Raw genomic sequence first — 461,373 nt, forward strand, 5'->3', positions numbered from 1 at the left:
CTGCACCCCGGCGCCATAGCCGGCGGTGACGCGGTCGAAGAAGGCGTTGAACCAGCGGAACGGCGCCGCCGGCGTGCCGTGGCCGGGCTTGAGCATCAGCGCGCAGAGGGCCGGCGACAGGGTCAGGGCGACGATCCCCGAGATCACCACGGATACCGCGATGGTGATCGCGAACTGCTGGTACATCTGCCCCGCCAGGCCGCCGAGGAAGCCCACCGGGATGAACACCGCGCAGAGCACCAGCACGATGGCGATGATCGGGCCAGTCACCTCCTCCATGGCCTCGATGGCCGCCTCGCGGGGGCCGATCTTCTTGGTCGCCATCACCCGCTCGACGTTCTCGATCACCACGATGGCGTCGTCGACCACGATGCCGATGGCCAGCACCATGCCGAACAGGGTCAGGAGGTTGATGGAGAAGCCGAGCATGTACATGCCGGCGAAGGTGCCCACCAGCGACACCGGGATCGCCAGCACCGGGATCAGGGTGGCGCGCCAGTTCTGCAGGAAGATGAACACCACCAGCACCACCAGCACCAGGGCCTCGAAGAAGGTGTGGATCACCTCCTCGATGGAGACCTGGACGAACTTGGTGGTGTCGTAGGGGATCTTGTAGGCGATGCCCTCGGGGAAGCGCTTGGCCAACCGCTCCATGGTGCTCTTCACCGCTTCCGCGGTGTCCAGCGCGTTGGCCCCCGGCTGCAGGTAGATGCCGAAGGCGGCGTTCTGCTGGCCGTTGAGGGCGGTCATCAGGGAATAGTCCTGGGCCCCCAGTTCGACCCGCGCCACGTCCTTGAGCAACAGGCTCGCGCCGGTGGCGTCGGAGCGCAGGATGACACCTTCGAATTCCTTGGGATCGGTGAAGCGGCCCTGGGTGGTCACCGTGTAGGTGAAGTCCTGGGGCTGGTTCAGCGGCTGCTGGCCGAAGCTGCCGGCGGCGAACTGGGAGTTCTGCTCGCGGATGGCGTTGACCACGTCCGTGGGCGTGAGGTCGTACTGCGCCAGCTTGTCCGGGCGCAGCCAGACACGCATGGAGTAGTCCTTGGAGCCGAACTGGCTGGCATCCCCCACGCCGGGAATCCGCTTCAGCTCGTCGATCACGTTGATCAGCGCGTAGTTGCTGATGAAGATCGGGTCGCGGGAATTGTCCGGCGAATACAGGGTGACCACCTGGAGGATGTCGGAGGATTTCTTCTCCACCTTCACCCCTTGCCGGCGCACCTCTTCCGGCAGCTTGGCCAGTGCGGCCTGGACCTTGTTGTTGACGTCGATGGTGGCCTGGTCGGGGTCGCGGCCCACCTCGAAATACACGGTCAGGCTCATGGCGCCGCTGCTGTCGGAGTTGGACAGCTGGTAAATCATGCCCTCCACGCCGTTGATTTCCTGCTCTAGGGGCGCGGCCACGGTTTCGGCGATGACCTGGGAGCTGGCGCCCGGGTAGACCGCCGACACCGAAACCTGCGGCGGGAGGATTTCCGGGTACTGGGCGATGGGCAGTGCGCGCATGGCGGCGAGGCCGGCGAGCACGATGACGATGGAGATGACCGCGGCGAATACGGGCCGGTCGATGAAGAAGCGCGAGATCACGATGGGCGCTCCTTCTTCAGGACTGCTTGGCGGCTTGTCCGGCGGGGGCCGGACCGGCCTCCACCGCCTTCACCGGCGAGTCCGGACGCACCTTGGGCAGCCCCTCGACGATCACCCGGTCGCCGACGGTAATGCCGGATTCGATCACCCAGCGCCCCTCACGGGTGTCGCCGGTCTTCACCTGGCGTACCCGGGCGATGCCGTCCTTGTCCACCACGTAGACGAAGGTGCCGCGCGGCCCCTGGGCCAGGGCGCGTTCCGGCAGGGTGATGGCCTGCGGCCGGGTGAAGCCTTTCACCAGCACCCGTACGAACATGCCGGGCAGCAGCTTCTGCTCGGGGTTGGGCACCACGGCGCGTGCGCTGACGGTACCGGTGCCGGTGTTGACGAAGCTGTCGGTGAAGTCCACGCGGCCGGACAGTGGATAGGAGGAGCCGTCGCCGAACTTGAGGTCGGCGCTGAGCAGGCCATCCGGCGGCAGTTCGACGGTGCCGTTCTTCACCCCCTCGCGCAGCCGTTCGGCCTCGGTGTCCGGGTAGGCGAAGTTGACGTAGATGGGATCGAGCTGGGTGAGTTGGGTGAGCAGGCTGCCGTTGGGATCGCCCGCCACCACCAGGCTGCCTTCGGAGCGGGTTTCCTTGCTGGTCATGCCGGAGATCGGCGCTTCCACCGTGGTGTAGTCGAGGTCGATCTGGCGAGCCTTCACCTCGGCCTGGGCCGCCTCGACGTTGGCCTTGCTCTGCTCGAAATTGGAGATCGCGTTGTCCAGTTCGCTCTCGCTGGCGTAGCCCTTCTTCTGCAGCTCGCGGGTGCGCTTGAGGTCGCGCTCGGTCTGGCGATAGCGCGCCTGCTCCTGGGCCAGCGCCCCCTTGGCCCGGGCCAGGGCCGCTTCGTAGGTACGCGGGTCGATGCGGAACAGGATCTGGCCCTGCGTCACCCGGCTGCCTTCGGTGTAGGTGCGCTGCTGGAGGATGCCGCTGACCTGGGCCCTCACCTCCACCTCGCGAAAGCCCGCCGTCCGTCCGGCATATTCGAGAACCAGCGGCAGCGGCGCGGCCTTGGCGACTTCCACCACCACCTCCGGCGCGGGTGGCGCGCCTCCCGGGGTGTCGGCGGCGCCGACCATGTCCGCGACACTGGCGCTTGCGGCGAACAGTGCAAGGCTCAAGAAAAGGTTACGAGCGAACGGCATAAGGTGTCTCCATACAGGCGCCGAATCGGCAAGCGAAGCAAGCGGTAGCCATTACATCCAATTCTGTTCGTAAACGGCTGCGCACCGAGCAAAGCCGGTACACTCCGTCCCCAAACAAGAATCCTAGTTAGTATTCGCCCAACCGCTATGCGCAAAACCAAAGAAGAAGCCGAAAAGACCCGCGTCGCCATACTGGCTGCCGCCGAACACCTGTTCCTGGAGAATGGCGTGGCGCATACCTCCCTGGAACAGATCGCCCGCGCCGCCGGGGTGACGCGGGGCGCGGTGTACTGGCACTTCCAGAACAAGGCGCACCTGTTCCACGAGATGCTCTCCCAGGTGCGCCTGCCCCAGGAGCAGATGATCGACCGCCTGTGCGGCTGCAATGGCCAGGACCCGATGCTGTCCCTGCGCGACCTCTGCCTGGAGGCCATCGTCAGCCTGGCGCGGGACGAACAGCGCAAGCGCATCTTCAACATCCTGCTGCACCGCTGCGAATTCACCGAGGATCTGCGCGAAGCCGAAGAGCGCCATTACGCCTTCGTCAATCAGTTCATCCAGCTCTGCGAGGCCCTGTTCGCCCGCCCCGCCTGCCACAAGCGCCTGCGTCCGGGCATCACGCCGCTGCAGGCATCGCGGGCGGTGCACGGGCTGGTGATCGGCCTGTTCAGCGACTGGACCCGCGATCCGAAGCTGTTCGACCCGCGAACGGACGCCGAACCCATGGTGGATGCGCTGTTTCGTGGGCTGGTGAAGGACTGGGACTAGGTGCTGATGGTGGGTCCCAAGGTTGGCGCTGAGGAACGAAACCCAACACGGGTGTCTCGACCGTGAACGTTGGGCTTCGCCAGCTCAGCCGCAACCTACGGGCCCAGCATTTGCCGCGCCGCCGGACTCAGGCCGCCTCGGCCGCATAGCCCTCTTCGCGGATCGCCTCCAGCACCTGTGCCTCCGTCAGCCGGCTGGCCACGCGCACCTCGCCGGCCGCCAGGTCCACCTGCACGTCGGCGGCCTGGTCGTGGGCCTGCACAGCCTGAGTGATGGCGCGGACGCAATGCCCGCAGGACATGCCTTGAACCTTGAATACCTGCATGGTCGTTCTCCTGGTGAGTGGAACCTGGGAGCAGTCTCGGCCTTGCCACCGTGGCAAGGTCAAGCCTGGCTCCTACACTGAAGTTCTCCACCCGCAGGAGACTTCGCCATGCACGGCCTCCGCCCTGTCATCCTTGCCTTCCTCGCCGCGCCGCTGCTGGCCGAGGCCGCGCCCCCGGTCGACTATGGCGTGCTGATCATCTCCCGCGAGCGCCTGGAACTCGCCACCGCCTGCGACGTCGGCCTGTACCTGGAAGACCAACTGGCCGCGCGGCTGGTCCAGGGCCAGATCGTCTCCTTCAACCTGCCGCCGGGCCCGCTGTCGATCCGCCTCAGCCTGCTCGGCCCCGGCCCCTGCAAACCCGGCATCGAGCAACTTCGCCAGCAGAGCATCACGCTGGTGGCAGGACAGGTGAGCAAATACCGCCTGGCGCAGAGCACGGAAGGCCTCTACCTGGTGCCGACCACCGCCGTGCAATGACCTCTTGACCTTGCCCTTGCGTCAAGGTTGATCCTAGGCTCATGCCAAGGAGGATCATCCATGACCCAGTCACTGTCCTTTGACCTGCCCATCAGCGGCATGACCTGCGCCAGTTGCGCCGGCCGCGTCGAGCGCGCCCTGGCCAGGGTGCCGGGCGTCCAGGCCGCCAGCGTCAACCTGGCCACCGAGCAGGCGCGCGTCCAGGCACCGGGTGACAGCCTGCCGGCCCTGGTGGCGGCGGTGCAGGCTGCGGGCTACGAAGTGCCGGCCCGGCGCCTGGAACTGGCCATCGGCGGCATGACCTGCGCCAGTTGCGCCGGTCGGGTCGAGCGGGCCCTGCGCAAGGTGCCGGGTGTGGCCGAGGTGACAGTGAACCTGGCCAGCGAACGCGCCCACCTGCAACTCTTCGGCCAGCCCGACAGCGCCCGCCTGATCCAGGCCGTGGAAGCCGCCGGCTATTCCGCCAGTCCGGTGGACGAAGACCGGCCACCGCAGGACGACGCCGAGGCCCGCCTGCGCCGCGAACGCTGGGCGGTGCTGCTGGCCCTCGCCCTGGCCCTGCCACTGGTCGTGCCCATGCTGCTGGAGTGGTTCGGCGGCCACTGGATGCTGCCGGCCTGGGCGCAGTTCGTGCTGGCCACGCCGGTGCAGTTCATCCTCGGCGCGCGCTTCTACCGCGCCGCCTGGAAGGCGGTGAAGGCCGGCGCCGGCAACATGGACCTGCTGGTGGCCATCGGCACCAGCGCCGGTTACGGCCTGAGCCTCTACCAATGGTGGGCGGCCGCGCCCGGCCAGATGCCGCACCTGTATTTCGAGGCCTCGGCCGTGGTCATCGCCCTGGTGCTGCTGGGCAAGTACCTGGAAAGCCGCGCCAAGCGCCAGACCAGCGCCGCCATCCGCGCCCTGGAGGCGCTACGCCCCGAGCGCGCCACCCGCCTGGTGGAGGGCCGCGAGGAAGAAGTCGCCATCGCCGCCCTGCAACTGGACGACCTGCTGGTGGTGAAGCCCGGCGAGCGCTTTCCCGCCGACGGCGAGGTGAGCGATGGCCGGAGCCACGCCGACGAAGCCCTGATCAGCGGCGAAAGCCTGCCGGTGCCCAAACAGCCCGGCGACCGCGTCACCGCTGGCGCCATCAACGGCGAGGGCCGGCTGCTGGTACGCACCACCGCACTGGGCGGCGAAACCGTGCTGGCGCGGATCATCCGCCTGGTGGAAGACGCCCAGGCCGCCAAGGCGCCGATCCAGAAGCTGGTGGACCGGGTCAGCCAGGTGTTCGTCCCGGCGGTGCTGCTGATCGCCTTCGCCACCCTGGCAGGCTGGCTGCTGGTCGGCGCCGGCGTCGAGACCGCGCTGATCAACGCGGTCGCCGTGCTGGTGATCGCCTGCCCCTGCGCCCTGGGTCTGGCCACCCCCACCGCGATCATGGCCGGCACTGGCGTCGCCGCGCGCCACGGCATCCTGATCAAGGACGCCGAAGCCCTGGAAGTGGCCCACGCCGTCCAGGTCGTGGCCTTCGACAAGACCGGCACCCTGACCTCCGGCAGCCCGCGCATCGCCCACCTGGCGGCGCGGGATGGCGATGAAGCGGAGCTCTTGCAACTGGCCGGCGCCCTGCAGCGCGGCAGCGAGCACCCCCTGGCCAAGGCCGTGCTGGACGCCTGCGCCGAACGCGGGCTGGACACGCCCGCCGTGGACGCCAGCCAGGCCCTCGCCGGCCGCGGCATCCAGGGCCGGGTCGGCGCCCGCCTGCTGGCTCTGGGCAATGCTCGCCTGCTGGAGGAGCAGCGCTTGCCGGGCGGCGAGCTGGCATCGCTTGCCACGGACTGGGAAGCCGAAGGCCGCACCCTGTCCTGGCTGCTGGAGCTGGAACCGGAACAGCGCGTGCTGGGGCTGTTCGCCTTCGGCGACACCCTCAAGCCGGGCGCGGCGGAGGCCGTCGCGGCCCTGGGCGGACGGGCCATCCACAGCCACCTGATCACCGGCGACAACCGCGGCAGCGCGCGGGTCGTGGCCGAAGCCCTGGGCATCGAATCCGTGCATGCCGAAGTGCTGCCGGCGGACAAGGCCGCCACCGTGGCCGAACTGAAAGCCCGGGGCGCGGTGGTGGCCATGGTCGGCGACGGCATCAACGACGCCCCGGCCCTGGCCGCCGCCGACGTCGGCATCGCCATGGGCGGCGGCACCGACGTCGCCATGCACGCCGCCGGCATCACCCTGATGCGCGGTGACCCGCGCCTGGTGCCGGCGGCCCTGGAAATCGCGCGGCGCACCTATGCCAAGATCCGCCAGAACCTGTTCTGGGCCTTCATCTACAACCTGGTGGGCATCCCCCTGGCCGCCGCCGGCCTGCTCAGCCCGGTGGTGGCGGGCGCGGCCATGGCGCTGTCGAGCGTCAGCGTGGTGAGCAACGCGCTGCTGCTGAAAACCTGGAAGCCGGACGCCCAACGACGCGAGGAAACGCCATGAATATCGGCCAAGCCGCCAAGAAAAGCGGGCTGACCGCGAAGATGATCCGCTACTACGAAGGCATCGGCCTCTTGCCGGAAGCCGGTCGCAGCGACAGCGGCTATCGCCAGTACGACGCCCAGGACCTGCACACCCTGGCCTTCATCAAGCGCTCGCGGGACCTGGGCTTCTCGCTGGAGGAAGTCGGCCGCCTGCTGCAACTCTGGCAGGACCGCCAGCGCGCCAGCGCCGACGTCAAGGCCCTGGCTCGCGACCATATCGAGGCGCTGAACCGCAAGATCGCGGAACTGGCCGGCCTGCGCGACACCCTCCAGGAGCTGGTGGATCACTGCCACGGCGACCACCGTCCCGACTGCCCGATCATCAAGGACCTGGAGTCAGGCGGCGGCTGCCACTGAACACGCGGTGCAGTGCGCCGTTGGGCAGCACGGTGATCGCCAGTCCGACGAACACCAGCACGCAGGCCAGCCAACCGCTGGCGCTGAGCTGCTCACCCAACAGCAGCCAGCCGGACAACAGCCCCGAAACCGGCACGGCCAGGGCGAAGGGCGTCACCAGGCTGGCCGGATAGCGTTGCAGCAGGAAGCTCCACAGGCCGAAGCCGACAGTGGTGGCGAGGAAGGCGATGTAGACCAGCGCCCCAAGGCCACCCCAGCTCGGATGGCTGAGCGCGGCCGCGATGGCGTGCGGCCCTTCGAAGACGTATGACAGCACCAGCAGAGGCAGCGGCGGGACCAGGCTGACCCAGCAGATCAGCCGCAGCATGTCCCGGGCACCGCTGCGCTTGGTGGCGATATTGGCGAAAGCCCAGGCCAGGGCCGCGGCGATCACCAGCATGAAGGCCAGCAGGCTGTCCCCCAGCGGCCGGCCAAGCCCGATCAGCACCAGCCCCGAGGCCGCCAGCAGCAGGCCCAGCAGGCCCCGGCGGCTGGGCCGTTCACCAAGGAACAGCGCGGCGATCAGAATGGTGAAGAACACCTGGCTCTGCAGCACCAGCGACGACAACCCCGCCGGCATCCCCAGGTGCATGCCGACGAACAGCAGGCCGAACTTGATCACGCCCAACAGCAGGCCGATCTGCACGATGCGCCAGAAAGGCGCCGGCAGCGGCCCACGCAGGACCAGCAGCGGCAGCGCCGCCAGGGCAAAGCGCAGGGCGCAGAACAGCAGGGGCGGAAAATCCTCCAGGCCGACCTTGATCACCACAAAGTTGACACCCCAGATCAGGGTGACCAGCAGGGCGAGGAGAATGTGCGGGAGAGGCATGGCGAGGGCTCCGGAACGTCAGGCACACGCTAACAGCCAGGCGGGCAGATGTATGGATACAGATGGACGGGAAAATCGTGGAGGCCTGTATGGCCCGGCAACGCTTGCCGATGACGCCGCTCCTTGTGGGGGCGAGCAGGCCACAGGCCTGTCGTAGGGTGGATGACGCTCTTTTCATCCACCAGCGGTGCCTAGCCGCGCCACGCGTGGTGGACCGATGAAGCGTGGTCCACCCTACGAATTCCCGGCCGCACCGCACTGTAGGGGCGAATTCATTCGCCAAGGACAGCGCAGCTGTCCCGTAGGGTGGATGACGCTTTTTTCATCCACCAGCGGTGCCCAGCCGCGCCACGCGTGGTGGACCGATGAAGCGTGGTCCACCCTACGAATGCCCGGCCGCACCGCACTGTAGGGGCGAATGCATTCGCCAAGGGCAGCACAGCTGTCCCGTAGGGTGGATGACGCTCTTTTCATCCACCAACGGTGCCTAGCCGCGCCACGCGTGGTGGACCGATGAAGCGTGGTCCACCCCACGAATGCCCGGCCGCACCGCACTGTAGGGGCGAACTCATTCGCCAAGGACAACGCAGCTGTCCCGTAGGGTGGATGACGCTCTTTTCATCCACCAGCGGTGCCCAGCCGCGCCACGCGTGGTGGACCGATGAAGCGTGGTCCACCCTACGAATGCCCGGCCGCACCGCACTGTAGGGGCGAATGCATTCGCCAAGGACGGCGCAGCTGTCCCGTAGGGTGGATGACGCTCTTTTCATCCACCAACGGTGCCCAGCCGCGCCACGCGTGGTGGACCGATGAAGCGCGGTCCCCCCACGGAACGGCATCTGCCATGCCACTCATTCGCGAAAGGCGGCGAAACGCCGCCCAAACAAAAAGGGCCGCATGCGCGGCCCCTTCCTTCAACCCGATACCATCAGGCCTGCGACTGCAGGTAGTTCTGCAGGCCGATGCGGTCGATCAGGCCGAGCTGCTGTTCCAGCCAGTAGGCGTGGTCTTCCTCGGTGTCCTTGAGCTGGGCGGCAAGGATGTCGCGGCTCATGTAGTCCTTGTGCTTCTCGCACAGGGCGATGCCCTTGCTCAGCGCGGCACGCACTTCGTACTCCAGCTTGAGGTCGGCACGCAGCATGTCCGGCACGGTGTGGCCCGGGTGGATGGTGCGCGGGCGCATGTCGGGGGTGGCTTCGAGGAAGAGGATGCGCTGCAGCAGGGCATCGGCGTGCTGGGTTTCTTCTTCCATCTCGTGGTTGATGCGTTCGAAGAGCTTGGTGAACCCCCAGTCCTGGTACATCCGCGAATGCAGGAAGTACTGGTCGCGGGCGGCCAGCTCGCCGCGCAACAGCTCCTTGAGGTACTCCACCACGTCGGCTTGGCCTTGCATCGGTGCGTCTCCTGAAAAAATCAATGAGCAAGGATCGTGCGCCGATCCCTCCCGGTCAAGCGCGTCAGCCCCCCATCCAGGGTGGCGTGGGCTCTTCCCGCTCGACGGGGCCGTCCCGCTCGGCCAGAGCGGCCTGACGGCGGGCTTCCTCGGCCAGGGCAGCCTTGATTTCGCGCATCACGGCGTCCAGGTCGGCGGCGTCCTCGGGCTCGGCGAACTCGCCGGTCAGTGCGGTTTCCGGCGTCAGCTTGCCCTCTTCGTACAGCGCCCACATTTCCTTGGCGTAGCGGGTGTACTTCAACTCGGGCGCGAACTGGCCGAAATACGCGGACATGTTGCCGACATCGCGCTCCAGCATGCGGAACGCATGGTTGTTGCCAGCGGCGTCCACCGCCTGCGGCAGGTCGATGATCACCGGTCCGTAGGGGTCGAGCAGCACGTTGAATTCGGACAGGTCGCCGTGGACCAGCCCCGCGCAGAGCATCTTGACGATCTCGCCGATCATGAAGGCATGGAATTCGCGGGCGTCCTCGGGCGTCAGGTCGACGTCGTTCAGGCGTGGCGCGGCATCGCCCGCGCCGTCGCCGACCAGCTCCATCAGCAGCACGCCATCGAGGAAGTCGTAAGGCTTGGGCACCCGCACCCCGGCACCGGCGAGGCGGAACAGCGCGGCCACCTCGGCGTTCTGCCAGCTTTCCTCGCGTTCGCGGCGGCCGTACTTCGAGCCCTTGGCCATGGCCCGGGCATCGCGGCTGTTGCGTATCTTGCGGCCTTCCTGGTACTCGGCGGCCTGGCGGAAACCGCGCTTGTTGGCCTCCTTGTAGACCTTGGCGCAACGCAGCTCGGTGCCGCAGCGCACGACGTAGACGGAGGCTTCCTTGCCGCTCATCAGCGGACGCAGGACTTCATCGATCAGGCCATCTTCCAGCAGAGGCTCGAGGCGTTTCGGGGTTTTCATGCGGGTGCAGCGACAGCCTTGTAAGAGTGGGAACACTGGGCCGACGTTATACGGCATGCCCCCATTTCCCGCCATCCACGACGCGACAGGCCGCAACGAAGGTGACGACCTGACCCTGGCTGTGGAAAGCGCCACGCCGGAAGCCCTGGAGCGTCTGCAGGAAACCGTCGGCAGCCACTTCGTGCGGGAAGCCACTTCACCGCAGGTTGGCGCTTCGCTCGGCACCCACTTACATCGGGCGGAACAGCTCGCCCGGCGTCACGCCGAACAGGCCCTTGAAAGCGGCGATGAAGGCCGAAGGCGACTCGTAGCCGCTGGCCAGCGCGACTTCGGTGACACTGGCGCCGCCCTCCAGCGGTTGCAGCGCCGCCAACAGGCGCAGGCGCTGGCGCCACCGGCGGAAGCTCAGCCCGGTTTCGCGCTGGAAGGCTCGGGTCAGGGTCTTTTCCGAGGTGTTCAGGCGCGCCGCCCATTCCCCCAGGCTATGGCCGAGGTCCGGCTGGGCCACCAGTTCACCGCAAAGCCGCAGCAGGCGCGGCTCCCCCGGCATCGGCAGGGAGAACCCCGCCTCCGGCAAGGCCTGGAGCTGGTCCAGCAGCACCGCCGCCAGCCGCGCCTCCGGGCCTTCGTCTTCGGGGTACTCCACCGGCAGCTCGCAGAAGGCCTTGATCAGCTCCCGCGCCAGGGGCGTCACCTCCAGCACCCGGCAGCGCGCCGGCGCCCAGGCGCAGGCATCGCGGCGCACATAGAGGCTGCGCATTTCGGCGTGCATCGAACTCACCACTTCATGTTCCAGCCCGGCCGGCACCCACACTGCCCAGTGCGGCGGCGCGTAGTAGCTGCCGGCGGCGGTGTGCACGCCGAGCACACCGCTGATGGCGTAGGAGAGCTGCACCCAGTCGTGGCTGTGGCGGGCGGTCCAGGAGCCGGCGCGCAGGCTTTCGGCGCGGGCGTAGAGTGGGCGCGGCAGCTGTTCGAGCCGGGGAATCTGGCGCTGCAGATCGACCTGTCCGTTTGGCGACATCTGTTGACCCCATGTCGTTAGACGGTCGGATTCTGCGCCCGCTAGTCTGCGGCCTCAAGTTCGCTCGAAAAACGGAGGCCGCATGTCGGCACTCAAACCCCTGAAGCGCCTGTTCACCGACTGGTTCCTCGGCGGCATGCTGCTGGCTGTCGCCCTGGCCTGCCTGTTCCCGGACATCGGCAAGCACGGCGGCGCCCTGCACGCCGGCAGCCTGATCAACGCCGGGGTGTTCCTGGTGTTCTTCCTCCATGGCATCAACCTGTCCACCGAGCAGATCCGCCAGGGCCTCGGCAACTGGCGCCTGCATGTCATGGTGCAGCTCTTCACCTTCGCCCTGTTTCCGCTGTTCTGGCTGGGCGCGAACACGCTGCTGAGTGGCCAGGTCCCGCCCGCGCTGATGCTCGGCTTCTTCTACCTCTGCGCCCTGCCCTCGACCATCTCGTCCTCGGTGGCACTGACCGGCAGCGCCGGCGGCAATGTGCCGGCGGCCATCCTCAACGCCAGCCTGTCGAGCCTGCTGGGGGTCTTCCTGACGCCCTGGCTGGTCAGCCTGGTGGCCGACGCCAACGGCGGCATCGACCTCGGCCAGACCCTGCTCGACCTCAGCCTGCTGCTGCTCCTGCCGCTGCTGCTGGGCCAGATACTGCGCCCGCTGTGGGGGCGGTTCTTCGCCCGCTGCAAGCGCTACACCGCAGTGTTCGACAAGCTGGTGATCCTGCTGCTGGTGTTCGCCTCGTTCAGCGATTCGGTGGCCGGCGGCGTCTGGCAGCAGCAAGGGCCGGAAATCCTGCTGCAGGCCTTCGCCGGCTGCGCCCTGTTGCTGGCCCTGATGCTCTGGCTGACCACCCGCTCGGCTCGCGTGCTGGGCTTCAACCACGAGGACGAGATCGCCGCGGTGTTCTGCGCCACCAAGAAGTCCCTGGCCGCCGGTGCGCCCATGGCTGCCATCATCTTCGGCGCCAGTCCGGCGTTGGGCCTGATCCTGCTGCCGATCATGCTCTACCACCAGATGCAGTTGATCGTCTGCGCGGTCATGGCCGAGCGCTATGCGCTGCGCGGCCGCGCCCTGCAGGCCGCGGCGGCCTGACCTTCAGGCTTCACCCCCGTAGCGGGGTGGAGCCCCCCCCACTCCTGTGTCCGAATCCCCACTCCCGGCGCGGTGCGACCCCGCATTCCCACCGTGCGCCGCGCGCCAGAGCGGTTTTCCGCGCCTGGCACAGCCATTGCTCAGCCCCTGTCGCACCGGTGAAACACTCCGCTGCAGGCCGGGACGGCTGCACGCGTCCGAACGCAATCGCGCGATAGGGAGGTTCTTTCGAATGACTGGCCACAGGCTGCTGTCCGAACCCGAGTTGAGCGTTACCGAATTGCCGTTCTCCGAAGACGGCGCCGATGCCGCCTTCACCAGCAGGATTCCGCCCAGGGCCGACCGCAAGGAGCCCACCCAGGCGCCCTGGATCGAATACCTGGGTGGGCAGTGGGTGGTGGTCAAGCGCCCACCCCGCTCAGCGGAGCGGCGTAGCTTCCATGCCATGCGCCAGCATGTGGACAAGTTGCTGGAACAGGGCTGGAGCATCACCGGCCGAGACCCGGTGCGGCTGGAGCGGCATCAGCGGGTGAAGATCGTCCGCGGCGGCCTTCTGCTGGATGGTTGAAGGCCGGCACGGCGCCGGAAACCCGCAGGCAAAAAAAGGTTCATCGCGCTTTCCCGGGGAAGGCAGCCTTGATTTTCAGGAAGAAGTAGGCTGAGTCTCGGAAGCCATAGGCCATGCGCTTGATCACCTTGATACGGTTATTCACGCCCTCCAGCAGGCTGGTATGTAGGTGGAAACGTGCACTGGCGAGGATGCCCCGGGCGTATTTGCGCAGGTTGCGGGCAAAGCGTTGCAGTGGCGCCAGACCGCTGTCCCGGGCATGCCGTAGCCAACTTCGCCAGCGCCGCCAGCCCTCCTGCACACTGGGGGCGTACCAGATTGCCTTTAACGCATCCTTGAGCACATAGACCGTGGCCAGTGGTTGGTTGGCCGCGAGCAGCTCTTGCAACTGCACGGCCTGCCCGTCCTTGAGGTTGTCGTGATTGCGCAGTAGCAGCCAGCGACTCTGCTTGACCACCTTGCGCGCCGTTTTGTCTTCGCGCAGGAGGTTGGCCTGGTCGACGCGGATACGGTCGATCACCTCACGGCCGTAGCGCGCCACCACGTGGAACAGGTCATACACCACTTCGGCCTGCGGGCAGTGCCGCTTCACCTCCAGGTCGAAAGCCGTGTTCATGTCCATCGCCACCGCCTCGATCTGCTGGCAGCGCTCGCCCAGCAATTCGAAGAACGGGCGAATCGCCTCGCGGCTGTTGCCATGCCCGACCCACAGCACCCGCGTCCGCTCGGCATCCATGATCACCGTGGCATAACGATGCCCCTTGTGCAGGGCGAACTCGTCCATCACCAGACGGCGAACATCGCCCGGCTTGAAAGCGCCAACGGCGGCCTCCAGGCGGCGCTTATCGAGCGTCTTGAGCGTGTGCCAGTGCAGGCCGGTGAGGCGGCTGACATGACTGATGGGCAGCAATTGCAGCAAGCCTTCGAGCCAGACGCGCAAGCGTTGGGTCAAACGCGACACCGGTTCCAACCAGCTGATCCGCTCGGTTACCCGCCCACAACTCAGGCAATCGACGCGGCGCACCGGTAGCTGGAGCAAGACGCGCTGGTCGAACAGATCGCGATCGCGCACCTGACGAGTCCGCCGCTCATGGATCAATGGACAGGCTTCACCACAGCGTCCGCATTCGGGGACGGAGCCGACTTGAGGCTCGAGCTCGATTAGCAGGGTGTCGTGGGTTGATTGGCGACAGGAGACGACTGCGTAGCCTGGCCAGAAAGCAGCAAGATCAATAGGATGCACGGCGGCAGCAGGGGGTGGTGGTTGGTTCGTTTGGCGACTGCCAATCTAACCACTTCCCTGACTGTCAACTCGCTCTTCCCCCTGATCCCGCGAAGAACCCAAAAAAAGGGCGGCTCCGACACTGCGGGCCGCCCTAAATCACGGAGTTGCTTACATCGCGTGGCGCCGATGACTTGACGCCACAGGTATTGGATTACCGTTCGAGGATCGCGGTCACACCCTGGCCGCCGGCGGCACAGATCGAGATCAGCCCGCGTCCCTCGCCGGCCACGGAAAGCAGCTTGGCGAGGTTGGCGACGATGCGCCCGCCCGTGGCGGCGAAGGGATGCCCAGCCGCCAGGGAACTGCCCTTGACGTTCATCCGGCTGCGCTCGATGGCCCCCAGGGGCTTGTCCAGGCCGAGGCGAGTCTTGCAGTAATCGGCGTCCTCCCAGGCCTTGAGGGTGCAGAGCACCTGGGCGGCGAAGGCTTCGTGAATTTCGTAGAAGTCGAAGTCCTGCAGGCTCAGGTTGTTGCGCGCCAGCAGGCGCGGCACGGCGTAGACCGGCGCCATCAGCAGGCCTTCCTCGCCGCTGACGAAATCCACCGCCGCCGCTTCGCCGTCGCGAAAATAGGCGAGGACCGGCAGCCCGCGCGCCTTGGCCCACTCCTCGCTGGCCAACAGCACCACCGAGGCGCCGTCGGTGAGCGGCGTGGAGTTGGCCGCCGTGAGGGTGCCGCGCGCACCGCGCTCGAACACGGGCTTCAAGGTCGCCAGCTTTTCGGCGTTGATATCCGGGCGCAGGTTCTGGTCGCGGGTCAGGCCGCGAAAGGGAGTCATCAGGTCGTTGTGCCAGCCCTCGGCATAGGCCGCCGCCAGCTTCTGGTGGCTGGCGACGGCCAACTGATCCTGCGCGTCACGGGGGATGGCCCAGGTCTGCGCCATCAGCTCGCAATGCTCGCCCATGGACAGCCCGGTGCGCGGCTCGCCATTGCGCGGGATATGCGGCGCCAAGTGGCGCGGGCGCACCTGCAGCAGGGCCTTGATCTTGTCGCCGGTGGACTTGGCGCGGTTGGCTTCGAGAAGAATCTTGCGCAGGCCTTCGTTGACCCCGATGGGCGCGTCGGAGGTGGTGTCCACGCCGCCGGCGATGCCGCAGTCGATCTGCCCGAGGGCAATCTTGTTGGCCACCAGGATCGCCGCCTCCAGACCGGTGCCGCAGGCCTGCTGGATGTCGTAGGCCGGGGTTTCCGGCGCCAGGCGCGAACCCAGCACGCATTCGCGGGCCAGGTTGAAGTCCCGCGAATGCTTGAGCACCGCCCCGGCGGCGAACTCCCCCACACGCACGCCGTGGAGGTTGAAGCGCTCCACCAGCCCTTCCAGGGCGCTGGTCAGCATGTCCTGGTTGCTCGCCGTGGCGTAGACGGTATTGGAGCGGGCGAAGGGGATGCGGTTGCCGCCGACGATGGCGACCCGGCGAAGCTGGGCCATGATGACTCCTTGCGATGGGGGTTTGCGGGATGCAGTGTCGGCTACAAGACTAGACGCCTGGATTGGCCGCCTCGCCGTCCGGCGGGTCAGCGCGGTCAATTGCGCGCAACGCCGGTCTGCGTAGAGTGGGCCCACTTTCGATTGTCAGCAGGAGCGCCAGCCCATGAACGACCGTTACCTCGCCTTTGCCAACTCCAACGCCGGCCGGCGCCTGGTGGGCGCCCTCGGCCTGCCGGCGCCGGTACGCCTGGAGCGCTGGATGGCGGGACGCGCACGGCCGGTGGACGGCGCACTGCTGATCGGTGGTGGCGGCGCCCTGGCCGAAGCTGCCAGCGCCGTGCTGAACAAGCTGACCGACCAGCAGTTCGCCGACGCCGAAGGCCGCTTCGGCCTGCCACGCTGGACCGCCGAGCACGGCCCGAAGCTCAAGGCGCTGATCTACGACGCCAGCGCGCTGACCCGCTTTGAGCAACTGATCGAGCTGCGCGATTTCTTCCAGCCGGCCCTGAAGGGCCTGGGCCAGTGCCCGAAGGTGGTGGTGCTGGCCCGCGCCCCGGAATCCACCAAGGACCTGGTGGCGGCCAGCGTGCAGCGCTCCCTGGAAGGCTTCACCCGCAGCCTCGGCAAGGAAATCCGCCGGGGCGGCGCCGTGCAACTGATCTACGTCGGCAAGGGCGCCGAAGACCAACTGGAAGGCGCCCTGCGCTTCTTCCTCTCGCCGAAGAGCGCCTACGTTTCCGGCCAGGTACTGCGCCTGGCGGCCTGCGCTGAGAAGGTACAGGACTGGACCCGGCCGCTGGCCGGCAAGCGCGCCCTGGTCACCGGCGCCTCTCGCGGCATAGGCGCCGCCATCGCCGAAACCCTGGCCCGCGACGGCGCCGACGTGGTCCTGCTGGACGTGCCCCAGGCGAAGGACGCGCTCGACGGCCTGGCCGCGCGCTTGGGCGGCCGTGGCGTGGCCATGGACATCACCGCCGCCGACGCCGCCGACCAACTGCTGGACGCACTGCCGGAAGGCGTGGATATCCTGGTGCACAACGCCGGCATCACCCGCGACAAGACCCTCGCCAAGATGAGCGACGACTTCTGGAACGCGGTGATCGACGTCAACCTGCGCGCCCCGCAGGTGCTGACCCAGGCCCTGCTGGACGCCGGCAAGCTGCACGACAACGGCCGCGTGGTGCTGATCGCCTCCATCAGCGGCATCGCCGGCAACATGGGCCAGACCAACTATGCGGTGAGCAAGGCGGGGGTGATCGGCCTGGCGCAGAACTGGGCGCCGGTCCTGGCCAAGCGCGGCATCAGCATCAACGCCGTGGCGCCGGGTTTCATCGAAACCCAGATGACCGCCGCGATTCCGCTCACCCTCCGTGAGGCCGGCCGGCGCATGAACGCCATGAACCAGGGCGGCCTGCCGCAGGACGTGGCCGAAGCCGTGGCCTGGTTCGCCCAGGCCGGCTCCGGCGCCCTCACCGGGCAGGTGATGCGGGTGTGCGGGCAAAGCCTGCTGGGGGCTTGAGCCTCGATCAACGCGGGCACAGAGAACGCCCCTCAGGCGCTTTCGCCCTTGCCCCTGCGCCGGAATTCCACCGGCGTCTCGCCGACCCAGCGCTTGAAGGCGCGGTAGAAGGTGCTCGGCTCGGAGAAACCGGTGCGCTCGACGATCACCTCGATGCGCTCGTCGGTCTTCAGCAGCAGTTCCTTGGCCAACCGGCAGCGGTAGTCGGTGACCAGGTCGTTGAAGCGCACCCCGGCCAGGGTCAGGCGCTCGCGCAGGCGGCGGGCCGGCATGTTCAGGCGCGCGGCCACCTGCTCCAGGGTGGCGCCGCCGTTCACCAGCAGCTCGCCGATCAGCTCGCGCACCTGGTGCACCAGGTCCAGCCGCTCCACTTCCGCCAACTGGCGACGGGCCAGGGACTCGTGCATGCGCAGCAGGTCCGGGGCGGCGTGGCGCGAGGGCCGGTCCAGCACATCGGCCGCGAAGATCAGCGCATAGCGATCGGCGCCCAGCGTCGCCGGGCAGCCGTAGACCGCCCGGTAGCGCTCGGCGGGCGCGCCTTCGGTGTGCATCAGCTGCACTTCATGGGGTTTGAACTGGCCCTCGGTCAGGGCGTGGAACAGGCGGATCACCGCCCCGGCGAGCATTTCCGGAAAATGCCGGTTGCTGCCCGCGTTCTGGCCGAGGGAAAGCACGGCGCGGTCGTCCTCTACTTCCAGCCGGGCGCTCAGGGTGTCGGAGAGCAGGCGCACGTAACGCAGGGCGTGGCGCAGCCCCTCGCCGAAGGTGCCGCTGGAAAGGAACAGGTATTCCAGCAGCAGGCCGTGGAACGCCGGCAGATGGCTGGCCAGGTGAAGGCCGACATGCTCTTCGCCGCATGCGTCGGCAGCGGCCTTCCAGAACTGGGTTTGCGCAGCATGGGGGAAACGACCTGCGGGCAACCCGCCAGGCGGCAGGCCCACACGCTCCAGGACCTTGTCCGGGTCGGTGCCGCTGGCACGCAGGGCGTCGATCACCGGGCGCAGCAGCGCCACATCGTCGGTCAGATCACGCATCATTTTGGGAGAGTTCTTATTGTCTGCGAGGCGCGGCCATCTTATGCGGCTTCTTCCCCAGGGCTCAAGGCCGCGATTGACTGCCCTGCCGCAGGCTGCAAACCGTCGGCCAATGCCGCTCCGCCGCCACTGGCTATGCTGAGCCCCATTCGCCTCAAGGAGACTGCCCCATGGCCATCGACTGGCTCGACCTGCCCGCTCCCCCCGCCCTCCCCGGCCTGTTCGCCCGCGCCGCCGTGCGTCGCGGCATGCGCGGCCAGGCGCTGCCCGAACTGGGGGTACGCTGCCCGGTGACGATCGACCCCGGCCACCTGGCGCGCTACCGGGCCGTCTGCGGGTTCAGCGACAAGGGCCTGCTGCCGGCGACCTATCCCCACATCCTCGCCTTCCCGCTGCAGATGCGCCTGCTCACCGACCCGCGCTTCCCCTTTCCGCTGCTGGGCCTGGTGCATCTGGAGAACCGTATCCGCGCGTTTCGCGCCCTGGGCGGCCTCGGCCCCTTCACCGCGAGCGTGCAGGTGGCCGACCTGCAACCCCATGAAAAAGGCGCCACCTTCAGCCTGATCACCCGCCTGGAAGACCAGCTCGGCCTGGTCTGGGAAGGCGACAGCCGCATCCTCTTCCGCGGCCTGCACCTGCCCGGCCAGCCCGCGCCGCGCGCCAGCGAGGACAGCCTGCCCCTGTCGCACCTGGACCAGTGGTACGCCTCCGCCGACATCGGCCGCCGCTACGCCCGCGTCGCCGGTGACTACAACCCCATCCACCTGTCGACCCTCAGCGCCAGGGCGTTCGGGTTCCCCCGCGCCATCGCCCACGGCCTGTGGAACAAGGCGCGCTGCCTGGCGACCCTGGAGATCCACCTGCCCGCCGCCGGTTACGAGGTGGAGGTGCGCTTCCAGAAACCCATGCTGCTGCCCGCTGAAGTCACCCTGCTGGCCAGCGCGGCGGGGCCTTCGGGCCAGCTCGCCCTGCGCGGCAAGGGCGACACCCCGCACATGGCCGGAAGCTGGCGCCCCCTCGCCTGACCCTTGCGCGGGCGGTAGCGCAGCGGGACCATAGGCGGCTCAAGGAGAGCACCATGAACCTCGACGAACTCACCACCCGCCTGCACGCCATCCGCGACCGGAACGACTGGCGGCAATTCCACAGCCCGAAGAACCTGGCCATGGCCGCCAGCGTGGAAATGGCCGAGCTGGTGGAAATCTTCCAGTGGCTCAGCGAAGACCAGTCGCGCCAGTTGCCGCCGGAAAAGCTCGCCCACGCTGGCCAGGAAGTCGGCGACATCATCCTCTACCTGCTGCTGCTCTGCGCCGAGCTGGGCCTGGACATGGATGCCGTGGTGCGCGCCAAGCTCGCCGACAGCGAAAGGCGCTTCACATGAGCGACCGCCATTTCGACGAACTGGCGACGCGCTTCGCCGAAAAGATCTACGGCGGCGCCAAGGGCGCCATCCGCCTCGCGGTGCTCCAGGCCGACCTCGCCGAAGCCCTGCCTGAACGCCCGCTGCGGGTGCTGGACGTTGGCGCCGGTCTCGGCCACATGGCGCTCTGGCTGGCCCAGCGCGGCCACCAGGTGACCCTCGCCGAACCCGCCGAGCCCATGCTCGAAGGCGCCCGCCAGCGCTTCGCCGACGCGGGCCAGGCCGCCACCTTCATCCAGGCGCCCTGGCAGGACCTGCTGGGCCAGCTCACCGAACCCTACGACCTGGTGCTCTGCCACGCCGTGCTGGAATGGCTGGCCGACCCGCACGCGATCCTGCCCGTGCTGCACCAGCTCACCGCGAAGGACGGCCTGTTGTCCCTGGCCTTCTACAACAAGGACGCGCTGATCTACCGCAACCTGCTCAAGGGCCATTTCCGCAAGCTGCGCAAACACCGCTTCGCCGGCGAAGGGCAAAGCCTGACCCCGCAACAGCCACTCGATCCGCGCGACCTGGCGGCGCAACTCGACGGACACTGGCGGGTCGAAAAACAGAGCGGTGTGCGCGTGTTCCACGACTACATGCCCCAGGAGTTCCAGGCCAAGGCCGAGCTGGTGGACCTGCTGGAAATGGAACTCGCCTACCGCCGCCATCCCAGCTACCAGGGACTGGGCCGCTACCTGCACTGGATCTGCCGGCCGCTGTAAAAGGAGGCCTCATGAAACTGCTCGCACTGCTCGCCGCTGCGCTGCTGCTTGGCGCGTGCCAGAGCCCCAACCCCTACCAGTACCAGTCCCGCCCGGTGCCGCCCGCGCCGCCGGGCGTGGACAGCCTGTTCGACGCCAGCGCCTATCCCGCCCCGCCCCGCGACTTCGGCCGCTACCGCAGTTGGGCCTGGCTGGACGGCCAGCTTCCCGCCGGCAACAACTGGGCGACCCCCGAACAGATGGCCGACATGGTCAATGCCGGCCTCGACCAGCACGGCCTGCGCCCGGCCCGCACCCCTGGCCAGGCCGACCTCAGGGTCAGCGCCAGCCTGCGCTATGAAAAGCGCCTGCGGCAGTACGACGACTACGGCGGTGCCTACTACGGCAGCGGCCCCTGGCACGACCAGTACGGCGCCTGGGCCAGCGTGCCCATCGTGCGCACCTACGAGGAACAGGTGGCAGTGGTCTACCTGCAATTCTTCGATGCCCGCGACAACCAGCTGGTGTGGAGCGGCAGCGGCGAAGCTTCCGCCAATGGCGACCGCGCCGACGGCGTGGCCGCGCTGCGGGCCGCGATGAAGGACGCGCTGGACGGCTACCCGCCGCATTGAAGCACGTCCCACGGCTGCCAGAATCCCCTTGCCCAGCGCCCTGCCATGGGGTTCGATAACGATTCCGGCAGAGGAGATCCGATCATGATCCGCCGCACGCTGCTCCTTTCCACCGCCCTGCTCCTGGCCGCCTGCCAGAACTACAACGTCAATCGCGATTACGACAGCAGCCGCGATTTCGGCGCCTACCGCAGCTGGAGCTGGAAGGAACCCGCCCTGCAATACAGCCCCGACGATCCGCGCATCAAGAGCGACCTCACCGAACAACGCATCCGCGATGCCGTCGGCCAGCAACTCGACCAGCGCGGCCTGCGCCCAGCCGCCAGCGGCCAGGCCGACCTCAACGTCCAGTCCTGGCTGATCGTCGACGAGCGCCAGCAGCAGACCAGCTACAACTACGGCGGTCACTGGGGCGGCTATTGGGGAGGTTACTGGGGCGGCCCGGCCTACACCGAAACCCGCATCTACAGCTACAAGGTCGCCACCATCCAGGTGGACATGTACGACAGCAAGGACGGCAAGCTGGTCTGGCGCGGCAGCGCCGAACAGATCATGCAAAGCGCCCCGCCGAGCCCCGCCGAACGGGAAGCCGCCATCCGCGAAACGGTCGCCAAGGTGATCGCCCAATACCCCCCGCACTGAGGTCCCGATGCCCGACCTGAACCACCGCCCCGCTCTCGCCGAAGACCTCCACGACGTCGTCCGCTTCCCCCAGGATGCGGACGAACTCTTCTTTGCCTACCCCAAGGCGAGCTGGCCGCTGACCGTCGGCCAACTCGCCGCCGCCATGGCCGAACGGCGTGGCAGCACCGTCGCCCTGCTGGACGGCGAGGTCGCCGGCTTCGCCAACTTCTACCAGTGGCAGCACGGCGAGTTCTGCGCCCTCGGCAACATGATGGTGGCGTTCTGGGCGCGCGGGCAGGGCGTGGCCCGCTACCTGATCGAAGCCATGGAGCGCCAGGCCCGCGAGCAGTACAAGGCCCGGCTGATGAAAGTGTCCTGCTTCAACGCCAACGCAGGCGGCCTGCTGCTCTATACCCGCCTTGGCTACCAGCCCCGCGCCATCGTCGAACGCCATGCCCCGGACGGCCGCCGCGTGGCCCTGGTCCAACTGGACAAACCCCTCACGGACTGACCACTGCCCGCCATGACCATTCGCCCTGCCCAGCCGGACGAACTGCCGCTGCTGGCCGCCATCGAACGGCGCGCCGCCGCGCGCTTCGGCCCCGACGACCTGCCGCCCCAGCTTCGCGGCGACACCCTGCCACTGGCATGCCTGCAGCGCGCCCAGGCCACCGGCCTGCTCTGGGTGGCCGTTGCAGCCGACGCCAGCCCGGCCGGCTTCCTCGCGGCGGAAGCCGCCGGAGCAGCGCTGCACATCTGCGAGGTAAGCGTCATCCCCGAACAGGGCGGCCAAGGCCTGGGCCGCGCGCTGCTGGAAGCGGCGAGGCGGCACGGGCAAGAGACCGGCTTCGCGGCCCTCACGCTCACCACCTTCGACCATCTCCCCTGGAACCGTCCCTTCTATGAACGGCTGGGATTCCGCGTAGTCGCCGCCGAGGCATGCGACGAACACCTGCGCCAGGCGCTGATCGCCGAAACCCGCGCCGGCCTGCGCAACCGGGTAGCCATGCGCCGCGAGTTGCCGTGAACCGGTCGGCGCCTCGTGGCGCCCCGCTCGCACCGGTCACTAAACTTATCCACATGGCACCGGCGCGCCGGTGCCGGGCGGGGAGCGGGACGCTCCTCCTTGAGTGCCGGCTTCGCCGGCTTACCGGGAGCGACAAGCCGGCGCCTGGCAGGAGGTGTCCCATGACCATGATCACCCAGCTGCAAAGCAGCCTGACTCAACACAAAACCCGCTTCGACGTGCTCAGCCACGCCAAGTCCATGACCACCCGCGAAGCCGCCCGCCGCGCCGGCATCCCACCGCAACAGATGGCCAAGCCGGTGATCCTCGACGACTTCCAGGGCAACTGGCTGATGGCCGTGGTGCCCGCCTCGCGCCATGTCGACCTGGAAAAGGTCCACAAACTCACCCACCGTCACTGGCGCCTGGTACACGAACGCGACTTCGGCAAGCGCTTCGCCGACTGCGAAACCGGCGCGATTCCCGCCGTGGGCAATCTCTTCGGTCTCGACACCCTGGTCGACCAGTCCCTCACCGAACAATCGGACATCTACTTCGAATCCGGTCGGCACGACGAACTGGTACACATGAGCGGCAAGCAATACATGGCGCTGATTCCTGAAGCGAAAAGCGGACGGTTCTGCGAGTAGAACCACCCCCACGGAAAAGCCCCCGCTCCCTGTTCAGGGAGCGGGGGCAGTTCAGGCTCGAGGGCCGACGCGTCTCGCGCCGCTAGCGAATATCTCCGCAAAACACATCCACCCCACCATCCGCCGGGCTGGTCCGCAGCACCAGCGAATGCTCGCTCGCCCGCAACGTCGACAGTGGCACGGGAGCGGACTTCGACAGGCGCCAGACATCGCCCTCGACGTGGCGGTAGGTGTTCACCGTGCGGTTCAGCTCATAGGCCGGCGTGGCGCCCGGCGCCGAGCAGGTTCCCGGGTAGATGTAGGTATAGAGATGGACCGGCCGCGTCACGCCGGACGGCACACCGCTGACGAACAGGGAAATGGCGGTTTCGTCCCCGCGCGGCACCAGCGTCGCCATGCCGATGCGCCCCGCATTCTGCTGCGTGGCCGCCAGCCTGACGTCGACCCGCTGGTCGTCCGGGGTTCCCACAGAAGCCGCGCAGCCGCCCAGGCCGACGGTGAGCAGGAAGAAGATCAGAAGCCGTGCCGCATACATTGCGGGCCTCCCCGCGTGGAAGCGTTCGACTCCCCACTATAGGCGCGGGCACGGCGAATAGAGCGTTGCGCTACCAGCGGTCGATGCGGCAGCGAAAGCCGGGCTGGGGAAGCGCCGGCAACGCACTCAGGGCTTGTACTGGTGCTGCGCCACGCACCACTTGCTGGCCGGGTCCTTCGAGCGGGTGCAGGAATTGCGGAAAATCACCTGGGCATGCTGCTGGCAATTCCGGAACTGCTTGGAGCCCTTCTCGTTCTTGCTGCAGACCGTGTCCAGGGCGATAGCGCCATCGCGCTCCTGCCAGTTCAGGTAATAGTTGTTGCTGTCCTGCTTGGGCTTGGCCGGGGTCGCGGCGAAGGTCACGCTCGCCACGAGTACCAGCGCGCTGCCGAGTGCGAATCGGATGCTCATTTCAACTCCTAAGGTCGCTTGTGCCGGGTGCGCCTTCTAAGAGGCGCTGCCATGGAGCGGTGCCGCCAACACTGTCGCAAAGCCTAGTCAACTGAACCGCCAGTCTTGCGCGTGCTCAGCGCAGACACGGCGAAAAAACTGCAGGAATAGTGCGGAGCGCCAGGCAAGGCCGCAAGGGCCGCGGGCTCCAACGGAGCGACCGTCCGTCTAAATGTCAGGCTCGACACTAAGAAGGCGACGCAACTTACGGATAAGACTGGGAAAGGCCGGGTGCGAAAGCAGTTGTTAATCCGTGTTGGGGGTTGCCGAGTTTGAACTCGGTGCATCGCTGTCCGGGCTCGTTTGCCCAATTTCAGGCATGACCTCGCCGGTCATCAGCCACCACCGATAGTGAGGATAGAGATTCCCCAACTTCTCTAGTTCCTCCGCTCCAAAGCGTGCCTTGCCCCGCTTGATGCTCTGCCAACGCACATAGTCCTTGCTGTTGACCTCAGCCAAGTCTTTCAGGCTCGCCATCGCCAGTAGCTGGAGCGCCCTATTGGCCATCCCTTCAGCCATTGAAAAGCACCATTATGGACTATTGCCATATCTCTGAATTCATGGATAATGCGAAATGGAAATAGTCCATAAATACGCATCGAACGAGTTGACCGAATACTGACGGAACCAGCAGGGAACTGGAAGGGCTCTGCATGTCCGCAAGAAGCCGCTGTCCAACGGTGACGTCCCTCCCTGAACGGCTTGAAAGGAAATCGAGCATGGCTGATTTCAACACCCCCACCGCCCTTTCCCTGCTGGGCCGAACCGCGATGGTCGAACTGGTCTGGGACGACGATCCGCGTCCGCTCTGGGTGTGCGTGCATATCCTGGGCGTGGTGCTGCGGCTGGACGGGGTGTATGAGCATCCGCACTTCCTGACGATGGATGTGCACGAACTGGAGCCGTTTCCCAACGAGATGTTCTGGACCAATATCCGGCGGCTATATCCGCTGCGGTGGCGGGATGGCGCTCGTGGATTCAGGCCCGCGCCGTGCGATTGCGAGGCGTAGGGTGGACCACGCTTTACCGGTCCACCAGCGGGGCCAAGTCAGGCAAGGGGGATGGAAGGGCTATCGATGCCTGAGCCCTGGAGCAAAAGAATCCGTCTTCGTTTTCCCACCACCGGCCGGGGATGGATGGACGAGCGGGAGGGACTGGCAGCGTGTGCCGTCCGACTTCCCCAGCCCCTCTCCAAGCGGGAGAGGCGCGCGTGTTTGGCGGAAGGCAGTGGGAGTCGAACCCACCCAGGAACGGCTGCCGTCCCCCACCGGGTTTGAAGCCCGGCCACGCCACCGGGCGTGCTTGCCTTCCATGTTGATCTATAAGGCTTTTTCCGTGCCTACCTGCTGTGCAAGCGGGGAGGTGTCGAAGAACTGTCGAAAATCCTATCGGACCATACAACAAAACATCCCAGGATGCGGCCTGCCGCAAGGCGAGCTTAGCGCAGAGTGCCCAGGTTCAAGGCAGTAGTTTGCCCGACATTTCAGCAATGACGATCTTTTCGATGCAGCGCAGCGCCCTCATCTCCCCGGGGAATGCATGCCTGACCTCGGGCTGCAGCCTGGCTATCTCGTCGTTTTCACGCTGCACCTGGTCGATGAGTTGCTCAGCACCTTTACGTACCGCTGTAGCCAGCTGGACGACCTGTGTTCGCGCCGTGGCCGGCTTGATCGCGAGTATCCCGGCCGCCTCGACCAGCAGATCCAGGCTCATGCGCTCCAAACGCTCTTCACCCGCTATGGGCCAGGCCATGGTCACGGTGCCCGGCCAATAGTCCTTGTCGAAGGCTTTGGTGGTCCAGACGGCGGTGCTCAGCAGGTCGTAGAAGGGTGCCAACTCCAGCCCCCGAGGGCTCATGAGGAAGCTGAGGTTTTTCAAGTGTGCATCGGTATTGCCGACCAGGACGTTGAACGTCAGCCATTGGAAGAGCTGCAGCCGGGCCCTGGCCGGAATGCGGCACATCGCGCTCAACTCACGCAGGCGCCCGACGTTGCCCGCGTGGTACTTGGCCGTCCTATCCAGGTTGAGCACCTGGCAGGCGTCCAGGCAGTGAAGCCTCGTCCATCCAGCCGCGGTGAAGGTCCTATCGAAACGCTCGACCAGGTAGACCGGCATGGGGATGTATTTTCGGGTCACGGCCGGAACGGGCAGGCCCACCTTTCTGGCGAGCGTCATCACGAACCACTCGTTGATCACCGAATGGGCAAAGTCGCCGCCCGGATGATCCGGTTTGAGGATATGCGTCGACGGTTCGTTACCGCCTGGTTCCAGGAACTGCCCTTCCTCAGCGCGGAGTGCGACTTTGTGTTGCGCCCCGGCCAGGGACATCCTCTTGAAAGACTGCTCGGCCAAGGGGATTTGAGGCATTTTCCGAATGCGCTCGGCCATCGCATCAAACGAGAGTGCCCTCAGTTCACCTGGCTCGGGTACTTGGTCTGGAGACAGCAAGGTAATGGACCCAGCCGACTCGGCACCAAAGTGCTGGAGCATGCCAAACGCATCCTCGACGCCAACGCCGGCACTTGCGGCAATGAGCTGGCGTTGCCCTTCTTCCGGGAGCAGGTTGTCGAAGAACCACTGAACGGGACGGTCGCTTGCACCATCAACTTGGGGTTCCGCCCTCAATGGCAAGCTCGGGCTGATGGCGTAGGCATCACGCTTATCCAGCCACGCCTGGGTGTAGGTGAACGTCCATAGGCCGTTGCGCTCGGCCAACACACCGACCTGGTCGAAGTTGATCCAGACGTAGAGTTGGCGATTCATCAGCGAGCCTTGTCGTTCAGGGACTTTCCAATGGCGTGCAGCAGGCGGTCCAGTTCATCGGACTCAGGATTGATCTTGCCGGAATGCGCCGCCGCAGACTTGTTGAATGCGCGAAGTACCTGAGCACTCGCCTCCCCAGCAATCTCTTCGGGCACCTCCACCGACACTTTCAGCCCCAACTCCTGCATGACCTGGAAGAGCAGGCCCCACCGCACGGTTTCGCCGCCGCGCTCGACCTTGCCGAGGAAGTTTTCGCTCACGCCAATTACGCCAGCGGCCACGTCCTGGCGCATATCCATGGCCTTTCGGCAGGCCCGGATGAGGTGGCCCAAGGCTTTGGGAGAGTCGATAGGTACATTCATTGAAATATCCCCACGCTCATAAGGAAAAGGCGAGCCATGTTGAGCAGACTGAGAAATCCACATGGTCGTGGGGATTAAATCGATCAGAAGGCTTTTCCATCAGAAATCCTCACGAACGAGAGGATTATAGCCACAAAATAGACCTGACTTGAAAAATCCTCATGATTGTAAGGATTCCTAGTCAGTGCGGGGAAAGAGCGCCGAAGAACTGTCGAAAATCCCTGGTGGGACCGAACTCCAGAACACCCTGGAAGTGGCCTGTCGCCAGGTGCGCGTAGCGCATGGTCATGCTCAGCGAAGCGTGCCCCAGGATCTTCTGCAGCGACAGGATGTTGCCCCCGTTGGCTATGAAGTGGGCGGCGAAGGTATACCGCAACACATGGGCCCTTTAGCCAGCAGGTAGCTTTAAACCGGACGTTTCCACAGCATCGTCGACACTGTTTCGGCAGTTGCTGAATAGCCCATGCTTGGTGAAATGGTCAAAAAATCCGGGCTTCACGTTCGAGGGCGATCGGGATCGACCTGCGACGCCTCGACTTGGTTTCCCGGCGCCTGGGCCAGAGCGGAGTCTTCCCTGATCTTGCGTTGGTCGCCGATGCGGCGAGTGAAGCCGATGCGGTCGAAGTATTCCAGCAGTTGGATGCTGCGTTTGCGGCCGATGGCGATGCGGTCGCGCCAGGCGGCGGCTTTGATGCTGCCGTGCTCATCCTGCAGGTGCCGAGCCGAGGCGGCCAATTGGCGGATGGTCGTATCCGGGTAGAACAGGTCTTTCACCACCTGGTGCAGTCGGCCCAGGCGGGCGAGTTTGCGTTCCAGCAGGCGCATGGCGTTCTCGTCCACCTTCAGTTCGCGGGCGAGGTCGCGTACCCAGGGTGGGTCGAAGCGGCCGCTTTCCAGCATGGGCCAGATGCGTTGGACCAGGGCCTCGTCGGCGTCGCTCAGTTGCACGCGGTGGTCGGGCAGGTGCAGCCAGGGGCCGCTGGCCTGAAGGGCGCCGCTGGCGAGCAGCTGCTCCAGCAGGGCGATGAAGAGCGGGCGTTCCAGTTCGGGCAGGGCGTAGCGGCGCAGGCGGTCGCGGTCAGGGCCGAGTTCGTCGGGCAGTTCGGCGTGGAAGCGGGCGAGGCCGTCCAGCAGTTGCTGCGTCAGCGCCTGCCAGGTGTCCGCGGCGAAGAGTCGCGGGCCGAGGCGGGTGGCGACTTCCACGGCCGTCGCGGGGACTGCCCAGCCAGCGCGTGGGCGGTTGAACTGGCGCTCCAGCCGGTGGGGGTCGAGACCGTTGCGGGCCGTTTGCAGCAAGACCGGCAGGGCCGCTTCCAGGCTGTTGCCACGCAAGGCGTCGAGCTGCGCCAGGCGTTCCGGCGTGCGGCGGTTGCGCGCGGGGGCGAAGGGGTCGAGCACGCGGCCGCCACCGAGGGTGCGTTGGGCGGACTGGTCGCGTAGCACCAGGCGGTCGCCGTGCACCGCATGGGCGTGGGCGTTGAGCAGCAGTTGGGCGAAGCCGCGCTGGCCGGGCGCCAGGCTGCCGCCTTCCAGCAGGGCCACGCGGCCGGTGACGTCCTGGGCGCCGAGGTGGACGTGTACCGGGGTCCAGTGGGCCAGGTCGTGGGGCTCGCCGGGCAGCAGGCGCAGGTCGATATCCAGGCGCGTGGTGGGCGCCAGCAGGGCGGGAGCGAGCAGCCAGTCGCCTCGGTGGATGTGCTCCAGGGCCAGGCGCTCGCCGGTGATGTTGAGGGCCACGCGCTGACCGGCGCCGGCTTCCTCGACCTGCTGGTTGCGGGCATGCAGGCCGCGCACGCGCACGGTCCGGCCGGAGGGGGCGAGGATCAGTTCGTCCCCGGCCCTCACCCGCCCGGCGAAGGTGGTGCCGGTGACCACCACGCCCGCGCCCGCCACGCTGAAGGCACGGTCGATGGGCAGGCGGAAATGACCGTCCAGGCTACGCCGGTCCACGCGGGCGGATTCCGCCAGCAGCGCCTGGCGCAGGTCGTCGATGCCCTTGCCGCTCAAGCTGTCCACGGCAAAGAGTTCGGCACCCGCCAGCGGGCCGGGCGCCAACAGCGCGGCGACTTCCGCGCGCGCCCGTTCGGCGCGTTTGGCGTCTACCCGGTCGAGCTTGGTCAGGGCCACCAGGGCGCGACGTATGCCCAGTAGTTCGGCAATGGCGAGGTGTTCGCGGGTCTGCGGCATCACGCCGTCGTCGGCGGCCACCACCAGCAGCAGCAGGTCGATGCCGCAGGCGCCGGCCAGCATGTTGTGGACGAAGCGTTCGTGGCCGGGCACGTCGATGAAGGCGGTGGGCTGGCCGTCACCCAGGTCGGCGTGGAGGTAGCCGAGGTCGATGGTGATGCCGCGCTCGCGCTCGGCCGGGCGACGGTCGCCCTCCTGGCCGGTCAGGGCTTTGAGGAGGGCGGTCTTGCCGTGGTCGATATGGCCCGCGGTGCCGACTATCACTCGAGCACTCCCGAGAGCTGCGGCAGTTGGGCGAGGAAGGCCGGCTCGTCGTCGAGCTGGCGCAGGTCGAGCCAGAGGGCGTCGTCGTCGAGGCGGCCGATCACCGGAATCGGCAGGGTGCGCAGGTTTTCTTCCAGTTCGCGCAGGACGCGGCCGCGCAGGCGCTTGGGTTGCTGCGGGCGCAGGCACAGCGCGGCGCCGGGCAAGCGGGCCACCGGCTGCGCGCCGCTGCCGATCATGCCCAGGGCCGGCACCGCGCCCACCTGCCAGGCCGGGCCCAGTTGCGCCGCGAGCATGGGCGCGAGGCGTTCGGCCTGGGCCTGGATATCGGCCTGCGGGCGGCTCAGCAGCCGCAGGGTGGTGAGCCGCTCGGCCAGACGTTCCGGGTCGCGGTAGAGGCCGAGCACCGCTTCGAGGGCGGCGAGGGTCAGCTTGTCCACTCGCAGGGCGCGCTTGAGAGGGTTCTTCTTGATGCGCCCGATGAGTTCCTGGCTGCCGAGGATCAACCCGGCCTGGGGGCCGCCCAGCAGTTTGTCGCCGCTGAAGGTGACGATATCGGCGCCATCGCGCAGGGCTTCCTGCACCGTGGGTTCCTTGGGCAGTCCCCAGCGGGTGAGGTCCACCAGCGTGCCGCTGCCGAGGTCTTCCAGCAGGGGCAGGCCGTGGCCGTGGGCAATGCCCGCGAGCTGCGCGGTGGGCACGCTGGCGGTGAAACCCTGCACGCTGTAGTTGCTGGTGTGCACGCGCATCAGCAGGCCGGTGCGCGGGTTGATGGCCGCTTCGTAGTCCTTGGCGTGGGTGCGGTTGGTGGTGCCCACCTCCACCAGCTTCACGCCGGCACGGGCCATGATGTCGGGGATGCGGAAGGCGCCGCCGATCTCGATCAGTTCGCCCCGGCTGATCACGCCTTCCTTGCGCGCACCCAGGCTGTTCAGCGCCAGCAGCACGGCGGCGGCGTTGTTGTTGACCACGGTGACCGCCTCGGCGCCGGTGAGCTCGCGGATGAGCCCGGTGATGAGGTCGTCGCGGTCGCCGCGCTTGCCAGTGGCCAGGTCGAATTCCAGGTTGAGCGGATAGCGCGCGGCCAGGGCGATGGCGTCGATGGCCTCTTCCGGCAACAGGGCGCGGCCGAGGTTGGTGTGCAGCACGGTGCCGGTGAGGTTGAAGACGCGCCGCACACGGCTGGCGTGGACCACAGCGAGGCGTTCCCCGGCGCGGCCGGCAAGCACCGCGTCGGTCAGTTCGATGGCGGCCAGTTGGCCCTGGCGTGCGGGTTCGCGCAGTTCGTCCAGCAGGTCGCGCAGGGTCTTGAGCAAGGCTTCGCGGCCGTAGCGCTGTTGCAGGGGGGCGCAGGCCGGGCTGCGCAGCAGGCGGTCAACGGAGGGCAATCGAGCGGCCGACATGGGCGTTCCTTAGCGTGGGGCGGTCCGTATCTGAGTCTAGGTGCTTATTCCCCGCCAGGAGCCAGCAGCAGGTTGGGCGCGCGGCGCAGGTAACCTTCCTCGGCGAGGCGCAGGTCGAGGTCGAGGCTGGCCAGGTCGTCGGCCTGGGCTTCGGCTTCGGCGTCGAACTCCAGGTAGCACTGTTTGAGGTAGCCCTGGCAGTTGGGGCAGGCCTCGGCCCGGATCGGCGCCTGTTCGCTGTTCATTCCGTCGCGTGCCAGAGAAAGGTAGGCGAGGTGCTTGCTCTCCTGGCAGTGGCTGCATTTCAGCCGCACGTAGTGCCATTCGCAGGAGCACAGCGAACAGGCGAGATAGCGCAAGCCACTGTGCTTGCCGCGATGGCGCAGCATGCCGCCAACCGGCGGGGAACCGCAGGCCGGGCAAAGGACCTTGGCGTCGTTTTCCACCACCGCGCCATCGGGCAGGGCCAGCAGCCAGTGGCTGAAGGCGACCTGCAGGGCGGCGCCGATGAAGGGTGCCAGGGCCGGCGGCAGCAGGTCGAACTGGCCGCTGAGCAGGGCGACGGCCCAGGTCTTGCGCTGGCCGGTGTCGGCGCCGAGCAGTTGTTGCACGGCGTCGACCACCGCCGGGTTGGCATGGCCGGCGAGGCGGGCCAGCAGGGCGTCGAGAGCGGCGAGCCAGCCATCGGCGCGTACCAGGGCTTCGAAGGCAATGGGCGGCATGCCGTGTTCAAGGCTGCGGGCCAGGGCCTCGGGCGCCACGCCGGGGAGCGGCGGCGGGTTGTCCAGCACCTGTTGCTGGGCCTCGCAAAGTTCAGCCACCAGCAAGAGGTAGCCGGCGAGCGGATGGCCGCTGGCGAGCTGGCGCAGGCGTTCGGCGCGAACGCGGAACAGGTCGCGTCCGGGCAGGTGGAGAAAGGGCGGGATATTGGCTGCGGCCTCGATCTGGCCGGGTTCGAGTATCTGGCCTGACACGCAGGACTCCTTTTTGGTCATGGTCCTTCCAAGGGGCGGCGGCGCCGCCCTTTCGCGAATGAATTCGCCCCCACGGAACAGCTTAGTGCTTGCCGCCCTCCCCCTTGGTCACGTCCTTGTACCAGCCGGCGTGGTGCTTGCGGGCCCAGGCGCGGCTGACCCAGCCGTGGAGCATGGCGCTGACAGAGCCCTTGACCCAGATGCCGGCGTAGATGTGGACGATGATGCTGCAGATCAGCACCCAGGCGGCGAAGGCATGCAGCAGCGCAGCGAGGCGGATGAGTTCGATGCCGAACAGGTGGCTGAAGTACTGTCGCCAAATCACCACGCCGGTAGCCAGCAGCACCAGCATGCTGAGCAGCAGTACCCAGAACAGCAGCTTCTGCCCGGCGTTGTAGCGACCGATTTCCGGCAACCGTTCTTCCCGGTTGTTCACCACGTCCTTCCACTGTTTCAGCCATTGGCTGTCGGCCTTCTCCCAGCGGTTGTGGTGGGCGAAGCGCATGGCCAGCCAGATGAAGAAGAGGAACATGGCCACCCCGAGGAAGGGGTGCAGGATGCGTGTCCAGGGCCCGCCGCCGAAGAAGGTGGTCAGCCAGAACAGGGACGGGTGGAACAGCGCCAGGCCGGAGAGCCCGGCCAGGAAGAAGAGGATGGCCACCGCCCAGTGATTGCTGCGCTCGGAGGGGGTATAGCGTTCGATGTCTTTGTTCATGTCCAACTCCTGGTCGGGGCAGACTTCCCTCACCCCGGCCCTCTCCCGGAGGGAGAGGGGGCGTTTATCTCAACTCGGTGCCTTGGGATCGAAGTCGTGTACCGCTGCATCACGCTTGGGCGGTTCGTCTTCCTCTACCTTGTTCGGGCCGACCCGCACGTAGTGGAAGAAGCCGAACAGCGCCACCACGCCCATGGCCAGGAGGCCGAGGGGCTTGGTCACGCCCTTCCACAGGCTGACCATCGGGCTGATGGCCGGGGCGTCGGGCAGACCTGCGTAGAGCGAGGGCTGGTCGGCATGGTGCAGCACGTACATGACGTGGGTGCCGCCGACACCCGGCGGGTCGTACAGGCCGGCGTTCTCGAAGCCGCGGGACTTGAGGTCTTCGATGCGCCCGGCGGCGTGCTCCTTCATGTCTTCCTTGCTGCCAAAGACGATGGCGCCGGTGGGGCAGGTCTTCACGCAGGCCGGCTCCAGCCCCACGGACACGCGGTCGGAACACAGGGTGCATTTGTAGGCCTTGTGGTCCTTCTGCGAAATGCGCGGGATGTCGAAGGGGCAGCCGGTGATGCAGTAGCCGCAGCCGATGCACTTGTCCTGGTTGAAGTCGACGATGCCGTTGGCGTACTTCACGATGGCGCCGGGGCTCGGGCAGGCGGCGAGGCAGCCCGGTTCGTCGCAGTGCATGCAGCCGTCCTTGCGGATCAGCCACTCCAGGTTGCCGTCCGGCTTCTCGTGCTCGGTGAAGCGCATGACCGTCCAGGAACTGGCGGTGAGGTCAGTGGGGTTGTCGTAGGTGCCGTGGTTCTGGCCCACCTCGTCGCGCAGGTCGTTCCATTCCGAACAGGCGACCTGGCAGGCCTTGCAACCGATGCACTTGGACACGTCGATGAGTTTCGCCACCTGGTCCATCTCGCGCACGGACGGCATGGGCGTGGTGGTGGCGGAGCGGGCGATGATGTCTTGGGATGCCATGGCTCAGCTCCTCATGCCTTTTCCACGTTGACCAGGAACGACTTGAATTCCGGGGTCTGCGTGTTGCCATCGCCGACGAAGGGCGTGAGCGTGTTGGTGATGTAGCCCGCCTGCGCCACGCCGGAGAAGCCCCAGTGCAGCGGAATGCCGACCTGGTGCACGGTCTTGCCATCCACCGTGAGCGGCCTGATGCGCTTGGTCACCACCGCCACGGCCTTGATGAAGCCCCGGTTGGAGGAGACCTTGACCCAGTCGCCGGCGGCAATGCCCAGTTCCTTGGCCAGGGCTTCGCCGATCTCGACGAACTGCTGGGGCTGGGTGATCGCGTTCAGCCGGCAGTGCTTGGTCCAGAAGTGGAAGTGCTCGGTGAGCCGGTAGGTGGTGGCGGCGTAGGGGAAGTTCTCCGCCTTGCCGAAGGTTTCCCAGTCGAGCTTGAACACCCGCGCAGCCGGGTTGCTGGTGACCTTGGCGTGCTCCGGGTGCAGCAGGTTGCGCCCGACGGGGGTTTCGAAGGGTTCGTAGTGCTCGGGGAAAGGCCCTTCGCTCATCTTGTCGAGGGCGAAGAACCGCGCGACGCCCTCGGGGTTCATGATGAAGGGGCTCATGCCCAGGTCCGGCGCGGCATCCCCCTTGAAGTCGGGCACGTCGGTGCCGGTCCAGGCCTTGCCGTTCCACCACACCAGGCGTTTCTTCTCCGGGTTCCACGGCTTGCCCGACGGGTCGGCCGAGGCGCGGTTGTAGAGGATGCGCCGGTTCGCCGGCCAGGCCCAGGCCCAGCCCAGGGTCTGGCCCATGGCGTAGGGGTCCGAGTTGTCGCGGCGGGCCATCTGGTTGCCGGCGGCGGTCCAGCTGCCGGCGAAGATCCAGCAACCGCTGGCGGTGCTGCCATCGTCGCGCAGCACGGCGAAGCCGGGCACCTGCTCGCCGGCCTTGAGCAGCACCGCACCGGTGGCTGGGTCGGTGAGGTCGGCCAGGGCCTTGCCGTTGAATTCCCTGGCGATCTCATCGGGCCCCGGTTCGTCCGGACGCAGGTAATTCCAGTCCAGGCCGAGGATCGGGTCGGGGAAGGTCCCGCCATCCTTCGCGTAGGCCGCGCGCAGGCGATGGAACAGGCCACCCATGATGGCGATGTCGGTGCGCGCCTGGCCGGGCGGTTCGGCGCCCTTCCAGTGCCATTGCAGCCACCGCCCGCTGTTGACCAGCGAACCGTCCTCCTCGGCGAAGCAGGTGGTGGGCAGGCGGAACACGGTGGTCTGGATGCTGGCGGTGTCGACGTCGTTGTACTCGCCGGCGTTGCGCCAGAACTCCGACGTCTCGGTGGCCAGCGGGTCCATGACCACCAGGTATTTCAGTTTGGCCAGGCTCTCGGTGACCTTGGCCTTGTTGGGGAAGGAGCCGATGGGGTTGAAGCCCTGGCAGAAGTAGCCGTTCACCTTGCCGTCGTGCATCAGGTCGAAGACCTTGAGCACGTCGTAGCCGGGGATGTCGAGCTTGGGCAGCCAGTCGTAGCACCAGTTGTTCTCGGCGGTGGCCGACTTGCCGAACCAGGACTTCATCAGGCTGACGTGGAACTTGCCGTAGTTCTGCCAGTAGGACATCTGCCCCGGCCGCGTCGGCTTGCTCGCCCGTTTTTCGATGTAGGCGGCGTAGTCCTGCTCGGCGTCGGCCGGCAGGGTCAGGTAGCCCGGCAGCAGGTTGGAGAGCAGGCCGAGGTCGGTCAGGCCCTGGATGTTGGAGTGGCCGCGCAGGGCATTCATGCCGCCGCCGGGCATGCCGATGTTGCCCAGCAGCAGTTGCACCATGGCGCCGGTGCGGATCATCTGCGAGCCCACCGAGTGCTGGGTCCAGCCCAGGGCGTACATGACGGTCATGGTCTTGCGCGGGTCGGAGGTCTCGGCGATCAGTCCCCAGACCTGCTCCAGCTGCGCCTTCGGCGTGCCGCAGATGCTGCTCACCAGGTCCGCCGTGTAGCGGCTGTAGTGCTGCTTCATCAGTTGGAACACGCAGCGCGGGTCCTGCATCGTCATGTCGACGCGGACATAGCCGTCCTCACCCTTGGCGTAGCTCCAGGAGGACTTGTCCGGATAGGCGCGCCGGGCCTCGTCGTAGCCGCTGAACAAGCCGTCCGCGAAGGTGAAGCCGTCGTTCACGATGAAGGGCGCGTCGGTGTAGTTGCGCACGTACTCGTGCTGGATCTTGTCCTGAGTGATCAGGTAGTTGATCAGCCCGCCGAGGAAGGCGATGTCGGTCCCGGTGCGGATCGGCGCGTAGTAATCGGCAACCGAGGCGGAACGGGTGAAGCGCGGATCGACCACGATCAGCCGGGCGTTGTTGTGCGCCTTGGCCTCGGTGACCCACTTGAAGCCACAGGGGTGGGCTTCGGCGGCGTTGCCGCCCATGATCAGCACCAGATCGGCATTCTTGATGTCGGTCCAGTGGTTGGTCATGGCGCCACGGCCAAACGTCGGGGCAAGACCTGCCACCGTCGGGCCATGTCAGACACGTGCCTGGTTATCGAACCCCAGCATGCCAAGGGAACGCACCACCTTGTGGGTGATGTAGCCGGCTTCGTTGGACGAGGCCGACGCCGCGAGGAAGCCCGTGGTCAGCCAGCGGTTCACCGTCTGGCCCTGGGCGTTCTGCGTGACGAAGTTGGCGTCGCGGTCTTCCTTCATCAGCCTGGCGATGCGGTCCAGCGCCTCGTCCCACTCGATGCGCTTCCACTCGTTCGAGCCGGGTTCGCGGACCTCCGGGTACTTGAGGCGGTTGGGGCTGTGGACGAAGTCCAGCAGGCCCGCGCCTTTCGGGCACAGGGTGCCGCGGTTCACCGGGTGATCGGCGTCGCCTTCGATATGGATGATGTTCTGCGCGACGTTCTTCGCCGCGTCGCCCTGGCTGTACATGATCAGGCCGCAGCCGACCGAGCAGTAGGGGCAGGTGTTGCGCGTCTCGACGGTGCGCGCCAGTTTGAAATGGCGAACCTGGTCGGCGAAGGCTTCCGGGGGCGAGACCCCCAGAGCCGCCAGGCTGGATCCTCCAAGGCCTACGGCACAGACCTTGAAGAACTGTCGACGGTTCATGTCCATCGTGTTCTCCCTCATCAGGCAGGTGCTACCCGGTACATCGCCGGGCACATCCTTTGAAAGGGTAGACAGATTCGGGGGCAAATCCAGACGAACGGAAGAGAATCGGATGATTCTCACGCCACGCAGTCGCCAGCGCCCGCTTCCGGCGTCCGACCGACGCGAACAGGGCCGACTCGGGCATACTGTGCGCCCCCTCGACTTCCCCCGGAGATCGTCATGCCCAAGGCCTGGTGGCTGCTCGCCCTGCCCTTCGTCGCCGGCGCCTTCCTGCCCTTGCAGGCCGGCATCAACGGTCAGTTGGCCAAACAGGTTTCCAGTGTCATGAGCGCGGCGCTGATTTCCTTCCTGGTGGGCACCGTCGCCCTGCTCAGCGTGGTGCTGATCCAGCGCGAACTGCCTAGCCTCGACGCCCTCAAGGGGGTGAGCTGGTGGCAATGGAGCGGCGGCCTGCTGGGAGCCGTGTTCATCGCCACGGCGGCATTCGCCAGCCCGCGCATCGGCGCCCTGCTGTTCATGGCGCTGGTGCTGGCCGGCCAGTTGAGCATGGCGCTGACGCTGGACCACTTTGGCTGGGCCGGTTACCGCGAGGCCTCCGTCAGCGTCGGCAAGCTGGCCGGCCTGGCACTGATCTTTGCCGGTGTCTGGCTCATTCGTCGGGGATAAGCGGCGGCAATAGCATTCCGATGTCATTGACGGGGCAGAACGGATAAGCTCGGCCAATACCGGCTGTTGTTGTGATCACAAAATAGATGACCGATGCCGATCTGCCCCACTCCCCGGAGCGTTTCTGCCTCTGGCGCGAAGTGCAGGACACCCGTACACGCACACGACTCGGCGGCGCCTTCTACCTGATCGCCTGGCTGCTCTGCTGGCTGTTCAGCGCAGCGCCGTTGCAGCACCTGGGCGCAGGGCTGGCGGGCAGCGCCTTCTTCGGCCTGATGCTGGCGGCGCGCCTGCTTCACCATCCCCCCGCCGCCGGCACCGAGGCCGAACTGCAGCGCTGGCTGGACCGGCATTGGGGCGTGATCCTGATGTCGTCCATCGGCTGGGGCCTGGCCCATGCCTGGGTACTGCTGACCGCCGGCTTCCAACCGGCCAGCCTGATCGCCACCCTGGCCACCGTCGCCTTCAGCACCGCCATGGCCTTCAACTTCGCCATGCGTCGGCGCCGCGCCGCCCTGGCCATCTTCCTGCTCTACCTGCCGGGCCTCGCGACCCTCGCGCTGGGCGACGACAGCACCCGCGCGGAACTCGTCACCCTGGTGTTCTACCTCAGCTACCTGATCCTGGTGATGAACCGCACACACCACGAATACGGCACCATGCTCGCCCTTGAGCTGCAGTTGCTGGAACAACGTCAGCGTCTGGACACGCTAAGCCGCACCGACGGCCTGACCCAACTGGGCAACCGCTACCAGTTCAACAACCTGTTTCCCGCCATGTGTGCCAACGCGCAACGCCACGGCAGCGAGCTGTCGCTGCTGCTGATGGACATCGACTTCTTCAAGCGGATCAATGACGAACACGGCCACAGCATGGGCGATGCCTGCCTGCGGGCGTTCGGCGAGCGCATGCGTGCATTCTTCCGCCGCGACAGCGACGCCCTGCTGCGCCTGGGCGGCGAGGAATTCGGCGTGCTGATGCCGGACACCAGCCTGGAGCAGGCCCGCCAGTTAGCCGAGCAGTTCCGCGAAGACCTCGCCAACCAGGGTTTCCAGCTCGGCGGCCAGCACCTGCCGGTCACCGCCAGCCTGGGCCTTGGCTGCTTCCATGAACGCGATGGCGGCAGCGCCGAAGCCTTCTTCAAGCGGGTGGACGATGCGCTGTACCGGGCCAAGGCGCTGGGACGGGATCGACTGGAGTTGGCCGAAGGCTGAAAGGCTCGAGCCGTCCCACAGGTGCCCCCTCTCCCGCTTGCGGGAGAGGGTGTCCAGGGCCCACATGGGGTCTGGTCATGTTGGGCCTCGTTCCTTGGCGCCAACAATTCACTCGCGAAGCAGGCCGAAGGCCTGCCCCACCCTTACAGCCTGAACTTGCCGACCTGTCGGGCCAGGTCGCCGGCCAGGCGGCTGAGGGTCTGGCACTCCTCGCGGCAACCGCGCACCTCGCTGGCGGTGGCGTGGGCCAGGTCGGCGATGCCCTGCACGTTACGGTTGATTTCCTCGGTCACCGAGGATTGCTCCTCGGTGGCCGCCGCCACCTGGTGGTTCATGTCGCTGATGCGTTCCACCTGGTCGGTGATGGCGCCCAGGGAGGTACCGGTGCGCTGGCTGGCCTCCACCCCGGTGCCGGTGGCGGACTGGCCGGCGTGCATGGAATGCACTGCCGTCTCGGCGCCATGCTTGAGGCGCTGGATCATCTGCTGGATTTCGTCGGTGGAGGCCTGGGTACGGCTGGCCAGGGTGCGGACTTCATCGGCGACCACGGCAAAGCCCCGGCCCATTTCGCCAGCACGGGCGGCCTCGATGGCAGCGTTCAGCGCCAGCAGGTTGGTCTGCTCGGAAATGCCGCGGATCACCGCCAGCACCTGGTCGATGGAGGCGACCTGCTCGGCCAGCTCGCTCACCGCCGAGGCGGCGAGGCCGATCTCGCTGGACATCTTCTCGATGTGGTCCACCGACTCGCCCACCACCCTGCGCGCCTCCAGGGACTCGTCGCGGGCCTGCTGCGAAGCCTGGGCGGCGGCGCCGGCGTTGCGCGCGATCTCCTGCACGGTGAGGCCCATCTCGTGTACGGCGGTGGCCACCATGTCGGTCATTTCCTGCTGCTGGCCGGAGCGGCTGGCGGTGTTGTCCACCACCTGGGCCACCTGGTCGACCACCTTGTGCAGACGCTGGCTGGTGTCCAGCACTTCGCCGATCAGGCTGCGCTGGCTTTCCAGGAAGCGGTTGAAGCCACGGGCGAGGTCGCCCAGCTCGTCGGCGCGGGACTCGTCCAGGCGGCGGGTCAGGTCGCCACCGCCGCCGCCGATTTCCACCAGCGCCGCAGTAACCTGGCGGATCGGCCGCACCAGCCCCCGCGCCAGCACCACCACCAGCAGCAGGCAGAGGGCGAGCACGCCGAAACCGGCGAGGCTGCTGGTCCACATGGCCTTGCGCGCCTCGGCGTAGATTTCCGCTTCCGGCACTTCGCTCACCAGCTGCCAGCCCACGCTTTCCAGCGGCCGGGCCAGGGCCAGGTAGCGCTCGCCGTCGCGTTCGAAACGGATGGCCTTGCCACCGGCGGCCAGCAGTTCGGCCGCCGAACCGGCGCCGAAGGTATCGGCCAGGCGGCCGCTGCCGTTGAGGGCGGTATCGGGGTGGACCTTGATTTGGCCTTCACCGTCCATGAGGAATACGCGGCCGCGCTCACCGAAGCGGAAGTCGCGGATCATCTCGGACATCGCTTGCAGGCTGTAGCCCAGGCCGGACACGCCGAGAGTCTTGCCGTTGCGGGTGATGCGCTGGTTGATGAACAGGGTCGGAAGGCGGGTGCCCTTGTCGATGTCGATTTCCAGCACCCGGTTGCGGTCGCTGTCCACCAGTCGGTAGAACCACTGATTTTCCGGCTGGCTGCGGGTGAGGGTGCGCGCCAGGCCCTGGCCGGTGTAGTAGTGGCCGCTGTCCAGCACGGCGATGGAGGTGGTGGTGGCGCTCTGCTGGGCGCGCACGCCTTCCAGGTAGCGGGCGAAGGCTTCGGAGCGGGCCGGGTCTTCGCCTTCGGCCAGCCAGTCCTGCACCAGGACGTTCTCGGCGATGCCGGCGTTGGCGGTGATGGGGGCCGCGAGGGTGCGCTCCAGGGCGTTGCCGATGGCCTGTACGCGGGCGGGCAAGGCTTCATCCAGCAGGAAACGTTCGGTCAGGCGGTTCATCAGTACCGAGTAGATGCCGATGACGATGAGGATGCCGGCCAGCAGGGCGGCGCCCATGCTGAAGATCAGCTGCCACTGAATGCTGCGTTGCCAGAGGCGCATGGAGTTGTCTCCTTGGAATACTTGTTGGAGGCGAGACGAGGGCGAGAGATTGTATACAAACAATTCGACAATTTTCTCGCTCTTTGACAACAAGACATATCGGCCCACGCCGCACAAAACTTGAACGTCCGGTCAGTCCGTGACGGCAAACTCCAGACGAGCGGTCTGCCCGGCTTCGTCCAGCACACTCAGTTGATGCCGTCCGGCGCGGTCGAGCTCCTGGCTGAAGCTCTCCTCCGGAGCCGTGGCGGTGAGCGGCGCGCCATCGAGGAACCACCAGCGCCGACCGCTGCCGCCCAGTGCCGAGAGCTTCAGGCGCAGCGGCCCGGCGCTGCCCGACGGGCGCCGCAACTGGTCGCCCTCGCGCACCCCGACGATGGACAACGGCGCGGCGGCCGGCGGCAATGCTGGCGGGCAGCCTGGAGCCACGCCTGGCAGGCGTGCGCTGCGGCGCTCGCGGCGCGGCAGCCAGGGCTCCAGGGGCGCCGGCCAGAGCACCAGTTCGCGGGCCTGGGCACCCGCGCAACCGGCCGCCACCCGATGCCCCGTGGCATCCACCCAGATCGGCTGGCGCAGGCCCAGCCCCAGCGGCTGGTCGGCCGCCAGCAGGGTGGGTGGCGTGGTGCCCTCCAGGGTCCAGGCGAAGCGCTGGCGCCGACAGTTGGGATCGCCCTTGGCCATGGGCTGGCCGAGGGGCCAGCAGATGCTCGCCACGCCCACCTCCGGCGGTTGTGGGTCCGCCGGTTGGGCGATGCCGCGCTGAGCGTCGCGGTTCACCAGCAGGTCATGCACCTGCAGCAGCAACGGTGCCGCCGAGGCGAGGCCGAACTGACCGGGCACCGGGGTGCCATCGGGGCGGCCGATCCAGACGCCGATCAGGTGGCGCGGGCCGACGCCGATCGCCCAGGCATCGCGAAAGCCGTAGCTGGTGCCGGTCTTCCAGGCCAGTACCGGGCGCTGGGTCAGCCGCGCGCGGGGGTCGCGGTCCGGGCGCGCCTGGCCGGCGAGGATGCGGCGGATGATCCAGGCCGCGCCGGGCGACAGCAGGCGGCGCTCGTACAGCAGGTCCTGTGGCTGCAGGCGCAGGCGGGCGGTGCGGCCCTGACGGGCGAAGGCGCTGTAGCCGCTGACCAGCTCTTCCAGCCGGCTACCGGCGCCGCCGAGGATCAGCGCCAGGTTCGGCTCGCTGGCCGTCGGCAGCGCCAGAGGCACGCCGACATTGCGCAGCTCGCCGGCGAAGCGTTTCGGGCCGTAGGCCTCCAGCAGCTGCACCGCCGGCAGGTTGAGGGACATTCCCAGGGCCTCGCTGGCGGACACCGGGCCGATGAAGCCGGCGGCGAAGTTGCCGGGGCGGTAGTCGCCGTAGCGCCGTGGCACGTCCTGCAGCAGGGATTCGGAATGGATCAGCCCGGCGTCCAGGGCCATGCCATAGAGGAAAGGCTTGAGGGTGGAGCCCGGCGAGCGCAGCGACTGGACCATGTCCACGTGGCCGAAGCGCTTGTCATCGGCGATGTCGATGGACCCCAGGTAGGCGCGCACCGCCATGCTCTGGTGCTCCACCACCAGGATCGCTGCCGAGGTGCGCTCGGGCAGACGCGCCCGCCAGCCCAGCAGCAGGTCCTCCAGGCGGCGCTGCAGCACGGCGTCGAGGGTGGTGCGGATCAGCGGCGGGCTGTTCGCCGTATTCAGACGCCGCGCCAGCAGGGGCGCCAGGCTGGGCTCATGGCGCGGCGCGAGCAGCACCGTTTCCTCCAGCGCCTCCTTCACCGCCCCCTCGGGCCAGACCTGGAACTGCCCCAGGCGCCGCAGCACCTTGTCGCGGGCGGCCTGGGCCCGCGCCGGATGGCGGTCCGGGCGCAGCCGGCTGGGTGCCTGGGGCAACACCGCGAGCAAAGCCGCCTCGGCGCGGGTGAGTTGCGCAGGCGGTTTGCCGAGGTAGGCCCAACTAGCCGCCGCCACGCCCTGCAGGGTGCCGCCGAAGGGCGCGCGGTTGAGGTAAAGACCGAGGATTTCGTCCTTGGACAGGTGCCACTCCAGCTGCGCGGTGCGCCAGAGCTGGCGGAGCTTGCCGGTGAAGGTGCGCGGGTGCGGGTCGAGCAGGCGTGCCACCTGCATGGACAGGGTGCTGCCGCCGGACACGACCCGCCCCCCCTTGAGGTTGAGCCAGGCGGCGCGGGCCAGCGCCAGGGGGTTCACCCCGGGATGGCGGTAGAACCAGCGGTCCTCGTAGGTAAGCAGCGCTTCCAGGTAGTAGGGCGAGACCTCGGCCCGGGTCACCGGGTAGCGCCAGACGCCCTCGGCATCGGCGAAGCGCCAGAGCGGCGTGCCGTCTTCCGCCAGCACCACTCGCGCCAGGTCATCCCCCGGCAGGGGCAGCGGGAACAGACGGTCGGCGCCACAGAGCAGCGCCAGCAGCACGAGCGGGATGGCGAGCCAGGGGCGTTTATTCCATCCGACAGTCATGGGCGGCCGTACCTGCATGCTCGATTGCTTCCCCGGATTTCATCCGGGCTACCTGGGTGGGAAGATCGTAGCCCGGATGCAATCCGGGAGCGATGTCACTCCCCCGCACCGACGACATCCGTTTCAGCCCCACCGGCCCAGTCTGGCGGTAGCAATCCCTGCTCGACGAAACGGTGAAAACTGGAAAGCGGCCAATCGCGCACCACGCTCACCAAGCCATGCTTCACCGGATTGAAATGGATGTAGTCCACATGCGCGGCATAGTCCCGATCGTCGCGAATCATGTGCTCCCAGAACCGCGGCTGCCAGACATTGGACTCGCCTTTGGAGTTGAACACCAGGCCAGCGCCGGGCCTCTCTCGCAGCAGTGAGACAAACCCCGACTTCAGCCTGCGCACACGGGAGGAGAAGTCCGAGTCCGCCGCAGGCAGTTCGATCAACATGTGGAGGTGGTCCGGTAGGATCACCGCCGCTGGCAGCCTGAACGGCAATCGCGCCATGGTCTGCCTCAGGGACAGGCGCAACTCGTCCTGGTAACGGACAAGTAAGTCGCGGCGCCTGTCCTTCAATGTCAGCGTCAGGAAATAGCAGACGCCTGGGACTCTTGCCCGCCGATAGTTGACCATCCAACGACCTCCCTGTCGTATGGCTTCCCGGATTGCATCCGGGCTACAAACATGTCGGTTTCCGCAGCCCGGAATACCCCCTACTTCCCTCTCACCACCAACTGCCCCGGCGCTTCGCCCAGGGCCTGCCAGTTCGGCCGGTACATGGACTCCACTGTCGGCGGCGGCACGCGGTAGGTGCCGGGGGTGACGGCGCGGGCCAGGTAGAGCAGGTGGGTGGTGCCGTATTCGCCGAGATCCAGGGCCGCCACGTAGCGGTCATCGCGGAACTCCTGGTGCTTGATGGCGGCGTTCTGCATGGATTTCTGCCACGCCTTCACCGCGCGGCTGGCGTCGGCCAGGCTGGCGGCGCTCTGGGCGAGGTTCTGGTTTTCCAGTTCCAGGCCGGCGGGCAGCAGGTCCACCACCAGGGCATCGGGCACCCGTTGCTTCGCTTCGATGGCCAGGTGCACCAGCACCAACTCACCGCTGTCCAGGCGACTCAGGTCCAGGCGCTGGCCATCCACGCCGAGGAACTCGCGGCGGATGGCGAGGTTGTCGCCTCCGGCGGCCGGCGCCGCCAGCGGATAGCCGGAGAGGGTCAGTTGCTGGTAGAGCGGCGCGCTGCCGGTGGCGGTAATGCTCAGCGGTTCGGCCAGCAGGCCGCCGTCCAGCTTGAGGCCCGGCTGCTGGTTGTCCAACTCGCGCTGCTGGTCGCCCGCGCGAAGTTGCGCGCTCCAGGCCGTCTCGGGCTTGCCCAGCAGGCCACGACCGGCCAGGTAGAGGGCATTGCGTTCCTGGGTGGAGAGCCAGCGCTCGCCGGCCACCAGGTCGGACAGTTCGAACAGCCGCTGCTCGTGAACTCCGGCGGCCAGGTCATGCTCTTCCAGCAGGGCGAGGATCAGCGCCTGGTCGCGCAGCGGGCTGCCATAGTCGGCCAACCAGTCGCGGCTCGCCCGCGGGGTGCGCAGGCCGAGTTCCAGGGCCTGGTCGGCGCGCGGCGCATCGCCCATGAGCGTGAAGGCCACCGCCAGTTGCACCAGCGGCAGGCCGGAACGGGCGTCGGCGCGGCGTTCCCAGAGGCTGCGCAGGGCGCCCAGCGGCGCCTGCTGGCTACGGGCGAGCACGTAGCCGGCGTAGGCCTGCACGGCGAAGCGGGTGTGGTCGGCGTTCTGGCTGTAGCCGACTTCGACCAGGCTGCGCTCCTGCAGATAGCGCAGCAGACGCTCATTGGCTTTCTTCAGGGCTTCCGGCGGCACGGCGAAGCCCTGGTCGCGCGCGCGCAGGAGAAAGTCGGTGACATACGCGGTCAGCCAGTAGTCCTCTTCGCTGTCGGCGCTCCACAGGCCGAAGCTGCCGTTGTAGCGCTGCATGCCCAACAAACGCTCGATGCCCAGTTCGATGGACTTGCGCCGCGCGTCGTCCGGCTCGCCTTCCAGGCCGAGGCGCTGGAGCGAGGCGGCATCGGCATAGAGCGAGGGATAGAGGCCGCTGGTGGTCTGTTCGGCGCAACCGTAGGGGTAGGCCTTGAGGGCGCGGACCTGCTCGCCGAGGTTGAGCGGCGGCCGGCTGGAGAGCTGCAGCAGCGCTTCGCGGCCAGCGGGTTCGAAGGCGTCGAGGGTGCCGGCGGGCAGGTTCCAGCTATCGCCCTTGAGCACTGCGCGGAACTGCCGGAGCTGCGCCGGATAGGCCGGGCGTACGCCCAAGGTCCACTCGCGGCTGAACGGCGGCAGGTTCTCGCCCGGCAGCTCCAGGCCATTGACCCTGACCTTGAGACGGCCCTGGCCGAAGCCACCTACGGCGCGTACCGGAATGCGCAGGGTGGTGCGCTGGCCGTCGGCGAGCTGCAGCGGCGCGGGAGGGCTGCCACCGTTCTGGGCGAGGTCCAGTTGGCCGCTGCTTTCCAGTTGAACGTCCAGCCGCTGGGGTTTACCGGAGAGGTTGGTCAGGTCCAGCGCCAGGGTGGTCTGGTCGCCGCCGGCCAGGAAGCGCGGCGCCGCCAGTTCCGCCACCAGGGGTGCGGCCACCACCGTTTTCGCCTCGGCCATGCCATAGCGCTCGTCGGTCCAGGCCTGGGCCATCAGGCGCAGTTCGCCGTTGAACTCGGGGATGTCCAGGCTGACTTCGCCCCGTCCCTGATCGTCCAGGGTCACCGGTGCGGCTTGCAGGGCGACTAGGGTGACGCTGGTCTGCGGCCGCTTGCCGCCACCGGCCAGGGCGGCGTCACCGCCGAACGCCATGCTCGCCAGGCGGCCCTGGCCGGCCTCGATCAATTGGCCGTAGACGTCCAACTGGTCGGCGCCATAGGCCTTGCGGCCAAACAGGCTGGCGAAGGGGTCGGGCGTTGTGTAACGGGTGATATTGAGGATACCGACGTCCACCGCCGCCACCAGCACATTCACCTGTTTCGGCACGCTGCCGTCGGCGTTCTTCGCCTGCACCTGGACCTTCAGCGGTTGCTTGGGCCGCATCTTTTCCGGCGCGTCGAGGCTGAGCGCCAGCTTGCGCGGCGCACGCTCCAGCGGCAGGTGCAACAGGCCCACGGCGCGTTTGGGGGTGACGCTGGCCTTGCGCTCGCCGGGACGGATCACCAGGGCGCTGACATACAGGTCATGCCGCGCCCAGTCCTTGGCCAGCGGTATATCGAAGGCCTTGCCGTCGGCCGGGACTTCGATGGGCTGCCACCAAAGCGGTCCCTCGGCGGACTCCACCAGCAGGTAGCCGCTGCCGGCGCTCGGCGGGGTGACGGTGACCCTGGCGGTTTCGCCTTCGGCATAGGCCGGTTTGTCCAGGGCCAGCTTGACCTGGTCCGGGCGCACGGCGCCGCCTTCGGCGTTGTCCTGCCAGCGGTAGCCAGCCCAGAAACGCAGGCTGCTGGTGAGCCCGGTGGCCGGGTCTTCCACCTCCACCCGATAGGGGCCCCACTCCACCGGGAAGCTGACCTTGGCGGTGCCGCCGGCGAGCACCGGTACCTGCTCTTCGGCGAGGTTCAGGTATTTCTCGTTGTAGTGATGGGTCCAGCCATTGCTCTCGGAGTAGTTCCAGTAGTAGTCGCGGCGTTCGCGCACCAGGCGCACCTTGAGGTTGTCGACGGCCAGCTTGTTGCCCTCGGGGTCGGCCACCAGCAGTTCGAATTCGGCCAGGCTGTCGGCGTCGGTTTCCTCGCCGTCGAACAGCGCGCGCAAGCCGGGCAGGCGCTCGGCCGGCCACACCGGCTGTACCAGGCGACGGGTGATCGGACGGCCGCCGGATTCCTGCAGGCTGGCCTGGAGGACCAGTTGCAGCGGCGACTTGGCGTCACGCCAGCGGGTCTCGATGTTCAGCTCGGCCTTGCCGTCGGCGTCGAGCTGGGTGTCCTCCAGTTCGATGTCCTGCTTCAGTTCGTCTTCGGTCACCGAGCCGAACTGGTAGCCGGGCAGCGCCTTCACCGCGTCGCGCAGCGGGCGCACGTAGAGCTGGCCGGTGAGGCGGTTGCCGGAGGCCGGCGCGCCGTAGAGGTAGCGGCCACTGACCTGGAAGCGGGCGTTGTCGGTGGGGGTGAAGGGCCGCTCGCTGCCCTTGAGTTCCAGCGCCATGCGCTCGGGAAGGAAGTCTTCCACGAGGAACTCGTAGAGCTGCGGCGAGCCGTCGCCCAGGTCGAAGTGCAGTTGCCAGCGGCCGGTGGGCGCCTCGGCAGCCAGTTGCAACGGGTACTGGTAGAAACCGCCCTCCCCGGCTTCCCAGACGAAGCGCCGGCTGACCTGCCCGTCGGGACGGCGCACTTCCACGGTCACCGGCTGGCTCTTCACCGCGCGGCCATCGACGTCGCGCAGCAGGGCATTGAGCAGCACGGTCTCGCCCGGCCGATAGAGGTCGCGCGGGCCGAACACGAAGAACTGCAGGGCATGGCTGGCCGGGCCGGCTATGTCGAACTCGGCCAGGTCCAGGGCAGGCGCGGACAGGCGCAGCAGGCTGGTCTGCCCATCCTTGCGGGCGATCAGCACTTCCGACTTGGGCGCCAGCGGCAGTTCGGCGTGGCCCTTGGCGTCGGTCTTGCCCTCGGCCAGCACGCGGCCGTCGCCGTCCAGCAGCTCGAGGGCGATACCGGCCTGGGCGGCGCCGCCCTCCAGGGCCTGGGTGAAGATGTCCAGCCGGTTGCTGTAGCGGTGGGCGGACAGGCCGATATCGCTGAGGGTGAACAGGGTGGCCGGGTTGGAGTAGGCGTAGCTGCCGGCCGCCTTCATCACCGCCAGGTAGACGCCCGGCTGCTTCATCGGTTCGAGGTTGGCGATGGGCAGCAGCAGCGTTTCACGGGTGTTGCGCGCGGGGTTGAGGTCGAAGCGGCCGGTATGCACCAGGTCGGCCATCTTCAGCAGCTCGCGAGCCTCCCAGACGTCCAGGACACCGCGCTTGCCCCAGCGGGCGAGGAAGCCTGGCAGGGCCTCGACCTTCACGCGGAAGAAGTCGACATCCACCTTGTCGACGTTCAGGGCGATCACCGGCAGGCCCTCGGCCAGGCGCGTGGGCAGCAGCGAACCACGGCTGGCGAAGCCAACGGTGGCCTGCAGGTCGCGGGTTTCCAGGCGAGTGATGTGTTCCTCGGCCAGACGCGCGTCGTTCACCGCGCGCAGGCCGGGGTCGATGGTCAGCACCAGCTTGCGCTTGGGCTCCAGGTGGCGCAGGCGCAACTCCATCAGGTTGTCGGAGAGTTCCCAGGCGCCATCCACCTTGCCGTGCTTGCTGTCCACCAGGTGCAGGCGCTCGGCGAATGTCTGCTCCGGGTCCAGGGGCACGGAGAAGGTCACCGACAGGGCGCTGGCGCCGTCGAGTTGCACTTCGGAGACGTCGATCACCTTCAGCTCGCGCCCGGCGTAGCGCTGGGCCAGGGCGGCGCTGTCGGTGGCCGGACGCGGCGCCGGCTGGGCGGCAGCGGGCGGCGACTTGCTCGCCGGCGGTTCGGGCGTGGAGGAATCACAGGCGCCGAGCAGACTCAGCGCCAGTGCCAGAAGCAATCCTTTCTTCGGCATGAGGGCTCCCAGAGGCGGGCAAATGGGCAGGCGCAGAATATAGTCGAGCGCCGGGGGGCTGACGAGCCAGGCGCGGACGCCGTGGTCGGTCCACTGGCCGGCGCTGGACGCGCCCCATGTCGCTATACTGCGCCGCCCGACTGGAGCCCTGCATGAGCCTGTTCCTCGACGCCTGGCGGCACGCCCCGACCCACCGGAAAGTCTGGGCCCTGGCCGCGCCCATGATCCTCTCGAACATTTCCGTGCCCCTGGTGGCGTTGGTGGACAGCACGGTGGTCGGGCACCTGCCCCACGCCCACCAGTTGGGCGCGGTGGCAGTGGGCAGCACCCTCTACACCCTGATGATCGGCGTGCTCGGATTCCTGCGCATGGGCACCACGGGATTCGCCGCCCAGGCCAGCGGGCGTGCCGATGGCGGCGAATTGCGCCAGGTGTTGCTGCAGGGCCTGGCGCTGGCCCTGGGACTCGCCTTGCTGCTGGGGCTCGTGGCGTTGCCCTTCAGCGGCTTCGCCCTGGGCTTGATGACACCGTCGGCGGAACTGGACCAACTGACCCGCGAATTCTTCCACCTGCGTCTGCTGGGACTGCCGGCGGCGCTGGCCAACTACGCGCTGGTGGGCTGGTTTCTCGGCACCCAGAACGCCCGTGCGCCTCTGGCGATCCTGTTGGTGACCAACCTGATCAACATCGCCCTGGCGCTGTGGTTCGTGCTGGGGCTGGACTGGGGCGTGGCCGGTGCGGCCAAGGCGGCGGTGACCGCGGAATGGTGCGGCGCGCTGATCGGCCTGGCCCTGACCCGTGGCGCGTTGCGCCGTCATCCGGGGCACATCGATTCCAGCGCGCTGGCCCGCTGGAGCAACTGGCGTCCACTGCTGGCGGTGAACCGCGACATTTTCATCCGCTCCCTGGCGCTGCAACTGGTGTTCTTCCTGCTCACCGTACAGGGCGCCCGCCTCGGCGACGCCACGGTGGCGGCCAACGCCCTGCTGCTCAACGGCCTACTGGTGACCGCCTATGCCCTGGACGGCCTGGCCCACGCGGTGGAAGCCCTGTGCGGCCACGCCATCGGCGCGAGGGACCGCACCGGCCTGCGCCGTGCGCTGCTGGTGTCCGGCGGCTGGTCGCTGATCGCGAGCCTGGGTTTTGCCCTGTTCTTCCTTCTCGGTGGCCGGCTGTTCATCGACCTGCAGAGCGACATCGCCGAGGTGCGCGCGGTGGCCCACGTCTACCTGCCCTACCTGGCGGCACTGCCCCTGGTGGCGGTCTGGAGCTACCTGCTGGACGGCCTGTTCATCGGCGCCACCCGCGCCCGCGAAATGCGCGATGCCATGCTGGTGGCGGTGGTGCTTAGCCTGCCGCTGGGATGGGGGCTACAGTTTCTCGGCAATCATGGGCTCTGGCTGGCCTTCCTCGCCTTCATGCTGCTGCGCGGGCTGAGCCTGGGCGCCATGGCCGGGCGCCTGCAACGGCGCGACGCCTGGTTCGCCGCACGATAACGACAACGAAACCTGATGACCTGAAGGAGTTTCCATGGGACAAGCCGTCGCCGCCTACCTGCACATTCTCTCCATCTTCGCGCTCTTCGCCCTGCTCGTCCTGGAGCACCGCCTGTTCAAGCTGCCCCTGGACCTGGAGCGCGCCCGCAGCCTGGTGCGTATCGACCTCGCCTACGGCCTGGCCGCCGGCGCGGTCCTGGCCACCGGCCTGGCGCGGGTGATCTGGTACGGCAAGGGCCTGGACTACTACCTCGCCAACTCGATGTTCCACGCCAAGATGGGCCTGTTCGTGCTGATCGCCCTGCTCTCCGGCTTCCCCACCTTCGTCTTCCTCAATTGGCGCAACGCGCTGAAGGCCGGCCAGGTGCCCCAGGTCAGCCCCGGCAAGGCCCGGGCGGTGATCATGGTGATCCGTCTGGAGCTGCTGCTGGCGCTGCTGCTGCCGCTGTTCGCGGTGCTGATGGCGCGCGGATATGGCGTGATTGGCGGCTGAACCCGGCGGCGAGTACACATTCACGTTCGTGGGGCGTGGACTTGCCTTTGCCCCGCTTTAAGGGGGTATCTCGGGGCAGGCGGCCAGATCGTGGCCCAACACGCCGCACACCGCTAGGCTTCGCAGGCTCAGCACCAGCCTACGAAATGCCTTCGCATACGCCTCGCAGCCCGCACGCATCACAGGCAGCGCCGGTGACGCATGGCCACGCCCCACGGACGTGGCTTCCCACGTTAAAAGGAATTCGCCCCTGCTACAGGACCACATCGGGGAAGGGTTCGGGGGCGAACACCGGGTTGAAGGAGAGCCGCTCGCGGGCCTGGGTCAGGGCCGCGGCCACCGCGTCCTCGCCGTCGGCCAGGCCCTGCAGGTGGATGAACTCCACATGGTGCAGGCCGATGATGCCCAGCACGTGGCGCAGGTAGGGCGAGAGGAAGTCCATCTGCTTGGCCTTGGCCCCCAGGTAGTGCCCGCCCGAACTCAGCACCACGAAGGTGGGCCGATCCTCCAGCAGGCCGTCGCGCCGGCCGTTGTGGATCTCGAAGGTGCGGTGGATGCGCACCACGTAGTCCAGCCAGAGCTTCAATACCGCCGGCACCATGTAGTTGTGCATGGGGGTGGAGATCAGCAGGTAATGGCTGCGTTCCAGCTCGCCGATCAACTGCTCGGACAGGGCGAAATGCTCGTCGGCGCTATCCGACTTGCCCACCACCGCTTCGGCATAGCCGGCCCACAGGGGCGGCAGCGGCTCGCGCACCAGGTTGCGGACGATCACCTCGGCCTTGGGGTGGATGCGCCGGGCCATTTCCCGGGCCAGTTGGCCTCCGGGCGAGGCCAGGTCGTTGGGGCTGCATTCGAGCAGAAGGACGCGCGGCATGGGGAACTCCCGACAGGTTGAGAACGGCTGGCGGAAATGAAAGCGCCGGACGGGAGATTTTGCCAGGGGGTTGGTCGGGTCGCCCCACGTTGCCTGGTAATCGCTCCTACAGTCGTAGGGTGGAAATCGCTTTTCATTTCCACCATTCGGCGTCTGGCCAGACCACCGACGGTGGACCGATGAAGCGTGCTCCACCCTACGGCTTCGCAAGCTCGAATGAAAAGCCCGGCGCGGGGCCGTAATGCTGTTCACATAAGAAGTAACGGGACTCGATCAGTCCCCTCGCCCCTTTGGGGAGAGGGTTAGGGAGAGGGGGGGAAACGACTGTTTCGCAGGGATTTCAACCCTCTCCCCCAGCCCCTCTCCCATAAATGGGAGAGGGGAGCGAGTCATGCGCGCTTAAGTGAACAGTATTACGGCGCGGGGCCGGGCTTGTTCATTCGTCGTGCTGTCAGGAAGACAGATACGAGGAGCGGGTCAGCCCCAGGCGCAGGGCATCGATGTACTGCGTGCGCTCGCGCGGGCTGAGCTTGGCGCTGGCCACCTTGTCGCGGTAATGCGCCATCAGTTCCTCGGGGGACAGGTGCACGTAGCGCAGCATGTCTTCGATGGTGTCGTGGGTCTCGATGCCGGCGTGGTACACGCTGCCATCGTCGTGCTGGTAGACGTTCACCGAGTCGGTGTCGCCGAACAGGTTGTGCATGTCGCCGAGGATTTCCTGGTAGGCGCCCACCAGGAACACGCCCAGCAGGTAGTCCTCGCCGTCGCGCACTTCGTGCACCGGCATGCTGGTCTCGATGCTCTGCTCGTCGACGTACTGGTTGATCTTGCCGTCGGAGTCGCAGGTCAGGTCCTGCAGCACGGCGCGGCGCAGGGGTTCCTCGTCCAGACGGTGCAGCGGGATGATCGGCAGCACCTGGCCGATGGCCCAGGTGTCCGGCAGGCTCTGGAACACCGAGAAGTTGCAGATGTACTTCTCCGCCAGCTTGTCGTTCAGTTCGTCGAGCACCTGGCGGTGGGAACGCTGGCGTGCCTTGAGCTGGTTGTGCAGGCGGCGGCAGATGGCGAAGTAGGCCTGCTCGGCCAAGGCCTTTTCGGCGAGCGACAGCTTGCCTTCGGCGTACTGGGCCGCGGCGTCGCTCATGTAGTGAGTGGCGCGCCAGTAGGTCTCGGTGACCATTTCGGCGTCGGTCGGGCCGAGCAGTTCGGCCAGCCAGCGGACGATCTCCGGCTGCTCCTCCAGGTTGGCGAACTTCGGCACTTCGTCGTTGTGGCGCTCGACGTCGGTCACCTGCATCACCAGCACGGCATGGTGCGCGGTCATGGCGCGGCCGCTCTCGGAGAAGATGTGCGGGTGCGGCAGGCCCTGGGCGTCGCAGAACTCCTTGAGCATGCCCACCACCACGCTGGCGTAGTCGTCCATGTCGTAGTTGATCGAGCTGGCATTGCGCGAGTGGGTGCCGTCGTAGTCCACGCCAAGGCCGCCGCCGACGTCGATGTGGTCCACCGGCAGACCGAGGTTGCGCAGCTCGGCGTAGTAGCGGATGGCTTCCTTGAAACCGTGCTGGTAGTCGGCCAGGTTGGCGATCTGCGACCCCATGTGGAAGTGCAGCAGGCGCACGCCCTGGTCAAGGCCGGCCTTGCGGAAGCGCTCGACCACCGAGAGGATCTGCGCGGCGGAGAGGCCGAACTTGGATTTCTCGCCGCCGGTGTCGGCCCACTTGGACGAGGCCAGGGACGACAGGCGCACGCGCAGGCCCACCTGGGGCGCGACCTTGAGTTCGGCGGCGACGTCGATGACGTACTCCACCTCGGCTTCCTTCTCGATGACGATGAAGACGTTGTGGCCGAGCTTCTGGCCCATCAGCGCCAGGCGGATGAACTCGCGGTCCTTGTAACCATTGCAGACGATGGTGCCGCCCTTCGGCGCCAGCGCCAGCACGGCCAGCAGCTCGGGCTTGGAGCCGGCCTCCAGGCCGATGGAGACGTTCTGGGTGGCGATGATGTTTTCCACCACCGCTTCCTGCTGGTTGACCTTGATCGGGTACAGCGCGGTGTAGCGGCTCTGGTACTCCAGGCGCGCGATGCTGGCGTCGAAGGCGCCGGTCAGCTGACGCACGCGGTCCTGCAGGATGTCGGGGAAGCGCACCAGCAGCGGCAGGGAAAGGCCGGCTTCGCGCAGGTCGCCGATGAGGTCGAAGAAGTCCACCGGCGAGCTGCCGGCGCCACGCGGACGCACTTCAACGCGGCCCGCCTCGTTGATTGCGAAATAGCCGGCCCCCCAATGGCGAATGCCATAGACACTGCGGCTGTCGGCCACGGTCCAGCTGGTGCCATCGTCCTTGCGCGTGCGTCGTGCAGACATCGATTTCCCCCTATGGGATAGAAAAGCGCCACGCCCGCCGGGTCAGGCCGGGGGCTTGGACAGGTTAATTCGGTCGTGTGACGTTGGAGTGTTGACCGCCGCAATGACGGTCAGTTTAGAAAGCCGTGGCTCAGCCGCCGGATTTCTTGGCCTTGAAGCCGCGCTTGGCGAGTTCTTCAAGCAACAGGTCCACGTGGTCGCCCTGGATCTCGATCACGCCGTCCTTCAGGGCTCCACCGGTTCCGCAACGACGCTTGAGCGCGCTGGCCAGCTCCTTCAGCTCATCGCCGGCCAGCGGCACGCCACTGACGGTGGTGACGGTCTTGCCGCCACGACCTTTGGTTTCGCGGCGCACACGGGCAATGCCGTCGCCGGCCGGCACGCTGGCTTGCTGGCAGATGCAGGCATCGATGGGCTGGCGGCATTCCGGGCAGTGCCGGCCGCTGTCGGTGGAGTACACCAGGCCGCCGAGGGCGGCAAAGGACGAAGCTTTCTTGACCACCGGCTTTCCTCGTAGGGGTCAGGATAGCGACTGGTCGGCGGGGCGCCGACCGCGAAGCCCCACTCTGGCAGGGGCAGCGCTGCCTGGCCGGGAGGCCAGGGTTGAAAGGCGGCGAAATTTAGCAGCATTCGCGGCGAATGCTAAGTACGAAAATGCGCCATTGACCGACAGATTGGCGACCTCGTTCGGCATCCCGCACGAAAAGGTCCGGGATATTGCACAAACCCGCACCCGGCGCGGGTTTGGGTGGGGTGATTCAAGCCATCGAGCGCAATCGGCAGTCTGGGCAAGAACTGCTTTTACTGTGGGGGCGAATTCATTCGCCAAGCAGGCCGAAGGGCTGCCCTTGTGTGCCCACTGGGGCCTGCTACGCAGTCCTTGGCGATTGAAATCGCCCCCACAAGGTCAGTAACCGGCGGAGTTACGTCAGCGACGCCAGGTACAGCTTCAGCGCCTTGAGGGAGTCCGGGCAGCAGGGGCTCAGGGCGAACGCCTTGTCCACCGTCATGAAGCGCGCTTCCAGAACCTCTTCCGGCTGCAACTTCAGCGGCGCATCGGAGACGGCGGAGAACACCGCCCCCCAGAGGCGGTTGCCCGGCTCGTCGAAATAGAAGCGCCCATGCTCGCGTAGCGGAACCCCGCCGATGCCGAGTTCCTCTTCCAGTTCACGGGCAGCGGACAGGGCGTAGTCCTCGCCTTCCTGCACCATGCCACCGGCGGCCACGTCCCAGTAGCCCGGATAGAGCGCCTTGCTCAGGGTGCGGCGATGCACGCAAAGCTCGCCGGCGGAGTTGAACAGCAGGATGAAGGTGCCGCGTGAGATCAGTCCACGCTCGCGCAGTTCGGCACGCGGCAGGCCGCCGAGGGGGCGATCCTGCTCGTCGACCCAGGTCACCCGTTCGGCGTCGGAGGCGGCGCGGTGGGCCGCCTCGCGTTCGTCGATGGCCATCAGCCCTGCTCCAGCAGTTGGCGCAGGTCGATCACCGCGGCGTTGGCGCGGGAGATGTAGTTGGCCATCACCAGCGAATGGTTGGCCAGCACGCCGTAGCCACTGCCGTTCAGCACCATGGGGCTCCACAGGGGCTCCTGGGCGGCCTCCAGTTCGCGGATGATCTGGCGCACGCTGATGGTGGCGTTCTTCTTCGCCAGCACGTCGGCGAAGTCCACCTCGATGGCGCGCAGGATGTGCGACAGCGCCCAGGCCTGGCCACGGGCTTCATAGAAGACGTTGTCGATCTGCAGCCAGGGCGTCTCGACGATTTCTTCGCTCACGGCGGGCACCTGGCCGGTGACGGCGGCCGCTTCCGGGCTGATGTCGCTGTTCAGGCGCACCCGGCCGACGCTGGCGGAGAGGCGCTGGGAGAGCGAACCGAGACGGGTGGCGACGTCACCCAGCCAGTTGTTCAGGTTGTCGGCGCGGCTGTAGAACTGCGCGGGCTGGTTGGGGTTGGCCAGGCGGGCCAGATAGCGATCCAGGGAACGAATGCCTTCCTGGTACTCCGACTCGGACGCTGGCAGCGCCCAGCTCTTGTTGTCGAAGTTGAAGCGCGGTTCCGCCCGGGCCAGGTCCGGGTCCTCGGTGGATTGCGACTGGGAGCGGGCGAAGTCCTTGCGCAGGGCCCGGGACAGGTCGCGTACCTGAACCAGCACGCCGTATTCCCAACTGGGCATGTTGTCCAGCCAGAGACCGGGCGGGGCAAGGTCGTTGGACAGGTAGCCGCCGCTCTTGTCGAGCAGGGTCTGGGCCACGGTCTTGAGAGTTTCCACCGTGGTGTAGCCGCTGACCATCTGGCGGCCGGCGCGCTCGGCGTGCTCCTGCGCGTTCTGCTGCACGGAGAAAAGATCGGGCTCGCGGCTCCAGTACCAGCCCACCACCAGGCAGGCCAGCAGGTAAATCACCAGCAGACTGCCGAGGGCACGGCTCAGCCAGATACCGCCGAGGTAGCTGCGCACATCGTCAACCGAGTCATCGACGCGCTCGCGCGCCTCGCCCATACGTTTCTTCCAGTCCAGCATGGCAGTGTCCTTCGAATTTCGATCAGCACGGAAAGGTTCGACCCACATTCGCCCCGGGCGTTGCGGCCGAGTCCAGCACTATAAGGGATGCGCGTGCGCCGCGCAGTGTCCACGCGCCCAACCATCCACCGGTTCCGGCGCCGGCATCGGCGCCCGGGCCCGCGGCTGCCGGAACCCGTCTGAATTTTTCTGGCGAAAGCGGGACAAATGGCACTGGCGTACCGGCTACAAGGTGATAGCATGGAGCCACCATCTAGATCGTCTCCAGGCGACACCTCCGGCCATGACCGAGCACGAAGATCCCACCCGCGATCGACTCAAGCACCACTTCGCCCAGCGAGTCATCAACCAGGCGCGGCACGTGCTGGAAATCTGGCAGCGCCTGCAACGCAGCGAGTGGAACACGGCGTGCATGAGCGAGCTGGCCGAGGCCAGCCTCTACCTGCAGCGCTACGCCGAACGCTTCGAGCAGCCTGAACATACACGCCTGGCGCTGGCTATCGGCGATTGCCTGCGCGGCGTGGAGGAAAATCGGGGGCGACTGTCCAGCGACCTGATCACCGAGCTCAGCCTGTTGATGCAGCGCCTGTCGCGCACCGGACTGCGCCACGGCGACCAGTTCGAGCAGACCTTTCTGCCCCCCTTGCGCAAACCGGTGTACCTGGCGCTGCAAAGCGAGGACCGCGCCGAGCGCCTGACCCAGCAACTGGAGTTCTTCGGCCTCAACGCCCAGCTCTGCGACAGCGCCAACGCCTTCCGCTCGGCGATGGCCGAGCGGCATCCGTCGGCCATCGTGCTGGAGGTGGATTTTTCCGGCCCCGGCCAGGGCCTGGAACTGGCCCGCGAAGCCCAGCAGGGCCTGGAGCAGAAGCTGCCGGTCATATTCTTCAGCCATGAAGAAGCCGATGCGCCGACCCGCCTGTCCGCCGTGCGCGCGGGCGGCCAGGAGTTCTTCACCGGTGCCCTGGATGCGTCCAGCCTGCTGGAAAAGCTGGAAACCCTGACCCGCACCGCCCACTACGATCCCTTCAAGGTGCTGGTGGTGGACGACTCCCGCGCCCAGGCCACCCACACCGAGCTGGTCCTCAACTCCGCCGGCATCGTCACCCGTGTCATCACCGAGCCGGTGCAGGCCCTGCAGGCCCTGTCCGAATTCCAGCCGGACCTGATCATCCTCGACATGTACATGCCCGAATGCCTGGGCACCGAACTGGCCAAAGTGATCCGCCAGCACGAGCGCTATGTCAGCGTGCCGATCATCTACCTGTCGGCCGAGGACGACCTGAACAAGCAGCTGGACGCCATGAGCGAGGGCGGCGACGACTTCCTCACCAAACCGATCAAACCGCGCCACCTGATCGCCACCGTGCGCACCCGTGCCAAGCGCGCGCGCAGCCTCAAGGCGCGCATGGTGCGCGACAGCCTCACCGGCCTGTTCAACCACACCCACACCCTGCAGTTGCTGGAAGACGCCAGCTCCCGGGCGCGCCGGGACGGCAAGCCGCTGTGCTTCGCCATGCTCGACATCGACCATTTCAAGAAGGTCAACGACACCTACGGCCACCCCATGGGCGACCGGGTGATCAAGAGTCTTGCCCTGTTCCTCAAGCAGCGCCTGCGCAAGACCGACCATATCGGCCGCTACGGTGGCGAGGAATTCGCCGTGGTGCTGCCCGATACCGACCTGGAAGCCGCGCAACGGGTGCTGGAGGAGATCCGCCGGCGCTTCGCCGAAATCCGCTACCCGGCACAGCCCCACGACCTCAGCTGCACCTTCAGTTGCGGCATCGCCCAACTGCACGACGGCCTGGACATCAACCAGTTGTCCAAGCAGGCGGACGAAGCGCTCTATCTCGCCAAGCACAGCGGCCGCAACCGCGTCGAACTGTTTCGCGACTGACGTCCACGGTCACGGGACTGTCATCAAACAGCAATATCATCTGGCCATCCCCCGTGCACCCGCTCCCGGCCCAGCAGGACCGTGGACCGGCAAAGCAGTCCGACGAGGAAGCGATGCGCCTGAAACTGCTCACCAACCTGATCACCCTGTTGCTGGTCACCGTGTGCCTGGCTCTGGGGGCCACCCTCTGGTGGTCGCAGCGGGCACTGGAACGCCCCTATCAACTGATGGAGCAGTACCTGGAAGTCGCCCAGCGCTTCCGCACCGACGTGGCGGACAACGTCCAGGCCTACCTCGCCAGCGGCGATGCCCTGCGCCACAGCGCCGCCAGCCAAGGCATCGACGACCTGGAACAGCACCTCGGCCAGCTTCCCGACGGGTTCACCCGCGACCTGCTGCCCAGCTTCAACGAACTGCGCGAATTCACCCGTGGTGAACTGCTGGCGGCCGGCAAGCTGGCTGGCGACCCGCAGGGCCTGCTGATCCAGGCCGAGCGGGAAATCGCCGGCGCCCTCGACCAGCTCGCCCAGTACGCCGACTCGGCCGGCACGCCGGCGGCCGTCGATTATCGCGCGCCGTTGTTTGCCGCCGCCCAGCACCTCAATCGCCTCAGCCTGGCCCGCGCCAAGCTGGTGGAAAGCGGCCGCGACGAGCTGGCCGCCGACGTCGAGCGCGAGCTGGAAGCCCTGGGTCGCGACAGCGCAGCCCTCGACGCGCTGCCGCTGCTCGGCGTGGCCGACAGCAGCAGTTCCGCCGCCGACGACTTCGCCGCCCTGATGGGCCTGGAAAGCAGCAGCGAATCCAGCCAGGCGGAGGACCGTGGCGTCGCCCTCAAGCGCGAGCTGGCCGGCCTGCTCAAGCGCTACCCCGGCGAACTGGCGCGCACCCGCGAATTGATCCAGCTGCGCGCCGGGCTGGCCGACACCACTCGCCAGCGGATCGATGCCTTGCAATCAGCCCTGGCCGCCCTGGAGCCCGTGGTACGGGCCGAGCACAGCCGCATCCAGGCCGAAGTGCGCGTGATGCAGGGGCTGATGATCGGCCTGATCCTGCTCATCGCCCTGTGCATCGACCGCATCCAGCGCCGCCTGACCCAGGTCCTCGGACGTCTCGTCGCGGCCCTTGGCGCCTGGGCCGCCGGCGACTTCAGCCGGCCCATCGTGCTCGAATCGAGCATCCACGACCTGCGCCGCATCGAGGACTCCCTCAACCGCCTGCGCGACTACCTCGGCGAACTGGTGGGCACCATCCGCCAACACGCCGAACAGGTCGCCGGCAGCAGCAGCGCCCTGGCCGACCTCAGCAACGGCCTGCACGCCGGCGCCGAGCACCAGGCCGGCGGCACCGCGCAGATCCGCGATGCCCTGGGCGAGCTGGAAGCCACCATCCAGCAGGTGGCCGGCGACGCCAGCCTGGCCGCCGACGCCAGCCGCGACGCCGGGCGTGCCGTGGAACAGGGTCAGGGCGTGATCGACCAGAGCCTGGCCGGCCTGCACCAATTGGTGAGCGAAGTGCAGAACAGCGCCCAGTCGGTGGAGCGCCTGGCCGAGGAAACCGAAACCATCGACAAGGTGCTGACGGTGATCCGCGCCATTGCCGAGCAGACCAACCTGCTGGCGCTGAACGCCGCCATCGAGGCGGCCCGTGCCGGCGAGATGGGCCGCGGCTTCGCCGTGGTGGCCGAGGAAGTGCGCTCCCTGGCCCAGCGCACCACCGGCGCCACCAGCGAGATCCAGCAACTGATCGCGCGCCTGCAGCAGGCGGCCCGGCAATCGGTGGAGGCCATGCGCGTCCAGGTGAAGCACGCCGAAGCCAGCGCCGAGCAGGCCGCCGCCGCCGATGGCGCCCTGGTGGAGGTGGTCAGCGCCATTCGCACCATCGCCAGCATGGCCGAACGCATCGCCGACGCCACCGCCCAGCAGAGCGGCACCGTCAGCGAAATCCGCGACCACAGCGAGCAGATCCACCAGTTGGGCGGCGACAACCTGACGCGCATCGGCGAAAGCCGCAGCCAGGGCGAGCGCCTGCTGCAGCTCGGCGGCCAACTGCATACGGCGGTGAAAGCCTTCCGCGTCTGAGTGACGGGCGCGACCTATTGTCGCGCCGGCTTTCCTCCGCGGGACCTCGACCTTTCACGCCCTGGACAAAACCGCTTACAGCCCGGCGCCTGCAGGAACGCCTAAAGGTCCGCTATGATGCGGACATTTCCACCCAAGAGATTTCCATGCGCCGCCTGCTGAGCCTGATCCTGCTGCTGGTGGCCCTGCCCGCCGGCGCAGGGTTGCTGGACAACCGACCGAATCCGACCCTGGGTGCCCCCCTCAATAACAGTGGCGACTTCCTGCCGGTGCGCGAAGCCTTTCGCCTCAGTCTGGCGGAGAGCACGCCCACTTCGGTGAAGCTGCGCTTCACCAATGCCGAGGGCTACTACCTCTATCGCCATCGCTTCCAGTTCCGCGCCGAACCGGCCGACAGCGGCCTGGGCCAGCCGGTGCTGCCGGCGGGCAAGCCCAAGACGGACGAATTCTTCGGCGACGTCGAGGTGTACTACGGCGTACTGGACATCGACCTGCCGCTGGACCCGGCGCGCACGGCCCCCAGCGCACTGCGGGTGACCTACCAGGGCTGCGCCGACAAGGGCCTGTGCTATCCGCCGGAAACCGAAGTACTGCAGCTGGCTGGCGGAGCCGCCAGCAGCGGCAACGGCGCAGTCGGCAGCGCCGGCGGCGGCGTCTGGAGCTGGCACGAGCTGGCGCTGTTCTTCCTCGCGGGCCTGGGCCTGACCTTCACGCCCTGCGTACTGCCGATGCTGCCGATCCTGTCCGGCGTGGTGCTGCGCGGCCAGGCGGGCGGCGGACGCGGCTTGGTGCTGTCGCTGGCCTACGTGCTGCCAATGGCCGCCTGCTTCGCCCTGCTGGGGGCGCTGATGGGCGTGTTCGGCGCCGAACTCAACCTCCAGGCGCGGCTGCAATCGCCCTGGGTACTGGTACCCTTCGCCGGCTTCTTCACCCTCTTCGCCCTGGCCATGTTCGGCCTCTACGAACTGCGCCTGCCGCGCTTCATCAGCGGCCCGCTGGACAGCCTGGCCGGCAGCGCCAAGGGTGGCTCGATCTGGAGCGCCGCCCTGCTCGGCGTCCTCTCCAGCCTGCTGGTTTCCCCCTGCGTGTCCGCCCCCCTGGCCGGTGCCCTGCTCTATATCAGTGCCAGCGGCGATGCCCTGGGCGGCGGCCTGAAACTCTTCGCCCTGGGCCTGGGCATGGGCGCCCCACTGGTGCTCTTCGCGACCGGCGGCGGTGCACTGCTGCCCAAGGCCGGAGCCTGGATGGTCGCCGTGCGCAACGCCTTCGGCGTGCTGCTCCTGGCGGTGGCGGTGTGGATGCTCGAACGGGTCCTGCCCGGCCCGCTCGCGCTGGGCCTGTGGGGCCTGCTGGCGGGCGGCGTGGCGCTGTTCCTCGGCGCCCTGGAATTCACCCCCAAGGCACCGCGCGAACGCCTGGCCCAACTGGGCGGGCTGGTGCTGCTGGTGTACGCCGTGGCAGCCTGGTCCGGCGCACTGAAAGGCGAGTCCGACCCCCTGCGCCCCCTGGGCCGCACGCACCTGGTTGGTGCGCCCACGGCGCAACCGGCCGCCGGGGAATGGCAAACCATCAAGACGCCGGCGGAACTCAGCGGCCTCCTCGCCGAAGCCAGGGGCTCTGGCCAGCAGGTGTTGCTGGACTGGTATGCCGACTGGTGCATTAGTTGCAAGGTGATCGAACGTGAAGTCCTCACCGCCACGGAGGTTAGCTCGCAGCTGGGCGGCTACCGCCTGATCCGCTTCGACATGACCGAAAGCAACGCCGAGCAACGGGCGCTGCTCGATCGCTACAAGCTGTTCGGACCACCGGCCATCCTGTTCTTCGACGGCAAGGGTGACGAAATGACCGAACTGCGTGTCGTAGGTGAAGTCGATGCCAAGGCCTTCGCCGCCCGCCTGCAACAGGCGAACGCATCACGCTGACGCGAGCAACGTCATATATTTGCCGCAAACACCGGGCATCTTGTCGACTATTGTTGGCAACTGGACAGCCTTTCCGGCTATCCGGCATAGTGCCGCCTGGCCTCCAATAAGGAACAATCAGCATGGCCACCCTGCTCGTCCTGCACGGCCCCAACCTCAATCTGCTGGGAACCCGCGAACCCGACAAATACGGGGCAACGACCCTGGCCGAGATCAACCAGGACCTGGAACGGCGCGCCCGCGAAGCCGGCCATCACCTGATGCACCTGCAGAGCAACGCCGAGTACGAACTGATCGACCGGATTCACGCGGCCCGTGGTGAAGGAGTGGACTTCATCCTCATCAATCCTGCTGCTTTCACGCATACAAGTGTCGCCCTACGTGACGCATTGCTCGCAGTGAGCATCCCATTCATCGAAGTGCACCTGTCCAACGTGCACAAACGAGAACCTTTCCGCCACCACTCCTACTTCTCCGATGTTGCCGTGGGAGTGATCTGCGGTCTGGGCGCCACCGGCTACCGCCTGGCCCTGGACGCGGCACTGGAACACCTTGAACGCCCCTGACCTCACCCTTGGGAGTTGATGATTAATGGATATCCGTAAAGTCAAGAAACTGATCGAACTGCTGGAAGAATCCGGTATCGACGAACTGGAGATCCGCGAGGGCGAAGAGTCCGTGCGCATCAGCCGTCACAGCAACAAGGCGATGGCCGCCCAGCCGATCTACGCCGCAGCCCCGGCTCCGGTAGCCGCCCCGGTTGCCGCTGCCGCCCCGGCCGCCGCCGAAGCCGCCGCTCCGGCCGCGCCCAAGCTGAACGGCAACGTGGTGCGCTCGCCGATGGTCGGCACCTTCTACCGCTCGCCGTCCCCGACCACCGCGGCCTTCGTGGAAGTCGGCCAGAGCGTGAAGAAAGGCGACATCCTCTGCATCGTCGAAGCCATGAAGATGATGAACCACATCGAAGCCGAAGCCAGTGGCGTGATCGAGTCCATCCTGGTGGAAAACGGTCAGCCGGTTGAGTACGACCAGCCGCTGTTCACCATCGTCTGAACCGCGGAGAGCCTGCGATGTTGGAAAAAGTCCTGATCGCCAACCGTGGCGAGATCGCCCTGCGCATCCTTCGCGCCTGCAAGGAACTGGGCATCAAGACAGTGGCGGTGCACTCCACGGCCGACCGTGAGCTGATGCACCTGTCCCTGGCCGACGAAACCGTCTGCATCGGCCCGGCTTCGGCAGCCCAGTCTTACCTGAGCATCCCGGCGATCATCAGCGCCGCCGAACTCACCGGCGCCACCGCGATCCACCCGGGTTACGGCTTCCTCGCCGAAAACGCCGACTTCGCCGAACAGGTGGAGAACTCCGGATTCACCTTCGTCGGTCCGACCGCCAATGTGATCCGCCTGATGGGCGACAAGGTTTCCGCCAAGGAAGCCATGCAGCGCTCCGGCGTACCCACCGTGCCGGGCTCCGACGGCCCGCTGCCGGAAGACGAGGAAACCGCGCTGGCCATCGCCCGCGAAGTGGGCTACCCGGTGATCATCAAGGCCGCCGGCGGCGGCGGTGGTCGCGGCATGCGCGTGGTCTACGAGGAAGAAGAGCTGATCAAGTCGGCCAAGCTGACCCGTACCGAAGCTGGTGCGGCCTTCGGCAACCCGATGGTCTACCTGGAGAAGTTCCTCACCAATCCGCGCCACGTGGAAGTGCAGGTCCTGTCCGACGGCCAGGGCAACGCCATCCACCTGGGCGACCGCGACTGCTCGCTGCAGCGCCGTCACCAGAAGGTGCTGGAAGAGGCCCCCGCTCCGCAGATCGACGAAAAGGCCCGCGCCGAAGTGCTGGACCGCTGCGTCCAGGCCTGCATCGAGATCGGTTATCGCGGCGCCGGCACCTTCGAGTTCCTTTACGAAGACGGCCGCTTCTACTTCATCGAGATGAACACTCGCGTGCAGGTGGAGCACCCGGTCACCGAAATGGTCACCGGCATCGACATCGTCAAGGAAATGCTCAGCATCGCCGCGGGCAACAAGCTGTCGATCAAGCAGGAAGACGTGGTCATCCGCGGCCATGCGCTTGAATGCCGGATCAACGCCGAAGACCCGGACAACTTCATGCCCTGCCCGGGCAAGGTGACCTACTTCCACGCACCGGGCGGCAATGGCGTCCGTGTCGATTCGCACCTGTACAGCGGCTACGCCGTACCGCCGAACTACGACTCGCTGATCGGCAAGGTGATCGCCTACGGCAACACGCGCGATGAAGCCATGGCGCGCATGCGCAATGCGCTGGACGAGATCGTCGTCGACGGGATCAAGACCAACATCCCGCTGCACCGCGACCTCACTCGCGACAAGGGTTTCTGCAAAGGTGGCATCAACATCCACTACCTGGAAAAGAAACTCGGCATGGACAAGCACTGATCACCAGTGCCTGATCCACGACACAGGGGCTGCCAAATGGCGGCCCTTGTGTTTTTCCGCCCTGTGCTCAAGTAAGCTTGCGCGCCTGCCGCACGCGCACGCTGAATTCTCAAGAGGTCCCGCCATGCCCTGGTTACAAGTCCGTCTCGCCATCACCCCGGAACAGGCGGGCACCTACGAAGACGCCCTGCTGGAAGTGGGCGCCGTCTCCGTGACCTTCATGGACGCCGAAGACCAGCCGATCTTCGAGCCCGACCTCGGCACCACGCCGCTCTGGTCCCACACCCACCTGCTCGCCCTGTTCGAGGCCGACACCGACGAGACCACCCTGGTCGCGCACCTGCAGCTGCTGACTGGCGGTCAACTGCCGGAGCACCAGATCGAGCGCATCGAAGACCAGGACTGGGAACGCAGCTGGATGGACAACTTCCAGCCGATGCGCTTCGGCCGCCGCCTGTGGATAGTGCCGAGCTGGCACGCCGCCCCCGAGCCGGACGCGGTGAACCTGCTGCTGGACCCGGGCCTGGCCTTCGGCACCGGCACCCACCCCACCACCGCCCTGTGCCTGGAATGGCTGGACGGCCAGGACCTCACCGACTGCGAGGTGCTGGACTTCGGCTGCGGCTCGGGCATCCTTGCCATCGCCGCCCTGCTGCTGGGCGCGCGCCAGGCGGTGGGCACCGACATCGACCCGCAAGCCCTGGAAGCCTCCCGCGACAATGCCGGCCGCAACGGCATCGATCCGGCACGCTTTCCGCTCTACCTGCCCGCCGACCTGCCGGCGAAACCCGCCGACGTGGTGGTGGCGAACATCCTCGCCGGCCCGCTGGTCTCCCTCGCTCCGCAGCTCACCGGACTGGTAGCCACGGGCGGGCGCCTGGCACTCTCCGGCATCCTCGCCGAGCAGGCCGAGGAAGTCCGCGCGGCCTATGCCGACGCCTTCGACCTCGACCCCACCGCGGAGAAGGATGGCTGGGTGCGCATCAGCGGCGTGCGCCGCTGAAACCCAGCAGATCGAGTAAAATAGCCTTTCGTTTCGACCGGATCGCCGCATGACCGACAGCTTCGTCACCCAGTGCCCGCATTGCCAGACCAGTTTCCGCGTCAGTCGCGCCCAGCTGTCCGTGGCCAAGGGCGCCGTGCGTTGCGGTGCCTGCCTGCACGTGTTCAATGCGGCGCAACAGCTGTTGGCGGCCAAGGGCGGTGCGGCGATTCCACCGCCCGCAACCCCCAGCCCCTCCCCGGCGAAACCGGCGGCCACGCCATCAGCGCCCCCGGCCACGACCGCTCCGGCGCCCAGCGTCGCCACCGTGCTCAAGCAGCCGCCCACGCCACCGGCGAAACCAGCCAGCGACGACACGCTGTGGATCCACGACGACCTGGACCTCGACAGCCTCGACCTGGACGAAGAGCTGGCCAAGCTGGAACAGGAAGAACAGCGCCTGTCGCGCGACCTGCTCGGCCCGAACGCGCCGCTGCGGGCAGCGCCGCAACCCGCACCGCAGCATGACGAAGGCTGGGCCGAAGCCCTGCTGGAAGCCGAGGAGCGCAAGACCGCCCCGGCAGCGGAAAGAGAGCAGGACGCCGAGCCCGAACCGCGCGCCGAGCCCCCGGCCGAACCGCTCGCCCTCACCCCGCCGGAACCGCCAAGGCCCGCCCCGGTGGCGCGCACCGAACCCAGCCTGTCCATGGACCTGGTGGAAGACGAACCCGGCCCGGACTTCAGCCTTGGCTCGGCCCGCGACGACGAACCCGAGGACCTGCGCGACGAGGTCGCCGACGACCTGGACGACGCACACGCCGCCGAACCGCCCCGCCAGCAACCCAAGCGCAACGAACCCGCCCTGCGCGAGGAGGGCCTGTTCGACCTCAACGACGAGCCGCTGCAACTGGACTGGCAGGAGAGCCGGCGCCCCTGGGGGCGCTGGATCGGTTGGGGCCTGATCAACCTGCTGGCCGCGCTCGCCCTGGCCACCCAGTACGTCTGGTACCACTTCGACGAACTGGCCCGGCAGGACCAGTACCGCCCCTGGTTCCAGCAGCTCTGCCCGGAAATCGGCTGCCAGTTGCCCTCCAAGGTGGATATCGAGCTGATCAAGAGCAGCAACCTGGTGGTGCGCAGCCACCCCGAGTTCTCCGGCGCCCTGGTGGTCGACGCCATCCTCTACAACCGTGCCGCCTTCGCCCAGCCGTTCCCGCTGCTGGAACTGCGCTTCGCCGACATCAACGGCCAGCTGCTCGCCAGTCGTCGCTTCAAGCCCGGCGAGTACCTGTCGGGCGAACTGGCCGGACAGACGGAGATGCCTCCGCAGACCCCCATCCACGTCAGCCTGGACATCCTCGATCCGGGCACCAAGGCCGTGAACTACAGCCTGAGCTTCCATTCCCCCGATTAAGCCGCAGGCGCCGGATTCCGGCGCTTCCAGCGCATTGCTAACTCCCGGCGATAAGCGTAGGACTGTTCAGAATTTGTTCAAAACAGCCTTTATCCGGTCATCGAGAGCGGGTATCATGCCCACCCTTTTTCGAACTCCCCCACTGAGCAGGCCCTTCAACAGGGAAGACCTATGTCGTCGGTCAGCATTGGCCCTTATGCCTTGCCCAATCCGGTAATACTCGCCCCCATGGCGGGTGTCACCGACCGGCCGTTCCGTCTGCTTTGCCGCCGCCTCGGCGCCGGCATGGTGGTTTCGGAGATGGTCACCAGCGACGTGCGCCTGTGGAACAGCCGTAAATCCAGGTTGCGCCTGCTCCATGAAGGAGATCCGGAACCCCGCTCCGTGCAGATAGCCGGTGGAGACCCGGCGATGCTGGCGGACGCGGCCAGGGCCAATGTCGAACTCGGTGCGCAGATCATCGACATCAACATGGGCTGCCCGGCGAAGAAGGTCTGCAACAAGGCCGCCGGCTCGGCGCTGATGAAGGACGAAGCCCTGGTGGCCGACATCCTCGACGCCGTGGTCAAGGCCGTCGACGTGCCCGTCACCCTGAAGATCCGGACCGGCTGGGACCGATCGAACAGGAACGGCATCGCGGTGGCGAAGATCGCCGAACAGGCCGGTATCCAGGCGCTGGCCGTCCATGGCCGGACCCGCGCCGACCTGTACACCGGCGAAGCCGAATACGACACCATCGCGGCGATCAAGCAGGCGGTGTCCATTCCGGTCTTCGCCAATGGCGATATCGATTCGCCACAGAAAGCCAGGCAGGTCCTCGACGCCACCGGCGCCGATGCCCTGCTGATCGGTCGAGCGGCCCAGGGGCGACCCTGGATATTCCGCGAGATCGCGCATTACCTGGCGACCGGTGAACTTCTGCCGGCGCCGTGCTTGATCGAAGTGGAACGGATACTGCTGGAGCACCTTGCCGCACTGCACGCCTTCTATGGCGACGAAATGGGCGTTCGCATCGCCCGCAAGCATGTCGGCTGGTACCTGCAAACCCTGCCGGGCGCCAGGGAGTTTCGCGCCCAGTTCAATCGTTTGGAGTCCACGGACGCGCAGTGCGCCAACGTTCGGGAGTTCTTCGCCGAGCGTCACAACGAAGGGGAAAAGGCCGCATGACGACGATGACCGAGAATTTTTTTGATGGGGCAACACCCGTGAGCGACAACGCCAACCTGAAACAGCACCTGACGGCACCCACCGCAGAGGGCCAGACCCTGCGTGGCAGTGTCGAGAAGGCACTGCACAACTATTTCGCCCATCTCGAGGGCGCCGCCGTCACGGACGTGTACAACCTGGTGCTTTCCGAAGTGGAAGCGCCGCTGCTGGAAACCGTGATGAACTACGTCAAGGGTAACCAGACCAAGGCTTCCGAGATGCTCGGCCTCAACCGGGGCACGCTGCGCAAGAAGCTCAAGCAATACGACCTGCTCTGAAGGGCGGAAGCTGGAAGCCGGAAGTTTGAAGCGGGACGCGACCCGACGATCAGACTTCCGGCTTCCAGTTTCAGGCCCCCACCGCCCAATCCATCTCCCACTCGAATGGCTCCGAAATGACCGACCAGACCACCCGCCTTCCCGTTCGCCGCGCCCTGATCAGCGTTTCCGACAAGACCGGCATCGTCGAGTTCGCCCGTGAACTGGCTGCCCTTGGCGTGGAGATCCTCTCCACCGGCGGCACCTACAAGCTGCTCAAGGACAACGGCATCGCCGCCGTGGAAGTAGCCGACTACACCGGCTTCCCGGAAATGATGGACGGCCGCGTGAAGACCCTGCACCCGAAAATCCACGGCGGCATCCTCGGCCGTCGCGACCTCGACGGCGCGGTCATGGAACAGCACGGCATCAAGCCGATCGACCTGGTGGCGGTCAACCTCTACCCCTTCGAAGCCACCGTTGCCAAGCCTGATTGCGACCTGCCCACGGCCATCGAGAACATCGACATCGGCGGCCCGACCATGGTCCGCAGCGCCGCGAAGAACCACAAGGACGTCGCCATCGTGGTGAACGCCAGCGACTACGCCGGCATCCTCGAAGGGCTCAAGGCCGGCGGCCTGACCTATGCCCAGCGCTTCGACCTGGCCCTCAAGGCGTTCGAGCACACCTCCGCCTACGACGGCATGATCGCCAACTACCTGGGCACCATCGACCAGGTCCGCGACACCCTCTCCACCGAAGGCCGCGGCGCCTTCCCGCGCACCTTCAACAGCCAGTTCGTCAAGGCCCAGGAGATGCGCTACGGCGAGAACCCGCACCAGAGCGCGGCCTTCTACGTGGAAGCGAAGAAAGGCGAGGCCAGCGTGTCCACCGCCGTGCAACTGCAGGGCAAGGAACTCTCCTTCAACAACGTGGCCGACACCGATGCCGCCCTGGAATGCGTGAAGAGCTTCCTCAAGCCGGCCTGCGTCATCGTCAAGCACGCCAACCCCTGTGGCGTGGCCGTGGTGCCGGACAACGAAGGCGGCATCCGCAAGGCCTACGACCTGGCCTACGCCACCGACAGCGAATCCGCCTTCGGCGGCATCATCGCCTTCAACCGCGAGCTGGATGGCGAGACCGCCAAGGCCATCGTCGAGCGCCAGTTCGTCGAAGTCATCATCGCCCCGAAAGTCTCCGCCGAAGCCCGCGCCGTGGTTGCCGCCAAGGCCAACGTGCGCCTGCTGGAGTGCGGCGAGTGGCCGGCCGAGCGCGCCCCGGGCTGGGACTTCAAGCGCGTCAACGGCGGCCTGCTGGTGCAGAGCCGCGACATCGGCATGATCAAGGCGGAAGATCTGAAGATCGTCACCCAGCGCGCCCCGAGCGAGCAGGAAATCCATGACCTGATCTTCGCCTGGAAAGTGGCCAAGTTCGTCAAATCCAACGCCATCGTCTACGCCAAGAACCGCCAGACCGTCGGCGTCGGCGCCGGCCAGATGAGCCGCGTGAACTCCGCCCGCATCGCCGCCATCAAGGCCGAGCATGCCGGCCTTGAGGTGAAGGGCGCGGTGATGGCGTCCGATGCCTTCTTCCCCTTCCGCGACGGCATCGACAACGCCGCGGCCGCCGGTATCACTGCAGTGATCCAGCCGGGCGGCTCCATGCGCGACAACGAAGTCATCGCCGCCGCCGACGAAGCAGGTATTGCGATGGTGTTCACCGGCATGCGCCACTTTAGGCACTAACGGTCGCCCTCGAGCAGGCATCTGCTGCGTTGCCGGCCCCGCTCCCAATGCTCATTGCCAGAAGGCAACTCCGCTTGGTGACGGGGCCGGCGCCTTGCATCTACCTACTCGATCGCAACCTCGACTCCGAGCATAAAAGCTTTTGTAGGGTGGATAACGCTTTTCTTATCCACCGTTCGGGCGTAACGCCCGCCTCCTCAAGGAGAACTCAATGAACGTATTGATCATCGGCAGCGGCGGTCGTGAACACGCCCTGGCGTGGAAAGTGGCCCAGGACCCGCGCGTGGAGAAAGTCTTCGTCGCGCCGGGCAACGCCGGCACCGCGACCGAAGCCAAGTGCGAGAACGTCGCCATCGACGTGCTGGCCCTGGAGCAACTGGCGGAATTCGCCGCGAATAACGTCCAGCTGACCATCGTCGGCCCGGAAGCGCCGCTGGTGAAGGGCGTGGTCGACCTGTTCCGCTCGCGCGGCCTGGCCATCTTCGGCCCCACCGCCGGCGCGGCACAACTGGAAGGCTCCAAGGCCTTTACCAAGGACTTCCTGGCCCGCCACCAGATCCCCACCGCCGCCTACCAGAACTTCACCGAAATCGAGCCGGCCCTGGCCTACCTGCGCGAGAAGGGTGCGCCCATCGTGATCAAGGCCGACGGCCTGGCCGCGGGCAAGGGCGTGATCGTCGCCATGACCCTGGAAGAAGCCGAAGCCGCCGTACGCGACATGCTCGCCGGCAATGCCTTCGGTGATGCGGGTTCGCGCGTGGTGATCGAGGAGTTCCTCGACGGCGAGGAGGCCAGCTTCATCGTCATGGTGGATGGCCAGAACGTGCTGCCCATGGCGACCAGCCAGGACCACAAGCGCGTCGGCGACGGCGACACCGGCCCGAACACCGGCGGCATGGGCGCCTACTCGCCGGCGCCGGTGGTCACCCCCGAGGTGCATCAGCGGGTGATGGACGAAGTCATTTACCCGACCGTGCGCGGCATGGCCGAGGAAGGCAACGTCTACACCGGCTTCCTCTATGCCGGCCTGATGATCGACAAGAGCGGCGCACCCAAGGTCATCGAGTTCAACTGCCGTTTCGGCGACCCGGAAACCCAGCCCATCATGGTGCGTCTGGAGTCTTCCCTGGTGCTGCTGGTAGAAGCCGCCCTGGCCAAGGCCCTGGACAAGGTCGAAGCCACCTGGGACCCGCGCCCCACCGTGGGCGTGGTCCTGGCCGCCGGCGGCTACCCGGGCGACTACGCCAAGGGCGAAGTGATCGAAGGCCTGGCCGATGCCGCCGCCCTGGACGGTAAGGTGTTCCACGCCGGCACCGCACTGAAGGACGGCCAGATCGTCACCTCCGGCGGCCGCGTGCTCTGCGCCACCGCCATCGGCCGCAGTGTGTCCGACGCGCAGCAGCAGGCCTATCGCCTGGCGGAGAAAATCCGCTGGAACGGCTGCTTCTACCGCAAGGACATCGGCTATCGCGCCATCGCGCGCGAGCAGAACGATTGCTGAAATCGGCTTTCGAAGGAATAACAGCAGTAACTCACCCTGACCGGGATGGCCATATGGCCGTCTTGGTCATATTCCGCACAAGAGGGGCTTGGCTATAATCCGGCCACTCACCCACGAAGGGACCTCGACCGTGCTTCGGCTCAGGATTGCCACAGGATTGTTCGCCAGTCTGCTGCTGGCCCTGCTTCCTCTGCTGCCCGCCCAGGCGGCCGATACGGGGCGCTGGAGCATGCTGCTCGATCCCAGCGCCAACCTGCAGCTGCAGGAAGTACGCACCCAGCAGGCCCTGTCCCAGTTCACCCCGGTCGAACTCGACCAGCTCTATACCCCCGGTGGCACCAGCGCGCTCTGGTTGCACTACCGGCTCCCGCCCAGCCAGCACGAGCAGCTGCTGCGGGTCTTCGCCCCCTACCTGGCCTACCTCGACCTCTATGTCCTCAAGGGCGATGAGCTGGTCGCCCACACCCGCACCGGCAGCCGCCTGCCCTACAGCGAGCGCCCGCTGCCCAGCCGCGACTTCCTCCTGCCCCTGCCGGTCCAGCAGGAATCCCTGGATATCTACCTGCGCATGGCCTCGGAGCACGCCCTGCGCCCGACCGTGGCCCTGCAGTCCGCGGCCCTGATGGCCGCCGACGATACCCGTCCGCTGCTCTTCGGCCTGCTGCTCGGCGGGCTGGCCATGCTGGTCTACTACAACCTGGTGCGCTACGCGTACTGCCGCGCCACCGTCAGTCTCTGGCTGGCCGCCGCACAGGGCAGCCTGATCGTCACCGGCATCAGCCTGCTGGGCATCAGCTCACCCTGGCTCGGCGACTGGCAGAGCGCGCAACCGCAGATCGCCAACCTGTCCATGCTGGTCGCCATGGCCTGCGCCCTGGCCTTCACCGTCAGCTTCTTCGGCAAGGTCTGCCCAAGCACGCCGCTGACCGGCGTGCTGCTGGGCGAGGTCGTGCTGATCGCGCTCACCGCCGCCCTGCTGCTGATCGTCACCGAGCTGCCGTTCAACCAACTGGTCTACGGGCTGGCCGCCCTCGCCAGCCTCAGCATGTTCCTCTACGCCCTCCTGCACTGGCACCAGGGCTACCGTCCGGCGCGGCTGTTCAGCCTGGCGCTGGGCGTGTTCTGCGTCGCCATCTTCGGCGCCCTGCCTGCCCTGTTCGGCTACTGGCAACTGCAGTCCGACTGGCTGGCCTACACCCTGCTGGCCATCTCCACGGTCAGCGGCGTGTTCCTCAGCATGGCCCTCAGCGAACGCCAGCGACGCATCCAGCATGAAATCTTCAGTGCCAGCCGCGCCCTGGCCGCCAGCTCCGCCGAACTGAAGGCCAAGGGTGAATTCCTGGCCAAGATCAGCCACGAAATCCGCACCCCGATGAACGGCGTGCTGGGCATGACCGAACTGCTCCTCGGCACCCCGCTGTCGGCCAAGCAGCGCGACTACGTGCAGACCATCCACAGCTCCGGCAACGAGCTGCTCACCCTGATCAACGAAATCCTCGACATCTCCAAGTTGGAGTCCGGTCAGATCGAGCTGGACGACGTGCAGTTCGACCTCAATGCCCTGATCGACGACTGCCTCGACATCTTCCGCGCCAAGGCCGAACAGCAGCGGGTCGAACTCATCAGTTTCATGCAGCCCCAGGTGCCCCGCGTGATCAGCGGCGACCCCACGCGCCTGCGGCAGATGCTCCTCAGCCTGCTGGACAACGCCTTCAGGCAGACCGACGAAGGCGAGATCCTGCTGGTGGTGGCGCTGGACAACAGCGCCAGCGAACCGCGCCTGCGCATCGCCGTGCAGGACAGCGGCCGCCCCCTGGAAGCCGGCGAACGAGAAGCGCTGCTCAACGCCGAATTGCAGAGCAGCGACCTCCTCACCACCTCCAAACTCGGCGGCCGCCTGGGTCTGGTCATCGCCCGCCAGCTGGTGCGCCTGATGGACGGCGAGTTCGGCATCCAGAGCGGCGCGGGGCAAGGCAGCACCCTCTGGCTCAACCTGCCACTGGACAGCCAGCACCTGGAACGCCCCACCGCCGACCTGGACAGCCCGCTGGAAGGCGCGCGCCTGCTGGTGGTGGACGACAACGACACCTGCCGCAAGGTGCTGGTCCAGCAATGCAGCGCCTGGGGCCTGCAGGTCAGCGCCGTCCCCTCCGGCAAGGAGGCCCTGGCCCTGCTGCGCACCAAGGCTCACCTGCGCGAGTACTTCGACGTAGTCCTGCTGGACCAGGACATGCCCGGCATGACCGGCATGCAACTGGCGGCCAAGATCAAGGAAGACCCCAGCCTCAACCACGATATCCTGATCATCATGCTCACCGGCATCAGCAATGCCCCGAGCAAGATCATCGCGCGCAACGCCGGCATCAAGCGCATCCTCGCCAAGCCGGTGGCCGGCTACACCCTCAAGACCACCCTGGCCGACGAGCTCAACCAGCGCCGCAACGGCGGTCCCCTGTTCCTGCCCGGTTCCCAGGTCAGCGAACCGCTGCACGTGCCCAACGATTTCCGCATCCTGGTGGCCGAGGACAACAGCATCTCCACCAAGGTCATCCGCGGCATGCTGAGCAAGCTCAACCTCGAACCGGACACCGCCAGCAACGGCGAGGAAGCCCTGAGCGCGATGAAGAACCAGCACTACGACCTGGTGCTGATGGACTGCGAGATGCCGATACTGGACGGATTCACCGCCACCGAGATGCTGCGCCACTGGGAGAACCTGGAGCAGCGGCCGCGCACGCCGGTGGTCGCCCTGACCGCCCACATCCTCAGCGAACACAAGGAACGCGCCCGCCTCTCCGGCATGGACGGCCACATGGCCAAGCCAGTGGAACTCTCCCAGCTGCGCGAGCTGATCGAATACTGGGTGGCCGAGAAGGAACTCCGCGAGCGACACGCGATACACAGCTGACCGGCGGACGACCTGTGGGGGCGATTTCAATCGCTATGCGGACCGCAGGTTCGCCCTGGGAATCCTGCAAGGGGCGGCTTCGCCGCCCATAGCGAATAAATTCGCCCCCACAATGGGCCGCCGCCCTGCTACCCCCACCGCACGGCGAAGATCGGCGGCAGGTGCCCGGCGAGCAAAGTCCAGCTATCCCCCTGATCGCCCGACAGCCACAGGTGCCCGGTGGTGGACCCCATGACCAGGCACTGACCGCTGTCATCCACATCCAGCCCGTGTCGGTACACCAGGTCATAGCAGAGCTGCTGCGGCAGGCCACGCTCCAGCACCTCGAAACTGCGCCCGCCATCGCGGGTGCGGGTGACCCGCAGACGCTGGTCGGCGGGCACCCGGCATTCGTCCTTCACCGCCGGCACGAACCAGGCGCAGTCCGGGTCGGTGGGATGTACCGCCACGGCGAAACCGAAGGTGGACGGTCCGGCCTCGGGTATTTCCCGCCAGTTCAAGCCTCGGTCGGTACTGACGAAAATGCCGTTGTGGTGCTGCACCCAGAGCCGCTCCGGGTCCGTCGGGCAGGCCACCATGCGGTGCGGGTCCTGAATGTCCGGCTCCTCCGCGCGCTCCGGCGGCATGTAGGCCGCACGCATGCCACGGGTGCGGTAGGCCCAACTGGCGCCTTCGTCCTCGCTGTGCCAGACGCCGCCGCAAGACACCGCCAGCGTCAGGTGGCGGCTGTCGCGCGGGTCGACGCAGATGGAATGGATACCCGGCTGGTCGTAGCCGCCGCCGAACCAGTTGGCCCGCTCCGGACGCTGCCAGAGACTGTCCACCAGCGCCCAGGAGCTGCCGTGGTCGCGGGACCGGAACAGGCCGCCGGGAATGGTGCCGGCCCAAAGCGTGCCGGGCTGATCGGCGCCGCCCGTTTCCAGGCACCAGATCATCTCCACCGACGGCTCCTCCTCACCTTCGGCAGCCGGTGCGAAGGCCGGGGCGGCGATTTCCTCCCAGCGCTGCCCGGCGTCCGCCGAGCGCCACAGCTTGGGCCCGAAATGGCCCAGGTGCAGGGCTGCGTAGAGGTGACCATCACGCGGATCGGTCAGCAGCATGCTCACCGGCTCACCGAGGAAGTCCTGGCGCGCCAGGCGCCAGCCATCCCCCTCGTGCTCGAAGCACAGCAGCCCCTTGCGGGTCGCCACATGGATGCATCGGCTCATGTCCTTCTCCTTGTGCCGGTTCAACCGCCGGACAACGCCTGGACGACGAAGATGTCGCTGGCCGGCCCCACCGGATCGGATAAACGACGGCGGTCGTTCACTTGCTGGGTGTCGACGAAGATCGCCACGTGCCGGCGCAGCCGCCCCTGGTCGTCGAGCAGGTAGCCGCGCAGGCGCGGGTTGGCGGCGAACGCGGCGTCCAGCGCCTCGGCGACGGTAAGCGCCGTGACGTCCAGTTCGGCGACATCGAGGTGGCGTTGCAGGTTGGGGGTGAAACTGATGCGCGCCATCAACGGCTCCCTGCGCGACGAAACGACCCAGTGCGGGTAGGTATAGCCGACCGCCGCGACGCGGTTATAGTGGAGCGCCCAACGGCAGGGCAGCCTCTACACTGAGCAGGCCGCCCGTGAATGGATGCCCCCCATGTTCGAAAGCCTCTCCAGCCTGTACCTGAAGATGCTGGTGCTCTACAGCCCTTTCTTCGTGCTCTCCTGCTTCATCGGCCTGACCCGTGGCTACACCGTGAAGGAGCGCAAGAAGCTCGCCTGGAAAGTCGCCCTCGGCACCCTGGTGGCCAGCGCCCTGCTCTACCTGTTCGGCCAGGCGATCTTCAATATCTTCGGCATCACCATCGATGCCTTCCGCATCGGCGCCGGCACCGTGCTGTTCATCTCCGCCCTCGGCATGGCCCAGGGCAAGTCGGCGGTGCAGGCGGACAACGTGCAGCAGGACGTGACCATCGTGCCGCTGACCATCCCCCTCACCGTTGGCCCCGGCACCATCGGCGCCATGCTGGTGATGGGTGCCGGCCACGTGCACTGGGACGACAAGCTCACCGCCCTCATCGCCATCGCCATCGCCTCCGTCACCGTCGGCGCAATCCTCTATCTCTCCGACCACATCGAACGCATCCTCGGCGAACAGGGCCTGCAGATCGTCAGCCGCCTGATGGGCCTGTTCGTCTGCGCCCTGGCCGCACAGATCATCTTCACCGGGGTGAAGAACTACCTCGTCCCGTAGGTTGGTGCGGGCCACGCTGGTCCGAGCGCAGCGAGGCCCAACGTGGCACGCACCAGCCTACGCCCCATCCTCCCGCCCACGCCCCAGCGCAGTGCAAAACCGGGACGCCGAAAACCTCTCGCCCCCCACCCAGCCCAGTAACCACGGGCACTTCGCGTTTCTGGCACCACCCTTGCTCTGGAGCATTCCAACTTGGATACAAGATGGAACTCCAGAACATGTCCGATGCCCCCATCGCCTTCACCCTGGCCGACTGGCAGCAGGCCTACCGCGACCAACTGCAACCCGCTGAACTGCTGCACGCTTTGCGCCAGCGCCTGAGCACCGACGACCGCGCCTGGATCAGCCTGGCCAGCGCCGAGCAACTGGATGCCCAGCTTGGCGAACTCGCCGCCCTGCTGGCGTCCGCCAGCGGTGACATGGACCGCCTACCACTCTACGGTGTGCCCTTCGCCATCAAGGACAACATCGACGCCGCCGGCTGGACCACCACCGCCGCCTGCCCAGCCTTCGCCTATCCGGCTGCGGAGGACGCCACCGTGGTCGCCCGCCTGCGCGCCGCCGGCGCCATCCTGATCGGCAAGACCAACCTCGACCAGTTCGCCACCGGCCTGGTGGGCACCCGTTCACCCTATGGCGCGGTGCCCAACGCCTTCGACCCGGCCTACGTCAGCGGCGGCTCCAGTTCCGGCTCGGCGTCGGTGGTGGCGCGCGGCCTGGTGCCGTTCTCCCTCGGCACCGACACCGCCGGCTCAGGCCGCGTGCCGGCCGGCTTCAACAACATCGTCGGCCTCAAGCCCACCAAGGGCTGGTTGCCCAACACCGGCCTGGTGCCGGCCTGCCGCACCCTCGATTGCATCTCCGTGTTCGCCCTGAGCGTCGCCGACGCCGAAACCGTGGCGCGCCTCGCCGGCGGCTACGACGCCCGCGACCCCTACTCCCGGCAAAACCCCGACAGCGCCCCGGTGGGCATGGGCGCCAAGCCCAGGCTGGCAGTGCCGGATGTGCTGGAGTTCTTCGGCGACGAACAGACCCGTGCCGTCTTCGAATCCGCGCTGGACCAGCTCCGGGCCCTGGGCGCCGAGATCACCGCCATCGATTTCAGCCCCTTCCGCCAACTGGCCGAGCAGCTCTACCAGGGCTCCTGGGTGGCCGAACGCACCGTGGCGGCCGGTACGATCTTCACCGACCAGCCGCACGCCATGGACCCGGTGGTGCATGGCATCCTCGCCAATGGCCTGGACTACAGCGCCTGCGACGCCTACCGCGCCGAGTACCTGCGCGCCGAGCTGGCGCGCAAGGTCAACGACGCCCTGGCCGGCTTCGACGCCCTGGTGGTGCCCACCTCGCCCACCATTCGCCGCATCGCCGAGATGGCCGAGGAGCCGGTGCGCTACAACGCCCAGTTCGGCACCTACACCAACTTCACCAATTTCTCCGACCTGAGCGCCCTGGCCCTGCCCGCCGGATTCCGCGCCGACGGCCTGCCAGCGGGCATCACCCTGCTCGCCCCGGCCTGGCATGACGCCGCCCTGGCCGCCTTCGGCAAGCGCTGGCAAGCCGCCCTGGCGCTGTCCCTGGGCGCCACCGGCCGCGCCCTGCCGCCCCAGGCACCCGCCGCCCAGGCGCCCGGTTGCGTGCGCGTCGCGGTGGTCGGTGCGCACCTCACCGGCATGCCGCTGAACTTCCAGCTCACCACCCGCAATGCGGTGCTGGTGGAACAGACCCGCACCGCCGCCGACTACCGCCTGTTCGCCCTGCCCGGCACCGTGCCGCCCAAGCCCGGCCTGGCCCGCAGCCAGGATGGCGCGCCGCTGATCGTCGAGCTCTGGGACGTCCCGCTGGCGCGCTTCGGCGAATTCGTCGCCGAGATTCCGCCGCCGCTGGGCATCGGCAACCTGCAACTGGAGGACGGCCGCTGGGTGAAAGGCTTCATTTGCGAGCCCTACGCCCTGGAAGGCGCCCGCGACATCACCGCCTTCGGCGGCTGGCGCGCCTTTATCGCCAGCCAGCAGAACTAGCTCCCTCCCCTCTCCCCCGAGAGGAGAGGGGACAAGAACAGCGCCAGCCAGACAGCCCGTCGCACCAGCCAGGAGGCCGCAAGAGATGTTCCACACCGTACTGATCGCCAACCGAGGCGAGATCGCCGTCCGCGCCATCCGTACCCTCAAGCGCCTCGGCGTGAAGAGCGTCGCCGTGTATTCCGACGCCGACCGCAACGCACCCCATGTGCGCGATGCCGATGTCGCCATCGCCCTGGGTGGCGACAAGCCGGCCGACAGCTACCTGCGCATCGACAAGATCCTCGCCGCCGCACGCGAGGCAGGTGCCCAGGCGATCTACCCCGGCTATGGCTTCCTCTCCGAAAGCGCCGAGTTCGCCGAGGCCTGCGAAGCGGCCGGTATCGCCTTTGTCGGCCCCACTTCGACGCAGATCCGCGAGTTCGGCCTCAAGCACCGCGCCCGTGAGCTGGCCGGCGCGGCCCAGGTGCCGATGGCCCCCGGCACCGGCCTGCTCGACAGCCTCGACGACGCGCTCGAGGCCGCCGCCCGGATCGGCTACCCGGTGATGCTCAAGACCACCGCCGGCGGTGGCGGTATCGGCCTGACCCGCTGCGCGGATGCCGAGGCGCTGAAAAGCGCCTATGAAAGCGTCAAGCGCATGGGCGAGCAGTTCTTCAGCGATGCCGGGGTATTCCTCGAACGCTTCGTCGACCAGGCACGCCACGTCGAAGTGCAGATCTTCGGCGACGGCCAGGGACGCGTGGCGGCCCTCGGCGAACGCGACTGCTCGTTGCAGCGCCGCAACCAGAAAGTCGTGGAGGAAACCCCTGCGCCGAACCTGCCCCAGGCCACCCGCGAGCGCCTCCACGCCGCCGCCGTCCAGCTCGGCCAGTCGGTGAACTACCGCAGCGCCGGCACGGTGGAGTTCATCTACGACGCCGCCCGCGACGACTTCTACTTCCTTGAGGTGAACACCCGCCTGCAGGTGGAGCACCCGGTCACGGAAATGGTCACCGGCCTCGACCTGATCGAATGCATGCTGCGTGTGGCGGCCGGTGACGCGCTGGACTGGCCAGCGCTGCAACGTGCCCCCCAGGGCGCCGCGATGGAAGTGCGGATCTATGCCGAAGACCCGCTGAAGAACTTCCAGCCCAGCCCCGGCGTGCTCACCGAAGTGCACTTCCCCGACGGCGTGCGTGTGGATGGCTGGGTCAGCACCGGCAGCGAGGTTTCGGCCTTCTACGACCCGATGATCGCCAAGCTGATCGTCCATGGACGTGACCGCGACGAGGCCCTGGCCCGCCTGCGCCAGGCCCTGGGCGAAACCCGCCTGCACGGCATCGCCAGCAACCTCGACTACCTGCGCCAGGTGGTGGCCGATGACCGCTTCGCCCGTGGCGAGGTGTGGACCCGCCTGCTCGACGGCTTCGCGTTCCGCCCCAGCGTGATCGAAGTGATCGAGCCCGGCACCTACTCCAGCGTGCAGGACTATCCGGGCCGCCTCGGCTACTGGGACATCGGCGTGCCGCCGTCCGGCCCCATGGACGACTTCGCCTTCCGCCTGGCCAACCGCATCGTCGGCAACCACGCCAGCGCCGCCGGCCTGGAGTTCACCCTGCAGGGCCCGACGCTGCGCTTCCATTGCGACGCGCTGATCGCCCTGACCGGCGCCGATTGCCCGGCGGAACTGGACGGCGAGTCCGTGCCCTACTGGGCGCCGCTGGCGGTCAAGGCCGGCCAGGTGCTCAAGCTCGGCCGCGCCCGCAGCGGCTGCCGCACCTACCTGGCGGTGCGCAACGGTTTCGATGTGCCGCTGTACCTGGGCAGCCGCTCCACCTTCGCCCTCGGCCAGTTCGGCGGCCATGCCGGCCGCACCCTGCGCCCGGCGGACATGCTGGCCATCTCCCAGCCGGAACTGCCGGCCTGCACCACCCCGGCCCCGGTGGCGCCGCCCCAGGCCGCCCACGCCAGCCTGATCCCCAGCTACGGCACCACCTGGAACATCGGCGTGCTCTACGGCCCCCATGGCGCACCGGACTTCTTCACCCCGGAGGCCATCGAGGCATTCTTCGACGCCGAATGGGAGGTGCACTACAACTCCAACCGCCTCGGTGTGCGCCTGTCCGGGCCCAAGCCGAGCTGGACCCGCGCCGACGGCGGCGAAGCCGGGCTGCACCCGTCCAACGTGCATGACTGCGAGTACGCCATCGGCTCGATCAACTTCACCGGCGACTTCCCGGTGATCCTCACCAAGGACGGCCCCAGCCTCGGCGGCTTCGTCTGCCCGGTGACCATCGCCAAGGCCGAGCTGTGGAAGGTCGGCCAGGTGAAGCCGGGCGACAAGCTGCGCTTCCACCCCATCGGCTTCCAGCAGGCACAGAGCCTGGAGCAGGCACAACTGGGCAGCCTCGAAGCGCTGGCCGCCATCAGCGCCGTGACCTTGCCCGCGCCCTCCCTGCAGCCCGCCGCCACGGTGTCCGCCACCGTGCTCGCCGAGCTGCCGGCCGACGGCCAGCGCCCACGGGTGGTCTATCGCCAGGCGGGCGATGCCTACATCCTGCTGGAGTACGGCGACAACGTTCTCGACCTCGCCCTGCGCCTGCGCGTGCACCTGCTGATGGAAGCCCTCAAGGCCGAGCCCCTGCGCGGCCTGGAGGAACTGGCCCCCGGCGTGCGCTCCCTGCAATTGCGCTACGACAGCCGCGTGCTGCACCAGCAGACCCTGCTCGACCACCTGCTGCGCCTGGAACAGCGCCTCGGCGATGTGGCCAATATCAAGGTGCCGACCCGCATCGTCCACCTGCCCATGGCCTTCGAGGACAGCGCCACCCTCGGCGCCGTCACCCGCTACCGCGAAACCGTGCGCGCCGAAGCGCCCTGGCTGCCGAACAACGTCGACTTCCTGCAACGCATCAATGGCCTCGCCAGCCGCGACGACGTGAAGGACATCCTGTTCGACGCCAGCTACCTGATCCTCGGCCTCGGCGACGTCTACCTCGACGCACCCTGCGCCGTGCCGCTGGACCCGCGCCATCGCCTGCTCAGCTCCAAGTACAACCCGGCGCGCACCTACACCGCCGAAGGCACCGTGGGCATCGGCGGCATGTACATGTGCATCTACGGCATGGACTCGCCCGGCGGCTACCAGCTGGTGGGGCGCACCCTGCCGATCTGGAACAAGTTCGTGAAGAACGCCCAGTTCGAGAACGGCCAGCCCTGGCTGCTGAAGTTCTTCGACCAGGTGCGTTTCTACCCGGTCAGCGAGGCGGAGCTCGACGCATTCCGCGAAGCCTTCCGCGAGGGGCGGGCCGAGATTCGCATCGAAGAAACCGAGTTCGACTTCGCCGCCTACCGTGACTTCCTCGCCGGCAATGCCGACAGCATCGCCGCCTTCCAGGCCACGCAGAAGGCTGCCTTCGATGCCGAGGCGCAACTCTGGCGCGACGACGACCCGACTGTCACCTCGCCGCTGGCCCAGCCCCACGACGACGACCAGGACCTCGACGGCCACCTGGTCAGCGCCGACATGTGCGGCAGCGTCTGGAAGGTGCTGGTGGAGCCCGGCCAGCGCGTCGAGGCCGGCACCCCGCTGCTGGTGGTGGAAGCGATGAAGATGGAACTGGCGGTCACCGCGCCGGTGGCCGGCACCGTCAAGGCGGTGCGTTGCCAGCCGGGCAAGGCGGTGACGCCGGGCGATGCCCTGCTGCTGCTCGACCCCAGCGAGGCCGCCTGAGATGCAACTGGTGGACCCGGACAAACGCGGCAGAGAGCGCCCGGAGAACCTCGCCGAGCGCATCTACGCCCAGCTCAAGGACGACATCTTCGAGTTCCGCCTGCTGCCCGGCGACCGCTTCTCTGAAAGCGAGATCGCCGACCGCATGGCGGTCAGCCGCACCCCCGTGCGCCAGGCGCTCTACCGCCTGGAACGCGAGGGCTACCTGGAGGTGTATTTCCGCAGCGGCTGGCAGGTGCGGCCGTTCGATTTCACCCACTTCGAGGAACTCTACGAGGTGCGCATCCTGCTGGAGCTGGAGGCGGTCCGCCGCCTCTGCGCCCGGCCCGAAGGCGAGCTGCCGGAGGCCCTGGCGCAGCTCCAGCGCATCTGGCTGGTGCCGAGCGCGGACCGCCTGCAGGACGGGCGCACCGTTTCCCACCTGGACGAAGCCTTCCATTGCCAACTGGTAGTGGCCGCCGGAAACCGCGAGATGGCCCGGCTGCATGCCGAGGTCAGCGAGAAGATCCGCATCATCCGCCGCCTGGATTTCACCCAGGTGCCGCGGGTGGAGATCACCTACGAGGAACACGCACGCATCCTCGGCGCGATCCTGTCGCGCCGCTGCGAAGAAGCACAGCTGCTGCTGAGGAGCCACATCGAAGTCAGCAAGGCTGAAGTACGCAAGATCACCCTGCACATGTTGCACAGCGCTCGGCCAAGGCCGCAGCCGGTCCAAGGGTGACGAGGAAGACCCTTTGAGAACTGCCGGTAGACAGACCAATAAACGCAGTGACTTCAAATACTTGTGAGAATGGAGACCGCCCCATGCAACGTCGCAGCCTGATCAAGGCCTTCACCCTTTCCGCGTCCATCGCCGCCATGGGCATGTCCTGGACAATCCAGGCGGCCGAGACCATCAAGGTCGGCATCCTGCACTCCCTCTCCGGCACCATGGCGATTTCCGAGACCTCGCTGAAGGACATGGCGCTGATGACCATCGACGAGATCAACGCCAAGGGCGGGGTCAACGGCAAGCAACTGGAGCCGGTGGTGGTCGACCCGGCCTCCAACTGGCCGCTGTTCGCCGAAAAGGCGCGCCAGTTGCTGACCAAGGACAAGGTCGACGTGGTCTTCGGCTGCTGGACTTCGGTATCGCGCAAATCCGTGTTGCCGGTATTCGAGGAACTCAACGGCCTGCTCTTCTACCCGGTGCAGTACGAGGGCGAAGAACTCTCGCCCAACGTCTTCTACACCGGCGCCGCGCCGAACCAGCAGGCCATCCCGGCGGTGGAATACCTGATGAGCGAGGACGGCGGCGGCGCCAAGCGCTTCTTCCTGCTGGGCACCGACTACGTCTACCCGCGCACCACCAACAAGATCCTGCGCAGCTTCCTGCACAGCAAGGGCGTAGCCGACAAGGACATCGAAGAGGTCTACACCCCCTTCGGCCACAGCGACTACCAGACCATCGTCGCCAACATCAAGAAGTTCTCCGCCGGCGGCAAGACCGCGGTGATCTCCACCGTCAACGGCGACTCCAACGTCCCGTTCTACAAGGAACTGGCCAACCAGGGCCTGGAAGCCACCGACGTGCCGGTGGTGGCCTTCTCCGTGGGCGAGGAAGAACTGCGCGGCATCGACACCAAGCCGCTGGTGGGCCACCTGGCCGCCTGGAACTACTTCGAGTCGGTGGATAACCCGGTCAACAGCACGTTCGTCGAGCAGTGGAAGGCCTACGCCAAGGCCAAGAACCTGCCCAACTACCAGACCGCGGTGACCAACGACCCGATGGAGGCCACCTACGTCGGCATCCACATGTGGGCCCAGGCCGTGGAAAAGGCCGGCAGCACCGACGTCGACAAGGTCCGCGAGGCCCTGGCCGGCCAGAGCTTCGCCGCGCCGTCCGGCTACACCCTGACCATGGACAAGACCAACCACCACCTGCACAAGCCGGTGATGATCGGCGAAATCCAGGAGGACGGTCAGTTCTCCGTGGTCTGGCAGACCGAAGGCCCGCTGCGCGCGCAGCCCTGGAGCCCCTTCATCCCCGGCAACGACAAGAAGCCGGACTATGCGGTGAAGACCAACTGACCGACCTCCCCTCTCCCGCTTGCGGGAGAGGGGCCGGGGGAGAGGGGCGTGCCACGCGCACCCTCTCCCCAACCCTCTCCCTCCCGAGGGAGAGGGGGCTAACGGTGCCACGAAGGAATCCCTCATGCCCGCCGCCCTCTACCGAATTTTCCTGGCCGTGACCCTGCTGCTGCCCTTCGCAGCCCAGGCCAACGACGCCCACGACTTCGCCGCCGCCAACCCGGCGCAGCAGGCGAAGCTGCTGGAGCGCTGGGCCGCCGAACCCGACGCCACGCGCCAGCCCTTGCTGGACGCCCTGCAGCAGGGCCGCTTCGCCATCGCGTCGAAACAGGCCTTCATCGAACGGGACGGCAGCTTCCACGCCGCCGAAGGTGACGCCCCGCCCGCCGGAACGCCGAAGAAGCTGCGTCTGAACAACCGCCTGCGCGGCCTGTTGATCACCGCCCAGGCCAGCCACCAGTTGCTCGCCGGCGATCCGGCCAGCCGCCTGGAGGGCGCGCGCCAGCTGCAGAAGAGTGCCAAGCCGGCGCAACTCACCCTGCTCAACGAGCGCATGCTGGCGGAGGAAGACGCCGGCGTGCGCGACGCGCTGTCCCTGGCCCTGGCCAACCTGCAACTGGCCGACCCGGACCCGGCCATTCGTCTCGCCGCCGTGCGCCTGCTGGGCGAAACCGGCGATCCGCTGGCGCGCACCCGCCTTGAAGCACTGCTCGATCCCACCGTGGAAACCGACACCGCCGTGCGCACCGCCGCCGAAACCAGCCTGGCCCAGGTGAAGCGCCGGCTGCTGGTCGGCGAGCTGCTCGGCCAGGCCTTCAGCGGTCTGTCCCTCGGCTCGATCCTGCTGCTGGCGGCCCTGGGCCTGGCCATCACCTTCGGCCTGCTGGGGGTGATCAACATGGCCCACGGCGAAATGCTGATGCTCGGCGCCTACACCACCTACCTGGTGCAACTGGGCTTCCAGCGCCTGGCGCCGGATGCACTCGCGTTCTACCCGCTGGCTGCACTGCCGGCGGCGTTCGTCGTCACCGCGCTGATTGGCATGGCGCTGGAGCGCACGGTGATCCGCCACCTCTACGGCCGCCCGCTGGAAACCCTGCTGGCCACCTGGGGCATCAGCCTGATCCTGATCCAACTGGTGCGGGTGATCTTCGGCGCGCAGAACGTCGAAGTGGCCAACCCGGCCTGGCTCTCCGGCGGCATCCAGGTGCTGCCCAACCTGGTGCTGCCGTACAACCGCATCGTGATCATCGGCTTCGCCCTGTGCGTGGTGCTGCTCACCTGGTTGCTGCTGAACCGCACCCGCCTCGGCCTCAACGTCCGCGCCGTCACCCAGAACCGCAACATGGCCGCCTGCTGCGGGGTGCCGACCGGGCGCGTGGACATGCTCGCCTTCGGCCTCGGCTCCGGCATCGCCGGGCTGGGGGGCGTGGCGCTGTCGCAGATCGGCAACGTCGGCCCGGACCTCGGCCAGGGCTACATCATCGACTCCTTCCTGGTGGTGGTCCTCGGCGGCGTCGGCCAGCTCGCCGGCAGCGTGATGGCGGCCTTCGGCCTGGGCGTGGCGAACAAGATCCTCGAACCGCAGATCGGCGCCGTGCTGGGCAAGATCCTGATCCTGGCGCTGATCATCCTCTTCATCCAGAAGCGGCCCCAGGGCCTCTTCGCTCTCAAGGGACGGGTGATCGACTGATGACTCAACCACTCAACCAGACCCTGCTCGCCCGCGCCACGGCCACCCTCGGCCCGCGCACCTCGCTGGCCATCGGCCTCGCCGTGCTGGCGGTGCTGCTGGCCCTGCCGCTGCTGCACCTGCTGCCGGCGGACCACCCGCTGCAGGTCTCGGCCTATACCCTGACGCTGGTGGGCAAGATTCTCTGCTACGCCATCGTCGCCCTCGCCCTGGACCTGGTCTGGGGCTATGCCGGGTTGCTGTCCCTCGGCCACGGGCTGTTCTTCGCCCTGGGCGGCTACGCCATGGGCATGTACCTGATGCGCCAGAGCGCCGGCGATGGCCTGCCGGCGTTCATGAGCTTCCTCGCCTGGACCGAGCTGCCCTGGTACTGGACCGGCACCCAGCACTTCCTCTGGGCGCTGTGCCTGGTGGTGCTGGCGCCCGGCCTGCTGGCCCTGGGGTTCGGCTTCTTCGCCTTCCGCTCGCGGATCAAAGGCGTGTACTTCTCGATCATGACCCAGGCCCTGACCTTCGCCGGCATGCTGCTGTTCTTCCGCAACGAGACCGGCTTCGGCGGCAACAACGGCTTCACCGACTTCAAGCGCATCCTCGGCTTCGACATCACCGCGCCGGGCACCCGCGCGGTGCTGTTCCTCGCCACGGTGGCGCTGCTGGTGGGCAGCCTGCTGCTGGGCTGGCGCCTGGCGCGGAGCAAGTTCGGCCGGGTGCTCACCGCCCTGCGCGACGCCGAGAACCGCCTGATGTTCTGCGGCTACGACCCGCGCGGCTACAAGCTGTTCATCTGGGTGCTGTCGGCGGTGCTCTGCGGCCTGGCCGGGGCGCTCTACGTGCCCCAGGTGGGCATCATCAACCCCAGCGAGATGTCCCCCACCAACTCCATCGAGGCCGCCGTCTGGGTCGCCCTCGGCGGGCGCGGCTCGCTGGTCGGCCCGCTGCTCGGCGCCGGCCTGGTCAATGGCATGAAAAGTTGGTTCACCGTGGCCTTCCCCGAGTACTGGCTGTTCTTCCTCGGCGCCCTGTTCATCCTGGTCACCCTCTACCTGCCCAAGGGCGTGATCGCGCTCGTCCGCAAAGGAGAGAAATGATGCGTGCGACCCCGGTCCCCGAATTCATGCTCGAACCCGCCTTCGACCCTGCCGGCAGCGGTCGCGATGCCCTGGGCGTCGGCCGCGTCGCCGGCCCCGGCCTGGACGTGCGCCACGGCACCATCCTCACGTTGGAAGACATCAGCGTCAGCTTCGACGGCTTCAAGGCCCTGCGCGACCTCAACCTCTACATAGGCGTGGGCGAGCTGCGCTGCATCATCGGCCCCAACGGCGCGGGCAAGACCACGCTGATGGACGTGATCACCGGCAAGACCCGCCCCGACACCGGCAAGGCCTGGTTCGGCGAAACCCTCGACCTCACCCGCATGAGCGAGGTGGAGATCGCCCAGGCCGGCATCGGCCGCAAGTTCCAGAAACCCACGGTGTTCGAGGCGCTCAGCGTGTTCGAGAATCTGGAGCTGGCGCAGAAAACCGACAAATCGGTGTGGGCCAGTCTGCGGGCGAAGCTCTCCGGTGAGCAGAAAGACCGCATCGACGAGGTGCTGGCGACCATCCGCCTGGAGACCGCGCGCCATCGCCCGGCGGGCCTGCTCTCCCACGGCCAGAAGCAATTCCTCGAAATCGGCATGCTGCTGATGCAGGACCCGCAGCTGCTGTTGCTCGACGAACCGGTGGCGGGAATGACCGACGCCGAGACCGAGTTCACCGCCGAGCTGTTCAAGGGCCTGGCCCGCCAGCACTCCCTGATGGTGGTGGAGCACGACATGGGCTTCGTCGGCAGCATCGCCGACCAGGTCACCGTGCTGCACCAGGGCCACGTCCTGGCCGAAGGCTCCCTGGCCGAGGTGCAGGCCAACGAACAGGTGATCGAGGTCTACCTCGGCCGCTGAAGAATCGTAGGGTGGATGACGCTTTTCTCATCCACCAGGCCAGGCACGGTGGATCGATGAAGCGCGATCCACCCTACGCAATGACAAGGACATCGACATGCTGAAAGTCGAACATCTCCACCAGTACTACGGCGGCAGCCACATCCTCCGTGGCCTCTCCTTTGACGCGAAGGTGGGCGAGGTCACCTGCCTGCTCGGGCGCAACGGCGTGGGCAAGACCACCCTGCTCAAATGCCTGATGGGCCTGATCCCGGCCAAGGAAGGCGCGGTGAACTGGGAAGGCCGCGCCATCACCGGCTTCAAGCCGCACCAGCGGGTCCACGCCGGTATCGCCTACGTGCCCCAGGGCCGCGAAATCTTCCCGCGTCTGACGGTGGAGGAGAACCTGCTGATGGGCCTCTCCCGCTTTCCAGCCAAGGACGCAAAGGCGGTGCCGGAATCCATCTACGAACTCTTCCCGGTGCTGCGGGAGATGAAGCACCGTCGCGGCGGCGATCTTTCCGGCGGCCAGCAGCAACAACTCGCCATCGGCCGCGCCCTGGCCAGCCAGCCGCGCCTGCTGATCCTCGACGAGCCCACCGAAGGCATCCAGCCCTCGGTAATCAAGGAAATCGGCGTGGTCATCCGCACACTCGCCGAGCGTGGCGACATGGCCATCCTGCTGGTGGAGCAGTTCTACGACTTCGCCGCCGAACTGGCCGACCAGTACCTGGTGATGAGCCGGGGCGAGATCATCCAGCAGGGTCGTGGCGAAAACATGGAAGCGGAGGGCGTGCGCGGCCTGGTAACCATTTAGAATCGCCACTCCCTGTCGATCGAGGCCCACCATGCCCCATCTGATTCGCGACGCCGCCGAGGCGGACCTGGAAGGCATCCTGGCCATCTACAACGACGCCGTGCAGAACACCACGGCGATCTGGAACGAAACCCTGGTGGACCTGGCCAACCGCCGCGCCTGGCTGGCCGACCGCAGCGCCGCCGGCTTCCCCGTGCTGGTGGCGGTGAACGCGGCGGGCGAGGTGCTCGGCTACGCCAGCTACGGCACCTGGCGCACCATCGAAGGCTTCCGCCACACCGTGGAGCATTCCGTCTACGTGCGCGGCGACCAGCGCGGCCAGGGCCTGGGCCCGGCGCTGATGCAGGCGCTGATCGAACGTGCCCGCCAGGCGCGCCTGCACGTGATGGTCGCCGCCATCGAGTCCGAAAACGCCGCCTCCATCCGCCTCCACGAACGCCTCGGCTTCATCACCACCGGCCAGATGCCGCAAGTGGGCCGCAAGTTCGGCCGCTGGCTCGACCTGACCTTCATGCAGTTGATGCTGGAGTAACCCGCTGCCAGTCACGTTGGGCCTCGCTGCGCGAGGCGCCAACCTACACGTACGGAGCCCAACGATACGGGGCTCAACGCAACTGACTGTCCTTGCTGCCCCTCCGGTTGTACCCGGAATAGGCGGCGTTTTCCTTGTCGTGCTCGGCCTGACAGTTGACGCACAGGTGCACGCCGGGGACGGCCTTGCGGCGGGCTTCGGGGATGGGGGCGTCGCACTCCTCGCAGTGGCTCAGGCTCTCGCCCTTCGGCAACTGGCTGCGCGCACGCTGGATGGCGTCTTCGATGGTGCTGTCGATCTGTTCCTGGACGGCGCCGTCGCCGGCCCAACCGCTTGCCATGCTGACCTCCTGCTCGGTTCGAGGCTCATGGAACCGATTTGGGGTGATGGTCGGCGCTTTTGCAAGGGTGGGGGTCGGCGAGCGACAAGCGGAGGTCGCGCACGCGCCGAGGCGCTACTCCTTCACGTCCATGAACTCCTCGGCCCAGATGATGTAGTCCTCGGGCAGGGTGTACTTGTGGGTCAGCTCGGTAGCGGTGAGCTCGGTGCCGGTCGCGATCTGGCGCTGCTCACGCAGGCAATCGTAGGTGGCCTTGATGGCAGCGAAGTAGGCGGCGTGGCCGTTGACCACGATGCGCACACCAAGGCGCGCCAGGCGTTCGTTGTCGCGCAGCTTGGGGTTGCCGTAGGTGACCAGCATCAGGGGCACGCTGAGGTGTTCGGCGATCTGCTCGAGGTGCTCGAAGTCGGCCACGCCGACCATGCAGATACCGTCGGCGCCGGCGGCCTGGTAGGCCTTGGTACGCTTGATCACTTCCTCGGTGCCGATCACGCCGGCGTGGGTGCGGGCGATGATCGCCAGGTCCGGGTCGACGCGCGCTTCCAGGGCTGCGCGGATCTTGCCCACCCCCTCTTCCACCGGGATCAGGTCGGTGGACTTGCGGCCGAACTGGGCCGGCAGCAGGGTGTCCTCGATGGTCAGCGCGGCGATGCCGGCGCGCTCAAGCTCCACCACCGTGCGCATCACGTTGAGGGCGTTGCCATAGCCGTGGTCGGCGTCGGCGATCACCGGCAGGCGCGAAACGCGGCCGATGCGGGTGGCCTGCTCGACGAATTCGCTCAGGGTGATCAGGGCGAAGTCAGGTGCGGCCAGCACCTGCAGGGAGGCCACCGAACCGCCGAGGATGCCGACTTCGAAGCCGAGGTCGGCAGCGATTCGGGCAGACATGGGGTCGAACACCGAGGCGGTGTGGAAGCAGGAATCAGAATCCAGCAGCGCACGGAACGCCGTGCGCAACTCGTGATGAGAAGCTCTACGCATAGGGGCACCAGAAGTTCAGAGGGAGTCAGGATCGAGCCGGCTCCATAACTCTGGCGCCGGCGCCCCCGTTTTTCCATTGTCAGACTGCGGCCATTCTACCGGATCAGTCTTTCAGTCCGCTTAAACCCCCTGCGCCTTGTCCTGCCCTTCGTCGGCCGCCACACTGGCGCCCCGCTTTGCCGAGACCTCCACGTGCTGGCACTCACCGCCTACCTGGGCCTGTTCCTCTCTGCCTTTGGCGCCGCCACCCTGCTGCCCCTGCAGTCCGAAGCGGTGCTGGTGGGGCTGCTGCTGGCGAAGACGCATCCCGCCTGGACACTGGTGGCGGTGGCGACCTTTGGCAACGTGCTGGGCTCGCTGGTGAACTGGTGGCTGGGCCGCTACGTGGAACACTTTCGCGAGCGCCGCTGGTTTCCGCTGAAGCCGGTACAACTGGAGAAGGCGCAGGCGTTCTACCACCGTTACGGGCGCTGGTCGCTGCTGCTGGCCTGGATGCCGCTGATCGGCGATCCGCTGACGCTGGTGGCGGGGGTGATGCGCGAGTCCTTCTGGGTGTTCCTGGCCCTGGTGACCCTGGCCAAGGCGGGGCGTTACCTGGTGCTCGCAGGCCTGACCCTGGGCTGGATGGGGTACTCCTAGGCTGGTGCGGGCCACGTTGGTCCGAGCGCAGCGAGGCGCAACGTAGTCGGGGCATGGCTGCACAGCATTGGGCCTCGTTCCTCCGCCCAACCTACGGCATCGCACGCGAGGCCCAACGTGCAACGTCTCCGTGAGAGGCCGGCCATTGTGTTTCGGAATACTGCCCCACGCGCCATCCGCCGATAGAGTGCCTACGCTTTCCGGGTCGATTTCCGGAGGCCATCGCCATGAAAAAGTTCGCCCTTTTCGTTGCCTTCTTCACCCTGGTGCTCGGCACCACCGCCGCCGTCGCCCACCACGGTTGGAGTTCCTACGACGCGGACACGCCCCTGACCATCGAGACACCGGTCAAGACGCTCTCCTACCGCAACCCGCACGCCCATCTCACCATCGATTACCAAGGCCGCGAGTGGCACGTGGTGCTGGCCCCGCTTAGCCGCATGGAGTCACGCGGGCTGCCGGAGAAGGACCTGGCGCCGGGCAGGACGGTGACCGTGGTCGGCTACCCGCGCAAGGACGGCACGGCGGAAATCCGCGCCGAACGGCTCATCGTCGACGGCAGGACGGTGGAGCTGCGCTGAGGCGCGCCGATGGAGTTCCTCCTGCCCTGGGCCGAACGCCTGGAAGCCTCGACCTTCGGCGCGCTGATGCGCAACTCCGAGCTGTTCTACCCGGCGGCCAACCTACTGCACCTTGTGGGACTGGTGACGCTGCTGGGCGCCATGGGGCTGCTCGACCTGCGCCTGCTGGGTTTGGCCCGCGAGGTCCCGCCTGAAGTGGCGTCGCGGCGCCTGACCCCCTTCGCCATCGCCGGCCTGCTGCTTCTGCTGTCCACCGGTTTCTGCCTGTTCGCCGCCGATGCCACACCGCTGCTGGGCAACTGGCTGCTGCAGACGAAACTGCTGCTGGTGGGTCTGGGGATCATCAATGCGCTGCTGTTCCGCGCCCTGTGGAATGGCCGGCTGGCCGACTGGGACCGCCGGCCGCCGCTGCTGGGACGGCTACAGGCGGCCTTGTCGATCCTGATCTGGTGCGGCGTGATGGCGGCGGGCAGGCTGCTGGCCTACGTCTGAACACCCGCCAGCGCGACGAATTGCGCTGACCGGCCGCGCCCGCTCGCGTACACTGCGCGGCCGTTTTTTCCCCGGAACACCCGCGACATGAGCAACATCCTCCCCGCCCAGGCCCTGGGCATCGACTTCGGAACCTCCAACTCCACCGTCGGCTGGTGGCGCCCGGACGTGGAGCCGCTGATCGCCTTGGAGGAGGACAAGATCACCCTGCCCTCGGTGGTGTTCTTCAACACCGAGGAGCGCCGTCCGGCTTATGGCCGCCTCGCCCTGCACGAATACCTGGAAGGCTACGAAGGCCGCCTGATGCGCTCGCTGAAGAGCCTGCTGGGCTCGCCCCTGCTGAAGAGCGAGACCACGGTGCTGGGCAGCGCCCTGCCCTTCAAGGACCTGCTGGGCCTGTTCATCGGCCAGCTCAAGCAGCGTGCGGAAGCGGCCGCCGACCGAGCGTTCGAGCAGGTGGTGCTGGGCCGACCGGTGTTCTTCGTGGACGACGACGCCGAAGCCGACCAGGAAGCCCAGAACACCCTGGTGGCGGTGGCGCGGAAGCTCGGCTTCAAGGACGTGTCCTTCCAGTACGAGCCCATCGCCGCGGCCTTCGACTACGAGCGCGGCATCCAGCGCGAAGAGCTGGTGCTGATCGTCGACATCGGCGGCGGTACCTCGGACTTTTCCCTGGTGCGCCTGTCGCCGGAGCGCCGCCAGGTGGCCGAGCGCCAGGACGATATCCTCGCCACCGGCGGCGTGCACATCGGCGGTACCGACTTCGACAAGCAGCTCTCGCTGGCCGGCGTGATGCCGCTGTTCGGCTACGGCAGCCGAATGAAGAGCGACGCGCTGATGCCCACCAGCTTCCACCTGAATCTGGCCACCTGGCACACCATCAACGCCGTCTACGCGCAAAAGTCGCAACTGGCGCTGAAGAACATGCGCTACGACATCGTCGACGCCACCGGCATCGACCGCCTGTTCAGCCTGATCGAGCAGCGCGCCGGCCACTGGCTGGCGATGCAGGTGGAAGAGAGCAAGATCGAATTGACCGAGGCACAGAGCCGCCACATCGACCTCGCCCGCATCGAGCCGGGCCTCGCGGTCGAGCTGACCCGTCCGCTGTTCGAGGGCGCCATCGACGACCTGCTGGTGCGTATCCGCGCCAGCGTCGCCGCCCTGCTGGCCCAGGCCGGTGTCAGCGCGGACCAGGTGGATACGCTGTTCTTCACCGGCGGCTCCAGCGGCATCCCGGCGCTGCGCCAGAGCGTCGCGGCCATGCTGCCCAATGCCCGCCCGGTGGAGGGCAACCTGTTCGGCAGCATCGGCAGCGGCCTGGCCATCGAAGCGAAGAAGCGCTACGGCTGACCGTTCATCGGCAAATCGGCGCGATGAAAGCAGGCGCACCGGACGAGCGGGCTAGGCTCAAACCCATCGCGGGGCCTGCCCGCGCCAGATAAGGACGTTCCGCCATGAGCAAGCAAGCGCTGATGCTGGCCTGCGCCCTGGCCACAGTGGTCGGCTGCGCCAGCAAGATGGAAAACCCCACCGACTACTACACCTACCGCAACGAGCCGCTGGTCAAGCAGGTGGAAGAAGGCATGACCGAGCAGCAGGTGCGCACCCTCGGCGGCCCGCCGTCCTCGGCCACTCGGCGCAAGGTCAATGCGGGCATCTGCAACGACTACATCCTCAACCAGGACGGTCACCAGCAGGCCTACCACGTCAGCTTCGACGGCAGCGGCCGGGTGGAGGAAAAAGGCTTCATGACCTGCACCCAACGGGAACAGCTCGACCGCGAGAAAGCGCAGAAGAAGGTCGAGCACGGCGGGGGTTATTGAGCGGGCTGGCGGAGCGCCCTCCGGCGGTCGCCATCATGGCCCCGCAGACCTGTGTGCAGGCCACGCCAGCCGCGGCTTGCATGTCCATCGCCGGGCATTTCGCCAGTTGCTGGCGCTATGCCGTCCATCGCCTGCTTGACCTTGCGGCGTCCGGCGGCGAACTCTGCCGGGTTTTCGATGTTCCAAGCGCAGTGTTTCAACTGCGTGAACCTCGAGGACCCATGATGTACAAGCAAGCGCTTGTCATGGCTTGTGCCCTGGCATCGGTGGCGGGCTGCGCCAGCAAGATCGAAAACCCCACCGACTACATCACCTTCCGCAACCAGCCCCTGGTGAAGTCCGTCGAACCCGGCATGAGCCGGCAGCAGGTGCTGATCATCGGCGGTCGCCCTTCGTCCATCATCCAGCGCAGCGTGCACCCGGGCTCCTGCAACAACTACATCCTCAATGAGAAAGGCCACCAGCAGCCTTATCACATCAGCTTCGACAGCACCGGACGGGTGCGTCACAAGGGCTTCATGACCTGCGGCCAGCGCGAGCTGGTAGAGCGCGACCAGCTCTGAGCCCCGGGGCTCGCCCGTCTTCCCGGGCGGCGGCCATTAGCGCCAGGACGTTGATTTCAAAAGGTTTTCAGGATCATCAATGGCGTTGATGTTTTCTATGCCGACTGATCACTTCTTAATCATCCCCCCATCCGTAAGATTGGCTCCGACCCCAGTTTCCAGCCCCTCACGAGGAGCCCACGATCATGAAAGCCCAAGCCTTTGCCGCCCTTTTCATCGCTGCCCTGAGCACCAGCGTCTTCGCCCTGCCGTCCGACTCCCAGCCGGTGCTGGGCGAGTCGAAGGAAGGCACCACCCTCCAGGTCATCGAGCCGGTCGCCGTTGAAGGTGGCTTCATGGTTCTGGATCGCGTGGCCGAAGGTGGCTCCGACCGCACCCAGGGCATCCGCGTTGCCGAAGGTGGCTCCGACCGCACCCCGGGCATCCGCATCGCCGAGGGCGGTTCCGACCGCACCCAGGGCATCCGTGTAGCCGAAGGTGGTTCCGATCGTCTGCTGCAGGCCCAGCGCGTCAGCTGATCACAGCGCGTTGCAAACCCTCACAGCCCGGCGGATGCCGGGCTTTCTGTTGGTGCTTCGAGATTTCCGGGGGAGTGAACTCATACCGGACAGGCGCGGTTCGACGCCCATGGACCCCTTTGTTAGAGTGCGTCGCACATTCGCCAACGACCGCCTTGCCATGACTCCACGCTCGGAACAGAAGCAACAGACCCGCCATGCCCTGATGGAGGGCGCGCGCCTCCTGATGGATGGCGGGCGCGGCTTCGGCAGCCTGAGCCTGCGGGAGGTGGCGCGCCACGCCGGCATAGTGCCCACCGGTTTCTATCGCCACTTCCAGAACATGGACGAACTCGGCCTGGCCCTGGTGGAGGAAGTGGGCGAAACCTTCCGCGCCACCATTCGCGTGGTGCGCCACAACGAATTCGAGTTGGGCGGCATCATCGAGGCCTCGGTGCGCATCTTCCTCGACGCGGTGGCCGCGAACCGGGGCCAGTTTCTCTTTCTCGCCCGCGAGCAGTACGGCGGTTCCCAGCCGGTGCGCCAAGCCATCGGCGCCCTGCGCCAGCGCATCACTGACGACCTGGCCGCCGACCTCAAGCTGATCAACCGCATGCCGCAACTGGACGACGACGGCCTCGACCTGGTGGCCGACCTGGTGGTGAAAACGGTATTCGCCACGCTGCCCGAGCTGATCGACCCGCCGGCGGACAACCTGCCGCCGCACCTGCTGCCGGCCGCCAAGATCACCCAGCAGTTGCGCTTCATCATGATCGGCGGCAAGCACTGGCTCGGCCCCGGCAAGCCGAAAAGCTGAACGGGCCACATCCCGCTCGACTTCCCTCTCGCGTCAGCGTCACGTCTTTGTCATAGTCCCCGCGTTTGATTCGGCACGCCCGTCCACGTCTTACGGATAAGAACAACATGAAGCGCTTCGCCCGATTCTGTCTCGCTCCGCTGTTCCTCATCGCCGTCGTTCTGCTGGCCCTGGCCCTGACCAGCCGCCCGGCGGAACGGCCCAAGGTGCTCGCCGGTTTCGGCGACCAGCCCCTGGTGATTGCGCATCGCGGCGGTCGCGGCCTCTGGCCGGAAAACACCCTGTTCGCCTTCGAGCGCTCCGCCGCCCTCAAGGTGGACATGCTGGAAATGGACCTGCGCCCCACCCGCGACGGCCAACTGGTGGTGCTGCACGACGCGCGGGTGGACCGCACCACCAATGGCGACGGCGAGGTCGCCGGGCTGACCCTGGCCGAAGTGCAGGCCCTGGACGCCGGCTATCGCTGGAGCGCCGACGGCGGCGAGAGCTTTCCCTATCGCGGCCAGGGCATCCGCATCCCGACCTTCGCCGAGGTGCTGGAGCGTCTCCCCGACTACCCCAAGGTGGTGGAGATCAAGGTGCCGGACGTCGGCATGGAAGAACAACTCTGCGCCCTGCTGGACGAGCACGATCAGCGCGAGCGGGTGCTGGTGGGCAGCTTCTACGAACGCAGCCTGAACCGCTTCCGCGAAGTCTGCCCGGGGGTCGCCACCTCGGCCGGTCCCACCTCGGTACGCCTTCTGGTGGCGCTGAACTGGATCGGCCTGGGCAGCCTGGTCAGCCCGTCCTACCAGGCCCTGCAGATTCCCGAGCGCAGCGGCGGCCTGCAGGTGGCCAGCGATAGCCTGATGCAGACCGCGCTACGGCGCGGCCTGGCGGTGCAGATGTGGACCATCAACGAGCAACCGGCCATGCGCCACCTGCTGGAGATGGGCGCCAATGGCCTGATTACCGACTACCCGGACCGCGCCCTGCAGTTGCTCGGACGCTCCACGCGCATCACTTCGCTGAACGATCAATAGCGAAACCGGCCCAGGTCTGGCTCACCGGCATCAGTTCGAGGCTGTTGATGTTGATGTGGGCCGGCTGGTTCATGATCCAGAAGATGGTCTCGGCGATGTCTTCGGGCTGGATCGCCTCGGCGCCGGCATAGGTGGCGTCGTACTTGGCCTGGTCGCCGCCGAAGCGCACCAGGGAGAACTCGCTCTCGCACAACCCCGGCTCGAGGTTGGTGACGCGCACGCCGGTGCCGACCAGGTCGTTGCGCAGGCTCAGCGAGAACTGGCCGACGAAGGCCTTGCTGGCGCCGTACACATGGCTGCCCGGATAGGGCCAGTTGCCCGCCACCGACCCCAGGTTGACGATGCTCGCACCACGGCCGTGGGCGATCAGGCGCGGCAGCAGCAGGCGGGTGCTGTACATCAGGCCCTTGATGTTGGTGTCGACCATGGTGTCCCAGTCGTCCAGGTCGCACTTGGGCGCCGGATCGGCCCCCAGGGCCAGGCCGGCGTTGTTGATCAGGCCGCGAATCTTCCCGAACTTCTCCGGCAGGCCGGCGATGGCGGCCTCCATGGCTTTGCGGTCGCGCACGTCGAGCTCCAGGGTGTGCACGTCGGTCAGCGCGGAAAGTTCATCCTTGAGCGCCTGCAGGCGCGCGGCGCGGCGGCCGGTCAGCACCAGCGACCAGCCGGCCTGGGCGAAGCGCCGGGCGCAGGCCTCGCCGAATCCCGAGGTGGCGCCGGTGATGAAAACGGTAGAAGTCATGCTGTTCTCCTTGCTCTGGGGCACAGGCCCGTTGCGTCTAGACCGGCATAGGTTACGCGATCCACGGGGCCAAACTCCTGGCGAAAAAAGCACCATCCCCCTGTACCCCCCGCCGCGACTGCTCCACAGCCGTTATTCCCAAGCTTATCCACAGCTTTTCGCACAACGGACGGGGACAACTCCACGGCTATCGCCAGCGGTCGACCGGTTTATGTAACCCACTGTTTTCGTGGGATAAACGTCATTTGATCATTCCTTGACCGGCACTCATCGGCCGGCACACGACGGGGCCTGGCGGCAAGTGCCACCACGTTATCCACAGAGTGTTTCACAGGGATTGTGGGTAGCTGAACGACATACCGCACGCAGAAGGGCTTATGCCAGCACCTGGAGGATGTCCGCCTGTGGATATCCCCCCTTCGGACGGACGGGACCGACGCCATTTCCCATGCGCCTAGACTTCCCAAGCTAACCACAGAGGAGATCGGGCCATGCTCAAAGTCGCCTTGCTGGTACGCCTGGAGGCCAAGCCGGGCAAGGTCGCCGAGGTGGAGGATTTCCTCCGGGACGGCCTGCCGCTGGTGCGGGAAGAACCCGATACCACCGCCTGGTTCGCCCTGCGCATAGGGCCGACGACCTTCGGCATCTTCGACGCCTTCGACAGCGACCTGGGACTGCAGGCGCACCTGTCCGGACAGGTGGCCGCCGCCCTGATGGAGCGCGCCGGCGAGCTGTTCCGCGAACCACCTAGGATCGAACGGGTGGAAGTATTGGCGGCGAAGCTACCCTTTGCCGAGGAAGAAGAAGAGTTCTGAAACACCGCAGAGGCGAGTTCTTTGGATTTTGCGGAGCGGCGACCAATGAAGCCCGCCCAAGGCAATAAGCCCTTCTTGATCCCCTCCAGCAGCATGTGATGCGGATATTCCGAATTCATTCGCGAACCATTCCACCGGACCGGCCTTCGGGTTGCAGGAGGGCACTCTGCGTTCACGGATGGCCAAGGAATGCCAGCGGTCCTGTTGCGTCTAATGGGTAGCCAGCGGTCGGCCGCTGGCCGGGTCGAGCTGCCGGGCCTTGGCCAACTGGCGGATCAGCGCGTCGCTGGGCTTGGGCGGCGGGACGTTGGCCTCGCGCTCTTGCAGCCACTGCAGGGTGCCGTCCCACGGCGGCAGCTTGGCCGGCGGCAGCGGCACGATCTCGTTGATCTCGGGGACCGTGGGATGGGCGTAGGAATAATCGGCAAGGATGCTCCAGATTTTGTTATAGCGCTCAGCGCGTTCAAGGTCTGCCTCGTAGCCTAAGTTATCGGATTTGGGATCACGGAATGCACGCCTCAGGAACCCCGCCGAAGCTTCATCACCCGCAGCCACCCCCAGCTGGAATGCTTCAAGTGCCCCTTGAAGATCTCCCCGGTGGTGCAAGCTGTAACCCAGGTCTGTAGCCGCATCCCCATGGCCCTGCTCGGCCGCGCAGCGGCGCATCTGTCGCCCAATGTCGGCACCGGCCAGGGTGCCGGCCAGCTTGTCGCCCACCAGTGCCTGCGCCTGCGCGCTGCCCTCGTCGGCCGCCTTGCGGTAGTAACGCAGGGCCATCGCCTGATCCTCGCGCAGGCCGGCCGCGCCCCGTTGCAGGAAGAAGCCGACGAAGTAATAACCGGTGGCCACGCCGGCCTCGATCAGTTCCTCGCTCAGGCGCAGGCGCTCGGCGCCGCGCACCTTGAAGTGGCCGCGCATGGCGCCGTTCAGCAGGTTGATCGTGGCCTTGTAGTGGCCGTTCTCGGCAGCGATGCGGTAGAGCCGTTCGATCTCGGCGTCCACGCCCGGGTCCTGCTTGAGCTGGTTGTTCTTCTGCAGCCAGCGGGCGTACTTGAACAGCAGGTCGCTGTCCGCCGAGGCTTCGGGGATGCGTTCATGCTGGCAACTGAAGGCCAGGTCGGCCTTGATCTGGGCGAGCGGGTTCACGGGCGGGTCCTTTTTCAGCTGGAGGCCATGGCCGGCGCAGGCGGTCAGCAGCAGCCCCAGCAGGGCCAGCGCACCCAGCAGCCGCGACCTAGGCTTCACCGAGCATTCTCCATTCGATCGGGGCTTCGCCCACCGTGATCCGGTCGGGCAGCGGCCAGATACGGGGATGGCGTTGCCGAACCACCAGCCGGGGCAGTATTTCGCCCTCGGCGAATCGGCGAATCTCGCCCTCGCGGATGCGGGTGAAGCGCTTGTCGGCCAGCGCCACCGCCTGCCAGTAGCCGGCCTGCGGGCAGGGCTGGCCGCTGTCGCAGACCGGTGCGGGGAAATCGACCGCAATGAAGTTCGGCGACGCCGGCAGCGGGCGACCGCTGGCCGGGTCGAGCTGCCGGGCCTTGGCCAACTGGCGGATCAGCGCGTCGCTGGGTTTGGGCGGCGGGACGTTGGCCTCGCGCTCTTGCAGCCACTGCAGCGTGCCGTCCCACGGCGGCAGCTTGGCCGGCGGCAGAGGGACGATCTCGTTGATCTCGGGGACCGTGGGATGGGCGTAGGAGTAGTTTGCAAGGATGCGCCAGATTTTGTTGTAGCGCTCGGCGCGTTCAAGATCTTCCGGTTGGCCCAGGTAATTCAGCCTGTCCGTTGGGTCCGGCCCACGAAAGCCGTCGTCCAGAAAACCCGCTGACGTTTCATCACCCGCCGCCACCCCCAGTTGAAACGCTTCGAGTGCTTCCTGGTAGTGCCCATCACCTGACAGATCAACGCCCAAATCTGTAGCCGCATCGCCATGGCCCTGCTCGGCCGCACAGCGGCGCATCTGCCGGGCAATATCCGGTGCGATAGCGATGGGCGCCAGTTTGTCGGCCACCAGCGCCTGGGCCTGCGCGCTGCCCTCGTCGGCCGCCTTTCGGTAGTAACGCAGGGCCATCGCCTGATCCTCGCGCAGGCCGGCCGCGCCCCGTTGCAGGAAGATGCCGACGAAGTAGTAGCCGGTGGCCACGCCGGCCTCGATCAGTTCCTCGCTCAGGCGCAGGCGCTCGGCGCCACGCACCTTGAAGTGGCCGCGCATGGCGCCGTTCAGCAGGTTGATCGTGGCCTTGTAGTGGCCGTTCTCGGCGGCGATGCGGTAGAGCCGTTCGATCTCGGCGTCCACGCCCGGGTCCTGCTTGAGCTGGTTGTTCTTCTGCAGCCAGCGGGCGTACTTGAACAGCAGGTCGCTGTCCGCCGCGGCCTCGGGGATGCGTTCATGCTGGCAGCTGAAGGCCAGGTCGGCCTTGATCTGGGAGAGCGGGTTCACGGGCGGGTCCTTTTTCAGGTGGAGGCCATGGCCGGCACAGGCGGCCAGCAGCAAGGTCGAGAGCAGGAGCAGAGGGCGCATCAGTCGAGATCCTTCCAATCGGCTTTGTCGTAGAGGAACTCCACCAGCGGGGTATCGGGCGGCAATCCTTTTGACTGGCGCTCGTTATTTCGTTTGATGATCCTCTTCCAAGCCTTGAACGCCTCAGCCGGATCATCCTGTACCCCCTTGCCAGCGGTATGCAGGTCCCACAGCCGGCGGCGCATGGCCTGGGTCACGCTGTACCACTCGTGGAGGATGTTCAGTTCGCTGTCGGCCATCATGCTGCGGCTGTTGATGTTGGCCGAGCCGTGGGTGGTGAGCACGTCGTTGACGATCATCAACTTGGAGTGGATGTACACCGGCATCCAGTTGCCGGCCGGCGAGTCGGGCGCCACCAGCGAGCAGACGTGCACCTTGAGGCCGGGGATCGTCTCGGGAATCAGGACCTCGTCCTTGATCGCCTGAGTCTTCCGGTCCAGTTCCGCCTGCCATTTGGCCAGTTCCTGGCGCCCGTGCAGGTCGTTGCCGCCATCGGGCCGCGGCTTGGGCGGCATGGCCTGCCTCGCCTCCTTGATCCGCGCGAGCTTGGTGACCTTGGGGATGGTGTCGGCCCGCCCCAGGCTTTCCAGCATCCGCTGGGTGTTGACGGTCCCTTTGCCGATGCCCTCATCGGTGGCATTGGTGACCACGAACAGGTGCAGGGCGCCGTGCTTGCCGGGGTCGCGCCCTTCACGGGTCTGGTCCTTGGCCGCCTGTTTGATCGCCTCGGCCAGGGGCGGCCAGCGGAAGTACTGGTTTTCGATGTAGATGAACTGGGTCGCGTTGTTGACCGCCTTCAGGTAGCCCGCCTGGATGTCGAGCACGGCGTCGGTCTGTTGCGCCTGGGTGCGCAGGAGCTGCGACATCTGCATATTGCCGTGCTCCCGGCGCGGCTTCAGTTGCTCGGCCACCTCCTCGGCCTTGCGCGACGACAGCAGGTCCTCGCCGGTTTCCTTGGTCCAGGCCGTGGCGAAGTTGTGATGCAGGTCCTTGAGAATCATCCCGGTGACCTGGCAGGAGATGTCCTGGCGCGGCAGGGCGCCGCGCGGGCCACGATGCGGCGCGTGGGTTTCGGCCCGGGGATTCTTCGGATCGGGGCGCTTGAGCGCCGAGTGCTGGTCGGTATCCCAGTACTCGTCGAGCAGGTTGTGGCCCATGACGAAGCCGATGGCCTGCTCCGGCAGTTCGTAATCGACCAGCACGCTCTTCTGATGGTGCGTTACCGAGCCGGCCATGACCGCGCGAGCCTGCCAGGCGAGCCCCGGGTCGAGGCGCTTGCGCTTGAGCTGGTAGGCAATCTCTGCGCGCTCGGACAGGCTGAAGCCACGGCTGACGAACAGCGGGCGACCGGCGTCCGCCAGAACGCCCGCCTGGTCATCGGCAACCGCGTGCGCCGTGAACCACTGATGATCGTATGCGTGCTGCTCGTCGGTAGCGGTTTGTCCGGCCCGGTCAGCGATCCCGCCTTTGCCCGGCAGGTTGGCCTCACCGAGATACCCGGTTGCATTCAGGGGCATTTCCCAGCCGAGGATGCGCACCTGGACGCCGGCCTTGGCCTTCGCCTTGAGCAGCTCGCCGATGCAGCGGTCGTCGCTGCCATCCCGGACCAGGTGCATCGACGGCTGGAACCCCCAGCAGATGATGTCGACCGAACGCTGGGCACCGGCAATGGCCTGGTGCACCGCGCGGAAGGTCTCTTCGCCATTGATCAGCGGCTTGTAGGTACACACCCGTGGCGGGTATTCGCTCTCGCACACGAACCAGGGGGGGCACAGGGTCGCTTCCTGGGTATGCCGCAACGCGATGGGGACGACGATTACGGGATGGCGGGCGTTGGCGGGCCTCATGCGGGGTCTCCTTCTTCGCGGCTGGGGCAGGCGTCCTTACCGCGAAAGGCACGCGCATCGAGTGACGCACCGAGGTCGCGGACGCGGAGCTTGTGGCCGCTGCGGTCGAAGTAGGGGTGGAGTGGGTCGAACATGCGGAGGGCTCCTCTGCGTTAACACCGAACGCAGGAGACTGCCGCGTGCTCCCATTTCACCGCTATCGGACCGGTTCGGAATCAACGCTTGAAAAGGCGCCTCTTCGTACAGGGAGACAGGAAGAGGCTGGAAGGGCATTTCCGACGGGTGCCGGAAACCGGCTCGCGCCGGCCAATGAAAAGCCCGGCCCTTTATCGGGGCCGGGCTTTTCTGTGCGTGGGAAGCTGAATACCTGTGTGTGAACGCTTTGGCTTCCGCAGAACGGCTCCCCAAGAAGCCCGCCCAAGACGGCGAAACAGAAATAATCAGCCGAGCGTGCCGGTGGGCCTGTCTCGAAACCCGCTAGCGATACTCGAGGCAGGCATAAGCAACCCGAGCCTCCCTACCCTTCACTGCTGGCCAACACCAATTGCGCCGCGATCAGGTCTTCCAGGGCATAGCCCACCGACTTGAACAGGGTGATCTCGCTGTTGGTCTGGCGATGACCCCGGCCGTGCAGCAGGTCGGCCAGTTCGAGGTGGATGCTGTGCTCGGTGATGGCGCCCTCGGCGATCGCCTGGAGCAGGTCGCCGGCCTCTTCCAGGGCGCCGGCGCGGGTATCGACAACGATGCGCGAACGGGCCACGGCGGCGCTGTCGGTTTCGCGCATCGTCGGCAGGAAGGCCCCCACCAGGTCGAGGTGAGTGCCGGGATGCAGCCAGTCGCCAAGGATCAGCGGCGAGGTGGAGGTGGTGACGCAACTGATGCAGTCGGCCTGCTGGGCGCAAGTCTGCAGGTCGGGGGCCACCTGCACCGGATAGCCTTCGGCGGCGAGGCTGCGCACCAGTTCAGCGGCCTTGTCCGGGTGGCGCCCCCAGATATCCACGCGCGTGTACTGCCGCACCACGCTGTGGGCACGGACCATGTGCGCGGCCAGGGTGCCGGTGCCCACCACCAGCAGGCGGCTGGCGTCGTGACGCACCAGGGCGTGGGCGGCCAGGGCCGAGGTGCAAGCGGTGCGCCGGGCGGTGAGTTCGGAAGCCTCCAGCACCGCCAGGGGGCGGCCGGTGGCATCGTCGAACAGGGTGAACAGGGCGGCGACCGACGGCAGGCCCTTCTCGTCGTTGTGGGGGTACACGGTGACCAGTTTGACCCCGACACCCCGCCCTTTCTGCCAGACCGGCATGCACAGCAGCGAGGCATCCCCCGGCAGGGCGTGGCTGGCGCGCAGCGGCGCCATGGCCGGGTTGGCCAGGCCGTGGCGCAGGGCGTCGATGAGCTGTGGATAAGTCAGCGCGGCGGCGACGTCGGCATTGGTGAAGAAGCGCAAGGTTTGCATGGCGGACTCCTTGTGGGACCGGGGGTGAGTGGCCTTCCCTCCCCCGGCCCCTCTCCCGAAGGGAGAGGGGAGGAACAGCGGTCAGTGGCCGCCGAGGTAGGCGTTGCGGACCTCCTGGTTGCCCAGCAGCTCCTCGCCGGTGCCGCTCATGCGGATTTCCCCGGTGACCATCACGTAGGCGCGGTCGGAAAGCTTGAGCGCATGGTTGGCGTTCTGCTCGACGAGGAAGATGGTCATGCCGGTCTGGGCCAGTTCCCTGAGGGTCTGGAAGATCTGCTTGACCACGATGGGCGCCAGGCCCAACGAAGGTTCGTCGAGGAGCAGCAGCTTGGGCCGGCTCATCAGCGCGCGGGCGATGGCGAGCATCTGCTGCTCGCCGCCGGACATGGTCATCGCGCGCTGGTTGCGTCGCTCCTTGAGGCGCGGGAAGAGCTCGAACATGCGCTGCATGTCCTCGTCCGCGTGATCCATGCCGACGGGGATGGTGCCCATCAGCAGGTTCTCCTCCACGCTCATGTCGGGGAACACCCGGCGCCCTTCCGGGGACTGGGCGACGCCGTTGGAGGCCACATAGTGGGCCGACTTGTGGGTGATGTCGGTGCCCCGGTAGACGATGGCGCCACCCGCCGCGCGGGGCTGGCCGAAGATCGACATCAGCAGGGTCGACTTGCCCGCGCCGTTGGCACCGATCAGGCTCACCGTTTCGCCTTCGTCGATGTGCAGGCTGACCTTGCGCAGGGCCTGGATGGGCCCGTAGAAGACGTCGACGTCCTTGAACTCCAGGAGGGGTGCGCTCATGCCACTTCCTCCTCTTCGGCGCCCAGGTAAGCGGCGATCACCTTGGGATCGTGGCGGATATCGTGGGGGGCGCCCTCGGCTATGACTTCGCCGTGGTCCAGTACCACGATGTGATCGGAAATGCTCATCACCATGCCCATGTCGTGTTCGATCAGCAGTACGGTCTGGTCGTGTTCGTCGCGCAGCTTGCGGATGATCCGGCTGAGCGCTTCGGTCTCCGCCGGGTTGAGGCCGGCGGCGGGTTCGTCGAGGCAGATCAGCTGCGGCCGGGTGCACATGGCGCGGGCGATCTCCAGGCGGCGCTGTTGGCCGTAGGAGAGTTCGCCGGCCAGGCGGTTGGCGGCGTCCACCAGGTCCACCACTTCCAGCCAGTAGAAGGCGTGGTTGAGGGCGTCTTCCTCGGCCTTGCGGAAGCCCGGCGTGTTGAACACGCCCGCCAGCAGGCTGCGGTTGACCCACATGTGCTGGGCCACCAGCAGGTTCTCCACCACCGACATTTCGCGGAACAGGCGGATGTTCTGGAAGGTGCGCGCCAGACCCGCGCGGTTCACCAGGTGGGTGCCGCCGAACATCTTGTAGCGCAGGCGGCTGGCGAGCTGCGACGGGTTGACGAAATCGGTGGGCTGGAAGGGTTCGCCCAGCACCTTGATCACGTCGGTGGTGGCGCCCCGCGTGTTGAGCTGGATACGCCCGCCGGTGGCCTTGTAGAAGCCGGTCAGGCAGTTGAACACGGTGGTCTTGCCGGCACCGTTGGGACCGATCAGCGCGGAGATGGAACCGCGCTTGATCTTCAGGCTGACGTCGTTGAGCGCCTTGATGCCACCGAAGTGCATCATCAGGTGCTCGACGCTGAGGATGTTCGCGTCGCTCATGGCGCTACTCCTTTACGCGGGGTGAAGCCGACGCGGCTGATGCGGATCAGTCCGCGCGGCCGCCAGATCATCATCACCACCATGAGAACGCCGAACAGCAGCACGCGGTAGTCGGCGAAGGTGCGCAGCAGCTCCGGCGCGACCGTGAGGACGAACGCCGCGATCACCACGCCGACGGTGGAGCCCATGCCCCCCAGCACGACGATGGCGAGAATCAGCGCCGATTCGAAGAAGGTGAAGGACGAGGGGTTCACGAAGCCCTGGTAGCTGGCGAAGAACACCCCGGCCAGGCCGGCGGTGGAGGCGCCCAGCATGAAGGCCGAGAGCTTCACCAGCACATGGTTCAGGCCCATGGCGCGACAGGCGATTTCATCCTCGCGCAGCGCTTCCCAGGCGCGCCCGACCGGCATGCGGGTCAGCCGGTTCTTGATGTAGAGCACCAGCAGTACCACCAGGAAGAGCACCACGTAGATGAACAGGAACTTCAGGTTCGGGTTGTAGGCGATGCCGAAGAACTCGTGGAACGGCACCCCGCCATCTTTCGCCCGCCGGCTGAACTCCAGGCCGAGGAAGGTCGGCGACGGCACGGACATGCCGTTCGGGCCGCCGGTGAAGCTCAGCCAGTTGTTCAGCACCAGACGAATGATCTCACCGAAGCCCAGGGTCACGATGGCCAGGTAGTCGCCGTGCATGCGCAGCACCGGGAAGCCCAGCAGCGCGCCGGCCAGGGCGGCCAGCAGGGCAGACAGCGGCAGCACGGTCCAGAAGCCCAGGCCCAGGTGCTCATAGCCCAGCGCCAGGCCGTAGGCGCCGATGGCGTAGAAGGCCACGTAACCGAGGTCGAGCAGGCCGGCGAGGCCGACCACGATGTTCAGGCCCAGGCCCAGCAGCACGTAGATCAGGCCGAGGATGACCACGGTGAGCAGGTACTTGCTGGCGAAGAACGGGAAGATCACCGCAGCCAGGATCAGCAGCGGGATGATCCAGCGCAGCCGGCTCTTGTAGTCGGGCTCGCGCACGTGCACGCCGGAGCTGGCGCTGTCGAAGCGCTGCATCAGCAGTTCGCCGCGCGGGGTCTGCAGGTAGAGGCTGAGGAAGAAGCGGCCGAGCATGACCACGACGATCATGATGCCGACGCGCTTGAACTCCAGGTTGAAGCTGTAGCCGTCGAGCACCACGCCCATGATGGGGCCGAAGACGATGAGGGCGAGCAGGCCGGCGACGACGGCGTCGACCAGGCTCTTCTTGAAGTCCAGGGGTTTCCTGGCAATGGCGGAAGTCATGGTTACACCTTGGCGACGTGCGGACGGCCGAGCAGGCCCTGGGGACGGAAGATCAGGATCAGCACCAGCAGCGAGAAGCTGAACACGTCCTTGTAGTCGGTGTTGACCATCCCGGAGAACTGCGCCTCGGCGATGCCGAGGATGATCCCGCCGAGCATGGCGCCGGGCAGCGAGCCGATGCCGCCGAGCACCGCGGCGGTGAAGGCCTTGATGCCGATGATGAAGCCCGCGTAGAAGTCGAAAGTGCCGTAGTTCATGGTGATCAGCACGCCGGCCAGGGCGGCCATGGCGGCGCCGATGACGAACACGTAGGAGATCACCCGGTCGGTGTTGATGCCGAGGATCGAGGCCATCTTGCGATCCTGCTGGGTGGCCCGGCACATGCGGCCGAGCTTGGTGCGCTGGATGATGTAGGTCAGCGCCGCCATGCCGATGAAGGCCGCGATCAGGATGAACACCTTGGTGTAGGTCAGTTGCACGAAGCCGTCACCCACGTGGAACTTCAACGCGCCGTCGAGCAGGGTCGGCACGCCCTGCTGGCGGGCGCCCTGGCTGAGCTGCACATAGTTCTGCAGGATCAGCGACATGCCGATGGCGGAGATCAGGGGTGCCAGGCGGGTGGAGTTGCGCAGCGGCTTGTAGGCGATGCGTTCGATCACGAAACCGTACACGCCGGTCACCAGGATGGTGAACAGCAGGGTGCCGAGGATCAGCAGCGGGAAGGACTCGAGTCCGAAGAAGGCCAGGATGGCCAGGGTGATCGCGGCGAGGTAGGCGGAGATCATGTACACCTCGCCGTGAGCGAAGTTGATCATGCCGATGATGCCGTAAACCATGGTGTAGCCGATGGCGATCAGACCGTAGACTGCCCCGAGGGTCAGCCCGTTGATCAGTTGTTGCAGGATAATACCGTCCATCACTCAGTCTCGTCTTCTGGGGGTCCGGCCTTGGGTTCGGCCAGCTCCCGCGAGTGGAATCAGACGGGCACCACTGAATTACCAGAACGGGTGGTCGCCACCCGAATCAAGCGGAAAAGGACTTCAGCAGTTTCCCGGAATACACCGACCGGCCAGGCGCGGGTGAGCGCCTGGCCGGTCAGCCGAGCCAACGGTTCGCGAGCCGCGACGGGCGCGCGAGCCGCTTATCACTGCTGGGCGTACTTGCCCTTGTCATCCCACTCGTAGATCACGTAGTCGGAGACTTTCAGGTCGCCCTTGGAGTCCCATTCCTTCTTGCCCATCACGGTCTGTACCGGATGGCTCTTGAGCCATTCGGAGGCCTTGGCCGGATCGTTGGCGCCCGCACCGTTGAAGCCGGCAGCCAGGGCCTGCAGGGTGGCGTAGGCGTACAGGGTGTAGCCTTCCGGCTCGAAGCCGCCAGCGCGGAACTTCTCGATCACGGCCTTGCCGTCCTCGATCTTGCGCGGGTCGGCGCCGAAGGTCATCAGCACGCCCTGGGTGTACTGCGGGCCGCCAGCGGTGGTGACCAGTTCGTCGGTGACGATGCCATCGCCGGAGAGGAACTTGGCGGTCAGACCCTGCTCGCGCATCTGGCGAACCAGCGGTCCGGCCTCCGGGTGCAGGCCGCCGAAGTAGACGACCTCGGCGCCAGCGGCGCGAATCTTGGTGACCAGGGCGTTGAAGTCTTTCTCGCCACGGGTCAGGCCTTCGTACAGGACTTCCTTCACGCCGCGCTTGGCCAGTTGCGCCTTGGTGGCGTCGGCCAGGCCCTGACCATAGGTGTCCTTGTCGTGGATGATGGCGACCTTGGTGGCCTTCAGCACGTCGACGATGTAGTCGCCGGCGACGATGCCCTGCTGGTCGTCACGGCCGCACATGCGGAACATGCCGGACAGGCCGCGTTCGGTCACGGCCGGGTTGGTGGAGCCCGGAGTCATGGCGATGATGCCCGCTTCGTCGTAGACCTCGGAAGCCGGGATGGTGGAGGAGGAGCAGAAGTGCCCGACCACGGCGATGGCCTTGTCCTGGTCCACCAGGCGGTTGGCGACGGATACCGCCTGCTTGGGTTCGCAAGCGTCGTCGGCCTTGACCAGTTTGATCTTCTCGCCGTTGACGCCGCCCGCGGCGTTGATGTCTTCGGCGGCCTGGGTTGCGCCGCGCCAGTATTGTTCACCGAAGGAGGCGTTGGCGCCGGTGTGCGGCCCGGCTACGCCGATGACGACATCTGCCTGTACAACGGAAGAAACGCCCAATGCGGCGGTAACCGCCAGAGCCAGAAAGCCTTTTCTGAAAATCTTCTGCGACATGGAGTTTTGCTCCTGAGGTTTTTAGGGTTAGCGCTCATGTTCAGCAAGTGGCGTGCCATTAATTCTTGTAGTTGCTCCGCGCCCTGAAAGGCTTTTCCCACCTCCTCGAATTCTTATTTTTATTCTTCTAAATCAATAACTTCCGATTCAGCCCCAAAATACTTCGGATGTGCCTGAAAGCCGCGCGGCATCAGCGTGCCAGCACGTGCGGTAACAATAGCCTCGCGGTACTTATTTGCACATCGTTGGTGCGCGATTTTTCCCACACGGCACTGTTACTGGTCTCTCAATCCTGCAAGAAAACGCCTACTGCCTCAAAGCGGTGCAACCATTTTTTTTGCAGGCTAGATCACGACGCGCAAGCACTGGCCTGCGTGGTACAGCGAGAAACCGGCTTCGTAGAGCGAACTGCGCAACCCCACCGCCGCCACCGCGCGCATGGGCTGGAACGGCATCGGCAGCACCGTCTCGTCACCGCTGAGCAGGTACTCGGCGAAGGCCTTGCCCACCACGGTGCCGGTGGTCACCCCGCGACCGTTGTAGCCGGTGAAGGCCAGCAGGCCGGGCGCCGGTTCATAAAGGCGCATCAGGTGATCGGGGGTGAAGTCGATGCAGCCGGTCCAGGTGAATTCCCAGTCCAGCTTGCCGAGGTAGGGGAAGTAATGGCGCTGGATGCGGTCGGCCCAGGCGCGCAGGAACCAGGCCGGCTTGCGCGCGCCATTGCCCAGACTGCCGAGCAGCAGGCGGCCGTCGGCGTCGCGGCGGATGCTGCTGAGCACCTGGCGGGTATCCCAGGAGCCCTGGCCGCCCGGCAGGATGCGCGCAGCGGCCTCGCCCGAGAGCGGCGTGGAGGCCACCTGGTAGTAGTAACCGGGGAAGAAGTGGCGGCGCAGTTCGGTCCACTCGCCTTCGGTGTAGGCGTTGGAGGCGATCACCACCTGCGGTGCGATGGCCGCACCCTGTTCGGTGACCACGCACCAGTCGCTGCCCTGGCGCTCGAGACGCTCGACCCTGGAGTGCTCGAACAACTGGCCGCCGAGGTGTTTCACCGCAGCGGCCAGGCCACGGGTGTAGCCCATGGGGTTGAGGGTGCCGGCGCGGCGGTCGAGCAGCGCGGCGGCGATCCGGTCGGTACCTGTAGCCTCGCGGCAGGCCGCGCCGCTCAGCAGTTCCACCGGTGCGCCACGTCGCTGCCACTGCTCGCAGCGGCTGGCGAGGTCGGCCTGGCCGCGTTCGTTGTGCGCCATGTGCAGGGTGCCTTCGCGGCGCAGCTGGCAATCGATGCCGTAGCGGTCCACCAGGGAGAACACCAGCGAAGGTGCGGCCCCCAGGGTGCGGTTGAGGCGCTCGCCGACGGTGCGGCCGAGGCCCGCCTCGATCTCGTCTGGCGGAATCCACAGGCCGGCGTTGACCAGCCCGACGTTGCGCCCGGAGCCGCCGTGACCGGCGCTGTGGGCGTCCAGCAGACAGACGCGCTTGCCCGCCTCCAACAGGTGCAGCGCAGCGGAAAGGCCGGTGAAGCCGGCGCCGATCACGCACACATCCACCCTGACTTCGCCGCGTAGCACGGGGCTTTCCGGCGGTCGTGGCGTCAGATACTCCCAGAGGCACTCCTGGCGCAGGGTCATCGCATGCAGTCCTTAAGAATCTGTTTACGATTCAGTCGAAGGTGATGCCCTGGGCCAGCGGCAATTCGTGGGAGTAGTTCACCGTGTTGGTCTGGCGGCGCATGTAGGCCTTCCAGGCGTCCGAGCCGGATTCGCGGCCACCGCCGGTTTCCTTCTCGCCCCCGAAGGCACCGCCGATCTCCGCACCGCTCGGGCCGATGTTGACGTTGGCGATGCCGCAATCGCTGCCCACCGCCGACTGGAACAGCTCGGCCTCGCGCACGTCGGTGGTGAACACGCAGGACGACAGGCCCTGGGGGACGGCGTTATTGAGGGCGATGGCATCGTCGAAGTCCTGGTAGCCGATCACATAGAGGATCGGCGCGAAGGTTTCATGACGAACCACGGCACTCTGGCTGGGCATCTCCACGATGGCCGGGGACACGTAGTAGGCGTCGGGGAACTGCCCGGCCAGTTGGCGCTCGCCGCCGAACACCGTGCCGCCCTCGGCACGGGCCTGTTCCAGGGCGCGCTGCATGCCGTCGAAACTCTGCTTGTCGATCAGCGGGCCGACCAAATTGCCTTCCAGCGGATGGCCGATGCGTATTTTGGCGTAGGCCGCCTTCAGGCGCGCGACGATGTCCGCCTTCACCGACTCATGGGCGATCAGCCGGCGCAGGGTGGTGCAGCGCTGGCCGGCGGTGCCGACGGCGCTGAACAGAATGGCGCGCACGGCCAGGTCGAGGTCGGCGCTGGGGGCGAGGATCATCGCGTTGTTGCCGCCCAGCTCCAGCACGCTGCGGGCGAAGCGCGCCGCCACGCGGGGCGCCACTTCGCGGCCCATGCGGGTGCTGCCGGTGGCGCTGACCAGGGCCACGCGCGGGTCGTCCACCAGCGCTTCGCCGGCTTCGCGGGCGCCGATCACCACCTGGCTGAGGTGGGCCGGGGCCTCGCTGAAATTCTTCGCCACGCGCTCGAACAGGGCCTGGCAGGCCAGGGCGGTGAGCGGGGTCTTTTCCGAGGGCTTCCACACCACCGGGTTGCCGCAGACCAGCGCCAGCGCGGTGTTCCACGACCACACGGCGACCGGGAAGTTGAAGGCGCTGATCACCCCCACCACGCCCAGCGGATGCCAGGTCTCACGCATGTGGTGCCCCGGGCGCTCGGAGGCGATGGTCAGGCCGTAGAGCTGGCGCGACAGGCCGACGGCGAAGTCGCAGATGTCGATCATTTCCTGCACTTCACCCAGGCCTTCCTGGGTGATCTTGCCGGCTTCCCAGGACACCAGTTCACCCAGCTCGGCCTTGTATTGGCGCAACGCTTCGCCGTACTGGCGGATCAGTTCGCCGCGACGCGGCGCCGGCACCTTGCGCCAGGCCTGGAAGGCCTCTGCGGCGCGGGCGATCTTGGCTTCGACCTCGGCCGGACCTTCCAGGCGCACGGTGCCGATGCGGCCGCCGTCGATGGGCGAATGAACGGCGTGATCGCCTTGCTGGTAGAGAGACGGATCGACGCCGAGGCGATCGAGCAGTGCGGCAACCATGGAAACTCCTGTTGTGTACCGGTGAATCACGAGCGCTCAGTAATAGCCGCGAAAAGGGCTTGCCAACAAACGACCTTTCCGACACATATCATTCCGTTAATTCATGATCCGGCACGCCCCGAGAATTCCCGATGCTCAAACGCCACATGCCCTCGATTACCGCCCTGCAATGCTTCGAAGCGGTGGCCCGGCACCTCAGTTTCACCCGCGCGTCCGAAGAGCTGAGCCTCACCCAGAGCGCGGTGAGCAAGCAGGTGGCGCAGCTCGAAGAACTGCTCCAGCATCTGTTGTTCCGCCGCGTGCGCCGCCGCCTGCAGCTGACCCCGGCGGGCTCGCTGTACCTCACCGAAGTGCGCAAGATCCTCGCCCAGGTGGAGATGTCCACCCACTACATGCTGTCCTACGGCGGCGACACCGAAGTGTTGCGGGTGGCCACGCCGCCCACCTTCGGCGCACGCTGGCTGATCCCGCGGTTGAAAGGCTGGCGGCTGCGTCATCCGAACGTCCACCTGGACCTGCGCAACGAACTGGAACCCAATGCCCTGGCGCAGGGCCGCTGCGACCTGGCCTTCTACTTCGGCCACGGCGCCCTGCCCGGCGCCGAATGTATCCGCCTGTTCAGCGAGGAAGTGGTGCCGGTCTGCGCCCCTGGCGTGATGCCGGAGCAGCCCTTCAGCGAACCCACCCAGTTGACCGAACTGGTGCTGTTGCAGAACGCCACCCGCCCCGAGGCCTGGCACGAGTGGTTCCAGAGCCAGGACCGGCACACCGAGCACAGCTACCACGGCCCGCGCTTCGATACCTCCTACATGTGCATCCGCGCCGCCCAGGCCGGCTGCGGCGTGGCCCTGCTGCCGCGCTTTTTGGTGGAAGAGGAACTGGCCGAAGGCAAGCTGGTGATCCCCTGGGACCACCCCATGCCGAGCCGCAACGCCTACTACCTGGCCTACCCCGAGCACGCGGCGGAAGTGCCCAAGGTGCGCGATTTCGTGCGCTGGATGCTGGAGCAGATGGATCGGGAATGACCGGGACCGAGCGTGGCCCTCGCAGGACATTTGCGGACGTCTTTTCTGTAGGAGCGAATTCATTCGCGAAGGGCCGCGGAGCGGCCCGTTGGCCCACATCGCGAATGAATTCGCGCCCACACCTCGTCCTGGAACCTCGGGTTTCAGGAAAAAACGGAATGAATCTGCCGGTTTTTTTCGTTTGCCCCGAGGCCGCCGGGCTGCTTGGATAGGCTCACCTTTCCTTGTCACCCGGAATCGCTTCATGTCTGCCAACGAGCGCCTGTTTACCCTGGTCGCCAGTGTGATCGGCGAACCCGCCGCCCGCTGGGTCGAAGCCCATGTGGAAGTTCCCGCCGGCCTGTCCGCCTTTCCCATCGGCGAAAGCGCCGTGCATCGTGCCTGGCTGGCCGAGGCGCTGAACCTGTGCCTGTTCCACAAGCTGGTGGAGGCCGTGCCCACAGGTCATACCTATGTGGAAGAGCAGCAGGCCAGGGGTCGCCGGGTGCTGTTCGACCATGGCGCCATCCGCACCGTCGACTGGCCGGACAACGGCGCCCTGCCCCGTGGCCGCCAGGCCTTCGCCCGTCTGCTGGAACCGCTGGGCTTCGCCGACGTGCGCACCTATCCACTGACCCGGCTGAAGATGACCGGCTACGCCTACCGGCAGATGGACCTTCCCGAGGAGATCGCCCAGTTTTTCGTTTCCGAGCTGCATCCGGGGCGTTTCAGCGAAAGCTTCCAACTGGCGGTGAGCCGCGTGGTAGGCGACAGCCGTGACCCGCTGGACACCGGCCACAAGGCCATCCTCGACACCCTCTGGCGCCAGCGCCAGTGCAGCTATGCCGAGGCCCTGCACCTGCTGCCGGCACTGCATCGCGCGTTCGACCGCCAGCACGGTCTGGTGCGGGAACAGGACTACGCGACGCTGCGCGAGGAAAGCGTGGAGATGGCCTGGATCGCCACCGAGGGCAACATGTTCAACCACCTCACCGACCGCGTCGCCGACTTGCAGGCGGTGGTAGACGAGCAGAACGCCAAGGGCCGGCCGATGAAGGCCAGCATCGAGGTTTCCGCCTCCGGCCGGGTGAAGCAGACGGCCTACCGCGCGGTGCAGGTGCAGCGGGACTTCGTCGACGCCCAGGGGCAGATCGTCCAGCGCGAAGTACCGGGCTCCTTCGTCGAATTCATCCAGCGCGAGATCGACCCGGACACTTCCCGCCTCGACCTGAACTTCGACAGCAGCAACGCCCAGGGCATTTTCAAGATGACAGCGGGCAACTCGTAGGAGCGATTCCGGCCTGGATTCGTAGGATGGCGTAGAGCGAAGCGAAACCCATCACGCAGCCGTGGGCGTCCGTCGACTTGCGATTGAAAGCGCCACACACGGGAAGCCCACAGAGCATGGGACATACAAAAAGGCCGCTTCACGGAGCGGCCCTTTTGCATTCGCCTGGGGTCAGTCGACCAGGGCCAGGGTGCCTTTCATCATCGACACGTGCCCCGGGAAGGAGCAGAAGAACTCGTAGCTTTCACCAGCGGCCAGCTTGGACACATCGAACGTCACGCTGTCGCTCTCGCCGCCGCCGATCATCTTGGTGTGTGCAATGATGCGCGGGTCGTCGACGTTGAGGTAGCCCTTGTCGAGGCCCACGGCCATGCCTTCGGTGGCGATAGCCTGGGCATCGGCGGTCTTGCTCAGCACCCAGTTGTGACCCATTACGTTCTTGGCCAGGGTGCCGGTGTGCTTGAGGTTCACGGTGAAGGTCTTGCAACTCTTGCTGACCTTGATCTCTTTGGTATCGAACGTCATCTGGTCAGTGCCTTGTACATCCACGGTACATTCGGCAGCCAGCAGAGGTGCACTGGCCAGGGCCAGAAGGGATGCAACGACGAGCTTGCGAATCATGGGAGTCTCCTTGGCGGAATGGGCGGAAGGCCCACGTTGGGAGACTGCACGAATTGGTGGCGAGTTCCCATCACCTGCGGCAACGGGCCGCAACCTGTCTGAAACAAGGAGTTTCACGCGCCATGTTGTCCTTCTTCATCGCCGCCATGCTGCTCGGATTCGTGTTCAATGCGGCGCCCGGCGCGGTTTTCAGCGAAACCCTGCGGCGCGGCCTGCGTGACGGCTACCAGCCGGCGCTGATGGTACAGATCGGCTCCCTGGTGGGCGACGCCACCTGGGCCGCCCTGGGCCTCACCGGCCTCGCCCTGTTGCTGGACAGCGCCACCGTGCGTTACCCGCTGACCATCGCCAGCGCGCTTTACCTCGGCTGGCTCGGCCTGCAGTCCCTGCGCGACGCCCATCGCCCGCCGCAACCCGCCAGCGAGGACACCGGCGTCAGCGGCGGCGCTTTCGCCTCAGGCGCGGCGCTGTCGCTGACCAACCCGCAGAACATCGTCTATTGGGCCGCCATGGGTGGCGCGATGGCGGCCGTCGGCGTGGCCGAGCCGACGCCCACCCACCTCGCGGTGTTCTTCAGCGGCTTCATGCTGTCGTCGCTGCTCTGGTGCTTCATCTGTGCCGGCCTGGTGGACTGGTTCCGCCGCGCGGCATCGACTCTCTGGCACCGCCTCACCTACCTGGCCTGCGGTCTATGCCTGTTGGGGCTGTCGGGGATGACGGCGGCAGAGCTGCTCAAGTTGGCCTGAGCTATCGGACTCATCGAGACAATCAACGGGCGGCGTGTCGGGGGCCGCTTTAGCATGGCGTCATTCATCCACAAGGAGATGCGCCATGAACTTCCTGCAAAGCTTGCTCGCCGCCTATAGCGCCGGGGCCTGCGGTGCGTCCGCCGACTGACTCCGCCGCCGACCGTTCGGAAGCTGACCCGCCGTACGGCTTGGAGCCCAGCGGCGAAATCGGTACTCTTGCGCGCTTTTTCGCACCGGGAGTCCCCCATGTCCTTGCGTTCCGTCTGCGTGTTCTGCGGCGCCAGCCCTGGCGCCAAGCCGATCTACCGTGAAGCCGCCGCCCTCCTGGGGCACACCCTGGCCGAACGCGGCATCACCCTGGTCTACGGTGGTGGCGCGGTGGGCCTGATGGGCACCGTGGCTGACGCGGCCCTGGCCGCCGGCGGCGAGGTCATCGGCGTGATTCCGCAGAGCCTGATGGACGCCGAAATCGGTCACAAAGGCCTGAGCCGCCTGGAAGTGGTGGACGGCATGCACGCGCGCAAGGCGCGCATGGCCGAGTTGTCGGACGCCTTCATCGCCCTGCCCGGCGGCCTCGGCACCCTGGAAGAGCTGTTCGAAGTCTGGACCTGGGGCCAGCTGGGCTACCACAGCAAGCCACTGGGCCTGCTGGAGGTGAACAGCTTCTACGACAAGCTCACCGACTTTCTCGACCACCTGGTGGAAGAGCGCTTCGTCCGCGACCAGCACCGCGGCATGCTGCAGGTCGGCGGCCACCCGGAAACCCTGCTGGACCGCCTGGAAGCCTGGCGCCCCTCCAGCGCGCCCAAGTGGGTCGACCGCAAGCCGCACTGATCGCTCTCGCTAGACTGTCTGGAAACAGAAACAGTCCAGGGAGGATGCTCCATGGCGGGCCGTGAGCGGATCAAGGTCTACTACAACAGCGCCTGCCCGGTGTGCAAAGCCGGGATCGAAGGCCAGAAAGGCAAGACCACCGCCTGCCAGGTGGAGTGGACCGACATCCACCTGGACAATGGTGCGGTGGCGGAGATCGGCGAGAGCCTGGAGTACGTCCGCGAGCGCCTGCACCTGATGGACGAACAGAGCATCAAGCGCATGGGGCTGGATGCCTTCATCGTCCTCTGGCGGCATTCGCCGGAAGAGCACTGGAAGGCCCGGCTGTTTTCCCTGCCGCTGGTCCACGGCCTGGCGCAACTGGCCTACAAGGCCTTCGCCCGGCTGCTCTACCGCTGGAACAGGGCCAAGCATCACTGGTGAATGGAATGACCACCCCGATTGAACACCTGACTACCCTCTCTCCCACCGACCGCCAGCGCCTGGTGGAGGTCTGGGAAAGCGCCGTGCGCGCCACCCACCATTTCCTTTCCGAGGACGACATCCAGTTCTTCCGTCCCCTGGTACGCGATGCCTACCTGGATTCGGTGCGCCTGGCCTGCCTGCGGGACGGCGAAGGCCGCATCGCCGGCTTCGTCGGACGCGTCGAGGACAAGGTGGAGATGCTCTTCGTCGACCCCGCCCGTCATGGCCGGGGCATCGGCCGCGCATTGATGGAGCACGCCCTGGCCGAGGGTGCGAGCCAGGTGGACGTCAACGAGCAGAACACTCAGGCGGTGGGTTTCTACCTGCACCTGGGGTTCGGCCAGTACGACCGCTCGGAAGTGGATGGCCTGGGCAAGCCGTTCCCGATCCTGCATCTGCGTCTGGCCTGACGGCCGTACCCTGAAGGAAGAGGGGGTTGTAGGAGCGAATTCATTCGCGAAGCAGCTCGCAGAGCGGCCCCTCGAATACCGTGCAGATGCCGGCCCCCCTCACCCCAACCCTCTCCCGGAGGGAGAGGGAGCCGATTGTGCCCAACCTACGGGGCCGGCTGCTGCACGATGATGGTCTGGGCCGGCATCGGCGCCGGGAAGTCGGTGCCCAGCGCCTCCTTGATCACCCGGTTGGTGTCGAAATACACCTGCCAGTAGTGGTCGTTGTGGCAATAGGGGCGCACCGCCAGCACCGGTCCCACCAGGTTGAACTCGAGGATTTCCACGTCCACCGGCGGGGTGGCGAGGACGTTGGGGATGGCGGTGATGCGCTCCTTGAGCAGGGCCGCGGCGGCCTGCCAGTCGGCGGCGCCGGACAGCTGGGCCTTCAGCTCCACGCGACGGAACTCGTTGTGGCTGAAGTTCTGGATGGTGTCGCTGAAGATCTTGTTGTTGCCCACCAGGGTCATCACGTTGTCCGGGGTGTTGATGGCGGTGGCGAACAGGCCGATCTCCCTCACCGTGCCGGTCACGCCGCCGGCGCTGATGAAGTCGCCCACCTTGAACGGCCGCAGGACAATGATGAAACCGCCGGCCGCCAGGTTCGCCAGCAACCCCGACCAGGCCATGCCGATGGCCAGGCCGACCGCCGCGATCACCGCCGCCAGGCTGGTGGTCTGGATGCCGAAGTAGCCGAGGATGCCCACCACCAGGAGGACGTTCAGGGTCACGGTGATGAAGGAGCCGACGTAGCGCAGCACGGTCGGGTCGACCTTCTGCCGCTCCAGGGATCGCTGCACCAGCCCGACGGCGAAGCCGATCAGCCAGCGGCCGACGACCCAGAAGGCAATGGCCGCGAGAATCTTGATGCCGAAGGTGGTGGCGTACTGCATGACGGTCGTCATGAACGCGCTGACCTTCTCGGTCCCCACATTGACGATGGTTGTTTCATCCATGGCGAAGCACCTGCAGGAGAGAAGTGGCCCGGAAAAAGCTAGCACGGTCCCCGCGAAGTGCCTGTCCGGCACGGTTCCGTAGGATGGGTAGAGGTACGAAACCCAACGATTCGAGCCTGAGACGGCACACCACGTTGGGCTTCGCTTCGATCTGCACCTACAAGAGCATCAGATGGCGAGTTCCCAGAGCGGCATGACGGTGACCCGCACGTCGGGGTCGTGGCTGCCGCCGCCGAGGATGACCCCGCGCAGGGGCGAGACATCCGAGAAATCCCGCCCCCAGGCCAGGGTGATGTGCTCCAGGTTGGGCAGGATGTTGTTGGTGGGATCGAAGTCCACCCAGCCGTTCTGCGGGCAATACACCGAGACCCAGGCGTGGGAGGCGTCGGCGCCGACCAGGCGCGGTTGTCCGGGGGGGGGCTGGGTCAGCAGGTAGCCGCTGACGTAGCGCGCCGCCAGCCCGCGCGAACGCAGGCAGGCAAGCATGAGGTGGGCGAAGTCCTGACAGACGCCGCGGCGCCGCTCCAACACTTCGGTAAGGGGCGTCGCCACCTGGGTAGCCTCGGCGTCGAAGGCGAATTCGCTGAAGATTTTCTCCATCAGCGCCGCCGTGCCCTGCAGCAGCGGCCGGCCGGCGGGGAAGCAGGCGCTGGCGAATTCGGCGAACTGGCGCTTGATCCGTACATAGGGCGACTCCACCCGGTAGCGGCAGGCTTCCAGTTCGAGGGGCGTCAGGGCCCGGCCGGTGTAGGCCAGGCTGGCCGGCACCTGCTCCCAGGCCGGCGATGCGGCCAGGTCCGGCGGGACGTGGGGCAGCACCTCGACCTGCAGGCGGGCATTCACCTGCAGCTCATCGTGGGGGCGCTCGAAGGCCAGGCGCGTCAATGGGTTGCCGAACACGTCCAGGAGGTCCTGGCGCTGGGTGGGCTCGGGGTCGATCAACAGTTGCCGGCCGCTGCACAACTGCCAGGGGCAGTCGCGCGGCCACAAGTGCACCAGTTGCTGGGACAGCGACACCGGCGCCGAATAGCGGTAGTGGGTGTCGTGGAGCACCTGGTAGCGGGCGCCCTGCACGGGAGCGATGGAGTGGGCTTGCGCGCGCATCAGGTGGATACCGTTTGCTGGCTGACGTCGTCGACGTGGGCAAAATAGCGCAATCCGAGGCGGTCGGAGACTTGTCCGACGTTCTGTGCGATTTCCCGCAGCAGTCCGGCCAGCCCGGCCAGGACCTCGGCCAGGCTTTCGGCGCCGAACAGCGGGTCTTCCAGGGTGGCCAGGTCGAAGGCCAGCAGGCGCCCGATCAGCCCGCTCAGGGCCAGCTCCTGGGGCGCGCCGAATTCCTGTTGCAGGTGGCCGAGGGAACGCTCCAGGGCCTGCAACTGGAAGCGCAGGGCATGGGGGTTCTGGTCGTGCAGCAGGAGCAGGTCGAGCACCGGGATCAGTTGCGGCGACGCCAGGTAGCGCGACCGGTAGGTGATGGTGCTGTTGCCCAGCTCCAGCAGCCACTCCAGGCCAATCGAGTCCCAGGCGGCATCGCCTTCGAGGAAGCCGGCGATGGCATCGGCGTAGAACTGCACCCGTTCGATGCGCCGGCCGATCATCAGGAAGCGCCAGCCGTCGTCGCGGGTCATGTCGTCCAGGGCGAAGCCAGACAGCGCGGCCAGGGACATCAGCAGGCGGCTGAGGAATTCCAGGGCCTCGCCCAGATCGGTGCGCTTCGGGTCCAGGGCCTGCGCCTCGCGGTGCAGTTCCTGTACCGCGTGCCAGTTTTCCTGCGACAGGCGCCCGCGCACCTGGGCCGCCGTCCAGTGCAGACGGCGCAGGTTGGCGCTGACGCTGCTGGGCCACTCGTCGTCCAGCAGCGCCGCCAGCAGGCGCTGTTCCAGCGGCTCGCTGCCGCGCGGCACCAGGCCGACGGCCTGGGCCAGCTGCAGCGCCGATTGCAGCGCCGGCTCGTCGCCGTCGGCATCCACGTAGCGCGACAGCACCACCCGCAACAGGCGGGCGCCGTCATCGCAACGCTCGCCGTAACGGCCGAACCAGTAGAGGTTCTCCACCACCCGCGATGGCAGGTAGGGGTCCTGGCGGATCAGGTCGCGCGCGCCGAGGGTGCGCGGGCGCAGCGGCTCGCCCACCACCGGGCGGTCGGCCAGCACCCAGGTGTCCTTGCTCGCCCCGCCGCGCTGCATGGACACCACTTCGGCATCCGCCGCCGAAGCGACCCGCGTCAGTCCGCCGGGCATCACCCAGTAGCGCCCGTCGCTGCCAGCCACGGCGAACACGCGCATGCCGATGGCCCGCGAATGCAGTTCGCCGCCGTCCGCGCCGTCCTGCCACACCGGCGCCTGGGACAGCTGCGCCATGCGCTGGGCGACATAGGCATGGGGATGAGCCTGCAGGCGTTTGCGCAGGGCCAGCAGCGCGCCATCTTCCAGGGCATGGCCGAACAGCGGTTCGAAGCTCTGGCTGGGAAAGGCCGGTTTGATCACCAGCCCGGCCAGCTCTTCCAGGGACTTGCCCACCCCCTGCCCGGTGCCACACCACCAGGTGCCGACGGTGGGCAGCAGCAGTTCCTCGCCCAGCAGGCGCTGGCTGACCCGTGGCAGGAAACCGAGCAGGCCCGGCGACTCCAGCACGCCGCTGCCCAGGGCGTTGGCCACCAGCACCCGGCCCCGACGCACAGCATCCAGCAGGCCGGGCACGCCCAGGGCCGAGTCGGTGCGCAGCTCCAGGGGGTCGCAGTAGTCGTCGTCGAGGCGGCGCAGCACGGCGTGGACGCGCTTCAATCCGCCCAGGGTCTTGAGGTAGAGGGTGGCGTCGCGCACCGTCAGGTCGTGACCTTCCACCAGCGGGAAGCCGAGCTGGCGGGCCAGGTAGAGGTGCTCGAAATAGGTTTCGTTGAAGCGCCCCGGCGTCAGCAGCACCACCAGCGGCGTCTCGCCATCGCTGGGGGCCTGGCGGATCAGGGTTTCCTGCAGGGTGCGGAAATAGCCGGCCAGGTACTGCACCCGCAGGTCGCGGTAGAGCTCCGGCAGGGCGCGGGAGACGATCTGCCGGTTTTCCAGGGTATAGCCGGCGCCGGACGGCGCCTGGGTGCGGTCGGCCAGCACATGCCAGCGGCCGTCGGCATCGCGGGCCAGGTCCGCCGCGTAGCTGTGCAGGAAGATGCCGCCGGCCGGGCGCAGGCCCTGGCAGGGCCAGAGAAAGTTCGGATGGCCGTAGACCAGTTCGCTGGGCAACAGCCCTTCGGCCAGCAGGTGCTGCTCGCCATAGAGGTCGGCGAGCACCGCGTTGAGCAAGCGCGCTCGCTGGGCCACGCCGGCGGCGATGGGTTGCCACTCCTCGGCCGATAGCAGGTTGGGCAACAGGTCCAGCTCCCAAGGGCGGTCGGTGCCCTTGGGGTCGGCATAGACGTTGTAGGTGACACCATTTTCCTGGATCTGCCGCACCAGCAGCTCCTGGCGCTGGCGCATCTGCGCCGGGTTGCTGCGCTCCAGTTGCTGGAACAGGCGTTGCCAATGCGGCCGTACCTGGCCGTCAGCATCCATCAGTTCGTGGTAGGCCGTGGCGGTCAGGGGGTAATGGGCTAGCAGCTCGGACATCGAGGAACTCGGCAGATGGGCAGCAGGGAAACTGTAGCGGACCGCGGGGCCACAGGGAGCCGCAAAGGCGACCGGGACGCGCCGTGCGCCGCCTAACGGCGGCGCAGGTCCAGGGTCATGGGCAATTCATCGTCGACCCGCGGAGCGCCGACCTGCTGCTTGCCCGGCGTGTGCCCATGGCGGAAGAAGCGCGCCAGGCGGCGGCTCTCGGCCTCGTAGGCGTTCACCGGGAAGCTGTCGTAGCTACGTCCGCCGGGGTGGGCGACATGATACTGGCAACCCCCCAGCGAGCGCTGCATCCAGGTATCCACCAGGTCGAACACCAGCGGCGCCTGCACGCCAATGGTGGGTTGCAGGCAGGAGGCCGGCTGCCAGGCGCGGTAGCGCACCCCGGCGACGAACTCACCGCCCCGTCCGGTGGGCCGCAACGGCACCGGCTGGCCATTGCAGGTGAGCACGTAGCGGTCCGGCGCCATGCCGTTGACCTTCACCTGCACCCGCTCCAGGGAGGAGTCGACGTAACGCACGTTGCCGCCGTTGCCGCCCTCCTCCCCCAGCACGTGCCAGGGTTCCAGGGCCTGGCGCAGCTCCAGGTCGATGCCCTTGACCTGGTAGTCGCCGTACTTGGGGAAGCGGAATTCGAAGTGCGGCGCGAACCACTCGCTGCGCAGCGGGTAGCCGGCAGCGTTGAATTCATGGACCACGTCCTCGAAGTCCTGCTGGACGAAGTGCGGCAGCAGGAAACGGTCATGCAACGCCGTGCCCCAGCGCACCAGCTTGGGCGGCTGGTAAGGCTCGTTCCAGAAGCGCGCCACCATCCCGCGCAGCAGCAGTTGCTGGGCCAGGCTCATGCGCGCATGGGGCGGCATCTCGAAGGCACGCAGCTCCAGCAGGCCGAGGCGGCCGCTGCTGCTGTCCGGCGAGTAGAGCTTGTCGATGCAGAACTCCGCGCGGTGGGTGTTGCCGGTGACATCCACCAGCAGGTTGCGCAGCAGCCGGTCCACCAGCCAGGGCGGGCAGTCGGTGCCGGGCTCGGGCATCTGGGCAAAGGCGACCTCCAGTTCGTAGAGCGCGTCGTTGCGCGCCTCGTCCACCCGCGGCGCCTGGGAAGTGGGGCCGATGAACAGGCCGGAGAACAGGTAGGACAGCGACGGGTGGTTGTGCCAGTAGCTGATCAGGCTGCGCAGCAGGTCGGGCCGGCGCAGGAACGGCGAGTCCGCCGGCGTGGCGCCGCCGAGGACGAAGTGATTGCCGCCGCCGGTGCCGACATGGCGGCCATCCACCATGAACTTTTCGCTGGACAGTCGGCTCCGCCGCGCCGCCTCGTAGAGGAATTCGGTGCGCTCCACCAGTTCGTCCCAGTTGGCCGAAGGGTGGATGTTCACCTCGATCACCCCCGGATCGGGCGTGACGCGGAAATTTACCAGGCGCGGGTCGCTGGGCGGCTCGTAGCCTTCCAGCAGCACCGGGCAATCCAGCTCGCCGGCGGTGGCTTCGATGGCGGCCACCAGTTCCAGGTACGCCTCCAGCTCGGAGAGTGGCGGCATGAAGAGGTACAGCCGGCCCTCGCGCGGCTCGGCGCAGAGGGCGGTGCGGGTGATGCCGGCGGCGGACTCGTGCAGGCCCGGTTCGCGCTCGGCGTAACGCTCGCCGGGCGCGCCATCGCGCAGTTGCTGGCGGATCAACGCAGCCCGCCGCAGCGGCGGGAAGCCCTGGCTGGGATCGGCCGGATTGACATAGGGGTAGTCGGCCTCGCTGACCCAGGGCTGGGAATCCAGCGGCAGGCGATAGCCCAGTGGCGAATCACCGGGTATCAGCCGGCAGTGCTCGTCGCGCAGGAACCAGCGGCCACTTTCCCAGGCATCCCCCGCCGCACTGCGCGCCAGGGGCAGCACCTGACCCACCACCTCGCCCAGACCGCGCTCGAACACGCGACGCAAGCGCTCACGCTCCAGCGGGTCGGCCAGGCGGGCGTCTTCCGGGGTGACGTTGGCGGGCAGCTTGCGCTCGCGCCAGAGGTAGTAGAACCAGTCCTCGAAGGCCGGGAACTGGTGTTCGCCCGAGACCCCCAGGCGGCTGGCCACGCGACCGAGGAAGCGCGCGGCCAGGCGGACGTCGGCACCGTACCCACGGGTTTCGTCAGCGTAGAGCCGTGGGTCCTGCCAGAGGGGCTCGCCGTCGCGCCGCCAGTAGCAGTTGAGCGACCAGCGCGGCAGTTGCTCGCCGGGGTACCACTTGCCCTGGCCGAAATGCACCAGGCCCTGGGGGGCGTAGTGCCGGCGTAGGCGATGGAACAGGTCGGCGGCGAGCAGGCGCTTGTTCGGCCCGAGGGCGGTGGTGTTCCACTCCGGGTCGTCGGGGTAGTCGATGGCGATGAAGGTGGGTTCGCCGCCCATGGTCAGGCGCACGTCGCCGGCCACGAGATCGGCGTCGATGCGCGCGCCCAGTTCACGGATCGCCTGCCACTGTTCCTCGCTGTAGGGCTTGGTCACGCGGGGCGCTTCCCAGACGCGCTCGACGCGCATCTCGTGGCCGAACTCGCACTCGCATTCGTCCAGCGCCCCGCTGATGGGTGCCGCCGACGAGGGCTCCGGGCTGCAGGCCAGTGGAAGATGGCCCTCGCCGGCGAACAGCCCGGAGGTCGGGTCCAGGCCGACCCAGCCGGCGCCCGGCAGGTAGACCTCGCACCAGGCATGCAGGTCGGTGAAGTCCACCTCGGTGCCGCTGGGGCCATCGAGGGATTTCTGGTCAGCGGTGAGCTGGATCAGGTAGCCGGAGACGAAGCGCGCCGCCAGGCCCAGGTGACGCACCAACTGCACCAGCAGCCAGGCGGAGTCGCGGCAGGAACCGGATGCCAGCTCCAGGCTCTCTTCCGGGGACTGCACCCCAGGCTCCATGCGGATCAGGTAGCGGATGTCCCGCGACAGTTGCTGGTTCAGCGCCACCAGGAAATCCACTGTGCGCTTGGGGCTGAGGTCGATGCGCGCCAGGTAGTCGGCGAACAGCGGCGTGGCCGGCAGGCGGCTCAGGTAGGGGGCCAGCTCGCGCTGGTCGTCGGTGGTGTAGCTGAAGGGAAACTGCTCGGCGTAGGGCTCGAGAAAGAAGTCGAAGGGGTTGAACACCGCCATCTCGGCGACCAGGTCCACCTCCACCTTCATTTCCCGGGTCTTCTCCGGGAATACCAGGCGTGCCAGGTAGTTGCCCTGGGGGTCCTGCTGCCAGTTGATGAAGTGCTTGCCCGGCGCCACCTTCAGCGAGTAGCCGAGGATGCGCGTGCGGCTGTGGGGCGCCGGCCGCAGGCGGATGACCTGCGGACCGAGGTTGACCTCACGATCGTAGCGATAGTGGGTGACATGATGCAGTGCGACATGGATCGACACGGCGTGCCTCCTGCGAGCCTGGGCGATGCCGGGAAGCGCGCAAGACTTGTGCCAGCCCCGGAACCGCCGATTTCAGCCCCTCCGAGCACCGGAAATGGGCCGCCTGTGCACCCGCATGAACCCGCCGCACAAAAATGGATCGTGGGCCGGTTCTGCCGGTGAACTTTCAGCCTAGCGGCGGAAGATGAAGAAGAAAGGAATTCGCGACGGAGTGGTCAGTGGGGATTGGGTATAAGCCGTGCGCCGCGGACGTCTTGCGGGCTTTTCCCGAGGGCGCATTCATTGGCTCTGTCTGCGTCAAGTGTTGCTAGCAGCTCTGGCGCCTCGCTGATTTCCGAGTTCCGCTGAGATTTCCGGTTTCGTCCCCCCGGACGAGTCCCTTTCTCAGTCGCCGAAAGGAACCAAAGGGCTTGCCCCTGCATCCGGCCCGGCTGCGCCGGGTGCCCTCCCTCCATCCTTGCGCCGGGGGCACGGCGTGAGGGGCCATCCATGGCCCCGCACGCCTCTCGCGGCATCCATGCCGCTCGTCCCCCTCTGCAACGATTCCGCTCGGCCTCCTGAAGGGGCGGGGTCGCTGCCCCACCTTTCTCTGCTCGGTGTCAGACCATTGTGGGCTTCAGGACTGTTTGTGCCTCGCCAGCTCGAGTCACCCCTCTACCTCTGGGAGAGGGGCGGGGCGGGCCGCGTTCGGATGAGGGCTGTGTCAGGCCGGCGCGGAGGCCTGAACGAGCCGTGCTAGAGCCCTCCGTCTGAAACCACAACAGCTAACGCGAACATAGCCAATTCATTCGCCCCGCTCCCACACGAGCAGAACCCGCTCAACAGTCTCCCGGCAAACGGGCGATCCAGCGGCTCAGCAGCTCGACGCCTTCGCGATGGACGGTGGAACGCCCCAGCTCGGGCATCATCACGCTCGGGTCGGTGCTTTCCACGCGATAGATCAGGACCGAGGCCTCCGGCTGTCCGGGATGGATGTCTACCAGGCGGTCGCCGGAGCCCTTGCCCGCGGCCACCGGCTGTTTGCACAGGCCGTAGGGGATGCCCAGCGGTGTGGCCGGGTCAAGGTAGAGGCCGGACGTACGCGCCGGCCCCTTGGGGTTGTGGCAATGGCCGCAGTTGATGTCCAGGTAGCTGCGCGCTTGCCGCTCCAGGCTCTCGCCGTTGCGCGGCGCGCTGGCCAGGGTGTTGCGCGGGATGCCCTCGGGCGCCGGCAATCCCTTGAGCAAACCCTGGCGCTGCCAGTGCTGCAGCTGGTTTTCCACAGCCCCGGCATAGCGCAGCTCACGGTTCAGGTGGCGCGCCTTGGGGCCCAGGGGCTGCACGCCCTCGCCGTGGCGCTCCTCGTGGCAGCCGGCGCACTGGTTGGCGTCCGGCACCTGGTAATCCACCACCTGGGTTTCTCCCCCCGCGTCGTGCAGTTCCAGTGCCACACCGGCGCCGGCCCATTCCAGGGTCGCCTCCTGCTGCGCCTCGTCCCACACATAAGGCAGCGCCACCCAGCCGTCCCGCTGGCGCACCAGCACGCGGGTTTCCACCAGCCGGGTGCGGGCCAGGTCCAGGCCAGCGGCCGGGCCGCGGTCGTCCTGGGCGCTCTTCTGCAGGCGCCCCTGGTTGTCCCGTGGGTAGTAAAAGGTCTTGGTGAGCACGCTGCCCACAGGGAACTCGAAGCGCTCCTCGCCGTAACGGGCGGCCTGGTCCGGCGGCAGCCAGACGGTGCGCAGCTTGTGCGCGTAGTCGCTGAACAGCGGCGTATTGAGGTCATAGGTCAGGGCCTCGGCGACCGGCCGCAGGTGGCCGCCGGTGCGCTGCAACATGCCCCAGCCGCTGAGCGTGTCCGGGTAGTCCTCGCTTTCGGGCAGGTACAGCGGCCCGGCCTGGCGCTCGCAGCCGGCCAGCAGCAGCAGCGCCAGGCAGAGGACGTGCCTCATGCGCCCTCCCCCACGTGCGCCAGCACCACTTCGGGCAGCGGCGGCAGGGTGCAGCGATGGGCGGCCATATCGGTGCTGATGTTCTTGAAGTTGTTGGGCCCATCGACGTTGACCAGGGTCGCCGTGCCATTGTCGACACAGATGCCGAGTTCCGCCGGCAGCTTGCCGTCCACCAGATTCGCGGGGTTCACGTAGCCGTCCCAGAGAATGTCCGGCAGGCGGCCACCCAGGCCGAACCTGGCGACTTTCAGGGCCTTCAGTTCGAGGTGGTCGGGGCTGTCGCCGCCCGGACCGAAACGATTGCCGTGGATGGCGATGCGTTCGGGATAGGGGTCGAAGTCCTCGGTGGTGGAGAGGTCGCTGTAACCGGTGCTGAAGTAGCTGCTGACGATAACGTTGGCCGTGCGATGGTGACCGATGTCGTTGTCGAAGATTTCAACATCGTCGTTGGAATTGATCACCACGCCGGAGCCGGCCGGCACGCTCGCCACCGGCGTGCCCTTGTGGCCGAAGTTGTCGTGGTTGTTGGCTTCGATCCTGTTGCGATAAATGCGCGTGCCATGTCCCGGTTGCTGCAGGTTGGGCATGTTGAACACCAGGATGCCGCCGGTATTGCCGGTGGCCAGGTTGTCGTAGACGTCGGCGCCTATGGTGTTCTCGATCTCGATGCCGGCGACGTTGCGTTCGGCGCGGCTGTTGCGTACCACCACGTTGCGTGACTGGCCGACGTAGATGCCGGCGTCGGAGGCGCCAATGGCCACCACGCCTTCGATCAGGGTGTTTTCGGTCTGCACCGGGTAAATGCCGTAGGCGCCGTTCTCGGTGGCCGGGCCATTGGTCCATTCGGTGCGCACATTGCGGATGACGATGTTGCGGCCGCCCACCACCTTGAGGGCGTCACCCTTGCTGTCCTCCAGCGCCAGGTCTTCGATGGTGAAATCCGAGGCGTCCACCAGCAGCCCTTCGGCGCCGGCCTTCTGCCCCTTGAAGCTGAGAATGGTCCTGTCCATGCCGGCGCCCTTGAGGGTCACGCCGCTGACCTTGAGGCTGAGGCCACGGTCCAGTTGCCAGGTGCCGGCGGGAATTTCGATGACGGTGCCGGGCCTGGCCCTGATCAGGCGCGCCTGCAAGTCCTTCTGGAAATCGGCATGGGTGACGGGCGGCGGGCTGGCGTCGCCACATCCGGCGAGCAGGACCGCCAGGGCGGCGAAGGAGGGGAAGCGCATGGCAGGCACCGACGGGCTCTCGTGATAATTGGCACTATAGTGCCAATTATCCTTGCTGTCGGAAATTTCCGACAAACCACCTTCCGCCCCTACGCCTGGGACGAGATGGCCGAGTCTGCGAGCTGTTGCAGCACGGAATGCACGCCTCTGGCACGGGTGGGCGAAACAGAAACGTGTGGCAGAACTCGGCCATCAACCAGGCTCGGGACGCTCCAGAATCACGCAGCCCCGACAGCGCCAACGAAAACGCCAGCCCGAAGGCTGGCGTCTCGATCAGCGCGGCGCCACCGGCCGTTTGGCCGGTTTCTTCTTGCCACCACCCTTGCCGGGGGCGGAGGCCTTGTTGTCCGCCTGCTTGCGGGCGAACGCCGCGGCCTTGGCCTGCTCGCGCTTGTCCCAGGGCTTGCTGCCGTCGCTGGCGCGCGGCGGCAGGCCGGTGTGTTGCGTGAGCACCTTGCCAACCTTGTTGCTGCCGGCCGGGGTGGAGTTCTTGCGGCGGGCGCTGTGGTACTCGTCCGTGGCCGGCTGGTGGGTGGGGATCAGTTGGTGCTTGCCGTTGCCGATCAGGTCGCCCCGACCCATGCGCTCCAGGGCTTCGCGCAGCATCGGCCAGTTCTTCGGATCGTGGTAGCGCAGGAAGGCCTTGTGCAGGCGGCGCTGCTCCTCGCTCTTGACGATTTTCACCCCTTCGCTCTTGTAGGTGACCTTGCGCAGGGGGTTCTTGCCCGAGTGGTACATGGCCGTGGCGCTGGCCATGGGCGAGGGATAGAACGCCTGCACCTGGTCGGCGCGGAAGCCGTTGCGCTTGAGCCAGAGGGCGAGGTTCATCATGTCCTCGTCCGTGGTGCCGGGGTGCGCGGCGATGAAGTACGGGATCAGGTACTGCTCCTTGCCCGCTTCCTTCGAGAACTTCTCGAACATCTGCTTGAAGCGATCGTAGGTGCCGATGCCCGGCTTCATCATTTTCGACAGCGGGCCATCCTCGGTGTGCTCCGGTGCGATCTTCAGGTAGCCGCCGACGTGGTGGGTCACCAGTTCCTTGACGTACTCGGGGGACTCCACGGCCAGGTCGTAGCGCAGGCCGGAAGCGATGAGGATCTTCTTCACCCCCGGCAGGTCGCGGGCACGGCGGTAGAGCTGGATCAGCGCCGAGTGGTCGGTGTTGAGGTTCTCGCAGATGCCCGGCCAGACGCAGGACGGCTTGCGGCAGTGCTTCTCGATCTCCGGGCTCTTGCAGGCGATCCGGTACATGTTGGCGGTGGGGCCGCCGAGGTCGGAGATGACGCCGGTGAAGCCGGGCACCTTGTCACGGATTTCCTCGATCTCGCGGATGATCGACTCTTCCGAGCGGTTCTGGATGATGCGGCCTTCGTGCTCGGTGATGGAGCAGAAGGTACAGCCGCCGAAGCAGCCGCGCATGATGTTCACCGAGAAGCGGATCATCTCGTAGGCCGGGATCTTTTCCTTGCCATAGGCCGGGTGCGGAACGCGGGCATAAGGCATACCGAAGACGTAGTCCATCTCCTCAGTGCTCATGGGGATGGGCGGTGCGTTGAACCAGACGTCCACATCGCCATGGCGCTGCACCAGGGCGCGCGCGTTGCCGGGGTTGGTTTCCAGGTGCAGTACGCGGTTGGCATGGGCGTAGAGCACCGGGTCGTTGCGCACCTTTTCGAAGGACGGCAGGCGGATCACGGTCTTGTCGCGGGTCAGGCGCGGGTTGGGCAGCAGCTGCACCACCTTGGCCTCTTGCGGATCGTCGACCGGGCCTTTCTCCTGCTCGATGGCGCAGGCGGCCGTGTCCTGGGTATTGACGTAGGGGTTGATGATCTTGTCGATCTTGCCTGGACGGTCGATGCGGGTGGAGTCGATCTCGAACCAGTCCGCTGGGGTATCGCGGCGAATGAAAGCAGTGCCGCGCACATCGGTGATGCTGTCGATGCTCTCGCCCCAGGACAGGCGCTGGGCGATTTCCACCACCGCGCGCTCGGCATTGCCGTACAGGAGGATGTCGGCGGTGGCGTCCATCAGGATGGAGCGACGGACCTTGTCCTGCCAGTAATCGTAGTGAGCGATGCGGCGCAGGGATGCCTCGATGCCGCCGAGGACCACTGGCACGTGGGTGTAGGCCTCCTTGCAGCGCTGGCTGTAGACCAGGCTGGCGCGGTCCGGGCGCTTGCCGGCGACGCCGCCGGGGGTGTAGGCGTCGTCGGAGCGGATCTTCTTGTCCGCGGTGTAGCGGTTGATCATGGAGTCCATGTTGCCCGCCGCCACGCCGAAGAACAGATTCGGCTCGCCGAGCTTCATGAAGTCGTCCTTCGAACGCCAGTCCGGCTGGGCGATGATCCCCACGCGGAAGCCCTGGGCTTCCAGCAGGCGGCCGATGATGGCCATGCCGAAGGACGGATGGTCGACGTAGGCGTCGCCGGTCACGATGATGATGTCGCAGGAATCCCAGCCGAGCTGATCCATCTCTTCCCGGCTCATCGGCAGGAAGGGCGCGGGACCGAAACACTCGGCCCAGTACTTCGGATAGTCGAACAGCGGCTTCGCGGCTTGCATATTTTTTGACCAGCGGGCTTTCACGGGGGCGCGGAATATAGCACAAATTTTGAGCAAATCCGACGCTGACGCTGGGTTTCTTCGCGACGCATGCAAGGTTGTAGGAAATGGCGTACAAAGTGATCACCGATTTTCCTGGTCGCTATACTTCTGCCCACCTCAAGAACCGCCAGGCCGTAGTCGTAGATCACTTACAAGGAGCATGTGCGGTGCGACGCCCGATCCTGACCCTCTTCCTGCTCCTTTGCTGGCTGGGCCTGAGCGTGCCGGTCCAGGCGGCCTTCCAGCTGACGCCGCAGAGCAGTGGCGCGACGCTCAACGGGGCGATCGACCTGCTGGAAGACCCGGACGGCACGCTGGATATCCAGGACCTGGCCACTCCGGAGGTACAGCAGCGCTTTACCCCGGCCAACGGCCGCGCCACCGTCGGTCAGAGCCGCAGCGTCTGGTGGGTGCGGGTGCAGCTCCGCCGCGGCGCCGACGCGCCGTCGCAGTGGTGGCTGGAGAATTCCGGCATCACCGTCCACCGCGTCAGCCTGTTCCTGCCGGATGGCCGGGGCGGCTGGACCCGGCGGGAATCCAGCGAGGCCCTGCCCTTTGCCGAGACCCGCGACTATTCCTATCGCCGCATGCTGTTCAAGCTGCCGGAAATCGACGCGCAGCCGCTGACCCTGTACGTGCGCAGCTATGACCCGGCCGGCAACTCCTTCCCACTGAAGGTCTGGCAGCTGGATGACCTGAAAGAGCTGAAGTCCACCGAGAACCTCGGCTTCGGCCTGATCTACGGGGTGATCCTGGCGCTGTTCCTCTACAACCTGTTCATCCTCGCGGCGCTGCGCGACAAGGCCTACCTCTGGTACGTGCTGGCCACCGCATCGGCGCTGATCTTCATCCTCAGCATGACCGGGCACGGCTTCCAGTACTTCTGGCCCGAGGCACCGGTGCCCGTCTGGCTGGACCGCATCACCCTGCCCTCGCTCTGGGGCATCTTCGTGATGCGCTTCACCCAGGAACTGCTCTACACCCGCCGCGGCCTGCGCTGGGCCGACCGCCTGTTCAACATGGCCTGCGTGCTCTACGCCCTCGCCATCCTGATCAACGCCTTCGGCTACCGCGCCGAAGGCGCCATGCTGATCGCCGTCACCCCCATCGTGACCGTGCCCACCGCCCTCATCATCGCGGTGGTACGCTGGCGCCAGGGTTTCATCCCGGCGCGCTTCTACCTGATCGGCTACGGCGCGGTACTGATCAGCACCGCGGTGCTGGTGATGCGCGCCGCCGGCCTGATCCAGCCGATCAACTTCACCGCCTACATGTTCCCCATCGCCATCGCCGCCGAGTCGATCCTGTTCTCCTTCGCGCTCGCCTACCGCATCCAGATGCTCAAGCAGGAGAGAGCGGCGGCCCTGGAGCAGGCGGATCGGGAAAAGGCCGCGCGCCTGGCGCAGATGCAGGCCAGCGCCGACGAGCTGCAGGCGGCGGTCACCACCCGGACCGCCGAGCTGGCGGCCGCCAACCAGCGCCTCAGTGAGCGCGAACGGGCGCTGGAACATGCCGCCTTCCATGACGCGCTGACCGAGCTGCCGAACCGCCGCTACCTGATCGAGCGAACCGAATCGGCCCTGGCCAATGCCAAACGCCACGAAGAACCCCTGGCGCTGATGCTGATCGACCTCGACCACTTCAAGCCGATCAACGACCGCTTCGGCCACGATGCCGGCGACGAGATGCTGCGCACCATCGGCCGGCGCCTGCGCCAGCACGTGCGCGGCGGCGACGCCGTGGCCCGCATTGGCGGCGACGAATTCGCCGTGCTGATCTGCGGGCCGGACGCCGAACTCCAGGCCCGCGACCTGGCCCACCGCCTGCTGGAGGAACTGGCGACCCCCATGTGCTACGGCGCGGAACGGCTCTCGGTGAGCATCAGCATCGGGATCGCCCTGTTCCCGCAGCACGCACGGCATTTCTCCGGGCTCTACCAGACCGCCGACCAGGCCCTGTACAAGGTCAAGGCCCACGGCCGCTCGGGCATGGTGGTGTTCGGCGAGGATGGCGAGCTGTCCAGGGAAGCCAGCCTGCAGCTGGATGTGCTGAAGATCCGCAGCGGACTGTCGTAACGCCGGGAACGGCCCGCGCCTCAGGCCAGGTAGCGGCGCGGCACCCGTGCGGTGACCTTGGTCAGCAACTCGTAGCCGATGGTGCCGCAGGCCTGCGCCAGCTCATCCACCGGCAGCTGCGCCCCCCAGAGTTCCACCGGATCGCCGACCCGGGCCTCCGGCAGGTCGCTGAGGTCCACCGCCAGCATGTCCATGGACACTCGACCCACCAAGGGCACGCGGCGCCCGTTGACCACCACCGGCGTGCCGCTGGGCGCGTGGCGCGGGTAGCCGTCGGCGTAGCCACAGCTCACGGTGCCGATGCGCGACGGTCGGGCGGCCTCCCAGGTCGCGCCGTAACCGACGCTGTCCCCTTCGGCGATTTCACGCACGGCGATCAACTGGGCACTGAGGCTCATGGCCGGCTTGAGGCCGAGGTCCGCGGCCGTGAGATCAGCGAGTGGCGTGGCGCCGTAGAGCATGATGCCGGGGCGCAGCCAGTCCATGTGCGACGCCGGCATGGTCAGGATGGCCGCTGAATTGGCCAGGCTGCGCTGGTCGAAGTCGAGGTCCAGCAGGTCGAGGAAGCCTTCCAGCTGGACGTCATTCAGGCTATGGCCGCGCAGGTCGGCGCAGGCGAAATGGCTGATCAGGTTGAGCTCGGCCACCTGAGCAGCGCCGCGCAGGCGAGCATGCCAGTGGCGCAACTGGTCCGGCGAGAAACCCAGGCGGTGCATGCCGGAATCCAGCTTGAGCCAGACATTCAGCGGCCGCGCGAGTGGCGCGGCGAGCAACGCCTCGGCCTGCTCCGCCCCCTGCACCACCAGGTCGAGGCCGAGCTGGGCGGCAAGCGGGTATTCGGCCGGCTCGAAGCAACCCTCCAGCAGCAGCACCCGCGCCTCGTCGTCCAGGGCGCGCACTTCGGCGGCCTCCTCCAGGCAGGCCACGGCAAAGCCATCGGCCAGGTCCCGCAGGCTGGCCACCACCTCGCGGACGCCGTGGCCGTAAGCATTCGCCTTGACCACCGCGAACGCCTCGCGGCCGGGCGCGCAACGCTTGGCGAGCGCGTAGTTGTGGCGGATGGCGGACAGGTCGACGGCGGCAATCAGCGGGCGCATTGAGACAGGCTCATGAACGGAAACGGGCGCCCATCATACCGCCTGGGCGCCCGTGTTCAGTGATCCGCCTACGAGCCGTCGCAGCTCGCGGCAGCCAGTCAGCGGCCGGTCACTCGTCTTCGAAGTTGTAAGCGCCCGGCGCCAGGTTCTCGAAACGCGAGTACTTGCCGAGGAAGGCGAGGCGCACGGTACCGATGGGACCGTTACGCTGCTTGCCGATGATGATTTCGGCGACGCCCTTGTACTCGGTCTCGGGGTGATACACCTCGTCGCGGTACACGAACATGATGATGTCGGCGTCCTGCTCGATCGCCCCGGACTCGCGCAGGTCGGAGTTCACCGGACGCTTGTTGGGCCGCTGTTCCAGGGAACGGTTGAGCTGGGACAGGGCGATCACCGGGCAGTTGAATTCCTTGGCCAGGGCCTTGAGCGAGCGGGAAATCTCGGAGATCTCGTTCACCCGGCTGTCGCCGCTGGAACCGGGAATCTGCATGAGCTGCAGGTAGTCCACCATGATCAGGCCGATCTCGCCGTGCTCGCGCGCCAGGCGGCGGGTACGGGCGCGCATCTCCGACGGGGAGATGCCGGCAGTATCGTCGATGAACAGCTTGCGGTCGTTGAGCAGGTTGACCGCGGAGGTCAGGCGCGGCCAGTCGTCGTCGTCCAGGCGGCCGGCACGCACCTTGGTCTGGTCGATGCGCCCGAGGGACGCCAGCATACGGATCACGATGGATTCGGAAGGCATTTCCAGCGAATACACCAGGATCGCCTTGTCGCTGCGCATCAGGGCGTTTTCCACCAGGTTCATCGCGAAGGTGGTCTTACCCATGGACGGACGGCCGGCGACGATGATCAGGTCGGCCGGCTGCAGGCCGCTGGTCTGGGTGTCCAGGTCGTTGAAGCCGGTGGACAGGCCGGTGATGGCGTCGCCGTTGTTGAACAGCTCGTCGATACGGTCGATGGCCTTGACCAGGATGTCGTTGATGCCCACCGGGCCGCCGGTCTTCGGACGCGCTTCGGCGATCTGGAAGATCAGCCGCTCGGCTTCGTCGAGGATCTCCTCGCCGGTGCGCCCCTGAGGCGCGTAGGCGCTGTCGGCGATCTCAGTGCTGATGCCGATCAGTTGGCGCAGCGTGGCGCGCTCGCGAATGATCTGCGCATAGGCCTTGATGTTGGCCACCGAGGGCGTGTTCTTCGCCAGTTCGCCAAGGTAGGCCAGGCCGCCGACCTGGGACAGCTGCCCCTCCTTGTCCAGCTGCTCGGACAGGGTGACCACGTCGAACGGCATGTTGCGTTCGGCGAGCTTGAAGATGGCCCGGAAGATCAGCCGATGATCGTGGCGATAGAAGTCGCCGTCGGACACCTGGTCGAGCACACGCTCCCAGGCGTTGTTGTCCAGCATCAGGCCCCCGAGGACGGCCTGCTCGGCCTCGATGGAGTGCGGCGGCACCTTGAGGGCGGCGGTTTGCAGGTCGATCTGTTCCGGGACGGTGATTTCGTTCATGGGCGCGGAAAATTCTTGGGCTGGAAAGACATCGGGCACGTCACCGCTTACGCAATGACGTGCCCGATGTTAGCGAGCCGGCACCTGAGTGCAAGCTCACCTCGACGGCGTGCTTAGCCGGCCACCACGATCAGTTTGACCGCAGCTTCGACGTCGGTGTGCAGGTGCAGCGCAACGTCGTACTCGCCAACCTGGCGAATGGTGCCGTTCGGCAGGCGGACTTCGGCCTTGGCAACCGGAACGCCAGCGGCGGTCAGGGCGTCAGCGATGTCGTGGGTGCCGATGGAGCCGAACAGCTTGCCTTCGTCGCCGGCGCTGGCAGTGATGGTCACTTCCAGTTCGGACAGCTGGGCAGCGCGAGTTTCGGCAGCAGCCTTCTTGTCAGCAGCCTGCTTTTCCAGCTCAGCGCGGCGAGCTTCGAACGCAGCAACGTTCTCGGCGGTAGCAGCGGTGGCCTTGCCTTTCGGCAGCAGGAAGTTACGGCCGTAACCGGCCTTTACGTTCACCTTGTCGCCCAGGTTGCCCAGGTTGGCGATTTTTTCGAGCAGGATGACTTCCATTTGAGTCTTACCTCTTAACTTTTAACCTTCACCGTTCGCGGGACCGGCGCCATTCTTGCGCGCCTTGCGACCGCGAAAATCAATCAGACTGTCGACGATGGCCAGAACCACCAGCATCGGATAGATCAGTTGCATGAACAGCAGCAGCGACACATACAGCCCCACCAGCCAGAAACCGGCCAGTCCGCTTTGCTTCGCCAGGCCATGCACCAGGGCAAGGCCGGCAACCGCCAGCGGCACACTGCAGATCGGCGTCAGCATCGCCAGTTCCAGACCCAGGTTCGGGCCCAGCAACATGGCGGCGAGCAGGCCGAAAGCCAGTGCCGGCGACAGCCTCAGCGCGCGAAACTCGCTGCCGAAGCCACCGGGGTTGTACAGAGCCGCCTGCCAGTAGCGGCCAAGCATCAGGCTCAGCACACTGACCAGTTGCAGCAGCGCCGCGATCAGGCCGGTCAGGACCGGCGCGACCATGGCACCCAGACGCGCTCGCTCGTCATCCGCCAACTGCGAATAGACGCCGCCCATCACCTGCGGCATGAGCTTCTGCAGCTCCACCGCCATGGCGGTTATGGGCTCGCGGAACACCGCGCCCAGCACCAGGCCGTACAGCAGACCCAACGCCACGCTGATCATCAGCACCCGCGTCCAGGACACGCTGGAACGCAGAACCAAGGCCAACCCCAGCGCACCGAGCAGCACCATCAGGGTGCGCGGCTCGCCGAAGTACCACCAGCCAAGGGCCGGCAGCAATGCCCAGGCAATGATGCCAAGTGCATCGTTCACACCACGCCGCAGCAGCACCAGGCTGCCGGCGGCCGCGCTCAGCCAGAACATCATGGGCAGGGCCGCCGCACCCGCCACCACCAGGATGGCTTGCGAGCGACCGCGCATGATGAATTCAGCCAGAGCGCGCATGCGATCTATCCCTTACCTAGGTCGACCGACCGAGATCAACGGCCGTGGCTGTCGGTGTAGGGCAGCAGGGCCAGGTAGCGGGCGCGCTTGATAGCGGTAGCCAGCTGACGCTGATACTTGGCTTTGGTGCCGGTGATGCGGCTGGGAACGATCTTGCCGGTTTCGGAGATGTAGGCCTTCAGGGTGTTGAGATCCTTGAAGTCGATCTCTTTCACGCCTTCAGCGGTGAAACGGCAGAACTTACGACGACGGAAGAAACGTGCCATGAACTTGGCTCCTCAATAGATCCGTGGATTACTCGTCAGCGTTGTCGCTGTCTTCGCCTTCGGCGGCAGCGTCAGTCTCAACGCGCTCACGGCGCTCACGGCGCTCGCTGCGGTTTTCCTCGGCCTTGAGCATCTCGGACTGGCCGGTGATGGCTTCGTCGCGACGGATGACCAGGTTGCGGATGACAGCGTCGTTGTAGCGGAAGTTGTCTTCCAGCTCGGCCAGGGCCTTGCCGCTGCACTCGACGTTCAGCATCACGTAGTGAGCCTTGTGAACGTTGTTGATGGCGTAGGCCAGCTGACGACGGCCCCAGTCTTCCAGGCGGTGAACCTTGCCACCGTCTTCTTCGATGAGCTTGGTGTAGCGCTCGACCATGCCGCCAACCTGCTCGCTCTGGTCCGGGTGAACCAGGAAGATGATTTCGTAATGACGCATAAATGCTCCTTACGGGTTGTAGCCTGCCAACATCGTGGTCAGGCAAGGAGTGAATATCTCGTTTTGGCTTGCCGGGCCGGGGACGTGCGCAAGCCTGCCCCCACGGCAAGGGGCGACATTCTAGAGAAGGGCAGAATGCCGTGCAAGGAAGATTGACGATTATTTGAACAACACAGGAGTTGGACGCACCGAAGGATAAACCGTGGCCCGGATGCAATCCGGGCCACGACTACATCAGGCTTTCGACCTGCGCTGGCGCACCGCCTCGAACAGGCAGACCCCGGTGGCCACGGAGACGTTCAGGCTGCTGACGCTGCCGGCCATGGGCAGCTTGACCAGATAATCGCAGTGCTCGCGGGTCAGGCGGCGCATGCCCTTGCCTTCCGCTCCCATGACCAGCACGGTGGGGCCGGTCATGTCCTGGTCGTAGACTTCCTGCTCGGCCTCGCCAGCCGTGCCGACCACCCAGAGGCCCTTCTTCTGCAATTTCTCCAGGGTTCGCGAGAGGTTGGTCACCGCCACCAGCGGCATCACTTCCGCCGCACCACAGGCCACCTTGCGCACCGTGGCGTTGAGGGTGGCGGACTTGTCCTTGGGCACGATCACCGCCAGCACCCCCGCGGCATCGGCGGTACGCAGGCAGGCGCCGAGGTTGTGCGGATCGGTGACGCCGTCCAGGGCCAGCAGCAGTGGCGCGCCGGGGGTACGCTCGAGCAGTTCGTCGAGCATGTTCTCACCCCAGACCTGGCTGGGGCTGACCTCGGCCACCACGCCCTGGTGAACGCCTTCGGCCCATTCGTCCAGCTCGTGGCGATCCTTGTGACCGACCGCGATGCGGTGCTGCCCGGCCAGATCGAGCAGGACCTGAACACGAGGATCATGCCGGCTTTCCGCCAGCCACAGTTGCTTGACGCGTTTGGGGTGATGGCGCAGCAGCGCCTCCACGGCATGCACGCCGTAGACCTTTTCCAGCTGGCTCATTTCTTGACCTTGCTACCGGGCGCCTTGGGTTTCGGCGGCCCTTTACGATGTTTCGAGGGCTTGCCGGCGACCTTGGCCGCCTTGGCTTTTTTCTTCGGCGGCTTGCCGGCGGCCTGGCCCCCACTCTTGCCGGGCTTGTCCAGGGCCTGCTGCGCCGGCCGCGTACCCTTGCTGGCCTTGGCGCCCTGGCGCGCCTCGCTGAGCAGGGCCTGCTTCATCGCGCGGCTCTTGCTCACGTCGGTATTGCCGAGCATTTCCTCGGCCTGGGCGAGCATTTCCGGCGAAACGGCCGGCAACGCCTGGACCTTGCCGGCGCGCTGCCGACGCGGCGCCACGGCGGCCTGTGGCTCGTGCCAGGGCTTCTCCTGGGTGGCCGCACGGGCAGCGGCCTTGGCACCCCGGCCACGCCCCTTGCCCACTTTGGGCTCGGGCGCTGCCTTGGCCTTCGCCGACATGGGCTTCTCCGCCCCGCGCTTCTTGCGGCCGACGGGCGCGCTGATGACGTTCTCGGACAGTTCGAAGTCGATCTTGCGCTCATCCAGATCGACCCGCGCCACCACCACTTCCACCTCGTCGCCCAGGCGGAAGCTGCGACCGCTGCGCTCGCCGGACAGGCGATGGTGGACGGGATCGAAATGGTAGTAGTCGCCCGGCAGCGCCGTGACATGCACCAGGCCTTCCACATAGATGTCGATCAGTTCGACGAAGATACCGAAGCCGGTCACCGCCGAGATCACGCCGGGGAAGGTTTCGCCCACGCGGTCGCGCATGTATTCGCATTTCAGCCAGTTGGTGACGTCGCGGGTGGCCTCGTCGGCGCGGCGCTCGGTCATCGAACACTGCTCACCGAGCTGGAACAGGCGCGCCTCGTCGTAGGGGTAGATACGCGCCTTGGGCATGCTCGCGGCGCCGGCGCGCTGCACATGCGCGCTCTCGCGCCTGGAACGGATCAGGCTGCGGATGGCACGGTGCACCAGCAGGTCCGGGTAACGGCGGATCGGCGAGGTGAAGTGGGTATAGGCGTCATAGTTGAGGCCGAAGTGCCCTTCGTTGTCCGGGCTGTACACCGCCTGGCTGAGGGAGCGCAGCATCACCGTCTGGATCAGGTGGAAATCGGGGCGCTCGCGAATCTTCTCCAACAGCGCCTGGTAGTCGCTGGGCGTCGGCTCGCCCTTGCCACGATTGAGGGACAGGCCGAGCTCCGCGAGAAACTGCCGCAGCTTGTCCAGGCGCTCGCTCGGAGGGCCTTCGTGGATGCGATAGAGCGCTGGGATCTCATGCTGCTGCAGGAAGCGCGCGGTGGCCACGTTGGCGCACAGCATGCATTCCTCGATCAGCTTGTGGGCGTCGTTGCGCTGGGTCGGCCGGATCTCGGCGATCTTGCGGTCGGCGCCGAAGACGATGCGTGTTTCCTGGGTTTCGAAATCGATCGCACCCCGCACCTGACGTGCGCCCAGCAGCACCTGGTAGAGCTTGTACAGCTGCTGCAGGGGCTTGACCAGATTCGGCAATTGCTCGGCGAACTGCTTCGCCTCGGCGGACTCCGGCGTCTCCAGGAACTGGCTGACCTTGGTGTAGGTGAGCCGTGCGTGGGAATGGATGACCGCTTCGTAGAACTGGTAGCCGGTGAGCTTGCCGGCGCGCGAGATGGTCATGTCGCAGACCATGGCGAGCCGATCCACTAGCGGGTTCAATGAGCAGAGCCCGTTGGACAGCACCTCCGGCAGCATCGGGACGACCTTCTCCGGGAAGTACACCGAGTTGCCGCGATTGGCCGCCTCTTCATCCAGGGCCGAACCAACCTTGACGTAATGGGAGACGTCGGCGATGGCGACGATCAGGCGCCAGCCGCCCCCCTTGCGCGCCTCGGCGTAGACCGCATCGTCGAAGTCGCGAGCGTCCTCGCCGTCGATGGTGACCAGGGGGAGGTCGCGCAGGTCGACACGCTTCTCCTTGTCCTTCTCCACCACTTCGGGCTTGAGCTTGCCGGCCTCCTTGACCACGCCGGCGGGCCATTCATGAGGAATGTCGTAGCTACGCAGGGCCACCTCGATTTCCATGCCCGGCGCCATGTAGTCGCCCAGCACTTCCACCACTTCGCCTTGAGACAGGCGGAAATTACTCGGCCACTGCTCGATCTTCACCTGGACGAACTGACCATGCTTGGCCGCACCCTGCTTGCCGGCGGGCACCAGGACTTCCTGCTGGATCTTCGGATTATCGGCCACCACCCGGGCAATGCCGCTTTCCTCGAAGAAGCGGCCGACCAGGGTTTCATGGGCACGCTCGATGACTTCCACCAGGGCGCCTTCGCGACGCCCGCGACGATCCAGGCCCGCGACCCGCGCCAGGGCGCGATCGCCATCGAACACCAGGCGCATCTGGGCGGGACTGAGGAAGAGGTCATCGGAGCCGTCGTCGGGAATGAGGAAGCCGAAGCCGTCGCGGTGGCCACTGATGCGGCCGCAGATCAGGTCAAGTTTGTCCACCGGTGCATAGGTACCGCGGCGGGTATAGATAAGCTGGCCGTCACGCTCCATGGCGCGGAGGCGGCGACGCAGCGCTTCCAGCTGCTCGTCGGTGGTCAGGCCGAATTCTTCCACCAGCTGTTCCCGACTGGCCGGAGCGCCGCGCTCATCGAGGCGCTGCAGGATCAGCTCGCGGCTGGGAATGGGGTTCTCGTATTTTTCCGCCTCACGAGCGGCCTCGGGGTCGAGGTTCTGCCAATCGGCCATCAGGGGGTGATCACCTTTTTATCCATAGAGGGATTTGTCATCTGTCTATTGAAGCGCGAATTCCGACTGTCGGTCAGCTTTGCTCGAAGAATAATTTTTTCGCGCTCAGGGGTTTACAACACAAAAGTCGGCTCGTATAGTTCGCGCCCACAGCGTCGCTGAGACGTTGTGAAGGAAGCGGATGAGCAATCATCGCATCCAGTGCCCAGGTGGCGGAATTGGTAGACGCACTAGGTTCAGGTCCTAGCGGTGGCAACACCGTGGAAGTTCGAGTCTTCTCCTGGGCACCATTTTTCAGAAACCGAGCCGCAAAGCTCGGTTTCGCATTTAACGGATCGTACGGTTCCGTATTCCTTCGGGATGAACACCGTATAAGTCGATGAGCGATCATCGCAATGTGCCCAGGTGGCGGAATTGGTAGACGCACTAGGTTCAGGTCCTAGCGGTGGCAACACCGTGGAAGTTCGAGTCTTCTCCTGGGCACCACTCTTCGACAAAGCCGAGCTCTGCTCGGCTTTGTGCTTTCTGCGGTTCCGCAATTCAAGACCCTCCGCCGCACGAAGGGCCGGCCGCAGCCAACCCCTCGCCCCGCCCACCACTATGCCTTGAACTGCCCCAGGCTGGCCTTGAGCTGATCGGCCAGACCGGCGAGCACACGCCCGCTGCTGGCCGTGGCAGCCACCGCTTCGGCCGCCAGGCTGGCCTCGGCATGGATCACATCCACCCGACCGCGCACCCCATCGGCACCGGCGGCCTGGTGTTCCGCCGCACGGGCCGCCGCCTGCACGGCGCCATGCACCTGCTCCACGGCCTGCTGCACGCTCTGCTGCAGGCGCTCGCTGTCGCGCAGCGCCTCCAACCCTTCCACCGCGCGCTCGCGCGCCTGGGATATGGCCGCGACGGCCTCGCGAGCCCCGGTCTGCAGCGCCACAATATGCTCCTGGATATCACCGGTGGACTGCTGAGTCTTGCTGGCCAGCGCTCGCACCTCATCCGCGACCACGGCAAAGCCGCGCCCGCTTTCCCCTGCCCGCGCCGCCTCGATGGCCGCGTTCAGCGCCAGCAGGTTGGTCTGCTCGGCGATACCGTGGATAACCGACAGCACCATCTCGATCTGCTCGCTCTGGCGCGCCAGCCGCTCGATCACCTCGGAGCCGTTCTGCACGCGCACCTCCAGGTTCTCGATCAGACCACCCACCTTGCGGGCGATGGCCGCATTGTCCTGGGCAGCCTGGCGGATCTCGCCTACCTGGCGCAGGGCATCCTGCATAGCGTGACTTTCGGCCTCGGCCTCGGCCACCATGCCGGCCAACGCACTCAGGCTCCCTTCCACCTCGCTGCGCTGGCGATGAGCCGCCGCCTCGGCGGACTGGCTGCGCTCGGACAGCGCCTTGATTTCCACGCCGGTGCGCTGCGCCACATCTCCAGCTTCGCGGACTATGGGCTGCAGCTTGTCAACGAAACGGTTCACCGCAGTAGCCATCTCGCCCACTTCATCACGGCTGTCGAGCGTCACCCGGCGCGTCAGATCGCCCTCGCCGGCCGCCAGGTCGTTCAGCGCGTCGATCAACAGGCGCAAGCGCACCACCACCCGACGCCCCAGCACCACGGCCAGCACCAGCAGCACCCCCAGCCCGACCAGCGCCAGCCCGAGCCCGATGCGCCAACGCAGCTCGGCAGCCGCTGCTTCCACCGCCTGACGAGTGCCGGCGCTCATGTTCCCGGCAGCCTCGCGGGCCGATTGCAGGCGCGCGGTCAGCGCGGCACTGCTTTCGCTGGCAGCACCGGAAAGACTCTCGCTCACCAGTTCGCCGCCACTGGCGATCAGGGCGGCGAAACGCTGATCGAGCGCCTTCAACTGCTCTTCCACCGTGGCAGTGGAAACGCCCATGCGCACCTTGCCGATCTCCACGCCATTGGGGCTGATGGAGGCCTCGACCAGATAGACGGAGGCGTCGCTCGCAGCCGCGTTCAATACCTTGTCCAGCGCGCGCTCACCCTGCCCCTTGGCCAGCAGGGCCTTGATCTGCGGGTTCTCACGGTTGAGGTAACGGGTCAGGTGCTGCCCATTGGCGTCGTCATAGACGACGAAGAGCACATTGGGATTGCGCTGGGCGCGACGGGCGAACTCGGAGAGCGTGGGCACGTCGCTGTCCCACATGGCCCGTGGCGCGACAGCGGCAAGCAACTGGGCCATGTCGTTGGCCGACTCCTTGAGGTTCTGCTCCAGGGTCTGGCGTAGCTGGCCCTGCTCCTGCTGGAGGCGTTCGCTGAGGGCCGCCCCCAGGCGTTCGCGGGTCTTGGTGGAAAGGGCACCCAGGCTTCCGGACACTTCCTGGCCAGCCTGCTCGAGATCGCCCGCTAGACGCTGGGTATCACCACCGAGGCGAACGCCCAACTCCTCCACCAGGGCGTTCACCGTGCCCCGCGTCAGGGCGACCGCCACCAGCACCTGCACCAGCAAGGCGATACCCAGGGCGATGAACACTGGACGTAGCAAACGGCTTTGCAACAAAGACAGGATGGCTGACACGACGTGTGACTCCTTAGCGACCGTTACCGCTTTAGCGGCAAATACCCGGATTTATAAAGTGCCAGCAAGGTACGTGCCGACCAATTGCGCGATATTCGGGATCTTTGAAACGACGAAGGGCCGCACTGGGCGGCCCTTCGAGGGAACGCAGAGTCGGATGACTCAGGCGTAGGGGTGACGCAGGACGATCGTCTCGTTACGGTCCGGACCGGTGGAGATGATGTCGATGGGCGCCCCCACCAGCTCTTCCACGCGCTTGATGTAGGCGCGGGCGTTGGCCGGCAGCTCTTCCAGGCTCTTGGCGCCGACGGTGGATTCGCTCCAGCCGGGCATTTCCTCGTAGACCGGCTGCAGGCCGATGTAGCTGTCGGCGTCGGTCGGCGCATCTTCCAGCAACTCACCACTGGCACCCTTGTAGCCGGTGCAGATGCGGATGGTGTCCAGACCATCGAGCACGTCCAGCTTGGTCAGGCAGAGACCGGAGATGCTGTTGATTTCGATGGCGCGACGCAGGATCACCGCATCGAACCAGCCGCAACGGCGGGCACGACCGGTGGTGGAGCCGAACTCGTGGCCACGCTTGGCCAGGTAGGCGCCGGTGTCATCGAACAGCTCGGTCGGGAAGGGGCCGGACCCCACGCGCGTGGTGTACGCCTTGGTGATGCCGAGGATGTAGTCCAGGTACAGCGGACCGAAGCCCGAACCGGTGGCGGTGCCGCCAGCAGTGGTGTTGGAGCTGGTGACGTAGGGGTAAGTGCCGTGGTCGATGTCCAGCAGCGAGCCCTGCGCGCCCTCGAACATGATGTAGGCGCCCTGCTTGCGCAGCTGATGCAGGCGCGCGGCAACGTCGGTCATCATCGGCTTGAGCAGTTCGGCGTAGGCCAGGGCTTCGTCCAGGGTCTTCTGGAAGTCGACCGCGGGCTCCTTGTAATAGTGCTGCAGGACGAAGTTGTGGTAGTCCAGCAACTCACCCAGCTTGGCGGCGAAGCGTTCGCGGTGGAACAGGTCGCCGATGCGCAGGCCGCGACGGGCAACCTTGTCTTCGTAGGCCGGGCCGATACCCCGGCCGGTGGTGCCGATCTTGGCATCGCCACGGGCCTGCTCGCGCGCCTGGTCCAGGGCCACGTGGTAGGGCAGGATCAGGGTGCAGGCCGGGCTGATGCGCAGGCGCTCACGTACCGGCACGCCCTTCTCTTCCAGCTTGGTGATTTCGCGCATCAGCGCATCGGGAGCGACCACCACGCCGTTGCCGATCAGGCACTCGACATTCTCGCGCAGGATGCCGGACGGGATCAGGTGCAGCACGGTCTTCTCGCCATCGATCACCAGGGTGTGACCGGCGTTGTGGCCACCCTGGTAACGCACGACGGCGGCAGCCTGGTCGGTCAGCAGATCGACGATCTTGCCCTTACCCTCATCACCCCACTGGGTGCCCAGGACTACGACATTCTTACCCATAACACTTGTCCTCTTCGCAGAAGCTCGATGCCGGCAGCCGCCGGCGGAAAACACGGAAACTCGTTAGTGGCCGACCATTCAGCACCGGCCATGAAGCCACATCCTAGGAAAGCGCTGTCACCTGCCAGCGGCCGTCGCGCAAGACCAACTGGCGATCGCAATCCGCCTCCCGCGCACTCGCCACGTCCTGGCCCGGCAGGGACTGAACCACGCGCTGACCATCGGAACGCAGACGCTTGATCTCGTACCAGAGGTAGGGGTCGTGGCTGTCTGGCGCCCAGATACCCGGAACCGACTGGTCCAGCACCATGCTGCCCAGGGTCACCAAAGTCTTCAGGTCGGTGGAAAAACCAGTGGCGGGGCGGGCGCGACCGAAGTCGGCGCCAATATCGTCATAGCGACCGCCCTGGGCGATGGACTGCCCGACGCCAGGCACGAAGGCCGCGAATACCACGCCGGTGTGGTAGTGGTAGCCGCGCAACTCGCCCAGGTCGAAGTACAGCGGCAATTCCGGATAACGCAGCTCCAGCGCATCGGCAATGGCAGTCAGCTCATCCAGGGCTCGCTGCACTTCGGCGGGAGCGTCCATCAGCACGCCCTGGGCCAGGTCGAGCACTTCGCGGCCACCGCAAAGCTCGGCCAGGGAACGGAGCATGGCGGCCAGCTCGCGCGACAGGCCCTCGGTGAGCTCGGCCACTTCATCCACGGCCTTGCGCTGCAGGGCATCGAACAGGCTGCGCTCGGCCTCGCCGGAAAGGCCAGCGGCCTTGGCCAGGCCGCGGTAGATACCGACATGGCCGAGGTCCATGTGCACGTCCGGCACGGAGGCCAGTTCGAGCATCTCCAGCATCAGGCTGATGACTTCCACGTCGCTGGCAGGACTGGCGTCGCCGTAAAGTTCGGCACCCAGCTGGATCGGACTGCGCGAGGTGGACAGTGCGCGCGGTTTGGCATGCAGCACACTGCCGGCGTAGCACAGGCGGTTCGGGCCTTCGCGGCGCAGGGTGTGGGCGTCGATGCGCGCCACCTGCGGCGTGATATCGGCGCGGAACCCCATCAGGTGGCCCGACTGCGGGTCGGTCACCTTGAAGGTACGCAGGTCCAGATCCTGGCCGGCGCCTGTCAACAGGGACTCGAGATACTCGATGTGCGGAGTGACCACGAAGTCGTAGCCCCAACGCTGGAACAGGTCCAGCACCTGGCGGCGGGCTGCCTCGATGCGCGCCGCTTCGGGCGGCAGTACTTCTTCGATACCGTCTGGCAGCAGCCAGCGATCTACCGTTGCCATTTCGCCAATCCCCTCTCAGCCGGGCGGCAAGCCATCAGTGAAGCAGATAAAGGAGGCCAGTCCCCAGCAACATGCTGGACAGGCCCATCAGGCGGAGATGGCGGTCTTTGAACTCCGCCAACCCAAGCACCGCGGCGCGCCAACGGCGCGGATAGAGGAAGGGCAGGATGCCTTCCAGCACCAGCATCAGACAAAAGGCAATGCCGAGTTCCTGCCACATGATTCCCGCGGACGCAAAAAAGCCGGGATTTCCCGGCTGACCCATGATAACACGTTTTCCCTGGCGGTCACCCCGGCGGACGATCAGCGTCCGCCGGGTGGACCGATCAGCGTGCGGCCTTGTCCAGATAGCGGAAGAAATCGCTATTGGGGTCCAGCACCATCACGTCGCTCTTGTTGGCGAAGCTTTCGCGATAGGCCTGGAGGCTGCGGTAGAAGGCGTAGAACTCCTGATCCTGGCCATAGGCCTGGGCGTAGATGGAGGCGGCCTTGGCGTCGCCATCACCACGGGTTTCCTCGGCCTCGCGATAGGCCTCGGCCAGCAGCACGCGGCGCTGGCGGTCGGCGTCGGCACGAATGCCCTCGGCCAGCTCCGAGCCCTTGGCGCGGTGCTCGCGCGCCTCGCGCTCACGCTCGGTACTCATCCGCTCGAACACGCTGCGGTTGACTTCCTTGGGCAGGTCGATGGCCTTCACCCGCACATCCACCACCTCAATGCCCAGCTCCTTGCTGGCCATGCGATTGAGAGTCGAGGTGATGTCGGCCATCAGCGCATCGCGCTCACCGGACACGACTTCGTGCAGCGTGCGCTTGCCGAACTGGTCGCGCAGGCCCGCTTCGAGGCGGCGCGACAGACGCTCGTCGGCGATCTGCTTCATGCCGGAGGTCGCGGTGTAGAAACGCTCGGCGTCAGCCACACGCCACTTGGCGTAGGCGTCCACCATCACCGCTTTCTTCTCCAGGGTGAGGAAACGCTGGGTCGGAGAATCCAGGGTCAGCAGGCGGGCATCGAACTTGCGCACCTGGTTGACGTACGGAATCTTGAAGTGCAGGCCAGGCTGGACGTCGGACTCGACGATGCGGCCGAACTGCAACAACACGGCCTTCTCGGTCTGCGAGACGATGTACAGGCTGCTCCACAGGAGCAGGGCCACCACCACGCCGCCAATCAGGGCGAACAGCGATTTATTGCTCATCAGCGACTCTCCCTGGAACGCAGATTGCGCTGCTGCAAGTCAGTGGCTACACGCGAGCCGAGGTCGCCGCCGCTTGCGGCGCCCGACGCAGCCGGAGCTGCCGACGTGGCGCTGCCACCGCGGCTGTCGATCATCTTGTCCAGCGGCAGATAGAGCAGGTTGCTCTGCCCGTCCTTGCCGGAAACCAGCACCTTGCTGGTGTTGGCCAGCACATCCTGCATGGTTTCGAGGTACAGGCGCTGGCGCGTGACCTCAGGCGCCTTGTGGTACTCGGTGAGCAACTTGCTGAAACGGTCGCTCTCACCCTGGGCGCGGGCAATCACCTCATCGCGGTAGCCGTTGGCGTCCTCGATGATGCGCTGCGCCTGACCACGGGCCTCGGGAACCACGGCATTGGCGTAGGCCTCTGCCTGGTTCTTGGCACGCTGCTCGTCTTCGCGGGCACGGATCACGTCGTCGAAGGCTTCCTGCACCTCACGCGGTGCCGCCGCGCTCTGTACGTTCACCTGGGTGACGGTGATGCCGGTGCGGTAGTTGTCGAGGAAACGCTGCAGGCGCTCCTTGATCTCGCTGGCCATCAGCTCACGCCCTTCGGTCAGTACCTGGTCCATTTCGGTGGAACCGACCACATGGCGCAGGGCGCTTTCGGTGGCGTGCTGCAAGCTGACCTCGGGCTGGTCGACATTCAGCACGAAGTCCTGGAGATTGCTGATCCGGTACTGGACGGTAAGCGGCACCTCGACGATGTTTTCGTCCTCGGTGAGCATCTGCCCTTGCTTGCTGTAGGCACGCTCACGGGTGACGTTCTCCTGGAACTTGCGATCGATCGGCGGGAAATAAATATTCAGGCCGGGACCGACGGTCTCGTAGTACTTGCCGAAGCGCAGCACCACAGCCTGCTCCTGCTCGTCCACGACATAGACCGCACTGTATAGCCAGACCACGGCAAGCAGGGCCAGGCCGATGCCGAGCAGGCCAAAACCACCGCCCGACCTGCCGCCGCCGTCATCGCCGCCACCTCGTTTCTTGCCGCTGCCGAACAGTCCGTTCAGGCTGTCCTGCAGCTTGCGGAAGGCCTCGTCCAGGTCCGGCGGCCCTTTGCGGTCGCCGCCACGGCGTCCACCCCAGGGATCCTGGTTGTTCGAGTTGCCACCCGGCTCGTTCCAAGCCATAGCGCTCTCCATACTGATAAAGCAAAGACGCGCCCGCGGCGCGCCCGCCCATGCTACCCAAGCCCACGGCCCGCGGCAAAATCACCGAAACGGGCTTTATTGCAAAGTGTGTTGCTCGAGAAACTCGCTCGGCTGCCAGCCTTCGCGACTGACCAGCCGGTTCAGCTCGACCCGCGGCAGACGCACCGCCAAAAGGGTATCGCCGGCCTCGTTGTGCTCTTCGGTCTGTACCGCACCCAACGCGAAGAACTGCGCGCGCAAACGGCCGAAGCGCTGCGGCAACCGCAAGGTCCCCACGAACAGGTCATCGCCCAGCAACTCGGACACCGCCTGCTCGAGCAATTCGAGACCGCTGCCATCACGCGCCGACAGCCAAACCCGTTCGGGCTTGCCGTCGCCATCGCGCTGGATGTGCGGCTCGACGTTCTGCAGCAGATCGACCTTGTTGTAAACCTCCAGCATCGGCAGGCCCTCGGCCCCGATCTCGCCCAGCACCGCCAGCACCTGCTCGATCTGCGCCATGCGCTCAGGCTCATGGGCATCGATCACATGCAGGAGGAGATCGGCGTTGGCGGACTCTTCAAGGGTAGCGCGGAAGGCCTCCACCAGCTTGTGCGGCAGGTGGCGAATGAACCCCACCGTGTCTGCCAGCACAATCGGCCCCAGGTCATCCAGTTCGAGCCGGCGCAAGGTCGGATCGAGGGTCGCGAACAACTGGTCGGCCGCATAGACCTCGGAGGCGGTCAGGGAATTGAACAAGGTGGACTTGCCAGCGTTGGTGTAGCCGACCAGAGAAACGGCCGGAATATCCGCCCGCTTGCGACCGCGACGAGCCTGCTCGCGCTGGCTGCGGACCTTTTCCAGGCGCTGCTTGATCTGCCGGATACGCACTCGCAGCAAACGGCGGTCGGTTTCCAGCTGGGTTTCACCCGGACCACGCAGACCGATACCGCCTTTCTGGCGCTCAAGGTGGGTCCAGCCGCGCACCAGACGCGTGCTCATATGCTCGAGCTGAGCCAGTTCGACCTGCAACTTGCCCTCGTGGGTGCGGGCGCGCTGGGCGAAGATGTCGAGAATCAGACCGGTGCGATCGAGCACCCGGCACTCGAAGGCGCGCTCGAGGTTGCGCTCCTGGCTGGGCGTGAGGGTGTGATTAAAGATGACCAGCTCGGCCTTTTCAGCCTTGACCAGCTCATGCAGCTCGTCGACCTTGCCACTGCCGATCAGGTACTTGGCCGTTGGCTGGTGACGGGAAACGGAGATGAAGGCCACCGTGTCCGCACCGGCCGAACGTGCAAGTTCCAGGAACTCCTGCGGGTCTTCGCGCGCCTCGGGATCTTGGCCTTCCAGATGAACCAGGATGGCCCGTTCACCACCACCAGGGCGTTCGAAAAACAAAGCAGTCTCCTATCAGGCGTTGCCCGGCTCAGGCTGCTCCTGCTCGGAAGCGCTGGGCAGACGTACCGGACGACTCGGTACCACAGTGGAAATAGCGTGCTTGTAGACCATCTGGCTGACAGTATTCTTCAGCAGAATCACGAACTGGTCGAAAGATTCGATCTGGCCCTGCAACTTAATGCCGTTTACCAGATAGATGGAAACTGGTACGCGTTCCTTACGCAGGGTATTGAGGTAAGGGTCTTGTAGCGAATGCCCTTTTGACATGTGCCGCACTCCTTTAGGGATCAATCGTTTTAGTTTTCAAAAGACAAGAAGGATGACTGGCTCCGCCCTACCCCCAAGGATAGACGGTAACCAGAGAGGCCTCAGTCCAATATGGAGAGCGACCTCAGGTATTTCAAGGTACGCGGCAGATTGTCGCAAGCCAGGCTGTCCAACCAGTACAGATCGGACCAACTGCGTAACCAGGTGAACTGTCGCTTGGCGAGTTGGCGGGTGGCGATAATGCCGCGCTCTTCCATCTCGGCCCGGGTCAGCGTGCCATCCAGGTAGTCCCAGGCCTGGCGATAACCGACCGCTCTTATAGACGGCAGTCCTGCATGCAAGTCACGTCTGCAGCGCAGCGCTTCGACCTCGTCGATGAAGCCCTGTTCCAGCATCAGGCGAAAACGTTGCGCAATTCTTTCGTGCAATACCTGGCGTTGTGCCGGGGCAATGGCCAAGTGCGCGACAGTATACGGCAAATGCGCCGTTCCTGGCGCGTTCTCGGCCGTATTTTGCGCCGCTTGCCGCTGTCGGTGCGCGGTCATGGTGAGGCCGCTGACCTTGAACACCTCCAAGGCGCGGGTCAGCCGCTGGGGATCATTGGGATGGATACGTGCAGCGGACTCAGGATCCACCACGGCCAGCTCCCGGTGCAGCGTCTCCCAGCCTTCGCGGGCGGCGCGGGCTTCCAGCTCAGCGCGCACCACGGGGTCGGCACTGGGCATGTCCGCCAGCCCTTCCAGCAACGCCTTGTAATACAACATGGTGCCGCCAACCAGCAGCGGAATCCTCCCCTTGGCGGTGATGTCCGCCATGGCTGCCAGGGCGTCGGCACGGAACTCCGCGGCGGAGTAGCTTTCGGCCGGATCGCGGATATCAATCAGGCGATGGGGGAATTCGGCCAGCGTGGCCCTGTCTGGCTTGGCAGTGCCGATGTCCATGCCCCGGTAGATCAGCGCCGAATCGACACTGATCAGCTCGCAAGGCAGGGTTCGCGCCAGTTCCAGGGCCAGGTCGGTCTTGCCGGCGGCCGTCGGGCCCATGAGGAAGATCGCCGGCGGCAATCGCTCAGCCATGCTCAGCGACCACGCAGGAACAGCTTGTCCAGGTCATCCATGCCCAATTGCGTCCAGGTTGGACGCCCGTGATTGCACTGGCCACTGCGTTCGGTGTGCTCCATGTCGCGCAACAGGGCGTTCATCTCCGGCTGGGTCAGCCGGCGATTGGCGCGCACGGCGCCGTGGCAGGCCATGGTGCCCAGTAGTTCGTTCAGATGCGCCTGGATCCGGTCGCTGGTGCCGTACTCCAGGAGGTCGGAGAGCACATCGCGCACCAGTTGCGACGCCTCGGCCTGTTTCAGCAGGGCCGGGATCTGACGAATGGCCAGGCTTTCCGGCCCCAGGCGTTGCAGTTCGAAGCCGAGACGGCGGAACCATTCGCCATGCTCTTCAGCGCAATCGGCTTCGCGCTGGCTGACGGCGATGGATTCCGGCACCAGCAGCGGCTGCCCCTTGAGCCCCTCGCTGGCCATCGCCACTTTGAGGCGTTCGTAGGTGATCCGCTCGTGAGCCGCATGCATGTCCACCAGCACCAGCCCCTGGGCGTTCTCGGCGAGGATGTAGATGCCCTTGAGCTGCGCCAGGGCGTAACCGAGCGGCGGCACATCGCCCTGGGACTCGGGCAGCACCGGAGGAGCGCTGGCAGCTGGCAACGGCGCGAAGAATTCACGGTAGGCGCCCTGCGCCTCGGCGATCGGCACGGCCGGACCAGGCTGCGGACGCGGCGGCTGGTAACCACCGCCGGATGATGGACGCCAGACGGGCTCTGGCGCCGGCTGCTCCAGCACATTGGCGGCAAGGCTCATTTCACCCTGCGGACCGAACTCGCCCGCCGCGAGACCACTCGGGCGCACCACCGTATCGGTAGCGGCCGGCGCGGCAAGCTGGTCCTCGGGGCGAACCTCGCCCAGGGCGCGATGCAGGGTACCGTAGAGGAAGTCATGGACCATGCGGCTGTCACGGAAACGCACCTCGTGCTTGGTGGGGTGCACGTTGACATCCACCACGGCCGGGTCCACCTCGAAGAACAGCACGAAGGTCGGGTGCCGGCCGTTATACAGCACGTCTCGATACGCCTGGCGCACCGCATGGGCAACCAGCTTGTCGCGCACCATGCGGCCGTTCACGTAGAAGTACTGCAGGTCGGCCTGGCTGCGGGAGAAGGTCGGCAGGCCGACCCAGCCCCAGAGATGCAGGCCGTTGCGCTCTACTTCGATCGGCAGCGCCTGTTCCAGGAAGGCCGGACCACAGACGGTGGCGACGCGGCGAGCACGGGCGACGGCATCGCGCGCCTCGTGCAGGGCGAAGATGGTCTTGCCGTTGTGACGCAGGTGGAAGGCAACGTCGAAGCGGGCCAGGGCCAGGCGCTTGATGACTTCCTGCAGGTGGTCGAACTCGGTCTTTTCCGCGCGGAGAAACTTGCGCCGCGCCGGCGTGTTGAAGAACAGGTCGCGAACCTCCACCGAGGTGCCCACCGGATGCGCGGCGGGCTGCACCCGGGCCTCCATGTCGCGACCTTCGGTCTCCACCTGCCAGGCCTGGTCCGCTTCGGCGGTGCGCGAGGTCATGGTCAGGCGCGCCACCGAACTGATGGAAGCCAGCGCCTCGCCACGGAAGCCCAGGCTCATCACCCGCTCCAGGTCTTCCAGGTCGCGGATCTTGCTGGTGGCGTGGCGAGCCAGCGCCAGGGGCAGGTCATCCGGCGGGATGCCACCGCCGTCATCGCGCACGCGCAACAGCTTGATGCCGCCCTGCTCCACCTCAACGTCGATGCGGCGTGCACCGGCATCCAGGCTGTTTTCCAGCAGTTCCTTGATGACCGACGCCGGGCGCTCGACCACTTCGCCGGCGGCGATCTGGTTCGCCAGCCGCGGACTCAGCAGCTGGATGCGCGGCACGGTACTCATGGCTGCGCCGCCAGGGTCGCGGCGGGGATCTTCAGGGTCTGGCCGACCTTGATGTTGTCGCTGCTCAGGCTGTTGGCCTTGCGCAAGGTCGACAGGCTCACCTCGTAGCGTTGGGCGATCAGCGCCAGGCTTTCGCCGGAAGTCACCACATGCTCACGCGGCCCGATGGCGATCTTGCCCTGGTCCCGCAGCCAGGCGATGTAGGTGCCGGGCGGCGGGTTCTGCTGGAAGAACTGCTTGACGCCGGTCCTGATCGAACGCGCCAGCGCCTGCTGGTGGCTAGGGGTCGCCAGTTTCTGCGACTCGTTGTGGTTGGAAATGAAGCCGGTCTCCACCAGGATCGAGGGGATGTCCGGCGACTTCAACACCATGAAGCCGGCCTGTTCCACCCGACGCTTGTGCAGCGGCGTGACTTGCCCGACGTTGGACAGCACTTTCTGCCCGACATTGAGACTGGAAGACATGGTCGCGGTCATCGACAGGTCCAGCAGCACGCCCGCGAGCATGCGGTCCTTGTCGTCCAGGCTGACGCTGCCCACGCCACCGATCAGGTCGGAGCGGTTTTCGTTATCGGCCAGCCAGCGTGCGGTTTCCGACGTGGCGCCACGATCCGACAGGGCGAATACCGAAGCACCGAAGGCACTGCGACTGGGCGCGGCGTCGGCATGGATGGAAACGAACAGGTCGGCCCCCTTCTTGCGGGCGATCTCGGTGCGCTTGCGCAGCGGAATGAAGTAGTCGCCGGTACGCACCAGTTCGGCGCGGAAGCCTTTCTCCTGGTTGATCTGCCGCTGCAGTTCCCTGGAAATCGCCAGGGTCACGTTCTTCTCGTGCTGGCCCTTCGGCCCCAGGGCCCCCGGGTCCTCGCCACCGTGACCGGCGTCGATGGCGATGACGATGTCGCGCTTGCCGCCGGGCACCGGCGGCAGCTTGCTGGGCGCGGGCTGGGCAGGCGTCACGGGCGGCTGCGGCGCGTTCGGCGCAGTCGCCACCTGGGGCGCGCTGGCCTCGCTGGCGGAGGCGTCCTGGTCGAACAGGTCGACCACCAGGCGGTTGCCGTACTGCTGGTTGGGGGCCAGAGTGAAGCTCTTCGGCGTCACGGTGGCGGAAACATCGATCACCACTCGCAAATCGCTGGGGGTGCGCTGGGCGGAACGGACGCTGGTGATGGGCGTGTTGCTGAGGGACAACTGCTCCAGCTTGGTGGCCAGTTGGGCGCCGTTGATATCGATGACGATGCGATTGGGCGCAGTCAGGGTGAAGACCGAATGCTGCACCGGCCCGGACAGGTCGAAGACCAGGCGAGTGTTGTCCGGCGCGCGCCAGAGCCGCACCCCGCGAACCTCCGCGGCAGCCAGGACATCAGCGGCGAACGCCGCAAGCAGAACCCCAATCCCGGCAAACAGTGCGCGCGAGCGCATACCCCACCCCATCTTTGTTTTCATGCTCCCATGGCCAGGGCGGCACACCAGCCTTCGCCACGCTCGGAATGCGGCGACAAGCGCAGCGAACGGCCGCCCGCTTGCGGCGTAATGTTAATGTCCAGGTCAGCCTTTGGCAAAATGCCGGCGCCCCGCTGGGGCCACTCGATCAGGCACAGTGCGTCGCCCTCGAAGTAGTCACGAATGCCCAGAAATTCCAGTTCTTCCGGGTCGGCAAGGCGGTATAGATCGAAATGGAAGGCGCGCAGGCTGCCTATCTCATAGGGCTCGACCAGGGTGAAGGTGGGGCTTTTCACCGCACCCGCATGGCCCAACCCCCGCAGGATGCCGCGAGATAGCGTGGTCTTGCCCGCTCCCAGGTCCCCGTGCAGGTAGAGAATGCCGCGCCCCCCGGTCAGGGTGGCCAGGCGGGCGCCCAGGGCCAGCATGGCCTCCTCGCCTATGGCATGCAGGATCACTTCAGGCACGGTGAGAACTCCTCGAGCAACTGACGAATGGTCGGAATCAGGTCGCTGGCCGCCAGTCCCCGGCCCGACCGGGCGAGGCTTTCGCCAGCACTGGCATGCAGCCAGACGGCCAGGCAGGTGGCGGCATACCCGTCCATACCCTGGGCCAGAAGGGCGCCGATCAGCCCGGCGAGCACATCACCGAACCCGGCCCCGGCCATCACCGGATGGCCACGATCACAAAGAGCGAGGCGGCCATCGGGGGCCGCCACCAGGCTGCCGGCGCCCTTGAGCAGGACGACGGCATCGAATTTCCGCGCCAACGCCAGGACCGCGTGCGGTCGATCCGCCTGCACCTCGGCCGTCGACATCCCCAGCAGGCGCCCAGCCTCCCCGGGATGCGGGGTGATGACCACACCGGCAGGCAGATGGACCGCTCCGGCAGCCAGCAGATTCAGCGCATCGGCATCCCAGACCTGCGGCACGCCCAGGCCGGCGGCCACGCTGAGCAGGCTGCGCGCCCAGGCGCCCTGCCCCATCCCGGGCCCCACCACTAGCACGTCGGCCTTGCCGGCCAACGCCAGCAACTGGTTGGCGGAGTTCACCGCCGCACACATGATCTCGGGCCGACGCGCCAGCGCGGCGGCCAGGTGCTCGGGACGGGTCGCCAGCGACACCAGTCCGGCGCCGCCGCGCAAGGCGCCTTCCGCCGATAACAGCGGCGCACCGCCCATGCCACGATCTCCGCCCACCACCAGCAGGTGGCCAAAACGGCCCTTGTGGGCGGAGCGGGGGCGCGGCGCCAGGCCTTGCAGGCCAGCAGCCGCCAGGCGCTCGGCCACCCGTGGCGTGGCGGCGACCTGGGCCGCTGCGGCCTGCAGGTCGTCGAACGCCAGTTCACCCACCTGATCCGGTGCGTCGGCGGTGAACAGGCCGAGCTTGAGACCGATGAAGGTGATGGTCAGGTCCGCCCTCACCGCAACGCCCAGCACCCGGCCGGTGTCGGCACAGAGGCCGGAAGGGATGTCCAGGGCCAGCACGGACAAACCGCTGCCGTTGAGCAGGCGAATGGCTTGGGCATAAGGCTCGCGCACCGCACCAGACAGCCCGGTACCCAGCAGGGCGTCCACCACCACGCCCTCCAGCGACGCGCATTCGCTCCAGGGCTGGATGGCAACGCCTTCGGCCAGGGCGGCGTCCCGTGCCAGAGCGGCGTCCCCCCCGAGGGCATCGGCCGCGCCGACCGCCAACACCTGCACTCGCCATCCTGCGCGCTTCGCCAGGGCCGCCACCAGGTAGCCATCGCCGGCATTGTTGCCGCGCCCGGCCAGCACGCTGAGGCAGCCGGCTTCCGGCCAGCGGCGGCGCAAGGCACGCCAGGCCGCGTGGGCGGCACGCTGCATCAGCTCGAAACCTGGGGTGCCGGCGGCGATCAAGCGAGCGTCGAGGTCGCGCACCTGGGCGGCGGAATACAGGGAAAGGGGCAGGTCGTCGCGGGAAAGAAGCATCGGATTCGGTTACGGCTGCGAGGTCTGGCAGAATTATATCCACCTCGACACCGGTTTCCCGCCCCAGCATGACCCTTTCCACGCACGATCTCGCCACGCTCGCCCAATCCATCAAGGACTGGGGCCGCGAACTGGGCTTTCAGCAGGTGGGCATCGCCGGGGTCGAGCTCGGCGAGCACGAAGCCCACCTGCAGCGCTGGCTGGATGCCGGCTTCCAGGGCGAGATGGACTACATGGCTGCCCACGGCAGCAAGCGCTCGCACCCCGACGAACTGGTGCCCGGCACCCTGCGGGTGATCTCCTTGCGCATGGACTATCTGCCCGGCGACACGCAGATGGCCAAGGTACTGGGCCGGCCAGAAAAGGCCTACGTCTCTCGCTATGCGCTGGGCCGCGACTACCACAAGCTGATCCGCAAGCGCCTGCAGCACCTGGCCGAACGCATCGAGCGGGCCATAGGCCCGTTCAACTACCGCGCCTTCGTCGACAGCGCACCGGTGCTGGAGAAAGCCATCGCCGAGCAGGCGGGCCTGGGCTGGATCGGGAAGAACACCCTGGTGCTCAATCGCAAGGCCGGCAGCTACTTCTTCCTCGGCGAGCTGTTCGTCGACGCACCCTTGCCGGTGGACGATCCCTACGGCAGCGAACACTGCGGGCGCTGTACGGCCTGCCTGGACATCTGCCCCACCGCCGCGTTCGTCGGCCCCTACCGGCTGGACGCTCGACGCTGCATTTCCTACCTGACCATCGAATACAAAGGCAGCATTCCCGAGGACCTGCGACCGCTCATCGGCAACCGGGTGTTCGGCTGCGACGATTGTCAGATGGTCTGCCCCTGGAACCGCTTCGCCCGCCCTTCAGGGGAAGGCGACTTCCAGCCGCGCCACGGTCTGGACAATGCCGCGCTGGCGGAGCTGTTCCGCTGGAGCGAAGAAGAGTTCCTCCGCCGAACCGAAGGTTCGGCCCTGCGCCGTGCCGGCTACGAGCGCTGGCTGCGCAACCTGGCGGTGGGCCTGGGCAACGCCCCCTCGAGCATTCCGGTGCTGGAGGCCCTGCGCCTGCGCCGCGAGTATCCTTCGGCGCTGGTGCGCGAGCATGTGGAATGGGCGCTCGCCCGACACGGGGCAAGCGCTGGCTGAGGTCAGAACTTGAAGAAATGCTCGCGGTAATGCTTCAGCTCGGCGATGGAGTCGCGGATATCGTCCAGTGCCAGGTGGCTGCTGCTCTTCTTCACCCCGTCGCGCACGCTCGGCGCCCAGCGCGCGGCCAGTTCCTTGACGGTGGAAACGTCCAGGTTGCGGTAATGGAAGTAGGCTTCCAGTTGCGGCATGTGGCGGTAGAGGAAGCGGCGGTCCTGGCAGATGCTGTTGCCACAGATCGGCGACTTGCCCTTGGGCACCCACTGTTCGAGGAAAACCAGGGTCTGCGCTTCGGCCTCGGCAGCGCTGATGTGGCTTTCGCGCACGCGCTGGGTCAGGCCACTCTGCCCGTGCTGGCGGGTATTCCACTCGTCCATGCCGGCGAGAATCTCGTCGCTCTGGTGGACAGCGATCACCGGCCCCTCAGCCAGGACATTGAGGTCGCTGTCGGTCACGACGGTGGCCATCTCGATGATGACGTCCGTGTCCGGGTTCAGGCCGGTCATTTCCAGATCGATCCAGATCAGGTTCAGGGCATTCTGCATAGTCGGTCTCCAGGGCGAAGCGCGCATTCTAGCTTAGAGCCTGCGCTCCGGGGCCGCGTGCTAAACTCGCGCGGTTTTTTCCACGCGGAACCACCATGGCCAAACGCCAACTGACCCGCCGGCAAAGCTGGCGCATCGAGAAAATCCAGGAAGAGCGCGCCGCCCGCGCGGCCAAACGGGAATCGCGCGCCCTCGAAGAACTCGAAGGCGGCGACCTCGGCCCCGAACAGACCGGCCTGGTGATTGCTCACTTCGGCGTCCAGGTGGAGGTCGAGGCTTTGGAAGGCGATTACGCCGGCGAGGTGGTCCGCTGCCACCTGCGCGCCAACCTGCCGCCGCTGGTCACCGGCGACCGCGTGGTCTGGCGCGCCGGCAACCAGGGCAGTGGTGTGATAGTCGCCCAGTTGCCGCGCAGGTCGGAGTTGTGTCGACCGGACATGCGTGGCGTGCTCAAGCCGGTGGCGGCCAACGTCGACCAGATCGTCATCGTTTTCGCCCCCCTGCCCCATCCCCACGCCAACCTGATCGATCGCTACCTGATCGCTGCCGAGCACGCCGGCATCCGCCCGCTGCTGCTGCTGAACAAGGCCGACCTGGTGGACGACGAGAACGGCGCCATGCTCGACGATCTGCTCGGCATCTATCGCCAGCTGGGCTACCCGCTGCTGGAAGTTTCGGCGCGTCAGGGCGGCGGCATGGAAGACCTGATGGCGAGGCTCGACAGTCATATCAGCGTGTTCGTGGGCCAGTCCGGGGTGGGCAAGTCGTCCCTGGTCAACAGCCTGCTGCCCGGCGTGGACACCCGCGTCGGCGCCCTCTCCGAACTCACCGGCAAGGGCACCCACACCACCACCACCGCACGCCTGTTCCACTTTCCCGGCGGCGGCGAGCTGATCGACTCTCCCGGCATCCGCGAATTCGGCCTGGGCCATGTCAGCCGCGACGACGTGGAAGCCGGCTTCATCGAGTTCCACGAGTTGCTCGGCGCCTGCCGCTTCCGCGACTGCAAGCACGACCGTGAGCCTGGCTGTGCCCTGCTCAAGGCGCTGGAGGACGGCCGCGTACACCCGCAGCGAATGGCCAGCTACCGGCACATCCTCGCCAGCCTGCCCGAGGACGAGTATTGAGCGTGTGATCGCCTTGCTCGCCCATGAAAAAGGCCACGCTGTGCGTGGCCTTTTTCATGGGGATGCAGTCACTGCCCCTTGGGCTCTTCCATCTTCAGCACGCCGTCCTCGAAGATGTTCAGCTTCTCCCGCAACTCACGGGGCTGCAGGGGGGCACTCGGGATGTCGGCCGGTGCCTGGGGTTGGGGAACCTCGGACTGGGGTGCCGCAGGTGTGTCGTTTTCAACCGGTTCCGCCTGTTCGCCTTCGATGTCGCGCTGGGCCTTCTTGGTCAGGACGATGATGTCGATACGGCGGTTGACCGGGTTGAACGGGTCCTTGCGGTCGAACAGCGCCGAGGACGCGTAACCCACTACCCGCGCCACCTGGCCCTCCGGATAGCCCCCGGCGATCAGCGTTCGGCGGGCGGCATTGGCGCGTCCTGCGGACAGCTCCCAGTTGCCGAACTCGACATCGCCGGCATAGGGCTTGGCGTCGGTGTGGCCGCTGATGCTGATCTTGTTCGGCACGGTCTTGATGGTCTCGGCGAGGATCAGCAGGATGTCTTCGAAATAGGGCTGCAATCGCGCACTGCCGAGATCGAACATGGGCCGGTTGGCAGCGTCCATGATCTGGATGCGCAGGCCGTCCTGGGTGATCTCGAAAAGGATCTGGTCCTTGAACTTGCGCAGCTCGGGGTTCTCCTCGACCTTGTTCTGCAGCTCCTGCAGCAGGAGTTCCAGGCGCTCCCGCTCGATCTGGTCAGCCATCGTCTCGACCTGCCGGGCGTCGACGGGCGTGGAGTCGGTGGAGTCGATCGCGGCCTCCTGGGAGTCGGGCGCATCCTTCAGTTCGGGATTGAGTGTGCGGTCAGGTGCCGGAGTGGGCGTACCCCCCAGGTCGATGACGTAGGGGCTGGCACTCTCGGTGAAGCCGATGGGGTCCTTGAAATAGCCGGAGATGGCTTTTTTCTGCTCCGGGGTGGCCGAAGACAGCAGCCAGAGCACCAGGAAGAACGCCATCATCGCCGTCGCGAAGTCGGCGAAGGCGATCTTCCAGGCGCCGCCGTGGTGACCGGCGGCGTAGCGCTTGACGCGCTTGACGATGATCGGCTGGTTGTTCTCCATGACTCAGCCTTCAGCTGCCGCGCACGGCCTGCTCCAGCTCACTGAAGCTCGGGCGATGCGCCGGCAACAGCGTCTTGCGACCGAATTCCACCGCCAGCGACGGCGGCATGCCGGAGGCCGAAGCCACCAGGCAGGCCTTGATGGCCTCGAACACATTCAGCTCTTCGCGGGCATCGTGCTCCAGGGACACCGCCAGCGGGCCGAAGAAACCGTAGGCCGCGAGGATACCCAGGAAGGTCCCCACCAATGCCGCGCCCACATGCTGGCCCAGGGCGGCCTGCTCGGCCTCGCCCAGCATGGCCATGGTGACCACGATGCCGAGTACCGCGGCGACGATGCCGAAGCCGGGCAGGCCATCGGCGACGCGGTTGACCGCGTGGGACGGGTGTTCCAGCTCTTCCTTCAGGCTGGCCAGTTCCATGTCGAACAGGCCTTCCAGTTCGTGGGGCGCCATGTTGCCGGAGGACATGATGCGCAGGTAGTCGCAGATATAGGCGGTCATCCGCTCGTCTTTCAGGATGGCCGGGTACTTGCTGAAGATCGGGCTGGCGGCTGCGTCCTCGATGTCGGCCTCGATGGCCATCATCCCTTCGCGGCGGCTCTTGTTGAGGATCTCGTAGAGCAGGCGCAGCACTTCCAGGTAAAAGGCATGGGTGAAGCGCGTGCCGAACATCTTCAGCGACTTCTTGAACACGATCATCGTCATGCTGCCGGGGTTGGCCTGAAGGAAGGCCCCCAGCGCAGCACCGCCGATGATCATGACCTCGAAGGGCTGGATCAGCGCGGCGACCTTGCCGTGAGACAGGACGTACCCACCGAGCACGCTGGCGAATACGACGATGATGCCGATGATTTTTGCCATAGGAAGGAAGCTTGAAGAGTCAGTAGAAAGGGTTATGAAAAGAGCCCCTTCTAATTATCGGAAAATATGCGCCAGACTATAGCCTGTTCAGGCGAAAAGCCAGATTGGCGGCCCTCTATGTCAAGCGCAAAGCCCATGCCACGCAGCCTCGACGGCTGGATCAAACTCCTCGACGGCGTGCGCCTGCCCGTCCCCGCCAGTGCCCACGAGAAAGTCCGCCGCGCCCTTGGCGACAACCGCCGCTCCCTGCGCGATATCGCCGACCTGACCCAGGAGAGCCCAGCCCTTGCCCTCAGCCTGCTGCGCGAGGCCAATGCCTCCGCCAACCTGCTCAGCAGCCCGGCGGAAAGCCTGGAGACCGCCCTTACGCGCCTTGGCCTGAAACGCGCCGAAACACTCCTCAACCGCCTGCCCGCCGTGGCCGAGGACGAAATTCCCCAGGCACTGCGCCAACTGCAACTGATCAGCCAGCATGCCGCGCAGCAGGCCAACGGCCTGTTCGCCAGCCGCCTGGCACGCCTCTGGCAGGAAATCCACTGGTGCAGCCTGCTGTTCCTCTCGCCGCTCTGGCCGCTGCTCGCCAGTCACCCGGAACTCTTCGCCACCTGGGAAAAGCGCGTGCTGGGCGACGGCGAGCCGGCCGCCAGGGTCGAGCGCGAGCTGCTTGGCGTGCCGTTGCTGCGCCTCTGCCAGGCCCTGGCCGAGCATTGGAAGCTGCCCGACTGGATCATCCAGGGCTACCGCCTGCTGAGCGAAGACCGCCGCCTGCTGGTCCAGGCCCTGCACATCGCCCGCGACAATGAGCACCCCCTGCACCAGCAGCAACAGCTGGACGCCAATCCCGTCCTGGGCCGCTGGCTCACCCAGCCGGGCAATACCGTCCTGCTGGCCAACGGCCTGGCGGTTTCCGCCCACGCCGGCTGGGCCGAGCACCACAGCCTGCGCTGGCAGCGCCTCACCGGGCTGTTCATGAAAATGCCGCTCGACGGGCTGCAGCAGCAGGTTCACCAGCACGCCGCGCAGAGCGGACGCCTGCATGCCCGCGACGACCTCTGGCATCCCGCCGAAGCGCTGCTCTGGCCCTGGAACCAGCATCGCCTGCGGCGTGGGCCGGTCACAGCGCCGGCCCCCACTCCAGCGGCCCTGGAGGACTGGCGCCGACAATGCGCCGAGCTGATCCGCGCGCCCAGCCCCTTCACCAACGTGGTGCAGCTTTCCGCCTGCGCCCGCGACGCACTGACAAGCGGCGGCATGCGCCGGGTCCTGGTGCTGCTGGCCGACCGCAACCATAGCCGTCTGCTGGCCCAGCAACAGGCCGGACTGCCGAAGGAGGCCGGCGGCCTGCAGCTGGACCCCTGCCAGAGCCAGGTGCTGCAGCGCCTGCTGGCCCAGCCTGGTCAACTGCGCCTGGGGCCAGACAACATGGCGCAATTCTCCGCCCTGCTGCCGGGGCAATTGAAAAGCCTGTTCCCGGGGCACCACCTGATGCTGCGCTCCATCGCGCTGAACGGCCGGGTGGCCATGCTGGTGGTGGCCGACCAGGACGGCGCCCCCTTTGCCGAGATCAGCCTGCGCGCCTTCGCCAAGACAGCCCAGTGCATCGAACGCGCCCTCGCCAGCTTCGCCAGACGCGGCCGCTAGGCTTTCCTATACAATCTGCCACTTTGTCCATCCGTGGAGGCTTCCATGTCCGCCTTCTCCAACCTGCCGCTGGTGATCGAACCGGCCGAACTGGCGCCCCTGCTGGGTAGCGACGAGCTGATCCTGGTCGACCTCACCAGTGCGGCCCGTTACGCCGCCGGCCATATCCCGGGAGCCCGCTTCGTCGACCCGAAGCGCACCCAGCTCGGCCAGCCACCGGCGCCGGGCCTGCTGCCGGCCAAGGCCAACCTCGAAGCACTGTTCGGCGAGCTGGGCCACCGCACCGGGGCCACCTACGTGGTCTATGACGACGAAGGCGGCGGCTGGGCCGGCCGCTTCATCTGGCTGCTCGATGTGATCGGCCACCACCGCTACCACTACCTGAACGGCGGCCTGCACGCCTGGCTGGCCGAAGGCCGGGAAACCTCGGAAAGCCTGCCCGATGCGGTCGGCGGCCCGCTGCCCCTGACCCTGCACGACGAACCGACCGCCACCCGCGAATACCTTCTGGGCCGTCTGGGTGCTCCCGACCTGGCCATCTGGGATGCCCGCGGTCCCAGCGAGTACGACGGCACCAAGGTGCTGGCGGCCAAGGGCGGACATATACCCGGCGCGGTCAATTTCGAGTGGACCGCCGGCATGGACCCGGCCCGCGCCCTGCGCATCCGCACCGACATGGCCGAAATCCTCCAGTCCCTGGGCATCACCCCGGACAAGGAAATCGTCACCCACTGCCAGACCCACCACCGCTCCGGCTTCACCTACCTGGTGGCCAAGGCCCTCGGCTATCCCCGGGTCAAGGGCTATGCCGGCTCCTGGTCCGAGTGGGGAAATCACCCGGATACCCCCGTAGAAACCTGAGGCCCCATTCGCCAAGGAAACCCAATGAAAGAACGCATCTTCATCATCAGCCAGTACCTGCTGCCGCATCACCTGCTTTCGCGCCTGGCCGGCTGCATCGCCGAATGCCGCGTGCACTGGTTCAAGAACGCCTTCACCGCCTGGTTCGCCAAGCGCTACCAGGTGAACATGAGCGAAGCGCTGGTCGAAGACCTCACCGCCTATGAACACTTCAACGCCTTCTTCACGCGCGCACTGAAGCCCGGCGCCCGCCCACTGGATGAAACCCCTGGCGCCATCCTCTGCCCGGCCGACGGCGCCATCAGCCAGATCGGCCCGATTGAGCATGGCCGCTGCTTCCAGGCCAAGGGCCACAGCTTCAGCGTGCTGGAACTGCTCGGCGGCGATGCCGAACGCGCGGCGCCCTTCATGGGCGGCGAATTCGCCACCGTCTACCTGTCCCCCAAGGACTACCACCGCGTGCATGCGCCCCTGGGCGGCACCCTGCGGGAAATGGTCTACGTACCGGGGCGGCTGTTCTCGGTGAACCAGAGCACCGCCGAGAACGTGCCCGAACTGTTCGCCCGCAACGAGCGCGTGGTGTGCATCTTCGACACCGAACGCGGCCCGATGGCCGTGGTGCTGGTGGGGGCGATGATCGTCGCCTCGATCGAAACCACCTGGGCCGGACTGGTCACCCCGCCCAAGCGCGAACTGAAGACATTCAGCTACGACGAAGCGGCCCGCGCGCCCATCGTGCTGGAGAAGGGTGACGAACTCGGTCGTTTCAAGCTCGGCTCCACCGCCATCGTCCTGTTCGGGCCGGACCAGGTGCGCTGGGCCGAGAACGCCTGGCCCGGCAGCCAGGTACGCATGGGCCAACTGCTGGCCCTGCCCAAGGGCGAGTAATCGAACCCGACCCCGGCGAACCCTCGTGGCTCAGCCGGGGTCCCATTCTTCATCAGCACGTCACACTGCAGGCGAGTCGCCATTTGGACAGGCTGCCGTCGTGCAAGGATGCTGTTAGAGTGCTGAAATCCAACCCACTACAACTACACACGAGAAATCGGAGAAACCGATCCGGATGGACCATCAGAGCCCTCACCTGCTGTTGCGCGTCCCCGCGCCTAGCAAACAGAGCCTGTCCTTCTGCGATGCCACCCCTCGCGACCTGAAAAACTGGATCGCCCACCTACCCAAGGCCAACCTCGGCGAAACCGCTCGCCAGCTTTACCAGGCCCTGGTGGAACTCAACCAGCTCGACACCCCGACTGCGAATCGCCTGCAACTTCTGGAACTGATACGCCCGGAAGTGCATTTCGTCTGCCAACACCTGGAGCGCCACTTCCTCGGCCAGTCCATCGTTCTGGATGAGCGTCCACGCAAGGTCGCGAACCTCTGCCAGGCCCTGCAGAACCACCTGGCCGTCGGTTACAAGCTGATCGTCGTGCGCGTGGCCTCGCGCCCCAGCCTCGATCGTGAACGCGAGCAGATCCTCGGCATGGCCCTGCAACGGGCGGTGCACAGCCTGAACGGGCCGCTGATTCGCTCCAACCAGCTTTACTGTCCGGTCCCCGAAGGCCTCTGGCTGGAGCTTCACCAGCTCTACCAGCTCGCCCAGAGTCGCCGGCTCCACCGCCTTGCCGTGCGCGATCCGCTGGCTCGCCGCACCCAGGCGCTGAGCGTCGAACAGACCTATCTGGTGGCGCTGCTGCTGGGCTGCGCCCGCTGCAACCAGATGCGCCAGCATGGCATCGCCCTCCTGGCGGAAATACTCGAGGCGTGGAGTGCACTGGTGCTTCTGCAGCCGGCCGAACTGCCCTCCAGCCTCTTCGCCGTGGCGCCGCAACTGGACGGTCCGCCACGCTACAAGTCGCTGTTCCAGGGCGTCGAACAGCGGACCCTGCTGGGGCTTGACCCGCTGCCGCTGGTGGACGCCATCAAGGATTACCTGCAATTGCCCGCCGAGCAGCGCAAGCAGGCCAGCCTGCCGATGCCCGAAGGCCTCACGATCGACCTGCTGCAGCACCTGAGCTCAGCCTGGGGCGACATTTCCGAGCGCACCTTCCAACGCAATCCCGGCCAGGGCAGCCTGACCCTGTGCATCGGCATGAGCGCCCTGCACTTCTTCCTGGCCGATGAGCAGCCCTTCAGCGAAGTGCTCAAACTGCCCCAGGACATCGGCCAGGCCGTGTTCCACTCGATCAGCAAGAAACCGGCGAAGGATGTCTGGGCCAACGCCTTCGACGCCCAACCCACCCAGGGCTGGCAGCAGGGCATCCCGCTGGAAGAGATCGAATACACCCGGCCCGTTTCCGAGAACAGCACACCGCCCGCCCAGGCCAGTGCGGCACCGGAAAGCTATCCCACCTTCAATGTCGCGGTGGTCAACCACAGCCCAGGCGGCTACTGCCTGAGCTGGCCCAAGGAAGTCCCCAGCCAACTGCAGGCCGGCGAGCTCCTGGGGGTGCAGGACGCCCCCGGACAGGACTGGAGCATTGCCGTGGTTCGCTGGATTCGCCAGGTGCGCGGCGGCGGCACCCAGATGGGCATCGAACTCGTAGCGCCCCAGGCGCAATCTTGCGGCGTGCTGCTGATGCGCAAAGGCGAACAGAACAGCCATTACCTGCGCGCCCTGCTGCTGCCGGCCATAGGCGCCATTTCCCGTCCCGCCACCCTCATCACGCCCCGCCTGCCTTTCCAGGAAGGCAACAAGGTACAGATCAACCTGCATGGCGAAGAACACCGCGCCGTGCTCACCCGGCGCCTGACCAGCACCGGCAGCTTCAATCAGTTCGAATACCGCGCTTTCGAGCAGCCGACACCGCCGCAAGGGAAGCCGCTCACAGGTTCGGGAAGTCAGCCTCAGGGCGGCGAGGAAGATTTTGACTCGCTATGGAAGTCACTGTAGATTCCCGGTTCATCACCATTCGTCGCCTATTCGCGCTCGTTCGGCGCTAAGCACAGGCCATGGCCATCGAAAAGAAAACGATCCGTCTGCTGATCCTGGAAGACTCGCAGAACGAAGCCGAGCGCCTGGTCAGCCTATTCCGCAATGCCGGACGCGCCACCCGCGTCCATCGCATCCTTTCCGCCGACGACCTCAGCGAGGTCCTGCAACAGAGCTGGGACCTGCTGATCGCCGCTCCCGACAGCGAACACCTGAGCCCCGGCGAAGCCCTCAACAGCATCCGCCGCCAGTCCAAGGACATTCCCTTCATCCAGTTGGTGGCGGAGAACGACTCCGACCTCATCACCGAAGCCCTGGCCCTCGGCGCCCAGGATGCCCTCCCCCAGGGCGAGGATGAGCGCCTGGTGCTGGTGGCCAATCGCGAACTGGCCAACCTGGAACAACGCCGCGCCCGTCGCGCCGCCGAAGTCAGCCTGCGGGAAGCGGAGAAACGCTGCCAGCTGTTGCTGGACAGCTCGGTGGACGCCATCGCCTACGTCCATGACGGCATGCACATCTATGCCAACCGCGCCTACGTGGAGATGTTCGGCTACGACGACGGCGACGAACTCGAAGGCATGCCGATGATCGACCTGATCGCCAGCGCCGACCAGGCCGGATTCAAGGACTTTCTGAAGAACTACCGCGACGGCGAAGGCAGCGGCGAACTCACCTGCGAGGGCTGCAAGGTCGACGGCCAGGGTTTCCAGGCGCGCATGAGCTTCTCCCCCGCCACCTATGACGGCGAGCCGTGCATCCAGGTGGTGATCCGCGCCGAGACCGACAGCGCCGAACTGGAAGAGAAGCTGCGTGAGATCAGCAGCCAGGACCTGGTCACCGGCCTGTTCAACCGCAGCCACTTCAACGAGATGCTCGACGCCGCCGCCGAGCGCGCGGTCAAGGCCGGGCAGCCGTCGAGCCTCGCCTACATCCGCGTCGCCCGCTATTCCAGCCTGCTGGCCGAAGTCGGCATCGCCGGCGTCGACCTGCTGCTCACTGATCTCGCCAACCTGCTGCGCGCCCACTTTGCCGGCGATGCCCAGCTTGCCCGTTACGGCGACGACGTTTTCAGCGTATTGCAGAGCGGCGTCACCCCCGAGCAGACCGTGGAAAGCCTGCAGGGCCTGCTGAAGAAGATCGACATCCACCTGTTCGACGTCAGCAGCCGCACCGTGCAGATCAGCCTGTGCATTGGCGTTGCGGGCCTCAGCGAAACCACGCCCAAGGCCCAGGACGTGGTGGACCGTGCCCACCGCTGTGCCGACGAACTGGGCGACGACGACGGCCTCAAGCTCTACAACCCCGCCGAGGAACTGGCTGCCGCGGCGAACCGTGGCAGCTTGGTGGCCATGGTCCAGCAGGCCCTAGAGAACAACAGCTTCCGCCTGCTGTTCCAACCAATCATCAGCCTGCGGGGCGATAGCTTCGAGCATTACGAAGTGCTGCTGCGGCTGCTCAACCCGCAGGGCGAGGAAGTGCCGCCCGCCGACTTCCTCGACGCCGCCAAGGACGCGGGACTGGCCGAGAAGATCGACCGCTGGGTGATCCTCAACTCCATCAAGCTGCTCGCCGAGCACCGTGCCAAGGGCCATAACACACGGCTCTTCGTCCATCTCTCCGGCGCCAGCTTGCAGGACCAGACCCTGCTGCCCTGGCTCAGCGTGGCGCTGAAGGCCGCGCGCCTGCCCTCCGACGCGCTGATCTTCCAGTTCAGCGAACCGGACGCCATCGCCTACCTGAAACAGGCCAAGGTCCTGACCCAAGGCCTGGCCGAGCTGCATTGCCAGGTGGCGCTGAGCCAGTTCGGCTGTGCCCTCAACCCGTTCAATACACTCAAGCACCTCAGCATTGACTTCGTGAAGGTGGACGGCTCCTTCACCCAGGACCTCAGTCGCGCGGAGAACCAGGAAGTCCTCAAGACGCTGCTGGCCAGCCTGCATGCCCAGGCCAAGCTGACCATAGTGCCCTTCGTCGAGAGCGCCAGCGTGCTGGCCACCCTCTGGCAGGCCGGGGTCAACTACATCCAGGGCTATTACCTGCAGGGCCCGAGCCAGGCGATGGACTACGATTTCTCACCCGGCGACGAGTGAGTGGATCCGGCCGCCCTGGAACGCCAGGAATGAAAAAGCCGCCCACGGGCGGCTTTTTCACGTCCGGCACCAGGCTCAGTGGCGACTGTCGCGATCACGGAAACCGAGCAGGTAGAGGATGCCGTCCAGCCCCAGGGTGGAGATGGCCTGCTTGGCCGACTGCTTGACCAGGGGTTTGGCGCGGAAGGCCACACCCAAGCCGGCCAGGCCGAGCATGGGCAAGTCGTTGGCGCCATCGCCGACGGCGATGGTCTGCTCCAGGCGCAGACCTTCCTTCTGCGCCAGTTCGCGCAGCAGATCGGCCTTGCGCTGGGCATCGACGATGGGCTCGATAGCCACGCCGGTCAGCTTGCCGTCGACTATTTCCAGTTCGTTGGCAAACACGTAGTCGATGCCCAGTTTCGCCTGCAGCTGCCTGGCGAAGTAGCTGAAGCCGCCGGAGAGGATGGCGGTCTTGTAGCCCAGTCGCTTGAGTTCGGCGAACAGGGTTTCCGCCCCTTCGGTGAGACGCAGGGAGGCGCCGATCTCTTCCAGCACTTCTTCCGAGAGTCCCTTGAGCAGCCCCAGGCGCTCCTTGAAGCTGGCACGGAAGTCCAGCTCGCCGCGCATGGCGCGCTCGGTGATCTCGGCGACCTGGTCTCCCACCCCCGCGGCTTTGGCCAGTTCGTCGATCACCTCGGCTTCGATCAGGGTCGAGTCCATGTCGAACACCGCCAGGCGGCGGTTGCGGCGGAACAGCGAATCGCGCTGGAAAGCGATGTCGACGTTCAGCTCCTGGGCGACACTGAGGAACTCGGCGCGAAGGGCCACCGGGTCGGCCGGCTCGCCGCGCACGGAAAACTCGATGCAGCCCTTGCCCTGGTCGGCGGGCATATCCAGCGGCATGCGCCCCGACAGGCGGTCGATGTGATCGATGTTGAGGCCGTATTTGGCGGTGATGGAACTCACCCGCTGCAACTGCTCGGCGGTCACCTTGCGGGTCAGCAAGGTCACGATGTAACGGCTCTTGCCCTGGCCGTCGACCCACTGCTGGTAGTCCGCCTCGGTCACGGGGGTGAAGCGTACCTGCTGATCCAGCTTGTAGGCGGTGAACAGCACGTCCTTGAGCACGGCCGAGGCGCCGGCGTTATCCGGGATCTCCACCAGGATGCCGAACGACAGGGTGTCATGGATCACCGCCTGGCCGATATCGAGGATATTCACGCCGCCCTGGGCCAGCGCACCGGTAATGGCCGCGGTCAGACCGGGACGGTCCTCGCCCGTGATGTTGATCAGGACAATCTCGCGCAAGGCGCACCTCACTCAGCGCATGAAAAGGCGCACATTCTACCCACTTTCACGGTACCCGCGGCATGCCCGGCGCTTTGCCCTGCAAGGGGCGCTCGCTATACTGCGCCACAATTTCGTCCGAGAAGAGCCGCGCTCTGTGAACCGGCCCACGCCTGTCAAACCCGACAATTTCTTTCTCCTGATCTTCCATGCCCTGCGCCAGCGGCGCGTGCCAATCGCCTTGCGCATCGCCAGCCACAGCCTGCTGCTGGTGGCGCTGGCGCTGGTGATCTATGCCTGGGTCATGGGCATGCAATTCAAGCAGGCCATGCAGCAGCAAGCCGACGCCCTGGGCCAGAGCCTGACCGCCCAGACCGCCGCCTCGGCCACCGAACTGCTGGTGTCCAACGACATCCTCAGCCTCAACGTGCTGCTCAACAACCTGGTGAAGAACCCGCTGGTCGCGCACGCAGCCATCTACAGCGTGGACAACCGCATCCTCGCCGAGGCGGGCTCGCGCCCCAAGCAAGGTCTGCTGGGCGAAGCCGAGGGCCTGTATTCCACCCCCATCACCTTTCAGGAAGTGATCGCCGGCCACCTGCGCCTGAGCCTGGACATGGCACAGTTCCAGCAGCCCATGACCATCAGCCTGCAGAGCATGGGCCTGCTCAGCCTGATCCTGCTGGCCCTCACGCTGTCCCTGAGCCTGCGCCTCGGCCGCCATCTGTCGACGCCGCTGCTGCAACTGCGCATCTGGCTGCGCGACCCGGACGACCCCGCGCCCGGCGCCGGCCGGCAGGACGAAATCGGCGACCTGGCCCGCCAGCTGCAGACCCGCCTGGTGCCGGAGAAGCCCGAACCGGAGCCAGAGCCGGAACCCCTGCCGGATGAGGATTACCTTGAGGTCGAACAGGACGACGAACTGGACGACCAGCAACACTTCGAGATCCGTGACCTGCGCGACGAACGTTTCGACGGCGAGGACGAGACCCCGAGCACGCTGTTCACCCCGGATGAGGAAGACCCCTTCGCCGAGCTGCGCGAAGAGCTGGCCGAGCCCGTCGAAGAGCCTGCCCCCGTCATACCGGAGGAGCCGCAGAACAGTGCCGTGCTGGCCATCCAGCTGGGTGCCCAGGACCAACTGCGCCGCCTGCCGCGCGCACGCCTGATGGACCTGCTGCAGCGCTACCGCGATTGTCTGGATCAGGCGGCCCGCCTCTACCATGGCCAACTGCTGACCCTGAACGACGGCAGCAGCCTGATGTTGTTCCACAGCCAGGACAGCGGCGAGGACTACCTGACCCACGCCCTGTGCTGTGGCGAGCTGATGCGCGCACTGGGCCATGCCCTGCAGATCGAGGTCGCCGACAGCGGCATCACCCTTCAGCTGCAGTTGGGGCTCACCCTGGGCGACGACCTCTGCGGTCTCGGCCAGGGCGACCTGCTGCTCGACGAAGCCACCCAGAACGCCCTTGCACTCAGCCAGCACAGCCGCAACCTGCTGCTGGTGGAGCGCGCCATTGCCGACGACGACCTGGTGCGCCAGCGTGCCCGCATTCGCTCCATCACCAGCCCGGAAGGCGCCTGCTGCGTCGAACGCCTGCTGGAACCTTATCCGTCACTGTTGGAACGCCAACTGGCGCGAATGCACGAGGCCCGCGCGCACTGAGCGCATGGATGACGAAGAAGCCCGCCGATGCGGGCTTTTTCGTGCCTGTTCGGTGCCGTCGACCTGGACCGGCATCGGTTACGTCTGAAGCGCGCCGCACGACATCTCCGCCAGCCTTGCCGTATCCACCACCAACCCCGCACCGCGAAACAGCAGACAGAAAAAAGCCCGCATTCAGCGGAATGCTGTTCACATAAGAAGTAATGGGGCTCGATCAGTCCCCTCGCCCCTTTGGGGAGAGGGGGTTAGAGGGGGAAACGACTGTTTCGCAGGGATTTCGCCCCTCTCCCCCAGCCCCTCTCCCATAAATGGGAGAGGGGAGCGAGTCATGCGCGCTTAAGTGAACGGCATTACGCATTCAGCGGGCCTTTTCCAGGATTTTCCAATCAGAAGCGGAACACTTCTACATCGGTGCGTACCGGTGCCGCCATGGGAATCTTCGGCGGTTGCGGTTCCTTGGTCTTGGCCGGAGCAGTGGCGGGCGCAGCCGGCTTGCGCGGGGGCTCGACGGCGACCGGCTGACCTTCCAGCGGTTTCACCGCCGCAGCCAATTGCTCGGCCAATTGCTGCAGCAGCTTGCTCTGGGCCCGCACCTGGTCGGAGGCGGTCCCGGTATGGGGCTCTTCCAGGCGAACCAGACGGCTGTCACGCAACTGGCCGGCACGGTCCAGCAGGCGCCACTGCGCCTCCAGCACAGCCGGTCGCTGCGGGCCCGAATCCAGACGGCTGATGGTCAGCAGCACCTGCACCTCGGGGGTGAAGCCGGGATTACCGGGGGCCAGCACCAGGCGCTGGCTGTCCAGGCGCCAGGACAGCTGACGCAGCAGCAACTGGTCGATATCCGCCGCCAGGCTACCGGCCCAGCGGCCGTCCGGGGCGACGGTCAGGCTGCCGTCGGGCTGGCGCTGAAGCAAGGTTTCGCGCTGCAGGTAGTCGGCCACGGTCACCGGGCCAAGCAGCACTTGCATCCCAGCCTTCTCTGACGGCACCTCCGGGGTGCCGGCATCCAACTGGAACATGGGAACAGGTGGGCTATGCACGCAGCCGGCAAGGCCGAGGAGGCTCACCAGCATCAAAGCCAGGGGAAAACGCACGGTCATCAATCTCATCCAAGGCTGCCTGTTGGAGCAGCCTGCAGTCGAATTCATCGCTCGACGCCATCGTCGACGAATGGCGCGGGGACATATCATCCGTCAATGTGACGCAGGACTCCATAGCCCCACGTCAATTCGCTGTCGCCAATGTCAGGCCAGCGGTTCCACCTGCAGCGCATCGACCCGCTGGAAGCCGCGCGGCAGCTTGTTGCCACGGCGCCCGCGCTCACCCTTGTAGTGTTCCAGATCGTCGGGCCGGAGCGACAGGGTGCGCTTGCCGGCCTGCAGAACCAGGGTCGCTCCCGCCGGCAGCACCGCCAGGTCGGTGAGGTACTCCTCGCGGCTGGCCACACGATCGCCGGGGATGCCGATGATCTTGTTGCCCTTGCCCTTGGCCAGTTGCGGCAGGTCGGCGACCTTGAACAACAGCAGGCGCCCCTCGGTGGTCACCGCGGCCAGCCAGTCCTCGTCAACGCTCTGCACCGGCCGTGGAGACACCACCTTGGCACCGCTCGGCAGGCTGAGCAGGGCCTTGCCGGCCTTGTTCTTGGCTTGCAGGTCGGCCCCCTTGACCACGAAACCGTAACCGGCGTCCGAGGCGATCACATAGGTGGCCTCGTCCTCGGGCAACAACAGGCATTCGAAGTTGGCCCCCGGCGGCGGCGTCAGCCGGCCGGTGAGCGGCTCGCCCTGGCCACGAGCCGACGGCAGCGAGTGGGCCGCCAGGGAATAGCTGCGCCCGGTCGAGTCGATGAACACCGCATACTGGTTCGAACGCCCCGGCGCGGCGGCCTTGAAGCCATCGCCGGCCTTGTAGGACAGACCGACAGCATCGATGTCGTGCCCCTTGGCGCAGCGCACCCAGCCTTTCTCGGAGAGCACCACGGTGACCGGCTCGGTGGGCATCAGCTCGGTTTCCGACAGGGCGCGGGCCTCGGCGCGGGCGACGATGGGCGAGCGGCGCTCGTCACCGTAGGTCTCGGCGTCCTTGATCAGTTCCTCGCGCACCAGTTTCTTCAGCTTGGCGTCGCTGCCCAGCAGGGCCTGCAGTTTTTTCTGCTCCTTCAGCAGTTCTTCCTGCTCGCCGCGAATCTTCATCTCCTCCAGGCGGGCCAACTGGCGCAGGCGGGTGTCGAGGATGTAGTCGGCCTGGATCTCGGTGAGATCGAAGCGCGCCATCAGCACCTGCTTGGGTTGGTCCTCGGTACGGATGATGTGGATCACCTCGTCCAGGTTGAGGAAGGCGATCAGCAAGCCGTCCAACAGGTGCAGGCGTTTTTCCACCTTGTCCAGGCGGAACTGCAGCCGGCGGCGCACGGTGCCGATGCGGTAGGCCAGCCACTCGCTGAGCAGGGTGCGCAGATCCTTGACCTGGGGTTTGCCGTCCAGGCCGATGACGTTCATGTTGACCCGGTAGCTGGACTCCAGGTCGGTGGTGGCGAACAGGTGCTGCATCAGTTCGTCGGCATCCACCCGGTTGGAACGCGGGATGATGACGATGCGGGTGGGGTTCTCGTGGTCCGACTCGTCGCGCAGGTCGGCGACCATCGGCAGTTTCTTGGCCTGCATCTGGCCGGCGATCTGTTCCAGCACCTTGGCGCCGGACACCTGGTGCGGCAGCGCGGTGACCACGATGTCACCGTCTTCTACGCGATAGACCGCGCGCATACGCACCGATCCGCGGCCATTTTCGTAGATCTTCAGCAACTCCTGGCGCGGGGTGATGACTTCCGCCTCGGTGGGAAAGTCCGGGCCGAGCACGTGCTCGCAGAGCTGTTCGACACTGGCGGACGGCTCGTCCAGCAGGCGCACGCAGGCGGAGGCCACTTCCCGCAGGTTGTGCGGCGGCACGTCGGTGGCCATGCCTACGGCGATGCCGGTGGTGCCATTGAGCAGCAGGTTGGGCAGGCGCGCTGGCAGGGTCGCCGGCTCATTGAGGGTGCCGTCGAAATTCGGCACCCAGTCCACGGTACCCTGCCCCAATTCGGACAACAGCACCTCCGAATAGCGCGACAGGCGAGCCTCGGTATAACGCATCGCGGCAAAGGACTTGGGATCGTCCGGAGCCCCCCAGTTGCCCTGGCCATCCACCAGTGTGTAGCGGTAGCTGAACGGCTGGGCCATCAGCACCATGGCCTCGTAGCAGGCGGAATCACCGTGGGGGTGGAACTTGCCGAGCACGTCGCCGACGGTCCGTGCCGATTTCTTGTGCTTGGCGTCGGCGTCCAGGCCCAGCTCGCTCATGGCGTAGACGATGCGCCGCTGCACGGGTTTCAGGCCGTCGCCGATGTGCGGCAGGGCGCGGTCCATGATCACGTACATGGAGTAGTTGAGGTAGGCCTGTTCGGTGAAGTCGGCCAGGGAGCGACGCTCCACGCCTTCCAGGCTCAGATCGAGGGATTCGCTCATGCGTGCCTCACGGGGAAGTGATTTGGCGCAGCACCAGGGTGCCGTCGCGCTGGGTGAATTCGAGTTGCTTGAGGGCGCTCATGCCGAGCAGTACCTCGCCGCCGTCCATGCCCGGCACGATGATCGCCGGCACCTGGGTCAGGCGGATGTCGCCCAGGCGCAGTTCCTGCAACTGGGTGCGATGACCGGTGACTCGGCCGTTGGCCGTACTCAGGGTGACCGGCGCGCCGGGTTCGAGGCCGAGACGCTCGGCCAGGCGGACCGGCACGGCCACCTGGGTAGCGCCGGTATCGAGCAGGAACGTCGCGACCTGCCCATCGATGCGGCCGTCAAGCAGGTAGTGGCCCTGGCGGCTGCTGACCAGACGCACTTCGACAAAGCCGTTGCCTTGCACCGATTCGGGTTTCCGGTTGGGGTTGTGCTGGCGCTTTTCCCAGACACCGAAGTAATGCGTGGCCAGGAGCAGGCCGATGCCCCAGGCGAGCACCAGCATGACCCGTCCCGCGCGCTTGCCCGGCGTCTGCGTGGTCATTTCGCGCTCCAGCCGCCCTTGGGCGCGGTGAAACGCCAGACGATGGGGCGCCGCTCGCCATCGGCACGCGCCTTGCCGCCGTTGTCGAGGCCGACCCAGGCGCCTTCGTCGTCTATCCACAGGGCTTCGGCCACGCCAAAGGGCACGCCGTAACGACGGGTGTCCGCCAGGGCCTCCTCGACGAACGACCAGCAACGCTCCACCTGGCCATTGCTCGGCTTGCGCCGGCAGATCTGATACGCCAGGCGCTCCAGGGTGAAGAGTTTTTCGTTGTGGAACGCGACGTCGGAGAAGTCCCGCGGTAGTTGCTGCTCACTGCCGAGGGGGGCCGGCGGACGCTCGGTTCCAGCCTCGCCGAAAATCACGCAACCGCCGGTGCAGCGCCAGCTGGACTGCTGCTTGTGCACCACCATCAGGCCACGGCGCTCGCGCTCGGCGGCCAGCCAGAGACGCTCGCCCGTGGGATCGACAGCGATGCCCTCCAGCAGCGCGTTGAAGTGCAGCAGCATGCCGCTGGCGCGGGCCTGGCGTATCAGGCTGGTTGGCAGCCGCAGCCAATTGGGCTCGCCGGCCGCCGGCATCTGCAACACGGCCGCACGGGACTCGCTCACCAGGTAGCGGTTGCCGTCGGCATCGCAGCTGATGCCTTCGAAGTCCAGCGTGTTGCCCCGCAGCAGGCTGACGGCCCAGGAACGCGCACGCACGCCCCAGGGCAGGCTGCTCGGCGGAGGCGGCGGAGCGAGGAAGGTCTCGGCCTCGGCCTGGAATACGCCGCCTATGGGCTTGAGCCGGTACAGCTGGTTATCCACCCGGTCGGACACCGCAATCAGCTCGTCACCGCAACGGGCCAGGCCGGAGAGGTTGCCCTGGGGCATGCCATCCACCGGGTACTCGGCAGCCAGACGCAACTGCTCCGGGTCGTCGGCGGCCTGGAGCGTCGCGGCGAACAGCAGGGAGACGAGGATCAGCGCTCCCCTCACACCATGACCTCGGCGAGGTTGCCCTTGGATTCCAGCCAGGACTTGCGGTCACCGGCACGCTTCTTCGCCAGCAGCATGTCCATGACCTCTACCGTGCCCTCGGTATCCTCCAGGGTCAGTTGGACCAGGCGACGGGTATTAGGGTCCATGGTGGTTTCGCGCAGTTGCAGCGGGTTCATCTCGCCCAGTCCCTTGAAGCGGGTCACCTGGGGCTTGCCACGCTTCTTCTCGGCGGCCAGGCGGTCGAGCACGCCATCGCGCTCGGCGTCGTCCAGGGCATAGAAAATTTCCTTGCCCAGGTCGATGCGGTACAGCGGCGGCATGGCCACGTAGACGTGCCCGGCCTCCACCAGTGGGCGGAAATGACGCACGAACAGGGCGCACAGCAGGGTGGCGATGTGCAGACCGTCGGAGTCGGCGTCGGCGAGGATGCAGATCTTGCCGTAGCGCAGTTGGGTCAGGTCGGCGGCGCCGGGGTCGACGCCGATGGCGACGGCGATGTCGTGCACTTCCTGGGATGCGAGCACTTCGCCACCGTCCACTTCCCAGGTGTTCAGGATCTTCCCGCGCAGGGGCATGATCGCCTGGAACTCCTTGTCCCGGGCCTGCTTGGCCGAGCCGCCGGCGGAGTCGCCCTCCACCAGGAAGAGTTCGGCGCGCATGGGGTCCTGGCCGGCACAGTCGGCCAGCTTGCCGGGCAGCGCCGGCCCCTGGGTGATTTTCTTGCGCTCGACCTTCTTGCCCGCCTTGAGGCGGCGGCCGGCGTTGCTGATGGCCAGTTCGGCCAGTTGCATGCCGAGATCCGGGTGGGCATTGAGCCAGAGGCTGAAAGCGTCCTTGACCACCCCCGAGACGAAGGCAGCGGCCTCGCGGGAGGACAGGCGCTCCTTGGTCTGGCCGGAGAACTGCGGCTCCTGCATTTTCATGGAGAGCACGAAGGCGATGCGCTCCCAGACGTCCTCGGGCGCCAGCTTGACGCCGCGCGGCAGCAGGTTGCGGAACTCGCAGAACTCGCGCATGGCGTCCAGCAGGCCCTGGCGCAGGCCATTGACGTGGGTGCCGCCCTGGGCGGTGGGAATCAGGTTGACGTAGCTCTCCTGCAGGGACTCGCCGCCTTCCGGCAGCCACAGCAGGGCCCAGTCCACGGCTTCCTTGTTGCCGGCCATGCTGCCGACGAATGGCTCGTCGGGGAGGCGCTGGAACTCGGAAACCGCATCCACCAGGTAGGAACGCAGGCCGTCTTCGTAGTGCCATTCGACGCGCTCGCCGCTGGCCTTGTCTTCGAAGCTGACCGAGAGGCCCGGGCAGAGCACGGCCTTGGCCTTGAGCACATGCTTGAGACGGCTGACGGAGAACTTGTGGGAATCGAAATACTTGGCGTCCGGCCAGAAGTGCACGCTGGTGCCGGTGTTGCGCTTGCCGACGCTGCCGACGACCGCCAGTTCGCTGGCCTTGAAGCCGTCGGCGAAGGTCATCAGGTACTCGCTGCCGTCGCGCTTGACCCGCACTTCGACGCGGGTGGACAGCGCGTTCACCACCGAGATGCCGACGCCGTGGAGGCCGCCTGAGAACTGGTAGTTCTTGTTGGAGAACTTGCCGCCGGCATGCAGCTTGGTGAGGATCAGTTCGACGCCGGGCACCCCTTCCTCGGGGTGAATGTCCACCGGCATGCCGCGGCCGTCGTCGATCACCTGCAGGGAATTGTCCTCGTGGAGGATCACCTGCACGCACTTGGCGTGGCCCGCCAGGGCCTCGTCCACGCTGTTATCGATGACTTCCTGGGCCAGGTGGTTGGGGCGGGTAGTGTCGGTATACATGCCCGGGCGCTTGCGCACCGGGTCGAGGCCGGAGAGGACTTCGATGGCATCCGCGTTGTAAGTAGCCATGGATTCCCTTTCAGTCAGAGGTCGGAAAAGTCGATGTCACGCCACAGCTGCGCGGGAAAGCCGGCAAAGGCCAGCAATGCGGGCAGGTGGGCGGGGAAGTTCTGGAAACCGTGGTCGCCGCCCGCCTCGATGCGCAGTGCGCAGGCGCGGTAGTAGCGCTCCGCCTGGCGGTAGTCGAGGGTTTCGTCGGCCGTCTGCAACCACACCTGGTAACGGGCCGGGTCCCGTGGCGGCGGCACTTCCAGTTCGGCCAGCGCCGTCACGTGCTCCAGCGTCAGCTCCCAGGTTTCATCGCTGTAGTAGTTCTTCTGTGGGCCGAGCCGGCCGTCGAACAACCGGTGCGGGGCGACCGCGGGGTTGATCAGCACGGCCTTCAGGCCGTGGCGTTCGGCCAGGTGGGTCGCATAGTAGCCGCCCAGGGAGCTGCCGACCAGCACCGGCCGCCCCAGTTCGGCGATGGTCGCCTCGAGCTGGCCGATGGCCAGGCGCGGATGGTGATGCAGGGCCGGCACCCGCAGGCGTTCGGCCAGCCCCAGGCGCTGCATCAGGGCGCTGAGCTGGCGCGCCTTGAACGAGGCCGGCGAGCTGTTGAAACCGTGGATGTAGAGAAGACAGGGGGGCGAGCTGGACACGCGGTTTCCTGGCAAGTCGGGAGAAAGGTGTACTTCTTGCCGTGCCCGGGCGCGAAGGTCAATAACCCTTGACGCTGTAGTCCACTTCGAAGGCAATCCCGGTGACCCGCGAAACCCCGGTCTCGACGCCGCCGTCGCGCTTCAGGCGCAACCAGCGATAGCCGGGGGCCTCGTTGCCTACGCAGAAGTCTTCGCTGCCCGGCGCGAACTGCACGCAGGTCGAGGGTGAGGCCAGCAGGCGAACGCCATTGCGAACCTGGTCGAACTCCTGGTGCACATGCCCCCAGAGCAGCACGCGCACCTGTGGGTAACGGTCCAGCACGGCGAACAGGCTGTCGGCGTTGCGTACACCGATGGGGTCCATCCAGGCGCAGCCAATGGGCACCGGATGGTGGTGGAAGCTGACCAGCACATGGCGCTCGCCGGCACCTTCCAGGGCACTTTCCAGCAGCGCCAGCTGCTCGCTGGGAAAATGCCCGGGGACGGCGCCGGCAATGGTGGAGTCCAGCAGTACCAGGCGCCAGTGGGGGAAATCGACAATCGGCTCCAGGGCCGAGGTGCCGGCACAGACGTCACGCATCACCGGCACTTCGTCATGGTTGCCAGGGAACCAGCGGGTCGGTGCCGGAAGACTCGCGACCAGCTCGCGGAAAGCCTCGTAGGACTCGACCGAACCGTCCTGCGACAGGTCGCCGGTGGCCAGCACCAGATCGATGTGCGGCTGCTCTCGCAGGACCTGTCCGATCACCCGTTGCAAGCTGTCACGGGTGTCCATGCCCAGCAGCTTGCCGCCCGCTTCGGCGAACAGATGGCTGTCGGAGAGCTGCACCAGCAGCACCGATTCGTCAGCGGCAGTGGGACGTGGATTGGGCAAGGCCGTCTCCTTGGGCAGGGTGTTCCGATTATGGTTGCTGCGCGCACAACGGGTAAACCCGAGAAGCGGGAATGGATCACAGTTAGCGGCTGCCGATCAGCGCCGTCCAGTCCGCTGCCGGGCGATTCGGCAGGTGAACTACAGGACGACCGGCTCCAGCTCGTGGCCACAGGCCAGGCAATGGCTCAACCACTCGCCGAGGAACAGGTTGAGCTGGCTCTTCTCGTCCGGCTGGTGCATGTCGGCATTGGGATAGGGATACACGCTGCGGAAACGCCGTGCATGCTCGGCACCGACCACCTCCGCCATGCGCGCGTCGTGGTAGACCCGCACCTCCAGCTGCGGCGACGGCAGCCACGGCAGGCTCAGTTCCTGGCGCACCTGCAGGGTGGTGGTATAGGGACAGGCTTCGACCACTTCCAGGGCCAGCACGCCGAGCAGGTGTTCACCCTGGCTCAGCGCGACGCGCCGGGAGCCGCGTACCTCGCGCATCTGCGGGAGCAGACGCATCAGGCGCGCGTAGTTCGCCTCGCAGGCTGCCTGCAGCCCGACGAGATCGACCCGGTAGCGATCGCGCAACGGATTCACGTCCACAACCCCCTGACTTCGGTACGGTTCAGCGCCAGCCACTGCAGGGCCAGCATACTTGCGGCATTGTCCAGCCGACCTTCGCGCATCAGGGCCAGGGCGTCCTCCAGCGGCATGGCATGCACGCGGATGTCCTCGCCCTCCTCCGCCAGCCCGTGTACGCCCCCCGCGCCGCTGCTGTCGCAGCGTCCGAGAAACAGGTGTACACGCTCGTTGGAGCCCCCTGGTGAAGGATAGTAGGTGGTGATCGGCCACAGCGAAGTCAACTGCAGATCGGCTTCTTCCACGGCTTCCCGACGGGCGACCTCTTCCGGCACTTCGTCCGTGTCGATCAACCCGGCCACCAGTTCCAGCAGCCAGGGACTCTCGCGCTTGCCATAGGCACCGACGCGGAACTGCTCGATCAGCACCACCACATCCCGCTGCGGATCGTAGGGCAGCACGCAGACAGCATCGTGACGGACGAAGAGTTCCCGATGGATGACCGGCCCCATGGCGCCGGAGAACAGCCGATGACGCAGACTCAGGCGGTCCAGGCGGTAGAAACCCTGGAAACAGGTTTCGCGTCCGACCACCTCGACGGCGTCCGGGCCCGGCTTGAAGGTTTCGGTCATGGGAAGGCCTCACTGGTGGCAACGGGTTTCGATCCGCGCATCCTACCCCTTGGCCATACGCGACGCAGCCTCTTTGCAGAAGCCGTTCGGGCTGGGAAGATGCCCGGCGAATGACTGCCCCGGCCGGGCGAACTCACGCCCGGGACGGCAGTCGAAGCCTGCACTTTTCCAGAACATGCCCCTGACGATGAAGCCGATGCCCCTTGCCAGACTCCTCGCCACCGCCAGCCTCGGCGTCCTGCTCAGTGCTTGCCAGATGTTTCCCGGCGGCAACGACGAGCTTTCGCCGCAGCGTCACGCGTGGGAACACCTGAAACCCGGCTGCCAGGGCGAAACCTGTCCGCTGGTGAACATCGACACCATCCGTTTCGACGGCGAACCGCAGCTCAACGCGCTGATCGACCGGCGCCTGCTGCAAATGACCCAGGACGGCCCCGATGCCCCGCTGCCGGCTTCGTTCGAGTCCTACGAGCGGGACTTCCTCGCCAGCGCCGAACCGGGCTGGAGCAGCTACCTGCAGGCCAAGGTGCTGGAACAGCATGACAAGCTGGTGCTGGTCGAACTGTCCAGCTATCTCTTCACTGGCGGCGCCCATGGCATGCCGGGACGCGGCTTCATCAACTACGACCGCAAGCTGGAAAAGCCGCTCAGCCTCGGCGACATGCTGCTGCCCGGTCAGGAAGAGGCCTTCTGGAAGCTGGCCGAGCAGGCCCACCGCCGCTGGCTGGCGGCCAACAAATTCGACCAGGATCCCGACTTCATCAGGATCTGGCCGTTCGAACGCACCGCCAACGTCGCCCTGGGTTACGGCGCCGTGCTGCTCAAGTACGACGTCTACAGCATCGCGCCGTATTCCAGCGGGCATCCGGAAATCCGCATCCCCTACCCGCAGCTCAACGGAATACTGAAGCCCCGGTATTTCCCCGGGCGCGGCTGAAGCGGCCCAGCAGCCATTGCAGCGAGCCCGCGGCCAGCAGCGCGGGCAGGGTCGCTCCCAGCTCCGGCCAGCGGTTGGCCAGCAGATGGTAAATGGCCACGCCGCAACCCCAGGCCAGCAGGGTGTCCCAGCGCAGCGCGACACGCGGCGCCAGTTCGGCGCGGCGGCGGCGCAGGACGAAGTGATCCACCAGCACCACGCCGAACAGCGGCGCGAACACCGAGCCGATCAGCAGCAGGAAGTTCTGGTACTCGGCCAGCGGCGCGAACCAGGCAATCAGGGTGCAGAGCGCACCGATAGCCAGGGCCAACTGTTCCACCTTGAGCGGCAGCAGGATGCCGCTGGAGACCGCCGCCGAGTGGATGTCGGCGAAGGCCTTTTCCGACTCGTCCAGCAGGATCAGCAGCAGCGGGATGCCCATGCCGGCACCGGCCAGCGCCAGCAGCAGGGCGTTGACGTCGCCGCCCTCGGCGAAGGCCAGGGTATAGGCCACGCCCAGCCCCATCAGCCACAGGCAGCCGATGAAGAACCCCAGCGCCGAGCCGAAGAAGACTCCGCCGCCACGTCGGCCGAAGCGCGAGTAGTCGGCGATCAGCGGTAGCCAGGACAGCGGCATGGCAATGGCGATATCGAAGCCCAGGGCGAAAGACATGGAGCCGTCGCCGGCCCGCGCCATCAGGGCCGAGAGATCAGCACGGTTGAACAGGTCCCAGGTCAGCCAGACGCAGGCGCCGAGCAGCAGCCAGATGCCCCAGCGACGCAGGATGCGGCGCACGAAGGCCAGCGGACCGGCCACCGCCAGCAGGGTCGCGAGGGCGCCGAACACCAGGGTCCAGAGGGTCGGCGAGGCCAACAGGCTGCTGTCGCCCAGTCCGCGGGCGGCCAGCAGACTGGCGGCGTCACGCATCACGATGATCTCGAAGGCGCCCCAGCCCACCAGTTGCAGCAGGTTGAGCACGGCCGGCAAGGCCGCGCCGGTGGAACCCAGGCTCAGCTTGAGCGAGGCCATGGCCGCCAGGCCGGTGTCGCTGCCGATCATCGCCGCCGCCCCCAGCAGCAGCACGCCGGCGCCGGTGCCCAGGAGGATGGCCAGCAATGCATCGCTGGTGCCGAGGCCCGGCGCCAGCAGGGCGCCGGTTTGCAGCACCATCAGGCCGAGACCGAGAGAGAACCAGAGGGAAAACAGGTCGCGCGTGCCGAGGACGCGCTGGTCGAAGGCGACCGGGAGGGACGGTGAGTAGTTGGGTGGGGTGTTCACGATGGCGGATGTCCTTGTGGACTGTTGTTATCGGGTTATCCACAAACCGGAAAGCCGGGCACAGGGCCCGGCTTCCAGCGTGGGTGTGACAGGTCAGTGCCTGTTCACGATCGGGTAACAGACGTTCACACCTGCTTGTAGATCACCGACCCCTCGTCCTTGAAGCGCCCCGACTGCTCGGCGAAACCGGCCTCGATGGCCTTCTGCTCGTCGGTCAGGCCATTCTCCTTGGCATAGTCGCGCACTTCCTGGGTGATCTTCATGGAGCAGAACTTCGGCCCGCACATGGAGCAGAAGTGCGCCACCTTGGCCGACTCCTTGGGCAGGGTCTCGTCATGGAAGGCCCGCGCGGTATCCGGGTCCAGGCCCAGATTGAACTGGTCTTCCCAACGGAACTCGAAGCGCGCCTTGGACAGCGCATTGTCGCGGATCTGCGCGCCCGGGTGGCCCTTGGCGAGGTCGGCGGCGTGGGCCGCGATCTTGTAAGTGATGATGCCGGTCTTCACGTCATCCTTGTTCGGCAGGCCCAGGTGCTCCTTCGGCGTCACGTAGCAGAGCATGGCGCAACCGAACCAGCCGATCATCGCCGCGCCGATGCCGGAGGTGATGTGGTCATAGCCGGGGGCGATATCGGTGGTCAGCGGGCCGAGGGTGTAGAACGGCGCCTCGTCGCAGCACTCCAGCTGCTTGTCCATGTTCTCCTTGATCAGGTGCATCGGCACATGACCAGGGCCTTCGATCATGGTCTGCACGTCGTGCTTCCAGGCAACCTTGGTCAGCTCGCCGAGGGTTTCCAGCTCGCCGAATTGCGCGGCGTCGTTGGCGTCGGCAATGGAGCCCGGACGCAGGCCATCGCCCAGCGAGAAGCTGACGTCGTAGGCCTTCATGATTTCGCAGATTTCCTCGAAGTGGGTGTAGAGGAAATTCTCCTTGTGGTGGGCCAGGCACCACTTGGCCATGATCGAGCCGCCACGGGAGACGATGCCGGTGACGCGCTTGGCGGTCAGCGGCACGTAGCGCAGCAGCACGCCGGCATGGATGGTGAAGTAGTCCACGCCCTGCTCGGCCTGCTCGATCAGGGTGTCGCGGAACAGCTCCCAGGTCAGGTCTTCGGCGATGCCGCCGACCTTTTCCAGGGCCTGGTAGACCGGCACGGTGCCGATCGGTACCGGCGAGTTGCGGATGATCCACTCACGGGTTTCATGGATGTGCTTGCCGGTGGACAGGTCCATCACCGTGTCCGAGCCCCAGCGAATGCCCCAGGTCAGCTTGGCCACTTCTTCTTCGATGGAGGAACCCAGGGCCGAGTTGCCGATGTTGCCGTTGATCTTCACCAGGAAGTTGCGGCCGATGATCATCGGCTCCAGCTCCACGTGGTTGATGTTCGCCGGAATGATGGCGCGACCGCGAGCCACTTCCTGGCGCACGAACTCGGGGGTGATCTCTTTCGGGATGGCGGCGCCGAAGCTGTGGCCGGCGTGCTGCTCCTTGAGCAGGCCGGCTTCACGCGCCTCGGCCAGCTTCATGTTCTCGCGGATGGCGACGTATTCCATCTCGGGCGTGACGATGCCCTTCTTCGCGTAGTGCATCTGCGTGACGTTCTGGCCGGCCTTGGCGCGGCGCGGGTTGCGCACATGGGCGAAGCGCATGGCGGAGAGTTCGGCGTCCGCCAGGCGGCGTTGGCCGAACTCGGAGGTCAGGCCCGGCAGGCGCTCGGTGTCGCCACGGTCTTCGATCCAGGGGCTGCGTACGTCGGCCAGGCCCTTGCGCACGTCGATGCTGACGCTCGGGTCGGTGTAGGGGCCGGAGGTGTCATAGACGGTGACCGGGGCGTTGATCTCGCCACCGAAGGCGGTGGGGGTCACGTCCAGGCTGATCTCGCGCATGGGCACGCGGATGTCCGGGCGCGAGCCCTGCACATAGACTTTCTGCGAACGGGGGAAAGGCTGGATGGATTGCTGGTCGACCTGGGCGCTTTCGCTCAGGTTCTTTTGTTGTTTTGCGGTCATCGGCTGGCTCCTGGGGATGATGTCGGAGCGAACCTGAAGGCAGAGTGCACCTGGACCGGTGCCGAGAGGGGCCTCCCGGACTTCGGGTTGGGAGGCACATCTTGTTCCCTACGCAGGCCTTAACCTGATCAGGTTCAACGGGATCCGGAACTCTCCGATCTCAGCCTCCGATTCGAGGCACCCCGACAAGAACTCGCGCAGTCTAAACAAGCCCGGCGAAGAAAACCAACCCGGCGGTCAGAATAAACCGACCCGCGCGTCGCGAAGTGACGAGCTCTTCCACCGAGATTCGGATTGTTGCACGCAGGCAACATAGCTTGTCGCAAACTACACTCTGGCCGCCGCCGGCGCGTCTTGACCGGCCCCGAGCGGCCCCGTAGCCTTGCCCGACACCTCAGAATCCAGGATTGATCATGCTGCGCAGACTCTCGCTGGCCATTGCCGTGGCCTCCGCCTTTGCCGGAGCCGCCTGGGCCGAAGATGCCCCCCTGTCAGCCAAGACGGACCTCGTGACCGTCTACAAGGACGCTGTCGACAACAACGCCGACCTCGCCGCCGCCCGCGCCAACTATGAAGCGCAGCGCGAAGCGGTGCCCCAGGCCCGCTCCGGCCTGCTGCCGCAGATCAATGGCGGTGCCACGGCCAACAACACACGCACCAAGCTGGACGAGCCCTCCGAGACCTTCTCGCGCAGCGGCATCGCCTACCAGGCAACCCTGAGCCAGCCCATCTTCCGCGCTGACCGCTGGTTCCAGCTGAAGGCCGCCGAGTCCCTCACCGAACAGGCCGCCCTGGACTTCTCCGCGACCCAGCAGAACCTGATCCTGCAGACCGCCGAAACCTACTTCGCGGTGCTGCGCGCCCAGGACAACCTGGCGTCCACCAAAGCCGAGGAAGCGGCGTTCAAGCGCCAGCTCGACCAGGCCAACGAACGTTTCGATGTCGGCCTCTCGGACAAGACCGACGTGCTCGAAGCCCAGGCCGGCTACGACACCGCCCGCGCCAACCGGATGATCGCCGAGCGCAACGTGGAAGACGCCTTCCAGGCGATGGTGACCCTGACCAACCGCGAGTACGCCTCGATCGAAGGCATCCTCCACACCCTCCCGGTGGTAGAGCCCGCGCCGAACGATGCCAAGGCCTGGGTCGACACCGCCGCCCAGCAGAACCTCAACCTGCAGGCCGCCAACTACGCTGTCGACGCCGCCGAGGAAACCCTGCGCCAGCGCAAGGCCGGCCATGCGCCGACCCTGGACGCGGTGGCCAGCTACCAGAAGGGCGACAACGACAGCCTCGGCTTCAGCAACACCGGTAACAGCACCCAGCGCTTCGGCAGCGATGTGGAGCAACGCAGCATCGGCCTGCAACTGAATATCCCGATCTACAGCGGCGGGCTGACCAGCTCCCAGGTGCGCGAGTCGTACCAGCGCCTGAACCAGACCGAACAGCAGCGCGAGAGCCTGCGCCGCGTCGTGGTGCAGAACACCCGCAACTTCCACCGTGCGGTGAACACCGACGTCGAGCAGGTGAAGGCGCGCAAGCAGTCGATCATCTCCAACCAGAGCGCCCTGGAAGCCACCGAGATCGGTTACCAGGTGGGCACCCGCAACATCGTCGACGTGCTGGACGCCCAGCGCCAGCTGTACAGCTCGGTACGCGACTACAACAACGCCCGCTACGACTACATCCTCGACAACCTGCGCCTGAAGCAGTCCGCCGGCACCCTGAGCCCGGGCGACCTGGAGGCCCTCGCCGCCTTCCTCAAGCCCGACTACGACCCGGACAAGGATTTCCTCCCCCCGGACCTGGCCAAGGCGGCGGAAGCCAGCCTGCGCGGCAACCTGGAATACTGAGCTCGGTCGTACACGAAAAAGCCCGGCAGCGATGCCGGGCTTTTTCGTTTAACGGGTAACCGTTCGGCAAGCGCCCCGATTCCGCAGAACGCGGCTCACGGTGGCTGGCGGCGGTGCGGCGCGGGGCTGGTGTGCGGACGGCCTTTGCATAGACGCTACTGGCTGGACGACCCTTGGCAAAGTAGCCGTGCAAGCCCCGCCAGCAACCGTTCCAGCGCCCCTTGGTTGGCCTTGAGCACGGACAAGCCGGCATCGCGCATGACGCCTGCCCGGGCCTGATCGGCCCAGAGCCCGCCCACCTGCGTGGCCAGTTGATCCGCATCCATCACCTCGGCCAGCGCCCCGGCGTCACGCAGTTGCGCGGCGATTTCGAGGAAATTGAACAGGTGAGGACCGGACAGCACCGGCTTGCCCAGGGCGGCGGGCTCCAGCAGGTTGTGGCCGCCGTTGGGCACCAGGCTGCCGCCGACGAAGGCGACGTCCGCCAGGGCGTAGAGGAACAGCAGTTCGCCCATGGTGTCGCCCAGCACGACCGAATCGCCCGCCGATACCGGCGCCCCGGTAGAGCGGCGTACCGTGGCCAGCCCTTCGCGGCGGCAGAGTTCGAACATCGGGCCGAAACGCTCCGGATGGCGCGGCACCAGGATCAGCAGGGCGTCGGGCTGCTGCGCAAGCAACCGCCGGTGGGCGGCGAGGATGATTTCGTCCTCGCCGGCGTGGGTGCTGGCGGCGATCCACACCGGTCGCGATTCCGCCGCCCACTGGCCACGCAACGCGGCGGCGCGTTGCGGCAGCGCCGGGTCGATGCGCAGGTCGAATTTGATCGAGCCGGTCACCTCCACGCACTCGGGACGCGCGCCCAGGTTGCGGAAGCGCTCGGCCTCGGCCTCGGTCTGCACGGCGATCCAACTGAGCTCCGCCAGCATGGGCGCGGTGAGCGCACCAAACCGCGCATAGCCGCGCGCCGAGCGCGCGGACAGCCGCGCATTGGCCAGCACCACCGGAATGCCGCGTCGCGCGCACTGGTGGATGTGATTGGGCCAGAGCTCGGTTTCCATGATCACCGCCAGCTTGGGCCGCACCCGATCGAGAAACCGCGCCGCCGCCCAGGGCAGGTCGTAGGGCAGGTAGCAGTGCTGCACCTGGTCGCCGAACAGGGCGCGGATGCGCTCGGAGCCCGTGGGCGTCATGCAGGTGATGGTGATGGGCAGGTCCGGGTGGCGTTCCATCAAGGCGCGGATCATCGGTGCGGCGGCAATGCTCTCGCCCACCGACACGGCGTGGACCCAGATACCGCCCGGCTTCAACGCCGGCAGGCCGAGGGCGAAACGCTCGCGGATGCGCCGTGCGTAGGCCGGCGCGCGCCAGGCGCGCCAGGCCAGGCGCAGGGCGACCAGCGGCAGACCAAAATGGAACAGCAGGGTATAGAGGGTGCGATTCATGGGCGCGGAGCTTAGCGTGACTCGCCGCCAATCGCACTAACCCATGGCTTGCAGGTGCTCCGCCAGGCTGTCCGCCAGCCAGAGCGCCGCCGGCCCCAGTGCCTCGTCGCGCCGGCAGACCAGCTCCACCACCAGCGACGGCGGCGTCCAGTCGCTGCGCAATTCCACCAGTTGCCCCTGGTAGGCCGGGTACTGCGCCACATGGCGCGGCAACCAGGCCCAGCCCAAGCCGCGCATCAGGAGTTCGGCCATGACGTAGAAGCTGTCGGCGCGCCACACCTGCGGGCCGACCTGCTCACCGCCCGGGTAGTGGCTGTCCTGCGGCGACATGAGGATTTGCCGGTGCCGCGCCAGCTCCCGGCGGTCGGCAAAGGCCTGCGCCGCCAACGGGTGATCGGCACCACAGACGGTGACCATCTCGATGGTGCCCAGGCGCTGGCGTTCCAGGGCATCGGGCATGTGCTCGTGGTGGAACAACAGCCCCAGGTCGGCGCGGCGTTCCAGCAGCTTGCGCGCCACCTCGCCCTGGGCGCTGCTGGCCAGTTGCACCTCCAGCATGGGAAACGCCGCGCCCAATGCCTCCAGGCTGGAGAGCACCGGCTGGTAGGGCATGGCTTCGTCCTGGGCCAGGCGCAGCCGCGCCTCCTCGCCCCGCGCCAGGCCCAGGGCGCGTCCGTCCAGGCGCTGGCACTGGCGCAGCACCTCGCGGGCTTCCTCGAGCAAGGCGGCTCCGGCCACCGTCAGTCGCGGCTGGCGTCCGCTGCTGCGCTCGAACAGCTGCACGCCGAGGTCTTCCTCCAGCAACGCGATGCCGCTGCTCACCGCCGACTGAGCACGGCGCAGCTGGCGCGCCACCGCGGAGAAGGACTGCCCTTCGGCCACGCCGACGAACAGGCGGATCTGTTCCAGGTTCCATTGCATGGCGACAACCTATCTCCAAAGCAGATAGGTAATGACTTTATCCCATCACTCGAAGACTTAGAATCCGCCCCATTCCACAGGAGGCCCGACCATGACCGGCTACATCTATCTCGCCATTGCCATCGCCGCCGAAGTGATCGCCACCACCTCGATGAAGGCCATCGACGGCTTCAACAAACCCCTGCCGCTGATCCTGGTGGTGGGCGGCTACGCCATCGCTTTCTGGATGCTTACCCTGGTGGTGCGCAGCATCCCGGTAGGCATCGCCTACGCGATCTGGGCCGGTCTCGGCATCGTGCTGGTCAGCGTCGCCGCCCTGGTGCTCTACCAGCAGAAGCTGGATGTCCCCGCCGTACTCGGCATGGGACTGATCGTTTCCGGCGTGGTGGTGATCCAGCTGTTCTCCAGCAGCACCGGGCATTGAGCCGGCTCTTCCCGCAGCTTCACCGACAGGGGCGCTATACTGCGCCCCTGTTTTTTTCGAGGCGCCCGCACCCCATGGCCGAATCCCTTTCCACCGATGTGCTCATCCTGGGCGGCGGTATCGCCGGCCTCTGGCTCAACGCCCGTCTGCGCAAGCTGGGCTATTCCACCCTGCTGGTGGAGAACGCCAGCCTCGGAGGCGGACAGAGCGTGAAGTCCCAGGGGATCATCCACGGTGGCGCCAAGTACGCCCTGCACGGTGCCCTGACCGGCGCGTCCGAGGCCATCGCCGACATGCCGCGGCGCTGGCGCGAGGCCCTGGCCGGCCACGGTGAACTGGACCTGTCCGGCGTGCGCCTGCTCTCCGACGCCCACTACCTCTGGTCCCCCGGCACCCTGGCCGGCAACCTCACCAGCTTCTTCGCCAGCAAGGCGGTGCGCGGCCGCGTCGACCAGGTCAAGGGCACCGAGCTGCCGCCGGCGCTGCAACACCCGAAGTTCAAGGGCAAGGTCTATCGCCTGGCCGAACTGGTGCTGGATGTCCCCAGCCTGATCGCGCGCCTGGCGGAACTGGCCGGCGACAGCCTGCTGGCGGCCCGCGAAGTCGAACCCCTGCAGGAAAGCGGCCAACTGGCCGGCCTGCGCCTCGACGGGCGCGAGGTTCGCGCCCAGCGCATCGTGCTCAGCGCCGGCGCCGGCAATGAAGCCCTGCTTGGCAGCCTCGGCATCCAGCAGCCGGCCATGCAGCGCCGCCCGCTGCACATGGTGATGGTCAAGGCCCCCAGCCTGAAGCCGCTGTACGCCCACTGCCTCGGTGGCGGGCCCAAGCCACGGATCACCGTCACCAGCCACCCGGCCGCCGATGGCCAGTGGGTCTGGTACCTGGGCGGCGACCTCGCCGAAGCCGATGGCGTCGCCCGCAACGAGGCCGAGCAGATCGCCGCCGGCGAACAGGAACTGCGCCAGTTGCTGCCCTGGATCGACCTCTCCGCCGCCCAGTGGGCGACCCTGCGGGTGGATCGCGCCGAACCGGCGCAGAGCGGCCTGGTTCGCCCGGACAACGCCTTCCTCAGCGAGCAGGGCCGTCTGCTGGTGGGGTGGCCCACCAAGCTGGCCCTGGCGCCGGACTTCGCCGACCGCGTGCTGGCGGGCCTGGAGCGCGACGGTGTGAAACCGGGTACGCATGCGCCACTGCCGGCGCTGCCCCGCCCGCCCGTGGCGCAGCCAGCCTGGGAGGAGTTACTCGGATGAACGGCCTGCACTCCCACCATCGTCCCCTGGGCGACACCGGCCTGATGGTTTCCCCGCTGGGCCTGGGCACGGTGAAACTCGGCCGCGACCAGGGCGTGAAATACCCGTCCGGTTTCACCATTCCCGATGATGCCGAGGCTCGTCGGCTGTTGGCCCTGGCCCGCGACCTCGGTATCAACCTGATCGACACGGCCCCGGCCTACGGCCGCAGCGAGGAACGCCTCGGCCCGCTGCTGCGCGGCCAGCGCCAGGACTGGGTGATCGTCAGCAAGGTGGGCGAGGAGTTCGACGGCGGCATCTCCCACTTCGACTTCAGCCCCGAACACACGCGGCGCTCCGTCGAGCGCAGCCTGAAACGCCTGGAAACCGACTTCATCGACCTGGTGCTGGTGCATTCCGACGGCAACGACCTGGCCATCCTGCAGGACAGCGGCGTCTACCAGACCCTCGCCGAACTGAAACAGGCCGGCAAGATCCGCGCCTTCGGCCTCTCCGGCAAGACCGTGGACGGTGGCCTGCTGGCCCTGGAACGGGGCGATTGCGCCATGGTCACCTACAACCTCAACGAGCAGGGCGAGAAGCCGGTGCTCGACTTCGCCCTGCAACAGAACAAGGGCATCCTGATCAAGAAGGGCCTGGCCAGCGGCCACGCCTGCCTCGCAGCCGGCGTCGACCCGGTGCGCGCCAGCTTCGAACTGATCTTCGGTCATCCCGCGGTGACCAGCGCGATAATCGGGACCATTAATCCGCTGCATCTGTCCCATAATGTCGCGACGGCTGTCGCCGTCATCGAGGGTCATCCATAAGAAGCCAGAAGGAGCCGACATGCCGCGAATCCTCGCCCGCAAGGACCCCAGCGCGTTCAAGACCCTGCCGTTGCATGTCGAAGCCAGTGCCGACGCCCTGAGTTACCAGAGCCTGGGGCGGCCGCTGAATTTCACCCAGATGCTGGAGCGCCGCCGCCCGGTGCAGGTCAACGACAACCAGCGCTTCGCGGTGGAATTGGCCAATCTCGGGGTTTCCGTGCGGCTGACCCTGACCCTCCAGGGCCGCGATTACTGGCTGCTGGTGCGGCAGCGGCGGGCGGATCGCGGCGATACCGTGCTCAAGCTGATTTCCGGCTACGTCCCGGCCCACGAACTGAACCTGCCCCTGCTCACCGCCATCCAGGAAGTGGCCGAGGAGTGCCTGATCGAAACCCCGGAAGGCTGGCTCGCCGGACGCTTCGCCGACACCTGGCTGCCAACGCCCTACCAGCGCGAACTGCGATATCGCGAATCCCCCCACTTCCGCCTCAGCCCCTTGTCCGGCGCCGCGCGCCCGGTGCGCAACGGCAAACTGACCCTGCTGGAGCGGCCACAAGCTTACGTGCACGTGCCGACGGCTTCCCTGCAACTGGTCTACGACCTGCGCCTGGACCTGCCCCGGGACAGCCACCAGATCAGCCTCTTCCATGTGGACGAGGTACTCCAGGACGGCCAGTTGGTGGCCTGTCTGGAGCGGCGGCGGCCCGATATCTACCTGCTGCCCCTGCACCAGGGCCTGCCCACCGGCGACCTCCTGACCCTGCGCAATGGCGAGCTCAAGGCTGCCAGCCCTCGCGGCATCTGGCTCTCGGAGAGTTTCGCCGAGCAGGACGGCTGGCTGGTGCACGAGGAGCGCGTGCGTTGGCGCGACTGGCTGGCACGGGTGGGGACGGCCCGGCCGCAGGGAAAAAAGCTGGCCTGCTGAACACCGGGGCGCGTGATGCGCCCCGTCGTCACTGAACCCGCCGGGTCATTTCAGTTCACTGGAACTCTTGCCCAGCAGGCGCCGCGCCACGATCAGCAACTGGATCTGCTGGGTACCCTCGAAGATGTCGAGGATCTTCGAATCCCGCGCCCACTTCTCCAGCAACTCGTCTTCGCCATAGCCCAGGGCCCCGGCCAGCTCCACGCACGTCAAGGTGACCTCGTTGGCCACGCGGCCAGCCTTGGCCTTGGCGATGGAGGCTTCCTTGGAGTTGGGCAGGCGGTTGTCGGCCATCCAGGCGGCCTTGAGGGTGAGCAGGCGCGCAGCCTCCCATTCGGCCTCCAGCCGGTAGAGCGTCGCCTCGGCATGACGGACAGCGAGCAGCGGCTTACGGTAGTCGAACACGCAGCCCACCCCGGCCAGCAGCTCCCGCGTGCGGTCCAGGGCCGCCTTGGCCACGCCGACGGCCATGCCGGCCACCAGCGGGCGGGTGTTGTCGAAGGTTTCCATCACTCCGGCAAAGCCCTTCTGCACATCGACCTCGGCGCTGCCCAGCAGGTTGGCCGCCGGCACCCGGCAGTCGTTGAAGCTGATGGAGACGGTATCGGAAGCCTTGATGCCGAGCTTCTTCTCCAGTCGCGTCACGCTCATGCCCGGCGTGCCCTTCTCCACCACGAAGGACTTGATCGCGGCGCGCCCCAGGCTGCGGTCCAGGCTGGCCCAGACCACCACGGCATCGGCGCGCTCGCCGGAGGTGACGAAGATTTTCTCGCCATTGAGCCGGTAATGATCGCCCTCCTTCACCGCCGTGGTACGGATGGCCGCCGAATCCGAGCCGCATCCGGGCTCGGTAATCGCCATGGCCGCCCAGGTGCCTCGGAAGCGCTGGAGCTGGTCCTCGTTGGCCACCGCGGCAATCGCGGCATTGCCCAGCCCCTGGCGCGGCATGGCCAGGAGCAGCCCGACATCGCCCCAGCACAGCTCCATCACGCCGAGCAATGCCGAGAGGTTGCCGCCGTTGCGTACGCCCTCCTCCGCCCCGGCACCCCGGCGGCTCGCCGAGCCGGCACCCACGGCGTCCGGAGAGCCGGCATTCATGCCATCCAGCAGTGCCGCCAGCAGGTCCAGCTCACGCGGGTAGGCGTGCTCGGCCTTGTCGTACTTGCGCGACAGCGGGCGGAAGTAGCGCGCCGCCACCTGATGGGCCTGGTTGCCCAGCCCACGCCATTTCTTCGGGATTTCCAGATTCATGCCGTCGTCCTCACAGGTGCAGGCCGCCGCTCATCAGGGCGACGGCGCGCAGGTCGCGGTACCAGCGCTCGGCCGGGTGCTCCTGGGTGAAACCATGGCCACCGAGCAGTTGCACGGCGTCGGTGCCGATCTTCATGGCCTTCTCGGCGCACAGCAGGCGCGCCAGGTAGGCCTCGCGGTGGAACGCCTGGCCACGCTCGGCACGGGCGCAGGCGCGCCAGACCAGCAGGCGCATGGCGTCCAGTTCGATGGCGATGTCCGCGACCAGGAAGGCCACGCCCTGACGATGGCTGATGGGCTCGCCGAAGGCGGTGCGTTCGTTGCAATAGCCGATCACGTAGTCCAGCGCGGCCTGGGCGGTGCCCACCGCCAGGGCGCACCAGGCGAGGTGGCCGAAATCGAGAAAGGCCGGGTAATCGAAATCGGCGGCCAGGCGGTTGTCCACAGGCACCTTCACCGCCTTCAGGCGGACGCGCGCCGTACCGCAGGCGCGAAGTCCCATGGCCGGTTCCGGGCGCAGTTCGAGGCCCCGGCTGCCGGCGTCGACGAGGAACAGCGCAGGCCCCTGGCCGGTTTCCGCCGCGACGATCACGTGACTGGCCTGCAGGCCGTCGAGCACCAGGCATTTCTCGCCACTCAGCACGTAGTGCGTGCCCTTGCGTCGCGCGCGGGTGGCCAGGCTGTGCGGGTCGAATAGCGGCGTGGGTTCGCTCACGGCGATGCTCATGCGGGGCGCCATCTGCTCACCGACGAAGGCCGGCAGCCAGGCAGCCTGCTGCGCGGGCGAGGCCCAGCGGCGGATGCAGTTGGCGGCCGACAGCGGCACCAGCAGCGCGGCGGCCAGGCTCAGGTCGCCTTTGGCCAGGGCCTCGGCCATCAGCGCGGTGGTCACGACAGTGCGCTCGCCGGCCAGGCCGCCCAGGCCCTCGCCAACGCCATAGTGCGCCAGTCCCAGCGCATGGGCCTGGTTGAGCAGTCCAGCCGGCACCGCGCCCTGGGCATCCGCGTCATGGGCGGCCGGGCGCAGGGTGTCCAGGGCAAAGGCATCCAGCATTTCCACCAGCATCCGTTGCTCATCGGACAGGGAAAGGTCGAACAGTTCGTCCGCGCCGGCCGGTCGCAGCACCTTGCGGTCGCGCTGCGCGGCCAGCCTGAACCCGGCGCGGGCACCGCCGTAGAGCAGCTTCTCGAAGGTCTTGCGCAGCTTGAAACGGTCGGGCCAGTGGGCCTGGGCCACGCGATTGAGCAGCGCCAGGGCGCGCCCCTGTGCATTGGGGGACATCGGCATCGCACTCCATGCAGGATGAGGATGCCGCGATGATGGTCGGCCCCGGCCCGGACGCCTATGACCGGGTCGACAGCCGCGCCTGGCAGCGCTGCCAGTGGCGACGGTTCAGAGCAGGGCGCGGTCCCAGCGAATGCCCTGCTTGACGACGCGCGCCGGTACGCCCGCGACCACGCAGTTGCCTTCGTCGAAGGCACGGCTGACCACGGAGCAGGCACCAACCACCGATTCGGGGTGCAGGACCGTTCCCTTGAGGACCTGAACGTCACGGCCGATCCAGACACGGTCGCCGATGCACACGTCACGGGACGGATTCAGGCGCTGGCCGGTCTGCGCATCGAGGATGGAGTGCTTGTCGCCGGTGCGAATCAGGATATCGGTGGAGAGCATGCAGTCGCGGCCGATATCGATGCTGGAAGCCTCGTCCACCAGCAGGTAGGCCCCTTCGACCGTGGTGTCTTCGCCGATGCGGATGTGCTGGCCGCTGGTGTTGCGCAGGTAGATCTTGCCGGAGCTGAACCGTACCCGGGGGCCGATTTCGATCAAGTTGTCCTGACCGTCGAGGCGAATCTCGCAATGGGTGAGCTGGACGCCCTCTCCCACGATCAAGCGGTTGTTGCGTCCGCCCAGCTTGACCGTGATCTTCTTCATCTGCCGCTGCGCGCTGACCGGCAGCTCCAGCCGGTTACCGGATTTGATCTTGAAGCGGTTCTTGTAGGCGAAGTTGCGCAGGCGCAGGTAGAGCTTCTCGAGCATGGCGCGGACTCAGGACTTATCCAGGATCTTGTTGACGATCGCGGTGGTGGAACTGTTCTCCACCAGGCCGAGCACCCGTACTTCGCCGCCGTAGGCGCGGACGATATCGGCGCCGACCACCTGGTCGATGCCGTAGTCGCCGCCCTTGACCAGCACATCGGGTCGGACCTGGCTGAGCAGGGACTCCGGCGTGTCCTCGGCGAAGCTGACGACCCAGTCCACCGCGCCCAGGCCGGCCAGAACGGCCATGCGCCGCTCGACGCTGTTGATCGGGCGCCCGGGCCCCTTGAGGCGGCTGACGGAGGCATCGTCGTTGACCGCCAGCACCAGGCGGTCGCCCTGGGCGCGAGCCTGCTCCAGGTAGGTCACATGGCCGGCATGGAGAATGTCGAAGCAGCCATTGGTGAAGACGATCTTCTCGCCGTGGGCGCGGGCGTCCTCGATGGCCAGCAGGAGCTGGTCCAGGCTCAGCACGCCGCGCTCGGAGCCCTGCTCGCGCTGCACGGCACGGCGCAGTTCCGGTGCGCTGATGGCGGCGGTGCCCAGTTTGCCGACGACGATGCCGGCGGCGAGGTTGGCCAGGGCGACCGCCTGCGGCAGTTCTTCGCCGGCGGCCAGGGCGGCCGCCAGGGTGGAAATCACGGTGTCGCCGGCACCGGTGACGTCGAACACTTCGCGGGCACGGGCGGGCAGGTGCAGCGGATGGTGGTCGGGGCGCAGCAGGGTCATGCCATGCTCGCCACGGGTGACCAGCAGCGCCCCCAGCTCCAGCTCCTGCATCAGCGAGGCGCCCTTGGCAACCAGCTCGGCCTCGTCGGCACAGCGGCCGACGATGGCTTCGAACTCGCTGAGGTTGGGCGTGATCAGGCTGGCGCCGCGGTAGATGCCGAAGTCCTTGCCCTTCGGATCGGCCAGCACCGGCACGCCGCGACGGCGGGCCGCCTGGATCAGCACCTGGTGGTTCCTCAGCGCGCCCTTGCCGTAGTCGGACAGCACCAGCACCCTGGCCTGGGGCAGGAGAAGCTCGACCTCCCGGGCCAGGGCGTCGGCGTCGGTATCGAAGGCTTCCTCGAAGTCCATGCGCAGCAGTTGCTGGTGGCGGCTCATCACGCGCAGCTTGACGATGGTCGGCTGCTCGGCGAGGCGCTGGAAATGCACATCCACGCCCGCCGCATTGAGGCTGTCGGTCAGGCTGTCGGCCGCTTCGTCGACGCCGGTGATGCCCACCAGCACGGCCGGCGCGCCGAGAGCGGCGATGTTCAACGCAACGTTGGCCGCGCCACCGGGACGATCCTCGATCTGCTCGACCTTGACCACGGGCACCGGCGCCTCGGGGGAAATGCGCGAAGTGCCGCCATGCCAGTAGCGGTCAAGCATGACGTCGCCCACCACCAGCACGGGGGCCTGATCGAATCGGGGCATGGACAGCTTCATGGAGACTCCGGACGTCAAAAACGGCGCGGATCATAACATAGCAGCTCAGTCGGCCCGAGGTTCTCCATCGCACGCCGGGCGCACCCAGAAGAGTTCGTGGCGGCGTACCGCCTTGCGGAAGAAATCGTCCTGGCCGACTTCCGGCCAGCGCCGGCCGGCCAGCAACCACTGGATCAGGCGGCGCAGGCGTTTCTTGAACGGCAAAGGGGTCTGCAGGTCATGCTGCATGGCCAGGGCCTGGGCCTTATCCATACGGGAAGATGCCTCCAACACCGGGCTCCACAGTCCGTCGGCCGGGAGCGGCACCTGCCGTGGCGGCAGCGCTACACCGTTACCCGCCGGGCCCATGGGCCAGCGGTCGTTGTCGTAGAGGTGATTGGCGTACAGCAGCTGGATCTCCGGCCGCCAGCCGCCGCGCTCGACCGCCTCGGCTAGGGCACGGCTGGCCTGGATATGATCGGGATGCGGGTCCAGTTCGGGGTGCGGCAGCACCACCACTTCAGGACGGAAGCGCTTGAGCAGTGCGGCAAGGTCGCCCACCAGGTTGTTCCAGCTCGGCACGCCGTCGAGATCCCCCGGCAGCGCCAGGGGATTGAAGCGGCGCACGCTGCGAATGTCCGACTCGCCGGACTCCAGCGAAGCGAAGGCCTTGTTCGGCTCGGCCGCCATGGGAGCGAGCTGCAGGCAGTAATAGCCCAACTGCACACAACGACTGGCCGGCACGCCACCCCACAGCGGCACCGCCAGGCTGCTCCAACTGCGCAGGCGTCCCTTCAGCCGGGCCGCGGCGGCCTTGTCGAGCCCCATTTTCCGGTAGCTCTGCGCTTCGATCTCGCCTTGGGTCAGGGTGACGATGCTGACCTCGGCGCAACGGCTATAGAACCCGAAGGCGGCCAGCTCGGCATCGTCGGCGTGGGGGGCGATGACCATCGTCCGCCGCGCTGCGTAGTTCGGATTGCTGAAAGCGAACAACCTGACCTCGGGCGCCAGGCGGCAACGGCGCCCCCGCAGACGCAAACGCCCTTCGCGCAGGGCCGGCAGCAGGCCCGACAGATTGAGGTAACGCAGGCCGCGCACGCCGCGCTCGAAGTCCTGGCGATCCGACGACTGGCCGTCGTCGATCAGGACATGGGGGTCCAGCCAGCGTCCCAGCCAGCGGCTGCGGAGCTGGACGGCAAGGATCAGGGTGTCGGCGTCGGCCGGCAGTTGGTCAGCCTCGAACTGCAAGCCGTGCTTGCGCAGGACGCCCGAAAAACCGGGAGCCGACGACGGAAAGTCGTAGCGGTAGTCTTCCCGCGGGGAATAGAAAAGATGATCGGCGAACCAGGCCTCGTGGGCGATCCAGGCCAGGACCAGCAACACCGGCAGGCTGTTCCAGCCGCCGAACCAGTCGAGCACGGCCAGGACCACCAGCGCCGCAACCATGAAGAGACGCTTGCCGCGCCGGTGTCGGCGCAGCAGTTGCTGTTTGCGTGTTTCCATTCACTTACACCCGAAATGCGGCAACCCTGTTGCACCAACGATCCTTGTACTCGCGATCGGCGCGGCCGAACGAGTAGCGCAACCGCTTGCCCCTGGCCCGGGCGTCTTCCCAGGCGGCCTGGGTATTGATGAAGCTGAGCACGCTGCCCGGGCTGAGAGAGTGCGCGAGCGGGTCAACGCCGCCGTTGACGTACTCGTAACTGATCCAGTCTGGCGACTCGACCCTGTACAGCACCTGAACGGCCACGGGGGCATCGTCAAGCAGCAGCAGCGAACCGCCGAGGAACTCGCGCAACAGGCCGAAGACCTCGGCCAGGTTGCCCTTGCCCGGGACATCGAAGCCCCAGCGTCGCTCGAACAGCTCGGTGTAGATGGCCGCCAGTTCGTCAGACGCGAAGTCCGCCACCGGCCGCACCACGCCACCGGCCTCCTCGAAAAGGCGGAGTTCGCGGCGCTGGTTGTAGCGGAACTTCTTCGACAGTTCTTCCGGCGCACGGGCCATGGCAAGCTGATCCTTCTGCGGACGCAGGCCCCGGAACCCGGTCAGGTTCAACTCGGACAGGTAGGCGCCTTCGTGGCGCAGGGTGATTCCCGTGCCAGGCGCGGCGGGCAGGATGACCTCGGCGTTGCCCAGGTCGAAGAGGTTGCGCATGCCCTTGCGCTTGAGTACCCGCCGGGAAAGCGCCAGGCTTCGCCCCCAGGTCGGGATGGCCGCCTGGATGCCCCCCTCGCCGCGGTATCCGAGGTAGCGCACCGGGACGCCCGCCAGGCCGGACAGGCGTTCGACCACTTGCGGATGCGTGGCGACGCTGCCGCCGAAACGCTGCCAGGCGTCACGGTAGGCGGCGGCATCGATCGCCTCCCAGCCGTTCTCCCGGTACACCCTGAATCTGTTGAACAACATCCTGGGGCCTTCCCTGATCCGCTGGCTCTTGAACTGCTCAGCCCTCCTGTGGCTGAGCTTCCTCCTCGAACTGGCTGGCGTGCAGACGGGCGTAATAACCGTTCATGGCCAGCAGTTCGGCATGCTTGCCGCGCTCGACGATCCGTCCCTGATCCATGACCAGGATCAGGTCTGCCTTCTCGATGGTCGACAGGCGGTGGGCGATGACCAGGGTGGTACGGCCGTCCATGACGCGATCCAGCGCCGCCTGGATGTGCCGCTCGGACTCCGTGTCGAGGGCCGAGGTGGCCTCGTCCAGCACCAGCACCGGCGAGTTCTTCAGCAAAGCACGCGCAATCGCGAGGCGCTGGCGCTGGCCGCCGGAGAGCAGCACGCCGTTTTCGCCCACTTCGGTATCGAAGCCCTGCGGCAGCTTGTCGATGAACTCCTTGGCGTAAGCCGCCTCGGCGGCCTGCTCGATCGCCTCGCGCGGCGCGTCGGCCAGGTCGCCATACGCGATGTTGCTGGCCACCGAATCGTTGAACAGGTTGACCTGCTGGCTCACCAGGGCGATATGGCGGCGCAGGTTGCGCAAGCGATACGCCTCGATGTCCACACCATCCAGCAGGATTTGCCCCTGATCGTGGTGGTAGAAGCGGGGAATCAGGTTGGCCAGGGTGGACTTGCCGCTGCCGGAACGCCCCACCAGGGCGATCATCTGCCCGGGCTCGGCGGCGAAACTGATGTCCTGCAACACGGCCTTGTCGGTACCCGGGTACTGGAAGTTCAGATCGCGCACTTCCAGGCGTCCGCTCACCCGTTCCCGCTCGACCGTGCCACGATCGACCTCCGGGGACTCGTCCAGTTGTTCGAAGATGCTTTCCGCGCCCGCTACGCCGCGCTGCACGGTGGAGCTGACCTCGGAGAGCTGGCGGATCGGCTTTGGCAACAGGCCTGCGGCGGTGATGTAAGCCACCAGATCGCCGGCGCTGGCATCGCCGCGCAGGAAGAGCACGAGGAACATCAGGGCGGCCATGCCGGTGTAGATCACCAGCTGCAGCATGGGGGTGTAGACCGCCGACGTCTTGGTCATCCGCAGTTGCTTGCGGGTGTTGTCGTGGCTGGCCTTCCTGAAACGGGCGGACTCGTAGGGTTCGCCGCCGAAGCTGCGTACCACCCGGTAGCCCTGGATGGTTTCCGAGGCCACATGGGTAACGTCCCCCATGGCCACCTGGATTTTCTTGCTCTGCTTGCGGAACTTGCGACTGGCGCTGCTCACCATCAGGGCGATCAGCGGCAGGATGGCCACCATCACCAGGGTCAGTTTCCAGTTCATCCACAGCAGGTAGCCGAACAGGAAGATCACCGTCAGCCCCTCACGGATCACCACCTTGATGGCGTCGGTAGCGGCCCCGGTGACCATGGTCACGTTGAAGGTGATGCGCGAAATCAGATGACCGGAGTTATGACTGTCGAAGTAGCGGTTCGGCAGGGTCAGCAGGCTGTCGAACAGGGCGAGCCGCAGGTCGTGCACCAACCCCAGGGATACCTTGGCCAGGAAGTAGTTGCCCAGGTAGGACCCCAGCCCCTGCCACGCCGCGATCAGGACGATCAGCAAGGGCACCGCCTGCAGCAGCTTCAGGTCGCGCAGGTACGGGACGTCGGGGAACAGGACGGCGTCGGGATTGCTCAGGCCGTCGACGAAGTACTTGAGGATGCCGGCCAGCATGGGCTGGGTGGAGGCGAAGATGATGTAGCCGACGATGCTGATCAGAAAAAGCCCGACATAGGGACGGACATAGCCCAGCAGACGGAAATAGATCTTCAGGCTGGAGGTGCTGGCGGCAGAGGGTTGCTGCTCGGACATGCGCGGGTGCTTCGACTTGACCGAAAAGGCCGTGGAGCTTAGCACAGCGGCGGCGGCTTCCAGTAAACTGCGCGATTCTCAGAGGAAGGGACACTCCCAACGTGAACCCCATGGTAATGCCCGTTTCCACTTCGGCACATATCTACGACTTCATTGGACGTCGCTGGCTCCCGGTCGGTTATCTGGTCCTTCTCACCGGCCTGTTCTGGGTGCTCGAACGCAGCCACTACAGCAAGTCGTTCTACGCCCTGATCGTCCTGCCAGCGCTCATCGCCGCCCTCATGCGCCCCGCGATCCTCGGCCAGATACTGCGCAACCCGGTGGTTCAGGCATTCCTGCTGTTCTCGGCCTGGCTCCTGCTGAGCCTGGCCTGGACGGCATCCACCGACAACCCGGGGTCTCTGGCCAAGCGCCCACTGTACGTGTTCATGCTGTTCGTGGGTTGCTCGGTGATCGCCCTGCAGGAAGAACGGTTGCTGCTCGTCGTCCTGAGGATGGCCGGACTGATCGCCGCCGTCGCGGCAGTCGTCAACCTCGCCCAGTTCGCCCTCCAGCCACCGACAGATGGTCGCCTAGCCGGTACCGGCGGCCTGATGAACCCCCTGTTGACCTCGCATCTGCTGGGCTTTTTCTGTACGTATTGGCTCGCGGCCTGGGCGACCCACCAGGAGCGTGTGACCTGGCTGCCGCTGCTGGCACTTGTGCCGCTGATTGCCGCCACCCTCGCAACCGGTTCACGCACGCCGCTGATGGCGATCCTGGTCAGCGCCGTCTGGCTCGCACTGCTTGCCAAGGGGCGCCGCAGCCTGACCATCGTCGCCTTGCTGGGCCTGGCAGGCGTGGCGCTTGCCACGCTGCTGCCTGATGCGATCCTGCAACGTGGACTTTCCTTGCGCCCGCAGATCTGGCAAGCCGCCCTGAGCCAGGTAAGCGACCACCTGTGGCTCGGGCGCGGTTATGGCAGTGAGTTCCAGTTTCTCGTGCCCGGCGTCGACATGATTTGGTCGGACCCGCACAATGTAGAACTGGCCGTACTGCTGGAGCTAGGCCTGGTTGGCCTGGCGCTGTGGCTGCTGATGTACGGATTGGCGCTGGGCCAGTGCCTGCGATCCGGAAACCACCCTGCGATGAAACTGGCCTCCTGCCTGCTGATCTACGGGCTCGCGGCCGGCCTGACGGAAGGCAGCAACTTCCTGTCCAGACCCAATGAAAACTGGTTCCTGACCTGGCTGCCGTTGTCCGTCGTGGTGGCCTTGTCCATCCTGCAACGGCTGAAGGAGCGTGCATGAAAGCACTGCCCGAGGAAGCACTTGCCCAGCTACTCGTGGGTTCCACCACGATCGAGGAAGACGGGTTCGGCATCAAGGTCGCCCGCCTGGGCGACGGCAGCTTCCTGAAGCTCTACCGACGCAAGCGCCTGTTGTCGTCCGCCCTCTGGCAGCCGCCCGCCGCGCGCTTCGCACACAATGCCGCGCGCCTGAACCGACTGGGCATCCGCGCGCCCGACGTACTGGACACCTTCAGCGTCCCCGAGCGCCAGCTCAACGGCGTGCGCTATCAGCCCCTGCCCGGCGATACGCTGCGCAATCTGTGGCAACAATTGCCTGCGGCGGAACTCGCGCAAGAGGTGGAGAAGTTCGGTAGGTTCCTGGGCGATCTGCACGACCTGGGCATCTATTTCCGCTCCGTGCACCTGGGCAATGTGCTGCAGTTGCCGGATGGCCTGCTCGCGCTGATCGACCTGTCCGACATGCAAATCAGCGGGCGGCCGTTGCCACTGTGGAAGCGCAAGCGCAATGTGCGCCACATGCTGCGCTATCAGCAGGACGCCCAGTGGCTGGCAGTCCAGCATATTGAGGATCTGCTCCGGGGCTACACAAGCCGTGCTGGAGCGGCAGCCGCGGGGGCCCTGGCACAAGCCATCCGAGCCCAGTGCCCCAACGACTTGCCGCAAGCCCCATCGAAATCCCCGTGAAACCGCGCAAACCGGCAGCAGACGACACCCCTGCCCCTCCGATACACCCTTCGCCAACGCCCTTCGGCATTCACCTCGAGCCTAGCCGCCACCATCGGCGACAACAGCGTCATTGCCAATGGCTCGGTGGTGAGCCGGGACATTCCGGCGGACGTGATCGCCGGCGGCGTGCCGGCGAAGGTCCTGGGACCGCTGCCAGCCTGATTCAGCGGCGCGGTGGGTGGGCCGGAAGAAGGAAACGGCCGACGGCGCGCAGTGTCTTGCGGTTCCAGTAACGCCAGGGCAACTGGGAAAACAGTTCGCGCGCCAGCGGCTTGTCGTCCCGGGCACACTTCATGAGCATGGAATTGATGAAGCGCGCGCAGACTTCGTCATAGGCCGGATGGTCCCGGAAGATGGCGTAAGTCTTCATCACGTTGTCGATCATGAAGCGCAGGTTCTTGTAGGTGTTGTGCTCGTGGGTCCGGTACTGCGCCAGCACCTCATCCATCACGTCGATCACGTAGCCCGCACGGGTGATCTTCAGCTTCATCAGCAGGTCTTCGAGGCGAATGTCGGGATCGTATCCCCCCACCGCTTCGACGGCATCGCGACGGAACAGCATGGTCGGCGCCGGCGCTCCGGGCTGCCGGCCGAGGAAGATGTCGTCGAACCCCAGACGGCGCGCCGGCCGCGGCTTCTGCTTGGGACGCACACGCCCCGTCTCGTCGATGGTTTCGACGTTGCCGGCGCAAATGCCCACCTCCGGCTTGTCCAGCATGTGGGCGACCTGCAGGGCCAGGCGCTCGGGACGCATGATGTCGTCGGAACCGAACGGCGCGATCAGGCTGCCCTTCGAGCGGGCGATGGTTTCATTGAGGGTGCGGGACAGCCCCTTGTTCTCCTGCGCGCGAAAATCGAAACCGTGGACTTCCTGCAGTCGGCGGATACGCGCAACGCTGTCGTCCCGGGAGCCGTCATCCACCACCAGCAGCTCCACGTTCGGGTAAGTCTGGGCGATCACGCTCTCGATGCAGGCTTCGATGTAGTCGGCGTGGTTGTAGGAGGAAATGATCACGCTGACCAGCGGCAGATCCTTCGAATCAGTCATGGCGGCTCTCTTCCAGCAACTCCATCAGCAACTCACGGTACTGGCGACGGAAATCCTCGATCGAATGGGCCCGGCAAAGGTACTGGTAGGCACGCTCCCCTTCCGCGGCGCGCTCGGTGGCTGACAGCGCCAGCAGCTCGCGCAGGTGTCCGGCCAAGGCGGCGGGCTGGCCGACCGGGAAGATGCGGCCGCCGCAGTCTTCGAGAATCGGCTTGAGGCTGGGAATATCCGAGCCGATCACCGGCAGGTGGCCGCTCATGCCCTCCAGCAACGCCAGGGGCAGCCCTTCACTGAGGGACGGCATGACGAAGGCGTCGAAGCCACGCACGTACTGCAACGCATCGTCCCTGGCGCCCAGCAACAGGGCGCGCCCCTGCAGCCCCAGTTCCTGGATGGCGGCCTCCAGCTCGGGACGGGCCCGGCCCTCGCCGATGATCGCCAGCAGCGCACCGGGATGGCTGTCTTTCACCTCGGCAAAGGCGCGCAGCAGATGGATATGCCCCTTGACCGGAACCAGACGGCCAATGGCACCGAACACGAAAGCCTCGGCCGGCAGACCCAGCATCTCGCGCGCCTTGTCGCGCGGATGTTGCAGGCCTTCGGCACGGGCGATGTCGATGGCATTGTTGATCTGCCGGGTATTGGCTGGGGTGAAGCCGGCGTCGGCACCGATCAGATAGTCGCGCACCGCACGAGAAACGCCCACCAGGCGCCAGGCCGGGGTGACCAACTGACGGGCCACCCAGCAGCGGAAGGCGCGGTCGTACTCGCCAAAGCCATGGGCGACGCCAATGCAGGCGCGGATACCCAGCCAACGGTTGAGCAGCATCAGCATGTTCACCGGCTTGAAGCGATGGGTAATCACTGCGTCGTAGCCTTCGGCGCGGCAATGCTTGTAGAGGGCCCAGAGGGCGCGCAGGCGCAGACCACTGACCGCCGACTTGCTGTAGCCGAAATAAATCGAGCGCTCGGCCTTGCTCACCGGCTCACCGGGACCGGGGCGGCCCCGCAGGAAGGCGGTGGTGACGTGGTAGCGGTCGGTCGGCAGGGCCTGGATGATCTGCTCGGCCAGATCCGAGGCATTGACGTTGTAGTAGTTCTGCAATTGCAGGACCTTGATACGGCGCTGGCTCATACCGGGTTCTTCTTGGACTTCAGCCACAGGCGCAGGGCCTTGCGGGTATAGGACAGTTTGAACAACACCTTCCAATCCGTGCGCAGCGCTTCGCGGTAATAACCACGGGCGCTGTCGTGGTCGCCGGCGAGCAGGCAGGTGCGGAACAGCGAGAGACAGCGCTGGGCGCGGTAGGCGGGTTTGAGCGAGTGCAGGGTGGACGGGAGCTTGAGGAAAACCTCGTCCACCAGGTCCAGGCCGACCTTGCGCGCGGCCTCGGCATTGTGGCGCAGGCTGCCGGGGTGCTTGTGGATGCGCGCCAGCATCAGGTCGAGGACTTCCACCTGGCGCTGGCTCAGGCAATAGGCGAAAACCGGGATGTCTTCACTGTGGCGCAGGTGTTCGGGATAGGGACGTTCCAGCAACAGCTCGCGAAGGAACACGCAGGCGCCGTGGCTCAAGGCGATCCTCTTGTCCAGCAGATAACCCTTCAGGCGCTGGAGGGCGTCGCCCGGGACGGCGCTGGCGGGATGCTCACGCTCGCGACCATCGGGCTGGACCGCCACGTGGCCGGCCAGCCAGAGACCGACGTCGGGCTGCCGCCGCAAGCGTTCGCAGAGGGCGGGCAGCACGCCGGGGGCCAGTTCGTCGTCCGCGTCCAGCAGCAGCACGTAACGCCCCTGAGCCAGTTGCACGCCCTTGTTGCGAGCGGCCGACGGGCCGGCGTTGGCCTGCCGCACGCCCTGGAACGCGGTGCCATGGCGCTGGCTCAGGGTGTCGAAAACCGCCGGGGTGTCGTCGGTGGAGCCATCGTCCACCACCCAGAGTTCGACCTCCGGAGTGGCCTGGGCCAGCACCGACTCGACGGCACGCGGAAGCACGCCCGCGTAGTTGTAGGTGGGGATAACAACGCTAAGCAGCGGCTTAGCCGACATTGTCATACCAGTCCTTGCCTTCCTTGACGACGAGGATGTCTTCCATGATCAGGTACTGCAGGTCCGAGCCGTAGAACATGTTCAGCGCATCGGTGGGCGAGCAGATCATCGGTTCGCCGCGACGGTTGAGCGAAGTGTTCAGGGAAACGCCGTTGCCGGTGAGGTTCTCCAGCTCCTTCATCAGGTCGTACCAGCGCGGGTTGTGGCGGCGCTCCAGCACCTGGGCGCGGGACGTGCCGTCCTCGTGCACCACTTCGGCCACGCGGGTCTTCCACTCTTCGTTGACTTCGAAGGTGAAGGTCATGAAGGGCGACGGGTGATCGACCTTGAGCATCTGCGACGCGACGGTATCCAGCATCGACGGGCAGAAGGGGCGCCAGCGTTCGCGGAACTTGATCTGCTCGTTGATGCGGTCGGCCACCCCGGCGACGCTCGGGCAACCGATGATGGAACGACCGCCGAGGGCGCGCGGACCGAACTCCATGCGCCCCTGGAACCAGGCCACCGGGTTGCCGTCCACCATGATCCTGGCGATGCGCTGCGGGGTGTTCTCGATACGCTTGAATACCGGTTTCTGCGGATGACGGGCGCAGGCGGCGATCACATCCTCGTTGGAGAAGGCCGGGCCGAGGTAGACGTGTTCCATCTTCTCCACCGGCACGCCGCGCTTGACCGAAACGTACGCGGCGGCGCCCACGGAGGTACCGGCGTCGCCGGAGGCGGGCTGGACGAACAGCTCCTTCACTTCCGGGCGGGCGATGATCTTCTGGTTCAGCTTGACGTTCAGCGCGCAGCCGCCGGCGAAGACGATCTTGCCGGTCTCGCGGATGATGTCGCCCAGGTAGTAATCCATCATCTCCAGCGCCAGCTTCTCGAACAGCGCCTGCATGCTGGCCGCATAGTGGATGTACGGATCGTCGGCGATGTCGCCCTGGCGTTTCGGCCCCAGCCACTCGATCAGCTTGGGCGAGAAGTAGTAGCCCTTGCCGTTTTCCTTGTGGCGGCGGAAGCCGATGACGTTGGCGTAATCGGTGTTGATGGTCAGCTCGCCGTTCTCGAACTTGGCCAGGCGCGAGAAATCGTACTTGGCGGCGTCACCGTAGGGCGCCATGCCCATGACCTTGAACTCGCCGTCGAGCATCTCGAAACCGAGGTACTCGGTGATGGCCCCGTAGAGACCGCCCAGGGAGTCCGGGTCGTAGAACTCCTTGATCTTGTGGATCTTGCCGTGCTCACCCCAGCCGAAGAAAGTGGTGGCGTACTCACCCTTGCCGTCGATACCGAGGATCGCGGTCTTCTCCTTGAAGCCGGAGCAGTGGTAGGCGCTGGAAGCGTGGGCCAGGTGGTGCTCCACCGGCTCGATCTTCACTTTCTTGGCGTCGAAGCCCAGTTGTTCCAGGCACCACAGAATCTTCTTGCGGTAGCGCTTGTAGCGGCGGTTACCCATGAGGATGGCGTCCAGCGCGCGATCCGGGGCATACCAGTAACGCTTGGCGTAGTGCCAGCGGGCTTTGCCGAACAGGCTGATGGGGGCGAAGGGGATGGCCACCACGTCGACGTCGGAGGGTTTGATGCCAGCCTGTTCCAGGCAGAACTTGGCCGACTCGTAGGGCATGCGATTCTTCGCGTGCTTGTCGCGCACGAAGCGCTCTTCTTCGGCGGCCGCGATCAGCTTGCCGTCGATATAGAGCGCGGCGGAAGGATCATGGCTGAGGGCGCCGGAAAGGCCGAGAATCGTCAATGCCACGGGGTTAGCCTCTTTCAGGGCAGGTGCCCGGCACCTGCGGTAATCGTTTATCCAGTAGCTGGTGCAACGCCGATTCGGCCGGCCAGTTCCTCAGGAAGCGGGCGCGATCGCGGGCATAGGCCCGGGCGAAACCGCGATCGCTGCGATGCTGGCACACGGCATCGAGGTCGATCAGGGTCCAGCGGTCGTCCTGCCAGAACAGGTTGTAACCCTTGAAATCGCCATGGCTGATGCGCTCGCGGATCAGCGCGGCGAACAGGCGGTCGAGGGCGTGCAGTTCGGCTTCGGGTGGAGCACCAGCCCCATCCGGATCGTCCAGATAGGGTCGAAAACGGGCGATTATATCTTGCCCGGAGAGATATTCGGTAATCAGGTAGGCACGGCCACGCAGCCAGAGGAAACGCCGTTCGAGCACCGCCAGCGGCCGGGGCGTGGCGATGCCGAGGAAGTCCAGGCGGTTGCCCTCGCGCCAGCTGTGCCAGGCGCGGCTTGGCCGCCAGAAGCGCGTCAGCCAGTGCAACAGGCCCTTGATGTTGTAGCGCTTGACCAGCAGTGTGCGCCCTTCGACCCGGACCTCGGCCACCGTGGCGGTGGCGCCCGCCTTCAGCGAACGTCCCTGTGCCAGGGCGGCGTCCGGGGCCCGCAACAGCGCGTCCAGGCCCGGTTCGGCCTCGCGACGCACCGCGCGCAGGCCGAATGCGCCCCGCCACACGCTGAACAGGCTGCAGTCGCGACCGATCTTCTTCATGTAGTCGCCGAGGCGCCAGCGCCGCACCCGGGCGATTTCCTTCTCCAGGGCCTCCAGCGGCAGGGCATGCTCGCCGTTGACCAGCAGGTAATGCACCAGCAGTTCTTCCAGGAAGGGGGCCAGTTCCGCCGGCAGTTGGGCGAAGAAGATGCCCAGGTTGGCCAGGACCTTGTCCCGCGCCAGCGGTGTACCCGGGGCCTCGGCGCGGATGCCGCCGCCATCGATCACATGCAGCGTGCCGCCATGGCGCAGCAGGTTGTCCAGATGCAGGTCTTCCTGGGCAAGACCGGCCAGGTGCAAGCGGGCGATGGCACCGAGGGCCTCGCCCAGTACCGCCTGCTGGCCATCGGACAAGGGCGCGTCGCGCTCCACCTGGCGCCAGGCATCCCAGAGGCTTTCCGCCGACTCCAGGTACTCGAACAGCAACCAGCCACCCTGCCCCGCCTGATACCCTTCGGCCAGCAGCGCGGGGGTGTCGATGCCTTGTCCGTGCAGGGCGCGCGTCCCCGCGAGCTCACGCTGGAAATGCCGTTCGGCCTTGCCGCCGACCAGGAGCTTGGCCAGCACCGGGCGCCCCTGCCACTGCGCGACGCCCACATAGCGCTGGCCGGGCAACACCCGCAGCAGCGCCTGCAACTCCAGCCCCCCGGCCACATCCAGGTGCAAGGGAAGCGACGGGGTCCGCCCTGCACGAGCCAGTTCGGCCAGGGTCATCGATGGCCTTCCTTGTCACGACGGCGACGGGCGAGGCGCGCCAGCCAGTCATCCACTTCCGCCGAATTCTGCGGGCGCTCCAGATAGCCGGCCAGCAGCTCGCGCACCTCGGACACACCCCAGGCATCCGCCCGGCGCACCAGGGCCTCCAGGTCCTTGACCCGGTCACGCCGGCCCAGCAGCAGCGGACGGGTTTTCTCCAGGTCGATCAGGCAGGCCTCGAAGCCGGTCTGGGTGTCCCGCAGGAAAACGTGCTTGGGATAGAAGCAGCCATGCACCTGCCCGGCGTGATGGAGGCGTCGCGCCAGACCGGCCACCGCCGCGAGGATCGCCGAGCGCTGTTCGGCGGCCATCCCGCGCCAGAGGTCCAGCCAGCCGGCCAGTTCGCGCCAGCCATCCAGGGCACGGGACACCAGGATGGCGCGGTGTTCGCCGTCGACCTGGCGGGCGCCGAAGAAGGCTGCCTGCAGGGCGGGCACGCCCAGCGCCTGGTAGCGTCGGATATTGCGGAATTCGCGGGCGAAGGTCGGCTCGCCAAACGGTCGCAGTACGCTGCGACTGAGGAAGTTGCTCTGCCGCTTGAGGTAGTAGGCGGCATCGCCCAGATCCAGGCGGAACACACTGCTCCAGCCACCACGATTGGTGTTGGGCTCGTCCACCGCCGCCAGGCGCAATGTCCACAGCGCGTCGAAGCTGTCCAGTCCGTGGCGGGCGAGGATGTCGCGATCCGCCGGGGCAATGAAATCGCTCATTCGCGTCCCTCGAAGAACTTGAGGATCTGCCGCACCTGGCGCTTGTCGCTGCCGCGCAGGCGCGCACTATCCCGATAGTGCAGATAGAAGCGCAGGCGCTGGCTGCGGCTGAGATGGTACTTGGCCACCTTGTCCAGGCAAGCCAGGTCCTTGACGATCCGGTAATGCAGGAACGGCCCCCACCAGAAGGTGCCGGTCGGGCAATCGATCAGGAACAGGTTGCCCGCCTCGTCCACCAGCAAATTGCGCCATTTCAGGTCGTTATGGGCAAAACCGTGGCGGTGCATGCAGCGGGTGGCCCGCGCCAGCTGCCGACTGACCCGATCGACCCAGCGCGGATCGTCCAGGCGCGGGTCGCCCTGCCGGGCCAACTCCGCCAGGTCGACCGTACCCGCCAGCTCACGGGTGATCAGTGCGCCACGCTGGAAGGCGCCGGCACGACGCTCTTGCCCCCAGCCCACCACCGGTGCAGTGGGAATCCCCCACTTGGCGAAGTGGCGCAAGTTCTGCCACTCGGCCTTGACCCGCGGCCGGCCGAACCAGCGGCGCAGGCCCTTGCCCGCCCCCCAGTAGCGTTTGACGTAGTAGCGCACCCCGCGCTGCTCCACGCGCAGCACTTCGGACAGCGGGTCACCGGTAATCCAGTCGCCTTCCAGGGCAAACACCCTGTCGAGGTCGCCGAAGCACTCGGCGGTTTCGGCATCCAGCCCCTCGGCCAGTTTCCATTGGCTCACGCCTCTCCTCCCTCGGCGTACTTGCGCTCGTAGCGCGAGAGCAGCCGCGCGGCCTTCTGTTCCAGCCAGGCCAGCAGGCCGATCTCATCCCGCAGGACCTGGCGCAACGGCTGGCGGAAATAGGCCTTGAGGAAGCGCAGTTTGTCGCGCCGGGTCAGGCCGATGTTCAGCGCCGAGAAGTACAGCCCCGCCAGATCCTTGTCGCGCCAGCGCTGCGGCGTGCGCTCACGGGTCTGCGCCCGGTGCAGGTCGATCAGCGACAATGCGAAGTCATCGGCGGTCACCGGCCGCGCGGTGTGCAGCAGGAAGTGGCAGATGTAACAGTCGCGGTGATTGACCCCGGCCCGGTGCATGGTGCCGGTCATCCGCGCCACTTCTTCGATCAGCGCCCATTTCAGGCGCACCGGCGGCGGATTGTGCGGCCAGTCGACGCAGAAGTCTTCGAGGCTGATGGTGGGCGCCAGCTCCTCGGTAACGATGAAGGAATGCTGGCGCGCGGGGTTGCTGCCGCGCTCGCCGAAGGCGACCGCGGTCATGGTCGGCACCCCAGCCTCGTGCAGACGCTGGATGGCGATCCACTCCTGACCGGCGCCGAGCACCGGCGCCTTGGCCGTGAGCAGGTTCTTGACGATCTCCCCCCAGCCAATACCCCGGTGGATCTTGACGAAGTAGCCCCGGCCTTCCACTTCCGTGCGCAGGGTGCGGCGACCTTCCAGTTCGCGATAGACCAGGCCCTGCAGCGCCTCCACCTCGGCGAAGGCGTCACGCCCGGCCCAGAGGCGCTCGAAGGGTTCCCTCAGGACGAGTTTCATGGGCGCTCCGCGAGAATCACGTCGGCCGCGTGCTGCGGCATGCTGTACAGGTCCGCCGAGTCGGCGAAGGTCAGGCCGCTGGTGCTCCAGCGGGCGCGGCCGGCCGGGTCGGCGAGCATGTCGGCGAGCATGCGGTTGAGCTGTTCCTGGTCGAAGGGGCTCGGCACCACGCGACCACTGTCGGCCTCGGCGATGTAGTGGGCGTAGCCGCAGACGTCGGTGACCAGCACCGGCAGGCCCGCCACCAGCGCCTCCAGCAGGACGGTGCCGGTGTTCTCGTTGTAGGCCGGATGGATCAACAGGTCGGCACCCAGCAGAAAACGCGGGATATCGCTGCGCCCCTTGAGGATGTCCACCCGGTCGGAAATACCCAGGGCCTTCATCTGTAACAAAAAGGGCTTGGGATCGTCCTGGCCGATGACGATCAGGCGGGTACGCTTCTTCAATTCGCGGGGCAGCGCGGCCACGGCCTTGAGGCTGCGGTCCAGGCCCTTGGTCTTGAAGCCGGAGCCGATCTGCACCAGCAGCAGGTCGTCATCGGCCAGTTGGAACTCGCGACGAAACTCGGCTCGGACTTCAGCGGCGTTGGCCGGCGCGCGACGGTCGGCGGCGATGCCCGGCGGCAGCAGGTGGAAGCGCGCGGCCGGGGTCGCGTAGTGCTTGACGAACAGCGGCTGCTGCACCTCGGAGATCATCAGCACGTCGGTCTTCGACTCGGGGGCGAACACCGCCCGCTCGTAGTCGGAGAAATGCTTGTAGCGGCCCCAGCGGCGGTAGAGGCCATTGCGCAGGGTCTGCGCCTTGTCCTCGAAACAGGGGTCGGCGGCGTAGTAGACGTCAAGGCCGGGCATCTTGTTGAAGCCGATCACCCGGTCCACCGGACGGCGCGTCAGGTCGGCCTCGACCCAGGCGGTGAACTTCTCGTTGCGCTTGTGGTTGAACAGCGCCTTGACCGGCGCGATCAGGACTTCGAAACCATCCGGGATATCGCCTTCCCAGATCATGGTGTAGACGCGGATGGCATGCCCACGGCGCTGGCACTCCAGGGCGATGCGCATGAAGTCGCGCTGCAGGCCACCGAAGGGGAAGTACTTGTAGAGCACGAATGCCAGTTGCATCAGTGGATATCCTCGGTCAGCAGCAGGGCTTCCAGTTGGGTCGCCACCCGCTGCGGATTCAGCCGGGTGAAACATAGCGGCTGTTCACGATCCAGGTCGAACAGGCGGCGATCCTCCGCCGTCGGCTTGTAGGCGCAGGTCTTCTTCAGGCAGGGCGCGCAGGGGAAGTCGCTGCCCAGGTGAATCTGCGAGCGCCCGTAGGCGCCGGTAAAGCCCGGATTGGTCGGACCGTAGAGCGACAGGGTGGGCACATCCAGCGCAGCGGCCAGGTGGCCGAGGCCAGTATCCACCGCCACGCAGGCGCGGGCGCCGGCCACCACCTTGGCCATCCCCGCCAGAGACAGCCTGGGAAGTACCGCGGCCTTGTCCAGGCCTTCGGCGATACGCTCGGCCCGCGCTTTCTCGCTCGCGTTTCCCCAGGGCAGGCGCACGTTCCAGCCATGCTCGCAGGCGCGCTCGGCGAGTTCGCGCCAGTACCTTTCCGGCCAGTGCTTGGTGTCCCAGGTGGTGCCATGCAGGAACAGCAGGTAGGGCGCGCCGCGTTCGGCACCGGCCAGCTGGGCACGATTCAGGCCATAGTGGCCAACGCCTTCGGGAACGCGATAGTCCAGGGCCTGGGCGAACAGTTGGCGCACGCGCTCCACGGCATGCTGCCCCCAGACGACCGGATAACGACGGTCGTAGAAGCGGCTGGCCAGCGGCTCGCGAGCCGAATCACGATCCAGGCCGACCACCGGCGCCTGGGTGTAACGGGTCAGCAGTGCGCTCTTCAGCAAGCCCTGGGCATCGATCACCAGGTCGTAGCGCGCTTCCCGCAGGCGGCGCTTGAAACGGCGCCACTCGCCGCTGCGGAGGGTCTGCCAGAGGTTCTTGCGCCAGCGGCGGATAGCCACCGGGATGACCTGCGCCACCGCCGGATGCCAGGCCGGAATCTCGGCGAAGCCTTCCTCCACCACCCAGTCGAACTGGATACCGGGAATCGCCCGCGCGGCATCGGTCAGCGCCGGCAGGGTGTGGATGACATCGCCAAGGGAAGAGGTCTTGATCAGCAGTACCCGCACTCAGTGATTCTCCACCAGTTCCAGCGGGTCCGGCACCAGGCGGTCCAGGGCCTCGATCACCGGGCGCGGCTTGAGCTCGCGCAGGCAGTTGTAGTGGCCGAAGCGGCAGGTGCGTTCGAAGCAGGGGCTGCATTCCAGGCCCAGGCGAACGATTTCCACCTGCTCGGCCAGGGGTGGGGTGAATTGCGGCGAGGTGGAGCCATAGACTGCCACCAGCGGGCGGGCCAGGGCCGCCGCCACGTGCATCAGGCCGGAGTCGTTGGAAACCACGGCGCTGGCGCAGGACAGCAGGTCGATGGCTTCAGCCAGGCTGGTTTCGCCGGCGAGATTGACGATTTCCTCGCGCAGGCCGGGAATCAGCCGCATGCGGATGTCCTCGCCGCCGGGATGGTCATTCTTCGAGCCGAACAGCCAGACCTGCCAGCCCGCGCGGATCTTGATCTCCGCGACCTTGGCGTAATGCTCGGCGGGCCAACGCTTGGCCTCGCCGAACTCGGCGCCCGGACAAAGTGCCAGGACGGGCCGGTCCAGCCCCAGGCCGAACTTCGCCAGGGCCGCGTCGCGACTGGCCGGGTCGATCCGCAGCGCGGGGCGCGGATAGGGCTTGGGCAGCTCGGCGCCGGGCTCGAAGGCCAGCGCCATGAAACGCTCGATCATCAGCGGATAGCGCGCCTTGTCGAGGATGCGGATGTCGTTCAGCAAGCCGTAACGCATCTCGCCCTTCCAGCCGGTACGCGCGGGAATGTCGGCGAACCACGGCACCAGCGCCGACTTCAGCGAGTTGGGCAACAGGATGGCCTGGTCGTATCGCCCCACCAGGGACTTGCCGATCTTGCGCCGGGTGGCGATGTCCAGCACACCATGGCCGATGGGGAAACTCAGCGCCTGACGGACTTCCGGCATGCGTTCGAGGATGGGCCGGCTCCACTCGGGAGCCAGGACGTCGATCTCGCAGTCGGGATGGCGGGCTTTCAGGCACTGGAACAGCGTCTGCGCCATCACCATGTCGCCGACCCAGGAGGGTCCTACGATCAGAATCTTCATAAGGGCAGCCTCAAGCGACAAGCCGCAAGCTGCAAGCGGTACCACCACTTGCAGCTTGCGGCTCGCCGCGTACAGCTCAGTCGTTTACTTGACCAGGGTGCGCCACTCGGCGTGGGCCGAGGTCTTGCCGGTCACCAGGTCGAAGTAGGCTTTCTGCAGTTTCTCGGTCACCGGGCCACGGCGGCCGATGCCGATGCGGCGGCCGTCCACTTCGCGGATCGGGGTGACTTCGGCGGCGGTACCGGTGAAGAAGGCTTCGTCGGCGATGTACACCTCGTCACGGGTGATGCGCTTCTCCACCACCTTGATGCCCAGCTCGCCGGCCAGAGTCAGGATGGTGCTGCGGGTGATGCCGTTGAGGCAGGAGGTCACTTCCGGGGTGTACACCACGCCGTCCTTGACCAGGAAGATGTTCTCGCCCGAACCCTCGGCCACGTAGCCTTCCGGGTCCAGCAGCATGGCCTCGTCGGCGCCGCCGGAAATGGCTTCCTGCAGGGCCAGCATCGAGTTGATGTAGTTGCCGTTGGCCTTGGCGCGGGTCATGGAGATGTTGACGTGGTGGCGGGTGAAGGAGCTGGTGCGCACCTTGATGCCGGCTTCCAGCGCTTCTTCGCCCATGTAGGCACCCCAGTGCCAGGCGGCGACGATCACGTGGATCTTCAGGCCCGACGCGCGCAGGCCCATGCCTTCGCTGCCGAAGAACACCATCGGACGCAGGTAGGCGCTTTCCAGGCCGTTCTCGCGCACCGCGGCACGCTGGGCTTCGTTGATCTCCTCCTTGGTGAAGGGGATCTGCATGTTGAAGATGTGGGCGGAGTCGAACAGGCGGTCGGTATGGGCCTGCAGGCGGAAGATGGCGGTGCCGTCCGGGGTGTTGTAGGCGCGCACGCCTTCGAACACGCCCATGCCGTAGTGCAGGGTGTGGGTCAGGACGTGGGTGGTTGCTTCGCGCCACGGCACCAGTTCGCCGTCATACCAGATCACGCCATCACGATCGGCCATCGACATATTGCCAGCTCCTCAAGAATTCGATTGGTTCAGCCTGTCGGGTCAGTTCAAGCCCAACTCTCGCCAATTCCGCATCACGCCCCGGCGCTCCGCATGGAACTGGTCCCCGCCCACCACCCCGGGCTGCTTCTGCAGCGCCTGCCGGTGAGCCGCTGAACGATAGGCTTTGTAGGCTTCCTGCAGCAGGCGAACTTCCTCGCCAGCCAGCAGATTGGCCTGCTCCAGGCCATCCAGAATGCGGATGTTATCGGTGTAACGCACCAGTTCGGGGTGCTGTCGCGACCAGGCCAGGGCGGCATATTGCACCATAAATTCGATATCGACGATACCGCCGGCATCCTGCTTCAGATCGAAGGCGGACGCGGCCTCGAAGGCATTCGGCGCGGTGCCGGCAGCGGTTTCGCGGGTGCCGAGGTTGTCACGCATCTTGGCGCGCATCTCGCTCACCTCGGCGCGCAGCTTGTCCAGGTCGCGCTCACGACCGAGCACCGCCAGGCGTACCTGCTCGAAGGCACCGGCGACCCGTGGCGAGCCCACCAGCACCCGGGCGCGCACCAGCGCCTGGTGCTCCCAGGTCCAGGCCTCGTTCTCCTGGTAGCGCTGGAACGCGCCGAGGGAACTGACCAGCAGGCCCGCCGCGCCCGACGGACGCAGGCGCATATCCACCTCGTAGAGGGCGCCGGAGGTGGTCTGGGTGGTCAGCAGGTGGATGATGCGCTGGCCCAGGCGGGTGAAGAACTGGGCGCCGTCGATGGGCTTGCTGCCATCGGTCTCGGCCTGGGGATCGCCATCATGGATGAACACCAGGTCCAGGTCCGAACCGTGGCCGAATTCCAGGCCGCCCACCTTGCCGTAGCCAACGATGATGAAATCCGGATCGCAGAGGCTGCCGTCGGCGCGCCTGGGCGTGCCGTACCTGGCCACGGTCTGCCGCCAGGACAGCGCCAGCACCTGGTCGAGGATGGCTTCGGCCAGCCAGGTCAGGTAGTCGCTGACCTTCATCAGCGGCAGGGTGCCGGCGATTTCCGAGGCCGCCACCCGCAGGCTGTGGGCCAGCTTGAAGTGGCGCAGGGCCTCCATTTGCTGCTCCAGGTCGTCCTCGGGAATGCGGGTAAGGCGCTCGCGCAGCTCGGCGGCCAGCTCAGGGGCCAGCGGGGGGCGGTAGAGGCGGCCTTCGTTGAGCAACTCATCGAGCAGCAGCGGGAAGCGAGTGATCTGCTCGGCGATCCACGGGCTGGCGGCGCAGAGTTTGATCAGCCGCTGCAAGGCGCCCGGATTCTCGCTCAGCAGCACCAGATAGGCGGAACGCCGCGCCACCTTCTCGACCATGGGCAGCACCCGCTCCAGCACCAGGTCGGGGTCGCCGTGCTCGACCGTCAGGCTGAGCAAGCGGGGAATGAAGGCATCCAGTCGTTCGCGGCCGAGGCGCTGCATGGCACGCACCTGCGGCCCGTTGCGCAGGTCGGAGAGCCGGCGCCAGGCGGCGGCGGGCTCGGCAAAGCCGGCCTCGCCCAGTTGGCGACAGGCACTTTCCTCGTCGAGGGCCTCCTCCCAGAGCGGCAGCCATTCGCCGCCGATGCAGCTTTCACGCGTGCTGCCCTCGTCTTCGTCCGGGTCGGCGATCACCTGCTGGAAGTGCCACTCGACACGCCCGCGCCAATGCATCAGGCGCTCGCGGAAGGCGGCCCAGTCGTCGAAGCCCATGATGAAAGCCACGCGCGCGCGATCCAGGTCGTTGTCCGGCAGCATCTGGGTCTGGCGATCGGCGATGGCCTGCAGGGCGTGTTCGGTATAGCGGAGGAACTCGTAGCCCTCCTTCAGCTCCGCCACCACCGGCGGCGGCAAGTAGCCCTGCCCCTCCAGAGTCGCCAGCACGCTCAGCAGCGGTCGCTGCTGCAGGCTGAGGTCGCGGCCGCCGTGGATCAACTGGAACGCCTGGGCGATGAACTCCACCTCGCGGATGCCGCCGGAACCGAGCTTGACGTTCTCGGTCATGCCCTTGCGGCGCACTTCCTGCTGGATCAACTGCTTCATCGAGCGCAAGGCCTCGATGGCGGAAAAGTCCAGGTAGCGGCGGTAGACGAAGGGGCGCAGCATCTGCAGGAGCTGGGCACCGGCGACCTGGTCGCCCCCCACCACCCGCGCCTTGATCATGGCGTAGCGCTCCCAGTCGCGCCCCTGGTCCTGGTAGTACTGCTCCAGGGCGTTGAAGCTGAACACCAGTGGGCCGGACGAGCCGTAGGGGCGCAGTCGCATGTCCACGCGAAAGACGAAACCGTCCACGGTGATGGCGTCCAGCGCCTTGATCAGCCGCTGGCCGAGGCGGATGAAGAATTCCTGGTTGTCCAGGGCGCGCTTGGCGCCTTCGGTCTCGCCGCCCTCGGGATAGCCGAAGATCAGGTCGATGTCCGACGACAGGTTCAGTTCATGGGCACCCAGCTTGCCCATGCCCAGCACCACGAGGTGCTGCGGCTGACCGGAGCGACGACCGATGGGTGTGCCGAACTGGGCACAGTGGCGGCTGTAGAACCACGCGTAGGCAAGGTCGATGCAGGCATCGGCGAGATCGGACAGATCGCGGCAGGTTTCCGCGAGGTCGGCCTGGCGGGTCAGGTCGCGCCAGATGATCCGCAGTTGCTGGCGGTTGCGATAGCGGCGCAGGCGGCGGCCCAGTTCGTCCTCATCCGCGCACTCTTCCAGACAGCGCGCGAGCTGCGCGCGCAGCTCGCCCGACACCAAGGGCCGCTCCAGTTCGCCGGACTCGGCCAGCGCCAGCAGCATGGCCGGATCGCGCTGGGCCTGCTCGGCAACAAAATCGCTGGCCGCACTGACCCGGGAAAACGCCTGCAGCCGTTCGTCGGGCCAGCTGGCGAAGACCTCGGCCTGTTCGGCAAGGGCGGTGCGGAAGGCGGACAGCGCCCGATCGGCGCTGGACTGGAGGGTGGCCGGCAGGGCGGCCAGCGGCGGCAGGCTCATGGTCTATCCTTTCTGGGCTGCGGGCCGAGGCTGGGCCCGTAGCTGGCGCAGCGGTGGCGGAACAGCTCTATCTCGGGATATCCAGCCGACTGCGCCGCGCAGTCTGTAGTTTTACTACGAAAGTTTGTATCCAGAGTGCTGAAACCTTTGTCGATTTGTAGTAAAACTACACGAGCCCGGTTCTACCCCCGGTAACAAGAATTCTCGCCGCGACCGCCCCACAAGGCCGGCCGTGACCACTGGCATCCGATTCTGGAAGCCTTTCCGCCCTGGAGCAAGCCATGCAAGACCTCGATCCCGTCGAAACCCAGGAATGGCTGGATTCCCTGGAATCCGTACTCGACAAAGAAGGCGAAGACCGCGCGCACTACCTGCTGACCCGGATGGGTGAGCTGGCGACCCGCAGCGGCACCAAACTGCCGTACGCCATCACCACGCCGTACCGCAATAGCATCCCGGTCACCCATGAAGCACGCATGCCCGGCGACCTGTTCATGGAACGCCGCATCCGCTCCATGGTGCGCTGGAATGCCCTGGCCATGGTGATGCGCACCAACCTGAACGACCCGGACCTGGGCGGTCACATTTCCAGCTTCGCGTCCTCGGCGACCCTCTACGACATCGGCTTCAACTACTTCTTCCAGGCGCCCACCGAGGAGCACGGCGGCGACCTGATCTTCTACCAGGGCCACGCCTCGCCCGGCATCTATGCCCGTGCCTTCCTCGAAGGCCGCATCAGCGAAGAACAGATGATCAACTTCCGCCAGGAAGTGGACGGCAAGGGCCTGTCTTCCTACCCGCACCCCTGGCTGATGCCGGACTTCTGGCAGTTCCCCACCGTGTCCATGGGCCTCGGCCCGATCCAGGCCATCTACCAGGCGCGCTTCATGAAGTACCTGGAAAGCCGCGGTTTCATTCCCGCCGGCAAGCAGAAGGTCTGGTGCTTCATGGGTGACGGCGAGTGCGACGAGCCGGAATCCCTCGGCGCCATTTCCCTCGCCGGCCGCGAAAAACTGGACAACCTGATCTTCGTCATCAACTGCAACCTGCAGCGCCTCGACGGCCCGGTTCGCGGCAATGGCAAGATCATCCAGGAACTGGAAGGCGTCTTCCGCGGCGCCCAGTGGAACGTCAATAAGGTGGTCTGGGGCCGCTTCTGGGACCCGCTGTTCGCCAAGGACACCAACGGCGCCCTGCAACGCCGCATGGACGAAGCGGTCGACGGCGAGTACCAGAACTACAAGGCCAAGGACGGCGCGTACGTCCGCGAAAACTTCTTCAACACCCCGGAACTCAAGGAAATGGTCCAGGACCTTTCCGATGACGAGATCTGGAAGCTCAACCGTGGCGGCCACGACCCCTACAAGGTCTATGCGGCCTACCACCAGGCGGTCAACCACAAGGGCCAGCCCACCGTCATCCTGGCCAAGACCATCAAGGGCTACGGCACCGGCGCGGGCGAAGCGCAGAACACCGCCCACAACACCAAGAAGGTCGATGTCGAGAGCCTGAAGCAGTTCCGTGACCGCTTCGACATCCCGGTCAACGACGCCGACCTGGAGAAATTGCCCTTCTACCGTCCGCAGGAAGGCAGCGCCGAACACAAGTACCTGCACGAGCGCCGCGCCGCCCTGGGTGGCTACGTGCCGCAGCGCCGCGTCAACAGCTTCAGCATCCCGACGCCGCCGCTGGAAACCCTCAAGGCCATCCTCGATGGCTCGGGCGACCGTGAGATTTCCACCACCATGGCCTTCGTGCGCATCCTGGCGCAGCTGGTCAAGGACAAGGAACTCGGTCAGCGCATCGTTCCGATCATCCCGGACGAGGCCCGTACCTTCGGTATGGAAGGCATGTTCCGCCAACTGGGCATCTACTCCTCCGTCGGCCAGCTCTACGAGCCCGTCGATAAGGACCAGGTGATGTTCTACAAGGAGGACAAGAAGGGCCAGATCCTCGAAGAGGGCATCAACGAGGCGGGCGCCATGTCCTCCTTCATCGCGGCCGGTACCTCCTACAGCAACCACAACCAGCCGATGCTGCCGTTCTACATCTTCTATTCGATGTTCGGTTTCCAGCGTATCGGCGACCTGGCCTGGGCAGCCGGCGACAGCCGTGCCCGTGGTTTCCTGATCGGCGGCACCTCCGGCCGTACCACCCTGAACGGGGAAGGCCTGCAACACGAGGACGGCCACAGCCACATCATGGCCGCCACCATCCCCAACTGCCGCACCTACGACCCCACCTACGGCTACGAGCTGGCGGTGATCGTGCGTGAGGGCATCCGCCAGATGACCGAAGAGCAGCAGAACGTCTTCTACTACATCACCGTGATGAACGAGGCCTACCAGCAGCCGGCGCTGCCGGAAGGTGTCGAGGACGGCATCATCAAGGGCATGTACCTCCTCGAAGAGGACAAGAAGGAAGCCGCGCACCACGTGCAACTGCTGGGCTCGGGCACCATCCTGCGCGAAGTCCGCGAGGCGGCGAAGATCCTCCGCGACGAGTTCAACGTCGGCGCCGACGTCTGGAGCGTCACCAGCTTCAACGAACTGCGCCGCGAAGGCCTGGCCATCGAGCGCCACAACCGCCTGCACCCGGAGCAGAAGCCCCGGCAGACCTACGTCGAACAGTGCCTGAGCGGCCGCAAGGGCCCGGTCGTGGCCTCCACCGACTACATGAAGCTGTTCGCCGACCAGATTCGCCAGTGGGTCCCGAGCAAGGAGTACAAGGTCCTGGGTACCGACGGTTTCGGCCGCAGCGACAGCCGCAAGAAGCTGCGCCACTTCTTCGAAGTGGACCGTTACTGGGTGGTCCTGGCAGCCCTGGAAGCGCTGGCGGATCGCGGCGAGATCGAACCCAAGGTCGTGGCCGAGGCCATCGCCAAGTTCGGTATCGACCCTGAAAAACGCAACCCGCTGGACTGCTGAGGAGACGCATTGTGAGTGAATTGATTCGCGTACCCGACATCGGCAGCGGCGAAGGTGAAGTGATCGAACTGTTCGTCAAGGTTGGCGACCGTATCGAAGCCGAGCAGAGCCTGCTGACCCTGGAATCCGACAAGGCCAGCATGGAAATCCCGGCTCCCAAGGCCGGTGTGATCAAGAGCCTGAAGGTCAAGCTGGGCGACCGCCTGAAGGAAGGCGACGAGTTGCTGGAACTGGAAGTCGAGGGTGCCGCTGCAGCGCCGGCCGCGCCGGCCGCCGCTCCCGCACCCAAGGCCGAGGAGAAACCCGCTGCCCCGGCTGCGGCTCCCGCGGCCGCTGGCTCCAGCGTGCAGGACGTCTTCGTGCCGGACATCGGCACCGACGGCAAGGTCAAGGTCATCGAAGTCCTGGTCAAGGCCGGCGACACCGTGCAGGCCGAGCAGTCGCTGATCACCCTGGAGTCCGACAAGGCCTCCATGGAGATCCCGTCTCCGGCCGCCGGCGTGGTGGAAAGCATCGAGGTCAAGCTGGACGGTGAAGTCAGCACTGGCGACCTGATCCTCAAGCTCAAGGTTGCCGGCGCCGCTCCGGCTCCCGCCCAAGCCGCTGCCCCGGCGGCTACCCCCACTCCCGCCGCAGCCCCGGCCGCCGCACCTGCAACCGCAGGCTCCAGTGTGCAGGACGTCTTCGTGCCGGACATCGGCACCGACGGCAAGGTCAAGGTCATCGAAGTCCTGGTCAAGGCCGGCGACACCGTGCAGGCCGAGCAGTCGCTGATCACCCTGGAGTCCGACAAGGCCAGCATGGAGATCCCCTCGCCGTCCGCCGGCGTGGTGGAAAGCGTCGAGGTCAAACTGGATGCCGAAGTCGGCACCGGCGACCTGATCCTCAAGCTCAAGGTCGCGGGCGCCGCTCCGGCCCCGACCACCGCGCAGCAGGTTCATCGCGTACCGGAAGGTGCCCACCCGGTGGCCGCCGCCGAAGTCACGGCCATCGCCGCCCTGGCCGCCGCCGCTGCAAACACCACCGGCGTACCGGCGCGCTCCAGCGGTGCCAAGGTGCATGCCGGTCCGGCGGTGCGCCAGCTGGCCCGCGAGTTCGGCGTCGACCTGGCCGCCGTTGCGGCCACCGGCCCCCACGGCCGCGTGCTCAAGGAAGACGTGCAGGCCTACGTCAAGGCCATGATGCAAAAGGCCAAGGAAGCCCCGGCCGCTGCCGCCGGTGCGACCGGCGGTGCCGGCATCCCGCCGATCCCGGTGGTCGACTTCAGCAAGTTCGGCGAGATCGAAGAAGTGGCCATGACCCGCCTGATGCAGGTCGGCGCCGCCAACCTGCATCGCAGCTGGCTCAACGTCCCGCACGTGACCCAGTTCGATTCGGCCGACATCACCGAACTGGAAGCCTTCCGCGTGGCCCAGAAAGCCGTGGCGGAAAAGGCCGGCGTGAAGCTGACCGTGCTGCCGCTGCTGCTGAAGGCCTGCGCCTACCTGCTCAAGGAACTGCCGGACTTCAACAGCTCCCTGGCCCCCAGCGGCAAGGCGCTGATCCGCAAGAAGTACGTGCACATCGGTTTCGCCGTGGACACCCCGGACGGCCTGCTGGTACCGGTCATCCGCGACGTCGACCAGAAGAGCCTGCTGCAACTGGCCGCCGAAGCTGCCGCGCTGGCCGACAAGGCCCGCAACAAGAAGCTGTCTGCCGACGACATGCAGGGCGCCTGCTTCACCATCTCCAGCCTCGGCCACATTGGCGGCACCGGCTTCACGCCGATCGTCAACGCGCCCGAGGTCGCGATCCTCGGTGTATCCAAGGCCACCATGCAGCCGGTATGGGACGGCAAGGCCTTCCAGCCGCGCCTGATGCTGCCGCTGTCGCTGTCCTACGATCACCGCGTGATCAACGGCGCCGCCGCCGCGCGCTTCACCAAGCGCCTGGGCGACGTACTGGCGGATATCCGCACCATGCTGCTGTAACCCGCCACTATTCGCGAGCACGCCACGCTCGTACCTCAACCCCGCCCCCCTGAGGCGGGGTTTTTTTTGCTTCCGGGATATCCGGCTGTGCGCTCCAGCACAGTTTCGTCGGCCCCGGCGCCACTCGCGAAAAGCACCGCGTGGCGCGCTTGCCAGTGCCATCATCATGATGCACCCTTGCCCGATGCTTTGCAGAAGTAGGCCGGACCCTCTCCCGGTCAGAGAAGTGGAAGCCTAGCGCCCGATGAAGAGCCATCCCGATGCCGCCAGCCGTACGGTGGCCGAGATAGTGACGCAGTTGCCTGTCCCCTCGCGGCTGGGCCTGATGCGTTTCGAGCGGCTCAACGAAGCCAGCTGGGCAATGCTATTCCTCGATCCGTCCTGTGAACCCCAGATCGGTTTGGCGGCCAGCGAACTCTGCGCCCTGATCGATTCGCCCTACGCCAGCCTGATGGAGCCGGAAAGCCGCTACCGCCTGCACGATGACGTGCAACTGCAACTGGCCAGGCACCCGCATTACTCCATCCGCTACACCCTGCACACCCCCAACGGTCCGCTGTGCCTGCAGGAAGTCGGTGAGCCCTTCCAGCAGCACGGGCGCCACATGCTGCGGGGCTACCTGCTGGTGGCGGGGGACGCGACGGAACACGAGGAACGACGGAAAAGCCTCGACCTGGAGGCCCAGAACAGCCGCTTGCGCACCTCCCTGGAGCTCTACCAGCGCTCCCAGGACGACCACCTGCAGCACGTGATCCGCTCCCGCGCCCAGCAGAGCCTGATCGTGCGCCTGGCGCGCCATCGCTACACCTCCGCCAACCCGGCCGAGGAAGCGGCCCAGCTCATCACTCAGGCCGCCTGCGAAGCCTATGACGTAGCCCGCGTCGGCATCTGGATGTTCGAAGGCACGCAGTTGGTGGCCGTCAGCTTGTTCCGCCGCGACCAGGATCACCACGAGCACCCGCGGCCAATGGACATGGGTCAGTTCCCACGTTATCTCGAGGCGCTGCACAGTGGTCGAGCCATCGACGCCCACAACGCTCCGGACGATCCCCGCACCAGCGAATTGGCCCAAGGCTACCTCAGGCCCCAGGGCATCAGCGCCCTGCTCGACGCCAGCATCCGCATCGCCGGCGAAGTGGTGGGGGTGCTCTGCCTGGAACACGTCGGGGCACCGAGGGTCTGGCAGAGCGACGAGATCGCCTTCGCCGGGGAGCTCGCCGACCAGTTCGCCCAGGTGCTGGTGAACCAGCAGCGACGCCATGCCACCAGCGCCCTGCACCTGTTCCAGCGCGCCGTGGAACAGAGCGCCAGCGCCTTCCTGCTGGTGGATCGCGACGGCCTGGTGGAATACGTCAACCCGAGTTTCACCGCCATCACCCAGTACAGCGCCGACGAGGTACACGGCCGCCGCCTGTCGGACCTGCCGGCCCTGGAGAACCTCAGCGAGCTCCTGTTCGACACCGGCTCCGGACTGGCCGCCTGCAACAGTTGGCAGGGCGAGTTCCGCAGCCGGCGCAAGAACCTCGAACCCTACTGGGGCCAACTGTCGATCTCCAAGGTGTTCGGCGAAGATGGCGAGCTCACTCACTACATCGGCATCTACGAAGACGTCACCCAGAGCAAGCTGGCGCAGCAGCGTATCGAGAAGCTCGCCTACACCGACAACCTCACCGGCCTCGGCAACCGCCCCTACTTCATCCGCACCCTCGAGGAGCGCTTCCACAGCGACCACGACACCCCGCTGTGCCTGTTGCTGGTGGATATCGACAACTTCAAGCGGATCAACGACAGCCTCGGCCACCAGACCGGCGACAAGCTGCTGGTGAGCCTGGCTCGGCGCCTGCGCAACAGCCTGACCCCCAGCGGTATCCTCGCGCGTTTCGCCAGCAACGAATTCGCCGTGCTGCTGGACGGCGCCGACCTGGACAGCGGCCAGCGCATCGCCGCCCAGGTCTTGCAGACCCTGGACAAGCCGTTGTTCGTCGACAACCAGTTGATCAGCGTCACCGGCTCCCTGGGCCTGGCCTGTGCGCCGCAGCACGGCCGCGACCCGCAGACGCTGATGAAGCACGCGGGCCTGGCCCTGCACAAGGCCAAGGCCAACGGCAAGCACCAACTGCAACTGTTCACCGAGGCCCTGAACGCCGAGGCCAGCTACAAGCTGTTCGTCGAGAACAACCTGCGCCGCGCCCTGGCGCAGAACGAGCTGGAAGTCTTCTATCAACCCAAGCTGTGCCTGAAGAGCGGCCAGTTGCTCGGCATGGAAGCCCTGTTGCGCTGGCATCACCCGGAAAAGGGCATGATCAGCCCCGACCAGTTCATCAGCGTGGCGGAAGAAACCGGGATGATCATCCCCATCGGCAAATGGGTGATCCGCGAGGCCTGCCGCATGAGCAAGCGCCTGACTGCGGCCGGCCTGGGCGAGCTGCAGGTGGCGATCAACCTGTCGCCCAAGCAGTTCAGCGACCCGGACCTGGTGGGCTCCATCGCCACCATCCTGCAGGACGAGCAACTGCCAGCGCAGCGCCTGGAACTCGAACTCACCGAAGGCCTGCTGCTGGAAGCCACCGACGACACCCGCCACCAGCTCAACCACCTGAAGAACCTCGGCCTGACCCTGGCCATGGACGACTTCGGTACCGGCTACTCCTCGCTCAGCTACCTGAAGAAGTTCCCCATCGATGTGATCAAGATCGATCGCAGCTTCATCAAGGACATTCCCGACAGCCAGGACGACAAGGAAATCACCTCGGCGGTGATCGCCATGGCCCACAAGCTCAAGCTCAAGGTGGTCGCCGAGGGCATCGAAACCGCCGCCCAGCTCGGCTTCCTGCGCCGCCAGCACTGCGACGTCGGCCAGGGCTACCTGTTCGACAAGCCGATCTCCGGCAAGCAGCTGTTCGAGAATCTGGGTCGCTATCCCTGCCGCAAAGGTGTCTGAGACGCGGTAACATCGACCATCGCCGTTTTCACGATACGAGGAGAGGCTGATGGTCCTGCGTTCGCAAATACTCGCCCACAAACTCGAGCTGCCCAGCACCGCCCAGGCCCTGCCGGGCCGTGACACGCCGATGCCGGTGCCCGACAGCCACTATGTCAACGGCCGCCCGCTGCAAGGCCCCTTCCCGGCCGGCCTGCAGGTGGCGCAATTCGGCCTCGGCTGTTTCTGGGGCGCCGAGCGTCGCTTCTGGCAGCAGCCGGGCGTCTGGACCACCGCCGTGGGCTATGCCGGCGGCTTCACGCCGAATCCGACCTACGATGAAGTCTGTTCCGGCCTGACCGGCCACGCCGAAGTGGTGCTGGTGGTGTTCGACCTGCGCGAGACCAGCTTCGACGAGCTGCTGCGGGTGTTCTGGGAGGCGCACAACCCGACCCAGGGCATGCGCCAGGGCAACGATGTCGGTACCCAGTACCGCTCGGCCATCTACTGCTACGACCCGGCGCAACTGGCCGCCGCCCACGCCAGCCAGGCCCGCTTCCAGGCCGAACTGGAGAAGTCCGGCTTCGGCGAGATCACCACCGAAATCCGCGAGGCGCCTGCCTTCTACTACGCCGAGGCTTATCACCAGCAGTACCTGGCGAAGAATCCCGGCGGTTACTGTGGCCTGGGCGGCACCGGGGTGTGCCTGCCCGCCTGAAGAAGGGCAGCGGGGCGGCTGCCGAAAGATTAGACTCAAGTGGCCAATCGCCACCCAGCTTTCGCCATGCCGCCCGAAGCCCGCTACATCCACCCTGACCAGCTCTGCATCGGCCTCTATATCCAGTTGGAGCTGGGCTGGTGGGAGCACGACTTCGCATTCAGCAATTTCAAGGTCAAGGACGAGGCCCAGATCCGCGCCCTGAAGGCACTAGGCGTGGAACGCCTGCGCTACGACCCGGCACGCAGCGATTGCGCGCCCCTGCCCCTCGATACTCCACCGCCACCGCCACCCGCACCAGCCACCGAGGCCCCGGCCGACCACGCGCGACAGGCACGCGCCGAGAAGCTCCGCCAGGTGCGCCAGCGCGTGGCCGAGGTGGACCGCCGCTTCAGTCTGGCCAGCCAGCAGGTGAAGCACCTCAACCAGACCCTGCGCAGCCGCCCGGAAGCCGCGATGCAGCAGGCCGGCGCCATCGTTACCGACCTGGTGGAAACCCTGCTGGGGGAATCGGGCGTAGTGCTCCACGGCATCACCGGCAAGGCCGCCGAGGACAGTTATTTCCATGCCCTGAACGTCACCGTGCTTGCGCTGCTGCTGGGCCGCCAGCTCGGCCTCGACAGCGAGGCCTGCCACAGCCTAGGGCTGGGCGCCCTGCTGCATGACGTCGGCAAGCTGGAAGTGCCGAGCAAGGTGCTGCTCAAGACCGAGCCCCTGACCAGGCCCGAGCAGCAGTTCCTGCAGCTGCACACCGACTTCGGCCTGCGCATGGGACAGAAGCTCATGCTTGACGACGAGGTGCTGCGGATCATCCACGAGCACCACGAATACTGCGACGGCAGTGGCTACCCGCGCGGCCTGCGGGAGGCGGGCATCGGCCGCCTGAGCCGACTGGTGGCCATCGCCAACCAGTTCGACAATCTCTGCAACCCCCTCGACCCACGCACCGCCTTGAGTCCTCACGAGGCGCTGGCACTGATGTTCAAGCAGCAGCGCGAACGCTTCGACGAGGTGGCGCTGAAGGCCTTCATCCGCGCCATGGGCGTCTACCCACCGGGCAGCCTGGTGCAACTGGACGACGAGCGCTACGCCCTGGTACTGGGGATGAATCCGGGCCAACCGCTACGGCCGACGCTGATCCTCCACGACCCGGACATTCCCAAGCAGGAGGCGCTGATCCTCGACCTGGAACAGGAACCGAGCCTGTCCATCGCCCGCAGCCTGCGCCCGACGCAACTGCCGCTGGACGTGCTGGAGTACCTCAACCCGCGCCAGCAGTTGACCTATTACGTGGAGCCGGGACGCGGCTGATCACTCGGCGATCAGCCAGTCCAGCTGCCAGCCGCCCTGGCTCTGCGCCAGGCGCTCGGCCAGCCAGGGCAGGGTCTGGCGCAGCTCGTCCTCGATCCCCCACGGCGGGTTGGCGATGACCAGGCCCGAGCCGTTCAGGCCGAGGGCGTTGTCGGTAGCGTTCACCTTGAGTTCGGCGCGCAGCAGCTTGGGCGCACCACTGGCCTGCAGCTCCTGGTAGAAGCGCTTGAGCTGGCGCTGGTCCTTGATCGGGTACCAGATGGCAACCACCGTCTGGCGCATGCGGCCGATGGCTTCCTTCATCGCGGTGACGCAGCGCTCCAGTTCGTCGGCCTTCTCGAACGGCGGGTCGATCAGCATCAGTGCGCGTTTCTCCGCCACCGGCAGCAACGCCCGCGCCAGGTGCCAGCCTTCCCCCAGGTGCACGGCGACCCGACGGTCGCCCGCCATGTTGTCCTTCAGCAGCAACCCGTCTTCCGGATGTTTCTCGTTCAGTTGCAGGCGGTCCTGGGGGCGGGTCAGGCGCCGCGCCAGCTCCGGCGAACCGGGGTAGTAGCGCAGGCTGCCGTCCGGGTTCAGCGCACGGATGACCTCCAGGTAATCCGCCATCGGCGCCGGCAGATCGGGCAGGTCCCAGAGCCGGCCGATACCCTCGCGCCACTCGTCGGTGCGGCTGGCCTGGTCGCCCAGCAAGTCATAGAGGCCGATGCCGGCATGGCTGTCGAGGTAGGCGAAGGGTGCCTCCTTGCGCGACAGCAGGGCGATCAGGCGGGCCAGGGTGAAGTGTTTGAGCACGTCGGCGTGATTGCCGGCGTGGAAGGCATGGCGGTAGTTCATGGGGAGTCCTCGCAAGGCGCGCATTCTACCAGCCGGCGACCAATCGAGGCTTCACCCCCTTTATCACGTTCATGGATGTTGCTAGGCACCCTTCATTCACCGCTCTAGACTCAGGCCATCCCACCGGAGAGCCACCATGTCCGAGACCCTGCTCAGTTCCCGCAACCTGGCCTTCGAGCTCTACGAAGTGCTGGACGCCGAAGCCCTGACCCAGCGTGAGCCTTTCGCCGAACACAACCGCGAAACCTTCGACGCCGCCCTGGGTACCGCCCGCAGCATCGCCGAAAAATACTTCGCCCCGCACAACCGCAAGGGCGACGAGCAGGAGCCGGAGTACGTCGACGGCGCCGCCACCCTGATCCCGGAAGTGAAACCGGCGGTCGACGCCTTCCTCGAAGCCGGCTTCCTCAACGCCACGCGCCGCTTCGAACAGGGCGGCATGCAGATGCCCACCCTCCTCTCCCAGGCCTGCTTCGCGCACTTCCAGGCGGCCAACGTCGGCAGCTCGGCCTACCCCTTCCTGACCATGGGCGCGGCCAACCTGATCGAGAGCTTCGGCAGCGAGGAACAGAAGCAACGCTTCCTCCAGCCCATGATCGACGGCCGCTTCTTCGGCACCATGGCGCTCACCGAACCCCACGCCGGCTCGTCCCTGTCGGATATCCGCACCCGCGCCGAACCCGCCGCCGACGGCAGCTACCGCATCCGTGGCAACAAGATATTCATCTCCGGTGGCGACCACCCGCTGTCGGAGAACATCGTGCACATGGTCCTGGCCAAACTGCCTGACGCGCCGCCTGGGGTGAAGGGCATCTCGCTGTTCATCGTGCCCAAGTTCCTGGTCAACGACGACGGCAGCCTCGGCCCGCGCAACGATGTGATTCTCGCCGGCCTGTTCCACAAGATGGGCTACCGTGGCACCACCTCCACCGCGCTGAACTTCGGCGATAACGGCGAATGCGTCGGCTATCTGGTGGGCAAGCCCCACGCCGGTCTGTCCTACATGTTCCAGATGATGAACGAGGCGCGCATCGGCGTCGGCATGGGCGCGGTGATGCTCGGCTACGCCGGCTACCTCTACTCCCTGGACTACGCCCGCGAACGTCCCCAGGGCCGCCTGCCGGACGGCAAGGACCCGACCTCGGCACAGGTCCCGATCATCCAGCACGCCGATGTGCGACGCATGCTGCTGACCCAGAAGGCCTACGTGGAAGGCGCCTTCGACCTCGGCCTGTACGCCGCGCGCCTGTTCGACGACACCCAGACCCTGGCCACCGAGGACGAGCGCCGCCAGGCCCATGAGCTGCTCGACCTGCTCACCCCGATCGTCAAGTCCTGGCCTTCGGAGTTCTGCCTCAAGGCCAACGAACTGGCGATCCAGATCCTCGGCGGCCACGGCTACACCCGCGAATACCCGGTGGAGCAGTACTACCGCGACAACCGCCTGAACCCGATCCACGAGGGCACCCACGGCATCCAGTCCCTCGACCTGCTGGGGCGCAAGCTGGCACAGAACCAGGGCGCCGGTCTCAAGCAACTGACCCGGCTGATCAACACCTGCTGCCAGCGCGCCAGCGCGCATGAATCGCTTGACGCCCTGCGCGCGCCCCTGGAACAGCTGATGACGCGCCTCTCCAGCACCACCCTGGGCCTGCTGGGCGACCTGATGCAGGGCAAGGTCAACGAGGCTCTGGCCAACTCGGCGCTCTACCTGAAGGTGTTCGGCCATGCGGTCATTGGCTGGCGCTGGCTGGAGCAAGCGATCCGCGCCGAGGAGGGCCTGGCCCGGGGCTCTGCGACGGACGCCGACTTCTACCGGGGCAAGCTGCAGGCAGCGCGCTACTTCCTCACCTGGGAAGTGCCCGGCTGCCATCACGAACTGGCGCTGCTGGAAGCCCGCGACGACACCTGCCTGGCGATGCGCGACACCTGGTTCTGACCCTTTCCCAGGGTTCTTCACGCCCTGCGCACATGCGGGGCTTTTTTATGGGCGCGGGGTCACGCGCCCGTGCGTACCATTCCCCCGGAATGCCCTGGGGAACCCCTTCTCGATTCCCTGCTCCAATCGCCGTCCGCCCCCTGGCAGGAACCCTGCATGAAATCTTGCAGGGCCTCGCCGTCGGCAGGTTAGAATTCCTCGGCATGCGCCCTGCATGCCCGTCGACCGTCCCCTCAATGCAAGGAGCCACCAGTGGATGCCACCACCGTCAATAGCCTGTTCCTGATCGGCGCGGTGCTGGTAGGCATGAGTATCCTGGTCAGCGCTTTCGGGTCACGCTTCGGCGTCCCTATCCTCGTGGTGTTCCTCGTGGTCGGCATGCTCGCCGGCAGCGACGGCCCCGGCGGCATCGCCTTCAACAACTATTCCCAGGCCTATCTGGTGGGCAACCTGGCGTTGGCGATCATCCTGCTCGACGGTGGCATGCGCACCCGCGCCGCCACCTTCCGCGTGGCGCTCTGGCCATCGCTGTCGCTGGCCACGGTCGGGGTGCTGGTCACCGCCGGGCTGACCGGCGTCGCCGCCGCCTGGCTGTTCAACCTGAGCACCCTGGAAGGCCTTCTGATCGGCGCCATCGTCGGCTCCACCGATGCGGCAGCGGTGTTCAGCCTGCTCGGCGGACGCGGCCTCAACGAACGGGTCAGCGCCACCCTGGAGATCGAGTCGGGCAGCAACGATCCCATGGCGGTGTTCCTCACCGTAGCCCTGATCGAGATGCTCGCCAGCGGCCAGACCGGGTTCAGTTGGACCTTCATCGTGCATATCGCCCAGCAGTTCGGCATCGGCACCCTGATGGGTTTCGCCGGCGGCTGGCTGATGCTGCAACTGATCAACCGCCTCACCCTGGCCAACGGCCTCTACCCGCTGCTGGTGGTGGCCGGCGGCCTGCTGGTGTTCGCCCTCACCAACGCGGTGCAGGGCAGCGGCATCCTCGCCGTCTACCTGTTCGGCCTGTTTCTCGGCAACCGGCCGATCCGCTCCCGCCACGGCATCCTGCACATGCTCGACGGCCTTACCTGGCTGGCGCAGATTGGCATGTTCCTGGTGCTGGGCCTGCTGGTGACACCCCACGAGTTGATCCCGATCATCCTGCCGGCCCTCGGGCTGGCGCTGTGGATGATCGTAGTCGCACGGCCGCTGTCGATCTTCCTCGGCCTGGCGCCCTTCCGCGCCTTCCATGGCCGCGAAAAGGCCTTCATCGCCTGGGTCGGCCTGCGCGGCGCGGTGCCCATCATCCTCGCGGTGTTCCCGCTGATGGCCGGGTTGCCCAACGCCCAGCTGTTCTTCAACGTGGCCTTCTTCATCGTGCTGGTTTCCCTGGTGCTGCAAGGCACCAGCCTGCCCTGGGCGGCCAAGCTGCTGCGGGTGACGGTGCCGCCGGAGCCCGCACCCATCTCCCGCGCCGGGCTGGAAGTGCATCCCACCAGCGAATGGGAACTGTTCGTCTACCGCCTGGGTGCCGAGAAATGGTGCATCGGCGCCGCCCTGCGCGAACTGAAAATGCCGGAAGGCACCCGTATCGCGGCCCTGTTCCGCGGCAAGGAGCTGCTCCACCCCTCGGGCAGCACCACCCTCGAGGCCGGCGACATTCTCTGTGTGGTCGGCCACGAGCATGACCTGGCGGCCCTGGGCAAACTGTTCAGCCAGGCGCCGCAGCGCGGCCTGGACCTGCGTTTCTTCGGCGACTTCGTACTGGAAGGCGATGCCCAGCTCGCGGCAGTGGCCTCGCTCTACGGCCTCAAGCTCGGAGACCAGGACGGTCACCAGCCCTTGGGCCGCTTCATTGCCCACGAAATCGGCGGCGAGCCGGTGGTGGGCGACCAGGTGGAATGGAACGGCCTGACCTGGACCGTTGCGCTGATGGAAGGGAACAAGGTGCGCAAAGTGGGCGTCAAATTCCCCGAAGGTCAGGGCCGGCCGGGGCTTTTCCTCTAGGGAACCCCGCCCAGGCGGTCCTTTCAGGCCCCCGCCATGGAAACCAGGGGTTCGCCGTTGCGCGAACCCTGATCACAACCGCTCATGCCGGCCAGTCCCGTAATGGCTGCCGTGGCATATCATTAGCCGCATTTGAACTCCGAGCCGCCCATTCGCGATGATTGCTTCCTTGCGCATCTTTCTCGCCGCTACCCTGCTGTGCCTGGCCCCTGCCTACCTGCAGGCCGCCACTGCCATCGGCGCCGCAGTCCCCACCCCCGCAGCTCCGGCAGCCGACAAGGCGGCCAGCGACGCCAAGCCCTCGGTCGAGGAACAGACCCAGGCCTTCCTCGCCAACCAGCAGCGAAGCCGCCAGGCGCTGGCCGAACTCAAGCGCCAGTTGAATGAGGCTCCCCAGCAGATCACCGAAGCCCAGCGGGACCTGGCGCGCCTGCAGGGCAGTCCGCCGGTGCCGGTACGGGAGCGCTACGGCAAGTCCGAACTCACGCAACTGGAGAAACTGCTGGAACAGCGCAGCAATGAACTGGCCGAAATGCAGAAATCGCTGGCCGAGGCCAACAGCCTGATCATCACCGCCCAGACCCGCCCAGAGCGGGCCCAGGCCGAAATCGCCAGCAACCAGACGCGCAACCAGCAGATCAACAACCTCCTCAAAGGAGGCAGGGACGGCGGCAAGGCCATCAACGACGAGCAACGCAGCCTCCTCGTCGCCGAACAGGCCGCACTCTCCGCCCAGACTGAACTGCGTCGCGAGGAGCTGGCCGGCAACAGCCTGCTGCAAGACCTCGGCAACAGCCGCCGCGACCTGCTCATGGAACGCATCCGCCGTCTCGAGCAGGTCACCCTGGAGCTGCAGTCGCTGATCAACGAAATGCGCCGGGAAAGCTCGGAGCAAACCGTGGCCGAGGTCTCCCGGAAAGCCGACCGGGCCACCCCGGACAGCCTGGTGGCGAAGGAAAGCACCATCAACCTGAAGATGTCCAATTACCTGTTGCGCGCCACCGACCGTCTCAATGAGCTGACCCAGCAGAATCTCAGGACGCGCCAGCAACTGGACAGCCTCGGCCAGGCCGACCAGGCCCTGGAGGAGCAGATCAGCGTGCTCAAGGGCAGCCTGCTGCTGGCCAAGATCCTCTACCAGCAGAAGCAGGCCCTGCCCCACCTGAGCCTGGACAAGAATCTCGCCGACGAGATCGCCGATATCCGTCTCTACCAATTCGAGCTGAATCAGCAACGGGACAAGCTCGGCAATCCCCAGGCCTATGTCGACGAACTGCTGGCCAAGCAGCCGCCCGAGCAGGTGACGCCCGAACTCCGCGCGACGCTGACGAACCTGCTCTCCACCCGTGGCGAGCTGCTGGACCGCCTGAGTCGCGAACTGAACAACCTGCTCAGCGAATCCATCAACCTGCAGCTGAACCAGAAGCAGCTCCAGGAAACTTCGACACTGCTGCGCAATACCCTCGACGAACAGATGTTCTGGATTCCCAGCAATAAGCCGCTGGACTTCAGTTGGCTGGCCTCGACGCCGCACCTGCTGGAGCGCCAATTGGCGGTACTGCCCTGGGGGGCCGGCCTGCGCGAACTGGGCGAGGGCCTGGTGAATCGTCCCTGGCTGTTCCTGCCGCTCCTGCTGGTGATCGGTGGACTGCTCTGGAAACGGCGCTACCTCTACGCCCGGCTCAACGATATCCACCAGGACATCGACCACTTCAAACGCGACAGCCAGTTGCACACCCCCCTGGCCCTGTTCCTCACCGTACTCCTGGCCCTGCCGGTAAGCCTGTTCCTGATGCTCTGCGGATTCGCCCTGCAGATCGACGCCCGGGGCCAGAACGCCACCCTTGGCGCCGCCCTGATGGAGATGGCCCAGGCCTGGATGGTGTTCTATACCCTCTACCGCATCCTCGCCCCCGGCGGCATCGCCGAACTGCACTTTCACTGGGACCGCCCGCAGGTGGCCTTCCTGCGTGGCCAGTTCCGTCGCCTGGGCGGCGTGGTCATGGCCCTGGTGGCCATCGTCACCGTCGCCGAGCACCAGCCGGCCGCCCTGGCGGACGACGTGATCGGCGTCGTCGTGGTGCTGAGCTGCTTCGCGCTCATGACCCTGATCCTGGCCAATGTGTTGCTCGCCAAACCCATGCGCGAGCGCGCCACACCGGTGCGCCTGCTGGTGGGACTGGCCTTTACCCTGCTGCCGATCGTACTCTTCGCCGGCGTCTGCTTCGGCTACTACTACACGGCACTGAAACTCAGTGACCGGCTCATCGACACGCTCTACCTGTTGATCATCTTCGTGCTGGCCGAAGCCGCCTTCGTCCGGGGGCTCGCCGTGGCGGCCCGGCGACTGGCCTACCAGCGCGTACTGGCGAAACGACAGACCCAGAGCAAGGAGGCCCCGGAAGGGGGCGAGGTGACGCTGGAAGAGCCCACCCTCGATATCGAGCAGGTCAACCAGCAATCCTTGCGACTGACCCGGCTGGCCCTGTTCAGTGCCTTCATCGTCGCGCTGTACTGGGTCTGGGCAGACCTGCTGACCGTATTCACCTACCTGGACAACGTCACCCTGTACGAATACACCAGCGGCAGCGGAGAAACCGCCACCCAAGTGCCCATCAGCGTGCTGGACGTGCTCGGCAGCCTGATCGTGGTGGGTATCACGATTGCCCTGGCGCGCAACCTTCCGGGCCTGCTGGAAGTCCTGGTACTGTCCAAGCTCAGGCTGGCCCAGGGCAGCGCCTACGCCACCACCACCCTGCTCTCCTACGCCATCAGCGGCATCGGCATCGTCGCGGCTCTGTCCGCCCTGGGGGTCAGCTGGGACAAGCTGCAATGGCTAGTCGCCGCCCTGTCAGTGGGCCTGGGCTTCGGCCTGCAGGAAATCTTCGCCAACTTCATCTCCGGCCTGATCATCCTGTTCGAACGCCCGGTCCGCATCGGCGACGTGGTGACCATCGGCAACCTGTCGGGCACGGTGAGCAAGATCCGCATCCGCGCCACCACCATCACCGACTTCGACCGCAAGGAAATCATTGTCCCCAACAAGACCTTCATCACCGGCCAACTGGTCAACTGGTCACTGACGGACACCGTGACCCGGGTCATCATCAAGCTGGGCCTGGCCTACGAGACCGACCACGACCTGGCGCGCAAGCTGATGATGCAGGCCTGCACCGAGAACGCCCGAGTGCTTCGCGATCCCGAGCCGCTGGTCTACTTCCTCAATATCGGCGCCAGCACCTTCGACTTCGAACTGCGCTTCCATGTCCGCGAACTGGGCGACCGCAACCCGGCCATCGACGAGATCCTCACCAGGATCGCGACGACGTTCCGCGAGCACCAGGTGGACATGGCCTTCAACCAGGTGGACGTGTTCGTGAAGAACCTGGAGGGGGTCGAAGCTCACCTGGCCTCGGCCATGAATCCCCCGAAACCGCTGCAGGACAAGCGTTAGCCTAGTGGACGGGCGCCGGCGATCCCCAACACAATGCTCAGGAACTGCTGGAGCCCGTCCTTGAAAACGCTCGACAACCTCACCTTCGACAACCGCTTCGCCCGCCTGGGCGACGCCTTCTCCACCGAGGTGCTGCCCGAGCCCCTCGCCGAGCCGCGCCTGGTGGTGGCCAGCGCGGCGGCCATGGCCCTGCTCGACCTGGACCCCGCCGAGGCACAGACTCAGGACTTCGCCGAGCTGTTCGCCGGGCACAAGCTCTGGACCGACGCACAACCCCGCGCGATGGTCTATTCCGGCCACCAGTTCGGCGTCTACAACCCGCGCCTGGGCGACGGCCGGGGTCTGCTGCTGGGCGAGGTGGTGAACGATGCCGGCGAACACTGGGACCTGCACCTCAAGGGCGCCGGACAGACGCCCTACTCGCGCATGGGTGACGGTCGCGCGGTGCTGCGCAGCTCGATCCGCGAATTCCTCGCCAGTGAGCATCTGCACGCCCTCGGCATCCCCACCAGCCGCGCGCTGTGCGTGACCGGGTCCTCGACGCCGGTGTACCGGGAAACCCGCGAGACCGGCGCGATGCTGCTGCGCCTCGCAGCGAGCCACGTGCGCTTCGGCCACTTCGAGTACTTCTACTACACGCGCCAGCACGAACAGCTGGAGATCCTTGGCCGCCACGTCCTGGAATGCCATTTCCCGCAGTGCCTGGAACAGGAACAGCCCTGGGCGGCCTTCTTCCGCGAGGTGCTGGAGCGCAATGCCGAACTGATCGCCCTCTGGCAGGCCTACGGTTTCTGCCATGGGGTCATGAACACCGACAACATGTCCATCCTCGGCATCACCTTCGACTACGGCCCCTACGCCTTCCTCGACGACTTCGACGCCAAGCATATCTGCAACCACTCCGACGACGGCGGCCGCTACAGCTTCAGCAACCAGGTGCCCATCGCCCACTGGAACCTGGCCGCCCTGGCCCAGGCCCTGACGCCCTTCGTCGACGTAGAACAGCTGCGCGAAACCCTCAACCTCTTCCTGCCGCTCTATCAGGCCCACTACCTGGACCTGATGCGCCGCCGCCTGGGCTTCACCTCAGCCGCGGAAGCGGACGAAGCGCTGGTGCAGCGCCTGCTGCAACTGATGCAAAACAGTGCCATCGATTACAGCCAGTTCTTCCGCCGCCTGGGCGAGGATGCCCCGGAACAGGCCCTGAAGCGTCTGCGGGAAGACTTCGTCGACTTGGCCGGCTTCGACGCCTGGGCCGTCGACTACCAGGCGCGCGCCGCGCAGGACGGCGACGACCAGGCGGCGCGCCGTACCCGCATGCACGCGGTGAACCCCAAATACGTGCTGCGCAACTACCTGGCCCAGCACGCCATCGAGGCCGCCCAGCAGGGCGACTACGCCGAAGTGCGCCAACTGCACGCGGTGCTTTCCCGGCCGTTCGACGAACAACCCGGCATGGAGCGCTACGCCGAACGCCCGCCGGAATGGGGCAAGCACCTGGAAATCAGTTGCTCGTCCTGAGTGGCGGCGAGAGTGCCTCTATAGGTCCAGCATCCACGCCAGCCCCATCGCCACATGCCGCTCGGCGCTGTCCACCAGCGGCAACGGCGAGTCGCATCCTTCCAGCAGCAGGCCGATCTCGGTGCAGCCGAGGATGGCCGCCTGGGCGCCCCGGGCTTTCAACTGCGCCAGCTGGTCGAGGTAGAAGGCCTGGGCCGCCGGTCGGAATTGGCCCATGCAGAGTTCCTGGAAAATCACCCGGTCGATTTCCGCCATGGCCTCCGCGTCGGGCACCAGCACCTGGATGCCGAACTGCCGATCCAGACGCTCGCGGTAGAAGGCTTCCTGCATGGTGAAGCGGGTGCCGAGCAACGCCGCGCGCTCCACGCCACGCGCCCGCAGCGCCTGGCCGACGGCATCGCCGATGTGCAGCAGCGGGATATCCACCGCCTGCTCGATGAAAACGGCCACCTTGTGCATGGTGTTGGTGGCGAGCAACAGGGCCGTCGCGCCGGCGCCTTGCAACCCCCGCGCGGCCTTCGCAAGCACCTCACCTGCCGCCTCCCACTCGCCGGCCTTCTGCTGTACGGCGATCTGCGCGAAGTCGACCGAGTGCAACAGCAAGGGGGCCGAATGCAGACCGCCCAAGCGCTCACGCACACCCCGGTTGAGCAGTTGGTAGTAGGTAACGGTAGATTCCCAGCTCATTCCACCCAGTACACCCAACGTCCGCATCGCAGCCACCTCCGGCGGAAAACCACCAGCCTAGCCGAAGGCCCCGCCCGCCAAGGGATACAGTCGCCCGTCAAGATGCAGATACAGGCTCCCACTGATAACGAAATTGCATATAAACCTACGCATTCGGTCTTAGACTCTCTAAAAAATCCACACTAAATTGGCGGCCTTGTGCGGGTGCCTGACAGGCGCGCCCGATACCTCACACGAGATTCGCACGCCCTTAAGGAATCCCATGCCTTCCTGGGACGCTTTCCCCCTGCTGTTCGTTTCCGCCCTGCTGGTCTGGGTGCTCTATGCCTTCGTCCGCGAGAAATGGAGTCCGGACGTGGTGGTGGGCATCGCCGTCGCCGCCCTGCTGGTGGCCCAGCAGCTTACGCCCCACGACGTGCTCAGCGTGCTCTCCAACTCAGCCCCGGTGACCATCGCCTGCATGTTCGTGCTCTCCGCTGCGCTGGAGCGAACCGGCTGCATCGATGCGCTCGGCAACTGGCTGGGCAACCTGGTAGGCGACAACCCCATCCGCATGCTCGCCGGGCTGATGATCACCGCCCTGGTGATCTCGGGCTTTCTCAACAACACCCCGGTCGTGGCCATCCTCACCCCGGTGGCCATCGCCCTGGCCAAGCGCGCCCGCAGCTCACCCTCCAAGCTGCTGATCCCGCTGTCCTACGCCACCGTGCTCGGCGGCATGCTGACCATGATCGGCACCTCCACCAACATTCTGGTGGACGGCGTGGCACGCAAGGCCGGCCTCGAACCCTTCGGCATGTTCGAAATCACCCCGGCGGCCCTGGCCTTCTGCGCTGTCGGCTTCATCTACCTGATGCTGTTCAGCAATCGCCTGCTGCCTGATCGCGAAACCCTGTCCAGGCAATTGCGCCAGGACCTCGGCCGCACCTTCATGAGCGAGCTGCTGGTGCCCCATGACTCGCCGGTGATCGGCCGCACCATCAGCGAAGCGAACCTGAACGGCGGCAGCGGACTGAAGGTGCTGAAAATCTTCCGCGACAAGCAGGAAATCACCGAACCGGCCCATGACACCGCCCTGGCCGCCGGCGACTTGCTGGTGCTGCACGGTCAGGTCAAGGATGTGGTCGACCTGCGCGAGAGCAACAAGCTCACCTTCAACCGCGGCGAAGCCTTCGAAACCGTCAGCAGCCACGACGTGATAGTGGCCGAGGCGATAGTCGGGCGTAACTCGCGCTACAGCAACCGCCCCATGCGCGACCTCGACCTCACCGCGCGCTACGGTATCGCGGTGCTCGCCGTGCACCGCCAGGACGAGAACGTGCAGGGCAACCTGGACGATTTCCAGCTGCAGTTCGGCGACGTGATGCTGGTGGAAGGCACCCCGGCACAGATCAAGCGTTTCGCCGACAACGGCGAACTGATCAGCCTCAACGCCGTCCAGGAACGCGCCTACCGCCGCGACAAGGCACCCATCGCCATCCTCGCGACCCTGGCCGTGGTCACTCTTTCCGCCTTCGGCCTCATGCCCATCGAAGGCCTGGCCATCATCGGCTGCGCCGTGGTCCTGTCCACCCGCTGCCTGGACGTGGAAGACGCCTACAAGGCGGTGGACTGGAAAGTGCTCAGCCTGATCTTCGGCATGCTCGCCATCAGCATCGCCATGGACAAGGTGGGCCTGGTCGATCTGCTCGTGGCCAAGACCACGGCGCTTATCCCCGACGCCAGCCCACTGCTGATGCTCGGCTTCGTCTACCTGCTGACCACCACCCTCACCGAGATCCTCTCCAACAATGCGGTGGCCGTCCTGGTGACCCCGATCGCCATCGGCCTCGCCCAGAGCCTGGGCCTGGACCCGCGCCCGTTCGTGGTCGCCGTGATGTTCGCCGCCAGCGTCAGCTTCGCCACCCCCATCGGCTACCAGACCAACACCTTCGTCTACAACGCCGGCGGCTACCGTTTCAGCGACTTCATGCGCATCGGCATCCCGCTGAACATCCTCATGGTGGTGGTGGCGATGCTGGTGATCCCGCGCGTCTGGCCGCTGCAGTAGCCTTGAAATCCTCATCCCAGGCTCCAGATCGGTGCCATTGCACCTGGAGCCGCACATGACCGACCCATTGATGATTCCCTGCGCGTACTGCGCAGGCCTCAACCGAATCCCCGCCGCCCGCCTTGGCGATTCGCCGCGCTGCGGCCACTGCAAGTCCGCCGTGCTGCCAGCCGCCCCATTCGACCTGAATGAGGCCGGCTTCGCCAAGCAACTGCGCGGCGACCTGCCCCTGCTGGTGGACGTCTGGGCCGACTGGTGCGGCCCCTGCAAGGCCTTCGCGCCCATTTACCAGCAGGCCGCGGCCCAGTTGCAGGGCCGTTGCCGCCTGGGCAAGCTGGACAGCGAGGCCAACCGCCAGTTGGCGGGTCAGCTCGGCATCCGCTCCATCCCGACACTGATCCTGTTCAAGGGTGGCGTGGAAGTCACCCGTCAGAGCGGCGCCCTGCCGTTGCCCCAATTGCTCGCCTGGCTGAAGTCCCAGGGCGTCTGAGCGTTCCGGTCACTCGCCCTGGCCGTCCCGGTCATTGCCGACAGCGGCACGGCGACTAGGCTCTGGGGGTCGCTCACCACGGAGTCTGCCATGCCAATGCCCACCGAGCTGGTTCGCCAGCTGACCGAAGAACAGATCGCCTTCGTCAAACGCAGCGGACTCAAGGCCGAAATCCTGGAGCCCGGCCATGTGCGCCTGCGCATGCCCTTCGAGGGCAACCAGAACCACATCGGCACCCTCTACGCCGGAGCGCTGTTCACCCTGGCTGAAGTGCCCGGCGGCGCGCTCTTTCTGACCAGCTTCGACAGCCGGCGCTTCTACCCCATCGTGAAAGAAATGAACCTGCGCTTCCGCCGCCCGGCCACCGGCGATATCACCGTGGCCGCTCGCCTCGACCAGGCGGAGATCGCGCGCATCCAGCAGGAAGCCGAAGCCAACGGCAAAGCCGACTACTGCCTGGAGCTGCAACTGTTGGATGCCAGCGGCGAAGTAGTGGCCGAGAGCCGCGGGCTGTACCAGATGCGGGCACAGTGAGCGGCCTTGCCCTGGATCAAATCACCCCGCAGCGAAAAGCCGCAGAGTGTGGGTCCCGGAGGAGGCCCACACCATGTTCACGCACATCCTGATCGCCCATGACCTCAGCCGCGAGGCGGATGCCGCCTTGCGCCGCGCCGCCCAGCTCGCCCGCCAGCAAAATGCGCGCCTGTCCCTGCTGCATGTGCTGGAAGACCACCTGCCCAACGCCCTGCAAGGCGCCCTGCGGGAAGCCGCGCAACGCCACTTCGCCGAACGGCTGACGCAGTTGGACGCCAGTGATTGCCAGGTGCTGCTGCGCAAGGGGCGCCCAGCCCAGCAGATTCTCGAAGAAGCCCACGACAGTCAGGCCGACCTGTTGGTGATCGGCCGGCACCATCACAACGCGCCCGAGCTGTTCCTTGGCACGACCCTCGAGCGGGTCGCGCGCCATCTGGATATACCGCTGCTGCTGGTGGTGGGTGAACCGGCGAGCCAGCCGTACCAGAACGCCGCTGTAGCCCTGGACTTTTCCCTCTGCGCCTGCGATGCCCTGCGCAAGAGCTGCGCGCTGCTATCGCCCGCGGCCCGGCTGTCGGCCTTGAACGTGCCGGAGCTGGGCAGCCGCCTTCTGTCGAAATCCGGCCACTCGACCGACGTCCTGGCCACACAGAAAGAGCTGTTGGGGAAACTGCTGGAAGATGAGCTCTCCGGCCTGGATGGCCAGAAGCCCAGCGTCGAGCTGGACGTGTTGCACGGATCGCTGCCCAAGGCACTGGATGACGCCATCGCCACCCGGAACCCACAACTGCTGGCCCTTGGCAGCCATGGGCGCAGCCTGATTTCCCAGGCCTTGCTGGGCAGCCTGGCACTGCGTTACCTGCAGAACCCTCCCTGCGATTTGCTGCTGGTCAAATAGAGATCGGATCAGTCGCCGTCGCCGAACCAGCGCTGGCAGAGAGGAACGCCGCGCCGACGAATCGGCGCGGCGGGACGGGTCAGTCCTTGAGCTTGGCGGCGAGCTGGCGCACCCGCTTCAGATCGCCTCCGGCGACCCGGGTGACACGGGTGCCGTAGTCGACGTCGGCCTTGTAGAGGAAGGAGAGCATGATGTGCTTGCTCTCGTCGTCCGCGCCGGACAACGACTGGCCAAAGCTGTTCACCAGGTCCTCCCGTTCCTTCTTGCTGAAAGAGCGGTACAGCTCCCCGGCCTGCTTGAAGTTCTGCTCGCGTTCGATACCCGCCTGCTGGGTGCTGCCGCCGAGCGGCGACTGGCTGTAACGCGCGGCGGGGTCCTGTGGACGCGGGCTGAGGCGGCTCGGCTCGTAGTTGACGCCGTCAGTGCTGTGCCCGGTGTTCATGGCGCCGTCCTGGTTGACGTTATTCACCGCGGAACGTGGACGGTTCACCGGCAGGCTCAGGCCATTGGTGCCGACCCGGTGCAGCTGGGTGTCGGCGTAGGAGAAGATCCGGCCCTGCAGCAGGCGGTCTTCAGACGGCTCGATACCCGGAACCAGGTTGCTCGGCGCCATGGCCACCTGCTCGGTTTCCTGGAAAAAGTTGCCTACGTTGCGGTTCAGCACCATCTCGCCGATCTTGCGCTCCGGTACATCGGGCCAGATCTTGGTAGCGTCCAGCGGATCGAAGTCGAAGCCGGCCAGTTGCTCAGGCTTGAGCACCTGGATGTACAGCTCCCACTTGGGATAATCACCGCGCGCAACGGCTTTCACCAGGTCGTCGGTCATGTGGCTGTAATCCTGCCCCTGGACCTTCACGACCTCCTTGGGATCCAGGTTGCGGATACCCTGCAGGCTCTTCCAGTGGAACTTCACGTAGTGCACCTCGCCCCGGCTGTTGACCAGCTTGTAGGCATGCACGCTGTTGCCGTCCATGAAGCGGTATCCCGCGGGCGTACCCTGGTTGGAATACAGCAGGGTCAGCGTCCGGGTCGCCTCAGGTACATGGGAGAAGAAGTCGAAGCGGCGCGCATCGTCATCCAGGTTGCTGCGCGGGTCCGGCTTGAAGGCATGGACCATGTCGGGAAACTTGATCGCGTCACGAATGAAGAAGGTGGGGAAGTTGTTGCCCACCAGGTCCCAGTTGCCCTCCGTGGTGTAGAACTTGGTCGCGAAGCCGCGCGGGTCACGCAGGGTCTCCGGGGAGTGATTGCCGTGCACCACCGACGAGAAGCGTACGAAGACCGGCGTTCGGGTCCCCTTCTCGAATACCTGGGCGCGGCTCAGTTCGCGGATATCGGCAGTGGCGACGAACTCGCCATGAACCCCAGTGCCGCGGGCGTGCACCACTCGTTCGGGGATGCGTTCACGGTCGAAGCGCTGCAGTTTCTGGATCAGTTGGACATCCTGCAACAGCGTGGGCCCTGTTGGGCCGGCAGTCTGCGAATGCTGGTTGTCGCCCACTGGCGCACCATTGTCGCGGGTCAGCGGCGCGGACATGGCCGTCGAAATGGCCAGTAACCAGACGCCGAGGAAACCAGCGGCCTGACGGATCGATCGTCGTAACAACATCGTTTATTTCTCCTACTTCAGGTTTGCTTGAAGAAGCGCCACCGACCATAGGAGAGGGCCAGCCTGTTTCACAATTGAAACAAGCTAGCAATTTTATCAACTAAATCAATTACTTAGACATATGTAGGAATCAGCTTAGTACAAGTAGGCAGAGCCCGACGGGGAGCCTAGGACAAGGCCTCAAGGGTGTCGATCACGGGTAAATCGTTTTCCTGGACAATCACCCGGCCGACCTGAACCCGGCGCCCACACGAGAACAGGTTTCGCCTGCTGGGATTGACCGGGCGCTCGTGCGGGACAGGCAGCGGGCACTTCTCTCTGCGAAGCGCCACCCTTAACCCGGCCTTCTAGCCCTCAAGCAGATCGTGCAGCTCGACGAATTGCTGCGTCAGCTTGTGGCTCTTGTCCAGATAAATCAGCGGTTTGCACGCCTGGTGCGACTCGCGCATCTTCACCGACATCATCAGGTTCACCGGCAGCACCGGCAGGCCCTCCTCCAGCAACTCATCCAGCAATTGCTGGGGCAGCGTTGCCCGGGGCTGGAACTGGTTGACCACGATGCCTTCCACTTCGAGCTCCTCGTTGTGGTCTTCCTTCAGTTCCTCGATCTCTGCCAGCAATCCATACAGGGCATTGCGGGAGAAACTGTCGCAGTCGAAGGGAATCAGGCAACGATCCGCGGCGATCAGCGCGGAAACCGTGTAGAAATTCAGGGCTGGCGGCGTATCCAGGTAGATGCGCTCGTAGTCGCCGTCCAGGTCTTCCAGCAGTTTGCGCAGCTTGTTGATCTTGTGCTTCGACTCCAGCTTGGGCTGCAAGTCGGCCAGCTCGGCCGTGGCGGTCACCACGTGGAGGTTATCGAAGGGCGTCTCGTAGATATCCACCTTGCCTTTGCGAAAGGCGGTGGGCGACAGGGTCTGCTTGAAGAAGTCGGCGATTCCCACGGGAATCTCCTCGCCGGTAAGCCCGGTGAGGTAGTGCGTGGAGTTGGCCTGGGCATCCAGGTCGATCAGCAGGGTGCGATAGCCCTGCGAAGCGCTCACGGCCGCCAGGTTGCAGGCAATGCTGGACTTGCCGACCCCGCCTTTCTGATTGAAAACCACACGACGCATCGAACACCTCCCTGAGCGATCAAGACTCGGATTCTACGGCAAGTCCTGGCTACGGGAAGATGCCAGCACGCAACAGACGAAAATTAGCGACGACTCAGGATGAAATCATTTTGATATCACCGTATAGTCCCCGCCGCCCATTCGCGTACCAAGCGGAGCCATGAAGGCGCCGGGCATAACGCCAAGACAACAAGGAGATGATCTTGCGTACCCCCCATAAAAACCTCTGCCTCGCACTCGCCCTTTCCACAGCACTGCTTTCCGGTTGCGCCAGCATCGTTGGCGATAGCAGCTACCCCATCGCAGTGTCCAGCACCCCTGGCGGGGCGAGCTTCGAAGTGAAAGACAGCACGGGCAAAGTCGTACATTCCGGCATCACGCCCAGCACCGTGACCCTCAAATCCGGCGAAGGCTACTTCGACGGCGCGGAATACACCATCGCGTTCAAGAAAGACGGATACGCTGATCAAGAGGTCAAGCTGGACTCGTCGCTCAGCGGTTGGTATTGGGGGAACATTCTTTTCGGGGGCCTGATCGGCATGCTGATCGTAGACCCGCTGACCGGCGCGATGTACAAGCTCCCCGAGGAAGCCAATGCGCAGATGGGCGCGCAACTGGTCGGAGGGGACGCCGGCAAGGACTTGACGCTGCTCACGATCGACCAGCTTCCCGAAGCCCAGCGGGATCAACTGATCAGGATCAACTGAAGAAAAAGGCCGCGATCGCGGCCTTTTTCTTTTGGAACGGCTTCAGCCGTGATACTGCGCCGACAGCTCGTGCACCGCTTCGAAGAAGGCACCGGCGTGGGCCGGGTCGACTTCCGGGGTGATGCCGTGGCCAAGGTTGAACACATGGCCCGAACCCTCACCGTAGGCGGCGAGGATACGCCCCACCTCAGCACGGATCGCCGCCGGATTGGCATGGAGCACCGCCGGGTCCATGTTGCCCTGCAGCGCCACCTTGGCGCCGACGCGGGAGCGGGCGCTGCCGATGTCGCAGGTCCAGTCCAGGCCCAGGGCCTCGGCGCCGGTGTCGGCCATGGACTCCAGCCAGAGCCCACCCCCCTTGGTGAACAGGATGACCGGCACGCGCCGGCCGTCGTGTTCGCGAATCAGGCCGTCGACGATCTTCTTCATGTAGGCCAGGGAGAACGTCTGGTAGGCTGCCGCCGACAGGCTGCCGCCCCAGGAATCGAAAATCTGCACGGCCTGGGCACCCGCCCTGATCTGGCCATTGAGGTAGACGGTCACCGCCTGGGCCAGCTTGTCCAGCAGGGCGTGCATGGCCTGGGGGTTGTCATAGAGCATGGCCTTGGACTTGCGGAAGTCGCGGCTGGAGCCCCCTTCGACCATGTAAGTGGCCAGGGTCCAGGGGCTGCCGGAGAAGCCGATCAGCGGTACGCGGCCATTCAGCTCGCGACGGATCTTGCTCACCGTCTCCATGACGTAGCCCAGATCCTTCTCCGGGTCCGGGATCGGCAGCGCGTCGATATCCGCCAGGCTGCTCACCACTTTTTTGAAACGCGGACCTTCACCCGTCTCGAAGTACAGGCCCTGGCCCATGGCGTCGGGAATGGTGAGGATGTCGGAGAAGAGGATGGCCGCATCCAGTTGCGGGTAGCGATCCAGGGGCTGCACGGTGACTTCGCAGGCCAGCTCGGGGTTCTTCATCAGGCTGACGAAGTCGCCGGCCTTGGCGCGGGTGGCGCGGTACTCCGGCAGGTAACGACCGGCCTGGCGCATCATCCAGACAGGAGTGACGTCGACTGGCTGCTTCAGCAGCGCACGGAGGAAGCGGTCGTTCTTCAGGGCGGTCATGGCAGGATTCCGGCAAAAAAGTGCGGGCATTTTCGCAAAGCCCAACGCAAAAGGCACGGCGGGTGCCGTGCCTTTTGTCTATCGCGACCATTTGCCGCGTCGCGGACCCCGCATCGATGGGTATCGCTACGCTCGACCCATCCTACGGAAACTCCGGATCAGACGCCCAGATAGTCCAGGATGCCTTCGGCGGCGGTACGCCCCTCGAAGATCGCCGTCACCACCAGGTCGGAACCACGGACCATATCGCCGCCGGCGAAGATCTTCGGGTTGCTGGTCTGGTGCTTGAACTGCGCTTGGGCCGGGGCCACGACACGGCCCTGGTTGTCGATGCCAATATCGAACTGCTCGAACCAGGGTGCCGGGCTCGGACGGAAACCGAAGGCGATCAGCACGGCTTCGGCCGGGATAATCTCCTCGGAACCCGGGATCGGCTCGGGGCTGCGACGGCCACGGGCATCCGGCTCGCCGAGACGGGTCTCGACCACCTTCACGCCTTCCACCTTGTCCTCGCCGACGATGGCAATGGGCTGGCGGTTGAAGAGGAATTTCACGCCCTCTTCCTTGGCGTTCTTCACCTCTTTGCGCGAGCCCGGCATGTTCTCTTCGTCACGGCGGTAGGCGCAGGTCACGGCCTTGGCGCCCTGGCGGATGGAGGTGCGGTTGCAGTCCATTGCGGTGTCGCCACCACCCAGGACCACCACGCGCTTGCCCTTCATGTCGATGAAGTCCTCGGGGGACTTCTCGAAGCCAAGGTTGCGGTTGACGTTGGCGATCAGGAAGTCCAGCGCATCATGCACGCCCGGCAGGTCCTCGCCCGGGAAGCCACCCTTCATGTAGGTGTAGGTGCCCATGCCCATGAACACCGCATCGAACTCCTCGAGCAACTGGTCCATGGTCACGTCCTTGCCCACCTCGGTGTTCAGGCGGAATTCGACGCCCATGCCGCCGAAGACTTCACGGCGGCGGCTGAGAACATGCTTCTCCAGCTTGAATTCGGGGATGCCGAAGGTCAGCAGGCCACCGATCTCGGGATTCTTGTCGAACACCACCGGGGTGACACCGTTGCGCACCAGCACGTCGGCGCAGCCCAGGCCCGCCGGGCCGGCACCAATCACGGCAACGCGCTTGCCGGTGGGCTTGACCTTGGACATGTCCGGGCGCCAACCCATGGCGAAGGCGGTATCGGTGATGTACTTCTCCACCGAGCCGATGGTGACGGCGCCGAAGCCGTCGTTGAGGGTGCAGGCGCCTTCGCAAAGACGATCCTGCGGGCAGACCCGGCCGCAGACTTCCGGCAGGGTATTGGTCTGGTGCGACAGCTCGGCGGCGGCCAGGATGTTGCCTTCCGATACCAGCTTCAGCCAGTTCGGAATGAAGTTGTGCACCGGGCACTTCCACTCGCAATACGGGTTGCCGCAGCCAAGGCAGCGGTGAGCCTGGTCAGCCGCTTGTTGCGGCTTGAACAGGTCATGGATCTCGACGAATTCCTTCTTGCGCTGGCGCAGCAGTTTCTTCTTCGGATCCTTGCGCCCGACCTCGATGAACTGGAAGTCGTTGTTCAGACGTTCAGTCATTAAAAAAACCTCATCAAACCACTTCAGGCGCTGTTGTCATTGCGGGTTGGCACGGGTGCTGGAAAGCAGCGACGCGAGGCTCGCGGCCTTCGGCTTGACCAGCCAGAACTTGCGCAGGTAATCGTCCAGGTTTTCCAGCAGGTGGGCACCCCAGTCGCTGGAGCTTTCCTTGACGTACTCCACCAGCACGCTGTGCAGGTGGCTGCGGTAGGCCTCCATGGACTCGTTGCTGATGCGCTGGATTTCCACCAGTTCGTGGTTCACCCGGTCGACGAAGCTGTTGTCCTGGTCGAGCACATAGGCGAAGCCGCCGGTCATGCCGGAACCGAAGTTGTAGCCGGTCCTGCCGAGCACGCAAACGAAACCGCCGGTCATGTATTCGCAGCAGTGGTCGCCAGTGCCTTCCACCACCGCGTGGGCGCCGGAGTTACGCACGGCGAAGCGCTCGCCGGCGGTACCCGCGGCGAACAGCTTGCCGCCGGTGGCGCCGTAGAGGCAGGTGTTGCCGACGATGGCCGATTCCTGGCTCTTGTACGGGCTGCCCTTCGGCGGGGTGATTACCACCTTGCCGCCGGTCATGCCCTTGCCCACGTAGTCGTTGGCATCGCCTTCCAAGTACAGGTGCAGACCGCCGGCGTTCCACACACCGAAGCTCTGCCCGGCGGTGCCCTTGAAGCGGAAGGTCACCGGGTTGTCCTTCATGCCCTGGTTGCCATGGCGACGGGCGATCTCGCCGGAGATGCGCGCGCCGATGGAGCGGTCGCAGTTGCCGATCTCGAGGTCGTAGCAGCCACCAGTCTTGCCTTCCACGGCGGCCTTGGCGATGTCCCACATCTTCTCGGCCAGCAGGCCCGGGTCGAAGGGTGGGTTCTTCTCGACCTGGCAGAACTGCGGCTTGTCGGCGGGCACATGGTCGCTGCCCAGCAGCGGGCTGAGGTCGAGGAAGCCCTGCTTGGCGGTATCGCCCGGCAGCATTTCCAGCAGGTCGGTGCGGCCGATCAGCTCGCTCAGGCTGCGCACGCCCAGCTTGGCCAGCCACTCACGGGTTTCCTCGGCGATGTAGGTGAAGAAGTTCATCACCATTTCGACGGTGCCGATGAAGTGGTCCTTGCGCAGCTTGTCGTTCTGGGTAGCGACGCCGGTGGCGCAGTTGTTCAGGTGGCAGATACGCAGGTACTTGCAGCCCAGGGCGATCATCGGCGCAGTGCCGAAGCCGAAGCTCTCGGCGCCGAGGATGGCCGCCTTGATCACGTCCAGGCCGGTCTTCAGGCCGCCGTCGGTCTGTACCCGCACCTTGCCGCGCAGGTCGTTACCGCGCAGGGTCTGGTGGGTTTCCGCCAGGCCCAGTTCCCACGGGCTGCCGGCGTACTTGATGGAGGTCAGCGGGGAAGCGCCGGTACCGCCGTCGTAACCGGAGATGGTGATCAGGTCGGCATAGGCCTTGGCCACGCCAGCAGCGATGGTGCCAACGCCGGCTTCGGCCACCAGCTTCACCGACACCAGCGCCTGCGGGTTGACCTGCTTGAGGTCATAGATCAGCTGGGCCAAGTCTTCGATGGAGTAGATGTCGTGGTGCGGCGGCGGCGAAATCAGGGTCACGCCGGGCACCGCGTAACGCAGGCGGGCGATCAGGCCGTTGACCTTGCCACCGGGCAACTGGCCGCCTTCGCCGGGCTTGGCGCCCTGGGCCACCTTGATCTGCAGCACTTCGGCGTTGACCAGGTATTCCGGGGTGACGCCGAAACGGCCGGTAGCCACCTGCTTGATCTTGGAGCTCTTCAGCGTGCCGTAGCGGGCCGGGTCTTCGCCACCCTCACCGGAGTTGGAGCGGCCGCCCAGACGGTTCATGGCTTCGGCCAGGGCTTCGTGGGCCTCCGGGGACAAGGCGCCCAGGGAGATACCGGCGGCGTCGAAGCGTTTGAAGATGGCTTCCAGCGGTTCGATTTCATCCAGCGGCAGCGGCTGCTCGACGGTCTTCACCTTGAGCAGGTCGCGGAGCATCGACACCGGACGGTTGTCCACCAGTGCGGTGTATTCCTTGAACTTCTCGTAATTGCCCTGCTGCACGGCCGCCTGCAGGGTATTCACCACGTCGGGGTTGTAGGCGTGGTACTCGCCGCCGTAGACGAATTTCAGCAGGCCGCCCTGCTGGATCGGCTTGCGGTTGTTCCAGGCCTCGAACGCCAGCAGCTTCTGCTCGGCTTCGAGGTCGACGAATCGCGCGCCCTTGATACGGCTGGCGACGCCGCGGAAGGCGAGGTCGACCACTTCCTCGGACAGGCCCACGGCCTCGAACAGCTGGGCGCCGCGGTAGGAGGCGATGGTGGAGATGCCCATCTTCGAGAGGATCTTCAGCAGGCCCTTGGAGATGCCCTTGCGGTAGTGCTTGAAGACTTCGTAGAGGTCACCCAGCACTTCGCCGGTGCGAATCAGGTCGGCCAGCACTTCGTAGGCGAGGAAGGGGTACACAGCGGAAGCGCCGAAGCCCACCAGCACGGCGAAATGGTGCGGGTCGCGGGCGGTGGCGGTTTCCACCAGGATGTTGCAGTCGCAACGCAGGCCCTTCTCCACCAGGCGGTGATGCACGGCGCCGACGGCCAGGGAGGCGTGGGCCGGCAGCTTGCCGGGGGCGATATGGCGGTCGGTCAGGACCAGCAGGACCTTACCGGCGCGCACGGCTTCCTCGGCCTGGTCGGCCATGTTGCGCACGGCCGCTTCGAGGCCGAGGCTCTCGTCGTAGTTCAGGTCGATGATGTGTCGCTCGAAACCCGGGCGGTCCAGGCTCATCAGCGCACGCCACTTGGCCGGGGAGATCACCGGGCTGCTGAGGATCACGCGGGTGGCGTGCTCCGGAGACTCGCTGAAGATGTTTCGTTCGGCGCCCAGGCAGATTTCCAGGGACATCACGATGGCTTCGCGCAGCGGGTCGATCGGCGGGTTGGTCACCTGCGCGAACTGCTGGCGGAAGTAATCGAAGGGCGAGCGCACGCGCTGGGACAGCACGGCCATGGGGGTATCGTCGCCCATGGAGCCCACGGCTTCCTGGCCCTGCTCGGCCAGCGGGCGCAGTACCTGGTCACGCTCCTCGAAGGTGACCTGGAACATCTTCATGTACTGCTTGAGCTGGTCGCTGTCGTAGCTGGCCACGCCGTGGTCGTCGTCCAGCTTGGCCTGGATGCGCACGGCGCTCTGGCGCAACCACTGCTTGTAGGGGTGGCGCGACTTCAGGCGGCTGTCGATGTCTTCGGTATTGAGGACCTGGCCGGTCTCGGTATCCACGGCGAGGATCTGGCCCGGGCCGACACGACCCTTGGCGATGACCTCTTCCGGCTTGTAATCCCACACGCCGATTTCCGAGGCGAGGGTGATGTAGCCGTTCTTGGTGGTGACCCAGCGCGCCGGACGCAGGCCGTTGCGGTCCAACAGGCAGACGGCATAGCGACCGTCGGTGAGCACGACGCCAGCCGGGCCGTCCCAGGGCTCCATGTGCATGGAGTTGTATTCGTAGAAGGCGCGCAGGTCGGCATCCATGGTTTCCATGTTCTGCCAGGCCGGCGGGATGATCATGCGCACGCCGCGGAACAGGTCGATGCCGCCGGTGACCATCAGCTCGAGCATGTTGTCCATGCTCGAGGAGTCGGAACCCACGCGGTTGACCAGCGGGCCCAGTTCATCGATATCCGGCAGTTGCTCGTTGGCAAACTTGGTGCGGCGGGCCACGGCCCAGTTGCGGTTACCGGTGATGGTGTTGATCTCGCCATTGTGGGCGAGGAAGCGGAAGGGCTGCGCCAGCGGCCACTTCGGCAGGGTGTTGGTGGAGAAGCGCTGGTGGAAGACGCAGATGGCGGTCTGCAGGCGTTCGTCACCCAGATCCGGGTAGAACTGCTGCAGGTCGGCCGGCATCATCAGGCCTTTGTAGATGATGGTCTTGTGGGAAAAGCTGCAGATGTAGTGGTCGGCGTCCGCGGCGTTGGCCACGGAGGAACGGCGACGGGCGCTGAACAGCTTGACTGCCATTTCCTGGTCACCCAGGCCTTCACCGCCGATGAACACCTGCTCGATCTGCGGCAGGCGCTCCAGGGCCAAGCGGCCAAGGACACTGGTGTCCACGGGGACCTTGCGCCACCCGATCAGCTGCAGGCCGGCACGCTCGATCTCGCGGTTCATGTTCTCGCGAGCCGCTTCGGCGCGAGCCGGGTTCTGGTTGAAGAACACCATGCCGACGGCGTACTGGGCAGGCAGGTCGGCCCCGAAGGTTTCCTTGGCGATCGCACGCAGGAAAAGGTCGGGTTTCTGGATCAACAGACCACAACCGTCGCCGGTCTTGCCGTCGGCATTGATGCCGCCGCGGTGGGTCATGCAGGTCAGGGCTTCGATAGCGGTATTCAGGAGATGATGGCTGGCTTCGCCCTGCATATGGGCGATCAAGCCGAAACCGCAGTTATCCTTGAATTCATCAGGATGGTACAGACCTGCTTTCATAGGGGAACTCTCACCAGGGCTGCCTTCTTTGGAAGGCAGAATTGCTTTGTAATTCAACCGCTTGTTCTACGCACTGAACTTGCCGCCAGCTTTTGCGTAGGCAAAGGGAGGTCATTGTACATAGCACATTGGTCCACCACAAATCTTAGTGACCAACCCGTGAAAGTCGATGTCGCAAAAATGAATGAAGGAACCGGGAGGCCGTGCTAGCGACCACCCAGTCAGAAGGCGGGGGATCAGGCTCGCCGGGACTAGCGAGCCATCTCCTTTTGGATGCTGGCGAAGGTTTTCGGCCAGGGTTTATCAGCCTGGACCTTGGCCGGCAAGGACTTGATCGCAGCCTGGGCGGCGGCCCGGCTGGGGAAACTGCCGTAAGTCACCACATAGAGTGCCTTGCCCTGATACTGCTTCTTGAAGTAGCGGTACTGACCACCATTCTGCTGCACGAAGGCCTTGGCGCTGCTTTCCGAACTGGTACCGAGCACCTGCAGGGCGAAATGGCTGGCGGCCTGACTGCGGTACCAGCCATTGCCCGCCCCACCCACGACAACCGCCTCAGGCGCGGGCTTCTCGGCCGGCTTCGCCGCAGCCGGGGTTGGCGCAGGGGCAGGCTTGGGAGTCGGCACCGAGGCGACCGCCGGCGCAGGAGCGAGCTCCACCGGCTTGGGTGCAGCGGCCGGCGCGGCGGCAATAGGCTGGATCGGTTTCGGCAGCGGCTGCGGCGACGAAATGGGCTCCACCGGGGCAGTGGGCGCCGGACTGGCAATCGCCCCCTGGGGCGGCGCGACGGTGGTAACGGTCGGCGGTACGCTGGCAGCGCCTTCGGACGCCGGAGCATCTTCCGGCTCATCCTGGCCGGCCGCCTGGGCCAGCGGTTCCCGGATCACCGGCTGGGCTTCTCCAACCAAAGGCAGCGGCAACGGCTGGGAGGCCCCCGCGAACTCTACGGCAGGCGCCCCCGCATCGCCCTGAGCGGACGGTTGAGCGGCCGGAGCCTGGCCCAAAGGCAACTGCGCACTGGCAGGCGTGTTCGCAACACCAGCCTCATTGCGCCCCTGCATCATCCAGGCGGCAATCACGCCGATGCCGACCACTGCCAGCGCGAGCAGATGCTTTTTCGGCAAGCTGAAGCCGGCAGCGGATTTGCGCGATGCACCGCGCTCGGCGAGCATCGCTTCGATCATCAGATCGCGCGCCACCTGGTTGATCCCACCGGGCCAGCCTTCGGACTGCAGATGGATGTCCTCCACCTGCTCGTCACTCAGCAACTCGATGCTGCGCCCGGCGCCTTCAAGGCGCTGGGCAAGGTACTCACGGGTTTCGTCCGGGCTGTAGGGCTGCAGCTCGATGATATGGAAGCGTTCTTCCCCCTCGGCCAGCGCATCGAGGCGGGCGAGCAGGGAGTCCTCACCGAACAGGAACACGTGGGCGCGCGCCTCGACATTCCCCTCGGCCAGGGCCAGCAGGTGATTGAGCGACGCGTCGTCCAGTTCCTCGGCGTCGTCCACCAGGAGATACACCTCCTGCCCGGTCAGGGACAACTGAGCGACCTGAGCGAGGATGGAGCGCACGTCGGCCTGGGCGATGTTCAGCCCCTGGGCGACCTGGCGCAGCAGACCACCGGCCTCGGCGGCGTTGCGCGCCGACACGACCAGGCTCTGCACCGCCTGCTTGTTGGTGCTTGCCACCAGGGCCTGGCGCAGCAGCGTCTTACCGCTACCGTGAGGGCCGCTCACCACCAGCATCAATTGGCTGTAGCGCGCCAGGTGGTGCAACTGGCCCAACACCGGCTTGCGCTGGGCCGGGAAGAACTTGAAGCCAGGCACCCGCGCCGCGAACGGGTCGTGGGTGAACTGGTAATGACCGAGATAGGCCTCGTCGGCGTGCAGGCTGCTCATGGGGTTCCCTTATTCTCCGAGCTGGTCGGCCAAGGCACGATAATCGGCGGCCAGCGTGGCCTCCAGAACGTCGCGCGGATAATCGGCGGTCACGACGGCTTCGCCAATGCGGCGCAGCAGCACCAGGCGCAGTTGGCCATCGAGCACCTTCTTGTCTACGGCCATGTGCCGGAGGAAATGTTCCGGCGTCATGTCCACTGGCGGTACGACCGGCAAACCGGCACGGCGCAGCAGGCGGATCGCCGCATCGCGCTCGTCGGTAGAAATCCAGCCCAGGCGACTGGACATCTCCAGGGCCATGACGGTACCCGTCGATACCGCTTCGCCGTGCAGCCAGGTGCCGTAGCCCATGTGGGTTTCGATGGCGTGGCCGAAGGTATGCCCCAGGTTGAGAATGGCGCGCAGCCCGGACTCCCGCTCATCGACCCCGACCACCCGCGCCTTCGCGGCACAGGAGCGCTCAATGGCTTCGGTCAGGGCACTGGCATCGAGACCGCGCAAAGCCGTCATCTTCTCGTCCAGCCAGGGCAGGAAAGGTTCGTCACAGATCAGCCCATACTTGATCACTTCGGCCAGGCCGGCGGACAACTCGCGCACCGGCAGTGTGCGCAGGCTGTCGGTATCGATGATCACCGCCTTGGGCTGATAGAAGGCACCGACCATGTTCTTGCCCAGCGGGTGGTTGATGCCGGTCTTTCCACCGACCGAGGAGTCCACCTGGGACAACAGGGTGGTGGGCACCTGGATGAAGTCCACGCCGCGCTGGTAGCAGGCAGCAGCGAAGCCGGCCATGTCGCCGATCACGCCACCGCCCAGTGCGATGACGGTGGTGCGCCGGTCGTGCCGGGCGCCGAGCAGCGCGTCGAAGATCAGTTGCAGGGTTTCCCAGTTCTTATAGGCCTCACCATCCGGCAGCACGATGGGCAGCACGGAATAGCTCTGGAGTGTCCGGGTCAGGGTCTCGAGGTAAAGGGGCGCCACTGTCTCATTGGTGACGATGGCCACCTGCCGACCGGCAATGTGCGGCGTGAAAAGCTCCGGCTGCGACAGCAGACCGGCACCTATATGGATGGGATAGCTACGCTCGCCAAGATCGACCTGAAGTGTCCGCATGGGGCCCCCGATATAAAAAGGGCTAAAGGATAGCGCAGTTCCGCCTGCGCTTTAACGGGGCGGCAGCGCCTGCAGGCGCGTGAGTATTTCCTGCACCACCAAGCGCGGCGGCCGCTCGTCCGTTTCGATGATGATGTCGGCGATTTCACGGTAGAGCGGATCGCGGATCGCCATCAGGTCACGCAGGACCTTTCCCGGATCGGCCGAGCGTAGCAGCGGTCGATTGCGATCACGGGCCGTCCTTTCGACCTGCTGCTCCACCGAGGTGTGCAGGTAGACGACCCGGCCGCCACAACGTAACGCCTGGCGATTGGCGGGGCGCAGGACAGCGCCACCACCGGTCGCCAGGACAACACCGTCCTGCTCGCAGAGCTCTTCGATCATCGCCTGTTCGCGATCGCGAAAACCCTGCTCACCCTCGACGTCGAATATCCACGGGATATTCGCTCCGGTGCGCTGTTCGATTTCCTTATCGGAGTCCTTGAAGGGAAGACGCAGTTCTTTGGCAAGCAAACGCCCGATGGTGCTTTTTCCTGCCCCCATCGGGCCGATCAGAATCAAATTACGCACCGATATCAGCGACTCACCGCAATGGCCTGGTTGTTCATGATGCGGGGAGTGAGGAATACCAGGAGCTCGGCTTTCTTGTCCTGCACCACGTCGCGCCGGAACATGCGGCCGAGGAAAGGCAGGTCGCCGAGGAAGGGCACCTTGTCCACCGCCTTGGTTTGGGTGTTGGAGAATACCCCACCTATGACGATGGTTTCACCATCGTTGACCAGCACCTTGGCGTTGACCTCGTTTTTATTGATCGGCGGTACGCCGTTCAGGGCATTGGCGAAGTCGGGCGCATCCTTGGTGACCTTGACTTCCATGATGATGCGGTTGTCCGGCGTGATTTGCGGCGTCACCTCCAGGGACAGGGCAGCCTCCTTGAAGGACGTGCTGGTGGCACCGCTGGAACTGGCTTCCTGGTACGGGATCTCGGCGCCTTTCAGGATCTTCGCGGTTTCCTTGTCCGAAGTGACCACCTTGGGCTGGGACACGATTTCACCATTACCGGTCTTCTCCATCGCCGAGAGTTCCAGATCGAGGATCGTGTTGTCGGTAATGAAGCCGATACCGATGCTCGAGGTAGCGCCGGAGGCACCGAGATCGACGAACGGCGCATTGGCCAGGTTGACGTTACCGGCCTGGCCAGCGGCCGGGCGGCCAGCGCCGCCACCACCGACGACGAAATTGTTGTCACCAATGCTGGCACCGCGCCAGTTCACGCCCAGCGCCTTGTCGTAGTCGACGTTGGCTTCGACGATGCGAGCTTCGATCATCACCTGGCGCACCGGAATATCCAGCTGGGTGACAATGCGGCGCAGCTCGTCCAGCTTGTCCTGAGTCTGATAGGCGATAATGCTGTTGGTGCGGTCATCCACGGTGATGGAACCACGCTCATCGGTGCCGACAGCGCTCGGATCGCCGCTGGTAACCGACTGGAACAACTTGGCGATGTCCGCCGCCTTGGCGTAGTTCACCTGGATCAGCTCGCGGCGCAGGGGCGCCAGTTCGGCAATCTGCTTCTGCGACTCCAGCTCCTGGCGTTCGCGGGCCGCGATCTCGTCAGCCGGCGCGACCAGCAGCACGTTACCGACCTTGCGCTTGTCCAGCCCCTTGGTTTTCAGCACCAGGTCCAGCGCCTGGTCCCACGGCACATTCTGCAGGCGTAGCGTGATGTTGCCCTGCACGGTGTCCGAAGCCACCAGGTTCAGATCGGTGAAATCAGCGATCAGCTGCAGGACCGAACGCACGTCGATGTCCTGGAAGTTCAGCGACAGCTTTTCGCCGGAGTAGGCAAAACGCTCGGCCTTGCGTTTCTCCACATCGTCCTGGGTCAGCGGCTTGATGCTGACGGTCAGCTTGTTGTCGGTCTGGTAGGCCAGGTAGTCATAGAACCCCGTCGGCTCGATGCTGATGCTGGCGTTGGCACCGCTCCCCGATGCGCTGACGAACTGCACCGGCGTGGCAAAGTCCTTCACGTCCAGTCGCACGCGCAGGGACTCGGGCAACTGGGTCTTGGAAAAGTCCAGGCGGATCCGGCCACCCTGCTCCTGAATGTCCGGGGCAACGCTCGGATCGGACAGCGTGATCACCACATTGCCCTCACCTTGGTCGCCGCGCTGGAAATCGATGTTTTCGATTGCACGGGCGGCACGGGCGTAGCTCTTGACCGGCTGCGAAACGCTCAAGGGAGCTGCAGTGGGCGCCGGTGCGGCAGCCACGGTGCGCGGCGCCGAGGCAACCGAGTCGCCTACCAGCACATAGAGGTTACGACCCTCCACGCGCGTGCTGTAGGGCACGAGGGTGGAGAGGTTGATGATCAGGCGGGTGCGATCCTTGGCCTCGACCACAGTCACGCTGCGGGCATTGCCCACGCCCAGCTCGCGGTTCTTGGTCGCCAACTTGCTGGACACACCCGGCAGGTCCAGGGCGATACGCGCAGGCTGCTCGATGGTGTAGCCGCGGGGGGCGACCACCGGCTCGTCGAACGCCAGCTTGAGTTCAACCCTGTCGCCCGGGAGAGCCGCGACATCCAGTGCCTGCAGGTTCGCCGCCAGCAGGGCGGGCGAGAGCAGGGCGGCCAATAGCGTGATACCAAGGCGCGATAGCGAGCTTTTCATCATCTGGTTCCGTTGTGCAGACCGGTAATTGTTCTTCATGGGATTACCTCGCCCTCAAGAGCGCTCCCTGAGCGCGAGACTTCGCGGACGCTCCAACCATCCGCCTTCCCCGTCCGGGACGATCTCGATGACGTCGACCTTGGCTTCGTCGATCCCGACGATACGGCCGTGGTTACGCCCGAGATAATCCCCCACCTTGACCCGATGCACCCCTCCAGCGCCGCTGACCAAGGCGAAGGTCCCCGAACCGTTTGACAGGGTACCCACCATTTCGAAGGACTCGATATTGAACCCCTCGAGGAATTGCTTGACCCGGGTCTCATCCGGGTGGACATCCTTCGACCCCTTCTGTTGCTTGGCCAGGTCGATCTTGATCGGCGGCTGGAAGGGGCTGCGCAAAGCAGCAGCGCTGTATGTGAAGGCCTCGTAGGGCTGGAACTTCGGCAGAGGCTCGATGGAGCCCTTGGGACGGGCACGTACCTCGTCCATATAGGCCTGCAGATCACCGAAGTCATTGCCGACGCCGCAACCGGAAAGGCCGGCAATCATCAGAGCGCAGAGCGCCAGGCGGGCGCGAGGACTACTCATTTCTGCAGCCCCTTGTCGTTGTAGCGGTAGGTCTTGGCCAGGATCGACATACGCAGCTTGGAACTGCTGTCCTGGGAAGCGGGTTTGATCTCGAAATCATGCAAGGTCACGATTCGCGGCAGGCTGGCGACACCGCTGACGAAGGTCGCCAGGTCGTGGTAACCCCCTACCACCGAGATCTGAATCGGCAACTCGATGTAGAACTGCTGAATGACTTCCGGCAACAGCTTGATCTCTTCGAACTCCAGGCCGCTACCCAGCCCGGTGCGGGTGATGTCCTCCAGCAGGCCGGGCACCTCGGTATCGCTGGGCAACTGACGCAACAGGGCGCCGAAGGAGGTTTCCATCTCCTTCATCTGCTCCTTGTAGGCCTCCAGGTTCGCCGCCTGGAAGGCCTTGGTAGCGAACTGCTGCTTGAGCGTTTCCTCTTCGGCCCGTTTAGAGTCCAGCTGGAGCTCGAGGTCCTTGAGGTGGAAGTTGTAGCCAAGCACCAGCACCAGGATCAGCACCAGGACACAGGTGATGACCTTGACCGCAATCGGCCAGGAGCCCAGGTTGTTGACGTCGAGATCAGCCAGGTCGATCTTGCGCAGGCTTTCGAGGGAGTCGGAGAAACTCATTTCGCGGCTCCTGTGGTGATGGTGCCCGGCATCGCGTTGGCGGTCTTGCCGTTCTCTTCCTCAGAGCCCGGCTGGGTCTGCTGCACGGTCAGCTGGAAGACGTTGGCCTGGTCCACCGCGCCAGCGGTTACCGCCTTGACCTCGGTGAGGTTGGGCGATGCCAGCCATTCCGAGGCATCCAGATTACGCATCAGGTTGGAAACCCGATTGTTCGACTCGGCCGCGCCGACGATGGCGATGCTCTTGCCGCTCATTTTCAGACCGGTGAAGAACACGCCATCGGGCAAGGTACGTACCAGTTGGTCGAACACTCGGCCGATGATCGGTCGATTGCCCTGCAGGTCCTGAATGATCTTCATCCGCTCGAGAAGCTGCTGGCGGCGGGTCTTCAGTTCGCTGATCTCCTTGATCCTGGCATCCAGGACGGCGATCTCCTTGCGCACGAAATCATTGCGCGCCTGCTGATTCTCGATGGTGTTGTTCAGGTACTGGTCGCCCAGGAAGACCGCGCCGGCACCCATTGCCAGGACAGCACCCAGCGCCACCAGGAAGCGCTGCTTGCGCTCCTCGCGCAGCTGTTCACGCCAGGGGAGTAGGTTGATGCGCGCCATCAGTCGAAACTCCTCATCGCCAAGCCGCAAGCGATCATCAGCGCGGGCGCATCACTGGCGAGCGCACCTGCATTGACCTTGCTGCTCAGCGCCATGTCGGCGAAGGGATTGGCGACCAGGGTCGGAGTGCCGATCTTCTGCTGGATGAGGCGATCCAGATCAGGAATCGAAGCCGTGCCACCCGCCAGGAGGATGTAGTCCACATCATTGAACTGGCCGGCCGCGAAGAAGAACTGCAGCGAGCGGGAGACCTGCTGGACCACCGCATCCTTGAACGGCTGAAGGACCTCGCTGTCGTAGTCATCCGGAAGACCGCCCTGCTTCTTGGCCAGACCCGCCTCCTCGACCGAAAGCCCATAGCGGCGCTGAATCTCCTCGGTCAGCTGGCGACCGCCGAACAACTGCTCGCGGGTATAGATGGTGCGACCGTTGTGCAGCACGCTGAGGGTGGTCATCGTGGCACCGATGTCGACGACGGCCACGGTCAGCTCGTCATGGGCATCGCCGAGCTGGGCGGAGAGCAAAGAGTACGCACGCTCCAGCGCATAGGCCTCGACGTCGACCACCTTGGCGGTGAGCCCAGCCAGAGCCAGCGCGGCCTCGCGCACTTCGACGTTTTCCTTGCGGCAGGCCGCCAGCAGCACGTCGACCCGTTCAGGATTGCGCGCGGAGGCGCCTTGCACCTCGAAGTCGATGGCGACCTCTTCCAATGGATAAGGAATGTACTGGTCAGCCTCGATCTTCAGCTGGTTCTCCAGATCGTCATCGGAGAGCCCAGCTTCCATCTCGATGGTTTTGGTGATCACGGCCGACCCTGCCACGGCTACCGCGGCAGCCTTGACACCGGTTCGCGCCTTGGTGACCACACGGGAAAGCGCCTGCCCGACACCCTCCAGCTCCGCGATGTTCTTTTCGACAACCGCGTTCGGCGGGAGTGGCTCGACGGCATAGGACTCCACTTTGAAGCGGCTTCCCGAGCGACTCAATTCAAGGAGCTTGACTGAGGTCGAGCTGATGTCGATCCCCAACAGCGAATTCGCTTTCTTATTGAAGAGCCCTAGCACGACCGATTTCCTATCAGCGTCCGAGACTTACGGACGATTTATGTTTTTCCACATTAAATAGCAGTCTTGACAGAAGCGCAAATGGCTCCCCAGGAAAAAAAACGCTTATAATGTGATCGGCTTTTGCCTTTTATCATCGCCTTCCGCTTAACTCATTCTTTTGCCTGGAAATCCACAAGCCTTGATGCGCCTGCTGAAGTTTTTCTGGTGGTCCTTCGTTGCCGTTTTCTGTGGCCTGTTGCTCAGTTTCAGCGGCGCTTACCTCTATCTTAGCCCCAGCCTGCCGTCCGTCGACTCGCTTCGCCGGATCCAGTTGCAAATCCCCCTCCGCGTCTACAGCAGCGACGGCAAGCTGATCGCCGAATTCGGCGAGATGCGCCGCTCTCCGGTGCGTTTCGCCGACATCCCGCCGGATTTCATCCAGGCGCTGCTGGCAGCGGAGGATGACAATTTCGCCAACCATTATGGCGTCGACGTCACGAGCCTGATGCGCGCTGCCACGCAATTATTGAAGACCGGCCACATCCAGACGGGCGGCAGCACCATCACCATGCAGGTGGCAAAGAACTACTTCCTCACCAGCGAAAGAAGTTTCTCCCGCAAGATCAATGAAATATTGCTGGCCCTGCAAATTGAACGGGAACTCAGCAAAGACGAAATTCTTGAACTTTATGTGAACAAGATCTACCTCGGTAACCGTGCCTACGGTATAGAGGCCGCCGCCCAGGTCTATTACGGCAAGTCGATTCGCGAACTCAGCCTGGCGCAGATGGCAATGATCGCCGGCCTGCCCAAGGCTCCGTCGCGCTTCAACCCATTGGTCAACCCGACCCGTAGCCAGGAGCGCCGCGACTGGATTCTCGGCCGCATGTACAAGCTCGGCCGTATCGACGAGGCGCGCTACCAGCAGGCGATCGGCGAGCCGATCGACGCCAGCTACCACGTCCCGACCCCGGAACTGACCGCCCCCTATATCGCCGAGATGGCCCGCGCCGAGATGGTCGGCCGCTACGGTAGCGATGCCTACACCGAAGGCTTCCGCGTCACCACGACCGTCCCCAGCGATCTCCAGCAGGCCGCCAACACGGCTCTGCGCGAAGGGCTGATCGAATACGACCAGCGCCATGGCTATCGAGGCCCGGAAACCCGCCTCCCCGGCATGACCAAGCAGACCTGGCTGCAGGAACTGGCCAAGCAGAAATCGCTGGGCGGCCTGGAACCAGCCATCGTCACCCAGGTGGAGAAAAGCGGCATCCTGGTCCTGACCCGCAGCGGCCAGGAAGAAGCCGTGAGCTGGGACAGCATGAAGTGGGCCCGTCCTTTCCTGAATACCAACAGCCTGGGCGCGCGCCCTCAGCAACCGGCCGATGTCGCCCAGGTCGGCGACCTGGTCCGCGTGCAGCGCCAGGACGACGGCAGCCTGCGCTTCGTCCAGTTGCCGGCCGCACAGAGCGCCCTGGTTTCCCTTGATCCGAATGACGGCGCCATCCGCGCCCTGGTCGGTGGCTTCTCCTTCGAGCAGAGCAACTACAACCGCGCCGCCCAAGCCAAGCGCCAGCCGGGTTCCAGCTTCAAGCCCTTCCTTTATGCGGCCGCCCTGGACAACGGCTTCACTGCCGCCAGCCTGGTCAACGACGCGCCTATCGTCTTCCAGGAAGCCGGCATGGAAGAGGCCTGGCGTCCCAAGAACGACAACAATACCTTCCTCGGCCCGATCCGCCTGCGCGAGGCCCTGTACAAATCGCGCAACCTGGTGTCGATCCGCGTACTGCAGGCCATCGGCATCGACTACGCGCGGAACTACGTCAGCCGCTTCGGCCTCAACAAGGATGACCTGCCACGCAACCTGTCCCTGGCCTTGGGCACCGCCAACCTCACCCCGCTGGAGATCGCTGGCGGCTGGAGTACCTTCGCCAACGGCGGCTACAAGGTGCAGCCGTACCTGATCGAGCGCATCGAAAGCCGCGACGGCAAGACCCTGTTCGTTGCCAACCCACCACGGGTACCGGCCAACGAGGCGCAAGCCGGTGACGCTGCACAGGCCAATGCGGCGCCGGACACGCTGCTGGCGTCCACCGATGCTTCCGCCCCCCTGGGCCAGGCCCCCGCCGTGGCCGAACGCATCGTCGACCCCCGCACCACCTACATCCTCAACAGCATGCTGCAGGATGTGATCAAACGCGGCACCGGCCGCCGCGCCCTGGCCTTGGGTCGCAGCGACATCGCCGGCAAGACCGGCACCACCAACGAGTCGAAGGACAGCTGGTTCTCCGGCTACAACGCCGACTATGTCACCACGGTCTGGGTCGGATTCGACCAGCCGGAAAGCCTCGGACGCCATGAGTACGGCGGCACCGTTGCCCTGCCGATCTGGATGAACTACATGAGCGCAGCGCTGAAGGACAAGCCGGCCCACGTCCAGCCCGAACCCGCGGGCCTGCTGACCCTCCGCATCGATCCGCTCAGCGGTCGCGCCGCAAGCCCGGGAACGCCGGACGCCTTCTTCGAACTGTTCAAGAGCGAGGACACCCCGCCACCCATGAGCGAGTTCGAGCCCGGCCTGGCCATTCCCGGCAGCCCGTTGCCAGCTGACGAAGCCGCGCCCATCGACCTGTTCTGAGGCGCCCAATAAAAAGCCCCGCAATTGCGGGGCTTTTTATTGGGGTTCGGCTTAGCCGTTGAACACATCATCCACCGAGTTCAGCGGATAGTGCTTCGGATAGGGCAGCGTCGCCACGCCGGACTCGATGGCAGCCTTGGCCACGGCATCGGATACAACAGTGATCAGGCGCTGGTCCATGGGTTTCGGAATGATGTACTCACGACCAAACTCCAGCGAAGCCACGCCGTACGCATCGCACACGTCCTTCGGTACCGGCAGCTTGGCCAGGTCGCGCAGCGCCAGGGCCGCGGCAATCTTCATTTCTTCGTTGATGCGGGTGGCGCGCACGTCCAGAGCACCACGGAAGATGAAGGGGAAGCCCAGTACGTTGTTGACCTGGTTCGGGTAGTCGGAACGACCGGTGGCCATGATCACATCGCCGCGGGTTTCGTGGGCCAGTTCCGGCTTGATTTCCGGGTCCGGGTTGGAACAGGCGAAGACGATCGGATTGACCGCCATGCGCTTGAGGTCCTCCGGACTCAGCAGGTTGGCACCGGAAAGGCCGACGAACACGTCCGCCCCATCAAGGGCTTCGGACAGGGTGCGCTTGTCGGTCTCGTGGGCGAACACGGCCTTGTACTGGTTCAGGTCGTCGCGACCGGCATGGATCACGCCTTTGCGGTCGATCATGAAAATGTTCTCGACCTTGGCGCCCATGCTCACCAGCAGCTTCATGCAGGAAATGGCGGCAGCACCGGCGCCGAGGCAGACGATCTTGGCCTCGGCCAGGGTCTTGCCGGCGATTTCCAGGGCGTTGATCATGCCGGCGGCGGTCACGATGGCGGTGCCGTGCTGGTCATCGTGGAAGACCGGGATGTCGCACTGCTCGATCAGGGTACGCTCGATCTCGAAGCACTCGGGTGCCTTGATGTCTTCGAGGTTGATGCCACCGAAGGTGATGGAAATGCGCTTGACGGTGTCGATGAATGCCTGCGGGCTTTCAGCGTCCACCTCGATGTCGAACACGTCGACACCGGCAAAACGCTTGAACAGCACGCCCTTGCCTTCCATGACCGGCTTGGAGGCCAGCGGGCCGAGGTTGCCCAGGCCAAGGATCGCGGTGCCATCGGAAATGACCGCTACCAGGTTGCCCTTGCCGGTGTACTTGAAGGCCAGTTCGGGATCACGCGCGATTTCGCGTACCGGCTCGGCGACGCCCGGGCTGTAGGCCAGCGAAAGGTCGCGGGCAGTAGCGGTCGGCTTGGTCAGCTCGACGCTGAGTTTCCCGGGGCGGGGTTGGGCATGGTATTCGAGAGCGGCCGTTTTCAGATCAGACATTTTGGCATTTCCGCTTTTGCTTGTGACAGACGTGACCGGCGAGCATACGCAAGATGCCTAGGGCTAACAAGACCGTTCAGTCACCCGGCGTCAACCCCTCTAACGTACGACTTTTAGCCAATCTCCAGGCTTCGGCTCGCCAATTGGATACAAGTTATTAAGTAATCGTATACGATTTTCCAGATCCGCTTGGGACCCCGGCAATTTGCTCTCTCGTGCCAGGCTGCCGATGGTCTGTCCAGACTTTACCTGGATCAGGTGCAGCCGCAGCGGCTGGGCCAGGGCCTGCTCTTCCTTCCTCAACGGGCGAAAGCTGCGGATCACTGAAAGGAAGTTGTCGTCCTGGCTTTCCAGGGACGAGCGGTCCCGGGTCGCACCGACGAAGAGATAGGCCTTGTCATCCTTATAGACAACCGCCACCCGCCGCGCGGGATTGCCCGGCAGTACCGCCGTAGCGCCCTGCAGCCCGGACTGCTGCAGCGACTCTTCCATGGCCAGGCGCTGGCCGCCGGCCTTCTGTCGCAGGTAGTCGCCGGGGGCCACGCTCGGTTTGCGCCCATCCAGGGTCATGGCAATGAAGGCCTGCTGGTCGGCGCTGTGAGTGATGACCGCATCAGGGCGGTTGACCAGCCCCCAGCCATCGGGGCAATGCAGGGTGAAGTCCAGTTCGGCGTGATAGAAATCCTGACCACGCCGCACGCCGGTTTCCGCCGAGCCGCCGAAGGGCAGCCCTTCCAGATGCCTGAGGAAGACGTCCCGGTTCACCACCTGGTTGCCACCGGCCAGCGCCCGGGCCGGTCCAACCACCTGCTGCAGACGGGTATCGTTGTCCGGGTGCGTCTCGAACAGGCCGTGGTAACCCGACGGCGGCGCGCTCTGGCCTTTGCTCCGGGCCTGGTCGCGAGCGAAGTCTTCCTGATTCTTCAGCACTTTCACCACTTCGATCATGGCCTGCGGGTCATAGCCGCTACGTGCCAGATACTGGGCGCCGAGGCCGTCGGCCTCCAGTTCCATGTCGCGCCCATAGCCACGCACGAAGGCAGTGCCCAACGCATTGGTCAGGTCGCCGGCAGCGCCGACCCCGGTTCCGATGGCGACCGCCTGGCCAAGGATATTCCAGGCGGTGGATTGGCTCTGCTGCTGCACGCTGTGTCGCGCGGTGACATGGCCGACCTCGTGCCCCAGCACTGCCGCGAGTTCGGCTTCCGAGTTCAGGTAGGCCAGCAGGCCACGATGGATATAGATGTAGCCACCCGGCAGCGCGAAGGCATTGATGTCGGGTGAGTCGACCACGGTGAACTGGTAGGGAATGTTGCGGCGATGACTATGGCTGGCGACCTTCTGCCCCACCTGCTGAACATAGGCCTGCAGTTTCTCGTCGGCATAGCGCGGATTCTCCTCGGCGATCTCCTGGTTGTAGCGCCGACCGAGATCCAGTTCCTGCTGCTCACTCATCATCACGAAATTGGTCTTGCCGGTAGCGGGGTTGACCGCGCAACCGACCAGCAGGGAAGAAGCGAGCAGCAGCGCCAATACGAGCGCAGGCGATCTCATCGAAGCACCTCGAGCATTCCGTTGTGGGTAAGGGGGAGCATCCAGCGGGACTCCATCGTATTTACGCCGCCCCTTCGCCCACGGTCAATCACCCAACCCCGCGCCTCGACGCGTCGCCCCACGAGGCCGCGCAAGGCCGCGACATCGAACTGCCCCAGCCGCTTCGGCTCCACACGCAGGACCAGGGGGCCATCCAGCTGCAGCCAGATGCCGCCGCGGTTGCGCTCGACCCGGGTTACCGTGCCACCGACCAGGGCAAAGCCGGACTGACGCAACTGCCAGGGAGTTCGATACGGAGACTGGCGCCAGACTCCGCGACCGGCCCGACGCGCCTCCCGTTCGGCGACGGCAAGGCAGTCGACCAGTGCGCCGTTGGGTGCGAAGGCGACGTGGAATCCCAGCCCCTCCAAGAGCAGGCGCTCTTCCAGGTTCCGCCCCAGGCGGTCATAGAGATGGGCCAGGGTACGCCCATAATGATCCCGCGGCTCGCGCCCCAGCCTTAGGGCCACCCGGTCGCCGTTGTCGTGGACCAGTTGCTGCAGCCGCCGGCGGGCGGCCTGCGCGTAGGGTTCTGCCGACCGCCCCTTGCGAGCCAGCTCGGGTGCATTCAGACCGATCAGACGGACGCTTCGGCCGTCGACCAGGCGCAGGGTGTCGCCATCGACGACGTTTCGCACCTTATGGGTAGGCAGAGCGCCCGGCACCGGGCAGGCGCCCTGAAGGGAGAAACTCAGGAGCCAGAAAAAGAAAAAGGCGCCCGTCAGGGGCGCCTTTCTCGTCAGCGGGGACTTGGCCATCGGGCCTTCCCGGGCTGCTCGCGCTCTTACTTGGAGCCGAACACGCCGAAACGCTGCTTGAAGCGATCGATACGGCCGCCGGTGTCCAGGACCTTCTGCTTGCCGGTGTAGAACGGGTGGCACTCGGAGCACACGTCGAGGCTGATGTTCTTGCCGAGAGTGGAACGGGTCTTGATGACGTTGCCGCAGCTGCAGGTAGCTTCGATCGCTACGTACTCGGGATGGATTTCCGGTTTCATTGCTTGATCCTCAGGTCTGGCGTGCCGCCACCCGACCCTATGTCGAGCACCGCACGGAAACAGGCGGCGGATGATACCAGAGTAAGGGGGCGATGCAACCTGCCGGCCGCACCGGCCGTCGCGCAGCGCCATGCTAAGATCGCGCCTTTTCCGAAGGGACCGCCCGCTTGCCCGACGCCCCCATCCTGCGCCTCGCCCTGCCCTCGCCCTTGCGCCGTCTGTTCGACTACCGCGCGCCCGCCGGGGTGCCCCGTGCCGCCCTGCAACCAGGCGTGCGGCTGCGGGTGCCCTTCGGCCGGCGCGAGATCATCGGTGTCCTGGTGGAGCTGGCCGAGCACAGCGAAGTGCCGGCGGACAAGCTCAAGCCCGCCATTGAGCTGCTGGACAACCGCCCGCCCCTGCCGCCGACGCTGTTCAAGCTGTGCCTGTGGACAGCCCAGTACTACCAGCACAGCCTCGGCGACACCTTGAGCTGGGCCCTACCGGTGCTGCTTCGCCAAGGCGAGCCCGCCGAGGCGCGGCAAGAGCGTTTCTGGCATGCCGTGCCCGGTGCCAGCGCCGACGATCCGCGGCTGGCCCGTGCGCCGCGCCAGCGCCAGGCCCTGGCCACCCTGGCCCAGCACCCCCACGGCGTGGCGCACCAGTTGCTCGGCCAGTTGCAGCTGAACAAGGACAGCCTCGACATCCTGTTGGACAAGGGCCTGGTGCGGACGGAAGTGCGTCGCCATGCCTCCAGCGAGCGACATGGCCCGCTGCTGGCCCAGCCGGAGCTGCCGCTCAATCCGGAGCAGCGCGCCGCCTTCGACGCGGTTCACGCGTCCTTCGGCGCCTTCAACGCCTTGCTCCTGGCTGGGGTCACCGGCAGCGGCAAGACCGAGGTCTACCTGCAACTGATCCGCCAGACCCTGGAAGCCGGCAAACAGGCCCTGGTGCTGATTCCCGAGATCAATCTCGGCCCGCAGACCCTGGAGCGCTTCTCGCGCCGCTTCAACGCGCGGATCGCCCTGCTGCACTCGGCGGTGAACGACCGCGAACGCCTGGATGCCTGGCTGGCCGCTCGCGATGGCGAAGCCGATATCGTCATCGGTACCCGTTCGGCGCTCTTCACCCCGTTGAAGAACCCTGGCCTGATCATCATCGACGAAGAGCACGACGCCTCCTACAAGCAGCAGGAGGGCCTGCGCTACCACGCCCGTGACCTGGCCCTGGTGCGCGCCCGCCAGGAGAACATCCCGGTCCTCCTGGGCTCGGCCACGCCGTCGCTGGAAAGCCTGCAGAACGCCCACGCCGGCCGCTACGGTCTGCTGCGCCTGACCCAACGCGCCGGCGGTGCGAAGCAGCCGCGCTTCCTGCGCCTGGACGTGAAAAGCCTGCCGCTGGACTCCGGCATTTCCATGCCGCTGCAGCAGGCCATCGCGCAGACCCTGGCGGCCGGCCAGCAGGTGCTGGTGTTCCTCAATCGCCGCGGCTTCGCCCCGACCCTGTTGTGTCACGACTGCGGCTGGATCAGCCAATGCCCGCGCTGCGATGCGCGGATGACGCTGCACCAGCGCCACAACGAACTGCGCTGCCACCACTGCGGCCATACGCAACGCCAGCCGGCCTGCTGCCCCGACTGCGGGCGGGTCGACCTGCGGCCGGTGGGCGCCGGAACCGAGCGCGCGGAAGAACGCCTGGCGATCCTCTTCCCGAAGACACAGGTTCTGCGCATCGACCGCGACAGCACGGCACGCAAGGACGCCATGGACAAGCTGTTCACCACCATCCACCGTGGTGAGCCCTGCATCCTGGTGGGGACCCAGATGCTCGCCAAGGGGCACCATTTCCCCCGCGTCACCCTGGTGGCGATCCTCGACGCCGACGGCGGCCTGTTTTCCGCCGACTTCCGCGCCAGCGAGCGCATGGCCCAGCTCATCGTCCAGGTCGCCGGCCGCGCCGGACGGGCGGAAGAGCCGGGCAAGGTGATCATCCAGACCCACCTGGCCGAGCATCCGCTGCTGGTGCAGCTCACTGAGCAAGGCTACTTCGCCTTCGCCGAGCAGGCCCTTGCCGAGCGCCGCGCCGCTGGCTTGCCCCCTTTCGCCCACCTCGCCTTGCTACGCGCCGAGGCCCACAAGCCGGGCCAGGCGGAGGCGTTCCTCGACAGCGCCTGCGCCGAAGCCGAGCAGCAACTGGCCGAGACGGGCGTCAATGGCGTCGAGCTGCTGGGTCCGGTGCCCGCCCCCATGGAGCGCCGCGCCGGCCGCTATCGCGCACAACTGCTGTTGCAGGCCAGTGCGCGTGCGCCACTGCACCGCCTCCTGACACCCTGGAGCCAGGCCCTGGAGCAGTTGCCCGGTGGTCGGACAGTGCGCTGGTCGCTGGATGTCGACCCCATAGACCTGTTCTAGGGCGACCGCCCGACCGATAGCACCGATCGGTCCTTGCGGCTCGCCGCTTAAAACTTGAAGCTGCGGCAGCAGGCCGCCGATAATGCACAGTTTTCAACCAGCGCCAGCCCTCTTCGGGGCGGCCGGAAGAGCAGAAGATGAAAGACACCATTCGCCAGCTGATCCAGCAAGCCCTGACCCGTCTCGCCAACGAGGGCGTGCTGCCCGAAGGCGTCAGCCCGGCCATTCAGGTGGAAAACACCAAGGACAAGAGCCACGGCGATTTCGCCAGCAACATCGCCATGATGCTGGCCAAGCCGGCTGGCATGAAGCCGCGCGACCTGGCCGAAAGGCTCATCGCCGCCCTGCCCCAGGATGACCAGGTGGCCAAGGTGGAAATCGCCGGCCCCGGCTTCCTCAACTTCTTCCAGAACACCCAGGCCCTGGCCCAGCGCCTGGAAGACGCGCTGGCCGACGAACACCTCGGCGTGCGCAAGAACGGCCCGCAGCAACGGGTCATCGTGGATCTGTCGGCGCCGAACCTGGCCAAGGAAATGCACGTCGGCCACCTGCGTTCCACCATCATCGGCGACGGTGTGGCGCGCGTGCTGGAGTTCCTCGGCGATACCGTCATCCGCCAGAATCACGTGGGCGACTGGGGCACCCAGTTCGGCATGCTGCTGGCCTATATGCAGGAACAGCCGGTGGGCAGCGACGCCGAGCTTTCGGACCTGGAATCCTTCTACCGGGCCGCGAAGAAACGCTTCGACGAATCCAGCGAGTTCGCCGACCGCGCCCGCGAGCTGGTGGTCAAGCTCCAGGCGGGCGATCGCGATTGCCTGAGCCTGTGGACCCGCTTCAACGATATTTCGCTGAGCCACTGCCAGGCCGTCTACGACCGCCTGGGCGTGAAGCTCAGCATGGCCGACGTGAAAGGCGAGAGCGCCTACAACGACGACCTGCCCAAGGTGGTCGAAGACCTGCGCGCCAAGGGCCTGCTCACCGAGAGCGACGGCGCCCTCTGCGTATTCATGGACGAATTCAGGAACGCCGAAGGCAATCCCCTGCCACTGATCGTGCAGAAGGCCGGCGGCGGCTACCTCTACGCCACCACCGACCTGGCCGCCACCCGCTACCGCGCCAATGTGCTCAAGGCCGACCGCGCCCTCTACTTCGTTGACCAGCGCCAGGCCCTGCACTTCCAGATGGTGTTCGCCGCCGCCCGCCTGGCCGGCTTCGTACCTGCCTCCTTCGACATGGAGCACATGGGCTTCGGCACCATGAACGGCGCCGATGGCCGCCCCTTCAAGACCCGCGACGGCGGTACGGTGAAGTTGATCGACCTGCTGGACGAAGCCGAGCAGCGCGCCTATGACCTGGTCAAAGGCAAGAATCCCGAACTGGACGAGGCGGAACTGCGGCAGATCGCCCGCGCCGTGGGCATCGGCGCGGTGAAGTATGCGGATCTGTCCAAGCACCGCACCAGCGACTACAGCTTCAACTTCGACCTGATGCTGAGCTTCGAAGGCAACACCGCCCCTTACCTGCTCTACGCCTACACCCGCGTGGCCAGCGTGTTCCGCAAGCTGGGCAAGGACTTCGGCGAAGTGGACGGCCAGATTGAACTGGTGGCCGAACAGGAACAGGCCCTGGCCGCCAAGCTGGCGCAGTTCGCCGACACCCTCGGCAACGTTGCCGAGAAGGGTGTGCCGCATCTCCTCTGCGCCTACCTCTATGACCTGGCCGGCCTGTTCTCCAGCTTCTACGAGAACTGCCCGATCCTCACCGCCGAGGACCAGGCCACCCGGCAAAGCCGCCTGCGCCTCGCCGCGCTGACCGGCCGCACCCTCAAGCAGGGCCTGGAACTGCTCGGCCTGCAAACCCTCGAACGCATGTAACGGACTATGGCGAAGAAGAAAGCTGCACCCAAGCGCGGGGCCAGCCGCTACCAGGCGCCGGCCAAGAAACCGGTGCCCGGCTGGGTCTGGCTGGCCATCGGACTGGTCATCGGTGGCTTCGTGATGTTCCTGAACAAGCTCGAACCCGGCCGCGACGAAGTCCGCCGGGCCAAGCCCGAGCAAGCCACGAGCGGCAAGGCCGGCAACGATGCAGGCAAGGCCCAGGGCAGGCCGACCGCCGCGCCGCCCCAGGAGCCGGCCAAGCCGAAGTACGACTTCTACACGCTCCTGCCGGAATCGGAGGTCATCGTGCCGCCGGAGGCAGCACCGAAGGAAACGCCGCCTCCACCAGCCGCGCAGAAGCCGGTCACGCCTGAAGAAGCGGCCAAGATCGACGCCGCGCGTGCCCAGGCCGCCCTGAATGGCGAGACCCCGCCCCCGCCGCCCGTGGTGGCCAAGGCGCCGGTCACCAACCAGTTCTTCCTCCAGGCCGGTTCCTTCCGCACACGGGACGACGCTGACCGGGTCCGCGCACAGATCATCCTGCTCGGCCAGAACGTCCAGGTGGAATCCGGCACTGTCCGCGAGGAAACCTGGTACCGCGTGCTGGTCGGCCCCTTCGCCAACCGCGAGCAGCTCGCCTCGGCGCAGAAACAACTGGCCGGCAGCGGTTTCAGCAATCTGCTGTTACAGCAGCGCCAAAGCCGTTGAGCGCTTGATTGCCCGGTCCGGTTGAAAAGCCGGACCAGGCCCCCCATCTGAGTTTCCATTCGGGCATTTCGCCCCGCTGCGTGGAGACTCTCCCTTGACCACCATCGTTTCAGTTCGCCGCAACGGCAAAGTCGTCATGGGCGGCGACGGCCAGGTTTCCCTCGGCAACACCGTCATGAAGAGCAACGCCCGCAAGGTCCGTCGTCTCTACCACGGTCAGGTTCTGGCCGGCTTCGCCGGCGCCACCGCCGACGCCTTCACCCTCTTCGAGCGCTTCGAGGGCCAGCTGGAAAAACATCAGGGCCATCTCGTCCGCGCCGCCGTCGAGCTGGCCAAGGACTGGCGTACCGACCGCTCCCTGAGCCGCCTGGAAGCCATGCTCGCGGTCGCCAACAAGGACGCCTCGCTGATCATCACCGGCAACGGTGACGTGGTCGAACCCGAGCATGGGCTGATCGCCATGGGATCGGGCGGCGGGTTCGCCCAGGCCGCCGCCATGGCGCTGCTGCAACACAACACCGAGCTGTCCGCCCGCGAAGTGGCCGAGACCGCCCTGAACATCGCCGGCTCCATCTGCGTGTTCACCAACCAGAACCTGACCATCGAGGAGCTGGACAGCGCCGAGTGAGGCCGCCGTCCTGCACTGGAGCACTTTTCATGTCCATGACGCCCCGCGAAATCGTCCACGAACTCAACCGCCACATCGTGGGCCAGGATGACGCCAAGCGCGCCGTCGCCATCGCCCTGCGCAACCGCTGGCGGCGCATGCAGCTGCCCGCCGAGCTGCGCGCCGAGGTGACGCCGAAAAACATCCTGATGATCGGCCCGACCGGCGTCGGCAAGACCGAGATCGCCCGCCGCCTGGCCAAGCTGGCCAATGCGCCCTTCATCAAGGTCGAAGCCACCAAGTTCACCGAGGTGGGCTATGTCGGCCGCGACGTCGAATCCATCATCCGCGACCTGGCCGACGCCGCGGTGAAGATGATGCGCGAACAGGAAATGCACCGCGTGCGCTACCGCGCCGAGGACGCCGCCGAGGAGCGCATCCTCGACGCTCTGCTGCCCCAGGCCCGCAGCGGTTTTGGCGACGAACAGCCACGCGAGGATTCCAACACCCGCCAACTGTTCCGCAAGCGCCTGCGCGAAGGCCAGCTGGATGACAAGGAAATCGACATCGAAGTGGCCGAATCCCCGGCCGGCGTGGAGATCATGGCCCCGCCCGGCATGGAGGAAATGACCAACCAGTTGCAGAACCTCTTCTCCAACCTCGGCAAGGGCAAGCACAAGAGCCGCAAGCTGAAGGTCAAGGAAGCCATGAAGCTGGTGCGCGACGAAGAAGCCGCGCGCCTGGTCAATGAGGAAGAACTCAAGGCCGCCGCCCTGGAAGCGGTGGAGCAGAACGGTATCGTCTTCATCGACGAGATCGACAAGGTGGCCAAGCGCGGCAATGTCGGTGGCGCCGATGTCTCCCGCGAGGGCGTGCAGCGCGACCTGCTGCCGCTGATCGAGGGCTGCACCGTGAACACCAAGCTGGGTATGGTGAAGACCGACCACATCCTGTTCATCGCCTCCGGCGCCTTCCACCTGGCCAAACCCAGCGACCTGGTGCCGGAACTGCAGGGCCGCCTGCCGATCCGCGTCGAACTCAAGGCCCTGTCGCCAGAAGACTTCGAACGCATCCTCACCGAACCCCATGCCTCGCTGACCGAGCAGTACAGCGCGCTGCTGAAGACCGAAGGCCTGAATATCGAGTTCGCGCCGGACGGCATCAAGCGTCTGGCCGAGATCGCCTGGCAGGTCAACGAAAAGACCGAGAACATCGGTGCCCGCCGCCTGCACACCCTGCTCGAGCGCCTGCTGGAAGAGGTGTCCTTCAGCGCCGGCGACCTGGCCGCTCAGCACGACGAAACGCCGATCCGCATCGACGCCGCCTACGTCAACAACCACCTCGGCGAGCTGGCCCAGGACGAAGACCTGTCGCGCTACATCCTCTGACAGGTGCACACTGCATGCAGCCGGCACCCCGCCGGCTGCATGCTTCTGGAGATTCCTGACATGCGCATTCCCAGCGCCATCAAACTGCACAAGGCCTCCAGGACCCTGGAACTGGAGTACGGCCCGGACGAGCGCTACAGCCTCAGCGCGGAGTTCCTGCGCGTGCATTCGCCCTCGGCGGAAGTTCAAGGCCACGGCAAGCCCATCCTCCAGTACGGCAAGCTGAATGTCGGCCTGAGCGGATTGGAGCCGGCCGGCAACTATGCCCTGAAATTGACCTTCGACGACGGCCACGACAGCGGCCTCTTCACCTGGGACTACCTCTACCAACTGGCTACTCGCCAGGAAGAGTTGTGGAACGACTACCTGCGGGAGCTCGAGGCTGCCGGCCGCTCTCGCGATCCGGACGAATCAGTGGTCCGGCTGATGCTCTGATGCGGTGCAGGCCGCGCCCCACTCCCGCCCACGCCGCCCAAGGTTAGGGCGTATTTTCTAATTGCTCGCGACATACTCCCGCTGCAGCGAAGTCTCTGCGGTCGGCTTGCGCAAACTGACAAACTCGGGTAACCAAGTTCTGGCAGGGTCCATGCATTTGGCATCGCCAGATACAGAGAAATACGCGAAGTTCGCTTCGCCTTCCCGGTAACCCGAGCCAGTCAGCGCGCCGTTCCGCCCGTGCGCTGCTCGACTCAGGACAATGGAGCGTCGTAGATGAGCAACAAGAACAACGAAGACCTGCAGCGCCAAGCCTCGGACAACACCCTGAACCTCAATCCGGTGATAGGGATCCGCGGCAAGGACCTGCTGTCTTCTGCGCGGATGGTGCTGCTGCAGGCCATCAAGCAACCTTTCCACAGTGCCAAGCACGTGGCTCATTTCGGCCTGGAGCTGAAAAACGTTCTGCTGGGCCAGTCCGGCCTGCAACCGGAAGCCGATGACCGCCGCTTCAATGACCCGGCCTGGAGCCAGAACCCGCTGTACAAACGTTACCTGCAGACTTACCTCGCCTGGCGCAAGGAGCTGCACAGCTGGATCGAACAGAGCAACCTCTCCGAACAGGACTCCAGCCGCGGGCATTTCGTCATCAACCTGATGACCGAAGCCATGGCGCCCACCAACAGCATGGCCAACCCGGCTGCGGTCAAGCGTTTCTTCGAGACCGGCGGCAAGAGCCTGCTCGACGGTCTGTCCCACTTGGCCAAGGACCTGGTGAACAATGGCGGCATGCCCAGCCAGGTGAACATGGACGCCTTCGAGGTCGGCAAGAACCTCGCCACCACTGAAGGCGCGGTGGTCTTCCGCAACGACGTGCTGGAGCTGATCCAGTACCAGCCCATCACCGAAAGCGTGCACGAGCGCCCGCTGCTGGTGGTACCGCCGCAGATCAACAAGTTCTACGTCTTCGACCTGTCGCCGGAGAAAAGCCTGGCGCGCTTCTGCCTGCGCAACGGCCTGCAGACGTTCATCGTCAGCTGGCGCAACCCGACCAAGGCCCAGCGCGAATGGGGCCTGTCGACCTACATCGACGCGCTCAAGGAAGCCATCGACGCTGTCCTGAAAATCACCGGCGCCAAGGACCTGAATATCCTGGGCGCCTGTTCCGGCGGCATCACCACGGTCGCCCTGCTCGGCCACTACCAGGCCACCGGCGAGCACAAGGTCAACGCCTTCACCCAGATGGTCAGCGTGCTCGATTTCAACCTCGACACCCAGGTCGCCCTGTTCGCCGACGAGCAGACCCTGGAAGCCGCCAAACGCCGCTCCTATCAGGCCGGCGTGCTGGAGGGCAAGGACATGGCCAAGGTGTTCGCCTGGATGCGCCCCAACGACCTGATCTGGAACTACTGGGTCAACAACTACCTGCTGGGCAACGAGCCGCCGGCCTTCGACATCCTCTACTGGAACAACGACACCACGCGCCTGCCCGCCGCACTGCACGGCGAGCTGGTGGAAATGTTCAAGACCAACCCGCTGACCCGGCCCAACGCCCTGGAGGTGTGCGGCACCCCCATCGACCTCAAGCAGGTAGCTGTCGACTTCTATTGCGTGGCCGGCACCACTGACCACATCACCCCCTGGGAAGCCTGCTACCGCTCGGCGCGCCTGCTGGGTGGCAAGTGCGAATTCGTGCTGTCCAACAGCGGCCACATCCAGAGCATCCTCAACCCGCCGGGCAATCCCAAGGCGCGCTTCTCCACCAGCAGCGATATGCCGGAGGACCCGAAGGTCTGGCTGGAGAACGCCACCAAGCACGCCGATTCCTGGTGGCTGCACTGGCAGCAGTGGATCGGCGAGCGTTCCGGCAAGACCAAGAAAGCCAACTTCACCCTGGGCAACAAGGCCTTCCCGGCCGGTGAAGCGTCGCCCGGCACCTATGTGCACGAGCGATGAAAGATTGCGCCCTGCGCACCACTGCCCCCGGCACCGGGATGTGCCCTGTGCGCCGCCGGCAATCGCCGGGGGCGCCGTCCAGGCACGGCCTGGCGGATTCGGGAGGAGTCGCCGAAGGCTTCTCCCGGTTTTCTAATCAATAGGGCTTCGCGCATGCCGCTACCTTTCGTATTCCGAACCATCGAGCTGGACGGCCAGACCATCCGTACCGCCGTCCGCCCCGGTCAGTCGCACATGACACCGCTGCTGATCTTCAACGGCATCGGCGCCAACCTCGAGCTGGTGTTCCCCTTCGTCCACGCCCTGGACCCGGACCTGGAAGTGATTGCCTTCGACGTGCCCGGCGTCGGTGGTTCGTCCACCCCCAGCACGCCCTATCGCTTTTCCGGCCTGGCCAAGCTGGCGGCACGCATGCTGGATTACCTGGATTACGGCCAGGTCAGCGCCATCGGCGTGTCCTGGGGCGGCGCGCTGGCCCAGCAGTTCGCCCACGACTACCCGGAACGCTGCAAGAAGCTGATCCTCGCCGCCACCTCGGCGGGCGCCGTGATGGTGCCGGGCAAACCCAAGGTGCTCTGGCGCATGGCCAGTCCGCGGCGTTACATCCAGCCCTCCTACGGCGTGCACATCGCCCCGGACATCTATGGCGGCGCCTTCCGTCGCGACCCCAGGCTGGCCCTGGCGCACGCCAGCAAAGTGCGCTCCTCCGGCAAGATGGGCTACTACTGGCAGCTGTTCGCCGGGCTTGGCTGGACCAGCATCCACTGGCTGCACCGTATCCGCCAGCCGACCCTGGTGCTGGCCGGCGACGACGACCCGATCATCCCGCTGGTGAACATGCGTCTGCTGGCCTGGCGCATTCCCAACGCGGAACTTCACGTAATCGATGACGGCCACCTGTTCCTGGTGACCCGCGCCGAGACCGTGGCGCCGATCATCATGAAATTCCTCGCCGAAGAGCGCCAACGGGCCGTGATCCACCCCCAGGCGATGCCGCTGCGAACCGGTTGAAGGGCAAGGCGCTCCCTTGTGGGGCGACGGCCGGCACCCCGTTCCAGCGCGGTGCATGCTGTCATCGACTTGAATTCTGCCCGCGATAGTCTGGAATGCACTTCGTGCTTCTGATGGTACAACCCTTGCTGTAGACCTCCTGACCACGGACCGAATACGGAGCGTTGCCCCATGCGAGAAAAACAAATCCCGGGCACCTTGCCGGTACCTGCCGCCTTCATGAATGCGCAGAACGCCATCGTCGGCTTGCGCGGCAAGGATCTGTTCTCCACCGTACGCAACCTGGCGCTGCAAGGATTGCGGCACCCTGTGCACAGCGCGCGACACGTGTTCGCCTTCGGCAGCCAGGTCAGCCGCGTACTGCTCGGCGATACCCTGTACCAGCCCAATCCGCAGGACAGCCGCTTCGCCGATCCGTCCTGGCAGCACAACCCCTTCTATCGCCGTGGCCTGCAGGTCTATCTCGCCTGGCAGAAGCAACTCAGCGCCTGGATCGATGAAAGCGATCTCAACGACGACGACCGCGCCCGCGCGCGCTTCGTCCTGGCCCAGTTGAGCGACGCCCTCGCGCCAACCAACAGCCTGCTCAATCCACTGGCGGTGAAGGAGCTTTTCAATACCGGCGGCCTCAGCCTGATCAAGGGCATGAGCCACCTGCTGGACGACCTGCTGCACAACGACGGCATGCCCAGCCAGGTCAGCAAGCACGCCTTCGAGATCGGCCGCAACCTGGCCGTCACCCCCGGCGCGGTGGTCTTCCGCAACGAGCTGCTGGAGCTGATCCAGTACAAGCCGATGAGCGAGAAGCAATACCTGCGCCCCCTGCTGGTGGTGCCGCCGCAGATCAACAAGTACTACATCTTCGACCTCAGCCCGGATAAGAGCTTCGTCCAGTACGCCCTCAAGAACGGCCTGCAGGTGTTCATGGTGAGCTGGCGCAACCCGGACGCGCGCCATCGCGAATGGGGCCTGTCCACCTACGTGCAAGCCCTGGAGGAAGCCTTCGAGGCCTGCCGCGCCATTACCGGCAGCAAGGAAGTTAACCTGCTGGGTGCCTGCGCCGGCGGCCTCACCATCGCCGCCCTGCAAGGCCACCTGCAGGCGCGCCGGCAGATGCGCAAGGTCAGCAGCGCGAGCTACCTGGTCAGCCTGCTGGACAGCCAGGTCGACAGCCCCGCCGTGCTCTTCGCCGACGAGCAGACCCTGGAAGCCGCCAAACGCCGCTCGTACCAGGCCGGCGTGCTGGAGGGCAAGGCCATGGCCAAGGTGTTCGCCTGGATGCGCCCCAACGACCTGGTGTGGAACTACTTCGTCAACAACTACCTGCTGGGCCGCGAACCCCCGGCTTTCGACATTCTTTACTGGAACAACGACAACACCCGCCTGCCCGCCGCGCTGCACGGCGACATGCTGGACTTCTTCAAGCACAACCCGCTCGCCCGCAGCGGCGGCCTGGAGATCTGCGGCACCCCCATCGACCTGCAGAAGGTCACGGTGGACAGCTTCAGCGTGGCCGGCATCAACGACCACATCACCCCCTGGGACGCCGTCTACCGCTCCGCCCTGCTGCTGGGCGGGGATAGTCGCTTCGTGCTGTCGAACAGCGGGCATATCCAGAGCATCCTCAACCCGCCGGGCAACCCCAAGGCCAACTACTACGAGAACGGCAAGCTGAGCTCCGACCCGCGCGCCTGGTACTACGATGCCAAGCATGTGCAGGGCAGCTGGTGGCCGCAGTGGCTGGGCTGGATTCAGGAGCGTGCCGGCGAACAGCGGGAAACCATCATGGCCCTGGGCAACCAGGACTACCCACCCATGGAGGCCGCGCCCGGCACTTACGTGCACGTACGTTGAGCCCAACGGACCGGCCGGACCTGTCGTCCGGCCGGCCCTTCACCCGACCCCGGAAAGCCTGACAAGAACCCTGGATGAAGACCCGCGACCGCATCCTCGAATGCGCCCTCGAACTGTTCAACCGCAACGGCGAACCCAATGTCACCACGCTGGAAATCGCCACTGAACTGGGCATCAGTCCCGGCAACCTCTACTACCACTTCCACGGCAAGGAACCGCTGGTGATGGCGCTGTTCGAGCGTTTCCAGGAACAGCTGGCGCCGTTGCTCGACCCACCTGACGACGCGCGCCTCGACGCTGAGGATTACTGGCTGTTCCTGCACCTGATCGTCGAGCGCCTGGCGCAGTACCGGTTCCTGTTCCAGGACCTCTCCAATCTCGCCGGACGCTTGCCGAAGCTGGCGCGGGGGATGCGCAACTGGCTCAACCACCTCAAGCGCACCCTGGCCGCGCTGCTGGCCCGGCTCAAGGCCGAGCAGCAGTTGGTCAGTGATACCGAGGCCCTCGGCCAACTGGTGGAACAGATCACCCTGACCCTGCTGTTCTCACTCGATTACCAGCGGGTGCTGGGCAGCAGCGGCGAGATCCGCCTGGTGGTCTATCAGGTGATGATGCTGGTGGCGCCGCACCTGCGGCCCGGCTCGCGACACGCCGCCGAACAACTGGCCAGGCGCTATCTGGAAGCCTGAAACGAAAACGCCCGGACAAGCCGGGCGTTTTCGTCATATCGACACGACTCAGGACTGGCTGGTCGGCGGAGTGGCCGGCGCCGCCGGGGCCGCACTTGCCGGAGCAGCAGCGGCAGCCGGTGCCGCGGGTGCAGGGCTCGCAGCCGGCGCGGCGGGCTTGGCGACCTTGGGCGCAGCGGGCTTCTTCGCGACCGGCTTCTTCGCCGCGGCCGGTTTGGCAGCGGCAGCGGGCTTGGCAGCGGGCTTCGCTGCGGCGGGCTTGGCGGCAGATGCCGGTTTCGCGGCCTTCGCAGCCGGTTTGGCAGCGGCGGCCGGCTTCGCAGCGGGCTTGGCGGCAGCAGCCTTGGGCGCCGGCTTGGCGACCACTTTGGCGGCAGGCTTGGCCGCAACCTTGGCAGCCGGCTTGGCGGCTGGCTTGACCGATTTGGCCGACACGCCAGCGAGCTTCTCGAGCTGCTTGGTCAGGGCATCCACCTTGCCTTGCAGGTCTTTCACCTCACTGCGGCTGGGCACGCCGAGACGGGAAATGGCACTGTTCAGACGCTTGTCGAAAGCCTCTTCCAGCTCGCTCCACTTGCCGATGGCCTTGCCCTTGACCTCTTCGACCTTGGACTTGGCCGAACCCACGCGGGAGCCCACCTTCGACTTCACCGCGCCCACCTGCTTGTCCACCTCGGTCTTGGCCTGCTTTTCGGCCTTCTCGCCATCCTTGACCAGCGTATCGAACAGCTTGGAGCCGTCGTTGCTGATCTTCGAGTAGGCCCCCAAGCCAGCCAACCAGATCTGGCGCGAGTAGTTCTCGATCTCGCCGATCCAGGAGTTGGTGTCTTTATCGGTTTTCTTCTTGCCAGCCATCCTGCTCTCCTTATTTGGTTCGCGCGACGTGCTCGAGCAACGCGCTCAGCTCATCAAGCTTAGCAGAGAGTGCCTCAACATCCTGCCGGGAGGGAATGCCGATGCGGTTGAGTGCGCTGGCGACACGACTGTCGAATGCCTTCTCGATCTTGTCGAACTGCACTTCGACCTTTTCCTTCACGCCGCTGACGCTGCTCTTCACATTGTCGAACTGGCTGTTGGCGGCCTCGACCTGCTGATCCACCAGCTTCTTGCCCTGCTTCTCGACGCCTTCGCCGGCCTTCACCAGTTCCTTGAAATAGTCCACGCCCTCGGCGCCGACCTTGGCATAGGCCCCCAGGCCAGCCAGCCAGATCTTGCGAGCGTAAAGCTTCGCATCGGCAAGGACGGTGGACTTGCTTTCGACTTTCTCGGTTTTCTTCTTGACGGCTACTTTGGCCATGGCACACCTCACGCAGAAGTTTGGAGGACTCGTCCTTTGCAGGACTTGAGCGCAAGGTAGCGATGAAAATTAGAAACCGCATACTAGCCACGGAGTCGTCGCGCTCGGACCGGAGGTTGGTGCCGGGCGGAGCGAGGCCCAGCAAGGGGCGGCGCATCGGAATCGTTGGGATTCGCACGCTCAGCGCCAACCCGCAAGAGGGTCATTGCCGACGGGCCTGGCCACTCAAACCAGGTATTCGTCCAGCGCCTTCTCGATCTCGCGCTTGATGCTGCCGCTCAGTGCCGACAGCAGCAGGCCGAGCTTGACCTCCACGCGCACCCGGGCGTCACTCACTTCGATTGCGCCGTCGGCGCCGCTGCGCTTGAACTCCAGGGTGTCGCCGCGCCACTGGTAACGCACGTCGTATTCACGGGCCAGACGCTCGGCCAGCCTCTCGGCCTTCTCCCGGACGGCCTCGCGACCGAGGCTGTGGGAACGTTCTACATGAATACGCGCCATGGGCGACTCCTGAGCTGCGGCCTTTGGTCGCGCGACTATACCAGCCCGCGCGGGCCCCGGCCGCACCCCTCGCCATCCACCGCCAAGACAAAGCCGGGCGCCGGCATTAGAATGGCCGCCATTCAATTCCGGTGGCAGCGACATGAACGATCCGCGCAAAGGCAACGACGCCGAACCCACGACCCACTTCGGCTACCAGCAGGTTCCCGAAAGCCAGAAGGCCGACAAGGTCGCTGACGTCTTCCACTCGGTGGCGGCCAAGTACGACCTGATGAACGACCTGATGTCCGCTGGCGTCCACCGCCTGTGGAAGCGCTTCACCATCGAGCTGTCCGGCGTGCGTCCGGGCAACCGCGTGCTGGACATCGCCGGCGGCACCGGCGACCTCACCCGGCAGTTCTCGCGCCTGGTGGGCGCGACCGGCGAAGTCGTGCTGGCCGACATCAACGCCTCCATGCTCAAGGTGGGCCGCGACAAACTGCTGGACAGCGGTGTGGCCGGCAACGTCAGCTTCGTCCAGGCCGATGCCGAGAAGCTGCCCTTCCCCGACAACCATTTCGACACGGTCACCATCGCCTTCGGCCTGCGCAACGTCACCCACAAGGACGACGCCCTGCGCTCCATGCTGCGGGTGCTCAAGCCGGGCGGTCGCCTGCTGGTGCTGGAGTTTTCCAAGCCCACCAGCGGCCTGCTGTCCAAGGCCTACGACGCCTACTCCTTCAGCCTGCTGCCGCTGATGGGCAAGCTGATCACCAACGACGCCGAGAGCTACCGCTACCTGGCCGAGTCGATCCGCATGCACCCGGACCAGGAAACCCTCAAGGCGATGATGGCCGAGGCCGGATTCGAGCGCGTCACCTACCACAACATGACTGGCGGCATCGTCGCCCTGCACCGCGGTATCAAGCCCTGATGCTGACCCAGGCGCTGCTCGCCGGCATCGAACTCGGCCTCAACCGGGTGCTGACCCTGGACAGCACCGCGCTGCCGCGCATGACCAGGCTGGAAGGTAGTGTCATCGAAGTCGATTGCCAGAACCCGGAGCTGACCCTGTTCCTGCTGCCCGGCGGCGACGGCCTGAGACTCTCCGCCCACTGGTCGGCCCCCGCCGATTGCCGCCTGCGCGCGCCAGCCTCCAGCCTACTGAAACTCGCCACCACGAAAGAGAAAACCGCCGTCCTGCATAGCGCCGAGGTCACCCTGGAAGGCGATAGCGCCGCACTGCTGGAACTGGCCGCCATCCTCCAGGACCTCGAACTGGACTGGGAGTACGAACTGTCGCGCTGGCTCGGCCCGGTCGGCACCCAGTTGCTCGCCGGCCACCTGAAGAGCCGCGCGGGCTGGGCAGGACAGGGCCTGGACAGCCTGCGGCAGAACCTCGCCGACTACCTGGCCGAGGAATCGCGCACCCTGGTGGGCCGCCGCGAGGCCGACGCGCGCTTCGCCGAACTGGACCGCCTCAAGCTCGCCCTCGACCGCCTCGATGCCCGTGTCGAGCGCCTGAACCAGAGAAGCAAACCCGACGCATGAAGCTCCTCGCCGCCCGCCGCCTGTTGCGCATCCAGCAGGTCGTCATCCGCTACCGCCTCGATGACCTGCTGCTCGAACTGCCGCTGCCCTGGTGGCTGCGCGCGCTGAGCGTCCTCCTGCCCTGGCGCTGGCTGCCGCGCAAGGCACTGACCCAGTCCCGTGGCGCGCGCCTGCGCCTGGCCCTGGAAGACCTCGGACCGATCTTCATCAAGTTCGGCCAACTGCTCTCCACACGCCGCGACCTGCTGCCGCCGGACATCGCCGACGAACTGGCGCGCCTGCAGGATCGGGTGCCGCCGTTCTCCCCCGAGAAGGCCGTGGCGCGCATCGAGGAGCAACTCGGTGCCAAGGTCAGTCAGGTATTCGCCCGCTTCGACGTCGAGCCCCTGGCCTCGGCCTCGGTGGCCCAGGTCCACGCCGCCCAGTTGAAGAGCGGCGAAGAAGTGGTGGTGAAGGTGATCCGCCCCAACCTGCGGCCGATCATCCGCCAGGACCTCGCCTGGCTGTTCCTCCTCGCCCGCCTGGCCGAGCGCGTATCCGCCGACGCCCGCCGCCTGCGCCCGGTGGAGGTGGTGGGTGACTACGAAAAAACCATCTACGACGAGCTCGACCTGCTTCGCGAGGCCGCCAACGCCAGCCAGCTGCGACGCAACTTCGACGGTTCTCCGCTGCTCTACGTGCCCCAGGTCTACTGGGACTGGTGCCGCCCCAAGGTGCTGGTGATGGAACGCATCTACGGCATTCCGGTGACCGACCTGGCCACCCTCGCCGACCAGCGCACCGACATGAAGCTGCTGGCCGAGCGCGGCGTGGAAATCTTCTTCACCCAGGTGTTTCGCGACAGCTTCTTCCATGCCGACATGCACCCGGGGAACATCTTCGTCGCCACTCGCCAGCCCTGGAACCCGCAGTACATTGCCATCGACTGCGGCATCATCGGCAGCCTCACCCCCGAGGACCAGGACTACCTGGCGCGCAACCTGATCGCCTTCTTCAAGCGCGACTACCGTCGTGTGGCACAGCTGCACATCGACTCCGGCTGGGTCCCGCCGGAAACCAAGGTCAACGACTTCGAAGCAGCCATCCGCACCGTCTGCGAACCCATCTTCGAAAAGCCGCTGAAGGACATTTCCTTCGGCCAGCTGCTGCTGCGCCTGTTCCAGACCGCCCGCCGCTTCAACATGGAAGTCCAGCCGCAACTGGTGCTGCTGCAGAAGACCCTGCTGAACATCGAGGGCCTGGGCCGCCAGCTCTACCCGGACCTGGATCTCTGGACCACCGCCCAGCCCTTCCTGGAACGCTGGATGCGCGAGCGGGTGAACCCGCTGCAGCTGTTGCGTAACCTGCAGCAGCAGGCCGAGCAGGTGCCGCACCTGTCGCAGATCGCCCGCGACGCCCTGGAGCGTCTGGCCGTGCCCGCCGGCGCCGCGCAGAAATCCGTGCAACCGGATGACGCCCGCTGGCCGGCCCGCCTGCTCGGCGCCCTGCTGATCGCCGGCGCTGCCAGCCAGGGCCTGGCGCCCAGCGCCGACACCTGGCCGAGCTGGCTGATGCTGGCCGGCGGTCTCTATCTGGTGCTGCGCCGATAGCCAGCCCGGAGTGGCACTGGCACACTATTTCGAATCTGAGCGCCGGCTCCACGTGACCGGCCACGTTGTGGATGACCCGATGAAAGACTGGCTGGAAGAGATCAACTGGAATGCCGAAGGCCTGGTGCCGGCGATCGCCCAGGACCACGAAACGGGCCGGGTACTGATGATGGCCTGGATGAACCGCGAAGCCCTCGCCCTCACCGTCGCCGAGAACCGCGCCATCTACTGGTCACGCTCCCGCGGCAAGCTCTGGCGCAAGGGCGAGGAATCCGGCCACGTGCAACGCCTGCACGAGCTGCGCCTGGACTGTGATGCCGACGTCATCATCCTGTCGGTCGAACAGCTCGGCGGCATCGCCTGCCATACTGGCCGGGAAAGCTGCTTCTACCGCGTCTACGAGGACGGCGGCTGGAAGACCGTCGACCCCGTGCTCAAGGATCCGCATGCCATCTACGCCGCAGGACACAGCCATGAGTGATACCCTCACCCGCCTGGCCGAAGTGCTGGAGGAGCGCAAGAACGCCGCGCCCGACAGCTCCTACGTCGCCAGCCTGTACCACAAGGGCCTGAACAAGATCCTGGAGAAGGTCGGCGAAGAGGCAGTGGAAACCATCCTGGCCGCCAAGGACGCCGCCGCCGGTGGCGACGCCAGCGACCTGATCTACGAAACCGCCGACCTCTGGTTCCACAGCCTGGTCATGCTCGCCGCCCTCGGCCAGCACCCCCAGGCCGTGCTGGATGAACTGGACCGTCGCTTCGGCTTGTCCGGGCACGCCGAAAAGGCCGCCCGCCAGCCCTCCGCCTGACAACGACAATCAAGAGGAACACACCATGGGCATCTTCGACTGGAAACACTGGCTGGTCATTCTCATCGTCGTCGTGCTGGTCTTCGGCACCAAGCGCCTGAAGAACCTCGGTTCCGACGTCGGCGAAGCCATCAAGGGCTTCCGCAAGGCGATGAACACCGAGGAAGGCGACAAGGCCCCCGAACAGAACACCACCGCCCAGCAGTCCGGCGCCCCGCTGAACCCGCCGCATACCATCGACGGCCAGGCGCAGAAGGTTCAGGACCCGGTGACCCGCAAGGACTGACGCCCCATGTTCGGTATCAGCTTCGGTGAACTCCTGCTGATCGGCCTGATCGCCCTGCTGGTGCTCGGGCCCGAGCGGCTGCCCGGCGCGGCACGCACCGCCGGCCTGTGGATCGGCCGCCTGAAACGCAGCTTCAACACGATCAAGACCGAGGTCGAGCGCGAGATCGGCGCCGACGAGATTCGTCGCCAGTTGCATAACGAACACATCATGGCGCTGGAGAAGCAGATCAAGGAGAGCATCGTGCCGCCCACGGCCGAATCCCTGCTCTCCAATCCAAAGCCTGACGGCGACATGTCGGCGCCAAGCGCTTCCGCCAGCCCGGCACCGGCCGCACCCACCGCGCCCGCCGCAGGCACGGACGCACCGAACCCGCCCGGCCAGGGCGCGCCCGCCGAACCGTCCATCCCCGTGACGAACGAAGCGAGCGCAACCGCCGCGGCCCCCACCGAACCGCAACAGCCGTCCCGCACCCCATGAGCGACCAGAAGCCGGAACAGGACCAGGAAATGCCCCTGGTCTCGCACCTCACCGAACTGCGTACGCGCCTGTTGCGCTGCGTGGCGGCGATCTTCCTGATCTTCGCCTGCCTGTTCTACTTCGCCCAGAAGATCTACACCCTGGTCTCGGCGCCGCTGCGCCAATACCTGCCGGAAGGCGCGACCATGATCGCCACCGACGTGGCCTCGCCCTTCCTCACGCCGTTCAAGCTGACCATGGTGGTAGCGCTGTTTCTCGCCATGCCGGTGATCCTGCACCAGGTCTGGGGCTTCATCGCGCCCGGCCTGTACAAGCACGAGAAGCGCATCGCCCTGCCGTTGCTGATTTCCAGCATCGTGTTGTTCTACAGCGGCATGGCCTTCGCCTACTTCCTGGTGTTCCCGCTGGTCTTCCACTTCTTCGCCAGCGTGACCCCCGAAGGCGTGGCGATGATGACCGACATCGCCAGCTACCTCGACTTCGTGATGACGCTGTTCTTCGCCTTCGGCGTGGCGTTCGAGATACCGGTGGCCGTGGTGCTGCTGATCTGGATAGGCGTCGTGGACGTGGCCTACCTCAAGCGCATCCGTCCATACGTCATCATCGGCTGCTTCGTGGTGGGGATGATCCTCACCCCGCCGGACATCTTCTCCCAGACCCTGCTGGCCATACCCATGTGGCTGCTGTTCGAGGTGGGCGTGTTCTGCGGCGGCTTGATCCGCAAGCGTAGCGCCCACCCAGACGACGACGTCGAAGAGCCCGGCGACCAGCCGCCCGTCGCCCGCCCGTGAACCTGCTGCTTCTCGAAGACGCCGACTTCATCGCGGCGGACCGGGTGCGCCTGGAGGGTCGGCGCCTGAAGCACCTGCATGAAGTCCATCGCGCCGAGGCGGGCGACAGCCTGCGGATCGGTCGCCTCGGCGGCCAGATGGGCCAGGGCCACCTGCTGCGTCTGGACGCGAACTGCGCGGAGCTGGAGGTCGGCTTCGACCAGCCGCCGCCGGCGAAGCTGCCCATCACCCTGCTGCTGGCCCTGCCCCGGCCGAAGATGCTCCGCCGCGTGCTGCAGACCGTCGCCGCCATGGGCGTGCCCCGCCTGGTGCTGCTCAACAGCTACCGGGTGGAAAAGAGCTTCTGGCAGACCCCCTTCCTCGAACCGGCGGCCATCCGCGAGCAACTGATCCTCGGCCTGGAACAGGCGCGGGACACCGTGCTGCCCGAGGTGATCATCGAGAAGCGCTTCAAGCCCTTCGTCGAAGACCGGCTGCCGCAACTCGCTACCGACACCCTGGGGCTGGTGGGCCATCCGGGCGACTACCCGCCCTGCCCCCGTGCGGTCGATCGGGCCATTACCCTGGCCATTGGCCCGGAAGGCGGCTGGATTCCCTACGAGGTGGAGAAACTGGGCGCGGCCGGCCTGCAGCCGGTCCAGCTCGGTGAGCGCATCCTGCGCGTGGAGACGGCGGTTACCGCGCTGCTCGCCCGGCTGTTCTGAAGCGTGTCGCTGGCGTAGGCTGACGGCATCCTTCCGACATCGAGATTGAGCCATGCGCCCGCTGACCATCGACCTCGACCAGCTCGCCTTCGCCCTCAACACTGCCGGCCTCGATCACTACCTCGACCTGCTCAGCGGCAAGGTGCTGCTGATCCCCGAAGAGGACGCCGACCCCGAACTGGAAAACCTGCTGCGGGAAGAGCCGGAGCGTTTCCTGCTGGTGGAACCCCTCGGCCAGGCCGACGAACTGCGCCTGATGCAGGAATTCCTTCACGAGGTGGTCCACCCCCACGCCTATTCCGCCCTGCAGCAGGCCCTCGCGGGCCGCAAGCCGGCGCGTAGCTTCCGCCATGCGCTGATGGAATATCCGGTGCTGCTGCAAGCCTGGCATGGCTACGAGGCCGCGCGCCTGCGCGAGCTGGCCCAGGACTGGCTGGAAGAGAACGAGCTGCAGCCGGCAACGCCGCTGCACTGAGCACGGTATCAACGCGCTTCTGTGGGGGCGATTTCAATCGCTGGGCGGACCGCAGGCCTACCCTGGTGCCATCGGGGACCACTGCGCTGCCCCAAGCGAATGAATTCGCCCCCACAAGGGAGGTGGCATGGGGCAGAACGTAGGATGGGTAGAGGCACGAAACCCATCGCCCCGTCGTGATGGGTTTCGCTTCGCTCTAGCGGAACGCCGCCCGCACCCTCCTACGGGGCCTGGCCGAGGGTGGTCCGGGGTTCCGCAAGTGGGAATTTCCGCCTGCCAACCGCCCTGTCAGAGCACCTGGCGCAGGAAGTTCTGCGCACGCGGGTCCTGAGGCTGGGCGAAGAACTGCGCGGGAGGTGCATCTTCCAGCAGCTTGCCGTGATCGAAGAACAGCACCCGGTCGGCCACTTCGCGGGCGAAGCCCATCTCGTGGGTGACGCAGACCATGGTCATGCCTTCCTGGGCCAGTTGCTTCATCACGTCCAGCACCTCGCCGACCATTTCCGGGTCCAGCGCCGAGGTGGGCTCGTCGAACAGCATCACCTTGGGGTCCATGCACAGGGCGCGGGCAATGGCCACGCGCTGCTGCTGGCCACCGGAGAGGCGCGAAGGGAATTCGTTGGCCTTCTGCGCGATGCCCACCTTGGCCAGCAGCGCCTGGGCCTTGGCTTCGCGCTCGGCCTTGCCGCGCTTGCGCACGACCTTCTGCGCCAGGCAGAGGTTCTCCAGCACCGTCATGTGGGGGAACAGGTTGAAGTGCTGGAACACCATGCCCACTTCACGGCGGTAGGCGTTCACATCGGTCTTGGGGTTGGCGAGGTCGACGCCGTCGATGCTCACCGAACCGGAATCCAGCTCCTCCAGGCCATTCAGGCAGCGCAGGAAGGTGGACTTGCCGGAGCCCGAGGGTCCGATCACCACCACCACTTCGCCGCGTTTCACGGTGGTGGTGACGTTATCCACAGCCCGCACTTCATGGCCGCGGGCATCGAAGACTTTCAGCAGGTTACGGACTTCAATCACTTTTCCCGAGCCTCCGCTCCAGACGGCTGGCGATTTGCGACAGCGGCAGGTTGATGACGAGGTAGAGCGCGGCCACGCAGAACCAGATCTCGAAGGTGGAGAACGAGGTGGTGATGGCTTCGCGGCCGCTCTTGGTCAGCTCGGTGATGGCGATCACCGACACCAGGGAGGTGTCCTTGACCAGGCTGATGAACTGGCCGGCCAGCGGCGGCAGCACGCGCTTGAAAGCCTGCGGCAGGATCACGTGGCGCATGGACTGGCCGGCGGTCAGGCCCAGGGAGCGCGCGGCCTCGTTCTGGCCACGGGCGATGGACTGCACGCCGGCGCGAACGATCTCGCCGACATAGGCGCCGGTGAACAGCGCCAGCGCGGCGACCCCGGCGAACTCGCGGGAGAGGTTCAGCACGGTGCCGATGAAGAAGTAGAAGATGAAGATCTGCACCAGCAGCGGCGTGCCGCGCACCAACTCGACATAGACGGTGGAGAGGTCGCGCAGGGTGGGGTTGCCGGACAGGCGGCAGAGGCCGGTGAACAGGCCGATCAGCAGGCCGAAGGCACCGGACACCACGGATATCCACAGGGTGGTCCAGAGGCCCCAGAGCAGCGGACCGGCGGCCCAGTGGCGGGTCACGCCGATCGCATCGCCCTCGGATACGTCGTCGCCCTGGCTGACCTGCAGGCTGTCGCGAGCCACCTCCAGCACCTGCTCGTCGCCGCCCTCGGCGGTCAGGGTGACGCGGGCCATGTCGCCGGCCTCGGCGATGGCGCTGACGGTACCGTAGTCGGCGGCGCGCTGGGCTTCCTCCGCCTGGTAGACGAAGTACTGCGGGACGCGGTTCCAGCGCCATTCGTAGGAAATCAGCGAAGTGGAGTACCAGAGGCCCCAGCCCGTCACGACCAGGATGAAGCCGGTCAGGATGTGCCAGGGCCAGGTGCGGCGATGCTTTCTAGTCACGGGAAATCTCGCTCATGGCGGGGACAAAAGGCAGGCCCGGCCTTGTGGGCCGGGCCTGTCGCTGCCAGCAGGGGGCTTGGGGCCGCCGCCGGGCTTATTCCATTTCTTTCAGCCAGTCGTTCTTCTTGAACCACTTGGTGTGGATGCGATCGTAGGTGCCGTCGTGGCGGATCTGGTTCATCCAGTTGTTGATCCAGTTGAGGCTGTCGTAGTCGCCCTTCTTCAGGCCGAAGGCCAGGGGTTCGAAGGTGAAGGGCTCTTCCAGGAACACCAGCTTGCCGGCGCCGGCCTTGTTCACTGCTACCACGTTGTACGGGGCGTCGTAGATGAAGGCGTCGGCCTTGCCGTTGACCACGTCCATCACCGCTTCCTGTTCATTGTCGAAGCCGTGGTACTGGGCCTTGGCGATCAGTTTCTTGGCGACCATCTCGCCGGTGGTGCCGATCTTGGAAGTGATGCGGTACTTGGCGTCGTTCAGGTCCTTGTACGACTTGATCTCGCCTTGCAGCTCCTTGCGGATCAGCAGGGTCTGGCCGACCACGATGAAGGGCTCGGAGAAGTTGATGCGCAGGTTGCGCTCCTGGGTCAGGGTCATGCCGGAGCCGATCATGTCGAACTTGTCGGTCAACAGGGCCGGGATGATGCCGTCGTAGCTGGTGGACACCAGCTCCAGCTTGACACCCATGGACTTGGCCATGGCTTTCAGCAGGTCGACTTCAAAGCCGATGATCTCACCGCGCTTATTGGTCATTTCGAAGGGCATGTAGGTCGGGTCCATGCCGACGCGCAGGGTGCCGCGCTTGACAGCGTCGTCCACCATGCCGGCGTGGGCCATGCCGGTCAGCGCACTGGCGGCGAACAGCAGGGATGCAAGAAACTTTTTCAATTCTTTCTCCTAATGGGGCAGCTCGTTGTTGTTGTGCAGCCCACGGACGACGGGGCATGGCGCGCATGCTAACGCCCCGCTCCGTGGATGGCGAGTCGCAGCTAGCAGATATCGGGCCAGCTCAGCTTTCGAGCAGGAACGTGACGGGACCGTCGTTGACCAGGTGCACCTGCATGTTGGCACCGAAGCGCCCCGTGGCGACCTGTGGATGCTTCTCGCGGGCCCGGCGCACCAGGTAGTCGAACAGCGCCTCGCCGAGGGCCGGCGAAGCCGCGCTGGAGAAACTGGGGCGCAGGCCGCTGTTGGTATCGGCCGCCAGGGTGAATTGGGACACCAGCAGCAGGCCGCCGCCGATGGCACCCAGGGACAGGTTCATCTTGCCCTCGGCATCGGCGAAGACCCGGTAGTTGACCAGCTTGTGCAGCAGTTTGTCGGCGCTGGCCTCGCTGTCCTGGGGCTCGACGCCCACCAGCACCAGCAGCCCCTGGTCGATGGCGCCGACCACTTCGCCTTCCACCTCGACCCGCGCCGCGCTGACCCGTTGCAGCAGGGCCTTCATCAGGCGTCTTCCTCCGGCAGCATGTTCAGCAGGCGGCGGGCCATCTGGTAGGTGGCCCGCACCAGGGCGTCGGTGATGCCGGCCTCGGACGCGGCATGGCCGGCGTCGCGGACGATCTGCAACTCGCTGTTGGGCCAGGCCTTGTGCAGCGCCCAGGCATTGTCCAGCGGGCAGATGGCGTCATAACGGCCATGCACGATCACCCCCGGCAGGTGGGCGATGCGCGGCATGTCGCGGAGCAACTGGTTGGGTTCGAGGAAGGCGTTGTTGACGAAGTAGTGGCATTCGATGCGGGCGATGGACAGGGCGCGCATGGGCTCGCTGAAGCGTTCCACCACCGGCGCGCTGGGGCGCAGGGTGGCGGTGCGGCCCTCCCAGGTGGACCAGGCCTTGGCGCTGTGCATCTGGGCGATCTGGTCCGGGCCGGTGAGGCGCTTGTAGTAGGCCTGCATCAGGTCGCCATGCTCCTCGGCCGGGATGGGCGCCAGGTAATCTTCCCAGTAATCCGGGAACATCCGGCTGCAGCCTTCCTGGTAGAACCAATGGAAGTCTTCCGGGCGGCACAGGAAGATGCCGCGCAGGATCAGACCGAGCACCCGTTCCGGGTGGGCCTGGGCGTAGGCCAGGGACAGGGTCGAGCCCCAGGAGCCGCCGAACAGCACCCATTTGTCGATCCCCAGGTGCTGGCGAATACGCTCCAGGTCGGCCACCAGGTCCCAGGTGGTGTTCTTCTCCAGGCTCGCATGGGGCGTGGAACGGCCGCAGCCGCGCTGGTCGAAGGTGACGATGCGGTACAGGTTCGGGTCGAAGAAGCGCCGACTCATGGCGTCGCAACCGGCCCCCGGCCCGCCATGGATGAACACCACCGGCAGGCCTTCCGGCGTGCCGCTTTCATCCACGTACAGCACATGCGGCGCATCCACCGCGAGTTCGTGCCGGGCGTAGGGTTTTATCTCCGGATACAAAGTCTGCATGCTGGGCTCCCGAAACTGTGCGCAAGGTCGACCCCTGAGCGGGACCGGCCTTCTAACCTGCCGGGCATCATAACGAGGAAAAAGGAGTTCAGCATGCTACTCAGGAAGTTCGCGCTGCCGACGCTCTGCGTTCTGGCAATCCTAGCCGGTTGTGGCCGTGAGGACCCGGCCGCGGAACTGGACGCGGCGGTGCAACGGCTACAGGCCAACCTCGAAGCGAAGAAGACCGGCGCGGTGCTGGAACAGTTGCACCCGCAGTTCACCGCCCAGCAGCAGAACGACCGCGACTGGGCCAAGCGCACCATGACCCTGCTGTTCATGCGCCACAAGAACGTCAGCGTACTGGCCATCAGCAAGGCGAATCGCCTGGACCCGACCTACCGCGAGAAGGGCTACACCGAGGCGCAGGTGGCCCTGACCGGTGCCGAGGGGCTGATTCCCGACAGCGCGCGGCATTACGGCGTGAAGCTGGAGTGGTGGCTGGACGACGGCGATTGGAAACTCGCAAGGCTGGACTGGCAATGAGCGCGCCGCTCAGCCATCGCATCCGCGCCGCCGGCCTGCTGGTACGCGACGGTCGCATCCTGCTGGTCAAGCATGTGGTGGGCGACGACATCTACTGGATACCGCCGGGCGGCGGCTTCGAGTCGCAGAGCGACGAATCCACCCGCGACACGGTTCGCCGCGAGTTCATGGAGGAAACCGGGCTGGAAGTGGACGTCGGCCCGCTGGTCTACGTCCGCGAGTTCGCCGAGCCGGCCATGGGCCGCTTCCACCTGGAGCTGTTCTACCGGATCGACGCCTGGCACGGCGAACTCAGCCTGGCCAACCTCAACGGCCTGGGCGGCGACGAATTCGAAATCCGCGAGCTGGGCTGGGTCAGCCGCGACGAACTGGCCGCCCTGCCCTTCTATCCGGCGGAGCTGCTGGACGATGTCTGGGAGCGGGTGGCGGCCGAGGTGGTGGTGATCCGCCACCTCGGCCTGCAACGCTGAAGCGGCCGGCGGCGCTCGGCTTTTCCCAGCGGCTCGCCGCCACGCAAAGGCGGCTGTTAGAGCCGTTGGCTATGGCCGCAATCAGCACATGTTCTGGCGTGCCGTCCCCCTGGCGCTAAGTTTGGGAAGACCTCTGCGCGAGGACAATCAGCATGCACCCAGAACCGCTGGAGACCGACTACCTGGTCATCGGCGCCGGCGCGGCGGCGATGGCCTTCGTCGACACGCTGCTCAGCGAGTCCGACGCCACCGTGCTGATGGTGGACCGCCACGCCAGCCCCGGTGGCCACTGGAACGACGCCTACCCCTTCGTGCGGCTTCACCAACCTTCCGCCTGCTACGGCGTGAACTCCCGCGAACTGGGCAGCGGCCAGAAGGACAGCTCCGCGCTGGGGGAAAACCTCTACGAACTGGCCTCCGGCTCGGAAATCCTCAGTTACTACGATCAGGTGATGAACCAGTGCTTCCTGCCATCGAGGCGCGTGCGCTACTGCCCCATGTGCGACTACGTCGGGGACCGTGCATCGGACCATCGCTTCGTTTCCCTGCTCAGCGGCCGTGAGTACCGGGTGCGGGCGCGGCGCAAGCTGGTCGATGGCACCCTTGCCCGGACCCAGGTGCCCTCCACCCATCCCCCGAAGTACCGGGTCGCCGACGGGGTGACCTGCATACCGCCCAACCGGCTGCCGCAGGTCCGCCAGCCCTATCCCGCCTATGTGGTGATCGGGGCCGGCAAGACCGGCATCGATACCTGCCTGTGGCTGCTGCTGCAGGGTGTGGCGCCGGCGTCGATCCACTGGATCATGCCCAGCGACCCCTGGCTGGTGGATCGCGCCACCCTGCAACCCGGGCTCGAGTACTTCGAGCAGAGCGTCCGCGGCGTCACCGCACAGTACTCGGCCATCGCCGCGGCCTCCTCGCTCGCGGACCTGTTCGAGCGGCTCGAACGATCCGGCCCGCTGCTGCGCATCGATCCAGCCGTCACACCCAGGGCCTATCGCGGCGCCACCGTCACCCGGGCCGAACTCGGCGCCCTGCGCGGCATCGGCAACAAGGTCAGGCTGGGCCACGTCGAGGTGATCGGGCCAGGGAAGGTCCTACTGGAAAGTGGCGCTATCGAGGTGCCCGCCGGGGCCCTGTTCATCGACTGCAGCGCCAACGGCCTGGGCGGCTGGGACGTGACGCGGGTGTTCGACGGGAACAGGGTCAACCTGGCCTTCGTCAGCAACAATCAGCCGGTATTTTCGGCGGCCCTGATCGCCTACGTCGAATGCCACCTGACAGACGACGCCGAGAAGAACGCCTGCTGCCAGCCGGTGCCTGTTCCACGGCTGCCGGAGGACTGGCTCAGGATCTGGGCGGTCCACCTGCGCAACTTCCAGCGCTGGCGCGAAAACACGGCCATGACCCAGTGGCTGTTCAGCTCCCGCCTGTTCCTGATGACCACCGTGATACGCGAGGTTCGTCCCGACGACGGCGAACGCCAGGCCCTGCTCCGCGAACTGCACCTGACCCGGCAGCAGGCTGCGGAGAATCTGCCGAAACTGATGGCGCTGCTTGCCTGAGCGACAGCCGGGCACAGGGACGCACTGCCGCCGGAAGCCCTCGCCGCCGTCCCCCGATCATCGGCCGTAGCGCTGGCGCCCCCACCCGAGCATCGCCTGCAGCAGGCTCTTCAGCACCGCCTGGGTCGGCACCGCCAGGTCTTCGCGGTAGTCGAAAGGCACCTGTTCGTCCATGTAGGTGCACTGGGCCAGTTCCAGCTGCACCGCATGAATATGCTGGTCCGGCTGGCCGTAGTGGCGGGTGATGTGACCGCCCTTGAAGCGGCCGTTGAGCACGTGGCTGTAATCCTTCGCCCCGGCGCAGACCGCCAGCAGCGCCTCGGCCAAACCGGGGTCGCAGCTGGCGCCGGCATGGGTGCCCAGGTTGAAGTCCGGCAAGCGGCCTTCGAACAGGCGCGGGACGAAGGAGCGGATGGAGTGGGCATCGAACAGCAGCGCATAGCCGAACTCGGCCTTCATGCGCGCCAGCTCGTCGGCGATGGTGCGGTGGTAAGGCGTCCAGATTTCCGCCAGGTAGCGCGCCCGCTCCGCCGCGGAAGGCTCCTCGCCCTCGCGGTAGAGCGGCTCGCCGTCGAACAGGGTCGCCGGGTAGAGGCCGGTGGTCGCGGTGGCGTAGAGCGGCTTGTCATCGGCCGGCCGGTTGAGGTCGATGACGTAGCGCGAGTATTGCGCCGCCAACGTGCTCGCCCCCAGCTCGGCGGCGAAGTCATAGAGGCGCGGGATGTGCCAGTCGGTATCGGTGAGGTCCCAACCGGCCTCCACCAGGCCGGCTTCCACCACCGGGGTCAGCAGCGTGCCGGGGTGCGGCATGCTGATCAGCAGCGGCACGCTGCCGCGACTGAAGCAGAGAACGTTATCCACAGTCGATCTCCTGTCCGTGTCGAATCACCCGTTTGGGCAGGTCGCCGCCCAACCAGTAGGCCAGCTCCGCCGGGCGCTGGATGTCCCAGGCGATGAAGTCGGCCACCTTGCCCACCTCCAGGCTGCCATGGCTCTCGGCCAGGCCCAGGGCCTTCGCGGCGTGCAGGGTGGCACCGGCCAGCGCTTCCTCCGGGGTGAGGCGGAAGGCGGTGCAGGCCATGTTCAGCATCATGCGCAGCGACAACGCCGGCGAGGTGCCGGGGTTGAGGTCGGTGGACACGGCCATGGCCACCCCATGCTTGCGCAGCGCCTCGATGGGCGGTAGCTGGGTTTCCCGCAGCAGGAAGAAGGCCCCCGGCAGCAGCACGGCGACGGTGCCGGCCTTGGCCATGGCGATGGCGTCTTCCTCCGTCATGTATTCCAGGTGGTCCGCCGACAGCGCCTGGTAGCGCGCGGCCAGGCTGGAGCCGTGCAACGACGACAGCTGCTCGGCATGCAGCTTCACCGGCAGGCCCAGCTCACGCGCCACCTTGAACACCCGCTCCACCTGATCCGGGGAGAAGGCCAGGTGCTCGCAGAAGGCATCCACCGCATCCACCAGTCCCTCGCCGGCGAGGGTCGGCAGGATGCTGTCGCAGACATGCGCGATGTAGTCGTCGGCGCGGCCGGCATATTCCGGCGGCAAGGCGTGGGCGGCCAGGCAGGTGGCGCGCACGGTGATGGGCAGGACCTCGCCCAGGCGGCGGGCGACGCGCAGCATCTTGCGCTCGCTGGCCAGGTCCAGGCCGTAGCCGGACTTCACCTCCAGGGTGGTCACACCGTCGCGCAGCAATTGCCGGGCGCGGCGCACGGCGCTCTCCAGCAGCTCGTCTTCGCTGGCGTCGCGGGTGGCGCGCACGGTACTGGCGATGCCGCCGCCCTGGGCGGCGATCTCGGCGTAGCTGACGCCCTCCAGGCGCTGTTCGAACTCGCGGCTGCGGTCGCCACCGAACACCAGGTGGGTGTGGCAATCGATCAGCCCAGGGGTGACCCAGGCGCCGCCGAGGTCGACCTCCACGTCGTAGGGAATCGCCGGCAACTCGGCGCGCGGACCGATCCATTCGATGCGTCCGGCATAAGTGACCAGCACCGCGTCCTCGACGATGGCGTACTTGCCGCCGCGCAGGGTGGCGGCGTGGCAGTTGTGCCAGAGGTGTTTCATTGCAGTCCTCCAATGCGCGCGGCGATGCCATCCAGCACGGCGCGGTCGGCGAGCAGGTCGGCGGCGCGGGCGATGTCCGGTGCCAGCCAGCGGTCCTGGTCGTAGGCCGGAACCCGTTCGCGCAGGGCTTCCCAGGCCGCGCCAGTGCCCGCGCCAAAGCCCAGCGGCCTGTGGAACTCGAAGGCCTGGGCGGCCAGCAGGTACTCGATGGCAAGGATGCGACGGCCGTTCTCCAACGCCTTGCCCAGCTTGAGCGCGGCACTGGTGCCCAGGCTCAGGTGGTCTTCCTGCAGGCCCGAGGTAACGAAGTTATCCACAACGGATGGCTGCGCCAGTTGGCGGTTCTCGCCAGTCAGGGCGGCGGCGACGTACTGGGCGATCATCATCCCCGAGTTGACGCCCGGCTGGCTCACCAGGAAGGCCGGCAGGCCGCTGACCAGCGGGTTCACCAGGCGGTCGAGGCGGCGTTCGGCGATACCGCCCAACTCGGCCACGGCAATGGTCAGGAGATCGGCCGCCATGGCCACCGACTCGCCATGGGGGTTGGCCTGGGACACGACCTTGTAGCGGTCCGGCGTGCCCAGCAGCAGCGGGTTGTCGTTGGCCGCCGCCAGTTCGGTGTCCACCTGGCGCGCGGCGTGGGCCAGTTGATCGCGGCAGGCGCCGTGTACCTGCGGAATGGAGCGGATGCTCAGGGCGTCCTGGGTGCGGATGCCCTGGCTGGCGGCAACCACCTCGCTGCCCTGCAGCAGGGCCAGCAGGTTGGCACCCACTGCCCGTACGCCGGGGTAGGGCTTGAGGGCGATGATGTCCGGGTCGAAGGCGGCAAGCTGCCCGCGCAGGGCCTCGAAGCTCATGGCGCCGATCACGTCGGCCCAGCGCATCAGCCGCTCGGCATCGTCCAACGCCAGGCAGGTCAGGCCGGTCATGCAGGGCAGGCCGTTGACCAGGCAGAGCCCGTCCTTGGCGCCCAGGCGCACTGGTTCCAGGCCTTCGGCAGCCAGCGCCTCGGCGGCGGGCACCACCCGGCCGCGCCAGCTCACTTCGCCGACACCGAGCAGGGTGATGCCGACATGGGCCATGTGGGTCAGGTAGCCCACCGAGCCCTGGGACGGCACCTGCGGGGTGATGCCGCGCTCCAGCAGCGCCAGCAACGCCTCCACCACGTGCCGCTGCAGGCCGGAACGGCCGTGGCTGTAATTGATGATGGCGCAGCAGATGATGGCGCGGGTCTGCTCATCGGCCAGCATCGGGCCGACGCCGCAGGCGTGGCTGAGCAAGGTATTGCGCGACAGCGCGGCGAACTGCTCGGTGCTCAGCACCACCTCGCTGAGGGCGCCGAGGCCGGTGCTGATGCCATAGGCGCGCTCACCCCGCTCGACGATGCGCTCGACGATGCCACGGGCGTTGTCGATGCGCGCCCAGGCCGCCGGCGTCAGTTCCAGGCGTGCGCCGTGGCGAGCCACCGCCACCACCTCGCGCCAGGTCAGCGGCGTATCGCCCAGCAGGACTTTCTCGGGTACGGACATCCACGTCTTCCTTACAGGTTGGCCACGCGGCGTTGGACGAAGCGGTCGACGTAGTCGTCCGCCGGCTGGTGGAGGATTTCCTTCGGCGTGCCCACCTGGATCAGTTGGCCATCCTTGAGGATGGCGATGCGGTTGCCGATGCGCACCGCTTCATCCAGGTCGTGGGTGATGAAGACGATGGTCTTCTGCAGGGTCTTCTGCAGTTCCAGCAGTTGCTCCTGCATGTCGGCGCGGATCAGCGGGTCGAGGGCGCTGAAGGCTTCGTCCATGAGGATGATGTCGGTGTCCGCAGCCAGCGCGCGGGCCAGGCCGACACGCTGGCGCATGCCGCCGGAGAGCTGGTGCGGGTAGGACCTCTCATAGCCCTTCAGGCCGACGGTGGTGATCCAGTGCTGGGCGCGCTCCAGGCAGCAGGCCTTGGTCTCGCCACGGACCTTGAGGCCGTAGGCGACGTTGTCCAGCACGTTCTTGTGCGGCAGCAGGCCGAAGCTCTGGAACACCATGCTGATCTTCCGCCGGCGGAATGCCCGCAACTGCTCCATGTCGTAGCCGAGGATGTCCTCGCCATCCACCAGGATCTGCCCGCTGGTGGGATCGATCAGGCGGTTGAAGTGACGCACCAGGGTGGACTTGCCGGAGCCGGACAGGCCCATGATCACGAAGATCTCGCCGGCGCCGATGGACAGCGACAGGTCGTTGACCCCGACCACGCAACCGGTGCTGGACAGCACGTCGGCCTTGCTCTTGCCCTGCTGGATCAGCGCCAGCGCCTCGTCGGCGCGCTGGCCGAAGATCTTGAATACGTTCTTGACGACGATCTTGCTCATAGTCTCGCCACTCAGTTGCTGGCTGCGTGCCGCGAACGGCCGTAAGCCTGGGTGATGCGGTCGAAGACCACGGCCAGGATGACGATGGCCAGGCCCGCTTCCAGGCCCTTGCCGACGTTCAGTGTCTGGATGCCCACCAGTACGTCCTCGCCCAGGCCGCGGGCGCCGATCATGGAGGCGATCACCACCATCGACAGAGCCATCATGGTGGTCTGGTTGATGCCCGCCATGATGCTCGGCAGGGCCAGTGGCAGCTGCACGCCGAACAGTTGCTGCCAGCGATTGGCGCCGAAGGCGTTCACCGCCTCCATCACTTCCTTGTCCACCTGGCGGATGCCCAGGTCGGTGAGGCGGATCAGCGGCGGCGCGGCGTAGATCACGGTGGCGAAGATGGCTGGCACCTTGCCCAGGCCGAACAGCATCAGCACCGGGATCAGGTACACGAAGCTGGGCATGGTCTGCATGATGTCCAGCAGCGGCATCAGCACCGCGCGCAGGCGGTCGCTGCGGGCGGCGAGGATGCCCAGGGGAATGCCGATCAGCACCGAAATGAAGGTGGCCACCAGCATCAGCGCCACGGTCTGCATGAGCTTGTCCCAGAGGCCCACGGCGCCCACCAGGAACAGCAGGCCGGTGATCACCAGGGTCGGCACGGCGCGCCGGGTGGCGTGCCAGGCGATGCCGGCGACCACCGCCAGCACCAGCCACCAGGGCGTGGCACGCAGCACACCTTCGAGATAGACGATGGCCCAGAGCAGCGTGTCGGAGATGTGGCGGAACACGTCGCCGTAGTTGGTCACCAGGCTGTCGACCCAGCTGTTGACCCAGTCGGCGATGGAGAAGGTGAAGCGTTCAGGGAACATGGTTCGCTCCGGTCAGGGTAGACGGCCCCTCGTACCGGAGGGGCCTGGATGAATGACGTCCGCGGTCAGAGGGCGGCGTCGATCTTCTTCGCCGCGTCTTCGCTGACCCAGGCGCGCCACACGTCCGGATGCTCCTTGAGGAAGACCTTGGCCAGGTCCGCCGAGTCCATCTTTTCCTTGGCCATCTTCGCCAGGTTCTGGTTCAGCAGCTCGATCGGCACATTCACCTTGGTCAGCACCGCCACCAGTTCGGGGGCCTCGTCATGGAAGGTCCTGGACAGGCCGACCTGGATGGTCACGTTCTTGTCCACGCCGGGCTTTTCCTCCAGCTTGACCAGGTCCGCCTGGCCCATCAGCGGCGTCGGCGACCAGTAATAGAAAAGGATAGGCTCACCGCGGCGATAGCTCGACAGCACGGCCGCATCCAGGGCCGGACCGGTGCCGGGGCGGAAATTGGTGAACGTGTCTTCCAGGCCGTAGCGCTTGAGCATCTCGCTGTTGTCCAGCTCGCAAGTCCAGCCGGCCGGGCAATTGTAGAAGCGGCCCTTGCCCGGCTCTTCCGGGTCGCGGAACAGTTCGGCGTACTGGCCGAGGTCGGCGATGGCCTTGAGTTGCGGCGCCTTGGCCTCGATGCCGCGCTTGGCATCGCCCTCGATCACATAGCGCGGCACGTACCAGCCTTCGGTGGCGCCGACGATGGGAGCGCCCACGCCCACCACCTTGCCGGCGGCGGCGGCCTTGTTCCAGGCGTCGCTGCGGCCGATCCACTCTTCGGCGAAGATCTGGATGTCGTTGTTGCCCAAGGCCTGTTCCATGGTGATGGAGTTGCCCGGCAGGCTGTCGGTCTCGCAGCCGTAGCCGTTCTTCAGCACGAACTGCAGCAGGTCGGTGAGCAACATGCCGCTTTCCCAGTTGAGGCCGGCGAACTTCACCGGCTTGCCGGACTCGCACCAGCCCGCCGCCTGGGCGGAAGCCGTCCCGGCCAGCAGACCTGCCGCACACACCAGGCCCAACACTCGCTTCTTGAATTGCATGTTCCGACGCTCCTGAAACTTGGTAAGGGGTTAAGGCAGTTCGTTCATTCGCAGAAGCCGGTGGTATCGGCTCCCGCTGCCAGAAACTGGCGATGGTTGTGTTCAACGACCGGCCACGACGTGTAGTCGTCCCGGGGGCCTCATGCCGTTGTTCTACGGTCTTCCTGACCCGAGGCCGGCGTTGTGCGCCCGCCTCTGTTTTCAGTACTTCGGATTCACAGGCTCGGCAGCATCTTCGCGGGTACCAGCGCGTTCAGGCAGCCGCTGGCCAGCAGGTCGCTGGCGGTTTCGATGTCGGGCGCGAAGAAGCGGTCTTCCTGGTAGTAGGGCACCCTGGAACGCAGCAGGCCGCGCGCTTCTTCCAGCTTCGGCGAGCTCTTCAGGCCGGTGCGGAAGTCCAGGCCCTGACAGGCGCCCAGCCATTCGATGGCAAGGATGCCGCGCACGTTGTCGGCCATCGCCCAGAGGCGCTTGCCGGCGTTCGGCGCCATGGACACGTGATCCTCCTGGTTGGCCGAGGTGGGCAGGCTGTCGACGCTGGCCGGGTGAGCCAGGGCCTTGTTGTCGCTGGCCAGGGCGGCGGCGGTGACCTGGGCGATCATGAAGCCGGAGTTGACCCCGCCGTTCTCCACCAGGAAGGGCGGCAGCTGCGACATGTGCATGTCCATCATCAGCGAGATGCGCCGCTCGGACAGCGAACCGATCTCGGCGATGGCCAGGGCGATGTTGTCGGCGGCCATGGCCACCGGCTCGGCGTGGAAGTTGCCGCCGGAAATCACGTCGCCTTCTTCGGCGAACACCAGCGGGTTGTCGGAGACGGCGTTGGACTCGATCTCCAGCACCTCGGCGGCCTGGCGCAGCTGGGTCAGGCAGGCGCCCATGACCTGCGGCTGGCAGCGCAGGGAGTACGGGTCCTGCACCTTGTCGCACTTCTCGTGGGAGCGGGCGATTTCGCTGCTGGCGGTGAGCAGTTCGCGGTAGGCGGCGGCGGCGTCGATCTGCCCGCGCTGGCCACGGGCAGCGTGGATGCGCGCGTCGAAGGGCGCGCGGGAGCCGAGCATGGCCTCGACGCTGAGGCTGCCGCAGACGGTGGCGGCGGCGTACAGGTCCTCGGCCTCGAACAGGCCGCGCAGCGCGTAGGCAGTGGACACCTGGGTGCCGTTGAGCAGGGCCAGGCCCTCCTTGGCGGCCAGGGTCAGGGGCTCCAGCCCGGCGACCGCTAGGGCCTCGGTGGCCGGCAGCCACTGGCCCTGGTGGCGCGCCTTGCTCTCGCCGAGCAGAAGCAGGGACATGTGTGCCAGGGGCGCCAGGTCGCCGGAGGCACCCACCGAGCCCTTGAGCGGGATGTGCGGATAGACCTCGGCGTTCAGCAGCGCCACCAGGGCGTCGATCACCTTGCGACGGATGCCCGAGAAGCCACGGGCCAGGCTGTTCACCTTGAGCAGCATGATCAGCCGCACCATGGCGTCGTCCAGGGCTTCGCCGACGCCGGCAGCGTGGGACAGCACCAGCGAACGCTGCAGTTTTTCCAGGTCGGCCGGGGCGATGCGGGTCGACGCCAGCAGGCCGAAACCGGTGTTGATGCCGTAGGCGGTGCGCCCCTCGGCGATGATGCTTTCGACACAGGCGACGCTGGCGTCGATGCCGGCCGCGGCGCTGGCATCGAGACTGACCCGCAGCGGCTGCAGGTAGGCCTGGCGCAATTGCGCCAGGCTCAGGTGTCCGGGTTTCAGATTCAGCACGTTCACACTCACGCTCCTTTGCCAATCATCGGCAGGTTCAGGCCCTGTTCCCTGGCGCAGTCGATGGCGATCTGGTAACCGGCATCGGCATGACGCATGACCCCGGTGCCCGGGTCGTTGGTCAGCACGCGGGCGATGCGCGCGGCGGCTTCGTCCGTGCCGTCGCAGACGATCACCATGCCCGAGTGCTGGGAGAAGCCCATACCCACGCCGCCGCCGTGGTGCAGCGACACCCAGGTGGCGCCGCTGGCGGTGTTCAGCAGGGCGTTCAGCAGCGGCCAGTCGGACACGGCATCGGAGCCGTCGGCCATGGCTTCGGTTTCACGGTTCGGGCTGGACACCGAGCCGGAGTCCAGGTGGTCGCGGCCGATGACGATGGGCGCCGACAGCTCGCCGGAACGCACCATCTCGTTGAATGCCAGGCCCAGCTTGGCGCGCAGGCCCAGGCCGACCCAGCAGATGCGCGCTGGCAGGCCCTGGAAGCTGATGCGCTCGCGGGCCATGTCCAGCCAGCGGTGCAGGTGGGCGTCGTCCGGGATCAGCTCCTTGACCTTAGCGTCGGTCTTGTAGATGTCCTGCGGGTCGCCGGACAGCGCGGCCCAGCGGAACGGGCCGATGCCGCGGCAGAACAGCGGGCGGATATAAGCCGGGACGAAGCCGGGGAAGTCGAAGGCATTGGCCACGCCCTCTTCCTTGGCCATCTGGCGGATGTTGTTGCCGTAGTCGAAGGTCGGCACGCCCTGCTTCTGGAAGTCCAGCATGGCCTGCACGTGCACGGCCATGGACTGCTTGGCGGCCTTGACCACGGCGGCCGGGTCGGTCTGGGCGCGGTCGCGGTACTCGTCCCAGGTCCAGCCGGCCGGCAGGTAGCCGTTCAGCGGGTCGTGGGCGCTGGTCTGGTCGGTAACCATGTCCGGGCGCACGCCACGGCGCACCAGCTCCGGCAGGATTTCGGCGGCGTTGCCGTGCAGGGCGATGGAGATCGCCTTGCCTTCGGCGGTGTACTGCTTGATGCGTGCCAGGGCGTCGTCCAGATCCTTGGCCTGCTCGTCGACATAGCGGGTCTTCAGGCGGAAGTCGATGCGGCTCTGTTGGCATTCGATGTTCAGCGAGCAGGCGCCGGCCAGGGTCGCGGCCAGGGGCTGGGCGCCGCCCATGCCGCCGAGGCCGGCGGTGAGCACCCAGCGGCCGCTGAGGTTGCCGTTGTAATGCTGGCGGCCGGCCTCGACGAAGGTTTCATAGGTGCCCTGGACGATGCCCTGGCTGCCGATGTAGATCCAGCTGCCGGCGGTCATCTGGCCGTACATGGCCAGGCCCTTGGCATCCAGTTCGTTGAAGTGCTCCCAGGTGGCCCAGTGGGGGACCAGGTTGGAGTTGGCGATCAGCACGCGCGGGGCGTTGGCGTGGGTCTTGAACACGCCGACCGGCTTGCCGGATTGCACCAGCAGGGTCTCGTCCTCGTTCAGTGCCTTGAGGGTCTCGACGATCTTGTCGTAGCACTCCCAGTTGCGCGCGGCGCGGCCGATGCCGCCGTACACCACCAGCTCCTTCGGGTTCTCCGCCACTTCCGGGTCGAGGTTATTCATCAGCATGCGCAGCGGCGCTTCGGTCAGCCAGCTCTTGGCGTTCAGCGTGTTGCCACGCGGGGCGCGGATTTCGGTGTCACGGAATTTGGTCATGGCAGGGGCCTCTTCAAAGGGTAGTAGCAGGAGCGGCAATCAGAGCCAGCCCATGAATTGCGCCAGGTACGCCAGCGGGATGCTGAACACCAGGCTGAGAATCGTGCGCTGCAGCCAGACGACCACGAGGTCGCGCAGGCTCAGGGGTATCCGCGTGGCCAGCACGCAGGGAATGGAGGCGGACAGGAACAGCACGCTGCTGACCGACACGATGGCGGTGACGAACTTGACCAGCACGTCGGCATCCTTCAGCAGCATGGCCGGCAGGAACATCTCGGCCAGGCCGGCCGAGATGGCCCGTGCGACCTCCATCGGCTCGTTCAGGTCGAACAGCCAGGTAAGCGGGTAGAGCAGCACGCCGACAGCGTCGAACAATGGGGTGTACTTGGCCGCCAGCAAACCCAGCAGGCCGACGGCAAGAATGCTTGGCAGGATCGCCGCGGTCATGCGCAGGCCATCGACGAAGGTTTCCCGCAACGAGGACAGCAGGGACGGGGCGTTGCTTGCCTGCTCCAGGCCGGCGTGCCAGGCGCTGCGCAAACGGCTGACGCCTGGCTGCAACCGTGGCTCGGGGCGTGCATCGGATGGCAGCCGCGACAGCGGATAGATGCGCGCACTGATGGCGGTCACCGCGAAGGTCACGGCCATCGCGCCCCAGAAGTACAGGTTCCACTGCTCCATCAGGCCGAGGGTCTTGGCGATGATCACCATGAAGGGTGCGGAAACCGTGGAAAATCCGGTCGCGATGATCGCCGCCTCACGCACGCTGTAGTGGCCTTGCTGGTACATGCGGTCAGTGATCAGCAGACCCACGGAATAGCTGCCGACGAAGGAAGCCACCGCATCGATCGCCGATTTGCCCGGCGTGCGCCAGATCGGTCGCATCACCGGCTGCATCAGCACGCCGATCAGTTCCAGCAGGCCAAAGCCGATCAGGAACACCAGCGACAACGCACCCAGCGGCACGATCAGCGACAGGCTGAGCACCAGCTTCTCGAACAGGAAGGGCAGCATCCCCGGCTGGTAGATCACCTGCGGGCCGACCTTGAACAGGTAGGCCACACCGATCAGCAGACCGAGCACCTTCAGCACGCTGAACACCAGACGGGTCGCACCCTTGCGCCAGCTGCCGCTGTACCAGGGCTCGACCGCCCCATACAGCATGAACAGCAGCGCCATGCCTATCACCAGCGGCCGCGCGTGGACCTGCAGCGCCGTGGCGGCATGGTCCAGCAGGATGGTCGAGCGGCCGGCAATCTCGAACGGCACGAAGAACAGCACCAGACCGATCAGGCTGTAACCCAGCAAACGGGCCAGGGCATACCCACGGGATGACGCAAGGGGCGGCGAAAGTTCTTCGGGCATCGCTGAAATCTCCGCATGGGGGGGATGATTGCTTGAATGTCTGCACACATCTCTACTTGTACATACAAGCATAAGCAAGCAAAGGGCCAACTCGGGTTTCGCCGTCGAGAAACCACGAGGAAGCCTTGAATCGCGCGGGAATCAGAGGACCGGCCAGCGCGATGGCGCCAGCCGAAAAGGCCCAGCCACTTGTTACCGAAGCGGAAAATGCTCGATTTCGAAGCACCCCAGCCCCAAATTGGGGAGTTAGGTAACAGTCACTTCAGGGACGCGTCGATGCGCTGGGCCACTTCGGCCGGCACCCACTGCGACCAGATATCCCGGTGCTGGCGGAAGAAGGTATCGGCCATGGGGCCGGCCTCGGTGCGCTCCTCGGCCATGCGCGCAAGGATGCCGTTGAACAGCGGCAGGGGGATTTCCATCCTCTCGAAGACCCGCACCAGCGCTGGCGCCTGATCGCGAAGGTCGCGGGAAACGCCGATGGCGATCTTCGCCGGCAGCGAGCGGGTGCCGATGGGCTTGGGATTGCCGGGGTCGATCAGGGTTTCCCAGGCCTTCTGATCGAAGGGCGGCTCTTCAAGCTGCACCAGCTTGTAGCGCCCCATCAGCGGCGTCGGCGACCAGTAGTAGAAGAGAATCGGCTGGCGTCGGCGGATCGCCGAGTTGATCGCCGCATCCAGCGCCGGGCCAGTGCCGGTGCGGAAATTCACATAGCTGTCGTCCAGGCCATAGGCCTTGAGCTTCTGAGTGTTGACACCCTCGCAGGTCCAGCCGGTGGGGCAGTTGTAGAAGCGCCCCTTGCCGGGGGATTCCGGGTCCTTGAACAGCGCCTTGAAGCGCGGCAGGTCGCTCACCGAGCGCAGTCCGGCAGCCGGCGCATCCGCGCCTTCCACCAGGTACTCGGGCACCCACCAGCCTTCGGTAGCGCCCTTCACCGGCTCGCCCACGGCGAACACCTCGCCGGCCGCCTCGGCCTTGCGCCACAACTCGCTGCGCCCGGCCCACTGCTCGGCGATCACCTGGATATCGTTCTGCCGCAGGGCGTTCTCCATGGTCAGGGTGTTACCGGGCAGCACATCGGTGCTGCAGCCATAACCCTTCTCCAGCAGCAGGCGCAGCACCTCGGTGGTGAACATGCCGCTTTCCCAGTTCAACCCGGCCAGCACCACGGGCTTGGGATAGGGGCAATCGGCGGCATTCGCCTGCTGGACGGCAGGCAGGGCCAGGGACAGGACGATGGCAGCGAGAACGCTGTGGCGGGGCATGGGCGGCTCCGGTAGGCGTAGCGGGCGACAGGGTTAGGTGTAGACCCTGTGGCGCTATCCTGCCCGCTTGTCCGCGAAGCTGGGGAAATGCATCTGTGGGAGCGAATCCATTCGCGAATGGCCGCAAAGCGGCCACAGGGATGCTTGCAGGACAAGCCTGCGGCTTGCTTCGCGAATGAATTCGCTCCTACAGCAGAGCCGAACGATCTATTAACGCGGCGACAGCTCGATCAGGCAGCAGGCCGCGCCGTTGCCGCTCAGCGTCACTTCGGCAAGGGTTCCAGGCGTTTCCAGATGCAGGCAGTCATGGCGCCCCAGTACGTCGGACCGCTGGCCCTCATGGCTTAGGCTCACTCCATCCTCCGCGGCGAACAACAACAGGCTGCGGGCGGCGCTGAACAGCTTCAACGCCCCGTCCACCCGCAACCATTGCAGGCGGGCGTTGTAGCGCCTGGGCGAATAGATGAGGTTGAAGTCGCGGATCGGACCACCGATCAGCTCGCAGTGCACGGCACCGCCGCCATCGAAGGCGAAGGCGTCCAAAACGGTGAGGTCGCGTGAACGCAGGCCATCCACCTCAAGGCGCATGCCGGCGCCCTCCAACACGGTGATCACCCGCTGGTAGCCGCTGAAGGCGGAGAAACCACCCGATTCGCCGACATCGGCAATCGACAGCCGCCAGCCGAAGCCATCGAGACCGTCGCCCGCATCACGGGCGATTTCCTGGGTGGAACCGGCGCCGTTCTTCCACGGCATGCGGGGGTAATCGGCGGCGCGCAGCAGGCGGGATTGGGTCATGAACCGAAACGTCCTTCGAGGCGGTAGCGGGAACCGGGATAGAGCAGGCGCGCGCTGGTCACGGTGTTGCGTCCGGACCAGGTGCGCCGGCGAATCAGCAGGCAGGGCTCGCCGCGCTCGATCTGCAGCAGCTTGCACTCCTCGGCGTCGGCGAGGATGGCCTCGACCACGTGTTCGCCCTCGGTCAGCGGCGCCACCTGGGAGAGGTAGGCATAGGGCGTCTGGCGGGTGAAGTCCTGCTTCAGGTAATCGGGGGCGACGGCCGGGTTCACGAAGCGGTCCTCGATCTGCACCGGCACATCGTTCTCGAAATGCACGATGCGCGAATGGAAGACCCGCTGGCCTTCGCGCAGGTCCAGCGCCAGGGCGCGCTCGGGGCCGGCCACTTCATCCACCAGGCTGACCACCACGCAGTGGTGGCGATGGCCGCGCTGGGCGATCTCCTCGGCGATGTTGTGCACCTCGAACAACGCCGACTGGCCCTTGGGCTCGGCGACAAAGGTGCCCACGCCCTGCATGCGCACCAGCAGCCCCTCGGCGGTCAGCTCGCGCAGGGCGCGGTTGATCGTCATGCGGCTGAAGCCCAGCTCGCTGACCAGCTCGCTCTCGGACGGCACGCGGTAGTGCGGCGGCCAGGCGCCGCTCTGGATCTGCTGGCTGATCATCTGCTTGACGCGGGCGTAGAGCGGCGCCGGGGTTTCGCCCATCTGGGCGGCCAGCGAGGATGGTGCGGAGGGCGAACTGGACACGGGTATCTCCTTGTCGGCGTGGGCTGGACAGGCAAGGCCCGGAACGGGGGCGCCCGCTTCCGGCATGTACCGGATTCGACAATTCCAGACAAGTGCGCGACTGGCGTGAGTTTACGTTACCCGCAAACGTCTGTATATGTATATACAAATAAAACCACCCTCCCCCGGGGCCTCGCCATGTCCGCATTCTTCGCTGAACGCGCCCTGCTGCCGCAAGGCTGGGCACGCAACGTCCGCTTCGACCTTTCCTCCACCGGCCTGATCGAACGGGTCCAGGCCGAGGCCGGCGCGGAAGGCGCCGAGCGCCTACGGGGTCCGGTCCTGGCGGGCATGCCCAACCTGCATTCCCACGCCTTCCAGCGCGCGATGGCCGGGCTCGCCGAAGTGGCGGGCAATCCCGAGGACAGCTTCTGGACCTGGCGCGACCTGATGTACCGGCTGGTGGGCCGGCTCGGTCCGCGACAGGTGGAAGTCATTGCCCGGCAGCTCTATATCGAGATGCTCAAGGCCGGCTACACCAGCGTCGCCGAGTTCCACTACGTGCACCATGACGTCGACGGCCGCCGCTACGCCGACCCAGCCGAACTTGCCCTGCGGGTCAGCCAGGCGGCTCGCGACGCCGGCATCGGCCTGACCCTGCTGCCGGTGCTCTACAGCCACGCCGGCTTCGGCGGCCAGGCCCCCAACGACGGGCAACGCCGCTTCATCCACAGCACCGACAGCTACCTGGCCCTCCAGGAACGCCTGCAGGGCGAAATCGCCCGCCGCCCGAACCAGCAACTGGGCCTGTGCTTCCACTCCCTGCGCGCGGTCACGCCCGAGCAACTGGCAACGGTGCTGGACGCCGAACGGGGCGTCCGCCCCATCCATATCCATATCGCCGAACAGCAGAAGGAAGTGGACGACTGCCTCGCCTGGAGCGGACGCCGCCCGCTGCAGTGGCTATACGAGAACGCGCCGGTGGATGAACGCTGGTGCCTGGTCCATGCCACCCATGCCGAAGCCGACGAAGTGGCCGCGATGGCCGGCAGCGGTGCGGTGGCCGGACTGTGCCTGAGCACCGAAGCCAACCTGGGCGACGGCATATTCCCGGCGGTGGACTTCCTCGCCCGAGGCGGCCGCCTGGGCATCGGTTCCGACAGCCATGTCTCGGTGAGCGTGGTGGAAGAACTGCGCTGGCTGGAATACGGCCAGCGCTTGCGCGACCAACGCCGCAACCGCCTCTATCGCGCCGACCAGCCGCACGTGGGCCGCACCCTGTTCGACGCCGCGCTGGCCGGCGGCGCCCAGGCACTGGGCCAGCCGGTGGGGGCGTTGGCGGCCGGCAAGCGTGCCGACTGGATCGTTCTCGACGGCAACGACCCTTACCTCGCCACCGCCGAAGGCGACGCCCTGCTCAACCGCTGGCTGTTCGCCGGCGGTGACCGTCAGGTGCGCGACGTGATGGTGGGTGGAAGCTGGGTGGTGCGAGATGGCCGGCACGCCGCCGAGGAAGAAACGGCGAGGGCGTTCGCGGACGTGTTGCGGGACGCCTTGCGCTGACCAGCGGCGTCCGTCACCTCCAGCCCCTCTTCAGGGAGGGGCCTGGGGGCGGGGTCAATGTCACTTGAGCCCCTTGCCGGAGAACATCAGCACCTTGTCGCCCGCGTACTGCACGCTGACGAAGGTCTTTTCATCGCCCCAGGTGCAGCTGGTGAACCCCACTGCACCGGCGCACTCGGTGGGACTGCCCAACAGCATCTCCACTTCGGCCTTGGTCATGCCGGACTTGAGCTTGGAATAGTTTTCCTGGTTGAGCTTGTTGCAGGCGGCCAGCGCCAGGCAGCAGGACAACAGGGCGAGAATACGCAGGGACATGAAACGCTCCTTGGCGGATGGGATGCGACCAGCTTGGCACAGCGGTCGCGAGAGTGCCCATTGGAGCCTAGAAGCGCGAACCGGGTTCCAGCAGGAACGCGGATTCTTCGGCGCTGGAGGTGCGGCCGAGCGTGGCGTTGCGATGGGGAAAGCGGCCGAAACGGGCGATCACCACCCGATGACGCTCGGCAAAGTCGAAGAAGTTGGCGAACAGCTCGCGCTCGGCGGCGTCGCAGCCGTCCAGCAACTGCTGGTAGCGGTAGAGGGCGCGTTCCTGGCTGGCCAGGTCCTCGGCGTGCTCCAGCACCAGATAGACGAACACCTGGCGGATCGGCGCGAGATCGCGCTCCAGGCCGCGGGCAAGGCCGTGCGCCACCAGCGCCTGGGCACGGGCGTCGCCGGAAAACCCGCGCGGGTCATTGCGAAAGAGCATGCGTGGCAACTGGTCCAGCAGGATGATCAGCGCCAGCCAGCCGTCCGGCTGGTCGGCCCAATGGGCCAGGCCGCCGTCCAGAGCCTGCTCCACCAGGTCACCGAAGCGCTCGCGCGCCTCGGCGTCCTGACTGTCCTTCTTGCCGAACCAGAGCCCCTGGCGCGCCGCGGCGGTCTGGGTGGCGGAGGCTTCGGGGCCGAACCACCAGTCAAGCAACGGCTGCCAGGGCTGCATGGGTTACTCCTGGTGGTAACCGGTGACGCGGGCGACTTCTTCCTTCGAGCCGAGGAAGACCGGTACGCGCTGGTGCAGGGAGGTCGGCTGGATATCGAGGATGCGCTGGCGGCCATCGGTGGAGGCGCCGCCGGCCTGCTCGATGATGAAGGACATCGGGTTGGCTTCGTACATCAGGCGCAGCTTGCCGGGTTTCTCCGGCTCACGGGCATCCCAGGGGTACATGAAGATGCCGCCGCGGGTGAGGATGCGGTGCACGTCGGCCACCATGGAGGCGATCCAGCGCATGTTGTAGTTCTTGCCCAGGACGCCTTCCTTGCCGGCCAGCATCTCGCTGACATAGCGCTTCACCGGGGCTTCCCAGTGGCGCTGGTTGGACATGTTGATGGCGAATTCGGCGGTGGTTTCCGGCACGCGGATGTTGTCATGGGTGAGCACGAAGCTGCCCAGCTCGCGGTCCAGGGTGAAGCCCTTCACGCCATCGCCCAGGGTCAGCATCAGCATGGTCTGCGGGCCGTAGATGGCGTAGCCGGCGGCGACCTGCTGGACGCCCGGCTGCAGGAACGCCTGCTCATTGAGGCTGTCGTTCTGCGAGAGGTACTGCTCGGGGCAACGCAGCACCGAGAAGATGGTGCCCACCGACACGTTCACATCGATGTTCGAGGAGCCGTCCAGCGGGTCGAACACCAGCAGGTAGGCGCCCTTCGGGTACTTGCCGGGAATCTGGTAGGCGTTGTCCATTTCCTCGGAGGCCATGCCCGCCAGGTGGCCGCCCCATTCGTTGGCTTCCAGCAGGATTTCGTTGGACATCACGTCCAGCTTCTTCTGCACCTCGCCCTGCACGTTCTCGGTGCCCATGCTGCCCAGCACGCCGCCCAGTGCGCCCTTGGACACCGCATGGCTGATTTCCTTGCAGGCGCGCGCGACGACCTCGATGAGGAAGCGCAGATCGGCAGGGGTGTTGTGGCTTCTGGTCTGCTCGATCAGGTAGCGACTCAGGGTAACGCGGGACATGGATTGGCTCCGGAGGGTGGAAAAATGCGCGCAGTTTAGCGCGACTCGATTCGCAATGCCTCACAGCGGGATGGAAGGTGCTGAAACCGCCGTCGCTGCCGCCCCGCCAGGCGGCGCAAACATCTGACGCCGCGGCCGGCCACAGGTTCAGCCGGCATCGGATGCCGCCAGGCCACGCACCTGGTTGCGACCGTTGCGCTTGGCTTCGTACAGCGCGGCGTCGGCCACCTGCATCAGCTCTTCCAGGGTCTGCCCCTGGGCGGGCCACACCGCGAGGCCGGCGGAAAGGGTCACCGAGAGCGGCCCTTCGCGGGTCGACAAGGGCTGGCTGGCGAGCGTCTCGCAGAGCGACCGCAAACGGGCGAAGGCTTCATCGCCGGTGGCACCGGGCAGCAGCAGGAGGAACTCCTCGCCGCCGATGCGGAACACCGCATCGCTACCGCGCAACTTGCCGGTGAGGTGGATGGCCACCGCGCGCAGCACGTCGTCGCCGACCAGATGGCCGTGGCGGTCGTTCAGTTGCTTGAAGTGGTCGAGGTCGATCAGCGCCAGGGCCACCGGCGTGCGGTCGCGTCGGCTGCGGCTCAGTTCGCGGGCGAACAGTTCGCCCAGGTGACGGCGGTTGTAGAGGCCGGTGAGCGGGTCGCGCAGGGCCTGTTCCTGCAACTGCTCGTGCAGGCGGGTAATGGTGCGCAGGCGCTCTTCGCTGGTCGCCAGGGCCTCGGCCAGCTTGAGCTCGCTGCGATGACGTTCGGTGATATCGCGCAGGTAGAGCATCTGCCCGAGGATGAAGGTGCCGCCGCGCGTGACCCGCTCGATATCGCGGGAGCGGACCTCGAAGAAGCGCGAGGAACTGACCGGGACCAACAGCATCTCCCGCTCCCCCGCCGCCAGCATGGCCTCCAGCTCCACACCGCACACCGGCCAGTTGTCCAGGGTCATGCCCTGCCAGGCCGGCGGCTGCCCGGCCAGCGCCAGGGCGGCGGGGTTGGCGTCGATCACCCGGTGCCTGGGGTCGACCACCAGCACCGGGTCGGGCAATTCCTCCAGCAGCAGGTGGCGGGCCACCGGTAGCAGGTCGAACAGGCGCACGCCGAGGATCAGGCAGGCGAAGGCCACCAGGGTGAAGGCGAAGCTGAACGGGGTGGGGTCGAAGCCAAACAAGGTCCAGCCATACACCACGTAGCTGAGGTTGGCACCCCAGGGCACGCAGGTGACCAGCACGAACGCCAGGTAATGCCGCCGGTGCAGGCCATGGCTGGCGAGGGCAGCGCGGGTCACCACCGTCAGGCAGAAGATCATGAAGACATAGACGTAGATGGCCACGGCATTGAACAGCGGGCCGTGGTCGTAGCGGATCGCCGCGCCCGGCGTCGCATCCACCGGCAGGGTGCCGGGGCCGTAGAACAGTTGGTGCCAGGGGTTGCTCAGGGCCATGACGGACGCCAGCAACGGGCCGATGCCGAGCAACAGGAAGCCGCGCAGGCTCAGGGGTTCGCGGATGCTGTTGACGTACTGCCAGAGGAACACCGCCCAAAAGGTGGGCACGCCGATGATCCCAGGCCAGGCCATGCTGGCCCAGAACACCTTGCATTGCGGTCCCTGCGCGGCCAGTTCGAGGCCAGCGGCAGCCAGCCACCAGCAGATGCCGACATGCAGGACGATGAAGCTCTCGCGACCGGGGAAATGTCGCTGGCGGCTGACCCAGCGCGCCATCAGGATCACCCCCAGCCCCACGGCGATGGTCAGCACCACCGGCCCGCCGAGGCTCCAGCCACTGGCCAGGCAGGCGTTCACCGCCACACCTCAGGACGCACGGCGGGCTGGAATACGACAACCGGATCGAACTGCTGAAGGTAGGGCACTGGCCGTCCTGACCTGGTGAGGGGCCGCCTGCCGCGTCCCGTGGAATGACCGGAACAAAGATACATCAAAAAGCCACTATCGCCGTGTGGCTTTTGCGCCTTGCATCAGGAACGGGCCGCCGGCCGACGCAGCAGGCTGAAGGCCATTCCCCCCAGCAGTCCGACGCCCAACAGCAGCACCGCCCAGAGCCCGACGCGCTTCCAGACGACCTGCCCGGCGCCCTGCCGCTGCACCGGATGGAGGCCGAGCTGCGACGGTATCGCCAGCGCCTCGGCGCGTCCCATCGCTTCCAGGCGGGTGCTGTCGTAGCCCGGCACCAGGGTCGCCAGGGGCAGCTCTGCACGGGCAGCCTCGGGGTTGTCCAGGGCCAGGGTGAAGGGCGGTCTGCCACGGGCAAGGAACACCACCTGGGTCGCGTGCATGCCGACTTCCAGGCGCGGCACCTGCTGGCCGAAACCGCCGGCACGCGGGTCCACCGTCAGGCGCAATTGCTTGACCACCATCCAGCCGGGCAGCTCCAGCTCTTCCCGGGCCACCTCCCGACCCTCCTCGGGCAGCCGGTAGAGCAGTCCGGAGGCCAGCGGCTGCCATTGCGGGGCACCGTCGCGCCGTCCCTCCACCCGTACCGGCAACAGGCTGCCGGAACGCGCCACGGCAATGCGCAGGCGCTCGATGGGCAGGCCCAGGGGCAGCTCCCAGAGGTACTGGTCGTCCTGGCTGCTGAGCGGTTCCAACGGCGCGGACCAGGCCATGGCCGCCGGCAGGCTTTCACGGCTGGCACTGACCACCGTCACACCGGTCAGCTCCGGCGCCTGGCGCGGGCTCCGCCACAGCAACCGCAGGTAACGGGCGGAACGCCCCGGCAAGGCCACTTCGCGCTGGTCGATGCGCTGGTCGGCGAAGGACAGCCTGGCCACCTGGCCATCCCCCCAGGACTGCCAATGCTGCAGGTCGTCGCTGGCCTCGATGGTGAAACGCTGGAAGCCGTCGCCTCCGCCGCGCCAATCCAGGCTGAGTTTCTCCAGCGGCGCCTGCACACCGCTCGCGTCCAGCAACCAGCCACGCCGGTGCTCGCCCGCCGTCGCCGGGGCCTCCGGCACCACCTGCACCACGGTGCCGGTCGTGCTGCGCTCGATCCGCACGCCGGGCAAGGCCCCCGCCCCCTCGGCCGGCCCGTGCAGGGGGAAGCGGCGCAGCGCCTGCTCGTGGCGGGCGCGGCGCTCGCGAGCGCCGCTGCGCGTCAGGGCGTAGGCGAGGGTCTCGCCCTCGGCGTTGAACACCCGCAAGTCGCGCAGGTCGGCATGGCGCGCGGCGAAATGCAGGGCCATGGGCAGCTCCAGGCGATACCAGGGGCCCTGGCCCTCCAGGCGCAGCTCGACACGGGTGGTGAAATCCTCCGGCTGTTCGGCGGCGAGCGGCGCCTGGCAAACCAGCCCCAGGCCGGCCAGCAAGGCCAGGCCGACGCGGTACGGGTGAAAACTGACGTTCATGCGTTGATCCGCTCCTGTTCAGGTTCCGCGCGCCGGGGCGGCAGGGGCGCGAAATAGCCGACGACCAGCAACAGCACGCCGACGCCGATGAACGACACGATGCGCTCCAGGCCGCCACGATTGCCCAGCTCGACGAAGAACAGCTTGGCCACCACCAGGGCGATCAACACCGCGCCCACCAGCCAGAGCTCGCGGCGGGCCCGCAGGTGGCCGCCGACCATCAGGCCGAGGGCGATGCTGGTCCAGACGATGGACAGCCCGGCCTGCACCAGCATGGAGTCCAGTTGCGCGTCCACCTGGTAGGGCACGCTGCCCCAGTGGTGGGCACAGCGGAACACGGCGGCGGTGGCCAGGGCGAACAGCGAGACACCCGCCACCGCCTGGGGCAGCCAGCCTGGCAGCGCCGACAGCCCGAAGCGCGGCAGGCACTCGCGTAGCCAGAGGCAGACACCGAGCAGGGTGAACAGCAGGCCCAGCTCCAGCGGATTGAGCAGCGGCAGGAAGGGCAGCGGCTCAGCGCCGCCGTCGCTCCAGGCGTTGGCGGCCCAGAACCAGGCGAGCATCAGCAAAGCCAGCGGCAGCGACGCCCAGAGGCGGTACTCGCGCGGATAGGCCGCCACCGGCCAGGGCAGGCGCGAGCGCAGCGCCACCAGCAGCAGCCAGGCGCTCGGTAGCAACGCCCAGCCCAGCCAGCGCCAGGCGTTGTACTGTTCGGACAGCAGCATCAGCAGGTAGCGCAGTTCCAGCGCCAGCACGCCGAGCAGCAACCAGCAGCCCAGCACATGGGCGGCGCTGCGCGCACCGCTCGGCAACCACCCGTCCAGCCGGCGCAGGGCCCAGAGGTGCACGAGGAACAACGCGCCCCAGCCGGCCCAGCCAGCGTCCGCCGCCGGGTGATACTGCGGCTCCCAGGCAACCGCCAGCGCCGCCACCCCGGCCGGCGCCGGCAGCAGGCAGAGCAGCGCCAGCGCGCGCCACTGCTCACGCCTGGCCAGCCAGACGCAGAAGGCAACGCTCGCCGCAGCCAGCAACAGGGCCAGGGGCACCTGCAGGCCGGGTTGTGCGAAGCGACCGATCTCCGCCAGCCAGGCCAGGGCCCACCAGGCGGCGCTCCACACCAGCAGCACCTGCGCCAGGTGCGCGAGGCTGAGATTGCCCACGGCGGCCTCGTCGCGCGCCGCGCGTTGCAGGCGCCAGGCGCCCGCGAATGCCGCCAGGGCCAATACCGCCGGCGTCCAGAAGCCGGCATGGGCCAGGGGCCGCAAGCCCTCGTCACTCAGATCGCCCAACAGCAGCGGGCTCACCGCGAGGAAGCTCATGCCCGCCAGCACTTGCAGGAACAGCCCGAACCAGAAGCCGGCTCGCTGCTGCAGGCGCAGGCTGAGCCAGAGGATCAGCAGCCCACTCCCGGCCCACACCGCGCTGGCGGTGCGCCAGGGCAGCACGAAGAGCACCGCCAGGTTGACGAACACCAGCCCCGCCAACAGCACCAGCGACAGTCCGCGCAGCAACCGCGCATCGTCGCGCGCCAGCGGGTCGCGAGCGGCCAAGACCATCCCGGCGATCAGCGCCAGGCCGATCAGCGAGGCCACCATCAGCCCGCGCCAGCCCGGCTCGGCTCCGCTGCCCAGGCCCGAGCCCTCCAGGTCGAGCAGGAACACCGCGCCACCGAGCAGTTGCACCGCGAACGCGCTGAACAGGAATGCCCGCGAGCCCAGCCGCAGTCCGGCGAAAAGTGTCGCCAGACCGGCCAGGGCCCAGGCGATGGCCGTGCCTTCGGACGCGAAGATCAGCGGCGCCATCAGGTAGAGGAAGGCCAGCCCGGCGCAGGCGAGCCCCGGTGCAAGACGCCGTTCCAGATCAGTGGCAGCCTCGTCCGGCGCACGGTGCAGGTGCCAGAACACGAACAACAGCGCCGCGCCCAGCATCAGCGCGCCCAGGGGCGAGCCGTCCAGCAGGGCCTCGCCGCCCTCGCGCACACCGCCCAGGAACGCCAGCGCCGCGCCGAACTGCAGCAACAAGGCGAAGGCCCGCGCCAGCGGACGCCCCTGGCGCAGGCCGAGCCAGTAGATACCGGCGCCCTCCACCGCCCAGGCGGCGGACGTCCAGCGGGCATCCAGCCCCAGCGGAATGGCCAGGCTGCCGAACACCACCCCCAGGGCCAGGCAGGTTTCCACCAGCAACACGGCGCGGCCGGCGGTGCGCCCGGCGAGCCCGCGCGCCAGCAGGATGTAGAACAGCCCGAGGGCGAGGGCGCTGAAGGCCGCGCCGAACTCGATGTGGCGCACCAGTGCCACCTGCAGGCCGAAGCCGATGATCGGTGGGCCGAACAGCACGGTGCCATCCACCATGTCGCCCTGGCACGCGGACCAGCGCAGTAGCTCGCCGCGCGCCTGCGGCGCCGCCTCCGCCTCGGCCAGCTTGCGCCGGGCGAAGAGCAGGCCGATGCCCACGTACATCAGGAAGAACAGCACCAGGAAAGGCTCGGTGCTGGAAAAGAGGTCCGGCCGATAGGAACGCAGGCCCCAGGCGAATCCAATACCAAAGGTGCCGACGAAACCAACCAGGTTGAGCAGGCGCCAGGCCTTGAACCAGGCGATGGCGAAGATGCCGGCGTTGAGCAGCGCGAAATAGCTGAACAGCGCCACATGGTTACCGCTGCCGCTGGAGGTGAGGATGGGCGCGGCGAAACCGCCCAGTGCCGCCGCCGCGGCCAGCCCCAGGGCGTCCTGGGCCACGGCGAGGATCGCCGAGAACAGCGTCACCGCCACCAGCAGGCCGAAAGCCAGCTTCGGGTCCAGCAGCGGGTGCAGGCGCATGGCGGCAAATACCGTCAGGTAGAGCACCGCAATACCCGCGCCCTGGAGCATCAGGGCGTAATTGGGATTGCGCCGGCGCAGCCACCAGCCGAGACCGAGCAGGACGACGGCGGCCAGCGCCACCCCCGCGTAACGCAACTCCACCGGCACCACCATGCCCTCGGTGGCATAGCGCAGCAGGAAGGCCAGGCCCAGGAACAGCAGCACGACCCCGATCCGCAGCACCGTGTTACCGCCGAGCAACCAGTCGCGGGCAGCGGCGATCCCCCGCTCCAGCAGCGAGGGTTCACGCGGCTTGCGCGGTGGCGGGGGTGTCTGGCGCGGCGCCCGGGGCCGGGCCTCGCGCCCCCAGTCGTCGGCGGCAGCCGGCGCGGCTTCGGCAGCCTGGGCGGGCTGCGGGGCGGCGGCGGGACCGGCCGGTTCCGCCAGCTCGGGCGGCAACTCCCAGACCAGCTCGGCGTCGTCGTCGAGGGCGGGCTCCGGCGGGCGCTCGGCCTGTGGCGCCGCCTCGGGCGGCGCGGCCCACCCCTGCTCCAGCTTCAGCAGGCGCTCGTGGATGGCCTGGGTGCCCTTGTCGAAACGGGCGGTAAAGCCGGACAGCGCCTTGCGCAACTCGGCGTTCTCCCGCGCCAGCCCCTGGAGACGAATGGACTGCCCCAGTCCCAGCCCCATCAAGCCACCGAGCAGGGTACCGGTGACGCTTTCATCGATCCCGGCGCCGAAGGCCAGGCCAACCAGCATGAAAATCCATTGCATGCAGCGTGTTCTCGGAGGATTGAGCACCTGGGCCGCATCCATCGCAGCCACCCTTGGCCGGAAGCTACAGGCGAACCGGCGACTCCATAGAGACGCCTGTTGCCCGACTCACAGCTACAGCAATTTCCTATACCCCACCCTCAATGCAGCACAAATGCGGCAAGACGAAGAGAAATTTCACACTGCCCGACGGGAAACTGTTCACTTTTTCGCCGACATCGCTATGATGCCCGCCCCTCTCCCCTAGCCTGCTCGCCGACCATGAAGACCATGATGATCGTCGGTGCCGACCTCGACCGGACGGACACCTGGATCAAGTACGAAAAGACCATGTGCCACGCGTGCGCTTCCAGCTGCTGCACCATGCCGGTCGAAGTGCGTCTGAGCGACCTGATCCGCCTGGAACTGGTGGCCGAGTTCGAGCGTGGCGAGCCGCCGAAGAACATCGCCAAGCGGCTGATGAAGGACGGCGTGGTCGAGCGTTTCAACCAGAAGTCGGGCATCTTCACCCTCACCCGCATGGGCAACAACGACTGCTACTTCCTCGACCGCAAGAGCCGTCTGTGCACCGTCTACGACAAGCGCCCGGAAACCTGCCGCAACCACCCGCGCATCGGTCCGCGCCCCGGCTACTGCGCGTTCAAGCCGAAGGACTGAGCGCGGCCACGCCCTAGCGGGTCATCTTCTTCACGAACACCACCACGAACAGCGCAATGGTGAAGCTGCCGACGAAGGCCTCGAAAGCCGCCAGCGGCCGCGACAGGCCCAGCGGCACGATGTCGCCGTAGCCCAGCGTGGTGAAGGTCACCACGCTGTAGTACAGGCAGGCGCCCAGCTCCTCGAGGTTGGTGCGCAGGCCCTGGTCCAGGGAAAACGCCAGGCGCACCTCGCCGTGGTGGATGCCCACCACGAAATACAACAGCGCGCACAGCAACACGAACCCCAGGGAAAACAGCACCACCCGCAAGGGTTGCTCGCCATAGCCGCAGAACAGGTCCACCAGCCAGGAGAAGAACCGCTGGCCGGACCAGCGCGGCATCTGCAGGCGACGCATCATCATCTCGCGGTAGAAGAAGCGCCCGGCATCCTCGAACAGCCCCGCCTTCTCCAGGTGGATGCGCAGGTTGCGGTACACCTCCTCGGCCTGCTGCAGCAGGTCCATCATCTGCGCCGGCTGGCGGTTGCGCTTCGCCTCGCGGGCTTCGCGCTCCTGCACCACCCGCTCGTCCCAGAGCACGTTGTCCAGGCGCGCGCCGTCAAGCTTGACCCCCAGCAAGTTGGCGTCGCGCAGGTCGGCGCAGTGCAGGTTGGCATCACGCAGGTCGGCCTTCATCAGCGATGCGCCGCGCAGGTTGATGGCGAACAGGTGGGCGCCGCGCAGGTCGGCACGGTAGAGATCGCTGCCGGAAAGGTCGTAGCCGGTATGGCTGCCCCGGTGCACCAGGTCCAGGCCGGCCAACTTGCAACGCTTCAGGCAGAACCCCTGCATCGGCGCGCCGCTGCGGGCCCGCGCCTCCAGGGCAGGGGCGAGCCCGGACTCGTCCGACTTGTCTCGCTTGGCATCCCGCCAGAACTCGTCCTCATGGGGGATGTCGAGCATGTTGGCAAACCCAGGGTGGGGACTTTCAGCCTAGCCCAGGCGCTGAGTGGGAGCGATTCCAACTGCGCACGAATCTGCTCCCACGGGATTGCGATGAGGGTGGACCATCAGTCACCCCCTGACGGCGGCAATCACCTTCTTCACCAGGCTCACCCCGGCCAGCACCAGCGCGCCGGAAACGATGCCCGCCAGACCGTCGACGAGCACCTGCACCAGCCAGGCGAAGCCGCCCGCCGCGTGCAGTAGCGGCTCCAGCAGATGATGGGCAGCGGGAATGCCGTGGAGGATGATGCTGCCGCCCACCAGGAACATTGCGGCGGTGCCCAGCACCGACAGGCCCTTCATCATCCAGGGCGCGGCGGCAAGAATGGCGCGGCCAATGGCCTGGGCCACCGAACCGGCCTGGCGCACCAGGTAGAAACCGAGGTCGTCCAGCTTGACGATGCCGGCCACCAGCCCATACACACCCACTGTCATGATCAGGGCAATGCCCGCCAGCACCGCCACCTGTGTGCCAAACGCCGCCGCGGACACCGTGCCCAGGGTAATGACAATGATCTCGGCGGAGAGAATGAAATCGGTGCGGATGGCACCCTTGATCTTGTCCTGCTCCAACGCCACCAGATCCACCGCCGGATCGGCCACGGCCTCGGCCAACTCGGCATGGTGCCGAGTGTCCTCCTCGCGGCTGTGCAGCCACTTGTGCGCCAGCTTCTCGAAGCCCTCGAAGCAGAGGAAGGCGCCGCCCAGCATCAGCAGCGGGATTACCGCCCAGGGAATGAAGACACTGATCAACAGCGCCGCCGGCACCAGGATGGCCTTGTTCAGCAGCGACCCCTTGGCCACCGCCCAGACCACCGGCAGCTCGCGCTCGGCACGCACCCCCGTGACCTGCTGGGCATTCAACGCCAGGTCGTCGCCGAGCACGCCCGCCGTCTTCTTGGCGGCGACTTTGGTCATTACCGAAACGTCATCGAGCAGGGTGGCGATGTCGTCGATCAGGGTCAGCAGGCTGGCTCCGGCCATGATGTGTCCTTGAAGGGGAAAGAAGGCGCCGCAGTCCGGCGAAGGCGAACTACAGACAAAAACGCCCCATCGGTCAACCCGGCGGAGCCTTTCTGCTCGCGCTCGCGCGCGCCCCGCTGACCACTTCCAGATCGCGCGGCTTGGCCTTGGGCTTGATCAGGCTGAAGTCGATCAGCGCCTTCGGCTGGTGGGGGTCGCCAATCAGCAGCGGGCGCGCCTGGAAGGCGGCGTTGACCACACTGCGGCTGGGGTCGAATTCGTCGAAGCGCAGCCCGGCCAGGTCCGCCCAGGTGTGGATGAAACTGGAGCTGCTATAGGGCCTGTCCAGGCTACCGCCAAGGGCCTGCGGATGCTCGGCGCGCCATTGCGACGAGCGCCAGAGCATGAAGGGAATGGTGTACATCGGCGCGGTGGGGGCCGCCTCGTTGCGGCCCAGCACCTGCGGATGCTCCGGGTCGAACACCGCCTCGCCGTGGTCCGACAGATAAAGCAGGAAGCCATTGGCGCGGCTGCCGGAGAGGCGCCCGATCAGGCTCGACACCACATGGTCGTTGAACAGCACGGCATTGTCGTAGCTGTTGTAGGTGGGCAACTGGTCGTCGGTGACGCTGGCCGGTACGCCCTGGCGGTCGGTGAAGCGCTCGTACTCCGACGGGTAACGGTACTGGTAGCTCATGTGGGTGCCCAGCAGATGCACCACGATGAACTTGCGCGGTGCCGGGTCGGCCAGCACCTTCTCGAACGGCGGCAGCACATCATCATCGTACTGACGGGCGTTCTGGTTGCGGTTGTTGTTCAGGTAGAACTGCTCGTCCGCCTGCTTGGAGAAGGTCGTGAGCATGGTGTTGCGCTTGGTCAGGGTCTGCTGGTTGGTGATCCAGTAGGTCTTGTAGCCCGCCTGCTTCATCATGTTCAGCAGCGACGGCTTGGTCAGGTAAAGATTGGGATTCTGCTCGTCGGCGAAGGTCAGCACCTGCTGCAGCGCCTCGATGGTGTACGGACGCGGTGTGATGACATTGTCGAAGACATCCAGTTGGTCACGGATGCGATCGAGGTTCGGCGTGGTCTCGCGCGGATAGCCATAAAGGCTCATGCGCTGGCGGTTGGTGGACTCGCCTATCACCAGCACCAGGGTCGCCGGCAGGCCGGCGTTGGCGTCCTTGAAATTGGTCAGCGGCGCGATGCGCGCATTGCCCTGCAACAGGTCGTCCATCTCCGCCAGTTGCTGGCGATACTGCCGGAAACCCACCAGCAGCTGCCAGGGCACCGCCGGCTCCATGCGCTTCTCGAAACTGTCGCGGGCCGCCGCGAAGCTGATGTTGCCCAGACTCTGCTTGACCGCCGGATAGCCCACCAGCGCCGCCAGCAACGCCAGGCTCACGACCATCGCCTTGCCACGGGGCAGGTGCACCGGGCGCAGACGTGTCCACAGCAGCACGGCGCCGGCGGCATAGCCAAGGAAGGCCGGCACCATCCACCAGGCGAAATAGTGGGTCAGGTACTCCGAACCTTCGGCGACGTTCGACTCGAACAGGATGAAGATGACGCTCTGGGAGAACTCCTGGCCGTAGATCAGGAAATAACCGAAGGCCGGCAGCGACGCCAGCCAGAGCAAGGCCCCGAGCCCCGCGGCAATGACGCGGGTGCGCGCCGGAAACAGCAGCACCGGGATCAGCCACAGGCCACTGAGCAGGAAAGCCTGGCGGAACCCGGTGAAACCGCTGGTGCCGGTGACCTGGATCAGCAGTTGGGTAACGCCCGAGAAATACCAGAAGAAGAGAAAAAGCCAGCCCAGGCCGGCCCAATCGAAAGGCCGCGCCTCGGCCTTGGCTGCATCGAACTTCATGAACATTCGCTCCCGTCGAGCCCTGACCAGTCGCCTGATCGAAAAGCAGGGAATATGGCTGCGAACGTGTGAAAAGTTCGTCAAAGGCAACGGGATCGGAACGGGTGGAACGCTGGAACCCTACGAGCCACACAAAGCCCGCCTCTAAAAGGCCCCGACCCGCTTGGTCGCCCCGAATGCCAGCGGAACATCCCTCGTCGCTGCACAGGCCTTCGATAAAACGCTGGCTAGTGCGAGCGGCAATGGCCTCGCGCACCAGGCGCTGCTCATAGAGGCCATCGCCCAGGCGCTTCTGTGCCGCATTGGGGTCGTAGCCGAGCTGGCCGAGCAGGTAGTCGGAGCTGCGGAATTGCTTGAGGTGGGGAGGAAACCAGAGGCTCCGTGCGGGGCGCCTCTGATTGTTGAATCAGCTGAATTGATAAAGAACGATCACGGATTCACCGGAGATTTCATGCTTAAGCCGGGTAGGCCGGCACGCTGTGCTCATCTGGAACCTGAGCGGACAGATAAACCGCCTGAAATTAGAGTACAGAAAATAAATCTGCCCCCTTTTCCACTTACAACTGGATCAGGCCGCATCAATTCAACGATGGGCTACCGTCTGCGGTGGCCGAAGGAAAACTTAACTCACTGTCCGGACTGGGTTGACCACTACAGCCAACTTTCAAATACCTACTGACAGAACGACTTGGTACCTGTCAATAAAGCAAACATCCCCTACCTCACATTCGGGATAAACCCACTTCGCCCAATTATCAATTAACCATTTCTTCCTTATCCCGCGACCTTCTAAAGCCACGCACTCACAAGGCAATCGAATCAAAATCAAACCGGCCTTATGACCTGATGAAACAACCAAAGCGTAAGGTGTCTCTTCATCTGACAAGTCAACAACCATCAAATCCACCTTCTCTTCATAAGGCCATCGCGCAGGAAGCCTCAAAATATTCCCGTTTCTAAGCTCCGCACTTTCCAAGTCCACCAACTTCATCATATTCACCTGACTTTTAATTCATGCCACCCCGATTTATCAACGCTGTTCAATATTGGAGCCAGCCCCATATCAACCTCCCCCATATGCTTTCCTCTCGAGCTAAGCACTTCAAATCTCCCATGCTGAGTATCGACAGCATATATCTTTCCATCACCCCCCTATAAACATCTCGCCCATTAACTCTTGAAAGCTTATTATCCTTGACCATCCCGAACTCAGTAGCAACGTCATTAGGGAAACTCCGAACAAGTCAACGACGAGCAGTCGATTGGCGACCGAATCGCTTTTTAGCCCGGTCTTCGGCGACAGGCTTCACCAGAAACCCGGCTTTTGACCGGGTTTCTGCGTTTTACAGGCGCACCTCTCCCGTTTCAGCCAGCAACTCTCGGCGGGCCATCCATAGATTCGACAGGGCGAACAAGGTGACCAGTTGCGCGGTGTTCTTGGCCAGGCCCCGGAAGCGCACTTTGGTGTAGCCAAACTGCCGTTTGATCACCCGGAATGGATGCTCGACCTTGGCCCACACCTGCGCTTTTGCCTTCTCGATCTTGCGCCTCGCCTTGTACAGGGCACTGCGTTTGCTCAGCTGTTTGTAGGTGCTGCGCCGGGCGGCGATCTGCCAGATGACCTCACGCCCTGCATGCTCGGCACGTTTCTCCACCCCGGTGTAGCCCGCGTCGGCACAGACCACGTTCTCCTCGCCGTGCAGCAGCTTGTCGACCTGGGTGACATCGGCCACGTTGGCCGCCGTCCCCTCGACGCTGTGTACCAGGCCGGACTCGGCATCGGCGCCGATATGGGCCTTCATGCCGAAGAAGTACTGGTTGCCCTTCTTCGTCTGGTGCATCTCCGGATCACGCTTGCCTTCCCGGTTCTTGGTCGAACTCGGCGCATGGATGATCGTGGCATCGACGATGGTGCCCTGGCGCAGCGACAACCCGCGCTCGCCCAGGTGGTCGTTGATCACCGCCAGGATGCCCGCGGCCAATCCGTACTGCTCCAGCAGGTGGCGGAAATTCATGATCGTCGTGTCTTCCGGGATGCTGCCCTGGGTCAGCGACAGCTGGGCGAACTGACGCAGCGAGGTGATCTCGTACAGCGCTTCCTCCATCGCCGGATCGCTGAGAGCGAACCAGTTTTGCAGCAGGTGGATGCGCAGCATGGTTTCCAGCGGATATGGCGGACGGCCATTGCCCGCCTTGGGGTAGTACGGCTCGATCAGCGACAACAGCCCGGCCCAGGGCACCACTTGCTCCATCTCCGCCAGAAAGCGCTCGCGCCGGGTCTGTTTGCGTTTGCCGGCGTACTCGGCATCGGAAAAGCTCATCTGGGTCATGCGACAGGGCTCAAGTTCTGCGGGGCGTCATTTCAGCAGATCGGTCGGCACTTTTCCGGAGTTTCCTTAGCTCATCCGGGGCGATGGTAAACACGGAGCGCGAGTTGGAGATTTCTCTGTTGAAGTGCCCATCTACAACATGGTCAAAACCCGCAGAGACTGGGTTGCCGTTATCACGAAGAGGAGTCGTTTCCGTACGGCCACTGGCTATATTTATACGAGACTGTACTCGGCCAGGAACCTGTATAGCAGCTTCGCCTGTCGCTTTTACACCATCTATTTAATTTCTCAAAATTTTCTCCACCACTGACCTGTCAGAAATGCGGAAGAAGACCTCCAATTCATGCTCCTGACTGCCTCCCCAATCAAGAGCAGAGTCTCGCAATATCTCCAGATAAACTTTCAATTCCTCTACCGGTAAACTTGGCAAGGCTTCATGTACAAGAACGACCTTGTAACATGGTATCCAACTAAGATCCCTCAGGCAGTCATACAAAGCATCCCAATTGAAACCAAAGTAGCCGGGAAACCAAAGTAGATAATAGAATGACTTTAGTAATTCATCCGATAAAGATGTCTGCGGATCAATTCGGACATAGAAGACCTCCGCAGCATCATACGAAGGAGGAGCATCAAAATACTTGAATGGAGACACCCTTAGCCCCTCATTTTTTAATCGGAATAAACGTTTTGTAGTGATCTGCCGTGCAATACATCTCACCACCCTTACCAACAACTATCCGCTGAGGCCCTGGACCTGAAATGCCAGGAGTAGGATGCACGTACTCCGTGTAGTAACCGGCTGGTTTTATCGGTAAGTCTCCGGCGCGATTCTGGAATATAGATCCATCATTTCGGTGGGGGAAAGAACCGCCTGATTTTATTCGATCCAAGGTTGGACCAAGATCAACAGTCCCTTGGGAAATCTGGCCTGTTTTTTGATCAACGACCTTAACACCATCAACGAAGCGCGTTGGCTCTTTTGTACCTATGAGTTTCCGATATAAATATTATTATCCGGAAGACTTATCACCCAAGGCTCATACAAAGAAGAGCAGAACACATCCAGCCTTCTACCATCAGAAAACACAACTGACGGATCAATTGGCTGAGCATCACTAATCCATGACATATTAACAACTGAAAGACCTATCAGCTCTTCTATCCGCACATCTGCGCCATCATCCCAGCATGCGAACTGTAGCTCTTTATCTTTGGATACTCTCCACGCACTAGTGGTAGTAAAGCTCCAATTCTCTCCAGAGATAATCAAAACATCTCCATCCCACTCAACACTCTTGATATAAAAAGGCAGAAAGGAAATAAACAGCTTCAAAAAATCAATCATTAGTCAACCTGCTCAATATGGGTTCTTTCTCTAATCCACTGTTTCCTTTCAGCTTTAGAAAGGCCTTTCGGTGGCTGTGGAGGCTTGCCCGTTGTCGGATCAACTGGCCCGCCATTAGCATTTTCAAACGAAGCTCTCTGGGGGCTACGGCCATCCGCTTGCATTACACGGACACGCGAACCGTCCGGCAACGTATATTGTGTACCGACCACTTTTCCGCTAGTTGGTGAAACTACAGGTTTTGACGGATATCCTGCAGCCTCAAAATTAGCAATCATCTGTGATTGGCTTTTAGGTAGCTCCACTCCAGACGCATGCTTAGCTGGTGTGGTTGCTTTTGCACCTTAGAGCCCTAAACCCTCGCGTTCCATAACTGCTTTCAACTCCATCGTTATCGTCAACGCCTCATCCATAGGGACCCCGGTCCTTAACAGATATTCTTGCCGACCAATTAGAGCAAAGGACTCCCGAAGACATGAAAGAACCAGTTCCAGTTCTCGCGAAGTCAAACTCAATAGAAAGTCTTCTCCAGAGATTTTTTGCAAGTCCATAAAAACCTCAATATGGAGCGGTTTTGGTAGGAAGAGTGGATGTATATTCTTTCCAATTCTTGGGTTGGAAAGCCGTACCTTCGCCGCCGTTCGGATTCCTGAACACAACAGTTCCTGTGCTCTCCTGAAGATAAACTGTCCGACCATCCTTGTAATACCGCACAGATGATGGATTAGTCATTACATTTTCTATATGGCTAGCAAATTGCTCGCGTGTCCGGATTCCCAGCCCCTTAAACTCGCCCTGAATAAGAACGTGCTTTTCGAATGCATGGCCTCCAGCTATTTCCTCAGCAGCTAGCCGGGTGCGAAGCTTAGCTGCATTCGCTGCATTTTCAGCACCAGTGCTAATCGTGGAGCTTCCTTTTGCACCACTAGCTGGCTTACCAGCGCCCACCATTCCAGCAATAAGCTGAGCCGCATTCGCCCAGAACCCGGCACTCGCACCATCACGTCCCACAACAACATTGTTAGTGATGATGTTCTGTGCGGTCTGGTTGCTCTCGGGGATGATCCAACCAATTGCGGCAGCCGCGCCAGCGTCCCCGCTGGATTTGACCTGCTCAGCCAACGCTTGAATCTTGGGAGCATCGGCCAACAGCTCGTTCGACAGCTGAACACACTTCTTCAGATCGCGCTGGCACAGCGAGTCGAGCTCGCGGTTTCGTTGCTCATCCAGTTTAGCCCAGCGCTCCTGCACATCGAGACGGCACCCCTCATCCGCGCAGGCAGCACGTTCGCTGAGCATCTGCTCAACTTCCTCATGCTTGAGGTAGTTGTTCACGGTCGCCTGTTGCGCGACCCACCCCGCTTTCTCCTGCGCCTTCTCATCCCCGCCCGCCGCCGCTGCCACCGTGATGCCGATCAGCTGCGAGGTCATGGCCAACACGCGATCATGCGCCTCACCGGGGAACAGGTCCTTGCCGAAGGTGTCGATCAGGGCTTCGTTGGCACCGGCTGCCAGAGCACCGGTCCTGAAGTCGCCGCCCGCCGCTTCGGCAATCAGGCCACCGACGATGGCATGCACGGCGACCTTGGTCGGCAGGCCGGTGCCGACCAGGCTGTCACCCACTGTCTGGTAGATGGCCCCACTCAGCGCATTGGCCGCCAGGTCAATAGCCGCCTGGGTCAGGTTGTCCTTGAACTTGCCACCCTGAAGTACCGTTTTTACCGCCGAGTTGACGGCAATCTGAAGCCCCAGGTTGGCCCCCCCGATTCCTCCGCTGACCCCCGCTGCGATGTAGCCCTTCAGGCTGTCATTGTCGAAGGTATCCTTCAGCGCCGCGCCCAGGTCGCCCTTGTTGTTGATGGCGCTGGTGGCCCCTTTGGTGGCCACGGAGGTGATGACGCTGGTCGCGGCAATATTGCCCCAGCCAGCTGCAACGCTGGCTCCGGCAGCGTTGGTACCCGCGGCGGCCATGGCGGTGCCTGACCCGGCGGTGGCATTCGCTGCAGTACCGACGGCCGCGCTGGCCGCCCCCCAGGTCAGGTAGGTCACAAGGACGGCAATCGCCAACTGTGCCCCGGCACCCAGTCCCGAATGGCTGTACTTGAAGCTGTCGTGGACTTCCTGCACCTGCCGCCAGTCCACATCCCCGCGCTGTTCCAGTTGCTTGATCCAGGCCAGGTTCGGGTCAGCCTGCACCATGGCGTCGATGGTCTGGCTCACCGTCTGCCGGTCGATGTGCTTGAGGTCGACCTTCAGGCCCTCCACCGCCCGGATGGCGATTTCGCCCTGGGCGATGAGTGCGCTCTGGCGTACCGTCTCGTCGGTGGTGCCTTTACCCTTCGCCGAGGTCCAGGCCAGGTCGCCCTTGCTCTTCTCATGGCTCTCCTGGTGCAGCTCCTTCACCGCTTCGAAGGCGATTTCGCCGCCGCTGGCCAGGGTCAGGTCGGCGCCGGACTCCAGCCTGGCCTTCTGGTAGCGCTGGTCGCCTTCGCTGACCAGGGTGAGGTCACCGCCTGTGGTGATGCGGCTGCCGACGTGGCGTACATCGGTGACTTCATCGCGCTGGGTCTTCTTGCTGCCAAAACTGCCTTTTTTCTTCTTGTCGTACAGCGAGTAGTCGCTGTCCTCAGCGGCCAGCAGGCTGAGGTCATTGCCGGCATAGAGGTAGGCGGCGTTGCCAGCCTTCAACTGGCTGGCAGTGAGGGTCAGGTCGTTGCCGCTGATCAGGCTCAGGTCACCGCCGGCGGTGATTGCGCTGCCCTGCTGGCGGACCTGCTCCTGCTGGATGTGGAGTTTCTTGCCACCGTGTTTGGAGTAGGACTCGTAGTGGCTTTCGTTGGCCGCCGAGGCGATGCCGAGGTCACGCCCCGCCGCCAACTCGATATCACCCCCGGCGCCGACCTGACTGGCGATGACCGCCAGGTCGCGACCGGCGTCGACCTTGAGGTCGCCGGCCACCCTGACGCCACTACTGTGCTGAGTGACGGTGGTGTCGCTCCAGCGCGATTTCTTGCCCCGCCCTTCACGGTGATCGAGTTCCTCGGCCGCGCCGATGAGCAGGTCGCGGCCGGCGCTGAGGCGGGCGTTGCCGCCGGCACTCAGCGTGCCGCCGATATTGGCCAGGTCGCGTCCGGCCGACAGGCTGAGGCTGTTGGCCGCTTCGATGCGGGCGGCGGAATTCACCACGTCGTCACGGTACACGTGCGACGGGCTGCCGCCCTGCAGGGTGGTCACCGAACGCTCGTTGAGGAGGTCGCCGGTGAGGGCGATGGCGCTGACGTCGCGCCCGGCAATGATCCCGCCCTGGGCATTGCGGATGCTGTCGGTGGCCAGCAGGTCGAGGCGATTGCCGGCCTCCATCAGGCCACCGTTGACGAGATTACTGGCGCTGGCGCTGAGGTTGGCGCTGGCACGCAGGGTGCCCTGGTTGGTCAGGTCGCCACCAGAGATCAGCGCCACGTCCTTGCCCTGGATCAGCGCACCGTTGGGCGCCAGCCGGCCATCGGCCTGCGCCAGGTAGAGCACCGGCACCAGCACCTGCTCGCCGTTCACCTCGTGCGCTTCCAGCCAGACGATGTCGTGGGTCAGCGCCGCCACCTGGGCCGCCGACAGGCTCACGCCGACGCTGAGGTTAAGCGACTGCTGGCTGGCGATGGCGTTGTCCATCAGGTAGCGGAATATCGCTTCGTCGCTGCTCAGGCCGTCGAGGAAGCGCTGGCCGGTGCGGGCGGCAATGGCCTCGCGCACCAGGCGCTGCTCATAGAGGCCGTCGCCCAGGCGCTTCTGTGCCTGGTCGGGGTCGTAGCCGAGCTGGCCGAGCAGGTAGTCGGAGCTGAGGAATTGCTTGAGGCTGGTGAGCTCCGGGTTGGTTTCGATCAGGTATTTGTGGGGCTTGGGCGGGCCCTGATTGGCTGGCAGGCCCTGGACGCGGGCAACGCTCTGCGCGCCGACGTTCTGGGGCTCGCCGTCGAGCGGGAGTGGGCGCCCTTGGGCATCGACCAGGACCTGCTCACGCTGGGCCAGGCCGATGCTGGCCGCGCCCAGGGCCCAGTTCTGTGGGCCTTGCGCGGCCTGGTCCACCTGGGCTGCGCTACCCTGGGTGTCGCTGAGACGGAACAGGCCGGTCGACCCGCTGGGCAGGCTGAAGCCCGGCAGGACCAGGGGATTGACCTGCTGCTGGGCGAGATCGGGCGGAAGTTGGCCGTTGAGACTGGCCGGGGTGGAGAGGCTGTTGGCGCCGGTGCCGGTGTCCTGCACCCGGTTGCTCCCCGGCGCCCACGGCGCCGCCGGCCGCACGAGGCCGTTGTCAATGTCTTGCGTCGCACGGATATCGATCTTGCCGCCGGCCTGGATGATGGCCGGGGCTACCACGGTGCCAGCGGTCGACAGGGTGCTCTCGCTCTGCTTGACGCCGATGAGGATGCTGTCGGCGGACATCCGGCCGGGATCGTAGTCGGCCGAGTCCGGGTCGTTGTAGCGGTTGTAGAGCCCCTGGTTCTGGACGAAGCCCCAGTAGGCAGCATCGCTCCGGGTGTAGATCTCATAGTGCCGGTAGCGCTCGTAGCCGCCGGCAGCACCGAGGTTGCTGAAGCTATTGGCGGAGACGCTGATGTCTCCGCCCGCGGCGACCAGGCTGTACTGGTTGATGAAGCTGTCGCCCTGGAACACCAGGTGGCCCCCGGCAATCAGGTTGGCGCTGGCGGAGTCTTCGGTCACCGCGACCTGGTAGGTTTCGCGGACGTTGTAGAGCGCCCAGCAGTGCTTGCCCTTGCAGTTGTCGGTGGCCGTGATGGTGATGCGCCCGGACTGACGCTCCATGCCCGCCACGAATACGTCCTTGCGGTTGGTGAGCTGCGCCACCTTGAGGGACATGTCGCCCTGGCTTTCCAGGGTGGCGGAGAGGTTTTCCAGTACGGCGCTGCGCGTGCCCACATCGTCGGCGGCGATCTCCAGCGTGCCCAGGCTATAGATGTCGGCATACCGGTTGCTCAGGCTGGCCACTCGCAGCGCCATGTCGCCGCCGCTGAAGATCAGGCCGTTCTGGTTGAGCAGGTTCGGCGTCACCAGGCGCAGTTGTTGCGCGCTGCCCAGGGTGCCGTAGTTCTGCAGCGCGCCGGCGTTGACGGTCAGGCCGCTGGCCGAGGTCATCACCCCGCGGTTGCTGAGCAAGCCGCTCACCCAGACGCTGGTCGCGCCGCCACCGGTGATGCGACCGGCCGTGGGCAGGTTCAGTTGGGCGGCGCTCAGGCCGAGGTCGCCCAGGCTGGTCACTCGCCCACTGCCGCTGTAGGTGCCACCGAGGCTGAGGTTGAGCACGCCGTCGCTGGCGATCAGGCCATCGTTGGTCCAGTTGCCACCGGTGCCGGTGAACACGCCGCTGGCCAGCAGTTGGCCGTCGGCGGTCTGCTGCAACTGGCCGACGTTCAGCGTCAGGCGGTCGGCCTGGATGACCGCATTGTTGGTCCAGCTGTCGCCGCTCAGGGTCCAGTCGCCGCGGGTGACGAAGCTGCCGCCGGCGTTGGCGACGCTGGCCAGGGCGACGTCGAAGTGGCCGCTGCCGACGTGTAACAGCTGGCCGCCGCTGTTCAGCATGCGGCCCGTCGCCAGGCCAAAGTCAGTGTTGGCGATTTCCAGTGTGCCGCTGCGGTTGTCCAGCAGGCCACTCACCGTCAGTTGACTGCGGCCGACACTGTCCAGGGCGCGCAGCTGGCCGCCCTGGTTGTCCAGCGAGGCGGCGGCCAGGATCAGGGTGGTATCGCTTTCGATGATCCCGGAGCGGTTGTTCAGGGCACCCGCCAGGCTGAAGTCCACACGCCCGGCGGCGATCTGCCCGGCGTTGCTCAGGCTGCCGCCGGTGAGCTGGAGCCGTTGTTTGGCGAAGAGCGCGCCCTGGCGGTTGTCCAGGCTGGCGACACTCAGCAGGGCGTCGCCGGCCAGGGCCGAGAGGTGACCGCCCTGGTTGCTCACGGATGCAGCCGTCAGGTCCAGCGAATGCCCCTGGATCACCCCGCCGTTGCCGGCCTGGATGCCGTTGTCGAGCCAGCCGCCAAGGCGGGCTTTCACCCACCCCTGCAGGCTGGCGAGGGTGCCGCCACGGTTGTCCAGGTTACTGGCGCTGATAGCCAGGCTGCCCGCCTGGCTGAGGGTGCGCCCACCCAGGTTGGCGAAGGCGCCAGTGGCGATGGTCAGGTCGCCCTTGGCCTGGATGGAGCCCAGGTTGTTGTCGAGGCTGGCGGACTGGATGGCGATGTCCGCGTCGCGGCTGTAGATCAGGCCGTCGTTGTCGTTCTGCACGGCACCGCTGGCGCTCAGCAGCAGCGCACCGTTGGCGGCGACGGTGCCGCGATTGCGGTTGTCCAGGCTGCCGATGAGCAGGGTGAGCGGGCCCTGGCTGGCGATCTGCCCGCCCTGGTTGTCGATCTGGGTGGCGCCCTGCAGCAGCAGCGGACCGACGCTGGCGAGCTTGCCATTGGCGTTGGCGAAGGTGCCAAGCAGGTTGAGGCTGAGCGCGGCATTGCCGGCGATACTGCCGGCTCGGTTGTCCAGGCTGGCGCTGTCCAGGGTGAGCGCCTGCTGCGCCTGCACGGTGCCGGCGGCGTTATTCAGGCTGGCAGCCTTCAGGTTCAACTTCGCGCCGCTGTCGATCTGCCCGCCCGCGCTGTTGTTCAAGGTCGTGGTGACGTCGAGGTGCTGGTCACCACCACTGGAAACGACGCCCTGGCCGCTGTTGTCCAGGCTGGCGACCCTGACGTCCAGGCGCCCCTTGCTGGCCAATGCGCCCTCGCCGCTGTTCTGCAGGGCGCCGCCGAGGTTGACGGACAAATTGCCGTCACGGCTGGACAGGGTGCCGAGATTGCGGTTGTCGAGGCTCTGGCCACTGACGGACAGACCCTGCCAGCCGGAGAGCAGGCCGCCCTGGTTGCCCAGGACGGCTCCCGTCAGGTCGAGCTGACCGCTGCTGATCAGTTGGCCGCCGGTGTTGTCGAGGTTGCGCAGGACCAGGCTGAAGCCCTGGCTGCTGCTGATTTCGCCGCGCTGGTTAGCCAGATCGCGCAAGCGCGATACGCTCAGCGGTCCTTGGGCGACGATCAGGCCGCCCTGGTTGTCGAGGTCGCCACCGTTGAGGTCGAGGCTGAGGCCGGCCGCACCGATCAGGCGACCCTGGCGCTGGATCAGCCGGTCGATGACCAGGCCCAGCGCACCCTGGGCGGAGACTTCGCCCCCCGCGCTGGAGTCGAGCGAGGAAGCCTGCAGGTCAAGGCCGCCCCGGCTGTTGATCAGACCGTTGTCGCGGTTGTCGATGCTCTGGGCACGGAGGTCGAGGGCTGTGCCGGCGAGCAGGCTGCCGCTGCGGTTGTCGAGGGCGCCGGCGTTCAGCGAGAGCGTCTGTGCCGCGTTGATCAGGCCCTGCTGGTCGTTGACGAGCAGGCCTGCGACTTCGACGCGGGTGTCGCCACGGCTGGTCAGGGTGCCGCCGCCGTTGGCCAGACTGGCCGCACGAACGTCGAGTTGCGCACCGGCGATCAGGCCCTTGAGGTTGGCCAGCGCCTGGTCGATGCGCAGGGTCAGGGCCTGGGCGCTGAGCAACTTGCCGCTGGCGTTGTCCAGGCTGCGGGCGGCCAGGGTGAAGGCCCGCTGGCTGGAGAGCTCGCCGCCCTGGTTGTTCACCCCGCCGAGGTTCTTCAGCAGCAACTGGCCGGGGGCGTTGATCAGGCCCTGGCGGTTATCGAGGTCACCGCCCTGGAGGTCGAGGCTGAGGTCGGTGTTGCTGAACAGCTGGCCGCCCTGCTGTTCCAGGCGAGCGGCGCTGGCGGTGAGCGCCCGGTCGCTGCCGATGCGACCGGCGTTGTTGATGAGTTCGCCAGCGGACAGGTTCAGCGCATCGGCGCTGGTCAGTTGCCCCTGGCTGTTGTCGAGGCGGCCCGTGGTGAGCTGGGTCTTGCCCTTGGCGGAGAGCACGCCCTGGCGATTGCTCAGGCTGGCGCTGGCCAGCGTCAGGCTGCCGTCCGTCAGCACGTGGCCGCCATCGTTGTCCAACGTGCCCCGGCTGACCAGGGCCAGGGCACCGGCGCTGGACAGGCTGCCCGCACGGTTGTCCAGGCGGTCCACGCTGATTACCAGCGGTCCTTCGCTGCCGATGAGGCCCTGCTGGTTGCTCAGCGCCTCGCCGAGGGTGATGTGCATGGCCTGCTGGCTGAGCAGGCGGCCGCCGCGGTTGTCCAGGCGCGTGCCGTTGAGGTCGAGGGTGGTCTTGCCGGCAATCAGGCCCTGGCTGCGGTTGATCACTTGCGCCACTGCCAGTTCCAGGCGGGTGCCGGCGAGCAGGCGGCCAGTGTCGCTGTTGTCGAGCTGTTCGCCGGAAAGCTGGAGGGCCTCCTGGCTGGAGACTTCGCCAGCGCGGTTGTCCAGGGCGCCGACATCGAGAGTCAGCGCTTTGGTACTGCCCACCAGGCCACCCTGGCGGTTGTCCAGGCTGGTGGCGCGAATCCGGGCGGCACCGCCGCTGGCGATTTCGCCGCCGCGGTTGTGCAGCGTGCCGGCGTCCAGTTGCAGGTCTCCGTGGCTGCCCAGCAGGCCGGCGTCGTTATCCAGGGAGGCGCTGGCGGTCAGTTGCAGGCGCTGCTCGCCGATCACCTTGCCGGCACGGTTATCCACGCTGTTGGCCTGCAGGTTTGCGATGGTCTGGCTGGAGACCTCGCCACCCTGGTTGTCCAGGTGGCCGACATTGGCCTGCAGTGCGCCGGCACTGGTGAGCAATCCAGCCTGGCGGTTGTCCAGGTGGTCGGCATTCAATTCCAGTTCGCCCTTGGCCAGGACCCGGCCCTGGCGGTTATCCAGCGTGCCGGCGCTGACCTGGGCGTTGCCCTGGGCGCTGAGGGTACCGCCCTGATTGTCCAGGGTCTGGCTGGCCTTGGCATCGAGGTTGCGACTGGCCACCAGGCTGCCGCTGTTGCGCAGGTCCTTCGCCGTGACCTGCAGATCGCCGGAGCCATTGCGGCTGTTGTCCGGGTTGACCCCGGCCTCGATCACGCCCTGGTTGCTCAACTGTCCGCCACTGGAGAGGCGAATCCCGTTGCGCGCGGCGAGGCTCTGGCGGTTGTCCAGGTTGCCCTGGGTGTTGAGCGTCGCGCTGCCGCCGGCGTAAGCCGGGCCAGTCAGTTCGGCGCTGTGGGCGTTGACCCGCAACTCACCACGGGCCGCCGTCTGCGCCAGGGTCAGCTTGCCGTTGGCGTCGATCTGGATGTCGCCGCCACTGGCGGCCAGGTTGCCGGCCAGCTTCACGCCCACCCCGGCCTCGGTGCCCACCAGGCGGATGGCGCCGGCGTACATGCCGCCCAGCGCGGAGCTGTCGATGGCCAGCGCCGGCCGGGCGCTGCCGTCGTCGGCGCGCGGGGTGGCGGCCAGGTTGTCGGCCTGCACGTCGTTGCGCCCGACGACAATGTTCAGCTTCTGCGCGTGAAGCTCGGCGTTGAGCTTGGCGCTGCGGGTGATCAGGTCGAACTGGTCGACATTGCTGGCGTTGAGGCCGGTGCCTTCGAGGGCGATGTCGCCGCCGTCCACCTGGAAGCGCTGCAGTTGGCCGCCTTCGACGACCGGCTTGCCGGTGGTCAGGGTGGCGCGCGGGGTGTTGATGAAGCCGCAGCCGTTGCAGGTAATGCCATGGGGGTTGGCGACGATCACCCGCGCCGACTGGCCGGCGACCTCGGTGTAGCCGTTGAGCTGGCTGCGGTTGCCGCCAGTGACTTCGTTGAGGATGGTGCTGGCGGCGCGGCCCTGGAGGTTGGGGTTGCCGATAATCAGGCCGCCCAGTTGGGTGGCCTGGGTCTTGTCGGTGACGTTGTTGAGGATCAGGCCCTGGGGGCCGACGTTGTAGTCGCGGAACTGGTTGTGCGACAGCCCGCTGCCGTTGGGGGTGGCGATGTTCACCACCGGCACGCCGTTGCCGGCCTGGCCCAGTTGGGTGTTGCCGGCGGACGCCGGGTCCAGCGCCAGCTCGGCGGCGGCGGCGACGATCGGGTTGAGGAAGAGGATGCCGGCCAGGGCCAGGGCGATGCATTGGTTGAGGGGGCTGCGAACGTCCATGTTTTCACTCACTCGTCGGTCGTCGGGACCGTGACACTCATTCGGTGCCCCGCCGGGCAGTGGCCGGGCGCGGGGCGGGTTGTCGGATGTGCCGGGTCGAAAGCGCCGTCTTCAGAAGAAGGCGTCGACGCGGAAGTAGACCGGGCTCTCGCGCTGCTCGATCAGGTCCGGCCGCTCCAGCGAGCGGGCGAAGGTCACCGAGGCGGCCAGGTACTGCCCGCGCAGGTTCAGTTCGAGGGCGTTGCCGCTCATGCGGCCTCGCGCCTCCGGGTTGTGCCGATTGCCGTGGATCACGCCGAGGTCGTAGGCCAGCGCCGCGCCGTACTCCTGCAGCCACGGGCGCAACGCCTCCCAGGTGATCGCCCGGCGCCAGCGCAATTGGTTGCGCCAGTAGCCACCGCTGTCGCCGGACAGGGACTGGTCCTTGAAGCCGCGCACCGAGCTGAGGCCGCCCAGGCTGATGCGTTGCGGGCTGAAGAGGACGTCTTCGCTGCGCTGACCGTAGGCGAGGCTGTCGAAGCTGAAGCGCTCTTCCCCGATCTGGAAGGGCTGCAGGTAGCTGAGGGTGAGGCTGTACTTGGTGTAGCGGGCCACCGGCTCGCTGCCGTGGGGATCGCCGTCGGCCTGGGCGTCGAGGGCACCGCTGCCGCGCTGCAGACCGGCATCCAGGTTGACGAAGGCCGAGCCGATGCGTCGGCCATGGTTGAAGCCCAGTTGGCCTTCACTGAGGCGGGTGCTGGAGACGTCCACCAGGGCGTTGTCGATGTAGTTGCGGGTGCGCAGGTGGCTGAGGCCGAAGTTGAAGGCGGTCTTGCTGACGCTGTCGCGGTGCAGGACGCGTTCGGCGCGCAGCAGGTGGGTCTTGCTGTCGCCGTCCAGGGCGAAGTCGAAGCCGGCGTTGTCGTTGCGCGTGCGGTAGTAGCTCTGGCTGTAGCTGTAGCTGAAGGTCCACCAGCCCCAAGGCAGGCTGTAGTAGAGGCTCTGGTTGTCGGAGTGGCGCCACCGGTCGGTGACCGCATCATTGTTGGCGCGCAGGCTGAGCTGGTCGGCCAGGCCGAAGGGACTGTCCCAATCCAGGCCCAGGCCCATCTGTTGCTCGCCGGTGCTGATGTCGCCGTCGTTGTTGCGCGTGGCCGAGGCGCGCCAGGGCTTGCTGCGCTGCCCCTTGAGCTGCACCCGGCTGCCGCCCGCCTGTTCGCCGGGCACCAGTTCCAGCTGCGCCTGGCGCGAAGGCAGGCGGTTCAACTGGTCCACCAGTTGTTCCAGCTCGCGCAGGTCGAGCACTTCGCCGGTGCGGCCGGGGAAGGCCATGGCCAGTTCGCGGTCGCTGGCCAGTTCGGAGCTGTCGAGGCCCTCCAGGCGGCCTTCGATGACGATGATTCGCAACGTGCCGGTGGAGAGGTCCTGTTGCGGCAGGTAGGCGCGGGTGGTGACGTAACCACGGTCGAGGTAGTGGTCGGTGATGAGCTTGAGCAGTTCGTTGAGCTGGGGGACGCCGAGGCAGCGGCCGACATAGGGGGCGAGCAGTGCGTCGCGCTGGCTGGCCGGGAGGAGGCTGGCGCCTTCGACCTCGATGCGGCGGATTTCGAAACAGTGGCCCTCGCCTTGCGGCGCTACCGGCGCGGTCTCGGTGGGCTTGCCGGGCAGTTGCTGGAGCTCTTCGAGGCGTTTCTGCTGTTCCTGCAGCAGCCGCTCCTGGCGGTCGCGGATCAGGTCGCGGTCACCGGGGGACACTTCCTGGCAAAACGCCGAAGCACTGGCGATCAACGCCAAGAGAAAGGGAATAATCGGAGCAGAGTTCAACGCGGCAGTCCTTTGCAATCGTCCCGGATCGAAATTGGGGGACGAATGAGACCAAAAGGCCGCTGGGGAGGTATGTAGGAGGCTCCTTAATCTTCACCGAGAAATACCTGTATCAATCAAGGTGGCGCCTTGGCATCGCCCAAGAAAAAGCCCCCGCCGGATCGCTCCGGCGGGGGCTTTTCAGTTACTGCGCGAGGATCAGACCTTGCTGCGCTCGTAGCGCTTGCGGTCGTTCTCGTTCAGCAGCTTCTTGCGCAGGCGGATGGACTTCGGCGTCACTTCCACCAGCTCGTCTTCGTCGATGAATTCCAGGGCCTGTTCGAGGGTGAACTTCAGCGCCGGGGTCAGCTGGATGGTTTCGTCCTTGCCGGACGCGCGCATGTTGTCGAGCTTCTTGGCCTTGGTGGGGTTGATCACCAGGTCGTTGTCGCGGCTGTGGATGCCGGCCAGCTGGCCTTCGTAGACTTCGTCGCCCGGGGACAGGAACAGCTTGCCGCGGTCCTGCAGGGTTTCCAGGGAGTAGGTCAGCGCGGTGCCGGTGGCCATGGAGACCAGTACGCCGTTCTGGCGGTGGGCGACATCGCCGGCCTTCACCGGACCGTAGTGGTCGAAGGTGGAGGTGAGGATGCCGGTGCCCGAGGTCATGGTCAGGAAGGCGTTACGGAAGCCGATCAGGCCACGCGCCGGGATCACGTATTCCAGACGGATACGGCCCTTGCCGTCAGGGATCATGTTGGTCATGTCGCCCTTGCGCAGACCCATCTGCTCCATCACCGGGCCCTGGTGCTGCTCTTCGATGTCGATGGTGACGTTCTCGTAGGGCTCCTGCTTCTCGCCGTCCTTCTCGATGATCACCACTTCCGGGCGGCCCACGGCCAGCTCGAAGCCTTCGCGGCGCATGGTTTCGATCAGTACGGAGAGGTGCAGTTCGCCACGGCCGGAAACCTTGAATTTCTCGGCGGAATCACCGGCTTCGACGCGCAGGGCCACGTTGTGCAGCAGTTCCTTGTCCAGGCGGTCCTTGATGTTGCGGCTGGTGACGAACTTGCCTTCACGGCCGGCGAAGGGCGAGTCGTTGACCTGGAAGGTCATGCTCACGGTGGGCTGGTCGACGGTCAGCGGTGGACGGGCTTCGACGTTCTGCGGGTCGCACAGGGTATCGGAGATGAACAGCTCTTCCATGCCGCTGACGCAGACGATGTCACCGGCTTCCGCCTCGGCCACTTCCACGCGCTGCAGGCCGGAGTGGCCCATGATCTTGAGGATACGGCCGTTGCGACGGGTGCCGTCGTCGCTCACGGCGACCACCTGGGTGTTGGACTTGACGCGGCCACGGGCGATACGGCCGATGCCGATCACGCCGAGGAAGCTGTTGTAGTCCAGCTGGGAAATCTGCATCTGGAACGGGCCTTCGACGTCGACGTCCGGTACCGGTACGTGGTCGATGATGGCCTGGAACAGGGCGTCCATGTTGTCGTCCATCTTCTCGTGGTCGAGGCCGGCGATGCCGTTCAGGGCGCTGGCGTAGACGATCGGGAAGTCCAGTTGCTCGTCGGTGGCGCCGAGGTTGTCGAACAGGTCGAAGATCTGGTCGATGACCCAGTCAGGACGGGCGCCCGGACGGTCGATCTTGTTCACCACGACGATCGGACGCAGGCCGGCCTTGAAGGCCTTCTGGGTCACGAAGCGAGTCTGCGGCATGGGGCCGTCCTGGGCGTCGACCACCAGCAGCACGGAGTCGACCATGGACATCACGCGCTCCACCTCGCCACCGAAGTCGGCGTGGCCGGGGGTGTCGACGATGTTGATGTTGTAGCCGTTCCACTTGATGGCGGTGTTCTTCGCCAGGATGGTGATGCCGCGCTCTTTTTCCTGGTCGTTGGAGTCCATCACGCGCTCGGATTCCGCTTCTTTGCGGTCGAGGGTGCCGGAGAGCTTCAGGAGCTTGTCCACCAGGGTGGTCTTGCCATGGTCGACGTGGGCGATGATGGCGATGTTGCGGAGTTTTTCGATCACGGTTGTGCGTCTCGATCAGAGGATTCGGTGTGCCGCGCAGTCTATGCGGCGCAGATGAAAGTGGTGCGAATCAGGCGGCCCGAAGGTCGGGAGGGCGGTGGCGTATGCTCCCGCCGAACAGCCCGGGCTGTTTAGGCCGGGCGATAAACGCGCACATTGGCATGCCCCTCGCTGAGCAGGTGGTGGGCATGCAGGCGACTCATCACGCCCTTGTCGCAATACAGGAGGTACTGGCGGTTGGCGTCCAGGTCCTTGAAGCGGTTGTTGACCGCGTAGAAAGGCAGCGCCTGCACCTCGACGCCGGGCAGTTCCAGGGGATCGTCTTCCTGGGCGTCGGGGTGGCGGATGTCAAGGACGATCTGGCCCGGCAGGGCTTCGCGCACTTCCTCGACCTTGAGGTCCTGGCCGAGTTCGTCGATCACCCGGTCGATGGGCACTTGCCGCGCGCGCTCCAGGGCGCGTTTGAGCACGGCCATGTCGAACTGCTCTTCCTCATGCTCGATGCGGCCGGGCTTGGCGCGGGTGGTCGGGTTCACCGAGATCACGCCGCAGTATTCAGGCATGTGCTTGGCGAACTCGGCGGTGCCGATCTTCATCGCGGTGTCGATGATGTCCTGCTTGTGGCTGGCGATCAGCGGGCGCAGCACCAGCATGTCGGTGGCCGAGTCGATGACCGAGAGGTTCGGCAGGGTCTGGCTGGAAACCTGGGAGATGGCTTCGCCGGTGACCAGCGCGTCCAGGTTCAGCTTGCGCGCCACCTGGGTGGAGGCGCGCAGCATCATGCGCTTGAGCACCACGCCCATCTGACTGTTGTCGACCTTGCTGAGGATTTCGCCGACCACTTCCTCGAAGGGCACGCTGATGAACAGCACGCGCTGGGAACGGCCGAATTTCTCCCACAGGTAGTGGGCGACTTCCATCACGCCCAGTTCGTGTGCACGGCCACCCAGGTTGAAGAAGCAGAAGTGGGTCATCAGGCCGCGACGCATCATCTGGTACGCGGCGACCGTGGAGTCGAAGCCGCCGGACATCAGCACCAGGGTCTGCTCCAGGGAGCCCAGCGGATAGCCGCCGATGCCGTCGTGCTGGTGGTGGATGACGAACAGGCGCTGGTCGCGCACTTCCATGCGCACCAGCACTTCCGGGTTGTTCAGGGAGATGCCGGCGGCGTTGCACTCCTGGCGCAGGCGGCTGCCGACATGGCGCTCCAGCTCCATGGAGGTGAACGCATGCTTGCCGGCACGCTTGCAGCGCACGGCAAAGATCTTGCCGGGGATCTGGTCGGCGTAGTGCAGCTTGCACTTTTCCAGCACATCGTCGAAGTCGCCCAGCGGGTACTCGTGCACTTCGAGGAAGTGGGCGATACCCGGGGTGCAGGTCAGGCGGTCGATCATCTCGCGCAACAGCTTCGGCTCGGTCTGCCGGGTTTCGACTTCCAGGTTGTCCCAGACGCCGGTCACCTCGAGTTCCGGGTCGAGGTCCTTGAGGACTGCGCGGATGTTCTTCGAGAGCTGGCGGATGAAATGCTTGCGCACCGGCCGGCTCTTGATGGTGATTTCCGGGAAGACTTTGACGATGAGTTTCATGAAAAACAGCGCGAGGACGGCGGCCGAAAAAGAGGGGCGCGGATTATAGCGGAAATTGTTCAAGCTTTGACCAAAATCATTCAGCAAAGCCCAGCACGCACCAAAATGGATCGCGCGCACCACGACAGGCACGAAAACGGTGCGTAAAACTGTGCACAATCACAGCCAAGCCCCCGCCAGGCCTGAGTTCTAAGGCCTCTGCCCATTCCGGGGCACTGGCACGCAATTTGCTCCCTTGTGAGGCAGGTCGCCCTGGCGGACTATCCCGCCCCGGCTTCACACCGAATTTTTTGGGAGGCAAGGTTCCTGCCCCCATCCACCTGGAGGACAACATGTCGAAGTCGCTTCAACTGATTAAAGAACACGACGTGAAGTGGATTGATCTGCGCTTCACCGATACCAAAGGCAAGCAGCAGCACGTGACCATGCCGGCCCGTGACGCCGATGACGAGTTCTTCGAGCACGGCAAGATGTTCGACGGCTCCTCCATCGCCGGCTGGAAAGGCATCGAAGCCTCCGACATGATCCTGCTGCCGGACGACAGCACCGCCGTCCTGGACCCCTTCACCGAAGAGCCGACCCTGATCCTGGTCTGCGACATCATCGAGCCGAGCACCATGCAAGGCTACGACCGCGACCCGCGCGCCATCGCCAAGCGCGCCGAGGAGTACCTGAAGTCCACCGGTATCGGTGACACCGTATTCGTCGGCCCGGAGCCGGAGTTCTTCATCTTCGACGAAGTGAAGTTCAAGTCCGACATCTCCGGTTCCATGTTCAAGATCTTCTCCGAGCAGGCTTCCTGGAACACCGACGCGGACGTCGAAGGCGGCAACAAGGGCCACCGTCCGGGCGTGAAGGGCGGCTACTTCCCGGTACCGCCGGTCGACCACGACCACGAAATCCGTACCGCCATGTGCAACGCCCTGGAAGAAATGGGCCTGGTGGTCGAAGTTCACCACCACGAAGTGGCGACCGCCGGCCAGAACGAGATCGGCGTGAAGTTCAACACCCTGGTCGCCAAGGCTGACGAAGTTCAGACCCTGAAGTACTGCGTGCACAACGTGGCCGACGCCTACGGCAAGACCGTGACCTTCATGCCGAAGCCCCTGTACGGCGACAACGGCTCGGGCATGCACGTTCACATGTCCATCTCCAAGGACGGCAAGAACACCTTCGCCGGCGAAGGCTATGCCGGCCTGTCCGATACCGCCCTGTACTTCATCGGCGGCATCATCAAGCACGGCAAGGCCCTGAACGGCTTCACCAACCCGTCCACCAACTCCTACAAGCGTCTGGTGCCCGGCTTCGAAGCCCCGGTGATGCTGGCCTACTCGGCCCGCAACCGCTCCGCCTCCATCCGTATCCCGTACGTGAACAGCCCGAAAGCCCGCCGTATCGAAGCGCGCTTCCCGGACCCGGCCGCCAACCCCTACCTGGCCTTCGCTGCCCTGCTGATGGCCGGTCTGGACGGTATCCAGAACAAGATCCACCCCGGCGATGCCGCCGACAAGAACCTGTATGACCTGCCGCCGGAAGAGGCCAAGGAAATCCCGCAGGTGTGCGGCAGCCTGAAAGAGGCGCTGGAAGAACTGGACAAGGGCCGCGCGTTCCTGACCAAGGGCGGCGTGTTCAGCGACGACTTCATCGATGCCTACATCGAGCTGAAGAGCGAAGAAGAAATCAAGGTGCGCACCTTCGTGCACCCGCTGGAATACGACCTGTACTACAGCGTCTGATCCACGAATACCTATAAATAGCGTCAACATTAAGGCCTCCCTCGGGAGGCCTTTTTTATTGTCCGCTCATTGGGCGGATGGATCAGCGTTGTGGGAGCGGAATGACCTCGCTAGATCCCCCCATCCACCGGCACGCCCTGTTCGGGTGCGGGCTCCTCGACGGCCCGGCGTGCCCGGCTCAACTGCACGTTCAGCCTCGGCATCGCCAGTTCCAGGCCCGCCTGGTCGAGACGGCGGCGCAGGCGCAGGTTGAATGCCCGCTGCACTTCCCACTGTTTGATGGGCGCGGTCTTGAAGCGAAAGCGCAGGATCGCCTGGCCATTGTCGAAGCCTTCCACGCCCTGCATCTCCAGCGCAGACCACAGGCTGCGGTAGACCGACGGATCGCTGCGCAACTCCTTGGCCACGTCCTGGACCAGCTTCAGGGCATCGTCTATCGGCATGCTCGCCGGCACCGGCCAGCGGAACATGGCGTAGCCGAACTGCCGCGAGTAGTTCTTGATGCTTTTGATTTCGCTGAAGGGGATGGTGTGCACCACGCCGTCCAGGTCGCGCAGGCGCACGGTGCGGATGGTCAGCCCTTCCACGGTGCCCAGGTGGCCGCCGACGTCCACGTAGTCGTCGATGGACAGCGAGTCCTCGATGATGATGAACAGGCCGGTAATCAGGTCCGCCACCAGGGATTGCGCGCCGAAACCGATGGCCAGGCCGATCACGCCGGCGCCAGCCAGCAGCGGCGTGACGTTCACGCCCATATTGGCCAGGGCGACGATCAGGGCGATCACCGCGATGGTCACGAACAGCACGTTGCGGATCAGCGGCAGCATGGTCAGGGCGCGGGCATTGGCGCGGTTGCGGCCAGTGACGCCGAGGCTGTGCTGCACCGCCGTGTCGGTGAGGATCCACACCAGCCAGGCCGCCAGCAGGGTGGTGCCGAAGCTGACCAGCTTCATGCTGATCTGCTCGCCATCGCCCTCGGCGTAGCGGATCAGCGACATGCCCCAGACCCGCAGCCCCACCTCGACGAACAACAGCACCAGGAACAGGTGCACCAGGGTGAAGCCGAAGCTCTGCAACTTCTCGAGGTAGGGCGCACTGCGACGGACGCTCTCGCCGACCCGGGCGGAGCGGCGGCGGATCAGGCCGATCGCGGTCAAGGCCACCACCGCCAGCACCGCCGAGAGCAGCGCCCGGCGCAGGGCTGAATTGCTGTCGCCGGCGGCGACGAAAGTGGCGAACAGGGAGGTGCCCACCAGCAACAGCACCGGCACGTACCAGAGGGAGCCGACCAGTTGCACCAGGTCGTGCAGGCTGCGTTGCCTGAGACGCTGTTCCAGCGGCCGGTTGCGGATCAGGTGGGCAATGGGCCGGCGGAAACGCAGCACGAACAGGGCCGTGAACACTGCGGCAGCGCCATTGGCCAGGGTGCTCAGGCAGATCGCCGTGTGCTCGCCCAGACCGGCGATCAGCCGTGGGTCGTGGGCCGCCTCGCCGAGGGCCGCCAGGCTGCCGATCAGCCACAGGGGGCGGAAGGCCTGGCGCCGCAGAATGTCCAGGGCCCGCTGGCGGTGCGGCCCGCCCAGCAGCGACAGGCAGATCACGCAGAGCGCGGAGAACAGCGTGCCGCAGACCAGTACATAGGCCATGACCATGGCCAGGGTCTTGCTCAGGGAGCTGGGCAGCGCCACGGACAGGTAGAGGGTGATAAGGAAGGCGATCAGCCAGGGCCCCAGCTTGCGCAGGGCGAACAACACCAGGTCGCGGGTCTTGGGGCTGTGCGGCAACTCCGCCGACAGGCCGAAGCGCTCGCGCATGCGCCGCCCTGCCCAGAGCAGCGCCGCCGCGAGACACGCCCAGATCAGGATGACCAGGGTGAAATCGAAGAACACGGCCGGCAGCTCACGCCAGTCCGGCATGCGCTCCTCCAGCTCGGCGTGGGCCAGCTGGAACTGCTTGCCCCACAGTCGCAACGGGCTGTTGTTGCCCTGGAAGCGCCTTTCCAGGTCGCCGAGGGTATCGCCGATCAGCGCCAGGACGCCGCCGTTTTCCTCCTTGCCCTTGCCGGTGACGTCGCGCAGTTGCTTGAGACTCTTCAGCAACTCGGCGCGCTGCTTGTCGTTTTCCAGGGCCTGGATCACCTGGTTGAGCGACTGTTCGAGCTGGGCATTGCTGACCGGCTCGCCGCTCGACGCATTTCCGGCCAGCGGATTGGGCAGGGCTGCCCGGACCTGGGGTGCGCAGAGCAGGCCGAGGAGCAGGCAGAACAGCAATGGGACAATGAAGCGGAGCGTGAGCAAGGGCAGCGTCGGCACGAGTAGGTCAATCCCTGGAAACCAAGCGGAGCGCCGCATCATACAAAAGCCGGCGGATCAAGCCGTCAGTCTGGGGCAGTCTCCTACAGGCAGTCGGGGCAAGTTCGGGAGGCGTTGTTCACGCCGGCTCGGTCCTGACCTGCAGAACCCCTTTGTTGCTCGGCAGCACACCCGGATCATCCCGCCCTTGCCAGCCAATCCCTCCGGTGCAAGGCTTAGCCACATCGCACGAACGGAGTTCGCCCCCATGCGTTCCCTACTCGCCGTCCTGCTGCTGGCGCTGGCCCTGCCCGCCGCTGCCCAGATCTACAAGTACACCGACGCCGACGGCAACACGGTATTCACCAACCAGCCTCCGGAAGGCGCGGCCAGCGAGAAGGTGGAACTGCCACCGACCAATGCCATCGGTGCCCAGCCACCGAGCCAGCCCGTCGGCGCGCCGGCCGGCACCGCGCAGCAGGCGACTTACCAGGTGCTGGAGCTGACCGACATTCCCGACGATGAAGCCTTGCGCGCCAACAACGGCACCTTCAGCGTCGGCGTGCGCCTGGAGCCGCGTCTGCACGCCGGCCATAGCCTGCGCCTGCGCCTGGATGGCCAACCCTACGGCCAACCGGCCAACGTGCCGCGCCTGCAACTGGTGAACGTCGATCGCGGCGAGCACAGCCTGGCGGTGGATGTCCTCGCCGGCACCAGAGTGGTGCAGAGTAGCGCCGCCGTGACCTTCACCGTCCAGCGGGTGCACACCGGCAGCCCGGCGCTGCGCCCGCCAGCCCCCACACCCCGCCCCGGCAACTGACCGATGACCCGATTCCTGCTCCTCACCCTGCTGCTCCTGGGCCAGCCCGTACTGGCCGAGGTCTACACCTACATCGACGAAGAGGGAAACCGCGTCTTCACCGACCGTCCCAAGCCGGGCAACGCCAAGCGCCTGGAAATGGCCCCCTCCAACGAGATGGACGCACCGAAGGACATCCAGCCGCCGCCGCTCTACCCCAAGCCGATTCCCCGCGAACAGGGCTACCAGGTGCTGCGCATCCTGGTGCCCGAGCCGGACGCGACCATCCGCGACGGCGAAGGCAATTTGATCGTCAGCGCCGTGAGCGAGCCGGGTCTGCGCGGCAACCACAGCTACCGCCTGCTGCTGGACGGCAAGCCCGTCGGCGAAGCCGGCCGCAGCCCGGTTTTCCCACTGGAGAACCTGGATCGCGGCACCCATCAGTTGGCGGTGGAGATCATCGATAACCAGGGCCGGATGGTGGAGCGCACTCCCAGCCAACCGGTGCATATCGTGCGCATGTCGCTGTCGCAGAAGCGCCTGGCCCGCCCGTGCAAGAAGGACGACTACGGCGTGCGCCCGGAATGCCCGCTGAAGGACAAGCCTGAAGAAGAGGATGACGACATCGCCATCCTGCCGTTCATCTGATCCCACCCTGGACTTCCGCGCGGCAGGCCGGCGGGCGCGCACCAACTCGGTGCGCCAGCCTGCACCGCTTTCTATACTCTCCCCATTTTGGTTCGTCCGCTGCCGGACGATCTGCTCTGAAAAGCGGCCTCCACCAGCAGAAACCCTGTTTTCCCGCGTCTTTTCAGGGCTTTGGTTTGCTTCTTGCATTTTCCAGTCATCGCCACGAGCGCCGAAGCCATGACCATCAACGACGCCCTGCATCGACTGCTGCTCGACAACCTGACCACTGCCGTGATCCTGCTCAACGCCGAGCTGCGGCTGGAATACATGAACCCGGCGGCGGAAATGCTTCTCGCCGTCAGCGGCCAGCGCAGCCATGGCCAGTTCATCAGCGAGCTGTTCACCGAATCGCCCGAGGCCCTGACCTCCCTGCGCCAGGCGGTGGAACAGGCGCACCCCTTCACCAAGCGCGAGGCCATGGTCACTTCGCTGTCCGGTCAGACGCTGACCGTGGACTATGCGGTGACCCCGGTGCTCAGCCGTGGCGAAACCCTGCTGCTGCTGGAAGTCCATCCCCGCGACCGCCTGCTGCGGATCACCAAGGAAGAAGCCCAGCTGTCCAAGCAGGAGACCACCAAGCTGCTGGTGCGTGGCCTGGCCCATGAGATCAAGAACCCCCTGGGCGGCATTCGCGGCGCCGCCCAACTGCTCTCCCGCGAGCTGCCGGAAGAGCACCTGAAGGACTACACCAACGTCATCATCGAAGAGGCCGATCGCCTGCGGAACCTGGTGGACCGCATGCTCGGCTCGAACAAGCTGCCGTCGCTGGCCATGACCAACGTCCACGAGGTCCTGGAGCGCGTCTGCAGCCTGGTGGAGGCGGAAAGCCAGGGCGGCATCAATCTGGTGCGCGACTACGACCCGAGCATCCCCGACCTGTTCATCGACAAGGAGCAGATGATCCAGGCCGTGCTCAATATCGTGCGCAACGCCATGCAGGCCCTCGCCGCGCAGAGCGACCTGCGCCTCGGCCGCATCACCCTGCGCACGCGCACGCTGCGCCAGTTCACCATCGGCCATACCCGGCATCGCCTGGTGACCAAGGTGGAAATCATCGACAACGGTCCGGGCATCCCGGCCGAGCTCCAGGAAACCATCTTCTACCCCATGGTCAGCGGCCGTCCGGACGGTACCGGGCTGGGGCTGGCCATCGCCCAGAACATCATCAGTCAGCACCAGGGCCTGATCGAGTGTGAAAGCCATCCCGGCCACACCGTCTTCTCGATCTTCCTGCCGCTGGAACAAGGAGCTTCCTCGTCATGAGCCGTAGTGAAACCGTCTGGATCGTCGACGACGACCGTTCCATCCGTTGGGTCCTGGAAAAGGCCCTGCAGCAGGAAGGGATGAACACCCAGAGCTTCGAAAGCGCCGACAGCCTGCTCGGGCGCCTGTCCCGGCAGCAGCCCGACGTGATCATTTCCGACATTCGCATGCCCGGCGTCAGCGGCCTCGACCTGCTGGCGCAGATCCGCGAGCTGCATCCGCGCCTGCCGGTGATCATCATGACCGCCCACTCCGACCTGGACAGCGCGGTGGCCTCCTACCAGGGCGGCGCCTTCGAATACCTGCCCAAGCCGTTCGACGTGGACGAAGCGGTGTCCCTGGTCAAGCGCGCCTTCCAGCACGCCCAGGAACAGCAGGGCCTGGAAGCGCCCGCCAGCCAGGCGCGCACGCCGGAGATCATCGGCGAGGCACCGGCCATGCAGGAGGTGTTCCGCGCCATCGGCCGCCTCAGCCACTCCAACATCACCGTGCTGATCAACGGCGAGTCCGGGACCGGCAAGGAACTGGTGGCCCACGCCCTGCACCGCCACAGCCCGCGCGCCGCGTCGCCCTTCATCGCCCTGAACATGGCGGCGATCCCCAAGGACCTGATGGAATCCGAGCTGTTCGGCCATGAGAAAGGCGCGTTCACCGGCGCCGCCAACCAGCGTCGCGGCCGCTTCGAGCAGGCCGACGGCGGCACCCTGTTCCTCGACGAGATCGGCGACATGCCGGCCGACACCCAGACCCGCCTGCTGCGCGTGCTGGCCGACGGCGAGTTCTACCGGGTCGGCGGCCACACCCCGGTGAAGGTGGATGTGCGCATCATTGCCGCCACCCACCAGAACCTGGAAACCCTGGTGCAGGCCGGCAAGTTCCGCGAGGACCTGTTCCACCGCCTGAACGTGATCCGCATCCACATCCCGCGCCTGTCCGATCGCCGCGAGGACATCCCGGCCCTGGCCCGACACTTCCTCGCCCGTGCCGCGCAGGAACTGGCGGTAGAACCCAAGCTGCTCAAGAGCGAGACCGAGGACTACCTCAAGCACTTGCCCTGGCCGGGCAACGTGCGCCAGCTGGAGAACACCTGCCGCTGGATCACCGTGATGGCCTCGGGTCGCGAGGTGCATGTCGACGACCTGCCGCCGGAACTGCTCACACAGCCCCAGGACGCCGCGCCGGTGACCAACTGGGAGCAGGCCTTGCGCCAATGGGCCGACCAGGCCCTGGCACGCGGCCAGTCCAGCCTGCTCGACAGCGCCGTGCCGGCCTTCGAGCGGATCATGATCGAGACCGCGCTCAAGCACACCGCCGGCCGCCGTCGCGACGCCGCCGTGCTGCTGGGCTGGGGCCGCAACACCCTGACCCGCAAGATCAAGGAGCTGGGCATGAAGGTGGACGGCACCGACGACGACGACAGCGACGAGAGCTGACGCCTCCCGCGGGGCGCCGGCACGCCCCGCAACCCCTCCCCGACACGAAACGACCATCACGGCTGCAGTCTTCGTCCATCACGACGATTCCCTACTTCCAGGGCACCAAGTACGAAAACTCTGATTTTTCTGCTGCTCATGGACCCCGGAGCGGTGTGGCGAGATGCTTTCCGAACCCAAACCGGAGACAGGATATTGCAGCCATGCAGTTACATATGGGGGTTCGTAAGGAAGGAGATGTACTCAGACTCAAAGCCATGGAAGGTTTCAGCGATGCCGAACTGGTGCAGATGCTGCGCACCGCCGGCATCGAGATCGTCGTAGGGCCGATGGAGGGCGGGCGATCACGTATCGCCGTACGCGCGCCGCGAAGCCTCTCGTTCAAGGTGGAGCGACTCAGCCGGTGCAAGTCCACCGAAGCCTATCTTCCGCCGGTTGACCCTTGAGCCCACCCCGGGGCCCCGTCCGCACGGGGTCCCACCTTGCCGCCAGGCTCAGCCAGGAAAAGACCATCCCTGGTGCCCGGACGGCCTTCCCGCCTCAAAAAAGTGCTTTCCCGCCATCGCCCAGCACAACGGACTGCCGCCTCCGGCTCGCCCGCTTTTCACCGTGAAAGCCAGGCACCACGCGGGCTTGCGCGAACAAGGAGAGTTTCTCGCAGCGGATTGGAGAAACTGGCACGCCCTCTGCAATAGTCCAGACAACAGCGGTTTTGGGGCCCCTGGTACAGGCAGGCCAGGGAATCCCCACTCTTACACAGACAGGCTGATCGCCAGCCGTCACGGCCCCGAGAGGGCCGCATGCAGGACAGAGTCGCCGCAGGCGAGCAGGTTTCAGGGGGCCTTGGTACAGGCAGGCCGGGGAATCCCCTCTTTTATCCACTGGCGCGCTGATCTCCAGCCGCCCGGGCTCCCCAGGAGCCCCACACAGAACCGCGTCGTCCGCCGCACGGTAGACGACCACCCTTCAGGGGGCCTTGGTACAGGCAGGCCGGGGAATCCCCTTTTTTATCCACAGGCGCGCTGACCTTCAGCCGCCGGGCTCCCCAGGAGTCCCACACAGAACCGCGTCGTCCGCCGCACGGCAGACGACCACCCTTCAGGGGGCCTTGGTACAGGCAGGCCGGGGATTCCCCTCTCTTATTCGGTGCGCAGGCTGACCTCCAGCCGCCAGCGCCCATTTTCCTCGGCGCCGTGCCACTCTCCGTGCAAGGGCCGCGCCGCGACGAAGCGCAGCATCACCCCGTCCCCACTGGTCGAGCGCAACAGCCGCCAACTCACCGGCGCCGTGCCCAGGGTCAGTTGCCCCTTGGCTGTCCGTCCCTCGGCCCCTAGCACCAGCGCATAGGCCCCCTCCAGCTCTTCGAGGCGCACCTCGGGCTCCTGGTCGAACCAGAGCGCCAGGCCGTCCTGACGCACCTCAATGCGTTCCAGGTGCACGGGTTCCGGCGCGGTCAGGCGGCCAAGCATCATGCCCACCAGCAGGCCGAGCAGCGCCAGGGAGAACAAAAAGCGCGGCCACAAGCTCGGTCGCGGATCATCATCGGGAGTAGAATGCCGCCCGTCATCGGGCCCGGGGCCAGCCATGTTTCACGTCATCCTGTTTCAACCGGAAATTCCGCCGAATACCGGCAACATTATCAGGCTGTGCGCCAATTCCGGCTGCCACCTTCACCTGATCGAACCGCTGGGCTTCGAACTGGACGACAAGCGCCTGCGCCGCGCCGGCCTGGACTACCACGAGTATGCGCCGCTCAAACGCTACGCCGACCTGGAAAGCTGCCTCGCGTCCCTCGGCCATCCCCGCGTGTTCGCCTTCACCACCAAAGGCTCCCGGCTGTTCCACGACGTCGCCTTCAAGAAAGGCGACGCCTTCCTCTTCGGCCCGGAAAGCCGTGGCCTGCCCCTGGAAATCCGCGAAAGCCTGCCGCCGGAGCAACGCCTGCGCCTGCCCATGCGCCCCGACTGCCGCAGCCTGAACCTCTCCAACACCGTGGCCGTGGCGGTGTACGAAGCCTGGCGGCAGCATGGGTTCAGTCTGGAGTGAGACTGTTGCGGTATTCCCCTTGTGGGAGCGAATTCATTCGCGATTGACCGCGAAGCGGTCTCGGACCACGCAGGCCTGCGGCCTGCTTCGCGAATGAATTCACTCCTACAGGGCACATTCCGACCCAACAAAAAAGCGCCCTGAAGGGCGCTTTTTCGTGCAGCCGAAAAACTCAGGCCTGGGCTTCGCCGGAAGCCTGCAGGCGCGCCAGTTCCTGGGCGTACAGGGCGTCGAAGTTCACCGGGGAGAGCATCAGCGCCGGGAAGGAGCCGCGGACAACCAGGCTGTCCAGGGTTTCGCGGGCGTAGGGGAACAGGATGTTCGGGCAGAAGGCGCCCAGGGTGTGGCTCATGGACGCGGCGTCCAGACCCTTGATCAGGAAGATGCCGGCCTGCTGCACTTCGGCGATGAAGGCGGTTTCCTCGCCGTTCTTCACGGTCACGGAGAGGGTCAGCACCACTTCGTGGAAGTCACCGTCCAGTTGCTTCTGGCGGGTGTTCAGGTCCAGGGAAACGCTCGGCGACCACTCCTGACGGAAGATCTCCGGGCTTTTCGGGGCTTCGAAGGACAGGTCGCGGACGTAGATGCGCTGCAGGGAGAACTGGGGGTTCTGGTTGGCGCCGTTGCTTGCTTGTTCGGTCATGGTTCTGCCTTGTACTAATGCGTTTCCGTTTGTGGGCGGGCCTGGAGCAATGCATCGAGCCTACCGGCGCGCTCCAGGGCGTACAGGTCGTCACAGCCGCCCACGTGGGCCTGGCCGATCCAGATCTGCGGCACCGAGGTGCGCCCGGCCTTGCGGGTCATCTCAGCGCGAACTGCGGGATTGCCATCGACACTGATCTCGTCATAGCGCACGCCCTTGCTGTCCAGCAGGTGCTTGGCGCGGACGCAGAAAGGGCACCAGGCGCTCGAATAGATGACGACGTCGGTCATGTCACTTCACCAGCGGCAGGTTGTCGCCACGCCAGCTGCCGATGCCCCCGGACAGCTTGATGGCGTTGAAGCCGGCCTTCTTCAGGTCGCGGCAGACAGTGCCCGCGTGCTGGCCCATGGCGTCGACCACGATGATGGCCTTGTCCTTGTGCTTCTCCAGCTCGGTGATGCGGCCGGCCAGCTTCTCGTAGGGGATGTTCAGGGCGTCGACGATATGGCCGCTGGAATAATCCTTGGTGGCGCGCACATCCAGCACCACGGCCTGGCCGCCATTGACCAGGCTGGTCAGCTCGCGGCTGGAAATGGCGCGACCGCTGCGGCGCAGTTCATGGGCCAGCAGCAGGGCCAGCAGCACCACGAACGATCCACTCAGTACATAGTGGTTAGTGGCAAATTCAATCAGCTTAGCGAGCATCGTCGGCTTCCGGGACGGTAAAATGCCGGCCAGTATACACAGCCCCATAGGTCGGCCAAACCCCGTCCGGCGGTGACGCCGACAGAACCAGACCTTAGAATGCCGCGACTTTTTTCCGGGGCCTTGCCCGATACTTTCCATCCTTTGCCGCAGACGAGTCGGACTCTATGACAGCCATGCCCAAACCCCTGGTCCTGATCATCCTGGACGGTTTCGGTCACAGTGACAGCCCCGAATACAACGCCATCCATGCGGCCAACACCCCGGTCTACGACCACCTGCGCGCCACCCGGCCCCATGGCCTGATTTCCGGCAGCGGCATGGATGTTGGCCTGCCCGACGGCCAGATGGGCAACTCCGAGGTCGGCCACATGAACCTGGGTGCCGGTCGCGTGGTGTATCAGGACTTCACCCGCGTGACCAAGGCGATCCGCGACGGCGACTTCTTCGCCAACCCGGAAATCACCACGGCAGTGGACAAGGCCGTGGCCGCTGGCAAGGCCGTGCACTTCATGGGCCTGCTCTCCGACGGCGGCGTGCACAGCCACCAGGACCACCTGGTCGCCATGGCCGAGCTGGCCGCCCAGCGCGGCGCCGAGAAAATCTACCTGCATGCCTTCCTCGACGGCCGCGATACCCCGCCGAAGAGCGCCGAGCCTTCCATCAAGCTGATGGACGAAACCTTCGCCCGCCTCGGCAAGGGCCGCATCGCCAGCCTGATCGGCCGCTACTTCGCCATGGACCGCGACAATCGCTGGGACCGCGTGGAAGCCGCCTATAACCTGATCAGCGAAGGCCAGGCCGAGTTCTCCGCCGCCACCGCCGCCGAAGGCCTGGCCGCCGCCTACGAGCGCGGCGAGAGCGACGAATTCGTCAAGGCCACCCGCATCGGCGAGCCGGTGAAGGTCGAGGACGGCGACGCCGTGATCTTCATGAACTTCCGCGCCGACCGCGCCCGCGAGTTGTCCCGCGCCTTCGTCGAGCCGGGCTTCAAGGAGTTCGCCCGTCAGCGCGAGCCGAACCTCGCCGGTTTCGTGATGCTGACCCAGTACGCCGCCAGCATTCCCGCCCCCAGCGCCTTCAAACCGGAGTCCCTGGACAACGTGCTGGGCGAATACCTGGCGAAGAATGGCAAGACCCAGCTGCGCATTGCCGAGACCGAGAAGTACGCCCACGTGACCTTCTTCTTCTCTGGCGGCCGCGAAGAGCCCTTCGAAGGCGAAGAGCGCATCCTGATCCCCTCGCCCAAGGTCGCCACCTATGACCTGCAGCCGGAGATGAGCGCCCCGGAAGTCACCGACAGGATCGTCGACGCCATCCTCCACCAGCGTTACGACGTCATCGTGGTCAATTACGCCAACGGCGACATGGTCGGCCACACCGGCGTGTTCGAGGCCGCGGTCAAGGCCGTGGAATGCCTGGACAGCTGCGTCGGCCGCATCGTCGACGCCCTGGACAAGGTGGGAGGCGAGGCGCTGATCACCGCTGACCACGGCAACGTCGAGCAGATGGAAGACGCGATGACCGGCCAGGCGCATACCGCCCACACCTGTGAGCCGGTGCCCTTCATCTATATCGGCCAGCGCCCGGCGAAGATCCGCGAAGGCGGCGTGCTCGCCGACGTGGCCCCGACCCTGCTGACCCTGATGGGCCTGCCGGTGCCGACCGAGATGACCGGCAAGACCATCGTCGAGTTGCAATGACCGCCTCGGGCCGCCCCGCGCGGCCCCACGCGAGAATCTGCGCGCCTCATCAGGAAACGCCCCGAACCGTCGGTTCCGGGCGTTTTTTTTGCACCGCACCACGGGCATACTAGGCCAGTCCTCCCCCCTGGTGCCCCAAGCCCCATGTTTCGCACCCTCGCCCTCGTTATCCTCGCCAGCCTGATCACCCCGGTCATGGCCGACCAGCGCACCGAAACCCGGCAGCAGCTGGACCAGGCCGCCAAGGATGTCGCGGAGCTGAAGAAACTCTTGCAGCAACTGCAGCAGGAAAAATCCGGCGTCCAGGCCGACCTGAAGAAGACCGAAACCGAGATGGGCGGCCTGGAGCAGCAGGTCAAGGAACTGCAGCAGGAACTCAAGGAGAACGAAGGCGAGATCGAGCGCCTGGACGGGGAGAAAAAAAAACTCCAGGACGCACGCGCTGAGCAGCAACGGCTGATCGGCATCCAGGCCCGCGCCGCCTACCAGGCCGGCCAGCAGGAATACGTCAAGCTGCTGCTCAACCAGCAGCACCCCGAGAAGTTCGCCCGCACCCTCACCTACTACGACTACCTCAGCAAGGCCCGCCTGGAGCAGCTCAACGCCTTCAACGAGACCCTGCGCCAACTGGCCAATGTCGAGCAGGAAATCACCAGCCGGCAGACCCAGATCAACGAGCAGAAGGCCGCCCTGGACGGCCGCCGCGAGCAACTCGCCATCGCGCGCAAGGAGCGCCAGCAGGCGCTGGCCAAGCTCAACCGGGACTTCAGCGACCGGGACAAGAAGCTCAAGAGCCGCCAGCAGGACCAGGCCGAGCTGGCCAAGGTGCTCAAGACCATCGAGGAAACCCTGGCCCGCCAGGAGCGCGAGGCCCGCGAAGCCGAGGAGGCCCGCAAGCGCGCGCTCGCCGAACAGCAGCGCCAGTTGCGCGAACACCCCGTCGCCAGCCCGGCCAGGCCCAGCACCGGCCCCATGGTCTCCAGCGCCGGCGGCAACTTCGGCGGCCCCTTCGCCAAAGCCCGCGGCCAGTTGCCCTGGCCGGTGGACGGTCGCCTGGTGGCGCGTTTCGGCTCGGCCCGTGGCAGCGATTCCCGCGCCAAATGGGACGGTGTACTGATCGGCGCCGCCGAGGGCAGCACCGTCCGCGCCGTGCATGGCGGGCGCGTAGTGTTCGCCGATTGGTTGCGCGGCGCCGGGCTTCTGGTCATCCTCGACCATGGCAACGGCTACCTGAGCCTCTACGGTCATAACCAGCGCCTACTGAAAAGTGCCGGCGATGTGGTGAACGCCGGCGACTCCATCGCCACCGTCGGCAATAGCGGCGGGCAGGATACGCCCGCGCTGTACTTCGCCATTCGCCAGCAGGGCCGACCGACCGACCCGGCACAGTGGTGCCGCGCGCAAGGATAGGCGCTACCTCATCTAGCAGGAGTTCGTTCGCATGCCGCATCTGTCCCGCCTCACTTCCCTGGCCATGGCTCTGGCGCTGCTCGGCGGCGCCCCCCAGCTGCTGGCCGCCGAGGAGCCGGCAAACCTCCCCGCCACGGCGGTGAACGGCAAGGCACCGCTGCCGCTGGACGAGCTGCGCACCTTCGCCGAGGTGCTGGACCGCATCAAGTCCGCCTACGTCGAGCCGGTGGACGACAAGACCCTGCTGGAGAACGCCATCAAGGGCATGCTCAGCAACCTCGATCCTCACTCGGCCTACCTTGAGCCGAAAGACTTCCAGGAGCTGCAGGAAAGCACCAGCGGCGAGTTCGGCGGCCTGGGCATCGAGGTGGGCACCGAGGACGGCTTCATCAAGGTGGTCTCGCCCATCGACGACACCCCGGCGTCCAAGGCGGGCATCCAGCCTGGCGATCTGATCGTGAAGATCGACGGCCAGCCGACCAAGGGCATCTCGCTGATGGAAGCGGTGGACAAGATGCGCGGCAAGGCCGGCAGCAGGATCACCCTGACCCTGGTGCGGGACGGCGGCCAGCCCTTCGACGTGGAGCTGACCCGCGCGGCGATCAAGGTCAAGAGCGTCAAGAGCCAGTTGCTGGAGAAGGGCTACGGCTACCTGCGCATCACCCAGTTCCAGGTCAATACCGGCGAAGAGGTCGGCAAGGCCCTGGGCAAGCTGCGCAAGGAAAACGGCAGCCGCCTCAGCGGCCTGGTGCTCGACCTGCGCAACAACCCCGGCGGCGTGCTGCAGTCCGCGGTGGAGGTGTCCGACCACTTCCTCAGGAAGGGCCTGATCGTCTACACCAAGGGCCGCATCGCCAACTCCGAGCTGCGCTTCTCCGCCGACCCCGCCGATGCCAGCGAAGGCGTACCGCTGGTGGTGCTGATCAATGGCGGCAGCGCCTCGGCGGCCGAGATCGTCGCCGGCGCCCTGCAGGACCACAAACGTGGCGTGCTGATGGGCACCGACAGCTTCGGCAAGGGTTCGGTGCAGACCGTGCTGCCGCTGAACAACGACCGCGCCCTGAAGCTGACCACCGCCCTCTACTACACCCCCAACGGCCGCTCGATCCAGGCCCAGGGCATAGTCCCGGACATTGAGGTAGCGCGCGCCAAGGTCACCCGCGAACAGGACAGCGAGTCCTTCAAGGAAGCCGACCTCGCCGGCCACCTCGGCAATGGCAACGGCGGCGCCGATCGCCCGAGCACCAGCAGGAAGGCCGCCGAACCCCGCCCGCAGGACGATGACTTCCAGCTGAGCCAGGCCCTGAACCTGCTCAAGGGTCTGAACATCACCCGCGAGCACTGAGGATGAAGTGGGGCCTCTGGCTGCTGTCGCTCCTCCTGGGAGCGGCGGCAACCGGCGCCTGGGCCGCCCCGCCGGCCCATTTGGCCCTGGTGATCGACGACCTCGGCCAGACTCCGCTCCGCGACCGCCGCGTCCTCGCCCTCCCCGGCCCGGTGGCGCTGTCGATCCTGCCCGATGCGCCCCACTCCCGCGAACTTGCCGAAGCCGCCCATGCCGCCGGCAAGACGGTGATGCTGCACCTGCCTATGGACCCGGCGACCGGGCCCTATGCCTGGCACCCGGGACTACCCGCCAGCGAACTGGAAAAGCGCCTGGACGCCGCGCTGCGCCGGGTGCCCCACGCACGCGGACTGAACAACCATATGGGCAGTCGAATGACCGCCCAGCGCCCGGCCATGGGCTGGCTGATGCAGTGGTTGCAGCAGGAGCACCGGTTCTTTATCGACAGCCGCACCAGCGCCGCCACCGTGGCCGCCGCCGAGGCGCAGAAAGCCGGCCTGGCCAGCCTCTCGCGGGACATTTTCCTCGATGACGACCAGAGCCCGGCCGCAGTGGCGGCGCAGTTCCAGGCCGCCCTGGCACTGGCGCGCAAGCAGGGCTCGGCGTTGATGATCGGCCACCCGCACCCGGCTACCCTGGAGCTGCTCGAACGCGAGCTGCCGCGCCTGAAGGCACAGGGCTTCGAGCTGATCGACGTGGAAATGCTGATCGCCCTGCGCGGCAACCGCGCCATGGCGGCCCATGGCAAGGCAGGGATCTACCGCTGAAGGACAGAGGCATGGGGCTGCTTCTGTGTGGGGGCGAATTCATTCGCTAAGGATCGCGAAGCGGTCCCCGACCCTGCCGAGCAGTCCTGCGGACTGCTTAGCGAATGAATTCGCCCCCACAAGAAAAGCGGCTCAGAGGGGTCTTGCCGTCAGAGGTAGTTCTGGGTGATCTCGTCGACGAAACCCTCGCTGCGCATCTGGTCCAGGGCCTTCTGCAGGCGCTCGATGACGTCGTCCGGGGTGTCCTTGTTGAAGGCCAGGTAGAGCTCGGCGCTGTTGAAGCGCAGTACGGTCTGCAGGCCGGTCACGCCTTCCTGCTTGGCCAGGTAGCGCCCCACCGGATCGGTGGTGGCCCAGAGGTCGATCTGGCCCTTGAGCAGCTTCTTCACGTTCTCCTGGTCACGCAAGGCGTTCTGCGGCGCCATGCCCTGGCTTTCCAGGTGCTGGCTCACGGCGTCGTTCTTGTACGCGCCGATGCGGTACTGGGACGCGCTCTTCAGGTCCTTGATGCTGAGGTTGTTGCCCGGTGCGGCGAGCAGCACCCACTCGGTCTTGGCGATCGGGCCCACCCACTTGAACAGGGGCTGGCGCTCAGGAGTGAAGGTGGTGGAGAACAGCGCGTAGTTGGGCTTGTCGAGGGTCAGGCGGTAGAGACGGTCCCAGGGGAAACGCAAGGTCAGGCTGTAGCCGATGCCGGCACGCTTGAACATCTCGCGGACGATATCGGCGCTGATGCCGTCGATGCCGTCGTCGCGGGCGAAGTTCTTGTCATCCACCGCCATGTTGAAGGGCGGAAAGTTCTCGGTGAGCAACACCACCTTGTAGTCCGCCGACACTTCGGCGCGCGCCGTGAAGGCGAGGAACATCAGGCCCAGGGTCAGGGCGCGTTGGATCAGCTTCTGCATGGTCATACCGCTCGCTTGGATTTGTGGTTGTGGCTAAGCGACTTCCTTGCGTGGGCTCCCCACCCACGGACACTCGTCCTGCCTTCCATGGCAATGGCAAACGACCGGCTCATGGCCGGTCGTTCGTGTTTTCTACAGGTAGCTGTTGAGGATCTCGTCGACGAAGCCCTCGGCGCGCATCTGGTCCAGCGCGGTCTGCAACTTGTGCACGACTTCGTTCGGGACCTCCTTGTTCAGCGCCAGGAACAGCTCGGCCTGGTTGAAACGCAGTACGGTCTTCAACCCGCTCACGCCCTCCTGCTTGGCCAGGTAGCGGCCGGCGGGGTCGCCGGTGGCCCAAAGGTCGATCTGGCCCTTCTCCAGTTTCCTGGCGTTTTCCTGGTCGCGCAGGGCGGTGATGGGTTCGAGCTTCTGCTGCGCCAGGTATTCGGCGATGGCATCACCCTTGTAGGCACCCACCTTGTATTGGCGCGCGTCCTCCAGACTGGCCAGGGCGACCTGGCTGTCGGCGCGGGCCAGCATGATCCAGTCATCCGGTCCGATCGGGCCGACCCATTTGAAGGACTGCTCGCGCTCGGGCAGCCGCGCGGTGACGAATACACCGTAGCCCGGCTTTTCCAGCGCCAGCTTGTAGATGCGGTCCCAGGGGAAGCGCAGGGTCAGGCTGTACTTGACCCCGGCGCGCTTGAACATCTCGCGCACGATGTCGACGGCGATACCGTCGATGTTGTCTTCCTGGGCGAAGTTCTTCCCGTTGATCGACATGTTGTAGGGCGGGAAGTTTTCCGTCAGGAGTACGACGCTGTAGTTCTCATCCACTTCGGCACGAGCCGCACCAGCGAGCACCATCAGGGTACCGGCCAGCGCCAGCAGCAGGCGTTTCGACATAGGCGATTACCTTCCAGGAGAGAGAGAAAATGCGCTGAGCTTAACCCCGTGCGTACCGGGTTGGAGCATCAGCAGCCCAGGCTGCGAACTCCGTCACGGGAGCAGCCTGGGCGAATGTAAGGCAAGAATCGTGCTCAGCGCACCAGGATGCCGCGGCTGGCCAGGTAGGCCTTGGCTTCGGGAACGGTGTATTCGCCGAAGTGGAAGATACTCGCCGCCAGTACAGCGTCGGCCTTGCCTTCGAGAATGCCGGCGGCCAGGTGCTCAAGATTGCCGACGCCGCCGGAGGCGATCACCGGAATGCCGACGGTTTCGCTGATGGCGCGGGTGACGCCCAGGTCATAACCGCTCTTCACGCCGTCCTGGTCCATGCTGGTGAGCAGGATCTCTCCGGCCCCCAGGTCTTCCATCTTCTTCGCCCAGGCGACGGCATCGAGGCCGGTGGGTTTGCGCCCGCCATGGGTGAAAATTTCCCAGCGCGGTGTTTCCCCGGGGGCCGACACCTTCTTGGCGTCGATGGCGACCACGATGCACTGGGAACCGAAGCGCGAGGCGGCTTCGCCGACGAACTCCGGGGTGAAGACCGCGGCGGTGTTGATCGACACCTTGTCGGCACCAGCATTGAGCAGGTTGCGGATGTCCTGCACGGTGCGCACGCCGCCGCCCACGGTCAGCGGGATGAACACCTGGCTGGCCATGCGCTCGACAGTGTGCAGGGTGGTGTCGCGGCCATCGACGCTGGCCGTGATGTCGAGGAAGGTGATCTCGTCGGCGCCCTGCTCATCGTAGCGGCGGGCGATTTCCACCGGGTCGCCGGCGTCGCGGATGTTCTCGAACTTGACGCCCTTCACCACGCGGCCGTTGTCCACGTCGAGGCAGGGAATGATGCGTTTTGCCAATGCCATATCGGTGTTCTCGTTGGATGACTCCATCGGTGGGTTACGCCGTTATGCGGCCAACCCACCCTACGTTCAGCCTTTGTAGCTGTCGCAGAAGGCCTGGGCTTCGGCGACGTCCAGGGTGCCTTCGTAGATGGCGCGACCGGTGATGGCGCCAATGATGCCGGGGGCCTTGGCGGCCAGCAGCTTCTCGATATCGCCCAGATTGTGGATGCCGCCGGAGGCGATCACCGGGATGCGGCTGGCGGCCGCCAGGGCGGCAGTGGCCTCGACGTTGCAGCCCTGCATCATCCCGTCCTTGGCGATGTCGGTGTAGACGATGGCGGAAACGCCGTCGGCCTCGAAGCGACGGGCCAGATCGACGGCCTGTACCGAACTCACTTCGGCCCAGCCGTCGGTGGCGACGAAGCCGTCCTTCGCGTCCAGGCCGACGATCACCTTGCCTGGGAAAGCCTTGCACGCCTCGGTGACGAATTCCGGCTCCTTCACCGCCTTGGTGCCGATGATCACGTAGCTGACACCGGCCTTGACGTAATGCTCGATGGTTTCCAGGGAACGGATGCCGCCGCCGATCTGGATCGGCAGGTTCGGGTAGCGCCTGGCGATGGCGGTGACCACCTCGCCGTTCACCGGCTTGCCTTCGAAGGCGCCGTTCAGGTCCACCAGGTGCAGGCGGCGGCAGCCACCTTCCACCCACTTGGCGGCCATGCTCACCGGGTCGTCGGAGAACACGGTGGAGTCTTCCATGCGGCCCTGGCGCAGGCGCACGCAGGCGCCGTCCTTCAGATCGATAGCGGGGATAATCAGCATCGGTTCAACCTGTTCGAAGTCAGTGGAATCGGCTTGGCGCTCAGTCTTTCTCGAGCGCCCACAAGTCGCTCTCGATGCTTTCGAACCTGTCTTTCAGGTGCGCCTGCACATCGGAGATCGCCTTGTTGTAGAAATGCGGTGCGAACTCGCGGGCGAAGAAGTCGAGCACTTCCTCGGCCTCGAAGGAACCCAGCTCCAGCTCGAAGCGATCAGCCATGAACCGCTTGATCGCAAGTACCGCGCCATCGACCTGGGCGGCGTCGAGTTGCAGGCCGGGAACCTTTTTCGCGCGGCTCATGGCTTACCAGCGGCCATCCCAGGCGGCGAAGTTCTGCAGCAACTGCAGGCCGTGGGTGTGGCTCTTTTCCGGGTGGAACTGCACGGCGAAGCGCGGGCCGTCGGCCAGCGCGGCGGCGAAGTCCTTGCCATAGTGGCCGCGGCCGACCACCTGCTTGGGATTGCCGGCCTCGATGTAATAGCTGTGCACGAAGTAGAAACGCGCGCGGTCGGGAATGCTGTGCCAGAGCGGGTGGGCAATGCTCTGCTCCACCTCGTTCCAGCCCATGTGCGGCACCTTCAGGTGCTCGCCGTCTTCCACCAGGCCCTTGCCGAAGAAGCGGACCTCACCGGGAAACAGGCCGATGCAGTCGACGCCGTCGTTCTCCTCGCTGTGTTCCAGCAGCGCCTGCATGCCGACGCAGATACCGAGGAAGGGACGATCCTTGCTGACCTCCCGCACCAGGCTGTCGAAGCCCAGGCGGCGGATCTCGCCCATGCAATCGCGGATCGCGCCGACGCCGGGGAAGACCACACGGTCGGCTTCGCGGATTACGCTGGCCTCACTGGTGACCAGCACGCGGCCGGCACCGACGTGTTCCAGGGCCTTGGCAACCGAGTGCAGGTTGCCCATGCCGTAATCGATGACTGCAACCGTCTGCATCAGAGCACGCCCTTGGTAGAGGGCATCTGCCCGGCCATGCGCGGATCGCGCTCGACGGCCATGCGCAGGGCGCGGCCGAAGGCCTTGAAGACCGTCTCGATCTGGTGGTGGGTGTTGTGACCGCGCAGGTTGTCGATGTGCAGGGTGACCAGGGCGTGGTTGACGAAGCCCTGGAAGAACTCCTGGAACAGGTCGACGTCGAAGCCGCCGACCACGGCGCGGGTGAAGGGCACGTGCATCTGCAGGCCGGGACGACCGGAGAAGTCGATGACCACGCGGGACAGGGCCTCATCCAGCGGCACGTAGGAGTGGCCGTAGCGAACGATGCCTTTCTTGTCGCCGATCGCCTGGGTGAAGGCCTGGCCGAGGGTGATACCGACGTCTTCCACGGTATGGTGGTCGTCGATATGCAGATCGCCCTTGCACTCGATGTCCAGGTCGATCAGGCCGTGACGGGCGATCTGGTCGAGCATGTGCTCGAGGAAAGGCACGCCGATATCGAAGCGCGCCTTGCCGGTGCCATCCAGGTTGATCGAGACCTTGATCTGGGTTTCCAGGGTATTGCGTTCGACGGATGCCGTGCGTTCGGCCATCACCAGCTCCACAAAAGGCTCACGAAAAAGAGCGCCATTATAGGCATCGGGGCCTTGGCGCGGCTACCGACGGCGGTCGGCGGGGTTTACACTGCCGGGCCGCGCCCGCCATGCCCTCCAGGAGCCGCCATGCCCGTGATAGTCGAGATCGTGAACAGCCCGTCCGAGCAGGATCGTGCCGACCTGGCGAAGATCTATGCCGACGCCCCGGAGTGGCTGCTGGCGCCTTACGCCGATGCCGCGGACCTGGTCCGGCACGGACTCGCCGAGGGAATGCTGGTGGCCGGTCGCTTCAACGACCGCCTGCTGGGCGCGGCCCTGGTGTCACGGGGCGAACAGCACTGGCGACTGTCCCACCTGTGCGTGCGCAAGGTGACCCGCCATCGCGGCGTCGGCCGCCGACTGGTGGAGGAAGTGGCGCGGCTGGCCGGCGAAGTCGCCAAGCCGCTGCACCTGGCCGCGCCAGCGGATCACCTGGAAAGCCAGGCCCTGGCCGCGCGCCTGCACCTGCCGCTGGACAGTCTCTGAGCCCACCTGCGCGGCCGCGCTGAACCGACAGCGCGAATCACTATCCAACGTCCCTGACCTGGGCGCCGAGCCCTGCGCCGCCACAAGCCATCGCTGAAGGCCCGGCGCTATACTCGGCACCTCAAATTCACGCGATCCACCACAAGGACTGGCCAATGAAAGCCTTCGGCAAAATCCTGGGCCTCATCTTCCTCGGGCTGTTGCTGATCATCGTGGCGGCGGGCTTCGCCCTGACCCACCTGTTCGACCCGAACGACTACAAGGACGAAATCCAGCAACTGGCGCGGGACAAGGCCAACCTGGAGCTGACCCTCAGCGGCGATATCGGCTGGAGCCTGTTCCCCTGGCTCGGCCTTGAACTGCACCAGGCCACCCTGGCCAGCGCCGCGACGCCGGAACAGCCCTTCGCCAACCTCGACATGATCGGCCTCTCGGTACGCGTACTGCCGCTGCTGCGCCGTGAAGTGCAGATGAGCGACATCCGCGTCGAAGGCCTCGACCTCGACCTGCAGCGCGACCAGAAGGGCCGTGGCAACTGGGAAGACATCGGCCGCCCGGCGAAAGCCCCGGAAACCGCCCAGGCCGGCGCACCGGCCACCCCGTCCGCAACCAGCGCGGACAAACCGGCCGCCGCGGCCGAAGAGCCCCCGCGCCCGGTCAAGCTGGACATCGACAGCCTCACCGTGCGCAACGCGCGCGTGAACTACAGCGATGCCAAGTCGGGCAAGCAATTCAACGCCGAGGGCATCGAGCTGACCACCGGCGCCATCCGCGAAGGCGCCAGCATCCCGGTCAAGCTCAGCGCCTTTTTCGGCACCAACCAGCCGGTGCTGCGCGCCAAGACCGAGCTGACCACCAACCTGCGCTTCGAGCGCGCCCTCAAGCGCTACCAGCTGGAAGACCTCAAGCTCAGCGGCGAGGCTTCGGGTGAGCCGTTCAAGGGCAAGACCCTCAGCTTCAATGCCCAGGGCCAACTACTGGCCGACCTGGCCGCCCAGGTCGCCGAATGGAATAGCCTCAAACTGTCCGGCAACCAGTTGCGCGCCCTTGGCGAGCTGAAGGTGCATGACCTGGACAAGAAAGCACGCCTGGAAGGTGGCCTGTCCATCGCCCCCCTCGACCTGCGGGAATTCCTTACCGGCATCGGCGTAGAACTGCCCGCCATGAGCGACACCTCGACGCTGCGGAAATTCGAGCTGGTCACCAAACTGAACGGCAGCGCCAACAGCCTTGCCCTCGAAGGCCTGAACCTGAAGCTGGACGACAGCAGCTTCAGCGGCCGCCTGGCCGTGGCCAACTTTGCCAAGCAGGCCGTGCGCGTCCAGCTCAAGGGCGACAAGCTCGACCTCGACCGCTACCTGCCACCCAAGTCCAAAGCCAAGCAAGAAGCCCAGACCGCGCGCCAGGCCGAAGTGAAGACCACCGTGGCCAGCGCGGCCCAAGGCACGACGCCGCTGCCCAGCGCGCCGACCCAGGCCGCCTGGAGCGAAGCCCCGGTACTGCCAGTGGATCAACTGCGCAAGGTCGACCTGGAAGCCACCTTGAACCTCGGCCAGTTCACCGTCGACAAGCTGCCCTTGGAAAACGTCAGCCTCAAGGCCAACGGCAAGGGCGGCCTGCTGACCCTGGAGGATCTGCGTGGCGGCCTGTTCGGCGGCAGCTTCCAGGCCAGCGCACAGATCGACGCGCGTCCGGCGGTGCCGCTGCTCAAGGGGAAAAAGCGCATCAACAACGTGCCGGTGGAAAAACTCCTTCAGGCCCAGGAGCAGAAACCGCCCGTGCGCGGCCTGCTGGACCTGAGCGCCGACATCAGCAGCAGCGGCAACAGCCAGAAGGCCTGGATCGACGGTCTCAACGGCACTGCCAGCTTCGCCCTGAATGACGGCGCCCTGCTCGACGCCAACCTCGAGCAGCAGCTCTGCCAGGGCATCGCCACCCTGAACCGCAAGGTGCTGACCAGCACCCGCGAGGGCAATGAGACCCCCTTCCGCGAACTCAAGGGCACCCTCGCCTTCAACAACGGCGTGGCCAGCAACCAGGACCTGCGCGCCAGCATCCCCGGCCTCCGCGTCAAGGGCGACGGCGCAGTGGACCTGCGCGTGCTCGGCCTCGACTACCGCCTGGGCGTGGTCATCGAAGGCGACAAGAGCGCGATGCCCGACCCAGCCTGCCAGGTCAATGAACGCTACGTCGGCATCGAATGGCCGCTGCGCTGCCGTGGCCCGCTGGAGCTGGGCGCCAAGGCCTGCCGCTTGGACAAGGACGGCATGGGCAAGATCGCCGGCAAGCTGGCGGGCGAGAAACTCACCGAGAAACTCGAAGAGAAGCTGGGCGACAAGGTCAGCCCGGAACTGAAAGACGCGCTCAAGGGGCTGTTCCAGCGATGACCGCCGAGCAATTCTCCAGCGCCATCCTCGACTGGTACGACCGCCACGGCCGCAAGGACCTGCCCTGGCAACAGGGCATCACGCCTTACCGCGTGTGGGTGTCCGAGATCATGCTGCAGCAGACCCAGGTCAGCACCGTGCTGGGCTACTTCGACCGCTTCATGGAGGCCCTGCCCACGGTCCAGGCACTGGCCGCGGCGCCGGAAGACGAAGTGCTGCACCTCTGGACCGGCCTGGGCTACTACACCCGTGCGCGCAACCTGCAGAAGACCGCGAAGCAGGTCGTGACCGAGTACGGCGGCGAGTTCCCCCGCGACGTGGAGAAACTCGCGGAGCTGCCCGGCATCGGCCGCTCCACCGCCGGCGCCATCGCCAGCCTGTCCATGGGCCTGCGCGCGCCAATCCTCGATGGCAACGTCAAGCGCGTATTGGCCCGCTACGTCGCCCAGGACGGCTATCCCGGCGAGCCGAAGGTGGCCCGGCAGCTCTGGGAGGTGGCAGAACGCTTCACCCCCCAGGCACGGGTGAATCACTACACCCAGGCGATGATGGACCTCGGCGCCACCCTCTGCACCCGCAGCAAGCCGAGCTGCCTGCTCTGCCCGCTGCAGAGCGGTTGCCGCGCCCACCTGCTCGGCCGGGAAACCGCCTACCCCACGCCGAAACCGCGCAAGGCCCTGCCACAGAAGCGTACCCTGATGCCGCTGCTGGCCAGCCGCGATGGCGCCATCCTGCTCTATCGTCGCCCCTCCAGCGGCCTCTGGGGCGGACTCTGGAGCCTGCCGGAGCTGGACGATATCGACGCCCTCGCCCCCCTGGCCAACCAGCATGCGCTGAGCCTCGGCGAGCGCCGCGAACTGCCGGGACTGACCCACACCTTCAGCCATTTCCAGCTGGCCATCGAACCCTGGCTGGTCGAAGTGCAAGGCAGCGCCCCCGTCGTGGCCGAGGGCGACTGGCTCTGGTATAACCTCGCCACCCCGCCGCGCCTGGGCCTCGCCGCCCCGGTGAAGAAACTGCTCAAGCGCGCGGCCGACGTATTGAACGCAGGAGAACCGCGATGACCCGCACCGTGATGTGCCGCAAGTACAAAGAGGAACTGCCGGGCCTGGAGCGTCCGCCGTACCCGGGCGCCAAGGGCGAGGACATCTTCAACAACATCTCGAAGAAGGCCTGGGACGAGTGGCAGGCCCACCAGACCATGCTGATCAACGAGCGTCGCCTGAACATGATGAACGCCGAGGACCGCAAGTTCCTCCAGGGCGAAATGGACAAGTTCTTCTCGGGCGAGGACTACGCCCAGGCCGAGGGTTATGTCCCCCCGAGCGCGTAAGCGCCCGTAATAACTAAAATTTTTTCGAAAGGGTGTTGACGAGGCTCCGGCAAATCCGTTTAATAGCGCCCCGTTGCCCAGGTAGCTCAGTCGGTAGAGCAGGGGATTGAAAATCCCCGTGTCGGCGGTTCGATTCCGTCCCTGGGCACCATGAATACCGTCAAAAAGCCCCAGCCATGCGCTGGGGCTTTTTGTTTTACGCTCCACAACTCCTGCTACTGCCACCCTGCATCAGGGCGCGGATGCCAGGGACGCACTGCTGGGCAGCGCTCGCCTCGACGGGGTGTACACCTCCCTCGGCAGCTACCCGGACGAACACGTCTACCGCCTGGTGCCGGTCGCCTCGCGGACGCTGGGCATGCCGGACTTCCGGGTGCTGCGCGGGCTCGGCCGGGAAACCATTCCATCCCTGGCCAGCCGCTACCTTGGCCACTTCGTTCCCCACACCTCGACCCGCTCCTTCGCCCTCAGCGTCAACGCCGTCACCCACCCCGAAGTTCGCAAGATCTATCCAGGCGCCACTCCTTCTTCGCCTGACTGGACGGCGGCCCGGAAGGACCGCAGATCGTACAGAACATCCCCGGCCTGGCTCGCAACCTCGGTATGGAGGCTGTCGCCGACGGGGCGAGACCGAACGGCATCTGGCGATCCTCAAGTCCCTGGACTGCAACTCCGGCCAGGACTATTTCTTCACCCAGCCCGCCCCCGCTTTTGCCGCCTTGCTGCGCAACCGCTCGCCGGCGGCCGGAAACACCGCGACCGATCCGGGCGCCATTGCCGCTCGAAACAAGTAAGCAATTGATTCAAAAAAGGAAAAGCACAAAAATGGGGCACCCGCGCGCCATTCGGGCATTTCCGGGCGAACACCGGGCCTTTTTAGCTACCGCGACAAGCAACTGCAGCGATGCGACAACCACGCCCGCATAGCCGCTCCAGCGCATCCCGTCGGCTTTCACCTGGCAAAGCGCTATGTTAGGTTGGCCCTCGCCAGGAAGGCCGCCCCACCGCCAGAGTGCCCCCGAACAATAAGAGGACCCCCCATGGCCCAAGCCACGCCAGCGCTTGAAATCCGCAACCTGCACAAACGCTACGGCGATCTCGAAGTGCTCAAGGGCATCTCCCTCACCGCCCAAGACGGCGATGTGATCTCCATCCTCGGTTCCTCCGGCTCCGGCAAATCCACCTTCCTGCGCTGCATCAACCTGCTGGAGAACCCTCACGAAGGGCAGATCCTGGTGGCAGGCGAAGAGCTCAAGCTGAAGCAGAGCCGCAACGGCGAACTGGTCGCTGCCGACCACAAGCAGATCAATCGCATGCGCAGCGAGATCGGCTTCGTCTTCCAGAACTTCAACCTCTGGCCGCACATGACGGTGCTCGACAACATCATCGAGGCACCGCGTCGCGTGCTCGGCCAGAGCCGCGCCGAGGCCACCGAGATCGCCGAAGCCCTGCTGGCCAAGGTCGGCATTGCCGACAAGCGCCACGTCTATCCGACCCAACTGTCCGGCGGCCAGCAGCAGCGCGCCGCCATTGCCCGCACCCTGGCCATGCAGCCGAAGGTGATCCTGTTCGACGAACCCACCTCGGCGCTCGACCCCGAGATGGTACAAGAAGTGCTTAACGTGATCCGCGCGCTGGCCGAGGAAGGCCGCACCATGCTGCTGGTCACCCATGAAATGAACTTCGCCCGGAACGTTTCCAGCGAAGTGGTTTTCCTTCATCAGGGCCTGGTAGAAGAGCAGGGACCGCCCGAGCAGGTATTTGACAACCCGCAATCGGCGCGCTGTAAACAATTCATGTCCGGCAATCGCTAAAACACGGAGCAAAGAGCGCAATGAAGAACTACAAAAAGATTCTGCTGGCCGCGGCCGCCACCCTCGCCTTCGGCACCAGCGCCGTCGCTGCCGACAAGCTGAAGATCGGCACCGAAGGCGCCTACCCGCCCTTCAACCTGATCGACGCCAGCGGCCAGGTCGGCGGCTTCGACGTCGAAATTGCCCAGGCCCTGTGCGCCAAGATGAAGGCCGAGTGCGAAGTGGTCACTTCCGATTGGGACGGCATCATCCCCGCCCTCAACGCCAAGAAGTTCGACTTCCTCGCCGCCTCCATGTCGATCACCGAAGAGCGCAAGCAGGCCGTCGACTTCACCGACCCCTACTACACCAACAAACTGCAGTTCATCGCCCCGAAAGGCACCGAGTTCAAGACCGACCAGGACAGCCTGAAAGGCAAGGTAATCGGCGCACAGCGCGCCACCATCGCCGGCACCTGGCTGGAAGACAACCTGAAGGGCGTGGTCGACATCAAGCTTTACGACACCCAGGAAAACGCCTACCTCGACCTGTCCTCCGGCCGTGTCGACGGCGTGCTGGCCGACAAGTTCGTCAACTGGGAATGGCTGAAGAGCGATGCCGGCAAGGACTTCGAGTTCAAGGGTGAGCCGGTGTTCGACAACGACAAGATCGCCATCGCCGTGCGCAAGGGCGACCCGCTGCGCGAGAAGCTGAACGCGGCCCTGAAGGAAATCGTTGCCGACGGCACTTACAAGAAGATCAACGACAAATACTTCCCCTTCAGCATCTACTGACCTGCCCGTCCGGTGCCGCCCCTGCGCGGCACCGGCGCCTGAGTTCCCATGAACCTAGACCTCCACGGATTCGGCCCGGCCCTGGCCGCGGGCACCCTCATGACCATCAAGCTGGCGCTGTCCGCGCTGGCTGTGGGTCTGGTGCTCGGCCTGCTCGGCGCACTGGCCAGGACTTCATCCATCAAGCCGCTGCAATGGCTGGGTGGCACCTATTCCACCATCGTGCGCGGGATTCCCGAGTTGCTCTGGGTCCTGCTGATCTACTTCGGCACGGTCAACATGATGCGCGCCCTGGGCGAGTGGCTTGGTTACCCCAGCCTGGAACTCAACGCCTTTGCCGCAGGCACCATCGCCCTCGGCCTGTGCTTCGGCTCCTACGCCACTGAGGTCTTCCGCGGCGCCATCCTCGCCATTCCCAAGGGACACCGCGAAGCCGGCATGGCCCTGGGCCTGTCGAACGGTCGCATCCTCTGGCGCCTGATCCTGCCGCAGATGTGGCGCATCGCGCTGCCGGGCCTCGGCAACCTGTTCATGATCCTGATGAAGGACACCGCGCTGGTGTCGGTGATCGGCCTCGAAGAGATCATGCGCCGGTCCCAGATCGCCGTGACCGCCAGCAAGGAACCCTTCACCTTCTATATGGTGGCCGCCTTCATCTACCTGGGCCTGACCATCCTCGCGATGATCGGCATGCATTGGCTTGAGAAGCGCGCGGGCCGCGGCTTCAAGCGGAGCGCAGCATGAACTGGGAAGTCATCTTCAAATACCTGCCGCAACTGGCGGAGGGCGCCGTCCTCACCCTGGAATTGGTAGCCATCGCAGTCGTCGCAGGCCTGATCCTGGCGATTCCCATGGGAATCGCCCGCGCCTCCCGCCACTGGTACGTGCGCGCCCTGCCCTACGGCTACATCTTCTTCTTCCGTGGCACGCCGCTGCTGGTGCAACTGTTCCTGGTCTACTACGGCCTGGCCCAGTTCGACGCGGTGCGCAAGGGGCCGCTCTGGCCCTACCTGCGCGACCCGTTCTGGTGCGCCGTGATTACCATGACCCTGCACACCGCGGCCTATATCGCCGAGATCCTGCGCGGCGCCATCCAGGCCGTGCCGCCTGGCGAAATCGAAGCGGCACGCGCCCTGGGCATGTCGCGCGCCCAGGCGCTGTTCTACATCATCCTGCCGCGCGCGGCGCGCATCGGTCTGCCGGCGTACAGCAACGAAGTGATCCTGATGATCAAGGCCAGCGCCCTGGCCAGCACCGTCACCCTGCTGGAGCTCACCGGCATGGCACGGACCATCATCGCCCGCACCTACCTGCCGGTAGAGATTTTCTTCGCCGCCGGCCTGTTCTATCTGCTGATGACCTACGTGCTGGTCCAGGCTTTCCGCCTGCTGGAGCGCAAACTGCGGGTGGATGCCCTGCAAGGCCGCTGACGCCCCTTGCCGCTCCTCGTCCGCGGATGAGGAGCGGCGCCGGTGGCGCTATACTCGGCGCCCCTGATTCCCGCCGCTTCGCCAGCATGACCAGCCCCGCGCCCCTCCATGGCCCGCACTTGCGGGAACGCTTCGCCGCCCTCGACGACTTCCTCTGCGCACACCAGGACGTCTGGCGTCCCGTGCCCTTCACCGAACGGGATTTACCCTGGGAACGCCAGCACTCCGAGCTGGCCACGTGGCTGCGCGGCCGCACCCTGGCGGATGCGGACGCCATCCACAATCACCCCGAAACACTGCAGGCCCCAGCGCCCTATCCGCAGCTTGCAGCCCGCGCCACCGAACTCAGCCACCTCGGCGAGCTGCCCGCCACACGCAGCGAGCCGGTGGCGAACGCCTTCACCGTCGACGTTCCCGGGCGCAAGTGGCAGCAGATCGACGCCTTCGCCAGCCGCCTGAGTTTTCGCCAGGCACCGGATCACTGGCTGGACTGGTGCTCCGGAAAGGGTCACCTGGGGCGCCGACTGGCCCATGACGGTACGCCGCTCACCTGCATCGAGCTGGACCCGCAACTGGTCGTCGCTGGCCAGCAGCTCAGCCAGCGCCTGGGACTCTGTGCCACCCACCGCGAGCAGGATGCCCTGGCCACCGATGCTTTCCGACACCTCACCGCAGCCCACACAGCGGTCGCCCTGCACGCCTGCGGCGACCTGCACGTGCGCCTGCTCGAACTGGCCAGTTGCGCCGGTTGCCGCCAACTGGCCGTGGCCCCCTGCTGCTACAACCGCATTCAGACCCCTGACTACCAGCCACTCTCCCAGGCAGCCCGGGCCTCCGCCCTGCAGCTGAGCCGTGCCGACCTGCGCCTGCCGCTCAGCGAAACCGTCACCGCCGGCACCCGAGTTCGCCGCCAGCGCGACCAATCCATGGCGCGCCGTCTGGCCTTCGACCTGCTGCAGCGGGAGCTGCGCGGCGAAGACCGCTACCTGCCGGTACCCTCCCTGCCCGCCAGTTGGCTGGCAAAGCCCTTCGTCGACTATTGCCGGGACCTTTGCACCCTCAAGGCGCTCCCCGAACCACCAACGCAGGACTGGCGGGCGCTGGAAACCGAGGGCTGGCAGCGCCTTGCCGCCGTGCGCAACCTGGAGCTGCCCCGCAGCCTGTTCCGTCGCCCCCTGGAACTCTGGCTGCTGCTGGACCGTGCCCTGTACCTCGAAGAGCAGGGATATCAAGTGAGGCTCGGCAGCTTCTGTCCGACCCACCTCACCCCGCGCAATGCCCTGCTCCTGGCCGAACGCTGAGCTTACCCACAGATCCTGTGGATAACTTTGTTGATGAAATCTGGGCAACTCCACGAAAGGCCTTGCCCTGCGCATCACACGACGGCTGGATGTTTTTTGGACACCCCATGAAAGGCCAATAAAAACAGCAGGTTGCCGAATTCAGTGACATAACGCACAAAATCCAAGCACGATCGTCCCAGAAAAATCATCTTTGTGCATAAGCATCGAGCCGCTGATGCGCAATCCACTCCACACCTGCTCTCGCGGAGGTTTACTCCCTACGCCCAATCGCTATAATGGCGGCCCTCTTGGCCGGTATAGCTCAGCTGGTAGAGCAACTGACTTGTAATCAGTAGGTCCCGGGTTCGACTCCTGGTGCCGGCACCATATGCGACAACGACTTAGGCCCGCAGCGATGCGGGCCTAAGTCGTTTCTGGGCTGCGGTAATCGCGAAGTCGACACGCTGACTCGTCGAGATGGGCAAGACGAATAGGTAAAACGACGTCGTTCTCGGTATACGAGAGGGCCGCGGCCGGGGCGCCCCCATTCGTTTATTTACCCGCGAAACAGGCCGTGTCAGGCAAATGAACGCTGGCAAATAGTGATTGAAATCGCCCCCACAGGAAAAACATGCAAATCACCCCTGGGCCAGGGCGATCTGCTGGCGCATGCGCTTGATCTCCCGGTGCAGCTCCCGCTGCTGGAAGGCCTCGCGCAATTGAATGCGCAGGTCGTCCGGGTCCCAGGGCTTGGTGATGAAGCGGTAGATCACGCCTTCGTTCACCGACTTGAGGATGCTGCTGACCTCCGTGGAGCCACTGAGCACCATACGGATCACATCAGGGAAGATCACCTTCAGCCGACGCAGGAACTCCACGCCGTTCGTGTCGGTAAGACGCAGGTCGGTCAGCACCACATCCACACCATGGGTCGCCAGCAGGCTCATCGCCTCGGCACTACTACTGGCGGTGAGAATCCGATAGTTCTCCAGCCGTAGCGTCCGCTTCAGTGCATTGAGAATGCCCGGCTCGTCGTCGACGATCAGCAGGTAGCGCTCGTTGCCGTCGATGATATTCGCCGGCAACGAGAGCGCCGCGCCGTCCTGCAGGAACTGTATGCACGCCTGGGGTGGCAGGGGTGGCGAGTAGTAATAACCCTGCAACTCGTCACAGCCGGCGGCTCGCAGAAAACCCAATTGCTCAACCTGCTCCACGCCTTCGGCGATCACCTTGATGCCCAGGTTGTGGCCGATCGAGATCATCGAGCGCGCCAGCGAAGCGCTGTCGGGCTCGGTCAGCACATCGGTGACGAAGCTGCGGTCGATCTTCAACTGGCTGAAGGGGAAGCGCTTCAGGTAACCGAGCGAGGAGTAACCCGTGCCGAAATCGTCGATGGAGAAGCGGATGCCTTCGTCGCAGAGCGCGCGCATCTTCTGCAAGGCGTCATCGGCGTTGGTCATGAGGATATTCTCGGTCAGTTCGATCTTGATCCAGCGCGGCGAGATCCCGTGCATCTTGAGGATGCCGAGCACCCGCTCGGTGAAATCGGTCTCGGCAAAGCTGATTGCGGAGAAGTTCACCGCCACGCTCAGGCCGTGGTTGAACACACGACGCCAGATGGCCAACTGCTTGCAGACCATTTCGAACACGTAGAAATCGATCGAGACGATCCAGCCAGTCTCCTCCGCCAGGGGAATGAACTCGTTGGGGCTCACGACCTTGCCGCCACGGTTCCAGCGCACCAGGGCTTCGAAGCCGCACAACCGGCCATTCTGCAGGTCCAGTTGCGGTTGATAGACCACCATGAACTCGTGGTTCTGCAGGCCCAGGCGGGTTTCCCGTTCCACCGACAGGCGCATCTGCACCTGCTGGTTCATCTCCGGCATGAAGGCACAGATGCGATTGCGCCCCTGGTGCTTGGCCTGGTACATCGCCGTGTCGGCATTGCGCAGCAGGGTACCGGCATCGCGACCGTCGCTGGGGTAGCAACAGAAGCCGATGCTGCAGCTCACCACCATTTCGTGCTCACCCAGCATCACCGGCGCGGCGATGCTCTGCTTGAGGCGCTCCAGCCACGACACCTGCTCGCCGAGCTGGTCGGTATCGGTCAGCAGGATGACAAACTCGTCACCGCCGAGGCGCGCCACCGTATCGATCTCCCGCACCCGGTCGCGCAATCGTTCCGCCACCTGGATCAGCAACTGGTCGCCGGCGTTGTGGCCGAGGCTGTCGTTGACCACCTTGAAGCGGTCGATATCCATGAACGCCAGGGTGAAACTGCCGTGCTTGCGCGCAGCCTGGGCGATAGCCTGGCTGATGCGGTCGTTGAGCAGGTTGCGATTCGGCAGGCCGGTGAGGCTGTCGTGGTTGGCCTGGTGCTCCAGCTCTTCCTGGTAGCGCTTGGCTTCGGTGATGTCGTGAAGGATGCCGACGAAGTGGCTGACCTTGCCCCGATCATTCACCACCGGGGCCACCTTCAGATCGTTCCAGAACGCCGAGCCGTCCTTGCGGTAGTTGCGCAGCAGCGCGCCCCCCTCCTCCTGCGCGTGCAGCAGCCGGCGGATATTGTCGAGGCTCGGCTGATCGCGGTCCTCGCCCTGGAGGAACCGGCAATTGCGGCCGATCACTTCCTCGGCCGAGTAGCCGGTGATGCGCTCGAAGGCCGGGTTCACGTAGACGATGGGCTGGTCGGGCTGCTCGTTGTCGGTAATCACCACGGCATTCACGCTGGCCTCGACCGCACGGGTGCGGATGCGTATTTCCAGATCCCGGCGGCGCTGCTCGGTGATGTCCTGGAAGACCACGATCGCGCCCTGGATCGCCTCGTTGCGGTCAAGGATGGGCACCGCCGAATTGAGGATGGTCTTGTGCCTGCCCGTAAAGGTCTGGATGTCGATCATCTCATTGCGCGACACCAGCCCCTGCTTGACCGCGCGCATCACCGACCAGTCGTCCGGCCTGATCGGTTCGTCGCTGTCGGCCCACCGGCCGCGGTACTGACGGTCGCTCTCCTCCCCGATGGGATGCGCACCGCCCCAGATCAGGCTGCTTTCAGGGTTGCTCATGATCAGCCGGCCCTGGGGGTCGGACACCAGTACGCCCACCGGCAGGCTGTCCAGTACGTTGCGCAGCAAGGCTTCGCTCTTCGCCAGCGCCTCGGTGCGCTGCTCCACCAGCTTCTCCATGCTCTCGAACAGACGCACCCGGCCCAGCGCCATCGCCAGTTGCCGGCCGATCGAGGCCAGCGCGTTGAGCGCCTCGTCGCTCCAGGCCCTGGCGTCGCCCTGCACCACGTTGAGCATGCCGATGATCTCCCCTCCCAAGACCAACGGAATGCTGGCATGCACCGGCGTGCCGGACAGTTCGACCAGAGCGGGACAACCTTCGAAGTTGCACGGCTGGCTCATGCCGTCGCTGATCCAGGCATGCCGGCATGGGCAGTTGCGCGCGCAGGCCGACAGCATCTCCAGGCCGAATGCCCGCCCGCGCGCTCGCGTCCCGGCCACGCGGGTCGGCTCGCTGGGCTCCGGGGCATCGGCCATCAGCAGCCAGGCCGCCTCCGCATCGGGGAACTCCAGGATGCGCCGCAGCGCGGCATCGATTACATGTTGCTCGCTCTGGGCGTCGGTCAGGCCGCTGGTGAAATGGAACAGGCAATTGAGCAGCGAGTTGCTGCGGGCCAGCTCGTCGTGCTTGAGCTGCAGCTCATGATTCAGGCGCACCCCCTGTTCGTAGGTGGAAATCAACAGGTCGAGGATCTGCTGGCGCCCGGCGGTGATGAAATGCCGCTCCCCTTCCAGCACCACTTCCACGCCCATCTGCACCCGCTCGTGGGTGCGCAGCTCCAGGTTGACCAGGAAGTAGCGGATGCGCGACATCAGGTACTTCTCGTCGAACGGCTTGACGATGAAGTTATCGGCCCCCGACGCCAGTCCGTGGACCACGTCGCGGGCATCGGCCAGGGAGGTGACCAGGATGACCGGGATGTTCTGGGTCTGGGCAGAACTCTTGAGCTGGCGGCACAGCTCGTAGCCGTCCATTTCCGGCATGACGATGTCGCTGATGACGATGGTCGGACGCTGCTCGGCAATGCGCGCCAGTGCTTCGACGCCGTTCCGGGCGACCCGCACCTTGCAACCAACGGATTCCAGCATGTACTGCAACTCGGTGGCCTGCGTCGGGCTGTCCTCCACCACCAGGATGTCCGCATCGGCGTACATGGTTATCCCTCCCCTCATGCGCCCTTCGACGCCACACGTTCAGCAATCAGATTGAGCACGGCCGCCATCGCGTCCGGCGTCAGTACCTGGCGAGCCGCCTGCAGGCCGATGGCGGCCTGCGGCATCGAGTCGATCATGGCGCTGGCCGGCTCCTGTACCAGCGTCAGGGCACCGCCGCGATGCAGCTCGGCCAGCCCCTGGGCACCATCGCGTCCCATTCCGGACAGCTGGATGCCGATGGCCCGCCTGCCGAACTGGCGGGCCACGGAGCGGAACATGAAGTTGGCCGACGGCCGCACCAGTTCCTCCGGCGGTCCACCGTCGAGGGCCACCCGGAGGTCGCTGGCGACGCCCAGATGATGGCCGTCCGGCGCGAGATAGAGCTGCCCCGGGGCCAGTACCTGGCCGTCCTCGGCGATCAGCACCGGCAAGTGTGTGAGGGTTTCCAGCCACTGGCGGAAACTCGGCAGGAAACCGGCCGCGATGTGCTGAACCAGCACCAGCGGCCAGGGCTGCGGCGGCTGCAGCCGCTCCAGCAGGCTCTTGAGCGCCGCCGGGCCACCTGCCGAAGCGGCGATGGCGACGATCTTCGGCGACAGTTGCGCGGTATGCGCCACCAGCTGCGAGATGGTCTGCTGCCTGGGCCCTTCGCCGCTGCCTTTGCGCGGGCGCCGCACGATTTTCACCTGGGCCATGCTGCGCAGGGTCCGCAGGACTTCAGCCACGCGTTCGTCGAAATCCGCCGCATCGGGGCCGGACGGTTTCTCCAGCACCGCCAGGGCTCCGGCCTCCAGGGCACGCATGGCGGTGGCCGCCGCATAGGCGTTGGCGCTGGCGGTCAGCACCACCACCGGAAGCGGATAGCGTTCGAGGATGCGCTCGGTGGTTTCGTAGCCGTCCATGCCGGGCATGTGCACATCCATGGTGACGATATCGGGCGTGAACCCCAGCAACACCTTCAACGCATCATCCCCGGAGCCGGCCTCCCGCACCAGATAGCCCTCCCCCTCGAACACCGCGCGCAGCAGCATGCGTGCCACCACCGAGTCGTCGACTATCAGTACACGCATAGCCCCACCTCACTCTTTGCACCGGCCCCCCAATGGACCGCGCACCTCAGATCAACCGGCGAATCGCGTCCAGCAGACTTTCCTGGTCGAATCCGCTCTTCACCAGATAGGCATTGGCTCCCGCCTCCAGCCCACGTGCACGGTCCTCGGCCGAGTGCAACGCGGTCACCAGCACCACCGGCAGGCCGGCGAGCTCGCGGTCGGCGCGAATCCGGCTGGTCAACGTGAAGCCGTCCAGCCGTGGCATTTCCACGTCCGACACCAGCAGGTCGAACTGGCCCTGCTTCAAGGCATTCCAGGCCTCCAGGCCGTCGTTGGCAGTGGCGACCTGGTAGCCGGCGCCCTCGAGGATGGCCTTGAGCAGCCCCCGCGAGGTGAAGGAGTCCTCAGCGATCAGCAGGCGCTGCACGGCCACGCTGGTACGGGCCCGCTCCTGCTGGCTGAAGCTCGAATCACGGGTTTCCAGCGCACTGCGGTAGAGGTCGGCGGGATGCAGGATGGGCACCAGTTGGCCGTCACCCAGCACCGTGGCGCCGAGCAGGTTGCGCACCCGCACCAGTTGCTGGCCGAGGCCCTTGACGATGATTTCCTGGTCCCCCAGCAGCTCCTCCACCAGCAGCACGAAGCGCTCGCCGCGAACCTTGAGCAACAGCAAGGTCAGGATGTCCCCGCTCTGCGCCACCGCTCCCAGGCCGAGCACTTCGGCCAGGGTCCAGAGCGGCATGACTTCGTCGTCGACCGTGACCGAAGGGCGGTTCTCCAGGTTCTTCATGGCACTCGACGGCAGGCGCAGGCAGCGCTCGACCGCCAGCGCCGGAACGGCGAACACCCGTTCCGCGTCGCGCACGATCACCGCGCGGAATGTCGACAGGCTGAGCGGCAGATGCAGGTGGAAACAGGCGCCCTTGCCGGCACGGGACTCCAGTTCGATGCGCCCGCCGAGCCGCTCCACCGTTTCCTGCACGATGGCCATGCCCAGGCCGCGCCCGGACAGGTCGGTGATGAGGGTGCTGGTGGAAAGACCAGAGGCAAAGATCAGCTTGCAGGCCTCCGCGTCCGACAGCCCCTCGGCCTCCTCCCGGCCAAGCAGGCCACTGGATACCGCCCTGGCCTTCAGGCGGTCGAGGTCGAGCCCGCCGCCGTCGTCGCTCACCCGCAGCTCGAAGCGGTCCGCCGACTCCTGCAGCAGTTCCACCTGCAGGCGGCCAACCGGGTCCTTGCCCACGCGATTGCGCAGGTCCGGTGCTTCCACCCCATGGTCGATGGCATTGCGCAGCAGGTGGGTCAGCACCGTACGCAACTCGTCGAGGATGCGTTTGTCGATCTGCAGGCTTTCACCGCGGACCTCGAACGCGACACGCTTGCCGGCCTGGCTGGCGAGGTCCTGGACCATCGCCGGCATCCCTTCCATCAGGCTCACGCCGGACAGCAGCAGCACCCGCTGCATTTCGTCGTTGAGGCTATCCGACAACTGCGCCAGCCCCTGCGCCAGGTGGTTGCCGGCCTTGGCCAGGCGCACCGCGCCGAAGTGCAGGCGGTCCAACTGCGCCAGGCTCCAATCCAGATAGTCGAGGACGCCCCTGAGTGCCTCCTCGGTGCCCGGCGGCAGGTGTTCGAGCCGTTCGCGCAACTGCTTGAGCACACCACTGGTGAGCAGGCGCTTGGCACGCTGCGGGTCGAAGGCGGCCATGTGGGCCTGCAGGCTGCGTGCATGGGCCTGGGCCTCCAGCTTGTACTGCAGCAGGGCTTCCCCCTGGAACAGCAACGCGTCCAGGCGCTGCGCCGAAACCCGCACAGTCGCCGGGTCATGGGGCCCCTGCGGCACCTCGACCTGCTCCTGCGGCAACTCGATCGCTTCGCCCTGGGCGGCCGCTTCCAGGTTGTCCACCAGATGCCGCCGTTCCGACTCGTCCAGCACCTGGCCGTCATGCAGTTTCTGCACCGCCTTGAGGGCACGCCGGCACAGCTCGACCCGCTCCGGGCTGAGGTTCAGCCGGCCCTGGCGCACGGCCGCCAGCAGGCTCTCCCAGACATGGCAGAGTTGTTCGATGGCCGTAACCCCGGCCGCCCGCGCCGCACCCTTGAGGCTGTGCACCTCGCGGAAAAGCGACTCGACGGAGTCCGCCGTGGCAGTGGCTTCGCGCCAGTTGGCCAGACCATCGGCGAGCACCGCCAGGCGTTCTTCCGCTTCGCCACGGAAGCTGGCCAGCAGGCGCTGTTTGAGGACTTCCCGATCCAGGCTCACGGCAGCCTCACAGCTTGAACTGACCGGCCAGGCCCTTGAGCCGCTGGCCCAGCTGGTGCAGGTTGCGCGCCGCCTGGTCGACCTGGCGGGTGCCGCCGACGTTGTCCTGGCTAGCCTGGCGGATATTCACCATGGCACTGCCGATCTGGTCCATGCCGATCATCTGCTGCTGACTAGTCACCGCGATCTGCAGGGCCATTTCGCTGGATTCCTCGATGCTGTCGCTCAGGGTGCGGATCGCCTCGCCACTGGCCTGCGCCCGCTCGTAGCCGACTTCCACCGACTTGCTGCCCTCCTCCGCCTGCAGCACCGCCTTGGTCATGGCCTTCTGGATATCGCTGAGGATGCTGCGCACCTGTGCGGTGGCCTGCTTGGACTGCTCGGCCAGGGTCTTCACCTCCTGCGCCACCACCGAGAAACCCTTGCCCGCCTCGCCAGCCTTCACCGCCTCGATCGAGGCGTTCACCCCCAGCAGGTTGGATTGCTCGGCCAGGTCGTTGACCGAGGCGACGATCTCGCCAATGGTCTGACTCTGCTCGCCCAGGCGCATCACGCTCTCCGCCACCGCCTGCATCTGCATGCGGATCTGCCCCATGCCCTTCAGGGCTTCCTCCACCGCCTGGCGACCGGCCTGCGCCACCTGGCGGGTGCGCTCGGCACTGTCGGTCACCGCCTGGGACTTGCCGCCGGAAAGGACTGCCGTCTGCTTGACCTCCTCCACCGTGGTGGCGATCTCGCTGATCGCCGTGGCGGTTTCCTGGGTGCCCGAGGCCACTTGCGTGGTCACCGCGAGGATTTCCTCACTGGCGGTGGCCAGCACCGATATGCCTTCGTTCAGTTCCTGCACCAATTCGCGCAGGTAACGACTCATGCTGACGAAGGCCACGGACAGGCGGCCTACCTCATCCTGGCGATCACTGTTGGAGATTTCCCTGGGTATCTCGCCCCGGCCAATCTGCTCGGCCCAGCCGGTAAGGCGCGCCAGCGGCTGGGCGATATGCCGGCTGAGCAGCCAGGCGAGCAAGCCGGTCACCAGCACCAGGCCCAGGGCCATCAGGAAAATCCGCTCGCGCATGGCCTCCAGGGTCTGGCTCGACTGTTCGATGCCGGCATGGATGCGCTCGTCGGTCTTCTCCACCAGCTGTTGTCCCAGCGCGTAGATCTTCTCCAGCCGCTGCTTCTGCGGACCTTCGATCAGATTGCGCGCCTCTTCGACCCTGCCGCTGTCGATCAGCGGCAGCACCTCGTCGTCGCGCACGCGCCGGTAGTCGGCACGCAATACCTTCACCTGGTCGAGCAGATCGACGGTCGTCTGGTCGTCGACCACAGCCTCTCGCAGGCGCTCCAGTACCTTGTCGTTGTTCGCGGCGTTGTCGCGCAGGTTGTCTTCCTGGCCTCTTGTCGAGCCGTCCTGCAGCGACTGCAGCACCGCGATGCGCTGCAGGGTGAGGGTGAGCATCAGCTCCTTCACGTCGGAGATCCGCGCATAACGGCGCTTGAACTGCTGCTCTTCCAGTGTCTGCAGGTCGGAGAAGCTCTCCAGGGTGACGAACAGCAGCGAACCGAAACCCAGGATCAATACGCCGAAGGCCAGCATCAGCTTGTTACCGATCCGCAGGTTCATGACATTGCCCAGCATGGTCGTTCCTCCTTGTACCTACTCGTCGGCAGTAATGCGAAGGCTGGGGTCGCCCAGCAGCCGTGCGCCATCCAACACCGTCCACTGATCGGGGGTGACCCCCAACAGATAACTCGCGCGTACTCCGGTCAGATTCGCCAGCCCGGCCTGCAGGCTTGCGCGCGGTATACGCACAATGCCCCGCACGCGGTCGATCAGCAGGCCGAACTCCATCTCCGGCCCCCGCAACACTGCCAGGAAGTTCTTGTCGGAAAGCCCCTCAATGGGCAACTCGAAGAACACCCGCAGGTCCAGTACCGAGACGATGTGCCCGCGTACGTTGACGATGCCCAGCACGAACGGTGGCGTGCCCGGCAGCGCAGTGAACTGCGGCAACGGCAGCACTGCCGACACATGGCAGGCCTCCACCGCATAGATTTCCGAGCTGAGGTTGAAGCTCAGCACTTCCAGCCAGGCGTCGTCCGCGTCCTGCGGACTGGTCCGCGCCCACTCGCGGCTGCGTGTCTCCAGACGAGCCTGGCGCTCCTCGGCGCTGACGGCAAAGCCGTCCTCGATCCGCCGCTCGAAATCCGCCAGGCGCTGATGGATCTCAGCCCAGTTGCCCATGCTCCCTCCGGCCATCAGTGTCGTGCCTCCTTCAGTTGCTCGCACAGGCGCAGGAGCTGCGCGCAACTCAGGCCATCGCCTTCGCTCACCAGGTCATCCGGCGCCCGCCGGCCGAGCAGTTGCATGCAATTGCGCAGGGCCTTGTCACTGGCCGCCAGTTGGCCGCGCAGGCGCAGCAACCGGGCCTGGTAAAAGTGCGCCAGGATGAAGTCCGGCTCCAGGTAGAGCGCCTTCTGCAGCGCCGTCAGCGCCGCCTGTTCCGCGCCAACTTGCTGCGCCAGCATTGCAGTCAGCCAGTAGGCCACCGCCGATGTCGGATCCAGCGCCAGGGCACGCTGCAGCCAGGTTTCCGCATCGTCCGCGCGCTGCTGGTTCGCCCAGCTACGTGCCATCAGCAGGCAAGCATCGCGTTTCTGAGCCTGGCCAAGGCCGGGGCAGGCGAGGTAGTCCAGCAGTGCCTGCTGGGCCTGCGGGTGATGCCCGTGGGACAGTGCCTCCCTGGCCTGCTGCCAATGCCGGTCGCAGTTGCTGGCCAAAGGCGGTGGTGAGAGGGGAGCAGGCGCCGCCACGTTCTGCTCGATTGGCCGTGGCGCGGGTGGAGGCGGTTTCGGCGTCCGGCGCGGGGCCGGTTCCACACGCGCCACTGGCGGCGGTGCCACGGCCGTCCGAAGTGCCGGGCGCCGGCTGCCGGGTACCAGTGCGTAATTGCTGCCGGCCCAGAAACCATTGAGCCCCGCCTGGGTGGCGATGCCGGCCTCCACTGCGCTGAGCAACAGGAGCCCGTCCGCCGCCAGGCTCGCAAGCAGGCGGCGCAGGGCACCGGCTGCCTGCTCTGGCGAGAAGTACATCAGCACATTGCGGCAGAGGATCAGGTCGACCTCCGCGAGTCCCTGGGTGGCGTTGGGCAGTTCCCCTTGCACCAGATTGTGCTGGAAGAAACGGATCCGCCCCCGCCACGGCGGCCGCACTCGCCACCGTCGGCCGTCCGCCTCGAAATAGTGGCGGCGGAAGTCGTGTTCGTTGCGACGAAAGGCGTTCTGTCCATAACTGCCGAGCTCGGCACGCTGCAGGAAACTGGCATTGAGGTCGCTGGCCAGCAACTCGACCGTCCAACTGGCGCGCTCGCCGCCCAGCAAGTCATCAAGGAGGAACAGTACGCTGTAGGCCTCTTCGCCGGTGCAGCAGGCGGCGCTCCAGATACGCAAACGCCGCCGCCCTTCCTGCCGGCGACGCGCGATCAACGGCGCCAGGTGCTGGCGGGCCACCCAGTCGAGGGCCTCGGAATCACGGCGAAAATAGGTTTCGCCAACGGAGAACACCGGCGTCAGCGCCTGGATCAGGGGGTCGTCCCACTCGGCAAAGGCGAGCGTCTCCAACCAGAGCTGCAGGTCGCCTTCGTCCCGTTCCAGCGCCAGCAGCTTCAGGCGGCGAATCAGTTCGCTGGCTCGCGCCCCGGAGAAATCCTGCCCGAAGTGCTGATGGGCCTTGTTGAGGAGCACCCCCAGTACGCGCGCCGAGCAGAGGCTCTCAATCGTTTCCATCGTGGCTCCCTGCCTGCGCAAGGGCCACTGCCAGGCACTCCTCATCGGCATCGGACAAGACCTGCTCGACATCCTGGATCAACAGCAGCCCTTCGGCCGTGCGAACCACGCCCTTGAGGATGGTCGACGGTACTTGCGGATGGGGCGCGGGAGAGAAGTCCTCGGCGGCGCAAGCGGTGGCTGCCTCCACGGCTTCCACGGGCACCACCAGTTCACGCTGCCGGGTTTTCAGCCAGAGGTAGGGTTGCCACAGGGCGGGAGCGGCCGAAGGCCAGGCAAAACGTCGTGCAAGGTCCACCACGGGCAACACCTGCCCACGCACGTTGACCAGCCCGGATACCGTATCAGGCGCACCGGGGAGCGGCGTCCACGCCAAAGCCGGGAGCACACGGACGACACTGTCCAGGCTCACCGCCAAGTGCTGCCCCGCCAGCCAGAACGGCAGCACGAAATATCTATCCATAGAGGCATCCTGCTGCCGCTAGCTCTGCCATAAAGCTAGCTCAGGGCCAGCATGCGTCCAGTGACAACCGACAACCCTCTCGGTGCGCCTGCACCAGCGGCAGCAGGCAGCACTGAACCAGATGCAAAGCCAGGGGCGGGAAGCCGGCGTTCACTGCGATCGCATTGGATCGCTAATGCTGTACATCCAGACGCCCCTCCCGCCGGACCGCTTTCCCTGACCGTCTTGGGGCCTTCCACTCCAACACAACAAGGATAACGGTCACGGCTGGAGCACTTTCGAGCAATCAATCCCCCGAACAATGTTAATCGCCCGCGCTAGGTGCGGATGTTCTTCGTTGTGATGCTCGAAGGCGCTGGCCAAGAATGCCCCGCAAATGGCGACGCTGGTTGCCCTGTCAACCCCGTGGATGGCGCGCCGGCATTTGCCGGCCAGCGCGGGAGCAGTGCGCCTGTAATGCGGGAAATGGCCGAGGCGCGGTGCTCACGACGGTAAACAACTTGGGGAAAAGCGGGTGGTCTGGATACTTGAGAACGTTTGACCGCTTTCAAGAGATTCTGTTTAAAAAGTAGCTGCCACCCCGAGACGCCGGCAGAATTGCGCTGTCAGCGAGCGCGGTGGCGAACAGCATGATGGGACAGTTACCGGGAGGACAGCAGCGGCTGTTCTACTCGTTCAACTTGGAAGAGCATGTCCCGCCCCAACACCTCCTGCGCAGCATCGACCAGTGCCTGGATCTCAGTGACCTGGGCGCCCACCTGGCGGATTTCTATAGTCCCATCGGGCGAGCCTCGATTGACCCGGAGTTGATGGTGCGCATGCTGATCGTCGGCTACTGCTATGGCATCCGCTCCGAACGACGGCTATGCGAAGAAGTGCACCTCAACCTGGCCTACCGTTGGTTCTGCCGGTTGGGTCGGAGGATGAAGTCCCCAATCACTTGACCTTCTCGAAGAATCGCCACGGCCGCTTCCGTGACAGCGGCCTGTTCCGCTGGTTGTTCAATGAGGTGCTGCGACGCTGCATTGCGGCCGGCCGGGTCAAGGGCGAAGGCTTCGCCGTCGACGCCAGCATCATCAAGGCGGATGCCAGCCGGCAACGTGGGGTGGCGGGAGATGAAGTCGATTGGAGTGATCCAAAGCTCAGCAGCCGCCCCGTACGCGAGTACCTCAAAGCCCTTGATGAAAAGGCTTTGGCTGAATTCACTCACCGATCCGCTGTCTCGTTGGACAGCAGCGCCAGGCGGCCCGGCTTACTTTGCCTACTCCACCAACTACCTGATCGACACCGCGCACGGCGTGATCATGGATGTGGAAGCGACTCCGGCGCATCGTACCGCCGAGGTCGATTCGACCAGGACGATGGTTGAGCGTGTCGAAGCGCAGTTCGACCTCACACCGGAACGCCTCATCGGCAACACCGCCTATGGCACTGCGCCGATGCTGGCCTGGATGGTCGAAGAGAAGAACATCGAGCCGCATGTGCCGGTGTGGGACAAGACCGAACGCAAGGACGACAGCCTCTCCAGTAATGACTTCCACTGGAATCAGGAGGCCAATGAATACCGCTGCCCAGCCGGTAAACCGCTGCGCAGTGCATGGCGCACCTTCACCCAGCAAAGATCGCGGGTGACCAAGGCCAACACCATCATCTACCGCTCCAGCCAAACCGTCTGCGCCAGCTGCCCGCTGAAAGCGAAGTGCTGCCCCAATACCGCATTCCGCAAGATCGCTCGTATCCGCTCCATAAACCCCACCTGCCCATAGCCTGCTGATCATTGGATGCTAAGCTCCCGTTTTCACTGGAGCTCACCACCATGATGCGTCCCGACGCCAAGGTGCAGAAGGTCTACCTCTACCCCAAGCCCGTCGACTTTCGCAAATCCATCAACGGCCTGGCCGCCCTGGTTGAACTGGACATCAAGGTGGAAGTGTTCAACCCGGTGCTGTTCGTGTTCCTCAATCGCACCCGTAGCCAGGTCAAGATCCTCTATTGGGAGCGCAATGGCTTCTTCCTGTGGCTCAAGTGCCTGGAAGCCGAGCGTTTCAAGACCAAGCCCGATGCTGGCGACGAGGCCATCGAACTGACTGTCGATGAGTTGAACTGGCTGCTCGACGGCATCGACCTGTGGCGTAACCGGCCGCACCAGGTACTGACGCCGCGCTTCGTGGCCTGAGCCGGTATAATCCGGCGCCATGAAATCTGGCGCCGACAACCTTCCCGACGATCCCATCCTGCTCAAGGCGTTGGTTCTGCAATTACAGGAACAGGTCGCCCTGCTGCGCCACAAACTGTTCTCACCCAAATCCGAGCGCAGCCCCGAAGACGCCGACTCGCCGCAATTGGCCATGTTCAACGAGGCCGAAGAGCTGATCGAAGAGCCGGCCGCCGCGCCAAGCGAAGCCGAAGAAGTCGTTGCGCCGGTCAAGCGTCGTGGCAAACGCAAGCCGCTGCCGGCCAACCTGCCGCACGTGGAAGTCATCCATGAGCTACCCGAGCATGAACTGACTTGCGCCTGCGGCGCCTGCAAACAGGTCATCGGCGAAGAAACCAGCGAGCAGTTGGAGATCATCCCAATGCAGGTGCGGGTGCTCCGGCATATCCGCAAGACCTATGCCTGCAAGGTCTGCGAAGCCGCGCCGATCACCGCCGACAAGCCGGCACAACTGATCGAGAAGAGCCTGGCCAGCCCCAGCGTGCTGGCGATGCTGCTGACCACCAAGTACGCCGACGGCATCCCGCTGTACCGCTTCGAAAAGATGCTCAGCTGCCACGGCGTCGACATCCCGCGGCAGACCCTGGCGCGCTGGGTGATCCAGTCCGGCGAGCACCTGCAACCGCTGCTCAACCTGCTGCGCGACAAGCTGCTGGAGCACCCGATGCTGCACCGCGACGAGACCCGTCTGCAGGTGCTGCACGAACCGGGTCGCGATCCTAGCGCGCAGTCCTGGATGTGGGTGCAAAGCGGTGGGCCACCGGACAGACCGGTGATCCTCTTCGACTACACCACCAGCCGTGCGCAGGAGGTGCCGCTGCGCCTGCTCGACGGCTATCGCGGCTACCTGATGACCGACGACTACGCCGGCTACAACGCCGTGGCCATGCAGGAGGGCATCGAACGCCTGGGCTGCTGGGCACATGCGCGGCGCAAGTTCGTCGAAGCGCAGAAGGTGCAGCCCAAGGGCAAAACCGGCCGGGCCGACATGGCGCTGAACCTGATCAACAAGCTCTACGGCATCGAGCGTGACCTGAAAGAGGCCAACGACAGCGAACGCCTGACCGCCCGTCAGCAACGCAGCCAGCCACTGCTCGACCAGCTCAAGGCCTGGCTGGACAAGACCCAGCCGCAGGTCGCCGGGCAGACGGCCCTGGGCAAGGCGGTGAACTACCTGGCCAGCAACTGGAGTCGGCTGGTGCGCTACGTCGAAGGTGGACATCTGCCGATCGACAACAACCGCACCGAGAACGCCATCCGCCCGTTCGTCATCGGCCGCAAGAACTGGCTGTTCAGCGACACGCCCAAGGGCGCCACGGCCAGCGCGCAGGTCTACAGCCTGATCGAAACCGCCAAGGCCAATGGCCAGGAGCCTTACGCCTGGCTGCGCCACATCCTCGAACGCCTGCCAACCGCCAGCAGCGTTGAGGATTACGAAGCACTGCTGCCGTGGAACTGCTCGCCAGCTTCTGTCCCAGCGTCCTGAAAACAAACCCCGTCCAGGCGGACGGGATTTATGGAGCGCTTACGAAATAACCCTCAGACCTGGGCAAGGAAGCTCAGTGAAACGCCGAAAGTCAACTTGAAGTGGCTTCCAGCCACTTCGACAGCAGGCACATCCGACCGGCCGGCTGCCGCTGAACCTACTTTTTCAACAGAATCAAGAATCAGCGGGCGTTGAAGCCAATCAGAAATACGGGGCTATTTCAGACCATCCTTAGGTAAGTTCCGACATTTATTCAAAACCATTCCCCCTGGCAGGCAATCTGGGTCGCCATCGGAGGAGCTGCCTATGAAGACCGTCGCCCCGCCACACCAATCACGCGGCCTGAGACAGAACAAGCCGAGCTGCCAGGCGCAAGGGTTCGTGGATGTGACGATTGGCGCGGGGATCGTCCTTGTACGCAAAGTGCATCCTCCCCCATCACTAGCAGACGCACCACGTAACCACACGGCGACATCCTACGACCCACTCGCTCTAAAGAGCAGTGAACCTGGCCGGCATCATCTGCCGCCCAGGTCCTTACCCTTTCTGCACCGCCAATCAATTGCCAGCCTTCGTAACTTGGGGATCCCTGGCAACCGCCCCCGAGACGGTGAGAAGGCAGACGCTGGACTTACAAGAGCCACTTAGCTTCAGGCCTTGAGCGAGACTCTTGGAGCGAAAAATCTCCCCCATCAAAGCAGCATCCACTTCGCCACCGCCGGTGCCCGTTAGCGCCGCCAGTGCGCGCCGAGCGAGATTCTCGCCAACTTGAGCTTGCGCAGTCGACCCTCCCTCAGCCTTGTGCCAAGAGATATTGGTGCGGCCACAGTTGAACTCCAATGTCATGCCAACAACATCGCGAGAGAACTTGTAGCGACTGATTGCGCATTCCCCCGCCCGCTTGACAACGCGCTTCAGCACGGGAGCACCCACTGCGACGACCACGTCCTTTTCAGTTAGCGAAAGCGCACTGACGCCGACCTTACCCGACTCTGGCTCTTCGCCGCACCCTTGTAAGCCAAACAGCGCACCTGTGACCACGGCCGCCAGTAATTTCTTTCTCATAACCTTCCCCTGCTCGTTAAACCAATAGCCCACAGACAGTGCTGCAAGCAACACCTCAAAGTGGAGTGAGTGGACAATACGTGGACTCAACCTCAACTGAACGAGTCACTCCTCACCACCACCGGACTCACTACCCGAAGACCTCTGCCCAATCACTCGACACGTAGCATCAAAAAACCCACCGATCAAAAAGAGAGGCTTAGGCCTCACACCACGCGCGACGTACTTCCAGGAATATCAGAAGGCCAGGGAAGCATCCGCTCCGAATAGCAACCAACGATGCTCTACCCCGGAAGAGCGACCCATACTCATCTGATATAGTGTCGCATTTAAACATACCCGTTGTCTCTTGATAAGCCGAGCGACACTGCGCAATAGAAACCACAGTACTTCACCAAGCCCCCCTACAAAGAAGACAAGAAGACGCGACCTCCGAGAACAAACTAAGACACAGGAAATCCTAGTTAAATAAGATTCAATGGAGCGAGCGAATAGCACACCGCCGCGCAGACCAACGAAGCCATAGCCAGACATATCGAGGGAGGTGTAACATACCCCCATAATCCCATGGAGAGTTCCAGATTGAAGAAAAATCAAGATTTTAGCGTTATCATTCCGGCTCGATATGATTCGAGCCGTCTTCCTGGAAAGCCACTTATAGAGATATGTGGAGTTCCGATGATCATAAGAACTTATAAACAGTGCGCGAAGGCCTGCCCTCCAGAGAGGATCTTCGTCGCAACCGACGACGAAAGAATCAGGACTGTCTGCCAAGCACATGACATCCAGGTACTAATGACGTCGAAAGATTGTCTCACGGGAACGGACCGAGTCGCCGAATGCGCAGAGTTGATCGACTCCAAGGTGTTCATCAATGTTCAGGGCGACGAACCCCTTTTCAACCCAGAAGACCTGAGAACCATTATCGACAGTCTCAATGACTATCCAGGTGATGTACTTAACGGCTTCTGCCCCATTCTAGAGGAAGAGCAGTTCAGAAGCACAAGCACTCCAAAAGTCGTAATCCGCCCCGACGGACGCCTACTCTATATGTCTCGGGCGACAATTCCAGGATCTAAAGACAATAAATTTATCTCAGGCTATCGTCAGGTATGCGTCTACGCGTTCCCTCGCAAAGCCCTTGAAGATTTTAGCGCACAAAAGCACAAGACCCCCTTGGAGAACATAGAAGACATAGAAATTCTTCGCTTTCTGGAGCTGGGCTGGGAAGTAAGGATGATTGAGCTTTCGACTAGTTCAATCGCCGTTGATAACCCAGGCGACGTATTGCGCGCCGAAGCGGCAGTTCATGAAGGAAAACGACCATGACTTCGAATACTGATTACAAATCTTTCATATTTGATTGCGACGGAGTGGTGCTAGATTCCAACAGAATAAAAACCGATGCATTCTATCGGGCGGCCGTTAACTATGGAGAGGCTCCAGCTCAGAAACTCGTGGAGTTCCATGTGGCAAATGGCGGAATATCTCGATATCGAAAATTTGAGTATTTTTTCAGCGAGATACTACATAAGACATCATGGGATCGCGACCTGAGTATTGCCCTTGAAAACTATGCAACATTTGTCCGGGATGGTCTTCTCAACTGCGAAATCGCCTCTGGCCTTCATGAATTGCGCGAAGTTACCCCAGAGAGCCGCTGGCTAATCGTATCGGGGGGCGACGAGAACGAACTCAGAGAAATCTTCACGATGCGAGGCTTGATCGGTTACTTTGATGGAGGCATCTTTGGCAGCCCCACGCCAAAAGACGTCATTTTAGCAAGAGAAATCGCGCGAGGAAATATCCCGAAACCAGCAGTATTTCTAGGAGACAGCCGGTTTGATCATCAGTGCGCTGACGACGCCGGATTGGACTTTGTGTTCCTGAGCGCGTGGAGCGAGTTCAAGGATTGGCCAGAGTACTTCAGCGACAAAAATGTGACCATTTGCAGTAGCATCGAATCGCTGATTGCTGAATCAAGTACTAAACAAAAATAAGAGATTCGCAGTCCTGAGCTACTTTCTCATGATTACCCCGCATAGTTGATCTAGAGCACTATCAACACATGTTTCAAGCGTATTAATTATCAGCTCAGGCGAAGTCGGATGCTCGTAGGGAGAGGATATCCCCGTGAACTCAGCGAGCTCCCCCGCCCTTGCGCGTACGTATAGCCCCTTCGGATCCCTGGCCTCGCAGGCCTCAAGTGGTGTACTAATGTACACTTCTCGGAAGTGTTCAACACCGATAATTTCCTTCGCCATGGCCCGGTCGGATCGCAAGGGCGAAATCAAAGCAACAATAACTATCAACCCGGCCTCATTCATCAGCCGGGATACTTCAGCAACCCTTCTGATATTCTCGGAACGGTCTTCACTGGAGAACCCCAGATTCCTGTTCAGGCCATGCCGAACATTATCTCCATCAAGAGTAAAGCAAGCTTTCCCCTCCGACAGCAGTCGACGCTCCAAGGCGAACGCTAAAGTCGATTTTCCAGAGGCACTCAAACCGGTCAGCCAGATTGTCACACCAGTTTGCCCCAACAATGCCTCTCGCTCGTTTCGCGCCACAATTCCTTGGTGCCACACAATGCCCTTCGTCACCATATTCACTCCTCAAATATTCCAGTACATGAGCCATGGCAAAGAAATAAGAAGTAATCCGCCCCTGGGCCGACTCACTCGTAATGCCTTACTCTCTCGACGATGAAATCGGACAAGTCCTCCATATTAAACCGACACGGGGTATTCTTGTCGAACGCAACGAGATAATTCTCGAACAACGTACCGATGTACGCACGTCCGTTCTCCACGCGCCCGGAAAAACCATCATGATAAAGGGCTGCGCGCAGCATAGTAGGGACATCCAGAGACGTTCGGCATTCGTACGCAATATCTCTGAGGCTCAATTCGGTGAAGCCAAGCGTGACTACCGGCTTCTCGCTGGCCACTACTCTAGCCAAGGCAGTCGTTGAAAGAGAAACACAAACATCTGAATTCTCTATGAGAAAATTGATGTTTACATCTTTAGCAAGGTAGAAGTTATCAGATAGAAGATCTTCATAAGATCCACGATCGGATGGATGCGGCTTAAAAACCAGAATATCCGTCGGCGCGACAACCCCCATCGCCTCGATGACTGACATTAATCCTGAGCGTGTCGATGCAAAAGGATTAGCCACCTCTATCGAGGAACCAAAAGACGAAAGGCTGCAACCAGCCCCAAGATCATTTATGCCGATAAAAAGAACAACCTTTTTATCCGTATTCTCTATTACCTCTCTCAACCCTGAAATAGCGTCGACGTTATAAGATGCGTAAGGCAGCACGGAACTCCTCTTGACCCATTCGGAATAGCGAGAGCTTGACTCTATCCCACCATCACATGGAATGGATAAGGCTCGTTGGGGTTGAAGCCCAAAACCTCCAAATGCGAACTGCCCGACAATGTCCACCATGAGGGTTCCAGAGAAGTGCCCCCTTTCAAGAATAACTGTCGGAATGGACAACTCACTACATAGTTTCAAATGCAACCGACTCAACGGAGCGGTGCTGCCCCAAACCAGCATTATTGAAGGCCGACTCTTCTTCAGAATATCAAACCAGTAATGATAGCCATCGCAGACTGTTTCCCTATGCCTCTCCAGCTTGGGTAACGCTCTCCCGGAAGATGCCAGCCAAAAACGCTCATAGTTCAGGATAATTGAAAGCCAGCGACCAGCAACATCAGGAGCCGGTGCACAATAGCGCTTCGGCGAACTTACAAAGAACCCAGTGTGAACGACATCCAGACTCCGCAAATTAACAAGAGCTGGAGCATCAGTGACAAAGGTCACCCTAACTCCCTTTCTGACAAGGGTTCTTTCTAATGCAATAAGCGCTTCGTGAACGGACTCCGTCGACTTTAACCAGCACGAGATGAAGATATGTGAATGGCAGCTTTTCCATTGACGCGCGTGCCACTTCCGCAAGAAAAGCCTGTGCAATCGGCTTACGAAAGCCATTACCACAGACAAAACTTTGTGGACAAGCCGCTTTAAAAGCCTAGTCATACGCAAGAAAGCCATTACACGAGGATAGTCTGCGATGGCGGAACAAAGGACAACACTCCACAAATCAAGACCTGCTACGCTTGAGCATAGGCTTCTCTACCAAAAACCAGGATACAACAGCAAGTAAAAGAGTGCCCAACGCGGAGAGCAGCATCTCTAGATAGAGTCCAAAACTGAAACTATTTATGACTATCTGCTGCACAGGAAAGGCGTAAATATATATCCCGTATGAAAAATCGTATTTTCCGGCGATTATCTTTTCAGAGAAACCAGTGCAAAAAACAACCACAACAACACATATGGCCATATTACCGAGAACGACTAACTCAGGGCGACCTCTTAAGATGTATAGCACCATGACCGAGACGGCCAGCAAACACAGCCTACTGTTCCTTCCAGTCCATATCGATTCCGTAAAGGCAAGCACTCCGCCTAAAGAAAAGACCAGCAGAAAAAGCAGCAGCCGCTCAAGAGAGATAGCATAGAAGGTATAGCTTATAGAGTTCTCCTTAACGACCAGAAGCCCTATAAAGCTAATGACAAGAAGAGCAAGCGGTGCTTTCACGGACCTGGCGAATACAAGTGACACACCCACGATCAAATAGCACAGAAACTCAATGGGCAATGTCCAGAGGCTGCCGTTAATTGTGCCAGCGAAAGTGAACTCGGAAAAAACACCGGCATAGCGCACACCCAAAAGCATTGACGCCGAAAGAAACGTTCGCCACGTCCGCTCTTCCAGCAAATAATCAAAATAGCCAAGATCAACATAAAAGGGAATAACAACAAAAACAGTAACCGCCGAACACGCTATCAGGCCAGGGAATATTCTCCGCGCCCTTTTCTCAAGATAATCAAAAAAATTTTGTGATCGGACAAAACTCTTGGTTACTAGATAGCCAGATATCGAGAAGAATATCACCACCGCCAGTCCACCGAACGAGTGCATCCCAAGAAAAGAAGGCTCCTTCATGCCTGACAACGCGAAATGATGGCTGAACAGCACCAAGAATGCAGCAAAGTGCCTGACGATATCAAAGCAGTTTCTATGACTGAACTGACCGTTATTTGAAATTGTCATTATTGGGGAAACTCTGAAATACAAAGCTCGAGGCGCAATCACCCCGAGCCGAAAATATAATTTACGAACTAGATCTGCGGCGCGTAAGGTGAAGTCTCTGGTAACGAAAGGGAACTTGGAGTTATGGCTACCAAGGGTAGAGACTCCTGACAACTTCGGTAGGCCGTCAATGCCATCTCCATCTGGCTATGTCGAGGATCGCCTAGATCGTAACCATCGAATCCGGCCAGCAGTACTCTATTCGCACCAGCCACACTGCAAACTCCAAGTCCGTAAATGGCCGACAAGGCGGCGGGAAGAATCGCATTGAACTCGCCCACCTCGAAATGCCCCTGCTGAATGACCATCCCGTAGTCCAATATATTCCAGTCCTTCCATACTGACAGCTCTTCCTCATCTATCAAACCGACCGGAACAACAAGTGTTCCACGGTTCTTCGCGTAGAAGTCCCTATCCAGCAATAAGCGCTGGCGATTACAGGCGACCCATGCGTTGACGCTCTCTACCGGAAACCAATCGTTACTATTGATGCAAAGAACATACGGCTTCTTGGTGTTTATGTAATGCAACAGCCCCTCGAGATGCTGCTTCACTCCTGCCCCAGGACCAATCATCAGAACATCCCGGCCCTCAAGCCAACCTTTCGGGCTCCAGCTACCGAGCACAGAGTCCTTTTGCTCCTGAGTAGCATCCAGCAAACGGTCGTGGGAGAAACCAGTAGCACCAGACTCCCCTAGCCTACGGAGCGCAGTGATGATGGTTGAAGGCTTGTACCTCCCATCGCTCAGCATTTCCTGAACGTAGGTCGGGTGTACTCCGTACATAGCGGACAAGTGGTAGTACAAGTTTGGGCCCCATCCGTACTCTTTCTGAAGCGGCTGAAACTCTTCGACCACCAGGTTGAGCAAACTGCTGAGATCGGCTTCATGTCCACTGCTCTCCGCAAGCGACAGAAGCAGGGTTTCTATTCGCGCGTTACCCGCACCACGCCCCATTCCCAACACCGTCGCATCAATCCAGGTCACCCCCAACTCAATGGCGGTCATACAATTACTGAGCGCAAATCCCATATTATCGTGGGCATGGAAGCCCAGCTCTCCGCTCCAACCCTCTCTGAGGGCCGCAACTATGTACGCAACGTCCTTCGAGGACATATTCCCCATTGAGTCAGCAAAATACAGCACCTCAACCGGCCACCCGGAAAGCAGTCTGGCCTTCGCACGTAGCTCCTCTGCAGAGCGCCCGTTAGATTGCATAAAGTTGAAACCAACCTTATATCCCAAGGAGCTCAGGGCCTGGACAACCTCCGAGCAAAGCTCGATTTCAGAAAAGTGGGCGGCAATACGCACCAACTTCACCGGAGAGTCATCAGCCCTGCTGAACAGCCGACTGACCGAATCAGGACCACCTTTCAAGAGGTCTTTCGCATTACACATGACACCAACCTGCAACCCTTCGGGAACGCCGACGTACCTAATCCACTCATCGACCGTGAATGCATATGGGCCGGCAAATGAATCAGCGACCTCTGCCCTAAGGCCTAGTTCGACATAATCAATCTCCGCACGCTGCATTACCTCAAGGTAACGACGAACCAAGCCAGTTGGGTAATCCCAATTATTATAGTAGCCGCCATCACGAAGCGTGCAGTCTAGTATTGTCAACCGTTTACGATCGGGATTCACCAGTCCTCCTCCTTTCCGGCCGAAAATTAGATAATACGGCCAAGAATTCTCATAACTGACAGATATATAACAACTAGATCAATTGCCTATAAATGGAGAACGGATCCGCACTTATGAAGCTTTTGATCTCTGAAAAATAACTCGGAAACTTCTTGGAAATTATCTTACGAGCAGCCACTTTCCTTGCGTTGGCCGTATCCGCAAAACTGACCCCGCCCACGTGCCCAACGTAGACGTCTGTCGCACAGACGTTCTTAAAGCCTTGGGCCCGAGCGCGAAGACAAAAGTCTACTTCCTCGCTATATCCTCGCCCGAAAAGAACCTCATCGAAATATCCGAGTTCTCGAATCGCAGCACGTTTTACATACATGCAGAAACCATGCCCCACGGGCACGTCAATCGTGGCACCATCACTAGACAGCAGCACCTCATTCACTCTTTTGACCTCCGTGATACCCCCACGCAATTCAGCGCCCCGCGGGAAGTCTAAGAGGCTGAAAATGGAGGCGTTATTGGAGAATGGAGTTACTGTAGCAATTTTGTCCGATGAGTACGCATGGCGCTGCAGTCTCTTTACCCATCCAGGAGAGACAAGCGTATCACTATTCAGAAGAATCACGTCTCTGCTTTGCGAGTATGCCATTCCTCTATTGGCTGTAGCCGGATACCCGACATTGACGGGATTGAAGAGCACTACAACACCTTCCGTAGAACGGTAATTCTCCAGCAAGGCTCTTACATCGGAAAATGGACTAGCATCAAAAATCACAATCACTCGATAGTCATCATCTCCTCTGGCTAGAAGCACGCTATCTATACACTCCTTGGTTACAACGGCGTCGCCGTATACCGGAATAACTACATCAACCCCTCTCGAAGAGCTGAGGCCGACTGCACTGTAGTCTTCCTTGTAGAACATGGGATCGGCAGGGTTAAAATATCTACGAAGCATGTCACTAGCCTGTTGCGGCGAGTCACGACTGTCCAGCATCGGAGTATATGAGATACGCCCACTGATGAACTCACTAAGCTCTTTAATACCAAGCCTTGTAGGTGCAGCCTTATCGATACCTACCAATTGCTCTTCAAATATGTGCCGAATGAACGCGAAGCCCTTCCGCTGACGCTGCTCAAGCCCTTCCCTATTCAAAGCCGCCCTGAGTTGCACAGGAATCTCAGTCAAACTCGAACAATCGTAGGCAGCCCCTTTCATGCTAATGTCAGAAATACCAATGTTCAAAGTCGCCTTGGCTTCCAGCATACAGCGAGCCAACGCCGTAGTTGACAGGGAAACACAAACATCAGCCGAGACGATCAGCGCGTTGATATTATGTGAGTCTACAAGGGCATCTCCTTCGCGAAGCAGCGCATCATAATTTGTATTGTCAGATGGATGCGGCTTGAGCAGAAGAATCGCTTTTGGATCGATAGCTCGCAGTGCATCTCTAACCGCACAAAATGCCTGCTCCGAGGAGTTGAACAGCTTCGAGTGGGCTTCGACTCCAACCATCCCCGAGTAAGCGGTGCCCGACCCCAGATCATTAACACCGATGAATAGAACTATCTTTCGGCCCTCATCGCGATAGGGAGAGAGCAGTTCCTCGATGTTGTGATTGGAGTTTTTGTTCAAATAAGGCGACTCATGGCTGTTACGTACCCACTCGGCATAATGACCAATATCGCTCTCGGAGCAATCAACATTGGCCAGCAAGGCGGAGTGCGGCCTCAGGTTGATTCCACCTCGCCCGAACTGGGCAAGTAAATCAACGGATATGGTTCCGGAAAAATGTCCGCGCTCAATGATCAGCGAAGGAATAGAAAGGTCCTGACAGAGCCTGTAATGGAGCTTGCTAAGCGGTGCGGTACTGCCCCAGATAAGCATCATTTGCGGTCGGAACGATTCAAAAACCGATTTCCAGAAGGAATAGGCAGACTTTATTCGCGACTCCAAGGCAAGACACGCACCCTCGCGTCCTGACTTCATCATCACCTCTTCCCAGCACGCTGCCATCTCCACGATTTCCTCCAGCCAACGTGGATAGCTGCCGTTGCAGGCAGAGAGAGTCGGGTACACGTTGGATATAAGGAAGTCGGTTGATATCGCTTCAACTCCGGGTTCGGATAGCAACGACGCGGCATTTGTAACAAACGTAGTCCTCACACCATCAGCAAGCAGTCTTTCTGAAAGCTCCAATAACCCATTGTGTATAGATTCTTTATTCTTCAGCCAACAAGATACGAAAATCCGATACCTGCCATTACTACCGCGCTCTGACACAATCGGATACGCTTGGCGATCAGCACCATACTTGATGAAATGAACGAGCGGGTTTACTCCAGCCCTTGCGACATCCGGATAGCGCCATAGGTATTTCCGGGTCGAAAACTTTTCACAAGGGTCAAATCCGAGATACGCTCCAAATCGGAGAAAGTGGAGGATCGGATCATATTCCGACAGCTCGGTCTTATCATACTGAGCGCGATAGAACAGGCAATCAAATATCGAACTTGACAGAAGTCTATCGTAATCTTTCGCCAAATTGACTTCCTGGACGATGGTGTTCTTCAGGCTATTCGTATACGGGATAGGTCCGGACGAGGGAATCTCAATCGCATAGGCACGAGCCATGCGATCAATGCCATGAAGTAGTGCTGTCTTTTTTCCTGTCACCCGAGCCAGCAAGCTCACTACCGCAGCGACTTCCAAGTCCGATGCGGCAGGTATTCCATCGAGCAGTTCCGCAACCGCGACAAGCAAATCTACCCGCATCCAATACATATGGTTTGCAAAGTAGCCCCAATCGCCGGTCAGACTAGAAGCGTGTCGATCCAGAATAGGGTATGAAGCGCCGGGACCGGAGTCTTTGGCCGCCGCTACCGACTTATAGAACAGAGCAGACCCGATCAAATAAATATCGGGATCACTCCCGAATGCATCCACGACACGCGAAAGAACTGCATCGGATCCAATCAACCCCTGAAAGCTGAGAGCAATCAGCTGCTCCTGATTAGAGCGGCTAAGACCTTGCTCCTGCCATGTCTTGAACTGTTCAGTTGTCAGGTAGCAGAGACAATCCATCTGGTCTGCTTTGAGCCGAGGCAGCAGCGTCCCCCACCACCGGGAACCATTCTCCAACTCAAGAACCTTGATGTCTGCCGAAATCTTCCTTGCGCCTTCAACGACGGAAGAGTACTGGATAGCGTTAACCGATAAATAAACGCGATGTCTTCCTGACAGCGAAACAATTGTCCGCTCGACAATAGAAAGATCTCTTACGTTGGCAACATGAATACAAATCGCCATATTTTTGCCAGCAATCGGTAGAGCCTTCGCCCTGACAGCATCACCCTGCCTTGCAATAGTTAGCATTGTCTCGGAAGAAATGCTCTGAACTTCATAAATACGATGGGTCTGTGCCTTGTGGCTGACCAACTCTTCAACCGTAGGGGCCATTCGCCCTAGGAACTCTACCGAGGGGCATCGCCCCTCTCTTATCCCATACTTTGCATAGTGATAAAGGGGATTAACACCAGATCGCGCCACATCTGGATATTTTGACAAGTACCAGCTTGTATCAAAGTAGTGGTTCGGCTTACGCCCTTCCTTCCAACCTATATAGTAATAGTGCGAGAGTGGATCGAGATTACTTTCTACGACATCAGTGTACGTGGAAATATAGAAGTAATGATCAAACAAGCCACTTCTTGATAGCTGTCTCTTACGTATGTATTCGCGCACTTTTCCCACACCGTAGATCATTCCATCACCCCCTCTTCCCTAATACCTTTCTCAAGATGCGGGTATACCTCCAACTCCTGCTCAAGCCAACACGCGCCAGTCTACTTCTCAGCTTGTTCGCAAGTTCAGTAGTTTCAGTCAGCAAAGCACGAGTTCGCATCATTTCGAACGAAGCTTCGCTCATTTCGCGCTCGCTCTTATCGACTCGATTCTTCAACGACTCCAACTCGCTCTTGCACTCCATAATTTCCAAGGCTCGGCCTTCAGATTCGCGGCGAGACTCTGACAGCAATTCCTTTATACTCTTCGACTCATCCCGCAGAGCCGCGTATGCTTGTTGGTGTCGAGCATTGGCATCGTGCTCGGCCTTGAGTTTAGTGCTCAAGCCAAGAAGACTCTGATTGAGCCGCAGGATCTCCTGTTGTTGCACTGCGTTGGCGTCCATTAGCTGATGGCTGGCCTCGACGGCCTGTCGATGCGCATCTTGGGCGACCTCGACTTGAGAGCTCAAACGGAGATTTTCTGCCCTCTGCTGCTCGTTGTTCTCCGTGCTCTGACGCAAGGCTTCCACAGCTTGCGCAATACGGTGGTGGGCGGCAGCAAGCTCGTGTTGACTACTCGTCCTGATCTGCTCAACCTCGTCCCCCCTCGCCGCAGCGGCAGCTCGCGCCTCGGCGACGGCTAACTCAAGCTCTTTCGCCAGGTCTATCGCCAACTGCAATGAGCGGTCTTTTTCTAGGATGAGCTCCTGCATCAGCTGAACAGCCGCTTTCTCACTCGAAATGCGTTCGTCCGCCGAATTTAGCTTCGTCTTGTACAGTTCAATGCGCCCCTCTAGCACTGCCATTTCCCTGGAAAGCGGGGAGAGTTCCCGTTCGGCGCTAGCTTTACTCGTGGACTGCAGCTCCATTTCTACTTTGAGCCGCTCATAACCAGCTCGTTCTTCATCAATAACTTTATTGAGCCTTCTTACTTCCGAAAACAAATGCTGAACCGGAGATATAATCCTCTCCGATCGCTCACCATTTTGGAGAACATCAAAGCTCACTTGAACCTTGCATGCTTTCTCCAGAAATCCAGGCTCAAGCCCTTTGAACTTGATCTGCGGATCCGTTCCAGCGAAAAAATATATATCTCCGTAACGGTAAGTCGCATTTGTTTTAATATATTTCTTTATACTTAACCTCCCCCCCCCCTCATATACGATATCAACATCATGCAACTCTAGAATTACACTCTCAGAGCAAGGATCAAACCTAACATCGATTAGCCCATCACTAGGAAGATCAAATTCTAGATTGACAGTGGCGCTTGAATCTATTGAGAAATAACCACGCCCCCTTCGGGATTGGCTGAATCCTTCACCATCGCCATAGAAAAGCTCCGACTCTCTCAACCCATTCAATAAAGTTGCACTTGCAAAGAACCTATGCAATCCCTCGTAGGCAGAGTTCAACTCGTCGAAAGCGCGTAGGGTACTGGCATCGTTACACCCCTTGGATACTGCAAGCAAGTGCGCAGAGTAGATTCTGGATACTATCTCCGGCAATTCCTTGAAACTCTGGTCTCCAGCACTAACCTGGTGACGCAGGCTCCCCTCAAGGAAGACTTGGAGCTTCTCTGCTAAGTCTTCTGCCGAACCTGGCCACTCTATTTCAAGCTCTCTGGAAATTTTTTCAAGCGTTGCAATGGGATCATCGAGAAGATCCTGATAGTGAGTAAACACTCTCGGTATTCCACGCGTAAATCTTTCGGCATGGATGACATGCTCTACCCACAGGGCAACGCCCTGCTCGATCGTCGTTTTGTTCCTACTGAGGAGCGAGCCAGCAACCTCGACGGGATGACGATACTGGATAACTACACGAACGCTGATTTCGAGCTCACCAAGAACCCTCAGCCAGAAAGGAACCAGCAGCGAGATACGCGGGTCCTTGATACCGAAAAGCAGGGAATCACCAAATTCGTCTTGAATGATCTTCTTGGCCTCGTCTATCAAATCGCCAAGAGTCTCGTCTTCTTCCCAACCTTGTCCTGGTAGCGGAGCGACTGACTTCCAATCACGGCCGAGTCGCGGCAGCAGTTGCCGGTCATGGAATGCCTGAATTGCCTTACTTTCAAAGTACCCCTTCTTATTGTCATCAGCAGCACCTAATAGCTCTTGCCCCATTGAGACGCCAGCGCAGTTTAGAGCCCCCCCCATAGCGGAGGTGCCACTTCGGTGCATCCCCAAGATAAGCAGGCACTTCCTCATTTCACTACCTTTTCATCAAATCGCACAGTCAAACCAAGATTCACCCAAGCCGTGGTAATCCGGTCTGCTCGAGGCGCCACTTGAAACATATACGCATCGAGTATCCGATGGAGGTAGTTCCGCTCTCCTCCCCGCTCGGCCATCACGCCACAATTCGTAAAGTACGTCCCTTCCTCGAGCAGACAGTCAAACTCCCAGGTTACAGTTCTGACCTCTCCGGCGCCTACCTTGCGAATCCACGCGCCCTTCTGCGGATAACTCCCACCGCACAATGCAGTTCCCTGCGTTGTCTTGATCATCATTCCAAACGACACATCGGCGGATGCAGCCGAAAATTCCACGTCGTATACGTATCGATAGCGCTTCCCATGAATCAGTCGGTTGACCTTGTGTCCCTGTATGGTCTCTATTCTTGCATTGCGCAATCTTGCCCCTTCGGGCGGGTACTCAACTGTGCTCTGCGGACGAAGACTCTCCAGGTAAAGCTCCTGCGACTCCTCTGCTTTATGCGGAGCAGCAGTGTCTGGGTTGTTGCCTTTGGTCCGGCCGCCGGATAGCGAGAGCAATTGGCCAGAAACGATTTCATCCCTGATTTGCCGTCTTTTGTCGCCCTTTGCATTGATCAACTTGAGATAGTTGGTGATCGTTTCCTTTACCGGACCATCAGCCAGAACCTCCCCACGATCAATGAGCACGGCTCTGCTACACATCTCGACGATTGCCGCTTCGGAATGCGAGACAAGAAGAATAGTTTTCTTCGCCTTGCGAAACTCCTCAAGCTTGGCGAAGCATTTTCTCTTGAATGCGGCGTCACCGACACTTAGCGCTTCGTCTATAATCAGGATTTCCGGATCTACATGAATTGCAACGGAGAATGCAAGCCTGGCAAACATCCCGCTGGAGTAGAATTTTGTTTTTTGGTGAATAAAGTCACCTATATCAGCAAACTCCACAATTTCTTCCAGCCTCTGACTCATCTCCTTGCGCGGTACGCCACGCAAAGTCCCAGCTAAATATATATTCTCCAATCCGCTCTGTTCTGGATTGAACCCTGCACCCAACTCCAACAACGCCGATACGGATCCATTGACTCTAATCTTACCGGCCGACTGCCGTAGCACACCGGCCACGATCTTGAGCAAAGTGCTCTTCCCACTACCATTGCTTCCGAGTATCCCGACGACTTCACCTCGCCGTATCGAGAGCGCAACTCCATTCAGAGCGTCAAACTCCTTGTGATAGGCACGACGTCTCGGATCGAGAGCCTCTTTAAGGCGATCGATGTTCTTTCGATATACCTTGTACGATTTGCGTAGGCCGCTAATCGAAATAACAATATCTTCAGTGCTGGTCATATTACGTCTGCAAAATGTGGTCGAAGCCTACGGAAGACGGTCGCACCAACAACCACGAAAAAGAGAGCCCACATCCAGAACACAAAAGTATGCAGCCAGCCAGCAGCAAAAAACCACTCCTGGCCAAGCAACGACTTCCGATAGCCATCAACTATGTAAGCGGCCGGATTCAAGAGTGCTATCTGCTGATACTTCTCGGACAGTTTATTCAATCCCCATACGATAGGTGCACACCAAAAACCAAACTGGATGCATATCGAAACAAGGTATTTTATATCAGCAATGAAAACGACGAGAGAAGAAACCAGCCAACCACTCCCGAGCACCAGCACAAATGCGCACAGCATGAAGTAGGGTATCTGGACCCAGTATATGCTCGGCCCAACCCCTGACAGAGCAAGAACCCCCAGAAGCAAGAACAACAGGACTAAATGCACGATCAGCGCAACGAACACACTCATCATGGGCAGTAGACTTACCCTGAAGGCCACCCGGCGCACGAGAAATCTTTTTCCTACGATAGAATTGCAACAACCGTTTATCGCCTCGACCAGAAAAAGCCAAGGCAAGAACCCGGTGGCAAGCCACAAGGGAAACGGCATCCCATCATCTGCGGACTGCCTCAATCCAACTTCGAAAACCAGCCAGATTACAACAATTAGAGATACCGGCTGCGCGAAGGCCCAAAAGAGCCCCAAATAAGATGCAAGATATTTATTACTAAATTCACTCCAAACCATATCAAGGATAGACCTCGAATTGGATATGACATATGAAAAATAATTAGCAGCCACTTTCACTTAATCGAACCTTTTTTTGCGCAGGCGCACACTGATCAGCAAGAGCACTAGCAACTCGCATCTTCTTAAGAAAACCACATCTTAAAAAGTCAAAACTATACATTCCGACTATATCTTCCTAAAGATAGCTGCGAGCACCAACCCAAGGTTACCCATCATCGTCTGACGGTGCACACCAGACCTAATTAATCCTATAACTCGCGGAAGAAATCTTCTTCTCCTCGCATCAAGAAACAAGGCAAGAATCCGCTCATTTTCTGGCGTAAGCTCATCGCGAATTACCTCAAGCGCCTTAACGTTCCTATCATTCCACTCGCGAAAGATCCCCGCCAGCATCATCTTAACTCGAGAAACTCTGGCGCATAATCCCATATTACTTCCGATCAGATTACGACCATGCTGCCTGTAGCGAAGAGATGGATTTGAATCGTAATAAACCCTACCACCGCACCCACTCACTACAAGATAAGTCCACCAATCGTGGGAAACTACGTTGCTATTGCCCGCACGAAGAAGAATTTCGCGAGCCGCCTCATTGAACACCATTGTATTTCCCGCCCCGATATTCTGAACCAGAGCATTTGCAAAACAAGGCGGCCTACTGAAGAAAGGAGAAAACCCAATCTCCCGATTATCCTCATCTACCAAGATGGTCCTCGCACAGTAGAGCGCCGGGATATGCTTCGGGACACTACTCAGCCAACTCACTGCTCGCTGTATCTTTACTGGATCCCATATATCATCCTGATCAGCAAACGAATAATAATCTGCACGAATCGCAACATTCGAAACTAACGAAAGGAAATTCGCCGCAAATCCACCACGCGGCCCGGACCGAATTAGCATTCGATTTCTTCCCCACCGTGCCTGAAAGCCTTCAAGGATTTCCCGCGTGTCATCACTCGAGCCATCATCCGATGCCCAGACTGCCCAATTCTTATGGACCTGCTTTTCAATAGAGCTTAATTGCTCCGACAGATACTTTTGACCTTGATATGTGCAAAGCAGGACCGCTACCCTGCTTTCCGCAACCTTTTCAGTCACGGAGGAAAATTTCTCATCTATGCCCATATTCCATGCCAGCTGCCTAGTAGAAAAATCACTCGCAGGTCTCTGATCTTGGAACTTCAAATCGACTAATCCTTGCTCTTCACGCTGTTGAAACACTAGGCGACCCCGACCTTTTTCCCAGCTGAGCGCGGTGAGTATTCATTGCAAACCTCAATCCAACTCACCCCTATGCGTCGAAGCCTAGACATGGTAGTCCTATCAAGAACTTCCAGCTCACCGCCAAGGGATTCGTCGTACCCTGGGAGACTCCTGCCTCCCCCTCTAACTCACCGCAATTCCTGCTATACACACAAGCAGCACAAGAACAATAAACTCTAGACAAATGCCGGAATTCTCCAAACAGCCTCCCTGCCACTCAGCACAAGCTCTATTCGACACTGCGCGCGACTATCATTTCTGGAGAGCACATGCGCGCTCAACTAACTTGCAGGCGAGTTAGATCGTTTTGCCTCCACAGGTAAAAAATACACTTTCCCCATGAAGAATTCCTCTCGCACTTAATCGCTTTACTTCGTGGACGCAAAGCATCTCGAACATGCAAGACACTCATCCAGGAAACGGTTATGCCCATCAGATAGCATGTGGGAGCCTTTTGCTGTCAACTTAGCCCGACAGAACGTCCCCAAGCTGGTCGGTATGATACCATGCCCAGCTGTCGGCACCGCCGTCGGCTGGACGTGTCAGCGTCGTCTCCGGCAGTCAACTCACGCTTGGCCGCAATATAAGTCCGGCTGCGCGGTCGTCTTTTCAGCCTTGATATCAATACGAGCCAGAAGCCAATGAGAGTCATTATCACTGGCGGAGCCGGATTTATCGGTTCAGCACTAATCCGCCACCTGATTACTCACACAGAGCACGAAGTGCTCAATATCGACAAACTTACCTACGCGGGCAACCTCGAATCCCTGACTTTGGTCTCGGATAATCCGCGCTACCATTTCGTCCAGGTCGATATTGCCGATAGCCAGGCAGTCGGCGCGGCGCTTGCTCGCTTCCAGCCCGATGCGGTGATGCACCTTGCTGCCGAGTCCCACGTCGACCGCTCCATCGACGGACCGGCAACCTTCATTCAGACCAACATCGTGGGCACGTACAGCCTGCTAGAAAGCGTGCGAGCCTATTGGCTGGGTCTGGATGAAACGCGTAAGTCAGCCTTCCGGTTCCATCACATCTCCACTGACGAGGTTTATGGCGACCTGCACGGTGTGGACGACCTCTTCATCGAAACTACACCCTACGCGCCCAGTTCGCCCTACTCGGCGAGCAAAGCCGCATCCGATCACCTCGTCCGCGCGTGGCACCGCACCTATGGCCTACCTGTGCTGCTGACCAACTGTTCGAACAACTACGGCCCCCACCACTTCCCCGAGAAACTGATCCCCCTGATGATCCTCAACGCCCTGGAGGGCAAGCCCCTGCCGGTATACGGCAACGGTCAGCAGGTACGCGATTGGCTGTTTGTTGAAGACCACGCGCGCGCACTGGTCGAAGTGGTCACCCGCGGCAAAGTGGGCGAGACCTACAACATCGGTGGACATAACGAACAGAAGAACCTTGATGTTGTCCACGCCATCTGCAGCCTGCTGGAAGAACTGGCGCCGCAGAAACCGGCTGGGATCGCTCGCTTCGACGAGTTGATTAGCTTCGTCAAGGATCGCCCGGGCCACGACCAGCGCTACGCCATCGATGCCGGCAAGATTGAGCGCGAACTCGGCTGGACGCCGCTAGAAACCTTCGAGACCGGACTGCGCAAGACCGTAGCGTGGTACCTGAACAACCTGGAGTGGTGCCGTCGCGTGCAAGACGGCAGCTATCAACGAGAAAGACTGGGAGCAACAGTATGAAAGGGATACTCCTCGCCGGCGGCTCCGGCACTCGTCTGCATCCGATTACCCTGGGTGTTTCGAAGCAACTGCTGCCCATCTATGACAAGCCGATGGTGTATTACCCCATTTCGGTACTCATGCTGGCGGGGATTCGGGAGATCTTGCTGATTTCGACACCTCAGGACCTTCCCCAGTACCGCAACCTGCTGGGAGACGGAAGTCAGTTCGGAATCCGGATCAGCTATGCCATTCAACCGTCGCCCGATGGACTGGCACAGGCGTTCATCATCGGAGAAGAGTTCGTTGGCACCGACTCTGTCTGCCTGATCCTGGGTGACAACATCTTCCATGGACAGCACTTCTCCGAGCAGCTCAAGCGCGCGGCCAGCAATCCTTCTGGTGCGACCGTCTTCGGTTATTGGGTCAAGGATCCGGAGCGATTCGGCGTCGTCGAATTCGACGAGCACAACCGGGCGATATCGATCGAGGAAAAACCCGAGGAGCCGCGATCCAGTTACGCAGTCACCGGGCTTTACTTCTATGACAACGACGTCATCGAGATTGCCAAGGCCGTGAAACCGTCTCACCGGGGCGAGCTGGAGATCACCGATGTCAATAACGCCTACCTCAAGCGCGGCGACCTGAAAGTCGAGCGCCTGGGCCGCGGCTTTGCCTGGCTCGATACCGGAACTCACGACAGCTTGCTCGAGGCAGCCCAATACGTGCAGACCATCGAGCACCGCCAGGGTCTGAAAGTCGCTTGCCTTGAAGAAATCGCCTATCAGAATGGTTGGATCGACAAGGAAAGATTGCTGATTCAGGCCAAGGCCTTCGGCAAGACCGGCTATGGCCAATACCTGTTCAAGTTGTCGGGAGAGAACGAGTGAACGTCATAACGACAGAGCTCCAGGATGTACTGATCCTCGAGCCCCGCCTCTTTGGCGATGACCGTGGCTTCTTCTACGAGAGCTTCAACGCCCGCACCTTCGCCGAAGCGACCGGGGTAGATCGCGACTTCGTCCAGGACAACCACTCACGCTCCCAACGCGGTGTCCTGCGCGGCCTGCATTACCAGTTGCAGCAAGCCCAGGGCAAGTTGGTGCGTGTTGTTCAGGGTGAAGTGTTCGATGTCGCGGTGGACGTCCGCCGGAGCTCCCCGACCTTCGGCCGTTGGGTCGGGGTGCATCTGTCCGCCGAGAACAAGCGCCAACTCTGGGTTCCAGAAGGTTTCGCCCACGGTTTCCTGGTGCTCAGCGACTACGCCGAGTTCCTCTACAAGACCACCGACTATTACGCCCCGGAGCACGAGCGCTGCATTCGCTGGGACGACCCTGACCTGGCCATCGACTGGCCGCTCACCGAAGCTCCGCAACTGTCCGCCAAGGACAAGGCCGGGATCAACTTCAAGGACGCGGACCTGTTCGAATGAAGATCCTCATCACCGGCAACAGTGGCCAGGTGGCGCGGGAACTTCAGCTCGCCCTGACTGGCCGGGCGGACGTGGTCGCCCTGGGGCGCGACCAGCTCGACCTGGCGGACCCCGAGCTCATTCGCCGGCGTGTCCGTACCGAGGCCCCCGACCTGTTGATCAACGCCGCGGCCTACACCGCGGTGGACCAGGCCGAAAACGAGCCGGAAGCCGCCTTCGCCATCAATGCGACGGCTCCAGGTGTGCTCGCCGAAGAAGCGACCACCCTTGGCATCCCGCTGTTCCACTACTCCACCGACTACGTCTACGACGGCGCCAAGACTGGCCCCTACACCGAAGACGACCCGACCGGCCCGCTGGGTATCTACGGCCGCAGCAAACTGGCCGGCGAGCAGGTCGTCCAGGCCGTCGGCGGCCCGCACCTGATCCTGCGCACCAGTTGGGTCTATTCCCTGCACGGGCGCAACTTCCTGCTCACCATGCAGCGCCTGTTGCAGGAGCGCGAGGAATTGCGCGTGGTGGACGACCAGGTCGGCGCGCCAACCTGGGCAGGCAGCATTGCCCACGCCACCGTGCAGCTGATCGAACGCTGGCAGGCGGGCAATAGCCGCTGGGGCGTCTATCACCTGACCAACCAGGGCGAAACCTCCTGGTTCGGCTTTGCAAGTGCAATCGCCGAGCAGTTGAAAGCCGCCGGCAAGCCTTGTGCCCGTCTGGTGGCCATCCCCTCCAGCGAGTATCCGACGCCGGCCAGGCGCCCGCTGAACTCCCGGCTGGATGGCCGCAAGCTGGCGCAGGACTGGCAGGTCAGCCTGCCGGACTGGCGCACCGCCCTGGCGGAGTGCCTGCGCCAGCCGCACTGAGCCGTCGAGGAGGGTTGTGCCGGACGCACAATCCTTCTCGCGGATTTCCACCTCGCCGCCCCCATGCCCGCGCCGGATGTCGATGCCATAATGCGCCTCATCGACCGGTGCACAGTGACCGCATGACCGCCCACCCTTCTCCCCACCGCCCACGCTGGCGCAGCCTGGTGCTGCTGGCCGTCCTTCTGGCGCCTCTGCTCTGGCCGTTGCAGCACTTCAGCGAGCGCTACTACAGCCAGTCCCTGGCCGAGCAGAACCGCCAGACCCTGGATCTGTACGTGGCCAACCTGCTGGGCACCCTGCGCCGCTACGAGGTGCTGCCGCCCATCCTGGCCGACCTGCCACCCTTGCGTGATTTGCTCGCCGACGCCGACAGCGCCTCCCTGCAGGCCGAGGCCAACCGCGTACTGGCCGAAGTCCGCCGGGAAACCGGTGCCGACGTGATCTACCTGATGAGCCCTGCCGGCCTGACTCTCAGCTCGTCGAACTGGGACCAGCCCGACAGCTTCGTCGGCCGCAACTTCACCTTCCGCCCGTATTTCCGCGAGGCGCTGGCGGGTAAGCAGGGGCGCTTCTTCGGCCTGGGCACCACCTCGCGCAAGCGAGGCTACTTCTTCGCCAGCCCGGTACGCGAAGGTGCGCGGATCATCGGAATCCTGGTGGTAAAAGTGGACCTGGACGATGCCGAAACCCTCTGGGGCAAGACCCCGGAACAGTTGATGGTGACCGACGCCAACGGCGTGGTGATCGTCTCCTCGCGCAGCGACTGGCGCTTCCACGCCACGCGACCGCTGGATAACGCCGAACGCGTCGCCATCGCCGCCAACCAGCCCTATCCGACCCAGTCGCCGCCACCGCTGACGCTCGATGAAAAGGCCTGGGCGATCCAGAGCCGTGAACTGCGCGAGACCGGCCTCACCGCGAGCATCCTCGCCCCGCGCCAACTGGTCGACCGCCAGGTGACCACCACGGTCGCCATCGGCGGCGCCACCCTACTGACCCTGCTGCTGTTGATCGGCCTGATGATGCAGCGCCGCCGCCACTACCTCGACCGCATCGCCCTCGACGCCCGCGCCCGCCACGAACTGGAGATGCGCGTACAGGAGCGCACTCAGGACCTCGAGGCACTGAACAGCCGGTTGAAGGACGAAGTGCTGGAACGCGAACAGGCCCAGCAGGAGCTGGTCCGCGCCCAGGATGAACTGGTGCAGGCCGGCAAGCTCTCCGCCCTCGGGACCATGTCGGCGAGCATCAGCCACGAGCTGAACCAGCCTCTGGCCGCGATCCGCAGCTTTGCCGACAACGCCGGTGTGCTGCTGGATCACCAGCGCCTCGACGATGCCCGTGGCAACCTGCGGCAGATCAGCGAGCTGACTGCGCGCATGGCCTCGATCATCGCCCACCTGCGCGCCTTCGCCCGCCGCGACCGCCACGCGCCGGAAAGCGTCGCCCTGCAACCCGCCCTGGACGATGCCCTGGCACTGGTGGCCAAGCGCCGCCGGGCGATGGACGTGGAGCTGATCCGCGACCTGCCGGACGCACCGCTCTGGGTGCAAGCCGGGGAAACCCGCCTGCGCCAGGTGCTCGGCAACCTGCTCGCCAATGCCCTCGACGCCCTGGCGGAAAAGGCCCAGCCGAGGCGGATCTGGCTCAGCGCCGAAACCACGGCCGAGGGCGTCGACCTGCACCTGCGCGACAACGGGCCGGGCTTCTCCGCCGATGCCCTGCACCACGCCCGTGAACCCTTCTTCACCACCAAGACCAGCGCCCAGGGCCTGGGCCTCGGCCTGGCCATCTGCGACAGCCTGATGCGCGCCCTGGGAGGCGAGTTGCTGCTCGACAACCACCCCGACGGCGGAGCCCTGCTGACCCTGCGCCTGCGCAACGCCGCCCCCGGCGTCACTCCACAGCCTCCCGAGGACCTTTCCGCATGACCAACGCCCTAGACGCCCGCACCCAGGTGCTGCTGATCGATGACGACCCGCACCTGCGCCAGGCCCTCAGCCAGACCCTCGACCTGGCCGGCCTCCAGGTGCAGGCCCTGGGAGACGCGCAAGGCGTGGCGGAGAAGATCGAGAAGGATTGGCCCGGGGTGGTGGTGACGGATATCCGCATGCCCGGCATCGACGGCCTGGAACTGTTGCGCCAGTTGCGTGAGCGTGACCCCGACCTACCGGTGCTGCTGATCACCGGGCACGGCGACGTGCCCCTGGCGGTGCAGGCCATGCGCGCCGGTGCCTACGACTTCCTGGAAAAGCCCTTCCCCAGCGACCAGTTGCTCGACAGCGTGCGCCGCGCCCTCGACCTGCGCCGACTGGTGCTGGAGAACCGCAGCCTGCGCCTGGCCCTGTCCGACCGCCAGCAGCTCAGTGGCCGCCTGGTGGGCCAGTCGCCCGCGATGCAGCGGCTGCGCGAGCAGATCGGCGCCCTCGCCGCCACCCATGCCGACGTACTGATCCTCGGCGAAACCGGTGCCGGCAAGGAGGTGGTGGCGCGCGCACTGCACGATCTGTCGGCGCGCCGCGAGGGGCCCTTCGTCGCCATCAACGCCGGCGCCCTGGCCGAGTCGGTGGTGGAGAGCGAACTGTTCGGCCACGAGCAGGGGGCCTTCACCGGTGCCCAGAAGCGCCGCATCGGCAAATTCGAGTTCGCCAACGGCGGCACGGTGTTCCTCGACGAAATCGAGAGCATGAGCCTGGACGTCCAGGTCAAGCTGCTGCGCCTGTTGCAGGAGCGCGTCGTGGAACGCCTCGGCGCCAACCAGTTGATCCCCCTGGATATCCGCGTGATCGCCGCCACCAAGGAAGACCTGCGCCACGCCGCCGACCAGGGCCGTTTCCGCGCCGACCTGTATTACCGCCTGAACGTCGCCAGCCTGCGCATCCCACCCTTGCGCGAGCGCGGTGAGGACGCCCTGCTGCTGTTCCAGCACTTCGCCGATGCGGCGTGCAACCGCCACGGCATGGCCCCGCGCAGCCTCGACAGCAGCCAACGTGCCCTGCTCCTGACCCATGGATGGCCGGGCAACGTGCGCGAACTGCAGAACGCCGCGGAACGCTTCGCGCTCGGCCTGGATCTGGCCCTGGACAACACACCGGCCGACCTGCCGACGGTGGACGGCGGCCTCAGCGAACAGGTGGAGGCCTTCGAACGCGCACTGATCGCCGCCGAACTGACCCGCCCGCACACCTCCCTGCGCAGCGTCGCCGAAGCCCTGGGCCTGCCACGCAAGACCCTCTCGGACAAACTGCGCAAGCACAACCTCAGCTTCAGTGGCGGAAATCCCGCAGAAGAGCAGGACTGATCGGCAACAATCCGCTCACGCGGACTGCGACCAAAGACTAGGAAGCCCGGACCAGCGGGCGTGGGCCATAATGGCACGAGGCTTGCCCAGCCAGCGTCAACCCCTGCCTCGCGCAGGGCCAGGAGACCGGGTCCCGCAAGGGTTCGGTCTCTCCCCGAAGCGGCCACAAGCCGACCAAGGGGTTTTCCCATCCCGCCCACGGGCTCAGTCCCTGGGCAAGCATCCGGCTACCCGCCGGGTGTTCGAAGCCCGGCCTCCATGCCGGGCTTTTTCTTGCCGCAGCCTGCATCGATACACCGTATCGGCCGAGCGATCACTGCGCCCCTCCACAGCCTGGATGAGATCCGGGGAAAATCCCACCACCGCTCCCGGATTGCATCCGGGCGACGAACTGGCCTTAGGTGTTCCCCCAGCCCCAAATCCACGAACTATTCGCATGCTGGTAAACGCTTGGTCGCTGCATGTTTGATAGCAATATGCCCTGACACGAACTCTAAATTATCCGCCTATCTTCAAATACCTTTCCTAATTAAAACGTCTCGTCTTATCGCTAATTTCGCAGACACTTTTTTGCAACTTCCCACGAGGAAAATAGTGATATGGCGTATGTAGATTCACCGTGCAATTTGCAACTTGAAGGCTCTTCAAAACCGACTAGTTTGTATTAGGCGATGCCTTGGACGGCCTGCCGAACCCTCTATATTGCTCGTTTTGGGCAGCGTTTCGCGGTAATTCCCCCACTTACGCCAGCAGGGAACTTGTCCGCACAACTCATTAGCCAGCTATTGACCTGGATCAGAACACGACCACGACATCCCACGCCCAATAGGCACTATTCCTACAACGGAAGGAGATGCAAGATGTCAGAATCGTCCGACAAACTTAAACTAGGCGCCCTGGTAGCCCTGGTTGTCGGGTCAATGGTCGGCGGGGGTATTTTCTCGCTGCCGCAGAACATGGCGGCCAGTGCCGATGTCGGTGCCATTCTCATCGGCTGGGGCATTACCGCAGTGGGCATGCTCACCCTGGCGTTCGTCTTCCAGACCCTGGCCAACCGCAAGCCGGACCTCGACGGCGGGGTCTACGCCTACGCCAAGGCGGGTTTCGGCGACTACATGGGCTTTTCCTCGGCCTGGGGCTACTGGATCAGCGCCTGGCTGGGCAACGTCGGCTACTTCGTGCTGCTGTTCAGCACCCTCGGCTACTTCTTCCCGGTCTTCGGCGAAGGCAACACGTTGGCAGCCATCATCGGCGCGTCCGTCGTTCTCTGGGCCGTGCACTTCCTGGTGCTGCGCGGGATCAAGGAAGCGGCCTTCATCAACCTGGTGACCACCATCACCAAGGTGGTGCCGCTGTTCCTGTTCATCCTGATCTGCCTGTTCGCCTTCCGGCTGGACATCTTCACCGCCGACATCTGGGGCACGAAGAACGTCGAGCTCGGCAGCGTGATGAACCAGGTGCGCAACATGATGCTGGTCACCGTCTGGGTGTTCATCGGTATCGAAGGCGCGAGTATCTTCTCCGCCCGCGCCGAAAAGCGCAGCGACGTGGGCAAGGCCACCGTGCTCGGTTTCGTCATCGTGCTGCTCCTGCTGGTGCTGGTGAACGTGCTGTCCCTCGGCATCATGACCCAGCCCGAACTGGCCAAGCTGCAGAACCCCTCCATGGCGGCCGTGCTCGAGCATGTGGTCGGCCACTGGGGTGCGGTGCTGATCAGCGTGGGGCTGATCATCTCCCTGATGGGTGCCCTGCTCTCCTGGGTGCTGCTGTGCGCCGAGATCCTCTTCGCCGCGGCCAAGGACCACACCATGCCGGCCTTCGTCCGCAAGGAGAACGCCAACAAGGTTCCGGCCAACGCGCTCTGGCTGACCAACGCCATGGTGCAGCTGTTCCTGATCATCACCCTGTTCAGTGCCAGCACCTACCTGTCGCTGATCTACCTGGCGACTTCCATGATCCTGGTGCCCTACCTCTGGTCCGCCGCCTATGCGCTGCTGCTGCCGCTGCGCGGCGAGACCTACGAGCAGGACACCAGGGACCGCGGCAAGGACCTGTTCATCGCCGCCATCGCGCTGATCTACGCCATCTGGCTGCTCTACGCCGGCGGCGTGAAGTACCTGCTGCTCTCCGCCCTGCTGTATGCCCCGGGCGTGATTCTCTTCGCCAAGGCCAAGCGGGAAGTTGGCCAACCGATCTTCACCCCTGTCGAGAAGCTGATATTCGCCGCCGTGCTCATCGGCGCACTCGTCGCGGGCTACGGCCTGTACGACGGCTTCCTGACCCTGTAATCCGTAAGGAGACCCTGCCATGTCCAAAGTCAAACTCGGCGTTCATTCCGAAGCCGGCAAGCTGCATAAGGTAATGGTCTGCTCGCCGGGGCTCGCACACATGCGCCTGACCCCCAACAACTGCGACGAGCTGCTGTTCGATGACGTAATCTGGGTAAACCAGGCCAAGCGCGATCATTTCGACTTCGTCACCAAGATGCGCGAACGCGGCGTCGACGTGCTGGAAATGCACAACCTGCTCACCGACATCGTGCAGAACAAGGAAGCCCTGAAGTGGATCCTCGATCGCAAGATCACCAACGACCAGGTCGGCGTCGGTCTGGTGAATGAAGTCCGCTCCTGGATCGAAGGCCTGGAACCGCGCAAGATCGCCGAGTTCCTCATCGGTGGCGTCGCCGGCTCCGACCTGCCGGAGAGCGAAGGCGTCGGCCCCATCAAGATGTACCGCGACTACCTGGGCCACTCCAGCTTCGTCCTGCCGCCGCTGCCCAACACCCAGTTCACCCGCGACACCACCTGCTGGATCTACGGCGGCGTGACCCTCAACCCGATGTACTGGCCAGCCCGTCGCCAGGAAACCCTGCTGGCCACCGCCATCTACAAGTTCCACCCGACCTTCACCGAGGCCGAGTTCGAGGTCTGGTACGGCGATCCGGACAAGGACCACGGGATGTCCACCCTCGAAGGCGGTGACGTGATGCCCATCGGCAACGGCGTGGTGCTGGTCGGCATGGGCGAGCGCACCTCGCGCCAGGCCATCGGCCAACTGGCCCAGTCGCTGTTCGCCAAGGGCGCGGCGCAGAAGGTCGTCGTCGCCGGCCTGCCCAAGTCCCGCGCCGCCATGCACCTGGATACCGTCTTCACCTTCTGCGACCGCGACCTGGTCACTGTCTTCCCGGAAGTGGTCAAGGAAATCGTGCCCTTCGTCCTGCGCCCGGATGAAAGCCGCCCCTACGGCATCGACATCCGCCGCGAAGAGAAGGACTTCATTTCGGTGGTCGCCGAGTCCCTCAACCTGAAGAAACTGCGCGTGGTGCAGACCGGCGGCGACGCCTTCGAGGCCGAGCGCGAGCAGTGGGACGACGGCAACAACGTGGTCTGCCTGGAACCCGGCGTGGTCGTCGGCTACGACCGCAACACCTACACCAACACCCTGCTGCGCAAGGCCGGCGTCGAGGTGGTCACCATCAGCGCCAGCGAACTCGGCCGTGGCCGTGGCGGCGGCCACTGCATGACCTGCCCGATCCTGCGCGACCCGGTCGACTACTGAGTTGACCCTCTCGGCGGCTCCCAACCCGGAGCCGCCCGCCCCGCCAGCCACACGCTGTTCTGACGGAGCCTGGTTTCAAGTTACCCACAAGGAGAAAGAATCATGGCTTTCAACATGCACAACCGTAACCTGCTCAGCCTGATGCACCACAGCACCCGCGAGCTGCGTTACCTGCTGGATCTCTCCCGCGACCTGAAGCGCGCCAAGTACACCGGTACCGAGCAGCAGCACCTGAAAGGCAACAACATCGCGCTGATCTTCGAAAAAACCTCCACCCGCACCCGCTGCGCCTTCGAAGTCGCCGCCTATGACCAGGGCGCCAACGTCACCTACATCGATCCGGGCTCCTCGCAGATCGGCCACAAGGAGAGCATGAAGGACACCGCCCGCGTGCTCGGCCGCATGTACGACGCCATCGAATACCGTGGCTTCAAGCAGGAGATCGTCGAAGAGCTGGCCACGTACGCCGGCGTACCGGTGTTCAACGGCCTGACCGATGAGTACCACCCGACCCAGATGCTGGCCGACGTGCTGACCATGCGCGAACACAGCGACAAGCCGCTGCACGAGATTTCCTATGCCTACCTGGGCGACGCCCGCAACAACATGGGCAACTCGCTGCTGCTGATCGGCGCCAAGCTCGGCATGGACGTGCGCATCGCCGCGCCCAAGGCCCTCTGGCCGACCGACGAGCACGTCGCCGCCTGCAAGAAATTCGCCGAGGAAAGCGGTGCTCGCATCACCCTCACCGAAGACCCGAAAGAAGCGGTCAAGGGCGTGGACTTCATCCACACCGACGTGTGGGTGTCCATGGGCGAGCCGGTCGAGGCCTGGGGCGAGCGCATCAAGGACCTGCTGCCCTACCAGGTCAACATGGACATGATGAAAGCCGCCGGCAACCCGCGGGTGAAGTTCATGCACTGCCTGCCGGCGTTCCACAACAGCGAAACCAAGGTCGGCAAGCAGATCGCCGAACAGTACCCGAATCTGAAGAACGGCATCGAAGTCACCGAAGACGTCTTCGAGTCCCCGTACAACATCGCCTTCGAGCAGGCGGAAAACCGCATGCACACCATCAAGGCGATCCTCGTTTCCACCCTCGCCGACATGTAAGTCCCGATACGCCCCGGAGCGCGCGGCGGTCCGGGGCGCATCCCACCCCCAGGAGGACATCACTATGCGTATCGTCGTCGCATTGGGCGGTAACGCCCTGCTGCGTCGTGGCGAACCCATGACGGCCGACAACCAGCGCGCCAACGTGAAGATCGCCGCCGAGCAGATCGCCAAGGTCGCACCGGGCAACGAACTGGTGATCGCCCACGGCAACGGCCCGCAGGTCGGTCTGCTGGCCCTGCAGGGCGCAGCCTATGACAAGGTCACCCCCTATCCGCTGGACGTGCTCGGCGCCGAAACCGAAGGCATGATCGGCTACATGATCGAACAGGAAATGGGCAACCTGCTGCCCTTCGAGGTGCCGTTCGCCACCATCCTCACCCAGGTCGAAGTCGACGCGAAGGACCCGGCGTTCAAGAACCCCACCAAACCCATCGGCCCGGTCTACTCCAAGGAAGAAGCCGAAGCCCTGGCCCGGGAGAAGGGCTGGAGCATCGCCCCCGACGGCGACAAGTTCCGCCGCGTGGTGGCCAGCCCCCGCCCGAAGCGCATCTTCGAGATTCGCCCGGTCAAGTGGCTGCTGGAGAAGGGCACCATCGTCATCTGCGCCGGCGGGGGCGGCATCCCGACCATGTACGACGAATCGGGCAAGAAGCTCTCCGGTGTCGAAGCGGTGATCGACAAGGACCTCTGCTCGTCGCTGCTGGCCGAGGAGCTGGGCGCCGAACTCCTGATCATCGCCACGGACGTGGACGCGGCCTACATCGACTGGGGCAAGTCCACCCAGAAGGCCATCGCCCAGGCCCATCCGGACGAACTGGACAGCCTCGGTTTCGCCGCCGGCTCCATGGGGCCGAAGGTCCAGGCCGCCATGGAATTCGCCCGCAACACCGGCAAGGACGCGGTGATCGGCTCGCTGGAGAACATCGTGGCCATTACCGAAGGCAAGTCCGGCACCCGCGTCTCCACCCGCAAGGCCGGTATCGAGTACCGCTGAGCAATCGCCCCTTCCTTGTGGGGGCGATTTCATTCGCTTTGGGCAGCGCCGCTGCCCCCGAAGACAGACCTGCGGTCTGTATAGCGATTGAAATCGCCCCCACAGGGCCATCCCCTGTCGATTCCACCCCGCTAACTCCCGCCGAATGACCAAAGGCGTGACTTGATAGTCATGCCCCGCGTCAGGTAGACATCCCATTCATTCGAGCTGCCACCTGGCTCATGCCACTTGGCCCGTGATGCTTGACGCCGCCACTTGCCGCCCCGACCTGCGGCGCCCTGCGGCCCAGCCTCGCCCGCCGGCGTGAAACGGTCTTTTTGAGGAGTTTCCGAGAGATGTCCCGACTTCCAGTGATTGTGGGTTTTGGCGGCTATAACGCAGCTGGGCGAAGCTCGTTCCACCACGGCTTCCGCCGTATCGTGATCGAGACCCTGGACGCCCAGGCCCGCCAGGAAACCCTGGCCGGCCTGGCCGTGATGATGAAGCGGGTCAGCGTCGCCGACGGCCAGTACCGCGATGCCGACGGCAAAACCCTGACCCTGGCCGAGATCGAAACCCGCTACGCCGCCGAGATCCTCGACGCCACCCTGGTGCGCCGCATCGGCAAGCAGCACCTGGACGTGGACGCCGCCCATTGGCAGAAGAACCTCACCGTCCAGCCCGGCGATGGCCAGGCCCTCAGTTTCACCACCTCGCGCAAGCAACTGCCCGAGCCGCTGCCGGCCAACTGGGAAGTGGAAACACTGGACAATGGCGACGTGCGTGTGACCCTGCGGGGCACCTGCGATTTCAAGGTGGACAGCTACCGCGCGCTGCCGGTTAAGTCCGCCGGCCAACTGCCCTCCGGCTTCGAACCGGGCGAGCTGTACAACTCCCGCTTCCATCCGCGCGGCCTGCAACTGTCCGTCGTCGCCGCCACCGACGCCATCCGCTCCATCGGCCTACCCTGGAAAGCGATCGTCGACCACGTACAGCCCGACGAAATCGCCGTGTTCTCCGGCAGCATCATGAGCCAGCTCGACGAGAACGGCTTTGGCGGCATGCTGCAGTCGCGCCTGAAGGGCGGTCGCGTGACCGCCAAGCAGTGTCCGCTCGGCCTCAATACCATGCCGGCCGACTTCATCAACGCCTATGTGCTGGGCAGCGTCGGCACCACCGGCAGCGTGACCGGCGCCTGCGCAACCTTCCTCTACAACCTGCAGAAGGCCATCGAGCAGATTGCCAGCGGCAAGGCCCGCGTGGCCCTGGTGGGCAACGCCGAGGCGCCGATCACCCAGGAATGCATCGACGGCTACGGCGCCATGGGCGCCCTGGCCACCGAGGACGGCCTGCGCCAGGTGGGTGGTCGCGAGGACGTGGACTTCCGCCGCGCCAGCCGCCCGTTCGGCGAGAACTGCGGCTTTACCCTGGCCGAATCCAGCCAGTACGTGGTGCTGATGGACGACGCGCTGGCCCTGGAGCTGGGCGCCGATATCCATGGCGCGGTGACCGACGTCTTCATCAATGCCGACGGCTTCAAGAAATCCATCTCCGCACCCGGTCCGGGCAATTACCTCACCCTGGCCAAGGCCGTGGCCGCCGCCAGCCAGCTGATCGGCGCGGATGGCGTGCGCGAGCGCAGCTTCGTCCATGCCCACGGCTCCAGCACACCGGCCAACCGCGTCACCGAGTCCGAACTGCTGGACCGCGTCGCCGGTGCCTTCGGCATCGAACGCTGGCCAGTGGCCGCGGTGAAGGCCTACCTCGGCCACTCCCTGGCCACCGCCAGCGGCGACCAGGTGATCGCCGCCCTCGGCACCTTCAAGTACGGCATCCTGCCGGGCATCAAGACCATCGACCGGGTGGCCGACGACGTGCATCGCCAGCACCTGTCCATCGAAACCCGCGACCAGGTTCTGGGCGAACGCCAGCTGGACGTCTGCTTCATCAACTCCAAGGGCTTCGGCGGCAACAACGCCACCGGCGTGATCATCTCCCCGCGCCTGGCCGAGAAAATGCTGAAGAAACGTTACGGCGAAACGGCGTTCGCCGCCTACAGCGCCAAGCGCGAGCAGACGCGCGCCAACGCCGAGGAATACGACCGCCGTGCGCGCCTGGGCGAGTTCGACATCATCTACAACTTCGGCAACGACCTGATCGACGACCAGCAGATCGAGCTGAGCCCGGAAGGCATCCAGGTGCCCGGCTTCGCCCAACCGCTGCGCTACAAGAAGGACGAGCGCTTCGCCGACATGCTGGATTGAATCAACGCCGTAGGATGGTGCGGGCGGCGTTCCGCTAGAGCGAAGCGAAACCCATCACAGCGATCGATGGGTGTCGCAGGCTCCATCCTACGAATGTTGCATATCCATGAAAAAGGGTTCATCGCGCTTTCCCGGGGAAGGCAGCCTTGATTTTCAGGAAGAAGTAGGCTGAGTCTCGGAAGCCATAGGCCATGCGCTTGATCACCTTGATACGGTTATTCACGCCCTCCAGCAGGCTGGTATGTAGGTGGAAACGTGCACTGGCGAGGATGCCCCGGGCGTATTTGCGCAGGTTGCGGGCAAAGCGTTGCAGTGGCGCCAGACCGCTGTCCCGGGCATGCCGTAGCCAACTTCGCCAGCGCCGCCAGCCCTCCTGCACACTGGGGGCGTACCAGATTGCCTTTAACGCATCCTTGAGCACATAGACCGTGGCCAGTGGTTGGTTGGCCGCGAGCAGCTCTTGCAACTGCACGGCCTGCCCGTCCTTGAGGTTGTCGTGATTGCGCAGTAGCAGCCAGCGACTCTGCTTGACCACCTTGCGCGCCGTTTTGTCTTCGCGCAGGAGGTTGGCCTGGTCGACGCGGATACGGTCGATCACCTCACGGCCGTAGCGCGCCACCACGTGGAACAGGTCATACACCACTTCGGCCTGCGGGCAGTGCCGCTTCACCTCCAGGTCGAAAGCCGTGTTCATGTCCATCGCCACCGCCTCGATCTGCTGGCAGCGCTCGCCCAGCAATTCGAAGAACGGGCGAATCGCCTCGCGGCTGTTGCCATGCCCGACCCACAGCACCCGCGTCCGCTCGGCATCCATGATCACCGTGGCATAACGATGCCCCTTGTGCAGGGCGAACTCGTCCATCACCAGACGGCGAACATCGCCCGGCTTGAAAGCGCCAACGGCGGCCTCCAGGCGGCGCTTATCGAGCGTCTTGAGCGTGTGCCAGTGCAGGCCGGTGAGGCGGCTGACATGACTGATGGGCAGCAATTGCAGCAAGCCTTCGAGCCAGACGCGCAAGCGTTGGGTCAAACGCGACACCGGTTCCAACCAGCTGATCCGCTCGGTTACCCGCCCACAACTCAGGCAATCGACGCGGCGCACCGGTAGCTGGAGCAAGACGCGCTGGTCGAACAGATCGCGATCGCGCACCTGACGAGTCCGCCGCTCATGGATCAATGGACAGGCTTCACCACAGCGTCCGCATTCGGGGACGGAGCCGACTTGAGGCTCGAGCTCGATTAGCAGGGTGTCGTGGGTTGATTGGCGACAGGAGACGACTGCGTAGCCTGGCCAGAAAGCAGCAAGATCAATAGGATGCACGGCGGCAGCAGGGGGTGGTGGTTGGTTCGTTTGGCGACTGCCAATCTAACCACTTCCCTGACTGTCAACTCGCTCTTCCCCCTGATCCCGCGAAGAACCTGAAAAAGGGCCCCTCGGGGCCCTTTTTCATTTGGCGTGTTGCTCAGTCCAGCGCCCGCGCCAGCTGGATCAGCTCCGCCCGCCATTCGGCGGCCACCGGCAGGGCCAGGAAGGAGGGATTGAGGAACGTCTCGCGCGCCTCGTAGGTCAGCGCTTCGCCGGCCAGGTTCAACACTTCGCCACCGGCGCCTTCCAGCACGCCTTGCGCAGCAGCCGTGTCCCACTGGGAGGTAGGCGCCAGGCGCGGGTAGCAATCCGCCGCCCCTTCGGCCAACAGGCAGAACTTCAGCGAGCTACCGATATTGGCCAGGGCCAGGTCGCCGAAGCGCTCGCCCAGCCAGGCGAGCAGGCGCTCCTGGGCCGGGCTCGAATGGCGCTTGCTGGCGACCACGGTGAAGGCTTCGTCCGGCGCGATGCGCACGCTGATCTCCCGCGCCTGGCCATCCGCATCGGCACGCCAGGCGCCGAGGCCAGCACCGCCGTAATAGCAGCGTCCGGTCACCGGCACGCCCACCACGCCGAATACCACCCGGCCGCGTTCCACCAGCGCCACGTTGACGGTGAACTCGTCGCTGCCGGCGATGAATTCCTTGGTACCGTCCAATGGGTCCACCAGCCACCAGCGCTGCCAACCGGCGCGCTCGGCCAAGGCAATGTCGGCGGCTTCTTCGGACAGCACCGGAATCCCCGCATCCAGCGCCGCAAGGCCGGCAACGAGGACCTTGTGCGCGGCCAGGTCGGCGGCGGTGACGGGCGAAGCGTCGGCCTTCTCGGTCACCGCCAGCTCGCCGCGCCAGTGAGGCAGGATCGCCTCGCCCGCTTGCCGCACCCGTTCGATCACCGCAGGAAGCAGGGGATGGCTCATGGCTGGTACTCCCCGCGCTGGGTCAGGATGTCCCGGACCAGATAGAGCGCGGCCAGGGCGCGACCTTCGCTGAACTGCTGGTGCTGGGCGAGGCTGGACAGCTCGCGCAGGCTGATGCGGTCCACCCGCAGCGGCTCCGGCTCGTCGCCCGGCAGGCTTTCTTCGAAGAGATCGTGGGCCAGCACCACCTGAATCTTCTGGCTCATGTAGCCAGGCGACAGCGACAGCTCGGTGAGGTGCTCCAGCCGGCGCGCACCGAACCCGGCTTCTTCCTTGAGCTCGCGGTTGGCGGCGGCGAGCACGTCTTCACCCGGCTCGATCAGCCCCTTGGGCAGGGACAGTTGGTAGTCGTCCGTGCCGGCGCAGTACTCCTCCACCAGCAGCACGTGCTCGGCATCGGCCATGGCCACTACCATCACCGCGCCGTAGCCGACCCCCTTGCCCACCAGGCGTTCGTAGGTACGCTCGACGCCGTTGGCGAAGCGCAACTGCAGCTCCTCGACACGGAACAGGCGGCTGCTGGCGACGATTTCGCGAGCGAGCACCGTGGGCTTCTGACGCATAACGGACTCCTTGGCATGACCGGCGGGTTATCATACCCCGCCTTCGTCCATTGTCCCCGCTGGAGTTTGCACGCTGGCGACGACCAGCGACGCAAGGACGACAACCTACCTCAATCAATGACGCCGCCCATGCCGCATTTGCCCTGGAATGAGATCGACACCGTGCTGCTCGACATGGACGGCACCCTGCTCGACCTGCACTTCGACAATCACTTCTGGATGGAACACCTGCCGCAGCGCTACGCCGAACACCACGGCATCAGCCGCGCGCTGGCCGACGCCGAGCTGCTGCCGCTGTTCCGCGACAACGCCGGGCAACTGAACTGGTATTGCACCGACTTCTGGAGCCGCGAGCTGCGCCTGTCGATCCGCGACCTCAAGCGCGAGGTGGCGCACCTGATCGCCCTACGCCCGGACGCCGACCTGTTCCTCGCCGCCTTGCGCCGCTCGGGCAAGCGCGTGGCGCTGATCACCAACGCCCACCGCGATTCGCTGTCGCTGAAGATGGAGCGAGTCCAACTGGCGCCCTGGTTCGACCGCCTGATCAGCTCCCACGACTACGGTTTCCCCAAGGAAGACCAGCAGTTCTGGCAGGCGCTGCAGCAGGATTTCGGCTTCGAGCCGGCGCGCAGCCTGTTCATCGACGACAGCCTGCCGATCCTGCGCAGCGCGCGGCAGTACGGCGTCGCCCAACTGCTGGCGGTGAGCGAGCCGGACAGCCGCAAGGGGCCGAAGGACACCGAGGAATTCGCCGCGGTGGACAGCTACCGGAACCTCCTCGACGGGCTCTGAGGCGAACTCGTGATCGTCATTCGGGAATTCGCAACACCTGGCCCGGATAGATCTTGTCCGGGTGTGAAAGCATCGGCTTGTTGGCCTCGAATATCTTCATGTAGGCATTGGCGTTGCCATACTCGGCCTTGGCGATGGCGCTCAGGGTGTCGCCCTTCTTCACCGTGACGAAGCGGGCCGGCGCCACGGCGGGGTCGCTGACGCTGATCTGGTCCTCGACCTGGGCCACGCCCTCGACATTGCCCAGGGCCAGGAGGATCTTCTCTTTCTCCTCCTGGGTCGCCACTTCACCACGGGCGATCACCTTGTCGCCTTCCACCGTCAGTTCGATGGCCGGGTTGCCCAGCCCCACCTTGGCCACGTGTTCCTTCAGCGTTTCGGCGGCCTGGGCCTCCTGTCCCACCAGGGTTTCCCAGAGTTTCACACCTGCTTCTTTGACAAAGTCGAAGATGCCCATGACAGATCCTCTCGTTCCACAGGGATGGCGCACCCGGCGCCGGGGAGGTGCAAGTCTAGACCCGCGATCCGGCCTGGCCGTCCATGGGCGACGACAGGCTAGAATTCCCTGTCTACGCAAGGAGTCGGCATGGACATCAAACAACTGAAGTTCCTCCTCGCCCTTGAGGAGACCCGCCATTTCGGCCAGGCCGCCGCGCGCTGCCACGTCACCCAGCCGACGTTGTCCATGCGCCTGCGCAGCCTGGAGGAAGAACTGGGCCTGGAACTGGTGATCCGTGGCCAGCGCTTCGAGGGTTTCACCGATGCCGGCCTGCGCGTGCTGGCCTGGGCGCGCACCCTGCTCGCCGCCCACGACGGTCTGTACGCCGAGGCGGCCGCCTGCCGTGGCCAGCTGGTGGGCACCTTGCGCCTGGGCATGGTGCCGCTGGCGGGCTTCGACCCGATGCGCCTGGTGGAGGCCTTTTCCGGCCCGCACCCGAGCCTGCGTTTCCAGCTGTTCTCGCTGAGTTCCGAGCAGATCCTCGAAGGCCTGGCGCGCAACCAGCTGGACCTGGGCCTGTCCTACCTCGACCGCCTGGACCGCGAACATTTCGAGAGCATGGAACTGGCGCAGACCCGCATGGGCCTGCTGCACGACCGCCGCCACTTCAACTTCGACACCCCGGCGTTGTCCTGGGAGCGCCTGGTCGACCTGCCCCTGGGGCTGCTGTCGAGCGGCATGCACTTCCGCCAGTCCGTCGACCACGGCTTCCGCAGCCGTGGCCTGTCGCCGCAACCGAAGCTGGAAACCGACGCCGTGCACCAATTGCTGCAAGCCGCCAGTGCCGGGCTGTGCTGCGCCATCATGCCCCTGGACAGCGGCCTCGACGACTTCACCGAGCACCTGGCGCTGACGCCCATCGAAGGCGCCCACACCCTGGCCCCGCTGGGCCTGATCCTGCGCCGCGGCGCACCCCGCTCGGCGCTCGCGGACGCCTGCTTCTCCGAGGCGAAAGCCCTGCTGGAGCGGCTCCCGGCCAATTGATAGACGCCATCGATCAAGAAATCGGGACTAGCGATTAGACGGCCCTGGCGTGCGGGCCTAGGATGGCGGAGTCAATTCGTCGCAGGGGCAGATTCATGCCAGGTCCAGACGCCAAACACCCGCCCACCGCTGTGGATAACCCGTCCGGGTCGGCCAGCTACCAGTACGCCGAACTGGACGGCGGCACGCGGATTGAGAATGCCGCGCTGGCCGAAGAGTGCGCCCTGGCGATCTCCTACAACGGCATCAGCTATGCCGTGATGATGGTGTCCCCCAGCGCCCTGGAGGACTTCGTCGCCGGCTTCAGCCTGAGCAGCGCCGTCGTGCAATCCATCGATGACATCTATGACATCAGCATCGAAGGCGAAGGCATCGCCCTGCATGCCGAGGTGGACATCGGCAACCGCGCCTTCTGGTCGCTCAAGGAGCAGCGCCGCAACCTGGCCGGCACCACCGGCTGCGGCCTCTGTGGTGTGGAAGCCCTGGAGCAGGCACTGCCGCAACTGCCCTCGCTGGCACCGGCGCCCCTGCCGCCCGCCGAGCATTTCCTCGACCTGCGCCAGCGCATCAACGACGCCCAGGAACTGGCCCGACGCAGCGGCGCACTGCATGCCGCGCTGTTCGTCGACGCCACCGGCGAACTGCGCCTGTGCCGCGAGGACATCGGCCGCCACAACGCGCTCGACAAGCTGATCGGCGCGCTGCTGCGCCAAGGCCTGGACCCGCGCGAAGGCTTCGCCGTGGTCACCAGTCGCTGCAGCCTGGAACTTATCCACAAGGCGGTGCGCGCGGGCCTGTCCACCCTGGTCAGCCTCTCCGCCCCCACCACCCTGACGGTGGAATGGGCGCGCCGGCACCACCTCAACCTCATCCACCTGCCCCACCACAGCGCCCCTCGGGTCTACAGCCCGGCGCCGCAATCGAAAGTCGATATCGAATGAGCCTGCAACCCGTAAACCCCCGCTATAAACCCTACAAGGGCGCCGCGGCCGGCTGGGGTGCGCTGAAGAGCGTCACCCGCTTCTGGCTGGACAGCAAACAGCCGTTCAAGAACCTCCGCGCCCTGCTCAAGACCAACCAGAACGGCGGCTTCGACTGCCCCGGCTGCGCCTGGGGCGACTCCCCGGAAGATGGCCGCATCAAGTTCTGCGAGAACGGTGCCAAGGCGGTCAACTGGGAAGCCACCAAGCGTCGGGTGGATGCCGCCTTCTTCGCCCGCTACAGCGTCAGCCAGTTGCGCGGACAAAGCGACTACTGGCTCGAATACCAGGGCCGCCTGACCCAGCCCATGCGCTATGACCGCCAGACCGACCACTACGTGCCGGTCGGCTGGGACGAGGCCTTTGCCCTGGTGGCGGAACACCTGCGCAGTCTTGAAAGCCCGCACCAGGCCGAGTTCTACACCTCGGGCCGGGCCAGCAACGAGGCGGCGTATCTCTACCAGTTGTTCGTCCGTGCCTTCGGCACCAACAACTTCCCCGACTGCTCGAACATGTGCCACGAGGCCAGCGGTGTCGCGCTGGGCCAGAGCCTGGGCGTTGGCAAAGGCAGCGTGACCTTCGCCGACTTCGAGCACGCCGACGCCATCTTCGTGTTCGGCCAGAACCCCGGCACCAACCACCCGCGCATGCTCGAACCGCTGCGCGAGGCGGTGAAACGCGGCGCCCAGGTGGTCTGCTTCAACCCGCTCAAGGAACGTGGCCTGGAACGCTTCCAACACCCGCAGCACGCCCTGGAGATGCTCAGCAACGGCTCGCGGCCGCTGAACACGGCCTTCTTCCGCCCGGCCCTGGGCGGCGACATGGCGGCCGTTCGCGGCATCGCCAAGTTCCTCCTGCAGTGGGAACGGGAAGCCCAGGCGGAAGGCCGGGAACCGGTGTTCGACCATGGCTTCATCGCCGCGCACACCGACGGCGTCGACGGCTACCTGGAGGAACTGGACGCCACGCCCTGGGAACAGATCGAACAACAGTCCGGCCTGGGCCTGGACGAAATCGAGGTTTCCGCGCGCATCTACCGCGAGGCCCGCAGCGTGATCGTCTGCTGGGCGATGGGCATCACCCAGCACCGCCACTCGGTGCCGACCATCCAGGAAATCGTCAACCTGCAATTGCTGCGCGGCAACATCGGCCGCCCCGGCGCAGGCCTGTGCCCGGTGCGCGGCCACAGCAACGTGCAGGGCGACCGCACCATGGGCATCAACGACCGCCCGCCGGCGGAGTTGCTGGATGCCCTGGAGACGCGCTTCGGCTTCAAGGTGCCACGGGACAACGGCCACAACACGGTGGAAGCCATCAACGCCATGCTGGCGGGCGAGGCCAGGGTCTTCATCGGCCTTGGCGGCAACTTCGCCCAGGCCACGCCGGACAGCCCGCGTACCCATGCCGCCCTGCGCAACTGCGCGCTGACGGTGCAGATCAGCACCAAGCTCAACCGCAGCCACCTGACGGTCGGCCACGACGCGCTGATCCTGCCGTGTCTCGGACGCACCGACATCGATCGCCAGGCCGAGGGGCCGCAGGCGGTGACGGTGGAAGATTCCTTCAGCATGATCCACGCGTCCTTTGGCCAGTTGGAGCCATCATCCGGCGAGATGCGCTCGGAACCGGCGATCGTTGCCGGTATCGCCAAGGCCACCCTCGGCAACCACCCGGTGGACTGGGACGCGCTGATCGCCCACTACGACCGCATCCGCGAGCTGATCGCCGACACCATCCCCGGCTTCCAGGACTTCAACCAGCGCGTGCAGCACCCGGGCGGCTTCTACCTGGGTAACAGCGCCAACACTCGGCACTGGAGCACCGCCAGCGGTCGCGCCAACTTCATCGCAACGGCGCTGCCGGCGGACCTGCTCCACGAGAAGGTCCGCCGCACCGGCCAGACGCCGCACCTGATCCTTCAGACCCTGCGCTCCCACGACCAGTACAACACCACCATCTACGGCCTCGACGACCGCTATCGCGGCGTTCGCGGCCAGCGCGAGGTGGTCTTCGCCAATGAGGTCGACATCCGCCGCCTGGGCTTCGAACCGGGGCAGAAGGTGGACATGGTGACGCTCTGGGACGACGGCGTGGAGCGTCGGGTTTCCGGCTTCAGCCTGCTGGCCTTCGACATCCCCGCCGGCCAGGCGGCCGCCTACTACCCGGAAACCAACCCGCTGGTGCCGCTGGACAGCTATGGCGACGGCAGCTACACACCCACCTCGAAGTTCGTGGCCATCCGCCTTGAAGCCACGCAGCAAAACGACCGCATCCTCTGAGGATGCGGTCATCGCTTCGGTGTGTTCTCGAGTGGCGCAAGGAAAGTTCGTCTGGAGAACTTTGTTGATGCGGGAAATAATTTGAAATACGGATTAAGTGCCTATATAAAGTTGCAACGGAACTTTAGCTGAATTGGCACTTGGCCAGCACTTCCAGGACACTGGAAACCCCGGCTTCAGGCAGGATGCAACAAGGCTCAGACAGCCTTCACAGCAAAAAGTTCTACCCCAAAATCAAACAATTAAAAAAATAAGAAAAGCGGGGGCTTTTCGTCGTCCGACACTTGCGTAAGTTAATTCCTACGGCAAATATCGCCTCACCAAAACCACTGAGGCGATCCTCACCATGAAGTACACCTCGATCCTTCTTCTGTCTCTCGGCCTGGCCAGCGGCAGCGCCTTTGCAGGCGGCAATACCGATGCCGGTATTGGCGGTGCGCTGGGCGGGGTCCTGGGGTCCGTTGTCGGCAACGCGGTCGGCGGCAGCACCGGCGCAGCCATCGGCGCCGGCGTGGGTGGTGCAGCAGGCGGCGCGGTAGCGGCCCCGAAACGCAACCGTACCGAAGCCGCCATCGGCGGCGGCCTGGGCGCTGCCGGCGGCCAGGTCATCGGCCGGCAGATGGGCGGCACCACGGGTGGCCTGATCGGCGCGGCCCTCGGCGGCGGCGCCGGCGGTGCGCTGGGCAATGAATTCGGCGACAGGAATCGCTACGACGATGACGATTACTACGATGATCATCGCCACTACCGCAAGGCCGGCCACAAGCACCGTCACGGCCACGGCTGGGGTCATCGCAAGCACAAGCACCGTCATCACGACTGGGATGACTGATCACAACGCTCACCGAAAAAGCCCGCGCCCAGCGGGCTTTTTCTGGAGCTGAGGCCTGGTCGAGCGACAGCCTGCCGCCTCGGCCTCTTTAATCCGACCTGTGTCATGGGCAGCCCGACATCGCTGCGGGACCATGGACATTCCCCTTCGAAACGGAGAATCAGCAAGATGCGCAAAGCAGTAACCGCCTTCGCCCTCAGCCTCCTGGCGACCCAGGCCGTCGTGGCCGGCGAGACCACCAACAACGCCATTGGCGGCGGCCTCGGCGGCGCCCTGGGCAACGTGGTCGGCAATGCCGTCGGCGGCAGCACCGGCGCCGCCATCGGCGCGGGCCTGGGTGGTGCGGCCGGCAGTGCCATGACCGCGAAGAGCGGCAAGAAGACCGAAGCCGCCATCGGCGGCGGCCTGGGCGCGGCGGGCGGCTCGGTAGCCGGTCGCGCGCTGGGTGGCTCCACTGGTTCGGCCATCGGCGCGGGCCTCGGCGGCGCGGCGGGCGGCGCCATCGCCACCGAGCTGACCAAGGATGACCACGATGGCCATCGCAAACACCGCAAGCACCGCCACTGATCGATGCGCCCATGAAGAAGCCCGGCATTCGCCGGGCTTTTTCGTTTGCGGGTGGTATCAGCCGATCTGTTCGGCACGCACCTCGTCCACCTCGCCGCTGGCCATGCAGGCCGCCGCGGTGAAGAGCACGTCGGTGGAGGAGTTCAGCGCGGTTTCGGCGGCGTCCTGGAGGATGCCGATGATGAAGCCCACCGCGACCACCTGCATCGCCACGTCGCTGGGGATGCCGAACAGGCTGCAGGCCAGCGGAATCAGCAGCAGCGAGCCGCCGGCCACGCCGGATGCGCCGCACGCGCAAATGGCCGCCACCATGCTCAGAAGAATGGCGGTGGGGATATCGACGGCGATACCCAGGGTGGTCACGGCGGCCAGGGTCAGCACGGTGATGGTGATGGCCGCGCCGGCCATGTTGATGGTGGCGCCCAGCGGAATCGACACCGAATAGGTGTCCTCGTGCAGGCCAAGCTTCTCCGCCAGTTGCAGGTTCACCGGGATGTTCGCCGCCGAGCTGCGGGTGAAGAAGGCGGTAATGCCGCTTTCGCGCAGGCAGGTCAGGACCAGCGGATAGGGATTGCGGCGAATCTTCCAGAACACGATCAGCGGGTTCACCACAAGGGCCACGAACAGCATGCAGCCCAGCAGCACCGCCAGCAGGTGAGCGTAGCCGGCCAGCACGCCCATGCCGTTCTCCGCCAGGGTCGAGGCCACCAGGCCGAAGATGCCCAGCGGGGCGAAGCTGATCACCACGCGGACGATCAGCGACACGCCATGGGACAGGTCGCTGAACACGTTGCGAGTGGTTTCGCTGCCCTGGCGAATGGCGATGCCCAGGCCAATGGCCCAGACCAGAATGCCGATGAAGTTGGCCTCCATCAGCGCGGTCACCGGGTTGGCCACGGCACTGGTCAGCAGGCTCAGCAGTACCTCGGAGACATTGCCGGGCGGCGACAGGTCGGCGGCGCCGGAGGACAGGGCAATGGTCGAGGGGAACAGGCTGGAGGCCAGCACGGCGACCACGGAAGCGGAGAACGTGCCCATCAGGTAGAGGAACAGGATCGGCCGGATGTGGGTGCGTTCGCCCGGCTTGTGGTTGGCGATGGCGGCGGTCACCAGGATGAACACCAGCACCGGCGCCACGGCCTTCAGGGCGGAGACGAAGAGCTTGCCGAGCAGGCCGACGGCGCTGGCGTACTCGGGCGAGGCCAGGGCCAGGGCGATGCCGGCGATCAGGCCGAAGACGATTCGGGTCACCAGGCTGGTGCGTTTCAAGCGTTGCAGGATGGAGCCGTTTGCATGAGTCATGGCGGGTACCGCTGAACGTCGGGCCGTGCACGAGCTGGCCCAGGGTGGACATTGAACCCCGGCGACGCCCCGCCTTCACTGCCGCAGATCACCGAAAAATTCGACACGTGCCGCGAGGCGTTTCGCTCGCAGCGGGTCGGGGCGTTTCAGGTTTGGCGCGCATTGTGCGGATTCAGGGGGTGGATGGATAGAGCGGACAGACGGTCGGGGCGTCGGATGTCGCCATTTCGGACATTCCGGGTCGACTGGTTGAAAGTTGTCCACAGGCTACATGCGACGGGAGGACGACTGTGGGGGGCGAATTCATTCGCCCCCCACACAGGAAAAGAACCCGATCAGGTCTCCGCAACCAACTCCGCCAGTGCCGTCCGCAGGGGCTCGGGAATCGGCACCGGCCGGTTGCTCTCGCGGTCGACGAAGACGTGCACGAAACGGCCGGCGGCGCAGGCTTCATCCTCGCCCTGCCTGAAGATCGCCAGCTCGTACTGCACCGAGCTATTGCCCAGCTTGCCCACCCGCAGGCCGACCTCGATGCGGTCGGGAAAGGCGATGGAGGCGAAGTAGTCGCAGGACGAACTCACCACGAATCCGACCACGCCGCCTTCGTGGATATCCAGGCCGCCACGCTCGATCAGGTAGGCGTTCACCGCGCTGTCGAAGTAGCCGTAATAGACCACGTTGTTCACATGGCCGTAGATGTCGTTGTCGTGCCAGCGCGTGGTGATGGGCTGGAAATGGCGGTAGTCGCTGCGCAGGTGCTGGGGTTGGCTCATGGGCGTCCTTGGCGTCGGTTTCGTCAGTAGGCGGCCTGGTAGATGGCCAGGGCCTGGGCCTCGCTGACCTCGCGTGGATTATTCACCAACAGCCGCTGCTGCAGCATGGCATCGCCGGCCAGGCGCGGCAGCATGGCTTCCGGCACGCCGGCCTCTCGCAAGCGGGTCGGCAAGCCGCTCCGGGTGCTGAACTCCGCCAGTTCGACGATCAGTTGTTCGGTCAGGCTCGCCGCGCTGCCGGGACGCAGCTTGCCACCGAGCACCAGGGGTGCCAGTTCCGCGTAGAGCGGGGCCGCCACCTCGGCGTTGAACGCCAGCACATGGGGCAACACCAGGGCGTTGGACAGGCCGTGGGGGATGTGGAAATGCCCACCCAGCGGATAGGCCAGGGCGTGCACCGCCGCCACCGGGGCATTGGCGAAAGCCTGCCCGGCCAGGCAGGCGCCCAGCAGCATGGCCTGGCGGGCCGCGCGGTCGTGGCCGCCGTGCACCACCCGGTCCAGATTGCCGGCCAGCAGGCGCAGGGCCTCCCGCGCCAACAGGTCGGACAGCGGGTTCTTCTTCAGCTTGCTGGTGTAGGCCTCGATGGCGTGGACCATGGCGTCGATCCCCGTGGCCGCGGTGACGGCCGGCGGCAGGCCGAGGGTAAGGTCGGCGTCCAGCAGGGCCAGGTCCGGCAGCAGCAGCGGCGAAACCACGCCCATCTTGCTGGTTTCGCCGGTGGTGACGATGGCGATCGGTGTCACCTCGGAGCCGGTGCCGGCGGTGGTCGGCACCTGCAGCAACGGCAGACGGCGGCCGCGCACATTGCCCACGCCATAGAGGTCGGCCAGCCCCTGGCGACAGTCCGGGTGCGCCAGCAGCGCCACCAGCTTGGCGACGTCCATCGAACTGCCCCCGCCGAAGCCCACCACCAGCTCGGCGCCCAGCGCCGTCGCCAGCTCTACGGCTGCCAGCACCACGCCTTCTGGCGGGTCGGCCTGCACCTGGTCGTAGACCGCAACGGTCAGGCCGGCGGCGGCGAAGCCGGGCAATATCTCGTCGAGCAGGCCGAGACGGGTGATGCCCGGGTCGGTGACCAGGAGCACCCGACCGGCGCCGCGCTCGCGGCAGAGTTCGGCCAGGCGCCTGGCCGAGCCGGATTCGCAGAGGATCTGCGCGGTGGTGGCGAAACTGAAGGGCTGCATCGGAGCGTCCTCCCTCGTTGTTCTCATGGCGCCCCCGTGGACGCGCCGGTTCAGGTCATCCGAACGCGAAATGCTCGTCGGCCAGGGCCATCAGGCAATCCGCGCCGCCCAGCAGCGACTCGCGGTGGCCACTGGCGCGCGGCAGCACACGGCGCAGGTAGAAACGCGCGCTGTGCAGCTTGGCCCGGTAGAACTCACGCTCGGTGCCGCCCGCTTCCAGGGCGTCCTGGGCACGGGCGGCGGCCTGCAGCCAGAAGCCCGCCAAAAGGACATAGGCCGAATACTGGAGGAAGTCCACCGAAGCGGCGCCGATTTCCTCGGGGTTGTCCCGCACCCGGTCCAGCAGGGCGACGGTCAGCGCGCGCCACTCCTGCAGGCGCGCCAGCACAGCGCCGGCCAGTTCGGCCAGTTCCGCGCGGCCCGCCTGGGCTTCGGCCAGGGCGGCGAACTCATCCTGCAACGCCGCCAGTTCCGCGCCACCGTCGCCCATCAGTTTGCGACGGATCAGGTCGAGCGCCTGGATGCCGTTGGTGCCTTCGTAGATCTGCGTGATGCGGCTGTCGCGCATCAACTGTTCCATGCCCCACTCACGGATGTAGCCGTGACCGCCGTAGACCTGTACCCCCAGGCTGGCCACTTCCTGGCCCATGTCGGTGAGAAAGGCTTTGACGATAGGGATCAGCAGCGCCGCGCGACGCCCGGCGGCCTTGCGCTGGGCGGCGTCGGGATGACCGTGCTCCAGGTCCAGGTGGCGCGCGCAGTAGACGGCGAGCATACGGCTGCCTTCCACCAGCGTCTTCTGGGTCAGCAACATGCGCCGCACATCGGGGTGATGAATGATCGGGTCAGCCGCCTTGTCCGGCGCCGCCGGGCCGCGCAGAGCCCGGGATTGCAGGCGCTCGCGGGCATAGGCCAGGGCGCCCTGGAAGGCCTGTTCGCCGATGCCGAGGCCCTGCAGGCCGACCTGGAAACGTGCGTCGTTCATCATGGTGAACATGCAGGCCAGGCCCTGGTTGGCTTCGCCAATGAGCCAGCCGGTGGCGCCGTCGAAGTTCATCACGCAGGTGGCCGCGCCCTTGATGCCCATCTTGTGCTCGATGGCGCCGCAAGACAGCGCGTTGCGCGCGCCAGGCGCGCCTTCGGCGCCGGCGATGAACTTGGGCACCAGGAACAGGCTGATGCCCTTCACCCCGGCCGGGGCATCCGGCAGGCGCGCCAGCACCAGGTGGATGATGTTCTCGGACAGGTCCTGCTCGCCGCCGCTGATGAAGATCTTGCTGCCGCTGACCCTGTAGCTGCCATCCGCCTGGGGTTCGGCGCGGGTGCGCAGCAGGGCCAGGTCGGTGCCGGCCTGGGGTTCGGTCAGGCACATGGTGCCGGTCCACTGGCCACTCACCAGCTTGCCCAGGTAAGCCGCGCGAAGCGTCTCGCTGCCATGCCTGTGCAGCGCCAGCACGGCGCCCTCGGTCAGGCCCGAATAGACGCGGAAGGACAGGCTGGCGCCCATCAGCATCTCGTGGAAGTTGCAGGCGACCATCTGGGGAAAGCCCTGGCCGCCGTATTCCACGGGCCCGGTCATGCTCGCCCAGCCGTTGTCGCAATACTGCCGATAGGCCTCGCGGAAGCCCTTGGGTGTGGTCACCACGCCCCGCTCCAGGGTCACGCCTTCCTCGTCGCCGTGGCGGTTCAGCGGCGACACCACTCCACCGGCGTAGCGCGCGCCCTCTTCCAGCACGCCGTCGATCAGCTCGCGGTCCAGGCCATTGCCCAGCAGCTCGCAGTGGGCGGACACGTCGAACAGTTCGTGCAGCACGAAGCGCATGTCACGCAGAGGTGCCTTGTAATCCATGGTCAGGCCTCCTGCCGGAATTCGGCGAAATGGCGGTCGGCGGCCGCCCGCTGGATATTGACTGCGCTCTGGGTCATGCGACGGCCCTCTTGTTGTTGTGATGGGGACAAAATCGCCAATCACCTTAAGGAAGCCATTAGTATTTTTGAAATTTAGTCTTGTGATGGATCGAATTCCCCTGGTGAATACCTCCAACTTCGACCTCAATCTCCTTCGCGTGCTGGACGCCCTGCTGCGCGAGCGCAACGTTTCCCGCGCGGCGGAACGCCTGGCCCTCAGCCAGCCGGCAGTGAGCAACGCGCTGAACCGCCTGCGCGAGCTGCTCGGCGACCCGTTGCTGGTGCGCGTCGGCCGCTCCATGCAGCCGACACCGCGCGCCCTGGCCCTGGAAACGCCGATCCGCGCCGCGCTCCGGCAGATCGAACAGAGCCTGGTGGTCGGCGAAGGCTTCGATCCGGCGCATAGCCGCCAGTGCTTCACCATCGCGCTCACCGACTACGTCGAGCTGATCTGCATGCCGCGCCTGCTGCGGCAACTCGCCGACGAGGCGCCGGGCGTGAAGATCGCCATCCGCCACCTCTCCCCCCGGTTGCCCGCCGATGCGCTGGACCAGGGCGAACTGGACCTGGTACTGGGCCGCTTCGAAAGCATCCCCACGCGCTTCGCCAGCCGCCGCTGGATGAGCGAAACGCTACGCCTGGTGGCTCGCCACGATCATCCGCAACTGCAGGAAGCGCCCGACCTGTCCGGCTTTCTCAGGCTGCGCCACCTCTGGGTGCACGGTGGCCAGAGCAAAGGCATGGTCGATCAGTGGCTGGGGGAGCATGGGCTGGCGCGGGAAATCGCCTACACCACGCCCAACTATCTGCAGGCCGCGCACATAGTCGCCGGCACCGACCTCACCGTGGTGCTGCCGACCCGCCTGGCCCATCACTTCGCCAGCCTGCTGCCCCTGCGGGTGCAGCCGCTGCCCTTCGCCCTCGGTCCCTTCCACCTGGACCTGGTGAGCGTGGCCCGGCGCGAGGAGGACGCGGCGCTGCAGTGGCTGGTGGAGCGGCTGATGGCCATCGGCCGGATATGAAAACGCCGCCGCGACCTGGAGGCTGCGGCGGCGTTTCGGCCCGTCGGATGGGTAGAGCCTGCGAAACCCATCGCTTGGCGGTGATGGGTTTCGCTTCGCTCTACCCATCCTACGAAGTACGGAAAGTCGCGGGGTCAGAAACGGTCGCGGATCACCGCTTCGTCGAAGGCCAGCTTGCCGATGCGCGGCTTGGGCTGCGGTGGCGTTTCAGCCCGTAGGATGGGTAGAGCCTGCGAAACCCATCGCTTGGCGGTGATGGGTTTCGCTTCGCTCTACCCATCCTACGAAGCACGGAAAGTCGCGGAGTCAGAACCGGTCGCGGATCACCGCCTCGTCGAAGGCCAGCTTGCCGATGCGCGGCTTGGGCTGCGGCGGCGTTTCAACCCGTAGGATGGGTAGAGCCTGCGACACCCATCGCTTGGCGGTGATGGGTTTCGCTTCGCTCTACCCATCCTACGAAGCATGGAAAGTCGAAGGGCCAGAAGCGGTCGCGGATCACCGCTTCGTCGAAGGCCAGCTTGCCGATGCGCGGCTTGGGCTACGGCGGCGTTTCAGCCCGTAGGATGGGTAGAGCCTGCGAAACCCATCGCTTGGCGGTGATGGGTTTCGCTTCGCTCTACCCATCCTACGAAGCACGGAAAGTCGCGGAGTCAGAAGCGGTCGCGGATCACCGCTTCGTCGAACGCCAGCTTGCCGATGCGCGGCTTGGGCGCCACGGCCTGTTTGCCGACGGCCACCATCAGGCCGATGGCGTGGTGCTCCGGCAGGCGGATCAGGTCGGCCACGGCGGCGAAGTCGAAGCCATCCATGGGGCAGCTGTCGAGGCCCTTGCCACGGGCGGCGAGCATCAGGGTCTGGGCCACCAGGCCACAGCTGCGCATCACTTCGTCGCGCTGCACCTGGGGCTTGTCGCGGTAGTAGCCATCGATGGCGCCGGCCATGAACGCCTGCACCGGCTGCGGGGCCTCGGCCCAGACGCGGGCGGCGTCCTGCTCCCAGGCGTCGAGGCGGGCGCAGACGATCACCAGCATCGACGCCTCGGTCACCTGGGCCTGGTCCCAGGCCACATCACGGATGCGCTGGCGCAGGGCCGGATCGCTGACTTCCACCAGACGCACGTGCTGCAGGTTGAAGGCGGTCGGCGCATGCAGGGCCAACTGCAGCAGTTCGTCCTTTTCTTCATGGCTCAGGCGATGGCTGGTGTCGTAGCCCTTGACGGCGCGGCGGCTGCGGATGGCCTCATCGATGTGCATGGCGTGCTCCTGGAATGGCGGGTTCGAAAAGTGGCGCCATCCTAAGCGGTCGCCGCATCGGCTACCAACACTGATTAACGATGCAACCCATCGGAAAATCCGAATCGCGCCGCCGATCTCAGGCCAGGCACCGGCTCACCCAATCACGTACCTCGGCGTAGGGATAGGCCTCCAGCGCGGCGAACCCCGGCAGGCTACGCGCCTTGAGCCGGGTGAAGAGCGGCGCGCCGATGCCGCAGAGCAGGCGGGTCAGGCACTCGGTGCCCGGCGGGTCGCCCCTGAGCTCGGCGTAGCGCTGGATGAAGGCACCGCACAGCGCGTCGAAGTCCCGCTCCGCCAGGGGCGGCAGCGGCGGTGGCGCCGGCAGGTGCGCCACCTGCCCCTGGCAGACTGAACAGTGGCCGCAACGCTCCGGCACCGCGCGGTCGCCGAAATATTTGGCCAGCCGAGCACTGAGGCAGGACTCGCTGGCGAACAAGGCCAGCATCGCCTGGATGCGGGCGATCTCGCTGGCTTCCTGCCGGCGGAAATAGTCGTGCAGTTCGGTGGCCAGGGTCTGCGGATCGAAGCCCGGCTCCAGCAGGCCATAGACCTCGGTCATCTGCTTGCTTTCCAGCTCGATCCAGCCGCGCTCCTGGAAGTAGTCCAACGCCTTCACCACACGGCTACGCTCGGCGCGGTGCTCAAGGTAGAGCCGGTCGAAGTCCACCGTGCACCAGGTGCGCGCGCGTGCGGAGGTCTGCACCAGCGCCTCGACGAATTGGCGGCGTTCGCCGTCGAAGCGGGTCACCAGGTCCTCGGGCTCGATCAGGTACTTGAAACGGTATTCGGCGAAATAGGCGAACAGCGGCGCGATGATGCCGCGCAACTCCAGTTGCACCAGCAGGGTCTTGAGCGGCAACTGACGGATGTTGCTCTGGTCGGAGAGCGCGCCGAGCATCAGTTCCCAGCGATCCCCGCCCTGCCCCGCTGCCTTGAGCTCCGCCAGCACCTGGCGGATGCCAGCCAGTTCCGGCGTATCGCCGTAGACGAAGTTCTCCAGCACGTTGAGGCTGTCGCGATTGGCCAGCACCAGGCAGTCGGACGGCTGGCCGTCGCGCCCGGCGCGGCCAATCTCCTGACTGTAGTTTTCCACCGACTTGGGCAGGTCATAGTGCACCACGTTGCGGATATTGGCCTTGTCGATACCCATACCGAAGGCGATGGTGGCGACCATCACGTTCACCTCTCCGGCCATGAAACGGCGCTGCAGCACCTCGCGCGCCTCATGGGCCATGCCGGCGTGGTAAGCGCTGGCTAAGATGCCGCGCTCGCCGAGGCGTGCGGCCACCTCTTCGGCGGTCTTCTGCAGGGTCACGTAGACGATGGCCGGCTGGCCGATGCGGGCGCCCAGCCAGCTCGCCAGTCGGTCCAGCTTGCGCGCGCCAGACACCGGCTCCACCAGCAGGTTGAGGTTGGGGCGATAGAAACCCGTGGTGATGACATCGACATCGGCGATAGCGAACTTGCGCTGCATGTCGGCGATCACGGTCGGCGTCGCGGTGGCGGTGAGCAGCAGCACCTGGGGGATGCCGAACTGGCGCTGGTACTCGGGCAGCTTGAGGTAGTCGGGGCGGAAGTTGTGGCCCCATTCGGAGATGCAGTGGGCCTCGTCCACCACCAGCAGGGAAATCAGCACCTGCTGGATGAAGCCGCGGAAACGCTCGTTCTTCAGGCGCTCCACCGAAATCATCAGGATCTTCAGCTCGCCGGAACGGGCCCTGGCCATGACCTCGGCGGCGGCTTCGCGGCTCTGCGCCGAATCGATGCTGGCGGCAGCGATGCCATGGCGCTGCAGGAAGGCCAACTGGTCCTGCATCAGGGCCAGCAAGGGCGATACCACCAGGGTCAGGTGCGGCAGGTGCAGCGCGGGCAACTGGTAGCACAGCGACTTGCCGGAACCGGTGGGGAAGATGGCGGCGGCCGAACGGCCGGCCAGTACGGCGGAAATGGTGGCCTCCTGGCCGGGACGGAACGCCGGGTAACCGAAGACCTGGGCGAGGCTGTTCTGGGGCATCGAGCTCACTCCATTGACGGGGCCTTGAGCATGGACCGGGGCGAACTACGCCGGGTCCTGAAACGGGGTACGACTCTTCGCAAACCCGCAGCACGTAGGATGGTGCGGGCGGCGTTCCGCTAGAGCGGAGCGAAACCCATCACCTCGGATCGATGGGTTTTGCCGCTACGCATCCCCAATGAAAAAGCCGCCCGGAGGCGGCTTCTTCAATCAGGACGCGGTGCGGCTCAGAGCTGCGGACCGGCGTTCCTGATGGCGTCGGAGACGTCGAACTTCTTGAAGTTCTCGACGAACTGCTGGGCCAGGGCCTTGGCAGCTTCATCGTAGGCAGCCTTGTCAGCCCAGGTGTTGCGCGGGTTGAGCAGGTTGGTGTCGACGCCCGGAACGGCCTTCGGCACGTCCAGGTTGATGGTGTCCAGGTGCTCGGTCTCGGCACCGATCAGGGCACCGCTCTGGATGGCGGCGATCACGCCACGGGTGGTCGGGATGTTGAAGCGCTTGCCGACACCGTAGCCGCCACCGGTCCAGCCGGTGTTGACCAGGTACACCTTGGAGCCGAAGCCCTGGATACGCTTGATCAGCAGCTCGGCGTATTCACCGGCCGGACGCGGGAAGAAAGGCGCGCCGAAGCAGGTGGAGAAGGTGGACTTGATGCCGCCGCCGGAGCCCATCTCGGTGGAGCCCACCAGCGCGGTGTAGCCGGACAGGAAGTGGTAGGCAGCCTGCTCATTGTTCAGGATGGAAACGGGCGGCAGCACACCGGTCAGGTCGCAGGTCAGGAAGATCACGGCGTTCGGCTCGCCGGCGCGGTTGGCCTCGACGCGCTTCTCCACCAGGTGCAGCGGGTAGGCGGCACGGGTGTTCTGGGTCAGGCTGTCGTCGCTGTAGTCGGGCTGGCGGGTTTCCGGGTTCAGCACCACGTTTTCCAGCACGGCGCCAAACTGGATGGCTTTCCAGATCACCGGCTCGTTCTTCTCGGACAGGTCGATGCACTTGGCGTAGCAGCCGCCTTCCACGTTGAACACGGTGCCCACGCCCCAGCCATGCTCGTCGTCACCGATCAGGTAACGGCTCGGGTCGGCCGACAGGGTGGTCTTGCCGGTGCCGGACAGGCCGAAGAACAGGGTGGTATCGCCTTCTTCGCCGACGTTGGCGGCGCAGTGCATCGGCAGCACGTCTTTTTCCGGCAGCAGGAAGTTCTGCACGGAGAACATGGCCTTCTTCATTTCACCGGCGTAGCGCATGCCGGCGATCAGGACTTTCCTGGCGGCGAAGTTGAGGATCACGCAGCCATCGGAGTTGGTGCCGTCACGCTCCGGTTCGCAGACGAAGCCGGGGGCGTTGATGATCTGCCACTCCTGGCGGGACTGCGGGTTGTACTGTTCCGGGTTGATGAACAGGCAACGGCCGAACAGGTTGTGCCAGGCGGTCTCGGTGGTCATCTTGACGGCCAGGTAGTGCTCGGGATCGGCACCGACGTGCACATGGGAAACGAAACGCTCGCGTTCGGTCACATAAGCTTCAACGCGAGCCCACAGTGCATCGAACTTGTCCGCCGGGAAGGGGCGGTTGATGTTGCCCCAGGCGATCTTGGCTTCGGTGCTCGGCTCTTGAACGATGAAACGATCTGCCGGAGAACGACCGGTGCGGTGGCCGGTCTGGACGACCAACGAACCGTTGGCGGCCAGTTCACCCTCGCCACGGCGAATGGCCTCTTCGACCAGTTGCGCGGCGCTGATATCGGTGTACACGGCGTTATTGGCTTGCGTCATGTGGTTCCCCGTCGGCGATAAAGCCGAGTCCTCCAAACGATTTGTAGTGGGCACTCGAGCCCCCTACAGCGAAAAAAGTGCGCGCGATTATGCCAGAAAAGCCCGCTTTGGGTAGAAACCTCCTGTCAGTCGGGCATATTCATGACCGATAATCGCACCCCGGTCACGCAGCGACCTCGCGGGCACACTACATCTATTCAGTGGCGCGTTTCGGACGGTGCGGCGCTGCCGCCACCCGCGAAGAGCTGGGCGATATCCGCCGCATCGAAGCTGTAGCGCTGATTGCAGAACTGGCAATCGATCACCACCGTGCCGCCGCTTTCCTGCAGCAGCGCTTCGGCGTCGTCCTTGCCCAGGCTGACCAATGCATTGGCCGAACGCTGGCGCGAACAGCTGCAGCGGAAATGGATGGCCTGCGGATCGAACAGGCGCACCGCTTCTTCATGATAGAGCCGGTGCAGCACGGTTTCGTTGTCCAGGCCGAGCAACTCCTCGGCGGTCAGGGTGTCGGCCAGGGTGGTCAGGTGCTGCCAGCTGGCCTCGCGGGCCTCGGGGTCCTTCAGGCGGTCGGCGGGTAGGGCCTGGAGCAGCATGCCTCGGGCGTTGCGGCCGTCGGCGTTGAGCCAGAAACGGGTGGGCAGCTGCTGGGAATTGTCGAAATAGCTGGAGAGGCATTCGGCCAGGGTCGCGCCTTCGAGGGCGACGATGCCCTGGTAGCGCTGGCCCTGCTTCGGGTCCACGGTCAGGGTCAGCGAGCCTTCGGGCATCAGTTCACCCAGACCGGCACCGGGCGTGACCTGGCTGGCGTGGTAGCGGGCGATGCCGCGCACTTCGCGGTCGCTGGAGCATTCCACCATCAGCAGCGGAACCGCACCCGAGGAACGCGCCTGCAGCACCAGCAGGCCATCGAACTTCAAGGTGCCGACCAGCAGGGACGCGGCGGCGAGCATTTCGCCGAGCAACTGGGCGACCGGCTCGGGGTAGGGATGCTTGGCCAGGACGTGGGCGTAGCTCTCGCCAAGGGAAGTCAGTTCGCCGCGCACATCGGTGTCGTCGAACAGGAAGCGTTGGGTGAAATCAGGCATGCCGGACTCGCTGCATTTGGGCCAGTTTGGCCGAAAGGCTGGCGATTTTATGCGCAAATCCGTTGCCTGACCAAGGGCCGGTTGTCTATCGCCGGCGCGGGTGCTTTCTATCGATCGCCAGGTCCACGGCGGCCCTACTCCTGACCGCCGCGCAGGAAATGAATCTGCCGGCGCTGCTTCTTGGTCGGCCGGCCATCGGTCTGGATACCCAGGGCGCCGGCCTTGCGCAGGGCGGCGGCTTCCTCGCGCCGGGCCAGGCTTTCGGCGGTCTCCTCGTAGAGCGCCTGCGCTTCAGGAGCGCCGCGCCGCACCGCCGACAGCGCACGGACGATCACCGTGCGCTCGTCGAAGCCGGCGCGGATCACGTATTCGTCGCCCACCTTCGGCTCCTTCGAGGGCTTGCAGCGCTCGCCCCGGTGATGGACCTTGCCGCCCTCGATGGCTTCCTTGGCCAGGGCGCGGGTCTTGTAGAAGCGCGCGGCCCACAGCCACTTGTCGAGGCGCACCTTGCCGTCGTCCTTATCGTCTTTTTCACGCATGAGTCGTTTCCATCCCGTCCGGGGGGACCGTACTTCGCCGGCCCGGTCTAAGCTCAGCCAGGGCCTGATGCAGTTGTCACATCGGCCCACTAGAATGCGCCAACTTTACCGGAAAGCCTGCATTGAAGACTTTCGACCACCTCTCCGTGATCGGACTCCGCGAGTGGATCGCCCTGCCGGAACTCGGCATGGTCGGCCTGCGCGCGAAGATCGACACGGGGGCCAGCACCTCCACCCTGCATGCCAGCGATATCGTGCCCTTCGAAAAGCACGGCGAGCGCTGGGTGCGGTTCACCGCGCACCTCGGCACCCTGGTGCAGCGGCGCCACCGGTGCGAGGCGCAGGTCGTCTCGGTAAAGACGATTAGAAGCTCCAACGGCCAGGCACAGACTCGCTACGTCATCCGCACCCTGCTCGCGCTGGGTGATCGGGTCTGGCCGATCGAGTTCACCCTGGCCTGCCGCAAGACCATGCGTTACCGCGTATTGCTGGGCTCCAAGGCTCTGGTGCAGGCGCAACTGGTGGTCAACCCGGCCCTCACCTACGTCCAGGAAAAACCGACTCTCTCCCTTCCGGGTGACCAATGAAAATCGCCGTGTTATCGCGCAATCCGCGCCTGTATTCGACTCGTCGCCTCGTCGAGGCCGGCCAGCACCGCGGCCATGAGATGGTGGTGATAGACACCCTGCGCGCCTATATGAACATCGCCAGCCACAAGCCGCAGATCCACTACCGCGGCCAGCCGCTGGAGGGCTTCGACGCGGTGATCCCGCGCATCGGCGCCTCGGTGACCTTCTACGGCTGCGCCGTGCTGCGCCAGTTCGAGATGATGGGGGTGTTCCCGCTCAACGAATCGGTGGCCATCACCCGCTCGCGGGACAAACTGCGCTCGCTGCAATTGTTGTCGCGCAAGGGGATCGGCCTGCCGGTCACCGGATTCGCCCACTCCCCCGACGACATTCCCGACCTGATCCGCATGGTCGACGGTGCCCCGCTGGTGATCAAGGTGCTGGAAGGCACCCAGGGCATAGGCGTGGTGCTCTGCGAAACCGAAAAGGCCGCCGAATCGGTGATCGAGGCCTTCATGGGGCTGAAGCAGAACATCATGGTGCAGGAGTACATCCGCGAAGCCGGCGGCGCCGACATCCGCTGCTTCGTGGTGGGCGACAAGGTGATCGCGGCAATGAAGCGTCAGGCCAAGCCCGGAGAATTCCGCTCCAACCTGCACCGCGGCGGCTCGGCCAGCCTGATCAAGATCACCCCGGAGGAACGCTCCACCGCCATCCGCGCCGCCAAGGTGATGGGCCTGTCGGTGGCGGGGGTGGACATCCTGCGCTCCAACCACGGGCCGCTGGTGATGGAGGTGAACTCGTCCCCTGGCCTCGAAGGCATCGAAACCACCACCGGGCATGATGTGGCGAACATCATCATCCAGTACCTGGAAAAGAACGCCTGCCCCAACTCGACCCGGACCAAGGGCAAGGGGTGAGCCAGAGAAGACAACGCATGCGTTGCCCTGGCGAACGACCGGCCTGGCAGGCCGGGGAACGTCGACCAGCGCCCTGCGGGGGAGCAATTCCAATCGTGATCGGTCAGCGCAGCTGACCCCGGCACGTTTGATGGACGGGCCAAGGGGCGACTTCGCGAACAAATTCGCCCCCACAAGCAGCCCCGGCACTTCTCCGCAGTGCCGCCGGGCTCAGAGGCTCCGCTCCATCAACTGCCGCCCTTCGCGCTCGCGCATCCAGGCGCAGAAGCCCTTTTCGTCCAGCGGTCGGCTGAAGTGATAACCCTGCCCCAGTTCGCAGCCACGCTGGCGCAGCATGGCCAACTGCTCCTCGCTCTCGATGCCTTCGGCGATGCATTCCAGGCCGAGGTTGCGGCCGATGGCGAGGATGGTTTCCACCAGGGCCAGGTCGCTGGCGTCATTGGCCAGGCCGTCGACGAAGCTGCGGTCGATCTTCAGCCGGTCGAGGGGCAGGCGCTTGAGGTAGGCCAGGGATGAATAGCCGGTACCGAAGTCGTCGATGGCGAAGCGCACGCCCAGCGCCTTCAGCGACTGCATCGCGCAGATGCACTGCTCCACTTCCTCCAGCAGGCTGCCTTCGGTGATTTCCAGCTCCAGCCGGCCGGCCGGCACGCCGTAGCGCTTCAGCGCGCCGCTGATGCGCTCGACGAAGTCGGGCTTGCGCAGCTCGCGGGGGCTGACGTTGATGGCCAGTACCAGCCAGGGCAACTCGGCCTGCCAGTTGGCCAGGCAACTGCAAGCGCTCTCCAGCATCCAGTCCGACAGCTCGAGAATCAGGCCGGTTTCTTCCGCCAGCGGAATGAACTGGGCCGGCGGCACCTCGCCGCGCAGGGGGTGGCGCCAGCGCATCAGTGCCTCGGCGCCCAGCACCCGGCCATCGACGAGGGACAGCTGCGGCTGGAATTCCAGGCTCAGTTGGCCACGGTCGATGGCCTGGCGCAGTTCGCTCTGCAGTTGCAGGCGCTGGTCGATGGCCGCCTGCATCTCCGGGGCGAAGAAATGCAGCGCGTTGCGCCCGGACTGCTTGGCCCGGTACATGGCGGTGTCGGCCTGCTTGAGCACGTCGGCGGCCACCTGCTCGACGAAGGGGTGCAGGGCGATACCGATGCTCGCACTGACCACCAGTTCGTGCTCGCCGATGCTGTAGCTGCCATGCAGGCTCTGCAGCAGCTTGTCGCCCACTTCGGCGGCCAGCTTGGCGGCGTGCTCCGGCGTCTCGGCCAGAGCCTCCAGCAGTACCACGAATTCGTCGCCGCCGAGACGCGCCCGGGTGTCCTCGTTGCGCAGGCAGCCGGCCAGGCGCGAGGTGACTTCCTTGAGCAGGGCGTCCCCCACCGGGTGGCCGAGGCTGTCGTTGACCGTCTTGAAATGGTCCAGATCGATGAACAGCAAGGCGCCGTAGCGGGCTTCGCGCTGTTCGCGGGCCATGGCGTGCTGCAGGCGGTCGAGCAGCAGGCGGCGATTGGGCAGGCCGGTGAGGTCGTCGCTGTAGGCCAGACGCTCGATCTCCCGCTGGTAGCGCTGGCGTTCGGATATGTCGGTAATGCTCAGGCGGATCAGCGGCCGGCCTTCGCCCGGCAGACGTACCAGACGCACTTCACAGGGGCGCACGCGGCCGTTCACGTCGCGCATCAGCCAGTCGAAGGTGGGCGTGTCGCCCTTGAGCGCCGCGCGGGTATGGGCCTTGCCCAGCTCCCGCGACGAGCGGCCGTCGGCCTGCAGCGGCGGACTGAAGCTGGTGGGCATGTGGCCGTGCAACTGCTCGCGGGAGAGGCCGAACAGGCGCGCGGCGTTCTCGTTGGCTTCGACGATGCCGTGCTGCGGATCGAACACCAGGATGGCCTCCGGCGCGTGTTCCACCAGGGTGCGATAGCGTGCTTCGGCCTCGCGCCGGGCGCTGATGTCCTCCACCAGCGCCAGCAGGGCGTAGAGCTGACCGTCCAGGTCGCGCACGCCGCGCACGTTGACCCGCGCGTGCACGGTGCCGCCGGAACCTTTCAGGAAGCGCTTGTCCAGCTCGTAGCCATCGCGCTCGCCCTTGCGCACCTCGTCCAGCAAGGCTTCCTCGGCGGCGCGGTCCTCGGCCACCGTCATGCTCATCCAGTCGGTGCCGCGCAGCTGTTCGCGGGAGCGGCCGAGAATGCTGCAGAGCTTGTAGTTGACCTCTTCCCAGCGCTGGTCGGGGGTGCACAGGGCCATGCCGATCAACGGCGCCTCGAAGAACAGGTGCAGGTGCTTGTCGCGCTCGTGCTGCAGGCGCTCGGCGCGTTTCTGGCTGGTCAGGTCGAGCATGGCGCCGTAGATGCGGATCACCTCGTCGCCGTCGTGCTCCGCCAGGCCCTTGATCCGCAGCCAGCGCGGGGTGCCGCGGGCGCCCTGCATGCGCAGTTCCACGTCGAACGGCTCGGCGCGGCGCAGGCACTGCTCAAGGGTGTCTTCCAGCAGGGCTCGGCTGGCCGGGTCGAAGAAGCTCAGCATCTGGCCAAAGCTGGGCGCGCCGGCGCCGGGGTCCAGTTCGTAGATGCGGAAGCTGCCCTCGCTCCAGGCCATCTTCAGGCTGGAAATATCCAGTACCCAGCTGCCGATGTCGGCGATGGCTTCGGTCTGGTTCAGCAGGTGGGTCTGGCGCAGCAGCTCGTCACGCCGGGTGTCGAGTTCCTCGGAGAGCATCTCGCGGTTGCTGACGTCGTGCTGCAGGGCGACGAAATGGCTGATGCCCTGGGCATCGTGCATGGGCGCCACGGTGATTTCGTTCCAGAACAGGCTGCCGTCCTTGCGGTAGTTGCGCAGCACCAGCTGGCACTGTTCGCCGCGCTGCAGGGCGTCCTGCAGGCGCGGCAGTTCGGACTGGTTGCGGTCGTGGTGGAGCAGGAAGCGCCAGTGGTTGCCCAGGGCCTCCTCCCGTGAATAGCCGCTCATCTGCTCGAAGGCCGGATTGCAGTAGATCAGTGGCTGGTCGGGCTGGCGCGCATCGATGATGGTCACGCCCAGGGGGCTGGCCTGCAGCGCCAGGTTGGACAGGGCCAACTCCTTCTGCATCTCGTCGCGGCGGCCCAGGGCCAGGCGCAGGTCACTCAGGCTGCGCCCCACCAGCAAGGCGGACATCATCAGCAGCAGCACGCTGAAATAGAGTTCGACCCCCCACTGTGGCTCGGCCAGCGGTGGGCTGCCGCTCATCTGGCGCAGCATCGGCAGGGCGAGCACCGTCAGGGCAGTGAGGCCGGCACCGCAGAGCGCACCAGGGAACCCCCAGACCAGCGCCAGGCCGAGCATCATCAGGCCGATCGGCGGCAGGGTGAGGATCAGCGGCACCACGGTCAGCAACCAGGGAATCAGCAGCGCCAGGGCCAGCAGCAGCGGCCAGGGCGGCAGGCGGTGCAGGGTCTCCGGCAGCGCCTCCACCGGCTCCGGCACCCAGCCACGACGGCTGAACAGGGGCGTCAGGTAGGTCAGCAGCGGCAGGCTCACGGCCAGGGTAGTCAGGCAGGCGCCGGGCCAGACCAGCAGGGCCGCATTGCCCCAGCTGTCCCCCACGGCAGTGCCGCTGAAGGTCAGCACCGCCTGCTCGCCGTACACCAGCAGGCTGACAGGCAGCAGCACGCCGTAGAGCATGAAACGCAGCAGTTCGGGGAAGTCGCGCAGGTCGGCATGGCAGCCGGCGCGCCTGAGCGCCCACCAGCCCACGGCGACGCTGAGGGTTTCCGGCCCGGCGTAGAGCGGCGCCCAAGACCAGTCGAGCTCCCACAGGTGCACGCTGAGCAGGGCGTTCACGTAGATCGCGGGCAACACCCGCGCACCCCACCAGAGGCAGAACACCAGCCCCAGGGCGAACGGCAGGTACCACACGGCAAGCCCGCTGGAAGCCTGGGTCAGGAAGGAACCCCAGGTGGCCAGATGAAGCAGCGGCAAGGGCAACCACCAGGTCCATTGGGGTAGTCGGAACGAAGCTGCTGGCATACTGGCCTCATGTCGGTGCGCATGCTGAGGATAGCCCAGCGCCGGGCTAGCGTACGTCGAAAACATGGCCCCCTGGCATCACCGCCGATGGCAGGTCCTAATCGCTGACCGAAGGGGTTTCAGCCCCCGGAGCACACACGCGGGATCCCATTGCGCACGCAAACGCGCCGCGCAAAAGCCGTTTTCGTAGGAACCTACACCGCGTCGCGGGGGAGCATTAGACCCAGCGGCAGGCAGACACGGGCCTCCAGGCCACCGCCGGAGCGGTTGCGCAGTTCGACGCTGCCGCCGTGTTGCGCGGCAATGCGTTTGACGATGGCCAGGCCCAGGCCGGTGCCCTTGCCGCCGCGGGCGAGGTCGCCGCGGATGAAGGGGTTGAAGATGTCCTGCAGCTCCGCGGGATCGATCCCCTGGCCACGGTCGAGCACGCTCAGCACGACGTAGGGCGCGGCGTTGTCGCCCGCCAGGAAAGCCACCACTTCGACGCCATTGCCGCCATACCGCAGCGCATTCTCGATCAGGTTCACCAGCAGACGCTTGATCGACACCCGCCTCAGCGGGAAGGGTGGCAGCGGCTCCAGGCACAGGCGAACCTGTTCGTCCTGCTGGTTGTAGGGCGCCACCACCTCGCGCACCAGTTCGCCCAGGTCCAGTTCTTCCACCCGCTCGTCGCGGCCATCGCGGATGAAGGCGAGGAACTGGTCGAGGATGGCGTCCATGTCCTCGATGTCGCGGACCATGTCTTCGGTCAGTTCGGAGTCGCTGCTCATCAGTTCGAGGGACAGACGCAGGCGCGTGAGCGGCGTGCGCAGGTCATGGGAGACCCCGGCCAGCATCAGCTCGCGCTCGCGGGCGCCGCGTTCGACGTCCTCGGCCATCTGGTTGAAGGCGCGGTACACCTCGGTCATCTCGCTCGGGGTGTCACTCACGGGCAGACGCACGCTGCGACCCTGGCCGACCTGGCGGGCGGCGAAGACCAGGCGCTTGAGCGGGGCGTTGAGCTGGCGCACGAAGATCCACGCGGCGGCGGTGGACAGCAGGCCGATGCCGAGGAACCAGCCGAGCACGCTCCAGATGCGCTGCCCGCGCAGGGGGTGCGGGTACAGCGGGATGCGCACCCAGTCCGGGCCCAGCTCCGGGGCATGGACCCAGAGCGCCGGCGGGCTCTGGGCGCGCAAGCGCACCTCGGTGCCCGGACCGAGTTCGGCCTGCATCTGCCGCTCGAAGATCTCGCTATAGGGCCAATGCTGCTCGCTGGCCGGCACGGCCTCGCGGGTGACCCGCTGGAGACCGGCGGCCCTGGCCAGGTCGTGGCGTTCTTCCTCGCTCGCCGCCCAGTAGGCACGCAGGGTCAGCGCCGCACCGTGGCTGTACTGGCGGTCCACCAGCACGTCCTCGTTCATCATCAGGTAGACCAGGGTCAGCGCCTTGGAAAACAGCACGACGATGAGCACCAGCCAGAGGGTGCGCGAGAAGAAGCTCTGCGGGAACCAGTAGGGGGTGCGAATCACCACCCTGGGTTGCCCGGCGGCGGGAACCCCCGCCGCGCGTTCACTTGTTGCCATCAGGTACGAACACGTAGCCAACGCCCCAGACGGTCTGGATATAGCGCGGCTTGGAGGGGTCCGGTTCGATCAGCCGGCGCAGACGGGAAATCTGCACATCGATGGAGCGCTCCAGGGCGTCCCATTCGCGGCCACGGGCCAGGTTCATCAGTTTGTCGCGGGTCAGCGGCTCGCGGGCGTGCTGGACCAGCGCCTTGAGCACGGCGAACTCACCGGTGGTGAGCATCTGCACGTCGTCGCCCTTCTTCAGTTCGCGGGTGGCCAGCGACAGTTCGTATTCGCCGAAGGAAACGCTCTCGTCCTCGCTGGCCGGGGCACCCGGCACCTGCGGGGCCTGGCGGCGCAGCACGGCCTTGATCCGCGCCAGCAGCTCGCGGGGGTTGAAGGGCTTGGCCAGGTAGTCGTCGGCGCCCAGCTCCAGGCCCTGGATACGGCTGGCCTCATCGCCCTTGGCGGTGAGCATGATGATCGGCACCTGGTTGTTCGAGGCGCGCAGGCGGCGGCAGGCGGAGAGGCCGTCCTCACCAGGCAGCATCAGGTCCAGCACCACCAAGTTGAAGAGCTCGCGAGCCAGCAGGCGATCCATCTGCTCGACATTCTCCACGGCGCGCACGCGGAAGCCCTGCTCGTCGAGGAAGCGCTCGAGAAGGCGCCGCAGGCGGGCGTCGTCGTCGACAATGAGGATCTTTTCGCCTTCAGCGGTCGGGTTGCTGCTCATGTTTTCTCCTGTGTGCGAGCCGCGCATTATCGCTTGCCGCGCAGCGCGCGGCGGCTCGCCCATTGTTAGCAGATTTTTCCCCGAACGGTGCCCTACCCTTCGAAACTCGGTGTTTATAATGCGGCGCCTTTCATTACCGGCGAGCCCTGGCTCGCCGGTCTGTTATTCCGCGGTAGCCGCCGTGGCCCGGCCCGGGCTGCCGCCCCTGCAGGTGTTTTCAATGGACAGCATCAACAACCGCATCGCTGAAGAACTGGGCGTGCGCCCGCAACAGGTCGCCGCCGCCGTGGAACTGCTGGATGAAGGCTCCACCGTGCCTTTCATCGCCCGTTACCGGAAGGAAGTCACCGGCAGCCTCGACGACACCCAGCTGCGCACCCTGGAAGAGCGCCTGCGCTACCTGCGCGAGATGGAGGACCGCCGCGCCGCGATCCTCTCCAGCATCACCGAACAGGGCAAGCTGACCCCGGAACTGGAACGCGAGATCAAGCTCGCCGACACCAAGACCCGCCTCGAAGACCTCTACCTGCCCTACAAGCAGAAGCGCCGCACCAAGGGCCAGATCGCCCTGGAAGCCGGCCTTGGCGAACTCGCCGACGCGCTGTTCAACGACCCGGCCCTGGCCCCGGAGAGCGAAGCCGAGCGCTTCATCGACGCCGAAAAGGGCTTCGCCGACATCAAGGCCGTGCTCGAAGGCGCGAAGTACATCCTCATGGAGCGCTTCGCCGAAGACGCCACCCTGCTCGCCACCCTGCGCGCCTTCCTCAAGGACAACGCCACCCTGTCCGCCCGCCTGGTGGCCGGCAAGGAACAGGAAGGCGCCAAGTTCAGCGACTACTTCGAACATGACGAGAACCTCAAGGGCGTGCCGTCCCACCGCGCCCTGGCGATCTTCCGCGGCCGCAACGAAGGCGTGCTGAGCATCGCCCTGAAGGTCGGCGACGAGCAGCCGGGCAGCCTGCACCCCTGCGAGCTGATGATTGGCGAGCGTTTCGGCCTGGAGAACCGTGGCCGCGCCGCCGACAAGTGGCTGGCCGAGGTGGTGCGCTGGACCTGGAAGGTCAAGCTCTACACCCACCTGGAAACCGACCTGCTGGGCGAACTGCGCGAAGCCGCCGAAACCGAGGCGATCAACGTCTTCGCCCGCAACCTGCACGACCTGCTGCTGGCCGCCCCGGCCGGCCCGCGCGCCACCCTGGGCCTGGACCCGGGCCTGCGCACCGGCTGCAAGGTGGCCGTGGTCGACGCCACCGGCAAGCTGCTGGACACCGCCACCGTCTACCCGCACGTGCCGCACAACAAGTGGGACGAGACCCTGGCCATCCTCGCCAGGCTGTGCGCCAAGCACAGCGTCGACCTGATCGCCATCGGCAACGGCACCGCCAGCCGCGAGACGGACAAGCTGGCCATCGAGCTGATCAAGAAGTTCCCGCAGTTGAAGATGACCAAGATCATGGTCAGCGAGGCTGGCGCTTCGGTGTACTCCGCCTCGGAACTGGCGGCCCGGGAATTCCCCGAGCTGGACGTGTCCCTGCGCGGCGCCGTATCCATCGCCCGCCGCCTGCAGGACCCGCTGGCCGAACTGGTGAAGATCGACCCGAAATCCATCGGCGTCGGCCAGTACCAGCACGACGTTTCCCAAGTGCAGCTGGCACGCAGCCTGGACGCCGTGGTGGAAGACTGCGTGAACGCCGTGGGCGTGGACGTGAACACCGCCTCCGCCGCCCTGCTGGCGCGCATCTCCGGCCTCAACGCCACCCTGGCGCAGAACATCGTCGCCTACCGTGACGCCAATGGCGCCTTCAAGACCCGCAACGAGTTGAAGAAGGTCAGCCGCCTGGGCGAGAAGACCTTCGAGCAGGCCGCCGGCTTCCTCCGCGTGATGAACGGCGACAACCCGCTGGACGCCTCCGCCGTGCACCCGGAAACCTACCCGCTGGTGCAGCGCATCGCCGAAGGTACTGGCCGCGACATCCGCTCGCTGATTGGCGACTCGGGCTTCCTCAAGCGCCTCGACCCGGCCAAGTTCACCGACGAGACCTTCGGCCTGCCCACCGTCACCGACATCCTCAAGGAACTGGACAAACCCGGCCGCGATCCGCGTCCCGAGTTCAAGACCGCCGAGTTCCAGGAAGGCGTCGAGAGCCTCAAGGACCTCACGCCCGGCATGGTGCTGGAAGGCGTGGTCACCAACGTCACCAACTTCGGCGCCTTCGTCGACATCGGCGTCCATCAGGACGGCCTGGTGCACATCTCCGCGCTGTCGGAGAAGTTCGTCAAGGACCCGTACGAAGTGGTCAAGGCCGGCGACATCGTCCGCGTGAAGGTCATGGAAGTGGACATCCCGCGCAACCGCGTGGGCCTGTCCATGCGCATGGGCGACACCCCCGGCGAGAAAGTCGAAGGCCCTCGTGGCGGTGGTCGCCAGGGCGGTCAACCGCGCCAGCAGCAGGGCGCCCCGCGCCACCAGAGCGCCCCGCCGGCCACCGGCGGCATGGCTTCGCTGTTCGCCAACGCCAAGCAGATCAAGAAGAAATGACCATGGACCTGTCCGAGCTGCAGACCGGCAGCCCTTACAGCCAGCACCTCGGCATCGAGGCGGTGAGCCTGGGCGACGGCGTCGCCGAGGCCCGCCTGCCGATGGCCGAACACTTGCGCAACCGTGGCCAGGTGATGCACGGCGGGGCGATTTTCTCCCTGCTGGACATCGCCATGGGCCTGGCCTGCTCCAGCAGCCACGGTTTCGACCGGCGCAGCGCCACCC

General features: G+C 65.4%; 380 protein-coding genes, 5 tRNA genes, 4 pseudogenes and 1 riboswitch (2 of these 390 running past the window's edge). Of the genes and pseudogenes, 168 read left to right on the top strand and 221 right to left on the bottom strand.

Features of this window, described 5'->3' with window-relative positions; translation table 11 throughout:
- Together PJW05_RS23520 and PJW05_RS23525 are read right to left on the bottom strand one after the other, a co-directional pair.
- Window positions 1-1,587: the 5' portion of an efflux RND transporter permease subunit gene (locus PJW05_RS23520; protein ID WP_271409343.1), read on the bottom strand. The gene continues 1,554 nt to the left of window position 1, outside the view; only the first 1,587 of its 3,141 coding nucleotides appear in the window; its start codon is at window positions 1,585-1,587; the stop codon falls past the left edge of the window.
- A gap of 16 nt (window positions 1,588-1,603) precedes the next feature.
- Window positions 1,604-2,779, bottom strand: a complete 1,176-nt coding sequence (locus PJW05_RS23525; protein WP_271409344.1) for an efflux RND transporter periplasmic adaptor subunit — start codon at window positions 2,777-2,779, stop codon at window positions 1,604-1,606.
- Window positions 2,780-2,926: 147 nt separating this feature from the next.
- On the opposite strand from PJW05_RS23525, the gene PJW05_RS23530 reads away from it, so the two are divergent.
- Window positions 2,927-3,547, top strand: coding sequence for a TetR family transcriptional regulator (locus tag PJW05_RS23530; protein WP_271409345.1), 621 nt, complete (start codon window positions 2,927-2,929; stop codon window positions 3,545-3,547).
- A gap of 127 nt (window positions 3,548-3,674) precedes the next feature.
- On the opposite strand, the gene PJW05_RS23535 is transcribed toward PJW05_RS23530, so the two are convergent.
- On the bottom strand, window positions 3,675-3,872 hold the full coding sequence (locus tag PJW05_RS23535) for a heavy-metal-associated domain-containing protein (protein ID WP_271409346.1): 198 nt from the start codon (window positions 3,870-3,872) through the stop codon (window positions 3,675-3,677).
- Between the two features lie 108 nt (window positions 3,873-3,980).
- On the opposite strand from PJW05_RS23535, the gene PJW05_RS23540 reads away from it, so the two are divergent.
- Genes PJW05_RS23540 through cueR form a run of 3 tightly spaced genes read left to right on the top strand, consistent with a single transcriptional unit; the run spans window position 3,981 to window position 7,216 of the window.
- Entirely contained in the window at window positions 3,981-4,352 is a 372-nt protein-coding gene (locus PJW05_RS23540) for a hypothetical protein (protein ID WP_271409347.1), read from the top strand.
- Window positions 4,353-4,412: 60 nt separating this feature from the next.
- Window positions 4,413-6,818: a heavy metal translocating P-type ATPase gene (locus tag PJW05_RS23545; RefSeq protein ID WP_271409348.1), complete on the top strand. Its 2,406-nt coding sequence runs from the start codon at window positions 4,413-4,415 to the stop codon at window positions 6,816-6,818.
- Window positions 6,815-7,216 (top strand): Cu(I)-responsive transcriptional regulator, encoded by a 402-nt coding sequence (gene cueR, locus PJW05_RS23550; RefSeq protein WP_271409349.1) that lies wholly within the window; start codon window positions 6,815-6,817, stop codon window positions 7,214-7,216. The genes PJW05_RS23545 and cueR overlap by 4 nt, the downstream gene beginning before the upstream one ends.
- On the opposite strand, the gene PJW05_RS23555 is transcribed toward cueR, so the two are convergent.
- From PJW05_RS23555 to PJW05_RS23570, 4 genes are all read right to left on the bottom strand, one after another.
- Window positions 7,182-8,084 (bottom strand): EamA family transporter, encoded by a 903-nt coding sequence (locus PJW05_RS23555; protein WP_271409350.1) that lies wholly within the window; start codon window positions 8,082-8,084, stop codon window positions 7,182-7,184. The genes cueR and PJW05_RS23555 overlap by 35 nt on opposite strands.
- Window positions 8,085-9,012: 928 nt before the next feature.
- Window positions 9,013-9,477 carry a bacterioferritin gene (gene bfr / locus PJW05_RS23560; protein ID WP_271409351.1) on the bottom strand — a complete coding sequence of 155 codons (465 nt, stop codon included), beginning with the start codon at window positions 9,475-9,477 and terminating at the stop codon, window positions 9,013-9,015.
- Between the two features lie 64 nt (window positions 9,478-9,541).
- Window positions 9,542-10,435: a PA4780 family RIO1-like protein kinase gene (locus PJW05_RS23565; protein WP_271409352.1), complete on the bottom strand. Its 894-nt coding sequence runs from the start codon at window positions 10,433-10,435 to the stop codon at window positions 9,542-9,544.
- A gap of 229 nt (window positions 10,436-10,664) precedes the next feature.
- On the bottom strand, window positions 10,665-11,459 hold the full coding sequence (locus tag PJW05_RS23570) for an AraC family transcriptional regulator (protein WP_271409353.1): 795 nt from the start codon (window positions 11,457-11,459) through the stop codon (window positions 10,665-10,667).
- Window positions 11,460-11,541: 82 nt separating this feature from the next.
- On the opposite strand from PJW05_RS23570, the gene PJW05_RS23575 reads away from it, so the two are divergent.
- Both PJW05_RS23575 and PJW05_RS23580 read left to right on the top strand, forming a co-directional pair.
- Window positions 11,542-12,546, top strand: coding sequence for a bile acid:sodium symporter family protein (locus PJW05_RS23575; protein ID WP_271409354.1), 1,005 nt, complete (start codon window positions 11,542-11,544; stop codon window positions 12,544-12,546).
- Window positions 12,547-12,778: 232 nt separating this feature from the next.
- The gene (locus tag PJW05_RS23580) at window positions 12,779-13,114 is read left to right on the top strand and encodes a hypothetical protein (RefSeq protein WP_271409355.1); all 336 of its coding nucleotides are present in this window, start codon (window positions 12,779-12,781) and stop codon (window positions 13,112-13,114) included.
- Window positions 13,115-13,154: 40 nt separating this feature from the next.
- Here the strand turns inward: PJW05_RS23580 and PJW05_RS23585 are convergent, their stop codons facing one another.
- Entirely contained in the window at window positions 13,155-14,357 is a 1,203-nt protein-coding gene (locus tag PJW05_RS23585; RefSeq protein WP_271409356.1) for an ISL3 family transposase, read from the bottom strand.
- Window positions 14,358-14,550: 193 nt separating this feature from the next.
- Window positions 14,551-15,828, bottom strand: coding sequence for an acetyl-CoA C-acetyltransferase (locus PJW05_RS23590; RefSeq protein WP_271409357.1), 1,278 nt, complete (start codon window positions 15,826-15,828; stop codon window positions 14,551-14,553).
- Window positions 15,829-15,991: 163 nt separating this feature from the next.
- On the opposite strand from PJW05_RS23590, the gene PJW05_RS23595 reads away from it, so the two are divergent.
- A complete protein-coding gene (locus PJW05_RS23595) occupies window positions 15,992-17,347 on the top strand; it encodes a 3-oxoacyl-ACP reductase (protein ID WP_271409358.1) in 1,356 nt (451 codons plus the stop codon).
- A 32-nt stretch (window positions 17,348-17,379) separates the two neighbouring features.
- Here PJW05_RS23595 and PJW05_RS23600 read toward each other — a convergent pair whose 3' ends face one another.
- On the bottom strand, window positions 17,380-18,381 hold the full coding sequence (locus tag PJW05_RS23600; RefSeq protein ID WP_271412291.1) for an AraC family transcriptional regulator: 1,002 nt from the start codon (window positions 18,379-18,381) through the stop codon (window positions 17,380-17,382).
- 170 nt (window positions 18,382-18,551) lie between these two features.
- Between PJW05_RS23600 and PJW05_RS23605 the strand changes: the two genes are divergently transcribed.
- The 8 genes from PJW05_RS23605 (at window position 18,552) to PJW05_RS23640 (ending at window position 23,399) form a co-directional block, all read left to right on the top strand.
- On the top strand, window positions 18,552-19,406 hold the full coding sequence (locus PJW05_RS23605) for a MaoC family dehydratase (RefSeq protein ID WP_271409359.1): 855 nt from the start codon (window positions 18,552-18,554) through the stop codon (window positions 19,404-19,406).
- Between the two features lie 53 nt (window positions 19,407-19,459).
- Window positions 19,460-19,762, top strand: a complete 303-nt coding sequence (locus tag PJW05_RS23610) for a MazG-like family protein (RefSeq protein ID WP_271409360.1) — start codon at window positions 19,460-19,462, stop codon at window positions 19,760-19,762.
- Window positions 19,759-20,508 carry a methyltransferase domain-containing protein gene (locus PJW05_RS23615; RefSeq protein WP_271409361.1) on the top strand — a complete coding sequence of 250 codons (750 nt, stop codon included), beginning with the start codon at window positions 19,759-19,761 and terminating at the stop codon, window positions 20,506-20,508. The genes PJW05_RS23610 and PJW05_RS23615 overlap by 4 nt, the downstream gene beginning before the upstream one ends.
- Before the next feature lie 11 nt (window positions 20,509-20,519).
- Window positions 20,520-21,119, top strand: a complete 600-nt coding sequence (locus PJW05_RS23620) for a DUF4136 domain-containing protein (RefSeq protein WP_271409362.1) — start codon at window positions 20,520-20,522, stop codon at window positions 21,117-21,119.
- A gap of 84 nt (window positions 21,120-21,203) precedes the next feature.
- Window positions 21,204-21,761, top strand: coding sequence for a DUF4136 domain-containing protein (locus PJW05_RS23625; protein ID WP_271409363.1), 558 nt, complete (start codon window positions 21,204-21,206; stop codon window positions 21,759-21,761).
- A 7-nt stretch (window positions 21,762-21,768) separates the two neighbouring features.
- Window positions 21,769-22,254 carry a GNAT family N-acetyltransferase gene (locus tag PJW05_RS23630; protein WP_271409364.1) on the top strand — a complete coding sequence of 162 codons (486 nt, stop codon included), beginning with the start codon at window positions 21,769-21,771 and terminating at the stop codon, window positions 22,252-22,254.
- 12 nt (window positions 22,255-22,266) lie between these two features.
- Window positions 22,267-22,770 (top strand): GNAT family N-acetyltransferase, encoded by a 504-nt coding sequence (locus tag PJW05_RS23635; RefSeq protein WP_271409365.1) that lies wholly within the window; start codon window positions 22,267-22,269, stop codon window positions 22,768-22,770.
- Window positions 22,771-22,931: 161 nt separating this feature from the next.
- Complete coding sequence (locus PJW05_RS23640) at window positions 22,932-23,399, top strand: aminoacyl-tRNA deacylase (protein ID WP_271409366.1); 468 nt, start codon at window positions 22,932-22,934, stop codon at window positions 23,397-23,399.
- Window positions 23,400-23,481: 82 nt separating this feature from the next.
- Here PJW05_RS23640 and PJW05_RS23645 read toward each other — a convergent pair whose 3' ends face one another.
- The 3 genes from PJW05_RS23645 to PJW05_RS23655 form a co-directional block, all read right to left on the bottom strand.
- Complete coding sequence (locus PJW05_RS23645) at window positions 23,482-23,934, bottom strand: hypothetical protein (RefSeq protein WP_271409367.1); 453 nt, start codon at window positions 23,932-23,934, stop codon at window positions 23,482-23,484.
- 126 nt (window positions 23,935-24,060) lie between these two features.
- Window positions 24,061-24,345, bottom strand: coding sequence for a hypothetical protein (locus tag PJW05_RS23650; protein ID WP_271409368.1), 285 nt, complete (start codon window positions 24,343-24,345; stop codon window positions 24,061-24,063).
- A gap of 285 nt (window positions 24,346-24,630) precedes the next feature.
- Window positions 24,631-24,903 carry a DNA-binding protein gene (locus PJW05_RS23655; protein WP_271409369.1) on the bottom strand — a complete coding sequence of 91 codons (273 nt, stop codon included), beginning with the start codon at window positions 24,901-24,903 and terminating at the stop codon, window positions 24,631-24,633.
- A 200-nt stretch (window positions 24,904-25,103) separates the two neighbouring features.
- Here PJW05_RS23655 and PJW05_RS23660 point away from each other — a divergent pair, with 200 nt between their 5' ends.
- The gene (locus PJW05_RS23660; protein ID WP_271409370.1) at window positions 25,104-25,394 is read left to right on the top strand and encodes a hypothetical protein; all 291 of its coding nucleotides are present in this window, start codon (window positions 25,104-25,106) and stop codon (window positions 25,392-25,394) included.
- A gap of 205 nt (window positions 25,395-25,599) precedes the next feature.
- Here PJW05_RS23660 and PJW05_RS23665 read toward each other — a convergent pair.
- The 10 genes from PJW05_RS23665 to fdnG form a co-directional block, all read right to left on the bottom strand.
- Window positions 25,600-25,695, bottom strand: a tRNA-Sec gene (locus tag PJW05_RS23665).
- Window positions 25,696-25,842: 147 nt separating this feature from the next.
- On the bottom strand, window positions 25,843-27,147 hold the full coding sequence (locus tag PJW05_RS23670) for a HipA domain-containing protein (protein WP_271409371.1): 1,305 nt from the start codon (window positions 27,145-27,147) through the stop codon (window positions 25,843-25,845).
- Window positions 27,147-27,509, bottom strand: coding sequence for a helix-turn-helix domain-containing protein (locus PJW05_RS23675; protein WP_271409372.1), 363 nt, complete (start codon window positions 27,507-27,509; stop codon window positions 27,147-27,149). The genes PJW05_RS23670 and PJW05_RS23675 overlap by 1 nt, the downstream gene beginning before the upstream one ends.
- Before the next feature lie 181 nt (window positions 27,510-27,690).
- On the bottom strand, window positions 27,691-27,888 hold the full coding sequence (locus PJW05_RS26645) for a tyrosine-type recombinase/integrase (protein ID WP_333908710.1): 198 nt from the start codon (window positions 27,886-27,888) through the stop codon (window positions 27,691-27,693).
- A gap of 116 nt (window positions 27,889-28,004) precedes the next feature.
- On the bottom strand, window positions 28,005-29,960 hold the full coding sequence (gene selB, locus PJW05_RS23685) for a selenocysteine-specific translation elongation factor (RefSeq protein ID WP_271409373.1): 1,956 nt from the start codon (window positions 29,958-29,960) through the stop codon (window positions 28,005-28,007).
- The gene (selA, locus tag PJW05_RS23690; RefSeq protein ID WP_271409374.1) at window positions 29,957-31,363 is read right to left on the bottom strand and encodes an L-seryl-tRNA(Sec) selenium transferase; all 1,407 of its coding nucleotides are present in this window, start codon (window positions 31,361-31,363) and stop codon (window positions 29,957-29,959) included. Before selA ends, selB begins: the two co-directional genes overlap by 4 nt.
- A gap of 44 nt (window positions 31,364-31,407) precedes the next feature.
- Entirely contained in the window at window positions 31,408-32,337 is a 930-nt protein-coding gene (fdhE, locus tag PJW05_RS23695) for a formate dehydrogenase accessory protein FdhE (protein ID WP_271409375.1), read from the bottom strand.
- 82 nt (window positions 32,338-32,419) lie between these two features.
- Window positions 32,420-33,052: a formate dehydrogenase subunit gamma gene (locus PJW05_RS23700; protein ID WP_271409376.1), complete on the bottom strand. Its 633-nt coding sequence runs from the start codon at window positions 33,050-33,052 to the stop codon at window positions 32,420-32,422.
- 69 nt (window positions 33,053-33,121) lie between these two features.
- Entirely contained in the window at window positions 33,122-34,027 is a 906-nt protein-coding gene (fdxH, locus tag PJW05_RS23705) for a formate dehydrogenase subunit beta (protein WP_271409377.1), read from the bottom strand.
- 11 nt (window positions 34,028-34,038) lie between these two features.
- Complete coding sequence (gene fdnG, locus PJW05_RS23710; RefSeq protein ID WP_271409378.1) at window positions 34,039-37,113, bottom strand: formate dehydrogenase-N subunit alpha; 3,075 nt, start codon at window positions 37,111-37,113, stop codon at window positions 34,039-34,041.
- Between the two features lie 216 nt (window positions 37,114-37,329).
- On the opposite strand from fdnG, the gene PJW05_RS23715 reads away from it, so the two are divergent.
- Together PJW05_RS23715 and PJW05_RS23720 are read left to right on the top strand one after the other, a co-directional pair.
- Window positions 37,330-37,776 (top strand): DMT family transporter, encoded by a 447-nt coding sequence (locus PJW05_RS23715; RefSeq protein WP_271409379.1) that lies wholly within the window; start codon window positions 37,330-37,332, stop codon window positions 37,774-37,776.
- A gap of 86 nt (window positions 37,777-37,862) precedes the next feature.
- Window positions 37,863-38,990 (top strand): GGDEF domain-containing protein, encoded by a 1,128-nt coding sequence (locus PJW05_RS23720; RefSeq protein WP_271409380.1) that lies wholly within the window; start codon window positions 37,863-37,865, stop codon window positions 38,988-38,990.
- Between the two features lie 143 nt (window positions 38,991-39,133).
- On the opposite strand, the gene PJW05_RS26915 is transcribed toward PJW05_RS23720, so the two are convergent.
- From PJW05_RS26915 to PJW05_RS23740, 5 genes and pseudogenes are all read right to left on the bottom strand, one after another.
- Window positions 39,134-39,871: a methyl-accepting chemotaxis protein gene (locus PJW05_RS26915; protein WP_442969272.1), complete on the bottom strand. Its 738-nt coding sequence runs from the start codon at window positions 39,869-39,871 to the stop codon at window positions 39,134-39,136.
- A gap of 174 nt (window positions 39,872-40,045) precedes the next feature.
- Window positions 40,046-41,065: pseudogene (locus PJW05_RS26920) on the bottom strand (cache domain-containing protein); the annotation flags it as partial.
- Window positions 41,066-41,197: 132 nt separating this feature from the next.
- Window positions 41,198-43,528 (bottom strand): peptidoglycan glycosyltransferase PbpC, encoded by a 2,331-nt coding sequence (gene pbpC, locus PJW05_RS23730; protein WP_271409382.1) that lies wholly within the window; start codon window positions 43,526-43,528, stop codon window positions 41,198-41,200.
- 95 nt (window positions 43,529-43,623) lie between these two features.
- Window positions 43,624-44,154 carry an REP-associated tyrosine transposase gene (locus tag PJW05_RS23735; protein ID WP_271409383.1) on the bottom strand — a complete coding sequence of 177 codons (531 nt, stop codon included), beginning with the start codon at window positions 44,152-44,154 and terminating at the stop codon, window positions 43,624-43,626.
- A gap of 80 nt (window positions 44,155-44,234) precedes the next feature.
- Window positions 44,235-49,139, bottom strand: a complete 4,905-nt coding sequence (locus PJW05_RS23740; RefSeq protein WP_271409384.1) for an alpha-2-macroglobulin family protein — start codon at window positions 49,137-49,139, stop codon at window positions 44,235-44,237.
- Between the two features lie 152 nt (window positions 49,140-49,291).
- Here PJW05_RS23740 and PJW05_RS23745 point away from each other — a divergent pair, with 152 nt between their 5' ends.
- Complete coding sequence (locus tag PJW05_RS23745; protein WP_271412292.1) at window positions 49,292-50,635, top strand: MATE family efflux transporter; 1,344 nt, start codon at window positions 49,292-49,294, stop codon at window positions 50,633-50,635.
- A 34-nt stretch (window positions 50,636-50,669) separates the two neighbouring features.
- A complete protein-coding gene (locus tag PJW05_RS23750) occupies window positions 50,670-51,128 on the top strand; it encodes a DUF2214 family protein (RefSeq protein WP_271409385.1) in 459 nt (152 codons plus the stop codon).
- 253 nt (window positions 51,129-51,381) lie between these two features.
- Here PJW05_RS23750 and PJW05_RS23755 read toward each other — a convergent pair whose 3' ends face one another.
- From PJW05_RS23755 to PJW05_RS23775, 5 genes are all read right to left on the bottom strand, one after another.
- Window positions 51,382-52,005, bottom strand: a complete 624-nt coding sequence (locus PJW05_RS23755) for an FMN-dependent NADH-azoreductase (protein WP_271409386.1) — start codon at window positions 52,003-52,005, stop codon at window positions 51,382-51,384.
- 451 nt (window positions 52,006-52,456) lie between these two features.
- Window positions 52,457-54,370: an arginine decarboxylase gene (speA, locus tag PJW05_RS23760; RefSeq protein WP_271409387.1), complete on the bottom strand. Its 1,914-nt coding sequence runs from the start codon at window positions 54,368-54,370 to the stop codon at window positions 52,457-52,459.
- Window positions 54,371-54,500: 130 nt separating this feature from the next.
- Window positions 54,501-54,872, bottom strand: coding sequence for a translation initiation factor Sui1 (locus PJW05_RS23765; RefSeq protein ID WP_271409388.1), 372 nt, complete (start codon window positions 54,870-54,872; stop codon window positions 54,501-54,503).
- Between the two features lie 421 nt (window positions 54,873-55,293).
- Complete coding sequence (locus PJW05_RS23770; protein ID WP_271409389.1) at window positions 55,294-55,821, bottom strand: NUDIX hydrolase; 528 nt, start codon at window positions 55,819-55,821, stop codon at window positions 55,294-55,296.
- Window positions 55,821-56,888 (bottom strand): DUF2333 family protein, encoded by a 1,068-nt coding sequence (locus tag PJW05_RS23775; RefSeq protein WP_271409390.1) that lies wholly within the window; start codon window positions 56,886-56,888, stop codon window positions 55,821-55,823. Before PJW05_RS23775 ends, PJW05_RS23770 begins: the two co-directional genes overlap by 1 nt.
- A gap of 283 nt (window positions 56,889-57,171) precedes the next feature.
- Here PJW05_RS23775 and PJW05_RS23780 point away from each other — a divergent pair, with 283 nt between their 5' ends.
- From PJW05_RS23780 to PJW05_RS23840, 13 genes are all read left to right on the top strand, one after another.
- Window positions 57,172-58,788 carry a response regulator gene (locus PJW05_RS23780; protein WP_271409391.1) on the top strand — a complete coding sequence of 539 codons (1,617 nt, stop codon included), beginning with the start codon at window positions 57,172-57,174 and terminating at the stop codon, window positions 58,786-58,788.
- Window positions 58,789-59,822: 1,034 nt separating this feature from the next.
- Complete coding sequence (locus tag PJW05_RS26925) at window positions 59,823-60,866, top strand: methyl-accepting chemotaxis protein (protein ID WP_442969273.1); 1,044 nt, start codon at window positions 59,823-59,825, stop codon at window positions 60,864-60,866.
- 146 nt (window positions 60,867-61,012) lie between these two features.
- Window positions 61,013-62,788 carry a protein-disulfide reductase DsbD gene (locus tag PJW05_RS23790; RefSeq protein ID WP_271409393.1) on the top strand — a complete coding sequence of 592 codons (1,776 nt, stop codon included), beginning with the start codon at window positions 61,013-61,015 and terminating at the stop codon, window positions 62,786-62,788.
- Between the two features lie 122 nt (window positions 62,789-62,910).
- Window positions 62,911-63,354: a type II 3-dehydroquinate dehydratase gene (gene aroQ, locus PJW05_RS23795; protein ID WP_271409394.1), complete on the top strand. Its 444-nt coding sequence runs from the start codon at window positions 62,911-62,913 to the stop codon at window positions 63,352-63,354.
- Between the two features lie 25 nt (window positions 63,355-63,379).
- Window positions 63,380-63,841 carry an acetyl-CoA carboxylase biotin carboxyl carrier protein gene (gene accB / locus PJW05_RS23800; protein ID WP_271409395.1) on the top strand — a complete coding sequence of 154 codons (462 nt, stop codon included), beginning with the start codon at window positions 63,380-63,382 and terminating at the stop codon, window positions 63,839-63,841.
- Between the two features lie 17 nt (window positions 63,842-63,858).
- Window positions 63,859-65,208 (top strand): acetyl-CoA carboxylase biotin carboxylase subunit, encoded by a 1,350-nt coding sequence (accC, locus tag PJW05_RS23805; protein WP_271409396.1) that lies wholly within the window; start codon window positions 63,859-63,861, stop codon window positions 65,206-65,208.
- A 124-nt stretch (window positions 65,209-65,332) separates the two neighbouring features.
- Entirely contained in the window at window positions 65,333-66,211 is an 879-nt protein-coding gene (gene prmA, locus PJW05_RS23810) for a 50S ribosomal protein L11 methyltransferase (RefSeq protein ID WP_271409397.1), read from the top strand.
- A 49-nt stretch (window positions 66,212-66,260) separates the two neighbouring features.
- Complete coding sequence (locus PJW05_RS23815) at window positions 66,261-67,604, top strand: DUF3426 domain-containing protein (RefSeq protein WP_271409398.1); 1,344 nt, start codon at window positions 66,261-66,263, stop codon at window positions 67,602-67,604.
- A gap of 171 nt (window positions 67,605-67,775) precedes the next feature.
- The gene (gene dusB / locus PJW05_RS23820; RefSeq protein ID WP_271409399.1) at window positions 67,776-68,771 is read left to right on the top strand and encodes a tRNA dihydrouridine synthase DusB; all 996 of its coding nucleotides are present in this window, start codon (window positions 67,776-67,778) and stop codon (window positions 68,769-68,771) included.
- Entirely contained in the window at window positions 68,768-69,088 is a 321-nt protein-coding gene (gene fis, locus PJW05_RS23825; RefSeq protein WP_151137459.1) for a DNA-binding transcriptional regulator Fis, read from the top strand. The genes dusB and fis overlap by 4 nt, the downstream gene beginning before the upstream one ends.
- 116 nt (window positions 69,089-69,204) lie before the next feature.
- Window positions 69,205-70,812 (top strand): bifunctional phosphoribosylaminoimidazolecarboxamide formyltransferase/IMP cyclohydrolase, encoded by a 1,608-nt coding sequence (gene purH, locus PJW05_RS23830; RefSeq protein WP_271409400.1) that lies wholly within the window; start codon window positions 69,205-69,207, stop codon window positions 70,810-70,812.
- A gap of 211 nt (window positions 70,813-71,023) precedes the next feature.
- Window positions 71,024-72,313 (top strand): phosphoribosylamine--glycine ligase, encoded by a 1,290-nt coding sequence (gene purD, locus PJW05_RS23835; protein ID WP_271409401.1) that lies wholly within the window; start codon window positions 71,024-71,026, stop codon window positions 72,311-72,313.
- Window positions 72,314-72,443: 130 nt separating this feature from the next.
- On the top strand, window positions 72,444-75,221 hold the full coding sequence (locus PJW05_RS23840) for a hybrid sensor histidine kinase/response regulator (RefSeq protein WP_271409402.1): 2,778 nt from the start codon (window positions 72,444-72,446) through the stop codon (window positions 75,219-75,221).
- A gap of 128 nt (window positions 75,222-75,349) precedes the next feature.
- Here the strand turns inward: PJW05_RS23840 and PJW05_RS23845 are convergent, their stop codons facing one another.
- Complete coding sequence (locus PJW05_RS23845; RefSeq protein WP_271409403.1) at window positions 75,350-76,429, bottom strand: WD40/YVTN/BNR-like repeat-containing protein; 1,080 nt, start codon at window positions 76,427-76,429, stop codon at window positions 75,350-75,352.
- A 20-nt stretch (window positions 76,430-76,449) separates the two neighbouring features.
- Window positions 76,450-76,719, bottom strand: a complete 270-nt coding sequence (locus tag PJW05_RS23850; protein WP_271409404.1) for a MoaD/ThiS family protein — start codon at window positions 76,717-76,719, stop codon at window positions 76,450-76,452.
- 133 nt (window positions 76,720-76,852) lie between these two features.
- On the opposite strand from PJW05_RS23850, the gene PJW05_RS23855 reads away from it, so the two are divergent.
- From PJW05_RS23855 to PJW05_RS23900, 10 genes are all read left to right on the top strand, one after another.
- Window positions 76,853-77,449: a MarC family protein gene (locus tag PJW05_RS23855; protein WP_271409405.1), complete on the top strand. Its 597-nt coding sequence runs from the start codon at window positions 76,853-76,855 to the stop codon at window positions 77,447-77,449.
- 218 nt (window positions 77,450-77,667) lie between these two features.
- Window positions 77,668-79,470, top strand: a complete 1,803-nt coding sequence (atzF, locus tag PJW05_RS23860; RefSeq protein ID WP_271409406.1) for an allophanate hydrolase — start codon at window positions 77,668-77,670, stop codon at window positions 79,468-79,470.
- 85 nt (window positions 79,471-79,555) lie between these two features.
- Complete coding sequence (gene uca / locus PJW05_RS23865) at window positions 79,556-83,185, top strand: urea carboxylase (RefSeq protein ID WP_271409407.1); 3,630 nt, start codon at window positions 79,556-79,558, stop codon at window positions 83,183-83,185.
- 1 nt (window position 83,186) lies between these two features.
- Window positions 83,187-83,909, top strand: coding sequence for a GntR family transcriptional regulator (locus PJW05_RS23870; RefSeq protein WP_271409408.1), 723 nt, complete (start codon window positions 83,187-83,189; stop codon window positions 83,907-83,909).
- Between the two features lie 83 nt (window positions 83,910-83,992).
- Window positions 83,993-85,258 (top strand): urea ABC transporter substrate-binding protein, encoded by a 1,266-nt coding sequence (gene urtA, locus PJW05_RS23875; protein ID WP_271409409.1) that lies wholly within the window; start codon window positions 83,993-83,995, stop codon window positions 85,256-85,258.
- A 124-nt stretch (window positions 85,259-85,382) separates the two neighbouring features.
- Window positions 85,383-86,951: an urea ABC transporter permease subunit UrtB gene (gene urtB / locus PJW05_RS23880; protein ID WP_271409410.1), complete on the top strand. Its 1,569-nt coding sequence runs from the start codon at window positions 85,383-85,385 to the stop codon at window positions 86,949-86,951.
- On the top strand, window positions 86,951-88,039 hold the full coding sequence (urtC, locus tag PJW05_RS23885; protein ID WP_271409411.1) for an urea ABC transporter permease subunit UrtC: 1,089 nt from the start codon (window positions 86,951-86,953) through the stop codon (window positions 88,037-88,039). Before urtB ends, urtC begins: the two co-directional genes overlap by 1 nt.
- Complete coding sequence (gene urtD / locus PJW05_RS23890) at window positions 88,039-88,890, top strand: urea ABC transporter ATP-binding protein UrtD (protein ID WP_271409412.1); 852 nt, start codon at window positions 88,039-88,041, stop codon at window positions 88,888-88,890. The genes urtC and urtD overlap by 1 nt, the downstream gene beginning before the upstream one ends.
- A gap of 97 nt (window positions 88,891-88,987) precedes the next feature.
- Entirely contained in the window at window positions 88,988-89,686 is a 699-nt protein-coding gene (gene urtE, locus PJW05_RS23895; RefSeq protein WP_271409413.1) for an urea ABC transporter ATP-binding subunit UrtE, read from the top strand.
- 31 nt (window positions 89,687-89,717) lie between these two features.
- The gene (locus tag PJW05_RS23900; RefSeq protein ID WP_271409414.1) at window positions 89,718-90,218 is read left to right on the top strand and encodes a GNAT family N-acetyltransferase; all 501 of its coding nucleotides are present in this window, start codon (window positions 89,718-89,720) and stop codon (window positions 90,216-90,218) included.
- A gap of 73 nt (window positions 90,219-90,291) precedes the next feature.
- Here PJW05_RS23900 and PJW05_RS23905 read toward each other — a convergent pair whose 3' ends face one another.
- The gene (locus PJW05_RS23905) at window positions 90,292-90,558 is read right to left on the bottom strand and encodes a DksA/TraR family C4-type zinc finger protein (protein WP_271409415.1); all 267 of its coding nucleotides are present in this window, start codon (window positions 90,556-90,558) and stop codon (window positions 90,292-90,294) included.
- Window positions 90,559-90,672: 114 nt separating this feature from the next.
- Window positions 90,673-91,539: an isocitrate lyase/PEP mutase family protein gene (locus PJW05_RS23910; protein ID WP_271409416.1), complete on the bottom strand. Its 867-nt coding sequence runs from the start codon at window positions 91,537-91,539 to the stop codon at window positions 90,673-90,675.
- A gap of 192 nt (window positions 91,540-91,731) precedes the next feature.
- Between PJW05_RS23910 and PJW05_RS23915 the strand changes: the two genes are divergently transcribed.
- The 9 genes from PJW05_RS23915 to PJW05_RS23955 all read left to right on the top strand — a co-directional run bounded on the left by PJW05_RS23915 (window position 91,732) and on the right by PJW05_RS23955 (window position 97,976).
- On the top strand, window positions 91,732-92,178 hold the full coding sequence (locus tag PJW05_RS23915) for a YqaA family protein (protein ID WP_271409417.1): 447 nt from the start codon (window positions 91,732-91,734) through the stop codon (window positions 92,176-92,178).
- Between the two features lie 227 nt (window positions 92,179-92,405).
- On the top strand, window positions 92,406-92,759 hold the full coding sequence (locus tag PJW05_RS23920) for a DUF6152 family protein (protein WP_271409418.1): 354 nt from the start codon (window positions 92,406-92,408) through the stop codon (window positions 92,757-92,759).
- A gap of 9 nt (window positions 92,760-92,768) precedes the next feature.
- Window positions 92,769-93,251: a DUF6644 family protein gene (locus PJW05_RS23925; RefSeq protein ID WP_271409419.1), complete on the top strand. Its 483-nt coding sequence runs from the start codon at window positions 92,769-92,771 to the stop codon at window positions 93,249-93,251.
- A gap of 87 nt (window positions 93,252-93,338) precedes the next feature.
- Window positions 93,339-94,604 carry an Hsp70 family protein gene (locus PJW05_RS23930; RefSeq protein ID WP_271409420.1) on the top strand — a complete coding sequence of 422 codons (1,266 nt, stop codon included), beginning with the start codon at window positions 93,339-93,341 and terminating at the stop codon, window positions 94,602-94,604.
- A gap of 104 nt (window positions 94,605-94,708) precedes the next feature.
- Window positions 94,709-95,077 carry an osmotically-inducible lipoprotein OsmE gene (osmE, locus tag PJW05_RS23935; RefSeq protein ID WP_271409421.1) on the top strand — a complete coding sequence of 123 codons (369 nt, stop codon included), beginning with the start codon at window positions 94,709-94,711 and terminating at the stop codon, window positions 95,075-95,077.
- 224 nt (window positions 95,078-95,301) lie between these two features.
- Window positions 95,302-95,640 (top strand): osmotically-inducible lipoprotein OsmE, encoded by a 339-nt coding sequence (osmE, locus tag PJW05_RS23940; RefSeq protein ID WP_271409422.1) that lies wholly within the window; start codon window positions 95,302-95,304, stop codon window positions 95,638-95,640.
- A gap of 185 nt (window positions 95,641-95,825) precedes the next feature.
- Window positions 95,826-96,158 (top strand): hypothetical protein, encoded by a 333-nt coding sequence (locus PJW05_RS23945; RefSeq protein WP_271409423.1) that lies wholly within the window; start codon window positions 95,826-95,828, stop codon window positions 96,156-96,158.
- A 160-nt stretch (window positions 96,159-96,318) separates the two neighbouring features.
- Window positions 96,319-96,954 carry a TetR family transcriptional regulator gene (locus tag PJW05_RS23950; RefSeq protein ID WP_271409424.1) on the top strand — a complete coding sequence of 212 codons (636 nt, stop codon included), beginning with the start codon at window positions 96,319-96,321 and terminating at the stop codon, window positions 96,952-96,954.
- 107 nt (window positions 96,955-97,061) lie between these two features.
- The gene (locus PJW05_RS23955) at window positions 97,062-97,976 is read left to right on the top strand and encodes a glycerophosphodiester phosphodiesterase (RefSeq protein WP_271409425.1); all 915 of its coding nucleotides are present in this window, start codon (window positions 97,062-97,064) and stop codon (window positions 97,974-97,976) included.
- On the opposite strand, the gene PJW05_RS23960 is transcribed toward PJW05_RS23955, so the two are convergent.
- The gene (locus PJW05_RS23960; RefSeq protein WP_271409426.1) at window positions 97,954-98,718 is read right to left on the bottom strand and encodes an SDR family oxidoreductase; all 765 of its coding nucleotides are present in this window, start codon (window positions 98,716-98,718) and stop codon (window positions 97,954-97,956) included. The genes PJW05_RS23955 and PJW05_RS23960 overlap by 23 nt on opposite strands.
- A gap of 491 nt (window positions 98,719-99,209) precedes the next feature.
- Here PJW05_RS23960 and PJW05_RS23965 point away from each other — a divergent pair, with 491 nt between their 5' ends.
- Complete coding sequence (locus tag PJW05_RS23965; RefSeq protein ID WP_271409427.1) at window positions 99,210-99,533, top strand: putative quinol monooxygenase; 324 nt, start codon at window positions 99,210-99,212, stop codon at window positions 99,531-99,533.
- Window positions 99,534-99,743: 210 nt separating this feature from the next.
- Here the strand turns inward: PJW05_RS23965 and PJW05_RS23970 are convergent, their stop codons facing one another.
- The 12 genes from PJW05_RS23970 to amaB form a co-directional block, all read right to left on the bottom strand.
- Window positions 99,744-100,778 carry an SEL1-like repeat protein gene (locus PJW05_RS23970; RefSeq protein WP_333908711.1) on the bottom strand — a complete coding sequence of 345 codons (1,035 nt, stop codon included), beginning with the start codon at window positions 100,776-100,778 and terminating at the stop codon, window positions 99,744-99,746.
- On the bottom strand, window positions 100,768-102,054 hold the full coding sequence (locus PJW05_RS23975; protein WP_271409428.1) for an SEL1-like repeat protein: 1,287 nt from the start codon (window positions 102,052-102,054) through the stop codon (window positions 100,768-100,770). Before PJW05_RS23975 ends, PJW05_RS23970 begins: the two co-directional genes overlap by 11 nt.
- A complete protein-coding gene (locus PJW05_RS23980; RefSeq protein ID WP_271409429.1) occupies window positions 102,054-103,901 on the bottom strand; it encodes a phospholipase in 1,848 nt (615 codons plus the stop codon). Before PJW05_RS23980 ends, PJW05_RS23975 begins: the two co-directional genes overlap by 1 nt.
- The gene (locus tag PJW05_RS23985) at window positions 103,898-104,035 is read right to left on the bottom strand and encodes a hypothetical protein (RefSeq protein WP_271409430.1); all 138 of its coding nucleotides are present in this window, start codon (window positions 104,033-104,035) and stop codon (window positions 103,898-103,900) included. Before PJW05_RS23985 ends, PJW05_RS23980 begins: the two co-directional genes overlap by 4 nt.
- 383 nt (window positions 104,036-104,418) lie before the next feature.
- Window positions 104,419-105,354 carry an ornithine cyclodeaminase family protein gene (locus tag PJW05_RS23990; RefSeq protein ID WP_271409431.1) on the bottom strand — a complete coding sequence of 312 codons (936 nt, stop codon included), beginning with the start codon at window positions 105,352-105,354 and terminating at the stop codon, window positions 104,419-104,421.
- Window positions 105,355-105,435: 81 nt separating this feature from the next.
- Complete coding sequence (locus tag PJW05_RS23995) at window positions 105,436-106,152, bottom strand: ABC transporter ATP-binding protein (protein WP_271409432.1); 717 nt, start codon at window positions 106,150-106,152, stop codon at window positions 105,436-105,438.
- On the bottom strand, window positions 106,149-107,024 hold the full coding sequence (locus tag PJW05_RS24000; protein ID WP_271409433.1) for an ABC transporter ATP-binding protein: 876 nt from the start codon (window positions 107,022-107,024) through the stop codon (window positions 106,149-106,151). Before PJW05_RS24000 ends, PJW05_RS23995 begins: the two co-directional genes overlap by 4 nt.
- Window positions 107,021-108,307: a high-affinity branched-chain amino acid ABC transporter permease LivM gene (gene livM / locus PJW05_RS24005; RefSeq protein WP_271409434.1), complete on the bottom strand. Its 1,287-nt coding sequence runs from the start codon at window positions 108,305-108,307 to the stop codon at window positions 107,021-107,023. Before livM ends, PJW05_RS24000 begins: the two co-directional genes overlap by 4 nt.
- A gap of 2 nt (window positions 108,308-108,309) precedes the next feature.
- Window positions 108,310-109,224: an ABC transporter permease subunit gene (locus tag PJW05_RS24010; RefSeq protein WP_271409435.1), complete on the bottom strand. Its 915-nt coding sequence runs from the start codon at window positions 109,222-109,224 to the stop codon at window positions 108,310-108,312.
- A gap of 227 nt (window positions 109,225-109,451) precedes the next feature.
- Window positions 109,452-110,573: a branched-chain amino acid ABC transporter substrate-binding protein gene (locus tag PJW05_RS24015; RefSeq protein ID WP_271409436.1), complete on the bottom strand. Its 1,122-nt coding sequence runs from the start codon at window positions 110,571-110,573 to the stop codon at window positions 109,452-109,454.
- Window positions 110,574-110,917: 344 nt separating this feature from the next.
- Window positions 110,918-112,201 carry an L-pipecolate oxidase gene (gene amaA / locus PJW05_RS24020; RefSeq protein ID WP_271409437.1) on the bottom strand — a complete coding sequence of 428 codons (1,284 nt, stop codon included), beginning with the start codon at window positions 112,199-112,201 and terminating at the stop codon, window positions 110,918-110,920.
- A gap of 31 nt (window positions 112,202-112,232) precedes the next feature.
- Window positions 112,233-113,723 carry an L-piperidine-6-carboxylate dehydrogenase gene (gene amaB / locus PJW05_RS24025; protein WP_333908712.1) on the bottom strand — a complete coding sequence of 497 codons (1,491 nt, stop codon included), beginning with the start codon at window positions 113,721-113,723 and terminating at the stop codon, window positions 112,233-112,235.
- Window positions 113,724-113,854: 131 nt separating this feature from the next.
- On the opposite strand from amaB, the gene PJW05_RS24030 reads away from it, so the two are divergent.
- Complete coding sequence (locus PJW05_RS24030) at window positions 113,855-114,748, top strand: LysR family transcriptional regulator (RefSeq protein ID WP_271409438.1); 894 nt, start codon at window positions 113,855-113,857, stop codon at window positions 114,746-114,748.
- Window positions 114,749-114,992: 244 nt separating this feature from the next.
- Window positions 114,993-116,015, top strand: coding sequence for a DUF1338 domain-containing protein (locus PJW05_RS24035; RefSeq protein ID WP_271409439.1), 1,023 nt, complete (start codon window positions 114,993-114,995; stop codon window positions 116,013-116,015).
- 171 nt (window positions 116,016-116,186) lie between these two features.
- On the opposite strand, the gene azu is transcribed toward PJW05_RS24035, so the two are convergent.
- Window positions 116,187-116,636 carry an azurin gene (gene azu / locus PJW05_RS24040; protein WP_271409440.1) on the bottom strand — a complete coding sequence of 150 codons (450 nt, stop codon included), beginning with the start codon at window positions 116,634-116,636 and terminating at the stop codon, window positions 116,187-116,189.
- A 122-nt stretch (window positions 116,637-116,758) separates the two neighbouring features.
- Here azu and PJW05_RS24045 point away from each other — a divergent pair, with 122 nt between their 5' ends.
- The 4 genes from PJW05_RS24045 to PJW05_RS24060 all read left to right on the top strand — a co-directional run bounded on the left by PJW05_RS24045 (window position 116,759) and on the right by PJW05_RS24060 (window position 119,094).
- Window positions 116,759-117,382: a LysE family transporter gene (locus PJW05_RS24045; RefSeq protein ID WP_271409441.1), complete on the top strand. Its 624-nt coding sequence runs from the start codon at window positions 116,759-116,761 to the stop codon at window positions 117,380-117,382.
- Window positions 117,383-117,631: 249 nt separating this feature from the next.
- The gene (locus PJW05_RS24050) at window positions 117,632-118,219 is read left to right on the top strand and encodes a TIGR00730 family Rossman fold protein (RefSeq protein WP_271409442.1); all 588 of its coding nucleotides are present in this window, start codon (window positions 117,632-117,634) and stop codon (window positions 118,217-118,219) included.
- A 51-nt stretch (window positions 118,220-118,270) separates the two neighbouring features.
- The gene (locus tag PJW05_RS24055; protein ID WP_271409443.1) at window positions 118,271-118,642 is read left to right on the top strand and encodes a thiol-disulfide oxidoreductase DCC family protein; all 372 of its coding nucleotides are present in this window, start codon (window positions 118,271-118,273) and stop codon (window positions 118,640-118,642) included.
- A 5-nt stretch (window positions 118,643-118,647) separates the two neighbouring features.
- Window positions 118,648-119,094: a GNAT family N-acetyltransferase gene (locus PJW05_RS24060; RefSeq protein WP_271409444.1), complete on the top strand. Its 447-nt coding sequence runs from the start codon at window positions 118,648-118,650 to the stop codon at window positions 119,092-119,094.
- Window positions 119,095-119,240: 146 nt separating this feature from the next.
- Here the strand turns inward: PJW05_RS24060 and PJW05_RS24065 are convergent, their stop codons facing one another.
- The 7 genes from PJW05_RS24065 to PJW05_RS24095 form a co-directional block, all read right to left on the bottom strand.
- Window positions 119,241-120,089: a mechanosensitive ion channel family protein gene (locus PJW05_RS24065; protein WP_271409445.1), complete on the bottom strand. Its 849-nt coding sequence runs from the start codon at window positions 120,087-120,089 to the stop codon at window positions 119,241-119,243.
- 168 nt (window positions 120,090-120,257) lie between these two features.
- The gene (locus PJW05_RS24070) at window positions 120,258-121,193 is read right to left on the bottom strand and encodes a transglutaminase family protein (protein WP_271409446.1); all 936 of its coding nucleotides are present in this window, start codon (window positions 121,191-121,193) and stop codon (window positions 120,258-120,260) included.
- Window positions 121,193-123,691 (bottom strand): circularly permuted type 2 ATP-grasp protein, encoded by a 2,499-nt coding sequence (locus PJW05_RS24075; RefSeq protein ID WP_271409447.1) that lies wholly within the window; start codon window positions 123,689-123,691, stop codon window positions 121,193-121,195. Before PJW05_RS24075 ends, PJW05_RS24070 begins: the two co-directional genes overlap by 1 nt.
- A gap of 92 nt (window positions 123,692-123,783) precedes the next feature.
- Window positions 123,784-127,071, bottom strand: coding sequence for a transglutaminase family protein (locus PJW05_RS24080; protein WP_271409448.1), 3,288 nt, complete (start codon window positions 127,069-127,071; stop codon window positions 123,784-123,786).
- Between the two features lie 818 nt (window positions 127,072-127,889).
- A complete protein-coding gene (locus PJW05_RS24085) occupies window positions 127,890-128,999 on the bottom strand; it encodes an SO2930 family diheme c-type cytochrome (RefSeq protein WP_271409449.1) in 1,110 nt (369 codons plus the stop codon).
- Complete coding sequence (locus tag PJW05_RS24090; protein WP_271409450.1) at window positions 128,996-130,225, bottom strand: parallel beta-helix domain-containing protein; 1,230 nt, start codon at window positions 130,223-130,225, stop codon at window positions 128,996-128,998. The genes PJW05_RS24085 and PJW05_RS24090 overlap by 4 nt, the downstream gene beginning before the upstream one ends.
- Before the next feature lie 273 nt (window positions 130,226-130,498).
- Complete coding sequence (locus tag PJW05_RS24095) at window positions 130,499-132,787, bottom strand: YgiQ family radical SAM protein (RefSeq protein WP_271409451.1); 2,289 nt, start codon at window positions 132,785-132,787, stop codon at window positions 130,499-130,501.
- A gap of 209 nt (window positions 132,788-132,996) precedes the next feature.
- On the opposite strand from PJW05_RS24095, the gene PJW05_RS24100 reads away from it, so the two are divergent.
- Window positions 132,997-134,904: a diguanylate cyclase domain-containing protein gene (locus tag PJW05_RS24100; RefSeq protein ID WP_442969189.1), complete on the top strand. Its 1,908-nt coding sequence runs from the start codon at window positions 132,997-132,999 to the stop codon at window positions 134,902-134,904.
- Window positions 134,905-134,924: 20 nt separating this feature from the next.
- Here PJW05_RS24100 and alr read toward each other — a convergent pair whose 3' ends face one another.
- From alr to rnr, 8 genes are all read right to left on the bottom strand, one after another.
- Window positions 134,925-136,001 carry an alanine racemase gene (alr, locus tag PJW05_RS24105; RefSeq protein WP_271409452.1) on the bottom strand — a complete coding sequence of 359 codons (1,077 nt, stop codon included), beginning with the start codon at window positions 135,999-136,001 and terminating at the stop codon, window positions 134,925-134,927.
- Window positions 136,002-136,110: 109 nt separating this feature from the next.
- Complete coding sequence (dnaB, locus tag PJW05_RS24110; protein WP_271409453.1) at window positions 136,111-137,505, bottom strand: replicative DNA helicase; 1,395 nt, start codon at window positions 137,503-137,505, stop codon at window positions 136,111-136,113.
- Between the two features lie 113 nt (window positions 137,506-137,618).
- On the bottom strand, window positions 137,619-138,065 hold the full coding sequence (gene rplI, locus PJW05_RS24115; protein ID WP_069085898.1) for a 50S ribosomal protein L9: 447 nt from the start codon (window positions 138,063-138,065) through the stop codon (window positions 137,619-137,621).
- Between the two features lie 21 nt (window positions 138,066-138,086).
- On the bottom strand, window positions 138,087-138,980 hold the full coding sequence (locus tag PJW05_RS24120) for a hypothetical protein (protein ID WP_271409454.1): 894 nt from the start codon (window positions 138,978-138,980) through the stop codon (window positions 138,087-138,089).
- Between the two features lie 35 nt (window positions 138,981-139,015).
- Window positions 139,016-139,246, bottom strand: coding sequence for a 30S ribosomal protein S18 (rpsR, locus tag PJW05_RS24125; RefSeq protein WP_003452992.1), 231 nt, complete (start codon window positions 139,244-139,246; stop codon window positions 139,016-139,018).
- Window positions 139,247-139,274: 28 nt separating this feature from the next.
- A complete protein-coding gene (gene rpsF, locus PJW05_RS24130) occupies window positions 139,275-139,682 on the bottom strand; it encodes a 30S ribosomal protein S6 (protein ID WP_271409455.1) in 408 nt (135 codons plus the stop codon).
- 234 nt (window positions 139,683-139,916) lie between these two features.
- Window positions 139,917-140,663: a 23S rRNA (guanosine(2251)-2'-O)-methyltransferase RlmB gene (gene rlmB, locus PJW05_RS24135; RefSeq protein ID WP_271409456.1), complete on the bottom strand. Its 747-nt coding sequence runs from the start codon at window positions 140,661-140,663 to the stop codon at window positions 139,917-139,919.
- The gene (gene rnr, locus PJW05_RS24140; protein ID WP_271409457.1) at window positions 140,660-143,398 is read right to left on the bottom strand and encodes a ribonuclease R; all 2,739 of its coding nucleotides are present in this window, start codon (window positions 143,396-143,398) and stop codon (window positions 140,660-140,662) included. Before rnr ends, rlmB begins: the two co-directional genes overlap by 4 nt.
- A gap of 203 nt (window positions 143,399-143,601) precedes the next feature.
- On the opposite strand from rnr, the gene PJW05_RS24145 reads away from it, so the two are divergent.
- Window positions 143,602-143,688 (top strand) — tRNA-Leu (locus PJW05_RS24145).
- A gap of 109 nt (window positions 143,689-143,797) precedes the next feature.
- A tRNA-Leu gene (locus tag PJW05_RS24150) sits at window positions 143,798-143,884 on the top strand.
- Between the two features lie 112 nt (window positions 143,885-143,996).
- On the opposite strand, the gene PJW05_RS26930 is transcribed toward PJW05_RS24150, so the two are convergent.
- From PJW05_RS26930 to PJW05_RS24215, 14 genes and pseudogenes are all read right to left on the bottom strand, one after another.
- The gene (locus PJW05_RS26930; RefSeq protein ID WP_442969274.1) at window positions 143,997-144,881 is read right to left on the bottom strand and encodes a methyl-accepting chemotaxis protein; all 885 of its coding nucleotides are present in this window, start codon (window positions 144,879-144,881) and stop codon (window positions 143,997-143,999) included.
- Window positions 144,882-144,902: 21 nt separating this feature from the next.
- Window positions 144,903-145,595, bottom strand: a pseudogene (locus PJW05_RS26935) (methyl-accepting chemotaxis protein); the annotation flags it as partial.
- A 498-nt stretch (window positions 145,596-146,093) separates the two neighbouring features.
- Window positions 146,094-147,389, bottom strand: coding sequence for an adenylosuccinate synthase (locus PJW05_RS24160; RefSeq protein WP_271409459.1), 1,296 nt, complete (start codon window positions 147,387-147,389; stop codon window positions 146,094-146,096).
- Window positions 147,390-147,492: 103 nt separating this feature from the next.
- Window positions 147,493-148,677, bottom strand: coding sequence for an ATP phosphoribosyltransferase regulatory subunit (locus PJW05_RS24165; protein ID WP_271409460.1), 1,185 nt, complete (start codon window positions 148,675-148,677; stop codon window positions 147,493-147,495).
- A gap of 34 nt (window positions 148,678-148,711) precedes the next feature.
- A complete protein-coding gene (locus PJW05_RS24170) occupies window positions 148,712-148,897 on the bottom strand; it encodes a DUF2065 domain-containing protein (RefSeq protein ID WP_003453007.1) in 186 nt (61 codons plus the stop codon).
- 106 nt (window positions 148,898-149,003) lie between these two features.
- Window positions 149,004-149,873, bottom strand: a complete 870-nt coding sequence (gene hflC / locus PJW05_RS24175) for a protease modulator HflC (RefSeq protein WP_271409461.1) — start codon at window positions 149,871-149,873, stop codon at window positions 149,004-149,006.
- Entirely contained in the window at window positions 149,873-151,045 is a 1,173-nt protein-coding gene (gene hflK / locus PJW05_RS24180; protein WP_271409462.1) for an FtsH protease activity modulator HflK, read from the bottom strand. The genes hflC and hflK overlap by 1 nt, the downstream gene beginning before the upstream one ends.
- 96 nt (window positions 151,046-151,141) lie before the next feature.
- A complete protein-coding gene (hflX, locus tag PJW05_RS24185; RefSeq protein WP_271409463.1) occupies window positions 151,142-152,443 on the bottom strand; it encodes a ribosome rescue GTPase HflX in 1,302 nt (433 codons plus the stop codon).
- A gap of 12 nt (window positions 152,444-152,455) precedes the next feature.
- The gene (gene hfq / locus PJW05_RS24190) at window positions 152,456-152,710 is read right to left on the bottom strand and encodes an RNA chaperone Hfq (protein WP_003453015.1); all 255 of its coding nucleotides are present in this window, start codon (window positions 152,708-152,710) and stop codon (window positions 152,456-152,458) included.
- 101 nt (window positions 152,711-152,811) lie between these two features.
- Window positions 152,812-153,786, bottom strand: a complete 975-nt coding sequence (gene miaA, locus PJW05_RS24195) for a tRNA (adenosine(37)-N6)-dimethylallyltransferase MiaA (RefSeq protein ID WP_271409464.1) — start codon at window positions 153,784-153,786, stop codon at window positions 152,812-152,814.
- A gap of 2 nt (window positions 153,787-153,788) precedes the next feature.
- The gene (gene mutL, locus PJW05_RS24200; protein ID WP_271409465.1) at window positions 153,789-155,675 is read right to left on the bottom strand and encodes a DNA mismatch repair endonuclease MutL; all 1,887 of its coding nucleotides are present in this window, start codon (window positions 155,673-155,675) and stop codon (window positions 153,789-153,791) included.
- On the bottom strand, window positions 155,672-157,108 hold the full coding sequence (locus PJW05_RS24205) for an N-acetylmuramoyl-L-alanine amidase (RefSeq protein ID WP_271412295.1): 1,437 nt from the start codon (window positions 157,106-157,108) through the stop codon (window positions 155,672-155,674). The genes mutL and PJW05_RS24205 overlap by 4 nt, the downstream gene beginning before the upstream one ends.
- 8 nt (window positions 157,109-157,116) lie before the next feature.
- The gene (gene tsaE / locus PJW05_RS24210) at window positions 157,117-157,584 is read right to left on the bottom strand and encodes a tRNA (adenosine(37)-N6)-threonylcarbamoyltransferase complex ATPase subunit type 1 TsaE (protein WP_271409466.1); all 468 of its coding nucleotides are present in this window, start codon (window positions 157,582-157,584) and stop codon (window positions 157,117-157,119) included.
- A complete protein-coding gene (locus PJW05_RS24215; protein WP_271409467.1) occupies window positions 157,572-159,071 on the bottom strand; it encodes an NAD(P)H-hydrate dehydratase in 1,500 nt (499 codons plus the stop codon). The genes tsaE and PJW05_RS24215 overlap by 13 nt, the downstream gene beginning before the upstream one ends.
- 68 nt (window positions 159,072-159,139) lie before the next feature.
- Here PJW05_RS24215 and queG point away from each other — a divergent pair, with 68 nt between their 5' ends.
- Window positions 159,140-160,210 carry a tRNA epoxyqueuosine(34) reductase QueG gene (gene queG, locus PJW05_RS24220; protein ID WP_271409468.1) on the top strand — a complete coding sequence of 357 codons (1,071 nt, stop codon included), beginning with the start codon at window positions 159,140-159,142 and terminating at the stop codon, window positions 160,208-160,210.
- Between the two features lie 2 nt (window positions 160,211-160,212).
- Here the strand turns inward: queG and orn are convergent, their stop codons facing one another.
- Window positions 160,213-160,755: an oligoribonuclease gene (gene orn, locus PJW05_RS24225; RefSeq protein ID WP_271409469.1), complete on the bottom strand. Its 543-nt coding sequence runs from the start codon at window positions 160,753-160,755 to the stop codon at window positions 160,213-160,215.
- Window positions 160,756-160,850: 95 nt separating this feature from the next.
- On the opposite strand from orn, the gene rsgA reads away from it, so the two are divergent.
- The gene (rsgA, locus tag PJW05_RS24230; RefSeq protein ID WP_271409470.1) at window positions 160,851-161,882 is read left to right on the top strand and encodes a small ribosomal subunit biogenesis GTPase RsgA; all 1,032 of its coding nucleotides are present in this window, start codon (window positions 160,851-160,853) and stop codon (window positions 161,880-161,882) included.
- A gap of 68 nt (window positions 161,883-161,950) precedes the next feature.
- Here rsgA and motB read toward each other — a convergent pair whose 3' ends face one another.
- On the bottom strand, window positions 161,951-162,988 hold the full coding sequence (gene motB, locus PJW05_RS24235) for a flagellar motor protein MotB (protein WP_271409471.1): 1,038 nt from the start codon (window positions 162,986-162,988) through the stop codon (window positions 161,951-161,953).
- Window positions 162,989-162,998: 10 nt separating this feature from the next.
- Window positions 162,999-163,850, bottom strand: a complete 852-nt coding sequence (motA, locus tag PJW05_RS24240; protein ID WP_271409472.1) for a flagellar motor stator protein MotA — start codon at window positions 163,848-163,850, stop codon at window positions 162,999-163,001.
- 135 nt (window positions 163,851-163,985) lie between these two features.
- On the opposite strand from motA, the gene PJW05_RS24245 reads away from it, so the two are divergent.
- From PJW05_RS24245 to PJW05_RS24265, 5 genes are all read left to right on the top strand, one after another.
- Window positions 163,986-165,491: an HDOD domain-containing protein gene (locus PJW05_RS24245; RefSeq protein ID WP_442969190.1), complete on the top strand. Its 1,506-nt coding sequence runs from the start codon at window positions 163,986-163,988 to the stop codon at window positions 165,489-165,491.
- A gap of 45 nt (window positions 165,492-165,536) precedes the next feature.
- The gene (gene rhdA / locus PJW05_RS24250) at window positions 165,537-166,352 is read left to right on the top strand and encodes a thiosulfate sulfurtransferase (RefSeq protein WP_271409474.1); all 816 of its coding nucleotides are present in this window, start codon (window positions 165,537-165,539) and stop codon (window positions 166,350-166,352) included.
- 24 nt (window positions 166,353-166,376) lie between these two features.
- Window positions 166,377-167,240 carry an archaetidylserine decarboxylase gene (asd, locus tag PJW05_RS24255; RefSeq protein WP_271409475.1) on the top strand — a complete coding sequence of 288 codons (864 nt, stop codon included), beginning with the start codon at window positions 166,377-166,379 and terminating at the stop codon, window positions 167,238-167,240.
- A 175-nt stretch (window positions 167,241-167,415) separates the two neighbouring features.
- Complete coding sequence (locus PJW05_RS24260; protein WP_271409476.1) at window positions 167,416-169,242, top strand: molecular chaperone; 1,827 nt, start codon at window positions 167,416-167,418, stop codon at window positions 169,240-169,242.
- A 59-nt stretch (window positions 169,243-169,301) separates the two neighbouring features.
- A complete protein-coding gene (locus tag PJW05_RS24265) occupies window positions 169,302-171,371 on the top strand; it encodes an EAL domain-containing response regulator (protein WP_271409477.1) in 2,070 nt (689 codons plus the stop codon).
- A gap of 75 nt (window positions 171,372-171,446) precedes the next feature.
- On the opposite strand, the gene serB is transcribed toward PJW05_RS24265, so the two are convergent.
- A complete protein-coding gene (gene serB, locus PJW05_RS24270) occupies window positions 171,447-172,661 on the bottom strand; it encodes a phosphoserine phosphatase SerB (RefSeq protein WP_271409478.1) in 1,215 nt (404 codons plus the stop codon).
- 136 nt (window positions 172,662-172,797) lie between these two features.
- Between serB and PJW05_RS24275 the strand changes: the two genes are divergently transcribed.
- A complete protein-coding gene (locus PJW05_RS24275; protein ID WP_271409479.1) occupies window positions 172,798-174,309 on the top strand; it encodes an AhpA/YtjB family protein in 1,512 nt (503 codons plus the stop codon).
- A gap of 386 nt (window positions 174,310-174,695) precedes the next feature.
- Here PJW05_RS24275 and PJW05_RS24280 read toward each other — a convergent pair whose 3' ends face one another.
- The 9 genes from PJW05_RS24280 to PJW05_RS24320 form a co-directional block, all read right to left on the bottom strand.
- The gene (locus tag PJW05_RS24280) at window positions 174,696-175,412 is read right to left on the bottom strand and encodes a PqiC family protein (RefSeq protein WP_271412296.1); all 717 of its coding nucleotides are present in this window, start codon (window positions 175,410-175,412) and stop codon (window positions 174,696-174,698) included.
- Window positions 175,413-175,553: 141 nt separating this feature from the next.
- Entirely contained in the window at window positions 175,554-177,812 is a 2,259-nt protein-coding gene (gene parC / locus PJW05_RS24285; RefSeq protein ID WP_271409480.1) for a DNA topoisomerase IV subunit A, read from the bottom strand.
- A gap of 7 nt (window positions 177,813-177,819) precedes the next feature.
- Window positions 177,820-178,344 (bottom strand): retropepsin-like aspartic protease family protein, encoded by a 525-nt coding sequence (locus PJW05_RS24290; protein WP_271409481.1) that lies wholly within the window; start codon window positions 178,342-178,344, stop codon window positions 177,820-177,822.
- Window positions 178,341-179,324 (bottom strand): esterase-like activity of phytase family protein, encoded by a 984-nt coding sequence (locus PJW05_RS24295; protein WP_442969191.1) that lies wholly within the window; start codon window positions 179,322-179,324, stop codon window positions 178,341-178,343. The genes PJW05_RS24290 and PJW05_RS24295 overlap by 4 nt, the downstream gene beginning before the upstream one ends.
- Entirely contained in the window at window positions 179,321-181,210 is a 1,890-nt protein-coding gene (parE, locus tag PJW05_RS24300) for a DNA topoisomerase IV subunit B (protein ID WP_271409482.1), read from the bottom strand. The genes PJW05_RS24295 and parE overlap by 4 nt, the downstream gene beginning before the upstream one ends.
- Window positions 181,211-181,224: 14 nt before the next feature.
- Window positions 181,225-181,938, bottom strand: coding sequence for a YqiA/YcfP family alpha/beta fold hydrolase (locus PJW05_RS24305; protein WP_271409483.1), 714 nt, complete (start codon window positions 181,936-181,938; stop codon window positions 181,225-181,227).
- Window positions 181,901-182,716, bottom strand: coding sequence for a 3',5'-cyclic-AMP phosphodiesterase (gene cpdA, locus PJW05_RS24310; RefSeq protein ID WP_271409484.1), 816 nt, complete (start codon window positions 182,714-182,716; stop codon window positions 181,901-181,903). Before cpdA ends, PJW05_RS24305 begins: the two co-directional genes overlap by 38 nt.
- A gap of 138 nt (window positions 182,717-182,854) precedes the next feature.
- Entirely contained in the window at window positions 182,855-183,310 is a 456-nt protein-coding gene (locus PJW05_RS24315; RefSeq protein ID WP_271409485.1) for a DUF1249 domain-containing protein, read from the bottom strand.
- The gene (locus PJW05_RS24320; RefSeq protein WP_271409486.1) at window positions 183,301-183,918 is read right to left on the bottom strand and encodes an NUDIX domain-containing protein; all 618 of its coding nucleotides are present in this window, start codon (window positions 183,916-183,918) and stop codon (window positions 183,301-183,303) included. The genes PJW05_RS24315 and PJW05_RS24320 overlap by 10 nt, the downstream gene beginning before the upstream one ends.
- A gap of 196 nt (window positions 183,919-184,114) precedes the next feature.
- Here PJW05_RS24320 and PJW05_RS24325 point away from each other — a divergent pair, with 196 nt between their 5' ends.
- Complete coding sequence (locus PJW05_RS24325) at window positions 184,115-184,855, top strand: RsiV family protein (protein ID WP_271409487.1); 741 nt, start codon at window positions 184,115-184,117, stop codon at window positions 184,853-184,855.
- Here PJW05_RS24325 and cytX read toward each other — a convergent pair.
- Together cytX and thiC are read right to left on the bottom strand one after the other, a co-directional pair.
- On the bottom strand, window positions 184,812-186,113 hold the full coding sequence (gene cytX, locus PJW05_RS24330; protein WP_271409488.1) for a putative hydroxymethylpyrimidine transporter CytX: 1,302 nt from the start codon (window positions 186,111-186,113) through the stop codon (window positions 184,812-184,814). The genes PJW05_RS24325 and cytX overlap by 44 nt on opposite strands.
- A 125-nt stretch (window positions 186,114-186,238) precedes the next feature.
- Window positions 186,239-188,122, bottom strand: a complete 1,884-nt coding sequence (gene thiC / locus PJW05_RS24335; RefSeq protein ID WP_271409489.1) for a phosphomethylpyrimidine synthase ThiC — start codon at window positions 188,120-188,122, stop codon at window positions 186,239-186,241.
- 88 nt (window positions 188,123-188,210) lie between these two features.
- Window positions 188,211-188,317, bottom strand: a riboswitch (TPP riboswitch).
- A 218-nt stretch (window positions 188,318-188,535) separates the two neighbouring features.
- On the opposite strand from thiC, the gene PJW05_RS24340 reads away from it, so the two are divergent.
- Entirely contained in the window at window positions 188,536-189,975 is a 1,440-nt protein-coding gene (locus tag PJW05_RS24340) for a TolC family outer membrane protein (protein WP_271409490.1), read from the top strand.
- Between the two features lie 155 nt (window positions 189,976-190,130).
- Here PJW05_RS24340 and waaA read toward each other — a convergent pair whose 3' ends face one another.
- Window positions 190,131-191,417: a lipid IV(A) 3-deoxy-D-manno-octulosonic acid transferase gene (gene waaA, locus PJW05_RS24345; protein WP_271409491.1), complete on the bottom strand. Its 1,287-nt coding sequence runs from the start codon at window positions 191,415-191,417 to the stop codon at window positions 190,131-190,133.
- Between the two features lie 36 nt (window positions 191,418-191,453).
- Entirely contained in the window at window positions 191,454-192,338 is an 885-nt protein-coding gene (locus PJW05_RS24350; RefSeq protein ID WP_271409492.1) for a LysR family transcriptional regulator, read from the bottom strand.
- A 91-nt stretch (window positions 192,339-192,429) separates the two neighbouring features.
- On the opposite strand from PJW05_RS24350, the gene PJW05_RS24355 reads away from it, so the two are divergent.
- The 4 genes from PJW05_RS24355 (at window position 192,430) to PJW05_RS24370 (ending at window position 195,743) form a co-directional block, all read left to right on the top strand.
- Window positions 192,430-192,762 carry a DMT family transporter gene (locus PJW05_RS24355; RefSeq protein ID WP_271409493.1) on the top strand — a complete coding sequence of 111 codons (333 nt, stop codon included), beginning with the start codon at window positions 192,430-192,432 and terminating at the stop codon, window positions 192,760-192,762.
- A 74-nt stretch (window positions 192,763-192,836) separates the two neighbouring features.
- On the top strand, window positions 192,837-194,012 hold the full coding sequence (locus tag PJW05_RS24360) for an NAD(P)/FAD-dependent oxidoreductase (protein WP_271409494.1): 1,176 nt from the start codon (window positions 192,837-192,839) through the stop codon (window positions 194,010-194,012).
- Window positions 194,009-194,818, top strand: coding sequence for an aldo/keto reductase (locus tag PJW05_RS24365; RefSeq protein WP_271409495.1), 810 nt, complete (start codon window positions 194,009-194,011; stop codon window positions 194,816-194,818). Before PJW05_RS24360 ends, PJW05_RS24365 begins: the two co-directional genes overlap by 4 nt.
- A gap of 19 nt (window positions 194,819-194,837) precedes the next feature.
- The gene (locus tag PJW05_RS24370) at window positions 194,838-195,743 is read left to right on the top strand and encodes a metal ABC transporter ATPase (protein ID WP_271409496.1); all 906 of its coding nucleotides are present in this window, start codon (window positions 194,838-194,840) and stop codon (window positions 195,741-195,743) included.
- Window positions 195,744-195,788: 45 nt separating this feature from the next.
- Here PJW05_RS24370 and PJW05_RS24375 read toward each other — a convergent pair whose 3' ends face one another.
- From PJW05_RS24375 to msbA, 7 genes are all read right to left on the bottom strand, one after another.
- On the bottom strand, window positions 195,789-196,994 hold the full coding sequence (locus tag PJW05_RS24375; RefSeq protein ID WP_271409497.1) for an acyl-CoA dehydrogenase family protein: 1,206 nt from the start codon (window positions 196,992-196,994) through the stop codon (window positions 195,789-195,791).
- 10 nt (window positions 196,995-197,004) lie between these two features.
- Window positions 197,005-198,282: an acyl-CoA dehydrogenase family protein gene (locus tag PJW05_RS24380; protein WP_271409498.1), complete on the bottom strand. Its 1,278-nt coding sequence runs from the start codon at window positions 198,280-198,282 to the stop codon at window positions 197,005-197,007.
- Between the two features lie 105 nt (window positions 198,283-198,387).
- Window positions 198,388-199,035, bottom strand: a complete 648-nt coding sequence (locus PJW05_RS24385) for an acyltransferase (protein ID WP_271409499.1) — start codon at window positions 199,033-199,035, stop codon at window positions 198,388-198,390.
- A gap of 9 nt (window positions 199,036-199,044) precedes the next feature.
- Entirely contained in the window at window positions 199,045-200,469 is a 1,425-nt protein-coding gene (gene hldE, locus PJW05_RS24390) for a bifunctional D-glycero-beta-D-manno-heptose-7-phosphate kinase/D-glycero-beta-D-manno-heptose 1-phosphate adenylyltransferase HldE (RefSeq protein ID WP_271409500.1), read from the bottom strand.
- Between the two features lie 45 nt (window positions 200,470-200,514).
- A complete protein-coding gene (locus PJW05_RS24395; protein WP_271409501.1) occupies window positions 200,515-201,951 on the bottom strand; it encodes a PIG-L deacetylase family protein in 1,437 nt (478 codons plus the stop codon).
- Between the two features lie 4 nt (window positions 201,952-201,955).
- On the bottom strand, window positions 201,956-202,852 hold the full coding sequence (locus tag PJW05_RS24400; RefSeq protein WP_271412298.1) for a GNAT family N-acetyltransferase: 897 nt from the start codon (window positions 202,850-202,852) through the stop codon (window positions 201,956-201,958).
- Window positions 202,853-202,892: 40 nt separating this feature from the next.
- The gene (gene msbA / locus PJW05_RS24405) at window positions 202,893-204,701 is read right to left on the bottom strand and encodes a lipid A export permease/ATP-binding protein MsbA (protein ID WP_271409502.1); all 1,809 of its coding nucleotides are present in this window, start codon (window positions 204,699-204,701) and stop codon (window positions 202,893-202,895) included.
- Window positions 204,702-204,811: 110 nt separating this feature from the next.
- Here msbA and PJW05_RS24410 point away from each other — a divergent pair, with 110 nt between their 5' ends.
- Complete coding sequence (locus PJW05_RS24410; RefSeq protein WP_271409503.1) at window positions 204,812-205,990, top strand: O-antigen ligase family protein; 1,179 nt, start codon at window positions 204,812-204,814, stop codon at window positions 205,988-205,990.
- A complete protein-coding gene (locus tag PJW05_RS24415; protein WP_271409504.1) occupies window positions 205,987-206,676 on the top strand; it encodes a polymerase in 690 nt (229 codons plus the stop codon). The genes PJW05_RS24410 and PJW05_RS24415 overlap by 4 nt, the downstream gene beginning before the upstream one ends.
- 205 nt (window positions 206,677-206,881) lie before the next feature.
- Here PJW05_RS24415 and PJW05_RS24420 read toward each other — a convergent pair whose 3' ends face one another.
- The 13 genes from PJW05_RS24420 to glnE form a co-directional block, all read right to left on the bottom strand.
- Window positions 206,882-207,766 (bottom strand): glycosyltransferase, encoded by an 885-nt coding sequence (locus PJW05_RS24420; RefSeq protein WP_271409505.1) that lies wholly within the window; start codon window positions 207,764-207,766, stop codon window positions 206,882-206,884.
- Window positions 207,759-208,901 (bottom strand): glycosyltransferase, encoded by a 1,143-nt coding sequence (locus tag PJW05_RS24425; RefSeq protein ID WP_271409506.1) that lies wholly within the window; start codon window positions 208,899-208,901, stop codon window positions 207,759-207,761. The genes PJW05_RS24420 and PJW05_RS24425 overlap by 8 nt, the downstream gene beginning before the upstream one ends.
- The gene (locus PJW05_RS24430) at window positions 208,898-209,815 is read right to left on the bottom strand and encodes a glycosyltransferase family 2 protein (RefSeq protein ID WP_271409507.1); all 918 of its coding nucleotides are present in this window, start codon (window positions 209,813-209,815) and stop codon (window positions 208,898-208,900) included. The genes PJW05_RS24425 and PJW05_RS24430 overlap by 4 nt, the downstream gene beginning before the upstream one ends.
- On the bottom strand, window positions 209,805-211,562 hold the full coding sequence (locus PJW05_RS24435) for a carbamoyltransferase family protein (RefSeq protein ID WP_271409508.1): 1,758 nt from the start codon (window positions 211,560-211,562) through the stop codon (window positions 209,805-209,807). The genes PJW05_RS24430 and PJW05_RS24435 overlap by 11 nt, the downstream gene beginning before the upstream one ends.
- Before the next feature lie 4 nt (window positions 211,563-211,566).
- Window positions 211,567-213,024, bottom strand: coding sequence for a lipopolysaccharide kinase InaA family protein (locus tag PJW05_RS24440; protein WP_271409509.1), 1,458 nt, complete (start codon window positions 213,022-213,024; stop codon window positions 211,567-211,569).
- Window positions 213,021-213,776 carry a lipopolysaccharide kinase InaA family protein gene (locus PJW05_RS24445; protein WP_271409510.1) on the bottom strand — a complete coding sequence of 252 codons (756 nt, stop codon included), beginning with the start codon at window positions 213,774-213,776 and terminating at the stop codon, window positions 213,021-213,023. Before PJW05_RS24445 ends, PJW05_RS24440 begins: the two co-directional genes overlap by 4 nt.
- Window positions 213,773-214,510: a lipopolysaccharide kinase InaA family protein gene (locus tag PJW05_RS24450; RefSeq protein WP_271409511.1), complete on the bottom strand. Its 738-nt coding sequence runs from the start codon at window positions 214,508-214,510 to the stop codon at window positions 213,773-213,775. The genes PJW05_RS24445 and PJW05_RS24450 overlap by 4 nt, the downstream gene beginning before the upstream one ends.
- On the bottom strand, window positions 214,507-215,322 hold the full coding sequence (gene rfaP, locus PJW05_RS24455; RefSeq protein WP_271409512.1) for a lipopolysaccharide core heptose(I) kinase RfaP: 816 nt from the start codon (window positions 215,320-215,322) through the stop codon (window positions 214,507-214,509). The genes PJW05_RS24450 and rfaP overlap by 4 nt, the downstream gene beginning before the upstream one ends.
- On the bottom strand, window positions 215,319-216,440 hold the full coding sequence (locus tag PJW05_RS24460; RefSeq protein ID WP_271409513.1) for a glycosyltransferase family 4 protein: 1,122 nt from the start codon (window positions 216,438-216,440) through the stop codon (window positions 215,319-215,321). The genes rfaP and PJW05_RS24460 overlap by 4 nt, the downstream gene beginning before the upstream one ends.
- The gene (waaC, locus tag PJW05_RS24465) at window positions 216,440-217,501 is read right to left on the bottom strand and encodes a lipopolysaccharide heptosyltransferase I (protein ID WP_271409514.1); all 1,062 of its coding nucleotides are present in this window, start codon (window positions 217,499-217,501) and stop codon (window positions 216,440-216,442) included. The genes PJW05_RS24460 and waaC overlap by 1 nt, the downstream gene beginning before the upstream one ends.
- Window positions 217,502-218,545 carry a lipopolysaccharide heptosyltransferase II gene (waaF, locus tag PJW05_RS24470; RefSeq protein WP_271409515.1) on the bottom strand — a complete coding sequence of 348 codons (1,044 nt, stop codon included), beginning with the start codon at window positions 218,543-218,545 and terminating at the stop codon, window positions 217,502-217,504.
- Window positions 218,546-218,629: 84 nt separating this feature from the next.
- The gene (locus PJW05_RS24475; RefSeq protein WP_271409516.1) at window positions 218,630-219,553 is read right to left on the bottom strand and encodes a branched-chain amino acid transaminase; all 924 of its coding nucleotides are present in this window, start codon (window positions 219,551-219,553) and stop codon (window positions 218,630-218,632) included.
- 42 nt (window positions 219,554-219,595) lie between these two features.
- On the bottom strand, window positions 219,596-222,529 hold the full coding sequence (gene glnE, locus PJW05_RS24480; protein WP_271409517.1) for a bifunctional [glutamate--ammonia ligase]-adenylyl-L-tyrosine phosphorylase/[glutamate--ammonia-ligase] adenylyltransferase: 2,934 nt from the start codon (window positions 222,527-222,529) through the stop codon (window positions 219,596-219,598).
- Window positions 222,530-222,810: 281 nt separating this feature from the next.
- Between glnE and aceE the strand changes: the two genes are divergently transcribed.
- From aceE to PJW05_RS24505, 5 genes are all read left to right on the top strand, one after another.
- A complete protein-coding gene (aceE, locus tag PJW05_RS24485; RefSeq protein WP_271409518.1) occupies window positions 222,811-225,456 on the top strand; it encodes a pyruvate dehydrogenase (acetyl-transferring), homodimeric type in 2,646 nt (881 codons plus the stop codon).
- Between the two features lie 11 nt (window positions 225,457-225,467).
- Window positions 225,468-227,426, top strand: coding sequence for a dihydrolipoyllysine-residue acetyltransferase (aceF, locus tag PJW05_RS24490; RefSeq protein ID WP_271409519.1), 1,959 nt, complete (start codon window positions 225,468-225,470; stop codon window positions 227,424-227,426).
- A 244-nt stretch (window positions 227,427-227,670) separates the two neighbouring features.
- The gene (locus PJW05_RS24495) at window positions 227,671-230,367 is read left to right on the top strand and encodes a putative bifunctional diguanylate cyclase/phosphodiesterase (protein WP_271409520.1); all 2,697 of its coding nucleotides are present in this window, start codon (window positions 227,671-227,673) and stop codon (window positions 230,365-230,367) included.
- A 49-nt stretch (window positions 230,368-230,416) separates the two neighbouring features.
- Window positions 230,417-231,064: a peptide-methionine (S)-S-oxide reductase MsrA gene (gene msrA / locus PJW05_RS24500; protein WP_271409521.1), complete on the top strand. Its 648-nt coding sequence runs from the start codon at window positions 230,417-230,419 to the stop codon at window positions 231,062-231,064.
- Between the two features lie 66 nt (window positions 231,065-231,130).
- Window positions 231,131-232,375, top strand: a complete 1,245-nt coding sequence (locus PJW05_RS24505) for an HD-GYP domain-containing protein (protein ID WP_271409522.1) — start codon at window positions 231,131-231,133, stop codon at window positions 232,373-232,375.
- Here the strand turns inward: PJW05_RS24505 and PJW05_RS24510 are convergent, their stop codons facing one another.
- Entirely contained in the window at window positions 232,376-233,212 is an 837-nt protein-coding gene (locus PJW05_RS24510) for a 23S rRNA (adenine(2030)-N(6))-methyltransferase RlmJ (RefSeq protein ID WP_271409523.1), read from the bottom strand. It abuts the gene before it with no gap.
- Between the two features lie 136 nt (window positions 233,213-233,348).
- On the opposite strand from PJW05_RS24510, the gene PJW05_RS24515 reads away from it, so the two are divergent.
- The 4 genes from PJW05_RS24515 to selO all read left to right on the top strand — a co-directional run bounded on the left by PJW05_RS24515 (window position 233,349) and on the right by selO (window position 242,121).
- The gene (locus tag PJW05_RS24515) at window positions 233,349-235,151 is read left to right on the top strand and encodes an acyl-CoA dehydrogenase (RefSeq protein WP_271409524.1); all 1,803 of its coding nucleotides are present in this window, start codon (window positions 233,349-233,351) and stop codon (window positions 235,149-235,151) included.
- 252 nt (window positions 235,152-235,403) lie between these two features.
- Window positions 235,404-237,146: a potassium/proton antiporter gene (locus PJW05_RS24520; RefSeq protein WP_271409525.1), complete on the top strand. Its 1,743-nt coding sequence runs from the start codon at window positions 235,404-235,406 to the stop codon at window positions 237,144-237,146.
- Window positions 237,147-237,303: 157 nt separating this feature from the next.
- On the top strand, window positions 237,304-240,600 hold the full coding sequence (gene mscK, locus PJW05_RS24525) for a mechanosensitive channel MscK (protein ID WP_271409526.1): 3,297 nt from the start codon (window positions 237,304-237,306) through the stop codon (window positions 240,598-240,600).
- Between the two features lie 60 nt (window positions 240,601-240,660).
- Window positions 240,661-242,121: a protein adenylyltransferase SelO gene (gene selO / locus PJW05_RS24530; RefSeq protein ID WP_271409527.1), complete on the top strand. Its 1,461-nt coding sequence runs from the start codon at window positions 240,661-240,663 to the stop codon at window positions 242,119-242,121.
- An 18-nt stretch (window positions 242,122-242,139) separates the two neighbouring features.
- Here the strand turns inward: selO and PJW05_RS24535 are convergent, their stop codons facing one another.
- A complete protein-coding gene (locus PJW05_RS24535; RefSeq protein WP_271409528.1) occupies window positions 242,140-242,835 on the bottom strand; it encodes an aspartate/glutamate racemase family protein in 696 nt (231 codons plus the stop codon).
- Window positions 242,836-243,070: 235 nt separating this feature from the next.
- On the opposite strand from PJW05_RS24535, the gene PJW05_RS24540 reads away from it, so the two are divergent.
- From PJW05_RS24540 to PJW05_RS24555, 4 genes are all read left to right on the top strand, one after another.
- On the top strand, window positions 243,071-244,858 hold the full coding sequence (locus PJW05_RS24540; RefSeq protein WP_271409529.1) for an SLC13 family permease: 1,788 nt from the start codon (window positions 243,071-243,073) through the stop codon (window positions 244,856-244,858).
- Window positions 244,859-244,913: 55 nt separating this feature from the next.
- A complete protein-coding gene (gene trxC / locus PJW05_RS24545) occupies window positions 244,914-245,348 on the top strand; it encodes a thioredoxin TrxC (RefSeq protein WP_271409530.1) in 435 nt (144 codons plus the stop codon).
- Window positions 245,349-245,438: 90 nt separating this feature from the next.
- Complete coding sequence (locus PJW05_RS24550) at window positions 245,439-245,882, top strand: YiiD C-terminal domain-containing protein (protein ID WP_271409531.1); 444 nt, start codon at window positions 245,439-245,441, stop codon at window positions 245,880-245,882.
- Between the two features lie 73 nt (window positions 245,883-245,955).
- Window positions 245,956-246,780: a universal stress protein gene (locus tag PJW05_RS24555; RefSeq protein WP_271409532.1), complete on the top strand. Its 825-nt coding sequence runs from the start codon at window positions 245,956-245,958 to the stop codon at window positions 246,778-246,780.
- A 79-nt stretch (window positions 246,781-246,859) separates the two neighbouring features.
- Here the strand turns inward: PJW05_RS24555 and katB are convergent, their stop codons facing one another.
- Both katB and PJW05_RS24565 read right to left on the bottom strand, forming a co-directional pair.
- The gene (gene katB / locus PJW05_RS24560) at window positions 246,860-248,317 is read right to left on the bottom strand and encodes a catalase KatB (protein ID WP_442969275.1); all 1,458 of its coding nucleotides are present in this window, start codon (window positions 248,315-248,317) and stop codon (window positions 246,860-246,862) included.
- 419 nt (window positions 248,318-248,736) lie between these two features.
- A complete protein-coding gene (locus PJW05_RS24565; RefSeq protein ID WP_271409534.1) occupies window positions 248,737-249,501 on the bottom strand; it encodes a ParA family protein in 765 nt (254 codons plus the stop codon).
- A 203-nt stretch (window positions 249,502-249,704) separates the two neighbouring features.
- Between PJW05_RS24565 and PJW05_RS24570 the strand changes: the two genes are divergently transcribed.
- A complete protein-coding gene (locus tag PJW05_RS24570) occupies window positions 249,705-250,208 on the top strand; it encodes a hypothetical protein (protein ID WP_442969192.1) in 504 nt (167 codons plus the stop codon).
- A gap of 42 nt (window positions 250,209-250,250) precedes the next feature.
- On the opposite strand, the gene hemE is transcribed toward PJW05_RS24570, so the two are convergent.
- The 11 genes from hemE to PJW05_RS24625 all read right to left on the bottom strand — a co-directional run bounded on the left by hemE (window position 250,251) and on the right by PJW05_RS24625 (window position 265,943).
- Window positions 250,251-251,318, bottom strand: a complete 1,068-nt coding sequence (gene hemE / locus PJW05_RS24575) for a uroporphyrinogen decarboxylase (protein WP_271409536.1) — start codon at window positions 251,316-251,318, stop codon at window positions 250,251-250,253.
- Between the two features lie 158 nt (window positions 251,319-251,476).
- Window positions 251,477-252,895, bottom strand: coding sequence for an FAD-dependent oxidoreductase (locus tag PJW05_RS24580; protein ID WP_271409537.1), 1,419 nt, complete (start codon window positions 252,893-252,895; stop codon window positions 251,477-251,479).
- Between the two features lie 36 nt (window positions 252,896-252,931).
- A complete protein-coding gene (gltB, locus tag PJW05_RS24585; RefSeq protein ID WP_271409538.1) occupies window positions 252,932-257,377 on the bottom strand; it encodes a glutamate synthase large subunit in 4,446 nt (1,481 codons plus the stop codon).
- A gap of 251 nt (window positions 257,378-257,628) precedes the next feature.
- Complete coding sequence (locus PJW05_RS24590) at window positions 257,629-259,275, bottom strand: AAA family ATPase (RefSeq protein ID WP_271409539.1); 1,647 nt, start codon at window positions 259,273-259,275, stop codon at window positions 257,629-257,631.
- Window positions 259,276-259,284: 9 nt separating this feature from the next.
- The gene (gene aroB / locus PJW05_RS24595; protein ID WP_271409540.1) at window positions 259,285-260,388 is read right to left on the bottom strand and encodes a 3-dehydroquinate synthase; all 1,104 of its coding nucleotides are present in this window, start codon (window positions 260,386-260,388) and stop codon (window positions 259,285-259,287) included.
- A gap of 51 nt (window positions 260,389-260,439) precedes the next feature.
- Window positions 260,440-260,958: a shikimate kinase AroK gene (gene aroK, locus PJW05_RS24600; RefSeq protein ID WP_271409541.1), complete on the bottom strand. Its 519-nt coding sequence runs from the start codon at window positions 260,956-260,958 to the stop codon at window positions 260,440-260,442.
- 5 nt (window positions 260,959-260,963) lie between these two features.
- Window positions 260,964-263,060: a type IV pilus secretin PilQ gene (gene pilQ, locus PJW05_RS24605; RefSeq protein WP_271409542.1), complete on the bottom strand. Its 2,097-nt coding sequence runs from the start codon at window positions 263,058-263,060 to the stop codon at window positions 260,964-260,966.
- Between the two features lie 54 nt (window positions 263,061-263,114).
- A complete protein-coding gene (pilP, locus tag PJW05_RS24610; RefSeq protein ID WP_271409543.1) occupies window positions 263,115-263,648 on the bottom strand; it encodes a type 4a pilus biogenesis lipoprotein PilP in 534 nt (177 codons plus the stop codon).
- Window positions 263,645-264,268 carry a type 4a pilus biogenesis protein PilO gene (pilO, locus tag PJW05_RS24615; protein ID WP_271409544.1) on the bottom strand — a complete coding sequence of 208 codons (624 nt, stop codon included), beginning with the start codon at window positions 264,266-264,268 and terminating at the stop codon, window positions 263,645-263,647. Before pilO ends, pilP begins: the two co-directional genes overlap by 4 nt.
- Window positions 264,265-264,879 carry a type 4a pilus biogenesis protein PilN gene (gene pilN, locus PJW05_RS24620; RefSeq protein WP_271409545.1) on the bottom strand — a complete coding sequence of 205 codons (615 nt, stop codon included), beginning with the start codon at window positions 264,877-264,879 and terminating at the stop codon, window positions 264,265-264,267. The genes pilO and pilN overlap by 4 nt, the downstream gene beginning before the upstream one ends.
- A complete protein-coding gene (locus PJW05_RS24625) occupies window positions 264,879-265,943 on the bottom strand; it encodes a pilus assembly protein PilM (protein WP_271409546.1) in 1,065 nt (354 codons plus the stop codon). Before PJW05_RS24625 ends, pilN begins: the two co-directional genes overlap by 1 nt.
- A 184-nt stretch (window positions 265,944-266,127) precedes the next feature.
- Here PJW05_RS24625 and PJW05_RS24630 point away from each other — a divergent pair, with 184 nt between their 5' ends.
- On the top strand, window positions 266,128-268,563 hold the full coding sequence (locus tag PJW05_RS24630) for a penicillin-binding protein 1A (protein WP_271409547.1): 2,436 nt from the start codon (window positions 266,128-266,130) through the stop codon (window positions 268,561-268,563).
- Between the two features lie 51 nt (window positions 268,564-268,614).
- On the opposite strand, the gene PJW05_RS24635 is transcribed toward PJW05_RS24630, so the two are convergent.
- The 4 genes from PJW05_RS24635 to rpmE form a co-directional block, all read right to left on the bottom strand.
- A complete protein-coding gene (locus PJW05_RS24635; RefSeq protein WP_271409548.1) occupies window positions 268,615-269,883 on the bottom strand; it encodes a malic enzyme-like NAD(P)-binding protein in 1,269 nt (422 codons plus the stop codon).
- A 99-nt stretch (window positions 269,884-269,982) separates the two neighbouring features.
- Complete coding sequence (locus PJW05_RS24640) at window positions 269,983-271,437, bottom strand: M48 family metalloprotease (RefSeq protein ID WP_271409549.1); 1,455 nt, start codon at window positions 271,435-271,437, stop codon at window positions 269,983-269,985.
- Entirely contained in the window at window positions 271,434-272,234 is an 801-nt protein-coding gene (locus PJW05_RS24645; RefSeq protein ID WP_271409550.1) for a thermonuclease family protein, read from the bottom strand. The genes PJW05_RS24640 and PJW05_RS24645 overlap by 4 nt, the downstream gene beginning before the upstream one ends.
- 26 nt (window positions 272,235-272,260) lie before the next feature.
- Window positions 272,261-272,473 carry a 50S ribosomal protein L31 gene (rpmE, locus tag PJW05_RS24650; protein ID WP_271409551.1) on the bottom strand — a complete coding sequence of 71 codons (213 nt, stop codon included), beginning with the start codon at window positions 272,471-272,473 and terminating at the stop codon, window positions 272,261-272,263.
- 167 nt (window positions 272,474-272,640) lie between these two features.
- Here rpmE and PJW05_RS24655 point away from each other — a divergent pair, with 167 nt between their 5' ends.
- From PJW05_RS24655 to PJW05_RS24700, 10 genes are all read left to right on the top strand, one after another.
- Complete coding sequence (locus PJW05_RS24655; RefSeq protein ID WP_271409552.1) at window positions 272,641-274,863, top strand: primosomal protein N'; 2,223 nt, start codon at window positions 272,641-272,643, stop codon at window positions 274,861-274,863.
- Between the two features lie 137 nt (window positions 274,864-275,000).
- A complete protein-coding gene (gene argS, locus PJW05_RS24660) occupies window positions 275,001-276,740 on the top strand; it encodes an arginine--tRNA ligase (RefSeq protein WP_271409553.1) in 1,740 nt (579 codons plus the stop codon).
- A gap of 6 nt (window positions 276,741-276,746) precedes the next feature.
- A complete protein-coding gene (locus tag PJW05_RS24665) occupies window positions 276,747-277,451 on the top strand; it encodes an SPOR domain-containing protein (protein WP_271409554.1) in 705 nt (234 codons plus the stop codon).
- Window positions 277,452-277,545: 94 nt separating this feature from the next.
- Entirely contained in the window at window positions 277,546-278,079 is a 534-nt protein-coding gene (gene hslV, locus PJW05_RS24670) for an ATP-dependent protease subunit HslV (RefSeq protein WP_271409555.1), read from the top strand.
- Window positions 278,080-278,108: 29 nt separating this feature from the next.
- The gene (gene hslU, locus PJW05_RS24675) at window positions 278,109-279,446 is read left to right on the top strand and encodes an HslU--HslV peptidase ATPase subunit (RefSeq protein ID WP_271409556.1); all 1,338 of its coding nucleotides are present in this window, start codon (window positions 278,109-278,111) and stop codon (window positions 279,444-279,446) included.
- 60 nt (window positions 279,447-279,506) lie between these two features.
- Window positions 279,507-279,881, top strand: a complete 375-nt coding sequence (locus PJW05_RS24680; RefSeq protein ID WP_271409557.1) for a DUF971 domain-containing protein — start codon at window positions 279,507-279,509, stop codon at window positions 279,879-279,881.
- A 276-nt stretch (window positions 279,882-280,157) separates the two neighbouring features.
- On the top strand, window positions 280,158-281,837 hold the full coding sequence (gene phaC / locus PJW05_RS24685; protein WP_271409558.1) for a class II poly(R)-hydroxyalkanoic acid synthase: 1,680 nt from the start codon (window positions 280,158-280,160) through the stop codon (window positions 281,835-281,837).
- 153 nt (window positions 281,838-281,990) lie between these two features.
- Complete coding sequence (phaZ, locus tag PJW05_RS24690; protein ID WP_271409559.1) at window positions 281,991-282,848, top strand: poly(3-hydroxyalkanoate) depolymerase; 858 nt, start codon at window positions 281,991-281,993, stop codon at window positions 282,846-282,848.
- Between the two features lie 171 nt (window positions 282,849-283,019).
- Entirely contained in the window at window positions 283,020-284,702 is a 1,683-nt protein-coding gene (gene phaC / locus PJW05_RS24695) for a class II poly(R)-hydroxyalkanoic acid synthase (RefSeq protein ID WP_271409560.1), read from the top strand.
- Between the two features lie 74 nt (window positions 284,703-284,776).
- The gene (locus tag PJW05_RS24700; RefSeq protein WP_271409561.1) at window positions 284,777-285,391 is read left to right on the top strand and encodes a TetR/AcrR family transcriptional regulator; all 615 of its coding nucleotides are present in this window, start codon (window positions 284,777-284,779) and stop codon (window positions 285,389-285,391) included.
- Between the two features lie 48 nt (window positions 285,392-285,439).
- Here the strand turns inward: PJW05_RS24700 and PJW05_RS24705 are convergent, their stop codons facing one another.
- The 3 genes from PJW05_RS24705 to PJW05_RS24715 form a co-directional block, all read right to left on the bottom strand.
- The gene (locus PJW05_RS24705) at window positions 285,440-286,246 is read right to left on the bottom strand and encodes a phasin family protein (RefSeq protein ID WP_271409562.1); all 807 of its coding nucleotides are present in this window, start codon (window positions 286,244-286,246) and stop codon (window positions 285,440-285,442) included.
- 10 nt (window positions 286,247-286,256) lie between these two features.
- Complete coding sequence (locus PJW05_RS24710) at window positions 286,257-286,688, bottom strand: phasin family protein (protein WP_271409563.1); 432 nt, start codon at window positions 286,686-286,688, stop codon at window positions 286,257-286,259.
- Window positions 286,689-286,913: 225 nt separating this feature from the next.
- On the bottom strand, window positions 286,914-287,189 hold the full coding sequence (locus PJW05_RS24715) for a polyhydroxyalkanoic acid system family protein (RefSeq protein WP_271409564.1): 276 nt from the start codon (window positions 287,187-287,189) through the stop codon (window positions 286,914-286,916).
- A 142-nt stretch (window positions 287,190-287,331) separates the two neighbouring features.
- Between PJW05_RS24715 and ubiE the strand changes: the two genes are divergently transcribed.
- The 10 genes from ubiE to PJW05_RS24765 all read left to right on the top strand — a co-directional run bounded on the left by ubiE (window position 287,332) and on the right by PJW05_RS24765 (window position 293,853).
- On the top strand, window positions 287,332-288,102 hold the full coding sequence (gene ubiE / locus PJW05_RS24720) for a bifunctional demethylmenaquinone methyltransferase/2-methoxy-6-polyprenyl-1,4-benzoquinol methylase UbiE (RefSeq protein WP_271409565.1): 771 nt from the start codon (window positions 287,332-287,334) through the stop codon (window positions 288,100-288,102).
- Window positions 288,102-288,719 carry a ubiquinone biosynthesis accessory factor UbiJ gene (locus PJW05_RS24725; protein WP_271409566.1) on the top strand — a complete coding sequence of 206 codons (618 nt, stop codon included), beginning with the start codon at window positions 288,102-288,104 and terminating at the stop codon, window positions 288,717-288,719. The genes ubiE and PJW05_RS24725 overlap by 1 nt, the downstream gene beginning before the upstream one ends.
- Window positions 288,716-290,308 carry a ubiquinone biosynthesis regulatory protein kinase UbiB gene (gene ubiB / locus PJW05_RS24730; RefSeq protein WP_271409567.1) on the top strand — a complete coding sequence of 531 codons (1,593 nt, stop codon included), beginning with the start codon at window positions 288,716-288,718 and terminating at the stop codon, window positions 290,306-290,308. The genes PJW05_RS24725 and ubiB overlap by 4 nt, the downstream gene beginning before the upstream one ends.
- Window positions 290,309-290,387: 79 nt before the next feature.
- Window positions 290,388-290,789: a phosphoribosyl-AMP cyclohydrolase gene (gene hisI, locus PJW05_RS24735; RefSeq protein ID WP_271409568.1), complete on the top strand. Its 402-nt coding sequence runs from the start codon at window positions 290,388-290,390 to the stop codon at window positions 290,787-290,789.
- On the top strand, window positions 290,782-291,117 hold the full coding sequence (locus tag PJW05_RS24740; protein ID WP_271409569.1) for a phosphoribosyl-ATP diphosphatase: 336 nt from the start codon (window positions 290,782-290,784) through the stop codon (window positions 291,115-291,117). Before hisI ends, PJW05_RS24740 begins: the two co-directional genes overlap by 8 nt.
- 25 nt (window positions 291,118-291,142) lie before the next feature.
- Window positions 291,143-291,403: a twin-arginine translocase TatA/TatE family subunit gene (locus PJW05_RS24745; RefSeq protein WP_271409570.1), complete on the top strand. Its 261-nt coding sequence runs from the start codon at window positions 291,143-291,145 to the stop codon at window positions 291,401-291,403.
- Between the two features lie 6 nt (window positions 291,404-291,409).
- Complete coding sequence (tatB, locus tag PJW05_RS24750) at window positions 291,410-291,883, top strand: Sec-independent protein translocase protein TatB (RefSeq protein WP_271409571.1); 474 nt, start codon at window positions 291,410-291,412, stop codon at window positions 291,881-291,883.
- The gene (gene tatC / locus PJW05_RS24755) at window positions 291,880-292,674 is read left to right on the top strand and encodes a twin-arginine translocase subunit TatC (protein ID WP_271409572.1); all 795 of its coding nucleotides are present in this window, start codon (window positions 291,880-291,882) and stop codon (window positions 292,672-292,674) included. Before tatB ends, tatC begins: the two co-directional genes overlap by 4 nt.
- Complete coding sequence (locus PJW05_RS24760; protein WP_271409573.1) at window positions 292,671-293,378, top strand: 16S rRNA (uracil(1498)-N(3))-methyltransferase; 708 nt, start codon at window positions 292,671-292,673, stop codon at window positions 293,376-293,378. The genes tatC and PJW05_RS24760 overlap by 4 nt, the downstream gene beginning before the upstream one ends.
- Window positions 293,379-293,430: 52 nt before the next feature.
- A complete protein-coding gene (locus tag PJW05_RS24765; protein WP_271409574.1) occupies window positions 293,431-293,853 on the top strand; it encodes a UPF0158 family protein in 423 nt (140 codons plus the stop codon).
- Between the two features lie 288 nt (window positions 293,854-294,141).
- Here the strand turns inward: PJW05_RS24765 and PJW05_RS24770 are convergent, their stop codons facing one another.
- The 5 genes from PJW05_RS24770 to pip form a co-directional block, all read right to left on the bottom strand.
- On the bottom strand, window positions 294,142-294,876 hold the full coding sequence (locus PJW05_RS24770; protein WP_271409575.1) for an amino acid ABC transporter ATP-binding protein: 735 nt from the start codon (window positions 294,874-294,876) through the stop codon (window positions 294,142-294,144).
- The gene (locus PJW05_RS24775; RefSeq protein ID WP_271409576.1) at window positions 294,869-295,831 is read right to left on the bottom strand and encodes an amino acid ABC transporter permease; all 963 of its coding nucleotides are present in this window, start codon (window positions 295,829-295,831) and stop codon (window positions 294,869-294,871) included. Before PJW05_RS24775 ends, PJW05_RS24770 begins: the two co-directional genes overlap by 8 nt.
- 94 nt (window positions 295,832-295,925) lie before the next feature.
- Window positions 295,926-296,717, bottom strand: coding sequence for a transporter substrate-binding domain-containing protein (locus tag PJW05_RS24780; protein WP_271409577.1), 792 nt, complete (start codon window positions 296,715-296,717; stop codon window positions 295,926-295,928).
- Between the two features lie 121 nt (window positions 296,718-296,838).
- The gene (gene dtd, locus PJW05_RS24785; RefSeq protein ID WP_271409578.1) at window positions 296,839-297,276 is read right to left on the bottom strand and encodes a D-aminoacyl-tRNA deacylase; all 438 of its coding nucleotides are present in this window, start codon (window positions 297,274-297,276) and stop codon (window positions 296,839-296,841) included.
- Window positions 297,276-298,250, bottom strand: coding sequence for a prolyl aminopeptidase (gene pip, locus PJW05_RS24790; protein ID WP_271409579.1), 975 nt, complete (start codon window positions 298,248-298,250; stop codon window positions 297,276-297,278). Before pip ends, dtd begins: the two co-directional genes overlap by 1 nt.
- A gap of 93 nt (window positions 298,251-298,343) precedes the next feature.
- On the opposite strand from pip, the gene PJW05_RS24795 reads away from it, so the two are divergent.
- From PJW05_RS24795 to PJW05_RS24805, 3 genes are all read left to right on the top strand, one after another.
- Window positions 298,344-298,775 (top strand): hypothetical protein, encoded by a 432-nt coding sequence (locus tag PJW05_RS24795; protein ID WP_271409580.1) that lies wholly within the window; start codon window positions 298,344-298,346, stop codon window positions 298,773-298,775.
- Window positions 298,772-299,245, top strand: a complete 474-nt coding sequence (locus PJW05_RS24800) for an NUDIX domain-containing protein (RefSeq protein WP_271409581.1) — start codon at window positions 298,772-298,774, stop codon at window positions 299,243-299,245. The genes PJW05_RS24795 and PJW05_RS24800 overlap by 4 nt, the downstream gene beginning before the upstream one ends.
- 152 nt (window positions 299,246-299,397) lie before the next feature.
- The gene (locus PJW05_RS24805) at window positions 299,398-300,810 is read left to right on the top strand and encodes an FAD/NAD(P)-binding protein (protein WP_271409582.1); all 1,413 of its coding nucleotides are present in this window, start codon (window positions 299,398-299,400) and stop codon (window positions 300,808-300,810) included.
- A gap of 57 nt (window positions 300,811-300,867) precedes the next feature.
- Here the strand turns inward: PJW05_RS24805 and hutG are convergent, their stop codons facing one another.
- The 12 genes from hutG to hutC all read right to left on the bottom strand — a co-directional run bounded on the left by hutG (window position 300,868) and on the right by hutC (window position 314,723).
- Window positions 300,868-301,671, bottom strand: a complete 804-nt coding sequence (gene hutG / locus PJW05_RS24810; RefSeq protein WP_271409583.1) for an N-formylglutamate deformylase — start codon at window positions 301,669-301,671, stop codon at window positions 300,868-300,870.
- Window positions 301,664-302,872, bottom strand: coding sequence for an imidazolonepropionase (gene hutI / locus PJW05_RS24815; RefSeq protein ID WP_271409584.1), 1,209 nt, complete (start codon window positions 302,870-302,872; stop codon window positions 301,664-301,666). The genes hutG and hutI overlap by 8 nt, the downstream gene beginning before the upstream one ends.
- On the bottom strand, window positions 302,869-304,401 hold the full coding sequence (locus tag PJW05_RS24820; RefSeq protein ID WP_271409585.1) for an HAL/PAL/TAL family ammonia-lyase: 1,533 nt from the start codon (window positions 304,399-304,401) through the stop codon (window positions 302,869-302,871). Before PJW05_RS24820 ends, hutI begins: the two co-directional genes overlap by 4 nt.
- Window positions 304,402-304,412: 11 nt before the next feature.
- On the bottom strand, window positions 304,413-305,243 hold the full coding sequence (locus tag PJW05_RS24825; RefSeq protein WP_271412299.1) for a quaternary amine ABC transporter ATP-binding protein: 831 nt from the start codon (window positions 305,241-305,243) through the stop codon (window positions 304,413-304,415).
- Window positions 305,240-306,091 (bottom strand): ABC transporter permease, encoded by an 852-nt coding sequence (locus PJW05_RS24830; protein ID WP_271409586.1) that lies wholly within the window; start codon window positions 306,089-306,091, stop codon window positions 305,240-305,242. The genes PJW05_RS24825 and PJW05_RS24830 overlap by 4 nt, the downstream gene beginning before the upstream one ends.
- Window positions 306,092-306,156: 65 nt before the next feature.
- The gene (locus PJW05_RS24835; RefSeq protein ID WP_271409587.1) at window positions 306,157-307,125 is read right to left on the bottom strand and encodes an ABC transporter substrate-binding protein; all 969 of its coding nucleotides are present in this window, start codon (window positions 307,123-307,125) and stop codon (window positions 306,157-306,159) included.
- A 215-nt stretch (window positions 307,126-307,340) separates the two neighbouring features.
- Entirely contained in the window at window positions 307,341-308,873 is a 1,533-nt protein-coding gene (hutH, locus tag PJW05_RS24840; protein ID WP_271409588.1) for a histidine ammonia-lyase, read from the bottom strand.
- Window positions 308,874-308,875: 2 nt separating this feature from the next.
- The gene (gene hutU / locus PJW05_RS24845) at window positions 308,876-310,546 is read right to left on the bottom strand and encodes a urocanate hydratase (RefSeq protein ID WP_271409589.1); all 1,671 of its coding nucleotides are present in this window, start codon (window positions 310,544-310,546) and stop codon (window positions 308,876-308,878) included.
- 39 nt (window positions 310,547-310,585) lie between these two features.
- Window positions 310,586-311,911 carry a YjiH family protein gene (locus PJW05_RS24850; RefSeq protein WP_271409590.1) on the bottom strand — a complete coding sequence of 442 codons (1,326 nt, stop codon included), beginning with the start codon at window positions 311,909-311,911 and terminating at the stop codon, window positions 310,586-310,588.
- 257 nt (window positions 311,912-312,168) lie between these two features.
- A complete protein-coding gene (locus tag PJW05_RS24855) occupies window positions 312,169-313,176 on the bottom strand; it encodes an ABC transporter substrate-binding protein (protein WP_271409591.1) in 1,008 nt (335 codons plus the stop codon).
- A gap of 210 nt (window positions 313,177-313,386) precedes the next feature.
- On the bottom strand, window positions 313,387-313,974 hold the full coding sequence (locus tag PJW05_RS24860) for a HutD/Ves family protein (protein WP_271409592.1): 588 nt from the start codon (window positions 313,972-313,974) through the stop codon (window positions 313,387-313,389).
- Complete coding sequence (gene hutC / locus PJW05_RS24865; RefSeq protein ID WP_271409593.1) at window positions 313,971-314,723, bottom strand: histidine utilization repressor; 753 nt, start codon at window positions 314,721-314,723, stop codon at window positions 313,971-313,973. The genes PJW05_RS24860 and hutC overlap by 4 nt, the downstream gene beginning before the upstream one ends.
- A 177-nt stretch (window positions 314,724-314,900) precedes the next feature.
- Here hutC and PJW05_RS24870 point away from each other — a divergent pair, with 177 nt between their 5' ends.
- Complete coding sequence (locus PJW05_RS24870; RefSeq protein ID WP_271409594.1) at window positions 314,901-316,265, top strand: formimidoylglutamate deiminase; 1,365 nt, start codon at window positions 314,901-314,903, stop codon at window positions 316,263-316,265.
- 60 nt (window positions 316,266-316,325) lie between these two features.
- Here PJW05_RS24870 and bamE read toward each other — a convergent pair whose 3' ends face one another.
- From bamE to PJW05_RS24900, 6 genes are all read right to left on the bottom strand, one after another.
- Window positions 316,326-316,580 (bottom strand): outer membrane protein assembly factor BamE domain-containing protein, encoded by a 255-nt coding sequence (gene bamE / locus PJW05_RS24875; protein ID WP_271409595.1) that lies wholly within the window; start codon window positions 316,578-316,580, stop codon window positions 316,326-316,328.
- 67 nt (window positions 316,581-316,647) lie between these two features.
- Window positions 316,648-317,247 carry a DUF924 family protein gene (locus PJW05_RS24880; protein WP_271409596.1) on the bottom strand — a complete coding sequence of 200 codons (600 nt, stop codon included), beginning with the start codon at window positions 317,245-317,247 and terminating at the stop codon, window positions 316,648-316,650.
- A gap of 3 nt (window positions 317,248-317,250) precedes the next feature.
- Window positions 317,251-318,261, bottom strand: a complete 1,011-nt coding sequence (locus PJW05_RS24885) for a class 1 fructose-bisphosphatase (RefSeq protein WP_271409597.1) — start codon at window positions 318,259-318,261, stop codon at window positions 317,251-317,253.
- A 147-nt stretch (window positions 318,262-318,408) separates the two neighbouring features.
- Complete coding sequence (locus PJW05_RS24890) at window positions 318,409-320,058, bottom strand: histidine kinase N-terminal 7TM domain-containing diguanylate cyclase (RefSeq protein ID WP_271409598.1); 1,650 nt, start codon at window positions 320,056-320,058, stop codon at window positions 318,409-318,411.
- 173 nt (window positions 320,059-320,231) lie between these two features.
- Window positions 320,232-321,617 carry a DUF3999 domain-containing protein gene (locus PJW05_RS24895; protein WP_271409599.1) on the bottom strand — a complete coding sequence of 462 codons (1,386 nt, stop codon included), beginning with the start codon at window positions 321,615-321,617 and terminating at the stop codon, window positions 320,232-320,234.
- On the bottom strand, window positions 321,614-325,192 hold the full coding sequence (locus PJW05_RS24900) for a DUF2339 domain-containing protein (protein ID WP_271409600.1): 3,579 nt from the start codon (window positions 325,190-325,192) through the stop codon (window positions 321,614-321,616). The genes PJW05_RS24895 and PJW05_RS24900 overlap by 4 nt, the downstream gene beginning before the upstream one ends.
- A gap of 261 nt (window positions 325,193-325,453) precedes the next feature.
- Here PJW05_RS24900 and PJW05_RS24905 point away from each other — a divergent pair, with 261 nt between their 5' ends.
- Window positions 325,454-325,849 (top strand): YkgJ family cysteine cluster protein, encoded by a 396-nt coding sequence (locus PJW05_RS24905; RefSeq protein ID WP_271409601.1) that lies wholly within the window; start codon window positions 325,454-325,456, stop codon window positions 325,847-325,849.
- 13 nt (window positions 325,850-325,862) lie between these two features.
- Here PJW05_RS24905 and PJW05_RS24910 read toward each other — a convergent pair whose 3' ends face one another.
- From PJW05_RS24910 to thiI, 14 genes and pseudogenes are all read right to left on the bottom strand, one after another.
- Window positions 325,863-326,792, bottom strand: a complete 930-nt coding sequence (locus PJW05_RS24910) for a pentapeptide repeat-containing protein (RefSeq protein WP_271409602.1) — start codon at window positions 326,790-326,792, stop codon at window positions 325,863-325,865.
- A gap of 111 nt (window positions 326,793-326,903) precedes the next feature.
- Window positions 326,904-327,818, bottom strand: coding sequence for a DUF808 domain-containing protein (locus PJW05_RS24915; protein ID WP_271409603.1), 915 nt, complete (start codon window positions 327,816-327,818; stop codon window positions 326,904-326,906).
- 73 nt (window positions 327,819-327,891) lie between these two features.
- Window positions 327,892-329,664, bottom strand: a complete 1,773-nt coding sequence (gene cptA / locus PJW05_RS24920) for a phosphoethanolamine transferase CptA (RefSeq protein ID WP_271409604.1) — start codon at window positions 329,662-329,664, stop codon at window positions 327,892-327,894.
- A gap of 193 nt (window positions 329,665-329,857) precedes the next feature.
- Window positions 329,858-330,022, bottom strand: a pseudogene (locus tag PJW05_RS26940) (hypothetical protein); the annotation flags it as partial.
- A gap of 306 nt (window positions 330,023-330,328) precedes the next feature.
- Window positions 330,329-330,655 (bottom strand): Imm45 family immunity protein, encoded by a 327-nt coding sequence (gene imm45, locus PJW05_RS24925; RefSeq protein WP_271409605.1) that lies wholly within the window; start codon window positions 330,653-330,655, stop codon window positions 330,329-330,331.
- A 5-nt stretch (window positions 330,656-330,660) separates the two neighbouring features.
- The gene (locus tag PJW05_RS26945) at window positions 330,661-330,801 is read right to left on the bottom strand and encodes a hypothetical protein (RefSeq protein WP_442969276.1); all 141 of its coding nucleotides are present in this window, start codon (window positions 330,799-330,801) and stop codon (window positions 330,661-330,663) included.
- Between the two features lie 206 nt (window positions 330,802-331,007).
- Window positions 331,008-331,994, bottom strand: coding sequence for an IS5 family transposase (locus tag PJW05_RS24930; protein WP_271409606.1), 987 nt, complete (start codon window positions 331,992-331,994; stop codon window positions 331,008-331,010).
- A 280-nt stretch (window positions 331,995-332,274) separates the two neighbouring features.
- A complete protein-coding gene (locus PJW05_RS24935; protein ID WP_333908722.1) occupies window positions 332,275-332,718 on the bottom strand; it encodes a barstar family protein in 444 nt (147 codons plus the stop codon).
- Window positions 332,660-332,887: a ribonuclease domain-containing protein gene (locus PJW05_RS26950; RefSeq protein WP_442969193.1), complete on the bottom strand. Its 228-nt coding sequence runs from the start codon at window positions 332,885-332,887 to the stop codon at window positions 332,660-332,662. The genes PJW05_RS24935 and PJW05_RS26950 overlap by 59 nt, the downstream gene beginning before the upstream one ends.
- Window positions 332,888-332,982: 95 nt before the next feature.
- Window positions 332,983-333,342 carry a hypothetical protein gene (locus PJW05_RS24940; protein ID WP_271409608.1) on the bottom strand — a complete coding sequence of 120 codons (360 nt, stop codon included), beginning with the start codon at window positions 333,340-333,342 and terminating at the stop codon, window positions 332,983-332,985.
- Between the two features lie 558 nt (window positions 333,343-333,900).
- Window positions 333,901-343,425, bottom strand: coding sequence for a two-partner secretion domain-containing protein (locus tag PJW05_RS24945; protein ID WP_271409609.1), 9,525 nt, complete (start codon window positions 343,423-343,425; stop codon window positions 333,901-333,903).
- A gap of 111 nt (window positions 343,426-343,536) precedes the next feature.
- Complete coding sequence (locus tag PJW05_RS24950) at window positions 343,537-345,228, bottom strand: ShlB/FhaC/HecB family hemolysin secretion/activation protein (RefSeq protein WP_271409610.1); 1,692 nt, start codon at window positions 345,226-345,228, stop codon at window positions 343,537-343,539.
- 198 nt (window positions 345,229-345,426) lie between these two features.
- Window positions 345,427-347,244 carry a translational GTPase TypA gene (typA, locus tag PJW05_RS24955; RefSeq protein WP_271409611.1) on the bottom strand — a complete coding sequence of 606 codons (1,818 nt, stop codon included), beginning with the start codon at window positions 347,242-347,244 and terminating at the stop codon, window positions 345,427-345,429.
- A gap of 131 nt (window positions 347,245-347,375) precedes the next feature.
- Window positions 347,376-348,830 (bottom strand): tRNA uracil 4-sulfurtransferase ThiI, encoded by a 1,455-nt coding sequence (gene thiI / locus PJW05_RS24960; RefSeq protein WP_271409612.1) that lies wholly within the window; start codon window positions 348,828-348,830, stop codon window positions 347,376-347,378.
- Between the two features lie 332 nt (window positions 348,831-349,162).
- Here thiI and glnA point away from each other — a divergent pair, with 332 nt between their 5' ends.
- Entirely contained in the window at window positions 349,163-350,566 is a 1,404-nt protein-coding gene (gene glnA, locus PJW05_RS24965) for a glutamate--ammonia ligase (RefSeq protein WP_271409613.1), read from the top strand.
- 110 nt (window positions 350,567-350,676) lie between these two features.
- Here glnA and PJW05_RS24970 read toward each other — a convergent pair whose 3' ends face one another.
- Window positions 350,677-352,920: a mechanosensitive ion channel family protein gene (locus tag PJW05_RS24970; protein ID WP_442969194.1), complete on the bottom strand. Its 2,244-nt coding sequence runs from the start codon at window positions 352,918-352,920 to the stop codon at window positions 350,677-350,679.
- 205 nt (window positions 352,921-353,125) lie between these two features.
- Between PJW05_RS24970 and PJW05_RS24975 the strand changes: the two genes are divergently transcribed.
- The 5 genes from PJW05_RS24975 to PJW05_RS24995 all read left to right on the top strand — a co-directional run bounded on the left by PJW05_RS24975 (window position 353,126) and on the right by PJW05_RS24995 (window position 357,488).
- The gene (locus PJW05_RS24975) at window positions 353,126-353,677 is read left to right on the top strand and encodes a DUF4124 domain-containing protein (protein WP_271409614.1); all 552 of its coding nucleotides are present in this window, start codon (window positions 353,126-353,128) and stop codon (window positions 353,675-353,677) included.
- A gap of 3 nt (window positions 353,678-353,680) precedes the next feature.
- The gene (locus PJW05_RS24980; protein WP_271409615.1) at window positions 353,681-354,304 is read left to right on the top strand and encodes a DUF4124 domain-containing protein; all 624 of its coding nucleotides are present in this window, start codon (window positions 353,681-353,683) and stop codon (window positions 354,302-354,304) included.
- Window positions 354,305-354,523: 219 nt separating this feature from the next.
- The gene (gene glnL, locus PJW05_RS24985; protein ID WP_271409616.1) at window positions 354,524-355,609 is read left to right on the top strand and encodes a nitrogen regulation protein NR(II); all 1,086 of its coding nucleotides are present in this window, start codon (window positions 354,524-354,526) and stop codon (window positions 355,607-355,609) included.
- Window positions 355,606-357,042, top strand: coding sequence for a nitrogen regulation protein NR(I) (ntrC, locus tag PJW05_RS24990; RefSeq protein WP_271409617.1), 1,437 nt, complete (start codon window positions 355,606-355,608; stop codon window positions 357,040-357,042). Before glnL ends, ntrC begins: the two co-directional genes overlap by 4 nt.
- Before the next feature lie 203 nt (window positions 357,043-357,245).
- Window positions 357,246-357,488 carry a hypothetical protein gene (locus PJW05_RS24995; protein WP_271409618.1) on the top strand — a complete coding sequence of 81 codons (243 nt, stop codon included), beginning with the start codon at window positions 357,246-357,248 and terminating at the stop codon, window positions 357,486-357,488.
- A 693-nt stretch (window positions 357,489-358,181) separates the two neighbouring features.
- Here PJW05_RS24995 and PJW05_RS25000 read toward each other — a convergent pair.
- The gene (locus tag PJW05_RS25000) at window positions 358,182-358,628 is read right to left on the bottom strand and encodes a hypothetical protein (RefSeq protein ID WP_271409619.1); all 447 of its coding nucleotides are present in this window, start codon (window positions 358,626-358,628) and stop codon (window positions 358,182-358,184) included.
- Between PJW05_RS25000 and PJW05_RS25005 the strand changes: the two genes are divergently transcribed.
- Window positions 358,627-359,088: a tRNA (cytidine(34)-2'-O)-methyltransferase gene (locus PJW05_RS25005; RefSeq protein ID WP_271409620.1), complete on the top strand. Its 462-nt coding sequence runs from the start codon at window positions 358,627-358,629 to the stop codon at window positions 359,086-359,088. The two genes, PJW05_RS25000 and PJW05_RS25005, sit on opposite strands and share 2 nt — an antisense overlap.
- A 172-nt stretch (window positions 359,089-359,260) precedes the next feature.
- Here the strand turns inward: PJW05_RS25005 and secB are convergent, their stop codons facing one another.
- Genes secB through PJW05_RS25020 form a run of 3 tightly spaced genes read right to left on the bottom strand, consistent with a single transcriptional unit; the run spans window position 359,261 to window position 360,436 of the window.
- Window positions 359,261-359,731, bottom strand: a complete 471-nt coding sequence (gene secB, locus PJW05_RS25010; protein WP_271409621.1) for a protein-export chaperone SecB — start codon at window positions 359,729-359,731, stop codon at window positions 359,261-359,263.
- A 14-nt stretch (window positions 359,732-359,745) separates the two neighbouring features.
- Complete coding sequence (grxC, locus tag PJW05_RS25015; protein WP_271409622.1) at window positions 359,746-360,021, bottom strand: glutaredoxin 3; 276 nt, start codon at window positions 360,019-360,021, stop codon at window positions 359,746-359,748.
- 1 nt (window position 360,022) lies between these two features.
- Window positions 360,023-360,436: a rhodanese-like domain-containing protein gene (locus PJW05_RS25020; RefSeq protein ID WP_271409623.1), complete on the bottom strand. Its 414-nt coding sequence runs from the start codon at window positions 360,434-360,436 to the stop codon at window positions 360,023-360,025.
- Window positions 360,437-360,603: 167 nt separating this feature from the next.
- On the opposite strand from PJW05_RS25020, the gene gpmI reads away from it, so the two are divergent.
- The 4 genes from gpmI to PJW05_RS25040 all read left to right on the top strand — a co-directional run bounded on the left by gpmI (window position 360,604) and on the right by PJW05_RS25040 (window position 365,661).
- Complete coding sequence (gene gpmI, locus PJW05_RS25025; protein WP_271409624.1) at window positions 360,604-362,139, top strand: 2,3-bisphosphoglycerate-independent phosphoglycerate mutase; 1,536 nt, start codon at window positions 360,604-360,606, stop codon at window positions 362,137-362,139.
- Window positions 362,140-362,283: 144 nt separating this feature from the next.
- Window positions 362,284-363,549 (top strand): murein hydrolase activator EnvC family protein, encoded by a 1,266-nt coding sequence (locus PJW05_RS25030; RefSeq protein WP_271409625.1) that lies wholly within the window; start codon window positions 362,284-362,286, stop codon window positions 363,547-363,549.
- A gap of 31 nt (window positions 363,550-363,580) precedes the next feature.
- A complete protein-coding gene (locus PJW05_RS25035) occupies window positions 363,581-364,894 on the top strand; it encodes a S41 family peptidase (protein WP_271409626.1) in 1,314 nt (437 codons plus the stop codon).
- Window positions 364,891-365,661 carry a divergent polysaccharide deacetylase family protein gene (locus PJW05_RS25040; protein WP_442969277.1) on the top strand — a complete coding sequence of 257 codons (771 nt, stop codon included), beginning with the start codon at window positions 364,891-364,893 and terminating at the stop codon, window positions 365,659-365,661. Before PJW05_RS25035 ends, PJW05_RS25040 begins: the two co-directional genes overlap by 4 nt.
- Window positions 365,662-365,810: 149 nt before the next feature.
- On the opposite strand, the gene PJW05_RS25045 is transcribed toward PJW05_RS25040, so the two are convergent.
- The 7 genes from PJW05_RS25045 to hisB all read right to left on the bottom strand — a co-directional run bounded on the left by PJW05_RS25045 (window position 365,811) and on the right by hisB (window position 370,696).
- The gene (locus tag PJW05_RS25045) at window positions 365,811-366,566 is read right to left on the bottom strand and encodes a substrate-binding periplasmic protein (protein ID WP_271409628.1); all 756 of its coding nucleotides are present in this window, start codon (window positions 366,564-366,566) and stop codon (window positions 365,811-365,813) included.
- Between the two features lie 132 nt (window positions 366,567-366,698).
- Window positions 366,699-367,454 carry a substrate-binding periplasmic protein gene (locus PJW05_RS25050; protein ID WP_271409629.1) on the bottom strand — a complete coding sequence of 252 codons (756 nt, stop codon included), beginning with the start codon at window positions 367,452-367,454 and terminating at the stop codon, window positions 366,699-366,701.
- A 134-nt stretch (window positions 367,455-367,588) separates the two neighbouring features.
- Entirely contained in the window at window positions 367,589-368,359 is a 771-nt protein-coding gene (hisF, locus tag PJW05_RS25055; RefSeq protein ID WP_271409630.1) for an imidazole glycerol phosphate synthase subunit HisF, read from the bottom strand.
- A gap of 66 nt (window positions 368,360-368,425) precedes the next feature.
- Complete coding sequence (gene hisA, locus PJW05_RS25060; protein WP_003453369.1) at window positions 368,426-369,163, bottom strand: 1-(5-phosphoribosyl)-5-[(5-phosphoribosylamino)methylideneamino]imidazole-4-carboxamide isomerase; 738 nt, start codon at window positions 369,161-369,163, stop codon at window positions 368,426-368,428.
- 40 nt (window positions 369,164-369,203) lie between these two features.
- Window positions 369,204-369,461: a DUF2164 domain-containing protein gene (locus PJW05_RS25065; RefSeq protein ID WP_271409631.1), complete on the bottom strand. Its 258-nt coding sequence runs from the start codon at window positions 369,459-369,461 to the stop codon at window positions 369,204-369,206.
- Window positions 369,462-369,464: 3 nt separating this feature from the next.
- Window positions 369,465-370,103 carry an imidazole glycerol phosphate synthase subunit HisH gene (hisH, locus tag PJW05_RS25070; RefSeq protein WP_271409632.1) on the bottom strand — a complete coding sequence of 213 codons (639 nt, stop codon included), beginning with the start codon at window positions 370,101-370,103 and terminating at the stop codon, window positions 369,465-369,467.
- Entirely contained in the window at window positions 370,103-370,696 is a 594-nt protein-coding gene (gene hisB / locus PJW05_RS25075) for an imidazoleglycerol-phosphate dehydratase HisB (RefSeq protein WP_044873053.1), read from the bottom strand. Before hisB ends, hisH begins: the two co-directional genes overlap by 1 nt.
- A 129-nt stretch (window positions 370,697-370,825) precedes the next feature.
- Between hisB and panM the strand changes: the two genes are divergently transcribed.
- From panM to PJW05_RS25130, 12 genes are all read left to right on the top strand, one after another.
- Window positions 370,826-371,224 (top strand): aspartate 1-decarboxylase autocleavage activator PanM, encoded by a 399-nt coding sequence (gene panM / locus PJW05_RS25080; RefSeq protein ID WP_271409633.1) that lies wholly within the window; start codon window positions 370,826-370,828, stop codon window positions 371,222-371,224.
- A gap of 155 nt (window positions 371,225-371,379) precedes the next feature.
- Complete coding sequence (locus PJW05_RS25085; protein ID WP_271409634.1) at window positions 371,380-373,611, top strand: AsmA family protein; 2,232 nt, start codon at window positions 371,380-371,382, stop codon at window positions 373,609-373,611.
- Window positions 373,608-374,675: an A/G-specific adenine glycosylase gene (mutY, locus tag PJW05_RS25090; protein WP_271409635.1), complete on the top strand. Its 1,068-nt coding sequence runs from the start codon at window positions 373,608-373,610 to the stop codon at window positions 374,673-374,675. Before PJW05_RS25085 ends, mutY begins: the two co-directional genes overlap by 4 nt.
- Window positions 374,672-374,944 carry an oxidative damage protection protein gene (locus PJW05_RS25095; protein ID WP_271409636.1) on the top strand — a complete coding sequence of 91 codons (273 nt, stop codon included), beginning with the start codon at window positions 374,672-374,674 and terminating at the stop codon, window positions 374,942-374,944. Before mutY ends, PJW05_RS25095 begins: the two co-directional genes overlap by 4 nt.
- Window positions 374,945-375,019: 75 nt before the next feature.
- A tRNA-Phe gene (locus PJW05_RS25100) sits at window positions 375,020-375,095 on the top strand.
- A 132-nt stretch (window positions 375,096-375,227) separates the two neighbouring features.
- Window positions 375,228-375,746 (top strand): heme NO-binding domain-containing protein, encoded by a 519-nt coding sequence (locus tag PJW05_RS26955; RefSeq protein WP_442969195.1) that lies wholly within the window; start codon window positions 375,228-375,230, stop codon window positions 375,744-375,746.
- Window positions 375,747-375,984: 238 nt separating this feature from the next.
- The gene (locus tag PJW05_RS25105) at window positions 375,985-376,758 is read left to right on the top strand and encodes an ABC transporter ATP-binding protein (RefSeq protein WP_271409637.1); all 774 of its coding nucleotides are present in this window, start codon (window positions 375,985-375,987) and stop codon (window positions 376,756-376,758) included.
- A 20-nt stretch (window positions 376,759-376,778) separates the two neighbouring features.
- Window positions 376,779-377,531, top strand: a complete 753-nt coding sequence (locus PJW05_RS25110; RefSeq protein WP_271409638.1) for an ABC transporter substrate-binding protein — start codon at window positions 376,779-376,781, stop codon at window positions 377,529-377,531.
- A gap of 48 nt (window positions 377,532-377,579) precedes the next feature.
- On the top strand, window positions 377,580-378,275 hold the full coding sequence (locus tag PJW05_RS25115; protein WP_271409639.1) for an ABC transporter permease: 696 nt from the start codon (window positions 377,580-377,582) through the stop codon (window positions 378,273-378,275).
- Entirely contained in the window at window positions 378,272-378,961 is a 690-nt protein-coding gene (locus PJW05_RS25120) for an ABC transporter permease (protein WP_271409640.1), read from the top strand. The genes PJW05_RS25115 and PJW05_RS25120 overlap by 4 nt, the downstream gene beginning before the upstream one ends.
- Before the next feature lie 86 nt (window positions 378,962-379,047).
- On the top strand, window positions 379,048-380,262 hold the full coding sequence (locus PJW05_RS25125) for a methyltransferase (RefSeq protein WP_271409641.1): 1,215 nt from the start codon (window positions 379,048-379,050) through the stop codon (window positions 380,260-380,262).
- A gap of 293 nt (window positions 380,263-380,555) precedes the next feature.
- Window positions 380,556-380,631 (top strand) — tRNA-Thr (locus PJW05_RS25130).
- A 251-nt stretch (window positions 380,632-380,882) separates the two neighbouring features.
- On the opposite strand, the gene PJW05_RS25135 is transcribed toward PJW05_RS25130, so the two are convergent.
- The 7 genes from PJW05_RS25135 to PJW05_RS25165 are packed head-to-tail and all read right to left on the bottom strand — an operon-like array spanning window position 380,883 to window position 392,028.
- Window positions 380,883-384,464: an EAL domain-containing protein gene (locus PJW05_RS25135; RefSeq protein WP_271409642.1), complete on the bottom strand. Its 3,582-nt coding sequence runs from the start codon at window positions 384,462-384,464 to the stop codon at window positions 380,883-380,885.
- Between the two features lie 14 nt (window positions 384,465-384,478).
- A complete protein-coding gene (locus PJW05_RS25140) occupies window positions 384,479-385,534 on the bottom strand; it encodes a chemotaxis protein CheB (protein WP_271409643.1) in 1,056 nt (351 codons plus the stop codon).
- Window positions 385,535-385,580: 46 nt separating this feature from the next.
- On the bottom strand, window positions 385,581-387,779 hold the full coding sequence (locus PJW05_RS25145; RefSeq protein WP_271409644.1) for a hybrid sensor histidine kinase/response regulator: 2,199 nt from the start codon (window positions 387,777-387,779) through the stop codon (window positions 385,581-385,583).
- A gap of 7 nt (window positions 387,780-387,786) precedes the next feature.
- Window positions 387,787-389,418 (bottom strand): methyl-accepting chemotaxis protein, encoded by a 1,632-nt coding sequence (locus PJW05_RS25150; protein ID WP_271409645.1) that lies wholly within the window; start codon window positions 389,416-389,418, stop codon window positions 387,787-387,789.
- Window positions 389,419-389,436: 18 nt separating this feature from the next.
- Window positions 389,437-390,024 (bottom strand): chemotaxis protein CheW, encoded by a 588-nt coding sequence (locus tag PJW05_RS25155; protein WP_271409646.1) that lies wholly within the window; start codon window positions 390,022-390,024, stop codon window positions 389,437-389,439.
- 14 nt (window positions 390,025-390,038) lie between these two features.
- Complete coding sequence (locus PJW05_RS25160) at window positions 390,039-391,565, bottom strand: CheR family methyltransferase (protein ID WP_271409647.1); 1,527 nt, start codon at window positions 391,563-391,565, stop codon at window positions 390,039-390,041.
- Window positions 391,552-392,028, bottom strand: a complete 477-nt coding sequence (locus tag PJW05_RS25165) for a chemotaxis protein CheW (protein ID WP_271409648.1) — start codon at window positions 392,026-392,028, stop codon at window positions 391,552-391,554. The genes PJW05_RS25160 and PJW05_RS25165 overlap by 14 nt, the downstream gene beginning before the upstream one ends.
- Before the next feature lie 629 nt (window positions 392,029-392,657).
- Between PJW05_RS25165 and PJW05_RS25175 the strand changes: the two are divergent.
- The 3 genes and pseudogenes from PJW05_RS25175 to tnpC all read left to right on the top strand — a co-directional run.
- A pseudogene (locus PJW05_RS25175) lies at window positions 392,658-393,764 on the top strand (transposase); the annotation flags it as partial.
- An 80-nt stretch (window positions 393,765-393,844) separates the two neighbouring features.
- Window positions 393,845-394,204 (top strand): IS66 family insertion sequence element accessory protein TnpB, encoded by a 360-nt coding sequence (tnpB, locus tag PJW05_RS25180; protein WP_271409649.1) that lies wholly within the window; start codon window positions 393,845-393,847, stop codon window positions 394,202-394,204.
- Window positions 394,205-394,223: 19 nt separating this feature from the next.
- Window positions 394,224-395,729 carry an IS66 family transposase gene (gene tnpC, locus PJW05_RS25185; RefSeq protein ID WP_271409650.1) on the top strand — a complete coding sequence of 502 codons (1,506 nt, stop codon included), beginning with the start codon at window positions 394,224-394,226 and terminating at the stop codon, window positions 395,727-395,729.
- Window positions 395,730-396,287: 558 nt separating this feature from the next.
- On the opposite strand, the gene PJW05_RS25190 is transcribed toward tnpC, so the two are convergent.
- Window positions 396,288-396,890, bottom strand: coding sequence for a hypothetical protein (locus PJW05_RS25190; RefSeq protein WP_271409651.1), 603 nt, complete (start codon window positions 396,888-396,890; stop codon window positions 396,288-396,290).
- 471 nt (window positions 396,891-397,361) lie between these two features.
- On the opposite strand from PJW05_RS25190, the gene PJW05_RS25195 reads away from it, so the two are divergent.
- Window positions 397,362-398,123: a 3-deoxy-manno-octulosonate cytidylyltransferase gene (locus PJW05_RS25195; protein ID WP_271409652.1), complete on the top strand. Its 762-nt coding sequence runs from the start codon at window positions 397,362-397,364 to the stop codon at window positions 398,121-398,123.
- Window positions 398,120-398,794: an HAD family hydrolase gene (locus PJW05_RS25200; RefSeq protein ID WP_271409653.1), complete on the top strand. Its 675-nt coding sequence runs from the start codon at window positions 398,120-398,122 to the stop codon at window positions 398,792-398,794. The genes PJW05_RS25195 and PJW05_RS25200 overlap by 4 nt, the downstream gene beginning before the upstream one ends.
- Window positions 398,795-398,812: 18 nt before the next feature.
- Here the strand turns inward: PJW05_RS25200 and cysC are convergent, their stop codons facing one another.
- The 9 genes from cysC to PJW05_RS25245 all read right to left on the bottom strand — a co-directional run bounded on the left by cysC (window position 398,813) and on the right by PJW05_RS25245 (window position 412,890).
- Window positions 398,813-399,400, bottom strand: a complete 588-nt coding sequence (gene cysC / locus PJW05_RS25205; protein WP_442969196.1) for an adenylyl-sulfate kinase — start codon at window positions 399,398-399,400, stop codon at window positions 398,813-398,815.
- A gap of 71 nt (window positions 399,401-399,471) precedes the next feature.
- Window positions 399,472-400,629: a capsular polysaccharide export protein, LipB/KpsS family gene (locus PJW05_RS25210; RefSeq protein ID WP_271409655.1), complete on the bottom strand. Its 1,158-nt coding sequence runs from the start codon at window positions 400,627-400,629 to the stop codon at window positions 399,472-399,474.
- Between the two features lie 280 nt (window positions 400,630-400,909).
- Window positions 400,910-401,926, bottom strand: coding sequence for an acyltransferase family protein (locus tag PJW05_RS25215; RefSeq protein ID WP_271409656.1), 1,017 nt, complete (start codon window positions 401,924-401,926; stop codon window positions 400,910-400,912).
- Window positions 401,927-401,994: 68 nt separating this feature from the next.
- Complete coding sequence (locus tag PJW05_RS25220; RefSeq protein ID WP_271409657.1) at window positions 401,995-403,611, bottom strand: aldolase catalytic domain-containing protein; 1,617 nt, start codon at window positions 403,609-403,611, stop codon at window positions 401,995-401,997.
- 73 nt (window positions 403,612-403,684) lie between these two features.
- Complete coding sequence (locus PJW05_RS25225) at window positions 403,685-407,371, bottom strand: glycosyltransferase family 2 protein (protein WP_271409658.1); 3,687 nt, start codon at window positions 407,369-407,371, stop codon at window positions 403,685-403,687.
- A gap of 4 nt (window positions 407,372-407,375) precedes the next feature.
- Complete coding sequence (locus PJW05_RS25230) at window positions 407,376-409,604, bottom strand: hypothetical protein (RefSeq protein ID WP_271409659.1); 2,229 nt, start codon at window positions 409,602-409,604, stop codon at window positions 407,376-407,378.
- Window positions 409,601-410,959 (bottom strand): ABC transporter ATP-binding protein, encoded by a 1,359-nt coding sequence (locus PJW05_RS25235; RefSeq protein WP_271409660.1) that lies wholly within the window; start codon window positions 410,957-410,959, stop codon window positions 409,601-409,603. The genes PJW05_RS25230 and PJW05_RS25235 overlap by 4 nt, the downstream gene beginning before the upstream one ends.
- Window positions 410,956-411,759, bottom strand: coding sequence for an ABC transporter permease (locus PJW05_RS25240; RefSeq protein WP_271409661.1), 804 nt, complete (start codon window positions 411,757-411,759; stop codon window positions 410,956-410,958). Before PJW05_RS25240 ends, PJW05_RS25235 begins: the two co-directional genes overlap by 4 nt.
- A 108-nt stretch (window positions 411,760-411,867) precedes the next feature.
- Complete coding sequence (locus PJW05_RS25245) at window positions 411,868-412,890, bottom strand: glycosyltransferase family 2 protein (protein ID WP_271409662.1); 1,023 nt, start codon at window positions 412,888-412,890, stop codon at window positions 411,868-411,870.
- A gap of 719 nt (window positions 412,891-413,609) precedes the next feature.
- Between PJW05_RS25245 and rfbB the strand changes: the two genes are divergently transcribed.
- From rfbB to PJW05_RS25300, 11 genes are all read left to right on the top strand, one after another.
- Window positions 413,610-414,674: a dTDP-glucose 4,6-dehydratase gene (gene rfbB, locus PJW05_RS25250; RefSeq protein ID WP_271409663.1), complete on the top strand. Its 1,065-nt coding sequence runs from the start codon at window positions 413,610-413,612 to the stop codon at window positions 414,672-414,674.
- The gene (gene rfbA / locus PJW05_RS25255; protein ID WP_271409664.1) at window positions 414,671-415,543 is read left to right on the top strand and encodes a glucose-1-phosphate thymidylyltransferase RfbA; all 873 of its coding nucleotides are present in this window, start codon (window positions 414,671-414,673) and stop codon (window positions 415,541-415,543) included. The genes rfbB and rfbA overlap by 4 nt, the downstream gene beginning before the upstream one ends.
- Window positions 415,540-416,085 (top strand): dTDP-4-dehydrorhamnose 3,5-epimerase, encoded by a 546-nt coding sequence (rfbC, locus tag PJW05_RS25260; RefSeq protein WP_271409665.1) that lies wholly within the window; start codon window positions 415,540-415,542, stop codon window positions 416,083-416,085. The genes rfbA and rfbC overlap by 4 nt, the downstream gene beginning before the upstream one ends.
- Window positions 416,082-416,948 (top strand): dTDP-4-dehydrorhamnose reductase, encoded by an 867-nt coding sequence (rfbD, locus tag PJW05_RS25265; protein ID WP_271409666.1) that lies wholly within the window; start codon window positions 416,082-416,084, stop codon window positions 416,946-416,948. Before rfbC ends, rfbD begins: the two co-directional genes overlap by 4 nt.
- Before the next feature lie 122 nt (window positions 416,949-417,070).
- Window positions 417,071-418,882 (top strand): sensor histidine kinase, encoded by a 1,812-nt coding sequence (locus tag PJW05_RS25270; RefSeq protein ID WP_271409667.1) that lies wholly within the window; start codon window positions 417,071-417,073, stop codon window positions 418,880-418,882.
- Window positions 418,879-420,252: a sigma-54-dependent transcriptional regulator gene (locus PJW05_RS25275; RefSeq protein ID WP_271409668.1), complete on the top strand. Its 1,374-nt coding sequence runs from the start codon at window positions 418,879-418,881 to the stop codon at window positions 420,250-420,252. Before PJW05_RS25270 ends, PJW05_RS25275 begins: the two co-directional genes overlap by 4 nt.
- An 860-nt stretch (window positions 420,253-421,112) precedes the next feature.
- Entirely contained in the window at window positions 421,113-422,540 is a 1,428-nt protein-coding gene (gene arcD / locus PJW05_RS25280; protein WP_271409669.1) for an arginine-ornithine antiporter, read from the top strand.
- A 19-nt stretch (window positions 422,541-422,559) separates the two neighbouring features.
- On the top strand, window positions 422,560-423,810 hold the full coding sequence (gene arcA / locus PJW05_RS25285; RefSeq protein ID WP_271409670.1) for an arginine deiminase: 1,251 nt from the start codon (window positions 422,560-422,562) through the stop codon (window positions 423,808-423,810).
- A 102-nt stretch (window positions 423,811-423,912) separates the two neighbouring features.
- Window positions 423,913-424,923: an ornithine carbamoyltransferase gene (locus tag PJW05_RS25290; RefSeq protein WP_271409671.1), complete on the top strand. Its 1,011-nt coding sequence runs from the start codon at window positions 423,913-423,915 to the stop codon at window positions 424,921-424,923.
- 64 nt (window positions 424,924-424,987) lie between these two features.
- Complete coding sequence (gene arcC / locus PJW05_RS25295) at window positions 424,988-425,920, top strand: carbamate kinase (protein ID WP_271409672.1); 933 nt, start codon at window positions 424,988-424,990, stop codon at window positions 425,918-425,920.
- Between the two features lie 335 nt (window positions 425,921-426,255).
- Entirely contained in the window at window positions 426,256-428,163 is a 1,908-nt protein-coding gene (locus PJW05_RS25300) for a beta-ketoacyl synthase (protein WP_271409673.1), read from the top strand.
- A 118-nt stretch (window positions 428,164-428,281) separates the two neighbouring features.
- Here the strand turns inward: PJW05_RS25300 and PJW05_RS25305 are convergent, their stop codons facing one another.
- The 3 genes from PJW05_RS25305 to nudE form a co-directional block, all read right to left on the bottom strand.
- Window positions 428,282-429,484: an ISL3 family transposase gene (locus PJW05_RS25305; protein ID WP_271409356.1), complete on the bottom strand. Its 1,203-nt coding sequence runs from the start codon at window positions 429,482-429,484 to the stop codon at window positions 428,282-428,284.
- 142 nt (window positions 429,485-429,626) lie between these two features.
- The gene (cysQ, locus tag PJW05_RS25310; RefSeq protein ID WP_271409674.1) at window positions 429,627-430,448 is read right to left on the bottom strand and encodes a 3'(2'),5'-bisphosphate nucleotidase CysQ; all 822 of its coding nucleotides are present in this window, start codon (window positions 430,446-430,448) and stop codon (window positions 429,627-429,629) included.
- A complete protein-coding gene (nudE, locus tag PJW05_RS25315) occupies window positions 430,445-431,011 on the bottom strand; it encodes an ADP compounds hydrolase NudE (RefSeq protein ID WP_271409675.1) in 567 nt (188 codons plus the stop codon). Before nudE ends, cysQ begins: the two co-directional genes overlap by 4 nt.
- Window positions 431,012-431,140: 129 nt before the next feature.
- Here nudE and yrfG point away from each other — a divergent pair, with 129 nt between their 5' ends.
- Window positions 431,141-431,803: a GMP/IMP nucleotidase gene (gene yrfG / locus PJW05_RS25320; RefSeq protein WP_271409676.1), complete on the top strand. Its 663-nt coding sequence runs from the start codon at window positions 431,141-431,143 to the stop codon at window positions 431,801-431,803.
- A gap of 16 nt (window positions 431,804-431,819) precedes the next feature.
- Here yrfG and lysM read toward each other — a convergent pair whose 3' ends face one another.
- The gene (lysM, locus tag PJW05_RS25325; RefSeq protein ID WP_271409677.1) at window positions 431,820-432,260 is read right to left on the bottom strand and encodes a peptidoglycan-binding protein LysM; all 441 of its coding nucleotides are present in this window, start codon (window positions 432,258-432,260) and stop codon (window positions 431,820-431,822) included.
- 129 nt (window positions 432,261-432,389) lie between these two features.
- Here lysM and PJW05_RS25330 point away from each other — a divergent pair, with 129 nt between their 5' ends.
- The 5 genes from PJW05_RS25330 (at window position 432,390) to PJW05_RS25350 (ending at window position 437,944) form a co-directional block, all read left to right on the top strand.
- Window positions 432,390-433,286 carry a LysR family transcriptional regulator gene (locus tag PJW05_RS25330; protein WP_271409678.1) on the top strand — a complete coding sequence of 299 codons (897 nt, stop codon included), beginning with the start codon at window positions 432,390-432,392 and terminating at the stop codon, window positions 433,284-433,286.
- Window positions 433,287-433,381: 95 nt separating this feature from the next.
- Window positions 433,382-434,227, top strand: a complete 846-nt coding sequence (fdhD, locus tag PJW05_RS25335) for a formate dehydrogenase accessory sulfurtransferase FdhD (RefSeq protein ID WP_271409679.1) — start codon at window positions 433,382-433,384, stop codon at window positions 434,225-434,227.
- A complete protein-coding gene (locus PJW05_RS25340) occupies window positions 434,224-436,545 on the top strand; it encodes an FdhF/YdeP family oxidoreductase (protein WP_271409680.1) in 2,322 nt (773 codons plus the stop codon). Before fdhD ends, PJW05_RS25340 begins: the two co-directional genes overlap by 4 nt.
- A 346-nt stretch (window positions 436,546-436,891) precedes the next feature.
- Window positions 436,892-437,377: a hypothetical protein gene (locus PJW05_RS25345; protein ID WP_271409681.1), complete on the top strand. Its 486-nt coding sequence runs from the start codon at window positions 436,892-436,894 to the stop codon at window positions 437,375-437,377.
- A 168-nt stretch (window positions 437,378-437,545) separates the two neighbouring features.
- Window positions 437,546-437,944, top strand: coding sequence for a glycine zipper domain-containing protein (locus PJW05_RS25350; protein ID WP_271409682.1), 399 nt, complete (start codon window positions 437,546-437,548; stop codon window positions 437,942-437,944).
- 57 nt (window positions 437,945-438,001) lie between these two features.
- On the opposite strand, the gene sstT is transcribed toward PJW05_RS25350, so the two are convergent.
- The 4 genes from sstT to PJW05_RS25370 all read right to left on the bottom strand — a co-directional run bounded on the left by sstT (window position 438,002) and on the right by PJW05_RS25370 (window position 443,055).
- Window positions 438,002-439,246 (bottom strand): serine/threonine transporter SstT, encoded by a 1,245-nt coding sequence (gene sstT / locus PJW05_RS25355; protein ID WP_271409683.1) that lies wholly within the window; start codon window positions 439,244-439,246, stop codon window positions 438,002-438,004.
- A 335-nt stretch (window positions 439,247-439,581) separates the two neighbouring features.
- Window positions 439,582-440,019 (bottom strand): acyl-CoA thioesterase, encoded by a 438-nt coding sequence (locus tag PJW05_RS25360; RefSeq protein ID WP_271409684.1) that lies wholly within the window; start codon window positions 440,017-440,019, stop codon window positions 439,582-439,584.
- A 23-nt stretch (window positions 440,020-440,042) separates the two neighbouring features.
- Window positions 440,043-441,206 (bottom strand): iron-containing alcohol dehydrogenase, encoded by a 1,164-nt coding sequence (locus tag PJW05_RS25365; RefSeq protein ID WP_271409685.1) that lies wholly within the window; start codon window positions 441,204-441,206, stop codon window positions 440,043-440,045.
- Between the two features lie 55 nt (window positions 441,207-441,261).
- Entirely contained in the window at window positions 441,262-443,055 is a 1,794-nt protein-coding gene (locus PJW05_RS25370) for an acyl-CoA dehydrogenase C-terminal domain-containing protein (protein ID WP_271409686.1), read from the bottom strand.
- A 181-nt stretch (window positions 443,056-443,236) separates the two neighbouring features.
- Here PJW05_RS25370 and PJW05_RS25375 point away from each other — a divergent pair, with 181 nt between their 5' ends.
- Window positions 443,237-444,136, top strand: a complete 900-nt coding sequence (locus PJW05_RS25375) for a LysR family transcriptional regulator (protein ID WP_271409687.1) — start codon at window positions 443,237-443,239, stop codon at window positions 444,134-444,136.
- Window positions 444,137-444,786: 650 nt separating this feature from the next.
- Here PJW05_RS25375 and PJW05_RS25380 read toward each other — a convergent pair.
- From PJW05_RS25380 to PJW05_RS25400, 5 genes are all read right to left on the bottom strand, one after another.
- Entirely contained in the window at window positions 444,787-445,389 is a 603-nt protein-coding gene (locus PJW05_RS25380; RefSeq protein WP_271409688.1) for a nitroreductase family protein, read from the bottom strand.
- 118 nt (window positions 445,390-445,507) lie between these two features.
- Window positions 445,508-447,445: a RecQ family ATP-dependent DNA helicase gene (locus PJW05_RS25385; protein ID WP_271409689.1), complete on the bottom strand. Its 1,938-nt coding sequence runs from the start codon at window positions 447,443-447,445 to the stop codon at window positions 445,508-445,510.
- Window positions 447,446-447,672: 227 nt separating this feature from the next.
- Window positions 447,673-449,217 carry a phosphoenolpyruvate carboxykinase gene (locus PJW05_RS25390; protein ID WP_271409690.1) on the bottom strand — a complete coding sequence of 515 codons (1,545 nt, stop codon included), beginning with the start codon at window positions 449,215-449,217 and terminating at the stop codon, window positions 447,673-447,675.
- A gap of 197 nt (window positions 449,218-449,414) precedes the next feature.
- Window positions 449,415-450,302 carry an Hsp33 family molecular chaperone HslO gene (gene hslO, locus PJW05_RS25395; protein ID WP_271409691.1) on the bottom strand — a complete coding sequence of 296 codons (888 nt, stop codon included), beginning with the start codon at window positions 450,300-450,302 and terminating at the stop codon, window positions 449,415-449,417.
- Between the two features lie 134 nt (window positions 450,303-450,436).
- A complete protein-coding gene (locus PJW05_RS25400) occupies window positions 450,437-450,841 on the bottom strand; it encodes an RNA-binding S4 domain-containing protein (RefSeq protein WP_271409692.1) in 405 nt (134 codons plus the stop codon).
- A gap of 122 nt (window positions 450,842-450,963) precedes the next feature.
- Between PJW05_RS25400 and rimB the strand changes: the two genes are divergently transcribed.
- Entirely contained in the window at window positions 450,964-451,428 is a 465-nt protein-coding gene (gene rimB / locus PJW05_RS25405) for a retropepsin-like aspartic endopeptidase RimB (protein ID WP_442969197.1), read from the top strand.
- Window positions 451,425-452,330, top strand: a complete 906-nt coding sequence (gene rimK, locus PJW05_RS25410; RefSeq protein ID WP_271409693.1) for a 30S ribosomal protein S6--L-glutamate ligase — start codon at window positions 451,425-451,427, stop codon at window positions 452,328-452,330. The genes rimB and rimK overlap by 4 nt, the downstream gene beginning before the upstream one ends.
- Window positions 452,331-452,540: 210 nt before the next feature.
- Here rimK and PJW05_RS25415 read toward each other — a convergent pair whose 3' ends face one another.
- The 3 genes from PJW05_RS25415 to ompR all read right to left on the bottom strand — a co-directional run bounded on the left by PJW05_RS25415 (window position 452,541) and on the right by ompR (window position 458,609).
- Complete coding sequence (locus tag PJW05_RS25415) at window positions 452,541-456,326, bottom strand: bifunctional diguanylate cyclase/phosphodiesterase (protein WP_271409694.1); 3,786 nt, start codon at window positions 456,324-456,326, stop codon at window positions 452,541-452,543.
- 194 nt (window positions 456,327-456,520) lie between these two features.
- Window positions 456,521-457,834 (bottom strand): ATP-binding protein, encoded by a 1,314-nt coding sequence (locus PJW05_RS25420; protein WP_271412302.1) that lies wholly within the window; start codon window positions 457,832-457,834, stop codon window positions 456,521-456,523.
- Between the two features lie 43 nt (window positions 457,835-457,877).
- Window positions 457,878-458,609 carry an osmolarity response regulator transcription factor OmpR gene (gene ompR / locus PJW05_RS25425; RefSeq protein ID WP_271409695.1) on the bottom strand — a complete coding sequence of 244 codons (732 nt, stop codon included), beginning with the start codon at window positions 458,607-458,609 and terminating at the stop codon, window positions 457,878-457,880.
- A 220-nt stretch (window positions 458,610-458,829) separates the two neighbouring features.
- On the opposite strand from ompR, the gene PJW05_RS25430 reads away from it, so the two are divergent.
- Together PJW05_RS25430 and PJW05_RS25435 are read left to right on the top strand one after the other, a co-directional pair.
- The gene (locus PJW05_RS25430; protein WP_271409696.1) at window positions 458,830-461,148 is read left to right on the top strand and encodes a Tex family protein; all 2,319 of its coding nucleotides are present in this window, start codon (window positions 458,830-458,832) and stop codon (window positions 461,146-461,148) included.
- Window positions 461,149-461,150: 2 nt separating this feature from the next.
- Window positions 461,151-461,373 carry the 5' portion of a PaaI family thioesterase gene (locus tag PJW05_RS25435; protein WP_271409697.1) on the top strand. The gene runs 161 nt beyond the window's last position, so 223 of the gene's 384 nt are visible here — the first part of the coding sequence; its start codon is at window positions 461,151-461,153; its stop codon lies beyond the right edge, outside the window.

The sequence above is a fragment of the Pseudomonas sp. Q1-7 genome, assembly GCF_028010285.1.
Taxonomy (GTDB): domain Bacteria; phylum Pseudomonadota; class Gammaproteobacteria; order Pseudomonadales; family Pseudomonadaceae; genus Metapseudomonas.

Excerpts from the sequence above, each read along its gene's own strand:
- PJW05_RS23525 (WP_271409344.1), bottom strand. The coding sequence starts at position 2,779 with ATGCCGTTCGCTCGTAACCTTTTCTTGAGCCTTGCACTGTTCGCCGCA.
- PJW05_RS23530 (WP_271409345.1), top strand. The coding sequence starts at position 2,927 with ATGCGCAAAACCAAAGAAGAAGCCGAAAAGACCCGCGTCGCCATACTG.
- PJW05_RS23535 (WP_271409346.1), bottom strand. The coding sequence starts at position 3,872 with ATGCAGGTATTCAAGGTTCAAGGCATGTCCTGCGGGCATTGCGTCCGC.
- PJW05_RS23540 (WP_271409347.1), top strand. The coding sequence starts at position 3,981 with ATGCACGGCCTCCGCCCTGTCATCCTTGCCTTCCTCGCCGCGCCGCTG.
- PJW05_RS23545 (WP_271409348.1), top strand. The coding sequence starts at position 4,413 with ATGACCCAGTCACTGTCCTTTGACCTGCCCATCAGCGGCATGACCTGC.
- cueR (WP_271409349.1), top strand. The coding sequence starts at position 6,815 with ATGAATATCGGCCAAGCCGCCAAGAAAAGCGGGCTGACCGCGAAGATG.
- PJW05_RS23555 (WP_271409350.1), bottom strand. The coding sequence starts at position 8,084 with ATGCCTCTCCCGCACATTCTCCTCGCCCTGCTGGTCACCCTGATCTGG.
- bfr (WP_271409351.1), bottom strand. The coding sequence starts at position 9,477 with ATGCAAGGCCAAGCCGACGTGGTGGAGTACCTCAAGGAGCTGTTGCGC.
- PJW05_RS23565 (WP_271409352.1), bottom strand. The coding sequence starts at position 10,435 with ATGAAAACCCCGAAACGCCTCGAGCCTCTGCTGGAAGATGGCCTGATC.
- PJW05_RS23570 (WP_271409353.1), bottom strand. The coding sequence starts at position 11,459 with ATGTCGCCAAACGGACAGGTCGATCTGCAGCGCCAGATTCCCCGGCTC.
- PJW05_RS23575 (WP_271409354.1), top strand. The coding sequence starts at position 11,542 with ATGTCGGCACTCAAACCCCTGAAGCGCCTGTTCACCGACTGGTTCCTC.
- PJW05_RS23580 (WP_271409355.1), top strand. The coding sequence starts at position 12,779 with ATGACTGGCCACAGGCTGCTGTCCGAACCCGAGTTGAGCGTTACCGAA.
- PJW05_RS23590 (WP_271409357.1), bottom strand. The coding sequence starts at position 15,828 with ATGGCCCAGCTTCGCCGGGTCGCCATCGTCGGCGGCAACCGCATCCCC.
- PJW05_RS23595 (WP_271409358.1), top strand. The coding sequence starts at position 15,992 with ATGAACGACCGTTACCTCGCCTTTGCCAACTCCAACGCCGGCCGGCGC.
- PJW05_RS23600 (WP_271412291.1), bottom strand. The coding sequence starts at position 18,381 with ATGCGTGATCTGACCGACGATGTGGCGCTGCTGCGCCCGGTGATCGAC.
- PJW05_RS23605 (WP_271409359.1), top strand. The coding sequence starts at position 18,552 with ATGGCCATCGACTGGCTCGACCTGCCCGCTCCCCCCGCCCTCCCCGGC.
- PJW05_RS23610 (WP_271409360.1), top strand. The coding sequence starts at position 19,460 with ATGAACCTCGACGAACTCACCACCCGCCTGCACGCCATCCGCGACCGG.
- PJW05_RS23615 (WP_271409361.1), top strand. The coding sequence starts at position 19,759 with ATGAGCGACCGCCATTTCGACGAACTGGCGACGCGCTTCGCCGAAAAG.
- PJW05_RS23620 (WP_271409362.1), top strand. The coding sequence starts at position 20,520 with ATGAAACTGCTCGCACTGCTCGCCGCTGCGCTGCTGCTTGGCGCGTGC.
- PJW05_RS23625 (WP_271409363.1), top strand. The coding sequence starts at position 21,204 with ATGATCCGCCGCACGCTGCTCCTTTCCACCGCCCTGCTCCTGGCCGCC.
- PJW05_RS23630 (WP_271409364.1), top strand. The coding sequence starts at position 21,769 with ATGCCCGACCTGAACCACCGCCCCGCTCTCGCCGAAGACCTCCACGAC.
- PJW05_RS23635 (WP_271409365.1), top strand. The coding sequence starts at position 22,267 with ATGACCATTCGCCCTGCCCAGCCGGACGAACTGCCGCTGCTGGCCGCC.
- PJW05_RS23640 (WP_271409366.1), top strand. The coding sequence starts at position 22,932 with ATGACCATGATCACCCAGCTGCAAAGCAGCCTGACTCAACACAAAACC.
- PJW05_RS23645 (WP_271409367.1), bottom strand. The coding sequence starts at position 23,934 with ATGTATGCGGCACGGCTTCTGATCTTCTTCCTGCTCACCGTCGGCCTG.
- PJW05_RS23650 (WP_271409368.1), bottom strand. The coding sequence starts at position 24,345 with ATGAGCATCCGATTCGCACTCGGCAGCGCGCTGGTACTCGTGGCGAGC.
- PJW05_RS23655 (WP_271409369.1), bottom strand. The coding sequence starts at position 24,903 with ATGGCTGAAGGGATGGCCAATAGGGCGCTCCAGCTACTGGCGATGGCG.
- PJW05_RS23660 (WP_271409370.1), top strand. The coding sequence starts at position 25,104 with ATGGCTGATTTCAACACCCCCACCGCCCTTTCCCTGCTGGGCCGAACC.
- PJW05_RS23670 (WP_271409371.1), bottom strand. The coding sequence starts at position 27,147 with ATGAATCGCCAACTCTACGTCTGGATCAACTTCGACCAGGTCGGTGTG.
- PJW05_RS23675 (WP_271409372.1), bottom strand. The coding sequence starts at position 27,509 with ATGAATGTACCTATCGACTCTCCCAAAGCCTTGGGCCACCTCATCCGG.
- selA (WP_271409374.1), bottom strand. The coding sequence starts at position 31,363 with ATGTCGGCCGCTCGATTGCCCTCCGTTGACCGCCTGCTGCGCAGCCCG.
- PJW05_RS23700 (WP_271409376.1), bottom strand. The coding sequence starts at position 33,052 with ATGAACAAAGACATCGAACGCTATACCCCCTCCGAGCGCAGCAATCAC.
- fdxH (WP_271409377.1), bottom strand. The coding sequence starts at position 34,027 with ATGGCATCCCAAGACATCATCGCCCGCTCCGCCACCACCACGCCCATG.
- PJW05_RS23715 (WP_271409379.1), top strand. The coding sequence starts at position 37,330 with ATGCCCAAGGCCTGGTGGCTGCTCGCCCTGCCCTTCGTCGCCGGCGCC.
- PJW05_RS23720 (WP_271409380.1), top strand. The coding sequence starts at position 37,863 with ATGACCGATGCCGATCTGCCCCACTCCCCGGAGCGTTTCTGCCTCTGG.
- PJW05_RS26915 (WP_442969272.1), bottom strand. The coding sequence starts at position 39,871 with ATGACCGACATGGTGGCCACCGCCGTACACGAGATGGGCCTCACCGTG.
- pbpC (WP_271409382.1), bottom strand. The coding sequence starts at position 43,528 with ATGACTGTCGGATGGAATAAACGCCCCTGGCTCGCCATCCCGCTCGTG.
- PJW05_RS23735 (WP_271409383.1), bottom strand. The coding sequence starts at position 44,154 with ATGGTCAACTATCGGCGGGCAAGAGTCCCAGGCGTCTGCTATTTCCTG.
- PJW05_RS23740 (WP_271409384.1), bottom strand. The coding sequence starts at position 49,139 with ATGCCGAAGAAAGGATTGCTTCTGGCACTGGCGCTGAGTCTGCTCGGC.
- PJW05_RS23745 (WP_271412292.1), top strand. The coding sequence starts at position 49,292 with ATGAGCCTGTTCCTCGACGCCTGGCGGCACGCCCCGACCCACCGGAAA.
- PJW05_RS23750 (WP_271409385.1), top strand. The coding sequence starts at position 50,670 with ATGGGACAAGCCGTCGCCGCCTACCTGCACATTCTCTCCATCTTCGCG.
- PJW05_RS23755 (WP_271409386.1), bottom strand. The coding sequence starts at position 52,005 with ATGCCGCGCGTCCTTCTGCTCGAATGCAGCCCCAACGACCTGGCCTCG.
- speA (WP_271409387.1), bottom strand. The coding sequence starts at position 54,370 with ATGTCTGCACGACGCACGCGCAAGGACGATGGCACCAGCTGGACCGTG.
- PJW05_RS23770 (WP_271409389.1), bottom strand. The coding sequence starts at position 55,821 with ATGGCCATCGACGAACGCGAGGCGGCCCACCGCGCCGCCTCCGACGCC.
- PJW05_RS23775 (WP_271409390.1), bottom strand. The coding sequence starts at position 56,888 with ATGCTGGACTGGAAGAAACGTATGGGCGAGGCGCGCGAGCGCGTCGAT.
- PJW05_RS23780 (WP_271409391.1), top strand. The coding sequence starts at position 57,172 with ATGACCGAGCACGAAGATCCCACCCGCGATCGACTCAAGCACCACTTC.
- PJW05_RS26925 (WP_442969273.1), top strand. The coding sequence starts at position 59,823 with ATGATCGGCCTGATCCTGCTCATCGCCCTGTGCATCGACCGCATCCAG.
- PJW05_RS23790 (WP_271409393.1), top strand. The coding sequence starts at position 61,013 with ATGCGCCGCCTGCTGAGCCTGATCCTGCTGCTGGTGGCCCTGCCCGCC.
- aroQ (WP_271409394.1), top strand. The coding sequence starts at position 62,911 with ATGGCCACCCTGCTCGTCCTGCACGGCCCCAACCTCAATCTGCTGGGA.
- accB (WP_271409395.1), top strand. The coding sequence starts at position 63,380 with ATGGATATCCGTAAAGTCAAGAAACTGATCGAACTGCTGGAAGAATCC.
- accC (WP_271409396.1), top strand. The coding sequence starts at position 63,859 with ATGTTGGAAAAAGTCCTGATCGCCAACCGTGGCGAGATCGCCCTGCGC.
- prmA (WP_271409397.1), top strand. The coding sequence starts at position 65,333 with ATGCCCTGGTTACAAGTCCGTCTCGCCATCACCCCGGAACAGGCGGGC.
- PJW05_RS23815 (WP_271409398.1), top strand. The coding sequence starts at position 66,261 with ATGACCGACAGCTTCGTCACCCAGTGCCCGCATTGCCAGACCAGTTTC.
- dusB (WP_271409399.1), top strand. The coding sequence starts at position 67,776 with ATGTCGTCGGTCAGCATTGGCCCTTATGCCTTGCCCAATCCGGTAATA.
- fis (WP_151137459.1), top strand. The coding sequence starts at position 68,768 with ATGACGACGATGACCGAGAATTTTTTTGATGGGGCAACACCCGTGAGC.
- purH (WP_271409400.1), top strand. The coding sequence starts at position 69,205 with ATGACCGACCAGACCACCCGCCTTCCCGTTCGCCGCGCCCTGATCAGC.
- purD (WP_271409401.1), top strand. The coding sequence starts at position 71,024 with ATGAACGTATTGATCATCGGCAGCGGCGGTCGTGAACACGCCCTGGCG.
- PJW05_RS23845 (WP_271409403.1), bottom strand. The coding sequence starts at position 76,429 with ATGAGCCGATGCATCCATGTGGCGACCCGCAAGGGGCTGCTGTGCTTC.
- PJW05_RS23850 (WP_271409404.1), bottom strand. The coding sequence starts at position 76,719 with ATGGCGCGCATCAGTTTCACCCCCAACCTGCAACGCCACCTCGATGTC.
- PJW05_RS23855 (WP_271409405.1), top strand. The coding sequence starts at position 76,853 with ATGTTCGAAAGCCTCTCCAGCCTGTACCTGAAGATGCTGGTGCTCTAC.
- atzF (WP_271409406.1), top strand. The coding sequence starts at position 77,668 with ATGTCCGATGCCCCCATCGCCTTCACCCTGGCCGACTGGCAGCAGGCC.
- uca (WP_271409407.1), top strand. The coding sequence starts at position 79,556 with ATGTTCCACACCGTACTGATCGCCAACCGAGGCGAGATCGCCGTCCGC.
- PJW05_RS23870 (WP_271409408.1), top strand. The coding sequence starts at position 83,187 with ATGCAACTGGTGGACCCGGACAAACGCGGCAGAGAGCGCCCGGAGAAC.
- urtA (WP_271409409.1), top strand. The coding sequence starts at position 83,993 with ATGCAACGTCGCAGCCTGATCAAGGCCTTCACCCTTTCCGCGTCCATC.
- urtB (WP_271409410.1), top strand. The coding sequence starts at position 85,383 with ATGCCCGCCGCCCTCTACCGAATTTTCCTGGCCGTGACCCTGCTGCTG.
- urtC (WP_271409411.1), top strand. The coding sequence starts at position 86,951 with ATGACTCAACCACTCAACCAGACCCTGCTCGCCCGCGCCACGGCCACC.
- urtD (WP_271409412.1), top strand. The coding sequence starts at position 88,039 with ATGCGTGCGACCCCGGTCCCCGAATTCATGCTCGAACCCGCCTTCGAC.
- urtE (WP_271409413.1), top strand. The coding sequence starts at position 88,988 with ATGCTGAAAGTCGAACATCTCCACCAGTACTACGGCGGCAGCCACATC.
- PJW05_RS23900 (WP_271409414.1), top strand. The coding sequence starts at position 89,718 with ATGCCCCATCTGATTCGCGACGCCGCCGAGGCGGACCTGGAAGGCATC.
- PJW05_RS23905 (WP_271409415.1), bottom strand. The coding sequence starts at position 90,558 with ATGGCAAGCGGTTGGGCCGGCGACGGCGCCGTCCAGGAACAGATCGAC.
- PJW05_RS23910 (WP_271409416.1), bottom strand. The coding sequence starts at position 91,539 with ATGCGTAGAGCTTCTCATCACGAGTTGCGCACGGCGTTCCGTGCGCTG.
- PJW05_RS23920 (WP_271409418.1), top strand. The coding sequence starts at position 92,406 with ATGAAAAAGTTCGCCCTTTTCGTTGCCTTCTTCACCCTGGTGCTCGGC.
- PJW05_RS23925 (WP_271409419.1), top strand. The coding sequence starts at position 92,769 with ATGGAGTTCCTCCTGCCCTGGGCCGAACGCCTGGAAGCCTCGACCTTC.
- PJW05_RS23930 (WP_271409420.1), top strand. The coding sequence starts at position 93,339 with ATGAGCAACATCCTCCCCGCCCAGGCCCTGGGCATCGACTTCGGAACC.
- osmE (WP_271409421.1), top strand. The coding sequence starts at position 94,709 with ATGAGCAAGCAAGCGCTGATGCTGGCCTGCGCCCTGGCCACAGTGGTC.
- osmE (WP_271409422.1), top strand. The coding sequence starts at position 95,302 with ATGTACAAGCAAGCGCTTGTCATGGCTTGTGCCCTGGCATCGGTGGCG.
- PJW05_RS23945 (WP_271409423.1), top strand. The coding sequence starts at position 95,826 with ATGAAAGCCCAAGCCTTTGCCGCCCTTTTCATCGCTGCCCTGAGCACC.
- PJW05_RS23950 (WP_271409424.1), top strand. The coding sequence starts at position 96,319 with ATGACTCCACGCTCGGAACAGAAGCAACAGACCCGCCATGCCCTGATG.
- PJW05_RS23955 (WP_271409425.1), top strand. The coding sequence starts at position 97,062 with ATGAAGCGCTTCGCCCGATTCTGTCTCGCTCCGCTGTTCCTCATCGCC.
- PJW05_RS23960 (WP_271409426.1), bottom strand. The coding sequence starts at position 98,718 with ATGACTTCTACCGTTTTCATCACCGGCGCCACCTCGGGATTCGGCGAG.
- PJW05_RS23965 (WP_271409427.1), top strand. The coding sequence starts at position 99,210 with ATGCTCAAAGTCGCCTTGCTGGTACGCCTGGAGGCCAAGCCGGGCAAG.
- PJW05_RS23975 (WP_271409428.1), bottom strand. The coding sequence starts at position 102,054 with ATGCGCCCTCTGCTCCTGCTCTCGACCTTGCTGCTGGCCGCCTGTGCC.
- PJW05_RS23980 (WP_271409429.1), bottom strand. The coding sequence starts at position 103,901 with ATGAGGCCCGCCAACGCCCGCCATCCCGTAATCGTCGTCCCCATCGCG.
- PJW05_RS23985 (WP_271409430.1), bottom strand. The coding sequence starts at position 104,035 with ATGTTCGACCCACTCCACCCCTACTTCGACCGCAGCGGCCACAAGCTC.
- PJW05_RS23990 (WP_271409431.1), bottom strand. The coding sequence starts at position 105,354 with ATGCAAACCTTGCGCTTCTTCACCAATGCCGACGTCGCCGCCGCGCTG.
- PJW05_RS23995 (WP_271409432.1), bottom strand. The coding sequence starts at position 106,152 with ATGAGCGCACCCCTCCTGGAGTTCAAGGACGTCGACGTCTTCTACGGG.
- PJW05_RS24000 (WP_271409433.1), bottom strand. The coding sequence starts at position 107,024 with ATGAGCGACGCGAACATCCTCAGCGTCGAGCACCTGATGATGCACTTC.
- livM (WP_271409434.1), bottom strand. The coding sequence starts at position 108,307 with ATGACTTCCGCCATTGCCAGGAAACCCCTGGACTTCAAGAAGAGCCTG.
- PJW05_RS24010 (WP_271409435.1), bottom strand. The coding sequence starts at position 109,224 with ATGGACGGTATTATCCTGCAACAACTGATCAACGGGCTGACCCTCGGG.
- PJW05_RS24015 (WP_271409436.1), bottom strand. The coding sequence starts at position 110,573 with ATGTCGCAGAAGATTTTCAGAAAAGGCTTTCTGGCTCTGGCGGTTACC.
- amaA (WP_271409437.1), bottom strand. The coding sequence starts at position 112,201 with ATGACCCTGCGCCAGGAGTGCCTCTGGGAGTATCTGACGCCACGACCG.
- amaB (WP_333908712.1), bottom strand. The coding sequence starts at position 113,723 with ATGGTTGCCGCACTGCTCGATCGCCTCGGCGTCGATCCGTCTCTCTAC.
- PJW05_RS24030 (WP_271409438.1), top strand. The coding sequence starts at position 113,855 with ATGCTCAAACGCCACATGCCCTCGATTACCGCCCTGCAATGCTTCGAA.
- PJW05_RS24035 (WP_271409439.1), top strand. The coding sequence starts at position 114,993 with ATGTCTGCCAACGAGCGCCTGTTTACCCTGGTCGCCAGTGTGATCGGC.
- azu (WP_271409440.1), bottom strand. The coding sequence starts at position 116,636 with ATGATTCGCAAGCTCGTCGTTGCATCCCTTCTGGCCCTGGCCAGTGCA.
- PJW05_RS24045 (WP_271409441.1), top strand. The coding sequence starts at position 116,759 with ATGTTGTCCTTCTTCATCGCCGCCATGCTGCTCGGATTCGTGTTCAAT.
- PJW05_RS24050 (WP_271409442.1), top strand. The coding sequence starts at position 117,632 with ATGTCCTTGCGTTCCGTCTGCGTGTTCTGCGGCGCCAGCCCTGGCGCC.
- PJW05_RS24055 (WP_271409443.1), top strand. The coding sequence starts at position 118,271 with ATGGCGGGCCGTGAGCGGATCAAGGTCTACTACAACAGCGCCTGCCCG.
- PJW05_RS24060 (WP_271409444.1), top strand. The coding sequence starts at position 118,648 with ATGACCACCCCGATTGAACACCTGACTACCCTCTCTCCCACCGACCGC.
- PJW05_RS24065 (WP_271409445.1), bottom strand. The coding sequence starts at position 120,089 with ATGGATGAAACAACCATCGTCAATGTGGGGACCGAGAAGGTCAGCGCG.
- PJW05_RS24070 (WP_271409446.1), bottom strand. The coding sequence starts at position 121,193 with ATGCGCGCGCAAGCCCACTCCATCGCTCCCGTGCAGGGCGCCCGCTAC.
- PJW05_RS24075 (WP_271409447.1), bottom strand. The coding sequence starts at position 123,691 with ATGTCCGAGCTGCTAGCCCATTACCCCCTGACCGCCACGGCCTACCAC.
- PJW05_RS24085 (WP_271409449.1), bottom strand. The coding sequence starts at position 128,999 with ATGAGGCACGTCCTCTGCCTGGCGCTGCTGCTGCTGGCCGGCTGCGAG.
- PJW05_RS24090 (WP_271409450.1), bottom strand. The coding sequence starts at position 130,225 with ATGCGCTTCCCCTCCTTCGCCGCCCTGGCGGTCCTGCTCGCCGGATGT.
- PJW05_RS24095 (WP_271409451.1), bottom strand. The coding sequence starts at position 132,787 with ATGCAAGCCGCGAAGCCGCTGTTCGACTATCCGAAGTACTGGGCCGAG.
- alr (WP_271409452.1), bottom strand. The coding sequence starts at position 136,001 with ATGCGCCCGCTGATTGCCGCCGTCGACCTGTCCGCCATCCGCCACAAC.
- dnaB (WP_271409453.1), bottom strand. The coding sequence starts at position 137,505 with ATGAACGAAATCACCGTCCCGGAACAGATCGACCTGCAAACCGCCGCC.
- rplI (WP_069085898.1), bottom strand. The coding sequence starts at position 138,065 with ATGGAAGTCATCCTGCTCGAAAAAATCGCCAACCTGGGCAACCTGGGC.
- PJW05_RS24120 (WP_271409454.1), bottom strand. The coding sequence starts at position 138,980 with ATGCGCGCTCTGGCTGAATTCATCATGCGCGGTCGCTCGCAAGCCATC.
- rpsR (WP_003452992.1), bottom strand. The coding sequence starts at position 139,246 with ATGGCACGTTTCTTCCGTCGTCGTAAGTTCTGCCGTTTCACCGCTGAA.
- rpsF (WP_271409455.1), bottom strand. The coding sequence starts at position 139,682 with ATGCGTCATTACGAAATCATCTTCCTGGTTCACCCGGACCAGAGCGAG.
- rlmB (WP_271409456.1), bottom strand. The coding sequence starts at position 140,663 with ATGAGCCAGCTGGAAAAGGTCTACGGCGTGCATGCCGTGGAGGCGCTG.
- rnr (WP_271409457.1), bottom strand. The coding sequence starts at position 143,398 with ATGGCCGATTGGCAGAACCTCGACCCCGAGGCCGCTCGTGAGGCGGAA.
- PJW05_RS26930 (WP_442969274.1), bottom strand. The coding sequence starts at position 144,881 with ATGGCTACTGCGGTGAACCGTTTCGTTGACAAGCTGCAGCCCATAGTC.
- PJW05_RS24160 (WP_271409459.1), bottom strand. The coding sequence starts at position 147,389 with ATGGGTAAGAATGTCGTAGTCCTGGGCACCCAGTGGGGTGATGAGGGT.
- PJW05_RS24165 (WP_271409460.1), bottom strand. The coding sequence starts at position 148,677 with ATGGCAACGGTAGATCGCTGGCTGCTGCCAGACGGTATCGAAGAAGTA.
- PJW05_RS24170 (WP_003453007.1), bottom strand. The coding sequence starts at position 148,897 with ATGTGGCAGGAACTCGGCATTGCCTTTTGTCTGATGCTGGTGCTGGAA.
- hflC (WP_271409461.1), bottom strand. The coding sequence starts at position 149,873 with ATGAGCAATAAATCGCTGTTCGCCCTGATTGGCGGCGTGGTGGTGGCC.
- hflK (WP_271409462.1), bottom strand. The coding sequence starts at position 151,045 with ATGGCTTGGAACGAGCCGGGTGGCAACTCGAACAACCAGGATCCCTGG.
- hfq (WP_003453015.1), bottom strand. The coding sequence starts at position 152,710 with ATGTCAAAAGGGCATTCGCTACAAGACCCTTACCTCAATACCCTGCGT.
- miaA (WP_271409464.1), bottom strand. The coding sequence starts at position 153,786 with ATGGCTGAGCGATTGCCGCCGGCGATCTTCCTCATGGGCCCGACGGCC.
- mutL (WP_271409465.1), bottom strand. The coding sequence starts at position 155,675 with ATGAGTACCGTGCCGCGCATCCAGCTGCTGAGTCCGCGGCTGGCGAAC.
- PJW05_RS24205 (WP_271412295.1), bottom strand. The coding sequence starts at position 157,108 with ATGGGGTGGGGTATGCGCTCGCGCGCACTGTTTGCCGGGATTGGGGTT.
- PJW05_RS24215 (WP_271409467.1), bottom strand. The coding sequence starts at position 159,071 with ATGCTTCTTTCCCGCGACGACCTGCCCCTTTCCCTGTATTCCGCCGCC.
- queG (WP_271409468.1), top strand. The coding sequence starts at position 159,140 with ATGACCCTTTCCACGCACGATCTCGCCACGCTCGCCCAATCCATCAAG.
- orn (WP_271409469.1), bottom strand. The coding sequence starts at position 160,755 with ATGCAGAATGCCCTGAACCTGATCTGGATCGATCTGGAAATGACCGGC.
- rsgA (WP_271409470.1), top strand. The coding sequence starts at position 160,851 with ATGGCCAAACGCCAACTGACCCGCCGGCAAAGCTGGCGCATCGAGAAA.
- motB (WP_271409471.1), bottom strand. The coding sequence starts at position 162,988 with ATGGAGAACAACCAGCCGATCATCGTCAAGCGCGTCAAGCGCTACGCC.
- motA (WP_271409472.1), bottom strand. The coding sequence starts at position 163,850 with ATGGCAAAAATCATCGGCATCATCGTCGTATTCGCCAGCGTGCTCGGT.
- PJW05_RS24245 (WP_442969190.1), top strand. The coding sequence starts at position 163,986 with ATGCCACGCAGCCTCGACGGCTGGATCAAACTCCTCGACGGCGTGCGC.
- rhdA (WP_271409474.1), top strand. The coding sequence starts at position 165,537 with ATGTCCGCCTTCTCCAACCTGCCGCTGGTGATCGAACCGGCCGAACTG.
- asd (WP_271409475.1), top strand. The coding sequence starts at position 166,377 with ATGAAAGAACGCATCTTCATCATCAGCCAGTACCTGCTGCCGCATCAC.
- PJW05_RS24260 (WP_271409476.1), top strand. The coding sequence starts at position 167,416 with ATGGACCATCAGAGCCCTCACCTGCTGTTGCGCGTCCCCGCGCCTAGC.
- PJW05_RS24265 (WP_271409477.1), top strand. The coding sequence starts at position 169,302 with ATGGCCATCGAAAAGAAAACGATCCGTCTGCTGATCCTGGAAGACTCG.
- parC (WP_271409480.1), bottom strand. The coding sequence starts at position 177,812 with ATGAGCGAATCCCTCGATCTGAGCCTGGAAGGCGTGGAGCGTCGCTCC.
- PJW05_RS24290 (WP_271409481.1), bottom strand. The coding sequence starts at position 178,344 with ATGACCACGCAGACGCCGGGCAAGCGCGCGGGACGGGTCATGCTGGTG.
- parE (WP_271409482.1), bottom strand. The coding sequence starts at position 181,210 with ATGGCTACTTACAACGCGGATGCCATCGAAGTCCTCTCCGGCCTCGAC.
- PJW05_RS24320 (WP_271409486.1), bottom strand. The coding sequence starts at position 183,918 with ATGACCGAAACCTTCAAGCCGGGCCCGGACGCCGTCGAGGTGGTCGGA.
- PJW05_RS24325 (WP_271409487.1), top strand. The coding sequence starts at position 184,115 with ATGCCCCTTGCCAGACTCCTCGCCACCGCCAGCCTCGGCGTCCTGCTC.
- thiC (WP_271409489.1), bottom strand. The coding sequence starts at position 188,122 with ATGACCGCAAAACAACAAAAGAACCTGAGCGAAAGCGCCCAGGTCGAC.
- PJW05_RS24340 (WP_271409490.1), top strand. The coding sequence starts at position 188,536 with ATGCTGCGCAGACTCTCGCTGGCCATTGCCGTGGCCTCCGCCTTTGCC.
- waaA (WP_271409491.1), bottom strand. The coding sequence starts at position 191,417 with ATGAATCGCACCCTCTATACCCTGCTGTTCCATTTTGGTCTGCCGCTG.
- PJW05_RS24350 (WP_271409492.1), bottom strand. The coding sequence starts at position 192,338 with ATGCAATGGAACCTGGAACAGATCCGCCTGTTCGTCGGCGTGGCCGAA.
- PJW05_RS24355 (WP_271409493.1), top strand. The coding sequence starts at position 192,430 with ATGACCGGCTACATCTATCTCGCCATTGCCATCGCCGCCGAAGTGATC.
- PJW05_RS24360 (WP_271409494.1), top strand. The coding sequence starts at position 192,837 with ATGGCCGAATCCCTTTCCACCGATGTGCTCATCCTGGGCGGCGGTATC.
- PJW05_RS24365 (WP_271409495.1), top strand. The coding sequence starts at position 194,009 with ATGAACGGCCTGCACTCCCACCATCGTCCCCTGGGCGACACCGGCCTG.
- PJW05_RS24370 (WP_271409496.1), top strand. The coding sequence starts at position 194,838 with ATGCCGCGAATCCTCGCCCGCAAGGACCCCAGCGCGTTCAAGACCCTG.
- PJW05_RS24375 (WP_271409497.1), bottom strand. The coding sequence starts at position 196,994 with ATGAATCTGGAAATCCCGAAGAAATGGCGTGGGCTGGGCAACCAGGCC.
- PJW05_RS24380 (WP_271409498.1), bottom strand. The coding sequence starts at position 198,282 with ATGCCGATGTCCCCCAATGCACAGGGGCGCGCCCTGGCGCTGCTCAAT.
- PJW05_RS24385 (WP_271409499.1), bottom strand. The coding sequence starts at position 199,035 with ATGCTCGAGAAGCTCTACCTGCGCCTGCGCAACTTCGCCTACAAGAAC.
- hldE (WP_271409500.1), bottom strand. The coding sequence starts at position 200,469 with ATGAAGCTGTCCATGCCCCGATTCGATCAGGCCCCCGTGCTGGTGGTG.
- PJW05_RS24395 (WP_271409501.1), bottom strand. The coding sequence starts at position 201,951 with ATGGAAACACGCAAACAGCAACTGCTGCGCCGACACCGGCGCGGCAAG.
- msbA (WP_271409502.1), bottom strand. The coding sequence starts at position 204,701 with ATGTCCGAGCAGCAACCCTCTGCCGCCAGCACCTCCAGCCTGAAGATC.
- PJW05_RS24410 (WP_271409503.1), top strand. The coding sequence starts at position 204,812 with ATGGTAATGCCCGTTTCCACTTCGGCACATATCTACGACTTCATTGGA.
- PJW05_RS24415 (WP_271409504.1), top strand. The coding sequence starts at position 205,987 with ATGAAAGCACTGCCCGAGGAAGCACTTGCCCAGCTACTCGTGGGTTCC.
- PJW05_RS24420 (WP_271409505.1), bottom strand. The coding sequence starts at position 207,766 with ATGACTGATTCGAAGGATCTGCCGCTGGTCAGCGTGATCATTTCCTCC.
- PJW05_RS24425 (WP_271409506.1), bottom strand. The coding sequence starts at position 208,901 with ATGAGCCAGCGCCGTATCAAGGTCCTGCAATTGCAGAACTACTACAAC.
- PJW05_RS24430 (WP_271409507.1), bottom strand. The coding sequence starts at position 209,815 with ATGTCGGCTAAGCCGCTGCTTAGCGTTGTTATCCCCACCTACAACTAC.
- PJW05_RS24440 (WP_271409509.1), bottom strand. The coding sequence starts at position 213,024 with ATGACCCTGGCCGAACTGGCTCGTGCAGGGCGGACCCCGTCGCTTCCC.
- PJW05_RS24445 (WP_271409510.1), bottom strand. The coding sequence starts at position 213,776 with ATGAGCGATTTCATTGCCCCGGCGGATCGCGACATCCTCGCCCGCCAC.
- rfaP (WP_271409512.1), bottom strand. The coding sequence starts at position 215,322 with ATGAAACTCGTCCTGAGGGAACCCTTCGAGCGCCTCTGGGCCGGGCGT.
- PJW05_RS24460 (WP_271409513.1), bottom strand. The coding sequence starts at position 216,440 with ATGCAACTGGCATTCGTGCTCTACAAGTACTTCCCCTTCGGTGGCCTG.
- waaF (WP_271409515.1), bottom strand. The coding sequence starts at position 218,545 with ATGAAGATTCTGATCGTAGGACCCTCCTGGGTCGGCGACATGGTGATG.
- PJW05_RS24475 (WP_271409516.1), bottom strand. The coding sequence starts at position 219,553 with ATGTCGATGGCCGATCGTGATGGCGTGATCTGGTATGACGGCGAACTG.
- glnE (WP_271409517.1), bottom strand. The coding sequence starts at position 222,529 with ATGAGCCTGCCGCCGCTGGCCGCCCTGCCGGCCACCCTCCAGTCCAGC.
- aceE (WP_271409518.1), top strand. The coding sequence starts at position 222,811 with ATGCAAGACCTCGATCCCGTCGAAACCCAGGAATGGCTGGATTCCCTG.
- PJW05_RS24495 (WP_271409520.1), top strand. The coding sequence starts at position 227,671 with ATGAAGAGCCATCCCGATGCCGCCAGCCGTACGGTGGCCGAGATAGTG.
- msrA (WP_271409521.1), top strand. The coding sequence starts at position 230,417 with ATGGTCCTGCGTTCGCAAATACTCGCCCACAAACTCGAGCTGCCCAGC.
- PJW05_RS24505 (WP_271409522.1), top strand. The coding sequence starts at position 231,131 with ATGCCGCCCGAAGCCCGCTACATCCACCCTGACCAGCTCTGCATCGGC.
- PJW05_RS24510 (WP_271409523.1), bottom strand. The coding sequence starts at position 233,212 with ATGAACTACCGCCATGCCTTCCACGCCGGCAATCACGCCGACGTGCTC.
- PJW05_RS24515 (WP_271409524.1), top strand. The coding sequence starts at position 233,349 with ATGTCCGAGACCCTGCTCAGTTCCCGCAACCTGGCCTTCGAGCTCTAC.
- mscK (WP_271409526.1), top strand. The coding sequence starts at position 237,304 with ATGATTGCTTCCTTGCGCATCTTTCTCGCCGCTACCCTGCTGTGCCTG.
- PJW05_RS24535 (WP_271409528.1), bottom strand. The coding sequence starts at position 242,835 with ATGCGGACGTTGGGTGTACTGGGTGGAATGAGCTGGGAATCTACCGTT.
- PJW05_RS24540 (WP_271409529.1), top strand. The coding sequence starts at position 243,071 with ATGCCTTCCTGGGACGCTTTCCCCCTGCTGTTCGTTTCCGCCCTGCTG.
- trxC (WP_271409530.1), top strand. The coding sequence starts at position 244,914 with ATGACCGACCCATTGATGATTCCCTGCGCGTACTGCGCAGGCCTCAAC.
- PJW05_RS24550 (WP_271409531.1), top strand. The coding sequence starts at position 245,439 with ATGCCAATGCCCACCGAGCTGGTTCGCCAGCTGACCGAAGAACAGATC.
- PJW05_RS24555 (WP_271409532.1), top strand. The coding sequence starts at position 245,956 with ATGTTCACGCACATCCTGATCGCCCATGACCTCAGCCGCGAGGCGGAT.
- katB (WP_442969275.1), bottom strand. The coding sequence starts at position 248,317 with ATGTCCGCGCCGCTGACCCGCGACAATGGTGCGCCAGTGGGCGACAAC.
- PJW05_RS24565 (WP_271409534.1), bottom strand. The coding sequence starts at position 249,501 with ATGCGTCGTGTGGTTTTCAATCAGAAAGGCGGGGTCGGCAAGTCCAGC.
- hemE (WP_271409536.1), bottom strand. The coding sequence starts at position 251,318 with ATGACCGCCCTGAAGAACGACCGCTTCCTCCGTGCGCTGCTGAAGCAG.
- PJW05_RS24580 (WP_271409537.1), bottom strand. The coding sequence starts at position 252,895 with ATGACTGAACGTCTGAACAACGACTTCCAGTTCATCGAGGTCGGGCGC.
- gltB (WP_271409538.1), bottom strand. The coding sequence starts at position 257,377 with ATGAAAGCAGGTCTGTACCATCCTGATGAATTCAAGGATAACTGCGGT.
- PJW05_RS24590 (WP_271409539.1), bottom strand. The coding sequence starts at position 259,275 with ATGAGCAGCCTGCACGCCGACGAGGCCTATCTCGGTCATTACCAGTTC.
- aroB (WP_271409540.1), bottom strand. The coding sequence starts at position 260,388 with ATGCGGACACTTCAGGTCGATCTTGGCGAGCGTAGCTATCCCATCCAT.
- pilQ (WP_271409542.1), bottom strand. The coding sequence starts at position 263,060 with ATGAAAAGCTCGCTATCGCGCCTTGGTATCACGCTATTGGCCGCCCTG.
- pilP (WP_271409543.1), bottom strand. The coding sequence starts at position 263,648 with ATGAGTAGTCCTCGCGCCCGCCTGGCGCTCTGCGCTCTGATGATTGCC.
- pilO (WP_271409544.1), bottom strand. The coding sequence starts at position 264,268 with ATGAGTTTCTCCGACTCCCTCGAAAGCCTGCGCAAGATCGACCTGGCT.
- pilN (WP_271409545.1), bottom strand. The coding sequence starts at position 264,879 with ATGGCGCGCATCAACCTACTCCCCTGGCGTGAACAGCTGCGCGAGGAG.
- PJW05_RS24630 (WP_271409547.1), top strand. The coding sequence starts at position 266,128 with ATGCGCCTGCTGAAGTTTTTCTGGTGGTCCTTCGTTGCCGTTTTCTGT.
- PJW05_RS24635 (WP_271409548.1), bottom strand. The coding sequence starts at position 269,883 with ATGTCTGATCTGAAAACGGCCGCTCTCGAATACCATGCCCAACCCCGC.
- PJW05_RS24640 (WP_271409549.1), bottom strand. The coding sequence starts at position 271,437 with ATGAGATCGCCTGCGCTCGTATTGGCGCTGCTGCTCGCTTCTTCCCTG.
- PJW05_RS24645 (WP_271409550.1), bottom strand. The coding sequence starts at position 272,234 with ATGGCCAAGTCCCCGCTGACGAGAAAGGCGCCCCTGACGGGCGCCTTT.
- rpmE (WP_271409551.1), bottom strand. The coding sequence starts at position 272,473 with ATGAAACCGGAAATCCATCCCGAGTACGTAGCGATCGAAGCTACCTGC.
- argS (WP_271409553.1), top strand. The coding sequence starts at position 275,001 with ATGAAAGACACCATTCGCCAGCTGATCCAGCAAGCCCTGACCCGTCTC.
- PJW05_RS24665 (WP_271409554.1), top strand. The coding sequence starts at position 276,747 with ATGGCGAAGAAGAAAGCTGCACCCAAGCGCGGGGCCAGCCGCTACCAG.
- hslU (WP_271409556.1), top strand. The coding sequence starts at position 278,109 with ATGTCCATGACGCCCCGCGAAATCGTCCACGAACTCAACCGCCACATC.
- PJW05_RS24680 (WP_271409557.1), top strand. The coding sequence starts at position 279,507 with ATGCGCATTCCCAGCGCCATCAAACTGCACAAGGCCTCCAGGACCCTG.
- phaC (WP_271409558.1), top strand. The coding sequence starts at position 280,158 with ATGAGCAACAAGAACAACGAAGACCTGCAGCGCCAAGCCTCGGACAAC.
- phaZ (WP_271409559.1), top strand. The coding sequence starts at position 281,991 with ATGCCGCTACCTTTCGTATTCCGAACCATCGAGCTGGACGGCCAGACC.
- phaC (WP_271409560.1), top strand. The coding sequence starts at position 283,020 with ATGCGAGAAAAACAAATCCCGGGCACCTTGCCGGTACCTGCCGCCTTC.
- PJW05_RS24700 (WP_271409561.1), top strand. The coding sequence starts at position 284,777 with ATGAAGACCCGCGACCGCATCCTCGAATGCGCCCTCGAACTGTTCAAC.
- PJW05_RS24705 (WP_271409562.1), bottom strand. The coding sequence starts at position 286,246 with ATGGCTGGCAAGAAGAAAACCGATAAAGACACCAACTCCTGGATCGGC.
- PJW05_RS24710 (WP_271409563.1), bottom strand. The coding sequence starts at position 286,688 with ATGGCCAAAGTAGCCGTCAAGAAGAAAACCGAGAAAGTCGAAAGCAAG.
- PJW05_RS24715 (WP_271409564.1), bottom strand. The coding sequence starts at position 287,189 with ATGGCGCGTATTCATGTAGAACGTTCCCACAGCCTCGGTCGCGAGGCC.
- ubiE (WP_271409565.1), top strand. The coding sequence starts at position 287,332 with ATGAACGATCCGCGCAAAGGCAACGACGCCGAACCCACGACCCACTTC.
- PJW05_RS24725 (WP_271409566.1), top strand. The coding sequence starts at position 288,102 with ATGCTGACCCAGGCGCTGCTCGCCGGCATCGAACTCGGCCTCAACCGG.
- ubiB (WP_271409567.1), top strand. The coding sequence starts at position 288,716 with ATGAAGCTCCTCGCCGCCCGCCGCCTGTTGCGCATCCAGCAGGTCGTC.
- hisI (WP_271409568.1), top strand. The coding sequence starts at position 290,388 with ATGAAAGACTGGCTGGAAGAGATCAACTGGAATGCCGAAGGCCTGGTG.
- PJW05_RS24740 (WP_271409569.1), top strand. The coding sequence starts at position 290,782 with ATGAGTGATACCCTCACCCGCCTGGCCGAAGTGCTGGAGGAGCGCAAG.
- PJW05_RS24745 (WP_271409570.1), top strand. The coding sequence starts at position 291,143 with ATGGGCATCTTCGACTGGAAACACTGGCTGGTCATTCTCATCGTCGTC.
- tatB (WP_271409571.1), top strand. The coding sequence starts at position 291,410 with ATGTTCGGTATCAGCTTCGGTGAACTCCTGCTGATCGGCCTGATCGCC.
- tatC (WP_271409572.1), top strand. The coding sequence starts at position 291,880 with ATGAGCGACCAGAAGCCGGAACAGGACCAGGAAATGCCCCTGGTCTCG.
- PJW05_RS24765 (WP_271409574.1), top strand. The coding sequence starts at position 293,431 with ATGCGCCCGCTGACCATCGACCTCGACCAGCTCGCCTTCGCCCTCAAC.
- dtd (WP_271409578.1), bottom strand. The coding sequence starts at position 297,276 with ATGAAGGCCCTGCTGCAACGGGTCAGCGCGGCGCGGGTCGAGGTGGAA.
- pip (WP_271409579.1), bottom strand. The coding sequence starts at position 298,250 with ATGCAGACTTTGTATCCGGAGATAAAACCCTACGCCCGGCACGAACTC.
- PJW05_RS24795 (WP_271409580.1), top strand. The coding sequence starts at position 298,344 with ATGCTACTCAGGAAGTTCGCGCTGCCGACGCTCTGCGTTCTGGCAATC.
- PJW05_RS24800 (WP_271409581.1), top strand. The coding sequence starts at position 298,772 with ATGAGCGCGCCGCTCAGCCATCGCATCCGCGCCGCCGGCCTGCTGGTA.
- PJW05_RS24805 (WP_271409582.1), top strand. The coding sequence starts at position 299,398 with ATGCACCCAGAACCGCTGGAGACCGACTACCTGGTCATCGGCGCCGGC.
- hutI (WP_271409584.1), bottom strand. The coding sequence starts at position 302,872 with ATGAAACACCTCTGGCACAACTGCCACGCCGCCACCCTGCGCGGCGGC.
- PJW05_RS24820 (WP_271409585.1), bottom strand. The coding sequence starts at position 304,401 with ATGTCCGTACCCGAGAAAGTCCTGCTGGGCGATACGCCGCTGACCTGG.
- PJW05_RS24830 (WP_271409586.1), bottom strand. The coding sequence starts at position 306,091 with ATGTTCCCTGAACGCTTCACCTTCTCCATCGCCGACTGGGTCAACAGC.
- PJW05_RS24835 (WP_271409587.1), bottom strand. The coding sequence starts at position 307,125 with ATGCAATTCAAGAAGCGAGTGTTGGGCCTGGTGTGTGCGGCAGGTCTG.
- hutU (WP_271409589.1), bottom strand. The coding sequence starts at position 310,546 with ATGACCAAATTCCGTGACACCGAAATCCGCGCCCCGCGTGGCAACACG.
- PJW05_RS24850 (WP_271409590.1), bottom strand. The coding sequence starts at position 311,911 with ATGCCCGAAGAACTTTCGCCGCCCCTTGCGTCATCCCGTGGGTATGCC.
- PJW05_RS24855 (WP_271409591.1), bottom strand. The coding sequence starts at position 313,176 with ATGCCCCGCCACAGCGTTCTCGCTGCCATCGTCCTGTCCCTGGCCCTG.
- PJW05_RS24860 (WP_271409592.1), bottom strand. The coding sequence starts at position 313,974 with ATGACCCAATCCCGCCTGCTGCGCGCCGCCGATTACCCCCGCATGCCG.
- PJW05_RS24870 (WP_271409594.1), top strand. The coding sequence starts at position 314,901 with ATGTCCGCATTCTTCGCTGAACGCGCCCTGCTGCCGCAAGGCTGGGCA.
- bamE (WP_271409595.1), bottom strand. The coding sequence starts at position 316,580 with ATGTCCCTGCGTATTCTCGCCCTGTTGTCCTGCTGCCTGGCGCTGGCC.
- PJW05_RS24880 (WP_271409596.1), bottom strand. The coding sequence starts at position 317,247 with ATGCAGCCCTGGCAGCCGTTGCTTGACTGGTGGTTCGGCCCCGAAGCC.
- PJW05_RS24885 (WP_271409597.1), bottom strand. The coding sequence starts at position 318,261 with ATGTCCCGCGTTACCCTGAGTCGCTACCTGATCGAGCAGACCAGAAGC.
- PJW05_RS24895 (WP_271409599.1), bottom strand. The coding sequence starts at position 321,617 with ATGAACGTCAGTTTTCACCCGTACCGCGTCGGCCTGGCCTTGCTGGCC.
- PJW05_RS24900 (WP_271409600.1), bottom strand. The coding sequence starts at position 325,192 with ATGCAATGGATTTTCATGCTGGTTGGCCTGGCCTTCGGCGCCGGGATC.
- PJW05_RS24905 (WP_271409601.1), top strand. The coding sequence starts at position 325,454 with ATGAAGACCATGATGATCGTCGGTGCCGACCTCGACCGGACGGACACC.
- PJW05_RS24910 (WP_271409602.1), bottom strand. The coding sequence starts at position 326,792 with ATGCTCGACATCCCCCATGAGGACGAGTTCTGGCGGGATGCCAAGCGA.
- PJW05_RS24915 (WP_271409603.1), bottom strand. The coding sequence starts at position 327,818 with ATGGCCGGAGCCAGCCTGCTGACCCTGATCGACGACATCGCCACCCTG.
- cptA (WP_271409604.1), bottom strand. The coding sequence starts at position 329,664 with ATGAAGTTCGATGCAGCCAAGGCCGAGGCGCGGCCTTTCGATTGGGCC.
- imm45 (WP_271409605.1), bottom strand. The coding sequence starts at position 330,655 with ATGAAGTTGGTGGACTTGGAAAGTGCGGAGCTTAGAAACGGGAATATT.
- PJW05_RS24930 (WP_271409606.1), bottom strand. The coding sequence starts at position 331,994 with ATGACCCAGATGAGCTTTTCCGATGCCGAGTACGCCGGCAAACGCAAA.
- PJW05_RS24940 (WP_271409608.1), bottom strand. The coding sequence starts at position 333,342 with ATGATTGATTTTTTGAAGCTGTTTATTTCCTTTCTGCCTTTTTATATC.
- PJW05_RS24945 (WP_271409609.1), bottom strand. The coding sequence starts at position 343,425 with ATGGACGTTCGCAGCCCCCTCAACCAATGCATCGCCCTGGCCCTGGCC.
- thiI (WP_271409612.1), bottom strand. The coding sequence starts at position 348,830 with ATGAAACTCATCGTCAAAGTCTTCCCGGAAATCACCATCAAGAGCCGG.
- glnA (WP_271409613.1), top strand. The coding sequence starts at position 349,163 with ATGTCGAAGTCGCTTCAACTGATTAAAGAACACGACGTGAAGTGGATT.
- PJW05_RS24970 (WP_442969194.1), bottom strand. The coding sequence starts at position 352,920 with ATGATGCGGCGCTCCGCTTGGTTTCCAGGGATTGACCTACTCGTGCCG.
- PJW05_RS24975 (WP_271409614.1), top strand. The coding sequence starts at position 353,126 with ATGCGTTCCCTACTCGCCGTCCTGCTGCTGGCGCTGGCCCTGCCCGCC.
- PJW05_RS24980 (WP_271409615.1), top strand. The coding sequence starts at position 353,681 with ATGACCCGATTCCTGCTCCTCACCCTGCTGCTCCTGGGCCAGCCCGTA.
- glnL (WP_271409616.1), top strand. The coding sequence starts at position 354,524 with ATGACCATCAACGACGCCCTGCATCGACTGCTGCTCGACAACCTGACC.
- ntrC (WP_271409617.1), top strand. The coding sequence starts at position 355,606 with ATGAGCCGTAGTGAAACCGTCTGGATCGTCGACGACGACCGTTCCATC.
- PJW05_RS24995 (WP_271409618.1), top strand. The coding sequence starts at position 357,246 with ATGCAGTTACATATGGGGGTTCGTAAGGAAGGAGATGTACTCAGACTC.
- PJW05_RS25005 (WP_271409620.1), top strand. The coding sequence starts at position 358,627 with ATGTTTCACGTCATCCTGTTTCAACCGGAAATTCCGCCGAATACCGGC.
- PJW05_RS25000 (WP_271409619.1), bottom strand. The coding sequence starts at position 358,628 with ATGGCTGGCCCCGGGCCCGATGACGGGCGGCATTCTACTCCCGATGAT.
- secB (WP_271409621.1), bottom strand. The coding sequence starts at position 359,731 with ATGACCGAACAAGCAAGCAACGGCGCCAACCAGAACCCCCAGTTCTCC.
- grxC (WP_271409622.1), bottom strand. The coding sequence starts at position 360,021 with ATGACCGACGTCGTCATCTATTCGAGCGCCTGGTGCCCTTTCTGCGTC.
- PJW05_RS25020 (WP_271409623.1), bottom strand. The coding sequence starts at position 360,436 with ATGCTCGCTAAGCTGATTGAATTTGCCACTAACCACTATGTACTGAGT.
- gpmI (WP_271409624.1), top strand. The coding sequence starts at position 360,604 with ATGACAGCCATGCCCAAACCCCTGGTCCTGATCATCCTGGACGGTTTC.
- PJW05_RS25030 (WP_271409625.1), top strand. The coding sequence starts at position 362,284 with ATGTTTCGCACCCTCGCCCTCGTTATCCTCGCCAGCCTGATCACCCCG.
- PJW05_RS25035 (WP_271409626.1), top strand. The coding sequence starts at position 363,581 with ATGCCGCATCTGTCCCGCCTCACTTCCCTGGCCATGGCTCTGGCGCTG.
- PJW05_RS25045 (WP_271409628.1), bottom strand. The coding sequence starts at position 366,566 with ATGCAGAAGCTGATCCAACGCGCCCTGACCCTGGGCCTGATGTTCCTC.
- PJW05_RS25050 (WP_271409629.1), bottom strand. The coding sequence starts at position 367,454 with ATGTCGAAACGCCTGCTGCTGGCGCTGGCCGGTACCCTGATGGTGCTC.
- hisF (WP_271409630.1), bottom strand. The coding sequence starts at position 368,359 with ATGGCATTGGCAAAACGCATCATTCCCTGCCTCGACGTGGACAACGGC.
- hisA (WP_003453369.1), bottom strand. The coding sequence starts at position 369,163 with ATGCTGATTATCCCCGCTATCGATCTGAAGGACGGCGCCTGCGTGCGC.
- PJW05_RS25065 (WP_271409631.1), bottom strand. The coding sequence starts at position 369,461 with ATGAGCCGCGCGAAAAAGGTTCCCGGCCTGCAACTCGACGCCGCCCAG.
- hisH (WP_271409632.1), bottom strand. The coding sequence starts at position 370,103 with ATGCAGACGGTTGCAGTCATCGATTACGGCATGGGCAACCTGCACTCG.
- hisB (WP_044873053.1), bottom strand. The coding sequence starts at position 370,696 with ATGGCCGAACGCACGGCATCCGTCGAACGCAATACCCTGGAAACCCAG.
- panM (WP_271409633.1), top strand. The coding sequence starts at position 370,826 with ATGCCCGTGATAGTCGAGATCGTGAACAGCCCGTCCGAGCAGGATCGT.
- PJW05_RS25085 (WP_271409634.1), top strand. The coding sequence starts at position 371,380 with ATGAAAGCCTTCGGCAAAATCCTGGGCCTCATCTTCCTCGGGCTGTTG.
- mutY (WP_271409635.1), top strand. The coding sequence starts at position 373,608 with ATGACCGCCGAGCAATTCTCCAGCGCCATCCTCGACTGGTACGACCGC.
- PJW05_RS25095 (WP_271409636.1), top strand. The coding sequence starts at position 374,672 with ATGACCCGCACCGTGATGTGCCGCAAGTACAAAGAGGAACTGCCGGGC.
- PJW05_RS25105 (WP_271409637.1), top strand. The coding sequence starts at position 375,985 with ATGGCCCAAGCCACGCCAGCGCTTGAAATCCGCAACCTGCACAAACGC.
- PJW05_RS25110 (WP_271409638.1), top strand. The coding sequence starts at position 376,779 with ATGAAGAACTACAAAAAGATTCTGCTGGCCGCGGCCGCCACCCTCGCC.
- PJW05_RS25115 (WP_271409639.1), top strand. The coding sequence starts at position 377,580 with ATGAACCTAGACCTCCACGGATTCGGCCCGGCCCTGGCCGCGGGCACC.
- PJW05_RS25120 (WP_271409640.1), top strand. The coding sequence starts at position 378,272 with ATGAACTGGGAAGTCATCTTCAAATACCTGCCGCAACTGGCGGAGGGC.
- PJW05_RS25125 (WP_271409641.1), top strand. The coding sequence starts at position 379,048 with ATGACCAGCCCCGCGCCCCTCCATGGCCCGCACTTGCGGGAACGCTTC.
- PJW05_RS25135 (WP_271409642.1), bottom strand. The coding sequence starts at position 384,464 with ATGTACGCCGATGCGGACATCCTGGTGGTGGAGGACAGCCCGACGCAG.
- PJW05_RS25140 (WP_271409643.1), bottom strand. The coding sequence starts at position 385,534 with ATGCGTGTACTGATAGTCGACGACTCGGTGGTGGCACGCATGCTGCTG.
- PJW05_RS25150 (WP_271409645.1), bottom strand. The coding sequence starts at position 389,418 with ATGCTGGGCAATGTCATGAACCTGCGGATCGGTAACAAGCTGATGCTG.
- PJW05_RS25155 (WP_271409646.1), bottom strand. The coding sequence starts at position 390,024 with ATGGGCAACTGGGCTGAGATCCATCAGCGCCTGGCGGATTTCGAGCGG.
- PJW05_RS25160 (WP_271409647.1), bottom strand. The coding sequence starts at position 391,565 with ATGGAAACGATTGAGAGCCTCTGCTCGGCGCGCGTACTGGGGGTGCTC.
- PJW05_RS25165 (WP_271409648.1), bottom strand. The coding sequence starts at position 392,028 with ATGGATAGATATTTCGTGCTGCCGTTCTGGCTGGCGGGGCAGCACTTG.
- tnpB (WP_271409649.1), top strand. The coding sequence starts at position 393,845 with ATGATGCGTCCCGACGCCAAGGTGCAGAAGGTCTACCTCTACCCCAAG.
- tnpC (WP_271409650.1), top strand. The coding sequence starts at position 394,224 with ATGAAATCTGGCGCCGACAACCTTCCCGACGATCCCATCCTGCTCAAG.
- PJW05_RS25195 (WP_271409652.1), top strand. The coding sequence starts at position 397,362 with ATGGAGAGTTCCAGATTGAAGAAAAATCAAGATTTTAGCGTTATCATT.
- PJW05_RS25200 (WP_271409653.1), top strand. The coding sequence starts at position 398,120 with ATGACTTCGAATACTGATTACAAATCTTTCATATTTGATTGCGACGGA.
- cysC (WP_442969196.1), bottom strand. The coding sequence starts at position 399,400 with ATGGTGACGAAGGGCATTGTGTGGCACCAAGGAATTGTGGCGCGAAAC.
- PJW05_RS25215 (WP_271409656.1), bottom strand. The coding sequence starts at position 401,926 with ATGACAATTTCAAATAACGGTCAGTTCAGTCATAGAAACTGCTTTGAT.
- PJW05_RS25225 (WP_271409658.1), bottom strand. The coding sequence starts at position 407,371 with ATGATCTACGGTGTGGGAAAAGTGCGCGAATACATACGTAAGAGACAG.
- PJW05_RS25230 (WP_271409659.1), bottom strand. The coding sequence starts at position 409,604 with ATGAGGAAGTGCCTGCTTATCTTGGGGATGCACCGAAGTGGCACCTCC.
- PJW05_RS25235 (WP_271409660.1), bottom strand. The coding sequence starts at position 410,959 with ATGACCAGCACTGAAGATATTGTTATTTCGATTAGCGGCCTACGCAAA.
- rfbB (WP_271409663.1), top strand. The coding sequence starts at position 413,610 with ATGAGAGTCATTATCACTGGCGGAGCCGGATTTATCGGTTCAGCACTA.
- rfbA (WP_271409664.1), top strand. The coding sequence starts at position 414,671 with ATGAAAGGGATACTCCTCGCCGGCGGCTCCGGCACTCGTCTGCATCCG.
- rfbD (WP_271409666.1), top strand. The coding sequence starts at position 416,082 with ATGAAGATCCTCATCACCGGCAACAGTGGCCAGGTGGCGCGGGAACTT.
- PJW05_RS25270 (WP_271409667.1), top strand. The coding sequence starts at position 417,071 with ATGACCGCCCACCCTTCTCCCCACCGCCCACGCTGGCGCAGCCTGGTG.
- PJW05_RS25275 (WP_271409668.1), top strand. The coding sequence starts at position 418,879 with ATGACCAACGCCCTAGACGCCCGCACCCAGGTGCTGCTGATCGATGAC.
- arcD (WP_271409669.1), top strand. The coding sequence starts at position 421,113 with ATGTCAGAATCGTCCGACAAACTTAAACTAGGCGCCCTGGTAGCCCTG.
- arcA (WP_271409670.1), top strand. The coding sequence starts at position 422,560 with ATGTCCAAAGTCAAACTCGGCGTTCATTCCGAAGCCGGCAAGCTGCAT.
- PJW05_RS25290 (WP_271409671.1), top strand. The coding sequence starts at position 423,913 with ATGGCTTTCAACATGCACAACCGTAACCTGCTCAGCCTGATGCACCAC.
- arcC (WP_271409672.1), top strand. The coding sequence starts at position 424,988 with ATGCGTATCGTCGTCGCATTGGGCGGTAACGCCCTGCTGCGTCGTGGC.
- PJW05_RS25300 (WP_271409673.1), top strand. The coding sequence starts at position 426,256 with ATGTCCCGACTTCCAGTGATTGTGGGTTTTGGCGGCTATAACGCAGCT.
- cysQ (WP_271409674.1), bottom strand. The coding sequence starts at position 430,448 with ATGAGCCATCCCCTGCTTCCTGCGGTGATCGAACGGGTGCGGCAAGCG.
- nudE (WP_271409675.1), bottom strand. The coding sequence starts at position 431,011 with ATGCGTCAGAAGCCCACGGTGCTCGCTCGCGAAATCGTCGCCAGCAGC.
- yrfG (WP_271409676.1), top strand. The coding sequence starts at position 431,141 with ATGCCGCATTTGCCCTGGAATGAGATCGACACCGTGCTGCTCGACATG.
- lysM (WP_271409677.1), bottom strand. The coding sequence starts at position 432,260 with ATGGGCATCTTCGACTTTGTCAAAGAAGCAGGTGTGAAACTCTGGGAA.
- PJW05_RS25330 (WP_271409678.1), top strand. The coding sequence starts at position 432,390 with ATGGACATCAAACAACTGAAGTTCCTCCTCGCCCTTGAGGAGACCCGC.
- fdhD (WP_271409679.1), top strand. The coding sequence starts at position 433,382 with ATGCCAGGTCCAGACGCCAAACACCCGCCCACCGCTGTGGATAACCCG.
- PJW05_RS25340 (WP_271409680.1), top strand. The coding sequence starts at position 434,224 with ATGAGCCTGCAACCCGTAAACCCCCGCTATAAACCCTACAAGGGCGCC.
- PJW05_RS25345 (WP_271409681.1), top strand. The coding sequence starts at position 436,892 with ATGAAGTACACCTCGATCCTTCTTCTGTCTCTCGGCCTGGCCAGCGGC.
- PJW05_RS25350 (WP_271409682.1), top strand. The coding sequence starts at position 437,546 with ATGCGCAAAGCAGTAACCGCCTTCGCCCTCAGCCTCCTGGCGACCCAG.
- sstT (WP_271409683.1), bottom strand. The coding sequence starts at position 439,246 with ATGACTCATGCAAACGGCTCCATCCTGCAACGCTTGAAACGCACCAGC.
- PJW05_RS25360 (WP_271409684.1), bottom strand. The coding sequence starts at position 440,019 with ATGAGCCAACCCCAGCACCTGCGCAGCGACTACCGCCATTTCCAGCCC.
- PJW05_RS25365 (WP_271409685.1), bottom strand. The coding sequence starts at position 441,206 with ATGCAGCCCTTCAGTTTCGCCACCACCGCGCAGATCCTCTGCGAATCC.
- PJW05_RS25370 (WP_271409686.1), bottom strand. The coding sequence starts at position 443,055 with ATGGATTACAAGGCACCTCTGCGTGACATGCGCTTCGTGCTGCACGAA.
- PJW05_RS25380 (WP_271409688.1), bottom strand. The coding sequence starts at position 445,389 with ATGCACATCGATGAGGCCATCCGCAGCCGCCGCGCCGTCAAGGGCTAC.
- PJW05_RS25385 (WP_271409689.1), bottom strand. The coding sequence starts at position 447,445 with ATGCCCCAGAACAGCCTCGCCCAGGTCTTCGGTTACCCGGCGTTCCGT.
- PJW05_RS25390 (WP_271409690.1), bottom strand. The coding sequence starts at position 449,217 with ATGACGCAAGCCAATAACGCCGTGTACACCGATATCAGCGCCGCGCAA.
- hslO (WP_271409691.1), bottom strand. The coding sequence starts at position 450,302 with ATGCCTGATTTCACCCAACGCTTCCTGTTCGACGACACCGATGTGCGC.
- PJW05_RS25400 (WP_271409692.1), bottom strand. The coding sequence starts at position 450,841 with ATGCGTGAAAAAGACGATAAGGACGACGGCAAGGTGCGCCTCGACAAG.
- rimK (WP_271409693.1), top strand. The coding sequence starts at position 451,425 with ATGAAAATCGCCGTGTTATCGCGCAATCCGCGCCTGTATTCGACTCGT.
- PJW05_RS25415 (WP_271409694.1), bottom strand. The coding sequence starts at position 456,326 with ATGCCAGCAGCTTCGTTCCGACTACCCCAATGGACCTGGTGGTTGCCC.
- ompR (WP_271409695.1), bottom strand. The coding sequence starts at position 458,609 with ATGAGCAGCAACCCGACCGCTGAAGGCGAAAAGATCCTCATTGTCGAC.
- PJW05_RS25430 (WP_271409696.1), top strand. The coding sequence starts at position 458,830 with ATGGACAGCATCAACAACCGCATCGCTGAAGAACTGGGCGTGCGCCCG.